This window comes from Jilunia laotingensis (assembly GCF_014385165.1).
In the GTDB taxonomy this organism is placed as follows: Bacteria; Bacteroidota; Bacteroidia; order Bacteroidales; family Bacteroidaceae; genus Bacteroides; species Bacteroides laotingensis.
The window spans coordinates 634386-1095758 of record NZ_JACRTF010000001.1 but is presented as its reverse complement, the minus strand read 5'-3'; the positions used below and the strand labels follow the sequence as shown (position 1 = coordinate 1095758).

349 protein-coding genes, 7 tRNA genes and 10 pseudogenes (2 of these 366 running past the window's edge) are annotated in these 461373 nt (G+C 41.5%); 186 read left to right on the top strand and 180 right to left on the bottom strand.

Annotated features, from left to right (window positions below):
* Positions 1 to 1283 carry the 5' portion of a deoxyguanosinetriphosphate triphosphohydrolase gene (locus H8744_RS04350; RefSeq protein WP_305067338.1) on the bottom strand. The gene continues 43 nt to the left of window position 1, outside the view, so the window shows 1283 of its 1326 coding nt (coding positions 1-1283); it begins with the start codon at positions 1281 to 1283; the stop codon falls past the left edge of the window.
* Between the two features lie 140 nt (positions 1284 to 1423).
* On the opposite strand from H8744_RS04350, the gene dut reads away from it, so the two are divergent.
* The 9 genes from dut (at position 1424) to H8744_RS04305 (ending at position 17863) form a co-directional block, all read left to right on the top strand.
* The gene (dut, locus tag H8744_RS04345; protein WP_262433653.1) at positions 1424 to 1855 is read left to right on the top strand and encodes a dUTP diphosphatase; all 432 of its coding nucleotides are present in this window, start codon (positions 1424 to 1426) and stop codon (positions 1853 to 1855) included.
* A 36-nt stretch (positions 1856 to 1891) separates the two neighbouring features.
* Complete coding sequence (locus H8744_RS04340; protein ID WP_262433652.1) at positions 1892 to 3643, top strand: tetratricopeptide repeat protein; 1752 nt, start codon at positions 1892 to 1894, stop codon at positions 3641 to 3643.
* Complete coding sequence (lolB1, locus tag H8744_RS04335) at positions 3640 to 4200, top strand: lipoprotein insertase outer membrane protein LolB1 (RefSeq protein ID WP_262433651.1); 561 nt, start codon at positions 3640 to 3642, stop codon at positions 4198 to 4200. The genes H8744_RS04340 and lolB1 overlap by 4 nt, the downstream gene beginning before the upstream one ends.
* A complete protein-coding gene (locus tag H8744_RS04330) occupies positions 4197 to 5504 on the top strand; it encodes a murein hydrolase activator EnvC family protein (protein WP_262433650.1) in 1308 nt (435 codons plus the stop codon). Before lolB1 ends, H8744_RS04330 begins: the two co-directional genes overlap by 4 nt.
* Positions 5505 to 5563: 59 nt before the next feature.
* The gene (locus H8744_RS04325; protein WP_262433649.1) at positions 5564 to 9562 is read left to right on the top strand and encodes a hybrid sensor histidine kinase/response regulator transcription factor; all 3999 of its coding nucleotides are present in this window, start codon (positions 5564 to 5566) and stop codon (positions 9560 to 9562) included.
* Positions 9563 to 10475: 913 nt separating this feature from the next.
* The gene (locus H8744_RS04320) at positions 10476 to 12986 is read left to right on the top strand and encodes a glutaminase domain-containing protein (RefSeq protein WP_262433648.1); all 2511 of its coding nucleotides are present in this window, start codon (positions 10476 to 10478) and stop codon (positions 12984 to 12986) included.
* 20 nt (positions 12987 to 13006) lie between these two features.
* Positions 13007 to 14581: an arylsulfatase gene (locus H8744_RS04315; RefSeq protein WP_262433647.1), complete on the top strand. Its 1575-nt coding sequence runs from the start codon at positions 13007 to 13009 to the stop codon at positions 14579 to 14581.
* A 24-nt stretch (positions 14582 to 14605) separates the two neighbouring features.
* Positions 14606 to 16297 (top strand): arylsulfatase, encoded by a 1692-nt coding sequence (locus H8744_RS04310; protein ID WP_262433646.1) that lies wholly within the window; start codon positions 14606 to 14608, stop codon positions 16295 to 16297.
* 471 nt (positions 16298 to 16768) lie between these two features.
* Complete coding sequence (locus H8744_RS04305; RefSeq protein WP_262433645.1) at positions 16769 to 17863, top strand: tetratricopeptide repeat protein; 1095 nt, start codon at positions 16769 to 16771, stop codon at positions 17861 to 17863.
* 342 nt (positions 17864 to 18205) lie between these two features.
* Here the strand turns inward: H8744_RS04305 and H8744_RS04300 are convergent, their stop codons facing one another.
* Entirely contained in the window at positions 18206 to 18628 is a 423-nt protein-coding gene (locus tag H8744_RS04300) for an arsenate reductase ArsC (RefSeq protein ID WP_011967356.1), read from the bottom strand.
* A gap of 5 nt (positions 18629 to 18633) precedes the next feature.
* Entirely contained in the window at positions 18634 to 19374 is a 741-nt protein-coding gene (locus H8744_RS04295) for a permease (RefSeq protein WP_233513298.1), read from the bottom strand.
* Between H8744_RS04295 and H8744_RS04290 the strand changes: the two genes are divergently transcribed.
* Entirely contained in the window at positions 19369 to 20346 is a 978-nt protein-coding gene (locus H8744_RS04290) for a site-specific integrase (RefSeq protein ID WP_117463640.1), read from the top strand. The two genes, H8744_RS04295 and H8744_RS04290, sit on opposite strands and share 6 nt — an antisense overlap.
* Positions 20347 to 20395: 49 nt before the next feature.
* Here the strand turns inward: H8744_RS04290 and H8744_RS04285 are convergent, their stop codons facing one another.
* The 12 genes from H8744_RS04285 to H8744_RS04230 all read right to left on the bottom strand — a co-directional run bounded on the left by H8744_RS04285 (position 20396) and on the right by H8744_RS04230 (position 29963).
* Entirely contained in the window at positions 20396 to 21364 is a 969-nt protein-coding gene (locus H8744_RS04285; protein WP_117463638.1) for a hypothetical protein, read from the bottom strand.
* A gap of 106 nt (positions 21365 to 21470) precedes the next feature.
* Positions 21471 to 21761 carry a helix-turn-helix domain-containing protein gene (locus H8744_RS04280; protein ID WP_032845615.1) on the bottom strand — a complete coding sequence of 97 codons (291 nt, stop codon included), beginning with the start codon at positions 21759 to 21761 and terminating at the stop codon, positions 21471 to 21473.
* 13 nt (positions 21762 to 21774) lie between these two features.
* Entirely contained in the window at positions 21775 to 22053 is a 279-nt protein-coding gene (locus H8744_RS04275) for a DUF3876 domain-containing protein (RefSeq protein WP_032845617.1), read from the bottom strand.
* The gene (locus H8744_RS04270; RefSeq protein ID WP_032845619.1) at positions 22050 to 22334 is read right to left on the bottom strand and encodes a helix-turn-helix domain-containing protein; all 285 of its coding nucleotides are present in this window, start codon (positions 22332 to 22334) and stop codon (positions 22050 to 22052) included. The genes H8744_RS04275 and H8744_RS04270 overlap by 4 nt, the downstream gene beginning before the upstream one ends.
* A gap of 648 nt (positions 22335 to 22982) precedes the next feature.
* The gene (locus H8744_RS04265) at positions 22983 to 24062 is read right to left on the bottom strand and encodes an IS110 family RNA-guided transposase (protein ID WP_117463636.1); all 1080 of its coding nucleotides are present in this window, start codon (positions 24060 to 24062) and stop codon (positions 22983 to 22985) included.
* A gap of 153 nt (positions 24063 to 24215) precedes the next feature.
* Positions 24216 to 24623 (bottom strand): hypothetical protein, encoded by a 408-nt coding sequence (locus H8744_RS04260; RefSeq protein WP_032845621.1) that lies wholly within the window; start codon positions 24621 to 24623, stop codon positions 24216 to 24218.
* A gap of 11 nt (positions 24624 to 24634) precedes the next feature.
* Positions 24635 to 25579 (bottom strand): DUF5712 family protein, encoded by a 945-nt coding sequence (locus H8744_RS04255; protein ID WP_032845623.1) that lies wholly within the window; start codon positions 25577 to 25579, stop codon positions 24635 to 24637.
* Positions 25580 to 25582: 3 nt separating this feature from the next.
* Positions 25583 to 26188 (bottom strand): BfmA/BtgA family mobilization protein, encoded by a 606-nt coding sequence (locus tag H8744_RS04250; protein ID WP_032845625.1) that lies wholly within the window; start codon positions 26186 to 26188, stop codon positions 25583 to 25585.
* A gap of 302 nt (positions 26189 to 26490) precedes the next feature.
* On the bottom strand, positions 26491 to 26847 hold the full coding sequence (locus H8744_RS04245; protein WP_032845627.1) for a helix-turn-helix domain-containing protein: 357 nt from the start codon (positions 26845 to 26847) through the stop codon (positions 26491 to 26493).
* Positions 26848 to 26996: 149 nt separating this feature from the next.
* On the bottom strand, positions 26997 to 27386 hold the full coding sequence (locus tag H8744_RS04240) for a hypothetical protein (protein WP_050486453.1): 390 nt from the start codon (positions 27384 to 27386) through the stop codon (positions 26997 to 26999).
* Between the two features lie 28 nt (positions 27387 to 27414).
* Positions 27415 to 27633: a hypothetical protein gene (locus H8744_RS04235; protein WP_032845630.1), complete on the bottom strand. Its 219-nt coding sequence runs from the start codon at positions 27631 to 27633 to the stop codon at positions 27415 to 27417.
* An 11-nt stretch (positions 27634 to 27644) separates the two neighbouring features.
* The gene (locus tag H8744_RS04230) at positions 27645 to 29963 is read right to left on the bottom strand and encodes a TonB-dependent receptor (protein WP_050486452.1); all 2319 of its coding nucleotides are present in this window, start codon (positions 29961 to 29963) and stop codon (positions 27645 to 27647) included.
* A 329-nt stretch (positions 29964 to 30292) separates the two neighbouring features.
* On the opposite strand from H8744_RS04230, the gene H8744_RS04225 reads away from it, so the two are divergent.
* Positions 30293 to 30724: an ISAon1 family transposase N-terminal region protein gene (locus H8744_RS04225; protein ID WP_233513297.1), complete on the top strand. Its 432-nt coding sequence runs from the start codon at positions 30293 to 30295 to the stop codon at positions 30722 to 30724.
* Positions 30678 to 31754, top strand: a complete 1077-nt coding sequence (locus tag H8744_RS04220; RefSeq protein WP_233513296.1) for a transposase — start codon at positions 30678 to 30680, stop codon at positions 31752 to 31754. The genes H8744_RS04225 and H8744_RS04220 overlap by 47 nt, the downstream gene beginning before the upstream one ends.
* A 21-nt stretch (positions 31755 to 31775) precedes the next feature.
* Here H8744_RS04220 and H8744_RS04215 read toward each other — a convergent pair whose 3' ends face one another.
* From H8744_RS04215 to H8744_RS04185, 7 genes are all read right to left on the bottom strand, one after another.
* Positions 31776 to 32054: an ArsR/SmtB family transcription factor gene (locus tag H8744_RS04215; protein WP_117463630.1), complete on the bottom strand. Its 279-nt coding sequence runs from the start codon at positions 32052 to 32054 to the stop codon at positions 31776 to 31778.
* A gap of 267 nt (positions 32055 to 32321) precedes the next feature.
* Entirely contained in the window at positions 32322 to 33263 is a 942-nt protein-coding gene (locus tag H8744_RS04210) for a relaxase/mobilization nuclease domain-containing protein (protein ID WP_011967349.1), read from the bottom strand.
* Positions 33260 to 33616 carry a MobC family plasmid mobilization relaxosome protein gene (locus tag H8744_RS04205; protein WP_011967348.1) on the bottom strand — a complete coding sequence of 119 codons (357 nt, stop codon included), beginning with the start codon at positions 33614 to 33616 and terminating at the stop codon, positions 33260 to 33262. Before H8744_RS04205 ends, H8744_RS04210 begins: the two co-directional genes overlap by 4 nt.
* 176 nt (positions 33617 to 33792) lie before the next feature.
* Positions 33793 to 34731 (bottom strand): toprim domain-containing protein, encoded by a 939-nt coding sequence (locus H8744_RS04200; protein ID WP_011967347.1) that lies wholly within the window; start codon positions 34729 to 34731, stop codon positions 33793 to 33795.
* Positions 34732 to 34989: 258 nt separating this feature from the next.
* Positions 34990 to 36195 (bottom strand): primase-helicase family protein, encoded by a 1206-nt coding sequence (locus H8744_RS04195; protein WP_122379752.1) that lies wholly within the window; start codon positions 36193 to 36195, stop codon positions 34990 to 34992.
* Between the two features lie 351 nt (positions 36196 to 36546).
* The gene (locus H8744_RS04190; protein ID WP_011967345.1) at positions 36547 to 36930 is read right to left on the bottom strand and encodes a virulence RhuM family protein; all 384 of its coding nucleotides are present in this window, start codon (positions 36928 to 36930) and stop codon (positions 36547 to 36549) included.
* Between the two features lie 10 nt (positions 36931 to 36940).
* Complete coding sequence (locus H8744_RS04185; protein WP_041525618.1) at positions 36941 to 38152, bottom strand: site-specific integrase; 1212 nt, start codon at positions 38150 to 38152, stop codon at positions 36941 to 36943.
* 287 nt (positions 38153 to 38439) lie between these two features.
* Between H8744_RS04185 and H8744_RS04180 the strand changes: the two genes are divergently transcribed.
* The 20 genes from H8744_RS04180 (at position 38440) to H8744_RS04085 (ending at position 60361) form a co-directional block, all read left to right on the top strand.
* Positions 38440 to 39225 carry a coiled-coil domain-containing protein gene (locus H8744_RS04180; RefSeq protein ID WP_262433644.1) on the top strand — a complete coding sequence of 262 codons (786 nt, stop codon included), beginning with the start codon at positions 38440 to 38442 and terminating at the stop codon, positions 39223 to 39225.
* Between the two features lie 140 nt (positions 39226 to 39365).
* On the top strand, positions 39366 to 39773 hold the full coding sequence (locus H8744_RS04175; RefSeq protein WP_262433643.1) for a DUF3244 domain-containing protein: 408 nt from the start codon (positions 39366 to 39368) through the stop codon (positions 39771 to 39773).
* A 487-nt stretch (positions 39774 to 40260) separates the two neighbouring features.
* The gene (locus tag H8744_RS04170; RefSeq protein WP_262433642.1) at positions 40261 to 41754 is read left to right on the top strand and encodes a phage tail sheath family protein; all 1494 of its coding nucleotides are present in this window, start codon (positions 40261 to 40263) and stop codon (positions 41752 to 41754) included.
* Positions 41755 to 41790: 36 nt separating this feature from the next.
* Positions 41791 to 42246 carry a phage tail protein gene (locus tag H8744_RS04165; RefSeq protein WP_262433641.1) on the top strand — a complete coding sequence of 152 codons (456 nt, stop codon included), beginning with the start codon at positions 41791 to 41793 and terminating at the stop codon, positions 42244 to 42246.
* A gap of 775 nt (positions 42247 to 43021) precedes the next feature.
* Positions 43022 to 43339: a TIGR04149 family rSAM-modified RiPP gene (locus H8744_RS04160; protein ID WP_262433640.1), complete on the top strand. Its 318-nt coding sequence runs from the start codon at positions 43022 to 43024 to the stop codon at positions 43337 to 43339.
* Between the two features lie 101 nt (positions 43340 to 43440).
* Entirely contained in the window at positions 43441 to 44658 is a 1218-nt protein-coding gene (locus H8744_RS04155; protein WP_262433639.1) for a PDZ domain-containing protein, read from the top strand.
* Between the two features lie 26 nt (positions 44659 to 44684).
* Positions 44685 to 44957 (top strand): hypothetical protein, encoded by a 273-nt coding sequence (locus H8744_RS04150; RefSeq protein ID WP_262433638.1) that lies wholly within the window; start codon positions 44685 to 44687, stop codon positions 44955 to 44957.
* A gap of 103 nt (positions 44958 to 45060) precedes the next feature.
* Positions 45061 to 45375 carry a TIGR04149 family rSAM-modified RiPP gene (locus H8744_RS04145; RefSeq protein ID WP_262433637.1) on the top strand — a complete coding sequence of 105 codons (315 nt, stop codon included), beginning with the start codon at positions 45061 to 45063 and terminating at the stop codon, positions 45373 to 45375.
* A gap of 178 nt (positions 45376 to 45553) precedes the next feature.
* A complete protein-coding gene (locus H8744_RS04140) occupies positions 45554 to 46705 on the top strand; it encodes a hypothetical protein (protein ID WP_262433636.1) in 1152 nt (383 codons plus the stop codon).
* Between the two features lie 382 nt (positions 46706 to 47087).
* Positions 47088 to 47333 carry a hypothetical protein gene (locus tag H8744_RS04135; RefSeq protein WP_262433635.1) on the top strand — a complete coding sequence of 82 codons (246 nt, stop codon included), beginning with the start codon at positions 47088 to 47090 and terminating at the stop codon, positions 47331 to 47333.
* 664 nt (positions 47334 to 47997) lie between these two features.
* Positions 47998 to 49215: an erythromycin esterase family protein gene (locus tag H8744_RS04130; RefSeq protein ID WP_262433634.1), complete on the top strand. Its 1218-nt coding sequence runs from the start codon at positions 47998 to 48000 to the stop codon at positions 49213 to 49215.
* A 1-nt stretch (position 49216) separates the two neighbouring features.
* Positions 49217 to 50113: an ATP-binding cassette domain-containing protein gene (locus H8744_RS04125; protein ID WP_262433633.1), complete on the top strand. Its 897-nt coding sequence runs from the start codon at positions 49217 to 49219 to the stop codon at positions 50111 to 50113.
* The gene (locus H8744_RS04120) at positions 50110 to 50862 is read left to right on the top strand and encodes an ABC transporter permease (RefSeq protein ID WP_262433632.1); all 753 of its coding nucleotides are present in this window, start codon (positions 50110 to 50112) and stop codon (positions 50860 to 50862) included. The genes H8744_RS04125 and H8744_RS04120 overlap by 4 nt, the downstream gene beginning before the upstream one ends.
* Before the next feature lie 18 nt (positions 50863 to 50880).
* Positions 50881 to 52056: a lanthionine synthetase C family protein gene (locus H8744_RS04115; protein ID WP_262433631.1), complete on the top strand. Its 1176-nt coding sequence runs from the start codon at positions 50881 to 50883 to the stop codon at positions 52054 to 52056.
* A 29-nt stretch (positions 52057 to 52085) separates the two neighbouring features.
* Positions 52086 to 54206 (top strand): lantibiotic dehydratase family protein, encoded by a 2121-nt coding sequence (locus H8744_RS04110; protein WP_262433630.1) that lies wholly within the window; start codon positions 52086 to 52088, stop codon positions 54204 to 54206.
* 11 nt (positions 54207 to 54217) lie between these two features.
* Positions 54218 to 55078: a thiopeptide-type bacteriocin biosynthesis protein gene (locus H8744_RS04105; RefSeq protein ID WP_262433629.1), complete on the top strand. Its 861-nt coding sequence runs from the start codon at positions 54218 to 54220 to the stop codon at positions 55076 to 55078.
* Positions 55079 to 55111: 33 nt separating this feature from the next.
* Positions 55112 to 57316, top strand: a complete 2205-nt coding sequence (locus H8744_RS04100) for a peptidase domain-containing ABC transporter (protein WP_305067438.1) — start codon at positions 55112 to 55114, stop codon at positions 57314 to 57316.
* A gap of 16 nt (positions 57317 to 57332) precedes the next feature.
* Complete coding sequence (locus H8744_RS04095) at positions 57333 to 58655, top strand: HlyD family secretion protein (protein WP_369411052.1); 1323 nt, start codon at positions 57333 to 57335, stop codon at positions 58653 to 58655.
* Between the two features lie 20 nt (positions 58656 to 58675).
* Positions 58676 to 58873: a hypothetical protein gene (locus tag H8744_RS04090; protein ID WP_262433626.1), complete on the top strand. Its 198-nt coding sequence runs from the start codon at positions 58676 to 58678 to the stop codon at positions 58871 to 58873.
* Positions 58874 to 59320: 447 nt separating this feature from the next.
* Positions 59321 to 60361 carry a DUF4934 domain-containing protein gene (locus tag H8744_RS04085; RefSeq protein WP_262433625.1) on the top strand — a complete coding sequence of 347 codons (1041 nt, stop codon included), beginning with the start codon at positions 59321 to 59323 and terminating at the stop codon, positions 60359 to 60361.
* Positions 60362 to 60777: 416 nt separating this feature from the next.
* On the opposite strand, the gene H8744_RS04080 is transcribed toward H8744_RS04085, so the two are convergent.
* From H8744_RS04080 to H8744_RS04020, 13 genes are all read right to left on the bottom strand, one after another.
* Positions 60778 to 62910 (bottom strand): glycoside hydrolase family 31 protein, encoded by a 2133-nt coding sequence (locus H8744_RS04080; RefSeq protein ID WP_262433624.1) that lies wholly within the window; start codon positions 62908 to 62910, stop codon positions 60778 to 60780.
* A gap of 141 nt (positions 62911 to 63051) precedes the next feature.
* Positions 63052 to 64719 (bottom strand): arylsulfatase, encoded by a 1668-nt coding sequence (locus H8744_RS04075; RefSeq protein ID WP_369411051.1) that lies wholly within the window; start codon positions 64717 to 64719, stop codon positions 63052 to 63054.
* Positions 64720 to 64737: 18 nt separating this feature from the next.
* The gene (locus tag H8744_RS04070) at positions 64738 to 66147 is read right to left on the bottom strand and encodes a sulfatase family protein (protein WP_262433622.1); all 1410 of its coding nucleotides are present in this window, start codon (positions 66145 to 66147) and stop codon (positions 64738 to 64740) included.
* Positions 66148 to 66174: 27 nt separating this feature from the next.
* On the bottom strand, positions 66175 to 67785 hold the full coding sequence (locus H8744_RS04065) for an arylsulfatase (protein ID WP_262433621.1): 1611 nt from the start codon (positions 67783 to 67785) through the stop codon (positions 66175 to 66177).
* 15 nt (positions 67786 to 67800) lie between these two features.
* Positions 67801 to 69354, bottom strand: coding sequence for a sulfatase family protein (locus H8744_RS04060; RefSeq protein WP_262433620.1), 1554 nt, complete (start codon positions 69352 to 69354; stop codon positions 67801 to 67803).
* A 16-nt stretch (positions 69355 to 69370) separates the two neighbouring features.
* Positions 69371 to 70498: a family 43 glycosylhydrolase gene (locus H8744_RS04055; RefSeq protein ID WP_262433619.1), complete on the bottom strand. Its 1128-nt coding sequence runs from the start codon at positions 70496 to 70498 to the stop codon at positions 69371 to 69373.
* Between the two features lie 23 nt (positions 70499 to 70521).
* Positions 70522 to 72015, bottom strand: coding sequence for a sulfatase family protein (locus tag H8744_RS04050; RefSeq protein WP_262433618.1), 1494 nt, complete (start codon positions 72013 to 72015; stop codon positions 70522 to 70524).
* 26 nt (positions 72016 to 72041) lie between these two features.
* Entirely contained in the window at positions 72042 to 74240 is a 2199-nt protein-coding gene (locus H8744_RS04045; RefSeq protein ID WP_262433617.1) for a glycoside hydrolase family 2 protein, read from the bottom strand.
* A gap of 192 nt (positions 74241 to 74432) precedes the next feature.
* A complete protein-coding gene (locus H8744_RS04040) occupies positions 74433 to 75962 on the bottom strand; it encodes a sulfatase family protein (protein ID WP_262433616.1) in 1530 nt (509 codons plus the stop codon).
* A 164-nt stretch (positions 75963 to 76126) separates the two neighbouring features.
* Positions 76127 to 79750, bottom strand: coding sequence for a beta-sandwich domain-containing protein (locus H8744_RS04035; protein ID WP_262433615.1), 3624 nt, complete (start codon positions 79748 to 79750; stop codon positions 76127 to 76129).
* A gap of 17 nt (positions 79751 to 79767) precedes the next feature.
* Entirely contained in the window at positions 79768 to 81564 is a 1797-nt protein-coding gene (locus H8744_RS04030; protein WP_262433614.1) for a glycoside hydrolase family 2 protein, read from the bottom strand.
* 44 nt (positions 81565 to 81608) lie between these two features.
* Positions 81609 to 83642 (bottom strand): beta-L-arabinofuranosidase domain-containing protein, encoded by a 2034-nt coding sequence (locus tag H8744_RS04025; RefSeq protein ID WP_262433613.1) that lies wholly within the window; start codon positions 83640 to 83642, stop codon positions 81609 to 81611.
* 14 nt (positions 83643 to 83656) lie between these two features.
* A complete protein-coding gene (locus tag H8744_RS04020) occupies positions 83657 to 85720 on the bottom strand; it encodes a beta-L-arabinofuranosidase domain-containing protein (protein ID WP_262433612.1) in 2064 nt (687 codons plus the stop codon).
* 212 nt (positions 85721 to 85932) lie between these two features.
* On the opposite strand from H8744_RS04020, the gene H8744_RS04015 reads away from it, so the two are divergent.
* Together H8744_RS04015 and H8744_RS04010 are read left to right on the top strand one after the other, a co-directional pair.
* Entirely contained in the window at positions 85933 to 87012 is a 1080-nt protein-coding gene (locus H8744_RS04015) for a glycoside hydrolase family 43 protein (protein ID WP_262433611.1), read from the top strand.
* Positions 87013 to 87044: 32 nt separating this feature from the next.
* Complete coding sequence (locus tag H8744_RS04010; RefSeq protein WP_262433610.1) at positions 87045 to 88139, top strand: glycoside hydrolase family 43 protein; 1095 nt, start codon at positions 87045 to 87047, stop codon at positions 88137 to 88139.
* A gap of 79 nt (positions 88140 to 88218) precedes the next feature.
* On the opposite strand, the gene H8744_RS04005 is transcribed toward H8744_RS04010, so the two are convergent.
* From H8744_RS04005 to H8744_RS03990, 4 genes are read right to left on the bottom strand one after another with little or no spacing between them, the layout of a single operon-like run.
* Entirely contained in the window at positions 88219 to 88923 is a 705-nt protein-coding gene (locus H8744_RS04005; RefSeq protein WP_262433609.1) for a DUF3823 domain-containing protein, read from the bottom strand.
* A gap of 19 nt (positions 88924 to 88942) precedes the next feature.
* The gene (locus H8744_RS04000; protein ID WP_262433608.1) at positions 88943 to 90820 is read right to left on the bottom strand and encodes a RagB/SusD family nutrient uptake outer membrane protein; all 1878 of its coding nucleotides are present in this window, start codon (positions 90818 to 90820) and stop codon (positions 88943 to 88945) included.
* A gap of 7 nt (positions 90821 to 90827) precedes the next feature.
* Complete coding sequence (locus H8744_RS03995) at positions 90828 to 94058, bottom strand: SusC/RagA family TonB-linked outer membrane protein (RefSeq protein ID WP_262433607.1); 3231 nt, start codon at positions 94056 to 94058, stop codon at positions 90828 to 90830.
* Positions 94059 to 94092: 34 nt separating this feature from the next.
* Positions 94093 to 96615: a glutaminase family protein gene (locus tag H8744_RS03990; RefSeq protein WP_262433606.1), complete on the bottom strand. Its 2523-nt coding sequence runs from the start codon at positions 96613 to 96615 to the stop codon at positions 94093 to 94095.
* A 270-nt stretch (positions 96616 to 96885) separates the two neighbouring features.
* Here H8744_RS03990 and H8744_RS03985 point away from each other — a divergent pair, with 270 nt between their 5' ends.
* The 4 genes from H8744_RS03985 (at position 96886) to mobV (ending at position 100489) form a co-directional block, all read left to right on the top strand.
* Complete coding sequence (locus tag H8744_RS03985; RefSeq protein ID WP_004293706.1) at positions 96886 to 98118, top strand: site-specific integrase; 1233 nt, start codon at positions 96886 to 96888, stop codon at positions 98116 to 98118.
* Between the two features lie 17 nt (positions 98119 to 98135).
* Positions 98136 to 98528, top strand: a complete 393-nt coding sequence (locus tag H8744_RS03980; RefSeq protein WP_004293707.1) for a hypothetical protein — start codon at positions 98136 to 98138, stop codon at positions 98526 to 98528.
* Positions 98525 to 98968, top strand: coding sequence for a hypothetical protein (locus tag H8744_RS03975; RefSeq protein ID WP_262433605.1), 444 nt, complete (start codon positions 98525 to 98527; stop codon positions 98966 to 98968). Before H8744_RS03980 ends, H8744_RS03975 begins: the two co-directional genes overlap by 4 nt.
* Before the next feature lie 153 nt (positions 98969 to 99121).
* Complete coding sequence (mobV, locus tag H8744_RS03970; protein ID WP_008999098.1) at positions 99122 to 100489, top strand: MobV family relaxase; 1368 nt, start codon at positions 99122 to 99124, stop codon at positions 100487 to 100489.
* A gap of 197 nt (positions 100490 to 100686) precedes the next feature.
* On the opposite strand, the gene erm(F) is transcribed toward mobV, so the two are convergent.
* Complete coding sequence (gene erm(F), locus H8744_RS03965; RefSeq protein ID WP_004295323.1) at positions 100687 to 101487, bottom strand: 23S rRNA (adenine(2058)-N(6))-methyltransferase Erm(F); 801 nt, start codon at positions 101485 to 101487, stop codon at positions 100687 to 100689.
* Between the two features lie 245 nt (positions 101488 to 101732).
* Here erm(F) and H8744_RS03960 point away from each other — a divergent pair, with 245 nt between their 5' ends.
* The 6 genes and pseudogenes from H8744_RS03960 (at position 101733) to H8744_RS03940 (ending at position 110635) form a co-directional block, all read left to right on the top strand.
* The gene (locus H8744_RS03960; protein WP_004293712.1) at positions 101733 to 102458 is read left to right on the top strand and encodes a toxin-antitoxin system YwqK family antitoxin; all 726 of its coding nucleotides are present in this window, start codon (positions 101733 to 101735) and stop codon (positions 102456 to 102458) included.
* Between the two features lie 1285 nt (positions 102459 to 103743).
* A pseudogene (locus tag H8744_RS18825) lies at positions 103744 to 104724 on the top strand (glycoside hydrolase family 43 protein); the annotation flags it as partial.
* 39 nt (positions 104725 to 104763) lie between these two features.
* Positions 104764 to 105762 (top strand): annotated as a pseudogene (locus tag H8744_RS18820) (glycoside hydrolase family 76 protein); the annotation flags it as partial.
* Between the two features lie 50 nt (positions 105763 to 105812).
* On the top strand, positions 105813 to 108293 hold the full coding sequence (locus tag H8744_RS03950; RefSeq protein WP_262433603.1) for a glutaminase domain-containing protein: 2481 nt from the start codon (positions 105813 to 105815) through the stop codon (positions 108291 to 108293).
* A 23-nt stretch (positions 108294 to 108316) separates the two neighbouring features.
* Positions 108317 to 109447 (top strand): aldose epimerase family protein, encoded by a 1131-nt coding sequence (locus H8744_RS03945; RefSeq protein ID WP_262433602.1) that lies wholly within the window; start codon positions 108317 to 108319, stop codon positions 109445 to 109447.
* Positions 109448 to 110635: a DUF418 domain-containing protein gene (locus H8744_RS03940; RefSeq protein WP_262433601.1), complete on the top strand. Its 1188-nt coding sequence runs from the start codon at positions 109448 to 109450 to the stop codon at positions 110633 to 110635.
* 188 nt (positions 110636 to 110823) lie between these two features.
* Here the strand turns inward: H8744_RS03940 and H8744_RS03935 are convergent, their stop codons facing one another.
* Positions 110824 to 111891, bottom strand: coding sequence for a M20 family metallo-hydrolase (locus H8744_RS03935; protein ID WP_262433600.1), 1068 nt, complete (start codon positions 111889 to 111891; stop codon positions 110824 to 110826).
* Between the two features lie 89 nt (positions 111892 to 111980).
* Between H8744_RS03935 and H8744_RS03930 the strand changes: the two genes are divergently transcribed.
* Entirely contained in the window at positions 111981 to 113789 is a 1809-nt protein-coding gene (locus tag H8744_RS03930; protein ID WP_262433599.1) for an AMP-dependent synthetase/ligase, read from the top strand.
* A gap of 89 nt (positions 113790 to 113878) precedes the next feature.
* Here the strand turns inward: H8744_RS03930 and H8744_RS03925 are convergent, their stop codons facing one another.
* Positions 113879 to 116797 (bottom strand): M16 family metallopeptidase, encoded by a 2919-nt coding sequence (locus H8744_RS03925; RefSeq protein WP_262433598.1) that lies wholly within the window; start codon positions 116795 to 116797, stop codon positions 113879 to 113881.
* A gap of 133 nt (positions 116798 to 116930) precedes the next feature.
* On the opposite strand from H8744_RS03925, the gene prfB reads away from it, so the two are divergent.
* From prfB to H8744_RS03900, 5 genes are all read left to right on the top strand, one after another.
* Positions 116931 to 118044 (top strand): peptide chain release factor 2 gene (gene prfB / locus H8744_RS03920; protein ID WP_305067337.1). Its coding sequence is split into 2 segments (ribosomal slippage): positions 116931 to 116993 and positions 116995 to 118044, totalling 1113 coding nucleotides; the frame shifts between segments, so codons are not numbered across the junction.
* A 79-nt stretch (positions 118045 to 118123) separates the two neighbouring features.
* Positions 118124 to 118258: a hypothetical protein gene (locus tag H8744_RS03915; RefSeq protein WP_262433597.1), complete on the top strand. Its 135-nt coding sequence runs from the start codon at positions 118124 to 118126 to the stop codon at positions 118256 to 118258.
* Positions 118259 to 118424: 166 nt separating this feature from the next.
* Positions 118425 to 119486: a porin gene (locus tag H8744_RS03910; protein ID WP_262433596.1), complete on the top strand. Its 1062-nt coding sequence runs from the start codon at positions 118425 to 118427 to the stop codon at positions 119484 to 119486.
* A 25-nt stretch (positions 119487 to 119511) separates the two neighbouring features.
* A complete protein-coding gene (locus tag H8744_RS03905; RefSeq protein ID WP_262433595.1) occupies positions 119512 to 119985 on the top strand; it encodes a CYTH domain-containing protein in 474 nt (157 codons plus the stop codon).
* A 46-nt stretch (positions 119986 to 120031) separates the two neighbouring features.
* Positions 120032 to 121324: an MgtC/SapB family protein gene (locus H8744_RS03900; RefSeq protein ID WP_262433594.1), complete on the top strand. Its 1293-nt coding sequence runs from the start codon at positions 120032 to 120034 to the stop codon at positions 121322 to 121324.
* Between the two features lie 17 nt (positions 121325 to 121341).
* On the opposite strand, the gene H8744_RS03895 is transcribed toward H8744_RS03900, so the two are convergent.
* The 10 genes from H8744_RS03895 to H8744_RS03850 all read right to left on the bottom strand — a co-directional run bounded on the left by H8744_RS03895 (position 121342) and on the right by H8744_RS03850 (position 141895).
* Positions 121342 to 121686, bottom strand: coding sequence for a DUF3795 domain-containing protein (locus tag H8744_RS03895; protein ID WP_305067437.1), 345 nt, complete (start codon positions 121684 to 121686; stop codon positions 121342 to 121344).
* 430 nt (positions 121687 to 122116) lie between these two features.
* Positions 122117 to 124594: a M6 family metalloprotease domain-containing protein gene (locus H8744_RS03890; protein ID WP_262433592.1), complete on the bottom strand. Its 2478-nt coding sequence runs from the start codon at positions 124592 to 124594 to the stop codon at positions 122117 to 122119.
* A gap of 2 nt (positions 124595 to 124596) precedes the next feature.
* Positions 124597 to 126432 carry a hypothetical protein gene (locus tag H8744_RS03885; protein WP_262433591.1) on the bottom strand — a complete coding sequence of 612 codons (1836 nt, stop codon included), beginning with the start codon at positions 126430 to 126432 and terminating at the stop codon, positions 124597 to 124599.
* An 87-nt stretch (positions 126433 to 126519) separates the two neighbouring features.
* Positions 126520 to 131115 carry a DUF6383 domain-containing protein gene (locus tag H8744_RS03880; protein ID WP_262433590.1) on the bottom strand — a complete coding sequence of 1532 codons (4596 nt, stop codon included), beginning with the start codon at positions 131113 to 131115 and terminating at the stop codon, positions 126520 to 126522.
* 261 nt (positions 131116 to 131376) lie between these two features.
* Positions 131377 to 133032: a helix-turn-helix transcriptional regulator gene (locus H8744_RS03875; RefSeq protein ID WP_262433589.1), complete on the bottom strand. Its 1656-nt coding sequence runs from the start codon at positions 133030 to 133032 to the stop codon at positions 131377 to 131379.
* 466 nt (positions 133033 to 133498) lie between these two features.
* Complete coding sequence (locus H8744_RS03870) at positions 133499 to 134506, bottom strand: DUF5689 domain-containing protein (RefSeq protein ID WP_262433588.1); 1008 nt, start codon at positions 134504 to 134506, stop codon at positions 133499 to 133501.
* Between the two features lie 30 nt (positions 134507 to 134536).
* A complete protein-coding gene (locus H8744_RS03865) occupies positions 134537 to 137281 on the bottom strand; it encodes a carboxypeptidase-like regulatory domain-containing protein (RefSeq protein ID WP_262433587.1) in 2745 nt (914 codons plus the stop codon).
* 15 nt (positions 137282 to 137296) lie between these two features.
* On the bottom strand, positions 137297 to 138331 hold the full coding sequence (locus H8744_RS03860) for an endonuclease/exonuclease/phosphatase family protein (RefSeq protein ID WP_262433586.1): 1035 nt from the start codon (positions 138329 to 138331) through the stop codon (positions 137297 to 137299).
* An 11-nt stretch (positions 138332 to 138342) separates the two neighbouring features.
* Complete coding sequence (locus tag H8744_RS03855) at positions 138343 to 139545, bottom strand: DNA/RNA non-specific endonuclease (protein WP_262433585.1); 1203 nt, start codon at positions 139543 to 139545, stop codon at positions 138343 to 138345.
* Between the two features lie 22 nt (positions 139546 to 139567).
* Positions 139568 to 141895 (bottom strand): hypothetical protein, encoded by a 2328-nt coding sequence (locus H8744_RS03850; protein WP_262433584.1) that lies wholly within the window; start codon positions 141893 to 141895, stop codon positions 139568 to 139570.
* Positions 141896 to 142249: 354 nt separating this feature from the next.
* Between H8744_RS03850 and H8744_RS03845 the strand changes: the two genes are divergently transcribed.
* Complete coding sequence (locus tag H8744_RS03845) at positions 142250 to 144778, top strand: outer membrane beta-barrel family protein (protein ID WP_262433583.1); 2529 nt, start codon at positions 142250 to 142252, stop codon at positions 144776 to 144778.
* Positions 144779 to 144912: 134 nt separating this feature from the next.
* Here the strand turns inward: H8744_RS03845 and H8744_RS03840 are convergent, their stop codons facing one another.
* Complete coding sequence (locus H8744_RS03840) at positions 144913 to 145362, bottom strand: helix-turn-helix domain-containing protein (RefSeq protein ID WP_262433582.1); 450 nt, start codon at positions 145360 to 145362, stop codon at positions 144913 to 144915.
* Between the two features lie 200 nt (positions 145363 to 145562).
* Between H8744_RS03840 and H8744_RS03835 the strand changes: the two genes are divergently transcribed.
* Positions 145563 to 145880, top strand: a complete 318-nt coding sequence (locus H8744_RS03835) for a hypothetical protein (protein WP_262433581.1) — start codon at positions 145563 to 145565, stop codon at positions 145878 to 145880.
* A 94-nt stretch (positions 145881 to 145974) separates the two neighbouring features.
* On the opposite strand, the gene H8744_RS03830 is transcribed toward H8744_RS03835, so the two are convergent.
* The 5 genes from H8744_RS03830 to pnp form a co-directional block, all read right to left on the bottom strand.
* The gene (locus tag H8744_RS03830; RefSeq protein WP_262433580.1) at positions 145975 to 147582 is read right to left on the bottom strand and encodes a SusD/RagB family nutrient-binding outer membrane lipoprotein; all 1608 of its coding nucleotides are present in this window, start codon (positions 147580 to 147582) and stop codon (positions 145975 to 145977) included.
* A gap of 20 nt (positions 147583 to 147602) precedes the next feature.
* Complete coding sequence (locus H8744_RS03825; protein WP_305067336.1) at positions 147603 to 151007, bottom strand: TonB-dependent receptor; 3405 nt, start codon at positions 151005 to 151007, stop codon at positions 147603 to 147605.
* 167 nt (positions 151008 to 151174) lie between these two features.
* Positions 151175 to 152125, bottom strand: coding sequence for a FecR family protein (locus H8744_RS03820; RefSeq protein WP_262433578.1), 951 nt, complete (start codon positions 152123 to 152125; stop codon positions 151175 to 151177).
* A 106-nt stretch (positions 152126 to 152231) separates the two neighbouring features.
* Complete coding sequence (locus H8744_RS03815) at positions 152232 to 152765, bottom strand: RNA polymerase sigma-70 factor (protein WP_439649370.1); 534 nt, start codon at positions 152763 to 152765, stop codon at positions 152232 to 152234.
* Positions 152766 to 152927: 162 nt separating this feature from the next.
* Positions 152928 to 155054, bottom strand: a complete 2127-nt coding sequence (gene pnp / locus H8744_RS03810; protein ID WP_262433576.1) for a polyribonucleotide nucleotidyltransferase — start codon at positions 155052 to 155054, stop codon at positions 152928 to 152930.
* A gap of 196 nt (positions 155055 to 155250) precedes the next feature.
* On the opposite strand from pnp, the gene H8744_RS03805 reads away from it, so the two are divergent.
* From H8744_RS03805 to H8744_RS03770, 8 genes are all read left to right on the top strand, one after another.
* Positions 155251 to 156402 (top strand): thioredoxin-like domain-containing protein, encoded by a 1152-nt coding sequence (locus tag H8744_RS03805; protein WP_262433575.1) that lies wholly within the window; start codon positions 155251 to 155253, stop codon positions 156400 to 156402.
* A gap of 178 nt (positions 156403 to 156580) precedes the next feature.
* On the top strand, positions 156581 to 157045 hold the full coding sequence (gene greA / locus H8744_RS03800) for a transcription elongation factor GreA (RefSeq protein ID WP_305067436.1): 465 nt from the start codon (positions 156581 to 156583) through the stop codon (positions 157043 to 157045).
* Positions 157046 to 157097: 52 nt separating this feature from the next.
* Complete coding sequence (locus tag H8744_RS03795; protein ID WP_262433573.1) at positions 157098 to 157499, top strand: HIT family protein; 402 nt, start codon at positions 157098 to 157100, stop codon at positions 157497 to 157499.
* 139 nt (positions 157500 to 157638) lie between these two features.
* Entirely contained in the window at positions 157639 to 158706 is a 1068-nt protein-coding gene (locus H8744_RS03790) for a DUF1573 domain-containing protein (RefSeq protein WP_262433572.1), read from the top strand.
* A gap of 17 nt (positions 158707 to 158723) precedes the next feature.
* Entirely contained in the window at positions 158724 to 159818 is a 1095-nt protein-coding gene (meaB, locus tag H8744_RS03785) for a methylmalonyl Co-A mutase-associated GTPase MeaB (protein WP_262433571.1), read from the top strand.
* Positions 159819 to 159823: 5 nt separating this feature from the next.
* Positions 159824 to 162040 carry a S8 family peptidase gene (locus H8744_RS03780; RefSeq protein ID WP_262433570.1) on the top strand — a complete coding sequence of 739 codons (2217 nt, stop codon included), beginning with the start codon at positions 159824 to 159826 and terminating at the stop codon, positions 162038 to 162040.
* A 676-nt stretch (positions 162041 to 162716) separates the two neighbouring features.
* The gene (locus tag H8744_RS03775) at positions 162717 to 164060 is read left to right on the top strand and encodes a threonine/serine exporter family protein (RefSeq protein ID WP_305067435.1); all 1344 of its coding nucleotides are present in this window, start codon (positions 162717 to 162719) and stop codon (positions 164058 to 164060) included.
* A 220-nt stretch (positions 164061 to 164280) separates the two neighbouring features.
* The gene (locus tag H8744_RS03770) at positions 164281 to 165303 is read left to right on the top strand and encodes an alpha/beta hydrolase (RefSeq protein ID WP_439649369.1); all 1023 of its coding nucleotides are present in this window, start codon (positions 164281 to 164283) and stop codon (positions 165301 to 165303) included.
* A gap of 102 nt (positions 165304 to 165405) precedes the next feature.
* Here the strand turns inward: H8744_RS03770 and H8744_RS03765 are convergent, their stop codons facing one another.
* Entirely contained in the window at positions 165406 to 166311 is a 906-nt protein-coding gene (locus H8744_RS03765; protein ID WP_262433568.1) for a DMT family transporter, read from the bottom strand.
* Between the two features lie 92 nt (positions 166312 to 166403).
* On the opposite strand from H8744_RS03765, the gene H8744_RS03760 reads away from it, so the two are divergent.
* The 3 genes from H8744_RS03760 to H8744_RS03750 all read left to right on the top strand — a co-directional run bounded on the left by H8744_RS03760 (position 166404) and on the right by H8744_RS03750 (position 169549).
* Positions 166404 to 167234: an AAA family ATPase gene (locus tag H8744_RS03760; RefSeq protein ID WP_262433567.1), complete on the top strand. Its 831-nt coding sequence runs from the start codon at positions 166404 to 166406 to the stop codon at positions 167232 to 167234.
* A 5-nt stretch (positions 167235 to 167239) separates the two neighbouring features.
* The gene (locus tag H8744_RS03755; RefSeq protein WP_262433566.1) at positions 167240 to 168238 is read left to right on the top strand and encodes a DUF4435 domain-containing protein; all 999 of its coding nucleotides are present in this window, start codon (positions 167240 to 167242) and stop codon (positions 168236 to 168238) included.
* Positions 168239 to 168301: 63 nt separating this feature from the next.
* A complete protein-coding gene (locus H8744_RS03750) occupies positions 168302 to 169549 on the top strand; it encodes a mechanosensitive ion channel family protein (protein ID WP_262433565.1) in 1248 nt (415 codons plus the stop codon).
* A gap of 91 nt (positions 169550 to 169640) precedes the next feature.
* Here the strand turns inward: H8744_RS03750 and H8744_RS03745 are convergent, their stop codons facing one another.
* Positions 169641 to 169820, bottom strand: a complete 180-nt coding sequence (locus tag H8744_RS03745; RefSeq protein ID WP_262433564.1) for a hypothetical protein — start codon at positions 169818 to 169820, stop codon at positions 169641 to 169643.
* A gap of 505 nt (positions 169821 to 170325) precedes the next feature.
* On the opposite strand from H8744_RS03745, the gene H8744_RS03740 reads away from it, so the two are divergent.
* From H8744_RS03740 to H8744_RS03725, 4 genes are all read left to right on the top strand, one after another.
* The gene (locus H8744_RS03740; protein WP_262433563.1) at positions 170326 to 170748 is read left to right on the top strand and encodes a T9SS type A sorting domain-containing protein; all 423 of its coding nucleotides are present in this window, start codon (positions 170326 to 170328) and stop codon (positions 170746 to 170748) included.
* A 29-nt stretch (positions 170749 to 170777) separates the two neighbouring features.
* Positions 170778 to 176843 carry an FG-GAP-like repeat-containing protein gene (locus H8744_RS03735; protein ID WP_262433562.1) on the top strand — a complete coding sequence of 2022 codons (6066 nt, stop codon included), beginning with the start codon at positions 170778 to 170780 and terminating at the stop codon, positions 176841 to 176843.
* The gene (locus H8744_RS03730; protein WP_262433561.1) at positions 176843 to 177529 is read left to right on the top strand and encodes a hypothetical protein; all 687 of its coding nucleotides are present in this window, start codon (positions 176843 to 176845) and stop codon (positions 177527 to 177529) included. The genes H8744_RS03735 and H8744_RS03730 overlap by 1 nt, the downstream gene beginning before the upstream one ends.
* Before the next feature lie 329 nt (positions 177530 to 177858).
* Positions 177859 to 178089, top strand: coding sequence for a hypothetical protein (locus H8744_RS03725; protein ID WP_262433560.1), 231 nt, complete (start codon positions 177859 to 177861; stop codon positions 178087 to 178089).
* 61 nt (positions 178090 to 178150) lie between these two features.
* On the opposite strand, the gene H8744_RS03720 is transcribed toward H8744_RS03725, so the two are convergent.
* Positions 178151 to 178279 carry a hypothetical protein gene (locus H8744_RS03720; protein WP_262433559.1) on the bottom strand — a complete coding sequence of 43 codons (129 nt, stop codon included), beginning with the start codon at positions 178277 to 178279 and terminating at the stop codon, positions 178151 to 178153.
* A gap of 103 nt (positions 178280 to 178382) precedes the next feature.
* Between H8744_RS03720 and H8744_RS03715 the strand changes: the two genes are divergently transcribed.
* The 3 genes from H8744_RS03715 (at position 178383) to H8744_RS03705 (ending at position 180719) form a co-directional block, all read left to right on the top strand.
* Complete coding sequence (locus tag H8744_RS03715; protein ID WP_262433558.1) at positions 178383 to 178691, top strand: hypothetical protein; 309 nt, start codon at positions 178383 to 178385, stop codon at positions 178689 to 178691.
* A 153-nt stretch (positions 178692 to 178844) separates the two neighbouring features.
* Positions 178845 to 179099, top strand: a complete 255-nt coding sequence (locus tag H8744_RS03710) for a hypothetical protein (protein WP_262433557.1) — start codon at positions 178845 to 178847, stop codon at positions 179097 to 179099.
* A 315-nt stretch (positions 179100 to 179414) separates the two neighbouring features.
* Positions 179415 to 180719: a glycoside hydrolase 5 family protein gene (locus H8744_RS03705; RefSeq protein ID WP_262433556.1), complete on the top strand. Its 1305-nt coding sequence runs from the start codon at positions 179415 to 179417 to the stop codon at positions 180717 to 180719.
* 65 nt (positions 180720 to 180784) lie between these two features.
* On the opposite strand, the gene H8744_RS03700 is transcribed toward H8744_RS03705, so the two are convergent.
* Together H8744_RS03700 and H8744_RS03695 are read right to left on the bottom strand one after the other, a co-directional pair.
* A complete protein-coding gene (locus H8744_RS03700; RefSeq protein ID WP_262433555.1) occupies positions 180785 to 182365 on the bottom strand; it encodes a beta-helix domain-containing protein in 1581 nt (526 codons plus the stop codon).
* A gap of 110 nt (positions 182366 to 182475) precedes the next feature.
* Positions 182476 to 185280: a TonB-dependent receptor gene (locus H8744_RS03695; protein WP_305067333.1), complete on the bottom strand. Its 2805-nt coding sequence runs from the start codon at positions 185278 to 185280 to the stop codon at positions 182476 to 182478.
* Between the two features lie 219 nt (positions 185281 to 185499).
* Here H8744_RS03695 and H8744_RS03690 point away from each other — a divergent pair, with 219 nt between their 5' ends.
* The 5 genes from H8744_RS03690 to tatC all read left to right on the top strand — a co-directional run bounded on the left by H8744_RS03690 (position 185500) and on the right by tatC (position 192963).
* Positions 185500 to 188292 carry a sensor histidine kinase gene (locus H8744_RS03690; RefSeq protein ID WP_262433553.1) on the top strand — a complete coding sequence of 931 codons (2793 nt, stop codon included), beginning with the start codon at positions 185500 to 185502 and terminating at the stop codon, positions 188290 to 188292.
* A gap of 105 nt (positions 188293 to 188397) precedes the next feature.
* Positions 188398 to 189387, top strand: a complete 990-nt coding sequence (locus H8744_RS03685) for a GSCFA domain-containing protein (RefSeq protein ID WP_369411049.1) — start codon at positions 188398 to 188400, stop codon at positions 189385 to 189387.
* A complete protein-coding gene (locus H8744_RS03680) occupies positions 189363 to 191843 on the top strand; it encodes a bifunctional UDP-N-acetylmuramoyl-tripeptide:D-alanyl-D-alanine ligase/alanine racemase (RefSeq protein ID WP_262433551.1) in 2481 nt (826 codons plus the stop codon). Before H8744_RS03685 ends, H8744_RS03680 begins: the two co-directional genes overlap by 25 nt.
* Before the next feature lie 83 nt (positions 191844 to 191926).
* Entirely contained in the window at positions 191927 to 192151 is a 225-nt protein-coding gene (locus H8744_RS03675) for a Sec-independent protein translocase subunit TatA/TatB (RefSeq protein ID WP_262433550.1), read from the top strand.
* A 2-nt stretch (positions 192152 to 192153) separates the two neighbouring features.
* The gene (gene tatC, locus H8744_RS03670; RefSeq protein ID WP_262433549.1) at positions 192154 to 192963 is read left to right on the top strand and encodes a twin-arginine translocase subunit TatC; all 810 of its coding nucleotides are present in this window, start codon (positions 192154 to 192156) and stop codon (positions 192961 to 192963) included.
* A 293-nt stretch (positions 192964 to 193256) separates the two neighbouring features.
* On the opposite strand, the gene H8744_RS03665 is transcribed toward tatC, so the two are convergent.
* The 3 genes from H8744_RS03665 to H8744_RS03655 form a co-directional block, all read right to left on the bottom strand.
* The gene (locus tag H8744_RS03665) at positions 193257 to 196625 is read right to left on the bottom strand and encodes an AAA domain-containing protein (RefSeq protein WP_262433548.1); all 3369 of its coding nucleotides are present in this window, start codon (positions 196623 to 196625) and stop codon (positions 193257 to 193259) included.
* Between the two features lie 137 nt (positions 196626 to 196762).
* A complete protein-coding gene (locus H8744_RS03660; protein ID WP_262433547.1) occupies positions 196763 to 197938 on the bottom strand; it encodes a DUF418 domain-containing protein in 1176 nt (391 codons plus the stop codon).
* A 151-nt stretch (positions 197939 to 198089) separates the two neighbouring features.
* Positions 198090 to 199175, bottom strand: coding sequence for a mannose-1-phosphate guanylyltransferase (locus tag H8744_RS03655; RefSeq protein ID WP_262433546.1), 1086 nt, complete (start codon positions 199173 to 199175; stop codon positions 198090 to 198092).
* Between the two features lie 157 nt (positions 199176 to 199332).
* Here H8744_RS03655 and H8744_RS03650 point away from each other — a divergent pair.
* The 8 genes from H8744_RS03650 (at position 199333) to H8744_RS03615 (ending at position 205322) form a co-directional block, all read left to right on the top strand.
* A tRNA-Leu gene (locus H8744_RS03650) sits at positions 199333 to 199416 on the top strand.
* Between the two features lie 236 nt (positions 199417 to 199652).
* On the top strand, positions 199653 to 200561 hold the full coding sequence (locus tag H8744_RS03645) for a hypothetical protein (protein ID WP_007479974.1): 909 nt from the start codon (positions 199653 to 199655) through the stop codon (positions 200559 to 200561).
* Between the two features lie 124 nt (positions 200562 to 200685).
* On the top strand, positions 200686 to 200973 hold the full coding sequence (locus tag H8744_RS03640; protein ID WP_005944327.1) for a helix-turn-helix domain-containing protein: 288 nt from the start codon (positions 200686 to 200688) through the stop codon (positions 200971 to 200973).
* A 5-nt stretch (positions 200974 to 200978) separates the two neighbouring features.
* On the top strand, positions 200979 to 202052 hold the full coding sequence (locus tag H8744_RS03635) for an AAA family ATPase (RefSeq protein WP_004323659.1): 1074 nt from the start codon (positions 200979 to 200981) through the stop codon (positions 202050 to 202052).
* 163 nt (positions 202053 to 202215) lie between these two features.
* Complete coding sequence (locus H8744_RS03630; RefSeq protein WP_005944329.1) at positions 202216 to 203181, top strand: DUF8464 domain-containing protein; 966 nt, start codon at positions 202216 to 202218, stop codon at positions 203179 to 203181.
* 147 nt (positions 203182 to 203328) lie between these two features.
* On the top strand, positions 203329 to 203712 hold the full coding sequence (locus H8744_RS03625; RefSeq protein ID WP_004310825.1) for a MobC family plasmid mobilization relaxosome protein: 384 nt from the start codon (positions 203329 to 203331) through the stop codon (positions 203710 to 203712).
* Positions 203678 to 204598 (top strand): relaxase/mobilization nuclease domain-containing protein, encoded by a 921-nt coding sequence (locus H8744_RS03620; protein ID WP_008642636.1) that lies wholly within the window; start codon positions 203678 to 203680, stop codon positions 204596 to 204598. Before H8744_RS03625 ends, H8744_RS03620 begins: the two co-directional genes overlap by 35 nt.
* A 4-nt stretch (positions 204599 to 204602) precedes the next feature.
* Positions 204603 to 205322 (top strand): hypothetical protein, encoded by a 720-nt coding sequence (locus H8744_RS03615; protein ID WP_262433545.1) that lies wholly within the window; start codon positions 204603 to 204605, stop codon positions 205320 to 205322.
* 52 nt (positions 205323 to 205374) lie between these two features.
* On the opposite strand, the gene H8744_RS03610 is transcribed toward H8744_RS03615, so the two are convergent.
* The 11 genes from H8744_RS03610 to H8744_RS03565 all read right to left on the bottom strand — a co-directional run bounded on the left by H8744_RS03610 (position 205375) and on the right by H8744_RS03565 (position 212050).
* Positions 205375 to 205707: a helix-turn-helix domain-containing protein gene (locus tag H8744_RS03610; RefSeq protein ID WP_004323655.1), complete on the bottom strand. Its 333-nt coding sequence runs from the start codon at positions 205705 to 205707 to the stop codon at positions 205375 to 205377.
* 129 nt (positions 205708 to 205836) lie between these two features.
* A complete protein-coding gene (locus H8744_RS03605; protein ID WP_004323654.1) occupies positions 205837 to 206256 on the bottom strand; it encodes a hypothetical protein in 420 nt (139 codons plus the stop codon).
* On the bottom strand, positions 206210 to 206449 hold the full coding sequence (locus H8744_RS03600) for a hypothetical protein (protein WP_080720260.1): 240 nt from the start codon (positions 206447 to 206449) through the stop codon (positions 206210 to 206212). Before H8744_RS03600 ends, H8744_RS03605 begins: the two co-directional genes overlap by 47 nt.
* Before the next feature lie 98 nt (positions 206450 to 206547).
* Positions 206548 to 206838 (bottom strand): hypothetical protein, encoded by a 291-nt coding sequence (locus H8744_RS18815; protein ID WP_004323652.1) that lies wholly within the window; start codon positions 206836 to 206838, stop codon positions 206548 to 206550.
* 14 nt (positions 206839 to 206852) lie between these two features.
* The gene (locus tag H8744_RS03595) at positions 206853 to 207275 is read right to left on the bottom strand and encodes a SecDF P1 head subdomain-containing protein (protein ID WP_005944333.1); all 423 of its coding nucleotides are present in this window, start codon (positions 207273 to 207275) and stop codon (positions 206853 to 206855) included.
* Between the two features lie 16 nt (positions 207276 to 207291).
* Positions 207292 to 207705 (bottom strand): hypothetical protein, encoded by a 414-nt coding sequence (locus H8744_RS03590; RefSeq protein ID WP_005944336.1) that lies wholly within the window; start codon positions 207703 to 207705, stop codon positions 207292 to 207294.
* A gap of 30 nt (positions 207706 to 207735) precedes the next feature.
* On the bottom strand, positions 207736 to 208167 hold the full coding sequence (locus H8744_RS03585) for a GNAT family N-acetyltransferase (RefSeq protein ID WP_005944338.1): 432 nt from the start codon (positions 208165 to 208167) through the stop codon (positions 207736 to 207738).
* 100 nt (positions 208168 to 208267) lie between these two features.
* Complete coding sequence (locus H8744_RS03580) at positions 208268 to 208831, bottom strand: Crp/Fnr family transcriptional regulator (protein WP_005944341.1); 564 nt, start codon at positions 208829 to 208831, stop codon at positions 208268 to 208270.
* A 9-nt stretch (positions 208832 to 208840) separates the two neighbouring features.
* The gene (locus tag H8744_RS03575; RefSeq protein WP_005944344.1) at positions 208841 to 209413 is read right to left on the bottom strand and encodes a Crp/Fnr family transcriptional regulator; all 573 of its coding nucleotides are present in this window, start codon (positions 209411 to 209413) and stop codon (positions 208841 to 208843) included.
* Between the two features lie 233 nt (positions 209414 to 209646).
* A complete protein-coding gene (locus H8744_RS03570) occupies positions 209647 to 210801 on the bottom strand; it encodes a PDDEXK nuclease domain-containing protein (RefSeq protein ID WP_005944347.1) in 1155 nt (384 codons plus the stop codon).
* A gap of 25 nt (positions 210802 to 210826) precedes the next feature.
* A complete protein-coding gene (locus tag H8744_RS03565) occupies positions 210827 to 212050 on the bottom strand; it encodes a site-specific integrase (RefSeq protein ID WP_005944350.1) in 1224 nt (407 codons plus the stop codon).
* 154 nt (positions 212051 to 212204) lie between these two features.
* Between H8744_RS03565 and H8744_RS03560 the strand changes: the two genes are divergently transcribed.
* Positions 212205 to 212333 carry a hypothetical protein gene (locus H8744_RS03560; RefSeq protein ID WP_262433543.1) on the top strand — a complete coding sequence of 43 codons (129 nt, stop codon included), beginning with the start codon at positions 212205 to 212207 and terminating at the stop codon, positions 212331 to 212333.
* 187 nt (positions 212334 to 212520) lie between these two features.
* On the opposite strand, the gene H8744_RS03555 is transcribed toward H8744_RS03560, so the two are convergent.
* The 7 genes from H8744_RS03555 to H8744_RS03525 form a co-directional block, all read right to left on the bottom strand.
* Positions 212521 to 212979, bottom strand: coding sequence for a GNAT family N-acetyltransferase (locus H8744_RS03555; protein ID WP_262433542.1), 459 nt, complete (start codon positions 212977 to 212979; stop codon positions 212521 to 212523).
* A 39-nt stretch (positions 212980 to 213018) separates the two neighbouring features.
* Positions 213019 to 213450: a GNAT family N-acetyltransferase gene (locus H8744_RS03550; protein WP_262433541.1), complete on the bottom strand. Its 432-nt coding sequence runs from the start codon at positions 213448 to 213450 to the stop codon at positions 213019 to 213021.
* Positions 213451 to 213480: 30 nt separating this feature from the next.
* Positions 213481 to 214053 (bottom strand): Crp/Fnr family transcriptional regulator, encoded by a 573-nt coding sequence (locus H8744_RS03545; RefSeq protein WP_262433540.1) that lies wholly within the window; start codon positions 214051 to 214053, stop codon positions 213481 to 213483.
* Positions 214054 to 214201: 148 nt separating this feature from the next.
* A complete protein-coding gene (locus H8744_RS03540; protein WP_262433539.1) occupies positions 214202 to 214861 on the bottom strand; it encodes a hypothetical protein in 660 nt (219 codons plus the stop codon).
* A gap of 344 nt (positions 214862 to 215205) precedes the next feature.
* A complete protein-coding gene (locus tag H8744_RS03535; RefSeq protein ID WP_262433538.1) occupies positions 215206 to 217152 on the bottom strand; it encodes an Omp28-related outer membrane protein in 1947 nt (648 codons plus the stop codon).
* A 96-nt stretch (positions 217153 to 217248) separates the two neighbouring features.
* On the bottom strand, positions 217249 to 219630 hold the full coding sequence (locus tag H8744_RS03530; RefSeq protein ID WP_262433537.1) for a hypothetical protein: 2382 nt from the start codon (positions 219628 to 219630) through the stop codon (positions 217249 to 217251).
* A 20-nt stretch (positions 219631 to 219650) separates the two neighbouring features.
* A complete protein-coding gene (locus tag H8744_RS03525) occupies positions 219651 to 221855 on the bottom strand; it encodes a T9SS-dependent choice-of-anchor J family protein (protein ID WP_262433536.1) in 2205 nt (734 codons plus the stop codon).
* Between the two features lie 1231 nt (positions 221856 to 223086).
* Between H8744_RS03525 and nrfH the strand changes: the two genes are divergently transcribed.
* From nrfH to H8744_RS03495, 6 genes are read left to right on the top strand one after another with little or no spacing between them, the layout of a single operon-like run.
* Positions 223087 to 223674, top strand: coding sequence for a cytochrome c nitrite reductase small subunit (gene nrfH, locus H8744_RS03520; RefSeq protein WP_262433535.1), 588 nt, complete (start codon positions 223087 to 223089; stop codon positions 223672 to 223674).
* 53 nt (positions 223675 to 223727) lie between these two features.
* Positions 223728 to 225209: an ammonia-forming cytochrome c nitrite reductase gene (gene nrfA, locus H8744_RS03515; protein WP_262433534.1), complete on the top strand. Its 1482-nt coding sequence runs from the start codon at positions 223728 to 223730 to the stop codon at positions 225207 to 225209.
* A gap of 3 nt (positions 225210 to 225212) precedes the next feature.
* Positions 225213 to 226457, top strand: a complete 1245-nt coding sequence (locus tag H8744_RS03510; RefSeq protein ID WP_262433533.1) for a cytochrome c biogenesis ResB family protein — start codon at positions 225213 to 225215, stop codon at positions 226455 to 226457.
* Positions 226454 to 227245 (top strand): cytochrome c biogenesis protein, encoded by a 792-nt coding sequence (locus H8744_RS03505; protein ID WP_262433532.1) that lies wholly within the window; start codon positions 226454 to 226456, stop codon positions 227243 to 227245. Before H8744_RS03510 ends, H8744_RS03505 begins: the two co-directional genes overlap by 4 nt.
* 6 nt (positions 227246 to 227251) lie before the next feature.
* Positions 227252 to 228523: an alginate export family protein gene (locus H8744_RS03500; RefSeq protein WP_262433531.1), complete on the top strand. Its 1272-nt coding sequence runs from the start codon at positions 227252 to 227254 to the stop codon at positions 228521 to 228523.
* Positions 228524 to 228576: 53 nt separating this feature from the next.
* Positions 228577 to 229263, top strand: coding sequence for a Crp/Fnr family transcriptional regulator (locus tag H8744_RS03495; protein ID WP_262433530.1), 687 nt, complete (start codon positions 228577 to 228579; stop codon positions 229261 to 229263).
* A 267-nt stretch (positions 229264 to 229530) separates the two neighbouring features.
* On the opposite strand, the gene H8744_RS03490 is transcribed toward H8744_RS03495, so the two are convergent.
* The 8 genes from H8744_RS03490 to H8744_RS03455 form a co-directional block, all read right to left on the bottom strand.
* Positions 229531 to 231795 carry a GH92 family glycosyl hydrolase gene (locus H8744_RS03490; protein ID WP_305067433.1) on the bottom strand — a complete coding sequence of 755 codons (2265 nt, stop codon included), beginning with the start codon at positions 231793 to 231795 and terminating at the stop codon, positions 229531 to 229533.
* Positions 231796 to 231864: 69 nt separating this feature from the next.
* The gene (locus H8744_RS03485; protein ID WP_262433528.1) at positions 231865 to 234045 is read right to left on the bottom strand and encodes a hypothetical protein; all 2181 of its coding nucleotides are present in this window, start codon (positions 234043 to 234045) and stop codon (positions 231865 to 231867) included.
* A 149-nt stretch (positions 234046 to 234194) separates the two neighbouring features.
* Complete coding sequence (locus H8744_RS03480) at positions 234195 to 235010, bottom strand: DUF3823 domain-containing protein (protein ID WP_262433527.1); 816 nt, start codon at positions 235008 to 235010, stop codon at positions 234195 to 234197.
* 33 nt (positions 235011 to 235043) lie between these two features.
* Positions 235044 to 237101 (bottom strand): RagB/SusD family nutrient uptake outer membrane protein, encoded by a 2058-nt coding sequence (locus H8744_RS03475; protein WP_262433526.1) that lies wholly within the window; start codon positions 237099 to 237101, stop codon positions 235044 to 235046.
* 34 nt (positions 237102 to 237135) lie between these two features.
* Complete coding sequence (locus tag H8744_RS03470; protein ID WP_262433525.1) at positions 237136 to 240306, bottom strand: SusC/RagA family TonB-linked outer membrane protein; 3171 nt, start codon at positions 240304 to 240306, stop codon at positions 237136 to 237138.
* A gap of 17 nt (positions 240307 to 240323) precedes the next feature.
* On the bottom strand, positions 240324 to 241772 hold the full coding sequence (locus H8744_RS03465; protein ID WP_262433524.1) for a glycoside hydrolase family 76 protein: 1449 nt from the start codon (positions 241770 to 241772) through the stop codon (positions 240324 to 240326).
* A gap of 88 nt (positions 241773 to 241860) precedes the next feature.
* On the bottom strand, positions 241861 to 243681 hold the full coding sequence (locus H8744_RS03460; RefSeq protein WP_262433523.1) for a carboxypeptidase-like regulatory domain-containing protein: 1821 nt from the start codon (positions 243679 to 243681) through the stop codon (positions 241861 to 241863).
* Positions 243682 to 244226: 545 nt separating this feature from the next.
* Positions 244227 to 246560: a Kelch repeat-containing protein gene (locus tag H8744_RS03455; protein WP_262433522.1), complete on the bottom strand. Its 2334-nt coding sequence runs from the start codon at positions 246558 to 246560 to the stop codon at positions 244227 to 244229.
* Between the two features lie 1292 nt (positions 246561 to 247852).
* Here H8744_RS03455 and H8744_RS03450 point away from each other — a divergent pair.
* A complete protein-coding gene (locus tag H8744_RS03450; RefSeq protein ID WP_262433521.1) occupies positions 247853 to 248677 on the top strand; it encodes a discoidin domain-containing protein in 825 nt (274 codons plus the stop codon).
* Between the two features lie 11 nt (positions 248678 to 248688).
* Positions 248689 to 249741 carry a hypothetical protein gene (locus tag H8744_RS03445; RefSeq protein WP_262433520.1) on the top strand — a complete coding sequence of 351 codons (1053 nt, stop codon included), beginning with the start codon at positions 248689 to 248691 and terminating at the stop codon, positions 249739 to 249741.
* Positions 249742 to 250024: 283 nt separating this feature from the next.
* Here H8744_RS03445 and H8744_RS03440 read toward each other — a convergent pair whose 3' ends face one another.
* Positions 250025 to 251032 carry an aspartate-semialdehyde dehydrogenase gene (locus H8744_RS03440; RefSeq protein ID WP_262433519.1) on the bottom strand — a complete coding sequence of 336 codons (1008 nt, stop codon included), beginning with the start codon at positions 251030 to 251032 and terminating at the stop codon, positions 250025 to 250027.
* Between the two features lie 143 nt (positions 251033 to 251175).
* On the opposite strand from H8744_RS03440, the gene H8744_RS03435 reads away from it, so the two are divergent.
* The 3 genes from H8744_RS03435 to H8744_RS03425 all read left to right on the top strand — a co-directional run bounded on the left by H8744_RS03435 (position 251176) and on the right by H8744_RS03425 (position 254769).
* Positions 251176 to 253311, top strand: coding sequence for a cation:proton antiporter (locus H8744_RS03435; protein WP_262433518.1), 2136 nt, complete (start codon positions 251176 to 251178; stop codon positions 253309 to 253311).
* On the top strand, positions 253293 to 254021 hold the full coding sequence (locus H8744_RS03430) for a tRNA threonylcarbamoyladenosine dehydratase (protein ID WP_305067332.1): 729 nt from the start codon (positions 253293 to 253295) through the stop codon (positions 254019 to 254021). The genes H8744_RS03435 and H8744_RS03430 overlap by 19 nt, the downstream gene beginning before the upstream one ends.
* A 91-nt stretch (positions 254022 to 254112) precedes the next feature.
* Positions 254113 to 254769, top strand: a complete 657-nt coding sequence (locus tag H8744_RS03425) for an ABC transporter ATP-binding protein (RefSeq protein ID WP_262433516.1) — start codon at positions 254113 to 254115, stop codon at positions 254767 to 254769.
* A 179-nt stretch (positions 254770 to 254948) separates the two neighbouring features.
* On the opposite strand, the gene H8744_RS03420 is transcribed toward H8744_RS03425, so the two are convergent.
* Both H8744_RS03420 and H8744_RS03415 read right to left on the bottom strand, forming a co-directional pair.
* Positions 254949 to 255854: a ComEA family DNA-binding protein gene (locus H8744_RS03420; RefSeq protein WP_305067432.1), complete on the bottom strand. Its 906-nt coding sequence runs from the start codon at positions 255852 to 255854 to the stop codon at positions 254949 to 254951.
* Positions 255854 to 257224: a sodium-dependent transporter gene (locus H8744_RS03415; RefSeq protein ID WP_262433514.1), complete on the bottom strand. Its 1371-nt coding sequence runs from the start codon at positions 257222 to 257224 to the stop codon at positions 255854 to 255856. Before H8744_RS03415 ends, H8744_RS03420 begins: the two co-directional genes overlap by 1 nt.
* 102 nt (positions 257225 to 257326) lie before the next feature.
* Between H8744_RS03415 and H8744_RS03410 the strand changes: the two genes are divergently transcribed.
* Positions 257327 to 257716, top strand: coding sequence for a VanZ family protein (locus H8744_RS03410; RefSeq protein WP_262433513.1), 390 nt, complete (start codon positions 257327 to 257329; stop codon positions 257714 to 257716).
* 70 nt (positions 257717 to 257786) lie between these two features.
* Here H8744_RS03410 and H8744_RS03405 read toward each other — a convergent pair whose 3' ends face one another.
* The 3 genes from H8744_RS03405 to H8744_RS03395 all read right to left on the bottom strand — a co-directional run bounded on the left by H8744_RS03405 (position 257787) and on the right by H8744_RS03395 (position 263141).
* Complete coding sequence (locus tag H8744_RS03405) at positions 257787 to 259085, bottom strand: UDP-N-acetylmuramoyl-tripeptide--D-alanyl-D-alanine ligase (RefSeq protein ID WP_262433512.1); 1299 nt, start codon at positions 259083 to 259085, stop codon at positions 257787 to 257789.
* Positions 259086 to 259190: 105 nt separating this feature from the next.
* Positions 259191 to 261203: an ATP-binding protein gene (locus tag H8744_RS03400; RefSeq protein ID WP_262433511.1), complete on the bottom strand. Its 2013-nt coding sequence runs from the start codon at positions 261201 to 261203 to the stop codon at positions 259191 to 259193.
* Between the two features lie 12 nt (positions 261204 to 261215).
* The gene (locus tag H8744_RS03395) at positions 261216 to 263141 is read right to left on the bottom strand and encodes a tetratricopeptide repeat-containing sensor histidine kinase (RefSeq protein ID WP_262433510.1); all 1926 of its coding nucleotides are present in this window, start codon (positions 263139 to 263141) and stop codon (positions 261216 to 261218) included.
* 212 nt (positions 263142 to 263353) lie between these two features.
* Here H8744_RS03395 and folP point away from each other — a divergent pair, with 212 nt between their 5' ends.
* The 9 genes from folP to H8744_RS03350 all read left to right on the top strand — a co-directional run bounded on the left by folP (position 263354) and on the right by H8744_RS03350 (position 276372).
* Entirely contained in the window at positions 263354 to 264208 is an 855-nt protein-coding gene (gene folP, locus H8744_RS03390; RefSeq protein WP_262433509.1) for a dihydropteroate synthase, read from the top strand.
* A gap of 19 nt (positions 264209 to 264227) precedes the next feature.
* Positions 264228 to 264992 carry a diadenylate cyclase CdaA gene (gene cdaA / locus H8744_RS03385; protein ID WP_262433508.1) on the top strand — a complete coding sequence of 255 codons (765 nt, stop codon included), beginning with the start codon at positions 264228 to 264230 and terminating at the stop codon, positions 264990 to 264992.
* Between the two features lie 35 nt (positions 264993 to 265027).
* Complete coding sequence (locus H8744_RS03380) at positions 265028 to 265615, top strand: RNA polymerase sigma factor (protein WP_262433507.1); 588 nt, start codon at positions 265028 to 265030, stop codon at positions 265613 to 265615.
* Between the two features lie 429 nt (positions 265616 to 266044).
* A complete protein-coding gene (locus H8744_RS03375) occupies positions 266045 to 267040 on the top strand; it encodes a FecR family protein (RefSeq protein WP_262433506.1) in 996 nt (331 codons plus the stop codon).
* Positions 267041 to 267300: 260 nt separating this feature from the next.
* Positions 267301 to 270678, top strand: a complete 3378-nt coding sequence (locus tag H8744_RS03370) for a TonB-dependent receptor (protein ID WP_262433505.1) — start codon at positions 267301 to 267303, stop codon at positions 270676 to 270678.
* A 9-nt stretch (positions 270679 to 270687) separates the two neighbouring features.
* Positions 270688 to 272523 (top strand): RagB/SusD family nutrient uptake outer membrane protein, encoded by a 1836-nt coding sequence (locus tag H8744_RS03365; RefSeq protein ID WP_262433504.1) that lies wholly within the window; start codon positions 270688 to 270690, stop codon positions 272521 to 272523.
* A gap of 15 nt (positions 272524 to 272538) precedes the next feature.
* Positions 272539 to 273216 carry a DUF3823 domain-containing protein gene (locus H8744_RS03360; protein WP_262433503.1) on the top strand — a complete coding sequence of 226 codons (678 nt, stop codon included), beginning with the start codon at positions 272539 to 272541 and terminating at the stop codon, positions 273214 to 273216.
* A gap of 11 nt (positions 273217 to 273227) precedes the next feature.
* Complete coding sequence (locus H8744_RS03355; protein WP_262433502.1) at positions 273228 to 274802, top strand: arylsulfatase; 1575 nt, start codon at positions 273228 to 273230, stop codon at positions 274800 to 274802.
* 4 nt (positions 274803 to 274806) lie between these two features.
* Positions 274807 to 276372, top strand: a complete 1566-nt coding sequence (locus H8744_RS03350; RefSeq protein WP_262433501.1) for a sulfatase family protein — start codon at positions 274807 to 274809, stop codon at positions 276370 to 276372.
* A 680-nt stretch (positions 276373 to 277052) separates the two neighbouring features.
* Here H8744_RS03350 and H8744_RS03345 read toward each other — a convergent pair.
* Genes H8744_RS03345 through H8744_RS03330 form a run of 4 tightly spaced genes read right to left on the bottom strand, consistent with a single transcriptional unit; the run spans position 277053 to position 280110 of the window.
* On the bottom strand, positions 277053 to 278066 hold the full coding sequence (locus H8744_RS03345; RefSeq protein ID WP_262433500.1) for a GNAT family N-acetyltransferase: 1014 nt from the start codon (positions 278064 to 278066) through the stop codon (positions 277053 to 277055).
* Between the two features lie 38 nt (positions 278067 to 278104).
* Positions 278105 to 279022 (bottom strand): DUF2156 domain-containing protein, encoded by a 918-nt coding sequence (locus H8744_RS03340; protein ID WP_262433499.1) that lies wholly within the window; start codon positions 279020 to 279022, stop codon positions 278105 to 278107.
* Between the two features lie 57 nt (positions 279023 to 279079).
* On the bottom strand, positions 279080 to 279775 hold the full coding sequence (locus tag H8744_RS03335) for an LrgB family protein (protein ID WP_262433498.1): 696 nt from the start codon (positions 279773 to 279775) through the stop codon (positions 279080 to 279082).
* Entirely contained in the window at positions 279772 to 280110 is a 339-nt protein-coding gene (locus H8744_RS03330) for a CidA/LrgA family protein (RefSeq protein WP_262433497.1), read from the bottom strand. The genes H8744_RS03335 and H8744_RS03330 overlap by 4 nt, the downstream gene beginning before the upstream one ends.
* 207 nt (positions 280111 to 280317) lie before the next feature.
* Between H8744_RS03330 and H8744_RS03325 the strand changes: the two genes are divergently transcribed.
* The 9 genes from H8744_RS03325 to H8744_RS03285 all read left to right on the top strand — a co-directional run bounded on the left by H8744_RS03325 (position 280318) and on the right by H8744_RS03285 (position 288831).
* On the top strand, positions 280318 to 281001 hold the full coding sequence (locus tag H8744_RS03325; protein ID WP_262433496.1) for a hypothetical protein: 684 nt from the start codon (positions 280318 to 280320) through the stop codon (positions 280999 to 281001).
* Positions 281002 to 281032: 31 nt separating this feature from the next.
* A complete protein-coding gene (locus H8744_RS03320) occupies positions 281033 to 281830 on the top strand; it encodes a DUF4384 domain-containing protein (RefSeq protein WP_262433495.1) in 798 nt (265 codons plus the stop codon).
* Between the two features lie 19 nt (positions 281831 to 281849).
* Complete coding sequence (locus H8744_RS03315) at positions 281850 to 283406, top strand: hypothetical protein (protein WP_262433494.1); 1557 nt, start codon at positions 281850 to 281852, stop codon at positions 283404 to 283406.
* Between the two features lie 135 nt (positions 283407 to 283541).
* Positions 283542 to 284561 carry a phosphate acetyltransferase gene (gene pta, locus H8744_RS03310; RefSeq protein WP_262433493.1) on the top strand — a complete coding sequence of 340 codons (1020 nt, stop codon included), beginning with the start codon at positions 283542 to 283544 and terminating at the stop codon, positions 284559 to 284561.
* Between the two features lie 19 nt (positions 284562 to 284580).
* Entirely contained in the window at positions 284581 to 285777 is a 1197-nt protein-coding gene (locus H8744_RS03305) for an acetate kinase (protein WP_262433492.1), read from the top strand.
* A gap of 109 nt (positions 285778 to 285886) precedes the next feature.
* The gene (locus H8744_RS03300) at positions 285887 to 286876 is read left to right on the top strand and encodes a glycosyltransferase family 2 protein (RefSeq protein ID WP_262433491.1); all 990 of its coding nucleotides are present in this window, start codon (positions 285887 to 285889) and stop codon (positions 286874 to 286876) included.
* A 90-nt stretch (positions 286877 to 286966) separates the two neighbouring features.
* Positions 286967 to 287662: a RadC family protein gene (gene radC / locus H8744_RS03295; protein ID WP_262433490.1), complete on the top strand. Its 696-nt coding sequence runs from the start codon at positions 286967 to 286969 to the stop codon at positions 287660 to 287662.
* Positions 287663 to 287704: 42 nt separating this feature from the next.
* A complete protein-coding gene (locus H8744_RS03290; protein WP_262433489.1) occupies positions 287705 to 288016 on the top strand; it encodes an iron-sulfur cluster assembly protein in 312 nt (103 codons plus the stop codon).
* Positions 288017 to 288066: 50 nt separating this feature from the next.
* Positions 288067 to 288831, top strand: coding sequence for a UDP-2,3-diacylglucosamine diphosphatase (locus H8744_RS03285; protein WP_262433488.1), 765 nt, complete (start codon positions 288067 to 288069; stop codon positions 288829 to 288831).
* A gap of 306 nt (positions 288832 to 289137) precedes the next feature.
* Here the strand turns inward: H8744_RS03285 and H8744_RS03280 are convergent, their stop codons facing one another.
* Positions 289138 to 290535, bottom strand: coding sequence for an alkaline phosphatase (locus H8744_RS03280; RefSeq protein ID WP_262433487.1), 1398 nt, complete (start codon positions 290533 to 290535; stop codon positions 289138 to 289140).
* Positions 290536 to 290726: 191 nt separating this feature from the next.
* On the bottom strand, positions 290727 to 291293 hold the full coding sequence (efp, locus tag H8744_RS03275; protein WP_262433486.1) for an elongation factor P: 567 nt from the start codon (positions 291291 to 291293) through the stop codon (positions 290727 to 290729).
* A gap of 191 nt (positions 291294 to 291484) precedes the next feature.
* Here efp and rpmH point away from each other — a divergent pair, with 191 nt between their 5' ends.
* From rpmH to H8744_RS03245, 6 genes are all read left to right on the top strand, one after another.
* Positions 291485 to 291646, top strand: coding sequence for a 50S ribosomal protein L34 (gene rpmH, locus H8744_RS03270; RefSeq protein ID WP_146266617.1), 162 nt, complete (start codon positions 291485 to 291487; stop codon positions 291644 to 291646).
* Between the two features lie 115 nt (positions 291647 to 291761).
* Positions 291762 to 292406, top strand: a complete 645-nt coding sequence (locus tag H8744_RS03265; RefSeq protein WP_262433485.1) for a PASTA domain-containing protein — start codon at positions 291762 to 291764, stop codon at positions 292404 to 292406.
* Positions 292407 to 292443: 37 nt separating this feature from the next.
* On the top strand, positions 292444 to 293523 hold the full coding sequence (locus H8744_RS03260) for an RluA family pseudouridine synthase (protein WP_262433484.1): 1080 nt from the start codon (positions 292444 to 292446) through the stop codon (positions 293521 to 293523).
* On the top strand, positions 293520 to 294497 hold the full coding sequence (locus H8744_RS03255; protein WP_262433483.1) for a D-alanine--D-alanine ligase: 978 nt from the start codon (positions 293520 to 293522) through the stop codon (positions 294495 to 294497). The genes H8744_RS03260 and H8744_RS03255 overlap by 4 nt, the downstream gene beginning before the upstream one ends.
* A gap of 54 nt (positions 294498 to 294551) precedes the next feature.
* Positions 294552 to 295697 (top strand): 1-acyl-sn-glycerol-3-phosphate acyltransferase, encoded by a 1146-nt coding sequence (locus H8744_RS03250; protein WP_262433482.1) that lies wholly within the window; start codon positions 294552 to 294554, stop codon positions 295695 to 295697.
* Positions 295698 to 295723: 26 nt separating this feature from the next.
* Positions 295724 to 296119, top strand: coding sequence for a rhodanese-like domain-containing protein (locus H8744_RS03245; protein WP_305067429.1), 396 nt, complete (start codon positions 295724 to 295726; stop codon positions 296117 to 296119).
* A 448-nt stretch (positions 296120 to 296567) separates the two neighbouring features.
* Here the strand turns inward: H8744_RS03245 and H8744_RS03240 are convergent, their stop codons facing one another.
* From H8744_RS03240 to H8744_RS03215, 6 genes are all read right to left on the bottom strand, one after another.
* Positions 296568 to 296690 (bottom strand): hypothetical protein, encoded by a 123-nt coding sequence (locus H8744_RS03240; protein WP_262433480.1) that lies wholly within the window; start codon positions 296688 to 296690, stop codon positions 296568 to 296570.
* A 116-nt stretch (positions 296691 to 296806) separates the two neighbouring features.
* Positions 296807 to 297763: a Rossmann-fold NAD(P)-binding domain-containing protein gene (locus tag H8744_RS03235; protein WP_262433479.1), complete on the bottom strand. Its 957-nt coding sequence runs from the start codon at positions 297761 to 297763 to the stop codon at positions 296807 to 296809.
* Between the two features lie 48 nt (positions 297764 to 297811).
* The gene (locus H8744_RS03230; protein ID WP_262433478.1) at positions 297812 to 298849 is read right to left on the bottom strand and encodes a L,D-transpeptidase; all 1038 of its coding nucleotides are present in this window, start codon (positions 298847 to 298849) and stop codon (positions 297812 to 297814) included.
* Positions 298850 to 300100, bottom strand: coding sequence for a glutamate-5-semialdehyde dehydrogenase (locus tag H8744_RS03225; protein ID WP_262433477.1), 1251 nt, complete (start codon positions 300098 to 300100; stop codon positions 298850 to 298852).
* 78 nt (positions 300101 to 300178) lie between these two features.
* Positions 300179 to 301261 (bottom strand): glutamate 5-kinase, encoded by a 1083-nt coding sequence (gene proB / locus H8744_RS03220; protein ID WP_262433476.1) that lies wholly within the window; start codon positions 301259 to 301261, stop codon positions 300179 to 300181.
* Positions 301262 to 301684: 423 nt separating this feature from the next.
* Entirely contained in the window at positions 301685 to 301918 is a 234-nt protein-coding gene (locus tag H8744_RS03215; protein WP_262433475.1) for a DUF2007-related protein, read from the bottom strand.
* A gap of 324 nt (positions 301919 to 302242) precedes the next feature.
* Between H8744_RS03215 and H8744_RS03210 the strand changes: the two genes are divergently transcribed.
* Together H8744_RS03210 and H8744_RS03205 are read left to right on the top strand one after the other, a co-directional pair.
* The gene (locus H8744_RS03210) at positions 302243 to 304216 is read left to right on the top strand and encodes a tetratricopeptide repeat-containing sensor histidine kinase (RefSeq protein WP_262433474.1); all 1974 of its coding nucleotides are present in this window, start codon (positions 302243 to 302245) and stop codon (positions 304214 to 304216) included.
* 20 nt (positions 304217 to 304236) lie between these two features.
* Positions 304237 to 304992 carry a fimbrillin family protein gene (locus H8744_RS03205; RefSeq protein WP_262433473.1) on the top strand — a complete coding sequence of 252 codons (756 nt, stop codon included), beginning with the start codon at positions 304237 to 304239 and terminating at the stop codon, positions 304990 to 304992.
* A gap of 91 nt (positions 304993 to 305083) precedes the next feature.
* Here H8744_RS03205 and murI read toward each other — a convergent pair whose 3' ends face one another.
* From murI to ribD, 8 genes are all read right to left on the bottom strand, one after another.
* Positions 305084 to 305926 (bottom strand): glutamate racemase, encoded by an 843-nt coding sequence (gene murI, locus H8744_RS03200; RefSeq protein ID WP_262433472.1) that lies wholly within the window; start codon positions 305924 to 305926, stop codon positions 305084 to 305086.
* A 165-nt stretch (positions 305927 to 306091) separates the two neighbouring features.
* Positions 306092 to 306604, bottom strand: a complete 513-nt coding sequence (locus tag H8744_RS03195) for an OmpH family outer membrane protein (RefSeq protein ID WP_262433471.1) — start codon at positions 306602 to 306604, stop codon at positions 306092 to 306094.
* Positions 306605 to 306661: 57 nt separating this feature from the next.
* Complete coding sequence (locus H8744_RS03190; protein ID WP_262433470.1) at positions 306662 to 307177, bottom strand: OmpH/Skp family outer membrane protein; 516 nt, start codon at positions 307175 to 307177, stop codon at positions 306662 to 306664.
* Between the two features lie 25 nt (positions 307178 to 307202).
* Positions 307203 to 309854 (bottom strand): BamA/OMP85 family outer membrane protein, encoded by a 2652-nt coding sequence (locus H8744_RS03185; protein ID WP_262433469.1) that lies wholly within the window; start codon positions 309852 to 309854, stop codon positions 307203 to 307205.
* 25 nt (positions 309855 to 309879) lie between these two features.
* A complete protein-coding gene (locus H8744_RS03180) occupies positions 309880 to 310614 on the bottom strand; it encodes an isoprenyl transferase (RefSeq protein WP_262433468.1) in 735 nt (244 codons plus the stop codon).
* 4 nt (positions 310615 to 310618) lie between these two features.
* A complete protein-coding gene (gene porG / locus H8744_RS03175) occupies positions 310619 to 311323 on the bottom strand; it encodes a type IX secretion system protein PorG (RefSeq protein ID WP_262433467.1) in 705 nt (234 codons plus the stop codon).
* Between the two features lie 67 nt (positions 311324 to 311390).
* A complete protein-coding gene (bamI, locus tag H8744_RS03170; protein ID WP_262433466.1) occupies positions 311391 to 312773 on the bottom strand; it encodes a BamI family beta-barrel-assembly machinery protein in 1383 nt (460 codons plus the stop codon).
* A gap of 138 nt (positions 312774 to 312911) precedes the next feature.
* Positions 312912 to 313952, bottom strand: coding sequence for a bifunctional diaminohydroxyphosphoribosylaminopyrimidine deaminase/5-amino-6-(5-phosphoribosylamino)uracil reductase RibD (gene ribD / locus H8744_RS03165; protein WP_262433465.1), 1041 nt, complete (start codon positions 313950 to 313952; stop codon positions 312912 to 312914).
* 54 nt (positions 313953 to 314006) lie between these two features.
* On the opposite strand from ribD, the gene prmC reads away from it, so the two are divergent.
* From prmC to H8744_RS03125, 8 genes are all read left to right on the top strand, one after another.
* The gene (prmC, locus tag H8744_RS03160; RefSeq protein ID WP_262433464.1) at positions 314007 to 314843 is read left to right on the top strand and encodes a peptide chain release factor N(5)-glutamine methyltransferase; all 837 of its coding nucleotides are present in this window, start codon (positions 314007 to 314009) and stop codon (positions 314841 to 314843) included.
* Positions 314840 to 315319: a regulatory protein RecX gene (locus H8744_RS03155; RefSeq protein WP_262433463.1), complete on the top strand. Its 480-nt coding sequence runs from the start codon at positions 314840 to 314842 to the stop codon at positions 315317 to 315319. The genes prmC and H8744_RS03155 overlap by 4 nt, the downstream gene beginning before the upstream one ends.
* A 79-nt stretch (positions 315320 to 315398) precedes the next feature.
* Positions 315399 to 316037, top strand: a complete 639-nt coding sequence (gene pyrE, locus H8744_RS03150) for an orotate phosphoribosyltransferase (protein WP_262433462.1) — start codon at positions 315399 to 315401, stop codon at positions 316035 to 316037.
* A gap of 103 nt (positions 316038 to 316140) precedes the next feature.
* On the top strand, positions 316141 to 316551 hold the full coding sequence (locus tag H8744_RS03145; RefSeq protein ID WP_262433461.1) for an SRPBCC family protein: 411 nt from the start codon (positions 316141 to 316143) through the stop codon (positions 316549 to 316551).
* Positions 316552 to 316606: 55 nt separating this feature from the next.
* On the top strand, positions 316607 to 317947 hold the full coding sequence (gene argH / locus H8744_RS03140) for an argininosuccinate lyase (RefSeq protein ID WP_262433460.1): 1341 nt from the start codon (positions 316607 to 316609) through the stop codon (positions 317945 to 317947).
* A 15-nt stretch (positions 317948 to 317962) separates the two neighbouring features.
* A complete protein-coding gene (locus tag H8744_RS03135; protein ID WP_262433459.1) occupies positions 317963 to 318409 on the top strand; it encodes a hypothetical protein in 447 nt (148 codons plus the stop codon).
* A gap of 171 nt (positions 318410 to 318580) precedes the next feature.
* Positions 318581 to 318653 (top strand) — tRNA-Gly (locus H8744_RS03130).
* Between the two features lie 16 nt (positions 318654 to 318669).
* Positions 318670 to 318754: transfer RNA gene (locus H8744_RS03125), tRNA-Leu, on the top strand.
* A gap of 297 nt (positions 318755 to 319051) precedes the next feature.
* Here H8744_RS03125 and H8744_RS03120 read toward each other — a convergent pair.
* The 12 genes from H8744_RS03120 to H8744_RS03065 form a co-directional block, all read right to left on the bottom strand.
* Complete coding sequence (locus H8744_RS03120) at positions 319052 to 322372, bottom strand: MBG domain-containing protein (RefSeq protein WP_262433458.1); 3321 nt, start codon at positions 322370 to 322372, stop codon at positions 319052 to 319054.
* Positions 322373 to 322923: 551 nt separating this feature from the next.
* Complete coding sequence (locus H8744_RS03115) at positions 322924 to 323124, bottom strand: DUF2007-related protein (RefSeq protein ID WP_262433457.1); 201 nt, start codon at positions 323122 to 323124, stop codon at positions 322924 to 322926.
* A 142-nt stretch (positions 323125 to 323266) separates the two neighbouring features.
* Complete coding sequence (locus tag H8744_RS03110; RefSeq protein WP_262433456.1) at positions 323267 to 324928, bottom strand: AMP-binding protein; 1662 nt, start codon at positions 324926 to 324928, stop codon at positions 323267 to 323269.
* A gap of 9 nt (positions 324929 to 324937) precedes the next feature.
* Entirely contained in the window at positions 324938 to 325486 is a 549-nt protein-coding gene (locus H8744_RS03105) for a helix-turn-helix domain-containing protein (RefSeq protein WP_262433455.1), read from the bottom strand.
* A 56-nt stretch (positions 325487 to 325542) separates the two neighbouring features.
* A complete protein-coding gene (proC, locus tag H8744_RS03100) occupies positions 325543 to 326316 on the bottom strand; it encodes a pyrroline-5-carboxylate reductase (protein WP_262433454.1) in 774 nt (257 codons plus the stop codon).
* 434 nt (positions 326317 to 326750) lie between these two features.
* On the bottom strand, positions 326751 to 327875 hold the full coding sequence (locus H8744_RS03095) for an aspartate aminotransferase family protein (protein ID WP_262433453.1): 1125 nt from the start codon (positions 327873 to 327875) through the stop codon (positions 326751 to 326753).
* A 6-nt stretch (positions 327876 to 327881) separates the two neighbouring features.
* Positions 327882 to 328850, bottom strand: coding sequence for an N-acetyl-gamma-glutamyl-phosphate reductase (gene argC, locus H8744_RS03090; RefSeq protein WP_262433452.1), 969 nt, complete (start codon positions 328848 to 328850; stop codon positions 327882 to 327884).
* Between the two features lie 18 nt (positions 328851 to 328868).
* Positions 328869 to 330074, bottom strand: coding sequence for an argininosuccinate synthase (locus H8744_RS03085; protein ID WP_262433451.1), 1206 nt, complete (start codon positions 330072 to 330074; stop codon positions 328869 to 328871).
* 15 nt (positions 330075 to 330089) lie between these two features.
* Positions 330090 to 330668 (bottom strand): GNAT family N-acetyltransferase, encoded by a 579-nt coding sequence (locus H8744_RS03080; protein ID WP_262433450.1) that lies wholly within the window; start codon positions 330666 to 330668, stop codon positions 330090 to 330092.
* A 130-nt stretch (positions 330669 to 330798) separates the two neighbouring features.
* The gene (argR, locus tag H8744_RS03075; protein WP_305067428.1) at positions 330799 to 331272 is read right to left on the bottom strand and encodes an arginine repressor; all 474 of its coding nucleotides are present in this window, start codon (positions 331270 to 331272) and stop codon (positions 330799 to 330801) included.
* Between the two features lie 271 nt (positions 331273 to 331543).
* Positions 331544 to 331616: transfer RNA gene (locus H8744_RS03070), tRNA-Pro, on the bottom strand.
* Between the two features lie 14 nt (positions 331617 to 331630).
* Positions 331631 to 331703 (bottom strand) — tRNA-Phe (locus H8744_RS03065).
* Positions 331704 to 331915: 212 nt separating this feature from the next.
* Between H8744_RS03065 and H8744_RS03060 the strand changes: the two genes are divergently transcribed.
* A complete protein-coding gene (locus H8744_RS03060) occupies positions 331916 to 333154 on the top strand; it encodes a sensor histidine kinase (RefSeq protein ID WP_262433448.1) in 1239 nt (412 codons plus the stop codon).
* Positions 333155 to 333312: 158 nt separating this feature from the next.
* Here H8744_RS03060 and gadC read toward each other — a convergent pair whose 3' ends face one another.
* Positions 333313 to 334926 (bottom strand): glutamine/gamma-aminobutyrate antiporter GadC, encoded by a 1614-nt coding sequence (gadC, locus tag H8744_RS03055; protein WP_262433447.1) that lies wholly within the window; start codon positions 334924 to 334926, stop codon positions 333313 to 333315.
* A 190-nt stretch (positions 334927 to 335116) separates the two neighbouring features.
* On the opposite strand from gadC, the gene H8744_RS03050 reads away from it, so the two are divergent.
* Positions 335117 to 335872, top strand: a complete 756-nt coding sequence (locus tag H8744_RS03050) for a potassium channel family protein (RefSeq protein WP_305067331.1) — start codon at positions 335117 to 335119, stop codon at positions 335870 to 335872.
* A 366-nt stretch (positions 335873 to 336238) separates the two neighbouring features.
* Here the strand turns inward: H8744_RS03050 and glsA are convergent, their stop codons facing one another.
* A complete protein-coding gene (glsA, locus tag H8744_RS03045) occupies positions 336239 to 337204 on the bottom strand; it encodes a glutaminase A (protein ID WP_262433445.1) in 966 nt (321 codons plus the stop codon).
* Positions 337205 to 337340: 136 nt separating this feature from the next.
* Positions 337341 to 338783, bottom strand: coding sequence for a glutamate decarboxylase (gene gad / locus H8744_RS03040; protein ID WP_262433444.1), 1443 nt, complete (start codon positions 338781 to 338783; stop codon positions 337341 to 337343).
* A gap of 215 nt (positions 338784 to 338998) precedes the next feature.
* Between gad and H8744_RS03035 the strand changes: the two genes are divergently transcribed.
* Both H8744_RS03035 and H8744_RS03030 read left to right on the top strand, forming a co-directional pair.
* Positions 338999 to 340240: an MFS transporter gene (locus tag H8744_RS03035; protein ID WP_262433443.1), complete on the top strand. Its 1242-nt coding sequence runs from the start codon at positions 338999 to 339001 to the stop codon at positions 340238 to 340240.
* 72 nt (positions 340241 to 340312) lie between these two features.
* The gene (locus tag H8744_RS03030; RefSeq protein WP_262433442.1) at positions 340313 to 341233 is read left to right on the top strand and encodes a DMT family transporter; all 921 of its coding nucleotides are present in this window, start codon (positions 340313 to 340315) and stop codon (positions 341231 to 341233) included.
* A 102-nt stretch (positions 341234 to 341335) separates the two neighbouring features.
* Here the strand turns inward: H8744_RS03030 and H8744_RS03025 are convergent, their stop codons facing one another.
* Entirely contained in the window at positions 341336 to 342337 is a 1002-nt protein-coding gene (locus H8744_RS03025; protein ID WP_262433441.1) for a malate dehydrogenase, read from the bottom strand.
* Between the two features lie 198 nt (positions 342338 to 342535).
* Here H8744_RS03025 and H8744_RS03020 point away from each other — a divergent pair, with 198 nt between their 5' ends.
* The 7 genes from H8744_RS03020 (at position 342536) to H8744_RS02990 (ending at position 348473) form a co-directional block, all read left to right on the top strand.
* Positions 342536 to 343375 (top strand): CvfB family protein, encoded by an 840-nt coding sequence (locus H8744_RS03020; RefSeq protein WP_262433440.1) that lies wholly within the window; start codon positions 342536 to 342538, stop codon positions 343373 to 343375.
* Between the two features lie 119 nt (positions 343376 to 343494).
* A complete protein-coding gene (bamE, locus tag H8744_RS03015) occupies positions 343495 to 343803 on the top strand; it encodes an outer membrane protein assembly factor BamE domain-containing protein (RefSeq protein WP_262433439.1) in 309 nt (102 codons plus the stop codon).
* Positions 343804 to 343839: 36 nt separating this feature from the next.
* On the top strand, positions 343840 to 344508 hold the full coding sequence (locus H8744_RS03010; protein WP_262433438.1) for a proline and serine-rich protein 1 family protein: 669 nt from the start codon (positions 343840 to 343842) through the stop codon (positions 344506 to 344508).
* A gap of 20 nt (positions 344509 to 344528) precedes the next feature.
* On the top strand, positions 344529 to 345653 hold the full coding sequence (locus H8744_RS03005; RefSeq protein ID WP_262433437.1) for a dermokine domain-containing protein: 1125 nt from the start codon (positions 344529 to 344531) through the stop codon (positions 345651 to 345653).
* A 360-nt stretch (positions 345654 to 346013) separates the two neighbouring features.
* The gene (locus H8744_RS03000; protein ID WP_262433436.1) at positions 346014 to 346400 is read left to right on the top strand and encodes a sugar 3,4-ketoisomerase; all 387 of its coding nucleotides are present in this window, start codon (positions 346014 to 346016) and stop codon (positions 346398 to 346400) included.
* Positions 346397 to 347389 (top strand): GNAT family N-acetyltransferase, encoded by a 993-nt coding sequence (locus tag H8744_RS02995; RefSeq protein WP_262433435.1) that lies wholly within the window; start codon positions 346397 to 346399, stop codon positions 347387 to 347389. Before H8744_RS03000 ends, H8744_RS02995 begins: the two co-directional genes overlap by 4 nt.
* Positions 347373 to 348473, top strand: a complete 1101-nt coding sequence (locus H8744_RS02990; RefSeq protein ID WP_262433434.1) for a DegT/DnrJ/EryC1/StrS family aminotransferase — start codon at positions 347373 to 347375, stop codon at positions 348471 to 348473. Before H8744_RS02995 ends, H8744_RS02990 begins: the two co-directional genes overlap by 17 nt.
* 71 nt (positions 348474 to 348544) lie before the next feature.
* Here the strand turns inward: H8744_RS02990 and H8744_RS02985 are convergent, their stop codons facing one another.
* Positions 348545 to 349642 (bottom strand): hypothetical protein, encoded by a 1098-nt coding sequence (locus H8744_RS02985; protein ID WP_262433433.1) that lies wholly within the window; start codon positions 349640 to 349642, stop codon positions 348545 to 348547.
* Entirely contained in the window at positions 349639 to 350517 is an 879-nt protein-coding gene (locus H8744_RS02980) for a glycosyltransferase family 2 protein (protein WP_262433432.1), read from the bottom strand. The genes H8744_RS02985 and H8744_RS02980 overlap by 4 nt, the downstream gene beginning before the upstream one ends.
* A gap of 79 nt (positions 350518 to 350596) precedes the next feature.
* On the opposite strand from H8744_RS02980, the gene H8744_RS02975 reads away from it, so the two are divergent.
* Positions 350597 to 352090, top strand: coding sequence for an O-antigen translocase (locus H8744_RS02975; protein ID WP_262433431.1), 1494 nt, complete (start codon positions 350597 to 350599; stop codon positions 352088 to 352090).
* Positions 352074 to 352841, top strand: a complete 768-nt coding sequence (locus H8744_RS02970; RefSeq protein ID WP_262433430.1) for an LbetaH domain-containing protein — start codon at positions 352074 to 352076, stop codon at positions 352839 to 352841. Before H8744_RS02975 ends, H8744_RS02970 begins: the two co-directional genes overlap by 17 nt.
* A gap of 180 nt (positions 352842 to 353021) precedes the next feature.
* Here the strand turns inward: H8744_RS02970 and H8744_RS02965 are convergent, their stop codons facing one another.
* The 5 genes from H8744_RS02965 to H8744_RS02945 all read right to left on the bottom strand — a co-directional run bounded on the left by H8744_RS02965 (position 353022) and on the right by H8744_RS02945 (position 358816).
* Positions 353022 to 354335: a TolC family protein gene (locus H8744_RS02965; RefSeq protein WP_262433429.1), complete on the bottom strand. Its 1314-nt coding sequence runs from the start codon at positions 354333 to 354335 to the stop codon at positions 353022 to 353024.
* A gap of 26 nt (positions 354336 to 354361) precedes the next feature.
* The gene (locus H8744_RS02960) at positions 354362 to 355459 is read right to left on the bottom strand and encodes an efflux RND transporter periplasmic adaptor subunit (RefSeq protein WP_262433428.1); all 1098 of its coding nucleotides are present in this window, start codon (positions 355457 to 355459) and stop codon (positions 354362 to 354364) included.
* Between the two features lie 92 nt (positions 355460 to 355551).
* A complete protein-coding gene (locus H8744_RS02955; protein WP_262433427.1) occupies positions 355552 to 356796 on the bottom strand; it encodes an ABC transporter permease in 1245 nt (414 codons plus the stop codon).
* A gap of 4 nt (positions 356797 to 356800) precedes the next feature.
* A complete protein-coding gene (locus H8744_RS02950; RefSeq protein WP_262433426.1) occupies positions 356801 to 358060 on the bottom strand; it encodes an ABC transporter permease in 1260 nt (419 codons plus the stop codon).
* 39 nt (positions 358061 to 358099) lie between these two features.
* Positions 358100 to 358816 (bottom strand): ABC transporter ATP-binding protein, encoded by a 717-nt coding sequence (locus H8744_RS02945; protein ID WP_262433425.1) that lies wholly within the window; start codon positions 358814 to 358816, stop codon positions 358100 to 358102.
* 175 nt (positions 358817 to 358991) lie between these two features.
* Between H8744_RS02945 and H8744_RS02940 the strand changes: the two genes are divergently transcribed.
* Both H8744_RS02940 and H8744_RS02935 read left to right on the top strand, forming a co-directional pair.
* Positions 358992 to 359969, top strand: a complete 978-nt coding sequence (locus H8744_RS02940; RefSeq protein ID WP_262433424.1) for an ROK family protein — start codon at positions 358992 to 358994, stop codon at positions 359967 to 359969.
* A gap of 349 nt (positions 359970 to 360318) precedes the next feature.
* Positions 360319 to 363384, top strand: a complete 3066-nt coding sequence (locus tag H8744_RS02935; RefSeq protein ID WP_262433423.1) for a T9SS type A sorting domain-containing protein — start codon at positions 360319 to 360321, stop codon at positions 363382 to 363384.
* A gap of 295 nt (positions 363385 to 363679) precedes the next feature.
* Here the strand turns inward: H8744_RS02935 and rplS are convergent, their stop codons facing one another.
* Positions 363680 to 364033, bottom strand: coding sequence for a 50S ribosomal protein L19 (gene rplS / locus H8744_RS02930; RefSeq protein ID WP_262433422.1), 354 nt, complete (start codon positions 364031 to 364033; stop codon positions 363680 to 363682).
* Between the two features lie 154 nt (positions 364034 to 364187).
* Between rplS and H8744_RS02925 the strand changes: the two genes are divergently transcribed.
* The 4 genes from H8744_RS02925 to H8744_RS02910 are packed head-to-tail and all read left to right on the top strand — an operon-like array spanning position 364188 to position 370768.
* Entirely contained in the window at positions 364188 to 364955 is a 768-nt protein-coding gene (locus tag H8744_RS02925; RefSeq protein WP_262433421.1) for a 5'-nucleotidase C-terminal domain-containing protein, read from the top strand.
* 18 nt (positions 364956 to 364973) lie between these two features.
* On the top strand, positions 364974 to 365807 hold the full coding sequence (locus H8744_RS02920; RefSeq protein WP_262433420.1) for a bifunctional metallophosphatase/5'-nucleotidase: 834 nt from the start codon (positions 364974 to 364976) through the stop codon (positions 365805 to 365807).
* 18 nt (positions 365808 to 365825) lie between these two features.
* Positions 365826 to 367715 (top strand): serine hydrolase domain-containing protein, encoded by a 1890-nt coding sequence (locus H8744_RS02915; RefSeq protein ID WP_262433419.1) that lies wholly within the window; start codon positions 365826 to 365828, stop codon positions 367713 to 367715.
* A gap of 8 nt (positions 367716 to 367723) precedes the next feature.
* Positions 367724 to 370768, top strand: coding sequence for a serine hydrolase domain-containing protein (locus H8744_RS02910; RefSeq protein ID WP_439649367.1), 3045 nt, complete (start codon positions 367724 to 367726; stop codon positions 370766 to 370768).
* A gap of 132 nt (positions 370769 to 370900) precedes the next feature.
* On the opposite strand, the gene H8744_RS02905 is transcribed toward H8744_RS02910, so the two are convergent.
* The 5 genes and pseudogenes from H8744_RS02905 to H8744_RS19110 form a co-directional block, all read right to left on the bottom strand.
* Positions 370901 to 371527: a porin family protein gene (locus H8744_RS02905; RefSeq protein WP_262433417.1), complete on the bottom strand. Its 627-nt coding sequence runs from the start codon at positions 371525 to 371527 to the stop codon at positions 370901 to 370903.
* A 15-nt stretch (positions 371528 to 371542) separates the two neighbouring features.
* Positions 371543 to 372175, bottom strand: a complete 633-nt coding sequence (locus tag H8744_RS02900) for a DUF4136 domain-containing protein (RefSeq protein ID WP_262433416.1) — start codon at positions 372173 to 372175, stop codon at positions 371543 to 371545.
* 118 nt (positions 372176 to 372293) lie between these two features.
* Complete coding sequence (locus H8744_RS02895; protein ID WP_262433415.1) at positions 372294 to 372644, bottom strand: MarR family winged helix-turn-helix transcriptional regulator; 351 nt, start codon at positions 372642 to 372644, stop codon at positions 372294 to 372296.
* Positions 372645 to 372653: 9 nt separating this feature from the next.
* Positions 372654 to 373376: pseudogene (locus H8744_RS19115) on the bottom strand (DsrE/DsrF/DrsH-like family protein); the annotation flags it as partial.
* A gap of 191 nt (positions 373377 to 373567) precedes the next feature.
* A pseudogene (locus H8744_RS19110) lies at positions 373568 to 375230 on the bottom strand (FAD-dependent oxidoreductase); the annotation flags it as partial.
* A gap of 217 nt (positions 375231 to 375447) precedes the next feature.
* Here H8744_RS19110 and H8744_RS02885 point away from each other — a divergent pair.
* Complete coding sequence (locus tag H8744_RS02885; protein WP_262433413.1) at positions 375448 to 381648, top strand: hypothetical protein; 6201 nt, start codon at positions 375448 to 375450, stop codon at positions 381646 to 381648.
* Positions 381649 to 381826: 178 nt separating this feature from the next.
* Here the strand turns inward: H8744_RS02885 and H8744_RS02880 are convergent, their stop codons facing one another.
* Positions 381827 to 382837, bottom strand: coding sequence for a YitT family protein (locus H8744_RS02880; RefSeq protein WP_262433412.1), 1011 nt, complete (start codon positions 382835 to 382837; stop codon positions 381827 to 381829).
* Positions 382838 to 383022: 185 nt separating this feature from the next.
* Between H8744_RS02880 and H8744_RS02875 the strand changes: the two genes are divergently transcribed.
* The 8 genes from H8744_RS02875 to H8744_RS02845 all read left to right on the top strand — a co-directional run bounded on the left by H8744_RS02875 (position 383023) and on the right by H8744_RS02845 (position 392948).
* Positions 383023 to 384369, top strand: a complete 1347-nt coding sequence (locus H8744_RS02875) for a sigma-54-dependent transcriptional regulator (RefSeq protein ID WP_262433411.1) — start codon at positions 383023 to 383025, stop codon at positions 384367 to 384369.
* Positions 384370 to 385085: 716 nt separating this feature from the next.
* Positions 385086 to 385166, top strand: coding sequence for a potassium-transporting ATPase subunit F (locus H8744_RS18995; RefSeq protein WP_369411047.1), 81 nt, complete (start codon positions 385086 to 385088; stop codon positions 385164 to 385166).
* Between the two features lie 54 nt (positions 385167 to 385220).
* Positions 385221 to 386927 (top strand): potassium-transporting ATPase subunit KdpA, encoded by a 1707-nt coding sequence (kdpA, locus tag H8744_RS02870; protein ID WP_262433410.1) that lies wholly within the window; start codon positions 385221 to 385223, stop codon positions 386925 to 386927.
* A gap of 25 nt (positions 386928 to 386952) precedes the next feature.
* On the top strand, positions 386953 to 389001 hold the full coding sequence (kdpB, locus tag H8744_RS02865) for a potassium-transporting ATPase subunit KdpB (protein WP_262433409.1): 2049 nt from the start codon (positions 386953 to 386955) through the stop codon (positions 388999 to 389001).
* 12 nt (positions 389002 to 389013) lie between these two features.
* Positions 389014 to 389595: a K(+)-transporting ATPase subunit C gene (locus tag H8744_RS02860; RefSeq protein ID WP_262433408.1), complete on the top strand. Its 582-nt coding sequence runs from the start codon at positions 389014 to 389016 to the stop codon at positions 389593 to 389595.
* Positions 389596 to 389600: 5 nt separating this feature from the next.
* The gene (locus tag H8744_RS02855) at positions 389601 to 390368 is read left to right on the top strand and encodes a TorF family putative porin (protein WP_262433407.1); all 768 of its coding nucleotides are present in this window, start codon (positions 389601 to 389603) and stop codon (positions 390366 to 390368) included.
* A complete protein-coding gene (locus H8744_RS02850; protein ID WP_262433406.1) occupies positions 390368 to 391489 on the top strand; it encodes a sensor protein KdpD in 1122 nt (373 codons plus the stop codon). Before H8744_RS02855 ends, H8744_RS02850 begins: the two co-directional genes overlap by 1 nt.
* Before the next feature lie 19 nt (positions 391490 to 391508).
* Positions 391509 to 392948, top strand: coding sequence for a sensor histidine kinase (locus H8744_RS02845; protein WP_262433405.1), 1440 nt, complete (start codon positions 391509 to 391511; stop codon positions 392946 to 392948).
* A 376-nt stretch (positions 392949 to 393324) separates the two neighbouring features.
* Here H8744_RS02845 and H8744_RS02840 read toward each other — a convergent pair.
* Positions 393325 to 393398: transfer RNA gene (locus tag H8744_RS02840), tRNA-Met, on the bottom strand.
* Positions 393399 to 393618: 220 nt separating this feature from the next.
* Between H8744_RS02840 and H8744_RS02835 the strand changes: the two genes are divergently transcribed.
* From H8744_RS02835 to H8744_RS02820, 4 genes are all read left to right on the top strand, one after another.
* The gene (locus H8744_RS02835; protein ID WP_262433404.1) at positions 393619 to 394005 is read left to right on the top strand and encodes an START-like domain-containing protein; all 387 of its coding nucleotides are present in this window, start codon (positions 393619 to 393621) and stop codon (positions 394003 to 394005) included.
* A gap of 79 nt (positions 394006 to 394084) precedes the next feature.
* A complete protein-coding gene (locus H8744_RS02830) occupies positions 394085 to 395986 on the top strand; it encodes an LptF/LptG family permease (protein WP_262433403.1) in 1902 nt (633 codons plus the stop codon).
* Between the two features lie 12 nt (positions 395987 to 395998).
* Positions 395999 to 397213 carry a bifunctional 3,4-dihydroxy-2-butanone-4-phosphate synthase/GTP cyclohydrolase II gene (locus H8744_RS02825; RefSeq protein ID WP_262433402.1) on the top strand — a complete coding sequence of 405 codons (1215 nt, stop codon included), beginning with the start codon at positions 395999 to 396001 and terminating at the stop codon, positions 397211 to 397213.
* 82 nt (positions 397214 to 397295) lie between these two features.
* The gene (locus tag H8744_RS02820) at positions 397296 to 398489 is read left to right on the top strand and encodes a pyridoxal phosphate-dependent aminotransferase (RefSeq protein WP_262433401.1); all 1194 of its coding nucleotides are present in this window, start codon (positions 397296 to 397298) and stop codon (positions 398487 to 398489) included.
* A 44-nt stretch (positions 398490 to 398533) separates the two neighbouring features.
* On the opposite strand, the pseudogene H8744_RS19105 reads toward H8744_RS02820, so the two are convergent.
* Together H8744_RS19105 and H8744_RS19100 are read right to left on the bottom strand one after the other, a co-directional pair.
* A pseudogene (locus tag H8744_RS19105) lies at positions 398534 to 400006 on the bottom strand (helix-turn-helix domain-containing protein); the annotation flags it as partial.
* Positions 400007 to 401299: 1293 nt separating this feature from the next.
* A pseudogene (locus H8744_RS19100) lies at positions 401300 to 401371 on the bottom strand (two-component regulator propeller domain-containing protein); the annotation flags it as partial.
* A 347-nt stretch (positions 401372 to 401718) separates the two neighbouring features.
* Here H8744_RS19100 and H8744_RS02810 point away from each other — a divergent pair.
* Both H8744_RS02810 and H8744_RS02805 read left to right on the top strand, forming a co-directional pair.
* Entirely contained in the window at positions 401719 to 403101 is a 1383-nt protein-coding gene (locus H8744_RS02810) for an alpha-L-fucosidase (RefSeq protein ID WP_262433399.1), read from the top strand.
* A gap of 39 nt (positions 403102 to 403140) precedes the next feature.
* Positions 403141 to 404694, top strand: coding sequence for a sulfatase (locus tag H8744_RS02805; RefSeq protein WP_262433398.1), 1554 nt, complete (start codon positions 403141 to 403143; stop codon positions 404692 to 404694).
* Between the two features lie 76 nt (positions 404695 to 404770).
* Here the strand turns inward: H8744_RS02805 and fdxA are convergent, their stop codons facing one another.
* The gene (fdxA, locus tag H8744_RS02800) at positions 404771 to 404941 is read right to left on the bottom strand and encodes a 4Fe-4S ferredoxin (protein WP_262433397.1); all 171 of its coding nucleotides are present in this window, start codon (positions 404939 to 404941) and stop codon (positions 404771 to 404773) included.
* A gap of 153 nt (positions 404942 to 405094) precedes the next feature.
* Between fdxA and porT the strand changes: the two genes are divergently transcribed.
* From porT to H8744_RS02780, 4 genes are all read left to right on the top strand, one after another.
* On the top strand, positions 405095 to 405796 hold the full coding sequence (gene porT, locus H8744_RS02795) for a type IX secretion/gliding motility protein PorT/SprT (RefSeq protein ID WP_262433396.1): 702 nt from the start codon (positions 405095 to 405097) through the stop codon (positions 405794 to 405796).
* Positions 405797 to 405903: 107 nt separating this feature from the next.
* Positions 405904 to 406821: a homoserine O-acetyltransferase MetA gene (gene metA, locus H8744_RS02790; RefSeq protein WP_262433395.1), complete on the top strand. Its 918-nt coding sequence runs from the start codon at positions 405904 to 405906 to the stop codon at positions 406819 to 406821.
* Complete coding sequence (locus H8744_RS02785) at positions 406818 to 408659, top strand: peptidase U32 family protein (protein ID WP_262433394.1); 1842 nt, start codon at positions 406818 to 406820, stop codon at positions 408657 to 408659. The genes metA and H8744_RS02785 overlap by 4 nt, the downstream gene beginning before the upstream one ends.
* A gap of 45 nt (positions 408660 to 408704) precedes the next feature.
* Positions 408705 to 409754, top strand: coding sequence for a hypothetical protein (locus H8744_RS02780; RefSeq protein ID WP_439649366.1), 1050 nt, complete (start codon positions 408705 to 408707; stop codon positions 409752 to 409754).
* Between the two features lie 315 nt (positions 409755 to 410069).
* On the opposite strand, the gene H8744_RS02775 is transcribed toward H8744_RS02780, so the two are convergent.
* The 5 genes from H8744_RS02775 to H8744_RS02755 all read right to left on the bottom strand — a co-directional run bounded on the left by H8744_RS02775 (position 410070) and on the right by H8744_RS02755 (position 417309).
* Positions 410070 to 412475, bottom strand: coding sequence for a TonB-dependent receptor (locus tag H8744_RS02775; RefSeq protein WP_262433392.1), 2406 nt, complete (start codon positions 412473 to 412475; stop codon positions 410070 to 410072).
* Positions 412476 to 412541: 66 nt separating this feature from the next.
* Positions 412542 to 413135: a response regulator transcription factor gene (locus H8744_RS02770; RefSeq protein WP_262433391.1), complete on the bottom strand. Its 594-nt coding sequence runs from the start codon at positions 413133 to 413135 to the stop codon at positions 412542 to 412544.
* Positions 413135 to 414745, bottom strand: a complete 1611-nt coding sequence (locus tag H8744_RS02765; RefSeq protein WP_262433390.1) for an NAD(P)/FAD-dependent oxidoreductase — start codon at positions 414743 to 414745, stop codon at positions 413135 to 413137. Before H8744_RS02765 ends, H8744_RS02770 begins: the two co-directional genes overlap by 1 nt.
* A 34-nt stretch (positions 414746 to 414779) precedes the next feature.
* Positions 414780 to 416147, bottom strand: coding sequence for a DNA repair protein RadA (radA, locus tag H8744_RS02760; RefSeq protein ID WP_262433389.1), 1368 nt, complete (start codon positions 416145 to 416147; stop codon positions 414780 to 414782).
* Between the two features lie 124 nt (positions 416148 to 416271).
* Positions 416272 to 417309: an asparaginase gene (locus H8744_RS02755; RefSeq protein ID WP_262433388.1), complete on the bottom strand. Its 1038-nt coding sequence runs from the start codon at positions 417307 to 417309 to the stop codon at positions 416272 to 416274.
* A gap of 389 nt (positions 417310 to 417698) precedes the next feature.
* On the opposite strand from H8744_RS02755, the gene thrA reads away from it, so the two are divergent.
* The 3 genes from thrA to thrC are packed head-to-tail and all read left to right on the top strand — an operon-like array spanning position 417699 to position 422705.
* Positions 417699 to 420134 (top strand): bifunctional aspartate kinase/homoserine dehydrogenase I, encoded by a 2436-nt coding sequence (gene thrA, locus H8744_RS02750; RefSeq protein WP_262433387.1) that lies wholly within the window; start codon positions 417699 to 417701, stop codon positions 420132 to 420134.
* Between the two features lie 15 nt (positions 420135 to 420149).
* Complete coding sequence (locus H8744_RS02745; protein WP_262433386.1) at positions 420150 to 421391, top strand: cofactor-independent phosphoglycerate mutase; 1242 nt, start codon at positions 420150 to 420152, stop codon at positions 421389 to 421391.
* Between the two features lie 12 nt (positions 421392 to 421403).
* Complete coding sequence (gene thrC / locus H8744_RS02740; protein WP_262433385.1) at positions 421404 to 422705, top strand: threonine synthase; 1302 nt, start codon at positions 421404 to 421406, stop codon at positions 422703 to 422705.
* Positions 422706 to 423072: 367 nt separating this feature from the next.
* Here thrC and H8744_RS02735 read toward each other — a convergent pair whose 3' ends face one another.
* Genes H8744_RS02735 through H8744_RS02725 form a run of 3 tightly spaced genes read right to left on the bottom strand, consistent with a single transcriptional unit; the run spans position 423073 to position 426538 of the window.
* Positions 423073 to 423684: a thiamine diphosphokinase gene (locus H8744_RS02735; RefSeq protein ID WP_305067426.1), complete on the bottom strand. Its 612-nt coding sequence runs from the start codon at positions 423682 to 423684 to the stop codon at positions 423073 to 423075.
* A 36-nt stretch (positions 423685 to 423720) separates the two neighbouring features.
* Complete coding sequence (gene pnuC, locus H8744_RS02730; RefSeq protein WP_262433383.1) at positions 423721 to 424290, bottom strand: nicotinamide riboside transporter PnuC; 570 nt, start codon at positions 424288 to 424290, stop codon at positions 423721 to 423723.
* 1 nt (position 424291) lies between these two features.
* On the bottom strand, positions 424292 to 426538 hold the full coding sequence (locus H8744_RS02725) for a TonB-dependent receptor (protein WP_262433382.1): 2247 nt from the start codon (positions 426536 to 426538) through the stop codon (positions 424292 to 424294).
* Between the two features lie 312 nt (positions 426539 to 426850).
* On the opposite strand from H8744_RS02725, the gene H8744_RS02720 reads away from it, so the two are divergent.
* Entirely contained in the window at positions 426851 to 427750 is a 900-nt protein-coding gene (locus tag H8744_RS02720; RefSeq protein WP_262433381.1) for a mechanosensitive ion channel family protein, read from the top strand.
* 73 nt (positions 427751 to 427823) lie between these two features.
* Here the strand turns inward: H8744_RS02720 and H8744_RS02715 are convergent, their stop codons facing one another.
* The gene (locus tag H8744_RS02715) at positions 427824 to 428063 is read right to left on the bottom strand and encodes a hypothetical protein (protein ID WP_262433380.1); all 240 of its coding nucleotides are present in this window, start codon (positions 428061 to 428063) and stop codon (positions 427824 to 427826) included.
* Positions 428064 to 428410: 347 nt separating this feature from the next.
* Between H8744_RS02715 and H8744_RS02710 the strand changes: the two genes are divergently transcribed.
* A complete protein-coding gene (locus tag H8744_RS02710) occupies positions 428411 to 429118 on the top strand; it encodes a TIGR02757 family protein (protein ID WP_305067425.1) in 708 nt (235 codons plus the stop codon).
* A 15-nt stretch (positions 429119 to 429133) separates the two neighbouring features.
* Here the strand turns inward: H8744_RS02710 and ung are convergent, their stop codons facing one another.
* The 3 genes from ung to H8744_RS02695 form a co-directional block, all read right to left on the bottom strand.
* A complete protein-coding gene (gene ung, locus H8744_RS02705; protein ID WP_262433378.1) occupies positions 429134 to 429796 on the bottom strand; it encodes a uracil-DNA glycosylase in 663 nt (220 codons plus the stop codon).
* A gap of 190 nt (positions 429797 to 429986) precedes the next feature.
* Positions 429987 to 431618, bottom strand: coding sequence for an ATP-dependent nuclease (locus tag H8744_RS02700; RefSeq protein ID WP_262433377.1), 1632 nt, complete (start codon positions 431616 to 431618; stop codon positions 429987 to 429989).
* Between the two features lie 7 nt (positions 431619 to 431625).
* Positions 431626 to 432714 carry a PDDEXK nuclease domain-containing protein gene (locus tag H8744_RS02695; protein ID WP_262433376.1) on the bottom strand — a complete coding sequence of 363 codons (1089 nt, stop codon included), beginning with the start codon at positions 432712 to 432714 and terminating at the stop codon, positions 431626 to 431628.
* A 251-nt stretch (positions 432715 to 432965) separates the two neighbouring features.
* Here H8744_RS02695 and H8744_RS02690 point away from each other — a divergent pair, with 251 nt between their 5' ends.
* Complete coding sequence (locus H8744_RS02690) at positions 432966 to 434162, top strand: aminotransferase-like domain-containing protein (protein WP_262433375.1); 1197 nt, start codon at positions 432966 to 432968, stop codon at positions 434160 to 434162.
* Here the strand turns inward: H8744_RS02690 and H8744_RS02685 are convergent.
* Positions 434154 to 435515 (bottom strand): annotated as a pseudogene (locus H8744_RS02685) (aminotransferase-like domain-containing protein). The gene H8744_RS02690 and the pseudogene H8744_RS02685 sit on opposite strands and share 9 nt — an antisense overlap.
* A gap of 206 nt (positions 435516 to 435721) precedes the next feature.
* Here H8744_RS02685 and H8744_RS02680 point away from each other — a divergent pair.
* Both H8744_RS02680 and H8744_RS02675 read left to right on the top strand, forming a co-directional pair.
* Positions 435722 to 436571: pseudogene (locus H8744_RS02680) on the top strand (RteC domain-containing protein).
* 496 nt (positions 436572 to 437067) lie between these two features.
* On the top strand, positions 437068 to 438495 hold the full coding sequence (locus tag H8744_RS02675; protein WP_262433373.1) for a DUF8370 family protein: 1428 nt from the start codon (positions 437068 to 437070) through the stop codon (positions 438493 to 438495).
* A 51-nt stretch (positions 438496 to 438546) separates the two neighbouring features.
* Here H8744_RS02675 and H8744_RS02670 read toward each other — a convergent pair whose 3' ends face one another.
* Entirely contained in the window at positions 438547 to 439755 is a 1209-nt protein-coding gene (locus H8744_RS02670) for a site-specific integrase (RefSeq protein ID WP_262433372.1), read from the bottom strand.
* 429 nt (positions 439756 to 440184) lie between these two features.
* On the opposite strand from H8744_RS02670, the gene H8744_RS02665 reads away from it, so the two are divergent.
* Complete coding sequence (locus H8744_RS02665) at positions 440185 to 440370, top strand: hypothetical protein (protein ID WP_262433371.1); 186 nt, start codon at positions 440185 to 440187, stop codon at positions 440368 to 440370.
* 104 nt (positions 440371 to 440474) lie between these two features.
* Here H8744_RS02665 and H8744_RS02660 read toward each other — a convergent pair whose 3' ends face one another.
* The 4 genes and pseudogenes from H8744_RS02660 to H8744_RS18810 form a co-directional block, all read right to left on the bottom strand.
* Positions 440475 to 443846, bottom strand: coding sequence for a sacsin N-terminal ATP-binding-like domain-containing protein (locus tag H8744_RS02660; RefSeq protein ID WP_262433370.1), 3372 nt, complete (start codon positions 443844 to 443846; stop codon positions 440475 to 440477).
* A gap of 91 nt (positions 443847 to 443937) precedes the next feature.
* Positions 443938 to 444645: a hypothetical protein gene (locus tag H8744_RS02655; RefSeq protein ID WP_262433369.1), complete on the bottom strand. Its 708-nt coding sequence runs from the start codon at positions 444643 to 444645 to the stop codon at positions 443938 to 443940.
* A gap of 388 nt (positions 444646 to 445033) precedes the next feature.
* Positions 445034 to 446242: a site-specific integrase gene (locus tag H8744_RS02650; RefSeq protein WP_262433368.1), complete on the bottom strand. Its 1209-nt coding sequence runs from the start codon at positions 446240 to 446242 to the stop codon at positions 445034 to 445036.
* A 1-nt stretch (position 446243) separates the two neighbouring features.
* Positions 446244 to 446450 (bottom strand): annotated as a pseudogene (locus H8744_RS18810) (plasmid mobilization protein); the annotation flags it as partial.
* On the opposite strand from H8744_RS18810, the pseudogene H8744_RS18990 reads away from it, so the two are divergent.
* Positions 446447 to 446602 (top strand): annotated as a pseudogene (locus H8744_RS18990) (plasmid mobilization protein); the annotation flags it as partial. The pseudogenes H8744_RS18810 and H8744_RS18990 overlap by 4 nt on opposite strands.
* Before the next feature lie 66 nt (positions 446603 to 446668).
* Here the strand turns inward: H8744_RS18990 and H8744_RS02640 are convergent.
* The 5 genes from H8744_RS02640 to H8744_RS02620 form a co-directional block, all read right to left on the bottom strand.
* Positions 446669 to 446992, bottom strand: coding sequence for a helix-turn-helix domain-containing protein (locus H8744_RS02640; protein ID WP_044301358.1), 324 nt, complete (start codon positions 446990 to 446992; stop codon positions 446669 to 446671).
* Positions 446993 to 447120: 128 nt separating this feature from the next.
* Positions 447121 to 447540: an RteC domain-containing protein gene (locus H8744_RS02635; RefSeq protein ID WP_369410990.1), complete on the bottom strand. Its 420-nt coding sequence runs from the start codon at positions 447538 to 447540 to the stop codon at positions 447121 to 447123.
* Positions 447494 to 447733: a hypothetical protein gene (locus H8744_RS02630; protein WP_262433366.1), complete on the bottom strand. Its 240-nt coding sequence runs from the start codon at positions 447731 to 447733 to the stop codon at positions 447494 to 447496. Before H8744_RS02630 ends, H8744_RS02635 begins: the two co-directional genes overlap by 47 nt.
* A 241-nt stretch (positions 447734 to 447974) precedes the next feature.
* Positions 447975 to 448496: a CPBP family intramembrane glutamic endopeptidase gene (locus H8744_RS02625; protein ID WP_262433365.1), complete on the bottom strand. Its 522-nt coding sequence runs from the start codon at positions 448494 to 448496 to the stop codon at positions 447975 to 447977.
* A 27-nt stretch (positions 448497 to 448523) separates the two neighbouring features.
* Positions 448524 to 449336, bottom strand: coding sequence for a DUF6268 family outer membrane beta-barrel protein (locus H8744_RS02620; protein WP_262433364.1), 813 nt, complete (start codon positions 449334 to 449336; stop codon positions 448524 to 448526).
* Between the two features lie 244 nt (positions 449337 to 449580).
* Here H8744_RS02620 and H8744_RS02615 point away from each other — a divergent pair, with 244 nt between their 5' ends.
* Both H8744_RS02615 and H8744_RS02610 read left to right on the top strand, forming a co-directional pair.
* Entirely contained in the window at positions 449581 to 450603 is a 1023-nt protein-coding gene (locus tag H8744_RS02615) for a sensor histidine kinase (RefSeq protein WP_262433363.1), read from the top strand.
* A gap of 2 nt (positions 450604 to 450605) precedes the next feature.
* Positions 450606 to 451358 (top strand): LytR/AlgR family response regulator transcription factor, encoded by a 753-nt coding sequence (locus H8744_RS02610; RefSeq protein ID WP_262433362.1) that lies wholly within the window; start codon positions 450606 to 450608, stop codon positions 451356 to 451358.
* A 16-nt stretch (positions 451359 to 451374) separates the two neighbouring features.
* Here H8744_RS02610 and H8744_RS02605 read toward each other — a convergent pair whose 3' ends face one another.
* From H8744_RS02605 to H8744_RS02590, 4 genes are all read right to left on the bottom strand, one after another.
* Entirely contained in the window at positions 451375 to 452619 is a 1245-nt protein-coding gene (locus H8744_RS02605) for a site-specific integrase (RefSeq protein ID WP_262433361.1), read from the bottom strand.
* A 238-nt stretch (positions 452620 to 452857) separates the two neighbouring features.
* Positions 452858 to 452933: transfer RNA gene (locus tag H8744_RS02600), tRNA-Lys, on the bottom strand.
* A 105-nt stretch (positions 452934 to 453038) separates the two neighbouring features.
* Complete coding sequence (locus H8744_RS02595) at positions 453039 to 454166, bottom strand: AI-2E family transporter (protein ID WP_262433360.1); 1128 nt, start codon at positions 454164 to 454166, stop codon at positions 453039 to 453041.
* A 21-nt stretch (positions 454167 to 454187) separates the two neighbouring features.
* Positions 454188 to 454787, bottom strand: coding sequence for a thymidine kinase (locus tag H8744_RS02590; RefSeq protein WP_262433359.1), 600 nt, complete (start codon positions 454785 to 454787; stop codon positions 454188 to 454190).
* A 115-nt stretch (positions 454788 to 454902) separates the two neighbouring features.
* Here H8744_RS02590 and H8744_RS02585 point away from each other — a divergent pair, with 115 nt between their 5' ends.
* From H8744_RS02585 to H8744_RS02565, 5 genes are read left to right on the top strand one after another with little or no spacing between them, the layout of a single operon-like run.
* Positions 454903 to 455475 carry a DUF8457 domain-containing protein gene (locus H8744_RS02585; RefSeq protein WP_262433358.1) on the top strand — a complete coding sequence of 191 codons (573 nt, stop codon included), beginning with the start codon at positions 454903 to 454905 and terminating at the stop codon, positions 455473 to 455475.
* A 13-nt stretch (positions 455476 to 455488) separates the two neighbouring features.
* On the top strand, positions 455489 to 456163 hold the full coding sequence (gene rsmI / locus H8744_RS02580) for a 16S rRNA (cytidine(1402)-2'-O)-methyltransferase (protein WP_262433357.1): 675 nt from the start codon (positions 455489 to 455491) through the stop codon (positions 456161 to 456163).
* A 26-nt stretch (positions 456164 to 456189) separates the two neighbouring features.
* Positions 456190 to 457047 (top strand): Cbp1 family collagen-binding glycoprotein adhesin, encoded by an 858-nt coding sequence (locus H8744_RS02575; protein ID WP_262433356.1) that lies wholly within the window; start codon positions 456190 to 456192, stop codon positions 457045 to 457047.
* Positions 457047 to 457739: a YjjG family noncanonical pyrimidine nucleotidase gene (locus H8744_RS02570; RefSeq protein ID WP_262433355.1), complete on the top strand. Its 693-nt coding sequence runs from the start codon at positions 457047 to 457049 to the stop codon at positions 457737 to 457739. Before H8744_RS02575 ends, H8744_RS02570 begins: the two co-directional genes overlap by 1 nt.
* 60 nt (positions 457740 to 457799) lie before the next feature.
* Positions 457800 to 458450 carry a MarC family protein gene (locus tag H8744_RS02565; protein WP_262433354.1) on the top strand — a complete coding sequence of 217 codons (651 nt, stop codon included), beginning with the start codon at positions 457800 to 457802 and terminating at the stop codon, positions 458448 to 458450.
* 593 nt (positions 458451 to 459043) lie between these two features.
* Here H8744_RS02565 and H8744_RS02560 read toward each other — a convergent pair.
* Positions 459044 to 460225, bottom strand: coding sequence for a site-specific integrase (locus tag H8744_RS02560; protein WP_262433353.1), 1182 nt, complete (start codon positions 460223 to 460225; stop codon positions 459044 to 459046).
* Between the two features lie 452 nt (positions 460226 to 460677).
* Here H8744_RS02560 and H8744_RS02555 point away from each other — a divergent pair, with 452 nt between their 5' ends.
* A protein-coding gene (locus tag H8744_RS02555; RefSeq protein WP_262433352.1) for a SusC/RagA family TonB-linked outer membrane protein crosses the window boundary here: on the top strand, positions 460678 to 461373 show its beginning. It continues 2505 nt past the right edge of the window; only the first 696 of its 3201 coding nucleotides appear in the window; its start codon is at positions 460678 to 460680; its stop codon lies beyond the right edge, outside the window.

The following is a 461373-nucleotide window of genomic DNA, read 5'->3' as shown; positions in this document are numbered from 1 at the left end:
TCGAGAGCAAAGACATCGGTCATTCCCGATATATAATCCAAAACCGCCTGTATCCTTTCATAGAGTGCAGGCGCTTTTATATTATATTGGCCGGATACTCTGTTGATGAGAAGTTGCGAATAAGCTTTGTCTGGTGAGGTGACAGCGTTGATCATTAGCTCGAGCAGCGTACTGATTACTTGGAAACCTGCCAGTTCGATGTCGAGTACATCCTTTGAACGATATATTTTAGTGAAGGAGACTTCGGAACAATGCTTGTAGGCTTGCGCAGGACGTTCGGATATCTTTTTAATAAGGGGGCTATCGAATTGCCCGGCCAGAATATTCGTTTCATTATCCAGAAACACTTGGATGCATTCTCTTATCAACAGCCCGATAACGGAAGAACGCAAATAAGCAATCTGCTCATTGATGTCACTGACGATATTGAAGGTCTTACGAATATGATCTTTTCGCTCGTCACTGAAGTACGATAATAATAGTTCTTTAGTCTCTTCCGTAGTCAGTATTTTCAATTTATGGGCATCTTCAATGTCCATCATCTGATAACAGATATCATCGGCAGCTTCTACCAGGTAAACCAGCGGGTGGCGGGAATACTTCAACGGTTGTTCATTGAGTTTGATGAGTCCTAATTCATCAGCGATACGCCTGAATCCATCTTCCTCGGTGGTGAAGAAGCCGAATTTGGACTTCTTGCCTGCAAGGCTTGACGAATAAGGGTATTTCACAATAGAAGCCAAGGTGGAGTAAGTCATGGCGAAGCCTCCTTTTCTTCTACCTTCGAATTGGTGAGTAAGTAGGCGGAAAGCATTGGCATTCCCTTCGAAATGTGTCAAATCGTCCCATTCCATCGGTGTCAGTTGCTCTTTGAGAAACTGTCCTTTGCCTTCCGAAAAAAAAGTGGAGATGGCTCTTTCTCCCGAATGACCGAACGGAGGATTACCTAAATCGTGTGCCAGGCAAGCAGCGGAAACAATCGAACCTATCTCCGGCAGGAATGAATCTTGCAATTCCGGTTGTCTGCGTAGAATAGCCTTGGAAACATCATTCCCCAAAGAACGACCTACACAAGATACTTCCAGACTGTGGGTAAGACGATTGTGAACGAAAATGCTCCCCGGCAACGGGAACACTTGTGTTTTGTTTTGCAAACGGCGGAACGGGGCTGAAAAGACAAGCCGGTCGTAATCTCTTTGAAATTCAGAACGGTTCTCTTGTCTTTCTTCGTGAAATTCTTCCATACCGAATCTTTTAGCTGAAATTAAGTTTCTCCAATCCATCGTTTTATTTGCAGTTTAATGGTTTACAATTTACATTCTGGGCTCCACAATGTAGTATTCGTACATTATTTAACTGCAAATGTACGGAAATTCGATACAAATTGTGTATTTTCGCCCTTTAAATAGTAAATGTGCTGAATATGAACGTAAAAGTTATCAATAAATCGAAGCATCCGCTTCCGGCTTATGCCACTGAACACTCCGCTGGAATGGACATCCGCGCTAATTTATCCGAACCTATGACATTGGCTCCCATGCAACGTTGCCTTGTGCCGACAGGGTTGTACATTGCACTTCCCAAAGGTTTTGAAGCGCAGATACGCCCGCGTAGCGGGTTGGCTTTGAAGAAGGGAATTACCGTTTTGAATTCTCCGGGGACGATTGATGCGGATTACCGTGGTGAAGTTTGCATTATTCTGATCAATCTTTCGACCGAACCTTTTGTCATTGAGGATGGAGAGCGTATAGCCCAAATGGTCATTGCCCGTCATGAACAAGCCGAATGGCAGGAAGTCGATGCGTTGGACGCAACCGAACGTGGTGCAGGAGGCTTTGGACATACCGGAGTATAAATTTACGATTAATAAACTACAAATTACAAGGAACGGATGAAGATAAAAATAGGACTTCTTTTGATAGGAGTGCTGGTACTGAACTCTTGTGGTACGTTACGGCAGGAGAAAAAACAAGGCACTGTCGGGGTGCAAAGAGAAGCAAGGCTCTCTCCCGAACAGCAGCGAAAGTATGATTATTTCTTTCTTGAAGCTACCAAATTGAAAGCTAAAAAAGAATATGACGCTGCTTTTGACCTGTTACAGCATTGTCTGGCGATAGATCCTTCGGCACCTTCGGCCCTTTATGAAATATCACAGTATTATTTGTTTCTCAAGCAGATTCCCCAAGGACAGGCTGCTTTGGAAGCTGCTGTAGAAAATGAGCCGGATAATTATTGGTATAATCAGGCGTTGGTAGGGCTTTATCAGCAACAAAAGCAGAAAGATAAGGCTATTGGGCTTTTGGAGGCCATGTCCGTTCGCTTTCCTGAAAAGACTGAATCGCTGTTCTCTTTACTCGACCTTTACAACCAGGCAGAGGATTACGACAAGGTGATAACGACATTAAACCGGTTGGAAGATAAAATAGGCAAAAGCGAACAGCTTACCATGGAAAAGTTCCGTATTTATCTTCAAAAGAAAGATAATAAGAGCGCATTCCAAGAAATTGAAAGCTTGGTGAATGAGTATCCGCTGGATATGCGTTATCAAGTGGTTTTGGGAGATGTCTATATGCAGAACGGTAAGAAGCAGGAAGCTTTTGATACATACCAAAAGGTTTTGTCTACCGATCCGGACAATGTAATGGCGCGTCTCTCTCTTGCTTCTTATTATGATGAAATAGGCGAAAAGGAATTGTATAAGCTACAACTTGATTCACTTTTGCTGAATAAGAAAATACCGTCCGAAGCAAAACTTAATGTGATGCGCCAGGTCATAGCACAGAACGAACAGGCAGGAGCAGACAGCACACAAGTCATTACGATTTTTGACCGTATCCTGCAACAAGATCCGGATGATGATCAGATTCCGATGTTGTATTCACAGTATTTGTGGGCAAAGAATATGAAAGAATCTTCCGTTCCTGTTCTTGAAAGAGTGTTGCAAATCGATCCTACCAACAAAGCTGCACGTATGATGCTTCTTGAGATAGCGGTTCAAAAAGAGGACTTCGAGCAGGTCATCAAAATATGCGAACCCGGCGTGGAAGCTACACCTGATGCGTTGGAATTTTATTTCTATCTGGCCATAGCCTATAATCAGGCGGAGCGTGGAGATGACGTGCTTGCCCTCTCCAAAAAGGCGTTGGAACATGTTACTGCTGATACTAAGAAGGAAATAGTTGCTGATTTCTACACCATTATGGGCGATGCTTATCATACCAAGGGGATGATGGATGAAGCGTACAATGCATATGATTCGGCTTTGGTTTATAATCCGGTGAATATCGGTGCGCTGAACAACTACGCATATTATCTTTCCGTAGAAAAGCGAGACTTGGATAAGGCTGAGGAGATGAGCTATAAGACAGTGAAAGCCGAACCGAATAATGCTACTTATTTGGATACTTATGCATGGATTCTCTTTGTAAAAGGAAACTATGCAGAAGCCCGTATCTATATTGACAATGCGATGAAAGCAGATGGTGATAAGAGTGATGTCGTGGTGGAACATTGTGGAGACATTTACTACATGACGGGAGACGTGGACGGAGCTTTGAAATACTGGCAACAATCTTTGGATATGGGCAATCAGTCGAAAACACTAAAAGAAAAAATCAGGAAGAAGAAATATATTGCAGAATGAGAAAAGTTTTTTATTTGCTGATGGTACTGATGATGGCTTTAGCCGGGTGTAAGAGTTCGAAGACGGCTGTGTCGAATATCACTCCGGAAGCTCCGCGCTACTTGTCATCGAAGTTGCAACTCACCATTCCTTCAGGGGCAGGTAGCGTAACTGTCGGAGGTACGATGAAGCTGAAAGGTGGAGAACGTGTACAGCTTTCCATTTTAATGCCGCTTTTCCGAACTGAGATTGCCCGTTTGGAGGTGACTCCTGATGAAGTATTACTGATCGACCGGATGAGCAAACGGTATGTAAGGGCTTCTCGAAAAGAACTAAAAGATATGTTACCCGAAGAAGCTGAGTTCTCTAAGCTTGAAAAGTTGCTTACGGATGCTTCGAAGCCCGGAGGGAGATCGGAAGTAAGCGGGAAGGAATTGGGAATTCCATCTTTGGAAAAGGCTAAAATACGTCTGTATGATTTTTCTTCCGGGGAGTTTAACATGACTCCTACAGAAGTATCTTCCCGGTACACGCAAGTACCTCTTGAAGAATTATTAAATATGCTGACTAAGTTATGATGAGACGATTCTTTGTGTTTTGGGCATTTTTTCTTGTATTGGCTATTCCGGCTTCTGCACAAAGCAGTAAGTTGATTAAAGAACTGGAAAGCAAGCGCGGTGAGTTGCAGAAGCAGATTGCCGATACGGAGTCATTACTTAAAAATACAAAGAAAGATGTAGGCAGTCAATTGAACAGCCTGGCTTCCCTTACCGGACAGATAGAAGAGAGAAAACGCTATATATTGGCTATCAATAATGACGTGGATGCTCTCGAACGTGAGTTGGGAAAGCTTGAAAGGCAATTGCGAAGCTTGCAACGTGATTTGCTTGATAAAAAGAAGAAATATGAATCATCTGTCCAATACCTTTATCAGAACAAGTCGATAGAGGAGAAATTGATGTTTATCTTTTCGGCAAAAAATCTCGGTCAGACTTACCGCCGTATGCGTTATGTGCGTGAGTATGCCACCTATCAACGGCTTCAAGGGGAAGAGATCCTGAAGAAGCAAGAACAGGTTAAGAAAAAGAGGACAGAACTCCGACAGGTAAAAGCTGCTAAAGAAACTCTGTTGAAAGAACGGGAAGGTGAGAAGGCAAAGCTTGAAAGCCAGGAGAAGGTAAAACGGGAGATGGTAGCTTCTTTGCAGAAGAAGCAAAAAGGTTTGCAAAGTGAGATTAATAAGAAAAAGCGTGAAGCCAACCAACTCAATGCCCGTATCGATAAATTAATAGCCGAAGAGATAGAGAAAGCTCGTCGGCAGGCCGAGGAAGAAGCACGACGTGAAGCGGCAGCTCGTAAAAAGGCGGCTAAGGGAGAAAAATCAGAAGCTTCATCTGATAAAACAAAGAAAGAGAAAGCAGAACCATTGGAAGCCTATAGTATGAGCAAGGCAGACCGTGAATTGTCCGGCAACTTTGCCGGTAATCGTGGAAAGCTGCCAATGCCTATTTCCGGCCCTTATATTATAACAAGCCATTATGGACAATATGCCGTAGAAGGGTTGAGAAATGTGAAACTGGACAATAAGGGCATCGATATTCAAGGAAAGCCCGGAGCGCAGGCACGTGCGATCTTTGATGGTAAAGTGGCAGCAGTGTTTAAGCTGAACGGGCTGTTTAATATACTGGTTCGTCATGGTAATTATATATCAGTATATTGTAATCTGTCTTCCGCATCGGTAAAATCGGGAGATGTAGTCAAAACAAAGCAGCCCATGGGTGAAGTGTTCTCAGATGGAGCGGATAACGGGCGTACCGTACTCCACTTCCAATTGAGGAAAGAGAAAGAGAAGTTAAATCCGGAACCTTGGCTGAATAGATGATTTGTAAAGGAAGGCTTATTGCAGTCCTTATTATTACGTAAAACTGACAAACTGAATACATGAAACTAATCGCATTATTGACATTATTGATTATTGGCTTTTGGGAGCCTTTATCTGCATCTTCCAGTCTGTCTTTTAAAAGATATCAGGTGGAGGACGGACTATCACATAATACGGTATGGTGTGCCATGCAGGATAGTTACGGATTTATTTGGTTCGGTACGAGTGATGGGCTGAATTGTTATAACGGTCGTACCAATAAGGTTTACAGGAATGTCCTGAATGATAAGTATTCTCTTGAAAATAACTTTGTGCAAGCCTTGTTTGAAGAGGAGAATCGGAATATTTGGGTGGGTACCAACTGGGGACTTTATATTTATGATCGCAATCAAGATCGTTTCACCTATTTCAACAAGAAAACTAGTTATGGCGTTCTGATCAGTAGCGAGGTAAAGAAGATAATTAAAACCCAGAATGGATTGATCTGGATTGCTACGTTGGGGCAAGGATTGTTTATTTACGATCCCAAGACGGATGTGTTGACCCAAAACAGTCTTTATACTTCTTTTGTATGGGACATTTGCGAGACTGATTTACACCATGTATACGCTTCTTCCTTGCAGGACGGCCTCTTTTGTTTCGATGGAAACGGTCATTTTATGCAATCTCCTCCCGAATTGTCCGTCTTGAACAGTAGTCCGGGGAAAAATAAAATAAACTGTATTCAAAACGTGGGAGGTGTCGTCTGGATGGGGGCGGATAGTAATATTCTTTACAAATGGGATGAAGCAAGGGGACGATTAGAGAGTTTTACTGCCACTCCTTTAAGCTTAGGAGCATTACGTTGTATCGTGGATTATTCCGAGAACGAGTTGCTGATAGGAACCGATAATGGTTTGTATTTTTTCGATTGCGAGACATCCGTTTTCACTCGTGCTGATAACCCGAGTGATGGCGATTCATTGAGTGACCAGTTTGTGAACTCTATGTTGAAAGATGCCGAAGGTGGTCTTTGGGTAATGACCAATTTGGGTGGTATTAATTATGCCAGTAAACAAACCAAGTATTTTGAAGCATACCATTCTGTAAATCCCAATGATAAGGAAGATGCAGGGATTGTAGTGGGACCTTTTTGTGAAGATGTCTCCGGGAATATATGGATCGGAGCCAGAGACGGCTTGTACTTCTTCAACACCCACACACATCAACTGACGAAACATTCCTTGGGCAAATTGGGGAATAAGAAGTATGATATAAGAGCGTTGTTTTTGGATGGGAATAACTTGTGGATAGGTACTAATGGTGATGGATTGAAGATATATGATGTCAAGACCGGTGTGGTGAAAGAATATTATCATTCCCGTGATGTACTGAATACGATTTGTAGTAATGATGTACTCAGTATATACAAAGCGCATAACGGCATCATCTACGTCGGCACAAGTTGGGGGCTTTGCTGCTATGACCCGCAAGAGGATAACTTTTATGTGGTCAATGCCATAGGTACCATGATCTCTATTGTCGATATCGTGGAGGATATGTATGGCAATCTCTGGGTTGCCACATCGAATAGCGGTGTGTTCCGTTGCCAATTAAAGAATGGAGCTTGGAGTCATTTTGAACACAGGCGGGAAGATACTACGACCATCACGAATAATTATGTGATCACCCTGTTTGAAGACATGAAAGGGACTATGTGGTTTGGTACGAATGGCGGAGGACTTTGTTCTTTTGATTCGGAGAAGGGGATTTTTATTGATTTCGATCCGCATAATGTTTTGCTTCCCAGTAAAGTAATATATTCTATCGAACAGGATGAAGTCGGTGATTTCTGGTTATCCAGTAATGCCGGGCTGATAAAGATCAATCCGCTTTCGAAAGAACACTTCCGGCGGTTTACCGTCACGGACGGTCTTCAAGGGAATCAGTTTAATGCCCATTCTTCGTTAAAAGCCTCTGATGGCAAACTTTATTTTGGTGGCATCAATGGGTTCAATGCCTTTACACCGGAGCAGTTTACGGATAATCAATACATACCGCCGGTTTATATTACGGACATTCAACTGCCCTATACGACCGATGAAAATCTTGTGCATGACATTCTCCGTTTGGAGAAGCCGCTCTATGTTACTCCGGAGATAACTTTGCCCTACGAGTACAATAGTTTTGCGATTAGTTTTGCGGCATTAAGTTACGAAGATCCCGACAAGAACCGGTATTCTTATATGATGAGGGGTGTTGATAAAGAGTGGGTTGTGAATGCAAGGTCGACTACCGCTTCTTATACCAATCTACCTCCGGGACAATATGAGTTTGTGGTTCGTGGTTCGAACAATGACAGTAAATGGAATATGGAGGGAGCCACGATTCTGATTGTGATCACTCCTCCGTGGTGGCGCACACCTTGGGCTTATTTGGTTTATATTTTGCTTCTTCTCGGAGCTACTTATTATATTGCTTTCCGTTGGGATCGCTATGTCAAGTTGAGGTACAAACAGCGGATGGATGAATTCCGTGTTTCCAAAGAAAAAGAAATTTATGAGTCTAAGATCAGCTTCTTTATCAATCTGGTACATGAAATACGTACTCCGTTGAGCTTGATTCGCTTGCCGTTGGAGAAATTGATGGAAAGCTCTAAAGAAGTGGGGGAGAAGAAGTATCTGTCTGTCATCGATAAAAATGTAAACTATCTCTTGGGGATCACGACCCAGTTGCTCGATTTCCAGAAAATGGAAAGCGGGAGTTTACAGATCAGCAAGGCATCTTCGAATGTCAACCAATTGCTGGAAGAGGTTTACGAGCAGTTTACAGGAGCAGCGGAGATAAAGAACATATCTTTGGCCTTGAATATGCCTGAAGAGACCGTTTTCGCTTCGATCGACAGAGATAAGGTTCGTAAGATATTGGTTAACCTTGTAGGGAACGCCATTAAATTTGCAAAGGGACACATTGAACTGAAACTTTTATTAAATAATGACCGGTTTGAGATCAGGGTCAATGACGATGGCATGGGTGTGCCCGATTCGGAAAAACAAAGAATATTCGAAGCCTTTTATCAGGTGCAAGGAAAAAAGGAGTCTGCTACTGGAACAGGCATTGGACTGGCCTTTTCAAAATCGTTAGCGGAGGCTCACCAAGGTGAACTTCGCTTGGAAGATAGTGAGCAGGGCGGTTCTTCCTTTATATTGGTTCTTCCCGTAGGAGAAGTGACATCTGTAGAGAAAGATAGTAAGGTTCAGGAAGAAATATCGGATATTATTGTCGAAGAACCTGATGCTGCAACGGTTCATGCAACGGGTAAATTCACCATTTTGCTGGTAGAAGACAACATCGAACTGCTGAATATGACCAAAGATGCACTGAGTTCCAATTTCCATGTGTTGAAAGCCGAAAACGGACGGAAGGCCCTTGAGGTGCTTTCACATGAGAGCGTAGATGTGATCGTCAGTGATATAATGATGCCTGAAATGAACGGCCTCGAATTGACTAAAGAGGTGAAATCGAATATTGATTATTCCCATATTCCTGTCATATTGCTGACAGCCAAGACTACACTCGAGTCAAAGATCGAGGGATTCGAATGTGGTGCGGATGCCTATGTTGAGAAACCATTCTCTTCCAAGCAACTTCGGATGCAGATTGAAAACCTGTTAAAGCTACGACAGGCTTTCCATAAGTTGATGGCGGGGCTTTCGGGCACTACTCAGATCACTAACCCAACTTCCGAATTTACCCTTTCGCAGAAAGACTGTGAGTTCATTGCCCGTATACAGGAAGTCATCAATGAACAATTGTCTGATGAAGACTTCTCTATCGACAGTTTGGCTGAGACGGTGCATATGAGCCGGTCTAATTTCTATAGGAAGATAAAGGCCCTTTCCGGAATGGCTCCGAATGATTATTTGAAAACGATCCGGTTGAACCATGCTGCAGAACTGATTAAAGCGGGTGAGCGGATCTCGGAAGTATGTGAGCGGGTTGGCTTTACCTCTTCCTCTTATTTTGCTAAATGTTTTAAAGCTCAATTCGGAGTGCTTCCCAGAGAGTACAAAGGTTGATATGTCTTCATCGGGGATGCACCTTTGTCGGTAGAGGTCGAATCATTTGTTTGGTTGGAGGATAATCTAACCAATGGATTGCATGTTGATTTTTCTGCTTAAGGTGTAGCTTGCCGGATAATTGTTCCTAATAGGCTGATGTCGCAAAAAACAAAATTCTAAACTATTGATAACCAGTTTCTAATGATGTGGGTTTTACCTCGGTGATCAAGGACCTCCTCATCGGTGAGGAACCCCTCCTTCATCGGTGAGCAAGACCCTCTTCATCGGTGATCTCCAAGGTGTTCCCCGGTGTGGGAAAATATCTGTGTCTCTTGGAAGTACTTTGTGTAAAATATTATCTTATAATACTGTTGCAAAAGGCAGGTCAGTGTGTCTTCTTTCAGTGAATTCGCAGAGAGAGTTATGGGCATTCGCCAAATGAATGTTAGAGATAGGGCAGGATGGTGTCTTTTAATTTGAGATATGCAAAATATCACCGTAAGGAGGATGAAAGAAGAATTGGCCAGCCTTTAAAAAAATCTATTCATAAAATAGAAAAAACAGATCAATATCGTGTTTTAGCCATTTTGATAAGATTAAAGAGTAGTATTTGTTATTTATTGAACATCTTTTTTTGTGAAAGCTCGAAAGATACGGCTTAATTTGCCTTTGTCTTAAAAATACATGCTATGGGAAATATCTCATTTTATATAAATATAAATGTTCTTTCCATTTGAAAGATGCCTTTCATTTCCCGGGGCATGTCAGTTTTATGATTAGACAAGTGAATTGATTATTGGTTAGGTAAAAGGATTGTCACCGCAGTGGGTGACGGTATTGGTTTTTTGTTTTAAGGTAAAATCAAGATTGTTTGCAGGATTATTAAAAACACTGATGAGCAGTATTATATCGAATATTAACTTTTAAAATCATGAAGAAACTACTTACAATGGCTTTGTCGGTGAGTTTACTGTGCAATGCGCAGGCTTCCGATTTGTTTAAACCGGTAAAAGAGGTTGCTTTAAGAGCCCCATCCGTACCTTTGGTGATGGCAGACCCTTATTTGTCAATTTGGTCACCTTATGACAAGCTTACTGAAGGCAGTACGAAACACTGGACGAATGCGAGTAAACCTTTGGTTGGCGCCTTGCGCGTCGATGGCAAAGTATATCGCTTTATGGGAAAAGACAAGCAAAACCTCCAACCTATTGCTCCCATGACGGATGTAGAAGTATGGGAAGGAGCATTTACCCGGCAGACGCCTTCACAGGGATGGACGGAAATGGAATTTGACGATAGCAGCTGGAAACGTGGAAAAGCCGCATTCGGTACGCGCGATATGCCACGTATCCACACAGAGTGGAGAGATGACGATATTTGGGTACGGCGTGCCTTTAATATGGACAACCTTGATGCAGACGATAATATATATTTGATTTATTCACACGACGACGTATTTGAACTTTATTTAAATGGTGAAAAACTGGTAGGCACAGATTATAGCTGGAATAATGATGTACAACTGCAACTTACGGAAACAGCTAAAAAGAAACTACGTAATGGAAAAAATGTAATTGCCGCACACTGTCACAACACAACCGGAGGCGCATATCTTGATTTTGGTATTTACCGTGAAAAGAAACAAACAGCCAGTTTTACAACTGAGGCTATTCAGAAAAACGTAAGCGTACTCCCGACACAAACTTATTATACATTCTCATGTGGCCCGGTGGAACTGGATGTCGTGTTCACCGCACCGCAACTAATGGACGATCTCGATTTGATGTCCACTCCGATCAACTACATCTCTTATCAGGTACGTCCGATGGATAAGAAACAGCATGATGTGCAGTTCTATCTGGAAGCTACCCCCGAACTTGCCCTGAATGAACAGACACAACCTACCATTGCCCGTTCATTTACTCGCAACGGCTTAAGTTATGTGGAAGCAGGAACTATCGATCAGCCCATTTGCGATCGCAAAGGCGATGGTATCTGTATAGACTGGGGGTATGCGTATCTGGCTAGCGGAAATTCTACCGACCGTTCTCTCAGCTTAGGCGATTATTATGGGATGAAGGAGTCGTTTATTAATGAGGGCGATCTGTTGACCCCGCAAACCAAATGGATTACCCGTCAGGTTACCGATATGCCTGCTATGGCATATGCCCATGATTTGGGAGCCGTTTCCAAGGAAGGCAAAAGCGGATATGTAATGATCGGTTATGACGACATCTATTCTATTGAGTACATGTACGAAAAGCGGATGGCATATTGGAAACATGACGGTAAAGTGACCATTTTCGATGCTTTCGAAAAGGCAAAGGAGAACTACAATGCCGTTATGGAACGTTGCCGTGATTATGACGAGATGCTGATGAACGATGCCGAAAAAGCCGGAGGCAAGGAATATGCCGAACTTTGTGCATTGGCTTATCGCCAGGTCATCTCAGCTCACAAGCTATTTACGGATAAAGAAGGTAACCTGCTGTTCTTCTCCAAAGAAAATAATAGTAACGGTTGCATCAATACCGTCGACCTGACTTATCCTTCTGCTCCTCTGTTCTTGGTTTACAACCCCGATTTGCAGAAGGCGATGATGACCAGTATCTTCGAATACAGTGCAAGCGGACGTTGGAACAAACCTTTTGCCGCACACGACTTGGGTACCTATCCCATCGCTAACGGGCAGGTATACGGAGGCGACATGCCGATAGAAGAGAGTGGTAACATGGTAGTTCTTGCCGCTGCTATTTCAAAGATTGAAGGCAATGCCGATTATGCCAAGAAGTACTGGGATATCTTGACCATCTGGACAGACTATCTCGCAGAATACGGGCAAGATCCCGAAAACCAACTTTGTACCGATGATTTTGCCGGACATTGGGCGCACAATGCCAACTTGTCCATCAAAGCCATCATGGGTGTAGCCGGTTATAGCGAGATGGCTCGTATGCTGGGACTCGATGAAGTGGCCGACAAGTACGGGGCCATCGCTAAAAAGATGGCAGTCAAATGGGAGCAGATGGCGAATGAAGGTGATCACTATCGTCTCGCATTCGACCGCAAAGATACCTGGAGCCAGAAGTACAATATCATTTGGGATAAGATGTGGAATCTGAATCTCTTCCCTAATGACGTTATTTCTAAAGAAGTAGCTTATTATCTTACGAAACAGAATCCTTACGGTTTGCCTTTGGATTCGCGTAAAGAGTACACTAAGTCCGACTGGATCATGTGGTCGGCAGCACTTTCGCCCGATAAAGCTACGTTTGGGAAGTTTATCTCTCCTATCTATAAATACGCCAATGAAACGGTAACTCGTGTACCACTCAGTGACTGGCATCATACCGATAGCGGTAAGTTCGTAGGCTTCAAAGCCCGTTCTGTCGTTGGAGGATACTGGATGCAAGTGTTGATGAATAAGATGCATAAGAAATAAGATACTTTTTTTTAATGCTTATGGATGCAAATAAATGGTTAGTAAGCGCGGCATTGCCCCTGATTTCTCTGAACTGTATCGCTCAGCAAACGAAACAGCCCAATATCATCTTGATTGTTGCTGATGACTTGGGATATTCGGATTTGGGTTGTTACGGTGGAGAAATCCCGACCCCCCATCTGGATGAGTTAGCCAAACAAGGACTGCGTTATACGCAATTTTATAATGCCGGTCGTTCTTGCCCCTCGCGGGCAAGTATGATCACCGGCTTATATCCTCATCAAACAGGGATCGGAGCAATGACCGAAACACCGTGGGGACCCGATGACTGGGGTACGCCCGGCTATAAAGGCTATCTTAACCATAATTGTGTCACAATGGGCGAGGTTCTCAGGGAGGCGGGCTATCATACCTACCTGTCTGGTAAATGGCACCTCGGCATGCATGGACAAGAGAAATGGCCGTTGCAACGTGGCTTCGATCATTTCTACGGCATCTTGGCAGGTGCCTGTAGCTATCTGCGTCCCGAAGGCGGACGCGGACTGACAGAAGATAACACCCGCCTTCCGGCTCCTGAACAACCGTATTACAGTACGGACGCATTCACCGACCGTGCTATTGGATTCATAGATGATCGTCCGGCAGACGGTGCCCCGTATTTCCTCTTTTTGTCTTACAATGCTCCCCACTGGCCCTTGCAGGCAAAGCAGGAAGATATCGATAAATTTCTGGGGAAATATAAGAAAGGGTGGCGTGCTGTTCGCGAAGCTCGTTTGAAGCGAATGGTCAAGATGGGACTGGTCGACCCGAAATGGCGGCTTGCACAATGGGAAGCCAGAACTTGGGACGAACTGACTGAACAGGAGAAGAATGATATGGACATGAAAATGGCGGTTTATGCCGCACAGGTGCATTGCATGGACTATAATATCGGTCGTTTGATGAAACATCTGGAAGAGAAAGGCGAGATGGACAACACGATCATAGTCTTCCTTTCAGACAATGGAGCCTGTGCCGAACCCCATGTCGAAAAAGGTTCCGGAGGGGTAGACATGATCAATGATCCCTCTTCATCGGATAAACCCTCTTACGGGCTTCCTTGGGCACAAGTAAGCAATACGCCCTACCGCAAATACAAAGTGAGAGCCTATGAGGGTGGAACAGCGGCCCCGTTCATCGTTTCCTGGCCTGCCAGATATGCGCAGTATGGTGGAGAAATCCGCCATAACCGCATCTTCCTACCCGACCTTATGGCAACGTTTATCGATGCGGCTCATGCCACTTATCCCGAGACGTATCAAGGGAATACCATTTTTCCGCTTGAAGGAAAGACGCTCCTTCCTACCATCGAACAGCCCGATGCCGTGATCCATGATTATATATTCAGCGAGCATTTCGACAACTGTGCCGTGTGGTGGGAGAACTGGAAAGCGGTGAAAGACCAGGATTCAAACAAATGGGAACTCTACGACTTGACAGCCGACCGTACGGAACACGTAAACATGGCTCTCGAACGTCCGAAGATACTCAAGCAACTGGTTGCCGAATGGAACAAGTGGGCCGATTCGCATCAAGTATATCCGAAACACAAATAAATTATTCATTAATACCTAATGTCTATGAATTCTAAATTAATCCTTTTACCGGCAGTGCTGATGGCAGCCGGTACGACTGGTGTAAAAGCCAAAGGTAAGAAGACCGACAAGCGGCCTAATATCTTAGTAATTCTTGCAGATGACCTCGGTTATTCTGACCTCGGCTGTTATGGAGGTGAAATCCATACACCCAATCTGGACAGGCTTGCCCAGGAAGGCGTACGTTTCAATCATTTCTACAATACAAGCCGTAGTTGCCCTACGCGCGCTTCTTTGCTGACCGGATTGTATCAGCATCAGGCAGGTATCGGGCGTATGACGTTTGACGATCATCTGCCGGGGTACCGCGGTACGCTTTCACGCGATGCCGTTACCATTGCAGAAGTTCTCAAGGAATCAGGCTATACGACGAGCATGGTCGGTAAATGGCACATTGCCGAAACTCCCTTGCGCGACGACCAACGCGAATGGCTGGCTCATCATGTGTATCATGAAAAGTTCTCCGATCTCTGCAACTATCCTGTTAATCGGGGATTCGACACCCACTACGGAACCATCTACGGTGTAGTCGATTATTTCGACCCGTTCAGTCTGGTGGAAGGTGAAGTGCCTATCAAGGAAGTACCCGAAGGCTATTACATTACTCAGGCTCTTTCCGACCGTGCTGCCGCAGAAATTACCCAGTATGCTGAAGATGATAAACCTTTCTTCATGTATCTGGCCTATACCTCTCCTCACTGGCCGCTCCATGCACTGCCCGAAGATATCGAGAAATACAAAGATACTTATAAAGTAGGTTGGGAACCCATCCGCGATGCACGTTACAAACGCCAACAGGAGATGGGCCTGTTCGGTGATCAGAAAGACTTCCTGTCCGACCGTCAGTTCCATGACAAATGGGAAGATAATAAAGATGCCGAATGGGATGCACGCGCCATGGCTGTTCATGCTGCCATGATCGACCGCATGGATCAAGGTATCGGTCAGGTCATCGATGCTTTGGAGAAGACCGGACAGCTTGACAATACTTTTATCATCTTCATGTCCGACAATGGTTGCAGCAATGAAGAATGTCAGAATTATTCACCGGGAGAGAACGACCGTCCCGACTTGACACGCAAGGGTGAAGTAATGGTTTATCCGAAGAACAAGGAAGTGATGCCTGGTCCGGAAACCACCTATGCTTCTTTGGGCGCACGTTGGGCCAATGTTGCCAACACTCCGTTCCGTTACTGGAAAGCCAAATCATATGAAGGCGGTATCTGTACCCCGATGATTGCCCATTGGCCATCCGGAATTAAAAAGAATGTAGGTGGCTTCACGCACGAGATCGGTCACGTCATGGACATCATGGCAACTTGTCTTGACTTGGCGGATGCTGAATATCCTACTAAATATCGCGGTCATGACATCATTCCGATGGAAGGCAAGAGCTTGATTCCTATCTTCACGACCGGACATCGTGAAGGACACGAATATATCGGCTTCGAACACTTCAATGAACGTGCTTTCCTGTCCAATGACGGTTGGAAGCTGGTTCGTCCGGGCGAAAAAGCTGCTTGGGAACTTTATAATCTGAACGAAGACCGTAGCGAACGCCATAACTTGGCTGCCAAATACCCCGAGAAAGTAGCCGAAATGGTGAAAGGATATGAAGCATGGGCAAAACGTTGTATGGTTGAGCCTTATCCCGGACAGAATAAAGCCAAAAAGTAGTCTTTAGGGAATACATAAGTTTAAAAATCAGCAAAGAAAGCTCCTTTTCAGAATCTCTGAAAGGGGGCTTCTTTTATTTTAATAAAACAACAAATAGCTATGGCTTTTCAGAATGCAAGGAATGCCCTTCTAACCGATTGTTTTTCGGTACTTTACCTCCGCTTTCTCCTAGTTTAATAGTAATAACACCCGGATGTTTTACTTAATAACATCCGGATGTTGTAGCATAAAACATCCGGGTGTTCTTCTCAAATACATGGGGATGTTTGTTGTCTTTATCCTTTGATTTAATTTGTCAACTAAGGTTGATTTTTCGGACAGCCATTGATATTTATTCTCTTTCTTCCTTTTCTCTGTCTTTCGTTTACTAATAAAGTCTTTTTGTCGGTATCTACATAAAAAGTAGTTGTTGATTGGAAACTAATTGTATTTATTGGTATTTTTACAGCGTCATTAACCGGCTATTGTCATATGAAGCACTTGAATCTTACTATACAGTCACTTCTATTTACTATCCTCTTATCAGGTGTGGTGACTTCTTGTCAATTCACTCCCAAGTCAATGGATTCTCTTCTCGACCGTGTGGAAGGATGTATGGAGGCACATCCCGATAGTGCATTGCAGCTTCTTGAGTCAGTGACCGAGCCGGAAAAAATGTCCGAGGAATCTCTTGCCCGTTATTATTTGTTACTGACTCAAGCCCGTGACAAAAATTATCAAGACTTGTCATCCGATTCTTCGATCATATATTCTGTGAATTATTTTAAGGATTATGACGATCCTTCGCGTTATGGGAAATCCATGTATTATTATGGACGTGTCATGCAAATGTGTGATGAAGATATACGTGCTATGAAAATCTATCTGGAAGCCCAAAATGCACTGAAAGAAGCTGGAGAATATAAAATGTTGGGATTGTTACATGGAAATATAGCTATATTGAACCAAAATCAATCACTCTATACTGAGGCAATTCATTGTTCACAGGAAGCTATCCGATATTATTATGAAGCAAAAGATACTCTGAATGTAGCGTATGCTTACCAAACAATGGGTAATACCTTCTTTCTGATGCAACAGATGGATAGTGTCAAAAAATGTGTGGATCGTAGTCTTTCTTTTTTTGATACGAATCCGGTTAGATTAACCGTTTCAGCCGATAAACTGCTCGGGCTCGTATATAGTTATCAAAAACAATATGAGGAAGCGGAGCGGTTGTTCCTGAAAGTTTTGGCAAAGGAACCTAATGATTCAAAGAAAATACGTCATTATTTGTCTTTGGGGCACTTGTACCAAATGATGGGACGGAAACAAGAAGCGGAAAAGTATTTGGATGTTTGTTTGAAGGATGATGATTTGTTGGTTCGTTCGGAAGCATATTCTTGTTTGTCCGACATGGCTGTTTCTGATTCCGACATCAAACAGGCATTCTATTTTAAACAAATGGCTGATTCTCTATTTTATATTGTAGAGAATGATAGAAAAAGAGATGCCATTGCTCACTTGCAGACAGAAAATGTGAAAGAGAGATTTTTTAGAAAAATCCTATTCAAGAATAGTATTTAATTAAGAATAATCCACTTATGATATGTTTTACAAATATGAGGTAATGACTTGGCAATGGTCATAACTTCTGCGATATGCAGTGCTTTTCTGTCAAATAACTCTGTATGTGTGCAAAGATACTATTTTCTGTTGAACATATGGTCTGTTATCAAGTAAAATTTGGAGGTTTTGCACTCGTTAAGTGATGTGCGTGATTCTGATGAAAGAAAAACAGAATGTCCGAGTAATAAAAACATCGGCAGACCTACAAAGAGGTTGCCGATGTTGCTAATGGAGCGTGTGATTGGTAGATTGAGTAGAACAAGAAAATGTATGCTGAGGTAACTTCTTCTTTATTGGTCATCAGCAATGACCCTTAATGTGAAGATAAAAATCATAGAATTTCATCTTGATATTATCTCGTACTCTACGGAACTCGTTTTTAATAAAATCGGGTGTTCCTGTTACATCGGAAGGGTCGTCAAAGCCGATGTGCAAGCGATGTTTGACATGTCCTGCAAATACCGGGCAGGTTTCATTGGCATTTCCGCATACCGTTATTACATAATCCCATTCTTGGGTAAGGTATTGCCTTACATCTGTGGGAGTATGTTCGGATATGTCTATGCCTATTTCACGCATTACCGCTATGGCATTAGGGTTTACTTGTTCAACAGGATGTGTGCCTGCCGAACAGACCTCAATCGTATCATCCAATGATTGCAAAATGCCATGAGCCATCTGACTGCGGCAACTATTTCCTGTACAAAGTATCAATACTCTCATAATTTCTAAAATAGATTTCCATATATAAAGCCTGAAACCGTTGCCATTACGATTACAAGAGTAACATATACAATGGTCTTCTTTGTACCCATTACACCACGGATGACCAACATATTCGGAAGAGACAATGACGGACCAGCCAACAGCAATGCCAGTGCCGGACCTTTACCCATGCCGGAAGCTAACAGACCTTGAATGATTGGAACTTCGGTCAATGTGGCGAAATACATAAATGCACCTGTAAACGATGCAAAGAAGTTAGACAAAAGCGAATTACCCCCGACTGCCCATTCTATCCAACTGTTCGGAATGACACCTGCAATGGCTGTATTGTCGTGCGTTGAGCCAAGCAGGAAACCTGCTGTCACTACACCTATAGCCAGCAACGGCAATATCTGTTTGGCGAAGCCCCACGAGGATATTGCCCATTCCCTGTTTTCTTCATCCTGTTTGTCAAAGAGCAGGATGACGGCGAGAGCGGTAATCGCAACAATCATCGGCACAAGTGGAATCAGTTTTGTATCATCAATAAACAGATTGGCAAGGATGACGGAAACGGCAGTAGCCATCGCGCCAAGTACCACCCCAAGCACTCGCAGTTTCAGTATTCGGACAAGCGACCAGCAAAGCAACAGCGACAATGCACCGACAATATACCACTTGTAAGTGAATATATAATACCAGAGTCCAGTATCTGACGAAGCAGGTGCGCCCCAGTTTGCAAATACAAAAATACACTCATGCAAGAGTTCGCCGAGCTTATTGAAGAAAAACGGCAGGCTGTCGGTATTCTGATAACATCTTCTACCTATCAGAAATACGGACAGGTTTACAGGCTATTAAAGAAATTCCTGTCCGAAAAATACGAGCTGTCGGATATTCCGTTTGAACAGGTTGATTACTCCTTTATCGAAGCATACGACTACTATATGAAAGTCAACCTGCAATATGTTCCGAAAACTGTAATGTTTTTTATGAAACCAATGCGGACGATTGTAAAACGGGCTTTAAATAAAGGTCTATTGCTTCAAAACCCGTTTTTCAATTACCGACCGGAGCGACCGATTAGTAAACGGCGGTGGCTCTCTATGGATGAAATAGAAAAACTGCTTCAGGTACGGATGAAGAAGGATTCGGCTAACTTCGTGCGGGATATGTTTTTGTTTTCAACTTTTACCGGAATTGCCCATGCAGATATGGTAAACCTCCGGCATGATAATATCCACCGTCAGGAAGACGGCAGTTTGTGGATTACCCTGAACCGTCAAAAGACCGGAAGCGTTTCGCATATACCTATGTTGGATATACCTCTGCGAATCATGGAGAAATACCGGAATACAGACTTTGCAGGTCGGGACGGGAAAGTATTCAAAATGACGACAGTAGAAAACATGGATGTGCAACTAAAGAAGATTGCCAAAGCTGCCGGAATTACCCAAAGGCTTTGCTACCATATGAGCCGGCACTCGTTTGCTACGTCAGTCTGCCTGTCGCAAGGCGTTCCTATTGAAACCCTTAGCCAGATGATGGGGCATCAGGATATTGCCACTACCCAAATCTATGCGGAAATAACCCGTACAAAAATCAATGAAGATATGAGCAAATTGGCGGAAACCATTCAGGGAAAATATGAACTGCCCGAAAATGACTGCAAAATTCATAAAATAAGAAGAAACAGACGGTTTCCTGAAAGGGAAAATAACGAGGATAATATCTAAAAAACAGAAAGCGGATCGGATGTGATTCGCTTTCTGTTTTTACAGTAAACTAACCATTTTGATATATTTTTTGATTCTTATTTAACACAGCCTCAAATTGGGCAGGAGTTCTTTTAAAGTCAAATTTTAATTTTTCTGAAGCGTGGCGACCTGCACTCTGTATCATACTTCCATATTCTTTTTTCATATCAAAACACTTGAAATAGTCTCTATTTTCTATAAAAGAAGCAAACTCTTTCTCTTTTATCTTTCCATCTTCAATTAGATTTTCATTTATGTATTGATTTACTTTTGGGTGACTAAAAATTATTTCATTTAACTTTCGCCCCTGTTCACTAGCCCATTCCGTAAATTTATTTTTGTAGTCATTTGCCCATTTTATTAAATAAACACATTCTTCAAAATCTGGTTTTTTCACATAAGAATCAGCTCCAGTAGAATCTCCCGCCCAAGTATGAACTTTAACATCGAATATTTCAGAAAATTTCTCCGTGAAAGTATTTGTATTATTACTTGAAAGTTCGAACACATCATCTCTATAATACAGGTTTAAAAGAAATAGAGCAGCAGAGGCTCGAAGTAAATGTTTGATATTTCCTTTGCTTAGATTTAGGGAACGATTATGTTTTACTGCTTGATAAGCTTTCGCCCAATCAGCCCCGCTAGTACTTCTTTTGTTTGCCTTTCTTAAAGGGTACAATATCTTATTATTATTATCCTGAAAGTAAAAATTTGCAGATGATACAATAACTTGCTTTTTACTAAGTTCCCAGATACCTTCTAACAAATTCAAGCAATCTGTATCATAATATAGAACTCTACCAGCAGGTATCGCTCCTCCATTTTTTAAATATAAATCCTTTGATATAGCTTCAATTTCAACGACGCATCTAATCAATAATTCTACTATTTTCACTGAATAAACAGATAATTGATTATCGTCAAAATGAATGTGATTTGACAGTTCTACAATCTCCTTTTCTATCTTCTTATATATAGGCCAATAAAGATTTGTCATATAGTTCGAATTAATGTATTCAACATTTGCAAAAATACTCATAAAAAAAGACTTAGAGGTCATTTTCTAAGTCTTTCTTAAAATATTCATTTAAACCAGCTTACTATCAAAGGTTCTGTTTCGCAAGCATCTGTTCCAACCACTTCAAAACCTCCGATTCCTTATACAAAATCTTCCCCTTAATCTGAATGAATGGGATTTTACCCGTATCCCGCCAATCCTGCAAGGTTCGGGATGAGATATGAAGCATCCGGCAAACATCACGGTTTGACAGAAACTTTTCACCATTCAGGTGTGGAGTCCGATTTTTAAGAGCTTGCTGTATGGTATCCAGTAGCTCATCCAATCCCGTGAAGAAAGAATTTATTTCCGTTGATTTCTTATCCAGTATTTCCACTATTGTATCCTTTTTAGTTCCGTATATAGTCACCCAATGCGGAGATAGTTAATATATCCAGTTTGGTATCATGGCTAATAGCCGTCCGTTTCAGATTGTAGTTGATAAAGAAGCCGTCTTCATCTTCCTGAATCTCGTAAGTAGCAGGGCTTGCCTGTTTGCTTGTTTCGTTCATGTGGATAACACTAAGTAAATAGCTTTCTCCGCTTCGATATATGATAACTGTCGGATTCAGGTTTATGCTCTCCCAATTACCGACCAACCTATCTAAGTTGATATTTTCTGTTTTCATTTTTGCTCTTTGCTTCTTTGTGACTGACTGATTAAATCCTCAATATCCGATACCTTGTAATAACATTTACGCCCAATCTGCGAATAAGGCAGGGTGCCGTTATCCCTGTATGATTGTAATGTTCTCGGCGATATTTGCAGAAGACTACAAACATCATCGTTGCCTAACCATTTTTCTTTGTCCTGATTCTCCCCGCATAGATTCTTTATCTGTCGGGTAAAATCTTCAAAACGCCCTTTCATCTGTTCGAACGTTTTGCTTTCGATTGCTACTATATCCATATTAAAATCTGTTTTTACTGATTACTGAAATTATTCTCATTGCAATGATTTTCAGGCAAAGGAAAACAGATTTCAGGCAGGTTTTAAGAAATGGGGTGCAATGGCTGAAAGTGGCTGTATCTGGCGCAAATACTCAATCCCTAACAATATTTTTTTCTTTTTTTTAATTGATATACATCCCATTCATGCAGGGAATAGATAAGACAACACTTTTTAGAAATTTACTCTTTTCAGCATGAAAAGGAAGAAATTTCTAAAAACCGCTTGCGGCTTGGTGTTCTATGTTGTAATCCAAATAAATTAAGCTAAAAAAACACGACTGCCCTAAATATTTTTTCTTTTCAAATCCCCTCCCCAAAACCCTCGAGGGCGTTTGAAAAGAAAAAATATGTTCCAACGCACTAACTCTTTCTACAATAAACATATATACTATCAATTATTTATGATAGCATTTTAGTAGAAAACAACTTGAGTTTTCTATATTTATTTCCGGTAAATATCCTATAAAGACATACTTCTATCAGTAGACTTGCGCTACATTTTCCAGTTCAGTTTTAATAGGTGAAAAGCCGCATTCTTGACGGAGTAGACATCTTAGCTACACACCAAGCCAAGCGGTCATTTATTTATTGTATGTCTGTATAGGAATCAATTAACAACACCGCATACATATTCCCTTTGATTTTTTAGTACATAATAAATCCTGTTCAATAATTTTCTTGCAATGCGGATAATTGCTTTATTCGGCTGCATCCTGTGTATATAGGTATTATAACTTAAAGATAAAGCCGGATCTACCCTGACTGCAACCCACGAGGATTCCACCAAAATAGCTTTCAAGTGGTTTTGCCCTCTAAAAGTCATTTCTCCTTTATTCTCACTTTCACCACTGGAATGGCTATTGGGAATCAATCCTACATAAGAGGCCAAGTAGTCTGTATTTTTAAAACGATCGATAGTTTCTATATGTGTCATCAGAACAATGGCACTGGTAATTCCAATACCCGGGATACTTTGCAGTAAATCAATATTATTTTTATATGTTTTAGTTTTACATAAATGACGTATCTTCTTGTTCACTTCCAGTAAAAGTATGCGCTGGTTTTCAACTTCTTTTATAAACAGGTCTAAAGCTTGGCGAGCAGAAGTATCCAGGACAATATCTTCCCGAAGCCATTTAATAAAGCGCTTTGACCAATGAGTATTGCTATTTTCAAATTCTTTGGGAAACCTTATCCCATAAAAATACAAGAGAGATTTCAAGCGCAACTTAAATCTTGTCATGTCTTTTACCAGACTACTTCTCATGCGGATTAACGAACGGTCTGATAAAGATTTCTTATCCGGAACATGAATAGCTATCAGTTCCTTTGAGCGTAATGCGCGAGCAATCTTCCGGCTATCAACCGGATCATTTTTTTGCCATTTCTCTTTTTGAGAGGTCGGTACATCAGATGGATTGATAACAATATTATTTATTCCACACTCCTGTAAGTGATAGTGTGCAGAAAAACCACAGAAGCCAGCTTCATAAGCAGAATAATAATCAGCATTTGGAAAATGTTCATTCAGGTAAGCTGACAAAATTTGAGCTTGCGGTGGTTGGGTAAAAGTTTTATGAGGCATTGTTTCTGTTAATATTGTAACAGTCCAACTCTTTAGATGGACATCAATACCTATATAGATATTTTGTCCTTCAAAATTTAATTCTTTTCTTTGATTAAGCATAAGTCCCTGATTTTTATGTTTGTAATATTTGCACGTTAAATATAAGAATCTTGTGATTTATGCTTAGCTTTTTGCTAAACAATTACAAACATAGGAACTTGGCGTTCTATTCCCGGAATGTACTTTTGTAAATCAAATAAATAAAGAATTATACTATCTCCTATCTTGAAAATATGATAGGAGATTCTTCACTGATATTGCATAGTTAAAGCCGTCTATTGAGTAGAAACCCAACTTCTTGGCAAATGAACTACTTTTCTTATTGGTTGATTCAATTCCGACATACCTAAAACCGTATTTCAAGGCTATTTCTGAAAGAAAACGAACGAAATGTGTTCCATTCCCTATACGTTCTTTTCGGAAGCTGATTTGGGCTAAAATAAGGCAATCGGGTGGAAATATACTTTCTACTCTGCGGATACGCAAATACAGGTCTAACCGGCTGTTTCTTCGGGTGATTAGGATATTATCAGGCGTAAGTCTGACAAGGGATAGACGATATTTAAACCGTTTCATCAGGTATATATCTATTTCTTTTCGCATTTCTTCGTACTCGTTCATATATCTGTGATTTATGATTGCCTGAATCCTCGCTTCGGCTTCTTCTTTATTCTCTTTTTCACGGGAATTTGCTCCTCCTCTTTATTGGCATCAGGAGTAAGCAAACCCAATGCAGATGATAAACCCAAATCAGGGAGATTGAAACTTTGCTTATTTTCAATATCGTTTGAAAGGTTGTCGTCTTGTTTATATGCAACCTTGTTTTCATTCGGTTCGCCTTGCTTATCTGCATACAAGCCAGTCTGCATATCTGTATTTTTTCTTTCATTGGAAATCTGGCGTTCCTGCATATTAAGTTGTTCGGAGATACTGCCGTTCTTCATGGTGTTGTAATACTCAAAAGATTCGATTAGTTCCCGTTTGTAGCCGAATAGCTTGTCAAATCCCTGCTCTGCTTGTTGGAATAGGTTCTTTCTGTCAAAACCACCCTTAACCGTTCCTTTCTTGGTGTTTTTGTGGTTAGTTAATGGAGATAGCTTTTTCTTATTGGACTGGTCTTTCCGGCTAACAATCAAATGGCAGTGCATATTCAGCTCATTGTTTGACCTGTCCCGGCTGAAATGTATTTTACCATAGAACTTTATGTCTTCTGCTGATAGTCCTTTATTGAAGTTCCTGGCATATTCGGGAATAACCACTTCACGGATATACCGTTTCATGGCTTCGGCTTGTTCCTGTTCGGTATTGCCCATTGCCCGAAGTTCTTTTTCCGATGGGCTTACATGGATAGCGTAAAACTTGGCATCCGTCTTTAATAACTGACCGATATTACTATCTATATCTTTTACAACCTGTGATTTGTAGATATTATCGTCTGTCAGATTGAAAAAGCCCTCTGTATAGATTCCTTGCTCCATGCGTTCCATGTCCTCATGTTCACAATAGTTGCATAGCTTTCGGCTACTGCCTGCATTGTTATATGTGCCTTTGGACGGTGGCGGGAAATCTATATTCATGGGTTATTCGTTTATCAGGTCGTTTATTTCTGCTCTTAGGTTCTCTTTCCGCTTACCGTCCATTACTCCGCATGTTGCCAGTTCCGAATACAGGGAAATCAATTTCAGGAGTTTATTATTATTCCGCTCCTGCTTTTTTGATGATGCGTTTATGGATTGGGCAAGCTCGTTTATCTGTTTAGCTTGGTTGTTAATCACTCCGGCATGTTGGTTGAAAGTTTCGCTTATCTTTTTCAGAACATTATCCTGTAATTCCCGGCTTTGCTCTATTTCAGAAGTTATTAATCCTTTCTGTTCTTTCAAGGCAGTATCAAAGCGGGTAGCGATTGAATGGCTTGTTCTTATCATCGGGTTTAGCTTATCTTCCTCATAGCTGCGAATGAAACGGATAATATCATCCTGCCGTTTGTTGATTTTGGCAAGTTCCGTCTTTACCGATTCAGGCGCATCCGCAGGGTTGATATGGGCTTTATCCAGATATAGGAAAGCCAGTTTTGTAATTTCTCCTTTTTTCAGCGAATAGCGTTTACAAAGTTTTTCTATCAACTTGTCCGTTTCCGCTTCTATCGCTATTGTCGTAAATATGATATTTCTATTCTGTTTAGCCATAGTTATAACTATTTTATAGCTATTCATATATATAACTTGCTGAAATAGAATTGTATATCAATTCGAGTTATAGCAAGTGTTATAACTGTGCTTTATCCTAAAGCACTAAAGCCGAAGGCTTTGCCCCGCAGGGCAAGAGGAAGAACAGGACGAAGTCCAGTTCCCTCTTGCTCAATTTAGCGAAACGAACAGAGCCGGGAGGCGAGGTTGTTTCGGCTAAATGCGGAGCTACTTTGAAGGCGTAAACTTAAAACAAGCCTTCATCCGCTTGCGCTATTCTGCTAAGAACATAAAAAGCAGAATCATTCATCATTTTCGTCTTTCTTGTCCTCGTCTTCGGGCTTCGGATGCTTTTTCTCAAAGTCCTGATAGGTTTGAAAATCCATATGGGAACGGACAAACTCCCGGACATCAGAAGTGCGGTAATAGGTCTTATGAGCTACCATAAAGAAGGGTAGTTTTTTACTGCTTCTGTATCGTTGAAGAGTTCTATAACTCACTTTGAGAAGAAAAGCCAAATCTTGGTTATCGAGTAGTTTCTCATCAGGGTCAAATACTTCTTTGGTGTTGATGAGTGATTTCAAGTCTTGACCGATCTCACTCAATTTTTTGGATAACTTCTGCATCCATATTTCAAAATCTTCGTTATTGATATACATGATTTACTTCGTTTTACTGATTAATACTACTTGTGTCCAATGCATTGACGAAGCAAAGGACGGAAGAACGAAGCAAATAAAATAGGGGAATCCCTATGGACTCCCCTAAAGCCGTTTTGCAAACATCTATAAATTAGTGAATTATAAAATCATCTTTTTTCATCTTTGTTTGCAACCCTGTTTCGATTTTCCCGGATGACGAGATTTTTCAGGTAATCCAACGCTTTGGTAAGATTGAAAGGTTTGCGCTTGAATACTCTACCCTTAGATTTATGAACGTTCCCAAACGTGAAATTGAAGGCTTGTTCCAGAGCATGGGCAATATGGATATATGGAACGGAGATTCCTGCTTCATTAACAAATTGCCCGGAGAGTTCAAACGATACGGCTAATTCTCCCATACTGTCAATTCCCAATCCTTTTCGAGAATTGGGGATAAAATAGACTTTGGGGATATTTGATTGGTTGTTGTTGGAGAAGTGATTTGTTCGCAAGAAAGTAAATTTCAGCAAATCAATTTCAGATTCAAGCAACATCATCACTTTCCGTTGATATACTTTTTTGAGCTCATTTTTTTTTCAACTCATAAAAAGATGATGATTTCAAAGAATCAAACTCGATACGGGTAATATTCAGTTTCCGAAATATTTCATGATAGCTTTGTTCGGATTGACTGATCGCTATTATCTGTTCCGTAAAATGTTTATAGGCATTTTGCATTTCTTCTTTTGAAACTTGTGGAGTGTCAGATAATAGACTGAATAACTCCAAGCTATTTTCATTCATAACAAACTCCTTTATTTGTAACTGCTTTTTATACCATAATCAGTATCCTTATTTTCAATAGACTTACTACTTGAATTGTGAGTTTTTCCAAAACTAAAGTTCCACGTAAGAGTAGCAACAATGGTTTGGGAGGCACTACTGAAGCTTTCCCGCCTGAAAGGTGACTGATTATTTTTATTCTCTATAATAGTACGTGAAACATTCCGGAATGGATTGAACGCTCCTATGCCAAAAGAGAAATTATCGGTGTTATATTGAATGGCTAAATAGTGATAGTTACCGCTTTTAGTAAGGGTTTCACCATACAGCTTTTCGTCAAATGGTTGTATCTGACCGATAAACATCCATTTCTTATACATTGCCAAAACATTCGCACTATAATAGAAATTAGAATGTGTGTGAGAATAATTCTTCCCTTGACTGTTGAAATGACTGTACCCACCTGTAAAAGAAAATTGCAGTATGTTTTTTATCATTCCCACCTTTAGGGTCATTTCAGCATTATATTTGTTCCAGCTCTTCATATTTTCAGACATTATCAAGAATACATCGCCTTGCTCTTTAAGTGATTCCATGATGGGATTATGCTTGTGATGATGTCTCAGGTTAGCATTGAATGTAAATAATCCTTTCTTGTTTTCGTAAAAAAGATTGTTATTCAGATTATTATAGGGCTTTAATGATAAGTTGCCTTTTTCGGCAAGATAAGGGTCGATCCTAATTTCCGTGTTGGTCAATTCAGCTAAAGTCGGATTGGTCTGAGTCATCTCCACATCGTAACGGATAAAAGAATTTTCATTCAACCTATACCCCAACATGACTTTGGGCAAAAGGTTATAATAACTCTTATTGGTCGAAGTGTTAGAAAAATGCACTCGATTAATCCGCAACCCAAAAGAATAGCTGAAATTATTTTTACTATGGAGCCACTCTGAGAAAATAGAAGATTCTGATTGTTTCAAATCTGACTGAAATACTCCATTTTGCTGAATTTCCTGCTTCGTAAATGATTGTACGTGCTTTACCCCAAATTTCAAACTTCCATAAGTAAAACTCTTCTCATAAATTCCTTCTGCTATCAATGAATATTTATCGGAAGTCAAACCAAACTGCTCTCTAAAAATAGTATCAATATCATTGTATTCGATATAGTTGCGATCTGTTTCTGCTTTGATATAACTTCCGACAATGTTGACGTAAATTTTTTGCTGGTTTTTCAAACCATGCTCATAGTATAAGTCCATTGTTGGAGTATTTATTTTCTGACTGACACCATCCAATATCTGTCCTATCTCTATGCTATTTTCTTTCAGATTACTTTTGAAATCGTTATGCGGATGATCCGTCAAGGCATACTTCAACTTGGCATTAAAGAATGTCGAATCATTTTTTTGATAGTTATAACCGAAAGTAACATCGTGCATCTGATATGAGTAATCTCCGCCATCTCCGATTTCATCTCTCTGTAATGGGATAGAATTTCTGAACCGATAACTTCCTGTACGTGTCCGGTTGTTGCTGTTGATTTTTTGAAAAGCAGTTGTGTAATTCAATGCATATTCCGACTTCCCTTTATTAAACTTAGCGAAAAATACATCTCCACCCGCAAGAATATTCAGGGAGTTCATCAAGTCCATACCAATAATACCACCCTTATCATCTCTTGTAACAATATAATTAACAATTTTAGATGCTTCTCCATATCTTATTCCTGCATAATCCGAATATTCAATCCGTCTGATTTGGCGTGGCTGCAAGGTTAGAATCTCTTCTGATGTCGTATTCACTCCATTGATTTGCAACACAACTTTCCCTCCATCGGAGGATGAAATTGTATTCGTCATCGGATTAATGTTCAGTCCCGAAAGCATCATAGTATTCAATAGTTGCATTCCGTTTGCCGAGTGGTCAAGTTGCAGCTTTGTTGGAAAAACAATCCGTTGATTTATTTTACTGATTGTAGATGAAGCTGAAATGACAATTTCATCAAGCGATAACATCCGTTCACTCAAGAATACATCTATCTCAACTGATTCTAAAAAGTTTTGCAATAAGATTTTTTTAGTTTCAAAGCCCATGTAGGATATTAATAACACATAATCATCGGAAATGAGGTTTGTAAATCCAAACCTTCCAATTGTATCACTCACCGTTCCTTCTATAAATACCGAATCCTGCCTGAACAGAGTAACATTGGCGTATTCAACAGGTTCTTTTGTGCTTTGGTCAAGTATTCTTCCTGTGATATTATTTGATTGCCCAAAGGCATTTAAACTTAGAAACAAGAAGAATACAATGAGATATAATAAATGTTTTTTATTTAAGTCCATACTTGTTTTCTTATAAATGAGATATAGACACAGAATGCCATCTGTGCCATAATCTTGATTAATAAATGATAATAAAAAATCTGCCCTCAGAAGATTCGAAGGCTATAAGAAAACTGAGAAAGGCGTTCTCAGTATAGACTATGCGCGAATTCTAAATGTACGTGCTAATGCACAGCGTATACTTGACATGATTTGTTTATTCTAAATTCGTTGCAAAGATAAGCTTTTATTGGCACAGTTGCAAATATCCGTGGCTTATTTTTGTAGTATAGGTCTATATTTTCTTGTTTAATGCTTAAATGTTTATAAGAAGCATTACCTTTGCACTCATGAGTAAGCGATCAGCATTTGACTATAAGATTCTGGCAAGTTACCTTCTTCCCAAAGGCATACTTGAGTTCTTCGACGTTACAGCCGTTAATGAAGACCACACTGGCATTATTGAAGAGACTGGTAATGAGCGCGTCCTTCTTCACATCTATCTTGACGAAAAAGATGCACGGGAAGAAGAGTGGCACGACCTTAAGCCCAATGGTTTCACGGAAAGCCGTCAGGTTAACGACTTTCCTATCCGTGATCACAAGGTCGTTCTTCATGTCAGACGTCGCAGATGGTTAACGGCAGAAGGCAGAAACATAATCCTTGACAGGTACTCGTTGCTTGCTGATAACACCAGCTACTCTAAGGAGTTTGCTGATGTCTTAAAAAAAATATTTGGATACCTACCCGATAACGGCCCGCTCGCTGGGGCTATACTTTAAGGTAGATGGCAATAACCTGGAGCGTGCTTACAAGGATCATCTGAGCGGTTTCCGTAATTGGGAACAAGCCAGTCATGCAGAGGACTGGGTGCTGCATCCTAAGAACATAGGCAAACGACTGGGCATTGACGAGACCATGCTTCACAAGGATCTGATGACATTCTTGACCAACAAAGAAGGGCATGGAAAACGTCACACCTTAATAGCAGCTGTAAAAGGCACTAAGGCCTCAGACATTATCAATGTTCTTATGCAGATACCGCAGGAACAGCGAGAGCAGGTCGAGGAAGTTACCATGGACTTCTCTGACAGCATGTTTGCTGTCGTCACAGAAGCCTTTCCTAATGCAGCCATAGTCATTGACTGCTTCCATATCGTCAAGCGTTGTATCGAAGCAGTGGAGGAACTCCGCCTCAAAGCTAAACGAGAAGCACAGAAAGCACAAAACAAGGAGAAGGCCATGTTCAAAAAGAAACTTGAACAGCTGATAAAGAGCCGTAAATACTACCGCAAGAAACATCCAAAGAAATACAAAGGCAAGAAGCGGGGACGCAAGCCACAGAGGTTGAACAAACGCTTCAGGCCAACCATGCTTGCCAATGGCGAGACTGTCATAGAACTGCTGACAAGAAGCAAGTATCTGCTGAGTGTGAGTGGTGAGAAATGGACAGACAGGCAGAAAACACGTGCAAAGATACTTTTCAGGATGTTCCCAAAGATAAAGGAAGCATATACTTTGATTTGTAGCCTAAGAAGCGTGTTTAGCAACAAGTCTATCGACCGGGGTACTGCTAAGGTTAAACTGCATGAGTGGTATCAGAAGGTATTAGCTTGTACGTTGCGTGAAGTAAAGGCTGCAAGGGATGCCATCAAGTATAAGGAAGAAGAAGTACTAAATTACTTCATAAACAGATCAACCAATGCTCATGCTGAATCTCTTAACTCTAAGTTGAAAGGCTTTAGAGCACAACTACGCGGTGTGCAGGATTTACCTTTCTTTATGTTCAGAGCGTCTATGATCTTTGGATAACATGATTATATTGCCACGGACTTATGCAACTGTGCCGGCAATCTTCCAATTTTCACGGTTGATGCAGTATTTTACTTTGGGAGTTTCTATTTCTCCCTGTATCAATCCTGCATCTTTCAGCTCTTTCAGATGCTGAGAAACAGTTGCTTTAGAAATCGGCAGTACCTCATGTATATCTCCGAAAAAACACGTATTTTGCTTTATCAGAAATTCAAGAATTGCCATTCTCGCTGGATGTCCCATTGCTTTGGCGAACCGGGCAAGTTGCTCTTGAGTTGTAGTATATTCTTTATTATCCATTTTCACGGTGTTGTTTGTTGTTCGCAAAATTACGAGCATATTTCGGAATGCGCAAGTGTTTCCGATTATTTTTATTTGTGCAGTATCATTTTAACTTATCTTTAGTCGAAAAGAGATAAGAGCGAATACAATCCAATAATTCACCCTTATCTCTTTGTTTTGTTTTTATCCCGTTCGGATGGATTTCATCTTTCGCACATAATCCCGAACGTCCGATTATAATATAGTCGCCGATGAAATTTTCCACCGGACTATGTTCTATGGTTGTTACAATCTCATTCCTCGTTTGCGTTTCTTCTTTCTACGAAGTATCTCTGCCATTTCCTGATTGGCTTCTACATCAGCAGCGTTGCAAGAAGAATCACTACCGTTCAGCAATCCCAATGAACCGTTGAAGAACTCACTTTGTGCTATGCTGGATGGTGTACTTGGTGTAGCAACTTCATATTCGTTGGTCATCATTCCTTTCCGTTCCCTGCATCTGTTACTCTGCAAAGCTGCGTCAATCTTGGAATAGCTGAAACGCCTATCCACCTTGGACCCGTTGAAGTGGTAGCCGTTCTTGGTGAACACTACGCCTTGTATCTCGTCCGTCTGTCCTCTGTGGCTGAAATGCACTTCCACTCCTTGCCGTTTTAGATTTGCGACAAGCACGCCCCAGTTTCCACATATGCCGACTTCCGTTTTAAGGATGTCGTAAAGCTCGTACTTTGTCTTATCCGGCTCTTTCAATCGGTTGCGTTTGACATTCTCCTTCCCGTTTGCCATGTGCAAGCCATATATCAAGGTTAGTTCCTTGCAGATACGGGTACTGCGCAGACGCTCGTGCCTGTCGGATATGGTATTGCCGTTGTTGTCTATGCGGTTGAAGGCGATATGCACGTGCGGATGCTCCTTGTCGAAATGACGGGCGATGAAGAACTGCGTGTCCTTGATTCCCATCCGTTCCATATATTCAAGTGCGATACCTCCCATGACACAGTTCGTCAGACGTGGCTCATCCTCTTTGGAAAAACTCAATGCGATATGCCCGACAGGTTTCGCCACATTGCCGTTCATCAGCGACTGGGCATTGAAACTCATGGCAATGGTTTCCTTGTTCTCCATAAACAAGCCATCATATGCGACAACTTGGGCATTCTTTCCTTTATCAAGGATATAATCCACCACACCCTTGAAGTCGCTTCCCTTTACGATTTTCGCCATCATATCCCTATCTTGGTTAAGAGTTCGTGAATCCTTGCCACTGCCACCTTGCAGTCCCACCGTTCATCGTGGAAGCCTCCGGCGTTAGCCTTGTGCGCAAGCTGGTTGAGATTGTTCGCCATGCCACAGAGTTGGCGGATGTATCCGGCGTGTTCCTCAGACAGTCGTTCTTTCACATGACCGTTCCGGAAACACCCCCTCATATATTCACTCGGTGATACACCAGCCTCATGCGCCCGTGTCAGCAGACGGTAGTAGTCGGCTGTCGCCATCTTCACCGCGACACGGTATTTCAGTTTCTCGGTCGCTTCCTTCTTGGGGCGACCACCCTTGTTACGTTCCTTGTTCTGTTCCATATTTCGTTTCTTCTAATTCTGTTACTGATTATACTGTATAGACCAACGGGATGCCATCTTCCGAAACTTGGGAAGTGGGTAGCAAGCGGTTTCGGTACGCCCGAAACACAAACTTGCTACCTCCCAATCCTTATGGAATGAGTTTTGAGCATCTCACGTTTTTCTTGTTCAAGGTGCTATAATCCAAGTCCTTTCTTTTTGGGTTTTACGATGGTTCGTGGAGGTGGATTAACGGTTACATTCTGCCACTTACCGCATAGGTAATCGTTCAGGTCTTTATGTCCGTTGTAGTTGTCGGAGAAGTCCCTGATACGACCGCTGAACTCTCTTGCCAATTCCAAGTAGGCATTTCTTCCAGCCTCGTCATTGTCAAGCAGGCAGTGGATGCGCTCGTACCCATGCAGCACATCCATTGCTTTGGAAACATTGGCAACCGAATTGAGAACGACATAATCCTGCCCATCAAGATTGGGCATGGTCGGGCAGTTCTTCATCCGCAACGTGAGGAAGGACAGATAGTCCATCATACCCTCGAACACGAGACACTTCTCTTGCTGTTCTCCTTGCTGGCGTATATAACTGATGTCTTTGGGTGCGATGCAACCCTTGAAAAAACGGTTACGCACTTCATATCCTCCGGCAACATTGGGAAAGCCGATGGCGAAATAGGGCTTGCCGTTATGGATGAAGTGCAGCTCCTTACATTCCAGCCTTGCCAAGTTGATGTTTATTCCCCTTTCCTGCAAATAACGGAGCAATGCAGGATGGGTAAGTTCTCCCACCTCCAAATGCTGGAAACTCGGTTCGGATGCTTGCTGGCGAAAAGAGAAAGATACGGAACGGATGTGCGGTACTCGCTCCGCTATCTTGTTGAGCAAGTAGGGCACATAGTCGGATGCGTATAGTTCCTCTGCCAAAGCGATGATGTTACCGCCTTTGCCAAGCCCGTAATCGAACCACAGGTTACGGTCGGTGTTCACTTTGAACGAGGCTTCCGTTTCCTCCCGGAATGGTGATTTGTACCAAAGGCTGTTGCCTTGCTGTTTGACGGGCGTGTAGCCCAAACTTTGCAGATAGTCTGCAATTCTGATTTGTTTTGCTTCTTGGATGTTCATGGTTTATTCTTTCTACGGATTTGATGATGAGTGTAATAATGTTGATTTGATGAATGACACATATATTATGCTGTATGTTAAGGCTTTATTTCCTCAACATCTTCTCAACAAACCACTCACAAAAAGAGAATCCAACAAAGGATGCTGTTGTTTTCTCAACATTTCTTTTCGATTGTTGAGCATTTGTTGAGAGTGTATGTTGTTTGTTTTCAGCATGGTTATATACTTATTCAACAATTCAACAAAAAAAGAATGATGTTACAGGGAGTCAAGTTGCTTCCTTGTGACTGTATAGAACCGTCCAACTCTCTTAATCGGCTCATAACGGCACTCCCGATTGTAATTAAATTGGTAGGTCGTATAGGTAAGTCCGTTGGATGCCGGAGTAAGTTTCCAACACTCTTGCAGCACTTTCCGTACTTGGTACTTCTCCACCTTTACCTGTGAGTGTACCAGCAAAAGAAGAAGGTCGTTGTAACAGAACGAGAATGTGTCCGTACCGACACTGTCCATGATGTCAAGGATAAGTTCGTGTATCTCTATCTCCAATCGGTTGCGGTTGCTGCGGATAATCTTCCGCAAGGCTTCGGTATGCAACAACGAGGGTGCAAACCACATACGGCTTTCTTTTTCGGTGGATAGCTGTCTGTGTTGCAGGAAATGGAGAAAGGCAGGTATCTCCGCTTTCAGCTTTTGCAGGAAGTCGGTATCATCGGACTGCAAGCGGTCTATCTTGCGTACCCAATAGCGTGTTTCTCCTGCATCTATGATTACGGGCAGATACTCGTTGTTGGAGCACAGCACAAACTTGGCAAAGAACGCTATCTCGTCACGGTCTTTGCCTTTGGCTTCCACTTTATAGGATAGAGTTGTACTGAGGTTCTTCAACCGCTCGCTGTCCTCCCTGCGGTTGAGCAGCACTTCATCCACCACGATAAGGAGTTTTCCTGCCCAATCGGAATTGAACTGGCTGCGGAAGTCCTCGTTGGTGTTGAACGTGACATTGTTCTGAAAGAGGGCTTTCAGAAAGTTCAGGAACGTGCTCTTGCCCGTATTGCGTTCTTCCGATATCAACAGCAGGATGGGCAGTTTTTGTACGGGTTGCAGGTAGAGCAGTTGCAGATAGTCCATTCCTAACTCGTATTGCTCCCCGAAAATGTGGCGAACCAATGATTGGATGCAGGGAAACTCGCCTTGCTGTGGACAATGCTCTATCGGCTCATAGAGGTTGAGAAACTTGTCCACCACGGGACGATAATCCACATGGTTTGGGACTGTACAGAAACCGTCATACTTCGGCACGGTGGCGAGATAGTCCTTGCCATAGTCCTGCCGTAGTGTCTCGTTGTTCCACACAATGCGTTTCCTCACATAGCCACCGTTCAGACGGGGCTGGTTCACTAACTTGTAGAGGGTTGTACCCACTCGGATAAACTCCTCCTTTTCGTTCTTTGTTTTTGTCATTTACATTTCGCTTAAATCGTTAATAGTTAATCAAGTGCAAAGCTACGGCAAGTCACGCGAAAGCCTGATAAGCAAATCACAGCAGAACGGCGCAAAATTTACACGGAATGAAAAACTTGCTGCGAATTGCACAGGAAGCAGGTAAAGAGCATATAAAGCAAACCCGAAAAAGCATCCGTTACAGGTCTGCTTCTTCGGGCTTTTGTTGGTAATACGTATTATTGGTAAAACAGCAATACGTTAGTTCAACTGAATACTAATACGTTTTACCAACTGAGTGTTTTATCAGCAATCAATTGACAGATAAAGATTTGTCGGTTTCATGATTTCATGTCGTCACATTATTGGATTTTATGCCTGATAATTAGAAGCCTTTGTCCCGTTACTGCCCAGCGAAAAGAAGAAGGTTGTTTTCTCTTTTCGCAAGTACATCCTTTTAAGAATGGCATTGCGCATTTGTTCCGCACCGAAACTATTGATACGGAAAGCAAGCGCAACTATCATCGTGAGACTGAATACATTTGCATGATAGCCGTTTTCCAATCTGATATACTTCTGAACCTCGTATTCTTTCAATGCTCCACTTTTATATATGGCTCTGATGGAAGCTCGGAATGTGGGGGCAATTACTCCGAATAAATCGCCAAGTTCCTGTTCGCTCATCCAAATGTCTGTGACATTGTCCGGCATTATGATATTGCCGGATTCACTCATTGTTATAATACTTCTTTTCATAAGCCATTCTTTATATGGTGAAATGTCCGCTAACCTTATCTTCAAAAGCAGAAATGTCGTTTTCAAGTTTCGTGTTGGTCACTTTTGCATAAATCTGCGTAGTAGTGATATTTGTATGTCCGAGTATTTTGCTGACACTTTCTATTGGCATACCATAATTAAGGGCTAAAACAGCGAAGGAATGCCGGCTCAGGTGAAATGAAATGTTCTTTTCTATTCCACACATTTTTGCCACAGTCTTGATGCGCCTATTTACCATGTCGTAAGAATTTATGTTGAACAAATTCTTACCATTTCTGAATGGCTTATTTCGCTCAATTATTTGAGCGGGAATGTCCATCAGCTTGATTTGAAACGGCACACCTGTTTTCTGCCTTTTGGATACAATCCAACGTGAGCCATTCAGTTCCACGATATTGTCTGTGGTGAGATTTTTGATGTCCACGAATGATATACCCGTCCAGCATCCGAAAATAAAAATGTCCCTTGCAATAGCGAAATTGGCATTTTCCAATTCGATTGTACTCATGGCTTTGATTTCGTTCTCTGTCAAGAAGCCACGTTCCTTATGGTCAGGATTCACATGATATTGTGCAAATGGATTTCTCGGTATCTTCCCGTGGTAATGAGCGGAAGTTACGATATGCTTCAATGGTATGGAATATATCCATACGGAAGATTGGGCAAGTCCGACCTCGTTACGTAGATACAGACAATAATCATGGATAAACTCTTCCGTCAGTTCATTCATCCCCATATCCGAACGCTTATAATGGTTTTTCATAAATTCGGCGACATATTTCCTTACGGTAAGATATTTACGGTATGTACGCTCCGAACGGTCTTTCCCAACACGTTTGGCAAAATCCGCATTCATCTTATCAAAGGCACGTAACACCGTTTCATACTCTGTGCCGATACCTTGATAGGCATTGCGTACCATTTCGGCAGTTACAAATGCCTCCCGGTCAGAAAGCCGCTGGTAATGCTTTGCTATCTGCGCCTTGATATTATCAAGCGCATGATTAACATCCATAGACTTACGGCTCTTACCTTTAGCCCGATTAGCTTTGGCATCCCATAACTCCTTGGATATACTCTGTTTACAACTGAACTGAGCAATCGTCCCATTGATGGTAACCCGTCCCATGATAGGGACAATTCCACTCTTCTCTTTGCTTCCATTTACATAGAAGACAGTCTTAAATGTACTTCTCATAATCCTTGCTTTTTGTTTGGTGCAAAATTAAATCATGAGAGTCATAAGGGCAGAACGCAAACCTACGCAGAACGCAGAAAAATAGGAAGTTAGTGTTAAAAGTGCATTTGATACGAGGTAATGGTTTGGAAGCATAACAACTTCTATATTCTGCTCAGACCATGTCTTCACTACTTATGCCACTTGAAGCCACTTTATGCCAAACACCATTGATGGTCAGTACATTCTCTATGTTTTGCTCATATTTTCATTTTTAAGTGACATTTTTAAGGAAAAGTTTGCAAATTGAGATGGACAAGCGAAAAATGCATTCTTTTGTCTTTGTAGTATCAGTCCTTTTTGTGGCCGGTTTATATCTTTTATACAACAAATACGCTTCTACCAAATTGCAAGTAAATAAATTGTATAGACGATTGGAGGAGAATATGAACCGGAATTCCATTTACCGGGATCAAGTGGAAGCGTATAGTCGTTTGCTTTCTGAGCATACCCAGCAGACTGAGTTGAGAATAAAAGAGTTGAAAGATAAAATTTCAGTTCTTACAGAAGGTAAGGAAAATACTCGTCAAATGCAAGAGAAAGATAAGAGCAAGCTTATCCAATATCAAAAAGAAATCGAATTGTTAAAGCAACAACAGTTGGTGGAAAAGACAAGGATGGAGGCTGAAATTGGTACTTTGACACAGAAGATTACCGAGTTAGAAAATACAAGCCACGAACTTATCGATCTGATGGATGTGGAAAAACTGATAACAATGCTAAAAGAAGGTAAGATTATCGCTGAAAATATGATCCCTGAAGAGTGGGACAGAATCTATAATCTTGTAAACTGTCTTTATGATAATGTGCTGTCCAAATTGAAGAATAAATATCCTCATTTGACAAGTCATGACATAAACCTCCTGAGTTTTTTATTATTAGATTTCTCCAACAAAGAATTAATTATTATTTTTGATAGCATAGGCAGTAATACTTTATCTCACGCCAAATTGCGTCTAAAAGAGCGTTTAGAGTTAGAGAAAGATGTAAAATTGGACGATTTTCTGCGTAAAATCAAAAAGAATAAATCCGTTTAATCCACATTTTTATGAATGTGAGAATATTAATGCTCTGATATATAATTGTTTGATGTGTTTTTCTTAGTACATCCTTCTTTTTTTGAAATGTAAAGAAAATGCGGCATCTTTGGGGTATTAAACCATTAAACAGATTTGCCATGAAAACACAATTTCTATTTTTGACATTAGTTATTTTCAGTTGTATAGTAAAAGCACAGGATGTAAGTGTGAGCGATAAGTTTGTTGTTTTTCAGGGGCACGTTTTTCTATCGGGGGGATGGAGAGGTGAAACTGAAGAAGATTCAAATCAACGCTCCGCATCCTTTGTGCCTATTGATGCTGTTATTGATAATGGAGTTCTTTCAATTGACTTTTGGGATATTGTGGACAATGTTACGATAACCATTTCCCGCGAAGATAGTCCGGAAGTTTATTCTAAATCTCTTTTTGTAAATGAAACGGCTCAACTTACCTTTTCCATCAATACTTATACACCGGGCATTTATTTACTTGAATTCTCCAATCCGGACGGAGGATACGTTTCGGGATGGTTTGAGGTGAAGTAGCAATACTTAATTGGTTATTATGAAAAAAGCTTAACCTGATCTCCTTGTCACCAAGCAAGGTAATCTTTGTCTCTCACTTCCAATAATTCCGTAATAACTTAGTAAGGCATGTCAGAAGTCATTTTTTTATATTTAGGAAAGCATAAAATAACTAGACTTACTTCGACTTTTGGCATGCCTCTTTTATAATGTATTATATGGTAATTTTCTCGGAAAAAACAGGATATGCATGTGGCTGATAGAAGTCTATGAAATAAATTTTCTTTTTATATTGAATAAACTGTCACTTTTAGTAATTTTGTACAATAAGAGGGGGAGTTTTTAGATTGAATGCTTATGAAATAAGTGTTTCGGAAAAGAAACGGTACTCACCGGCAAATTGAAGTTAGTATTGATTCAGATACTTGTATTGATATACAATCAGAGCGCGGGAAAAGAGTAAACTCTCGACAAAATGTATATTTTAATAATTAAATCAGATTAGCTTATGGGATCAATTAAAACACCTGGCGTCTACATTACAGAGAAAAGGGCATTCGCTGATTCTGTAGTAGAAGTTGCTACCGCAGTACCTGCCTTTATCGGTTATACCGAGATGGCCGTCAATGGCAATGCCTCTTTGCTTAACAAGCCGTTTCGCATCACATCAATGGCAGAATATCATACTTATTTTGGAGGTGCCCCGACTCCTTTGTTTTCTTTGCCGGATGCTGCAGAAGGAGAGACACCTACTCTGGTGTGCGGTGAAAAGAAAGTAATGGTGAAACAAATTAGCTTACCATTCACACTTTATTATCAGATGTTGATGTTTTTTGGTAATGGTGGTGGACCCTGTTACATTGTTTCCGTAGGTGATTATAAAGCCGAGGAGCTGAGTGCGGATGCTCTTAAAGCAGGTATAGAGATTCTACTGAAAGAACAGGAACCAACAATGGTGCTTTGCCCTGAAGCGGTAGGTTTAAAGGATAAGGAATTGTGCTATAGTGTTCAGACTGCAATGTTGAGGCATTGTGGCTATGATATGCGCAATCGTATGGCTATTCTTGATGTATATGATGGCTATAAAGACAGACGCGACCCGGCTGGTGACGTAATTAATGATTTCCGTGAGGGAATAGGTAGCTCATTTCTTGACTTTGGCGCAGTTTATTATCCATGGGTTAATACATCCATTATGCAAGACCGTGATTTATCGTTCTTGAATTTTGATTCAGATTCACTAAAGGCATTGATGGGCGAAGAGCTGAAGGAATATCCTGAAGAAAAACAGTCGCTTATTAAGGAACAAATTGATAAGATTGGAACAGAGTTAGATTTAATAGCTCAAGATGCGTTGAACAAGACATTGCAACAGATTTCTTCGATTTACAGATCAACCTTAAATGAAGCTAAACGCATACAGAATCTTTTGTCGCCTTCGGCAGCTATGGCGGGTATCTATACGATGGTGGATAATACCCGTGGAGTATGGAAAGCCCCTGCCAATGTTTCTGTTAACTTGGTCAGATGTCCGGCTGTGCTTATTACTCATGAAGAGTATGACGACTTGAATGTTCCTTTAAGTGGAAAATCTGTCAATGTAATACGCATGCTTGTTGGCGAAGGTATCAAAGTATGGGGTGCCCGTACGTTGGAGGGAAATTCACTTGACTGGCGTTACATCAATGTACGCCGTACAATGATTATGCTGGAAGAATCTCTAAAGAATGCAGTACGTGCTTATGTATTCCATCCGAATTCAGCACATACCTGGATTGACATAAAGAGTATGATTGAGAGTTTTCTACGTAGTATTTGGAAACGTGGTGGACTTGCCGGTGCTACTCCTGAAGATGCATTCAGTGTGCATGTGGGGCTGGGTGATACAATGACTCCCGAAGATATTTTGGAAGGAGTGTTACGTGTCACGGTCTTAGTTGCTATTGTGCGTCCGGCTGAATTTATTGAAATCACCTTCCAACAACAAATGCAGGAAAGCTGATAAACTTAAAAATAAATGTACCAAAAATTTAAAATTATGGCAGAGGAAAAACAACATAACATATGCCAGCCAACGGCTTTTTATTTCAACTTACAAACCGTGGGATCCTCCACAAGAAGAGATATAGATTTTCTGGAAGTATTTGGATTTTCAGCGGAAATGGAATCTCAAGAAATAGATGGACATCAGAGATATGTTCCCGGGTCGATGAGACATGGAAATATTATTTGTAAACGCCCGATTAGGCCTTTGCGGAAGAGTGAACTGTCTTTGTGGACTTCTCAAATGATGCCAGAAGGGGCTAATAAAGATTTGACAACATGTGATCTATTGATTACTTTGTTATCTCCGACAGGAACACGTGAAGCTGCCTGGTTAATAACTAAAGTTTATCTTGTGAAATGGGATGTGGCCGGATTTGATTTAGAGAATAACGATGTTGCACTCGAAACGATTGAATTTGCATATGATACGATACAGCGAATACAGTAAGGCGTATGGCAATCTCAGTTATGTATCGTTGAAAACAGTGTTAAATCTTAATTGGCAATAATAAAGATAATGCCTTTATTTTTATTAATGGGATTCATGCGGGACACGCTAGGCAGCGTCCCGCATGAATCCCATTAATTATTATTTCTGGCAGCAATGCATCATCTCATACTTAATAACACATAAAGGAGCATTTATTGTTAGAGACAGGTGTGAAATTGGAAGATTCCCTGTGTAAAATCAAAAGAAATGAATTTATTTGATACATAATTTTATGTATGTTTAAGTAGCAAGATGTTGATATATAATTGTTTAATATCTATTCTTTAGTACATTGTCTTTTTTTTGAAATGTGAAGAAAATGCGGCATCTTTGTAGTGTTAAACCATTAAACAGACCTGCCATGAAAACACAAATTCCATTTCTGACATTAATTATTTTTAGTTGTATAGTAGAAGTGCAGGGCATAAGTGTGAGCGATAAGCTTGTGTTTCTTAGGGATAAGTTTTCTTTCGGGGGGATGAAGGCTAAGTCTGATAAGATAAAGGTTATCGCTCCGCGTTCTCTGTAGTCATGAATGTTGTTATCGGTGATGAAATTCTTTCAATTTTTATGAATGAAACAGATCTAAACCTTTTAAAATGGCCATTCCTTTTTAATAAATATAAGTAATGATGACCATCATGTGCTTATCAGAGAAAATGTTTCTTACATAATTACTTGTTGCTTTATATGTTTATATAAAGTTCATTATTAACTAAAATTTCAAACAATCATGAAAACTGACAAGTTGAAATTACATGAAATTTCGGGTTCTGAGTTGAATGAGCTTGAGATGTGTCGCGTTTTAGGCGGTGGTGAAGTTGGTTGTTGCCAATGTGGGTGCAAATATGCTAACAATGGCGGTTCTTCCACAAGTGCAAATAACAGTGCTAATAATGCTGGTGGGCTTACTTCGGACGGTAGTCAGCAATGCTGCAAGTATGAAGGAGGGACTATTGAAGGAGGGGATCTTTGGGGTGGGAAAATAGAAATTGATCCCTATATAGCTGAGCAAGATAATCTTTGTCCTCCACGTCCAGTAATTCCGTAATAAATCAATATGGCATGTCAGAAGTCATTTCTTATTTTAGAAAAGTATAAAATAGATAGACTTACATCGGCTTCTGATATGCCTTTTAAATAATGTATTATATGACAAAATATATTTATTATATTTGTGTGGTAGTTCTACTGTTTATTAGTTGTAGTATTCAACCGAATAGAACCTATTTTACAATTAATCCGGAAGATCGGAAAATTGTACTTCCCGTGCAGATAAATGATAGTTTAGCTGTTCGTCTAGCTTTTGACTCAGGTGCCAAAATGGGAGCTTTAGTGCTGGATTCTGCTTTTTGCGCGAATTATCCAGCCATTTTAAACAAAGATTCTTTAAATAAATTAACTTATAGCGGGTCAGCGTGGGCTGAATTTCTTGTTTTAGCTTCACACTATAAGATAAATACGGATATTAAAATATCCGGTCGATATATTTTATATGATAAATTTAGGGTATTCGATTGGAAGGGGCATTTTTTAACATCTGATTCAGAAGGTTTGTTTAATATTCCCCAAAATGATACAATACATGTCTGGGAGTTGAATTTTGAGAATAATTATATGAAAATCCATTTGGGCAAGAATTTTAGATTACCGGATGATTGCTTTGTGACTCCTATGGTAAAAGAAAAAAAACATTCTTGTCCTTTCAACATAAAGCTTCCAATCAAAGTAAGATGTAATAATGGAGATACAATAACTCTTGAACATACATATACAGTGGATACCGGCATGGCACATGACATAGTTCTGACACATAAGGATGATGAATATGATTTCTTTAATAATCGCAAAGATGCGGTTTGGACGAGTGACTTAAGTCATTACCATCGTTATTGTATGGTAAATGCTACTTTGTTTGATAAAATGGATATGGATTCTTTACGAATATATACTTTTGACTACCCCAACAACGTGCAATGTGACTATTTAGTTGGTTTGAATTTTCTAAAACGCTTCAATGTCTTTTTTGATATGAAAAGGAAGGTCATCGGTTTACAACCGATAAAAAATTTTAAACGTATAGTCAATCCTATCCATCAACGTTTTCATTTTTCTTATGGCTTCACTCGTCAGGGTAAAATGATGGTAACAGGTGTTGGCGATTATGAAAGTAATCGTTTCAAGATTGCCGGTTTGAAAGAAGGTGATGAAATTGTGAATATCAATGGTCGTCCTTGCAAAGATTTTACTTGGCTGGAACATCGTGCCTTGGAAGTGGAAGCAGACACTATCGTGTACGATGTTCTTCGCGATGGCGATCCTTTGAAGATCGTTGTAGTTATTGATAAGAATGAGATACAAGGTGATTGAAGTATTTTATATTAAAGAAATTTGCTATGGAAGCACGAATCTTATTTCTGATATTAATTATTTTTAGTTGCATAGTTGAAGCGCAAGCTGTAAGTGTGAGCGATAAGCTTATTGTTTTTCAGGGACATGTTTTTCTTTCGGGGGGATGTAAAGTTAAATCTGATGAAGATAAGGATTATCGCTCAGTATCTTCCGTATCCATTGATGCCGTTATCAATGGTGGACTCCTTTCAAATTTTGTGAATGAAACAGATCTAAGCCTTTTAAAATGGCCATTTCTCTTTAATAAACATAAGTAATGATGACCATCATGTGCTTATCAGAGAAAATGTTTCTTACATAATTACTTGTTGCTCTATATGTTTATATAAAGTTTATTATTAACTAAAATTTTAAACAATCATGAAAACTGACAAGTTGAAATTACATGAAATTTCGGGTTCTGAGTTGAATGAGCTTGAGATGTGCCGCGTTTTAGGCGGTGGTGAAGTTGGTTGTTGCCAATGTGGGTGCAAATATGCTAACAGCGGTGGCTCTTCCACAAGTGCAAATAACAGTGCTAATAATGCTGGTGGGCTTACTTCGGATGGTAGTCAGCAATGCTGTAAATATGAAGGAGGGACTATTGAAAGTGGAGATTTTGATCTATATGCAATAAAGGATCCTTGTACCACGCGACAAGATAATCTTTGTATTCCACCTCCTATGATTCCTTAATAAAACTATACTAAGTTGTGTCAAAAGCCGATCTCTTCATGTTTTGTGAGAATATGGAGAAAGATTTTTATTAGTTTTTGACATAACTTATTAAATGATTAATTCTATGATAAGACTTATATACTTAGCATACATGGTATGCCTGTTATTATGCAGTTGTAATACACATTCGAATAGGGTGTATTTTACAATTGATCCGGAAGATCGGAAAATAGTACTTCCTGTTCAGATAGATGATAGTATAACTGCTCGTTTAGCTTTTGATTCAGGTGCGACGATAGGAGCTTTAGTGTTGGATTCTACTTTTTTGCTCAAAAATCCTATGCTTTTTGATGTTGATTCTTTGGTTAAATCAGGGTTTAGTGGTTCGGCGTGGGGTGAATATTATGTTCCAAGTTCTTGTTATAAAGCTACACCCGATGTGAAAGTAGGGAATAAGAATTTAGTATATTCAAGAGCAATTGTATTTGATTGGAAAAAGTATTTTTCCACATCTGATTCGGAAGGAATGTTTAATATTCCTGAAAATGATACTATACATGTCTGGGAATTGAATTTTGAGGATAATTATATGGAAATCCATTCAGCCCAAAATTTTAGATTACCAGATGATTGTTTTGAGATTCCTATGGTAAACGTTAAAAAATACCCTAATCCTTTCATTATAAAGTTCCCGATAAAAGTAAAATGTAATAATGGAGATACTTTGACTCTTGATCATGCTTTCTTAATTGATACCGGTATGCCATCGGATATTGCTTTAATTCGTAGAGATGGGGATGAAGAATATAACTTTTTTAATGACCGTAAGGAAGCAGTTTGGACTAGTGATTTAAGTCATTATCATCGCTATTGTACGGTAGATGCCACGTTGTTTGATAAGATGAATATAGATTCTTTACGAATATATACTTTTGACTACCCCAATAATGTGATTTATGATTATTTGATCGGGTTGAATTTCCTAAAACGTTTCAATGTCTTTTTTGATATGAAGAGGAAGGTCGTTGGTTTTCAGCCAATAAGGAATTTTAAGCGTATAGTCAATCCTATCCATCAACGTTTTCATTTTTCTTATGGCTTCACCCGTCAGGGCAAAATGGTGGTAACAGGTGTTGGCGATTATGAAAGTAATCGTTTCAAGATTGCCGGTTTGAAAGAAGGTGATGAAATTGTGAATATAAATGGTCGTCCTTGCAAAGATTTTACTTGGCTGGAACACCGTGCCTTGGAAGTGGAAGCAGACACTATCGTATATGATATTCTTCGCGATGGCAATCCTTTGAAGATCGTTGTAGCTATTGATAAGAGTGAGATACAAGGCGATTGAAGTATTTTATATTAACTAGTTGCCCAAATTGAAGGATAAATATCCTCATTTGGCAAGTCAAGGCATTAAGCTCTTGTTTATTATTGGATTTCTCTCTTTAGAAAATTGACCGTTATTTCTGATGGCGCAGGAGAAATACTTTATCTCTTGTTCAATTGTATTTAAAAGGGCTTTTATGACCATAAAAAGATGTGAGTCATGTAGATTTTCTGCATAAAGTCAGAAAAAATAAATTCGTTTAATACATGATATTATGCGTGTTTGATTGGTAATATATTGATATATAATTGGTTGTCGTGCATTTTTTAGTACACCCTCCTTTTTTTGAAATGTCATGAAAATGCGTCATTTTTGTGGTGTTAAACTATTAAACAGATTTGCTATGAATACACAAATTCTATCTCTGACATTAATTATTCTTACTTGTATAGTAGAATCACAGGATGTAAGCGTTAGTGATAAGCTTATTGTATTTCAAGGATATGTTGTTCTTTCGGGGGGAGTGAAAGTTACATCTGACAAAGATAGGGATTATCGCTCTACATCCTTTGTACCCATTGATGTTATTATTGATAATGGAGTTCTTCCGATTGATATTTTGGATATTATGAACTCATATAAGGATTGACATCATTTTTTAGGATTATTAATTTGAATTTAATATGCATGTTATCATTTTCGAGGATTATTTTTTATTCGATATTAGATTTGATGATATATTATTTGTATAACTATACATTGCGCGTAATAAACATATAGTAACAGTCGTGTCCACTGTTTATTTTGGATACAACAAAAAAAAATAATATGGGTAAATTGTCATTAAACAAGCAAAGGTTGGCAAGTTTAGATCATAATCTTGATTTGCTAGATAGGAGTGATATGAATTCGCTTCAAGGAGGTATTAATAAAGGAGGTCTATATTTAAGAACAGATACTTGTACTGATGGATATACATCTGGCTGTTCTGATGGTTGTGGAATCTTTGGAACGATATATAATTGTACTAATTCTTATTGTACGGATGATTGCCCCGGTGGGATTCCAAGTACTACTACTGATATAGCGTGTAATATGTATTATGGGCATATGGAATAGTTCATTCTAAGGTGAATATTCTAATTTAAAGCAGATAATGAAAATAGCTTATTTTGTTATTAAGTGAAATATAGCGGTACAGTGTATATTCATTTATGCTGATAAATATGCAAACTACACGGATGAAAATAGTCTAATTTATATGATTTGTGTAGTTTGCATATGTATTTATTTTTTATATTATAATTTTGAGTATGCATTATGCGCGTGTTTATATTCTATTGTTCTTTTATATCTGCATTATTATCGTAGGTATATGGTCGTTTTCTCCTGTTAATCAGGATGTTGATAAACTTGAGATAGAAAGATATGTACATGACTTATCATCTGATACGGCAGAATATTCGCGACTTTTACTTCGGCTTTCCGACCATCGAGTTGTTTTACTTGGCGAACAAACTCATTCTGACGGGAAAACAATATCTTACAAGGAACGGTTGATAAGAACTCTTCATGAGCGTTTCGGATATAATGTTGTGTTGTATGAAGCCGGTATGTATGACATGTGGCTCATGAATCAGGAAGAATCTTTGGAACCTTTGCATGGATTATACTATTTTTGGTGCAGTAATCATGAAAGCAACTCTCTATGGGAATTCTACAAAAAATCCCGAAAGTCAGACAACCCTATTGAACTTGGAGGGTTTGATGTGCAATATACCGGGGATATTTCTGATTCATTACGGTTAAAAAGAGTGAAGGAATATCTGCATACCAAAGATGTTGATATTCAAAAGTATCCGGATTTTGTTCAGTCTCAATCGCATATTAAATATTTGTTTATAAATCCGAATATATTGGATACGTTGCAATTTACCCGTTTACTTTCCGACATTGGGCAGATGGCTTTAGTTGTGAAAGAGAGAATGGTACCAGATAATCGAACAGATGAACTTTATTATAGATATTTGCAAGGATTGAAAAGTTATCTTGAAGCATGTAGGCAATATGAGCCGGGAGAAGCTTATAGGATGCAGTTGCGGGATTCGCTTATGGCTGATAATTTTAACTGGCTGGCTAATACTGTATATAAAGATAGAAAGATAATCGTTTGGTGTTCAAATCTTCATGCATTGTATGAAGATGGTAAACTTGTGGAATTCAAGCCTTTCGGGAACTATCTAAAAGACTATTTGGGAGATGAAGTTATTTCTGTCGTTTTTTCCTCTTACGGAAGGATAGACCCAGATGGAAGAACATTCAGAACTTTAAGCCGTAAATCGTTGGAATATCAGATTCATTCTTGTGGTATTTCCGAAGGTTATCTTGATTTTTCAGAATTGGACACCGCTTCATGGTTGAACCGTCGGTTTGTTTCAGGGATCAATCAAGGACTCAGTGTCGGGAATGATTGGAGCGAGATGACGGACATTTTGATTTATATTGATAAAATGACAAAACCTACCTATTGACATGACAATCATTGAAACTCAAAATCTTAGATTTTGCTTTAAGAAGCAGGAAATATTGAAGGATATCTGTTTGTCTGTTCCTGAAGGTGCCATATACGGTTATCTCGGACAGAATGGTGCAGGTAAAACTACCACGATACGTATTCTTCTTGGGTTACTTCCTTTTTTACAGGGAAAGGTGTTTTTCCATGGAAAAGAGTTTCAGCCCCACCGGTTATCAATATTGACTAAAGTGGGTGCTTTAGTTGGCGGTCCGTCCTATTATCCGGATTTAACTGCTTTGGAGAATCTTCAATGTCTGGACTGTTTATATCAGATTGGAAAAAATCGTATGAATGAAGTTTTGCGATGGGTAGGGCTTGAAGTTGCAGCGAATAAAAAGGTAGGCAAGTTTTCTACCGGTATGAAACAGCGTTTGGGTATAGCAATGGCTATTTATCATGATCCGGATATTTTGTTTCTGGATGAACCGATGAATGGTTTAGATCCTGAAGGAGTGCATGATATCCGTCACTTGATGCTTCGCTTACATCAAGAAGGGAAAACTATTTTCTGTTCTAGTCATATATTGAGTGAAATGGATAAAATATGTACTCACATTGGTATTTTGAAAGAAGGAAGTTTGCTATATGATGGTACACTTGTCGATCTGGTTAAAAAAGTGAATAGGCACATACATGTGAAATGTGCGGATGCAGAAGCACTTGCTACTTTTCTAGAAACACATGGTGTAGCATCTGATCTTTATATATCGGGAGTTTTATCGGTGATTACAGACGACACTCTAACGTTTCAAAAATTGTTGGAACTGTTAATTGGTTCAGGGATTACCATTGATGCGGTAGAAAGCGATGCATCGTCATTAGAATCTGTCTTTTTAAAAATGATGTCGGTATGAACGGATTTTTTTCATTATTGAGGTTTGAGCATCTAAAGGCCAAACGTAATTTCAGTGTCTGGTTGATACTGTTGCTACCATGGGTGTTAAGCTTGTTGAATATGGTATATATACTATATGATGCACGTGGGCATGACGGGTTGTACTTGAATCCGTGGCTGTATACGGTTCGCTATCTTTTCCAATTATATGTTTTTTTATATCCGTTATTGATGGGTATTACGTCTTATTCGTTGTTTGAATTAGAATATCGCCATTCAAACTTTCAACGGTTGTTTATATTGCCAGTTAGTAGGAATTGCGTATTAGGGGCGAGATTAGTGTTTATTTGGGAAGTAGTAACTTTGTCTGTATTGGGAGCGTATGCAGCGTTTTGGACTTTCTCTTTTCCTTTGTCTCATTTTTTGCCTCAATACGGCTTTGGCGAGTATGATGCAAGAGGCATAATGGCAGTATTTTTTGTGAAACTTTATCAAGGCAGTTTGGTGCTTGTCTATCTTCATTACTTGTTTAGCTGTTTGTTTAAACGTTTCTCTGTAGTGTTAGGTATTACTTGTTTGGGGGTGATGTTTTCTATAGTAGCCGCAAATTGGGAGTATGTGGTGTATTCTCCTTATTATTATCCTTATCGGGCATATATGAGTTTGATGAAGGAGAGCATTTCATTTATAAATGTAGGAGGGATTGCAGGGATATTATATTTTTTGTTTACCCTTCCTGTTATGACTTTTGTTTACAAAAAAATGTAATGACGAAAAATCTTGGAAATGATAAAGTGTATTTTGGAGCGTCTTGAAGAAATTTTGCATTCTATAGAATCTTTTATAGATGAAGGGAATCATGGAATAGGGCTGTTAAGTGGAAATGCAGGTATTGCTATATTTCTTTTTTATTATGCGGATATTTTTAATGATAAAATAATATTCGATAAAGGAGTAAAGGTGGTGGAGGGTATTTTGGATGAAATTAAACACGATCAGTATGTTACCTTTTCAGCAGGAATACCAGGGGTTGCTTATATGCTTAATCTATTGAAAAGAACTGGTATTATACACACTGAGATAGACCAGGATGCTAATGAATATATTGCTACTGTTTTAAAAAATAAAATGAAGGTTAGCAAAGTATATGATTATTTACATGGGATTTTAGGTATTTCTTTATATTTCATAGAAAAAGAGGAGTTTACATCAAGGGATGCAGAGATTATATGTGATGTCATTGATTTTATAGATCAGGTTTCTATTATTGATGAACGAAGTGGAGGGATAAAATGGCAGTGTATGTTCAATTTATATGATGGAGTTGAAAATTATGACCTATCACTGGCACATGGAAGTGCTGGAATTATTCTGATATTGTGTAAAATATACAAATTAAATGTCGAGAGGAGGAGAGTTGAACTTTTAATAGTAAAAAATATAAATTATATATTATCTAATGAATTACAGGATAGAAATTGTCATAGTTATTTTCCTAGCGGGATAAAAAAAGGTATAGTTCAAAATAGTCGTTTGGCATGGTGTTATGGTGATTTAGGTATTGCATGGGCTCTGTGGAAGGCTGGTAATGTTTTAAATAATAATAATTGGATAACTAAAGCTTTTCAAGTTTTTGAATATTCAACCAAGAGGAGATTATTAGCAGAAACTTCTATTATAGATGCGGGGTTCTGCCATGGTATATCGGGTGTGAGTTATTTCTTTTCAAGGATATATGAAGAGACGGGAGAGCAGATGTTTAAAGATGCATCTAACTATTGGCTTCACAGATTATTAGACTTTAATATTCCAGGTGGAAAGGCTGCAGGATATAAGTCGTTTTATTTGGGTAAATGGTATGATAATTTTTCTCTTTTGGAAGGAATTTCAGGGATTGGACTTGTCTTATTGTCTACTCTAGAGAAGCAACAATTTTGGAATAAATTATTTTTATTAGATTGATTATGTATAAGGCATTTGACTCTTTTATTATGAGAATACCATTGTATTCTTTATCATGGCTATTGGATATGATGAAAAAATCCGATATTGATAGTCTTTTAGCGGACAAAAGAATATTAGAAGCTCTTTACCTTGCGTCCCCTAGTTTGTATTCTGAGATTAGTAAATTTCGTCAAGGATTTCTTAATAACAAGGATCAAATTCGTTTTAAACAATCTATTTGGAAATATGTGAAGCGTATGAGTACAAGGTGTACGCCATTTGGCTTGTTTTCTTCATTTTCTATAGGAAATGTAGGTGCTAGTACCCAGATAAAAATGGATTCTTTTAAAAGAAAAACGCGTTTGGATATGACTTGTACATATGTTATATCACAAATTCTGGAACGGAATAATTGTTTGAAAGAATCTCTATTATATTATCCTAATTCAACAATATTTGAGCTTATAGGAGATAATATTCTATTATACACTGAAGAAATTTTTTTAGGTGCTGTCAAATCTCATATAAAATCATCTGTCGATAGATCAGATGCTTTAATGATGATTCTTAATAAAGCTATGCATGGTCAGAGACGTATGGATTTAGCACTATCTATAGTGAATGATGATATTAATTTGGAAGAAGCCTTGAATTTTATCGATGAATTAATTGATAATCAGTTGTTAATTAGTGAATTATATCCGTTTGTGACTGGTGGGGATTTATTGGACTATATTATTGCAAAACTAAAATCTTATCAGGTAAAAATAGCAGAATTAGATATTTTAAGTCGAATAAAAGAAAAGTTAAATAATATAGATAAGACGAAACTTGGTGAAACTCTCAATATTTATTCTGAACTAGAAGGATTAATAAAAGAATTAGGAATAAAGATCGATAGAAAGTACTTGTTTCAATGTGATTTGGAACGATGTTATAGTAAACTATCTATTGATTTTAAAATTGTTAATCAGCTATATGAGGCGTTGAGGTTTGTTAATAGAATTTCATTTTATAATCCTAATGTAGAAATAGAAGATTTTGTCCGAAGATTTAAAGAGAGATACGATACTGCAGAAATACCACTTTTGGAAGCGTTAGATGATAGAATAGGTATAGGTTATAGGAGTATTCCTTATTTGGATTCACTTATAAAGCAAATGCCAATCAATAACAAACATCCATTAAAGGGTATGCATTGGGACAAATATGAACAAATATTGAACAGAAAATATTTAGAAGCTTTAAAAAAAGGAGAAAATATTATTTTAGATGAGTTTGCTTTTTCTGAATTTGAAGAGAAGTGGGATGATATTCCAGCTACAATCTCTGTGTTTTGTGAACTATATCAAAATGGAGAAATATTTTTTAATTCTGCAGGAAATTCAAGTGCTTGTAATTTAATTAGCCGTTTTGGACATAGTAGTAATGTTGAAAAATATTTGGTAGAAATTACCCAAAAAGAGAATCTGTTATCTTGTAATGATATTTTAGCGGAAGTAGTTCATATACCATTTTCTAGGACTGGAAATGTGTTACAGAGACCGAAACTGCGGGAATATGAAATACCTTATTTTTGCAATTCTTTTGCTAAAAAAATAATTTTATCTGATTTGATGGTTAGCATTAAGGGAGGAAAGGTCATATTGCGGTCTAAGAAGTTAAATAGAACGGTCGTGCCAATGTTGTCCACTGCCCATAATTATAATAGCAAAGATGCATTACCTATTTATAATTTTTTAGGATCTATTGGTTTATATGGAAAAAGAGGTGCGCTTATCTTCTCTTGGAGAGGTTTATATGATATTTATAATTATTTCCCACGAGTTCAATATAAAAATGTGATATTATCTTTAGCAGAATGGCGTATCAATGTCAATGAAATGTTGTCGTACATTCAGAAAGGAACAGAATTATATACACGTTTTAACGAATGGATAGATATGAATAAAATTCCCCAGTATGTAGAATTATGTGAAGGAGACAATCATCTACTATTAGATTTGCATTCAGAATTAAGCATAGGAATCTTTCTATCCGAAGTAAAAAAAAGAGATGTTGTTGTTTTGCGTGAAAGTTTGCGTTTCCAAAAGCAATCAATTGTGATACAAGATAATGAAGTATATAGTAATCAATTTATTTTTGGTTTTTATAGAGGTAATTATTAAATATAAAATATATGCAAAGAATTTTTATACTTGGTGATGAATGGGTGTACTTGAAAATATATGTAAATCCAGCAGAATCAGATAGGATACTGTTAGATTCTATTTGTTCTTTAAAAGATAAATTATTGAATGATGGTATAATTGATAAATGGTTTTATTTGAGATATGGTGATCCTGAATACCATTTGAGAATAAGGTTCCATTTGGTTAGAACAGGCCACTTAGGTTTACTTATTGGCTTGTTTAATGATGCTATAAAGCAAGATATCGTTAAGAAATATATTTGGAAAATTCAGGCCGATACTTATAATCGAGAAATGGAACGTTATGGTGGAGAACTTACTATCGAATTTTCTGAAAGCCTTTTTTTCCATCAAAGTGAAATGGTTTTGCATCAATTAAATGAACTGCGTTCTAATAGAGTTGAAGAAAAAAGAATGTGGATTCCAGTTATTATGATGATTGATGAACTCTTAAATATTTTTGAATTTTCTGTTTTTGATAAATGTAATCAGTTTAAAAAGTTGACATCTCAATTTTTGGATGAATTCAATTACAATACAAAAGATAAAAAATATTTATCAAATAAGTATAGGGAAGTAAAAGGGGATGTTTATAATATTATGAATGGAAATTTATTTATTAAAGATTGTTTGTATATTAAAAAAACAAGCACAACTATTCAAAAATTATTCACTAAATATGCTTTGCAGAAAAGCAATATTAAACATTATAATATAGTTAGTTATATACACATGTTAATTAATCGTTATTTTGATAATTGTCCTAGAGCGCATGAATTAGTTATATATTATATATTATGGACATACTATAAATCTATCATTGCTCAAAATGCTAAAGCAATGAGTTGAATTGATTTTTGTGTGACGATATTTAAAAGAAAAATGAGATCGTTTCCTTTCTATACCCAATATGATACAATGGATTGCGGACCAACGTGTTTACGTATGATTGCGAAATATTATGGCAAACACTATTCATTGCAAACTCTTCGTGAACGTTCTTTTATAGCACGTGAAGGAGTTTCGATGTTAGGGATAAGTGATGCTGCTGAGTCAATCGGTTTTCGGACTTCGGGAGTTCGGATCTCTTTACAGCAACTGACAAGGGATGTTTCTTTGCCTTGTATTTTACATTGGAATCAACGGCATTTTGTGGTGTGCTATGATATTCGTAAAAAACATTCGGGTTTTCGATATTATATTGCAGACCCTGCCTCTCAATTGGTTTCTTATGATGAAGCAGAATTAAAGAAATGTTGGATTGCAACTCAAAAAAATGGGGAAGAAAAAGGTATGGCGTTGCTTATGGAACCGGGACCTGATTTTTTTGAGAATGAAGATGAAAAAATGAGTGGGAAACGGAATCTCGTCTTTTTTGTTAAATATCTCACTCCTTACAAAAAACAGTTGATACAACTTGTTTTGGGCATGTTGACAGCTAGTCTATTACAGCTTATTTTCCCTTTTCTGACCCAATCACTGGTTGATGTGGGGATTCAAAATGGAAACATAAATTTTATTACTTTGGTGTTGATAGCGCAAATTATAATTTCGATATCTCAACTTTCTGTCAGTTTCATCCAAAGTTGGATTTTGCTACATATGAATACCCGTATCAATATTTCTTTGATTTCTGACTTCCTGACGAAATTAATGAAGCTTCCCATTCGCTTCTTTGACACTAAAATGGTAGGGGATACTATGCAACGTATCGGTGATCACAATCGTATTGAAAACTTTTTGACAGGATCGTCCATAAATACTCTCTTTTCATTTGTAAATTTCTTCATTTTCGCTTTTGTATTAGCTTATTATGACTTGATTATTTTAGGAATCTTTTTATTCGGTAATGCTTTGTATATAGGTTGGATATTTTTGTTTATGAAATATAGGCGTGAGTTGGATGTCAGACGTTTTACACAAGCTGCCGGAGAGCAAAGTAGTTTGATTCAATTGATAACGGCTATGCAGGAAATTAAACTGAATAATTGTGAAAAACAAAAACGTTGGCAATGGGAACGAATTCAGGTAAAGTTGTATAAAATTAGGGTAAAGGGGTTGACTTTAGGTCAAATTCAACAGGTTGGTTCTATCTTCTTTTATCAAACGACCAATGTATTCATTACTTTTATAGCAGCCAAGGCTGTAGTTGAAGGACAAATGACATTGGGAATGATGATGTCTCTGACCTATATTATCGGTCAATTATCTGGGCCTATCGGGGCTTTTATTGGTTTTGCCCAGGAATTTCAGGATGCAAAGATTAGTCTGGAACGACTGAACGATATACATGGGCAGCAAGATGAGGAGATAGGAATTTCTTCGAAGGTATCGGTTTTAGAAGGAAGGCGAGAAATACGGATTGAAGATCTTTCATTCAGCTATGATGGATCGAATAGAAATTATGTATTGAGAAATTTGAACCTGGTGATTCCGGAACATCGTGTTACAGCTATAGTGGGGGCAAGTGGTAGTGGAAAAACAACATTGATAAAATTGATGTTGGGAATATATTTGCCCAATAAAGGGGAAATTAAAGTTGGTGATACACCTTTACAAATGATTAATCCACATTTATGGAGAGCAAAAACCGGCTCGGTGATGCAGGATGGCTTTATTTTTTCAGAAACGATAGCGCAGAATATTGCTGTAGGTGAAGAGATAATAGACAGAGTACGGTTGAGGCATGCTGTTACAGTAGCCAATATTAGAAATTTTATTGAATCGCTCCCTTTGGGGTATGATACTAAAATCGGGATGGAAGGAAATGGAATAAGTCAGGGGCAAAGACAGAGAATTCTTATAGCCCGCGCTGTTTATAAAAATCCGGAGTTCCTTTTTTTTGATGAAGCCACTAATGCATTGGATGCTAATAATGAAATGGAAATAATGAAAAACCTAGATGAATTTTATAAGGGAAAAACTGTAGTAGTGGTGGCTCATCGTCTAAGTACTGTTAAAAACGCGGATAACATAATTGTACTTGACGGGGGAATTATTGCTGAGGAAGGGACCCATGCGGAACTTGTAGGGATGCAAGGACTTTATTTTCAATTGGTGAAAAACCAATTAGAGTTGAGCGATTAGACATTATGGGGATATGATAAAAGAAGAAAAGAACAACAATGAAATAGAACTTCGTAGTGATGAAGTACAAGAGGTGATGAATAAGATCTCCCCCTGGATTATACGTTCTGGCATTACAGCACTTTTTTTTATAGTAATTATATTGTTTATCGGTTGTTATCTTTTTAAATATCCGGATGTATTACAAGCTGACATAACAGTGACAACGGAAAATCCGCCAACTTATGTATTGGCACGGGTTTCCGGGAGATTGGATACACTCTATGTAGGCAATCACCAAAAAGTGTCAAAAGGAACTTTTTTAGGCTGTATTATAAATCCGGCTGTCACGAATGATGTACTTTGGTTAATGCAAAATTTGCAGGATTGGCAACGGAGGGGATACTCATTGAACGAGGGCAAAATAATATTTGAAACGGCTACCTTGCAGTTAGGAGATATACAAGCAATATATTCGTCTTTTGTATCGGTTCTTCTTAAGTACACTCATTTTAAAGAGCTAAACTATTATGATAAAAAGATATGTACGGAAAAAGAACGGTTGGCGGATCAAAAAAAGTATTATGGTTTGATAAGACGTCAACACAATTTGGCTGAAAAGGAAATGAAAGTGGCTAACAGGATATATACTCGTGACTCGATATTGTATGTGGATAATGTTCTGATTCCTGCGGAGTTTGATGTCTCAAAAAGTCAATATTTACAACAGTTGCGGGCTATTGAGACTTCTCGTATCAATTTATTGCAGGCAGAAATGCAAGTAAGGCAAAGTGAAGAGAATGTATTGGATGTAATGAAGCAATGGATAGATGAAGAACAACAGTATCAGACAGAACTGAAAAATACATTAGAACAATTACTGGCTAAATTGCAAGCGTGGAAGCAAGATTATTTACTTGAGAGTCCAATAGATGGGATAATAACTTTTATTACCGTTTGGACTCAGAAACAGAATGTACAATCCGGAGAATCATTGTTTGTGATTGTGCCCACAGATATGTCTGCTCCTAAAGGAAAGGCGTTTTTACCAATTCAAAGTTCCGGAAAAGTGAAAATTGGACAGAAGGCTCATATCCGTTTATCTAACTACCCGGAAAAAGAGTTTGGCTATGTACAAGGAGAAATATTTGCTGTTTCTCCCGTACCTACTGCTGAAGGGAATTTTATAGTCGAAGTGTCGCTTCCTAATGGATTGGAAACGAACTATGGAAAAGAATTACCTCCGGATCAGGAACTAAAAGGGATGGCAGATATCATATTAGAAGATTTGAGTGTATTAGAAAGGTTATTGGCTCCTATAAGGCAAATATGGATGCATAACATCAAAGGAGATAAATAATGAGTTAGAATAATATAATTATGAAGTATCTTTTTCCATTTATTATTACTTCTGTAGCTATGGTGGCAAACGGGGCATTTCAACGAAATGATTCGATAATCAGTAGTGACTCTATTAAGTATGTGCTGAATGATACAGTGATAACTTTGGATGAAGTTGTCATAAAAGAGCAGAAAAGGATATTTAAGTGGGATGGAAAATACCATTCCCTGAAATGATAATCTTATCATCGGCAGAGGAAAATGATTTGACGGTTCTTAAAAGAGAGGTGGCTGATGGACTGAACCACAGGAATATCTTTGCAGATAAGATATACCCTGATTTCTCTTTCTAGGGAAATAAGCAGCAGGAACAGGAAATTACTATGCTCAGGCCTGTAAAAGTAATAAAGGGAGAAGCCGCTATTATTACTCAAAGGGAGAAAGCAGGCAGAGACCTATTCTCGACAGCTGTTTCAAAGGTCGGACAACCCATAGAATCGTTTTTCAACTGGCTGAATGAGAAAACAAATATTCAAAGAGTGATGAAGGGCAGATCTAAGTATGGGCTTCTAGTGCATACGATGGGAAAAAGTGCCATCGCATTCATTTATTTAATTTTCTAAAACAATGAATCAGAGTTCAACTACTGATTCGCATTAATTATTAATTTAAAATTTTATCATTATGGAAAAGAAATTTATGCTAACAAAATATTTTTCAATCTTGTTATTGATAATAGCCTTACCGTTAAGTGCTCAGATAAATATCGATACTGATCAGGCCATTCATGTGAAAAGCTTCGCAAAAAGCGATATTTTTGCAGATGTGTATAGTATCAATATTGGTCAGGGTGCAGATAAGCCATTTAGTCTTATAAAGCCTTACACTACTAGAGACAACAAACTGTTGCTTTCCTGTTGGCCATCCGAATTATATCTTTATGATTTGGAAGGTAAATTTTTAAAAAGGATTCATTCAGGAGATCAGCTTCCGGTCAATACGTATGATCGTAATAAGAACTATTTTTACTTGGAAGTTCTTGATGGTGGAGTGCCCACATGGTATGGTATAGATCTGAAAATAGGTGAGGTCGTTACTCGACTTCCAAAACCCTCTATATATGAAAAACAGATCGTGAACTTTAAAAGAACCGGGGCTGATGAATATGTTTGTTTTGTAAATAATCAGTCGGGAAATGACAGTGTATTCGTTGTTTTCTTTGACGGGAAAGGTAAGGTGAAATGTACAATCCCTGAAGAAAGGACTTACAAAAAAAACGGAGAAGACAACCCTTATTTTCAGGGTCAGTTTTATGATTACGATGGCAAACATTATTTTAAGGAGCTTCTTTGGGGAACGACTGTTTACGAAATAGGTGATTGCAAGCTTATTCCGCATATCCAGTTTGATTTGGGTAGTAAAACACCCAACTATGCTTATCGTGATATGCCCGAAAAGAACAAGGGTACTTATCAGCTAGGTACGGTAATGGAAACGGATACCCGTATTTACTTCAGTTACAATGTTAATAAAGAGACCTTTTGGGGATATTACAGTAAGGCTGATGGCAAAACCTATGTTACTAAATTGCCCTCTAAAGATAAAATTACAGATAAAGGTGAAAGTTGTAATTTCTTGCCTGCTTGGGATTCTGGCTTTGAAACAGTCACTGCCATACAATCAAAGGATAAAGAACCGGTTATTGTGGTGGGAGATCTGAAATAACTAGTCTGATTAGCTTTAAACTTAGCAGTGCCGATAGAATAAAGAGTTGCTAGATTTATTCTATCGGCATAATATAGGTTTATTTAGTTGTGCCTTAAAAGTTTATTTTAGCGAAATATCGCTGCCTGACAATCTTTTGCTAATTTTTCTATAAAGTATAAAAGTATTCTCATGGCTCTTTTGAAGTTATAAGCAGCCATTAATAGTACAATTTGGAGAGTCATTGTTTGTGATTGTGGCCACAGATATGTCTGCTCCTTAAGGAAAGACATTTAATTGTGTGTCGTTTTGTGTAGCTATGAAACCAACCCATGCTGTGGGGCAGGTTGGTTTCATTCTATCAAATTCCATCAATTGACTTTTATCATTTTATATGAGATAATGCAGCAACAGGGAATATCTAAAATGTGCCTATTTTATGGAATAAACTCATAGCTCTTCAATATGAACCGTTTTCCTTTATATGAACCTTTACGTTGTAGTTTGACTTTCTTCTTGTCAACTTGTAAAGTGATGGTGTTATAGGCTCCGGATTGATAATCATAACTCTCTCCATCGTCTTCCAGAAGAACTACGGGAGAGACAGGACTTCCATATACTTTGCAGGTAAGTTGGAAGCTGCTAGTTGGGGATACAAATTGAACCGGCTCTGCCAACGGTAGAAGAGTACCGGACTTGACATATAACGGAAGTTGATTGAAAGCTGTTTCTATCAGGTAGCTTTTTCCCCCTTCATAGGTTTCGTTTGTATTGAAGTTATACCAGGTTCCTTCCGGGAAGTAGACGGTTCGTCGGTTAGTGTCTTTATATAAGGGGGCAGCCATCAAGCCGTCCCCAATCATATATTGGTCATACAGCTTGCTTGCCTGCGGGTCGCCCGGATAATCCATCAATAACGGACGGAAAGGAGGGATGCCTTGTTGATGATAGGCAAAAAAGGCTGTGTATAGATAAGGTATCAATTGCATACGAAGGTTTATCAGTTCGCGGCTATACTGTTCAAACTGTTGGGCTTCGGGCAGAAATTCCGCCCGGTTGTTCTTGTCTCTGTCAAATTGAAGCCACGGTGCGTATTGCAGATACCAGGCATTTACCATGGCTTGCGGAGATAAAATAACTGTTTGCAAGCGGTGGAAGAACTCTTCGGGAGAATGGGATTCTCTGACTTCCGGACACCAGAGTAAACCACCGAAGGCTGCATTACACATCATGCGTATATAATCTTCATGCCCATAGATGTCACTATAAATGACTGCCGGAACGGAGGACATAAACAACCCGGAAGCTCGATAATCCTGAAAAGCACGGTGATTGGCTTTCCGGTACATGCTATCCAATGTGGTGACGTAAAGCGAACCGAATAACTGATGCATCTGTTCACCGTCCAATCCCGAAGGGAAACGTGACATATCGGGAAATCCCCATGTTGCATCAGCTTTTGTGATATTCGAATTATCACATTCGTCCATCTTAAAGCCGCTGATTCCTTCTTCCATCAATGTCTTATGATGGTCGGTGAATAATGTACGAGCTTCCGGAAGCGTGAAATCCGGAACCAGCCCGTTCCATACCAGATAATCACCGGCATAGGGTTTCATCTTCTCATAAAAAGGTGCTGCCGGATTGACATAAGCATGTTCCCATAGATTGACTTTGAAGCCTTGCTGCTTCAAGTCTTGAATCATTTGCCGGTGATGGGGAAAGTGGTCGCTCCAAACATATGAACAGGAATAGGCTGCCGTATGCCATCCCGGTTCCAAACCGATCACATCGCATGGAATCTTGTTTTCACGGAAATAATTGGCAAAACGCATGACTGAATCCTGCACGGCATCTCCCTTGACACGGTATTTGAAGCCTAATCCCCACAACGGAGGCAAGCAGCCTCCACCGGAGAGTAAATTATAACGTTGTACCACTCTTTTTACGTCTGGACCGGAGATTACCAATACTTCTATGCCTTTGGCTCCGGGAATATCGATATGTACTCCATTACCATTCCCCCTGTTTTTATAAAGTTCTTCCGTGGTCAAAGCGACTTCCCCTTTTTGTCTCCCGGAAACGGAAGGTTGATACTTTTGTCTTTGATTGGAACCGCAAAGAAAGGTGGTGTATCGGGCCGTATTCACCAGAATGCCGTATCCTTTGCTGGATATGTAAAAAGGTTGCGGGGCATGGGACAATCCCAGTCCTCCGTAAGGGTTGTCGTTCACTATGGGGCGTTTGCGAAGCCCTCTTTGCTCGAACGTTTCTATCTGCAATCCGAATCCGTATATTTGTTCGTCGTCTGCCAAGGGTACTTCGATCTGGCAACCTCTGTCTGTTGTGACTATCCGGATATCATATAAATCAAAAGGTAAGTCGGAGACCGGAAGTTGTTTCATGCTTTCTAGCTTTATTTCCGGTTTAAATACCCGGAGTGGGGTTAAAGAATCTGCTGTCCCGGCTTTAAGCATAAAAACGCCCGGAGCAATTTCCGTTGACGGGGACTGTGCATGTACGAATAAGTTTGTAATTAAGAACATTAATAGCAGCCATCTACTTTTCATAAGTTTTATCGTTTTAAAAGGGTTGTATTCGACTGCAAAGAAAGTATATTCTTTTGTAAATACGTCCTACTGAAGAGATAAAAAATACCCTCTGTCCGGGTATGAACCGAACAGAGGGTAATCTAGTCCATTGATATTCGTTTATCTTGTTTTGTATTCTTTGAATTTCAATTTGCTTTGCTTGTTGCTTTCGTTCCAAAATTTGGGGAAGTAAAGAACGTCGCTGCGGTCTGCCCATTCGAAGTAGGCTTCTTCCAGCTCTTTTACTTTTTCCGGATATTTGGCGGACAAGTCGTTTTGTTCCGTTCGGTCTTCACGGATGTTATACAGTTCCCAATTATCTTGTTTGCAATAGGCGGATACCAGTTTCCAGTCACCTTTGCGAACCATTCTGTTACCTTCGTGTTCGGCATAAATGTAACGTTCAGGAAGTTGCTTGCCTTCTACGATTGGTAAAAGTGAAGTTCCCACAGCCGGAGCAATGGTACGTCCTTGATAGGTCTTGGGATATTCTGCCTTTGCCAGATCGAGGCAAGTGGACATGATATCGACAAACTGTGCCGGTTGATGGTCGATGCCTCCTTTGTTCTTCACGTTCTTGCCCCAGTTGATGATGCAGGGAGTGGAGATGCCGCCTTCATGAGCAAAATGCTTGTAAAGGGTGAACGGAGTACAGCATACATTTGCCCATCCGGTTCCGTAATGGTGGTAAGTACCCGGCAAACCCATCTGGTCGAGTTCTTCGCCTACGTGCGTGTGGTGGTTCAGGCCGCTGTGTTTGTCGAAACCGAATTCAGTCCATTCGGCACAGGCTCCGTTGTCGGACATAAAGATGATAAATGTATTATCAAGTTCCCCGTTCTTTTTCAGGGTGTTCATGACACGGCCGATGTTTTGGTCCATGATATCTACCATGGCTGCAAAGATAGACATGCGGCGTGCAAGGTCTGTCTGCTGATCTTTAGTCAGTGAATCCCATGCCGGAAGCTCGTAGTTCGGTCCTTTGAACATGAAGCTTTCCGGAACGATGCCGCGGGGGCTCAATTGGGGATTTCCCTGCATGAGTCCTAGCTTTACGATTCTTTTCCAACGTGCATCACGTATTTTGTCCCAGCCTTGCATATAGGTTTTCATGTATTTGTCCGTCATTTCTTTCGGAGCATGAAGAGGAAAATGAGGGGCGTTGTAAGCCAGATACAGGAACAAGGGTTGTTTTTCGTCATTTGCCTGATTGATGAAATCTATGGCATAATCCGTGATTACATTGGTGGCATAAAACTCTCCTTCGGCATACTGACGTGGGGTACGGTCTTCGGGTAGACGTGAATAAACTTTGGGATTCCAAAATGAGTCGAAACCTCCCAAAAGTCCGAAATACTCTTGGAAACCGCGCTGTATAGGGTTTACTTTACCCAAGTGCCATTTTCCAGCCATCGCTGTGAAATAGCCGTTGTCCTTCAGAACTTCAGCGATGGTTACGTTGTCCGATTCGGAACGGAAACCGGAATAACCACGAGGCCAGTTGGGATGATTGCCTGTCATGTGCCCCAACCCCGTCTGATGAGGATAGAGTCCGGTCAAAAGATTGGCACGGGAAGGACAACTGCGGGCACTGTTGTATAATTGTGTCATGCGTACTCCTTTTTTTGCCATGCCATCCAGTACGGGAGTATGTATTTCTCCTCCGAAACAGCCCAAATCGGAAAATCCCAGGTCATCTGCAAGGATGATAATTATATTCGGTTTTTCCTGTGCGGATATACTTGCACCAAGTGCCAGTGTACCAGCGAGTAATAAATGCTTTTTCATCATGTATTTGTTTGAGTATTATTTTTTATTCTTTTTCTTGTTTACTTCCCGGGCTTGGTGAACCTGATGCGGGGTCGGTCCGTTCAGGGGATAAGGTGCATAATCGAGTGACTCATCATCCCCCTCTTCTTCCAGCCATTTGTCCAGCAAATCGGACATTTTCTTCAGTTCCTTTTTATATTTCGGATCATCTGCCAGATTGTGCCGTTCTCCCGGGTCTTTTTTCAGATCGTACAATTCGATTGCCGGTCTGCGGTAATAACGGTCGATGATGGCGGCTGCCTGTTTGTCGTTCCGTGCCACTTCATCCCAGGAATCCCAATAGGCTCCTGCACCGTCTTTGCGCAGAATATCGGAGTGATTGGAATGGTAGCAATCGGGAAGTAAGTTGCGAATATACTTAAAACGTTCGTTACGCACGGCACGAATGGGATAAAGATTAAAGTCGCCATCGCTATTGTGCGTAGTGAAGATTAAATCCCGGTGCTTTTTTGTATTGCCCAGTAAGACCGGAGCAAAAGAGCGGCCATCCACATCGTCGGATACTTTGCCCCCTGCAAGGTCTATCAGAGTGGGCATGAAGTCTATCCAACTAATCATAGCATTACTGCGCACGCCTGCTTCGATTTGTCCCGGCCATCTGACAATGAACGGTACTCTGACACCCAGTTCATACAGGTTCCATTTGCCGAATGGCCATTGACATCCGTGGTCGGCACTGTAAATGAAGACGAAATTATTGTTACCGAAATAATCGGTAGCCATCTGGTCGATTTCCGTCATCGTTTTATCCATCCGGGTGATGTCCGACAGATAACGTGCCCAATGTTCACGTGTTTCCTTGGTATCGATCAAGTAATCGGGCAGATTAACTTCGGCCGGATTGTAAATGCTCTCTTTCCCCCAAGGTACATGTGGCCTGTGATCGCCTACCATCAGGCAAAGCGGCTTTTTGGAAGTTCTTTTTTTCAGGTATGCCGATACGGATTCGGACAGTTTTGTATCACTGTTCCAATTGTACCATTCAAGCTCATCAAAACCGCATAGTTCCGCGTGTTTCTTACCGTGGGCTATTTTACCGAAGGCAACCACTTCGTATCCTTGTTCTTGCAATTGCTTGACCATCTTCTGACTTTCGGGGCGCGGAAGCCGATGATTGCCTACTGCTCCGTTGTGTACGGGAATCATTCCACTCAAAAGAGCAGCTCGGCTGGGACCGGATGCGGGAGAAGCGATGTATGCATTCTCGAACAACATGCCTTGGTCAGCAAGTTCCTGCATCTTGGGTGTCTTGATGAAGGTATCTCCGTAAGGTTCACTTTGTGCGCAACCATGGTCATCTGCCAAGTAGACAACAATATTCGGCTTTTCTTGTGCATAAAGTGAAGAAGCCAGCAGCAGACCTGCTGTAATAGGAATTGCTTTCATATGCTTTTTTGTTTTATTCGGAATTAGTTAATTCGTTTGTTCTTTGTCACCTGCATGTTTGGGAAGTACGAAATGACGGGCGGCCCATTGATCCCATTCCTTGATCAGTTTATGAAGTAACTCAGGATTTTGTGCCGCCAAGTTATGTTTCTCTGTGCGATCTTTTTCGATATTGAAAAGTTCCCATACCGTGCCGGTCTGGTCGCGAACTGCTTTCCATTCGCCATAGCGGATGGCACGGTTACCCTGATGTTCCCAATACATGTATTCGTGTAATGAATCGGTTTTCTTCTCAATGGCGGGGAACAAGCTTGTGCCTGCCAGCGGATAGATCGGGTTGCCTCCGTGATAGGTCTGGGGATAGCTGGCTCCGGTGGCTTCCAATACAGTCGGCATGATATCGGGCAGATATCCGGGGACACGGCATAGCTCTCCTTTTCCGTTTCCTAATCCTTTTTGCCATGAAACGATGAGTGGAGTGGAAATACCTCCTTCGTAGGAACGGCATTTATATTTCCGGAACGGAGTGTTGGAGGTTTGTGCCCAGGCTCTTCCGTACGATGGCATTCCGCTGTGTGAGGGGTTGTTGATATCTTCCTGCTTGCCGCCTCCCAGCTCTTCATAGGGTTCGGCACAAGCTCCGTTGTCCGAGAGGAAAAAAATCAGGGTGTTATCGAGTTTATTGTTCTTCTTCAAACATTCGATCACTTTTCCTACATTGTAGTCGACGCAGTGTACTTGTGCTGCATAGACAGCCATGCGATAGGCTGATTCGTCCTTTTCTTTTTCCGTCAGTTCATCCCAGGAACGGTTTTCCCATTCAGCGAAACCTACGTTTTTGTCTATGATTCCCATCTTAGCCATGCGTTTGTAGCGTGCTTGGCGGATTTTATCCCAGCCTTTGGAACGGTATAGCTTTGTGAACTTCTGGATGTCCGCTTCTTTTGCCTGTAATGGCCAGTGGGGAGCATTGAATGCCAAATAGAGGAAGAAAGGATTATCATCTTTCTGCTCATTGACGAATTGAACAGCATGGTCGGCAAAAGCATCCGTGGTATAATAGGGAGCCTCCGGTGCCGGCAGTTTGGTGTTGTCCATGGTCAATCCGCGGCCACCGTCCGGTCTCAGGTAACTACATGCACCTGCCAATATACCGTAGAAGCGTTCGAAACCTCTTTGCAACGGCCATTTCTCTTGTCCGTGCATCCCCAGATGCCATTTACCTGCCATATAGGTATGATAACCGCTTTCTTTCAGTACTTCCGCGATGGTAACACATCTCCGGTTGAGGAAACCTTTGTAGCCGTCCGTGCCCCAATCGTTTTTGTCTTTATCACCATTCTTTTTTTGGGAACCGGGATCTTCGGACATTTGTCCGATGCCTGCCTGATGTTGAAATAGTCCTGTCATCAGGCTGGCTCTTGCCGGGCAAGAACGGGAAGTGTTGTAGAATTGGGTGAAACGGGTTCCGGTAGACGCCAGCTTATCAATATTTGGAGTCAGAACCTCTCCTCCATAACAGCCGATATCGGAATATCCCATGTCATCGACAAGGATAATTACTACATTGGGCTTTTCCTGTGCCCAAACGAAAGGCGTCAAAAGCAGTGGCGCTGCTGCAAATATTCTTTTGTTCATGATACGTTTCCTTTATTAGTCGGTGAAATGATAATTGTATGGATTCTGCTTGAAGTGATATCTGTTTCTTGGGATTGGTAGTGGGTCTTGCAACCTCAGATTCCAAGTTATCAGGGCTTCTATCAGTTCCATTTGCTTATCGGCATATTTCTTATTTCCGAAAAGATTGTTGATTTCGGACGGATCGTTCTTGAGGTTGTATAGTTCACCTCTGCCGTAATTATCCATGATTAGCTTCCAGTCGTCTTTACGGATCATGCGTTGAGTGCCGCTTTGTGTCCATGTATTCAGTTCGTCGCAGTAAGCGATTTTACCGGGAGTCAATGCTCCTTCTTCTGCAAAGGTCAACGGCTCATTAAGTGTGAAGTCTTCTCCTCCGAATCCCTGTTCGACGATGATGCTGGCAAATTCTTTCTTTGGGTATTCTTGTCCTGTAAGCATAGGCCACAAGCTTCTGCCTTGTACTCCAACGGGTATATCGGTGCCGATAGCGGTACATAAAGTGGGGAATATATCTGCCAGGGAAACATGGGCGTCCATCGGTTGTTTTTGTTGTTTGATGCCATAACCTGCCCATACCATCGGGATACGGGTGAGGCATTCGGGTGTCCCGGCACCTTTGCGAATCAATCCGTATTCACCGCAGTAATCACCGTGGTCGGCAAGGATGATAAAGATGGTGTTCTCGTATTTTCCTTCTGCTTTCAGTGTTTCTATCATACGCTTCACCTGGTCGTCTATGAGGCGGATCATACCCATATAATTGCCTCTCAAGCGGGGGAGATCTCTTTGCAGATCGGGGCAGGAGGCGTCTTCCAGTTGAGATAGGATCTGATATTTGTCACTCTTTTTAGGGAGGTCTTTACGGGTAGTGCGAGGTTGTGGAATTTTATCGGGAGCAAACATTGAATAATAAGGTTCGCATACCTGATAAGGGTTATGAGGTTCAGCGAATGAAACCCATAAGAAGAACGGTTCATCTGCTTTTTGTTGGCCGATCCAGTCCAAAGCTTCGTTGACGATGGTGGTAGGCTGTTGCTGTTCCAACGGGATAGGGGAAGGTTCCAACCATTGTCCGCGGGCTTGTTGATTGAGAAAACGGGCAAGTTCTTTTTCTTCAGGCGTATTCTTTTTGCCTTTACCCCAATGCCCGTAGTCTATCCAGTAGTCCATATCACTAGCTTTCAGGTAGGAATGGTTCTTGCCCACCAGGGCTGTTTTGTATCCGTTTTCTTTCAAGACGGTCACCATATCCTTGTTGTAATATACATCGGGTACATTATGGTTGGTGCGTACATGGGTTGCCGAAGGAAAACGCCCGGTAAACATCGAACAGCGTGCCGGGGCACTTGCCGGGGCTACGGTGTAAGCCTTGTCGAACCAGACGTTCTGATGAGCTAATGAGTCAGCGAATGGAGTGATAGCCATCGGAAAGCCTTCTCTGCCGCAAAGGTCGGCACGTTGCTGGTCGGTCATGATCAGCACGATATTGGGCTTCGTAGTCTGTGCAAATGTTGAAGCACCAACAGCGGCAAGAGCCGCTGTAAGAGGTAAATATAGGTTTTTCATATAAATAGTCTTTCTATTAAAATTTCTGTACTTCGTCTGGTCCGGGAGTCGCGTAGTCCGGATCGATGGCGCGAATGTAGACATCACCGTCTTTCTGTATCTTTACTTCCAAAGGAACGATGGTGGTACCTTGTTCGTTGATGGTCTGGGCTGTTTCGCTCAGGTCTTTTGTCTGGATACCATTTTTGGGCAGAGGCGGTACATTACCGTTGAAGAAGGCGGTACACCACCATTTGCCGTCTTTATCCATAAAGGGTGTTCCATGTCCGAGGAATCGTCCTACGAAACGGCGTTCGCTGTACGGTCCGGTTATGTTATCGGAGGTGCAATAGTATAAGTTGTAGGAACCTTTTCGTCCCTGATCGGTAGACCATGCTGTTCCGAAGTGTACATACTTCTTTCCGATTTTTTTCAATGTGGCACCTTCGTGGCCGATGACGCGGTTGGAAGGATCGATGCGGACAGGATCGGCTGCCAATCCGGTAAATCCGGGCTTTAACGGAGCGATCAACGTATTGCTCCAAGTCATATACCAAGTGCCGTCATCATCGCGGAACAAGGAAGGGTCGTGTTTGTCTCTGACATCTTTTCCCATCGGGAATTCAAGCTTGTTGCTCTTTCCGAGATTGTCCATGATAATGAGGTTGGCGCCATTTTTAACCGGACTGGGTGAAGTATGGACAGCTACCCATTTGCCATCTGCGTAATACATTTCGGGTGCCCAAAGGAACCACTCTTCTTTGGGAGTGTTTTTGAAGGCTTCCGGCTGTTGCTGTGCCCAGAACCCCCTGTCAAGGGAGAACGGTTCGCCTACGTATTCCCAATTGGCAAGGTCTTTACTCTTCCATACACGAACTTGGTAACCTACGAGGCTGGGCTTTAATCCCAGTTTCTTGGCTTGTGGTGATAGTCCGAGATTGTATTTATCCTCTATCTCCCGTTTGTCTCCATTCGTGGGAGTGGTTCCGGTCAAGTAATAAAATCCGTCCGGTGCCAGATAAATGTATGGGTCGCGTATCCAGCCCGGTTTCAAATACACGGCTTTATCGTGTTTCTTCACGGCTTTCAGAATCTCTTTTGGGTTTTGGGCTGTTGCTGCTAGTGAAAAGACAAGCAATGCCATTAGTAAAAATTTCTTTTTCATGGTAGTATTATTTATGAATTTTATTATTGTTGTTTAAAAGGACCTTTGGCAGCAGCCTGTATGCATCTCTCTTCATCCACCCATTTTCCGCGGTACCAACTACAGGGCTTGAATTCATCTTTGAGTTCATGCATTTTTGTTTGCATCTGCTTTCTCATCCTTTTCAATATTTTATCATATTCCCTGTGGTTGACCAGGTTTTGGGTCTGTCTCGGATCAGCTATATTGTCGAATAAAAGTTCGGAACCGTCAATCAAATACCGTGCATAAGTATATTGTTTGTCGCGAACTGCTCTCCACTCATGTCCGTCTTTCCATTGATAGGTATGTCCCATGCCTTGCATGAAAGCAAACTCAGGTTCTCTGCATTTCTTGCCAAGGGCAAGAGGAGAGAGGTCGGTTCCTTCTACTGATTCCGGTATGGGGAGATCCATCAGGCTAAGAAGTGACGGCATGATGTCGGGGGTATTCAGGCAGGCATCGATTTCTTGTCCTGCTTTGATCTTTCCTTTCCAGCGTACCATGAACGGGACTCGGGCTGCGCTGTCATAGAATATCATCTTATAGACACGGCCGTTTTCTCCGAACATTTCTCCATGATCCGAGAAAAAGACAATGATCGTATTCTCATCTAGATTTAGCTCCGATACTTTAGCCATCAGGTCGCCTAGGTAATCGTCAATGCTGGATACCATCGAATAGTACACCCGTTTCATTTCGGGAATGTTCTTCTTCCAGTAATCGATCCAGCGTTTCGGATCGGTATTGCGGTCCATATATTTATCCGGTGTGTCGCTCCAGTTGGAAGGGAGGGCAAAAGGTACATTGGCATAACGTTGATAATATTTTGCCGGAACATTGTCTTTTGTCCATGGATCATGCGGAACTCCTACCGAGAGGAATAAGGCAAAAGGTTTCTTTTCCCCACTCAACCGATCTAACGAGCGGATAGCCATCTTAAATTGTTCTTCTGGTTCGTAGGTTCCTTGCCCGTAATAGATTTTCTCCTTCTTGTCTTCATAGTAATAGGAGTTCATGTTCTCATGATGGAAATTGTATGCTTTCCATTCTCCGTTGAATCCCAGGCGGTCGGGACCTTTCGGAATGAAAGCGCATTCGTCCGAAGAATGATCGGAGCAATTGCCATACATGTGCCATTTGCCGATATAGGCTGTGTTGTATCCATTTTCTGTCAGTACGTGTCCGATGGCTCGCTGATTGGGGTTCAGACGAAGCTCATTGATCACCATGCCTGTGCTGGATGAATATTTTCCGGTAAACAGGGAAGCCCTTGCTGCAGCGGATACCGGGGTAACGGCTACTGCATTGGTGAAATCCGCACTTTCGGATTTGAACCGGTCAATGTTCGGAGTACGGGCAATCTCGTCTCCCCGGCAACTGAATACGTCATTGCGTAATTGATCGGTGATGACAAATATCAAATTAGGGTGTTCCTGCTGTGCGGCAGCAGGAACACCGGCTAATAGGGAAAGAGTCACAAACCAACTTCGTTTCATATTATAGACGTAATATAAACAAGTTCTTAATCAATAGCTTGCAATCCGTAATCAAACAGTTTGTCGTTTTGGGCATCACATTCCACTTTCAATGTGTTTTTTCCTACCTTCAGGTATGGGATGTAATCGCTCAGATTGAACTGGTTGTACTGACGAGTCTGTCTTACATTCTGATCCAATACGCGATGACCGTTAAGCCATACAGTAGTATTACCGCTCATGTTCAACCAGATCATCAGATTGGAAGGTATCTTATTCAATGTAAATTCTTCAGTTGAAGTCACATTTGTTTTCTGTTTTATATTAACCGGGAAGCTAACTTTCTGAGCTGGTGCTGAGCCATATTGGAACAGATGTGTCGTCTTGCCGTAGCGTGCATCTGCTATCAGATTGTTTACTGCCGATGTTTTAGCATTGTACAATTCGGAATGAATGGCATGTAACATAGGTGCCGGAATCTTTATAACTTCGCGGTCGTAAGTGATCAAACCGTTTACTTCACCTTCCACATCGGTTGTCTGTGTATAAATAGCAGCACTCAGTCCTGTAGCTGCCAAGGTACGTAGGTCGTACATCAGGCGTGTATAGTCGTTGATCAGTGTATTGGATTCGTTAATGGTCTTATAACCCCAGTTGCGCATACTTGCATTCCAGAGATGTTCTTTCAAAGGAAGTCCCAATCCACCGAATTCGCCCAGTACGGATACTCTCTCGCCACAATCTTTGGGCAATGGCATGGATGCTGCCGGATAGTTATGATAATCGTAGAAATGTCCTACGCCACGGTCTGCCCAACCGCTGACTCCGTTGATCAGACGGGTTTTGTCGTAATCCATCACCCAATTAACGATACGCGGAGTATCATATTGTCCCCAGCCTTCATTAAATACTACCCAGGTGGTGATACAGGGGAAGAATCCCAGTTGATCGATCATCCTTTTCAACTCACTTTCCCATTCCTGTGCGCTTTCGGCAGGCCGGCTTTCCCAGTCTTTGGCTGCACCCGGTTTCACATGTTCCTGTGCTTTATTCTGGCTGCTCATGCCCGATGACATATCTTGCCAGATCATGATGCCCAGTGAGTCAGCGTAATAGTAATACAGTGCTGGTTCCATTTTGATATGTTTGCGCAGTGAATTGAATCCCATCTCTTTCAAGGTTTCCATATCCCAACGCATGGCTTCTGCCGTAGGAGGTGTATGGAGTCCGTCAGGCCACCAGCCTTGATCCAATGTTCCATACTGGAAAATCGGTTCGTTGTTGAGGCAGATACGCATGTATCCTTTTTCATCTCTTGCTTTGGATACTTTACGCATGGCAAAGTAGCTGTCCACTTTGTCCAGGGTCTTATTGCCGCGTTTCAAGGTCATTTCCAGTTGATAGAGATGAGGGGTGGCCGGAGTCCAGAGTTTCGGTTCGGGAATGTTCAAAGTAAGTTCCGGTTGGTAAGCCATCTCTTTGGTAAGGATGGTTTTGCCTCCGTCTTTTACGCTAATCTGCAACTTATCGCTTTTTGAAGTATTGCTGACCGCTGTCTTTAACGTTACTGAACGGTGATCGATATCTGCTACCGGAGTAACGGAAGCAATGTGGCTTTTATTCACCGGTTCCAACCATACGGTCTGCCAGATACCTGATACGGGAGTGTACCAGATGCCTTGTTGATTCAGTTGTTGTTTTCCTCTTGCCTGTGAGCCGAAGTCCGTGGGGTCCCATACGGAAACAACCAGTTCCTGTTTCCCTGAACCTTTCAGGCATTTTGTGATGTCGAAGGAGAAGGCATCGAAACCACCTTTGTGTGTTCCGGCCTGTTTGCCGTTTACCCATACGGTCGTTTCCCAGTCTACTGCACCGAAATGTAACAGGATGTTTTCGCCCTTCCAATCGGTAGGGATTTCAAATGTTGTTTTATACCAGATTTTGTCCTCGGGACGAACTGTTTTACCTACTCCCGAGAGGGATGATTCGACACAGAAAGGAACCAATATTTCTCCGCTATATGTTTTGGGAGCTTTTTCATTTTTACCTATTATGGTGTATTGCCACAGTCCGTTCAGGTTTTGCCAATCTGCTCTGCGGAGCTGAGGACGGGGATATTCTTTCCAGACGTTATCCGGGGTTACCTCTTTCGCCCAACGGGTTTTGATTTTGTCACCCACCGGCTCCCAAGCCAAGCAGGGAATTACGTAAAGCAGCATTGCTATTAAAATCCAATTTTGTTTCATGGTTAATAATTTATGGTTTATAATTAGTTTGTATATTCTTTTTGTTATTGTCAGATATCCTTTTTGCCCTTGTTTTCTTCCTCACCGATGAACGACCTCTTCATCGGTGAGGAAGGGGGTGTTGGTCGGTGAGGAACGATGCCTTCATCGGTGATCTCCGACCTCCTCCTCGGTGGCCTTAATTCCTTCCTTTCATTTTTCCATTAACAGCTTGATCTGAGGCCAATTATCCATACTGTCGTTTGACTGCTTAGCTCCTTTGGTAGAGCGTCCGTTCACGATATATCTTTTCATCTCATCCGTAAGTTTTTTTACTATGTCCGGGTGTTGCTCCACTACATTTTGTGTTTCGGACGGATCGTTTTTCATATCATATAATTGCATGGCAGGCAGGGTGGCTATATACTCTGCATCTTTAGGAAGTGAAGGGAAACACCAACCACCGGAACCTCCCCAGAAAATTAGTTTCCAACGGTCGTTCCTGATAGAGAAAAAGCCTTCTCCCGAATGATGTACGATGTAATCTCTCTTCGAGTGCCCGTTACCTTTGAGAATCGGCCATATTGAGTAACTGTCTTCCGCCACGTTGTTCGCTATCTTGGTATGACACATCTGTGCAAAAGTAGCATAGAAATCTGCCAGACAAACCAACTCGTTGTTGATCACACCTTGGTGGCGTTTGCCCCAAGAGATAATTAACGGAAGGCGGTGACCACCGTCGTAGATATCGGATTTGGCTCCTCTATATATATAGCTGGGATAATGTCCTTTTTTCTCCATGCCTTTCATGTCTGCATAGGGGGCGCACCCATTGTCTGTAGTAAATATGACAATCGTGTTTTCGTCCAGTCCTTTTTCTTTTAAGGTGGTCCGGATACGGCCTACTATGTCATCTACCATCAGCACGAAATCTCCATAAGGTGATAAACCTGATTTCCCTTGGAACTCCGCTGAAGGGAGGATAGGGGTATGAGGAGCTGTGAGGGGAAGATATAGAAAAAAGGGCTGTTGTTTCCGTTGCGGATCATTCAAAAAATCGATTGCATGTTCTCTTAGGTTGACCAGGCAGGTCTCCGGTTCAAAATCTGCACCTAGAGGTCCTTCCCTGAATAGTTCAATACCTTTACGCTCTTTAGCTGTGCGGTTTGGAGCAGCAGTAATTGTGTTGTTTTCTACATATACATAAGGTGGCATATCCAATGATGCCGATATGCCGAAGAAATAATCAAAACCTCTTTCGGTCGGACCTTCTGTAATGGGGCGGTTGAAATCGACTTTATCATTTTCATCTTTGCTCCAATTCCATCCCAGATGCCATTTACCTATACAGGCAGTACTGTATCCGTTGTTCCTGAAAAGAGTACCCAGCGTGGGACGGTCAGCTGCTATAATAGGTTTGCCGTATCCTCCGATTACTCCTTTCTTTAAAGTGGTACGGAAGGCATAACGACCTGTCAGTAGGGCATACCGTGACGGTGTGCTTAAAGAAGATGAGGAGTGTGCATCGGTGAAGGTGATCCCTTGCTGCGCCATTGCATCGATGTTGGGAGTATGAATCTTTGAATTCTCATTCAGTACGGAGACATCTCCATATCCCATGTCATCTGCCAGGATAAGTATGACGTTCGGTTGAGATGTTTTATCTGTGATGCTGTCAGCGGCTTTAATTCCGGTACCTGTGAGTAGGATGGAAGCTGATACGATAATGTGTCTTTTGTTCATAAGTGCAGGGTATTAGTTTTCTGATTGCAAAGTTTGCGAAAATAGAGGGGAAGAGGAAAAACAAACCACTCAATTAATAGAAGAAACCGACCATTAGCCCTTTCGGATAGGGTAAATGGTCGGTTTCTTCATTTTTGAGTAGTTATTTTTACCTCAAAGTTCTGTTAGTCCTGATACACTTCAAATTCATAGATTCGTGTGTCTTTTCCGCCTGTGCTTTGTGTCGGGCGGGTTATCAATAAACGGATATAGCGTATTTTGGGAGTTTCACCGATTTCACGTGACACTACATTGCGAGTATTGCCATCGATGCTATCCAGCGTTTTCCATTCTTCGTTCAGACTGTTCTTTCCTTGTAGGAAACAGCCGTTTGTGATGTAAGCATGGCTTTCTTGACCAGCGTTGACTAATTTCCAGCCGCTGATATTTTTTGCTTCACCAAGGTCGAAATCTACATAATTCGGTGTGCTGCTAACATCACACCATTTGGTTTCCATGTTTCCATCCAGCATGAATTCGGGCTTTTCACGATCATTGGTATATCCCGAATAAGCGATCACTTTGGCATCTTTCAATAGGTTCTCTTTAGCACCGATAGTTTGCATGGATTGAGCAGAAGCAGCGTTCCCTTTAATGGCTGTACGGAATAGTTCGCAAGCAGCGGTTGCCGGGCGGTTGCCTTCCTGGACAAGTGTGGCAGCGAAAAGCACTATCTTGTCGTTGTCCGGCAGGATGAGGCTGGTTGCTCCTTCGGGAACATCGATACCAAACTTGAACATATAAGTAAATTCGTACACCTGGTCACCATCGGGAGCATGGCGGTGAGTACCTACATGAGCGATTTCAGCATCTTTCAAGTAACCTTTTGTGTGACCGGTATGTCCCCATTGTCCGATGAAGCCTGTATATGAAGGTACGACTAAATCAGTCTTATTACGTCCGCAACGGAAGGTACCCACGTAGTCCCCATCGGTGGAAGCTGCCAGCAAATAGAGGCGGTTGTACTTATGTCCGGCAGGCAACAGGATCGTATCCCCCTTACAGGTCATACCGTTTGCAATTTCTTTTTCCCCGAGTTGGAACGGGATATTGCTTACAGTCATAGTCTCCGGTAGCAATTCGGCCGCATAGGAGTAGCCCGACTCGAAATCAGCTTCACCGCGGAATTCATTGAATGATGAACATTTGCGATTGAATTTCAATGGGAGGTTGGCATACTGTAATGAGCTTGCAGGCTGGGCAGATGCTTTCAAACGTACTTTATAAGTTTTTACTGAGTACGGTTTGATATTGACTTCCAACTTATTGCCGTTGAAGGCTGCCTTTCCGATTGTCTTTTCTGTTCCATCGGCTTCACTGGCACTCAGGATTTCGCCAACGAATGCAAGAGAAGCCGTTTGAGCTTTTTTTCCTCCGGTTTCATAGACGCGAACTACATATTCATTGGAATCTTCCGCTTTTTTCAACGCTTTGATAATTACGTTACGGTTGTCGGAATGAACGAATGAGAATTCTTTGCCTAAGCTGCCTTTGTGCTTGTCCGTATGGAATGCTTTGAGGCGTTGGTTCAGGATTTCTGCTTTTTCTACCGTAGCCGGTTTGTCGAGTTCGCCTTTATGACCGACAAGGCTGTATGTAAAGCAATGGTGTCCGTAATCCTGTCTGTTTTGGTAAGCATACCCATTTGCCGTTTCCGGAGTGTGAAGGAGTGTCAGGCGCAAGGTGTGGTCGTTTGGCTTATCCCAACCATACTTGCTGTCATTCATGACAGATACACCGTAACTGTTGCTGCTGTCCGTCAGGTCAGCCCAATATTGTGCATAAACTTCATAAGCGATGTCTGTATTGTTACCGCGTTTTACACTTCCGATTCCCAGATCGTAGGTGGCTTCCGGATTCTCGATGTTCAGAGGGAACTCTGCTTTTAAGAGAGCGTTGGTTGATTGCCAGTCTATTTCATTAAAGAAATCTATGCGGTCGGCACGGCTTCCTTCATAGAGACGGATATATTGCTTGAATGCCGACTCTCCATGACGTTTCTCGATGCAGAGTGCTTTACGCAATTCGCCATTTTCAACCAGCGTGACTTTAACATTGTCCGTGATAGAAATCGGTTCACGGTCTGTTGTCTCTTTCAGTACTTCCCAAGCCGGCCATGCATGTGACTGATTCTTGGTGAAGAGTGCCAGACGGATCGTTTTGCCCGGTTTTACCAGTTCTTTATTATTCTTCTTATCTAAAAGAGAAGTGATATCACCGTTCTTGTCCAACGTAATCTTGTATACAGAGTTTTCAATGGTATGGGCAACAGTGGCTGCAACCGTATTGTTTGCACTGGAGGTACGAACATCGTACACGGCATAACCGGTAGCAGGAACAGTAGCTTCTATTAACAGATGTGCTTTTCCGTCTGTATAACCTGTCAATTGCGCAGCGACCTTTTTGCCATTGGCATCATATACCGTAACCCCTTTAGGTGCGGTGGGCAGGTCGATAGCTATTTCGGCTATATCAGTAACAGGAAATCCTAAAGCATTGTAAAGAACGACCGGTGTGCCTTTTACTCTTGTGTCCATTTGGCTGGCAATTGCGCCTATGGATGAAGTCAGTACGCTTGAGAATTGTTTCAAGGAAATCAATTCGTCATTCCATGAGAATTCATACGCACGTGGTATACTCGTTCCCGTCAGGTCGTCATGGAACTGATGAAAGATGAAACGTCTCCAGGAATCGGTCAATGTACTACCCGGATAAGTTGCCTGATTAAGCCATTCGGCAGCTACGGCAGCTCTTTCGGCAGCATCTCCTAATAACTCGTTCTGGCGATTATAAAGTTTCATAGCTGCTTGAGAGGTATAACATCCGGTTCCATGTACATCCATCAACAGTTCACCGTTGAATCTGGGAAGTTCCGGATGGCTCTCATAGGGCTGGAAGTCCTTGTACAACTGGTCGCTGGTAGCACTTATGATTTTCAACGGCCCCTTACCTTCCAGTCCTTTCTCTACTGAACGTACCGATTCCAGTGTGGGCGAACCGCCTATGTCTCCCGTTCCGTAATAACGGTATACCATATTGAGCGGAGTACGCTTAGTCAGGTCAAGGAGTTGCTTGTTCTCTGATAAATCCTCGTCTTTCCACCGTTTGCCGTAATCATATCCATGAGCAAGCATGATGGATGAACCGTCGATGCCTTGCCATAATCCGATGGTAAACGGATGTTTACTGTCGCCATAGAAAGCTTTATGACGCCAATCCAACTTTTGTGAAGAGAAACCGATCAGACCGCAATGCGAAGCAATGGTCGGCAATGTCCAGCCAAAGCCGAAGCAGTCGGGAAGGAAAATGTCGGTACTTTCAACTCCGAATTCTTTCCGGTAGTAATCTTGTCCGAGCATGATGTTACGGATGGCTGATTCCGTAGAAGGAACCAAAGCGTCCGTGGCATCCCAACTGGCTCCGCTGATATGCCAGCGTCCTTCTTTAATGTATTTCTTCATTTCTTCATATTGAGCAGGATAATACTCTTTCATCCATGCGTATTTCACTCCTCCTTCGAAATTGAAGATATAGTCGGGATACTGTTTTAACAGGAACAGGTTTTGATTAATGGTGTTCCAAACGTAATGCTTGATGGTTGTTTGGATATCCCAGTTCCATTGTGTGTCCAAGTGTGCATCGGCAACCATGTATGCTTTGGGTTGCGTTGACTGTGGTGCAGGACTTTGGGCAGAAGCCCCGCTGCATAGGATTACGGCGGAGGCGATTGCTGCAATTTGTTTTTTCATCTCTTTTTATATTCGTTTTAATGTTTACGGCTCGGTATTTTCTCGAAAATGGCTTTGATGCGTTTCATATCCAGTTTCGGTTGACGGTTGTAATAATACACACCGTTCTTTTCCTGTTCTACGTCAGTAAGCTGTGTATAGCAGAATCCACATACGTTTTCAGAAGCTGCCAATGCGTCGATTTGTCCTTCCAGACGTGCATAGAAAGCTTCGGCATCCGCAGGCATACCGCCATAACCCCAAGAGTTTTTGCGGTTTTTTTCGTCCATCCAAGGAATACCACCGAATTCATCGACCATATACGGCTGTCCTTCGTAAACAGCGAGGTAATCTTTGTCGCGTGCGTTGCGGTAGGGCTCTTTACCCTCGGTGAAGGTCAACTGTTCCATCAGTTTGTCTTTTTCTTGCGTATAGTTGTGTACGCTCCAGATATCAGTCAATACATGGTTGTCACCGCTGGCATCGTTTATAGGACGGGTAGGGTCCATTGCTTTTGTCAGGTGATAGATGTTTGTGATGAGACGAACGTATGCATCCGGGCCGCCTCCCCATGTTTCGTTGAAAGGGGTCCAGGTTACTAATGACGGGTGATTGCGGTCGCGAACTACTACTTCGCTCCATTCGCTGATAAAGTTGCGGGCAGCCAGATCATTGTTTACGTCCACTCCCCAACTGGCAGCTTCTCCCCAAGTGATATATCCCAGTTTGTCTGCCCAGTAATAATATCTCTCTTCAAATACTTTCTGGTGCAGACGCGCTCCGTTGAAGCCGGCAGCTTTGCCCAGTGCGATATCCTGTTTCAATGCTTCGTCCGTAGGGGCTGTCCAGATGCCATCGGGATAATAACCTTGGTCGAGAACCAGACGTTGGAAGTATGGTTCGTTGTTCAGATAGAACAGTCCGTTTGCTGTATGTACCTTGCGCATACCTGCATATGATTTTACTTCGTCTATCACATTGCCCTTGGCATCTTTTACCCGGTAGATGATGTCATACAAATTAGGAGTTTCCGGAGTCCATAACTTAACGTTTTTGATCGGTAATACGATGGTAGAACCGTTGCCGCATTTTACCGTTTTGTTTGCAACGACCTTCTGTCCATCCATCAGGGATACTTCCAGTGTTCCGTTTGATTCATTATAGAATTCCGGCAGGATGACCAGTTGCTTCTGATCGATGTCCGGGCGTGCGATGACGGCTTTCAGACCGGCTGGAGCTACCGCTTCCATCCATACGGTTTGCCAGATTCCCGTGACACGGGTATAGGAACATCCACCGGAGAAGAAGTTGTTGCATTGCTTTCCGATGGTTTGCATACCGGAACGCTGGTCGTCTTTGACAAATACCACTAGGTTGTGGTTTTGTCCCGGTTTCACGTAACGTGTCAGGTCGACCGTATACGAAGAACTTCCTCCGAAATGACGGTTGATGAATTTGCCATCGATGAATATCTCGGAAAGATAATCCACTGCTCCGAAGTGCAGGAGGATCTTTTTACCTTCCCAACCCGCAGGGATGGAAAGGTTGCGCTGATACCACATCTGATTGATGAAGTCGGTATGTCCTACACCGGACAATTTACTTTCCGGGCAAAAGGGAACGGTAATATTCTGGTCGAACTTTTCGGCACTCTGGAGTCGGCGGTCTTTGCCTGAATTGCCGAAATCGAACTGATATGTCCATGTGCCATTGAGGTTGATCCAATCGGTACGCTCGAATTGGGGACGTGGATATTCCGGTCGCGGCAAGTTTTCGCTGAATCCGCTCCATACATTCAATAAAAGCAGCAGTGCTGCCGTGAGTAGTTTGTTCATGGTGTTGTTTCTATTAATAATAATTGATTCTATGTGTATCGTTGTTATTGTCCTACCATCGGGAATTCGGAAATACGGAGAGTGGTGCATCCGTAAGGGATCAGTGTAATCTCTTCCACCGGCCCTTCGCCACCGCTACAGAAAGAATAAGGTTGCGGGCCCGCCATCTCATTGTAGATTCCCCAGCTGGGAATGCGCCGGGCTTTCATCTTGATTTCTACTGGAGCATTTTCAAGGTTCCACGGATAAATTGCTTTCTGTTTTTCGGAATCAATCTTGACGGTAGCATGTTCCGCTGCTTTGTTCCGGTCGAAATTAACCAGACCGTAATTCCAAGGAGTATCTGAGGTCACATTATAATAATGTGAACCGAATCGGGATTCGTCTACCTCTGTCTTTTTCCAGTTCTCATTCATTTTCAAGGCATAAACCAAAGGGCCTCTTTCGATGGCAACCGAGTTCTCATACCAGGTACTTGCACTCACTTCCATGGGAAAGTGTATCTCTATCCGGTCTCCTTTTTTCCATTCACGGTCGATCACTGCCATTCTTTTCCCTGCTTCTACTTGTACGGGAGTTCCATTCACAGCGATTACTGCGCTTTTGCACCATCCGGGAATACGGAATTGCAGGGGGAAGGTAGCTCCACTCTCTTTCTTCTTAGCATTACGGAGATCACGGATCGTGAAGTGGATGCGGTCGTCCATCGGATAAAGAGTCTCTTCGCTAATCGTGGCAGTGAAGGAATCGCCTACCTTTGCTGTGACTTCCGAAGGTGAATACGCCATGACTGCAAGGCCGTTGGCAGGAGTGGCATACCATAAACTCTGGGTAAATTTAGGCCATCCTTGGTGCATGTTCGAGAAGCAACAAGGGTAGCCGGACAATGTACCGTAGACGTTATCCGTACCGGCATGGTCTTGGTCGAAGTTTCTGCGATGGCGGGTCACCATCACCTGATTCGGTTGCTGGAAATATTGCTTGGTCATGAAATCATCGGAGGCCTGTGTGGGCAACGCATTGAAAGCTACCCGTTCCAGATGGTCGGCAAAATCCATATCACCGGTAATTTCCATCATCTTTTCCAGTGAATACATTAATTCTACTGCCGAACAGAGTTCGGAACCCTGCGTAGGATTATTGCCATGCAATGCTTCATCCCCTCCGTACATGCCTTGAGGCTGTCCATGAAATTGACGGATGTCCCGGAAGGCTTCTTTGACGGAACGAAGGTATTGCTTGTCTCCATTCTTCTGATAGTAGATGACAGGCTCTTTGATGCCTTGTGCAAGATTCACACAATGGATCGTGTTGATTTTACGTAAATCGCCTCTTTCTACCATATTCGTGAAACTGAAGCTCTGTTTATGGAGTAAATCTCCCAAATCGAGCAGAAAGGCATCTCCGGTGATATTGTACAACCAATATACCGCTTGCAGGTTGTCACATGCGCGATATTCCGCCCAGAAACTATAGTATCCCAAAGGTTTTTCCGGGAGTGTCTTAAGTTGGTAGCGGAAATAATTGGTCATTAAGGCGATCACTCTTTCGTCTTGTGTAGCCGAATAGTATTGCTGGAGAATTTTCAGCATTACCATGCGTGGCCACCAATCGTGGGAGTTATTGCGTTGCAGCCCTGGTTCACTCGGATAGTCCTGAGCGGGTCCGAAGAATCCGTCTTCTCGTTGGCTTTGCAGTGCCCATTCTATCCAAGGCTGGGCTTTTGATTTCAACTCCCTATCGTCCAGAATGTATGCCAAGGGAAGTAAACCGTCAATCCAGTACGGCCCTCTTTCCCATTGGTCACCGTCACCGCCCAACCAGCCATTGCGCGTTCCCATTACTTGAGGATACAATTGATCCATTTGTCCGGTAGCTCCGTTTTTCTGACGTATCAGCATTTCCTGCAACCAGCCTTTGGGTTTGATACTGCCTAACGGTAATTCAATGAATGGCTTTTGTATCAGAGGAAAACGGTTGTTGCTATAATTAGTAGTTTGCGGTTTTACCGGATTGCTGCCCGAAACAGTCAGGCAGAATCCGGTTGCTATGATTAAGCTTAATAGTTTGTGTCTCATAACTATCTTCGGTTTTATTCGTGGGTGTTAGGGAAAGCGGAGATTCTTAACCGGGCTGCACCCATAGGAATCAGTGTGATTTCCTCTTTGTCCCCTTTGGCTGCATCCATTTCCGGTACTTCACTGCAAAGACCATATTGATCGATTGTCCATGACGGAACCTGTCTACCGGTAGCTTTGATTTCCAAAGGTACGTTGGCGGTAGTGAAAGGATAGTTATCTGCCGGCCATTCTTTACGGACAACTTTGAAATTCTTCAATGGTTCGTTCTTATCCAGTACCAAAGCATAATTCCAAGGTGATTTCGGATAAATTTCATAGGAAGGCCATTTTTCCGAATCGGCCCCTTCTTGCCAACGTGAATCACCGATGGCGGTGGCACGACTGTCTTTCTTAATATAGTCTTCATCAATTTTTAAGGAGAAGGTGAGTGGACCATAATCAATACTTACGCTGTTTTTATTAACCTGCCAAGTACGCATTCCGAGTTCCATCGGTAATTGGAGGCTCACTTGGTCCCCTTCATTCCAAGTGCGGTTGATACAAACATATTTGCCTGGTTCTGCCTTTACGTTCACTCTCTTTCCGTTGATAGAAACGGTAGCTTGGCGGCTCCAGGAAGGAATGCGCAGATAGAATGGGAATTTAGTAGGTCGTTTTGTCTGTATATTGAAACTTACAAACTCCTCAAACGGATAGTTAGTCTGTTCATGAATCGTTATTTCCTGTCCATCGGCTACTTTGAGCGTGGCTTTGCAAGCGGCATACAAGGCAATGGCAGCTCCGTTATCCGGTGTGGCCAATACCAGATGTTCACTGTAGTACGGCCATCCCTGAGCATGGTTGTGCTGGCAGCAACGGCTGCTGAACGGATTCATGGCAAGGAATGGGCCACGGTTGTCGATCCCCGGATGATGGTTTTTGGAATCGCTTACTGCATGGTTCGGACTGGTGATGTAGCGCAATGATTTGAAATCGGGCATTACCGCTGCCGGATAGCTGTTGAAGGCGACTTCTTCACAATGTTCTGCCCAGAAAGGATCACCGGTCATACAGAGCATGATCTCGTCCGAAGCCATCTGTTCTACCAATCCGCAGGTTTCTACGCCCTGCCGCGGGTCGATGAATCCCATGCGTGCATTCTCGTCGGCACCGAACATACCTCCCGGAACCTGACCGAAAGTGCGGCGAATAAGATCGTGTACATTATACGAGGCTTTCAACATGGCAGAATCACCGCTGAGCATATAATAACTGGCAGGCTCGCGGTAACACTGTGCAATGTTTACGTTATGCCAGTTCGGAAGACTGGACGGACGTGTCCAATCCGCGGTGTTGCGGTGTATCTTTTCTGCCAGATCGAGCAGGAATTTATCTCCTGTGCGGTTATAAAGCCAATAGATGCTCAGAAGATTGTCTCCGCCACGGCTGTTTTCCCAATAGTCTTCCAAGAGTTCTTCATCAGGCACAGTCATTTGCCATTTGAAGTAATTGGTCATGAGTGTAAGCACTCTTTCGTCTTGTGACTGTTCATAATAGGATTGCAGGCACCATAACATGATCATTTGTGCCCAGATTTCCCGTTTCCCGTTCCGCATGTTAATCGGGCCGAAATAGCCGTCCGGTTGTTGGCTTGCGAAAGCACCCTCAATCCATATCTTAGCTTCATCTATCATTTTGGGGTCTTTCAGGATGTATGCCAAGTTACCATAACCCTTCAGCCAATAGGGCACTTCTTCCCAACCGTGATCGCCTCCATTGGTGAGCCATGCATTATTATCTTTTGCCAACCATGCACTGATTTCTCCTAAATGGCCGGTTAGTCCGTCTTTTTGTAATTCGAGGTATTTCTTCACCCATCCTTCCGGCTGTATGCTTCCTATGGGAAGTTTGATAAAATTAAGTGGTTTTAGCGGTGGGCGATTCCCGGTGTAGTTGACATTAGTCTGGTTGCAATCGGGACGGTCTGTAATTGTAATTTGTTCGTCGACTGTTTTTCCGGACGAACAGGAAGTAACTAACACTCCTGCTAAAAGTAGTCCGGTTAAATTTTGTGTAATTCTCCTAATGGTATTCATGTTTTTCCTTTTTATCGGTTTCAATCGCAAAGGTCGCTTTATTAAGAAAAAAGATAGGATATTAACTAATCATTAAATAGAAGAAACTGACCACAGTCTCATTTTAAAGCGCTTTTGGCACCGAAAAATACTTTTTTGAGGGATACTTCCGCGCAAATGCTTTTTTATTTGAATGAAAAGTTTTTTCTTTGCAGAGACTAATGAACGTTACTATGAAATCGGGAATCATACTTTTTCTATTCTTGCTTTTATCTGTTTCTTGTAGTAACCCGAAGAACCGACAGAAAGTCGAAGCTACGGATGCTACATACACTAATCCGCTTTGGAACGAAGCTGCGGATTTCAGCGCTACCTATTATGATGGTAAGTATTATTTCCTGCAGAGCCGTAATAATAAAATTATTTTAAGGAAAACCGATGATATGACCGATTTAAAAAATGCGGTGGAAAAGGAAGTCTGGGTACCTACGGATAAATCAAATTCGTTCAATCTTTGGCGTCCGGAGCTTCATCGGGTGAATGGTAAATGGTACATCTATTATGCAGCGGATGACGGTAATACAGATGACCATCAACTCTATGTAATCGAGAATGAATCGTCAAATCCTATGCGAGGAGATTTTGTAATGAAAGGTCCCATTATGACTAATCCCGAATGGAACTGGGGCATTCATGTGACAACTTTTATGCACAAGGGAGAACAGTATCTGCTTTGGTCGGGGTGGCCCCGACGAAGGATCAATATAGAGACACAATGCATTTATATTGCTAAAATGAAGAATCCCTGGACATTGGAATCTCCTCGTATCTTGATTTCCAGGCCTCAGTACGAATGGGAACGTCAGTGGGTGAATCCAGATGGATCGCGTACGGCTTATCCGATCCATGTGAATGAATCTCCGCAAGCGTTCTGCTCTAAAGATTCAACGAAAGTCTTTGTGTTTTATTCTGCCAGTGGATGTTGGACTCCTTATTATTCTCTTGGATTGCTGGTGGCTGATGCCGACAGTGATCTGTTAAATCCTTCCTCGTGGACAAAAAGCCCGGAACCTGTATTTTCTTCATCATCAGAGAATAAGGTCTATGGCCCTGGAAGTGTTTCTTTTCTTCCTTCACCCGATCAACAGGAAATTTATATGCTCTATCATGCTCGCAATGACCAGAACGGTAGCTCTTTCCGTACCATTCGGTTGCAGAAGATTCAATGGGGAACGGATGGTATGCCTCTATTTGGTGCCCCTGTGCCAGTAGGCGTTTCACTTCCTAAACCATCCGGTACGCTGGAAAACTAAAATGTTTGTAAACCTTTAAAATGTGGTGCCTAATGAAAAATTGGTTCTGTCTGTTGGCTGTTTTACTCTGTCTTTCCTGTTCGAATAAGCCCTCCGGTAAGAAGGATGCGGCAGGTGCCACTACCTACACAAATCCTCTGCTTCCCACAGGGATCGATCCCAGTGCAACATTTCATAATGGGAAATATTATTATATGCAATGTCTTCCCGATCAGTCGAAGATTGTTATATGGGAAACCGTGGATATAACCGATTTGGAACATGCGGTGACGAAAGATGTGTGGATTCCTGATTCTTCTTCATATTCATCGCATATATGGGGACCGGAATTGCATTTTATCAATGATAAATGGTATCTGTATTTTGCTGCGGATGATGGCAACATGGATAATCATGAGATTTATGTGCTGGAAAATTCCTCAGCGGATCCGATGACAGGAACATTTGTTATGAAAGGAGCTATCAAGACAAATGATGAGTGGAATTGGGGAATCCATGCTACCACTTTTCTGCATAGGGGAGTGCAATATTTGCTTTGGTCTGGTTGGCCAAAGCGGAGGATCAATGCTGAAACCCAGTGTATTTATATTGCTAGTATGGCAAATCCATGGACGCTTCAATCTTCGCGTATACTGATTTCGAAACCTGAATATGAATGGGAACGGCAATGGATAAATCCCGACGGAACTCGTACGGCTTATCCGATTTATGTAAATGAAGCTCCACAATATTTCCATTCGAAAGATTATGGGAAGGTGTTGGTCTACTACTCTGCCAGTGGTTGTTGGACGCCTTATAATAGTATGGGGATGTTGGTTGCCGATGCGGACAGTGACTTGTTGAATCCGGCTTCTTGGATTAAAAGTCAGACACCCGTATTTAGCCAATCACCGGAGAATGGAGTTTATGGTCCCGGAGGTTCCAGTTTTGTCCCCTCACCGGATGGCACTGAATTCTACATAATTTATCATGCTCGGAATATACCTAATAGCGATGGAGGTCCCGAAATCCGTAGTCCTCGTATGCAGAAGATAGAGTGGGACAGTGCCGGTTTGCCTGTTTTAGGAACTCCAGTTCGTGAAGGTGTGCCTCTTCCAAAACCTTCCGGTACCCCTGTAAAAGAATGATAAATGAAAACAAAAGGAGGAGCGTCAACAATTTTGACGCTCCTCTTGGCTATTGCAATCAGTTATTTATACTGATTGTCTATTTCAAGCGGAATACTTCAGAGTAGATTCCCTGATCGGAACCTTTCGGCCAGATACAAATACGTCCGAAAAGGGTTCCACGATTCATTGCTCTTTGGAACATGTCATGATCGGTATAATCTTTAGTGGCAAAAGTATAGACTTTGCCTGTCTCGTCATAAGCGCTCACTTTGTCATCATCATAGCGGTCAACGTTGTGTTCGGAATCATTTAAGTATTGAGTAGTACTCAGTACGACGAATACCCGATCGATTCCTGTTCCTGCTATTTTCTCTACCTTAAAAGAGGCATCTATTTTATTATCTTTCAAGGTCATTTTGGCATCTCTCACCATGTAGTAAGGGGTTACTTCTACATCCTGTACGGTGTTTCCGGCAACTCTTACTTCGATAGTGTCACGTCCTTCGGCAGACCAAGGACCGTTACCATGTTTTGTGATCAATTGGTACTGTCCATCGAATAAACAAGCCGAATATGAACCGTCTTGATTGACAAACAATTCGATCGGGTCGTGCTTGGCATATCCACGTTGATATAACTGTAAGCGAACAGCTTCATTACCGCGCAATTGCAATGCTTCCCCTTTGTAGGTGACGCGCCCTTTCAAGAAAGATTCAGGAGCATCATAATTGTCTTTCGTGCAGCTGGAAAACAGCATAACTCCCAGCAACATAACAGATAAAATTTTTGCTATTGTTTTCATTGTTACTTCTTGTTTTAGATTATTGATACGGGTTCTTGACCAATTTAGGGTTCTTATTGAACCAATCGTTATCGATCTCTGAATAATACTGTGTGTCTGTACACTTCAATGGGCGACGCCACAAATTGAGTTTCTGCATGTCTTTCTCCATAAACATCCATTTGCCATCGTTTGCATCGCCTTCGGCAACTACTTTATATGGCCACAAACCTAAACGGCAAGCAGAACGGTCGTTCGCATTTCCAGTCCAAAGTTTGTGAGCCTCCATCCAACGTTTCAAATCCCACCAACGGTGTCCTTCGAAAGCAAATTCAACTTGATATTCATGCATAATTTTCTGATGGTCGATAGTAGTAAGAGGTTTTATACCTGCACGGTCACGCACGGCATTGATATATTTTAAGGCTTCAACATCGCTGTTATTGCGACTTATTTCCCAAGCTGCTTCTGCTGCAATCAGGTAAGCTTCTGAAATACGGAAATAAACATTCCACATTTCAGAACCGCGTCCGATAGTTCCGGCTGCGGGAGTCTTATCCAGGTACTTGCGAATATAGAAACCGGTACGGTTAATTTCACGATCGTCACCACCGAACGGACCATTGTTTGCTGTAATCAAGATTGGTTTTCCGTTGATAGTGTCAGTTTCATTACGCCTAGCTGTCTTTTCTATCCAATTTCCATTTTCCTTAAGCAATACTCCGGCTTGCAACAATATCTGTTTCCCATCAAATTCACCATTCGGTAAAATGATGGTTGCAGATAAACGCGGGTCGCGATCGGCAAACAAATCGAGTGGAGAGTCAAAGAACTTAGGACTTTCTAATGTACCCACTTCATATTGGCAAGCTTTACCCCGTTCGTCTTCTGCAGCGTTTACCTTTTCAAATGCTTCAACGATGTTCAGAAGTGCCGACAATCGATCGCTACCTGTATCTTGTCCGATACTTGCAGGTAGACAGTCTTTGGTAAAACCGTGAGTCTGTCCCGGAGAAATGTAGTCACGACACCAGATAACTTCTGTATTGCCATTCTTGTCACATACTGCTTTGAAGAAATTATCCGCTTTGGCTGACAAATCAGTGTCTGAAGTAATCTTCAAACTATAAGGAGAATCGTTTATAACTTCTTTTGCTGCTTTTAGTGCAGTTTTGAAATAATCCTTTGCTCTGTCTGCCGGGATTCCTACTTCTTGTCCGGAAGTTCTTAACAGCGGATGTTCGGCTGGTGTATTGTATGTGGCCAATGAACCAGCTGTAATGGCAGCACGGGCTTCCAGCATTTTGGCTACCCAATAATTGGCTCTTCCCGAATTTTTATTAGTTTCCTTTGACATAAGGGAGGATACTTCTTGACACTCTTTGATGATATAATCATAAGTAGCGGCTTCGCTCGAACGTGGTACTTGAATGGTAGTGATATCCATTCCACTGGTATAATCGAACACGTTATCGCCAACGATAGGCATTCCACCTAACGTACGAGCCATGCAGAAGTAGACCCATGCGCGGATGTAGCGAGCTTCACCTTCGTATTGTTTTCTATCTACGTCTTCAACTCCGCTTGCAGTCTTCAGACCATCCAAGAACTGGTTGATATTACGAATCAGTTCATATTCATAAGGACGCCATTTGTTACGGTCGATGGTCTCGGCATCGTTTCCATCGTAATGGATGGCTTCGTCCAGCATTGTAAAGTCGTCTACGGCATCAATGCGTTGACCGTAGGTTACACGACCATAAAAGTTAGCAAGTACCGATTTTACCAATCCAGGGTCGCTGTAAACTATTTCTTGTGTTAGAATACTATCCGGATCTCTGTCCAGAAAGTCGCCACAACTATTTAATGACAACATACCCGCAGCAGCGATGGCAATCAGAAAATATTTATTTTTCATTGTTTACTTAAAATTTGAGGTTAATACCTAAGTTAATTACACGCATGGGTGGATAGTCCAGTCCGTTGTCGCTGGCACATTCCGGATCCATGATAGAAAGGTTGCTGATAGTGAGTAGATTGGTTCCCGATACATATACACGTACCTTGCTGATTCCCACTTTACTTAGGAGTTGTTTCGGTAGGGTATATCCCACTTCCAGATTACGCAGTTTGATGTAGTTTACATTGTGTAACCAGAAAGTACTTTTTTCGTATGCAGCATCTCTTTCATCGCTTGGGAGGCGCAAAAGCGGGTATTTGCCGGGAATCAGTTCACTATCCGGATTCCACATGTCGGCCAAGTGCCAGCAATCGGTTAACACTTCTGTCGGACTGTTACCATCGTTCTGGAAAGGACGAGCTGTTTCCCAACATTGTCTCCAAGTAGTCATGCCTGAACCTGTCCAGTCCATAGCAAGATCGAAACCTTTCCAGCTTGCTGAGAGGTTGATGCCGAAGTTTATGGTTGGCGTGCTGTCTTCGCGATAACCGATAGGGCGTTCGTCCATGCCATTGATTACACCGTCACCATTGACATCTTCATAGATGATGTCACCCGGTACGATGGTTCTGTTACCTTTTCGGTCAATGTCCACAGGATAATTGGCTATTTGTTCCCAGTTCTCGAAACGTCCTATGGCTTGATAACCCCAGTTTACATATCCTACACGATGCCAGATACTATTGCGGTATTCATCCCATGAGTTACTACGGCGTGTGTCGTACTGCTCCCAATCCCAGAAACGGGAATAAGTAAAGTTTGCACCGATACTATAATTGAAGTCACGAATATTATCACTCCAGCGAGCCATTGCATCGAAGCCTTGATGCTTGTCTGATTTCAGGTTTTCTTTTGGCAAATCATAACCTGCTTCTTTTGGTATTAATACATCATAACGTGATTCCGGTAGTCCGTCACGAATACGTTGGAAGTAGTCAACCTGAATGTTCAGGCGGTTGTTGAAGAATCCCATATCTACACCGACGTCAAGTGTCTTCGCTTTTATCCATGACAGAACCTTGTTAGGAAGTCCGCGTGGCTTGGTTCCGACTACCCAGTTTCCATCGATTACAGCACCTCCGTCGCCATAAGTATAGCCCGGCAGATAACCAAATGCACTATAAATGGGAGTTCCATCACTGTTTTTGCCCATATCATCATCCCCTACTACACCGTAAGATCCACGAAGCTTTAAATCACTGAATACAGAAGAAAATTTAGCTTCTTTCCAGAAGTTTTCCTCTGAGATTCTCCATCCTATAGAAGCAGAAGGAAAGAACCCCCAACGATGTCCTGGCTTGAATTTCCATGAGCCGTCCCAACGTCCGATAAAATCGAGCAGATACTTGTCGGCATAGCTATAGTTGAGTCGTGCCAACCATCCTAGACGGGCTTCTTCACGATCACCTTCGTCAGTGAATTCTACTATTTCTTTGATACGGATCAAATCCATGCTGTTGGATACCGGGGTAGAGTGAATCCACATTCTTGGTTGTTTGCGTTGGTTAGCTTCAAAAGAACCAATGGCAGTGACAGAATGCTTGCCGAATTTACGGTCAAAGTTCAGTTGGAAGTTAGCGAATTTGTCTTCTTTCTTTTCACGATTCCGTTCACGGTAAGGGTTGGTCATGGCGAAGTCTACATCATACTCGTTGGTCGCTTCGTTATATTTATACAAATTGAACGTGTATTCCTGGTTGTCCAATTCATTGTAGGCAAAGTAATAACCTAACATCGCTTTGGCTTTCAAACCTTTCAGAATCTCGTATTCACCGGTTGCCTGCAACTGGATGACGCGCCATATATCAGATACTTCACCACCCATGTCGTAGTTCAGAAGTCCGAAGTTTGTTTCCGGTTGGTCGGAGACACGTTGTGGGTAGAGTGGATTGTCATTGGCAAACGGACGTTTAGTCGGTTGGTTCTTCATGGTTGCAAAACGAGGTAACCAAGTGTCGTCTCCTCCCGGAACACCCGGATGATGGCGTTCTTCGATACGACCGTTCATGGTAGCTCCGATTTTAAACTTTTCGGTAACATTCATGTCGATATTCATTTGGGCATTCGTACGTTGGAATCCTCCATAACCGCGTACGGTAGCCTGTTGGTCTATATGGGAGACATTGACATAATAATTGGCTTTGTCGGAACCTCCCGAAAAGTTTCCGCTGACATAAGACTGTGGTGCAGTGACCCAGATGTAGTCACTCCAGTCAAATCCTTGGTAGCCTTTTTCCGTCCCTGTCATCCATTTGTCGTATTCTTCTTTGTTATACCTGCGTTCACCTGTCGGCATACGTTTCCATGTTTCTGCAGCCGCATAAGCTTGTACGTATGTTTTGGTGTCGGCAGGGTTAATAAAACGGGAATTGTGCTGCCAACCGTAATAGGCATTGACAGAAACTGTGTTCTTGCTATTGCGTTGTCCTTTTTTTGTCGTTACCACTACTACGCCGTTTGCTGCACGCATACCATAAATGGCTGCAGATGCATCTTTCAGGATAGAAATATTGTCGATGTCGTTGAAGTCCATGTTGTTGAACTGTCCTTCATCGGAAACAACACCATCGATAACGAACAGCGGTGTACCCATGTTACGAATCTGTAAAGCAGTCCCAGCTCCAGGACGGCCATCTTGCTGGCGGGTATTCAAACCGGCAATCTTACCAACCAAAGAACCTGACGCCGTAGTTGCACTTGAACGTTCGATATCTGTCGATTTAATTGCAGAGATGGCACCTGTCAATGTTGCTTTTTTCTGGGACATACCATAACCTGTAACAATTACTTCATCCAATGTTGTCATATCCTCTTTCAATGTGACCTTGACAGAGTTGGAATCTCCTACTGTTACTTTCTGAGTGATATATCCGATAAAAGAAATCTCCAAAGTCGCTTTAGGACCGACATTGAGAGTGAACTCTCCGTTGATGTCGGTGATAGTACCGTTGGTACTTCCCGCTTCTTTTACATTGGCTCCGATCACCGGCTCGCCGGTAGCATCGATAACCGTTCCTTTAACAGTGCGTTGCTGCTGGACGGCATCAACGCTTAATGTGGTTTCAGTTTCTGAAACCGAACTTGCATCTGCATAGCAGTATGCCCCCGGAAGTAGTGAGAAGGCAGCCATACACAGCGGTATGCGCCACATCTTACTACGACTTGACAAACAAAAAACTTGTTCTTTTTTACGCATAGTAAATAAATTTAAATAGGTTTCTAAATATTGATTAACGGTTCTCATAGGTCTTGTCCATCAATACCGGCATCCAATAGCCTCCGATGACCGATCGTGCTTTGAAGCCTACCATTTTGCCGGAATCGGTGTAATGCCAGTCGCTAATAGGAACACGGGATACGGTTTCGTTGACATATTTGTAAAGTGGATCTATGAATTTGCCAAAGGTTGCCTTGTCAGGAGACATAGAGGCACTCCATATGATCCAGTCGGATTTGGTGTATTCCTTACGTGAATCCAGCGGAAGCCCGTAAAGGTTCTGTTTAGTCAGGTAGTAGTTGACTTCCTTTTCGATCACATTGTTTGGGAAAAGATCCAGTCCCCACATTTTGTCCCAGATCATATTATATTTCTGGCTCCAAGTGTTTTTCCGGTCGAATGCCAGCCGGTAGTGATCGCCTTCGTTTGCCATTTGCTCCCATTTCACAGCCATTTCTTTTGCTTTTGCTGCATATTTGTCGGCTACATCTTCGTAGCCGAGCATGCGAGCCATTTCGCTATATCCTGCAATGCCCATAATGGCTTTGATGGATAGATTGGCATTGTGTGCCCAGTGTCCAGCAAAGTCATCGGTACAAAGTTGGTTTTCGGGGTCTTGACCGTTTTCTGCGAGATAGTTAGTCCAAGTGGTCAATAGATCCCAATACTTCTTTGCATAGTCTGCATTCCCTTCAATTTTGGCAATGGCAGCAGTTAGGATTACCATGTTTCCACCTTCCTCAATCGGCATGTCGCCACCGTAAAGCTGTCCGTTGGCTATCGGATAGGTTCCCAGGTCGTGTGCCGGGAAAGGTTTATTCCAACGACCGCTTGCGCTGTATTCGAAGATGCTGGTCATCATCGCTTTCGCCAAGTCCGGATTGTAAGTGAGAAAGAGAGGAGCGGACGGGTAGGTGAGGTCTACCGTGTTGACGCAGCCGTTGCTATTGTTCTCTTTAGAGAAAAACAGCAGGTTGCCCTGTTTGTCGGTGAACAACTTGTGGGCAGAAATGACCTGTCGGTAAGCTGCGGAGCATATTTCTGCGTATTTCTTGCCTCCGGCTTGTTCTGCATCATCATAAATCATTTCATCAAAGGCACGGCAACGGTTCATGATCGGGAGGTAATTGTCTCTCAACTTCTCGAAAGCATCGAAGATCGTTACTTGCCCGTCATGTTTCCAATAACCCATACGCTTCTCGTACATGTATTCCAAAGAATAGATGTCATCATATCCCAGCATAAGGAAATCGGATTTGCCATTGGATGAAACCTTGCCTAAATTGTGGACATAGGCCATGGCAGGGGTATTCTCTGGCTGGCGTGTGATCCATTTTGTTTTGGGATGGAGCAAACGTCCGTCCTTGATAAAGGCTCGCTTCATTTCGCTGTAATCACCCAGGCTTGTCGACTTGCCAGCTCCGTTTACACCGGCTAGATAGGCATACCCCCAATCTGCACAGATGCCATCTCCTTTACGATCGCAGATAGGCTGGTCGATAGAACCGGCTTCTACGTAAGTGATTCCGTTTTTTGAGAAGGTGCAAGCAGTTGTAGGTTGAGTAGATTCATTAATGGTAAGTTCAGGTGTAGTTTCAAAATACAGTTGTACGTCGTGTTCTTTTTTGTCCGTAGAACGTACACGATAAGAAATGTAGTTTACGGGAGTAGATAATAAATCGAGATCATCGATTAGTTGAGGTGCTGTGAAGACTAAATCCAGTTCGACAGGACCGCAAGTGAAAGTGTAATAGCTTGAAGTTGCCAATACATCGGCTGCTTTCTGAACAGCTTCGGTAGAGAACTTCACAGCATCTTTCTTTTCGCGGTATAAACCGAAGTCCACATAAGCTCCTCCTGTTGTGTTGTGACAGTGTGCGGCGATTGTGTTCTTTCCTTTGCGGAGCATTTTTTTAGCCGCATCGGATAGTTTCAGATGTACGTTGTCTTTCCATGTTTCACCTGTAGAAACAAGTTTTTCACCATTCAGGTAAAGTTCGAAAACGTCATCATGGGAGTAAATTAGATAAAAGTCATCAGTGATATCCAAATTGGAAATGTCGAAAGATCGACGGACGTAGATGTCGGTATTTTCGTCCTTCCATTTCGTGCTGATGCGTGGCATGTCCGGGGAACCGAAGGCAGCTTTTCCTCGTTCCCAACCGGACTCGTTAAAATTGATATTCGTCCAGTCTCCTGAAGGATGTTTCAGGGTGTAAGCCCCTTCCCAGATTTCCACATCCGTCATCGGTACAATCGCATGTAGATCCAACTTGTTCTGACCGAGGAAACGATAGCATTTCCCATCTACACGCAAAGCCCCCAATAAGGGTTTCGGGGCACCGGTCCAATGTTCAGTGGTACCGTCCGTTAATTTGTCATAAGGTGACCAGATGGACAAATATGGGTCCGATACTATCAGAGGTGTTGAAGGTACGCGGAGATCGACACTCTTGCCAGGCTTGAATATATCAGAAGGCTGTGCATTACACAGTAGACTGACAGATAAAGCCATTGTAGTTAGCAGATTTTTCATAAAATAAACACATAGCGAAAAAGTAAATTTGGGTAAAACGTAGCGAATTAGCTGATACAGCGTTCGTTACGCTTTGTTTTTCTATGGGACAGAGCCAACGAAATACCACCTCGAAGCCAAACAGCGCAGAAGTTCAGTTACCACCTCATTACCCCCGTAACGGGTGTGAATTTCTTGCTAAATGGTTCTGTTTCTGCGATTTGCGTAATTTTGCATAGCAGTCGGTAACTCACTAATAACTAATTTTGTAACCAAAAAAAGGAGTGAGTTATGCGTAGTACATTCAAGGTATTATTTTACGTGAAGAAAGGCAGCGAGAAGCCGAACGGCAACCTGCCTTTAATGTGCCGTATCACGGTGGACGGCGAGATTAAACAGTTCAGTTGCAAGATGGACGTTCCCCCACGGCTGTGGGACGTGAAGAACAACCGTGCTTCGGGCAAGAGCGTCGAAGCGCAGAGAATCAACCTTGCGGTAGATAAAATCCGTGTGGAAGTAAACCGCCGCTATCAAGAGTTAATGCAGACGGACGGTTATGTTACCGCCGCCAAACTCAAAGACGCCTATCTCGGTATCGGCGTCAAGCAGGAAACTTTGCTGAAGCTGTTCGAGCAGCACAACGCCGAGTTCGAGAAGAAAGTCGGGCACAGCAGGGCGCAGGGTACATTTACCCGTTATCGGACGGTCTGCAACCATATTCGGGAGTTCCTGCCCCATACCTACAAGCGTGAGGATATTCCATTAAAGGAACTCAACCTCACGTTCATCAACGACTTCGAGTATTTTCTGCGCACGGAGAAGAAATGCCGCACCAATACCGTGTGGGGCTACATGATTGTGTTGAAACACATCGTTTCCATAGCGAGGAACGACGGGCGTTTGCCCTTTAATCCCTTTGCGGGATATATCAACTCTCCCGAAAGCGTGGACAGGGGCTACCTCACCCAAACGGAGATACAGACGCTCATGAACGCACCGATGAAGAACGCCACCCACGAGCTTGTACGGGACTTGTTCGTCTTTTCTGTTTTCACGGGTTTGGCGTATTCGGACGTGAAGAACCTCACCGCCGACCGCCTGCAAACATTCTTCGACGGCAACCTGTGGATAATCACCCGAAGAAAGAAGACCAACACCGAATCGAACATCCGCCTTTTGGACGTTCCCAAGCGTATCATCGAGAAGTACAAGGGGCTGGCAAGGGACGGTCATGTTTTCCCCGTTCCGAACAACGGCAGTTGTAACAAGATACTCAAAGATATAGGCAGACAATGCGGCTTCAAGGTACGCTTGACCTACCATGTCGCACGCCACACGAACGCCACGACCGTACTTCTGTCGCACGGCGTACCCATCGAAACGGTGAGCCGCCTTTTGGGGCACACGAACATAAAGACCACCCAAATTTACGCCAAAATCACCGCCCAGAAGATAAGCCAAGACATGGAAACCTTGTCGCACAAGTTGGAAGATATGGAGAAGAATATCTGCCGAGCCATCTAATTAAGAACAGAATACCGATGAAAGAAGAAAGGAACATTATCACGATGGACGGGCAGGGCAATATCTCCCTGCCGAGCGATATAGGCGCAACCGCCATGACCGAGCGGGAAATCTGCGAACTGTTCGGGGTTATCGCCCCGACGGTTAGGGCAGGGATAAAGGCACTCTGCAAAAGCGGAGTTTTATCTATATATGACATAAAGCACATTATCCGCCTATCGGACAAATACAGCGCGGAGGTTTACAACCTCGAAACGATAGCCGCCCTCGCTTTCCGTGTCGAATCGTTCGGGGCGGCGAAAGTCCGCAGGGCATTATTAGAGAGGATTATACACGGGCGAAAAGAGAAAACGACGGTATTCGTGTCGGTTGTTTCGGACGGCAAGCCCAACAGCCGTTGGAAAGCATGATGATATACCAACATACCAACATGCAAACGTACCAGCATACCAGCATGCAAACATGCAAACCTATCACTATGGTGATATATATTGCAGGGTCTATTTCTCTTTTCAGAGGAAAGCGGAGCAATCGTTTTCGTTTACAAAGGCAAAGCAAGCACGGGGCTTTACGTCGGCTAAAAGGTCAGGCGGCTGCGCCGTTTCCCAATAAATCTTCCTCTCGCTTCGCTGCGAGCGTATTTATCGGGAAAACCTTGTATCCGACCGCCCCGTGCAAAAGAGCCTTTGAAAACGGAAACGACCGCCCCGCCACCCACCCGACCGAAAGGAAAAAAATAAGGTGGGGTTACGGGCAAGCAGGCGGCAGGGACAGCCATAGCCGAAAGGCAGACGGGCAGGCAGACGGCACGCCGCAGGGTATTTACGGAGAAAATACCGTAGCTTATTAGGGAATTTTCCGAGCCGCAATACTACGTATCGCTGAAAATTCCCCAATAAGGCAAGGGGTAAGCCCCTCTGCACACCCCATCGGGGACGGCATTTGCCGCCCCGAAGATACGAAAAATCATTGTTTCACAAGTCAAGGAAGAAAGGAAAAATATATGGGTTTCGTAGTTTTACACATGGAAAAGGCGCACGGCAGCGACAGCGGAACGACCGCACATATCGAGCGTTTCATCATACCGAAGAACGCCGACCCCACACGCACGCACCTAAACCGCAGGCTTATCGAATACCCCGACGGGATAAAAGACCGTTCGGCGGCTATACAGCAGAGATTAGAAGAAGCGGGGCTGACACGCAAAATCGGAAGCAACCAAGTACGGGCAATCCGCATCAACGTATCGGGAACGCACGAGGACATGAAGCGGATAGAGGAAGAGGGGCGTTTGGACGAGTGGTGCGCCGACAATCTGAAATACTTCGCCGACACGTTCGGAAAGGAGAACATCGTGGCGGCTCACCTGCACAGGGACGAGGAAACGCCGCACATACACGTTACACTCGTCCCCATCGTCAAGGGAGAGCGCAAGCGCAGGAAAAGGGAGGAACAGACGAAGAAGCGATACCGCAAGAAGCCGACCGACACCGTGAGGCTGTGCGCAGACGATATTATGACACGGCTGAAATTGAAGTCCTACCAAGATACCTATGCCGTGGCGATGGCGAAATACGGGCTGCAAAGGGGCATAGACGGCTCGAAAGCTCGCCACAAGTCCACGCAGCAGTATTATCGGGATATACAGAAACTCTCCGACGACCTCAAAGCGGAAGTGGTGGATTTGCAGCAGCAGAAAGAAACGGCACAGGAGGAACTAAGACGGGCGAAAAAAGAAATACAGACCGAGAAGCTGAAAGGGGCGGCAACCACCGCAGCCGCCAACATCGCCGAGAGCGTCGGTTCTCTTTTCGGCAGTAACAAGGTCAAGACGCTGGAAAGGGAGAACACCGCCCTGCATAAGGAGGTAGCCGACCACGAGGAAACCATCGAAGCCCTGCAAGATAGGATACAGACCATGCAGGCAGACCACAGCAGGGAGATACGGGAAATGCAGCAAAAGCACGGCAGGGAGATAGCCGACAAGGACACAAGGCACAAGCAGGAAATATCGTTTCTGAAAACGGTAATCGCAAGGGCGGCAGCATGGTTTCCCTATTTCCGTGAAATGCTCCGTATCGAAAACCTCTGCCGCCTTGTCGGGTTCGATGAAAGGCAGACCGCAACGCTCGTCAAGGGAAAGCCGTTGGAGTATGCAGGGGAACTCTACTCGGAGGAACACGGACGGAAATTCACGACCGAAAGGGCAGGTTTCCAAGTGCTGAAAGACCCCACGGACGGGACTAAATTGGTTCTTGCCATCGACCGAAAGCCCATTGCCGAGTGGTTCAAGGAACAGTTCGAGAAGTTAAGGCAGAACATACGCCGACCTATACAACCGCAAAGGAAAGGCAAGGGATTCAAGCTATAAATGTTAAATCCTGCCCGATTTGCCGAAAAAAGTGCGGTACGCTGTTCGTGGTGTACTGCACTTTTTTTATATTTGTTCGCAAGGTGATATACTTGAAGAAAATAACAGCCGATTTCGCTGTTAGCACAATGTTATGCGGCAGCTTAAAAGACGACACCAAACCAGAAAAATCATCTTGACAACCACCCGACTTTGAACTACGAAGGATGAAATTTTTCAGGGACAACTTCCAGCATTTCCAAAAAACAGTTTACCCATTGACTTGGAGACAAACAAACAATTTGAGCATTAAGGTTTAAACCGAATTTTTCCGAAATTGACCTGACCTGACTTTTCCTGAAAATCGACTTTAAAGCTGTTTTTACAGATAAATCAGGTTTCTCTAACAGACAGGAAATAAATGCTAAGTATTTGGCTTTAAACTTAAAATCAAAAAATAACTGTTTTCTTTTAATGTTTAACAGGGCTGATTTGACAGTTGGCGGTGGAAAGAAACTTTCAGGACCTACCTCATAGACAAGTTTCAAATCAAAAAAAGTATGATAGAAAACGGTATATGGATTGTAAAGCTTCCTCGAAAATAACTTTTGTGTAGGTTCTAACTGAAGGACAATGGAACCTCCCAGAAAATTTCCAAGACTCTCAAACATCAGGATTTTGAAAATATCGGAAGTAATGCCATAAGGAATATTTGACACCACTTTGAAAGGAAATTTCGGAACTGCAAAATTCCTAAAATCACAACCGACAACTTGAACATTTCGGGCATCAGAAAATAATTTTCGTAAATGTTCAACCAAAGCTGTGTCGTTTTCAATAGCAACAACATTGTTGGCGATTTTTAATAAATGAACAGTAAGAAACCCCTTGCCTGCCCCAATATCTAAAACCGTATCCTGATTACTTATATTTGCTTGTCTTATTGCATCTTTTATTAGCACTTTATCAATAGTAAAGTGCTGACCCGTAAAACGAACGGGCAATTTCTTTTTTGTCATTAGTAACTTCTTACAGGTGAATACTTGACTGCAAATTTAGTAACTTTGCAGCAGAAATTAACGAGAAAGAAGAGAAAATGAAAACCGACCGCATAACATCACCTATACGCAAGCAGGGGTTTCGTGCTTCGTAGGACAGTTAAGTGGTAAATTTAAAGTTCAGTTCTTCGTAGGAAGTTCAGTGGTTAAAATCCCTGCCTGCGTATAGCTGAGAACCGTTATCAACCTCGAAAAGCAAAAATACAATGAATAGAATATTAACACTATACCTCTTTTTGCTATTGTGTGGCACGGCTTCCGCACAACAAATAGTAAAATGGGACGATTTACAGACTATAACGGATAACGCACGGCGCACGGTCTATTATGAAAAAGGCAGTAAACAGCCGTTGCAGGGAGAATATCGCATTATACGAGGGCTTGACGAGGAGCGTGTTAAACTTTCCGACGGCATAATAAACGGTGATTATCTCCGCTATCGTGATGGGGTACTGCGTGAATCGGGCATATATGCCAAAGGAAAGCGCAACGGCATATTCACGGAGTATTACCAAGATGGCGTTACTCCCCGAAAAGAAACACCCATGCAGCAAGGCAAGATAGACGGAACTGTAAAGACCTATTTTCGTAACGGCAAAATAGAAATCGAAAAGGAGTATAGGCAGAGTGTGGAGAGCGGACGGGAACGCCGCTTTGACAGCAAGACGGGTGAGCAGATTTTTGAATCTCATTATATAGACGGCAAAAAAGAGGGTGAGGAATGGGAAATATTCGAGGATGGGCGCACGCTTCGCAGCAGGACTACACGACACTACCGTAACGGAAAACTTGACGGCTTTTATCGTGTGGAATCGACACGGGACGGAAAACCCTATATAACCATCGAGGGGCAATACACCGACGGCGAGAAATCGGGACGTTGGAAACAGTACAACGCCACCGATGACACAACCCATGAATGGGATGAATGATTTTCTTTTTTCGCAAGTTGATTTTATAAAATTGCCACCGAAAGTTCGTACTTTCGGAAAAAGATGTTATATTTGCAAATGAAAGAGTTATTTGACAGCATAGCAACGCAAAACGCTGAAATTCGCACAGTTGCTAAATCGTTACTTCTATTTCTCAAATAATTCGCTAAAAGTTTATTTCTCAATCGGTTAAGTCAAACCGAGAAAAATCTAAAATAAATGTTTTCTTCTGTTTTAGTTGAATAAAATGTTATCCTTCACCCAATCTTTTGTACGCTAATAAACCTAACCCTAACCAGTTTTTGATTTATCCAATCTTATACCTTAATTTTAATCCCATTGACTTCTTGCTTTTTCTGAATTTCAATCTTTTTACGTTACCTTTATGTGTAGATTAGTAATGTCGTTTGTGTGTCAAACTTCTATAGTACTATATTCCTTTAAACTATTCCTCTGAGGATTTATTAATTAAAAAACTGTTTGTGTATAATTTTAAAATGCCACAAAATAACGGTTAATATTATAAAACTAAAAACAAAGAGTGTTGAAAAAAGAGCAAATTTTGATCTTTTATGCATTTGAACAATCTGTGTATGTTCAAATACCGGTTTCTTTTGTTATCTGAATAGATTTTGTCCTTTAGCTATTAAAAGTTGCATCTTTTGATTCGATTGTTAAATCTACAAGCGTTGATCGGGTACAAGGTGGCTTAGTAAATGTTGAAGATAATATTTTACAATATCTTCTCCCGTAAATGGGGGGATTTTTGGTCACCGATGAAGAACCCGTTGCTCACCGATGAAGGGGGTGTTGCTCACCGATGAACGAGGTGTTGCTCACCGATGAGGAAGTGCTTCATCACCGATGAGAAAATCCTTCTTTAAATATGTTGATAATCAGTCGACTACCTTCCTTTCTTTTTGCTTTTACTGCATGATTTCAGAGATAACAGCCAGTTAAGCCCTCTTTTGCGATAGTCGGAATCTTTAACATTTAGTATAGTGGCATGCAACTTTTTGCATTGTTGCACTTTCAACCACTTCTTATTAAAGATCGTTATATTTTCGACTGCTGATTAACATGTATGAGTAGACAGCCATTTCGCTATAAGAAAGACAGTGATTTTTCTTATTAAATGGCCGATGCATAGGCTCAAAAGGTTAATACTAATTCGATTGGCTCGTAATTATTATTTTCTGGGCAGGAATTTGCCTGCTTTTAGGCAAATTCCTGCTTCCTTTGCATCATTCAAAAAAATATTGCAAACACTAATGTTATCTGAATCATGAAATTTAAGCACATTTTTCTTTTAAGTCTGGTATTATCCTTTTCGATATCGGTTTTCTCACAAACATCATCCGAAATAAAACAGATGAGCGGTAATCCGGTTTTTCCCGGTTGGTATGCCGATCCGGAAGGAGCGGTTTTTGGTAATGAATATTGGATCTACCCCACTTATTCCGCACCCTATGAAGAACAGATTTTCATGGATGCTTTTTCTTCCCCTGACTTGGTGAATTGGAAAAAGCATTCTCGTGTACTTTCGATAGAAAATATCAGTTGGTTGAAGCGTGCTTTATGGGCACCTTCCGTAGTTGCTGCAAATAATAAATATTATTTCTTCTTTGGCGGTAACGATATACATAATAATGAACTGGGGGGCATTGGTGTCGCTGTTGCCGATAATCCTGCCGGTCCTTTTAAGGATGCTATAGGCAAACCGCTTATCGGGGAAATTGTAAATGGCGCTCAACCCATCGACCAGTTTGTATTCAAAGATGACGATGGAAAATACTATATGTATTATGGTGGATGGGGACATTGTAACATAGTGAAATTGTCTGATGATCTTTTAAGTATCGTGCCTTTTGAAGATGGTACTCTTTATAAAGAAGTAACACCGGAAAATTATACGGAAGGCCCCTTTATGTTGAAGAGAAATGGAAAGTATTATTTCATGTGGTCTGAAGGAGGTTGGGGAGGTCCTGATTATTGCGTTGCTTACGCTATTTCCGATTCACCTTTCGGCCCGTTTAAGCGCATCGGGAAAATACTTCAGCAAGATCCCGCTGTTGCAACCGGTGCAGGACATCACTCTTTGCTGAAAGGTCCCGGAAAGGATGAGTGGTACATCGTTTACCATCGTCGTCCGCTGGGTGAAACGGATATAAATAGCCGGGTGACCTGCATTGACCGGATGTATTTTGATAAAGACGGTTATATCCAACCGGTGAAGATCACTTTTGAAGGTGTAAAGCCCAGCCCGTTTGCAAAACCTCGTCCTGCAACTAAAAAGGATGCTACTACTGCCATCGATGCATTTCATTCTACATTTTACAATCCCGACATGAAACTGTATGCCATCTCTTCCGATGGCAAAGGTCGTGCGGCTATTTGGGTGCAGGCTATTTATTGGGATATGATAATGAATGCATATAAGCGTACGAAAGACCCCAAGTACCGTCAATTGATAGAAGATATTTATCAAGGTGGCTATGAGCAGTATGATAAATACAACTGGGACAATAAAATCGAATGGTTTATCTACGATGACATGATGTGGTGGATTGTTTCACTGGCACGTGCTTATGAAATAACGAACGATCCTAAATACCTGGCTCATGCTTCATCCGGTTTCTACCATGTATGGAAGGAATCTTATGATCCAGAACGGGGAGGACTTTGGTGGAACTTTAAGCATGATGCGAAAATGTCTTGCATCAATTATCCTACCATTATCGGAGCGATGACTCTTTATAATATTACAAAAGATCCGGATTATCTGGAGAAGGCAAAGAAGGTCTATGATTGGTCACGGAATGTCTTCTTTGATGCTGAGAAAGGATGCATCGCCGACAATATGCATTATCATTTCCAAAGACAGAACGGCATGGACATCGATTGGAAGACCCAGCTTTACAATCAGGCTACTTTTATCGGTTCGGCAGTCATGCTCTATAAAGAAACAAAAGAGAAGAGATATCTGGACGATGCTATCCTCGGAGCAGACTATGTCCGTAATGTCATGTGTAGCTCGAGCGGCTTGCTGCCATTCAAGAACGGGGTGGAACAAGGTATTTATGCTGCGATTTTCGCCCAATACATCATTCGTCTGATCGAAGACGGCAATCAGCCGCAGTATCTCGACTGGTTGCGTTTCAACATCGATGCAGCATGGAATTACCGTGATCAGAAAAGAAATATAACATTTAAGAATGCCTCTATGCCTTGTCCCGAAGGTGTGATGGAGAGCTATGATGCCAGCGGTTGCCCGGCTTTGATGCAGGTCGTTCCTCTCCGCTAACGAATATTGAATTTAATTAATTAAGTTATCATATAATAAGTTTTAGAATTATGAGAAAACAGCTAACGACACTGTTCTTTGGCGCGACAGCGGTATTGCTTTCAAGTTGCGGTGGTGCCAAAGTTCAACACGACAGTAAAAACGAGTTAAGAGCCTCGGCTTATCCGTTGGTGACCATCGACCCGTATACGAGCGGATGGTCATTTACAGATCATCTTTATGATGCCTCTACAAAACATTGGACAGGAAAAGATCTTCCATTGATAGGCGTTGCGAAAGTGGACGGACAGTCCTACCGTTTTATGGGTGATGAGGATGTGGAGTTGATTACCTTGGTAGAAACTTCCGAACAAGCTCCGTGGACAGGTAAATACACCACTCAAAAACCAGCTGAGGGATGGCAGAATCTTGACTTTAACGATGCTGCATGGAAAGAAGGCGAAGGTGCTTTCGGTACCGACAATGAACCTACAGCCAAAACTGAATGGACAACAGATTATATCTGGGTTCGCCGGATTGTTGATTTGCCTGAGGATGCCACTCAAAGGAAGTTGTATCTGAATTACTCGCACGATGATGACGTGATTGTCTATGTGAACGGTGTCAAAGTGGTCGATACCGGTAATGCATGTAAGAAGCATGTATCAGCCAAACTTCCTGCAGAGGCATTGGCTGCATTGAAACCGGGTAAGAACCTGATCGCTGCTTACTGTTACAATCGTGTTGGTGGTGCGTTGCTTGATTTCGGACTCTCTTACGAAGAAGAAGGACAACGTAGTTTCGAGCAGACTGCCCAGCAAATATCTGCCGATGTGCAACCGATGCAGACTCTTTATAAGTTTGCTTGCGGACCGGTGAACCTCGATCTGACTTTCACTGCTCCTCTTTTCATGGATAACCTGGATCTGTTGAGTCGTCCGGTAAACTATATCTCTTATGAAGTGACTTCCAATGACGGACAGTCGCATGATGTGGAACTGTATTTCGAAGCCGGTCCTCAGTGGGCGGTAGATATGCCTGTACAGCCTTCGATTGCTGAAAGCTTTACAGACGATAACCTCGTATTCCTGAAAACCGGAAGCCGTGACCAGAAAGTACTGGCTAAGAAAGGCGATGATGTTCGTATAGATTGGGGTTATTTCTATCTGGCTGCCGACAGGGAAGATTCGCAATGCGCTATCGGTAACGGACAAGAACTGCGCAAGAATTTCTGTGCAAATAAGTTGGACGCCTCCAAGGCAGAAGGTCGCGACCGTCTTGCACTGGTACGCAACTTGGGAAATACCAAAGAAGCTGCCGGTCATTTGTTGATCGGTTATGACGATATCTATTCTATTCAGTATTTCGGTGATAATCTTCGTCCTTACTGGAATCGTAATGGAAATGAATCAATCGTTTCCCAGTTCCATAAAGCCGAGCAGGAATACGACATCTTGATGGACAAATGTACAGCTTTCGATAATCAGTTGATGAGAGAGGCAACCGAGGCCGGTGGCCGTAAATATGCCGAACTCTGTGCTTTGGCTTATCGCCAGGCTATCAGCGCCCACAAGTTAGTGGAAGCTCCGAATAAAGACCTGCTCTTCTTGTCGAAAGAGAATTTCAGTAACGGCTCCATCGGTACGGTCGATATCACTTATCCTTCATCCCCTCTCTTCCTGATCTATAATCCGGAACTGGCCAAGGCTCTGATGAACCACATCTTCTATTATAGTGAAAGCGGAAAATGGAACAAACCGTTTGCTGCCCACGATGTTGGTACTTATCCATTGGCCAACGGACAAACTTATGGAGGCGACATGCCGGTTGAAGAGAGTGGTAACATGCTGATATTGGCTGCTGCAATTGCCGCAGTGGAAGGCAATGCCGACTATGCACAGAAACATTGGGATGTACTTACTACCTGGACTGATTATCTGGTAGAAAACGGACTTGACCCGGAGAACCAGCTCTGTACGGACGACTTCGCAGGACACTTTGCGCATAATGCCAACCTTTCTATCAAAGCCATTTTGGCTATTGCTTCTTATGGTTATCTGGCAGATATGCAGGGTAAGAAGGATGTTGCTGAGAAATATACTCAGAAAGCAAAAGAGATGGCAGTAGAATGGGAAAAGATGGCTAATGACGGTGATCATTACCGCTTGACTTTCGACCAGCCGGGTACATGGAGCCAGAAATACAATCTGGTATGGGATAAACTGCTGAATTTGCAGATATTCCCTGAAACCATTGCACAGGTGGAGATTCCTTACTATCTTACGAAACAAAATAAGTATGGTTTGCCCCTTGACAATCGCGAAAACTATACCAAGACTGACTGGATCATGTGGACAGCTACTCTGGCACCCGATAAAGCTACTTTTGAGCAGTTCATCGCACCGGTACACCTGTATGTCAACGAGACTACAAGCCGCGTGCCGATGTCCGACTGGGTATTTACGGATACGCCCGAGCAGAGAGGATTCCAAGCTCGTTCCGTAGTTGGTGGTTATTTCATTAAGATGCTTGAAGGTAAACTAAATAAGTAACTATTTTAAATGTACCTATTATCATGAAGAAAATTTCAGTATGGGCGCTCGGTGCCCTGTTGCTGGCGAGCTGTGCTGCTCCCGGTGAGAAACCGACCGAATCCGGTTTGTTGCAAAGCAACTTCCAGAAAGAAGTAGATGGCAAGAAGACCGATCTGTATGTGCTTCGCAATGCGAATAACATGGAGGTTTGTGTGACGAACTTCGGTGGGCGTATCGTATCTGTGATGGTGCCCGATAGAGATGGAGTGATGCGTGATGTAGTGCTGGGCTTCGATTCGATCCAGGATTATCTGACGATTCCTTCTGACTTCGGAGCTTCTATAGGACGTTATGCCAACCGTATCAATCAGGGACGTTTCACGCTGGACGGTGTGGAGTATCAGTTGCCTCGTAATAATTACGGTCATTGTCTGCACGGTGGTCCGAAAGGCTTCCAGTATCAGATTTTTGATGCCAAACAGGTTAGTCCCCAGGAAGTGGAACTCACTTATCTGGCCAAGGATGGTGAAGAAGGCTTCCCCGGCAATCTGAACTGCAAGGTGGTGATGACGTTGACCGATGATAATGCCATCGACATTAAGTACGAGGCAGAGACAGATAAGCCGACAATCGTCAATATGACCAACCATTCATATTTCAATCTGGATGGCGATGCCGGAAGCAATGCCGATCATTTGCTGATGATCGATGCCGATTACTTTACCCCGGTAGACAGCACCTTCATGACTTCAGGCGAATTTGCAGCGGTAGAAGGTACTCCGATGGATTTCCGTACACCGACTCCGATCGGCACCCGTATCAACAACTATGATTTCGAACAACTCAAGAACGGAAATGGTTACGACCATAACTGGGTGTTGAACACCAAAGGTGATATCACTCGCAAGTGTGCCACACTTTCCTCTCCGAAAACAGGTATCGTGATGGATGTGTATACCGATGAACCGGGTGTGCAGTTCTATGCCGGAAACTTCCTGAACGGAACCGTGAAGGGTAAAAAAGGAATTGTTTACAATCAGCGTGCTTCTGTTTGTCTGGAGACTGACAAATATCCTGACACTCCGAACAAACCCGAATGGCCATCAGCCGTATTGCGTCCGGGAGAGAAGTACAATACCCGTTGTATCTTCAAATTCTCTGTAGACAAATAAATGGAACATCAGACATTAATCCCCAAGAAGCGCATCGACTCGATTGATGCGCTCAGGGGATTTGCCATTATCGGCATTGTGCTATGGCACTGCATGGAGCATTTCGACTTATCTTATCCTTTAGTCAGCCCCCCGCCAGTGTCCACAGACACGACCGTTTTTACTACCATTCAATTTCTTTTTGCCGGAAAGGCGTATGCCATCTTCTCTTTGTTGTTCGGTCTGAGTTTCTTTATGCAGATGGACAGCCAAGCATCCAAAGGAGTCGATTTTCGGGTACGTTTCGTCTGGCGGCTTTTCCTGCTGTTTGTTTTAGGCTACATCAACGGATGCTTTTACATGGGAGAATTCTTTATAGTATATGCCGTTCTCGGTGTGTTGCTTGTGCTTTTCTATAATGTCCCTTCCCGTTGGCTGCTTATATTGGCTATCATTCTCTTTTTGCAGATACCGGGTTTTGTTATCTTCTTTTCTCAATTGAGAGATAATGTGCCTGTTTCATCCGAAGCATACATGGATGCTTTGTATCATGAAAGTAGTATTGTGTTTACGGAAGGCTCCTTTTGGGATGTCATCCGTTACAATATGGTGAAAGGACAGATGACCAAATGTCTTTGGGTGATCAACAACTATCGCTATATGCAATTGATCGGCTTGTTTATCATCGGTTTGTTGATCGGACGTGCCGGGATACACAAGGACGAGGCAAAGATGGTGAAATACAGTAAGCGTTTACTACCTTACAGTGTGGCGGTTATGGCTATCTTCTATCCAATTGCATGGTGGATCATTCCTGCTACCGGACTGGACGGAGCTGCTCTTGACACAGGCGTAACCCTGTTCCGGAACTTTGCTGCCTTAGGGCATATGATGTTATACATTTGCCTGTTTATGCTTGCCTATTACCAATGGAACGCAAAGAAAGTTCTCGACCGTCTTTCGCCCGTTGGAAAAATGAGTGTCACGAATTACATGGCACAATCTTGGTTAGGTGTTTTTCTTTTCTACGGTTTCGGTTTGTACCTGACACCTTATTGTGGCCCTACATGGAGTGCATGTGTCGGTCTGTGTATCGCCCTGCTCCAGATATTGTATAGCAATTGGTGGATAAAGAGATTTTATTATGGACCGGTAGAATGGCTGTGGCGCGTGTGTACGTGGATGCGTCCGGTGAAGTTCCGGAGATAGAATAGTTATACGGTTTGTGTATGTTTGCAATGAACAAAGAGATCTCTAGATGGCTATATAATGGCTGTTGAATAGTGTGGACAACCGTTATAATCGCATAAGAAATTATTTATTGGAAAAATGCGAGACTCTAAAAAGCCTCGCATTTTTTATGTTTCTAAATTCTTTAATTATCATTTAAGTGAATTTTATATCTTCAATCCGTCCAATAAATCAAAATACAATTTAATCGCTTCTTCCATCTCTTTCAATAAAATGTATTCTTCTGCTGTATGCGAACGGGAAGAACGTCCCGGTCCTATTTTTACAGATGGGAAAGGCATCAGTGCCTGATCGGACAGGGTAGGAGAACCGAAAGGTACACGGCCTAACTGGATGGCTTTTTGGACAAACGGATGCTTCTCCTCTATGTGTGATGAGTTGAGGCGGAACGAACGGGCTTGGGCTTTACAGGAAATATGTTTTTGTATTTCTGCAAATAATTCCTCGTTGGAATAGAGTTCGTTACTTCGCACATCTACGACAAAGGTGCAACGATCCGGTATTACATTATGTTGTGTACCGGCATTGATTACCGTTACGCTCATTTTGACGGAACCGAGTAGGGGAGATTCTTTTTTGAAATGATAATCGCGAAACCACGCGATGTCATCCAGTACTTTATAGATAGCATTGTCTCCCTCGTCGCGGGCAGCATGGCCGGCTTTTCCGGTTGCTGTGACATCCAGAACCATCAATCCTTTTTCTGCAATGGCAGGTTGCATTTCAGTCGGTTCGCCTACAATAGCAAATGAAATAGGGGGCAGTCCTTTCAATACACTTTCAATGCCGTCCTTACCGGAAATCTCCTCTTCACAGGAAGCAAGATAAATGAGATTGTACGCCTGCTGCGTGCGGCATAGTTGCAGGAACACCTGTAAAAGTGTAACTACGCTGGCTCCTGCATCATTGCTGCCCAGACCGTAAAGTTTCCCGTTCTCTTCGCGAGGTGTGAACGGATCTTTCCGCCAACCGTTGACAGGTTTTACGGTATCGATGTGGGAGTTGAGCAAAATGACCGGCTTTTTAAGGTCGAACATCGGGCTGAGACACCAGACATTGTTTCCTTTACGTCCGGTGGTCATACCTTCGGCTTCTATGTAGTTTTGCAGAAAGTCGGCTGCCGCTGCCTCTTCCCGGCTGACAGAAGGAATGGCTATAAGCGACTTAAGCAGGCTTACGGCCTCGGTTGTTAAGTAAGTTACATCATATTTCATGTTGCAAACTTACTGATAATTATTTGAAAAAGACGATAGTTTCAAATGAAACTGCTACCTTTGCATGGTATTTACTAACAAAGAAGGATATGATTTATCATCATTTAGCTGTCTTGGTTCATCGCCAGGCCGAAAAGTATGGCGACAAGGTGGCACTTAAGTATCGGGATTATCAGACTGCCCAATGGATTCCCGTCTCTTGGAAACAGTTCTCGGATATAGTGAGAGTAGCAGCCAATGCGATGGTTGCATTGGGAGTAAAAGAAGGGGAGAACATCGGCATTTTTTCCCAAAACAAGCCGGAGTGTCTTTATACGGATTTTGCAGCTTTTGCCAATCGTGCGGTGACTATACCACTGTATGCCACCAGTTCTCCGGCGCAGGCTCAATACATTATCAATGATGCGCAGATACGCTTCCTGTTTGTAGGCGAGCAGTACCAGTATAATGCAGCTTTCAGTATATTCGGCTTTTGCCAGTCTTTGCAGCAGATCATAATTTTTGACCGTGCCGTAGTGAAAGATCCGCGTGATGTTTCCTCTATCTACTACGATGAATTTTTGGCTATGGGCGAAGGACTTCCTCATAATGAAGAGGTAGAGGAACGTACTTCCCGTGCTTCAGCGGATGATTTGGCAAATATTCTTTATACTTCCGGTACTACGGGTGAACCGAAAGGTGTCATGTTACATCACTCCTGCTATTTGGAGGCATTGCGTATCCACGATATCCGTCTGGTAGATATGACGGATGAAGACGTTTCGATGAATTTCTTGCCGTTGACTCATGTGTTTGAAAAGGCGTGGTGCTACCTTTGTGTACATAAAGGTGTGCAGATTTGCATTAATCTCCGTCCGGCAGATATACAGACTACCATAAAAGAAGTTCGTCCGACGTTGATGTGCAGTGTTCCTCGTTTTTGGGAGAAGGTGTATGATGGTGTGCAGGAGAAGATTGCCGAAACCACCGGGATAAAGAAAACATTGATGCTGGACGCTATCCGTGTCGGTAAGATTCATAATATAGATTATCTCCGTAAAGGGAAGACTCCTCCATTGATGCTCCGTTTGAAATATAAATTTTATGAGAAGACCATCTATTCGTTATTGAAGAAAACAATTGGTATCGAGAACGGTAATTTCTTCCCGACGGCCGGTGCGGCTGTATCCGATGAAATATGTGAGTTCGTACATTCAGTTGGCATCAATATGTTGGTTGGTTATGGGTTGACTGAGTCAACGGCAACCGTTTCCTGTTTTGAAAATGAAGGATACGAGATCGGTTCCGTGGGAACCGTAATGCCTGATTTAGAGGTCAAGATAGGCGAAAACAATGAAATCTTGTTACGTGGCAAAACCATTACAAAAGGCTATTACCGAAAACCTGAAGCTACGGCTGCCGCCATCGATAAAGACGGTTGGTTCCATACCGGTGATGCCGGTTATCTGAAAGGAAACCAACTTTATTTGACCGAACGTATCAAGGACTTGTTCAAGACATCCAATGGCAAATATATTTCTCCGCAAGCTTTGGAGACAAAGTTGGCCATTGATCGTTATATAGACCAGATCGCTGTGATTGCCGACCAGCGTAAGTTTGTTTCCGCACTGATTGTCCCTGTATATGGTTATGTAAAAGAGTACGCCAAAGAAAAAGGCATCGAATACAATACTATGGAAGAGTTGTTGCAACATCCGAAGATCGTAGCCTTGTTCCGTGCTCGTATCGATACCTTACAACAACAGTTTGCCCATTATGAGCAGGTTAAGCGGTTCACCCTTTTGCCCGAACCGTTTAGTATGGAGAAAGGAGAACTTACCAATACATTGAAACTTAGACGTCCCGTAGTATCTCAAAACTATAAGGAGGCGATTGATAAGATGTATGAAGATAATTAAAAATGAATAATTAATAATGAAAAACGGGCTGCGCAATGGATATTATAGCGCAGCCCGTTTTTCATTATTAATTATTCATTTTTAATTCTTTAGTATCCGAAGATTTCTTCTTGTGTCAGTTCTTGGATCGGACCTACTTCTTTCAATTTCTCCATGTCTAGTTCTTTTTTGTCACCGAGGATGCAGTAAGTATAAGTGCGGTCTTTTATCCATTTCTTCTGGAAGTCGATGACATCTTTTAGAGTCATGTTCTGTGCGTCATTGTAGAGTTTAATGCGGCTGTCCACATTTTGTCCGAGATCTTGTGCATTGATATATGCCCAGATAACGTTGCTCTTGATGATACGATCGGTACGCAGACGAGCGATTATTGCTTCTTTTGCCAGTTTGAATGCAGCTTCCGATTCAGGCATGTTGTTGATGATATCGTTAAATGTTTTGATCGCATCGTTCATCTTGTCATTTTGCGTAGCGATCTGAGTTTGGAACATATAAGGATATTTCTTGTAAGCAGGCTCGTTGAACCCTGCCCAAGCTGAATAAGCCAAACCACGGCTTTCGCGCATTTCTTGGAAGACAATGGAGTTCATACCACCTCCGAAATACTCGTTGTACATTTGACGGGAAGGTTCGATAGCCGGATCGAATTTCTCACCACGATTGGACAATTGGGTCATGTAGATTTGTTTGGCTTCATAGGGAGCGAATAAAATACGTGTAGTAGGAGTTTCCAAACGTGGGAATTCTTCTCCTGCCGGAATATCTTTCAGTTCTTTCGGTGCTTGATGGTTCTTGTTGATAATCGCCAACAGGTCTTTGGAACTGGTAGGGCCATAATACAGGATACGGTGTTTGTAACTGTTCTGATTGTGAATGCGGTCTATCAGTTCCTGAGGATTCATATTTTGCAATTCTGCTTCCGTTAAGATGTTGGTAGCCGGAGATTTCGGACCGTACATGCCATAATTCATTAAACGACGGAAATTCTGCATCTGATTTAGTTTGGCATCTTTACGGGATTTGAGTATATCATCTACCAGATTAGCATACGCCTCTTTATTAACCTGTGCATCTGCCATCAGCTTTTCGAAAAGTTTCATGGCTTCAGGCATGTTCTCATTCAGGCCGGAAAGCACTACAAACGTGCGTTCATTACTCGGTGATACAAAGAAAGTGCAAGCCAGACGGTAGAATTCACTTTTTAATTGCTCGGGAGTCATATCCGAAGTACCCAGATATTCGATGTAGTTGAAAGCTGTTCCTAATGCTTTGTCATTGTTGTTACCCATGTCGAAAACATAGATAAGCTGGAAGAGATCATTGTTTGTATTCTGTTTGTACAGTACCGGTATGTCTGATTTTGCTTTCAATTGAGTCAAGTCTTTGCTGAAATCAAGGAATACTGGTTCGATGGGCTGTACGTTGCTGTTTTGGATTTCTTTAAGGAAGTCGCTGGCAACATCACGGTTCATGACAATCGGAGTAATTTCCGGTTTGGCTATTTTCTTTTCGTTCGGGTCTTGGCCTTGTTTCTTGTAGATGGCGGCATAATTCTGGTCTGTCAGATATTTGTTGGCGAAAGCTACGATATCGTCTTTGGTCAGTTTGCTCATACGGTCAATATCGTTTACTTCATCTGCCCAATCACTCTCATAAACAAACGAATCGACAAATGCGCCGGCACGGCCTTCGTTGGTGTCCAGTAGTTCGAGTTCGTTAAGTTTGAAATTATTGACAATGGCCTGCAACATCTTATCATCGAATTCACCGGATCGGAGTTTTTGGATTTCTACCAAAAGGAGATTTTTTATATCATCCAATGTCTGTCCCTGTTTGGGTTGAGCTTGTAACATCAATGCAGAATAATCTGCCATGCCTAGCGGAAAACCATAAGCTTGAAGGACTTTTTGTTGTTGGTTGAGGTCAAGGTCGATAAGTCCCGATTTTCCATTATAAAGAATTTGCGAAATAACTTGTAAAACTTCGAATTTATTATTTGCCCCAGGGAACCTCCATGCAAGTGTCAGACTTTCAGCATCCGGTCCAAATATCTCACGCACGATAGGAGTAGTGATAGGTGTTTCCTTTGGTAAATTCAGTTTGGGGAGGTTAGTATTAGGTTTCATATTTCCGAAGTATTTATCGATGGTAGCAATGGTCTGATCCGGATCTAAGTCACCCGAAAGACAGATGGCCATATTGTTAGGTACATACCATGTGGAATGATAATTCTTGATGTTGGTGATGGATGGGTTTTTCAAGTTCTCCTGCGTACCCAGCACGGTTTGGGTTCCATAAGGGTGGTGCGGGAAAAGTGAGGAAAGCACGGCTTCGTATACTTTGCGCGGATCTTTGGTCAATGACATATTCTTTTCTTCGTATACTGTTTCCAGTTCGGTGTGGAAACCACGGATCACACAGTTCTCAAAACGGTCGGCTTGGATTTTTGCCCAGTTCTCTATTTGGTTTGATGGTATATTGTCTTCGTACACCGTTTGGTCGAAAGAAGTATAAGCATTGGTACCATCAGCCCCGATAGCTGCCATCAGTTTATCGTATTCATTCGGTATTGCCAGTTTGGAAGCCTCATAAGACAAACTGTCTATTCTATGGTAGATCGCTTTACGTTCGCCTTCATCGGTTGTTTTGCGATAAATTTCGAATTGTTGTTCAATCTGGTCGAGTAACGGTTTCTCCGCTTCATAGTTCTGAGTGCCAAATTGTTTAGTACCTTTGAACATAAGGTGTTCAAAGTAGTGTGCAAGACCGGTTGTTTCCGCCGGATCGTTTTTCCCTCCTACACGTACAGCAATGTAAGTTTGGATGCGCGGGGCCTCTTTGTTGACGGTTAAGTAAACTTTCAGACCGTTGTCCAATGTGTAAATACGTGCTTTGAACGGATCGTTCGGCACTGTTTCGTAGCGATAATTCTTCGAGATAGCGCCACTTGCACTTGCTGCCACCATAGAGAATAGCAACAGGTACGATAATTTTAGTAGTTTATTCATAATAATGATAACAATTTAGTTACAGAAACAAAGGTAGCAGATTTTTCCTTATCTTTGCACCTTGAGACTAATTAAATGATTGGGTAGGATAACTTCAATCAAAAAAACGTAAATCATAAATTATAAATAGGAAATGATTACTATTGAACAACTTAAAGACGTGAAAGAGCGCACAGATGCGCTGAGGAGGTATCTTTGACATCGACGGGAAGAAAATTCAAGTCGAAGAAGAGCAATTAAGAACGCAAGCTCCGGGTTTCTGGGATGACCAGAAAAGTGCCGAAGCACAAATGAAGAAGGTGAAAGACCTGCAAAAGTGGATCGATGGTTTTAACCATGTCAATACACTGGCGGAAGAACTTTCACTGGCTTTCGATTTTTATAAGGATGAATTGGTCACCGAACAGGAGATTGACGAAGGATATGCCAAAGCTTTAGAAGCGGTGGAAAACCTGGAGTTGAAGAACATGCTTCGCGGAGAGGCGGATCAGATGAGTTGCGTATTAAAAATAAACTCCGGAGCCGGTGGTACGGAGAGTCAAGACTGGGCCTCCATGTTGATGCGTATGTATTTGCGCTATGCCGAAACGAATGGGTATAAGGCTACGATTTCCACTCTTCAGGAAGGTGATGAGGCCGGTATCAAGACATGTACCATTCAGATAGAAGGTGATTATGCATATGGGTACTTGAAAGGTGAAAACGGAGTACACCGTTTGGTGCGTGTTTCTCCCTATAATGCGCAGGGCAAGCGAATGACTTCCTTTGCATCGGTGTTTGTCACTCCGTTGGTAGACGATAGTATTGAAGTGAACATCGAACAAGCCCGGATTTCCTGGGATACCTTCCGTTCGGGAGGAGCCGGTGGGCAGAATGTAAATAAGGTGGAGTCCGGTGTTCGTCTGCGTTACCAGTTTAAAGATCCCTATACAGGCGAGGAAGAAGAGATACTGATCGAAAATACTGAAACCCGGGACCAGCCTAAGAATAAGGAAAATGCAATGCGTCAATTGCGTTCCATTCTTTATGATAAAGAGTTGCAACATCGTATGTCCGAACAGGCAAAGGTGGAAGCAGGAAAGAAAAAGATCGAATGGGGATCGCAAATACGAAGTTATGTGTTTGACGACCGCCGGGTGAAGGATCATCGTACCAACTATCAGACATCGGATGTCAACGGTGTGATGGATGGTAAGATAGAGGACTTTATCAAGGCCTATCTGATGGAGTTTTCATCGGAAGAATAAAAAAACTTCCCGTTCTCTTTGGCTGGTTAAAATATTTATTCTTACTTTGTTAGCGTTGAACTTTAAAGCTAAAACAGATATGGGTAAGAATAAGAAGAAAGTAAGTCATTCGAAGAAGGAAGAGGAACAAGCAAAAAAAGTACTGAAAATTGTTTCGATAGCATTAGTCGTTTTAGCACTGGCATTGCTGGTCGGTTTCTCATTCTTAGGGTAAAGAAAGAATTTATGGGCTGTACGGAGAAAAACGTGCAGCCCTTTTTGTATCCACAACATGGATGATGAGATTTTCTAAGCGTAATAGTTTTGTCATCTATTTGTCATCAACCTGTAGGTTGCCGTGACTACTTTTGCGGCCGAAAAAGAAGAAACCTATCAGAACAATGTGGAAATTAACTACTATTTTAGCAGGGTTGTTATTATCTGTATCTACCTTTGCTCAAGTGAATGATGAAGTGGTAGACGGCAAAAAACTGAATAAGACCAAGATGGAAGCGCATGATTACCTGCCTGCCATTCATGGTACCATCCGTGCAAAGTATGAATACCAGACGGCTACCGATGAAAGCCGTTTCCAGGTGAGAAATGCCCGTTTTAGTTTGACGGGGAATGTACTTCCGATTGTTGCCTATAAAGCGGAGATCGATCTTTCCGATCAGGGAAAGATACGTATGTTGGATGCTTATACCCGTATTTTTCCGATAAAACATGTGAACTTTACGATTGGTCAGATGCGTGTGCCTTTTACAATCGATGCACATCGTTCACCACACGTACGTTATTTTGCCAACCGTTCGTTTATCGGCAAACAGGTAGGTGATGTCCGGGATGTCGGTGCCACAGTGGCGTATACTCGTAAGGATGCCGTCTTGCCTTTCATTCTGGAGGGAGGGTTGTTCAATGGCTCGGGACTGACAGAACAAAAGGAGTGGCAAAAAACGCTGAATTATTCATTGAAAGGACAATTCTGGTTTGCAAAAGGCTGGAATCTTACTCTTAGTACACAGATGATGAAACCTGCTGAGGTGCGTGTCAATATGTATGATGCCGGAATTTATTATGAAACGGATAGGTTTCACATCGAAGCCGAATATTTATATAAGACCTATGGGCACGATTCTTTCAAGAACATGCATTCCATAAATAGTTTTGCCGTGTATGATATCCCGTTACCTAAGTTTTTTCATAAAATGTCTTTTTTGGCACGTTATGATATGATGACCGATCATAGTGACGGTATCGTGATGTCAGAAACAGAATCCGGCAAATTGGCTATCACTGATTATGCCCGTCATCGGTTAACGGGAGGATTGACTTTTAGTTTTTCTAAATCGTTCGTTGCAGACATACGTTTGAACTATGAGAAATACTTCTATAAAAAGAGTGCTTTGCCCGATCCTTCTGAACAAGATAAGTTAGTTATCGAATTTATGACACGGTTTTGATTGCTATTTTTCCTATCTTTGCCGCATGTCACAAGAAATTGAACGCAAATTCCTCGTAGTAGGAGAATATAAAACGCAGGCTTTTGCACAAAGTCGCATAATCCAGGGATATATTAGTAGTGCCCGGGGGCGTACCGTGCGCGTGCGCATTCGTGATGGCAAAGGCTATCTGACTATAAAAGGTGCTTCCAATGCTTCCGGTACCAGCCGTTATGAATGGGAAAAAGAGATTCCTCTGGAGGAAGCGGAAGAACTGATGAAATTATGTGAGCCAGGCATTATTGATAAGACTCGCTACCTGGTTCGAAGCGGTGCGCACGTCTTCGAGGTGGATGAATTTTATGGTGAGAATGAAGGGCTGACCGTAGCCGAGGTAGAACTTGGTTCGGAGGAAGAAGCATTCGTAAAGCCGGATTTCATAGGCGTGGAAGTGACGGGAGATATACGTTATTACAATTCTCAGTTGATGAAAAATCCATATACTACATGGTTGCGTTAACAAAATAATCTGTATATTTGTTCTTAATCTAAAAACGGACGAATGTATGGAACAACTCTATAATTACCTCCCGCGCGAACTGGTTACTTTCATTCTGGTCACTTTATTTTCATTGTTGATCGGCTTGTCGCAACGTCGGATCAGCCTGAAGCGTGAAGGGGAAACAACACTTTTCGGAACAGACCGTACCTTTACTTTTATAGGCATATTGGGCTATCTGCTTTATATTCTCGATAAAACGGATATGCGATTGTTCATGGGGGGAGGTGCTGTATTGGGAATGCTGTTGGGGTTGAATTACTATGTCAAGCAATCGCAATTTCATGTATTCGGGGTGACTACTATCATCATAGCACTCATTACCTACTGCATTGCACCGATTGTTGACACGCAACCTTCTTGGTTCTATGTCATGGTGATAGTTACCGTGTTGTTGCTAACTGAACTGAAGCATACTTTCACGGAATTTGCACAACGTATGAAGAACGATGAGATGATCACTCTCGCCAAGTTCTTGGCGATAAGTGGAATTATCCTTCCGATGCTTCCCGACAAGAATTTGATTCCTGGCATCAATCTGACACCTTATTCCATTTGGTTGGCCACGGTCGTGGTTTCGGGTATCTCTTATCTGTCTTATTTACTGAAACGATATGTGTTCCGTGAGTCGGGTGTATTGGTTTCCGGCATTATCGGTGGATTATATAGCAGCACTGCAACCATTTCCGTGTTGGCACGCAAGAGCCGTGATAATCATTCCGGGCAAGCTACCGAATATGTGGCTGCCATGTTGCTGGCTGTCAGCATGATGTTCTTTCGATTTTTGATCCTTATATCCATATTCAGCAAGGAAATCTTTACGGATATATATCCTTACCTGCTTATCATGGCATTCGTTGCTGCCGGTGTGGGTTGGTTTGTCCATTCCCGTCACAAACGTAACGGTGATATTGCGTCTGTGGAAGAAGAAGACAGCAGTAATCCCTTGGAGTTTAAAGTTGCCTTGATTTTTGCTGTCTTATTCGTTGTCTTCACCATATTGACGCATTATACTTTAATCTATGCAGGAACAAGCGGCTTGAATCTACTTTCCTTTGTTTCCGGATTGAGTGATATTACTCCGTTCATCCTGAATCTTTTGCAGAGTACGGGTGGAGTAGCAGCTTCTGTGATTACAGCATGTTGTATGCAGGCAATTGTGAGCAATATTCTGGTGAACATGTGTTATGCTCTGTTCTTTGCCGGTCAGGGGAGCAAGTTGCGAAAATGGATTTTTGGGGGATTCGGATGTGTAGTGGCTATCAATGCGGTGATATTGGTTGTGTTTTATATTTTGTAATTTTCCATCTGGCTGAGTTATATATCGAGAGATACAAGATTCTCTTTTGCACTGGGATTGTGTTTGAAAATAGAACCGACTATCTGGCAATTATCTAACTCTTTACAGTCACCGCAGGTATCAAATCCTTTTTCCTTTACGCATTTGCGTATTTCGCAATAGTCGCTGCAGTATGCAAATTTAATCCCATTTGAACGACAACCCATGCAATTTATAGTTGCCGCTGTGATCTCGGATGTATTATTCATTACGCTCCACTTTTGAGCGGTTTTTTCCCTTAACTCATTGTCATTTGCAATAGTAGCCATACGGGCATCGCAATTTTCGCAATCTATTCCGCAACACGCAATTAATTGTTTCATCATTCTTTGGTTATCAGTTTGTTTGGACAGTGATAGTATCGCAAAGATAAGTATTTGTTTGGCATATTAATTCAATATTACAATAAAAGTAGGGAAGTATTCCACGGATGAGGGGATAAATGATGGTATTCACTCAAAGGAATGTGCTTTGTCAGGGAATTAAATTCAAAGATAATCATTCAAAACACCCCCATGTTTTATGAAATAACACCCGGATGTTATATATCAAAACATCCGGATGTTTTATGCTATTACATCCGGATGTTTTTAATGTTAAAGTCGGAGGATATATGTGCAAGCTCCTCGATGATAGTCCTTTAAGTAAGCGTTTTTATTGCTTTGGAAAAGGAAGACGTTACTGCTTGAGTGCATTACTCTACATTTCCCGTTTGGCAAGTGCTGCTTTATTCTATTCTATATAGGATTTTATCTATGGAATAAATATTTTTGAAATGCGTATCATACCGTTTTCATGAGTATCTCTGCGAATATACATTCCGTTTCGGGGCTGTGTCACTTTACATCCGGTGATATCGTAATAAATGGTCGCGATTACAGGATTATCGGCATCGTTTTCCATATGCTCTATGCCGGTACTTATTTGGGTCGTCACACTGATATTATTGGATGGTAATGAACTTCTTTGTTCTTCGGCCGAGAGTGCTTGTACATTGTATAGATAAGTACGGTTGCTGGTCAGGCCGTCCACCTTGTAACTTGTATCTGGGATGTTGTCAATCTTCCATTCTTTGGGGCCGACCGTCCATACCGCATCATCGGCTACAGAGCCTTTCAGTATGCGTAGATTATTGAAGTAGATTCGCTCTTTATTGGTATCTATGGAGAGACGTGTCCGACGTGTTCCTTGATGGAAGCGCAGAATTACTTCAGTTTCCGTCTTATTGGCTTTCAGGTTATATTCTTCGACTGTTGTATTTGTATCTATATCAATCATGCTGACCGTATAGCTGACTGTTTTCCCTGGATAAGAGGCAACATGGAATGCGACAGTGCATTCTCGGTTATTGCCGGACAGGTCGAATAGGGGAGATCTGAGTGAGCCTGATTGTCCGTAGTATCCTACAAGCATATAGCCGCCCGCCTGATATATTTTTGAGCCATACCATCCCGGTTGTGACAAGTAACTGTCCAGTGCTTCTCCTATGTCGTTGATATCGGCTTTGGGGTAGTTCCCTTCCGTCATCAGTGAAAATTCTTCTTCGGTTATGATCGGATTGATGGAGTCGGGGAGGATTTCGGAAACGTTAAGGCGATAGCTCTCGGCTCCGTCAACGGGTTGCCATTGTGCGATGAACGATTCTGCCGTTATGTTTGTCGCCTCTTCGGCTACAGGGCGATGCAAACGATCTTTCATGAATCGGAATGATATCACTCCGTTATTGTCACGTATGTTTGTCACCCCCTTGTCTGTAGGCGTTCCGTTCCAAGCCAGTGAGTTGGGTACGGAATAATCTGTAAACAAATTGTTAGTGGCTGTGGGATAAAGGTCCGTTTCCTGTTCGGTACCTTGGGTTCCATCGGCTTCCACCAAATCATAACGTTGTATGTTACCCGCATTGACAAAGTTGCCATCCCAAGCGGAGGATTCGTAAGCGATATGTATTATCATTAGTCCCCGTCCGGGTTGATATGCATCCCAGCCTCGTTGTTGGCGATTTTCCAAAGTGAAAAATTCATTCTCGTCAGCTGTACTTATGCGATAGGCCACATTATTCTCGGTCAGCTCGGCCAGTGTCATGGAGTCGGCCGGTGTGTCTATTTCGGTCAATTCCATCCAGCCGAGGCTGTAACGTTCGAAAGCCGAATATGCCGGTGGTGTGTGCGATTCATTGTTATAACTGCCCGTGTCCATGATATCCCATGCTCCGAGTTGTACACGCTGTTGATTGTAGGTATTATACATATCGGGAAGTCCGAGTACGTGTCCGAACTCATGGCAGAATGTGCCTATACCTTCAAGTTGCGTTCCCGATACATACTTCAGTTCACTCGAACAGGCGTAGCGTTGCACCTGTTTACCGTTCACGTTGCAATCTATCCCTAAAGAGGTCAGGTTGGAGGCATGTGGCCAGATTGTATTGCTTGACGCACCGTAGCTTTCTGCATAACCGGCATAGATGATGTATACAAAATCCACCACATTGTCATTATTATAGTCATACTTGCTGAAATCTACCCCGAGTTGCTCGCTGGCGTATTCACAGGCTTCTTTCACCATTTGACCGGGGTTGGAATCATTGCCGAAACGGTCGTTTTGTCCGTAGTGCATCATACTTTTTTTAAGCTTGATAGGGCCGAATACATCAAAATCGGGTGTAAATTTTCCCATGGACTGCGCCACGAAATAATCGCGTGTACTGCCTGTAGCACCGTTGAGGGTGTAATTCTCATCGTTCATCACTGAATGAAACAGCTTGCTGTCATGTCCTTCCTGCATGGCATTGTCTGCAAACTCAACGAGCAGGACGATTCCCTTCAGATTCCCGGTGGTAGGGAAACTCGGACCCGGTAGTTGCTTGACAGGAGATTTCCTGCGAAGTGCTTCTTGGTATATAGTATTGAAATCCGTCATACCTTTCATCTGTAACCAAGCCTTTTCTGTGGCAGGACGTGTTTCTGTGTTATGTGCTATCATGCCCATGACCGTATTCCCATCCTGCATGATTGATTCTATATATCGCATTCCGCCTGCGTTGTCGGGCTTGATCAAATAACCGTCAGTCGTGACAAATCCGTGATAATGTTCGTCTCCCACGATGTGGTAGGATAGGGTAGTGCCGTCTGGTTGGGTCATTGTCAATACTCCCGGATAGGATGGGATGGCACGAGCTATGGTGCCTGCTAACAAGCATAAGGCAGTGACTATTACTATCTTTAATGTTTTCATAATTAATACATTATTTTTTGTATGTGTATGGGGCGTTGCCCGTCATATACTCTGACCACATAGAGTCCTTTCGCTGGTAGGGTGATGTAGGCCGATCCCGATGAAAACGATGTAGCCCCGACTTCTATACCTGATGCGCTGAATACGGATACCCGAAGTCCATCGGTATCTTCTCTACCTGTGGGAACAAGTTTTATGATATTATCGGTACGTGAGATCTTTATGGAGGCAATATCGGCCTCGTTCTTTCCTATGTCACTCGTTCCAACTCCCTTTGGAGTAGTAATCATGGCATTGACGATATAGCCGGTTTTACTGTCTATAATCTGTCCGACAACATGTATGTTTTTCTTCTTCAGGACAGTAGCAGGAATAGGTATTGAACCGGTTTCTACATATTCAGTACCAGCGGTCATCGTCTCTGCTCCACAGGGATCACCGGCATAATTGCTGAATATGGCACGGGCCAAGTCATTGTAACATACGTCGTCAGTATGCTCGTCCTTGTTCTCCCAACCGTACATATAGCCGTTTTTCCCTCCTGCATAATAGTTGGTCTGAACATAACCAGTCACAGAGTCTTCCGTTATGGTGTATGCGATGCGGTATTGGGGATCGACTATGTCAATGTCGGAATAATAGACAGACGTCAGATTGATAGCCGTGCTGTCGGCATTCCATTCCGCTTCTGCACGATAGGCTATATGGTTTTCCGAGGAGGTTTCCATCTTGAAAAGATTCTGAATGTCAGCATATGGATCACCGGTTAGCTTACGGTTGATGTTGCACATTGGGGCACCGCTACATGATTGTATAAATGGTTTGTAACTGTAATCCAGATCGGCATCTATTTCCAACACGTCACCACCGTGGACGCTTATTGCAATGAACTGGTCAGGGTATTTTTCTTTCATAAGTTCCAGTCCGACCAGTCCGCGCGGACACCATCCACACCACATCCCGGTATATTCTTCGCAAACCACACGACGCATGAAGGCTTTATCTCGTACGGTAAGTTTCGCTGTAGCCGTGTTGTTGTTAACGTAGGCATCCGGTTCACCATTCACTTTGTCGATACTTATGGTAAGGTTGTGAATGCCCGGAACTGTAGATGGAATGTCGATGGAGAAAGTGTCACTGGCATTTACGGCAACGGGGGTATCTATGTCGATTACGGCCTCTTGATCATCGACGATATACTTTATGGTATATTCGTTTACCGTGTTGGCACCTACATTGCGTACCACACCGGTGAATGTGACCATAGAAGATTCGTAGGGCGCGATCTGATCACTTATTTTGTTGATGAGCATTTCATTTTGAGGCATTTCATCGCCTTCGACAATGGCTTGAATGCATACCGAACCTCCTGTGGATGTCCACTTATTCTTGCTATTATAATAGATCACATCACCGTCTGAGAATTTTTCCAGACTGTAGCCTACTCCTCCGGCAGCGGCAAAGGATGCTTTATAACCTATGGTAATGTTGTCGGTACCGGTTATGTTGAAAGGAGTGTCGAGGGTGATTTCGTTCCACCCGGTATGTAGGTTTTCTATTTTTTGCCGATAGATACTCTGTGTGTCTTCCGGTTTTTGTTTGATGTACAGATATACGTTTGTTCCCTCAGAACATACCCCTATGCGTATTTTTGTAATTTTATTACCAGAGTAAGGAGTGACAAAATCGGTACCGAACGACACATACGGTGTAATTACGGACGATGCGTCTCCCCATCCTTTGTCTATATCTGGGCCATAACGCAATATTACTTGCGCATGGATGCTGCAGAAAGTTGCCAAGGCCAATACGATCAGTAGAGTAAATTTTCTTATCATAGACTTATCCTTTTGATGTTATTATAAACAAAAAACGTAAGGACAACCACCGTTTGGGCGAGGGTTGTCCTTATGTTGATCGGTTGGTTATTTAACGATAACCTTATGTGTAGTATTTGCTACATGTACAAGATATACTCCCGGTACGACATTGATTGTGGTGTTGGTTGCCGCGTTTTTGCTAAAGAGTTTTTGTCCTGTATAAGCATAGATATTGATTGGTTTTCCTTCAGCACCTGTGATGATGATGGCGTTTTTCGATGAATATACCTTTATATCCGGCTCTGTAGCAACCTTGTCAATATCGGTGTTGTCACTTGAAACATACTTGTTGGAGTAGTTGGATTCACCCTCTTTCCAGACTGCCGTTACGTTGTAGACGTGTTTTTCGGTTCCGGCCGTGTTGTCTGTATAACTCTGCTCTGTCACGTTGGCAGCGATAAGTTGGTTGTCGCGATATACATTATAGCCTGTCAGTGTGACTGTTGTGGTAGAACCATAAAGAGGCGTATAAGTGATATCATCCAGTAGCGCTACCGTATAGGATCCTTTGCTGCAACTCCGAATGGCGAAATATTTCGCATCAGTGGGCAACGTATAGTCGAATTGTACCCAGTCGGTACCGGTCATAATCGAGTCACGGTCGAAGGCGGTGAAATTCTCCGGTTCTTGATCGGTAGAGGAATACATCATTTCAAAAACCTGTGGATCCGAACCCTCGTTGGGCATACGGTAGTAGAAGGATACATCGGTTCCACCCATCACATCGGAGGAGATCAGCCAGTCGTCATTAGGCAGTGTTTGAGTTACACCGTCTGATGCAGCCCAGCATGTCAGATACTTGTCACCCGAATGAGGTGTAAGCACGTCGAACTTGTCAAGACTGAAACCGGCCTCTTCCGGTGCCCATACTTGCCATGCTTTTGCTTCGTAAGCGTGGGCTATTTGCGGACCACCGAAATATACGGTAGGTGTACCGTCACCGTCATAGGTCTTCCAATCGCCTATATTATCAATGATGAATGATTCGTAGGAATCGAAATCGTCAGTTACTTGATCGGCAATTTCTGATTTTGCCGGTTTATCCCATTGTAACGTCACGACACCTTCGGTAATGGTTCCGGAGAGATTTTCTGCTACTGGCAGATTAGAGCCGTGTACGTAGAGGCGTACTGTATTACTCAAGTCGTTATCTTTGTTTGCGTCCAGCTCATATTCTATGGCAGCCTGATAAGAATAGTTTGCGGATGCATCGGCTTTAGTGGTAGTAATCTCAAATGTTACCTGTCCTACGCTGTTTTGTGCCAGTGTTTCTCCTTGTTTGGAGTCTACAGCTTGCCCATCACGCAATAAGATTACTTTATAGTCCTGAGCGGCATTTACCCCATAATTGGCTATTCCTACGTTCAATTGTGTATTTTCACCTGCTTCGATTCGCTTGGAAGTGATAGCCACAGACTCTACGGCTATATCGTGTGCCACACTTTCATCAATGCGGATGGCATCCACATAAATGGAGGCACTGGCATCAGCAGCATGTGCCCCGAAAGCAATTTGTACATTGTCTGCATCTGTCCGGAGCGGGAGGGAGAAACGAGACCATCTGTGAGAACCGTTGTTGTAATCTATATCGGCAATGTTTTCCCATTCCTCATCGTCATAGTTAACATACAATTTGAGTGTAAGATCTCCTTCTTCAGCTTCAAAGCCGTGATACATGTAGAATGTAAGCTCTGGAGAGGTTGAGTTGCTCAGCGAGATGCGTGGACCCATCATCACCTGGGTATTGGATTCGTCCATGATATAGGAGAATTGGAGCATACCTTCGTCATTGTCGTAAGGTTTGACAGCTATGCCAGATCCAGTCACCATGTTCCATGCGTAGTAGTAAGAACTTGCTGAAAGAGTCCATGGAGCGTTTGTCACCAATGCCCCGGCAAACGATTCTTTGTAAGGACGCTCGTATGGCTCACCAAGCACGATGCCTGTTCCTGCACCATCGGAACTTCCAGCGCTATTAGTGGCAACAAGCAGATAATCGACATATTGTTGACGGGCACCATACATTGGTGAGAACGTTTCATCGGTCAATGTAAGTTCTTGCGTATATTCTGTGACTTCTTCCCAATGATTTTCGAAGTTGTATTCATTGTATCTGCATAGTACATATTTCACCTCCTCTGGATTTACATATCCACCGTGTTTGCCGATGCTGCTCACCTTGTCATACGTTACCACGGCCTTGTTGTCGGCATTCATTTTAACTTTCAAATTACTAACGTCTGCCGGCATGTCGAGTCCTACCCAGTTGGTGATGAGATACTCCTTGCCCTGTCCTTGATCATTAAACGCTACGATACGGTAAGTCACATTGCCCTGTTCGACATCGGTGTCCGTCCAAGTGAGAGTTTCGTTCACTTTGGGAGCATTGAATACTTGTGCGGCTTTGGCACTGCCATTCCTGTACACTTTGACATAAGAAATGGAACTGAGCGTACCTCCTTTGTATGTCTTTGAAGGAGTTGTGAATGTCAGTGTATTGTTGAGAACTCCTTTTTCGCCAGCTTTCACTTGGACATCTGTTACGCAGTCGGGGCCGTTAAAAAATGAGTATACATCAAGCGATAGGTTGTCTATGGATACGTTTACGCTTTCTGCGGGCGAATCCCCATGGAACAATAGTGTATAAAGTCCGTCCTCAGGTACATTGAATATGATCGTATACGATTGATTCGAATGCATGTCGAGCGATGCTATTTGTGTTTCATCACCTGTGACATCTTGCTTTTTACCAAGTAATATGGTCATATGCTCCGTGGTAAGGAATTGGTCATAAGTATCTAATGACAGGCGATAGTCAACGTCCTTTTTGAGGTTTATCAATGGTGATATGAAATAGTCATCGTTACCGTTTCCGTCATAGATGCCGGTGTCGACATTGCGAGTACCATTTCCCTGAAGGTAAGCTTGCCCGTTTTGTCCGGGGTTCATGAAAGACCATGTCTTACCGTCTTTGTTAGCGTCGATGATTTTGAACGAATCGAAGTCGGCTTGGGTTTCGAATGTCTCTAGATACGGTGGGAACCATATTGCACCGGCCGTTACGATGTTGGAGGTAACAGTTGCTCCTGCGTTATCATCTGAATATACTGTGACTGTGTAATAGTAACGGGCATGTACTTCTGGGATGGTTTCGGTGTATGAAGTTTCTTTTAGTCCGGTGGCTACGATTACTTCATCCGGATAACGGGTAATCAAATAGTTGAGGGAGGCATCATCTACCGGACCACCGTGTTGGGATGTTGTCGGAGCTTTCCAGGTAAGTACGGCATTTTTGCCGTCATCAATGGATAGGTTGAGGTCTGTCACGGCAGTCGGAAGATCCTGACCGACAAATGTGTTCAGACGTCGTGCCGGAGATTTTCCAACCGTATTTCCCATTTCAATCTCTATAGAGTGCTTGCCTTCGGCAAGTGTATACTCTAAGGAGACTTTTTGGCCTGGTTCAACATTTAACTCAGTGGTATTACCGGCTGTTGTGATATAGGCTGTAAGATTTCCCGATAGTTGTTTGCCCGAACTGTATGTGTTGACAGGTGCTGTGAAGTTTAACTTGCCTTCTGTATAGCTTATTTGGCTGGCAAATCCTGGAGTATCAGCATCGGAATATGGAATAAATAAACCTACGATGCGTTCTTTACCCGGGAAATCGGCAATGTTCACAGCATTACCTGTAGCAGGATCTATCTTGGTGAGATGTGTATTCCAGTCTGTTGTGAGGTTAGCGAGATACATCATGCCGGTAGACCAGTCGAATACTGCGGTCTGACTCGCTGTTCCATTCTGATAGTTCTTGTCGGGCTTAGCAGCGTTGTTGATCAGTTTGTATTCTCCTGTCGCTTTGTCAAGGGAGTACAAGCTTGTCGGATAACTCATGAAATAGAGTTTTCCATCGGGAGCAGCAGCTATAGAGAGAGGATATCCCGGCATGGCTCCGATCGCTTTCGTCTCGAATGTGTGCGGGTCTACGGAGAGAATGGCTTTGGAGTAATCTTCTGCCCAATAAACAAGGAATATTTTATCACTTAACGGGTCATAAGTAGCCGCCTGCATGGGAGATACGGCTGATCCGTTTAAGCTCAATTCTATGTCGTTTTTCACAACCTCTCCTGTGGAGGCGTTGACGATTGTGATATTCCCATTGTTAAAGAGATAATATTGTCCTTTCACGTAGACGAAAACTACAGCGTCGGGAATGGTTTGTCCTCCGGCCTCTTCACTAAAGTTTATGGTAGGGGCTGCGTGGAATGAGTATATACCCAATCCTTTTAATTCGCTAGGTGGGGTATCTGCTGTATTCTTGAATATTCCGTAAACTAAAACACTGTCTGCTACATTAACGGCTGGTGGTATATGGCTTGTCTTTTTCCGTATGTGGGTAATGGAGTTGGCAGGTTCCTTGGGTTTGGTGGTACTGAGCCATGAGTAAACATCTGTCGGTGCTACATTGTACTTGTTTGAAGGGGAGAGTTTGAACGTGTTGCCCTTAGAGGCCTGTTCTGTGGTTGTCACGTTTTTAGGAATTGTCAACGGATTTTGTGTTGTCCGTTCGAGTGTCTGAGCTGTAGCGGGTTTTGCGCACAGCGCACAAAGCAACAATAGAAATGTAAGTTTTCTTTTCATAAGTAATAAGTTTTATTGATTACTGATGTTCTAATAGTGTTACATTGCAAAAGTACGAATGTACAGTATATAGCCATAAATTAGAGGGATGACAAAAGGGTGACAAATGTGTTAAATGCCTATATTTTGTGACTGAAATTGGCGGTTTTCTTATATTTTCTTTTAAAATGATGATAAAAATAATACATTGTTAGCACTGCTAAGCAGGAAGAGTATTCCAAGGTTTTCACGGATATATTGCGGTTCCGATGGATTCCCAAATTACATTTTTAGAATGTAATCGTAAAGGTCGGCCGAACTTTCTATTCCTAGTTTTTTACTGATTCTTATTTTACGTCGTTTGCATGACTCCGGATTGGTGTTGGTTAGAGATGCAATATCTTTCATGGACAAGTTCATACGTATATAGGCAAGAAAACGTATGTCCGATGACGACAGATTAGGATGTTGGTTTTTTAATGTTTTGATAAAGTCGGAGTTGGCCGATTCAAAATTAATAAGAAAGTTGTCACGTTCATTACTTGTTTTTAGTAATTGTTTGAGATGTTGCACCAGATTATTAAGCGCAGGGATCCCTTGTGTCTCCTTTATGTCTGATAGATATTTCAGCAAGTCTTCTATCAGTTTGTTGCGTGACGATATGAACATGGTTGTTACTGAGAGTTCCGTTTGTTTCTGTTCAAGTGAACGTTTCATGATTTCCTGTCGGTAATGTGCCTCCATTTCTATAGCTTTGGCTTGCTCTTCGGCAAGTTGCTTTTCGTGCTGTTTTTTTTCTATTTCCAGCCTCATAACTTTACGTTCGTTATGATTTTTGATACGTTGATTACGAATGATGATAATAGCTATGGTCACAAGTAGCGCGAGGATGCAAAGTAGCAAAAGTGTTACGTAGTGTCGTTGGCGCATCTTGGTCAGTTGTTTGTCCATTTCAGCTGTGAGTTTCATCACTTCCATTTTTATTCGGCTATTTTCCGCTAACTGCCGGTTGTGAGTCGTGGTTAATGAGTCATTGTATATGATTACGGAGTCTTTGAAATTCAATGCACGTTTATAGTTGCCGGCACTTTCGTAGAGTTGGGCTATGGATTCGAACAAGTAGGGTTTGTTTTTCATCGTTACGGTTTTCTCCGCTTCACTGATACACTGAAAAGCCATTTCCAAACTATTGCGTTCCCTGTATATGTTAATCAAATATATCAGAATTATGCCTTTGTCGGCTTTTTCTGCTGTGGGAGATGAAAGTAATTCATTTGAGATTGCTATTACCTGATCATATTTTTTTTGCATAAACATAGCTTCTGCTTCCACAGCCAGTATGCGTGATTGGCTTTTGTTGTTGTCGTACTCACGAGCTAATTTTAGAAATTCGGCCGATTCGGTGAATTTTTTTTCCTTATTGGCGATCAAAGCAAGGTCAAGAGCATAAGCGCATACAAAATTAGAATCTTTTTTATTAATAGCTTCCTTATAACATTGGATGATTATTTCTCGTGATTTAATGTAGTTTTCTTCTTCGAAATAGACTCCGGCTATTCCGTTCATAATCATTGATTCGGTTTCCCATCCAAGCTCATTGTTTTGGCAAATAGTGTATGCATCGTAATAGTTTTTTAGTGCTTCTCCATTTTCGGATATGAAAAAATAGCATACCCCAATGTTATATGTGGCAAGACAGCTATATTCTGGAAGATTTGCTGCATCCGCTTTCTCTTTTGATTCGAGAAAAAGTTTTATGGCATCTATATAGTTACTTGAGTGATAAGCCTCTTCTCCAGCAGAGATCATGTTGCCTATTATTTCTTTGTTTTTATTATCCGCATAAATGGGTACGGCAGGCAATATCATGCAAGTTGTCAATATCGCCAAAACCAGTATGCGGCAAAAAGCCTTAGTAATGTATGTTATCATCCGCATAACTCTGGTGTTAATTAACGTTATTCCGATATGGGCAAAATTATATTTATTTGATAATAAGAAATATAGTGGTGAAAACATTAGATCTATAGTGTCGAATTATAAGATTTAAACGATTACCACTTTGTTCATGAAGTCTAAAGTTACGAAGATTTATTGTATAGTCGATGATTTTTTACAAAGAATTTGCGTGCTATTAGGAAAAATATGTGATTCAGGATAAGGAGAGTTGATATTCCAATAAGCTGATTCATGCTAAAATAAAGGGCTGTGAGAAAATTAAAGTTGTAATGAAGTGGAACGATAATGGATAAAAATAGCGTTAGGTAACATTCATTATTATGTACCTAACGCTATTTCTATAACTATCTCACAATGTATTAACACTAACACCCAAAAGGTGTTTAGTGACTGCTACTGAAAAATCAATTCTAAAGAAAGACTATTTCTTAACGACGGTCAAAAATCATTTTTCTTCAGAGAATTGGATATCACTGAAACTGTTAACCAATAATTGGTATTTGATGAAACCTCCCGATTTCGAAGAGTATTTCGTGTAAATAGCAGTGATATCACCTTTCGCATCATTCTTCGGAAGTGGCTGTAGAGCGAAGTTGGCATAACCACTGACACGGAGGATATAGTTACCGATGGCATTCTCGGAAGTGTTACCGTAGGTAAACCAGGATGAACCGTAATAGCGGTTGCCATTATAACTATAAGCATATGTCGGAGTCAGTCCTTCATCAGAATAATATTTATTTTCATACACAGCTGTGGTTTGTCCTCCCGGGTAAGTGGTCTCCAAATATTGCGGATATTTGTCACTACCCCACGTACCTTCTTTATAGGTCAATCCTTCGAAACGTACCAAACGTCCTAGATCATCGTCATTTAATTCAGTATAATTGTCCTTATTGATCACAAGCGTGTCGGCTGCTGTCAGTTGTCCTAATTCTCCGGTGAAGATATGGGAATCGACCAATATACGGGTTTCCAGATTCCGGTTGGCATATCCTTTGGCGATATCAGCCGGAGTAGGCATGCCCCCTACACTTAACATATACCGGTAGCTTCCGATAGCCAAACCTTTGGTACGTACAAATATGGTTTGTCCCGGATGGTAGAACACATAATTACTGACCATCAGTTTCAGCTCAATGGCAGATTTGCATGTCTCGTCATAGATATATACCGACTTGTATACATTTCCTGCCTGATCACTCGAAATGACTTTACCACTGATCACATAATCGTCTGTGATTTCCAACGTTTTGCCCAAACTGGATGAGGAACTGCCATACTTATCATAGAACAGTTGTTTGAAATCCTTTATGGAGATCAGCTTCTCATTTGCGAAGTCTTCTTTTGTCCATACTTTGGCAGGTGCGGGATCATCGAAATCGTTGTAGCAGCCTGCGAGACTTAAAAGAACCGTGGCTACCATGCATAGTTTTATTATTTTATTCATCATACTTATCTCTTTATAGCTGTATAACATTTTTTAGAAGCGGAAATATACGTTCAGATAATAGGTCGTACCGAACATATAGAAATACTTCGCGTCAAATGGCTGATAGGTCTGGTAGCTCTCATCCTTGTTCTTGAGTAGACGTACCTGTTCGTAACCACCTGTTTTGATACCTTGGTTGTTGAGCAGGTTCTTCACTTCCAGACTGAAACCAAGTGTGTAGGCACGGTTGATATACCAGTTTTTACCGATGCTTGCATTCAATACATAGGCAGGATCGAACTCTTCCTGATGGCGTAGCTCACGAATGTCTTCTTCGGACATGTTCCGTGACAATACGGCATCGGTGCGGTAGAGTGGACTCATGGACAGGTACATGTTGTTGTAATAGTTCATGTCGACAGAAGCGTAGATATTGTTACGGCTGCGATACGAAAGACCTACATTGATGGCTGTCTGCGGAGTACTTTCCACGCGGAAGTTCTTCCAGTATACTTTACCTTCGTTTTTGATCTCTCCGCTGTTGTCCTGTATCTGTACGAAGTCAGGGTTCGAGTCATAAGTGAATTGTCCCCAGCTTACGGCACCGTTCAATGATAAACCTTCATACAATGGGATGGAAGCTGCTACTTCCAGACCGAAGTGGCGTTTGTCGATTCCGCTCATGGCGAAATTGGAGAAGGTTGCTTCTACATCATCATAGTAAGATAATACGCGGGTCTGGTCGGTAAATTTGGTATAATAACCCGATACACGTGCTTTGATATCGCCTAGGCGGAGGTTGTAAGAAGCGTCTACGCCAAATACTTTCTCGGTAGAAACACCTGGTGTGGCGGAGTTACGTGTACGGGGTGATACGAAGGAAGCTTGGAAAGAAGGAGCGTCCTGCATGTAAATAATGCTTGCATCGATAGAGTGTGCAGCAGAGAATTTATAGCTGAAGTTTGCTTTTGCTTTGTACGTCAGGTAATTCTGCTTCTTCGAATCTCCTTGTGAGTTATCGGGGAACAAGCCTTTCTTCCACAGACCGTGACGCCATTGGGTGCTATGGCCAAGTTCTCCACCCAGATTGACTGCCAATTGTCCGAAGTTGATGCTGTATTGTGCCCATGCCCGTGCGGAAATCACATTTCCATAATAATCGTAGCTATACTTGTCGCCCTTTTTGGCAGCACGTGCGTGACCGTACTTTTCGTAATAGTCCATATCATTCTGATAGGGAATCGGACTTAAACCACCCATGTCGCGTTCGGCAAATTTATCGATGTCAATCCAGTAATCGCCTCCCAGAAGGTCTTTTACCTCGCTGTAGTATTCCGTACGGTTACGACGTAGATTCACTCCACCGTTGATTTTCGAATTATTACGGAATAGATGTGAGAATTGGGTATAGAAATTCCAGTCCAATTGGTCGGTATGACGTTCTTCTATCATGTTGATGGCACGATGTCCGGAACCATAAGTGGGGTTTTCAGGTTGTTCCCGGTTGATGTTGTACAACTGATCCCAGTCGATGTGACGTATGTTGTCCGTATTGGTACGCCAAGCTTCATCCAGCCATGCGCCTACTTCCGTGCCTTGGTAGAAGCTCGGCAGATAACGGTAATAATCCGGGCGCGGATCCGGGCCTCCATACCATGTCAATGCCGAATAACCATTTTTCCCAAAGCGTAGTGAACTGGCTACGTTCAATTGTGAACGGTCGTCGATATCGAATGTGTAATTAAGCATAGCGATCGGTTCATGATAATCGCGTACACGAGCATTACGGCGTTTACCATCTTGCCATCCCCAGTTGGGGTTGTAATAATTGTTGCCCACTAAATCGTATGCTTCCTGTGTGGACGCCTGCTGTGCGCCACGTTCCGTGGGCGCTCCGAGGATGGTCAAGCCGAGGCGATGTTGCAGATTGAATTGTTTCTCTACGGATGCGAAGTAACCGAAAGCATTGTAATACACACCATGTACATAAGAGTTACCTCCTTGACGGGTAGATACGGAGAGTGCATACGACCAACCGTTGTCTTGCTGCCCGGAAGCATAGGTAAACATGCCACGGAAGCGGTACATGGCGTTACCATTGACCAAGCTCGCGCGGAAACCTTTACGCATTTGTGAAGGGCGTGTGTTGATATTGGTTGTTCCGGCAATACCACCGATACCCATTTCGCCCATATTTAATCCGGAAGTAATTTCCTGATTACGGGTTGCATCGTTCAAGCCGCTCCACAGTGACCAGGGAGTATATCCGGTCATTGCGTCATTCAGTTGGATACCGTTCATGTAAACATCGGAATATTGTGAATCGTAACCGCGTACATTGAAACGCATTTCACTGAATTTATAGGAAGCGATGTTATTGAATACATCCTTTGATGCCGAAAGCGAGGTTGGCAATGACTGTGCATCTTCCAATGTCTCTGTGTCAAACTCTGTAAAGATGGCATCATCCATCATCGGAGTTGTGTTTTCGGGTACCATGATCACATTATTAATATCTCTCATCATCATGTCCACGCGGACTGCGATGGTCAACGGCTCATACTCTACTGCTTCGAAAGTTAGCGAATACTCACCTTTTGCCAGATTATTAATTTCGAATTTACCTGCATTGTCAGTTTGAGTCGTAATGTCGCCCGGAGTCAAGGTGATCTTGACATCGGATATGGCAGCCCGTGTCATGCGGGAAACTACCTTACCTTTGATACCACCGCTTTGTGCAAAAACTGCCAGCGACATCAAAGACAACACCATAATAAGGAATGCTTTTATTTTCATAAATATTGAAGATTATTATTTACCTATATAGATATATACCGGGAAGTGGTCACTGTAGCCTCCCTGGAAATTATTGCCTACGTAAGTGCGTAGCGGATACCCTTTGTATTGCCCCTCTTTTTGCACCATATAGTGCTGTTTGAAGATATTGCCGTAGAATTTGGATCCGGGTGCTTTCTGCAGTTTGAGTGAGCCTGTAGAACCTTTTGCCAAATTTTCCGTCACCACAATATTGTCGAAGATATTCCATGCGTCTCCGTAAGCTAATGAACCGTATCCTGCTTTCAGCATGTCAGCGTAAGGATTGTAGAGGTCGCCAGCTTCAAGATCTTTCATCTTGAATTTCGCTCCTAATCCCTGCGCGATACTTTTATCAGTCGGGTCATCATTGAAGTCTCCCATCATTACGATTTTCGTAGCAGGGTTGGCCTTTAATACGGAATCTGCAATGCTTCGCATCTGCTCGCCTACGGCAATACGTTTGAATTCCGATGCTTCCTTGCCACCTAACCGTGAAGGCCAGTGAGCTACCATGAAAAAGAAAGGTTCTTCTTCAATGGTTCCCCACATGGTAAGGATGTCACGAGTCTTGAAATCAGGAAGAGAAGGAATGACGGTTTTCACGGGAAACTGCCCTTCTATCTTGAAAACATCGGGACGGTAAATGAAAGCTACATCCACACCGCGTGCTTCCGGTGAATCGAAATGCACGATTCGGTAATTGGCAGGAGCCAGTTTACGAGTGGCAACGATATCCTCCAATACACCGCGGGTCTCCACTTCGGAAAAACCTATTACAACAGGGTAATCCTTGTCTATGGCTGCGATATCGAATAATACTCGTTCAGTATTACTGAGCTTTTTATTATATTTCGCACTGTTCCATTTTTTAGGCCCTTCCGGAGTGAATTCATCATCATGCACTTCTGGGTCGTTGATAGTATCGAAAAAGTTCTCGACATTGTAGAAAACTACTTTATAAGGCTTTTGTGCGAAACTGAATGAAAACAGCAGCAACAAAAATACAGCCGGAAAAAATACTCTTTTCATAAGCCGAAATGTTAGTTAATACCCCATTGAGTAGGGTTGTTTTGTTTTTTCACAGTTGCAGATACTTTGGGGAAGAAGGTGAAACCTGTCTTCTGTTCGATATCGGCTACTGTAGTACAAATTGAACGCGGTGGTTCAATATTACCGTAAGATTTCTGTTCTACCCAAAATCCGATAGATATCAATTCATCATCTGTGCAGTCTTGAATTGCCTTACCCGTTGAACCCGTTTTGGTGCGTAAAAGCACTTTGTAATAGTTGGTGGGTACAGCCACCGTATTACCGGCGCCATCGAAAGTGGTCGTTGCATTACTGCCAAAGTATGCTCCCGTAACCACATACAGTGTATCTGAGCATTTGTTGACACGCACCTTTGCTTCCAGTTTCGCCCACATATCTTGATTCAGGCGGTTCAATTGCGGAGTCATATTCGACATGTAGAACGTTTGTGCATTCAAGTCGTTGGTTGCTAAACGGTCGGCTGAAGGCAACTGATGCCCCCGGTCATAACTGCCTTTGTAGGATCTGTCCACACAATTGGCTTGAAATTTTTCCGGAATAAATGGGTCGAAAGCCCATGCATCGGTACGACTTCCCGAACCGGTAAGGTATGCATTATGTATCGGATAAGCCACCCACAAAGCCGCTTGTTTGGTCTTGTCAAAACAGAGCGAATAATTGCGCACAGGCTTATTATTCAACTTTGCATAATGGGCAACATACTGGTAGTTGGCATTTTCCTTTTCAGCCGGCAACTCAATCCAAGTATTGAATGATGGTAAGTTCTGCTGGCCGGATGAAAGTTGTGAAAGGTCGAGCGTTAGTTCTGCTTCATCAGCAAACCGGAGTGATATTTTTGCCTGGCGTTGTGTGCTTCCTGTATTGTTTTGATAATAAACGTACAATACATTCAGGCCTTCCTTTATTTCTCCGCTTTTTTGTGATGAATTCGTGAAATCCTTGTTGCTGAATGAACACCAGGTATTTCCTTCTGTCACTTCAGCATTCCACACTGTGCCGGTAGTTCCCGTGATGATGATGGCTGAAGAGCCGCTGGCAGCGCTCACGGTGGATGATGTTTTCCAATATGCCTCGTTCGGTACTTTGACAATATCGGGATCGTCATTGCTACTACAGGCTCCTACCCACAGTGTCAATACTGTGAGCAGGAGGATATTTACAGTTGTGGTATAATATCTATGAATTGATGTCATTAGAATCTGTTAAGTCTTTGATTTATTCGTAGCTTAGTTCCCATTTGGTGAACTGGGCATTATACTTATTCGCAATGAAAATCCTATATTTCGTATTTACGGATGTTCCACTCAGGTTATAGGTGTATTCCAATACTCCTCCGTCTTGTGCCCATTTTACAGCTTCTCCACCGGCTACTTCAGTAAATTCATTGTCTACAATGGCTACATCTACATTCTTAGATGCACCTTCGCGGGTGGATGCAACTACTTTTGTCAGTTTCTTCCCGGCAATGGCTGGAAGTTCGATATAGGCTCCGAACTTACCGATCAGTGTATAGACGCTTCCACTACTTTCTGCTTGATAGTATCCTGTCCCGGCATCTTCGCCTCCAGCGAAAGTATATTCATATCCACCAAATGTGAAGGTGATGGGGTCTGATTTCATTTGAGCTTTAGCAATCGGGAAATCCTGCGGATAGTTGGCTGTATTGCTTAAATCCAATGAAATGACTGTCTCATTACCGCTTCCTTGTGCTGCAACGCTCACCGGCACAGTTTTGCTGTTGCCGTTTGTCAGGGAAATGGTCAAGGTTTGTTTGATAGCTGATGTGCCTGTGTTAGGCTGAGCTGTAACCGTTATCTTATTTCCTTCAACAGTAGCTGAAAGAGGTGCGCTCAGACCATCTACTGAAAGTGTATTGTCGCCTTGATTGGCAACTTCCACATTTAAGACCTCTGTACCTCCCGTTGCTGGTAAGTTCACGGAAGAAGGAGTAACAGACAGGATTGTCGGAGTCGTGCCTATACTGCTATCCAGGTCAATAATATTACCACCTTCGCCTGCTGCTAAAGTAATATCGTCTAAACGGAAAGCAGAGGCAGCAAGTGCCGTAAACTTAATGTACAGTTCAGGGGATGCTTGCTTCAACGTAAAGTTGGCAGTTGCAAAAACCCAATAAGGATTTGTTTGGTCGCCATTGTTATTGGTATATTCAACCGGCACCCAATTCGTACCGTTTGCACTCAGCGATACGATAAATTTGCTTGCATCGAAAGTATTGTCATAACTTCCACCCTCCGGTTTGTATGAGTAACTTGCACCGAAGGTCAGCTTGAGGTTGGTTTGTCCGGTAGGTAAGGTGATTTTATTGATTACAAAGTCAGCGGGCAGTGTTCCGAAGAAAACAACGTTCGGACCGGAAGCACCTTCATAAGCACCGGTATTTGCCAGGCCACTTGAACGAACCGTTGCCTTTTCTCCGCTATAGGTCACGCTACTTGCACCGGAACCTGTCGTACTCCAACCTGTGTAAGCGTCGACATACGGGTAGGGGCTGGAAACAGAAGCATTTCCTACGGTTTCATGATAGATTGCTGTTGTCGGTGGTACAACACTTCCGCCTTCGAGATCAATCTCTTGTCCGCCATTACCTGTAGCCAATGTGATATCGTCTAAGCGAATAGCTGACGGTGCCAATGCTGTGAACTTAATATAAAGTTCGGATACTGCTTTCTTCAGTGTAAAGTCTGATGTTGCGAATACCCAGTACGGAGTGGTTTCATCGCCTTTGTTCTTGGAGTAAGTGACCGGTGTCCAAGTCGAGCCGTCTGCGCTTAAGGATACTGTAAATTTATTTGTGTCGAAGGTATTATCATAATCGCTTGAACCTTCTGCCTTGTATGAATAACTTGCACCGAAAGTCAGTTTCAGGTTTGTTTGGTTAGGCTCCAAAGTAATCTTATTGATTACAAAGTCGGAAGGTAATGCTCCGAAGAAAATTACGTTCGGGCCGGATGCATCTGGATAAGCATCTGTATTTGCCAAACCGCTGGAACGTACGGATGCTTTCTGGCCGGAATAAGTAACACTGGCAGCTCCGGTACCTGATTTGTCCCATCCAGTGTAGGCATCGACATAAGGATAAGGGCTTGTAACGGCAGTAGAACCTACGCTTTCATGATAGATCACTACTTTCGGCTGAATGTTTCCACTCTTAATAGTGACAGTTTTCGACATCAATGGACCTACTTTATTCGAGATTTGTATATCGATATTTGCTTCGTCATTAATTCCTTCGGGAATGCTCACTTGTATGGTAGCCGAACCGTCACCTTCCGTTGCAGAGAGGGTAACCCAAGATTTGTCATCTTGTACGGTAGCTGTCCAATGACGATTGGTCGAAATTTCAAAAGAGGATTGACTACCTTCGGCAGGAACACCATCTGTAGTAAAGGTCAGGTTTGTTGGAGAAACCTCTAGGAAAGGAGCTTCTGTGTCGTCATTATCATCCACACAACTCACAAAGGCCATTAAGACCGTTAGAAGCATTGTACCAAAAAACAACTTCGGAAAATAAAGATTCTTCATTGATGTTTAAATAATAAAAGTTAATACTTATGCTATCCCAAGAAATATTTGCTCTAATATTTGAAAGGGGGGAACAAAGATATAATCTTGAGTTGAATTAACAAAACATGTCGAACTTATTTAATGTAACATAAACGTTAAAAGAATGTTTCAAAAATGTTACTGTAATCAGATTATCCTACAATCGGATGGCTCTGACTGTCATCCGTTTGTCAGGCAAGTTTCGTGCTTCTTTTTGTTTTCTTAACTCCGAATATTTCGTATGCGTGAATAAACCATCTACTTTTGCCGGAACCTTGTAACAAATCTTAGGATTAAACGTCTATTAGACTATAAACTAAAACCAAATAAAACATGAAAGGCAAACTACTGTTGTTATTGATGCTTGTTATAGCATCTGGTACGCTTTGTTCACAAAACACGACAAGTCCTTCTTATACAGTGAAGGGTGTACTTCTTGACTCTATAACCCATGAAGGAGAGCCATATGCGACGATTCGTATAGCGAAAAAGAAAACTCCTGAAAAAGCTGTCAAAATGGCTGTAACGGATATGGGTGGTAAATTTCAGGAGAAGGTCAATGCTGATCCCGGTACGTATCAGATTACTATAACTTCCATAGGGAAGAGTACGGTGGTCAAAGATTTTGAAGTGACACCCAATGAAAAGACGATCAACTTGGGGACTCTTTATAATTCAGAAGCAACCAACGAGTTGGGAGGGGTGGAAATCGTAGCACAGAAACCGTTGGTGAAGGCGGATATTGACAAAATAGAATACAATGTGCAGGATGATCCCGATTCGAAAACGAATACGGTACTTGAGATGCTTCGCAAAGTGCCGTTAGTGACAGTAGACGGAGAAGATAATATTAAAGTCAACGGCAGTAGCAGTTTCAAAATTCACATCAATGGCAAACCCGATAATATGATTAGTGATAATCCGGTGGATGTGTTGAAAAGTATGCCTGCCAATACAATCAAACATATAGAAGTGATTACCAATCCCGGTGCCAAGTATGATGCCGAGGGTGTGGGAGGTATTTTGAATATTGTTACCATAGGAGGTGCGGGCTTCAAGGGGTATACCGCCACTTTCAGTGGAAACGGCAGCAATACCGGAGGTGGCGGTGGAGTGTATGCCACCATCAAAAAAGAGAAGCTTACGCTGTCTGCACGGTATAACATGAACCGCAACAACCAGCCTCGTAGCTATTCTTATAGCGAGCAGAGGCAGGACAATCCGGAAGACAAATCGGAGGGAGCCCAGAGAGTCGTTAGGAACGATGGATGGAATGACAGTAAATATGGCTTCCAAAGTGGTAATCTGGAAGCTAGCTATGAAATGGATACATTACGCCTTATTACTATGGGCTTTGGTATGTATGGTGGTAATAATGAAGGGGACGGGAGTGGTTACACCTATATGCAACCGTTTAATGCTCAGGATGGAACCAATCCCTTTTATTCATATAATAATATAAACGAAAGCGATGGGTCTTGGTATTCGATTCGGGGTAATGTGGATTACCAGCGAACCTCGCGAAAGAATAAGGAGAGAATGCTTACCCTTTCTTATAAAGTTAGTACCCGTCCCAGCACTTCCAATTCGCTCTACGGATATACGGATATTCATGCACAGGATGATTGGAAGGAATATGTAGACAAAATGCTTACCGGCCAGCGTTCGGATGGAAAACAGAACAGTTCCGAACATACCTTCCAAGCTGATTATACGACTCCTATAGCGAAGATACACACACTGGAAGTAGGTGGAAAGTATATCATTCGGAACAATCACAGTGACAATAACCGTTATGATAAGGATGGTAATTACGATATGGAACGTAGTAGCCATTACAAGCACATCAATGATATTTTAGCCGCTTATTTGGGGTATGCCATCAAAGTGAAGAGCATTTCCGGTCGTGCCGGACTGCGCTTTGAACGTACCATGCAGGATGTGAAATATACCGAGAGACCGGAAGAGAACTTTGATGTGAATTATAATGACTTGGTGCCTTCGGCAAGTATCGGCTACAAAATAACTGATATGTCCAATATACGCTTTGGTTATAATATGCGTATCTGGCGTCCGAGCATCTGGTTTTTAAATCCATATCTGAACGATGCTAATCCGAGCAATATACGCCAGGGTAATCCCGGACTGGATAGTGAGAAGAGCCATTCGCTCAATTTGAGTTATAGCAATTTCTCACAGAAATTTAATATCAACGTATCAGTGAATTACACATTCAATAATAGTGGTATTGAGGAGGTGACACGTCTCATTAACGATTCGGAGATTGAAGATTTGAAGGATAAGACGGGCAAGGAAGTACTTTATACTACTTACGAAAATATTGGTAAAAGCAAGAGTCTTGGTTTTAGTGGATATGTCAGATGGAGTATCACACCGAAGACCACTGCTTCTATGAACTTTTGGGGAAGTTATTCCAAATTTAAAGATCCGGTGCAAAAACTGGAGAATAGTGGCTGGAGTGTTTTTGCATATGGTGGATTGGAGCAGACGTTACCGTTGGATATCCGTTTGAGTTTGAATCTGATGGGCAGTACGCCATGGGTTTCACTGCAAGGAAAAGGTAGCAGTTACTATGATTACAGTATTGGCCTGAACCGTTCTTTCTTGAAAGAGAAACGATTAACATTAAGTGCCTTTGCCAGCAATTTCCTTAAAAAGTACATGGATAGCAAGAATTCTGTAGAAGGTGCCGGCTTCTATCAGGAAAGTAATTACCGCTACTCACGTATGCGTTATGGAATCAGTGTGAGCTATCGCATCGGAGAGTTGAAAGCCAGTGTAAAGAAAGCTGCACGTAGTATCGAGAATGACGACGTGAAAGGTGGAGGAGGAGAGAATTAAGAAGAGAGAATAAATAAAGGCTGCGCTATATATGTCTCGGGCTTTTTAGGAATAAATAGCAAACTACGCGAAATATTCTTGTAGTTTGCTATTTATACATATTTGAGATAATCGAATTAACTTTGGCAGATTATTTATTGCTTGTTATTTTTACCTTCTAAAAAATCAATATGTTGCTGAAGTTCTGCAATCATATCATCTTTATCTTTAAGAAGGCGTTCGTATAGTTCGGTGATTTTGTCAATGGGGTTATTAGTAATTCTGTTGTCATTAGAAATTTCGTCATTAAGCCCTGCTTGAGTATTATTACCTCCATTATTAGTAATACTGTTATTTTCAAACACTATGCTTGGAGCATCTTCTTCCAATGTTTTCAGATAATCTTTCGGCACATTCAGTGCTTTGGCAAATCTTTCAAGTATATCATCTTCGATAATTCTCATACTTTCATATCTTGAGACTGTCGGTTGAGACATACTTACTTTTTCGGAAAGGATATCTTGGTTCATGTTTTTCTCAATTCGTGTACGTCTGATGTTATGTCCATGATGTACGTTACTGTTGATTTTCTCTTCTGTTTCCATATCTCTTTAGTTTTATTTTCAAACAATTTGGAGGATGATTAGTTTCCTTCGTAGCAAATATACGTAAAAAATGGATAAATAGGATAGAACATGACGAATGAATATTCAACAGGTTGAGTTTTGAATAAATGAATAACATTTTTCTGCCTTTATATCATCCAATATCATTTTCTTTGTACTTAAATCAATACCTAATCACTATGTTTAAAATACTGACAAAGAAAGAAACCAATTTCTTGATAGAGTTGGCGGTTATATTAAAAAGATACGATGTGATGATTGCTGCAAAAGACAAAACTGTTGAAATTTCTATATTCGATGGTGATGATGTTGAAAATGGAGAAGTGAAAAATCCTATAAAATTCTATTCTGAGTTTGATGAGAGTGATATCTATGAATTGATGGTTGATACGAAGGAAATAATAGATAATGTTTCGGAAATAAAGGAGCTTATTAATAATATCTCTGGAATAAAGGGATATTTCAAGATTAAACGCTCTTTAGAAGAAGAGGAGTAAAGCCCCCCGACTTTACTCCTCCCAATCTTTCCTCCTTTAAATAAACTAATACGGAGAAAACACCATTCATTTAATCATTAATACCTTTGAAATTTTAGAAATTGTTTTTACCGGTATCCCACCATAAACGGGTACCACCATTGTCGGCACCTCCAAGTGCTTGCAACAAGAATTTATATTGTATAGGATCTTTATCTGCATCGTCTGTAGAGAATGGAAGGCGGCGGATCATAGCATCTGTATCGATTTTACCGGCACTGTTATTCGTTTGTACTTTAAACAATTTCGGATAACCTGTGCGACGTTGTTCACTCCATGCTTCATAACTCTCAGGCCAACATGCCAGCCATTTCTGAGTAATAATTTGTTCGAGCTTGCCTTCATTGTCCGCTGAAGCATTCCATTTAGGAGAAATGCTGATTAATGTTTTCATGTCCTTTCCACCGCTGGCAGGAACCATCTCTTTATAATCCAACGGTTTTTTGTTGCTGGCAAGATAATCGGTTGCATCTCCGGCTCCCCATTGTGCGAATGAAGTTCTAACACCGGTTTCGTAACACTCTTTAGGGTCTTCGTTGGTAAAGTGGCGTAAAGCAGCTTCAGCACGGAGAAACCAAGTTTCGGCAGCGGTCATCAGAATGGCTGGAGTGGATTCGCCCCCGGTAGCTTTCATCGCTGAATATGATTCATAGTAGTTAGGATCGCCATCCTGCATGTATACTCCTTGAGGAATGCCTAACCATTCGTCTTCATGTCCTTTTAGTGTGGCTTTGTTATACCATTTTTCACGGCGCGGATCTTCGTATCCATTCAATACGGAAGCCATTGAAGCTCCCATGTAGACTTCACCCCATCCGGCAACGCTGATCAACGGATTGGTGTAACCATGACCGGAAACCTGGATTACTTCTTTTGCTGCTTCGAGTACACCATAAGGGTTTTCCAACGCTTTTTTTGCTTGAATTTCGGCATTTTTCTTGTCTACATTCGAAATGCGCATGGCAAGACGGAGCCGCAAGGAGTTTGCAAACTTGATCCAGCCTTTGATTCCTCCCGCATTCATCATATCGGTTGAATTAAATGCATCGTCTTTTCCTCCGTTTTTTAAGTACGTGTCCAATGCGTCTATACCTTTATCAAGGTCATCGAAAAAGTGAGTATAAGCTTCTTGTTGCGTGTCAACGGAATTGTCGTCACTGCTACCGAATTTGCTATATACGATAGGTCCGTAGGTGTCGGATATACGGTGCATCAATTCTACCTTCAATATTTTTGTAAGACCATAGTAATGAATGGTTTTATCGGAACCGATGCTGTTAATTTCTGATTTGTATGCTGTAGGGAAAATATATTTATATGTATAGTTCCAAGCTGCATTCGACCATCCTGTATTGATATTGTAGACAGAGTTTTTGCTATTGAATGAAGACAATTTATCATGGAAATACCCTGAGAACATATCATGCTGGAGAGCCTGTGTCAGTTGCCAAGGCCAGTTTAGCCCGTCTCCCCAGTTATACTGGAAGTAAATGCCCGATTGAATGATTTCAAAAGGCATTGTATACTTCTGATAGTCAAATTCCTTGACTTCATCATTGAAGGCACCTTTGGTCTCATTGTCCGATTCGAAATTATCGGTACATCCGGTGAAACTTATCAAGCTTCCTAAAAACAGCGTTGCTATATATTTATATCTTTTCATGATAATCTGTGAATAAATGGTTAGAATGTGAATTTAACGTTGAAACCTAGGTTGCGGGTGGTTGGCATGCCAAACACATCCACTCCTTGGTTGTTGTTGCCTACCGACATGGTTGCATCTGGATCGAACGGAGCATCTTTGTAAAAGAAAAACAGGTTGCGGGCTACAAATGAAAGGTCGATTCCTTTGAATACCTTGGTTTTTTCCAAAAGTGATTGTGGAAATGAATATCCGAGCGATAATTCGCGCAAACGGATATTGGTGCCATCGTACATGTAATACTCGGAGATACCGTTTCGTCCGCCTACTGCACCATAGAAGCCTTTAACGTTGTCGAATCTCTGGCCTTGATATTCTGCGTATTTACGGTCGCGTGCTTCGGCTGTTTCTTTGGTCACACCTTTTGAATCGAGATCGGCTTGTGTGAGAGACATTACATCACCACCGATGCGAGCATCTATTAAGAAATAGAGCGTAAACCCTTTGTATGTGATGGTGTTGCTCCAACCCAACATATAATCCGGATTGGTATTTCCCAAAAGATCATTGTTTCCGGTCGTTTGTACCGGGGCACCATTTTCATTGACCTGAATAGAACCATCCTCATTACGGGCAAAAGCGTTACCATAAATATCACCTAATTTTCCACCTTCTTTGATACGCATTTGGTAAGCCATTGAGAAACCTTCTTGTCCATAACTGAACTGTGTGTAATCCGGATGAAGTGAAATTATCTTATTTCGGTTGAGAGATAAGTTTACTGAAGTTTTCCAACGGAAATTATCATTCATCAGTGGGGTAGCATCGATAGTCAGTTCTATACCTTTGTTACGGATTTTACCGGCATTGACATAACGGTAGGCATAGATGGAGCCTGCTGGATTAGGCATTCTTAGCAATTGGTTTTTAGTATCCGTTTGGTACCATGTAAAATCGATACCCAAGCGACTGTTGAAGAATCTCCATTCCGTTCCGAATTCGGTTGAGTTACTGATTTCCGGTTTTAAGTCTCCACGTTGTTCTGTGTCGTTTACTTGTATTACACCGCCTGCCTGTATAATGTCTACAGGATTTGTAATACCTATCGGAAGGTCATTACCTACTTGTGCCCATGAACCACGTATCTTGCTGAAAGATATCCAGTCCGGCATGCGTAAACTTTTAGATAGAATCCAGGTTAGACCTACCGAGGGATAGAAGAATCCTGAGTTTTTGCTTTTGGTATATGCCAGAGTCGATGACCAGTCGTTACGTGCGGTGATATCTACGTATATTGCGTCATCCCAGCCTAACTGAGCGGTTGCAAATATGGATTGAATAGTTCTTTTTTTGTTGATATCTTGATTTATGGAGGCTTTTGAAGTGGTAACTATGTTGGAGACCGTAAACACATTCGGATGATATAAAGACGCAGTTTTTGAATCTATCATTAATTTATTGACAGTATTGACATTGATGCTGGTACCGACAGCACCGTTGACTGAAAATTTATTGAATGTTTTGTTGAACATAGCCATTATGTCTCCATAAAGTAATAATTGTTGGTCGTTTGCCCATATATACCGACCGTTCATTTTGCCTTCGTAAGTTCCTGCGATATTAGGAGAGGTGGAAGCATACATCTTATTTTCAAATTTGTCATTCACATAGTCGACATTGCCACGTGCCTGCAAGGTAAACCATTTGGTAACTTCTAAATTAGCAGATAAAGAAGCCAAAGCGCGATAGCGTTTATTGTTGTTAGTCACGCGATTCTTTAACCAATAAGGATTCTGATCCCATTCGCTGATGTCGCCATTCTCATTTGCTATATACCAGTTTTGCAGATTCATGTTACGGTCAAGATTATATGTCTCGAACTGGTCTCTGTATGGAGCCATGTCCATACCGCGCGGAAAACCATAGATGTTTACTAAAGGATTCAAATAGTAACCTCCGGTGGCCGGACTGTTTTTGATTGTCTGCATCATGAGGTTTGCATTTCCGTCCAGTTTTAACCGGTTATTGAAGAATGCAGCTGTCTCACGGAGAGTGAGATTATGTTTTTGTAGTTTATTTGAGTCGATAATGCCTTTGGCTGTGGTGTTAGCATAAGAAAAATAAGTCTGCATCTTATCATTGCCACTCATGATTGATACCGAGTTGATTGCTGTAACACCGTTTCCAAAGAAGTTTCCTGTGTTATCGTAATCTGTCAGATTTGCTTTCTCGCCCCAACTGCTCGTACCGTTTTCCAATCGACCGTATGAATTTTGGAACTCAGGAAGGCTGATGGCTTGATCAATAGTGAGATTGGAGGAATAAGTTACTCTTTGCATACCGGCTTTACCTTTTTTGGTAGTAATAAGGATGACGCCATTGGCTGCTTGTGTACCGTAGAGAGCAGCGGCAGATGCGCCTTTCAGAATACTCATGCTTTCGATATCTTCGGGGTTAAGGTTGGAGATACCGTCACCGGCATCACGGTTTACTCCATTATTTTCTCCTCCCATTACGGTGGCGGTGGACTCTGTACTGTTATTTAGCATTGGTACACCATCAATGACATACAAAGGTTGATTGTTTCCGGTAGCGAAGGCCGAACGGGCACCGCGAATGGCTACTTTGGCAGAACCACCTAAACCTGCGGAACTTTTAGTGATTTGTACACCCGCTGTCTTACCTGCCAGAGCATTGATCATGTTCGGATCTTTAGCTCTTGTCAATTCATCTCCTCCTACTTGCTGGGTAGAATAAGTCAGGGACGCTTCTTTCTTCTTGATACCCATTGCAGTTACGACTACCGTTTCCAATGCCAACGACTCTTCTTCAAGTTTTATTGTGAAATTCTTTAGTCCGTTTACCGGAATATTCTGTGGTTGATATCCTACATAGGTAATTGCCAACACGGCATCTGCAGGAACAGACAAGGTAAAGTTACCGTCTAAATCGGTGATTGTACCGTTCGTTGTTCCTTTTTCCAGAATGTTCGCTCCAATGATCGGTTCACCGTTCATGTCGGTGACGATACCCTTAATGGATATGCTGTTTTGTTGCACGGATGCAATATCCTCGGTATTTTTGGTAAGCACGATATTGTGTCCTTCCATCACATATTTGATTCCTGTACCTTTGAATACTTCATCCAAAACTTCTGATACAGGTTTGTTGCCGACGTTAACTGCCACTATGCGTCCGGTATCTACGCTTTTCTTATTATAAACGAACAGATAATCGGTTTGTGATTCTATTTGGGAAAGTAATTCGCTTACTTTCAGGTTAGAATGTACGATATTAATTTTTGCACTTTGCGAGTAGCTGTTTCCACAATAAACTTGGAAAGTTACAAACAAAAGAAGGAAAACGGTAATCTTCATAGTAAGTAATATTTGCTTGAATGCTAAACTTTTTGGGCATAAATGCCCTTTCAAAGAAATTTTTCTCATATCTTTGTAATGTGTTAAGTTAATAAATTGATTAAGGTCGATTTTTGACTGTTTCGAATCGGAAAGTATGGGGGTACTTTCCGATTCTTTTTTAGGGAGTAATGTTTTCTTATTCTTTATTTCATGTGCTATCTGGGTTTTAAAAGGTTCGTACTAAATTAAAGGTTTTATTGAGCTCTTTTTCCTGTTCTAATAGTAATGCTGTCTTTGTCACTATTGATGGAATAAGTGAATCTAAGATCTTTCTGAATGACACGTAAAATGTGTTCAATGCCATCCTGTTCTTTAAACTTTCCGGTACAACGGTAGTTCAGTATATCAGGATCATTAACAGCAATTTTCACATTGTAATATTTTTCAAGTTTGGAAAGGATTATGCTGAAAGGAGCGTCATCGAAGCAGTACAATCCTTCGGTCCATCGTAGATAGTCTAATGATGTGAGCGTGCTTTTTTGATATTTTCCATTGTGTGAGGCAAAGAATTCATTTTTAGTCAAGCGGGTGAGCGGCTTTTTATTTCCTTTGGCATAAATATCAACAATACCCTCTACGAGAGTCGTTTCAAATTCATTACTTCCATCGTATGCACACACATTGAAATGAGTGCCGACTACTCGAACTTGGTTTGTTTCTGTATTTACCAAAAACGGTATGTCTTTGTTTTTAGCCACTTCAAAATAAGCTTCCCCATTCAATTTCACATTTCTTTCTTTTCGGCCGAAATTACTTGTATAAATCAATGTTGATTGTGAGTTCAGCCAGACTTTTGTTCCATCTGCTAAGGTGATTTGGGCACGTTGTCCGGCTGGTACTGCGATGGTTTGTAATTGAGCCGTTTTATTATATTGGTAATCTTTGAAGAGAATCCCAATGCTAAACACAATTATAATAATAGCAGCTATTTGAGTACTCCACCTTAATACGGATATGATTTTTGCTTTTTTATTTTTAGGAGCAGTTTGTTTCTCATCAGAGAAGAGAGTGATATCATAAAGCATACGTTCTTTCCTGAAGGTTTCTTTGTTTTCTTTGTCGGCATCTATCCAGTCAAGAATCTGTTTCTCCTCTTCGGTTGTGGTATTTCCTTTAAAATATTTATATAATAGATCCTGGTTCATAGGTTTTATTTTATCTGTTATCGTTCTTTAGCAAGAATTCTTTTGAACCCTTTCTATATATATAACAGGATACCTTAGAACATCCCTAACGAAAAATGAAACTTTTTCAGAGGAAAAGTGAAATTAGATAATCTTTTAGTTCAAGACGCAGTATCTTCAGTGCTTTTGTGATATGAAATTCTACGCTTTTTATAGAGACTCCCAATTGTTCGGCTATCATTTTGTTGGGGGCATTCTGATAGCGGCTAAGTATAAATATGTGTCTGCTTTGTTCCGGCATTTTCCCAAGTGCTTTGCGGACAATATGCTGAATCTCTGTGTTAAAAATCGAATCCGGTTCACAAGCCTCCAAAGTAGATATACGAAGATCAAGTTCTCGCTGTTTATGTGTATTGATTTCATCTTCAGCACGCAAACGTACCTGTTCATGTGCGAGATGATTGAGCGCTCTGTTTTTTATAATGGTAAGCAGTAATGCATGCATGTTGGAATTTTCTTCCCATTTTTCTCGATTCTCCCATAGAGTGATCATGGATTCCATCAATATGTCTTCAGCCTCAGCTTTGTTTCGAACATATGAGTTGGTAAATGACAGAAATTTATCCCGATTTTCTTGAAAGAACCGGGTGAAAGTGTCCATAGTATTGAGTTTGTCCGTTTGAATCATTATCGATTTTAAAGGTCTTTTTCTTTTCTTTGAACAAAGCAACGCATTCTTTTTCAAATAAACAAGTTTATTGCAAAAAAACAGCCGGATCACATGAAATGATCCGGCTGTTTTTATGAATAATATGGTAGTTTCTTATTTCTTTTCCGGTTTGGGTAATAAAACTTTTCTTGAAAGTTTGAATTTACCTGTCTTCGGATCGATATCCAACAGTTTTACCTCAATTTCGTCTCCCTCTTTGATACCGGCCTCTTCAACTGTTTCCAATCGTTTCCAGTCAATTTCAGAGATGTGAAGTAATCCGTCCTTACCTGGCAGGAATTCAACAAATGCCCCATAAGGCATAATAGAGCGTACTTTGCCTTTATATACTTCGCCAATTTCCGGGACAGCAACGATTCCTTTAATTAAGCGCATGGCATCTTCGATACTCTTTTTATTGGTACCGGATATTTCGATACGGCCAATATTGTCAATTTCTTCGATGGTAATGGTGGCGCCTGTTTCTTCCTGCATTCCTTGAATGATTTTTCCACCCGGGCCAATCACTGCTCCGATAAATTCTTTCGGTATAGCCATTGTCTCAATGCGCGGAGCGTGGTCTTTCAAGTCGGCACGTGGTTCCTGAATGGTTTCAGTTATCTTACCAAGAATGTGCATACGACCTTCTTTCGCTTGGTTCAATGCACGTTCCAGAATTTCGTATGACAGACCGTCTACCTTGATGTCCATCTGTGTGGCGGTTATTCCGTCTTTGGTTCCTGTTACCTTAAAGTCCATATCTCCCAAATGGTCTTCATCGCCAAGAATATCAGAAAGCACGGCATATTTTTCTTCACCTGCATTTTTGATTAACCCCATGGCGATACCTGATACCGGTTTCTTAATTTTAACTCCGGCATCCATCAGTGCCAGTGTACCAGCGCATACAGTAGCCATGGAAGACGAGCCGTTTGACTCCAGGATATCTGATACAACGCGTACTACGTACGGATAATCAGCAGGTATCATTCCTTTCAAAGCACGCCATGCCAAGTGGCCGTGACCTACCTCGCGACGGCCAACACCACGTTGTGCTTTAGCTTCACCTGTAGAGAAAGGAGGGAAGTTATAGTGCAATAAGAAGCGTTCTTTTCCATGAGTCAGAACGTCATCGATAATTTTTTCATCCAGTTTGGTTCCCAGCGTAACAGAACTCAATGACTGAGTTTCACCACGTGTGAAGATAGCTGAACCGTGAGGTCCTGGCAGATAACCGACTTCACTCCAGATCGGACGAATTTCATTGGTCTTGCGTCCGTCGAGACGTTTACCTTCATCAAGGATGCAACGGCGCATTGCTTCTTTTTCCACATCATGGTAATAACGATCGATCAATGAAGCCTTTTCTTCCAATTCTTCTTCGCTGAATTGAGCTTTGAATTCTTCGCGTATGGCATCAAAAGCATCCTGACGTTCGTGTTTGTTTTTGTTTCCAGATTGAGCTACAGCATATGCTTTATCATAGCAAGCTTCACGAACAGCTTTGCGTAACTCTTCGTCATTTACTTCATGACAGTATTCACGTTTTATGGTTTTGCCGACTTCTTCTGTCAGCTCCATCTGTGCCTTGCAATGAACTTTGATGGCTTCGTGGGCGACTTTCATTGCTTCCAACAACTCGGCTTCGGATACTTCGTGCATTTCGCCCTCTACCATCATGATGTTTTCATAAGTAGCGGCTACCATGAGATCCATATCCGCCTTCTCAAGCTGATCGAAAGTCGGGTTGATGACGAACTGGCCATCAATACGTGCTACACGCACTTCAGAGATCGGTCCGTTGAAAGGGATATCTGAAACGGCAAGTGCTGCTGAAGCGGCAAGTCCTGCCAAAGCATCAGGCATATCAACGCCATCGGCTGAAAACAGGATGATGTTTACATATACTTCTGCGTGGTAATTATCGGGGAATAAAGGGCGGAGCGCGCGGTCGACTAAACGGCAAGTAAGAATTTCATAGTCAGAAGCTCTGCCTTCTCTTTTGGTGAAACCTCCGGGAAAACGGCCGAATGCTGAAAATTTCTCTTTGTACTCTACCTGAAGTGGCATAAAATCTGTTCCGGGAACTGCATCTTTAGCGGCACAAACAGTAGCAAGTAACATGGTGTTTCCCATGCGAAGCATTACAGAACCGTCTGCCTGTTTTGCCAACTTTCCCGTTTCGAGCGTGATGGTTCTGCCATCTCCCAGCTCGATCGTCTTAACAATTGGGTTGATCATAAAAATTGTTTTATCTATATTTTCTTTCAAAATTCCCGCAAAGATACACATTTATCCTTCTAATATCGTGAAAATGAGATAAAAAGTTACTGCTTATTTGGTTTTTTTTCATAAAAGGGGTGAAGAACAGGGCAAAATGCTTTGACTAATCTTGAAAAGAAGTATATTTGCAGTTTGAAAATAACACGCACAGTTTATGAAAAAGATAACTTTAGTGGCACTTGCTGCTTTGGCTTTGGGTTCTTGTAATAATGGTCCTCAGTTTAATGTAAATGGAGAAGTGGCCGATGCTGATGGAAAAATGCTTTATTTGGAGGCTTCAGGATTGGAAGGGATTATCCCTTTGGATTCGGTGAAGTTAAGTGGTAAAGGCTCTTTCGGCTTTAAACAAGCCCGTCCTGAATCACCTGAATTTTATCGTTTACGTATAGAAGACAAAGTCATCAATTTTTCAGTGGATTCTACTGAGACAATTGCTATTAATGCGCCATATACGGAATTTGCCACGGCTTATATAGTGGAAGGGTCCGAGAATAGTCGGAAAATAAAAGAATTAAGCTTGAAGCAGGCGAGATTGCAGCAAGATGTCAATGAGTTGTTGAATGCGGCTCGGGCCAATAAAATAAGGAATGATGTTTTTGAGGATAGCTTGTCTGCATTGGTCAACGATTATAAGAATGACGTAAAGATCAATTATATTTTTGCCGAACCCAATACGGCTGCTGCGTATTTTGCTCTGTTCCAGAAATTGAATGATTATTTGATTTTTGATCCGTTAAACAATAAAGATGATATCAAATGTTTTGCAGCGGTGGCTACGAGCCTTAATAATACGTATCCTCATGCGGTTCGTTCCAAAAACTTATATAATATTGTGATAAAAGGAATGAAGAATACCCGTACTCCGGTAAAAAAGACCATTGAAATACCTAAGGAAAAAATAGTAGAGACCGGGCTTATTGATATCAGTTTGCGCGATTTGAAAGGCAATATCCGTAAATTGACCGACCTGAAAGGTAAAGTCGTATTGCTGGATTTTTCGGTTTATCAGACCCAGACCGGTGCGCCTCATAATCTGATGTTGCGTGACCTTTACAATAAATATGCAAGTCAGGGATTTGAAATTTATCAGGTATCTTTGGATGCGGATGAGCATTTTTGGAAAACATCAGCAGATAACCTGCCTTGGATATGCGTGCGTGACGGTAATGGAGTATATTCAACAAATGCGGCCGTGTATAATGTTCGCCAGTTGCCGGCTTATTTCCTGATCAATCGGAAGAATGAGTTAAGCGGTCGTGGAGAAGACATAAAAGATCTGGATAGTGCGATCAAGGAATTGCTCTAGGGTGTTATTATATAGAAGTTTTCGTTTAAATATGTTACATAGCATTGGTTTTTACTTGACACGTATCGTTTAAAAGCCTATCTTTGCAGAAATAATTATAGGAAGAGGGTTCCAACATGGCTCATGTTGGAATTCTTTTTTGTTTTATATGACCGAAAATAAAAAAGGAGGAAAAATCATGGCTTATATGTCAGAAGAAGGTTACAAGAAATTAATGGCAGAACTGAAAGAATTGGAAACAGTGGAGCGCCCCAAGATTTCTGCCGCAATAGCTGAAGCGCGCGATAAAGGAGATTTATCGGAAAATGCAGAATATGATGCTGCCAAAGAAGCTCAGGGGATGCTTGAAATGAGAATCAATAAGTTGAAAGCAGTGATTGCTGATGCTAAAATCATCGATGAATCCAAACTCAAAACTGATTCTGTGCAGATTTTATGTAAAGTGGAACTGAAGAATATGAAGAACGGCATGAAGATGGTTTACACGATCGTTTCTGAAAGCGAAGCAAATCTGAAAGAGGGGAAGATATCCGTAAATACCCCTATAGCACAAGGCTTGCTAGGAAAGAAAGTGGGTGATATCGCTGAAATTCAGGTTCCGCAGGGTAAAATCAATCTTGAAGTAGTGAACATTTCGATTTAACACAAAGGCAGGTCTCCTTAAAGGAGCTTGCCTTATTTTATATAGTAAGGTTATGGCAACAATATTCAGTAGAATTATCGCAGGTGAAATACCCTGCTATAAGGTGGCGGAAGACGATCGTTTCTTTGCTTTCCTTGATATTAATCCGTTAGTACAGGGACATACCTTGGTTGTTCCTAAACAGGAGATTGATTATATTTTTGATTTAAACGACGATGACTTGGCAGCTATGCACGTTTTTGCAAAGTCGGTAGCCCGTGCCATTGAAAAAGCTGTTCCTTGTAAACGTGTAGGTGTGGCTGTTATGGGGCTGGAGGTTCCTCATGCTCATATCCATCTGATTCCTATTAATAAAGAGTCGGATATGATTATTTCCAACCCGAAACAGAAATTATCCGATGAAGAGTTCAAGGCAATTGCCACTGATATCCAGCAAGCATGGATGAATAAATGATTTTTCTTCCCTTTTAGAATGATATGATAAGCAGAGGCGTATTGTCCGATAGAAGGATAGTACGTCTCTTTTTCTTTCAATCCGTTTTGTTTCTCATTTAAAACTCCTACATTTGTGCTATAATATAATAATGTAAAGCATGAAACGTAGTTTATTCTCAATAATTACTCTCTTTTTCATCACTTTGTTTGTTGCTGCCCAACCACGAATCTCGTCTAATAAAGAGACGCATAACTTCGGGCAGATAGAGTGGAAGCATCCTGTGAGTGTGGAATATATCATCACCAATACAGGCGATAAACCCTTAGTCTTGACCAATGTCACCACATCCTGTGCCTGTTCGGTTGCGGATTGGACTAAAACACCTATTGCTCCTGGTGATAAAGGATTTGTCACCGCTACTTTCGATGCCGAAGCTTTGGGACATTTTGAAAAGACGGTCGGTATCTACAGCAACGCTCAGCCCAGTCTGGTTTATCTCAAATTTACAGGTGAGGTGGTTCGTGAAGTGACCGATTACACAAAGACGCACCCTTATACGATTGGTTCAATTCGTTTGGATCGTAACGAATTCGATTTTCCTGATGCACATCGTGGGGAGAAGCCGACAATAACTTTTAGTGTTGTTAATCTTTCAGGGAGTCCCTATGAACCTGTACTGATGCACCTTCCCCCTTATTTGAAGATGGAGAAGAGCCCTGAAGTACTTCTTAAAGGCAAGAAAGGTACAATCAAATTAACGCTCGATACGGAACAACTTACCGATTTGGGACTCACCCAAACATCTGTCTACCTGGCCCGTTTCTCAGGCGATAAAGTTGGTGAGGAAAATGAGATTCCCGTATCGGCTATTCTTCTTCCCGATTTTACCGGTATGTCCGAGCAAGACCGCCTGAATGCTCCATCTATTAGCCTGTCTGAAACCAATATCGATCTTAGTGCCCGTCTGGCAAAGAAAAACAAAGCTTCGCACGATATTGTTATAACCAACACGGGGAAATCGCCTTTGCAGATTAATAAATTGCAAGTATTCAATTCTTCTGTTGGCGTAAGTTTGAAGAAAGCACTTCTGCAACCGGGTGAAAGTACGAAACTGCGTGTGACTATCCATCGGAAAAACGTTGGTAAGAAGAAACATCACCTGCGTATTCTGATGATCACGAACGATCCCGTTCAACCGAAAGTCGAAATTAATGTAAAACGATAAATCTAAATACCATTACCATGGAACATCCTGAAAACAGTGAAGAATATAAAGGGCTGGTTGTTAACAAAGGTATCGAACAGCCCGCATCAGTGAATCCTTATCTGAAACGTAAACCTCGGAAACGTGAGCTTTCCGTAGCTGAATTTGTGGAAGGGATCGTAAAGGGCAATATAACGATTCTTAGCCGTGCCGTGACACTTGTGGAAAGTGTAAGACCTGAACATCAGGCTATTGCTCAGGAAGTAATAGAGAAGTGTTTGCCGTATTCAGGCAATTCGATTCGCATCGGAATCAGCGGTGTTCCCGGTGCCGGTAAAAGTACTTCGATCGATGTTTTCGGATTGCATGTGCTTGAAAAAGGAGGGAAGTTGGCAGTCCTTGCCATCGATCCGAGCAGTGAGCGTAGTAAAGGCAGTATCTTAGGGGATAAAACCCGTATGGAGCAGCTTTCCGTTCATCCCGATTCATTCATTCGTCCCAGTCCATCGGCCGGTTCATTGGGAGGCGTTGCGCGCAAGACCCGTGAAACGATTATTCTTTGTGAGGCAGCAGGATTTGATAAGATTTTTGTTGAAACTGTTGGAGTGGGGCAGAGCGAGACTGCCGTACATTCAATGGTGGATTTTTTCCTGTTGATTCAGCTTGCAGGTACGGGAGACGAGCTTCAAGGCATAAAGCGAGGAATCATGGAGATGGCTGACGGTATTGTCATTAATAAAGCCGATGGAAATAATATTGATAAAGCTAAACTTGCCGCATCCCAGTTCCGCAATGCATTGCATCTTTTCCCTGCTCCTGATTCGGGATGGACTCCGCAAGTATTGACTTACTCCGGTTTCTATAATATCGGAGTGAAAGAAATCTGGGACATGGTGTATGAATATATCGACTTTGTGAAGGGAAATGGCTATTTCGAATTTCGCCGTAATGAGCAAAGCAAATATTGGATGTATGAGAGCATCAACGAACAGTTGCGTGATAGTTTTTATCATAATGCAAAGATTGAATCGATGCTGGCGGAGAAAGAACGCCAAGTGTTGAGTGGCAATCTAACCTCATTTATTGCTGCAAAAGCATTGCTGGATACTTATTTTGAGGATTTACGAAAATAGTAAATATGAAGACGAAGAAAGTCTTTCTTTTCTTGGTTTGTGCATGTATCGCTCTTTTGGTAGATGCACAAACCAAAATTACTCCCTATACCCGCTTATTTCTGAAAAAATATTCCCAAACAACGGATACTGTTTATCATAGCCATTCGTCATTCCCCAAGCCGTCTCTGCGAAATGGCATACCGACCATAGGCGCTTTTATTGAATTGAAAGAGGGTGCGAATGTTGAAGAAGCAATCAGCTTAGGTGCTAAAGTGTGTTGCAGAGTTGGAAACGTATTGACTGTAGAGATTCCGGTGGATAAGATTACGGCACTTGCCGAATCGGACGCTATCAAGCAGCTTGATGTGGAGAAGCCTGTAAAACCGCATAATGATGCAAGCCGGCATTTAACAAAGGGGGAGTTCGTGCAGGATGCCACCGGCTTGAAACAACCCTATACCGGATCGGGAGTGATCGTCGGTATTTGTGATACGGGCTTCGATTTCAATCATATTTCATTTATGGATACTGACGGGCGGTTACGCATAAAACAGGTTTATATGCCTGAAGATAACACAGGTACTTCTCCTTCTTTTGAATTGGAGGGTGAGACGTTCATTTTGCCCGGTTCGGAGTACACTGCCCCGGAGGAGATAAGCCAGCTTACTACTGATAATCCTAACCAGTCCCACGGTAGCCATACCTTAGGTACGGCAGCAGGGGCTTACTTGGGAAACAATTTTTATGGTTATGCAACCGAAGCCGATATTGTATGTTGCGGTATGCCGGAAGAGGCATTGACGGATGTAAATATTGCTAATTCCATAGCATATATATTCAGATATGCCGAAAGTGTCGGCAAGCCGGCCGTCATAAATGTCAGCCTTGGCGGGCATGAAGGGGCGCATGACGGTACGTCTTTTTTGCCTCGGATGTTTGATGGTATATGCGGGAAGGGCAAGCTTATTTCTGTTTCGGCAGGTAATAATGGGGGTACTCGGGTACATTTAACCGGGCAATTCACCGAAAAGGATAATGAATTGAAGACATGTGTATGCCCAGGCGATTTCAATGGATACGTAGATGCTTGGAGTAAAACGAGTAGCCCTATAGGAGTGAAAATGTTTGCGTATAGATCGTATTACCCGGAAAAAATCGTCTATGAGACTCCACTATTCTTTCCTGGAGGAGAAGGAGAAGTCGTTTATGATTCTTCTAAGATGCCGGAATTGGCTCGATACTATCAAGGAACGATTGCGTTTGCTTCGGAGATCAATCCGTATAATGGTAAATTCCACGTCCTGATTGAATCAGAACTGTCTAAAGTGGAATCTTCCGAAGCGGCTTATAATGTGTTGGGTTTCGCGTTCGTCGGTGATGCCGGTGAGCAGGTGGATGCCTGGGTGGGCGATCGTTATGAGTTTTTCAGCCAAGGCTTTGGCCTTGGAGGAGACTATGATTACTCTATCAGCGACTTGGCGACAGGGGATAGTACCATAACGGTAGGTGCGTATAACTCTAAGAATTTTTATAAATCGATTGGTGGGCAAGAGATTAATTACGGTGAATCCATGCCATTGGGCGAAATATCCTATTATTCGAGCTATGGTCCTGATATGCGAGGCGTTCGCAGACCGGATGTGATTGCTCCGGGAACTTTTGTAACTTCAGCGGTCAACGGATATGACAAGAACAATGTGGAACTGAATCACGGAATGTTAGCGGCAGAAACAGAAGCTAACGGCAGAAAGTACCACTGGGGAAATATGTGGGGCACGTCTATGGCGGCACCTGCCGTTACCGGCATCATTGCGCAATGGCTCGAGGCTGACCCGAATCTGACACCGGCACGTGTCAAAGATGTCCTGAAGAAGACTGCTATCAGAGATGAATATACCACTTTCGAAAATGCGGAACTTTGGGGATTCGGCAAGATTGATGCCTATGCCGGACTGCTCGAGATACTGAAAGGCATTACCGGGCTGGAAGCGGAAAGGAACATTAATAAAGTGCTTGTTTCGAATCCTGTAGACGGCAGTTTTCAAGTTTTTGCACCCGGTGAAACCGGCAAGGTGTCTGTGAATCTGTACAGTCCGGGCGGTGTATTGTTATATACCACCACCCAGTCTGACGGAGGAACTGTACAAGTCGATGCCGGAAAACTCCGGGGAACAGGAATAAACATTCTGCAAGTAACCGGGGAGAAAACGAACTACCGGACTAAAATATATTTGGAATAAGATGCAGCTGTCACTAATAGGTTGAAATCTTGTCTATCCGTCTTTTCTGTCTTTTTCTCTCCCGCATTCGCCTTTTCTGCCTTTTTTTATTGGATAGGCACCAGAGGCGGGTGGGTGAAAGCACCAAATGCTTGGCATATCGTCTACTGAATCCTTAAAAGGGGAATGTCAATAAATTTCAGCTTTTGATACTTGTGCTTTAAGATCAAACTTACAAACTTATGTGGCTGATAGTCAATGCTGATTGATGACCGTTTTTTCCTCACCGATGAACGACCTCTTCCTCGGTGATGAAGACCTTCTTCCTCGGTGAGGAAGAGGCTCCTCATCACCGAGCAACGATGCCCTCAGTTGGGGGCTTTGCTTATGTAATAAGATTTCACTCGCTTCCATGATTAAAAGATGACTGTGACAAGCTGTTTTCCCCATTCCACTGGAAGAAGTATTGCCGTATTTTGTCTTTTCGTGCTATCTTTCATGGCTATAGTAGATAGTGCTTTATACTCAAACGGAATTGGTTCGCGGAAATTGAGGCTTCCAATGGTAGTAAATCAATGCAGGTGTGAGTTTGCTTTTTTGCAAACCAATTCTGATTTACTATAAAAAGAAAGTTGTAACTTTGCACCCCCAAAAGCAAAACAGGAAAATAAATATTATAGAGATGACTACAAATAAGATGATGACTGAGCAAGAAGAACAACTTTTGCTTCTACGCCGTAAACTAGACTTATTGCTTCGTACCGGTAAATTGCTAATGGAAAGCGCGGCAGACACCAATCGAATTGTGCGGAATATGAACCGTGTTGCAGCTTACCTCGGTCTGCCGGAAGATAAATTGCATATCGATGTAAGGTATACGATGTTGATTGTTAACCTGAGTGATGAGGCGCATTCTTTTTCCAAGTTCCAGAAATGCGAATCACATGGCATTAATATGACGGCCATTTCCGCTATCAGCAAACTTTCCTGGCGTGCCATAGAGAAGGATTATTCTCTCGACCAGTATGAAGAAGAGTTGGAAAAAATCCGTAAGCAACCACGCAATTATACTCCTTACGTAGTTGCTATTGGGGCTGGTTTCGCCTGTGGTGGATTTTGCAAATTGTTCGGTAGCGACTGGATGGCCTTTTTATTAGCTTCCATTTGCGCTTTCGCTGGTTTCCGTGTACGTGCGCGTCTTCTTGAGGCGGGGCTTAATGTATATATGAGTATCGGTGTGGCAGCTTTTGTCTCTACTTGTCTGGCTTATCTTTCATCATTTACAGGTTGGTCGTCCACTCCTTATCTTCCTTTGCTGGCATGTGCCCTGTTTATTGTCCCCGGAGTTCCTTTGATTAATTTTGTGGATGATATGATTGATAACTACTTGTTGGTCGGTATCACCCGTGCCGCCAATACGGTGATGATGGTTGGAGCGATGGCTTTCGGTATTGTGTTGGCTATTCGCCTGTGTGTGATGGAGGATGTCAGTATCGATAAGAAGTTCAGCGAGCTAAGTATGATCCCGCACGATCCTTATTATGTCTATGCCATTGCCGCTGCCATTTCTGCGATGGGTTTCTCGATGATATTTAATATCCAGCGTCGTTTGCTTTGGGTTGTTGCCTTAGGAGGTATTATAGCGGTATGTACCCGTAATTTTGTTAATTTCGAGTTGGGGTTTGGTCCCGTCATCGGCTCGTTCATGGGAAGTTTTGTTGTTAGTCTGATTGGTGTCAAAGCCGTTCATTGGTTTCATGTCCCCAACCATGTATTGTCCATTCCTTCGGTTATACCGATGATTCCCGGTGTACTGATGTTCCGTTCGCTGCTCGGTTTTATCGGCATGCATGGTGTAGTGGGGGAAGTGACCTTTGCTTTCTTCAATGGCATCAATTCAGCCTTGATCATTCTTTGCATTGCACTGGGCGTAGCCGTTCCGAATATCTTTGCCCGTCGGTATATCGCTAAAGACCGTCAGAAATTTCTTCAAGAAGAACTGCAAAAGCGTAAAGCACGTGGCAAATTCCTGGAATGGTAGGAATAAGGAAAGAAATCCGTAAATCAGGTAGTTATATCCGTAATTGGGGTAGGTGGCCACTTGTTGCAATCCTTTAACTTTGCAAAGTGAAATCAATAAAATTACAGGTGGCATGAAAGATATCAATTTGACAAAACGAAAGCTGTGTGTCGTAATGTTAGCATGCTTTTGCATCATGGGAAACTTGTCTGCTGCAAACTCTACCGGAGAGATTGTTGCAATGAAGAATCCCGCCCAAATGGCAGATGATAAATTTAATACTGATATAACGATGAACGGAAATCTGAATTTAGTGGAGGAGTGGGATAAGGTGTTCCCACAAAGCAATAAAGTGAATCACAGCAAAGTGACTTTCCGTAACCGCTACGGGATCACACTCGCTGCCGATATGTACATACCGAAAAATGCGACAGGCAAACTACCCGCCATTGCCGTTTCAGGTCCATTTGGAGCCGTAAAGGAACAGTCGTCGGGACTTTACGCCCAGACGCTTGCCGAGCGTGGGTTTCTGACTATTGCTTTCGATCCATCGTACACAGGCGAAAGTGGTGGCGAGCCCCGTTATGTGGCTTCTCCCGACATCAATACGGAGGATTTCAGTGCTGCGGTCGATTACCTTTCAACGCGCAATGATGTCGATCCCGAACGAATCGGTATCCTCGGCATTTGCGGCTGGGGTGGCTTGGCTCTCAATGCAGCGGCTATCGACACCCGCATTAAGGCAACCGTAACTTCGACCATGTACGACATGAGTCGCGTCAATGCCAACGGCTATTTCGACTCGATGGATGCCGATGCCCGTTACGAGCTTCGTAGGCAGCTTAACACCCAGCGGACTGAGGATGCGAAAAAAGGTACGTATGCTCTTGCCGGAGGTGTGGTCGATCCTCTTCCTGCAGATGCTCCGCAGTTCGTAAAAGATTACTACGATTACTATAAGACCGGACGCGGCTACCACTCCCGTTCGCTAAATTCGAACAATGGCTGGAACAAGACTTCGGCTTTGTCATTCATCAATATGCCTTTACTCACATATAGTGATGAAATCCGTAGTGCTGTACTTATGATTCATGGTGAAAAAGCTCACTCTCGTTATTTCAGCGAGGATGCTTTCAAGAAGTTGCAAGGCAACAACAAGGAATTGGTGATTATTCCCGGAGCAAACCATGTGGATTTATACGATCGGATGGATGTAATACCTTTCGACAAGTTGGAAAGATTCTTCAACAATTATCTGAAGTGATTATACAAAAGCAAAAGACATCGCAATCGACGGATTTTTGGAATAGGTCAAGACGTGTGAATCGTTCCTTCCGATATCCGTCGTTTTTATAGGCGAGTTGGATCAACGGCTGATAAGATCCGCTCTCGATTTGCTTTGTGTCACGATGTAGACCCCTAGGAATACAAGTCCGATGGCTAAGCCTTTTGCCCATCCGAAAGTGCCTACTCCCATGATGACCGCTGCGATGGAAGCTACAATCGGTTGGACGTAATTATACATGCTCACTACGGTTGGGCGTAATAGTTTCTGTGCCGTCATCACGCAGATATAGGCGATGAAGCTTCCCCCTAACACTACATACGACACTTGGAAGATAGCCGTGGCAGATATGGTTTCCCATTGGATGATTGCTATGTCATTATAGGAAAATGGAATATAACACATCGAGGCGTATATGAACATCCATTTGTTGATTGTCACGGCAGAATATTGTTGTGTCAATCCCTTGAATACGGTCAGATAGATGGAGAAACTGAGCTGTGCCAGCAAGCATAGCAGATCTCCCCAAATACTGCTCCCCCCATTTGCAGAAGTCTGACTGCTCAGTATTAATATCAATGCCCCCATTGCCCCGACAAAGATACCCAGTACTTTCTTGTTTGTTATAGGCTCTTTCAGGTAGATGGCAGCCACAATCATAGTGATAATCGGCAAAGTGGTAGTCACGATGGACGCATCGATAGGCGATGTGAGTGACAATCCGAAAATGAACACGCCCTGATTGAATACTAATGCGAATAGTGAAGCGAAGAAGATCTTCAACATGTCTTTAGGGGGTACGTGTTCTTGTCGGCAAAACACGGAAAGAATCCAGAACGCTGCCGCTGCCCCTACCATACGGAATGTCGTGACCGAAAGTGCGGAAAATTCCTGCAATGCGGATTTGCCGATCGGGGACATCAATCCCCACATGATGTTGGCAGTCAGGGCAAACAGATGCCCTTGCGTATTCTTGCTGATATTCATCTTTTTTGTTACCTTTATCGAAAACTCCGGCAAAGGTAACTATTTTATCATTTGATTTCTCTATATTTGCCTTGATATAAAGCAAGAACAGTATGGAAAAACAGGCCAATTATATCAGGCGCATTGAAATAACCGGGTTATGGGGGCGATACGACATCGCCTGGGATCTGAATCCGGAGGTAAATATTCTTTCGGGCATCAATGGGGTAGGGAAGACAACCATCCTCAACCGTTCCGTGGGTTATCTGGAAGAACTTACGGGAGAAGTGAAAAACGGAGTGAAAGACGGAGTGTCGATTTATTTCGATGATCCCGAAGCGACTTTTATCCCTTATGACGTGATCCGCAGTTACGACCGTCCCCTCATCATGGGCGATTTTACCGCCCGGATGGCCGACAAAAATGTAAAGTCGGAACTGGACTGGCAACTCTATCTTTTACAGCGCCGCTATCTGGATTATCAGGTGAATATCGGCAATAAGATGATCGATCTCCTTTCCGGTAATGATGATGAACAGCGAAAGAAAGCTGCCGGGCTGTCCCAAGCCAAAAAGCGCTTTCAAGACTTGATAGACGAGCTGTTCAGTTATACCCGGAAAAAGATTGACCGGAAACGGAATGATATCGCTTTCCATCAGGACGGTGAACTTTTGTTGCCTTATAAACTCTCTTCCGGAGAGAAACAAATGCTTATTATCTTGCTGACCGTATTGGTTCAGAACAACGAACATTGTGTCCTTTTTATGGATGAACCGGAAGCATCGCTCCACATCGAATGGCAGCAGAAACTCATCGCCATGATCAGGGAGCTGAACCCGAATGTGCAAATCATACTGACAACCCATTCACCTGCCGTCATCATGGAGGGATGGCTTGATGCCGTAACGGAGGTAAGCGATATATCTACTAACATTAATCATTGAATCCCGTGGCACGAAATTTACGCGACAATCTGACTTCTGCTTATTTTGATGCGGCTCACAAGCTTTACCCTAAAAAGTCGCGCCGTAGGATTGTGGCTTATGTGGAAAGTTACGATGATGTGCCCTTTTGGCGTACTTTGCTGGAAGAGTTTGAGAATGATGAATGCTATTTTCAGGTAATGCTTCCTTCCGCCACTTCGTTGGCAAAAGGGAAGAAGATGGTGCTGATGAACACTTTGAATACGGATGAGTTGGGCAAAAGCCTTATTGCCTGTGTCGATAGCGATTATGATTTCCTGTTGCAGGGAGCTACGTCCACTTCCCGTAAAATAAACCGGAACCGTTATATCTTCCAGACGTATACTTATGCCATCGAGAATCATCATTGCTTTGCGGAAAGTCTTCATGAAGTATGCGTGCAAGCTACTTTGAACGATCATTCATTGATCGATTTCCCGGCATTCATGAAACGTTATTCGCAGATCGCCTATCCTCTGTTTCTGTGGAACATCTGGTTTTACCACCGTCATGATACCCATACGTTCACAATGAGCGATTTCAATTCTTACGTCCGGTTGCAGGATGTAAGTCTCCGCCATCCCGAACGCGCGTTGGATGCCATGCAAAGGGTGGTTACGGCTAAACTGTCCGAGCTTCGGAAACGCTTTCCGCATTTCATCGGGGAGGTGGATGCTTTAGGTGTCCGGTTGCGTAAGTTAGGCTTAGTGCCGGAAACCACTTACTTATATATACAGGGACATCACATCATGGATAATGTGGTGATGAAGCTTCTGATCCCTGTATGCACGGCATTGCGCAGAGAAAGGGAACTGGAGATTAAAAAACTGGCAGAGCATAATTTGCAGTTCCGCAATGAACTGACGTGCTATCAGAACAGCCAGATCAGCGTGGAGGTGATGCTGCGGAAGAACAGTGCTTATAAATCCCTATATTTGCATCAGTGGCTACGCGAGGATGTGAGGGATTTTCTTGAAAAGGGATAATGAAGTTAAACAAACGGGTAATTCAGCTGTTACCCGGTTATGATAGCAACTCAAACGATACAAATGGAAGAGATTACAACTTTTATAAAAGACGAACTCCTCTCATGGGGGCTGAGTCAGTCATGGGCTGACAGTTTTACGAAAGCTATTATTCTGGTTTTTATTCTGGCTATTGCATTCCTATGCGATGCCGTTTGCCGTCATGTGATCCTGAAAGTGGTGGCGAAGCTGGTCAAACAGACTAAAGCGACTTGGGACGATATCGTTTTCGACCGTAAAGTGATGATTTACGTCAGCCACATGGTAGCTCCTGTCGTTTTGTATCTGCTTTTGCCGCTTGCCATATCCAATGGCGCTACACTGAGCTTCATACAGCGCATGTGCTTGATTTACATCATTGCCGTATTTCTTAAGTTCATCAGTGTGTTCCTTTCTGCCGTTTACCATGTGTACAGCCAGCGCGAGCAGTTTCGTGACCGTCCGCTGAAAGGCTTGTTGCAAACGGCTCAAGTCACTCTGTTTTTTATCGGAGGCATCGTAATCATCAGTATTCTGATAAATAAGTCCCCGATGTTCCTGCTGACCGGTTTGGGAGCTTCGGCCGCCATACTGATGCTGGTGTTTAAGGACAGCATTATGGGGTTCGTGTCCGGCATCCAGCTTTCCGCCAATAACATGTTGAAGGTGGGCGACTGGATTTCGATGCCTAAGTACGGTGCGGACGGGACGGTTATCGAGGTCACTCTCAATACGGTTAAAGTGCGCAACTGGGACAATACGATCATCACCATCCCGCCCTACGCTTTGGTGAGTGATTCTTTCCAGAACTGGCAAGGCATGCGCGATTCCGGTGGTAGGCGTGTGAAGCGTTCGATCAATATCGACATGCGTACCGTCCGGTTTTGCACTCCGGAGATGCTGGCTAAATACAGGAAGATACGCCTGTTGAAAGAGTATATTGATAAGACCGAAAAGGTAGTCGAACATTATAATAAGGAGCATGACATCGACAACTCCATATTGGTGAACGGTCGCCGCCAGACCAATCTGGGCGTGTTCCGCGCTTATCTGACGAACTATCTGAAAAGTCTGCCCGATGTGAATAAAGAACTGACCTGTATGGTTCGTCAGTTGCAGCCTACCGAACAGGGTATTCCTCTTGAACTCTATTTTTTCTCTTCTGTCAAGGATTGGGTGCCTTATGAAGGTATACAGGCGGATGTGTTCGATCATGTTTTGGCCATCATTCCAGAGTTTGGCCTGTCCGTATTCCAAAATCCTACCGGGGAAGACTTCCGGGCATTACGATAGACAAATTGACATTCTGTCTTTCAAGTGCGTCTCTGAAGGCTGTATTCCGGTCAATGGTACGCTCCGCTCATAAAAAACGATTGTAGTGCAATCAGGATTTTCCGTCTTTCCATCCAAACGGAACGAATATTGGTATGAGGCTTCTCCTTTCTTGTATTTTATGTCCGTAATGATCGATTTTGATGCGATTTAACTTTAATTTGTCAGACCGGGAAGCATCATCGGAAAGTTCGAAATAGCGAAAGAAAAGACGAAGAAATGCATTTTTCATGGAAATGAACCCCCTTTTTATAGATAAAGGATACTTCATTTGATGGAAATTAATACTTTATCTGCTGGATATGGTTATTTTATCTGTTGGAAATTAGTATTTCATCTGATGATGATGCTAGTTTTGTCCGTCAAAATGCCCATTTTTCTGGTTTCTGACCCCTGAACTCATGCTTTGAAAGTCTGTTTCACTCTTTTAGAAAGAGAGGCTGGTTATTGAAAAGAAAAGAATGGAAGCAAAGTGATGAGAAACCGACTGTTTTTCCTGTTAATATGATATTTGTCCGGTATACCTTTGGGAATGTAACATATTTTTCTTTGATTTTGTCTTCAAATAAATGACTAAAAACAGTAAATAGCTATTACATGTATTTTTCGGACTCAATTGCTTGGACATCTCAAGTAAACTCTCTACTTTTGTTTTTGTAATGCACGAACAGTTATTGATGACACATTGCTTTACATGTGTTTATGGCAAGTAGAACACATTAATAAAATAAGAAACTATGAGAAAGTTTGTATTATTATGTATTTCCCTTTGCTACCTTTGGGCTGCTTATGGACAGGATGTGATCCGGTATAGTTATGATAATGCCGGTAATAGAATTAAAAGGGAAATAGCCTTGTCTAGGGCAAGTGAAGCGAAGGACGATAAAAATCCTGAATCATATTCGGATAGAATTGAAGAGCATGAGATCAGAATTTACCCAAACCCTACTAAAGGTGATCTTGTAATTAATATATCTAATATTGATACTGAAAATCAGGTTACTGTTATATTGTATAACATTGAAGGTAAATTGATGAGGAGAGCAGAAGTGAATGCAGGACAGGCATTTATGGATATCAGAGATGAACAAAACGGCATTTATTTGATGCAAATAAACATTGATGAGAATAGCACGATTTGGAAAATCTTTAAGGAATAATTGATACTTGATCTATATACTTTACAAATATGAAAAAACATACTTTGGTAATTATGTCACTGATCCTATTTTTGCTTTTAGGAATCAGCACTTTGGTTCGTGCCGATGGACTGCCGACCTTTGACTGGAATAAAATGAGTTCACCATCCGTAGTAAGTGGAATAAGTGCTTTGCCTGTGGTATACCAGGAAATACCAGATCCGAGCCGTACTTTGGACACTTCTATGAAGGTAGGCAGGATAGAAGGGACGGTTGATGTGTCGTCCACGGGTGCAGCTACCTATCAAATCCCTATCAAAGTCTTGGATGGAACCAATAAGATGCAACCCCAGATAACAGTCGGTTATAATAGCCAATCAGGTAATGGTATCATGGGGTATGGCTGGAATGTATCTGCCATTTCTTTTATAACCCGAACCGGGAAAAATTTCTATTTTGACGGCACTTCAGAAGCTGTCCAGTTGGGGCTGTCCGATAACCTGCTGCTAGACGGAAAAAGACTGATACGTATCATTGGTTCTTATCTTTCCATTGGTTCCGTCTATGCCCCCGAAGTTGAAGATTATAGTTTGGTCGATTATGTAACTATCAACGGAAGGGATGCGTTTAGGGTGAGAACCAAGGACGGAATGGTATATGAGTATGGCACAAACAGCGATTCTTATATTAAAGCTCAAAACAGTAATTATGCCCTATATTGGTTGCTTTCCAAAGTGTCCGATCGGCATGGAAATTATATGCTATATCATTATGATACGAACCTTTCCTCTGGTGAATTTCGCATTTCTAGCATAGAATATACCGGCAATACAAATGTTGCTCCTTATAATCGTGTGGATTTTGTTTATAATACACGTGATGATGCCATTGAATCTTATGTGGCGGGCAATATGGTTTCTCAAAGAGTGTTGCTGACTGGTATCAAAAGTAGTTCTCACGGAAAAGTACTAAAAGAATATAAGTTTAAGTATATCTATGATCATTATTATTCAAAATTGAGTGAAATAGAAGAATATGGATTGAATGGATCTAGGTATAATTCTACAATCATCAATTGGGGCGATATCGATGGCGAATATTCAAGGTATGCAAATGAATATTTGGCCACGTTGAGTTCGACCTATCACGGTGCTTATCCTGATTTCCTTGACTTTAACGGTGATGGGATGACCGATATGATGGTTTATCCTAATAAAAAGCCAGGTGAATATAACTCATCGGATGAGGCCGTCCTATATCTGGCTTATTCTTCCTATGGAAATACAGCTTTCGCTAAGAAATTCATATTCACGCTAAATGAAAATTTTGTCAGATTCGCTTATGCCGATTTAAATGGTGACGGCAAACTCGACTTGATCTACATAAACAAGTTGGACAGGTTTGATTATGACTTCCATTACCTGTTGTCCGACGGAGAAGGGTATTCTACAGGACTGAGTGCTTCCTTTAGCAATGAAGATCCAAGGATATTGGTCGGTGACTTCAATGGCGATGGGAAAATGGAAGTACTGACTAGGGATGGAAAATTGTACAATGAGGAAAGAACGGTTATAGCTAGCGGAGGTATTGATGATTGGGGGGATGATTATGTTTATTGTTATCCCAATAGTACTTATATCGTTGATTTTGATGGAGATGGAAAATCGGATATACTTGCAATGAATGGTAATTCCTCATGGGTATATACGTTGAGAGGTAATACCTTTGTCAAACTTCCAACTTTTACCGGATCAACCCTTAAGAATTGGGCTTTCAACTATTTTGGAGATTTTAATGGTGACGGTAAGACGGATGTGTTATGCAAAGAAGCTTACAACCCTGCTAATGTTGCTCTATATTTATCAACAGGTACTTCTTTTGTGAAAAAACAAATTACCGGACATGATATAAGTTCGAAAGTCTATGTGGGGGATTGTAATAAGGATGGGAAAAGTGAAATTGTTCATTGCGGAATTACGACAGATGGTAAACTTAGAATTAAAGTAGGCACTTTTAACGGGACTAACTTTGATACGGAATACTATACATCCCGATATATGGATCCTGCTGTTATAAAAGATAATCCTGAAAATATAGCTCAATCAAACATTGCTGTTGGTGACTTTGATGGCGATGGTCGTGCGGAACTTATATTAGGAGGGTATACCGATACAAATGTCATTTTTGAATTCAATGATAAGATGAATCTGTTAGTGAAGGAAATTATAGACGGATATAACAAACGTGTACAATTTCAATATGCGCCACTTACCCAATCGGGAATTTATACCGACACTGGAGGTACCGAGGAGTTTTCTGTAATGAATCCGAAATTTCCTCTATATGTGGTGAGCTATAAGCGTATCAATGCCGGATCTTCTTATCAGGCTTCTTCCTATTATTATGAGAATGTGTGCGTGCATTGCCAAGGGAAGGGATTGCTCTGTTTTAAGAATATAGAAGAAATAGACAGGCAGAAACAGACAAAGATAATATATTCATATTCCTATAATACTGATGCATATTTACCTCTTTTATGGAAAAAAGAGGTAAAGACGACTGACGGCTCTTTATTATATGAGCAGGCGAGCTATTTTAGTATATTGTCCAAAGGAAGTAAGAGGTATGAGTCTTTATTAATGAAAAGGACTGAGACGGATAAATTAAAAGGAACAACCATTTCAGAACGTTTTGAAGGTTATTATGTGGGAATCCCACGTGGGGTAACCACTACTACTAATAATTATTCCGAAAAAAGAAAAACAACAGTTTTTAATGTGGAAACGGCTACCCAAAGGTTACTGGGTTTACCTTTAGAAGTAACAATACTAAAAAGAAAAGTGGGCAAAGAGCCTTGGCCTGAGTTGACGTTATACAATTATGATGCTTTATATAATTTGCAAAGTAAAGAGACCTGCATAAGTAGTCGTGACAACAGAATTTCTCAGGACTCATATACATATGACTCATTTGGCAATATCCTGACTGCATCTGTTCGTCCATATGGTTCAGATAATCAATTGAAGACAAGTTATAAATATTCGGCCAATGGGTTGAATCTGATAGAGAAAACTGATCCCATGGGTTTTAAAACCAGTTATTTTTATGACGAGCGTGGATTATTGACTCAGAGGAAGGACTTTAGAGGCAATGCCACGACTTTCAGTTACGATGATATGGGAGAACTGGTTCAAACTAGCTATCCGGAGGGGGTAATTGAAAAGAGAAATGTATCATGGGAAACGTCCGTGCCGGAAGCTTTATACTCCGTGAGGATCAATTCTTCCAAAGAGCCAGAATCGGTTGCCTATTATAACCTTATGGGGCAAGAAGTCAAAACAGGAATAAGACAGTATAATGGGAGAATGCTTTATGTAGACAATACTTATGATACGAATTGTTTGTTACAAAAGAAATCCCTCCCTTATACGGGTAGCTCCGCCTCCTTGTGGGATACATATACTTATGACCAATTCGACCGTCTTACAAAAATAAAATATGCTTCGGGCAGGGAGGACACCTATAGCTATTCCGGCACTTCGATTACGGAAAATAAAAATGGTATACAAACAGTACGTACCACAGATTCTCGGGGAAAACTGATAAAGGTCACAGATGCATCAGGTACAGTTTGTTATAGTTATTTGTCTAATGGATCACCTGATTCAATCTCTGTCAATGACGCGATATATACAACTTTTGATTATGATGAATATGGACGACAAATTAAATTGATTGATCCCAATACAGGAACTAAAACAATGACATATGACCATTGCGGTAATGTTGCTTCTGAGACAAATGGCAATGGAAATGTCGTGGAATATAGGTATGATAATTATAATCGGAAGATAAAGCAGGAGTATGTAGGAGAATTAACCACTGATTATAGTTATAATGAGGATGATGGTTTACTAGCTAGCGAAATAAGTAGTAATGGGACATCTAAGACTTACACTTATGATGAATATGGGAATTTATTATCCGAATATGAAAGGTCTGGGGTCAACGGTTTCAATTTAGGCAAAAATTATGTTTATGATAAAGGCCTAGTATCTAGGATTTATTACACTTATGAACCACAGCCTTTTGCAACTATGGCCATAGGTAATGAGAAATATGAATATTTGAATGGGCATTTGGTAAAGATATATTGGAATGATAAAGAAGTATGGGAGATATCGGGAATAAATGATCAAGGGCTAATAACTGACTGTACAACCGGTGCTTTGAGCCGAACCTATGCGTATGATTCCTATGGCTCTTTATTACGAAGAACGGTAAAGAATTTAAATACTGGTGTAATGATGCAGGCGTTTGGTTATCATTTTTCTCCCACGAGTGGTAATTTGATGTGGAGAAAAGATGAGAAACGTAACCTTCAAGAGAACTTTGAATATGATATGCTTAACCGTTTGACATCTTTTGGAGGGGCGACTGCGAAATATAGTATGGAGGGAAATATTGAATATCTGAGTACGGTAGGTTCTATGAAGTATGATAGAGAAAAACCATATGCTATAGAATCATTAACGCTCTCCCCTAGTAGCCTTCAAAATACAGATAAACAAGAGGTTATATATAATAAAATGAATCTTCCTAGTAAGATTTCCCAAGGTGGTAACAATGCAACTTTTACTTATTATGGCAATGGGGAAAGGGCTAAAATGAGAATTACCCGACCGGATCCGTGGACTAAAATTGTGGGAGGCTTATATTATGATCATTATTATTTTGGAAATAAGTGTGAAGTAATTTATGATGAATATACACAAAGTTGTAAACGTATTTTATATGTTGGAGGGGATGCTTATAATGCTTCTGCAGTTTATGTTCAAAATGGTGCATCCGAATGGAAACTTTATTATATTTGTAGAGATTATTTAGGAAGCATTACGCTCGTAACAGATGCTTCGGGAAACAGTATCCAGGAGTTGAGTTATGATGCATGGGGAAATCTTCGAAGTCCGGTTAATCATATAGTGTATGCATCTGGAAAAGCTCCAGAACTATTTTTAGGACGTGGTTATACAGGCCACGAACATTTACCGCTCTTTGGCTTGATTAATATGAACGCCCGGTTATACGATCCGCTTATAGGACGTTTTCTATCTCCGGATCCTTACGTGCAATTGCCAGACAACCTTCAAAGCTTTAACCGCTATACATATGGGATGAACAATCCTTTGTGTTATGTGGATCAGAACGGTGAATTTTGGTGGTTTGTAGCAGCAGCTGCTATTGGAGGTTTTGCTAATCTTGTATGTAATTGGGATAATATAGATAATTTAGGGCAAGGTCTGGCGTATTTTGGAGTTGGTGCTTTCGCAGGGGTTGCTGGTCTTGCTGCCGGGGGAGCAGCCGCTGCCGCTTTAGGACCAATAGCGGGTTTTGCCGGTGGTTCGGTAGTGGGAATGGCCTCCGGTGCCGTTTCGGGATTCGTACTAGGGGGTGGTAATGCCCTTGTGGGTGGTGCGAGTTTTGGTGAAGCTTTCGAGAAGGGGATGGTCGGCTTTTTTTCAGGCGGACTGACCGGTGGTATAACTGGTGGCTTGACAAGCGGCTTCACATCCTATATGCAAGGTAAGAATTTCTGGAACGGTGATAATATAGCCTTGGGACGCAATGCATTTTCGCTGAAGAATACACCGCTTGAGGAGCTGGAGCGGCATAATCCAAATGCTTTTTTACCTGATGAAATTCCGGATATTGCTGCTTTAGACTCGCCAATGTCTTCTACTGAATCACTAATTAATCAAAGAATGACACCCTATCAAAAGGGAGAGTTAGGAGTACAAGCAGCTATAGAAGATTTTAAGTCTGAAGGTGGGATAATTTATTCGAAGGAAGTTTCAGTTGAATTAAATGGAGTGCGTAATCGATTTGATTTTGTTGGTGAAAAAAATAATATGTTATATTTATACGAAATAAAGAATGGAGCAGCTGCTGGTTTTACTAAAAATCAAAAAATAAATCTGCCTCAGTTCTTAATGAATAAACCTACATTTATCCCTGTAGGGGGAAATGCTATGCAAGTTCCTAATTTTCAAAATATAGTACCATTAAGACAGCCTTACACAGGTAATTATATAGTTGTTATTAAACATGTTTTTTGATGATGGATTTAGAAAAGAAAATTAAATGTTTTTTGAAGGAAAGTTTATTTCATCACGGATTCAAGAAAAAATATAAAACTTGCTTCCAGCGTTCCTTTGTTGATGCAATTCAAATGCTAACATTTGGGCATTCAACTCATAATGAAGTAAGCGTCCGTTATTTAACATATACAGTTAGTTTAACATATCCCACAATAGATAAGATTGCTACACAGTTGCATGAAATCATGGGTAATATTGGAGTAAATGTAGGCTATTTAATGCCTGAAAAGAGTTTTAAAGAATGGCGTCTTGTCCTTGACTGTCCTGATGAATGTCTTCACCAAATTTTAAATAATATTATGTTTACAGTAGAACAGTATGCTATACCTTTTTTAGATAAATATTCTAACATAGAAGAGTTGATTGTTGGACTAGAAAATGGAGAACTTCGTTGTACTGACGATATTAAGGACAGGTATTTACCTATTTTGTATTATTTGTTAGGTAATAATCATAATGCTCTGTTGCTTGTCGATGAAGCTATTAAAAGACGCTCAGCTGAATTCTTAATAGATGAATATAAAATAATACAAGAAATTCATAATGCAAATAAAATGCAAATACCTCAAAATAAAGCCTTAGATTCATATATTCCATTTGCTGAAGAATTTAAGTGTATGTTAAAGAGTGAGAATGTTTATTAGGCATATGGTTATACAGTATTAAATATTTAATGTTAAGATCTTTGTATGTTTAAATGTACATCATTAATGTTCTTGTTAATGTTAGTTATTGAAGGAATTAAATTAAGTAGACTCGTATTCATTTCGAGAGTTTTTAATCCCCCTTTTATTTCTAATTTTATTGTAGGAAAGTAATTTGTAGGAAATTTTATAATTTTTTATATGAATCCACTTTAAAAAGTTTTTCTTTAATTGGTTAATAGTAATTTAAATTCTCATAATCGCTCTTTGACATTATGTAATTTGAAGTATAATTTGTGTCTTTCAGATACTAAAACAAGATAAAATGAATGTGCAAGAAAAGTCCAAATACCAAGCAATACGATCTTTTTAACTCTCTTTCGAATATGATGTGTGATCGTGAAAGCCTTTTGTACGATGATGACAACACATGGCACAGCAAATTTTGCATGGAAGCGGCTTTCTGTGTCGATGAAGAGATTTTCAAAGTTCTCTTTACAGAAGGTCGAGAAGACAAGAAAGATGGTTGTCCCAATGTGGCACTTCGCATATTTTTTTAATTGTAAAGAGTATGAGAGAATTAAAAAACGAATTAGAGAACTTTTGTATCAGAAATTGTCTTCATACGGATTGAAGAAGAAACAGTAGCGACTTCTTATCTACATAGCAGCCGATGGTAATGTCACTCAAACGATGGCGTTGACCTTTTCTTAATAGAGAGAAACAAGTACTGTATGTTAGTATTTTCATTGATGTCATTTATAAGAATATAAATGACATCACTATAAAATTGGGGGAGCCTGATCGTACTAAATATTACTTCTCGACAACGAATAATCATACCGGTGAGCTTATGCCTGAAAAAAGTTATCATGAATGGTGTTTCTCACAGGAAGATGATGATTTGTTGAACGCACTCCATCATGACTTTAATGATGGACGAACCATTCCGATCATATATTATTTGCGAAATGATAAAAAACGTGCATTAGAACATATTGAAAAACGTATAAAAAGACTCTCCCGAGAGTTTGAAGAAGATTATGAGACTTCTCCTAAAATGGGAGGCGGAGATAGGACTTTTGTAGTTGAGGATAAGGCTTTGAAGTATTATATGGAATTTGTGGAGAAGTTCAAAACTTTACTAAATGATAAGGGATAGAGTAATTGTTTGGTTTTATCTGCTGTTTATGAAACATGTTTGAGTGATTTGATAGCTCTAAAAAATCAGATATATCAGTGTATGTCTACAACAAATCCATAATGTAAAGTATGTCGTTCCGAAAATGCAGAATCCTCATGTTTTATAAAATTTATGGATTTCAAAAGTAGTGTAAGTTCAGGCTGTCTCCAATTCAAGTTGCAAATATCCGGCTTTATCTTTAAGATCTTGTTCGAAAGCTATGTTGGTCGAGAAGAATTAATTCGGTTTGGGAAAGATTTAGAACAAATGATACGGGGAAAATTGAAAAAGTATGTTATCGCCCTATTAGGAGAATTTTGGTTCATTGAATTTTTAGTACAAGAAGGGGAGCTGGTTGAATTAAGGGAAAGAGTAAGTGATGTGTAATTTTCTCAAAATAGTTTGGATTTTTATAATGTTATAACTGCTGATGACTTGAAAATAATAAGAAATTAGATTGATGGTGCTTCTTTAGGATTGTTGATACTTTAAATTTTCGGAAACTATACGAGTCTGTCTACTGTTTAGGTTGGTTTATAATAGGTTATTGTCTCATTTGGTAGAAGCAATTAATATTTAACAGATACAAAATATCTACATTGGAAATGATATGTTGGAATATATACTTTAAATAATTAAAGTATATTAGGTACTTTATCTTATTTGTGCTAATTTTGTACAATTCCAATAAATCTGATAAGTATGCTAAAACAAATTCTATCTATGTTTCTTATGGCGGCCCTTGTCGGGGCTTGTACTCCGAAACGTCCTGTGGCTTCCTCTCCATTCATACGGGTGGAAAACGGACAGTTCTTGCGTGGTGATACACCTTATTATTATATAGGTGCTAATTTTTGGTATGGTTCCGTTCTGGCTTCTGAAGGCGAAGGGGGCGACCGGGATCGGTTGCACCGTGAATTGGATTATCTCAAAAGTATAGGTGTGGACAATCTTCGAATATTGGTCGGAGCGGATGGTGGGTGTGGAGTGAAATGCAAAGTGGAACCTACCCTGCAAATAGCTCCGGGAGTATATAATGACACTATTTTGGCAGGTTTGGATTATCTGCTGGCAGAGATGGGCAAGCGGCAGATGGTAGCCGTCCTCTACCTTAACAACTCCTGGGAATGGAGTGGCGGATACGGACAGTATCTCGAATGGACAGGTCATGGCAAGGCTGCCATACCGGCAGTGGACGGATATCAGGCTTATGTGGAATATGTGAGACAATTTCAACAATCGGATAGCGCGAGGACGTTGTTTGCAAATTATGTAAATGATATGATAACTCGTGTCAATAGGTATACTAATATAAAGTATGTAGATGACCCGGCGATAATGTCGTGGCAGATATGCAATGAGCCTCGCGCTTTTTCCGATGAAAATAAGGCCGCATTTGCAACATGGATTGCGCAAGTCGCAGCTCAAATCAAATCACTGGACAAGAATCATCTGGTGTCCACCGGTAGTGAGGGAAAGTGGGGATGTGAAGGCGATCTCTCCTTGTTTGAACAGATACATGCCGATCCGAATATAGACTATATAAACATTCATATATGGCCTTACAACTGGGGATGGGTATCAAAGGACAGTTTGCAGGAGAAGATGGGAAATGCCAAGGAAGAGACAAAGGCTTATCTGGAAGAACATCTGCCTGTGGCGCGTAAGTACAAGAAGCCGATAGTAATAGAGGAATTCGGCTATCCGCGTGATGAATTCCGGTTCACTAAAGAGAGTAGTACGGATGCACGGGATGCATATTATTCTTATGTGTTTGATCTTGTTTCTGATAAAGTTGCTTCCGATGGTCTTATCGGTGGGTGTAACTTTTGGGCATGGGGAGGTTATGCAATTCCTTCTTCAGAGCATGAATATTGGCAAAGGGGGGATGATTATACCGGTGATCCGGCTCAGGAACCGCAGGGATTATATTCTGTATTTGTAACGGACAATACGGTAGATATCATAAAATCGGCCTGCAAATGTTTGAAACAGAATGGTCTGTAACCTGATAAAGAGAGGAAAGTACCGATGGCACTTTCCTCTCTTCTTTTTTAACTTTTAAGTTGAAATTAATAAACTGTATTCTGAGGATCGAAATTTGTCCATCCATCCATCCAATTGTCGGTTTCACCACTGAAAGCACCTACATAAGTCACTTTGTCTATATATGAACTGTTCAGCCCGGAGAAGTCTGCCGCATTCAATAAAGGACTGTCCATTGCAGGGCAATATCCCTGTCCGGCATTCTTTGGATCGGTTAACTTCAAATCATCTTCTGTAAGATTCCATTTGCAACCACTACACATTGTTTTGAAAAAAGTTGTAGAGAATGACGGCTTGGACGGATCATAAGTAATGGTATTCTTACCGTCTGCTATACTCCATGTGCCGAGTTCGTCCTCATATTTCTTGTTGAAATCGGTTCCTGTGACGCCCATTCCGGCAAAGAATACATTTTGCAACTTGATATTTCCGCTCTTGGCAGACTCTATTGAATTACCTTTTTCACCATCGATGATGAGTCCCACAGGCCATCCTAATGCAATGGAATTATAACAGTTCAACTGGCTGCTGCGGCGTATATGCATGGCGGCCTGGAATTTGCCGAGAGCCGCTTTGTTATTGGGTTTCATGTCACCGGCAGTGATGTATTCTGTTGTATTTTGGAATCCGGCTGCCAGATTCTTTTTTGTCATCGGGCCAATGAAGGTGACGTTGCTGAATTTGCAGGTGGTATAGGGTTCGATGATGCTGCCGTCAGCATTATTGTCCGATTCGAATCCGTTTGACTGTGAAGTATCAGCGATACGCGGATCGCGGATAGAAAGGCAATACTGTACATGTCCGCTGAATCCGTTGTCTGTGTCGAATTCATCGTCCCAGCCTTTGTAGGCAACCAGATATTTGCAATTTACCGAACCTCCGAACCACTCGTAAGAATCGTCGTTGGAGTAGGATACTTGTAAGTGGTCTACGGTCGTGCCGCTACCTACAGAACCGAATGTGATACCGTTGATTTCCTTGTCTGTTTGGAAAGGGTATCCGGCAAATTCGACACGGATATAACGGAGTACACCGGAGTTGTCGTTCTCGACATTACCACCGTGTTTTGTTTTCGGACCTCCTTCGATTTGTTGGCCTCCGGCAATATTATTTAATCCTTTTCCGCAAACGATCAGACCTCCCCAGTCACCCGGACGGCGGTTCCCTACAGGCTGGGCGGAAGTGAATACGATAGGTTCGCTGGCAGTGCCTTCGGCATAAATCTTAGCCCCCGGTTCTATAATTAAAGATCCCATGGTTGCTTTGTCACCCTTGATGACCGTCCCCGGTTCAATGGTCAGTTCGGCACCCGGACGTACGTATACCCAACCTCTTAGCAAATAAGTTCCTTTTTTAAGAGTTTGTTTGCCGGTAAAGCAGAAATGCTGGTCTCCGTTACCTAGCGCTGTACCGTCATTGAACAAAATACCTTCGCTGGTGGCAAGACCTTGATAGTCTGCATCACCGCCTGTTGGATAGGTCACTTCAGGATCATTGCCGTTGCTGCCTTTGTTGTCATCATCGTTACAGGCAGTCATTGCAGTCATTGCCGCAGCCATCAGGAACAGGCTGCTCCATTTCATTGCTTTCGTTTTCAATTGTTTCATAATCATTTTTGTTTTTAATAGAGTGGCGAAACCTCTCTGTTTAACTATTTTAGTTTGATGTCTTAAGTTTTTAATGGCACATGTTTTAAAGGATTGACCGAAGTAAGTGATCAGAATGAGTAGGCTACTGTCAGGTTAAAATTGCGTCCGGGCTTATAGCTTCGTGTCAATTCCTCATACTCTATCTTTTCACCTGCTTTCAGTATGCTTCCGAATTGTTTGAACTCAACCCGTTGCGCCAACAGGTCACGCACGCCTGCTTTGATTTCCAATGCTCCGAATCTTTTGCTGATGGACAAATCGATGGCATCCCGTGGCATTTCGTAGGAATTGGGAATATTGGTCGTTTGTTCGCCACTTGTTCCCACTGTGCGTCCGACTCCGATGATACGCTTTCCGATCCGGTTGTATAAGACTGCTATATTCATGTTCCAGTTCGGATGCTGATAAAAGAGACCGGTATTAATTAGGTATGGAGATTGGCCTTGCATGGCGCGGTCTTCTTCTTTGCTCCCTTTTTCAAATTTGACTTTGCTCTTGATGAAGGCACCGTTGAACGACCAACTCAGGTTGGGTAGTCCGATAAATCCTAAATCTTTGCGGAAGTCGAGTTCGATGCCGTAGTTGTTGGCTGCTTTAGCATTTTTGTTGGAGTAAGTCAAATCAGTCCCTCCGTTCACAGTGTACGTCCATTCGATGGGAGAATCGAAATTTTTATAAAACAGAGCTATTGAGAACATTTCTCCGCTTGTAGGATACCATTCGTAGCGAAGGTCGATGTTGTGGATATAGGCTGGTTTTAGTGCCGGATTACCTTCCACATTGGAAGCCAAGTCGAAATCGTAATATACGGCTGTGGAGAGTTCACGGAATTCAGGCCGGTTTACTGACTTGCCGTACGAAAAGCGAAGTTGTTGCTTTTCTGTCAGTTTGAAAAGGACGTTGGCGGATGGAAACAATTTATTATAGGTATAGAACATACTGCGTGGGCTTTCCACGTCGTTGCGGGTATTGCCTATTAGTTCCATTCTGGTGTATTCATAACGTACTCCGGCGTATATGTTTAAACGTTCGCCAAGGGGAAGGTTAGCGCCTACATATCCGGCTGCCATCCAGTTATGACCTTTATAGTCGTTTGTCTTGCGTACATCTTCATAAAGGAAGAGCTTTTCCAATCCGTAATTGTTATCTTTCAGCAGTTCGTTAGCAATATCGAAATGTTTGAATCCTTCAGGCATCTCTTTCCCCCAACCGTAACCAAATTGGCGGGTGTTGTACGAACGTGTACGATATTCTCCGTATGCTCCGGTTTTCAAGGTAGGCGTGAAATTGCCGAATTGAAAATCGTGTTGGTAATTGAGGTTGATTGAACCGATATGTTCATCAAGACGAGTGAATTCGCGACTGATGTCATTTCCTGTTGCCAAAGCGATGACATTGCTTTCTTCAACATCGCTCAAGAGGATACGCCGACGGTCGGGCAGGTTGCGGTTAGCATAGGAATAACCTGCACTCCAGTCCAACTTACCGGTGTCGAAACTGTATTTGCCGGTGAACTGCCCGTTGTAGGTGCTTCTGCTTGAATAGTAGTATTCCATACTCTTCTCATTGTTACTCTGAGCATCGAAACCATAACGGCTGGTATAACGGTTCTTGCCAATCTGATTGAAGACGTTTTTGAATTCATAATGATGTCGGCTGTTACGTGGTTGGAACATTAGGTTGAGCAATGCGCCCAGGCGTACATCGTTATTGTACTGGTTGTCTGTGCTTTTACGCAGATATACTGAGTGGTCATGTACGGTGTCATATGATCCGAACAATGAATTCTCCATGTTAAGATAACTTTTATAGGTGTTGCTATAGTTGGCGGATGCCAGTACACCGAACTGCCTTCCGCTTTCCGATTCCCAACGGTGGGCATAATTGAGGTTAAGCTTCAGGTCGCCTATAGGCTTTCTGGTATGGATAGTCCAATCATTGTTAAGCCCGTTGCTTAACAAATCGACCCGTTCGGGGTCAGCGGTGAAAGTATTGACTTTACCCGTCATACCTGCATTGAGTGAGCGCAGTCCGTTGTCGAAACCTAGAAAATCGGTAGCACTACCTTTGTTATAGAGAAAATCTTTAAAATGGGTCTGGTCATTGAAGCTGGTTCCTACCGAAATATTAAAAGAATTCTCGTTTGGCATATCTTTCGTGTTGATCAGGATGAATCCTCCTGTGAAATCTGCTGGGTATTCCGGTGCCGGGCTTTTGACGATTATCATATTATCCAGTTGTGAGCTGGGCAGGATGTCAAATGAGAAAGCACGTGCGTCAGCCTCCGAGCTGGGAACGGCACTCCCGTTAATCCATACATTATTATATCTTTGCGATAATCCGCGTACCATCACGAATTTCTCGTCTATGATGCTTACTCCGGGTATACGTTTGATGACTTCCGAAGCGTCTTTATCCTGAGTCTTGCTGATTTGTTGGGCGGAAACTCCACTTTGTACCACAAGACTGCGCCGTTGGTCGGTCATCATGGCTATGTCCGTGTTCTTTTTCAACCGAGCTACTACTGTGACATCGCTTAAAACTTGCGTGTCGGCATCCATTTCGAAATTGAATGTCAGGGTTTCGTTACCGACCTTTACATTTTCCAGTACAATCTCTTTATATCCTATGAATTTGACTTCAAGTGTGTAAGTACCGCTTTTTATATTCTCCAGTCGATAATTGCCGTCCATATCGGCTACCACTCCTATTGTGGTTCCGACTATTTGTACGGTAGCTCCGGTAAGTGGCTCATGAGTTGTGCGATCGGTAATTGTTCCGTGGATGTTAGCTGCCTTTGCAAAGAAAGGTGTTAAGACGAATAGTAGAAATAAAAGGAGAATTTTATCTCCGTGTAGTTGTTTCATAATCATTCTTACATATGTTCTTTTTGACGTTGCAAAATTGGCGTAATCAGATTACGTAGGCGATACAAGCCGGATACGTTTCTTTTTCGCTTTGATTACGTTTTGATGACTTTTTTTATATTGATTGTTTAAAAGTCAAACCCTGTAAAATAAATATTTCAAATGGCATAAACTCTCCGTTTTTATTCCTACATTTGCAACTACACATATAAACAGCATAACAATATGACCATTTCAGATATTCATAGTGATTATGAACGTCTATGCAAATTATCTTCCGTAGCGCAAATAGGTTGGTGGGAGGCTAATTTTAAAACGAACCAGTATTTATGTTCGGAGTTTCTCCGTAATTTGCTCGGATTAGATAAGAATGAAGTCGCTTTTGAGGAGGTTCATTCTCTTATTCGGGAAGATTACCGACATCGACTTATCCGTGAGTTTTTCTCTATTGTCCGTCTGAATAGATATGACCAAACCTTTCCGGTGGTTGTTAACAACAAGGAAATCTGGGTACATTCCCGGTTGGGATTTGTAGAGGACGGTCCGGATGCCGAAACTACAGCCTTCGGATATGTTCAGTGTGTAGCCGATCCTACGTTAAATCTAACTTCAGAGACACTGAACCGTATCAATGAACAGCTATCACGTCAAAATTCTATATCCCATTCATTGTCTCATTTTGTTCAGGATGCCAATCCATCTCCCGGTATAAATAATATTCTGAAAGATATTCTCCAGTTTTTTAAAGGTGGACGTGTCTATATTTTTGAGTATGATGAAGATCGTCACTACCAAAGTTGTACATTTGAAGTCGTGGCAAAAGGTGTAAGACCGGAGATCGATTCATTGCAGGATATTCCTGCTGCTACACTTCCTTGGTGGACTTCCCGGGTGTTAAGCGGACGTTCTGTCATACTCAGTTCTCTTGAAGAACTTCAGGGAAAAGCGACAGAAGCAGAATATGAAATACTTGGCAGGCAAGATATAAAGTCTTTGATGGTGATTCCCTTGATGACTGGTGATAAAGTATGGGGCTATATGGGGGTAGATCTGGTCGACAGATATTACCAATGGAATCATGAGGATTATCAATGGTTTGCTTCCTTGGCGAATATTGTGAGCATCTGTATGGAACTGCGGCGTGCAAAAGATGAGGCGGAACGTGAACGTACGTTTTTATCCAATCTTTTCCGTTATATGCCATTAGGATACATTCGTATGACAATTATTTGTGATAAGGCCGGCATTCCGGTTGATTATCTGATTGCTGATGCCAATAGCATAAGTAGTGAAATAATTGGAAAATCGCGTGAGGAGTATGTCGGAAAATTAGCAAGTCAACTCAATTTTGATTATAAAGAAAAGTTGGAGTATATACTTGATATGACAGATGATAATTGTCACAAAGAACTTGATGAGTATTTCCCAAAAACAGGAAAATCTTGTCGTTGTATAGTATATTCTCCTGAAAAGAATGAAGTGGTAGCTTTGTTTATGGATGCCACGGATACTATTCAGGCACATAAAGCATTGGATAGAAGCGAAAAGCTGTTCCGTAATATTTTTGCAAATATTCCAGTAGGAGTAGAGATCTACGACAAAGACGGATTCTTGATTGATATCAATAATAAAGATATGGAGATTTTTGGTGTCCGTACCAAAGAGGATGTCATTGGAGTAAATTTATTCTATAATCCGAATATTACTGATGATCTTAAAGTTCGGATTAAAGAAGAGGAGGAAGTTGATTTTCGTATGAATTATAAATTTCGGGCAACCGAAGGTTATTATGAGACGGGAAAAAGAGGATATATAGCTCTTTATACTAAAGTCAGCCAACTGTTTGATGGAGAGGGAATTTTCATGGGGTATCTTTTCCTTAACATCGATAACACCGAACGTATCGATGCTATCCAACGTATTCAGGATTTTGAGAACTTCTTTTTATTGATCTCTGATTATGCCAAGGTGGGATATGCTAAACTGAATCTTTTGGATAGGCAAGGTTATGCCATAAAGCAATGGTTCAAAAATATGGGGGAAAATGAAGATACTCCATTGGGCGAAATAGTAGGTGTATATAGAAAGTTGCATCCAGATGACCGGCAGTTGGTACTGGACTTTTATCGGAAAGTCATTGCCGGGGAACGTAAGCATTTCCGTGGAGAAGTGCGAGTCAGGAATGCATCAGGTGGGCAAGGAGAAGAATGGAACTGGATAAGAATGAATATTATGGTGTCCCATCATGATCCGGAGAATGCTGTAATTGAGCTGATAGGTATTAACTACGATATCACCGAACTGAAAGAGATCGAAGAAAAGTTGATAGAAGCCAAAGAGAAAGCTGAAGAGGCCGACAGATTGAAGAGTGCGTTTCTTGCTAATATGAGCCATGAGATACGTACTCCCTTGAATGCAATTGTCGGATTTTCCGGATTGCTTATGGAAACGGAAGATTTGGAAGAAAGGCAACAATATATGGATATTGTAGAGGAGAATAATGATCTGTTGCTGCAATTGATTTCAGACATTCTTGATTTGTCCAAGATAGAAGCAGGTACGTTCGAATTCACGCGGAGCGAAGTCAATGTGAATTTGCTGTGTGAGGATATTGTACGATCCATGCAGATGAAAGTATCTGAGAACGTGGAACTGGTGTTTGATCCGCATCCGGCCGAATGTTACATTGTAAGCGATCGCAATCGGCTGCATCAATTGATCTCCAACTTCGTTAACAATGCAACTAAATTTACTTCGGAAGGATATATCCGCGTTGGGTATAATTATGCGGATGAAAATCATTTGCGCTTTTATGTTTCTGATACCGGAATAGGAATCGAAGAAGAACATCGGGTACAGATATTCGATCGTTTTGTCAAACTGAATAGTTTTGTTCATGGAACAGGATTAGGTTTGTCAATTTGTCGAAGTATCATAGAACAACTGGGAGGAGAAATCGGTGTGGAGTCGGAAGTAGGTAAGGGATCTTGTTTTTGGTTCGTATTGCCAATCACATAGTTATTTTTATGTTTGGAATTTTTTCTATATCTTCGTTAACGATATCTGATTTGTGGTATCTTTGAATTGTGTAGGAATAATTGTAAGATATAGATTAGGATGAAGATAAATTTAGCTACTCCCGTTGAATTGCCGGAAAAGGTACCTTCTGTGAAGCATAACCAGCATTTGTTGTTAATGGGATCTTGTTTTGCTGAAAACATAGGCAATCTACTGATTGATCATTTTTTTCATTGTGATATTAATCCATTTGGAATACTCTATAATCCGTTATCGGTTTCGGAAGCATTGCATGAAATCTTGATTGGGAAAGTATATAGCCGGGAGGATCTGTTTTATTATGGTGGTTACTGGCATAGCCCGATGCATCACGGTGTGTTTTCTTCGGTTTCCTGTGAGAACACGTTGCGAATGGTTAATGAACGATTGGAGCAGGCGCATAGCCGGTTAGGGGAAAATGATTGGCTGCTGTTGACTTGGGGTACGGCTTTTGTCTATGAAAATAAGGAGACGGGAAAGGTGGTTTCTAATTGTCATAAACAACCGGAAAAAGTATTTATCCGTAGAAGGTTGGAAGTGGAGGAGGTCGTTGATAAATATATGGTATTGTTTACAGCATTACTCCGGCAGAATCCAAGTTTGAAAGTCCTTTTTACACTCAGTCCTATCCGCCATGTGCGTGACGGTATGCACGAAAATCAGCTTAGTAAAGCCATATTACTATTGGCAATCGACCGGTTGCAAGCTATTTATCCGAATACAGTTTATTACTTTCCTTCTTATGAGATCATGTTGGATGAATTACGGGATTACCGTTTTTACGCAGATGATATGTTGCATCCGTCACCTTTGGCGGTAAAATATATTTGGGAACGGTTCTCTGAAACATTCTTTCTACCTGAAACTAAAAAGATTATGGAAGAATGTGAAAGTATCCGCAAGGCTTTGAAACATCGTCCCTTTCATCCGGGTTCAGAAGAGCATAAAAGATTTTTAGGACAAATTGTGTTAAAAATAGAACGACTTAACGGAAAATACCCGTACTTAGACTTTGAAAAAGAAACAGAACTATGCCGTACACTATTGAATCAATAGCTCAGATAATAAATGCCCGCAGGGTAGGTACACTTGAAACAAACGTCGATTGGTTGCTAACAGATAGCCGTTCTCTCAGCTTTCCTGAAGAGACGCTCTTCTTTGCGCTGACTACGAAAAGGAACAGGGGCGCACGTTATATTCCCGATCTTTACGAACGTGGAGTGCGGAACTTTGTTCTGACCCAGGAAGACTTTAATGAATTGGAAAAAACTAATTGCCAATTTGTTGCTTCCAACTTTTTAATCGTGGCGAATCCTCTGAAAGCTATACAGAAGCTAGCCGAACAACACCGTGAAAAATTTCAGATACCGGTAATAGGCATTACGGGAAGTAACGGTAAAACGATCGTAAAGGAATGGTTACATAAATTGCTGAGTCCGGATCGGATTGTTGTCCGCTCGCCACGTAGTTATAATTCTCAGATAGGGGTTCCTCTTTCTGTTTGGCAAATGAACAAGGAGGCCGAACTGGCTATTTTTGAAGCAGGTATTTCTGAAATGGGAGAAATGCGTGCGCTTCAGAATATGATTAAGCCTACCATTGGTATATTGACCAATATCGGAGGGGCGCATCAGGAGAACTTTTTCTCTTTGCAGGAAAAATGTATGGAGAAGCTGAGCTTGTTCAAAGATTGCGATGTCGTAATCTACAATGCTGATAATGAGCTGATCAGTATGTGTGTTGCCAAGTCGATGCTGACTGCTCGTGAGATAGCATGGAGTTGTAAGGATGCTGAACGTCCTTTATATATAAGTAAGATTCAGAAAAAAGAAGACCATACTGTTATCTCCTATCGTTATCTGGAGATGGATAATACATTCTGTATACCTTTTATAGATGATGCTTCCATAGAAAATTCACTGAATTGTCTGGCAGCTTGCCTTTACCTGATGATGCCGGCTGATCAGATAACTGAACGGATGGTTCGTCTTGAACCGGTTGCGATGAGACTTGAGGTTAAAGAAGGCAAACGTAATTGTGTGCTGATCAACGATAGTTATAATTCTGATTTGGCATCATTGGATATTGCACTTGATTTTCTGGTACGTCGTTCGGAAACAAAAGGTTTGCAGCGCACACTTATTCTGTCCGACATTTTGGAAACCGGACAAAGTACTACGACGCTTTATCGCAAAGTAGCGCAATTGGTTGAAAGCCGGGGTATCAACAAGATCATAGGCGTGGGACCGGAGATATCTTCCTGTGCGGCTCGTTTTGATATGGAGAAATATTTCTTTCATACTACGGAAGAACTTATGGCATCCCAAGTCCTTAAGAGTCTGCGTGATGAAGTGATACTAATCAAAGGGGCTCGTTCTTTTAAATTCGATCTTGTTTCTGATGAACTCGAATTGAAAGTTCATGAAACCATATTGGAAGTTAATCTAGGTGCTATGGTTGCCAACCTGAATCATTATCGTTCTATGCTGCATCCGGAAACGAAGATGGTTTGCATGGTGAAAGCTTCAGCGTATGGTGCAGGCTCTTACGAGATTGCAAAGACTTTGCAGGAACATCGTGTCGATTATCTCGCGGTAGCTGTTGCAGATGAAGGTGTTGAGCTGCGTAAAGCCGGTATTACAGCTTCTATTATTATTATGGATCCGGAACTTACGGCATTTAAAACGATGTTCGATTATAAACTGGAACCTGAAGTGTATAACTTTCATTTGTTGGATGCACTGGTTAAAGCTGCCGAAAAAGAAGGTATGACGAATTTCCCGGTACACATTAAGCTGGATACGGGAATGCATCGTCTCGGTTTCTCTGAAAAAGAGATTCCATTGCTGATACGACGCTTAAAGAATCAGAATGCAATCATTCCACGTTCCGTATTCTCTCATTTTGTTGGAAGTGATTCTCCGCAGTTTGATACTTTTACACGTGGACAAATAGAAATTTTTGAGAGGGCTTCTAAAATACTTCAGGAAGCTTTTTCGCATAAAATACTTCGGCATATTTGTAACACGGCTGGTATAGAACGTTTCCCGGAGGCTCAGTTTGATATGGTGCGTTTAGGGATCGGTCTTTACGGAATTAGTCCGATTGATAATGCGATTATTAATAATGTCAGTACGCTTAAAACTACTATCTTGCAAATAAGGGATGTTCCAGAAGAAGATACTGTCGGTTACAGCCGGAAAGGCCGTTTGAGTCGTCCTTCTCGCATTGCAGCTATTCCGATCGGATATGCTGACGGGTTGAACCGTCATTTGGGATGTGGGAATGCTTACTGCCTTGTTAATGGAGAAAAAGCTCCTTATGTTGGTAATATTTGCATGGATGTCTGTATGATAGATGTGACCAACATTGATTGTCAGGAAGGTGATTCTGTTATCATTTTTGGTGATAAGTTGCCGATAACCGTGCTTTCGGATGTTCTCGAAACAATTCCGTATGAGGTATTAACCGGGATCTCTACACGAGTGAAAAGAGTTTATTATCAGGATTGATGGTTTATTTCTGCCCCGGGTTGTAAATTCCTAATTTCAAAATTCTTATATTTGCACGCGAACTTATATACTTATACGAAATTATGACAAACTTACTATTAGGCTTTTTGCCCAGTGGATCTGAATGGATCATTATTGCACTTGTGATTCTGTTGCTCTTCGGAGGAAAGAAAATTCCCGAACTTATGCGTGGATTGGGTAAGGGGGTTAAAAGCTTCAAAGATGGTGTAAACGAGGCTAAGGAAGAAATAAATAAGGCAAAAGACGAGCTTGACGAACCTTCTACAACAGATAAGGAAAAGAAATAATCATGGCTGAAATGACTTTTTGGGACCACTTGGAGGAATTGCGCCGGGTGTTGTTTCGTGTCATTGGGGTCTGGTTTGTATTGGCGGTGGGATACTTCATCGCCATGCCCTTTTTGTTCGACAACGTAGTGCTGGCTCCCTGTAATAATGATTTTGTGTTTTACGATTTGCTGAGATACATCGGTGAGAAATTCGATCTGACAGATGATTTCTTTACGCAGGAATTTCATGTAAAACTGATAAATATTAATCTGGCGGCTCCGTTTTTTATACATATGTCTACTGCTTTTTGGATGTCGGTAGTGACTGCTATGCCCTATATTTTTTTCGAAATCTGGCATTTTATCAATCCGGCTCTGTATCCTAACGAACGGCGAGGGGTAGCAAAAGCATTGACTGTGGGTACGGTTATGTTTTTTGCAGGAGTTTTGCTGGGCTATTTTATGGTGTATCCGTTGACTCTCCGTTTCTTATCTACTTATGTTTTGAGTACTGAGATTGAAAATGTAATTTCACTCAATTCATATATTGATAATTTTATGATGTTGGTGCTTTGTATGGGATTAGCTTTCGAATTACCTTTGGTAACTTGGCTATTGTCGTTGTTGGGACTCGTGAATAAGTCGTTTCTTCGGAAATATCGTCGTCATGCAATTGTGGTGATAGTTATTGCAGCTGCTATTATTACTCCTACCGGTGATCCCTTTACATTGAGCGTGGTGGCTATTCCACTTTATTTACTTTATGAAATGAGCATTTTAATGATAAAGGATAAAAAGGAGGAAACGGAAAAACAGGAAGAAACGGTATAGAATGACCCAAAATTGTATTTATATGATCAGGAAAATCTAGGCTTCAACCTCGCAAAATAAAAAAGCCTCTTCTCTCGAAGGGGCTTTTTGAGTTTACTTGCCTCAACAAAAGAAAAATTGGCAGTAAACGTTAAGGCGAAAAAAAGGGAAGTCTCACGACTTCCACATTTTTTCTAACCTTAAATCTAAATCTCTATGAAAAAAACGTAGTGCAAATATAGCGAATTGTTCAATATAGAGGTGTTAATAAACCGCATAAAGAGGGAATAAAAATTAATAGATGTAAATATAGATCAAATATGACCGTTTCCCTCTATTAATTTTATCAAACTTACGTAGATCGGATTCAATCTCAGCAGTTTGGGAACCCCGGTAATGAACATTTGCTTTCGGGCACGTGTCATGGCAACATTCAGTTTGCGGTCTATCAATACTCCGTCTTCTACTGTCAGATTAGATAAAAATTTAAGCTGATAAGGGTAGTTCACACAGAATGAATAAATGATAATATCCCTTTCACTGCCTTGGAAACGTTCGACAGTATCAACCATGATGTCATTGAGAGTTGGAATGCCGATTTGCGAAATTTCTTGCTTGATTAAAGCAATCTGGCTGCGATAGGGTGTAATGATTCCCAACGTCTGTGAAGTGTTAAACTTGTCAGCACCGATTCTCTGATAGGTCTCCAATGTGAGACGGGCAACAATTCTAGCTTCGGATAGATTTGTTTTGGCAGATGAAACGCTAGGTTCTGGTTCGGATGGATAAAAAGCTAACCGGGTGATTGTGTCGGAACGCTCTTGCTGGTGAGGAAGACCTACTGGGAGCAAGCGACCTTCATAAAAGGCTCGGTTGGCAAAGGATGCTACGTCAGGGTGCATACGACCTTGCCGGCATAGCATGTCAAAAGGAATTATTTGATTTTCATCAATTGATCGGATTTTCTTTTTGGCATTACGATACAGGCGTTCAAAAAGAGAATCTTTTAAATTTAATAGTCCTATTTCACGTAGTTTTTCATCGTGTACCTCCGATTGTTCTTCGCGTTGAAGTACCACGGCAGGAAGCTGTTTATGATCACCAATAAGAATAAATTTTCCGATAGCATTCTCTCCGTTTTTGCTACATGCGCATAGGATACCGAGCAACTGAGGTTCAAGAATTTGAGTCGCTTCATCGATGATAGCCACTTCAAATCGTTTTAGTCGGAAAAGCTCGGGCTTACCTGCAAGGGAGGCTACGGTTCCTATGAAAATCCGGCAACGATCGATGCGTTCGGATACTTCCGAACGGTGGTTGCAGAGAGAAAGTTCATTTTCTATCAAATGCTTCCGGTAAGCTTCGTCACAAGCAAGTTCGCTTCCTAAACGAATAAAATCGACTTCGGGGTGTATGGAAGATACGGATTTGCATATCTCATCTACCGCCCTGTTGGTGTATGAGAGCAGTAGAATATTTGACTTTTCGTCATGATAGAAGGTTTCTACCATTTTTTTGAGGGCACAAGACGTTTTACCGGTTCCTGGAGGACCTATCAAGAGGAAATAATCTTTTGCTGCTTGTGCTTTCAACGTTACTCGTTGAAAGTCATTTGTTTCAGCTGCAATTTTTGAATGAAATGATTCATCGAATTCAGGAGGGCGTTGTGACAGTAATAAGTCTCTCCGATCTTTTGTGGCAGAAGCAAAAGTATAAAGCCCTTGATACATGTTTCGGAAGGTCGTATCCATTGTGTCATGCTCGATGGCATAAAGACTGTCGGGTGGGAGTACAGAGGTGTTTTGTTGGGTGGCACGCAAACGGATACATATTTCTTTTCTGGTGGTGGCTTCTATATTGCCTTTGAATACCATCCTATTGGTGACATTGTCTTTATCGGTATTGCGTTCGTACAGAACGATAGCATCTCCTTGGCGAAAGTTTGGGAGAATCTCATCTTGTCTTTCTTTCCTTGAAAATGTTAAACTCGCTTTGTGTGCATCGGCAGCATGATTTTCTTTAAGTTGCAGATCGAACATGATTTCTCCGGCTTCACATTTTTCTGCTAAGGTGGATAGCCATAGAGCAGATGCTCCTGTGCGTCCTTCATAATCTATATCACCGGACTTGGATGTATACAGTTCTTTTGTGATGAAATTGTATAACGAATAAAAATAGGCTCGTTCCAATGGCGAAAGTTTTGTTAGAGATTCGGTGAAACGGTCGATGGAGGGACGTAGGTATTGTTCCCAAAATCTGCCTTGCAATCCTCGCTCATTCAGAATTTCCGAATGGATCATCTGAAGTCTGGAAGCTGTATATTCTATGTTATTGTTTAGTTGAATGCCATATTCTTCGGCAACTATCCGGTTCCTTAAGTTGATAGTGCGGCGTACCATCGCCCAAGATGGACGTGCAGGATAGAGTAAAGGATAACGTGTATAAAGTAAGTATGCTTTTACGTGATGATGATCCATCTTCATGGAATATTGAAGGACGGCTTGGTAAAGGAGCATTTGCACTTTGTTATTTTCCTTTGGTTCTATTTTTCCCCGAATGGAATATTCATCCGCTTTCCCTGATTTCATTTCAATGAACGAGGTCATGTCACGTTGCATATAGTCCAGTCTTCCTTGTAGCCCTAACGGTTCACAGATATAAGAAGGTTCAAGTACGGCATCTGTTTTATCCAATTCATAACCGGGTGCATGAAAGGTATCGGTTATTATTTCACGGATATGTTCGAAATGGGTTTTACAATCTTTGAAGAATTGGCGTTCTTTCTCTGGTTCCTGTAATTCTGTGCAAGCTGCCAGTTCTATAGGGTAGCGCTTGAAGGCTTTTTGCATGCAAGAAAGATAATTTGCTTCTCCATCAGCATAAATCCATTCGTCAAGAAAAAGATTGGCGATGTTTCCGAGTAGCAGCGGGCGTGCATTCTCTATGGGTTGCAAACGAGATAGTAAATAATTTCCGGGATGGTGTCCGAAATCACGGAAACATTCAGCAAGAGAACTGATATCTATTAAATAATCCGGTTCGAGAACTATAAATGAGGGAGTAAGTATTCCCTGCTCGTCAACAGCAATATCCAGCAAATTGATCTGTGCATGTTTCCAAAGTAATTTACAAGTTTCTGTAAATTCTTCATTGATTTGTGGAATATTATAGCGTACTTGCAAGGGCTTGTCAACGATCCGGTCGGTTGGCTGTACGTATAAAAACTCTTCATCAGAGTATTCAAAGCAAGCACGTATTCGTTCAATATGTTCCCGTGCTGGTGGTGATACGACATAGGTGGCATCAGCTACCGGGAGTTGCTGGTATAATTTTGGGGGAATATCTGTGTTAGTAATTTTCTTTATGAAGAAAGCCAGTGTTTTGACATCGCGTAATAACTTTTCGCGAGAAGCTTTTGTCTCTCGATTTAAGATGCTGTTTGAAGTGAGTCGGAATGTATGCAAGCGGTTCTGTTCGGCAACGGATAAACCGATTTTGGCTGCAACGAAACTGATTCGCGCAGAAAGGTCAGTCATTTGAAGACTGTCATTCTGCATTTGACTCCTGCATAGACGTTCCAGTAAATCACGCATTTGTTTATAGGCGATGCCAAGTTTTGTATCGTCTGTATTGCAAACTGCCAGAAGAATTTCGAAAGCTTCTTTTATCTCCTCTTTTTCCATGTTGCAAAGATAGTGAAAAGGAGAATAATGAATATCCATATAACAAAAACAGGCATAAAAAATAGCAATCGGCACGCAACCGATTCTATTTTATAAAGTAGATGCCCCGATTGTTTACAGAGTAATAAGTTTATTTGTTATAATTTGATCCATGTTCCTTGTCTCCATAGATATTCCAAAGGGCCTTGTTTGTGTTTGGATAACCAGTAACGACTGAAAGTTAATTGTATCATGAAAATAGCTAAACCGATTAAAATTGTTGCTGTTGCGCCTGTGGAATTATAAAGTCCCAACCCGAAACCATAATAGATGCATACTCCCATGATTGATTGTGAAATATAATTAGTTAAACTCATGCGACCGTAAGGAATAATCGTTCTTTGCCATTTATATCCTTCTCCTCTATTAAACCATAACAATGTAAATGCAGATACCAATATGGCCATAAAAGTAAAGTTTGCCAATGAAGGGATAGCAACGTTGTAGGAGATTAGTATCGAAGGGTTACTGATATATACAGGGACATAGAATCGAAGCATGTTTAGTGGTATGAAGGCTAGAATTGCCATTTTAAGAATACGTTTCCATGCTCTTGTAGATCTGTTACTCTTTATGAAATACTTTCTTCGTCCCAATAACATACCGAACATGAATAAAGCAGCTGTTTGGAATAAGCGTCCGTTTTCTACTTGCCAGAAGTTACTATATAATTGTCCGTTCCATATATTATTACGAAGAACTTCAAGGAAAGTTCCGTGGGTTGTTGCTTCAATGGCCGATTCTGCATAAGTTATAAAGTGGGTACCGTTTATTACATAGTTTGAATCGAATAATGCGTATAGCATTCGTCCCCATTCAAAAGGTTGTAAAAGTAAGATGAGAGCTATCCAAAAAACAGTTTTGTCATTTAGTCGGCAAACAGGTATTAAAACGAATCCTACAACAGAATAGAGGAGCAAAATATCACCATTGTAGAATAAGGCATGAAGTTGTGCAAATAAGAAAAGTAAAACCATTCTCCAGGCAAAGCGACCTCTGAAGTCTATTCCACGTTTTTCGGCATTATGGTATTGTATATAAAAGCTGAATCCGAACAAGAGTGAAAAGGTGGCATAAGCCTTCCCTGCAAGTAGAAAAAACATAGCGTCCCATACATATTGGTCAATGGTTTGTAACCATGATGGAAGAGACTCTGGGATGAAATAAATGTTGTAGTGTTCTAAGTTGTGCAATAAGACTATAGCCAGTAAAGCAAAACCACGGAGTGCGTCTACTACTCCTAATCGATGGGGTGTTTGAAGTGTTTTATCCATTTTTTGCAGTTTGTTTCTATTAGATTGCCCAAGATGACAATTAATTGTTGCAAATATATGAAAATAGTTTCAGTGTTTTGACTTTGGCGATGGCGGAATAAAAATATAGGGGCATTTTTGCCCCTATACTATGTAAAATTAAATCTTTGTATTAAATGAAATCGTCTCCAAGCTTCATTTGTGAGTCATTGACATATTTTCGGATAGCATGTTCTTCATCTTTCTTGCAGATAAGCAAGACATTGTTTGATTCTGCAACCAAAAACCCCTCTAAGCCTTCGATTACTGCCAGTTTACCTTTAGGTAGGACGATGATATTATTATTGCTGTTATAAATAAGCGATTCACATTTCAGCGTTACATTTTGGCTCTCGTCCTTGGGTGAAAGGTCATATAGTGATCCCCATGTACCCAAGTCAGACCAACCGAAGTCGCCAAGTGAAACATAAACATTGTCTGCTTTTTCCATCACTCCGAAATCAATAGATACATTAGGGCAAGCGGGGAAATTCTCTTCAATAAAAGCTTTTTCTCCTGGGGTTCCATAAAGATCTTTTCCGGCAGCAAGCTTTGAAGCCAATTCGGGTAATAGAATCTCGTTGGCTTTGATAATTGAATTTACATTCCACATAAAGAGACCTGAATTCCAGTAGAATTCACCACTTTCGACAAAGACTTTTGCTAATTCCAATTCCGGTTTTTCTGTAAAAGTTTTGACTTTATAAAAGTTTTTATCCTCTTCCTGTTCTGCAATCTGAATATAACCATATCCTGTTTCTGGTCGGTTAGGTTTTATTCCCAATGTTAATAATTTATCTGAATGAGATACGAATTCAAGCCCTTTTGCAATGGCTTCAAGAAATTCATTTTCTTTCAATATCAGGTGATCTGAAGGAGCTACGACAATGTTAGCATTCGGATTTAAAGCCCGGATGTGGTAGGAAGCCCATGCTATGCACGGAGCAGTATTTCTTCGTGCTGGTTCGAGCAATATCTGCTTCGCGTCTAATTCAGGGAGTTGTTCTTTAACAAGGTCAGTATACATCGCATTTGTGACGATGAAAATGTTTTCAGTCGGGATGACTTTGTTAAATCGGTCGAAGGTTTGTTGTAAGAGTGAACGTCCTGTTCCAAAGAAATCAAGAAATTGTTTTGGAAGTGTTTTGCGACTAAAGGGCCAGAAGCGGCTGCCAATACCGCCTCCCATAATTACACAATAATTATCTTTATTTGTCATGATATTGACTGTTTTAAAAGTTTGTGCTAATGTACGGTTTATTCTTTGAACAGAGAAAGGTTTCTACAATGTTTTATCTTTTTTTTCTCCTTTTTCTTACTAAATATTTGCAGGTTTAGAAAAAAGCTGTATCTTTGCACCGCATTTGAAAATAAATGCCCAGATGGCGGAATCGGTAGACGCGCTGGTCTCAAACACCAGTGGATTCACTTCCATCCCGGTTCGACCCCGGGTCTGGGTACGAATAAACCCTGATAATCACCTGATTATCAGGGTTTTCTGCTTTTATAGGGCGTACTAAATGTGTACTGAATGACGAATACAAAGAAAAGGTGTACTTTAATAGTTTTCTTCCCCATATCTTTATAATTTCTTAACGCTTATCCTATCTTTTCTTCCTTATTATTGCCGATGTTTTCGGGAAAAGTGAGATTCTTACCTTATATTTGTAGTAAGAACGTTTAAAGGCACACGATTATGGAAAATCATATAGAAACCAATTTCAGAGAAATACAGAAGATATTAGATAGTTGTATAGCTCATGACTATAAAACTAAAGTAGATGCACTATTTTTAAAACGTGAATATTTGACGCAAGCCCAGCTAAAGGATTATTTGCGACAAGAAATTTTCCGTGTGACTGAAAATATTGTAGCCATCCAACAAAAATACCGTGTCGTGCGTAACATTGTATTGGACATGGATATTCCCGATTTTTTGTGGGAAAGTGGTTATTTTGAGGACTTGAATTCTGATGAAAGAAAAAAGTATATCGGTTTCCGCTGCTCTGATTTTGATATGGATGCATATTTGCATGAACCGTCCTGTTATGATGGGCGGCTTCCTTATTTGTCCATTATCGTTAATCTTGTCGTGCTTTCCAAATATTTGCGCTATCTGCAAGAACAGGAAAGCAATTACCATACAGATGCGGTTGCCATCCAAGAGCAAGCCTTGCCAAAAGAGAAAGAGGAAAGTGCAGATACTAATCCAACCAAGATTGTGGGCAAAAGCAATCCTTTCAAGTCCACGTTGAAAGCTAATGAAATCAAACTTCTGACCGACTGTGTGAATGAAGCGAATATGTTTACTACTACCGTCAGTGCCAAAATACTTACCGATTTTTTCAACTGCAAACTGAATGGGGTATTGAAAGTTAATAATACCCGTCTGTTAGCCTATCTTATGATGCAACTTAGCTGTTATAATTACATCGTTTATGAATGGCAGTCTGTCATAGCAAACAATAAACTGATATTGAAGAAGATAAAAGGTGAACCGCTTACACGTACTGACCTGTCGAGTGCGACAGACCAAGCGAAAAACATCTATCCGAAAGGATATGAAATCATAGACAAATACATCAAACAACTGCAAAAAGGTTGAGCATAGATTGAACGCTCAAACAAAGGTCAATTAGACTTCATTTTCAAGCTCTTAACTTTGCCCCCGTTAACAAAAAAACGAGGGTGCGCACCTTCATATTGTTTCACCTAAATTCCTAAACAATATGGAAAAAAATTTAGAGTTAAGAGTTTCCGAACTCGAAAAGATGTTGTTCCTTTCAAAGAACGTGCTTAGCTTCGATGAAGCGAGCAAGTTCTTGAACCTTTCTAAAAGTTACCTGTACAAGCTGACTTCGGGTAACTTGATACCCCATTACAAGCCGCAGGGCAAAATGCTTTATTTTGAGAAAGCGGAGTTGGAAGCATGGTTGCGTCAGAACCCGGTCAAGACGCAGGCGCAGATAGAGCAGGAAGCGCAGAAGTATATCCTTAACCGTCCTCTAAAGAAATAACGGCTATGGAAAATAGAAAAGCGACAGAAGCCGGGCAGGACATCACCATGCAGAAAGAGGATTTCGCAGCCCTTTGGAAAACCATTCATCTAAAGGTGACGGACACTTACGAAGTGCCGCCCGAAATACTCTGGGTGAACGGCTCTACCATTGGCACGTTGGGTAATTTCAGTGCATCCACGGGTAAAGCCAAGAGCAAAAAGACATTCAACATTTCCGCTATCGTTGCGGCAGCGTTGAAGAATGACGAGGTATTGAAGTATTCGGCATACCTGCCACCGAACAAACGGAAAATCCTCTATGTAGATACCGAGCAGAGCAAATACCATTGCCACAAGGTCATGGAGCGTATTTTGCGGCTTGCCGGACTGCCTACCGACAAGGACAGGGACGATTTTGTTTTCATCGTGCTAAGGGAGCAGACACCCGATAAGCGGAAACAGATTATCGGTTATATGCTTGAAAATATGCCCGATGTGGGGTTGCTCATCATTGACGGAATCCGTGACTTGATGTATGACATCAACAGCCCCAGCGAATCGACTGACCTAATCAACCTCTTGATGCGCTGGTCAAGCGGATATAACCTGCATATCCATACCGTACTGCATTTGAACAAGGGGGATGACAACACAAGGGGGCATATCGGTACGGAACTGAACAATAAGGCTGAAACCGTCCTGCAAATTACCAAAAGTACGCAGGACGGCAACATAAGCGAGGTAAAGGCGATGCACATACGTGACCGGGAGTTTGACCCGTTCGCATTCCGTATCAACGACAGCGCATTGCCCGAAGCCGTGGACGGTTATGTATTCAAGCAACCCAGCCAAGACAGGGGCTTTCCACTGGCAGAACTGACGGAGCAACAGCACAGGACAGCTTTGGAAAACGGTTTTGGCAAACAGGTCATATATGGTTACGAGAATGTCCTAAAGACCTTGAAACAGGGTTATGCAAGTATCGGCTACAAGCGTGGACGCAATATCCATGTGGATTTGAACAAGTTCCTTGTGAACAAGCGCATGATTGTGAAAGAGGGCAAGGGCTACCGCTATAATCCCGATTTCCATTATTAAAAGTCAGTTTGGTTTAGTCCGGGTGTATATATAAGAGGAACGGACTTACTATTTCCCTGTATCGGAACAGGCAGGTTTAGTATGGTACGGGTATATATATAACGGACTAAACAGGACTGGCGCACTTTTCAACTATTTTTTAATCCCCAAAAAAGAAAATGTTATGAACATCGAAGATGTGAAACAAATACCCATCGCAGACTATCTGCATAGTTTAGGTTACTCTCCTGTCAAGCAGCAGGGTAACGGCTTATGGTACAAATCACCGTTAAGGGAGGAACACGAACCGTCTTTCAAGGTGAACACTGACCGCAACCTTTGGTATGACTTTGGCGCAGGCAAGGGCGGCAACATCATCGCACTGGCAAAGGAACTCTATTGCTCCGACAGCCTGCCATACCTGTTAAACCGGATAGCGGAACAGACACCGCACGTCCGCCCGGTCAGTTTTTCTTTTCCCCAGCGTAGGACAGAACCGAGTTTCCAACATTTGGAAGTCCGTGACTTGACCCATCCGGCATTGCTCCGTTACTTGGAGGGACGGGGTATCAATATCGAACTGGCAAAAAGAGAATGTAAGGAACTCCATTTTACCAATAACGGCAGACCGTTCTTTGCTATCGGTTTCCCGAACATAGCAGGAGGTTACGAGGTTCGCAATTCCTTTTTCAAAGGCTGCATCGCCCCGAAAGACATCACCCATATACGGCAGCAGGGAGAGCCGAGAGAGAAGTGTTTGGTATTCGAGGGTTTTATGGACTATCTTTCTTTCCTCACGCTCCGGATGAAGAACTGCCCGACCATGCCCGACCTTGACAGGCAGGATTATGTCATACTCAACTCTACTGTCAATGTGCCGAAAGCTATTGACGTGCTGTACCCGTATGAACGCATCCACTGTATGCTTGACAATGACAAGGCAGGATATGAAGCGACACGGGCTATCGAATTGGAATACTCCTACCGTGTGCGTGACTTCTCGGGCAATTACAGGGGGTATTCGGACTTGAACGATTACCTGTGCGGCAGGAAGCAGGAACAGAAGAACAGCACCAGCCAAGCGCAGGAGATAAAGCAGGAAACCGGACAACGTGCCGCCCCAAGACAGAAAAGGGGCAGGGGCATTTAGTCCGGCAGGATTACCAGCGACAGGCGGTTTAATTTGGAGAGCAAGGTTATGTTTCGGTAAACCGAAACTACCTTGCTTTGCTTGACAGCAAAGAAAATTTCTCCCGTTGGTCGCAATTTTTAAGATACCATTTAAATGTAAAAACCTATGACGAATATAAAGGATAAGCCGGGGGGACGTCCGGCAAAGAAACGGATAGAGAAGCAGCAACGGGTAGTCAGCACGAAGCTGACCGAGTTGCAGTATTATGCCATCAGGAAGCGAGCCGGGGAAGCCGGGTTGCGTGTCAGTGAGTATGTCCGGCAGGCGGTTGTTTCGGCAGAGGTCATACCCCGGCTGAATAGGCAGGATGCGGACACCATCCGCAAGCTGGCAGGGGAAGCCAACAACATCAACCAACTGGCGCACCGAGCGAATGCCGGAGGTTTCGCACTGGTGGCGGTGGAACTGGTGAAACTCAAAAACAGGATTGTCGAAATTATAAATCAGTTGTCGGATGATTGGAAAAATAAAAAAGGGAAGCGGGTTTAAGGGCTGTGTGAACTATGTGCTTGGTAAGGAGCAGGCGGTTTTGCTTCATGCGGACGGGGTTCTGACTGAAAGCCGGGGCGATATAATCCGCAGCTTCTGTATGCAGACCGGGATGAATCCCGATTTGAAGAAGCCTGTCGGACATATTGCGTTAAGTTATTCGGCAGTGGATGCACCCAAATTGACAGACGAGAAGATGGTACAGCTTGCGCAGGAGTATATGCGTGAAATGAAAATCACCGATACGCAGTATATCATCGTGCGCCATCAAGACCGGGAACACCCACATGTGCATATCGTGTTCAACCGCATAGACAACAACGGCAAGACCATTTCGGACAGGAACGATATGTACCGTAACGAGCAGGTATGCAAGAAGCTGAAAACCAAACACGGGCTTTATTTTGCTGGTGGAAAAGAACAGGTAAAGCAGCACCGCTTGAAAGAGCCGGACAAGTCGAAATACGAGATTTACACGGCTGTAAAGAACGAAATCGGGAAGTTCAAGAACTGGCGGCAGTTACAGGAGCGGTTAGCGGAAAAGGGTATTACTGTCCGGTTCAAGTACAAGGGGCAGACGGGCGAGATACAGGGCGTTTCCTTTTCCAAAGGCGAATACACGTTCAAGGGTTCGGAGATAGACCGCAATTTTAGTTTCTCCAAACTGGATAAATGTTTCGGGGATGCAGGACTGAATACGGTCGGAAATCAACGGCAGACAGCTTTTACACCCGTTCGGGAGCCATTGCCGACACAGGGAAAGACTGACAGTCCGTTGATAACTGGCTCACTCGGTCTGTTCACCGCTTCATCACCCCCTGCGGATGAAGAACCAAACTTGAATTTAAGAAAGAAGAAGAAAAAGAAAAAACAACTTAATTTGTAAACACATGGAGAAAAATTTGATTTTAGAGGGGCTTCTCTCAATGGTTACTGAATTGAAAGAGAAGCAGGAAGCACAGGTAACGCCAGCCAGTCGGGAGGAAACTCTTGAAAGACTGAACGCAATCGAACAGGCATTGTCGGAATTGCACAGTAACCCGGCTGTTCCCGAAAAGGATTTGCAGGCTATCCGAAGCCAGCTTGACGAGATAAGGAATAGGATGCAAGGTCAGCAGAAACATATCGAGGACACCAAGAAAATAGTATTGGAAACCTACCGTTGTTTCAAGGTAATGCTTGATGCTTTGGGCTCTTGCAAGACGGATAAAGAGGAAGCTATACCCTTACCGCTCTATCAACGGATTTGCAGCAAGGTCGCTTCTTGGATTCGTCCGGGATTGTTCCTTTTTTCGGCAGTGCTGGTTATCTGTTCCGTTTCCATATTCTTGAATATCCGTTTGGCTGAACGTATGCAGCAGTTACAGGACAACGATATGAAATACCGCTATTTGCTGATGCAAGGACAGGCAGACGGGGAAACTTTTGATATACTGGAAAACAAGTTCAAATGGCAACGGGATAACGGCTTTATCCGAAGTCTGACCGATTCAGTGATGGATTTTGAATACCGCATCCAAAAGCAGGCGGAAGCACTGGAACGTGCAAGGCTGTTGAACGAGCAAGCCGAACAGCTAAAGAAAGAAGCTGATAAGCTGGGTAAGCCATAAACGGGGAAAGCCGGGATGGATGAAGCACATTCACCGTTCCGGCTTTTCAGATTCACTTCTTTTTCTTCGTACAGTGTTCTTTCTCGAACTGGCGTAGCGTGGTGACGCTGAACCTTTCCTTGATGAACTCCCGGACATCGGAAGCCTTGTAATACACTTTTCCGCTGATAGTGAAGTATGGCAACGCACCGATAGCCCGGTAGCGTTGCAGGGTTTTGATGCTTACTTTGAACAGCAGGCACAAGTCTTGATTATCCAATAGGTTATCATCTTCGGGCAGTACCCTGTCTGCATTGCGTAGTACCCGTACATCTTTGCAGAGTTCTTCCAGTTTGGCATACAGCTTCTGCATCCATCCACCAAATTCGTCATTGTCTATATACATAATTGCTTCATTTTTCAGATTATACATTTTGTTTGTCAATCGATTGATGAAGCAAAGTTCTAAAAACGGATACAAAGAAATTACAGGAGAACTAATGGAGTCCCCTATAAATAAATCATAAGTTGCTGATTATCTATATCCTTTCTTATCATGTTCATTTTTGATTAGGTTTGCCAGTCCATTAAGAAATTCGGTGAGTTTGCCCGGCTTCCGTTTTATCACGTCCTCATGTTTTTGGTGGCAGTCGCTTATCTTAATGTTAAACAACCATTCAAAACCTTTGGATAAGTCCACTAAATAGGCAGGTTTACCGTTCTGATAAACGATGTCTTTGGAGAGGAATAAGCCGCTTACCACTTCCATGATATTGATAAGGGTTGTTTTGTCGGCGAGGTAGAGAGGGGAAAGGGGCTGTTTATTGATGCGTTGCTGTAGTTGTTCCGGGTATTTGATGCGCCATTCAATAAGGCGTATTTCAGTGTTCAAAAGTCCTATCGCTTCATCAATTAAATGCAAATAGGGCATTTTTTTCTTGCTCAAACCGTACACGATACGATTTAAGACGGTGTAAACCAAAGGAAAAATAGCGAAGTAAAATACTGTAATCCTGTTCGTTGATACCAAAATCGGCTACATGCGTAGCCAATTCCTCAATAGCTTCTGTAAACTCCGATGCAGAAACTTTACGTTGTGAATATTCCGACAATAAGCGGAAAAATCGCTGTTCTAAAATTAGATTCATGTATGTATTCATATAAAAAATAAGCCTTAGCGAGACTTAGGAAAAGGCTTATTTCAATTCATAATATTGTAATCCGCAAGTTGTTGTTTTGGGGGAATTTAGAAAAATAGTTTATAGCAAAGTAATCCCAATAAAAATAGCACTAAAAGGCATATTGTAAGAAATATATATATCCTAAACATATATATTTGGTCTGATTGCTCCTTTTCTATGGTTTTTTTACGGATTTCTTCTATCTTTTCAATGGAAACATTGGATAAATCAGCATTTTTACCTTTGCCTACAAGATATTTGTGATGTTCTTTCATCCTGTCTCTATTCAACTTGCGAAGCTCACGGTTCTCTTTGTCCCGTTGTAGCATATCATTTATGCAACCTAATGTTCCCATTTTCCAGTTAACATTTAATTTCCAAACCTTGATATATCAATTTCTTTTTGTAGTTCCCTAAAGATACGTTCCAAATCATATCCATGCGGATTGGAAATTTGGAAACATCCGCTTTCTATGGGGCTATTAACCTGAGGAGCAGTTATCACCGTGTCATTGAAAACGAAAGCGATGTACTTTCCTACACTCTTTGTTGTGGCTTCTCTCCATATAGGCAATTTATCTTGGAGGAAGACACCGGTAATGACCGAGTGTCCAAAAGCATCAGTTTCCAAACGTAAAGAATCGAAATCCATAACAGTAAGGAAAGGTGTTTGTGAAAGGCTGTCTGTAGTCTGTGATGTTACGTAGTACCAGCCGTTTGTCCGGTGAAAGGATTTTGTCTGCATACAAGCTGTCATTAGTAGGCAGAAAAAGAGAATTGTTGAAATCTTCATATCCGCTATTTTTAGGTTAATACATCTTCTCCAACGTCCACACCATCTTATTGGGATTATAGGCTTCCATTACGAGATGTGTTCCTGTGTATTCCATCACTGTCCACGGACCTGCTATGTTGTCGAACGTGATGATTTTTCCATTTACTTGATAAGTAAAATCTGTGTTCCACATATATCCGTCTTCTTCGTTCGTCCTTGTATAAATGCCTTCTGATTCGTTAGTAAACTGAAGAATGGATTGTTTTGTGTAGTCTATCTCATCTTCGATATTGTACACGGTCATTTGCGCTTGCCAAGTAGTTTGCTTCAGGGCTTCGGGGGTGAAGACAGAAGTAGGGGCATCATCGTTACTACAATTTGTCAGACATAACATGGCGCAAATAATGAATGTGGAAAGCACCATACATAAAGTAATTTTCTTTTTCATCTTATCTCTATTTTAAGTGATTGACAATAATTATATATTTCTCTTCATAGGGATACTAACAATACCTTTATTAATCTCTTTTTTACCCACTTTTTTGAAGCCTAAAGATGTATAAAAAGTTTCTGCATAGGTTGAAGAATTAACTGTTATATAAGTAAAATTACAATTGCTCATCATATAGTCAAATAACGATTTTCCTATTCCTTGCCGATGATAGTGTGGCAAGACAAAGAAGAGGGATATATGTTGCCTTTCCCGATGTACACCGATTATTCCTATCAATAAATGATTGTCAAAAGCCCCATATATGTCAAGCGTATTCATCAACGATGTGTCATACACGAAACTTTTAAAGGTTTCAATCCCTTCTTCCGTAAAATCGTTAATGCCACACTCTATACATACTTGATAGGATAAGTTTATAGCATTTTTATATTCTTCTTTCATTAATTTCCGTATCATACTAATAGTTTTTAATCAATGTGTGCAAAGTAATGAAAGGTGGAGGAAAAAGGTCTTGACAATTATCAAGACCCCAATATAACAATTGTTAAAAGGTGAGTTATATCTCTAACTTGCGGCGTATGCGGCTAATGGTTTCCGGTGTAACCCCTAAGAATGAAGCGATGCTTTTCAAAGGAACTACTTCTTTCAAGTTAGGACAACGTTCCATCAAGTTCCTGTATCGTATTTCAGGCGTACAATATGAATCAAGTAATCGTTCATATACCATTTCAAATAGACTCTCTGCCACATGCCTTCCGAATCGTTGAGTTTTCATATCCGTTTCCCAATATTCAATAATGTCATGACGGGATATTTCATATACAGAACACTCTGTTATGGCTTGAATATTTACTAACGATAAGCCACTTCTCATTAAAGAAGAATAGTCACATACAAACTCGTTGGTGAAAGCGTATCCAACAATGTGTTCTTCACCCTCTCCATCAATATATGTATATTGGAATGTACCGTTTTCTACCCATTCGGCAAAACGTGATATTTCATTCTGACGAATAAAGAAATCTTTTTTGTGGTATATACGTTGCTTCCCTTTTTCATGAAATAAATCTTTTACGAGGGAATAGTCTAAATTGTCGAGGTATGAATTAAAATCTTTCATTGTCGTAAGCTATTTATTCAGTCCACGGCGTATGCGACTGATTGTTTCCGGTGTGACTTGCAAGAAAGAGGCAATCTCCTTTAACGTAATGTACTCTTGAATATCGGGGCATCTATTCAATAAGTCAAGATACAGTTCTGCCGTAGTCTTGCAGTACATATCTATTAATCTATGATACATTAATAAGTATGATTGTTCAATAAGAGTACATTTTACTTGCATGGTTTCTACATTTGTGGCAAAGAATTCCTCTACTTTTAAATAGGGTATATAACAAATCTTTGTATCGCAAACGGCTTCAATTGTTACTAATGACGGTTGATTAGGCTCTATAAGTGTGCATAAACTTCCTGTAAACTCTCCGGAGAAAGTATATCCTACTATATGTATATTCCCTTTTTCATCCACACGAGTATATCTCAATAAGCCGTGTTCGATATAAGCTCCCCGATGATTCACTTTGCCTTGAATAGTGAATTGTTCACCCTTTTTGAGTTCGATATAAGTACCATGTTCCAAAATGAACTGCTTTAGCTGTTCTAATTTCGAATGGTTGGCATATTGTGAGTTAAAATCTTCCATACTATAAACTAATTGCAATTAAAATATAGAATAACCTCGTGAGTTGTTCTCTTAAAAAGGGAAAATAGATTCCTGACTTTATCAAAACATCTTCTCTTTTTTTTAATCTACTTTATTGTGAGTTTAGTTTGTGCTTTTGTATATATATCCAAAACGTACCAAACTAACTTTTGTAGCCTGCAAAATATATGTGCTGGCGAAAGAAGAAACAATCTTTTTTCTTTTCGCCAATTTTAAAGTTTGTAACTCTCATAGTTTGAGGAAGAAATGAATACTTTTATTTCTTCTTCTGTTGGAAGTTCTATCCTATACTTTTGCACAAAAATATTTGGGTCTAACCCGGCAGTGGCATACTTAACCAAGGTATCTCCCTTTTCGGTGCAGAGCAAAATGCCGATAGGTGGGTTATCATCCGGCTGCATCACTTCCGCTTTAAAATAGTTCAGATACATATTTAGTTGCGAAGCGTACTCATGGCGGAACTTATCTATCTTCAATTCTACAATAACATGGCATTTCAAAATGCGGTGATAGAACACAAGGTCGGCAAAGAAATAATCCTCGTCTATCAAGATACGTTTTTGCCGGGCTTCAAAACAGAAGCCATGTCCCATTTCTAACAGGAAGTGTTGCAGGTTGTCAAGAATGGCTTGTTCCAAATCAGTTTCTGTCACCAATGCACGTTCATTCAACTCTAAGAACTCCAAAGTAACAGGGGTGTTGATAACATCTTTAGGTTGTAATAAGGTTGCTTGTTGCTGGACTAAAGCGGAGAGGGCTTCTTTGTTTTTGGATAGTCCGCTACGTTCGTAATATAAAGATGCGATTTGTCGCTCCAACTCCTTTACAGACCAGCAGCCACGAATGGTTTCCATTTCATAGAAAGCACGTTTTACCGGGTTCTCAATTCCCGATATAGTGTTTAAATGGGTGGAAGATAATCTATTGAATAATCTATCAGCCGGAATCATCCATGTTTCGGTTTGTGGGTATTCTGTTGATAGTTTCCAAACTCCATTTTCAGATTCGGCGGTCACCAACCGCCGAATTGGTTCAGTGAATTCGGCGGTCAATGACTGCCGAATTTGAATTTGTGATGCAATGTATTGTGTAACAGGTTCTTTTAGTTGTGGATAAACAAGGTACAACCGTCTAAATTCCCTGAATCTACGTTCATTCAGACCTTTTGTTTTCAGTCGTTGTTCCAGCTTCTTCAACAGTTGTTCACCGTAGGCGGCACGGTCTTCTCCGTTCTGCTCAAATTCTACAATATAGCAACCCATAAGCCAGTTACGGGAAGTAAGGGCAAGGTTTACAGCATGTGCGGCTTGTGCCTGCAACGTGTTCTGTATCGTGCTGATATGTTTTACTAATGCTTCAAAGTTCATAGTTACAAAGATAAGTCTTTTATGGTTAAAACTTTAGTTCGGGCAAGCTGTTTATTGCTTCCTCTTTCAATTTATCCACCGCACGGGTGTACTTCTCCGTATGCTTCAATCCGCTATGCCCTAAAAGGCTGGCTACGGTTTTGATATTTGCCCCATTGTTCAGAATGTTCACGGCAAACGAATGCCGGGCACAATGCCAGCTTATATGTTTGTCTATCCCGGCTCTCTTTACCCAACGCTTTACTGATTTACAGCAACTTTCGTAAGTAGGTAAATCGAATATCAAACAGTTTTTATCTGCCGGGGCTTCACCAATGATAGACAATAGACCATCATTCAGGGGAATAACCACACCACTACTGGCAGAATGTCCCTTTGTCTTGCTTTGTTCAAATTTCAATAACCGATTAGCGTAATCCACATTCTTATAGGTAAGGTCTTTTACATCACAGAAACGCAAACCACTGTATAAACAGAAGATAAAAGCCCGTCTGACATTCGGGTTCTCGTTGTCATAATGGCAAGCCGCCAACTTTTGTATTTCTTCGGGAGAAAGAACATCTTTTCGAAGCATTTGGCTATCCACTTTACAGGTAACACTTTTACATGGGTCTTTCAACATTACATCGTGGTCAATCGCATATCGAATAACTTTCTTGAAACGCTGGTAAATGCTTTTAGCACCTTCACCCACACTTCGGGATTGCAAATAGGCTACAAACTGCTCCATCATTTCTTTGGTGATAAGTTCCGGTTTGATACTAAACTCATTCATGGGGTATTGCTCTTTTAAGAAGTCCTTAAAACGGCTAAGCGCAATTTGTACCATGCGAATATCTTTCTTGGTATAACTGTTGATATAGGCTTGGAAATAGTCTAAGAAATTGACCGTTCTATCTTTTTTCAACCGATAGCCCAACATACTTTCTTTAAATTCCTGCTCACGCTCCGCACGTATCTTTGTGGCAAGCTCCAATGTTTCTTTGTTCTGCTGGCGTTCCGCAGGGGTACGGGGCTTATCTATCAGATACAGACTAAGGTTTTCTTTTCGCCTGTTATGCTTTACTGCAAACTTGGGCTTACCTTGCATCTTTCCACTATCATAGTACACTTGATTGCCGTTTTCATCTAATACGGGCTTTTCCTCTCTACCTAAATAATACTCTAAGTAAAGGCTGATTCTACCATCCGAGAGCTTATTTTGCTCTAACTTGGGGTTTTCTTTCGTTTTATTTTCTAACTTTGCCATTGTTTAGAGGTTTTATCCCGATTTAGGTACCATAACCGGGTGATTACGCTAAATAGTTGATTTTCTTTTGTTTTCCAATATTGCAAAGGTACAAAAGAAAATGATATTTCAAAGTGTACTAAAAGTGTACTGAATAACGGAAAATGGGCAAAATATGGCAAAAATAGAGAAAATAGGAAATATTCAAATAGTTGATAATAAGGAAGATAAATTCTTTTATTTTCCTATGATTTCTATGGCTTGTACCGGCTCTGGGTACGAAGAAACCCTGATAGTTATTTAATTATCAGGGTTTTTATTTTTATAAAGTGTACTGAATGCCAAACTTTGTGCCGATACACCTTTAGAAAATAGCTATATAACTAATAGTGTATAACCGATTTTATATAAATTGTATTCCACTTCTTAAAATGTTATATCTTGATTTTTATATCTTACTTTTAGCTTCAATTCTCTAGTCTTTTCGCCATCTAAAAATTAGTGAGGGAAAGCAGATTTGCTTTGCGTTTCTGTTCTTCCTCCACTATATAACCTCTTTTTTCAAAGAAAGGAAGGGCCGTTAAGCTTACTTCTGATGTAATCCTTGTAATTCCTGTTGTGATTGCATACCGTTCTATTTCATTAAGAAGTATCGTAGCAACACCGTTACCTTGAAAATTTTTATGCACAAACATAGAATGTAAATATCCTTGTTTGGTGATGGATGAAAAGCCAATAATCTGAGACTGTCGATTAGTTGCTACGATAAAATAATGTGTCCTAATCATTTCTTTTATGTGGGAGAGGTCGTTTCCACACGATGCCCAATCTTCTACTTCCGCTTTTGAATAATCACGCTTGTTTATATTAAGGACTGTATCTTGAAATAGCTCTTTGACCTCAGAGGCATCCGACGGTTTGGCTGTTCTTATTATAAAATCTTTATCCATATTTTATGAAATACTTTATCTATAATTGGGATCAAATATTTATATATTTTTTATCATTGGAATACTTGTTATTCCTTTGTTAAGCTCTTTCTCGCTTACTTTTTTAAAGCCTAACGACTTATAGAATAACTCTCCATAGGTTGAAGAATTAACACTTATCTTGGTAAAGTTACAATCATTCATCATATAGTAGAAAAGAGATTTTCCTATTCCTTGCCGATGATATTCCTGTTGGATAAAAAAGAGTGATATATGTTGTCTTTTTCTATTAATACCGACAACTCCTATCAATAGATTATTATCAAAAGCCCCATATAAATCAAGTTCATTCATTAATGATATATTATATATAAAACTTTTAAAGGTTTCAATACCCTCTTGGGTAAAATCGTTGATACCACTCTCCATACATACTTGATAAGATAAATCAGCGGCATTGCGATATTCGTCTTTTGTTAATTTGCGGATCATATTATGTTTTTATTATATGGAATTGGACATTTATTTCTTCAGTTTACGCCTTATGTGGCTGATTGTTTCGGGAGTGACTTGTAAGAACGAAGCTATCTCTTTCAAAGTGATATGTTCTTGAATATCGGGGCATCTGTTTAGCAAGTCAAGATATAGTTCTTCTGCATTCTTGCAATATGAGTCTAATAAACGGTGATAAATAACAGAATAAGACCGTTCGGCAAGAATACAGCGGATGTATAACGTTTCCATATTTGTGTTGAAAAACTGTTTTACAGCAGGATAAGTAATATCGTAAATCTCCGAATCACAGATGGCTTCTATCGTTACGGGAGATGGCTGGTCGGGATTTATCCATGTATCCAAGCTCCCGAGAAATTCATGAGGAAAGGCATATCCAATTATATGCTCATTGCCTTTGTCATCACTACGGGTATATCGGAACGCACCGCTTTTAATGTATGCGCCTTTGAGGTTTTTCTTTCCTTGTATGGAGAATATCTCTTTCTTTTTTATGATTTTAAATGCTCCATGTTTTAAAAGAAAATTTTTCAGTAAGTCCAATGAAGGATGTTGAGCATATTTTAAATTAAAATCTTCCATGTGCCTTAAGAATATATGTAGTGCATTTGCAAAAATAACTTTTTCATTTTATAACCGGTTGATTACACTAAATGATGGATTACCTTTTGTTCATCCATTTAAGAAAACCTCTTTTCTACTTTTCCATTGCGGCATAGCTGAAACATTTTTATATCTTCCATTCGTCCTGCTGAACTTTATCGTTATGAAAGATTTTCACTTTAGTTCCATTCCGCCAATCATAAACATCTAATAATAGAGATGATTTATTGTCTTTTGATACTGAATATGTTCTAACATAGAAAACAGATTTTTCATTGAGTAGATCATAAACGCACGTTTGTTTGATTATTGAGTCATTGTAAAGAATTCTCCGTAAACTCAAGTTGGATGTGTTTTTTGAAATATCTGTTAATCTGATTGCGTTTAATTTATCGCCTTGTTCTTGTATTACAAAATAGAAAAACTTACTTTTATCTTTTCTATCTTTGTAGATTATCGTGTCTTTAGAATAATAATATGTACCGGAACTCCATATGACAGGAGGAGCCTCTTCATTGGTCAGAGGAAGGTCGTCTGGCCGATTTAACCATTCAGGCTTGGTTGATGAAAGGCTGTAGCACCGATTAGAATCTAAATTCAAAGCAATAGTGCCGTTTCCATAATTATAAGAATAATTATATCGTCTTTGTCCTTTGAGAGGCATCGCAGGTAATATGATTAGTGCAGTTAATAAGAATATAATTCTTGTTGTTGCACTATTGTGGAAACTCAAAGCTAATGACTTTATAGCAGAGTAGATAAACGATAAATTCGAATTATTTTTCAATGTAATAATATTTGTATGTATATCTTTACTATGTGATACAAATATATAATTTTTCTATTAAATACTTCGTTATAGCGTAGCTTTTATTTTTATTGAAATCTAATCTATTGTTTTCTCAAAGGTGGTGTTAATCCGACCTTTTTTATCCATACTAAGTAGATAATATAAGAGAAACTCATCGTTAAACTAAGTTTTATCAATGGCGGGTAACTTATAATGATTTGATCTATGTTGAATTTAAATAACTACCTACTATTCTTCACGAACGGTAGGTAGCAGTTTCACTAATAAATGTGTGTTTCCCATATTATTAGATTTGTTCTTCTATCTCAAAATGCCGTAACTCAGTTACGGACTAGTACCTTCCTTACATGTTCCTTCCTGTCCTGTCCTGTTATTCTCACGATATAGACTCCCGGTTCCAGGTTCTCGTTCGGCACTGGCATCCCTTGCAGGTTGTACACCTTCAGATCGCTGTATTCTCCGTAGGCATGGACCGTCCCGTCCTTAGCGAATACCGGGAGGGCCTTCTCCAACACGTTTTCAGCTTTTAATCCGGTATCCCCGACATTCAGTGAGGCCGTTTTGTTCGCGTTCAACACGCAACAGTTGTCCGGGTATACCGTATCGAAATTGGACACAAATGCCACAATGTTCATGTTTTCCGGAAATGCCTTCGTCCTTGCTCCCGTGGTCGAGACATAGGATGCCGGGACGGTATAGTCGTACCTCCTGCTGTAAGTGCCGTCCGCGTTAAAGGTTATGACGTCTCCCATCGGGTCGGACAGCACGGCCCGGAGGATGTTGTTGTGTTCAAAGTTGTCCGGATCACCGACGCCGAGTTGGCGGGCAATGTACTTGTTTTCAAGGAGGAATACGGTCAGTCCCACATGCTCGCCTATCAAGTCGGTTATTTTGTTCCCCGAGACGATGACAACCAGTTTTCTGTCGGCCTTGTCATACGAGCAGTCTATGCCTACCGAGACCATCGAGGGCAATGCGAGTTCTTTGGTCAGCGTGGATTTCGACAGCAGCTTGGGATTGAATACCATTGATCCTGTCCCTTGTGTGTCGTAGTCGGGTAGGTATGTCCTGTCCATCGTCATTCCCGGGGCGAAAGTGCCTGCCGGTTTATAAAAGTAGCAATAGCCGTCACTCTCCGGTATCGAAAAGTCGTCGGGTTTAAATCCTGAGTGATGAAGTACCAATGCAACCCGGTCTTCCTTGTCGGCTATGGTTCTATGCAGGTTCGCCTGTGCGGCCGGGCAGTTGCCGCACGACTGCGAGGTGAACTCTTCAATCAGGGCAACCCGTTCGATGACATCCTCGGCTTTATAGGTGGATACGCTTGCCGTTACGGGGGATACGGATACGGGGTTTCCCTCTATTTCTTTTAGTGTGTATGTGTATTTTCCACTCATGGAAGACGTGACCGGCAATTCCAATTCCCCGGTGGAGTTTCCCCTCACCGTCCTTTTGAAGTAGCAGATGGTGTCGCCCAATTCCGTCCCGTTAAACTTTCTCCCCAGCTTTATCTTGGAGACATTGTCCTCTCCTTCGTTCGCATAAATAATGTTCATTTCCGTGGACTTGTTTGCCCCCTCTTGCAGGTAAGGCTTGGACGAATATGCTTTCACCATGCTACCGAGACACCCGAATTCACTCTCCGTACCGTCCACTTCCACCGACAGGCAGAGGTTTCCCAAGTCCGCTGATCCTGAAAAATCCTCCAGATAAGGATAGTATTCCGATGCCATGAATAAACCGTTCAATTTGGTGGTGTTCCCTAATTCGGTCGCAATTACAAATACACCGTTGCGCTGTGTACAGGTATACCCGATATAAAGTTCCTGCTCTTCCGGTACAACCAAAGGTGTTTCAAGTGTGATGTCGTTCCAGCCCAGTTCCAGTGCTTTGTTAATTTGCCAAATTGCCGTCCCGTCCGTTTTCCTGATAAAAACGGTCGCGTCCTCCGCGTCGGTCGCCACGCCCACTCTGAGCCGATGGATATTCCTGCCTTTCAGCAGTGTCATGAGACCTTCGGACATACGGATGGCAGCGGTTACTTTGACGTCGTCATCCGTTTGAATTCCAAGCCCGCTTTTTGCCGTGACCGCAGCGATGGAAGAGCAATAGCTGTAAAGTACTTTCCCGTCACCCTGATTCTTAACGGTCTTGGATATTTCTGGTTGTTGCCGCACCGGAGCTTCGGAAGCGGAACGCCACTGGGCGTTTACCGTTGAAGTGCCCCATAGCAATCCCGTTGCTAACAAGAGATATTTATATTTCATTGTGTATAGAATTTATTATTGAATATTGAAGGACGGTAAGACTATATCGGCTTTATGGGAAAGAGCCGATACAGTCTTACATTTGATAATGTTACATTATTTTTTTACCAATTTGAAAACACCTTCCCGGGTCTTGACGACGTATATTCCACTTTCCAAAGTTGAGACGCTGATGCTCGTTTCATCCGATTCAAGCACCTTCTTGCCGGAAACCGCGTATACTTTCGTGTTTCCTCCTGTGGTTATGATCTGCATGGATTGCGCATCATAATGGCTTTGCATGGAACTTATGGATTCAATTCCATCGGGTATTTTCTTGAAGGCGCCCTTGATGATAATAATATCTTTATCCGTATTCTCAACCGTATAAGTGGTTCCGTCAAGCTTATTAGCTTCATCATAACTAAGATAACAGAAATCCAACATGTATCCTGTTACCGGTTCTACAATTACTTCTACTGTAGTCCCTACCGGAATATAGACATCATCATAAATCTTACCTTCATGACGAAGCCTTATTCTTCCAATCGGATTATAATCTTCACCGTACGTAATATCACCGCCTACTTGTACTAATTTGGATGTTCTGACTGCAATTACGGCATCATCCTCTACTGTCATCGTATAACTTCTGGCATCTATTCCTTCATCTCCATCTGGAGTTCTTTCTACACCATTCATCGTACAAGATGTAATTTTAGTATTTTGTGTAATCATAAAAACTTGGATTTGGCTTTCTTTTTTTATTTCACATGGTTTCGATGGATCGAGTCTGGTCTTTTCAGAGCCATCTATATTAACAATAGTAAGTAGACTTCTTGCACCTTCATCCAAATCAAAAGTGACTTCTACATAGCCTTCTCTGATAGTTCTAAATATGGCTCCCACATTTATGTCGTCAGATCCTGAAACAACATATGTATCAGAGCATACTTTGTTATTGACAAGATAGTATTCAAAGAAATAGCTGGCTTCGGGTTCATTCTTGAATGATAATTTCTCATTGGTTATGATTTTGTCACCTTCTTGCAGTTCTTTTCCATCACGGAAAACAGAAATAGTACCGCCTTCGTCCGGCTGAATGATGTGCAGCGTTAAAGACGCAGCGGTCTTGATATCAAATTGCATGTCTCCGGTTATGGTAACAAGATACTTGTTATCAGAAGCGGTAAGAGTCTTGCCATCGGCCATTGCCGATTTTATGATGAAGTTCCCAGCTGAGGGTTCAATGGTTATTTCCGTGCCGATAGGAAGTTCCACGGCTTCACTGATATCCAATATATCGGTTCCTGACAATACTTTAATGCGTTCCGAGGCGTCTACCTTAAATGTCAAAACCGGAAGGACCTCTTTGGTTTTCACTTCAATGGTTAGGTTTGTGGTGACAGCCGTCATGTAGTTGCCGTTTCCTAACGGAGTCAATGTAACTCCATTTACTGTTACGGATGCGATGCGAACCTCATCGTTTGCCGGTTCAATAACAAGTTGCGTGTTCTTTTCCATTTCATAGGCCTTCATCACGTCCAGCATCTCCTCACTGTCCATTTTGTGTACTTTTACATTTTCCGGGTTATCCACAATGAACTTGACGGACGGAGTCGTTGACGAGGTTTCAATCGTTACTATTGTGTTGGCTTCTACGCCTACGTAATATGTTTTGCTTCCGATGGCGGGTGCTTTGTCTGTCCCATCAACCTTGAAGGATGTAATTGAATAGTTTTCGTTGGAAGCTTGAAATTCTAAGACTGTTCCTTTGGGCATGGACAGTTTTAAGGAAGAAATATCAATGGCTTTGTGAGTACTCTGATTTACTACGCTAATTCTTTCCGGAAAGTCAATTTCAAATGTGACAACTGGTTTTGCAGGTTCGGTGGTGACATAGATTGTCATCTCTTGATCAACGCGGATGGTATATACTCCATTTACGGATGGAAGTTCCGGCCGTTGGGTTGTAGCTACATTCTTAATTTCAAAACCTGTCGTTGGGGCAATGGTCAATTCCGTCCCTTTTGCAAATTCCTTGGGTGAGCTTATGTCCTCAATGACCATATCATCCGCTTTTACAATAATTTGGCTGGGATCGGTTACTGAAAATGTCACCATTGGATTGGCTGCATGTGTTTTTGTGGTAAGTACAATATTCAAACCTTCAGTTATTGCAACCCGGATTGAGCCATCCCCACCAGGAGTTACTTTATCACCATTTATAAAACACGATACAATTTCTGCATTTTCCGCTGCCTTTATTTGCAAGGGGTTCTCGCTGCTGTTGTTTAACTCTAAGTTATTTACACCATTCGTTAAGGTTATTTGCGTTCCACGTCCGGCTCTTGTTGCAGCACTCACATTGCTGGCATTATCCACTTCAATCGTTACATTGCAGAGAGCCTCTGTGGAAAATATCTTTTCAATTTTTGCTGAAGCCGAAAATATATTGGCGACCAGCAAAAGAACTATAAGGAAATAATTCTTTTTCATAATGATTCTAATTTTGATGATTATCTAATAGTGATTTTCTGGGTATATACAGAATCGGTATTGGCTATTTTGACAATATAAATGCCCGGATGCCAGCCTGTCGTAGTCGTTTCAGCATTGGCTTTATTCAATGTGGCGACACATATACCTGTTGTATCATAAACATAGGCGGTATTGAAGTCTCCTTCAATGGCAAGACGGTCACCATCCAGACTGACTTTAGTATTTCCTCCGGCATTCACGGTTTCGATTCCGTCTGGTATGCCTTCTGCAATCATGACATTATTGATTTGGAACAGTTGGCTTGTATTATCTCCATACATGGTCACCAAATTAATCCCGACACAATGGATGCCTTCGGTTCTAGGTAACTGGAATTGATAGGTATAAAACGCCCCTTCAGCTTCTTCCGTGAACAAGCCGGATACTATCCTCTGATTTTGAGCTTCAACAGTGTTCAAGTCTCCAAAAGTAATGTTCAACTCATCCACCCCTGCAGAACGTACATCAAAACTTAGATAGTAATCTTTATTTGCTTCAAAATTAATAGGAGGACTAATCAACCATTCATCGGCATCCAGTTGACTGTCTAACGGGTTTAATACATATTCGGCTGCAATGACATAATCATTAAATAAGATCGTGCCTAAACCTGAATTTACACGCCAACTATTTCCATCATGATTACCATTTACAAAAGTCCATTGATTTCTAGCAATCGTTTCATCGTTAAAACTACAATCATAAGGAACTTCTACCGCTTTACCGGCAATAATAATCTCATTTCTTTTATATTCGTTATTAGAACCTGCTTTATTGAAGCCGGTGATACCGTAATAATAAGCTCCCAAACGTTTAATAGTATTATCTTCATAAGAAGTTCCCCCATATTCCTCTTCCAAAACCGTATTATCCGGATAGCGTACAATTCTGTATCTGACATTCGATTTGTCATAATATCCCCCATGAGCGCCTTTGTCCGGAATATTCCATGTCAGTTTAATATTCTTACATTCATTTCCCACGCTTGCCATCAAGTCTGTTATAGTGGCCGGGACATCATCTCCTACGTATACAAATACTTCAGCAAGAGCGCCTTCCCCTTTTTCATTGATTGCTTTTACCGTATAGGTATGTTCTCCCAGTTTTACCGATTTGTCAGTCCATGACATCTCCGCCCCGGCTTCACTCATGGAACTGCTTATAACTTCTCCATCCCTTTCTAATATAACATTCATATTTCCGGATAAATCGTCTCCGCCATGTGTTTTGACGGGGTTTTTCCATGTAATCGTTGCTTCAAGGGCACCTTTTTCTGCCGGAACTGCCTTCAATTCGGTTGCCTGTCCCGGTGCATCAAATCCCGCTAATACAAAAGGAATATACAGCCCCTGTGCTTGTGTGCCTGCTCCACCATCACCTAAGTGTCCGAGAGATTTAATCGTTTTTTTATTAACATCGATTTTATACAACTCGTTAGAAACACCAGCTCGACCAATCATTGTAGCCCAATAAAGACAATCATCAGTATGGTCGAATTCCATGGATTGCATATAGCCCAAATGAACTTTTGTATCCATGACGCGTGTCAGATTGCCTGTTTCTTTGTTGATTTTAAAAAGTATACCTTTCATGTTAAGTCCATATAAGCGACCATCATAAGTAGCAGCTAGTGTAGCTATAGTTTGTTTTTCCGCATTTGTTTGGAGAAGAGGACCTTTAGTTAGGGTTCCTGTTTGTAAATCGATGGAGTAAAGAAATGTATCTCCCAGCTCAAAACCTACCGCATACATTGTATTTGTCGAATAATCAAAAGTCATGTCAGAAAGCTTCACAGCATTATCTTCCATAACTTTTATTTCTTTTGAATTGTCTGAAACAAGGCTTACTTTAGCAAATGAAATATTTTCTACTTTACCTACACCATCAGAATTATAATGATACATTTGGACATAATATTCTCCATAGGCTGCCGCTCCGGAGAATATAGCATATCCATTTTTCCATTGAGAGAGTAATTCCAAATTTTGTGGAGTATCGGTCTTAAATTTTGTTATTCCGCACCCTCCAAGAGTTAAGTCTCCAACAAAACCATAAACTGTTCGATTTTCTACATCACTTACAGTTTTTTCCTCCGATACAGAATTAGGAGACTGAGCATTAACACTAGTTGCATAGGCAAACCAGCAAAATAGCATAAAAGCTAATTGGTAATACTTTTTCATAACATCAGTTTTTAATAATAAAAAATGTTTATAATAACGATATGATATTTTAATTTAATATTACATTTATAACTTTATCAGCTATTTGTGTATTTGCAAACATTGAAACAAAGGTTTATCTTTTTATTCTAGATTTCATTTTGGTTGAAAATATGCTCAGCAATAAATTATATTAAAGAATTTGCAGATATAAATTTATTTCGAGGCAAAAATATTAATTTGATTTTTGATTTTACTGAATATATATTAAGAAATCAAAATATAATAAATTTAAAGTGTAAGTGTCTACATTATTTATAAATATCTATATTATGTATAAGTCGCAATTAATAATTTTTTTTTCTATCATTTTATATTTATGTAAACCGTTTGGGTTGTGCTTTCGTGGACTATTGTAAAGTGCCGTTTTTCAAGAAAGAAATGAAGTGTGAGTGGACACTCGGATATGTTCGACCTTGTTTGTAGACTTTTTAAAAGACGTGTACAAAACTATGTCTTTTATTTATAAGTGCGGTGGTTTGGTAGACATAAAACAAATATAGTATGGATGATAAATTGTGGTATCTGATAGAATAGGGGGAAGATAAATAAGTCTCAAATAAATTATTTCCAACTGCAGTTTGTGTTACCAGTTGTTGGAATCGGTAAGAAACGGTGAGAATATTCGTCTAAAGTTAAAGTTAGGTGTGTATTGTATATAAGGGTGTAGTATATGGAAAAAATCAGTTTGTGATCCTTTTCTCTTCATTATATCCTATTTTTAATTGTTGTTGATAATGTAAACCTATATTAGGATATGACAATCTTTAAAAAGGCTATTCCATATTTTGATTTATTAGGTATTGCTATTCAAAATGACAGTCTATAGGATGTAGTTGATAAAATCCCTATTACCTATATATCAGGAATTAAAGTTGAATAACTAAAACATCCCTATGTTCTATACAAAAACATCCGGGTGTTCTATATTAAAACATCCCCATGTTTTATATAATAACATCCGGATGTTTTTCTTTTATAAAAGGTATATTTAATTTATAAAGTGTGCTTGTTCAATCCCTTTATGTACCCTTTTGGGGTTGTTGAACTACTGCTTTTCAATGCAATGTTCTTTATTGATACATTATAACTTTACCTTCGATTACATTTTTTTGCAAAGTGTAATGTAGATTACATCCTGATTCCTTTTTTTTCCTCAACTTTGCTCCCGTAATACATTTATCTGTGTCTTATGAAAGTAAAAGAGATTATCAATAGGTGGCTTCCTTCCAGACGATGGAAGAGGATTGCCATTACTTTGTCAGGGCTGATTGTGGGCGGAGGGCTGTTCTTCTTGTATATGCTCCGGGCACATACTTATCTGGGCGACGATCCGGCTGCCTGTGTCAACTGTCATATTATGGGACCTTACTACGCCACATGGATGCACAGCTCCCACGGACGGGATGCCACTTGCAACGATTGTCATGTACCCCACGAAAATGCGGTGAAGAAATGGGTGTTCAAAGGGATGGACGGTATGCGGCATGTAGCGGTATTCCTCACCAAAGGCGAACATCAGGTGATACAGGCAAACGATGAAAGTGCGGAAGTGATTATGAACAACTGCATCCGTTGCCATACGCAGCTTAACACGGAATTTGTCTCTACCGGGCGTATCGATTACATGAGGGCTCAGGTGGGCGAAGGCAAAGCTTGTTGGGATTGTCACCGCGAGGTAGCTCATGGGCAGAACAGTCTCTCCACCACTCCCGATGCATTAGTCCCTTATCCGGAGTCACCGACCCCGGAATGGCTTCGTAAAATGATTAATAAATAAATTCATAAAATAGCTGTCAATCATTAGGTTGGCACATTAGCACATTATCGATTATGGAAAAGAAAATAAAGTCGTGGCAAGGATGGCTGTTGTTCGGTGTGACAATGGTGGTCGTATTTGTTTTAGGACTGGTGGTTTCTTCATTGATGGAACGCCGGGCGGAGGTAGTCAGCGTTTTCAACAATAAACGGGTAGACATCAAAGGCATCGAAGCACACAATGAAGTGTTCGGCGAAAACTATCCCCGTCAGTATGACACGTGGAAGCAGACTGCACAAACTGATTTTGAAAGTGAGTTTAACGGCAGCGAAGCGGTGGATGTATTGGAGAAACGTCCCGAAATGGTGGTTCTCTGGGCAGGATATGCTTTCTCGAAAGATTATACTACCCCGCGCGGGCATATGCACGCCATAGAGGATATCACGCGCAGTTTGCGCACCGGGGCTCCGATGGATGCGCACAGCGGGCCGCAACCTTCCACTTGCTGGACTTGTAAGAGTCCCGATGTACCTCGCATGATGCAGGCTGTCGGTGTCGATTCTTTTTATAATAATAAATGGGGAGCTATCGGTGATCAAATCGTGAACCCGATCGGCTGTGCCGATTGCCATGAACCGGAGAACATGAAACTGCAAATCAGTCGCCCGGCATTGCGTGAAGCATTTGCCCGTCAGGGAAAGGACATCGACAAGGCTACTCCGCAGGAGATGCGTTCGTTGGTTTGTGCCCAATGCCACGTGGAATATTATTTCAAGGGAGATGGCAAGTATCTGACCTTCCCGTGGGACAAAGGTTTCACGGTGGAAGACATGGAGGCTTATTATGACGAAGCGGATTTTGCCGACTATACACATGCGTTGAGCAAGGCTCGCATCCTGAAAGCACAGCATCCTGATTATGAGATTTCACAAATGGGTATACACGCCCAGCGGGGTGTGTCCTGTGCCGATTGCCACATGCCGTATAAGAGCGAAGGAGGAATGAAGTTCAGCGACCACCACATTCAAAGCCCGTTGGCTATGATCGACCGCACTTGCCAGACTTGCCATCGCGAGAGCGAAGAGACACTTCGTAACAACGTCTACGACCGTCAGCGCAAAGCGAATGAAATCCGTAACCGTCTGGAACAGGAATTGGCGAAGGCGCATATCGAAGCTAAATATGCATGGGAGCAGGGAGCTACGGAAGCTCAGATGCAGGAAGCGTTGAAGCTGATCCGTCAGGCGCAATGGAGATGGGACTTCGGTGTGGCTTCACACGGTGGTGCTTTCCATGCTCCGCAGGAGATACAGCGCATTCTGGGACACGGGCTTGATAAAGCTTTGCAAGCTCGCTTGTCGATATCTAAAGTATTGGCAAATAACGGATTTACAGGTGAAGTGCCGATGCCGGACATCTCGACCAAGGCGAAAGCACAGGAATACATCGGTCTGGATATGCAGAAAGAGCATGAGAACAAGGACAAGTTCCTGAAAGAGAGAGTGCCGCAATGGCTGGAGACTGCGAAGGCCAACGGACGTTTAGCGAATTTATAATTTATGTGGCAAAAACCATGGGGATATAAGGAGGGGTTCGTCCTGTGTGGCGGACTCTTTCTGATTGGTATACTCTGGCAGATAACTTTGGGAAAGTGTACGCTTTCCTTCCTTGTCTGGCCGGTGAATGTCTGGGTGGGAACAGCCTATGTGCTTCTGCTGCTGTCACTTTATGTTTTCTTCCGGAAGTACTATCTGATACGTTGGATGAGTAGCTATCAGGCTGCCATCCCGGCAATGATTTCGTTGGTAATGATGACGGTGGTGATGGGGCTTATCCGGCAGATACGTCCGGAAGCCTCCGTTACCGGAGTCGAAAGCTGGCTGGGATTTTCACAAATGCTTTCTGCCTGTTCATTCGTGTTGCTCTTTTTATGGTTTATCACTTTGCTTGGGATGGTCATCCTGAGACGTATGCATCACTTTGCTTGGAAACGTGATATTCCTTTCCTGCTCAATCATCTGGGACTATTCCTTGCATTGGCAGGGGCGGTATTGGGAAGTGCCGATATGCAAAGGCTTGAAATGACGGCACAGACCGGTAAAGCGGAATGGCGGGCTTTCAACCGGCAAAAAGAGATGCAGGAGCTTCCGCTGGCGGTGGAACTACACGATTTCAGCATCGACGAGTATCCGCCTAAACTGATGCTGATTGACAATGAATCGGGGAAAGCACTTCCGGCAGGTCAACCGGCAAACCTGTTGGTTGAAGAGGACTTCCGGCAAGGAAGCCTGGTGGATTGGGAGATCGAAGTGACGGAAAAATTACCGATGGCTGCCAGCGTGGCAACGGAGGATACGCTGAAATTTGTGGATTTTCATTCCATAGGTGCGGCTTATGCCGTTTATGTGAAAGCTAAAAACACGGAGAGTGGCGAGCAACGCGAGGGGTGGGTGAGCTGCGGGAGTTTCATGTTTCCTTATAAAGCACTCCGGCTCAATCAGAAGATGAGCCTGATCATGCCCGAACGAGAGCCAAGACGTTTTGCTTCCGATGTGACCGTTTATACTCAGTCGGGCGCTCTGGAAAAAGCAACGATTGAAGTGAATCGTCCGTTTGAGATAGACGGATGGAAAATTTACCAGTTGAGTTATGACGAGTCCAAAGGGCGGTGGAGTGATATCAGCGTGTTTGAACTGGTGCGTGATCCGTGGTTGCCTGTGGTGTATGCAGGCATCTGGATGATGATAGTAGGTGCTGTCTGCATGTTTGCACTGTCTCATACAAGAAAGGAGGAAAAGGCATGAGTTGGGATTATTTCTGGATTTTTGCTGCCGTATCCCTTTGTTTGTGGGGAATCGGAGCCGTTGCCGCATGGAAAGGTAGTAACCGGGGCTGGGTGCTGGGAGCTACGTTGGCGGGACTGCTGGTCTTTTTTGCCTTTATTCTGGGAATGTGGATTTCGTTGGAGCGTCCACCGATGCGTACGATGGGAGAGACCCGTTTGTGGTACTCCTTCTTCCTGCCGTTAGCGGGTATTATCACGTATGTCCGTTGGCAATACAAATGGATACTTAGCTTTAGCTTCCTATTGTCACTGGTATTTATCTGCATCAATCTGTTTAAACCTGAAATTCATAACAAGACATTGATGCCCGCTTTGCAAAGCCCGTGGTTTGCACCGCACGTCATTGTGTACATGTTTGCTTACGCTATGCTGGGAGCTGCAGCGGTAATGGCCGTTTATCTGCTTTGGATCAAGAAGAAGCCTGCTGCTGAACGGGAAATGGAGCTTTGTGATAATCTGGTATATGTAGGACTTTCTTTTATGACCTTGGGAATGCTTTTCGGTGCATTATGGGCAAAGGAAGCGTGGGGGCATTATTGGAGTTGGGACCCTAAAGAAACTTGGGCAGCGGCTACGTGGATCGGATATCTCTGTTATATACATTTCAGGCTCCATCAGCCCAGAAGTCACCGGAAAGCACTGGCGGGGTTGCTGATTTGTTTTCTTCTACTCCAGATGTGCTGGTATGGCATCAACTATCTGCCTTCGGCACAAGGAACAAGTGTTCATACTTACAATTTAAACTGATACTTTATGAAACTTACAACAGTTATTTTAACAGGATTAGTATTCTGCTCGGCTGCCACTCTTAGTGCGCAGGAGAAAAAGAATGAGTTTGCCATCGATGCACAGTTGAGGACTCGTGCCGAGTATCGCAACGGTGCGCTTCTGCCCCGGTTGGAAGGGGAGTTGCCCGCTTTCTTTATAAACAACCGTGCGCGTTTTGCACTGGGGTATAAGCGGGAGCGTTTACAGATGAAGCTGGCTGCACAGCATGTCGGTGTGTGGGGACAAGACCCGCAGATCGATAAAAACGGTCGCTTTATTCTCCATGAGGCTTGGGCAAGGCTGGACTTGGGGAAGGGAACGTTTGCCCAGTTGGGTCGCCAGCCGTTGGTCTATGATGACGAACGCCTGTTGGGTAGCCTTGACTGGAACGTTGCAGGACGTTTTCACGATGCTTTGAAACTGGGATATGAGAATAAGCTGCACCGGGTACATCTCGTTTTGGCTTTTAACCAGAACAATGAAGGTACGAAGGGTACTTTCTACGACATAATGAACGCACAGCCTTATAAAGCAATGCAAACGGCTTGGTACAACGGGAAATGGGCAAGTAACTTCGATGCTTCCCTGCTCTTTATGAATGTAGGTTATGAGACGGGAACCAAAGATAAAGGGGAAACGAAGTATATGCAGACTGCGGGTACGTACCTGACTTATACGCCCGGACGTTGGACTTTGAACGGAAGTGCGTACTATCAGTTCGGTAAACGGAAAGTGGATAAAGAGGTGAAGAAAGTTTCCGCTTATATGTTCGGTGTGAAAGCCGCTTATAAAATCAATGACCAATGGGCGGTGAGCGTGCTGACTGACTATCTGAGCGGTGATCCGACCAGCGACAAGGTTACGACTTTCGATCCGCTTTATGGTACTCATCATAAGTTTTATGGCGGCATGGATTACTTCTACGCATCGGCATATAACAAAGGATTGTGGGACAAGCAACTGAGCGTTGATTTTAAACCGGATTCCCGTTGGGCACTTTCGTTGAATTATCATCATTTCTCGACTACTTATGATGTAGAAGCTTCTTTTGGTGACGAAGGTCGTAGCCTCGGTTCGGAAATTGATTTTCAGGTGGATTATGTCGTAATGAAGGATGTGAAGCTGACATTGGGTTACTCCACTATGCTTGGAACAAAGTACATGGATGTAGTGAAGGGAGGTGATCATAGTTCCTGGCAGGACTGGGGATGGATCTCATTGAATATCAATCCACGTATTTTATTTACCAAATGGTAGTACATACCGGAAAAAATTAGTTATTTTTGCCACAGAACTAAAGGAAAAACACTGTGGTACAGATTGACTTTTCGGATGATTATAAACATATTTTGTTGCAGATACCTCTTTTTCGGGATCTGGATGCAAATGTAAAGAAACGTCTTCTGGACGAATTGCAGATTACATTGTATGAAGTGCCCCGCAAAGAGGTGGTGCTGCAACAGGATACACGTTGTAATCATTTATATATTCTTCTGAAAGGAGAACTGGAAGTTGACATCATCGACGTAGCCGGCAATCTGGTCAAGGTGGAAGAGATTCTTGCACCGCGTGCTTTTGCCACTCCCCATCTTTTTGGTGAGAACAATACGCTTCCCGCTACTTTTACCACCAGCAAAGATTCTGTTCTGCTGATGGCTACCCGCAATTCTGTTTTTAGCCTGATCAGTTCCGTACCGGAATTGCTTCATCGCTTTTTGTGTGTCACCGGGAATTGCAATAAATGTACCGTCACCCGTTTGCGTATCCTCTCCTACAAGAATCTTCGTAGCCGGTTTGTGTACTATCTGATGGAGCATAGGACTTCTCCCAATGTGGTAATACTGGAACACAATCAGGTTCAGTTGGCTGAATATCTTGGAGTGACTAGACCAGCTTTGTCGAAAGAGATTAATAAAATGATCAAGGAAGGACTTATCACAATTGATAAACGGGAAGCGAAACTACTGGATACGAAGGCATTGAAGGAGTATGTTTAGTTTTTTGTGGATGGAAGCGACTCAAATAAAAATCCATTAAGATTAAAGGCTGGCAGTTGAGAAACTGTTTTGATTTTTATCTGAAAAGGAATATCCCTAAATAAGCATCGAATAAAAATCAAAACAGTATCTGAATGGAACATTTCAGAGATAACAGTATATAAATGACGCGGACTAATGCGGTGCTTGATTTACAACCGTATTAGTCCGCGTTTTTTCGCGTAATCCGTATCTGAAAGAAAGGATCAGACAGTCATCAGGTAACTGTTATTTCTTTTTCTTTTTAAGATCGTTCGAGAACGAATACGGATAATCTGTCTCCTCCGTACTACGGTTCTTATTGGGCTGATTGCTCAGATTGAATCTGATAGAAGCACCCTTCACTAAATCATCGTGTGTCAGATACCGTTTGGTGTAATCTTTTCCATTCACCGTCATATCTGAGATGTAGCGATTCTCCTTGCTGTTTGCAGGTGCTTCAATGGTAATCGTATTCCCATTTGACAAGTTTACTTTCACCTTTTTGAAGTAAGGCGTACCCAAAATGTACTGATCCGTACCGGGACAAACCGGATAGAATCCTAAAGCGGAAAATACATACCATGCCGAAGTCTGACCGTTGTCTTCGTCACCGCAATATCCATCGGGAGCTGCGTTATAGAGCTTGTTCATCACTTCGCGAATCCAGTATTGCGACTTCCACGGTTCATTGCTCCAGTTGTACATGTAGATCATGTGTTGTATAGGCTGGTTTCCATGAGCGTAGTTACCCATATTCATGATCTGCATTTCACGGATTTCATGGATAGGGAATCCATAGTAGCTGTCATCGAAGTGGGGAGGAATATTAAAGATGGTATCCAGTTTTGCAGTGAACTCATTGCGTCCGTTCATCAGTTCGACAAGTCCCGCAGGATCGTGGAATACCGACCAAGAATAATGCAGACTGTTGCCTTCTGTGAATGCATCGCCCCATTTCAGCGGATTGAAGGGAGACTGGAAAGTACCGTCTTCATTCTTTCCTCTCATCCATCCTACTTCTTTATCGTACAGGTTCTTGTAGTTCATCGCTCTTTTCTTGTAGATGGCAATCTGCTTTTCGGGCTTTCCCAGTGCTTTGCCTAAGGTGTAAATACACCAGTCGTTGTAGGCATATTCCAGTGTTCTGGCTGCATTTTCTTTGATGTCGACATTGTAAGGAACATAGCCCAGTTTGTTGTAATATTCCCATCCCCAACGTCCGGTTGACCTTACTTCCGGATGACGGGCACTGGTTCCGTGGACGACTGCTTCCCAGAGCTTTTCAATATCGTGGTTGCGCACACCTTTGATCCATGCATCGGCAACAACAGAAGCAGAGTTGTTTCCAACCATGCAGTCCCGATGTCCCGGGCTTGCCCATTCCGGCAAAAAGCCACTTTCCAGATAAGTATTGACCAGACCTTCCTGCATCTTTTGGTTCATTTCCGGATACATCAGGTTCAACAATGGGAACAAGGAACGGAAAGTATCCCAAAATCCGGTATCGGTAAACAGATAGCCATCACAAACCTTTCCGTTGAACGGGCTGTAATGTACTCTTTTACCATCGGCTGTGATTTCTGAAAGATCGCGTGGGAACAATACTGACCGGTACAAGCATGAGTAGAAAGTACGTAGATGATCCGTGTTATTGTCCTCTATTTCTATCCGTCCCAGAACTTCATTCCAACGATTTTTCCCCTCTTGTTTGATTTGTTCAAAAGAACGGTTGGCTACTTCTTTCAAATTCACTTCCGCCTGCTCCAAAGAGATGAATGAAGACGCAACTTTGAGTTGGACTTGCTGTCCTCTGGATGTCTTGAATCCGACAAGCGCACCGGCATGGTTGGTTTTTGATTCCAAACGGCCTTCTTTTTGTTCATTGTCCGCTACGGTTGCAACATATTCAAATGGGGTGTCTGATTCGATTACAAACCAGTTTTTGAAATTGTCAGGCACACCCCCGTTATTCTTGGTGGTATATCCTACAATCCGGTTTTTCTCTGGTTCAATCTTCACGTATGAACCGTTGTCGAAAGCATCGACCACAAAGTAGGCTCTATCCATTTCGGGATAGGTGAGACGAAGGATTGCCGCACGTTCGGTGGGCGTGACTTCGGCCGTCACATCATGATCTGCCAGATAAACGCTGTAATAATAGGGGGTGGCAACTTCCGCTTTATGGGAAAACCAACTGGCACGTTTCTCTTCATCGAACACGGCACCTGTGGTAACGGGCATGATGGCAAACTGTCCGTAATCATTGATCCACGGACTGGGCTGATGGGTTTGTTTCAGTCCTCTTATCTTGTCTGCATCATATGTATATGCCCATCCGTTGCCCATCTTTCCTGTTTGTGGCGTCCAAAAGTTCATTCCCCATGGACGGGCGATGGCGGGGTAGGTGTTTCCGGTAGAAAGTTCGTGTTTCGACTGTGAGCCGACTAAGGTACTTACATAGTCGACCGGTGTTGTTGCTTCATACGCCCAAGCAGATAGAGCAAACAACATTCCTATTGCAGTTCCAAAAAAATGTTTCATATCGATTTTTCTATTGTTTTATTACTATAACTCTTACTTTTACCAGTTAAATTGAACGGATACTCCTTCCGGACTGTTTTCGAATTCAACAAGGTAAGTTTTACTTGCGGCATCCCAATCAGAGGCATTGAATGTCTCGTTTCCGTTGATTTTTACGCTTTTCGGGCATTTGGGAAGAAGCACTCTCGATACATTAGTCGTTTCTGCCGGACTTTTTGCTATGTATGAATAAGAATTTTTCTCTCTCTTCTCATCGTAGGCTCTACTTGCCGATGCCAATATTTGCGCTTTTTTCTTGTCTTTTACACGGTCGACATTCAGCATCAATGCTTGTTCTCCCGGATTAACCTGCTTCGATGTATATACCGGCAGTTTCGAATCGAACAGGTCGATGAGGCATCCTTTCAAAGTATAGGGTTCATTGCTTACGCTCTCTTCAAGAACGGCTGCCAAATCGTACACGCCTCTTTGGAGATAGAAATGGTTCTTGAATGCCAGTTTTCCGGCTTTTGCTTTTTGCTCATACATGCGGCTCACGGTATTGAGAAACTCTTTATCGCCTCCGGCATTTAAAATATATTCTTTCGGATCTGTACGGGCGATATAAACAGTACCTTTACCGTATGTATATTCTCCTTCTTCCGGTGAACTTGAAAGCCCCATTAATTCGAATAAGTGAGCCGAGGGTGTTGCATAATTATTACCATTGGTGTTCCACCACTCTCTGACAGTCTGGAAAGGATCTTTGTCGCTTCCACTAAAGATCAGTACACCTCCTTTTTTAACCCAGTCGGCAATGTGTGTATGGGCTTCCGGGTCCAAAGGTTTCATGTTGGCATAGGACATAAGCAGTACTTTCGTATCTGCCAATGCTTCTTTGTACCCAAGGTTTTCGATGTGAGCAGTCTTTACGGGTACGCCTCTCTTCAAGAGCGGTAATGCCTGTCCGTAGAAGTTGGCAAGTTGCGGATCTTCGTATCCTTTGTGTGTCGGGAATCTCTGGAACATCAATGAGTTGGACATCAATACGCTGATACCTGTATTTCCTGATACTTTGGTGTCCGAAAGCGGCATAGAATTCAGCGAATTAATCATCACTTGCATTTGTGTGGAATAAAAACGCGGTATCCGCGCCTTTGTTTCGCTGTTGGCACTTGTACGGTAGAGTCCTTCGTAGATTCTTTCCGGCCAAGGCATCACTTCATAGTTGGCAATGTTAGGATACAGCAATTGTGCGGTGAATGTAGCTTGGTAGTTTTTCTTATAATCGACCCAGTCTCTTGGCCAGTCCTCGATAGGGTCAGTCAGGAAGAACATTTTGCGACCTGTCGGGGCAGTCATTGATTCCATGGAGCCATATTCAAGGTAAGCTGTTTCGAAAACTCTCTCTTTGGCTTTTCCGTCGAAGTAGTTCGGTTCGCGGGAAGTTCCCGTCCAAACCTGTGCGATGTAACCGTCAATGCAAGGAAGTGAAGCAAGGCTTGCTTCGGGGCTGACGATGTTCCATTGCGAATAGTTTACCAGCGAGTGGGTGGGGACATAACATTTTACGTCCATTCCTTTGCTCTTACCATACTCTTTTGCATAGGTGAAAACCTCGTTCAGTGCATTATAGTACAGATGGTATTTGAGTTTGCTTGATAAGTAAGTGTTTTCAGGCGATTCATGTTGGGGACGCCAATCGAAGCCGTAGTATTTCTTCCATTCTTTCTTGAAAGATTCGCTATATCCTGCTCTTGCCCAAAACTCGGGCTCTTCCATGAAGATGGCATCGATTCCTGCATCGATCACCCTTTTTATATGTCTTTCTTTCATGTATTTCAGGAAATTCTCAGACGGTACGATGTAAGGAACCATATGGCCGTGCCATATGGTATCTCCTTTTTGTGTTACCTGTCCTTCATCGAGATGCCATTTCCCATCCCACTGTCCTGTGAAATAGTCCTGATATTCGCCCCATGCCATACCGGTCATAAAATGAATAGTATAACCTCTGTCTTTCCAGGATTTTACCCGGTCTTCGAACGACATTTTTTTAGATCTATCCGATGGATTGCCACCGACTCCATATACCATTACGGCATCTGCCCGGTTATCGATAGTCGGTCTCCATTCGCGTGAAGTCTGAAAGGTCGTTTTAACATTATCCGTTTTCTGGGCGATCGATGGGACACTTATTCCAAGTGCCAAAAGCCCTATAATAAGGTGTTTGCGTTTCATATCAATTAATGTTTTTACAATGTTACTAATTCTTTAAGAGGTACATGCCGGTAAGGCGAATAAAAAATCCGGGAGGGTGCAAGGCAAAAGTCTTTGTACACTAAAATCTATACACCCTCCCGGAAAAGAACGAAAATAAAAAGTTATTATTATGGAATCATTACTTCCATCGGTTCACTATAGTTCCATCTTCTGGTTCCTGTGGCTTCAGGAGTACCATAGTTGATACGTGCGGCTGCGCGTACAAATACTTTACGTCCCGAAGGAATGGTTCCGTTCGATTTGATGGTGACAGGTTCGCCCAGCAATGCATTGAAAGAATTTCCAGAGTATTCGATGCTGCTTGACCAGCGTTCGTCACGTGCCCTGTAACCTACGGTAGAAGAGTAGCTTACGAACAGCTGAATGTCTGTAATATTCTTATATTCGTCTTTGTAGTTACCCATCGGTTCGATCTTTTCACGGAATTCTTCTTCCGAAACTCCGCGTACGACACGTACTTTCGCTTTAATAACACCGTTGCTTACCATCGGGTCGCCTACGATTTCCACTTTGAGGAAAGGCTGAACTTCAAATTTTACTTTAGTGACCCCTTCGATGTTGACTGTCTGTGATTTATCTTCGAGAGGCACTCCTTCGCTGTTTTCTCTTACCAGTGGGATGAACGGGCCATCAACGCGTACATTATATTCACCTTTGAAGATTTTTGTATTCTGGAAAGTACCGTCTGGCATACAATAGAAGTCAGGATTATGAGTCACATTATCCCCCCAACTGAGTTCTGTCAGACGGACACGGATACCTTCACTTCCCTGATCGGTCAAGATCGGTTCACCGGTAGCTGCATCTACAACTTCGCCTTGCAATGTCTCACTGGGCTCCTCGTAGTTGTCTATTTTGAATATCTCACACGATGTTAATAACAGCAGTGTGCATAATAAGCTATACAATCTTATATTTTTCATATCTGTATATTCTTAATTTTAAATATAAATCTATTATCTGTTAGGCTGCTGATCGATCACCGAACTCTTTGAAACTTCTCCGGTAGGTATCTCGAAATAGTAGTCAATAATCGAGTAACTGAATGTTTTCAGACTGATCCATTGATAATGTACATCAAAGAAATACTTCTTTGCCTCTGTTGAGTAGAAAGGATAGATTCCACGGAAACGATAACGTTCATTGTTGCTATAAGCAGTCTTATCGCGGTTTTCACCCCAGAATCCGTCACGTCCTTCGTAGTGGTTTACTCTCCAACGACGTAAGTCCCATTTGGATTTATGCTCGAAGGCTAACTCTTTACGACGCTCTTTACGAACGATGTTTCTGCTGTCTATCGTACCTGTCAGCTTACCGGTAAGAAGCTCGGCACCGGCTCTTTCACGAACATCGTTTACAGCATTTGTTGCTACTTCAAGCATATCTGTTCCGTCAGGTGATGGTACGCCTGCCAATGAAAGTTCAACGGCAGCTTCGGCAGCTGAAAGTAATACTTCTGCATAGCGCATCAGGATGAAAGGCTGTGCCGAGTTACCTTCTTTTGCTGTAAACGAAGGATCGGAATTTAACCATTTACGTCCATAAAGACCTGTCAGACATCCTTCACCGTTGTCATAGAACGGACCGTTAGCACCGGCAGCAGTCATTTCACCTCCATCTACGGGAACCATTTCCTGATTGGAGCCTTCTCTCGGACTTAAATAAAGAGTTTTAGGCTTTCCTTTGTAAGCGTCCAAGTTCTGGTAACGGGTTTCCGCTGTGTTGTAAGAGTAATCATCGAAAAGTGGTCGGATAGGGGTAGAACCGGTATACACACCACCGCGGATTTCAATCTCTTTACCTTTGAATACATCTCCAGGGAATATTACGTAAGCTCTCAAGCGAGGTTCTGCATTCTTATAGTAATCGAGTGGAGAATCGTATAGCAGATAATCGCCTTCTGTGTTGGAGTTACCTGTAGTGACTTTCAAAGTACCGTCAGGATAATGTTCGAATCCATCGAAGAGTTCTACGAAGTCGGCCGTAGGACAAACTCCTGATGCGAGTGGCGATCTGAAAATGAACGGAGCGTTGTAAGCATCATAGGCGTGAGTACTGGTAGGATAAACATATTCTTTGACATAGATGTTCTCCGGACTGGTCAAGTCGGTGAACATATCCACCATGTTCTGGTATTGAGCATCTTTATCATTGGCAGCCCATTTCTTTTTGTACAATGAATAACCACCGTCTTTGATTACTTCCGAAGCAGCTTTATAGGCTTCTGTGAAATACTTCTTGGAAGCAGCTTCCCATCTGTCTTCGGCAAATCCCATGACGCGAACGCCTGTCTTCTTTCCTAAACCGGTCAAACGTCCTGTAACTGTTTCATTGTATTTTGCAACGCATCCAGCGTATAACATGGCTTGTGATTTGAAAGCCAATGCTACGTATTTATTAGAGTAACCGCTTTTAGGACTTTTAGGTTGCATCAGGGATGCAGCTTTGTCGTAGTCGGCAAGAATCTGATCCCATGTTTCCTCTTCACTGGAACGTGGAACCTCCAGCTTGTCTGATGAAGCGGGATATTCAATGACGCGTGTTACCAATGGAATACCACCGAAACGACGAGCCATAGCATAGAATACGGTAGCACGTACATAATAAGCTTCTCCCAAATAATGATTATAAGTAATCTCCGGGAATGAAGTGCCATACACAGGTAGGTTTTCAATCAGGTAGTTTGCATCACGAAGCAAAGTGAATGCTTTTCCCCAATATGGTTCATCTTCTCCTGTAAACGATTTGCATATACCGTCACGATTCAGCGCTTCACCGGAACCATCGATACCTGTTGCGGACAACCAACCGTCAAATTTGATACCCCATTGGCTTTGGTATTTGAAATCTTCAAAAGGCATATTACTATACATTCTCGCCATGTATATGTCCATACCCGATTCACTCGTAAGAAGGTTCTCGGATGTAACGATATTCTTTGGGGCAATATCCAAATCAACACATGAAGTGGCGAGGGTCATGCATAGTATAGCGGATATTATTTTATTTTTCATATTCGATAATTTTATGTTGATAATCATAAATTGTTTAGAAAGACAGGGATAATCCCAATGTATAGGTCTTGTTCAAAGGATACATACGTCCTAAATCATCATCAGGATGTTCCGGGTCTACAAACTTCACACCGGTAAAGGTTAACAGGTTATAAGCATTGGCATATACGCGCAGGCTAACGTTGGGCATTCTGCTGATACGTGGCAATGTATAACCGACTTCTATGCTCTTAAGACGCAGATAAGCGGTGCTTACGCGGTTAAATTCGGAGTTGCTTTTCGGATAACGTCCTGTGTATCCGTAATGACCCGATGTCCATGTGGTAGCAGGATCATAAGGATCTGCTGTCGGATCGTTCGGATGCCAGCGGTCGAGATATTGTTCAAGCGTACCTCCACCATTAGTACCCCAAATTGAGTACAAAGGTTCTTTATATTCCATAGAACCTAATGCCGAACCTTGGAGAAGCATATTGAAATCGAAGTTTTTGTATTCCAGCCCGATATTCAAACTATAGTTTAACCACGGAGTCTGGTCGAATGCAAACGGATGTTCATCTTGTCCGTTGATCTCACCGTCACCATTCCAGTCTTCATATTTATAATCGCCCGGGAGGATGTCTCTGTCTTTGTAGATGTTATATGACCAAATGTCTTCCCAACTGGTATAGCGTCCTGCCGATGTATAACCGAACTGAACTCCCTGATAACGATGTGTCAGGTTGTCATTGCGCCATCTGTCGTATGAGTTTGCCCAAGGACCTTTTTCCGAAGCGGTAAGGTATTTCTGACGGGTAACTGTAGCGATACCTTTCAAGCTGTAAGTAACGTCACCGATTCTGTTTCTGTGAGATAACTCAAGTTCAAGACCTATCTGACGGTCGCTATCCAAATTCTCACGGGGAGCAGTTGCACCTACTACTGTAGGAAGATCTCCTGTGCGGCGTGCAAAACGTCCGGTACGGTAGCGGTTGAAGTAGTCGAATGAAATGCCTAACATTCCGTCCCATGCCTCAAAGTCAACACCGACATCGAATGTTTTGGATTTGAACCAAGTAATGTTCTCATTGGGCAATGCCAGCGGAGTTGCACCATATATATACTCACTGCCAAAAATGTAGCCGGGAGAATATTGGTTATAATAACCGTTTTCTGCATTACCACTTGTAGAAGGATAAGTATATCCCATAGCCCAGTCATACTCCAAGCTGCCGTCATCACCCAAAACACCGTAACTTGCACGAAGTTTGAACTGATTGATGAAGCTCAATGCCTGGCATTCTTTGAAGAAGGATTCTTCTGAGATTCTCCAACCTGCTGATACGGAAGGGAAGAAGCCCCATCTGTGTCCTTTGGCAAACTTGGAAGATCCGTCATATCTGAACTGTGCTTCCAACAGGTAACGATCGTTATAGGCATAGTTGATACGTCCGATCAATGCTTCGTTGGCATGTTCGTAAAGGTCATTGTTGCCACTGTTCATACCGCCCACTTGGCCTTCATCCACACCGGCCAGCAGATAAGGCATAGAGAATGCCAGGTCGCGAGTAGCATAGAAGTTGTCACCTTGGCGTTTCTGGACTTCCCAACCGATCACGGCACCTACGTTGTGCGCACTGTTGAATGTACGGTTGTAGTTCAATGTGAATTGTCCCAATACCTGCGATTTATCGTAGAATTCACGGTGAAGGCGGCTAGGTGAGCTACTGTTGAACAGTTTTTGGTTGTAGGTCTGAGTATTTTCATCATAAGCATACTGATAATACTCTTTCCGGTAGCTTTCGTTGTTATCCATACGGTAGTCATAACTTACCATTGCTTTTGCAGTCAGACCTTTTAATACAGGTGTGTACTCACCGAAGTCTACCGAGATGGCTCCCGACGATTGGAAATATTTCTGGCGATACTTTTTGTAACCAGAGATATCAGAAGTCATCATGGCAATTGTATTCTGCTCCAGGTCAAGACCATCATAATTCAGCATGGTGTTTTCAGGATCGGCATAAGCCGGGAAAAGCACTCCTTGTTTCCAGTAGTTACGGATAATATCGACTGAACTTGAGTACGGAGTATTGCGTTCGTCTGAGATACCGTTGATATTAAGATCGAACTTAATACCTTTGGCAATGTTGGTGCTGATGTTCGACCGAAGGTTGAACTTGTCATAATTAAGGTCGCCAGAACGGAAGATACCTTCTTGATAGAAGTAGCCCATACTAATATAGTAGGTTGTTCTTTCGTTACCACCGGAGATACTGATGTCATGTTGTGTCTGGGGTGCATAATTGGAGAAAACCAAATCGTTCCAGTCGGTTGTACGACGGGTACCGTTGCGGAAAGCTTCAAAATCTGATTCTTTATAAATGATAGAACCTCCATTGATGTTGTTCATTGACTTCTCATTGTAGATAGTCATGGTCTGGTAAGGATCGGCCAAAGTAGGCATGTCCGACGGCTTTTGGAAGGTGTAAGAACCGTTGTAAGTGAATTTAGTCTTTCCAGCGCTACCTTTTTTGGTGGTTACCAATACAACACCGTTAGCGGCACGTACACCATAGATGGCTGCCGAAGCGTCTTTCAATACAGAAATGTCATCGATATCTGCAGCGTTCAAGCGTTGAAACTCTTCCACGCTACGAGGAATTCCGTCGATTACTACGAGCGGGCTACCCATACCACGAATATCGAAAGTGTTGTTGAAAGTACCCGGTTCCGAGCTTTTTTGCCATACGCGAAGACCGGCAATACGTCCTGTTAGCATGTTCTGCGGGTTCTCATTCTTGGTCTTAATCATATCCTGGCCTTTTACACCGGCTACGGCACCGGTGATTGAACCACGGCGTTGCGTTCCGTATCCTACGACTACTACCTCATCCAATGCTGTTGCGTCGGTCTGCATAGTCACATTGATAGTAGTGCGGCCATTGACTTTCTCTTCTACGGTTTTATATCCTATATAAGAGAAAACGATAACACTGTTATCCGGTGCGTTAATCGAATAATGACCCTCTAAGTCGGTAGTGGTTCCGATCGTTGTGTTTTTGACCATAACCGTACCTCCAATGACAGGCTCATTGTTTTCGTCCATTACTATTCCCGATACGAGAATAGATCTCTGTGCAAAGATCTCAGTAGGAATCAGCGCCAGAAGCAGTGCCATAATCATACATGAGAATCCATGTTGAAGCTTGCTAAAATTCTTCATAGTTCATTGTATTAAAATTAATTTTTCTTTAATTCATACCCTGCCAAGACAGCATACTCGGCGGCAAAAGCAAAGGTAAACATTCCTTCTACCTTATTATTGCTGTTCTCGCGACTCCAACCCACCAAGAGGTTAGTAGGGAGCATGTGTTTGTAAAGGTAGTTGCTGTAAGCATAGTCCAGATTTTTCTGGAAAGCATCGATGTAAGTGGCCGCTGTGGGATAGAACGGATGTACATCGACATAGCCACGCATCATTACACCGTTGAACCAGTTGTTGAAACCGCTTATGTCGAAGGTGTAATAGCCGGGTTTGGACGAACCGTATTTTGCAAAATATGCGAAACTCTTATCCGACAAAGTGCTTAAGTCGGTCAGATATGTCTTGTCATTGGTGACACGATACAAGTCGGCTGCTCCCGACAGCATGGTTCCGCTGTTATATGAAATGGGGGGACCGACACGGTCTCTGAGTTGGGTATTCTTGCGATACTTAACACCGTTCACTGTTTCATAGGCTACGTCGCAATTCGGAACACATCCACCCATCATATCATCGTAAACTCCTTCTGCGGTTAGCAGATGTTGCTTTTGATAATCATATACGGCCTTGGCCATATTCAGATAATAGTCACTCTTCTTTTCCGTTTTCTTTTGACGGCTGTTGTCGGTAGCAACATATCCGTAAGTGATCTCGTCGTTCTTACCTTTATACAATTCATGTAACCATACTAACGGGCTGATAAGCGGACCGTTGCTACATGAGTGCTTAGTGGTATAGCCGGGCCCCCAAGGGATTCCACCGTTTTGGTTGCCATTGGCATCGAGTGTGCAGTCCCATCCGTCAAGAACATATTCTGTCAGGTATTCGGCTTTGGTCAGGTATTTTGTATCACCGGTGAACTTGTAGGCTTCAAGGTATTCCCGGATCAGCCACATTTGATCATCGTATACATTCATGATGCCTTCAACCTCCGCAATACCTTTGTCGCGGCCTCTGTTGACACCATATACGGTCCATTCCTTTGTTTGAGTGAAAGATACGAGTGTGTAGGTCCCGGCATAGTAGTCGGTATTACTGTATAGTTTGGACAGTAACTCTTTGTAGCGTTCGAAGTGGGCATCGTATAATTCGTTGATGCCTTGCTCCTTTTGAACCTTGAGGGCATGAAGCACTGCATTGACTGCCTCGATCGAACTTGTGTACATCCATACGCTTCCTAACTCTTCGGAGCGGCTTCCTGTATAAGGATTGTAGTATCTCGACATGGCCATGCCTGCACCAGTAAAATAGCACTCTACGGCATTGTCTATGATTTCGATAGCGCGCTCGACATTCTGCTTGGATTGTTCTGCCGGAGTCGTAGGGGGATTGGTGTTTCCTTTATTGCCTTCTTCTTCGGAAGAGTTGCTGCACGAAATGAATAATAAGAGTGTACACGCTAATAGTGTTAATAACTTTTTCATCGTTTGATTTCTTTTTTTGTTTATCGGTCGCTTACTGTACTTCTGTTATTGGTGTACAGTAAGCGACTTCCGATATCGGGAATCTATTTTAGTTTATGCTGATCGTATGGATGACTAATTTATTCTCGTTGCCGTTGGCTTCTCCCTTGAATACACCGAGAGTCAACATGACATCTTCACCATTAAATTGAGACAAGTCGTATACGAATTTTGCATAGTCGTCCGGACTGCCTGCTCCACCTGATTCGTGGATAAACTTCCAGCAACCATCGGCAGCGGCTTCTGCGAAGTTGGCTTCATATGATTCAGGGCTGAGGTGAGTAACCGTACCGTTATCCTGAATAGCAGTCAACTTGAAGAAGGTTGCATTGGTTCCATCGAAGTTACGGGTGCGTAAAGTAAGCTTGTTATTACCTGCTGCAATCGAGAACTTAGCGTAGAAATAAGACTCAGGCTCAGTGGTGCTGACATTATCACCTCCGCGAGTTTTGATCAAATAACCTTCGGACGGGGTTATTTCAGGATCTTTGTTCACAGGCATGAACGACCATTCAGCTCCGATATGAGCTACATCGCGCCAAGCTCTGTAGATTTCCGAACGATTGTCCTTTCCTCCGCCAATCGGACTGATACCAGTAAAGGTCTTCTTGGTATGCGGCATGGTCGAACGAACCATTTCCTGCGTAAGTTTCCAGCCTTCAAGACCTGTTACTTCCGTGCCAGGGAGCCATCCCCAACCGGTGACTTCCTCTTTTGCGAATGCAATGCGGCGGAGTACTAACTGTTTCCAATAGTCACCAGTCTGCTGGCGGAAAGTACCGATGGCAATGATCACTTCTTTGCCGATGTAAGGGCTGAGGTCGACCGGAACGGATACATAATCTTCCGAATTGAGTGTGCGGACACCACCTATCAGCACTGCTTCCGGGTCTGTTTCGGAAAGATCGACTACCTGAACTCCGTAATAAGTAGGAGCATCGTCGGTCGCGTTGTGCGTACGGATTTGGAGAGTCATGATGTTGTTGTCGGCTGTGATTTCTTTGCTTCCGAAAACAAAAGAGTCGAACATTTCCATGTCGGCAGGATTGGATTTTTGTTCGTCATTGTTACGAATTTGAAGAGTAGTACCTTCGTTCTGCTCTTCCCAAGCTCCTCTGAAGTCGAGTGTACACATGTAGTCGCAAGACCAATCCCAGTGCGGGTAGCTTTCGGCATTACCACCACCACGGTATTCATTATAATACCATTTCTCGGCTGCTCTCAAGTCGTCGATCGTGAGGTCTCTCAAAATATCACGACCACCCATGCGAAGATCGATAGTAGCTATACCATCCACGAAACTGTCGATTGTAAGTTTCTTGGTGATCGTTGCGTATCCCTCTTTTTCGAAAGTGACGGTATAATCTGCCAAAGGAAGATTACCGATTTCGAACGTACCGTCCGCACCGGTCGTTGTCTTGACTGACGAACTGATGCTGACCGTTGCGCCTTCCAATGGTGCGCCACCAGCTTTGGCATCTGTGACCGTACCCCTGATCTTGGCTGCTGCGTATTCCATATCGGCATTGACCGTAGCTACCAGTTCGCTGTTGAACTTCCCGGCTACGATAGTCACGCTCACCGTTTGATAGTCTGCCTTGGCAAATGTAATGATATGAGTACTTACTGGGACATTTTCGAGTGTGTAGACACCTTGGGAATTGGTGGTAGCTGTTATCTCGGAATCTTTGACCGAAACGGTAACACCCTCGATGGGGGAAGATTGATCGTCTGTGACAACTCCTGTCACTTTTCCTCTTAATGCTGTTCCGTCGTCTTGATCATCATCCGAACAGGAACCAGCCATGAATGCCATACCGCTTAGTATGGCTGTAAGTCCGAAGACTTTCAACATTTTTTTTAGCTTCATGTTTTTAAATAGTGATTAAAATGGTTAATAAAATGTGAATTGTACGCTTTGTGTACTGAAATGATTGCTACACCATACTCGCAAACATTTTTTGCAAAAGTGGGGTAAGAGAGATTAATTAATAGGTTAATTTAGGGTTAATATCGAAAAAAAAGCATTAATCTGATAGAAATTAACCCGTTTAGAGGCGGGTTAAAAGTTACATTAATTAACATGCAGGGAGGCTTGTAGATTATTTATCGGTTTGGTGACTACGGTTCGGTTTAAAGCAACAGTGACTTGCTTCTAACCATGACGTTGCAAAGTTTAAATGGAAGCCTGTCAGACATCCCCATGTTTAACAGTGAAACACCCCCATGTCTGACAGTGAAACATGGGGGTGTCTAACTGCGAGACATGGGGGTGTCTGACATTAAAGAGTCAAGGGTAAGGCAATGGATGTCTACGGGAAAAGTAACGTTCCATTGCAAGGTAAGTTGTCGACCGCTAAAGGGAGCTGTTTTCAAGTTCGGATACTCCCCGGTTGCCAACGTTGAGGCGGAAGCTTATCGCCAATAGTTTCTGAAAGGGTGGGGATAATTTTCCCCGGTGGTCTTTTTGTATTCTGTGATGAACTTCTGATAGGTGGTGATGGCCTCATTCTCTCGTTTGAGTATGAATTGCGATTTGAGATTGTACGACAATGCCATCTCGTTCAGAGGGTCGATGTTGAACGCGGCCTCCGTGAGACTGACGGTTGTCTGATAGTTCCGGGCACTAAACGTTTCTTCGATTTGATGCTGGATCACGTTCTCGAGTTTATATTCCACATCTTGTTTGAAATAGTCGAATACCGGGTCGTCAAAGAATTGTATGAATTTTCCCCTGTGGATTATGTTCAGAAATTGCTGCCGGTATTTGTTGACCGTATTTGTAGAGATAATCTCCATGCATTTTAAATAATCGCAGTACATTTCACTGTTCGTCACGATTTTAAAGCATCCTTTTTCATACACTAACTCGATGCCGTCGAGTTCGTTCAGAATCTTCCGCAGATGGTTGATGGCTACTCCACGTGAGTTTTTCACTTTATCTTTCGACTTATCCGGCCATATCAGATCGCTCAACCGCTTGGATGATATACCCTCCGCGTCACTGTATTGCAGGATCAGACAGAACATTTGCTTGAGGCGTGCTGTAAACATATAAGTGATGTCTCGCTTATTCTTGCTGAAAACGGCAAAGTCACCGAATAAAAAGATGGAGTTAGGCTGAGCCGTTTCGCTTATCATTTCCGTTTTTGTTGTCGGCAAAATGGTTTGTGGTACACTCTCCTTATTTTCAGGCTTATGCTTGATTTTTACGATCACAGCCACGATGGTGGTAGCGACTGCCAAAGTAATGATCACAAGAATCCACATAGTAGGAATCCGAGACGAACCGGTGGGAATGCCGGCATATTCTTCAAGCGTTACCGGTGGAAAAGACAATGAATAAACCGTCAGGGACGATGATACGTCGTCCTTTGATTCCTGGACAGTAACGTAGAGCCTGCTCTGATGCTCGTTGTAATAGAGATGGGCGTTCGTGGTGATTTTATCGGACAGGATGGGAATGGAATCGCCAAGAATCTGGTAGCTGCCATCTTTTACTGAAAAACGGTATAATTTTAGAAAGGAGTTTGAAACGCTTTCCGGATAACGTAGAGTATAGAAACAGGAATCATTTAAAATCACCATTCCTCGGGCAGGCGCTGTATTTATCTCGTCATCGGAAATCTCCCAAAGCTTTTGGACCTGTTTATTTTCAATGTCCACTTTGTAGAAATCATAGAAATAACGTCGTCCAACGATCTGCTCACCCGATTCGTTTCCCATGCCTCCAAATACATAAATGCAATGGTTGTTTTTCAAATAGCCGATTGTAGAGAAATAGCGCGGGTAAATGACGTCGCCTGAAAGGGAGTCGAGTACTTCCCAACGCTTGTCCGTTGTATTGAGCGTGTAGAACTTGTTGCTGTAATACATGTTTCCGAATCCACCGAATATAGTATAAAGGTTCTGCTCCGGATCGTAATAAGAATCATGGTGATGCAATTGCATGCTAAGTTGTTGATAACTTTCTACATTCCAGGTTAAAGTGGTGAGGTCGAGACTCGCGATAGTAGGCCCGTCATCAGGGGGGTCATGATACACTTCATAGGCATATAGTTTGTCATGGGCATCATCAATAAAGCTGCGTGCTAGAGATAGTTTTACGGGGCATCTTTCGGCAAAAGCTCTGGCGGTGATCTCTTTGGATTTTGTGTTGTAGGTGAATATCGAATCCCGATTGAAATAATATATTTCATTATTGTTGATGTTATAATTGGCTCCCGCTTCTGTATTTGATGAAAAACATGCTTCTTTATGCCAATGGTACGCTTCGTTAATAAGCCATATCGGATTATCCACCTTTCCGCACAAACGTCCTTCTTGGTCATACACAAACTCACCTTTGGTTTCATTCAGTGCAAATACATAAGATTTGGTATTGCCGACTTTTAATTGATTGATGGCAATCGACGGAACATCGATGATATGGTCGCTTTTTCCAAAAACTATTTCCGGGCGGAACTCATCGGGAAGAGATACGCCTTCGCATGTCATTTTCTTATTATGTATTTCCAGAATGATTTCATCATTCTTTAAGTCGAAAGCGATTTTTACTTTGAACCAGTGGTCTTTTGTCATCTCATCCCGATTGACAGGCATGGATATTAAGACACTTTTCCCTTCTTGGTTCAAGCGGAAAAGAATATCATCACCACGCACATCGAAGAATAGATTGAATATTTTTGTGGGATCACCACTTTTGATACGAGTGATATAGCCAATTTCCACTGTGGGATATAAAGCCATATTGAATTCTATATCAAAGTAATCTTTGAAAACGGGTCGTTCGTGGACAAATACACTATATGAGGTTCTCTGAGCAATAGGATGGTCAGTGCTGTAAAACTTTAGTCCGTGCGCGGATATTTCCAAACTAATACAGAGACTTATTATAAAAATAATATATTTATAGAGATGCATAGCGACCTTTCACTTATGGATACTTTAATTTAAATACTGTGCTTTAAAAAATAATAAACACATTACTAAGTGTTATACTCGGACAAAACGTCTCAATATGCAGGCATCTTTCGTTTTTCTCTATGGAATGCCCATGAAAGCAAAAAAATAAAACTGTCTAATATCTTCATAATATCTTTATTTAATATAAGGTTTGTCTATCTTTACTGCCTCTGCTTCTCATTACAAGTTCCTATTAACAAAGCTATTCGAATCTAATGGGTTGAAACTGTCTATAACAGCAACTTTACATATCGTTATACTTTGTTATATTCTTATTAAATTAATGATTATGGCGTAATCATCACAAACTGATCCCTTCGATAGTATGCTGTTAATACCTTGAAGATAAGCAGTGTATCACCCATATGCCATTGCTGATTCTGAACTTAACAAATTAATACATTGCAAAAGTATATATTATTTTTCACTAAACAACGGTTTATGTCTATATTCTATGTAACAAAACCTTATTTTTGTTTATATGATACGTTTGGTAAAGACAAAGTTTTGGTCTGAAGGAATGATATTTGACCATTTGCTCTTTACGATAAAAAAGTTTACTGATTCCCAACATTGGTTTATTGAATATTCGCAGTTCCATTCTTTGTATTACTATATGTTGGCTTCTTTAAACAGTAGATTTTATTTAGCTATCAAATAATTAAGTACTGACAAGAACATTTGAATCAATAAGCATTAGTGTCACTAAAACAAAAAACGCATGTTTTCTTTATAAGCAGTCAAAATACTAATAAATATTATTTGTCTGATGAGATATTATTGTAACTTTGCTATCAGTGATTATTGCGATAGTAACAGATTGGCTTGTAAATAGATATCGGAAGTAGCGTTTGAATATTAATAGTCAGTTAATCAATAGAGTATGAATTTATATATTATTGTTTGTTTTCAACCATCTCAATATGGAGAATAATAATCATTCAAAACATATAATAGCATATGTGCTTGTATCTTTTACTTTGTTCTTACGAGTCAAAAGTATTGCTAGAATAGTCTAATAGAGCATATAATCCTAATTGATAACGTATTTTTGATAAAGATAATAATATAAATAGATGGGAAATTATAATGATTTGGCTTTGCATAAAAAAGTGCTTGAATATTGTAATCATTATCACTATTTAACCAGTGGGAAAGAAATTGAATATGATAATAAAAGTGGATATTGTGCAACGCATTGGCCTGCTTATTTGACTGTTGATTTGGAACGAGAGTATGATCTAAGACAAATCTCTTTTCAATTATGGGATTATGAGGATCCAAACAATAAATTGGCCGATAAAGCTAAATATGTTGATCAGATTTATGCTTATAGGTTGCTTCTTTCAAGTGATAAACGTAGCTGGCAAGTTATACATGATACTGCTGGGACATCTTCTAAATACCGAAAAGGCTGGCAAACATTTCTTTTTGACAATGCAATCAGGGTTCGTTATATTCGTGTACATGCTATACACAATATGAAGAATTCGGGATTTCATATTGTGAGATTACATGCTTTTGAAGAGATTAATCCCTTTTTTGATAAAGGGAATGTATTTATTTGTTTCGATCCATACGAGTTGGAATTGGGGGATGCATATCCTCTGTCAAACCAATTGCTGGATCTTTCAGGACGAATTCAAAATGCTATGCCTCGAACGGTAAGTACGATGCTAAAACAAAGATATACTCAGATTATTGATTATTTATTTGAGAAATCGAAAGAGTTAGATGCGGTTGATGGAAAGGTTGACGAGGTTAGAAAATTAATAGCTGAACCAATAAGTGAAAAATTTGAAGAAGAATTTAAGAAGAACAATCGTAGTGAAGTAGTTGGTTTAGTGATTTCGGTTGTTTCCCTTGTAATTTGGATTGTGATTATGATATTTAAATTATAGGAATGAGGCATATGAATAATGAGAATTATTTAGAAAATGAGAATGTGTTTTCTTTTGACTCAGATGGCAATAATTCAATGAATTCAAAAACGATTTGTGATTTAGTATCTTTAGAGTTAAAGGAAGGTGAGAAGGTTATACGTTATTACGATGCGAACACAGGTTTTCATACGATAAAAAATCCCGGTTGGATTATTTTTGATTTACGGGAGAGAAAAAGAATTTCTTATATTCGTTTTTTATTATGGGATAATTGTGGGTCTGAGAAAAAACAGCCTAGTCGTAGAAAGTACCTTTATAGGTTGTTAGTTGCTGATGAAATGTCTAAGGAGGGTATGGGGGCAAGTGTTTTAAGATGGGAGGTAGTATATGATACCATGTTTAATGGTAGTAATGGCTGGCAAGAGTTTTATTTTGAATCAACATGTAAGTATATACGTTATATCAAAATATATTTTATGAATAATTCTCGTGATCAATATACCCATCTTGTAAACATTCAGGCTTATGAATATCCTACGCAAGTTCTTTATAATTGCTCGCAAGGATTCGGTCAAACTTCTCAAAAAAAGCAAGGAGTTTATAAATGGTTTAATCATTTACGTGGTGATTCGGGGAAAGTAGAAGATCAAGAGATGGCTCCCCCTATTCATGGTTTGATAAACAACCGTGTAATTATTGGAAAACAGAGTGATGAAACAGTATGCAGTATCTCATTAAGAGTATATGAACGTGTGGTTCGTATGCTCGTTGATTTGAATGATAATATTTTCAATACCGAATTGGAAAATATTAAAAGCGAAATAACCGAACGTTTAAAAGAACTACATACAATAGATAAAGAATTGCAGTATTTTCAAAATTCAATTTATAATCCGGTGATTCGTAGATTCTCTCATCAACAATGTTGGAGTAAATGGCTAGCTAGATTTACTACCGGGGCTCTGATTATAACTATTATACAATGGATTGTTGATACATGTTCTGCTTTTGCTTGGCATGAAAAATTTATTTTGTTTATAAGGAAATTGATTGCATTTATATATCCTTACTTATTTGTATAGTTAAAGGATTGGGGCTTGATGTTACAATGAATATAGAAAGCCAAATTTTTTGTAATCAATGGAAACGTTTATTATGGGTCAGCTCTCTTATTCTACTTTTTATGAGGGAAAATTATTCCTGAGAATTAGATGGATAATAATTCTTTTGTTAATCGGCTAGTTATGTTTTTGATATAAGGAATATAATGAAAAAATGTGGGCAATTTAAAAATCAAGTTCTTGCTATTTCATACTAATAATAGACATGAAATAGCAAGAACTTGATTGTTAGTAGTGTTTATTGTCAGATATTTTTTTCCTTAATCAGATATTCTGCAATTTGTACGGCATTTAGTGCTGCGCCTTTTTTGATTTGGTCGCCTACAATCCAGAAAGTCAAACCACATTCGTTGGTAAGATCCTTGCGGATGCGTCCTACGTAAACTGGATCTTTTCCTGCAAGGAACAAAGGCATTGGATACTCTTTCTCTTCCGGATTGTCTTGTAATACAAGTCCTTCGCCTTTCGCAAAAGCTTCGCGGGCTTCTTCGACGGAGATAGGACGTTCTGTTTCTATCCAAATACTTTCAGAATGAGCCCTCAAAGCAGGGACACGTACACAGGTTGCACTGACTTTTATATCCGAATGCATGATTTTTCGTGTCTCATTGAACATCTTCATCTCTTCTTTCGTATAACCGTTTTCTGTGAAAACGTCGACTTGTGGAATCAGATTGAAAGCAAGTTGATAAGCAAATTTTTCTACAGTAACGGGCTCATTGGCCAATACCTGACGATATTGTTCGTAAAGTTCATCCATAGCTGCTGCCCCAGCACCACTAGCTGCTTGATAAGTAGAGACATGGACGGTTTTTATGTGTGAAAGCTGCTCAATGGCTTTCAGTGCAACTACCATCTGGATCGTCGTACAGTTAGGGTTGGCAATTACACCACGTGGACGATCTTTTGCATCGGCTGCATTAACTTCCGGAACCACCAAAGGTACATCGTTGTCCATACGGAAAGCACTTGAATTGTCGATCATTACGGCACCGAATTTGGTAATCGTCTTTTCGAATTCTTTAGAAGTTCCTCCACCTGCTGATGTAAAAGCGATATCCACTCCTTTAAAGTCATCGTTGTGTTGCAAGAGTTTTACCTCGATCTGTTTACCGCGGAAAGTATATTTGCTTCCGGCACTACGTTTAGAACCGAACAAAACCAACTCGTCCAACGGGAAATTTCTCTCATCGAGCACGCGCAGGAATTCTTGTCCTACGGCTCCGCTTACGCCAACAATAGCTACTTTCATCTTTTTCTCTTGTTTAAATTGAATATTGTATTTAATATACTATTCTTCCGAATAGCAAATAATTGGTTGCAAAATTATAACAATTTGCCATATAATTGATAAGTTTTTTGTTATTTTGCAGAGAAAACGTAAAACTTAGATATATGCAATGGTTTGATATCAGCTTACAACTACCTATAACCGATCCTACATGGATATTTCTCCTTGTACTTCTCATTATATTATTTGCTCCCTTAGTATTAGGAAGACTTCGCATACCGCATATTATCGGAATGATACTTGCCGGTGTAGTAATTGGAGAGCATGGCTTTAATATTCTGACAAGGGATAGTAGTTTTGAACTGTTCGGTAAGGTGGGGTTATATTATATTATGTTTCTTGCCGGGTTGGAAATGAACATGGGAGATTTTAAACAAAATAGAGGAAAAGCTGTCGTACTTGGGCTGCTTGCGTTCATAATACCTATGGCAATTGGCTTTGTCACTAATATGACGTTACTGAAATATGGGTTGGTGACATCGATATTGCTTGCCAGTATGTATGCTTCACATACATTGGTTGCATATCCTATTGTGATCCGGTATGGCGTATCCCGGCATCGTAGCGTGAGTATTGCAGTCGGTGGTACCGCTGTAACCGATACTCTGACCTTGTTGGTGTTAGCGGTGATTGGAGGACTTTTCAAAGGAGAATCTTCCGGGTTGTTCTGGATATGGCTGGTTGTAAAAGTTATATTTCTTGGTTTCCTTATTATTTTCTTCTTCCCGCGTATCGGGCGTTGGTTTTTTCGGCGGTATGACGATAATGTGATGCAATTTATCTTTGTACTTGCTATGGTGTTCTTGGGAGCCGGTCTAATGGAATTTGTTGGTATGGAGGGAATATTGGGAGCATTTCTTGCGGGTTTGGTGTTGAATCGGCTTATTCCACATGTCTCTCCATTGATGAATCATCTTGAATTTGTTGGTAATGCGTTGTTTATACCCTATTTCCTTATAGGGGTGGGTATGCTTATCGATGTCAAAATTCTTTTTGGACATGGTGATGCATTGAAAGTGGCATTAGTGATGACGACTGTTGCTTTAGTTAGTAAATGGATAGCCTCGTGGCTGACTCAAAAAATTTACCGGATGAAATCACTCGAGCGTGAACTTATGTTCGGTTTGAGTAATGCACAGGCGGCTGCTACGTTGGCGGCAGTGTTGGTGGGATATAATATAATTTTGCCTGATGGTGGCCGATTGTTGAACGAGGATGTATTGAACGGCACCATCGTGCTGATCCTATTTACCTGTATAATCAGTTCTTTCACTACAGAACGGGCTGCCCGGAAACTGGCAATGAATGAGACTTTGTTGCTGGAGGCAGAAAATAAGAAAGAGACGCATGAAAAGATCATGATTCCGGTTGCCAACCCTGAGACGATTGAGGAACTTATGAATTTGTCTTTGGTCATTCGTGATCCTAAACAAAAGGACAATTTGGTAGCTCTGAATGTCATTAATGACAATAGTAGTTCGGAGCGATTGGAATTAGCAGGTAAACGTAATCTTGAGCGCGCTGCTAAAATAGCAGCATCTGTAGATGTCCCTTTGGTTCAAGTCAGTCGCTATGACTTGAATATTGCTTCAGGCATTATACATACGGCTAAAGAGTATGAAGTAACGGATCTGATAATTGGGTTACACCGTAAGGTGAACATTGTTGACTCTTTTTTTGGTAATTTGGCTGATAGTTTGCTTAAAGGTCTACACAGGGAAGTGATGATTGCTAAATTCCTCATGCCTGTTAATACTTTGCGTCGTATAATTATTGCTGTTCCGCCAAAGGCAGAGTACGAGGCCGGATTTAAAAAATGGGTGGAGCATTTTTGCCGCATGTCGAATATTTTAGGATGCAGGGCACACTTCTTTTGCAATGAACAGACAGAGGGCTATATACATCAACTCGTTAAGAAAAAACATGGAGAAACAATGACTGATTTTTCACGGTTAGACAATTGGGGAGACCTTTTATTATTGACTGGACAAGTAAATTATGATCATTTGTTGGTTATAATCAGTGCGCGGCGGGGCTCTATCTCTTATGATCCGTCTTTTGAGAAATTGCCGACACAACTTGGAAAATATTTTTCTAACAATAGTTTTATTGTTTTGTATCCCGATCAACTGGGAGAACCGCAGGAGGCTATTTCATTCTCTAATCCACGTGGTAATAACGAATCACAACATTATGAGAAAGTGGGTAAATGGTTCTATAAATGGTTAAAGAAGAGCTAATGGAAAATTGGAAACAGAGGACAGAACTTCTTTTGGGAGAAGAAAAAATGGAACACCTACGCAATGCTCATGTTTTGGTGGTCGGCTTGGGTGGAGTAGGGGCTTATGCTGCAGAAATGATTTGCCGTGCCGGAGTTGGTAAAATGACGATTGTAGATGCTGATACGGTTCAACCTACAAATTTGAACCGTCAGTTGCCGGCATTGACCTCTACGTTGGGGATGTCCAAAGCACAGATTCTTGAAGCGCGATTCAAGGATATCAACCCTCAAATAGAACTGACAGTACTTCCGGTTTTCTTGAAAGATGATAATATACCAGAACTGCTTGACAATACTAAATATGATTTTATAGTGGATGCTATCGATACGCTAAGTCCGAAATGTTACCTGATTTATCATGCTTTACAACGACGTATTAAGATCGTATCGAGCATGGGTGCAGGAGCAAAAAGCGATATTACTCAAGTCCGTTTTGCTGATCTTTGGGATACATATCATTGTGGCTTGAGCAAGGCAGTACGCAAGCGTTTACAAAAGATGGGGATAAAACGAAAGGTACCGGTCGTTTTCAGCACAGAACAGGCTGATCCAAAAGCCGTTTTACTGACGGATGATGAGAAGAATAAAAAGTCCACTTGCGGTACGGTAAGTTATATGCCAGCGGTATTTGGATGTTATCTGGCGGAATATGTTATAAAACGATTGTAAGAGTTAACTTATAGATTATCAAATAATGATGTAGCTGTTGATGATACAGAAGGAGAAATCGTGATCAAAAGGAATTAATTATAATATGCAGATGATAAAACTGGAAGGGATTACAAAAAGTTTCGGTGCTTTACAGGTATTGAAGGGGATTGATCTTGAAATAAATAAAGGAGAGGTTGTTAGTATTGTAGGTCCGAGCGGAGCTGGAAAAACAACTTTATTGCAGATTATGGGTACGCTTGATGAACCAGATGCAGGAACTGTTTATATAAACGAAGCCAATGTCAGTAAAATGAAAGAGAAAGGACTTTCTGCTTTTAGGAACAGGCATATTGGCTTTGTATTTCAGTTTCATCAATTGCTTCCGGAATTTACCGCATTGGAAAATATTATGATACCTGCATTGATTGCCGGTGTTTCTTCCAAAGAGGCAAATACTCGTGCTATGGAGATACTCAATTTTATGGGACTTGCCGAACGCGCCTCTCATAAACCTAATGAATTGTCTGGTGGGGAGAAACAGCGTGTGGCTGTAGCTCGCGCTTTAATCAATAATCCGTCAGTGATTTTAGCAGATGAACCATCAGGCAGTTTGGACACTCATAATAAGGAGGAATTGCATCAATTATTCTTTGATCTTCGTGACCGTTTGGGACAGACTTTTGTTATAGTAACTCATGATGAAGAGTTGGCTAAAATTACTGACAGAACCGTTCATATGATCGATGGAATGGTTAATAGGTCTTAATAGGGTAGCGTAAATTCTAAAAAAAAGATACCATATAGCTTATAGATTATTGTCAATGATCAATTAACATTATCTTTGAAAACGCTTCTCTATGTAAGGTCTGTGAAGATATGAATTAGAGTGTTTGTTTTGTTTGTGTGTGATGCATTCTTATCAGGTGTGATAAGAATGCATCTTTTTTATTCGAAACAGATGTAATGAGTTAATTTCTCGAAATCTTCCTCTGAGAATTCTTCGTAAAGTTTGAAGGGTTGTAAGTCTTTAAGAATTCCTCTTTTTCTTCGGTATTCAATGATGGCTTTTGCCTGATAGAAGTTGATATAGGGATGTGCTTTTAATCGCTCTATACTCGCTTTATTAAGATTGATTCGTTGTATTTGGCTAACGTCAACAAGGAACCATGAACGTAGTTTGTCAACGGATAAGTTGATATCCTCTAATTGCTCCACAGAGTAGTAGCCACCTAATTTCTTCCGGTATCCAATTATCATACGGGCGATTGCACTGCCTATTCCCGGAATTTTCTTTAATTCCGTTGTATCGGCTTGATTTAGGTTGACAACTGTTCCAATAGGGTATTTATAAATTTGTAGGGTGTCTTGTACTTCTTTGCGGGTAAAAAGATGGATCGTATCTTGTTTAGTGGTTGTAGCTGGCAACGTTATGTAAGGTTGAAGTGTGGTGTATTGCTCTTCTGTTAGTCCGTATATTTTGCGAAAGTCTTCCGGTTTTTTGAACATTCCCCCTTTAGCACGGTAGCGAAGAATATTCCGTGCCATCCAGGGAGGTAGTCCTAAAGAAATAAATGTGGCGGAATCTGCTGTGTTAGGATTGAATGCTGCTAAAGTTATCGAATGTTCTCGGATGTTATATGATTGATGCTTAGAGAGGGATGATTGCTTTTGTTCTTTGATGGAGGCCATAAATTCAGCATACTCCTTTTCAAATTGTTCATTGTCACCAATCGGAGGCATTTCTCTTTCCGGGATGAACCATGAGGCAATATAAACCAAAACAATGAGAACAGCAAGGATAACGATTCCTTGCCGTTCCGTACGTGAGAAGTAAAAGAAATCTTTCCACATCATAACTTTATTACTCCCAATTCATTGATAAAAATGCAAGAAATTGCTATAGGAGCTATGTATTTTAAGATGAAAATAATCAGTTTGTATACAGGAACTCTTAAAGTGCCGTCGTTCGTAATCTCACTCCATACGATTTTCTTATTCATGTACCATCCTGTAAAAATGGAGATAAATAATCCGCCTAACGGTAACATGATTTTTGCCGTTACAAAGTCGAGCAAGTTAAACATGCCTAAACCGAAAACAGTGACATTTTTCATCACACCCAGTGATAGGGAACAAAAGATACCGAGAACGATGCATCCACCAGTTACAATTTGTGCGGCCCTCTTCCGGGTAAATTTAAACTCTTCGTGTAGATAAGCTGTTACGACTTCATGCATGGAAATTGTAGAAGTCAACGCTGCTACGGCCAACAAGACGTAAAACATTACGGAAAAGAGATAAGCCAATACAGGGACTCCGCTAAATGCTTGTTGGAATACATTAGGCAGTGTGATGAAGATGAGGCTCGGGCCTGCATCCGGTTGGATACCTACTGAAAAGGCTGCAGGAAATATGATGAAACCTGCCAGTATGGCTACCAGTGTATCGATTATTCCTACACTAAAGGCTGTTTTGGTCAGATTGGTATCTTTGCTGAAGTAGGATGCGTAAGTGCATAAGCAACCCATTCCCAAGCTAAGAGAGAAGAAAGCTTGCCCCATTGCACTTAGAAATACATTCCCGTCCACTTTGCTAAAGTCCGGTTTTAATAGAAATTCTATGCCTTGTTCTGCTCCCGGCAAAGTTACGGAACATACTACTAATATTAATATAATTATGAAAAGTACCGGCATCATGATTTTTGAATATTTCTCTATTCCCTTTTCTACTCCTTTCACGATGATAAAATGAGTACCCAATAAAAATAAGGTAAGCCACAATATCGGTCGCCAGGGATTACTTGAGAAAGCCTGAAAGGATGAAATGAATTCATCGGGCGTTTTGCCTGAGAAACTATTGGTTGCCGCTTCAATAATATATTCCAGTGTCCATCCTGCTACAACGGAGTAATAACTGAGAATAAGAAAACCGGCCAGTACACCCATACGTCCTACCCAACGCCATTGAGTTCCTGGTGCTAACTTTTCAAAAGCTCCGGCTGTATTTGCACGTGAACGGCGTCCGATTAAGAACTCTGCTACCATAATCGGAAGTCCCAATAAAAGTACGCATCCCAAGTATATGAAAATAAAGGCAGCACCACCGTGATTGCCGGTTTCGTATGGAAACCTCCAAATGTTGCCCAGTCCTACGGCCGAACCTGCAGAGGCAAGTATCACACCCAATTTGCTACCAAAATTTGCTCTGTCATTTTTAGTCATAGAAGCTTTATTTATCTTACAATTCGATCTCTTTTTTTGGTTAAATATGCAAATATAGAAAATGTTCTGTATATTTGCCACTCACCTGTAATTTATTTAGATATGCTTTATTATATTAAGAAATATCCTTTGTCGTTGGTAATCATTCTGGCGGTTATCTATTTATCATTCTTTAAGCCGCCTTCAACTGAACTTAACAAAATACCTAATATAGATAAAGTTGTACACATGTGTATGTATTTCGGAATGTCAGGTATGTTATGGTTGGAGTTCCTAAGGGCTCATCGAGACGGCTCTTCTCCTATATGGCATGCATGGGTGGGAGCTTTTCTTTGTCCTGTACTGTTTAGTGGATGTGTGGAACTCTTACAGGAGTATTGCACATCGTATCGTGGAGGAGATTGGTGGGATTTTGTGGCTAATACGACAGGCGCTGTTCTAGCAAGCCTTATCGGTTATTTTATCGTTAGGCCAAAGATGTTGACAAAGTAATACTTTGGCAACTGTGGCTTTACGACTATTCGTGGCTATGTACAACCACGAATAGTTATATGAAAAGCTGTTATAGGTAATCTATGATAGAGCTTAATTTTATCCCGTTGGAACCTTTTATAAGTATGGTGTAATTTTGTGGCTTTTGCGTTTGTAAAGCTTGGATCAATGCTTGGGCATTCGGATAAGTCGTAAAGGAGTGTTGTGCGGCAGCAAATTGAGCGCCCACTACTATAACTTTCTCAAAGTTGCTTTCTTTAATAAAATCGACTATCCTTTGGTGTTCCATTAAGCTGTCGGCCCCCAACTCACGCATATCTCCCAGTATAAGCATTTTATGTGGCACCTGCATGTTTCTGAAGTTTTCCAGAGCTGCCATCATACTGGTGGGATTGGCATTGTAGGCATCAATTATTAAAGTATTGTCAATTGTCTTTTTAAGTTGTGATCTGTTATTCTGTGGAACATATCCTGCAAGTGCTTTGTCTATACCGTTAGGTTCTACTCCAAAGTAATGACCAATAGTGACTGCCGCTAATGCATTGGGGAAGTTATATTCTCCGATGAGCTGTGTAGCAACATCGTGAAATTCACCGTCTTTTCCTGCTTTCCATTCAAAAGTAAGATAGGGTGAATTACCGGTTACTTTCCCATTTATATAAAGTTCATTGTCATTACCGTATCGGATCAGATTAAGCCCCGAAGCAATGTTCATGAGATAGGAATTGTCGTTGTGAATGAACACTGTTGAGTTTTCTTTCTTACGAAGGAAATCGTATAACTCTCCTTTCGTTTTTATTACTCCTTCGAAGGAACCAAAACCTTCCAAGTGTGCTTTACCTACATTAGTGATGATACCATAATCGGGCTCGGCAATATTACAAAGGAATCTGATTTCTCCTTGATGATTTGCTCCCATTTCGATGACAGCCAGATCATGTTCTGCTTTTAAACGGAGCAAAGTGGTTGGTACACCGATATGGTTGTTAAGGTTCCCTTGCGTGTAAAGCACATTGTAGGATTGTGACAATACAGTGGAAATTAGTTCTTTCGTTGTGGTTTTTCCGTTGGTTCCAGTAATTCCGATGATACGTGTGCCTAATTGGCGACGATGATAATTAGCCAATTGTTGCAGTGTTTCCAAACAGTTGTCGACAAGTATATAACGTTTGTCTCCTTCCACTGCATAAGTGGATTCATCTATCACTGCGAAAGCGCAGCCATCGTTCAGTGCTTGTCGGGCAAATGCGTTTCCATTGAAAGATTCCCCTTTGAGGGCGATAAACAAGGAACCGTCAGGACAGTTGCGACTGTCAGTGGTCACTTCATTACAGTCCAGAAATATCTGGTAGAGAGCAGAAAGTTTCATATTCTTCTTCTATAAATTAAGATGGCAACAAAGATAAAGTTTAATACTGAATCCTGTATGAAATCTACTTCTCTTTTTCTTTCCCTGCTTTTCTATAAAGTGTTTTTATTCCGCAAGTATAAGCGGTAATGTAAATATGAACCGGCATCCTTGGATGTACTCTTTATCGATGGTGAGATTGCCTCCCATTTTTTCCGCAATTATCCGACAGATGGAAAGCCCTAATCCTGTGCCTTGGGAAAAGTTATCGAGCTTTGCAAATCTTTGGAATACGAATTCTTGTTTTTCTACTGGGATTCCTTTGCCTGTATCTTCAACCGTATATTTTATGTACTTATTATCTTGTGTTAAGGAGTAAGTAAGGCTTATACTTCCTTCAGTTGTAAATTTTGCTGCATTGAGTAATAGGTGAGTCAATACTTGTGAAACTCGATCGGGATTGGTTTTGATCATTAATGAATCGCGTTCGGGGTGAAATATAAGGTTTATTCCCGGTTTTACCGATGACTGTGCCTGTTCGATACTTATCAGGCAGCTATCGTTAATGTCTGAAGTTGTGCTATATTCTAATTTTTCTGACTCGTCGAGGTAGGAAATGTCGAGTACGTCATTTATTAATCGCAGCAAGTTTACACTGCTTGTCTCAATGATAGAAGCAAATTCTTTGGTTTCATTATCTTCTTTAAAATAACTGGTCAGAACTTGCGAAAAACCTACGATAGAGTTTAGTGGTGTACGTATTTCATGCGACATGTTTTGTATGAATGTTGTTTTCATCATACTGGCGTTTTCTGCTCTTTCCTTGGCTATACACAGTTCTTTTTCCTTCTCTTTCAGTTTATGGTATTGCCGGGTTACTGTATTCTCTGAGTTTCTTAACTTCTTATTCAATTTGTAAGTACGCATGAAAAAGACTCCTCCTGTTATCAGAAGAATGCTCAGTGAGAGAACAGCTATGCGATTGACTAATAGTTCTTCTTTCTGAATATGTAAAAGTAACTGGTTCTTTTCATTTTCCAGCCTTTCTATTCCTAATAGAGATGCAATCTCATTGGCTGAATTTTGTATGGTTATATTTCTTATTGAATCGGTCGATTGGATGTAATCGCGGTAGAACCGTGCGGACTGTGGCATGTTATTCATTTCCCAATAAATATCTCCCTGTCGTTTGGTAAGAATGTAATTCAATCCTTCAGAAGCATTGCCGAGAGAATCCTGTGCAATTTGATGTATGGTTTCTAAAGCTGCCTGATATTGTTTGGTGGCACAGTAGTATTGCGTCAGGACATTGCGGTATGCGTTATTGTTGATCGATCGGTCTTTTTGCTGATCTGCCAGTTTTTCCATTTGTTGGATCGCCTTTTGCGCTTTGTCTAATTCTTTGGTTTTGATATGTAACAAAGCGTATGCTTTTTGTACATTAAATTTCTGATATATGCTTTTGGCTAATGGTAGTGCCTTGTTTAAGGCTTCTTTTGCCTCATCGATGCGACCAATTTGGATGGCGCATTGCGATAATGCTGCATATTCTGTTGGAAGATTTAAGTCATCCATATGATTTTTCTCTAGGATGTCTATTTCTCTCCGGAAATTTTCATAAGCAAGTGCATTGTTTTCTTGAGTGATGTATATGTTTGCCAATGAGTGGTAACAAGTCGCAAGTCCTTTTGGGTAATTGTCGTTTTGTACAGCTTTTAGCATTTTCTCTGTTTCATACATTGCTGTATTTATCTGGTTTTGTTTGAGATAATAAGTAATGAGTCTGTCTCCCCATGCAAAGTAGTAGTATTTCAGTTCGTTGTACTCACGGCTTTTCTGCTTGACCTTTTTGACATATTTCAGAATGTTTGCTTTATCATTCTGATAGTAAAAATAATCGAGTTTGGCGCAGAGTGCAATGATTTTCATATGCTTATTGTTGGATTGTTTAGCCAATAGGCAAAGTGTGTCGCATATTTCTAATGCAACCGGATGCTTGATGTTTGATTTGCATCTTTTGTAAAGAGCAATCATGATACTGTCAGGCTCTGTAGAATGTTCAGCATGAATAGATTGTGAAAGGCATATCACCGTTAATATGAAAATACATATTGCTTTATTGAAAATATATTGTAACATTTGTTTGCCCATTTATGTGTTTATAGGGAGTGTCAGTACAAATCTGCATCCCGATAGGTAATTCTTGTCGATTCTAAGATCGCCACCTAACTTCTGTGCCAACAGTTTGCTGAGGGGTAATCCTAAACCACATCCTTGTGAAAAACTACTTATTTTTGTAAACCGTTCGAAGACCTCTTCTTGTTTGTCGGCAGGTATGCCTATGCCGGTATCCGTTACTGTTATAACAAGTTTTTCTTTGCTTTCCGATAAGGTATAAGCTAAAATAATCTGTCCTTTTTCAGTGAATTTAGCAGCATTATGGAGCAGATTAAAAAGAATTTTGGAGATGCATTCTTCATCAGTCTGTATTGTCAGGTCATCATATGCCGGGTGGAATTCAAGAGTCACACTTTTAGGGATGTATGGACGAACTCTTTCCAGACTGTTCTGGCAGCAACTATTGATTCGGGTAGATGTTAAGACTAGCTCTTCACTCGATTCAAGATCGGAAATATTCAAAACATCATCAATCAATTTCAGTAATTTATCGCTGTTCTCACCAATGATATTGGCAAATTCATACGTATCTTCGTCTTTCTTGAACTGGCTGGCGATAATTTGTGAAAATCCTACGATGGAATTAAGCGGTGTTCGTATTTCATGTGTCATATTTCTTATGAAAGACGTTTTCATTTCACTGGCTTTTTCAGCTTTATCCCTTGCTTTTCGAAGGTTTTCCTCCGATTCCGTCAACTTTTTATTTTTCAAAACTAACTGTCTTTCGGATATTTTTAACCGTTTGTTCAAGTGATATTCCCTATAAAAGAGAACGACCACGATAAAAAGAATAATTGCTAAAAGAATAATGAAGTTCCGGTTATACTTAAGTTGCTCTTCTTTAGATTTAAGTTCAAGTTCCTTTTTTTCGGTTTTTAATTTTTCGAGGTTTAAAATGGTTGAAAACTCGGTGACGGCCGATTGTTCGTTCACGTTATTGGCAGAGTCTGATAATGTAATGTAATTATATAAATAATCGGCAGCAATGGCTTTTTGTCCCATTTGGTAGTATAAGTCTCCTCTTTTTAACATAACATCCAATTCAGTCTGGTCTTCTCCCATTGATTGTACTATTTTCTCTTGATATTCTAATATCTTTAGTGCTTTTTGAAATTGTCCGGTGTGTCTGTAGTAGGACTCTTCTGCATCCAACAAGTTTTTTCTTTGATGCTTTAACCTTTTATCTTTAGCGTGAATATCTTCTGCTTCTTTCAGGTATTTCTGTGCCTTATCATATTGTTTCAGTACTAAATAGTAATAAACATAACTTAGTTTCTGATCTGCTTTATGGAGGCTTGTATAAATATACTTTTCTCCTTTCTCTATTGTTTCAATTGCTTTTTGAGGTTGTGACAGTTCTGAATAAAGCTTTGCGATTGTTGCAAGTTTGCTGAACAAATTATATGAATTCAGATTGTATGTTTCAATTATTTCAACTGCTTTTAATTTGGCATTGATTGCTTGCTCATTCAGTTTCTTGATTATATAGATATCACCGATGCAATCGTAACAATATGCCATACCTTCTTTATCGTCTCTTTTTATGGCATCTTTCAGCATAAGTTGCGACTGATAAAGGGCTGTATTGATTTTCCCACTTTTAATATAGTACAAGATCAATCGTTTTCCCCATGCAAAATAATAATATTTGGATTGATTAGTAGTTAATGCGAACTCTTTGATTCGTTCCACCCATGACACTATACTGTCTTCTTGAGCGTGGAAATAATAAAAGTCGAGTTTGGTGCAGAGGGCTACAGCTTGCATTCTTTGATCATTTTGGCTTTTTGCCATTTGGAAAAGCGTATCGGACATGGTCAAAACGATTGGCGATTGAATATAGCCTTTGCATTGCTGATAGTAGACGTAAAGAGTACTGTCAACATTAAAGTCTTTCATTTCGTTATTTTGAGCTATTGTTGTAATACTTAACAATAACATATAGAGCAATAAAGATACCCTGATTATTATAGTATGTTGAAAGTGCTTCATCACAGTCGGCCTATTATTATAAGGAGTGAGTGCAAATATACGTTTATTTCTAACAATTTTACGTGGTTGCTCGCTTTTTTTCTCTACATTTGCAACAATCTAAACGATAAAAGATACAAATGATCGCATCAAAGCATAAATATTTAAATGTTAATGGGCATTTGCTTGATCTTTCTGTTCCTCAGGTTATGGGAATTCTGAATGTTACTCCTGATTCATTTTATGCCGGAAGCCGGATGCAGACAGAAGAGGATATTGCTAACCGTGCCGCACAAATCCTTGAAGAAGGAGCTTCAATTATAGACATTGGTGCTTATTCTTCTCGTCCTGATGCCGAGAATATCTCTCCGAAGGAGGAAATTCGCCGTTTGAAAACTGGATTGGATATTCTGAACCGTGACTATCCGGACGCAGTTATTTCTGTCGATACGTTCCGGGCTGAAGTAGCGGAATGGTGTGTGAAGGAGCATGGAGTTGCCATTATCAATGACATTGCAGCAGGGGAAATGGATCCGGGAATGTTCGAGACTGTAGCGCGTTTAGGTGTTCCATATATCATGATGCATATGCAAGGAACTCCTCAGACGATGCATAAGAATCCGCACTATGATAATTTACTTAAGGAGATTTTCATATATTTTGCAAGAAAAATCCAACAACTACGGGATTTAGGTGTTAAAGATATAATTATCGATCCGGGATTTGGCTTTGGAAAAACTTTGGGACATAATTATGAATTGATGGCTCATTTAGAGGAGTTCTCTGTCTTTGGACTGCCATTGTTGGTAGGAGTCTCGAGGAAGTCGATGATATATCGGCTTTTGGGAGGCACTCCAGTGGAATCGTTGAACGGAACAGCGGTGCTTGACACCATCGCTTTGATGAAGGGGGCGGATATTCTTCGTGTACACGACGTTCGCGAGGCAGTAGAGGCTGTGAAGATTGTGAAGAGAGTTACAGATTGTAATTTATAAAATAGTAAATAGCTATATTGTGTTTTTTGAATTTGGCATAAAAGATTTTATAGACATTCTTCTGGTTGCTTTCCTACTATACTATGTCTACAAGCTGATGAAAGCATCCGGTTCTATCAAAGTATTTACCGGAATTTTGGTATTTATCTTGATTTGGTTAGTAGTGACGCAGGTACTTGAGATGAAACTGTTGGGCTCTATTTTCAATACTTTGATGAATGTAGGAGTCTTGGCGCTTATTGTACTTTTTCAGGATGAGATCCGCCGTTTTTTATTGACGCTTGGATCGCACCGGCATGTCAGTGCTTTAGCACGTTTTTTTACGGGTACACGGAAAGAGAAATTGGAACATGATGATATAATGCCCGTTGTCATGGCGTGCATCAGCATGGGTAAACAGAAAGTCGGTGCCTTGATCGTGATAGAACATAATGTTCCTCTTGATGAAGTAGTCCGTACGGGAGAAATTATCAATGCAGATGTCAATCAGCGTTTGATAGAAAATATATTTTTTAAAAACAGCCCATTGCACGATGGCGCAATGGTGATCAGCAAGAAACGGATAAAAGCAGCAGGATGCATCTTGCCCGTCTCGCACAATCTGGATATACCGAAAGAACTCGGGCTTCGTCATAGGGCTGCAATGGGAATATCACAGGAGTCTGATGCTCATGCCATTATTGTTTCAGAAGAAACTGGAGCGATCTCTGTGGCTTATCGGGGGCAATTCTATCTTCGTCTCAATGCAGAAGAACTGGAGAGGTTGCTGACAAAAGAAAATTGATTTTGTCGATTAGCTGAGTAATAATTTATGAATACATGAAATCTTCTTCGGATAAAATAGGCAAACAGGTTCTTCAGCGTTTAAAAAACGGTGATGAAGGGGCTTTTGACACTGTTTTCTGGAGTTATAATTCACATGTGTTTCATTTCATTGATTCTCTTCTTTATGATAAAACGCTTGCTGAGGATTTTACCCAGAATGTTTTTCTAAAAATCTGGGAACGTCGTGAGAGTATTAATCCTGAGGATAGCTTTGAATCGTATCTTTTTACAATAGCCCGTAATATGGTATATAAAGAGAGTGAAAAGCGTTTACTCTCGGAAAGATTCCTTGAATATATAGGTAATCAGCAAGACTTTGACGGGCAATTGGAAGCAAAAATAGATGCCGAATCCCTAAGGGAGTATGTGGATGAACTGGTAGAACAAATGCCGCCTTCCAGAAGGAATATTTATTACCTGAGCCGCAAACAGCATCTCACTAACAAGGAAATTGCCAAGCAACTGTCGATTTCTGAAAAAACGGTAGAAACGCAACTTTACCGTGCCCTTCAATACCTGCGAGTGAAGCTGGCTGATGAAATCACAGTCCTAGCTCTCCTTTTTATTTCTTCCGAAATGTAAGGGTATGTTTTAAGCTTTTCATATATATTAAAAGTCATATCGAGTACATCATCCTGTTGGGGAAATTGTGTGAAATTAGGGCGAATAGTGTATAATCGAAACGATACTTTAGTTCTTTTTTTATTACATGCTTTTAGCCCCCGACTGAAGGCATCCGACCTCACCGATGAACACCCTCTTGGTCACCGATGAAGGGAACGTTGGTCACCGATGAAGAGGCCGTTGGTCACCGATGTCCAAATTTCTTTCTTTATTAGTTGATTATCAATTATATACTTCTTTGGCTTGCTCACGGGATAAGGATGCCGTGAATGGAAAATTGTTGACATGGTTCAATTGAAGGACTATTAAATGTTGTTAAATATGTGCGTCTTTTCTATCCCCATGTAAGGGAATAGGGTTCTCCATGGATATACATTTTAAAAGCACGTGGAAAAAGACAGCAACATAGTATTATTCGGGCGGTTTATGCGGGGTGAAACTTCCGTGGATGAAGAACGGCAACTGATGGAGTGGTTATACAGTTCTGTCGGTCGTAAGCAACTGATGGATTACTATCATAGCCTATGGTTGAGGTCTGATAAGGAACTATCGACTGACGTTCAGCAACGTATGTTTGCCCAAATTAAAAGCCGCATACATGTTGCTCCTAAGGAGAACAAAAGACAAGGTCTTTCATTTTTCAGACGCTTCTTACGATATGCGGCAATTGTTATTTTGATATTAGGCGGAGCTTTGGGAGGTGGAGTATATACTTCATATTTCGGAAAGTCCAAAATAGCCAAGGAATATCTGGTAAACACGGATAAAGGGCAACGGGCTAATGTAACCTTACCCGATGGGACAAAAGTTTGGCTGAATTCTTATACAAAGTTAAGTTATGATGCTGATTACGGAGAGGGTAAACGGGTGGTTTCATTAGTAGGAGAAGCATTTTTTGAGGTAGCGAAAGATAAGGAGCATCCTTTCATTGTGAAGACCGATGATATGGAGGTGGAAGCTTTAGGTACCACATTCAATGTCAAAGCCTATGAGGATGATGCCCGAATTATAGCGACCTTATTTTCAGGTTCTGTTCGCGTATCCGCAGGCAGATACAATGTTATCCTTTCTCCGAACGAGGGGGCAATTTGGAGACGCAAATCAGGAAAACTAGCAGTGCGCAAATTGGATAACTCGAATTATGCGAAGATGTGGCGGGATAATGAACTGGTATTCAGTGGAGAAACGCTCGAGGAAATAGCAGTTATACTAAACAGAATGTATAATGTCCAGATCGTATTCAAATCTGACGAGATCAAGAAATTTCGTTTTACCGGAGTGATTTGTAATAATAGTTTGGACAATATTATTGAATTGATAAGTCTTACTTCGCCCATCACATACAAAACGATGGGAGATACGATTGAACTGAACAATAGGTAACTAAATATATAGAATTAACCAGGGTAGTAATTTTTTAAACAGGAGGTACATATGGTATAAAACACGGAAGAAGATGCAAACACATTAAAAAAGGATAGCCTGACAGGTCAGGACTACCCCAAGTTAAGCTTAAATCGAAACATGAATATTCACTCTTATTCTGACGACTGGCGGAAGGCAGTTTACGAGAATATCTATGTCCGGTTTTCAGCTTGTAAAGTTACAATTTTTTTATCGTATAATGAATAAAATCTTATAAAATGAGTAACATCAAGCATTTATTATTTACTCTTATATTTTTATCCGGTAGTTTGGGCATTTCGGCACAGATTACACTTTCCATGAAAGACAAACCTCTGAAAGAGGTTATACGGCAAATAGAGAAAGTGAGCGATTATCGCTTTTTCTATAACAATGATTTGGCGGGGCTTAAAAAGTCCGTGTCTCTTGACGCACAGAATAGTAGCATTGACAAGGTTTTGAAAGATCTTGCAGCGCAAGCTTCATTTAGCTATTTAGTGAAACCCAATAACCAAGTGGTGCTATCTGATGTTTTACCTGCCCAGCCTGTTAAACTTCAGGATATTACGGGGCATGTTGTTGATGATAATGGAGAACCCGTTATCGGAGCCAATGTGATCGTGAAAGGAACTTCAAACGGTGTGATAACTGATATAGATGGGAATTTTACACTGAAAAATGTTCCGCTAAAGTCTCAGTTGCAAATTTCCTATATCGGTTTTGAAACGAAGGAAGTGCTAGTCTCTTCGGGGAGAACAGACTTTAAAGTGGTGTTGTCCGAAGATTCCAAATTATTGAACGAAGTGGTTGTGACGGGTTTCGGTTTGGCACAGAAGAAAGCTACACTGACAGGTGCTATTGCGTCCGTAGGTGCCGATGAACTTAGCCGTTCTTCTTCTGTAAACACTTCCGGTGCATTGGTCAGCAAGGTGGCAGGTATTAATTACAGGCACACGGATGGCCGACCGGGCTCTACCACTACTTTACAGATACGTAACATGGGGGCTCCCCTTTACGTGATCGATGGTGTGCAGACAGACGAGGGGCAGTTCAATAATATAGATTTTAATGATATCGAATCTATTTCTGTATTGAAGGATGCTTCTGCTTCTATTTATGGGGTGCGTGCAGCTAATGGGGTGATTGTGGTAACGACCAAAAAGGGTACGAAGAATTCCAGAAATACGGTAACGCTCAATACTTATTACGGTTGGCAACATGTCTCCCGTATGGCGAAGCCAGCCGATGCTGTTACCTATGTGGAAAATTACATTCAGTCGGAAACGATTCAAAATAAAGCTTCCCGCACTTACTCCCCGGAGGACTTGGCTAAATGGAGGCAAGGTACGGAGAAGAATTACAGACCTTTCGACTGGTACGATTATATATGGGTGACCGCCCCGCAATACTATGTAAATGCGAATGTTTCCGGTGGCTCAGAGAAGATCAATTATTATTTTAGTGTGGGACATACTAACCAGGAATCAGCCATACGGAACTTTGGCGGAATGAAGCGCTATAATGTCCAAATGAATGTGGAGTCGCAGATTACCGATCGGTTCAAGATAGGTATGACAATGAATGGGCGTATTAAGCAATTGGTGAATCCGGGAGTGCCGGGAGTGGATGATTATGAGAAACCGCGTACGGCTACCTACCGTAATCTGCCTACACGTCGCCCTTTTGCAAATGACAATCCTAAGTATCCTACTATGACCGGAACCGACTATACTTTAAACTTCGGTCTGTTGAACTTCGAAAACTGTGGTAAGTATGAGGATACCTGGCGGATGGCTCAGTTGAACCTGAATCTTGAATATGAAATCATGAAAGGATTTACTATTAAGGGGCTTTTTGGCTATTACTTTGCCAATGAGTTACTGAATAATAAAGAACGTACTTTCCATGTATACGGTTATGACGAAGAAACCGATACCTATCCCATCGTGGCCGAACGAACCAGTGCATGGCAGGAACGCACCAATGCCCATGTGGAAGAGCTTACATCCAATATTCAAGCCGCTTATAAGAAAAAGTTCGATGCACACTCCCTTAATGCGATCATCGGTTTTGAAGCCATTAAGAGAGATACTCCGAAATCTTGGTTGCATTCAGTGCCGGCTTCGAATGCCTTGAAGTTGGTCTATTTTGATACGATGGATAAATATGATGATACGGGAAACAATACGGAAGCCCGTTTGGGATGGATGGGGCGTATCAATTACGATTATGCCAATAAGTACCTGATCGAATTGTCTGCTCGCTATGACGGTTCTTGGAAATTCCCGCCTCATCACCGTTGGGGATTCTTTCCTTCCTTCTCTGCCGGATGGAGAATCTCCGAAGAGAAATTTTGGAAAGAAGCCCGGTTTGCTTCTGTTTTCAATGATTTGAAAGTACGTGGTTCTTATGGTTTGGTGGGTGATGATAATTTAGGGAAAGATGCAGACGGTAATCCGCTGTACAGTCCTTTCGATTACATGTCCGGATATAATTACAACAGTGGCGGTGGGGTAATCGATGGAAGTTACATGGTGGGGACTTCTCCGCGGAATTTGCCGGTAACTACGTTGTCGTGGATTAAAGCAAAAATCCTGGACGTCGGTTTCGATGCGGCCTTCTTTAATAATCGTTTATCCGGTTCGTTCGACTTTTTCCGCCGGATCCGTTCCGGAATTCCGGCTACACGCGATGATTCTTTGCTGCCACAAGAAGTCGGTTTTGAAAGACCAAGAGAGAATCTGGGCTCTAATGTCCACATGGGATACGACTTCTTGATCCGATGGTCTGACAAAGTACGTGATTTTACTTATTCGGTTGCCGGTAATATGACCTATTCGCGTTTCTATAATTGGGAACAATATAAACCGAAATATAGTAATTCCTGGGATGAATACCGTAATTCGAAATGGCATCGTTTCGGAGACATCAACTGGGCTTATGAAGCAGACGGACAATTCCAGAGTTGGGAAGAAATAGTGAACTGGCCGATCGATAATGACCAAAAAGGTAACACTACTTTGCGTCCCGGTGATATCAAGTATGTAGACCAGAATGGTGACGGTGTGATCAATGCGATGGATCAACGGCCTATCGGGTACAAAGAAGGTTCGACACCGGTTCTTAACTTTGGCTTGAATGTTTCATGTGCATGGAAAGGTTTCGATTTGGGACTGGATTTTTCCGGTGCAGCTATGAATACATGGAATCAGACACTTATCCAAAGAATACCATTCAATAATGGTGGTAATAATCCACAATACTATATGGGCGACACTTGGCGGCTCTCGGATATATTTGATGCGGACAGTGAGCTGATCCCCGGTAAGTATCCGACTTTGCTGGTCGGGAATAACGGCCACAGTAATTACTGGCAAAGCGCTTTCTGGAAACATAATGTCCGTTACCTTAAACTGAGAAACCTGGAAATAGGATATTCATTGCCGAAGAACATGTTGAAAAGGGTATCCATCCAAAGCTTGAGATTCTATGTGGCAGGACAGAATTTGTTTACCATTACCAATGTACCGGGTATCGATCCGGAAATAACTTCCGGAAATGGGGCTGATTACCCGACTATGAGAGTGATAAATGTTGGTTTAACGCTTAAATTATAATAGAAGAATATGAATAAATATTGGATAATTTCTATCTTATTTGTCTGGTCTCTGTTCGGGTCGTCCTGTGACGATTTTCTTGAACGTAATCCCGACCAGATATTGACCGACGATCAGGTATTTAGTGATGCCAAAATGGTAAAGTCTATTCTGGCAAACTTTTATGGCGGAATGGATGGTTGGGGACAGGACTTCTCGGATCTCAATACTTTTACTAAAGTAGACGATGCTTGTCTGACATCCGGTGCCCCCGACAATATGCAATCGTACGGGAATGACCAGTGGAGGGTTTACAATTATAAATTGATTCGTAGTATTAACCAGTTTTTGGAAGGACTGCGTGCATCCAGTGCTTTGTCGGAAACGGAAAGAAATGAGTTTGAGGGCGAAGCCCGTTTTATCAGAGCATGGGTCTATTTCAATATGTGCCGCGGACTGGGGGGAGTGCCAATCGTTTATGATCAGGTTTTTGAATATAGCGGTAGCACAGATGTCCTAACTCTTCAGGTGCCTCGTTCCAAAGAATACGAAGTGTATGATTACATTATCAGCGAATGTTCGGATGTTGCAGGCTATTTGCCGGAGACCCCCTCTATAAATGCTGCTCGTGCCACCAAGTGGGCTGCTTTGATGTTGAAGGCCCGGGCTGCAATCTATGCCGGATCGTTGGCGAATTACAATAATAAGATGGCTGCCCCTATTGTGACTACCGGAGGGGAAGTAGGAATTCCTGCGGAAAAGGCTGCCGGATATTATGAAACGGCGTTCGCGGCTGCGAAGGAAGTGATTGCCTCCAAAAAGTATGACATCACGCCTTCTGATCCGAAAGATCTCGGGCGAAACTTTTATGAAGCCGTCTGCATTAAAGATAATAACAAGGAAGTGATTTGGGCGAGAGACTATGCCTATCCCGGGTCTACCCATCTCTTTACATTCAGGAACATCCCGGCATCCCATGCGGTGGACCCGGAACGTTGCTTTGCCGGGCCCGTGTTGAATCTGGTAGAAGAATTTGAATATAAGGACGATCGTGATGGGAAGATCAGAATCAAGGATGAGGCGGGTAATTTCATTATGTATGACAACCCGGAAGATGCTTTTGCTAATAAGGATGCACGTTTGTGGGGCACGGTCATTTATCCGGGGGCGGAGTTCCGCGGAAGCGAAGTGACTCTGCAGGCTGGTCAGAAAGTATGGGAGAACAATAAATGGGTAACTAAGACCGGTAAGGTGGGATCAGTGGATAGCGATAACCGCATACTTACCTCTATTAACGGTCCTGTAGCCAACAATGAAAATCTGGTGAATAAATCCGGTTTCTTCTTTCGTAAATTCTTGGATGAAGACCTTGCTGCCGCTACTAATGCTCGGAAAAGTGCTATCTGGTTTCCTCGTTTCCGCATCTCCGAGGCTTATATGATTGCTTGTGAGGCTGCTTTTGAACTTGGAAAGACGGGTGAAGACAGTCCGTTGGTATATATTAATAAGGTACGCGAGCGTGCCGGTATCAGCCAGTTGACGGAAATGACTTTTGATGATATCGTTCGCGAGTGCCGGGTAGAGTTTGCTATGGAAGACCATCGTTACTGGGATTTGAAACGTTGGCGCTTGGCAGACAAAATATGGAACGGAGTGAATGACGATCCCAATGCGCAACTTTATGCATTATTTCCTTATCAGATCAACAATCCGGGGGCGGATAATGACCAGAAATGGGTGTTCGAAAAGATAAAGGCGAATATGGCACCCTATCCCAGACATTTTGAGTTGAGAAACTATTATAATTTCTTCGATAATTCATGGCTTAATAAGAATCAGCTTTTGGTAAAGAACCCATATCAATAATTTAATGACTATAGAATGATGAGAAAGATATTTTTTTATTTAATTTTGTCGGTGTTCGTATGCTTTATGACAAGTTGCGGCTTTGATAACTATGATGAACCAAAGTCTGTATTGAAGGGGGCGATCACTTATGAAGGGCAGACAGTCCGGTTGAAAGGTACAAATGGAGGTATCCAGTTACAGCTCTATCAAGACGGATACGACAAACACGATCCTATTACGGTTTATGCCGGTCAAGATGGAGAATTTCAAGCTGTTTTGTTCGATGGTGAATATAAACTGGTCACAAAAGATAAAAACGGTCCTTGGGTGAATAACCGCGATACGATCTATGTAACTGTCAAGGGCACTACTGATTGTGAAGTGAAAGTTACTCCTTACTTTATGATTACGGAGGAGGATATAACAATGACTGACAATATCGTTGCTGCCACCTGCAATGTCAATCAGATAGTGGACGGAGCCAAAATCGGTCAGGCTATGCTTCTGGTTAGTAAAACTTCATTTGTGGATGAAGCTACGAATATAGCGCGACAAAATAAGGCGAATGTGACTGCCGGTAAAGTCGACTTCTCGTTGGACGTATCTTCCAATGCAAATGTGAAGGCTGCCAAAGCTTTGTATGGGCGGATTGGAGTGAAGCCACAGGGCGCTGACCAGGCGATCTATTCCCAGGTATTCAGACTTAAATGAAATAAAAGACGATGAAAAGAAGATCATTATTGTTGGGAACTGCCACATTGCTGTCGATGACAGCAATGGCACAACAAGGCAAACAACCCAATATCGTGTTGATTATGGTGGACGATATGGGCTATTCCGATTTGGGGTGTTACGGAGGGGAAATTCCCACTCCGAACCTCGATAATCTAGCAAAGCAGGGAGTACGTTTTACGCATTTCTGCAATACGGGACGTTCCTGTCCGTCACGTGCCAGTCTGCTAACCGGATTATACCCGCAGCAGGCGGGTATCGGAATGATGTCCGAAGACCCTCATTCTGCTGAAGATCACGGTGTGCATGGATATATGGGGTTCCTGAACCGTAATTGCGTAACAATGGCGGAGGTACTGAAAGAGGCGGGATACCATACTTACATGGCCGGTAAATGGCATGTTGGTATGCATGGTCAGGAGAAATGGCCATTGCAGCGTGGGTTCGACCATTTCTATGGGATACTGTCGGGGGCATCCAGCTACCTGCGTCCTCATGGCGACCGTAATCTTACTTTGGATAACCAGCAATTACCACCGCCTGACCAGCCGTATTATACCACGGATGCATTTACGGATTATGCTTTGAAGTTTGTTGACGAACGGCCGAAGGATGGAAAACCGTATTTCCTTTATTTGGCTTATAATGCTCCTCACTGGCCGTTGCATGCGAAACAGGCAGACATTGATAAGTTTGTAGGCAAGTACCGGAAGGGGTGGCAAAAAATCCGGGAAGCCCGTATGAAACGGATGATTAAGATGGGGCTTATCGATAAGAGTTGGGGGCTTGCCCAGTGGGAAGGCCGTCAGTGGGACGAGTTGACTGAAGAAGAGCAGATAGAACTGGACAGACGAATGGCTGTTTATGCTGCTCAGGTACATTGTATGGATTATAATGTAGGCCGGCTTTTGAATTATCTGAAAGAAAAAGGGGAAGCGGAGAACACATTGGTTATCTTCCTGTCGGATAATGGAGCCTGTGCCGAACCCCACCGGGAGAAAGGTTTCGGAACGGTCGACATGATAAATGATCCCGATGAATGGGTCAAGCCTTCCTATGGTTTACCGTGGGCACAAGTAAGTAATACTCCTTATCGTAAATATAAAGTAAGGGCCTATGAAGGCGGCACTTCTACTCCGTTGATTATTTCCTGGCCGGAAAAGTATGCTGAATATGACGGAGAGCTAAGACATACTAGGGCTTTTCTACCCGATATTATGGCAACCTTCATCGATGCTTCCGGAGCCACTTATCCCAAGACTTATCACGGTGGAAATGAAATCATCCCGTTGGTAGGCACAAGCATGTTTCCCATTCTGACCAATCCGGATGTGGAACTGCACGAATACATATTTGGCGAACACTTTGACAATTGTGTCGTGTGGTGGAAAAATTGGAAAGCGGTAAAGGATCAAGCTTCTAAGAATTGGGAACTTTTCAATCTCGATAAAGACCGTACCGAACGGGTTGATCTATCAAGGGAAGAGCCGAAGATACTGAAGCAGATGACCGATAAATGGAAGGAATGGGCCGATACTCATTATGTTTATCCCAAAAGCAAATAATCTGATGAATAATAAGTTAATTTCAGCATTACCGGCACTTGCAGGGGCACTGACAGTGGTCCCTGCTATGGCTCAAACATCGAAGCCTAACATTGTGATCATTATGACCGATCAGCAGCGTGCCGACCTGTGTGGTAGGGAGGGCTTTCCGATGGCTGTGACTCCTTTTGCCGATTCATTGGCTCACCGGAACGTGTGGTTTGACAAGGCTTATACGGTAGCACCGGCGAGTATACCTGCTCGTTGTTCCATGTTTACGGGACGCTATCCGACAGCTACCCATGTACGTACCAACCACAATTTGGGAGACACCTATTATACAAAGGACATGCTGGAGGTATTTAAAGAAAATGGCTATAAGACGGCTTTGGTCGGTAAAAACCATGCCCATGTCAAAGACACTGATTTTGACTATTGCGACGGCTATTTTCATTGGGGGAAGAATCGGAAAGATACCCAACAGGATAAGGACTTTGCCCGGTTCCTGAACGAAGATGCAAGAGGGCAGTACCTGGAAGCTACTCCTTTCCCCGTGGAAGCCCAGAACCCGGTAAAGATCGTAACGAAAGCGCTGGCTTGGGTCGAACAGCAGAAGGATGCTCCCTTCTTTATGTGGGTATCTATGCCCGAACCGCATAATCCTTACCAGATTTCCGAACCATATTTTTCCATGTTTTCGCCCGATAAGCTTCCTCCGACATTGACCAGCCGCAAGGACTTGTCTAAAAAAGGAGAGAAGTATGAAATCCTTGCCGAATTGGAAGACGCGTCTTGTCCGAACCTGCAACAGGATCTTCCCCGCTTGCGTGGTAATTATCTGGGGATGCTCCGCTTGATCGATGATCAGGTGAAACGTCTAATTGAGGGCTTTGTCGCTACGGGGCTATATGACAATACGATCTTTGTTATCTTGTCCGATCACGGAGACTATTGCGGTGAATATGGACTGATTCGCAAGGGTGCGGGTGTACCCGAGTGCCTGACTCGTATTCCGATGGTTTGGGCGGGACAGGGCATTAAGCCTCAGTCTAAACCGATGGACGCACATGTTTCTTTGGCAGATGTATTTCCAACGATATGCTCTGCCATCGGAGCAGAAATACCTTTGGGCGTGCAAGGCAGAAGTCTTTGGCCGATGCTTAACGGAGAGTCTTATCCGAAGAAGGAATTTGCCAGTGTGATGGTTCAACAGGGATTCGGAGGTGAGGATTTTACCCGTAAAGAACCGCTGACCTTTCAGGAAGAAGGGGCTTTGCAACCTAAAAAGATTGCCTTTTTCGACGAATTGAACACTTGGACGCAGAGTGGCACGGAAAGAATGGTTCGCAAAGACGATTGGAAGTTAGTGTTGGATAATTACGGACGAGGTGAATTGTATAATTTGAAACAAGACCCATCCGAAATCAACAACCTTTATAATAACAAGAAATTTGCGGCTAAGCAAATGGAAATGTTGGAGGAACTGATGACTTGGGAATTGCGTTTGCAAGATCCGCTTCCCGTTCCAAGGAACCGGTATCATTTCAAACGTAATCCTTATAATTATCATTTTATGCAGGAGAATAAGTAGATAATTCATAATTGATTTAATTGAACGGAAGCGGAACTCTGCATGTATGTGCGTGCAGATTCCGCTTCTTTTTGTCAGGTTGAATTCAATGACTATTCATTTTGACAAAACGTTTTTCTTATCCTTCAGGGATGCGATATTTCGGGGCAATGGGAAGCATGATTGAGAAGAACGGAATCTAAGACGATTAGCACTTTTCACTTTTTTACTTAAAGGATGGAAGGGGTTGCATAATGCTTGCTATCTTTTATTATTCTTTCTTTGTGATCTACTTTAGCTTGTTATCGCTTTATTCTGTCACTTGTGGAAGTTTCACCGGATATGACGAGATAGAGAAAAAAGAAGGATAAAAAGGCATCTTTTCCGTCCAATTATACTCCTATTTGCTAGTTATTGCTATTCAATCTACAGGATATGGTTACTTTATCTGCTGGTTATTATTGTTTCATCCGTTGGAAATGGTTATTCCATTTGCCGAATATGGTTATTTCATTTGCTAAATGAGGTTGTTTAACCTGTGTTTTGTTGTGTTTTGACTCATAAAACGGGCTTCCACCGTGCTATTTCCATGATTATGAAAAAAAGTTGGTTAGCCATAGAAGTAAAATGCTATCCCATTGCTTGGTATTCTCGAACTTCACTTTCAAAAAGAAAGTAGGCTCTTGCCTATGTTAGAAATGCTAATTTAACATCAAACTCATATAGGGCTGCATCGGTGCCAGTAATAATTCCCCTAATTCGCTTATGGTTAATTTGAGCGGGGAATCTGAAAGCCGTTGTTTGCTATGTGTACATTTTCCTTTATTGAGATAATAATAACCGTTGTTTACAGAAAGGTATTTGTCCGTTAATTCAATGCTCATCTCTTTTTCAGGATAGTACGCTGCATAAAGTTGTAGGAAACCAAGCGCATCGATAATACGAGCCATTCCCAGCACGGATTGTTCTGCGCCCAAGGCAGGAGGAGTGATGAAAAACATACCCTTTTGAGTGGTGTTCTCGAATGCGATATGATGAAGTAGTCCGGCTTTTACCTTCGGGCTATCGGAGAAAAGTTCATTGATATACAAGCCGCTTTCTCTCAGATAAGTGACGGCTAAGCCGACAATACTGTTCCCGACGGACGCTATGTACACTGATCCGCCACTGACAGCAGCATCGGCAAGTATCACTTTGAAATCATCGGAAGTATGCTGTATGCAGCAGGGACGCTCATGCATTTTATGATTTAAATATCGGTAGGCTTCCGGATCGTAATCGCTTACTTTCCGGATCACGACTTCTTCGTCTGTAGTTCCGGCATCAGACACTTGTTGTAAAGAATGACGGAAGACTGGAACGTATCCCAAACGCGCATAATAATCGAATAACCAAGGCTCTGCCGGTATCAATGTGCTAAGCATGACTCCTTCATTTGTCATCCGTTCAAAAGCCTGTGAAAGTAATTCGCGCATCGCTCCGTTGCCGCGATGGTCGGGATGGGTGCATGCACCCGATATGTAAGATGTCCGAATCTCTTTATCGCAAAAGGTCATGGGATAAGGAATCATCTGAAGTGCTGAAACAACTTCTTCGCCATCCTGGATGGTCATAGTTATTTCATCTTTATAACGCAGACGAAAATACAGGTCGATGAACGCCTGGCTGTCGTCAAAACAAAGCTCCCATAGTGTTTTTACCTTATCCTTGATCATTGTATATCCAATCCTTTTAATGCGGTAATTCTATCTGTTTACCATTTTATCATATCCAACGGCTCATTTTTGAGGCAAGCCATATATTTTTCCAGAATAATCGTCGGCTGATAGGACAGTTTTGCTTTTCGCAAGCCTTCGATTCCTAAATCTTCTTCCCGGTTGATGTAAGTGTACTGTTCAGGGATGTGATTGGCAAACTCATAATTAATCATGGCATAAGCTCCGTCAATATTGGTATCCGCCTTTTCGACATGTACCCCGAATGTATCCTTGTTGATAGGCATACCGAACGTAAATGCAACGATCTTACCATTGGCATGCAATATGCCACCGGTCAGTCCCAATTCTTCAAAGTGATGCAGGGCATAAACCAATGCCCGGCGTTCATTCCCCGTGCCTTCTTGTTTATCGCAGTTGTTTGCTTTACACCATTCAGCTTCCAGCTCGAGGCATTCCGATATGCGGTCGGGAGTGATGGGTGCATATTCATAATTACCATAGGTGTTGCGGAATTTGTTAATGTGATTCCGTTTCGCTTGAAATTTCTTACCTTTCAATGTGGCAAGGTCACTCCGTAGATAAATGTAGTCGGCATAATCCCTGTCGGCTGTAAAAATGAATTGTCCCGGAAAGATGCTCTCCAGCTCTTCACGCATGCATGAACATACTCCCAGCATGCAGAATGGCTGATTCTCTTGGGATGCGTCTTCGATAAGTGCTTTCAGGACTGGTTTTACATTTCCTTCACCTACGGGCATCATATAAGCCAGTTCGTCTCCCGCCCAGAATTTAAAAGCAAGAAAGTTATCGATAATGGCATATTTGGTATGGTATAAAAATCTCCAGCTACAGAGATTAGAGAAAGATAAATCACAATTCCTGCGATTACTGTTCATCGTGTAGGCGGTAATGATATCTTTATCTTTGATAGTGATATCTTTAAATTCTATCATAAAGTATACTTTTCTTTTAGTGGTCTTTTTATATATAACAATTAACTGCCTTTTTTGTTAGAAGAAGCCTAATAAACGAAGGATAGTAGGAGTCAATAAAGCTGTGAATATGCCGTTTAGCGTTAATCCCAGGCTGGCATAGGCTCCGTATTTACTGCTGATGTCCATCGCTGTCGAGGTGCCTACCGCATGAGCTGCGGTTCCCATGGAGAGCCCTTGTGCAATGGGGCTGCCGACATGCATCAGTTTCATTGTCTTGAAACCGAGTATGGCCCCCAATAGCCCTACGCAGACCACCACTGCTGCAGTCAAGGAAGGGATGCCTCCCAATGTTTTCGTTACTTCCATGGCAATGGGAGTTGTGACGGACTTGGGAGCTAGCGAGAGAATCACCTCTTTGGAAGCCCCCATGAGTTTGGCTATCAACACCACGGAGACGACTCCGACGATACATCCCGCCAGTTGAGAAAGCAGAATGGGAAGCAATTGCTTTTTGATCGTTTCCAGTTGCAGATAAAGCGGTACGCCCAATGCAACCACGGCAGGCTTGAGCCAGAATTCTATCAGATGACCGCCTTTATTATAAGTCTCATAACTGATATGAGTTACCTTCAGGAAAATAATAAGAATGGCAATCGTCAATAATATAGGATTCAACAACAGTAATCCCGTCTTCTTCTGAAGCAACTTTGCAAAGAAAAAAATCCCGAAGGTAATAGCCAACAGGAAAAATTCATTTTCTAAATAACTCATTTGATTTTACGTGCTAATTGATGAACCCATCCGGTGACAACGAGAACCAAGACGGTGCTGACAAGGGTGGCAATAACAATTGGCCAAAACTGTGCCGCAATGATGTCGAAATAGAGCATTAAGGCAACTCCGGGGGGAATAAAGAAGAATCCTAGGTTAGCAACCAGGAAATCGGACATGCCCTGCACCCATTGCAGTTTGATCCAACCTAATTTAAGAAAGAGGGTGAGCAATAGCATCCCTATGATGCTGGAAGGAAGTTTGATCCCTGTGAGAAAAACAATCAATTCACCCAAAGCCAAACAGCCAAATAAAATGGCGCACTGACGTATCATACTTTTATACCTATTGAATTTGAAAACGGTGCAAAGTTATTAAATAACTTATAGAGTTGTAACGGATTACCGTGAAGAATTTATTTTAATCCTCTATTTTCTAAAAAAAAACAATTAAAAAAGAGATAGGAATAAAAATATATATATTTTTGCAAAAGACAACGAATTAACCAAAGTATGAACATTAACCGTTAAAACAAAACGAATATGAAGAAAGGTTTATTAATCAGCGCTTTTACAGCGTTAGCTATGATGATTTCTGTAAGTTCATTTGCTCAGGAGAAAGCAACCAAAGATGACTACAAAAAGTTAGCAAAACAAGAAAAAATTCTAAACAAAGATCTCCAAAAGAAAGCGATTAAAGATGCGCGTAAAGAAGCAAAAAAACTGACTAAAGAGGGATTTAAGACGCCTGTCGGGAAATTGCCTTTAGACAAACAGCTTGAAAATGCATGGCAGAAACAAGCCGAAATGACTCCGGACGGAACACCGTTCTGGTATATAGCCTCTTCTAGAGCTGTGGGCGGTAATCAGTCTTCAGCTGCATTGCAGGCAACAAACGCTGCTAAAATAGACCTTGCCGGGCAGATTCAGACGAAAGTATCACAACTCATTGAAGCAAAAGTGGCAAATGACGATATGGGACAGGAAGAAGCTGCCAGCCTTTCGAGCGTGGTAGGTGCCAGTAAAAGCGTTATTTCTGCAACTTTAGGACGCGTGATTCCATTGGTTGAAGTGTATCGCACTTTGCCAAACAAAAACGTGGAAGTAATGGTTACTTTAGGCTATAGCATGGAAGCTGCCAATAAAGCTGCTATCAATGCCTTACGTTCCGAGTTGGCAAAGAAATCGGAAGATTTGGCCAAAGAATTGGATAAACTCGGCTATTAATCAGGATATAATATAGAATAAAACAAACTGAATGAAAATAAAAGGGATATCTGGCGCCATCGTCATTTTATTACTGATGGCTGCCAATACTCTTTGTGCGCAGGATATCGTGAAAGTAAAAGGCGTGCAAGGGCGTTGGCAGGTCAGTGAGGAGATCACTTTGAAGCAAGCCGAGGAACGCGCATTCATGGAAGCGAAGAAAGCCGCCTTGCAGAAAGCAGGCGTGATGGAGAATGTCTGGTCTGTATTCGGGCAAATAACTCAGGAAGACGGACAGGAATTTCATGAAGCCTATTCGCAAATGAGTGTGTTGGCAATTGGCGGAATGGTGAATGTCACTAATAAAAAGGTGGAGGAGGTATGGGACGTGAATTCCCGCAGCCTTTACAAAGTAGTGACAATAGATGCTACCGTGCGGAAGAACGATAAACCGGATAACTCGTATGTACTTGAAGTGAAAGGTGTGGAAACTCTTTATAAAGAAGGAGACGTGTTTACTTGCAGTCTGAAGGTACACGGTGCGGACTCTTATCTGAAGTTTTTTTGGTTTGACAGCACAGGTGGATCTTTGCTCTATCCTAATGCCTATGAAGCTGACAGGTTGCTGACAGCAGGGCATGAGTATAATATACCTTTCAGTAATTCTGTGGATTATCTGATGGAGAAGCAGCCGGGAAAGGAGAATGAAAAAATAAACATGATGATGGTAGCTACCAAGGAAAATATCCCGTTTACGGATACAGTTACCTATCAGAATGTGTTGAAATGGGTTTATTCGATCCCTGCCAACCAACGGTGTGCTTTCTATGAGATGGTACTGATTAAATAAGTGACTAAAAAATGTACAGATGAATAACAAGGTGAAGTATATTATTCTTTTTATAGCTGGGATGTTTGTATCTCTGCCGGCAGCTATGGGACAGGAGGTGGATTATGAGAAAGATTTCGATGCCTTCCAGAAAGCTCAGCAAGAAGAATTTAATGAATTCAAGAATAAGGCAGATGCAGAGTTCGAAACTTTCCTGAGAGAATCCTGGGCGAAGTTTGAGGCGTTTGATCCGTTGGAACCTCCGGTTAGGCCGGAACCTGTGAAACAACCGGTGTTTGATGGAAAGAAACCTCAGGCTCCGGTGGCTATTAAGCCCGCCTCACCTAAAATTCCGGACATGGAAAAACCTACCATTGCGGGCCGTCCTGTAGACGTGAAGAAGCCGGAACTGCCCGTAATGACAGATAAACCTGCTCCGGGGGTATATGTTCCCGGACATCCCTATCTTCCCGTAAAAATAGACATGCCGAAAGTGCCTGTTACTGAAAGACCGGTTCAACGGAGTTCTGTGAATTTTTATGGTACACCGATGAAGGTCGCTACCGATGCAATAGAAAATTTGGCACTTGCAGGCAACCGCGAAGGAGACGTGGCGGATGCATGGAGTAAGTTGTGCAAGGCGGATCATGAGCAACTGATCAAGGATTGCATGACCTTGCGTGAAGAAAAGAATATGAGCGACTGGGAGTATTTGTTGTTTACCCAAAAGATCGGAGAACAGCTTTACGGTGAGCAACAGAAAGATGACATTGCTTTTCTGCAAATGTTTATTTTGAATAAGTCGGGTTACAAAGTACGTCTTTCTAAAATCAATGGGAAGCTAAAACTGATGGTGGCTCCTGCTGGTGCATTGTACGGCATACCTTATATAATGTTGGAAGGAACGAAGTATTATGTTTTTAATGCTGAAAAGCAGAATGGGGGGATGGGAGTATATACTTATAAACAAGATTTCGCCAATGCTAAAAACTACATCTCGTTAGCTATTAATGCGGCTCCTAAATTTGATATGGCGGAATATCAAGAAACTGTTTCTCCTACCTCCGGGTCTGTAAAAGTAGAGACGGTGGTCAATCGAAATCTGATGGAGTTTTATAAAAACTATCCCCAATGTGATGTTTCAGTGTACTATCATACGCCAATGAGTGAGGAGCTGAAAGCAACCTTGTACCCTCCTTTGAAAGAGGCAATCAAAGGAAAGTCGCAACGTGAAGCGGCTAATCTCTTGATCGAATTTGTTCAGACGGGTTTTGAGTACCAAACGGATGGTGATCAGTTTGGTTACGAGAAGCCATTCTTTCTGGATGAGAACTTCTTTTATCCCGCTTGCGATTGCGAAGACCGGGCTATTCTGTATGCTACTTTAGTAAAGGATTTGTTAGGATTGGATGCCATTTTGCTGGATTATCCGAACCATATTGCTTCAGCGGTTCGCTTTACTGAAGAGATTCCAGGTGACTATATCATATTGGATGACGGGACGAAGTATCTTATTTGCGACCCTACCTATATCGGTGCCACCATCGGAATGTGTATGGAGCAATTTAAGGATGTGGCTCCACAGGTAATCTATTAGTGTTAAATATTATAATAATTGTATATTCGGGGCATATTTATGCCCCGTTTTGCAATGTAGATGTTACAATATTGTGTACTTTTGCAACGTGAATGACACGTTACTACCAGACTATACATATATTTTAAAATATTTATGCTCAATTTAATTAACTCTATCGTTGCGCGTGCGAAAGCGGATCGCCAACGCATTGTTCTGCCCGAAGGAACGGAAGAACGTACCCTGAAAGCTGCCAATCAGATATTGACAGATGAAGTTGCAGACCTTATTCTTATAGGAAATCCGAAGGAAATTGAAGAAGCTGCCGCCAAATGGGGATTGGGAAATATCAGTAAAGCTACCATCATCGATCCGGAAAACCATCCGAAGATGGAAGAATATGCACAGCTTTTATGTGAGTTGCGTAAGAAGAAGGGTATGACTATCGAAGAGGCTCGTAAATTGGTGCGTAATCCTTTGTATTTGGGGTGCCTTATCATTAAGAACAATGATGCTGACGGGCAGTTGGCGGGTGCGCGTAATACTACAGGAGATGTGTTGCGTCCTGCACTCCAAATCATTAAAACGACTCCGGGCATTACTACAGTTTCCGGTGCGATGCTATTGCTGACGCATGCTCCCGAATACGGAAAGAATGGCATTCTCGTTATGGGGGATGTTGCCGTAACTCCTGTGCCTGATGCTGAACAATTGGCTCAGATAGCCGTGTGTACGGCTCGTACGGCTCAGGCTGTTGCAGGAATAGAAGAACCGAAGGTTGCTTTATTAAGCTTCTCAACCAAAGGTTCGGCTAAGCACGAAGTTGTGGATAAAGTGGTTGAAGCATTGAAGATTGCCAAGGAGTTGGATCCTACACTGGCTATCGATGGCGAGTTGCAGGCTGATGCAGCATTGGTTCCTGAAGTCGGTGCGAGCAAAGCTCCGGGGTCTCCCATCGCAGGTCAGGCGAATGTGTTGATTGTTCCGAGTTTGGAAGTCGGTAATATTTCTTATAAACTGGTTCAGCGTTTGGGACATGCCGATGCTGTTGGACCGATTCTACAAGGCATAGCCCGTCCGGTAAACGATCTTTCACGCGGTTGTTCCATTGAAGATGTTTACAGAATGATTGCTATTACTGCCAATCAAGCTATTGCGGCTAAAAAGTTGAAATAACCTATAATTCGATATAGAAATGAAGATATTAGTATTGAACTGTGGAAGTTCGTCAATCAAATACAAACTGTTCGATATGGACAGTAAAGAGGTAATTGCACAAGGTGGTATCGAAAAAATCGGCCTGAAAGGTTCCTTTTTGAAGCTGACTCTACCGAACGGTGAAAAGAAGATCATTGAAAAGGACATTCCCGAGCATACCGCAGGCGTGGAACTCATCCTTAAGACATTGGTAGACCCGCAATACGGTGCCATCAAATCATTGAACGAGATAAATGCCGTCGGACACCGTATGGTACATGGCGGTGAACGTTTCAGCAAATCTGTATTACTGAATAAGGAAGTGCTTGAAGCTTTTGCTGCTTGTAACGATCTGGCTCCGCTTCACAATCCTGCAAACCTGAAAGGTGTAAATGCTATTTCGGCTATTCTGCCGGATATCCCGCAGGTAGGTGTGTTTGATACGGCTTTCCATCAGACAATGCCGGATTATGCATACCTTTATGCCGTTCCTTACGACCTGTATGAAAAATACGGTGTGCGTCGTTATGGCTTCCACGGAACTTCCCACCGTTACGTCTCACAGCGTGTATGTGAATTTCTGGGCATCAAACCGGAAGGGCTGAAGTTGATCACTTGCCATATTGGTAATGGTGGCTCTATCACTGCCATAAAAGATGGTAAGAGCATCGACACGACCATGGGCTTGACACCGTTGGAAGGTTTGATGATGGGTACTCGTAGCGGTGACATCGATCCGGGTGCCGTTACTTTCATCATGGATAAGGAAGGCTTGAATACCACTGGGGTGTCCAACTTGCTAAATAAGAAGAGTGGAGTATTAGGCGTTTCGGGTGTGTCCAGCGATATGCGCGAATTGGAAGCAGCTGTTGCCGCTGGTAATCCCAAAGCTATTCTCGCAGAGAAAATGTATTTCTATCGCATTAAGAAATACATTGGTGCATACGCTGCTGCATTAGGAGGAGTTGATGTGATTCTCTTTACCGGTGGCGTAGGTGAGAACCAAGCATCTTGTCGTGCGGGGGTATGCGAAGGCCTTGAATTCATGGGAATAAAGATTGATCCGGAAAGAAATAAAGTTCGTGGAGAAGAAGCCATTATCTCAACGGATGATTCCAAGGTGAAGGTAGTTGTTATCCCTACAGATGAAGAGTTGCTGATTGCATCCGATACAATGGATATTGTAAGTAAATAGTCGTAAACAAGAAATATTTTATAGGACGGGACATCCTTTGCGGGGGTGTCCCGTCCTGTTATTAAAATAATCACTTATCTTTGCCTGTAGAATAGAAAAATAGAAAAATATGAGATATTCCGTCATAATTCCTGTCTATAATCGTCCGGATGAAGTGGATGAACTGTTGCAAAGCCTTATGTCTCAGCATTTCAAAGACTTTGAGGTGATCGTCGTGGAAGATGGTTCTTCGGTTCCTTGCCGAGAGGTGGTTGATAAATACAAGAATTGTCTGGATATAAAATACTTTCAGAAGCCTAATTCCGGTCCGGGACAAACGAGGAATTATGGTGCGGAGAGAAGTCAGGGAGAGTATCTCATTATTTTGGATTCGGATTGTATTTTGCCGGAAGGATATCTGGACTCGGTTGAAAATGAATTAAAAGATTCCTCAGCCGATGCGTTCGGGGGGCCTGACAGGGCGCATGATTCTTTTACCGATATCCAGAAGGCTATCAATTATTCTATGACTTCTTTTTTTACTACCGGTGGCATCCGGGGTGGAAAAAAGAAGATGGATAAGTTTTATCCCCGCAGCTTTAATATGGGCGTAGAGCGCGAAGTGTATCACGTTTTAGGGGGATTCTCTAAAATGCGTTTCGGAGAGGATATCGATTTCAGTATCCGTATTTTCAAAGGGGGCTATCGTTGCCGTCTATTTCCCGGAGCGTGGGTTTATCACAAACGGCGTACGGATCTTAAGAAATTCTTTAAACAAGTACATAATTCGGGGATAGCCCGTATTAATCTGTATAAGAAATATCCGGAATCATTAAAAATAGTACATCTGCTTCCAGCCATCTTCACATTAGGAGTTGTCCTGCTTTTAATCGGGAGCTTTTTCTGCCTGTATAGTCTGATTCCGATCGTTCTGTATGCTCTGTTGGTCTGTATTGATTCTACATGTAGGAATCATAGTCTGCGGATCGGCATCTATTCTGTCGCTGCTTCATTTATACAACTTATCGGTTATGGAACGGGCTTCTGGAGAGCTTGGTGGGAACGTTGTATCTTGAAACGCGGTGAGTTTGGAGCTTTCCAAAGGACTTTTTATAAATAACAGATTTTTATCAATAGTAGAAACCTCTTATTCAGGAGGAGGCAATCGGTTCTTATGGTCGGTGCAACTATACCTTATAATATAATAAACATGGAAGACAGGCAGAAACTTAATATTAACCAATGGGCGGAGGAAGACAGACCACGTGAGAAAATGATGAGTAAAGGAGCGGATGCTTTAAGTGATGCGGAGTTACTGGCTATATTGATTGGATCGGGAAATACGGAAGAAACAGCCGTGGAGCTAATGCGCCGAATGCTTAAAGACTGCCATAACGACCTTAACGAACTGGCTCGATGGGAACTTCCTGATTATGCTCGTTTTAAGGGATTGGGTCCAGCTAAAAGCGTCACTATTATGGCTGCTTTGGAATTGGGAAAGCGTCGTAAGCTCCAGCAAGCAATGGAACGGTCTGCCGTCACTTGTTCCAAGGATATTTATGAATTGTTCCATCCTTTGATGTGCGATCTTCCTTTGGAAGAATTTTGGGTGTTATTGCTCAATCAGGCAAATAAGGTGATTGATAAAGTGTGTGTCAGCACAGGCGGGATTGCCGGGACATTTGTGGATGTACGTACCCTTCTTAGGGAAGCCATATTGAAACGTGCGACTCGAATGGCTGTCGTTCATAATCATCCATCGGGCAGTAATCGCCCCAGCCAGGAAGATAAGGCGCTGACCAAACAGATTCAGGATGCAGCTCATACGATGAACATTCATTTGATCGATCATGTTATAATCTGTGATGGTAAGTTCTACAGTTTTGCTGACGAAGGACTTGTCTGAATGATTTTATTCTTATATTTGCAAAAATAAATACTCACTTTTATGACTAAGTTTGAAATAGAAGAGAAAATAGTAGATATGCTCAAGACTGTGTACGATCCGGAGATACCGGTGAACATATACGATCTGGGACTTATCTATAAGATTGATGTTTCCGATACTTTTGAAGTATCCATAGATATGACGTTGACGGCTCCTAACTGTCCAGCGGCCGATTTTATCATGGAAGATGTCCGGCAAAGGGTAGAGTCGGTAGAAGGAGTCACTTCTTCCACTATCAATCTGGTCTTTGAGCCGGAATGGGACAAAGACATGATGAGCGAGGAAGCTAAATTGGAACTGGGATTCCTGTGAGAAAAGAAACATTCCGTTTGATATTTTGTAATTACTAATTCATAATTGAAATGAAAAACATCTATTTCCTTTCCGATGCCCATCTAGGCTCACGTGCTATTGAACATGGGCGTACTCAGGAACGAAGACTGGTGAATTTTCTCGATAGTATTAAGCACAAAGCTGCCGCTGTCTATTTGTTGGGCGATATGTTTGATTTTTGGTATGAATTTAAGTTGGTAGTTCCCAAGGGCTTTACCCGCTTCCTTGGAAAGCTTTCGGAATTGACAGATATGGGAGTGGAGGTGCATTTCTTTACCGGGAACCATGATATATGGTGTGGCGATTACTTAACAAAGGAATGTGGGGTTATCATTCACCGTAAGCCATTGACTACCGAAATATACGGGAAAGAGTTCTATCTGGCACATGGTGATGGATTGGGAGACCCCGATAAGAAGTTCAAGTTTTTGCGTGGCATGTTTCACAGTAAGACTTTGCAGACGCTTTTCTCTAATCTTCATCCCCGGTGGAGTGTTGATCTTGGTTTGACATGGGCAAAGCACAGCCGTATGAAACGTGCCGATGGTAAAGAACCGGATTACATGGGTGAAAATAAGGAATATCTTGTTCTCTATACAAAAGAGTATCTGAAGAATCACCCGAACATCAATTTCTTTATTTATGGGCACCGTCATATTGAACTTGACCTAATGTTAAGTGCGACGGCCCGTGTCTTGATTCTCGGAGATTGGATTAACTTCTTCTCTTATGCCGTTTTCGATGGCGAAAACCTGTTTCTTGAGGAATATGTGGAAGGGGAAACGAAATTGTGACCGGATTGCGAAAGAAGAAATATAGAAGAGATAGGTGATATTAATATATGTAATGCCCCGTAAGAATATATCTTACGGGGCATTACATATATTGGCATATTTTTTACAAATAAGCCCGACTGGAGAAAACTAATAATGAAGGTCACCATATATGAAAACAGGATTCAGGTATAAAATCTGAATCCTGAAGTTTTCCATTTACAATAAAATAAGGAACAGTGCCATGCAAAAGGTGGACAATGCCAACTCGTGGGCAGTACTGAGGAAAATAGCTTCTTCCCCCTTGATTCTTAATTCTTCCTTCTTTTAGTATTTTCCCGCTTTTGCAATTCGTTTCGGGATTTCGATATTGTCTATTTTCTCTCCGAACAAATGAGCGCCGGCTCCGATGGCAAATACCGGAACATATCCTGCCGAATGGCTACCGCTTGCCCAGCTGATCATGGCGATCTCGTCCATTACCTCTTTAGCGCGTGCTGCCATTGGTTCGCTTTTGGAGTATAAACTTTCTTCAAACACCACTTTGTTATGAACAAAAGATTTTTCGAACTCGTCGCGAAGCTTCTTTTCCTGTTCCCAAGAGATGGGTACTTCTCTCCAGAATCCCATCTTGTCAGCTAACAGAGCTTTCATTTCTTCCCAAGTGACCTTGTTGTTTTTGGCTTTTCTCAATTGGCTGATCTGTGTTGAAAGTTCATCGGCTGATTGTTTTTGGTATTGGAGTGCTTTCAGGTTTAAAGCATATTCTCCTGTACCCAGCGCGATGCCACCGGTTTCATGATCGGCTGTTACTACGATCAGAGTTTCTTTCGGGTGCTTCTTATAGAACTCATAAGCGACTTTAATGGCTGCGTCCATATCCATCACTTCATTGAACACTGTAGCCGCATCATTTGCATGGCATGCCCAATCTATTTTACCTCCTTCTACCATTAGGAAGAAACCCTTGTTTTTCTCTTTCATCAGGAAGTCGATGGCACTTTCTGTGATTTGGGCTAAAGTCAGGTCATTTTCCTGACGGTCGATTGCATACGGCAGTGACCCTGTGTTTGCACCTTCTTCCTGAATCAGAATCATTTTCTTCGCGTTCGGAGCTTTGGCTTTATAGTCATTGTATCCACGTGCCAATGTGTATCCTGCTTCTTCGAACATGGGGAAAATGCTGGGGGCTTCTTTCTTGTCGGCTGTTGTAGTCGGTTTTAGGAATCCGGACCCTGCATAGAAGTCAAAACCGGCTTTGGGTAAGTCGGTAGCAATCTCATAATACATGCTTCGATTGGGCTGATGAGCATAGAAGGCGGCAGGTGTGGCGTGGTCTACACTTACGCTAGTAGCGATGCCCACTCTTTTTCCGGCCTTTTTCGCTTTCTCTGCTACGGTTTCGATAGGTTCTTTCTGATCATTCATACCTATGGCACCATTGTATGTTTTAATACCTGTCGATAAGGCGGTACCTGCAGCCGATGAGTCAGTAACCGAATTAGTGGCAGAGAAGGTGCTTGCCATAGTGCCTACCGGAAACTGTGTAAACAGGAGTGGTTCCACTCCGATCCGTCCGTTTTGCAATTCTGCACGGAACATTTCCGTACCGTTCACCTGGTTTACCCCCATACCGTCTCCGATAAAATAGAAAACATACTTTGCTTGCCCATGTGCTACGATGGAAATCAAGACAAAGCATAATACATACATTAATCTTTTCATGCGAATATTACTTATATAATTGAAACTTTAAATATATCGATGGAGCAAATGTACATAAAAAAGATAGGAGAAGAAAGAATTTGTGATTTTAATCGGTCTTGCATTTCTGTTTCCGGCATAGGGATATAAAAGAAAAAGGCCGATATCTACGGATAGATACCAGCCTTTTGAGACTTATAATAATCGAGATGTTATGCTTTTACACGTCCTACGTAAGAACCGTCGCGTGTGTCGATTTCAATGGTTTCACCTTCATTGATAAACAAAGGAACACGTACCGTAGCACCCGATTCCACTGTTGCAGGTTTCAATGTATTGGTTGCCGTATCGCCTTTCATGCCCGGTTCGGTATAAGTAACTTTCATTTGTACTTTTACAGGCATATCGGCATAAAGTACAGTTTCGGTAGAAGCATCGGATACTACTTCAAGAACAGCACCTTCGAGCAAGAAGTCAACGCCATTGATAAGGTCGTGTGCTATCGGATGCTGGTCGAAAGTTTCTTGATTCATGAAGATGTAGTCTTCTCCTTCTTTATACAGAAATTGGTAAGGACGACGTTCTACACGCACATCTTCCAGTTTTTCACCGATGTTGAAACGGCGTTCGAGGACATAGCCACTTACTACATCTTTAAGTTTTGTACGCATGAAAGTGTTACCTTTTCCTGGTTTTACATGAAGAAATTCGACACAGAAATACAGTTTTCCGTCCATACGGATGCAGGTTCCGTTCTTGATGTCTTGAGCGTTAATCATAACTTGATATACTTTATTATTTTAATGTTATTGAGTAAATTCTGAGATTTCCGGCTGCAAAAGTAATCTAAATCAGCAAAAAACACAAAATCTTTTGACTAAAAATGAGTTATCTCTTGGTTTATTTAAAAAAAGTATCTATTTTTGCAGCCCGATTACGTGGAATAATAACAATAAAACAAGATACAATAATGAAGAGAACATTTCAACCCTCTAACAGAAAGAGAAAAAACAAACACGGTTTCCGTGAGAGAATGGCATCAGCTAATGGTCGCAGAGTATTGGCTTCTCGCCGTGCCAAGGGACGTAAGAAATTAACCGTTTCTGACGAATACAACGGAGTAAAGGCATAAGTCTACTATCGTGATTAAAGAAATGAGAAAAGCAAAGGTGATCCCTTTGCTTTTTTTTGTTACTCTGTACTTAATATTGTATCTTTGACCCCGGATTAACAGCTAACTAAGGTTTATGACGTTAAAGGATTTTTTTTCATTCAAAGCCAGTAGATATTTTTGGCTGAACATGATCGGTATGGTGATAGTGGTCATTGTGTTGCTGTTTGGCGTTTTGAAATGGCTGGATGTCTACACGCGCCATGGCGAAGCGGTCGTTGTCCCCGATGTGAAAGGCATGACGGTAGGGGAGGCTGAGATGATGTTTCGTAATCATGGCTTGGTATGTGTGGTATCAGATTCTAATTACGTAAAAAATAAGCCGGCGGGAAGTGTTTTGGAACTAAGTCCTGCTGCCGGTCAGAAAGTAAAAGAGGGGAGAACTGTCTACCTCACGATAAATACCATAAATGTACCTTTGCGTCCTGTTCCGGATGTTGCCGATAACAGTTCCGCGCGTCAAGCGGAAGCGAAGATATTGGCTGCCGGCTTTAAGCTGACCGAGAATGAAGTGATTGCCGGAGAGAAGGACTGGGTGTATGGCGTGAAATATAACAACCGTCATTTGCTTGCAGGAGATAAAGCCCCGGTTGGAGCAACATTGACGTTGGTGATTGGCAACGGTGAACGTGAAGCGGAGCTGGATGGTGATTCTATTGACGTTGTTGAAGGGGCTGCCGAAACCGGGACGGAATCATCGGCCGATGATTCTTGGTTTTAAATAATTAGTCTGTTTAATAAAGAAGGGAAGATACTATATGATTGAGGAATTGCCCGACGACATTGGGAATGATGATATAGATGATATAGAACCTGTCGGTGAGGAGGCGGAGGCTCAATTGTACGAGCATTTTCGCGTGGTAGTTGATAAAGGCCAGGCGATGGTGAGGGTGGACAAATATCTGTTCGAACGTATTGTGAATGCATCGCGTAACCGCATTCAGAAAGCAGCGGAAGGTGGTTTTGTCATGGCCAACGGTAAGCCGGTGAAGAGCAGCTACAAAGTGAAACCGCTCGATGTTATCACGGTGATGATGGATCGTCCGCGCTATGAAAATGAAGTTATTCCCGAAGATATTCCTCTTGATATTGTCTATGAAGACAAGTTTCTGATGGTAGTGAATAAACCACCCGGACTCGTTGTACATCCCGGACATGGAAACTACCATGGTACGCTTGTCAATGCCATAGCCTGGCACATGAAAGATAATCCCGATTACGATGCTAATGACCCGCATGTCGGTTTGGTACACCGAATCGATAAAGATACTTCCGGCCTTTTGGTGATAGCTAAGACGCCCGATGCGAAGACTAATCTCGGAATGCAGTTCTTTAATAAAACGACCAAACGCAGATATCGTGCGTTGGTATGGGGGATTGTGGAACAGGATGAAGGAACGATTGTCGGTAGCATAGCCCGTAACCCGAAAGACAGGATGCAGATGGCTGTGATGTCCGATCCGACGATGGGCAAACATGCTGTCACCCATTACCGGGTACTCGAACGTCTGGGGTATGTCACTCTCGTGGAATGCATTCTTGAAACCGGGCGTACGCACCAGATACGTGTACACATGAAGCATATCGGTCATGTTCTGTTTAATGACGAACGTTATGGTGGACACGAAATCCTGAAAGGAACTCATTTTAGTAAATACAAACAATTTGTAAATAACTGCTTTGCCACTTGTCCGCGGCAGGCTTTACACGCCATGACGCTGGGGTTTGTACATCCTGTTACGGGAGAAGAAATGTATTTTACCTCGGAAATGCCCGATGACATGACTCAGCTTATCGAGAAGTGGAGAGGCTATATCAGTAATAGAGAAATAGAATGAAACGCACAATTGCGATCGTAGCGGGAGGCGATACCTCCGAATTTTATGTATCTCTGCGTAGCGCGCAGGGAGTGTATTCCTTTATAGATAAGGAAAAGTATGACTTGTATATAGTCGAAATGGAAGGACTTCGATGGGAGGTCCAATTGCCGGACGGGTTGAAAACACCGGTTGACCGTAATGACTTTAGTTTCATGAATGGCACGGAGAAGGTTAAGTTTGACTTTGTTTATATTACGATTCATGGCACTCCGGGCGAAGATGGTCGTCTTCAAGGCTATCTCGATATGTTGCGCATTCCTTATTCTTGTTGCGGAGTGCTGGCGGCTGCCATGACTTATGATAAGTTTACCTGCAATCAGTACCTCAAGGCGTTTGGTGTACGCATTGCCGAGTCTTTGTTGCTTCGGCAGGGACAGTCCGTTTCCGATGAAGATGTTTTAGATAAGATCGGTTTGCCGTGTTTTATCAAGCCGAGCTTGGGCGGATCGAGTTTCGGGGTGACAAAGGTGAAGGCCCGCGAACAGATTCAGCCTGCCATCACGAAGGCTTTTAGTGAAGCACAGGAAGTGCTTGTGGAGGCTTTTATGGAAGGTACGGAAATTACTTGCGGATGCTACAAAACAAAAGAGAAATCGGTAGTGTTCCCTATCACCGAAGTGGTTACGGATAATGAGTTTTTTGATTATGATGCAAAATATAACGGTCAGGTGGACGAGATAACTCCTGCCCGCATTTCCGAAGACCTGACTCGCCGTGTGCAGACATTGACTTCTGCTATTTATGACATTTTGGGCTGCTCGGGCATCATTCGTGTGGACTATATTATCACTTCCGGTGATAAGATCAATCTGCTGGAAGTCAATACTACTCCGGGTATGACCTCTACCAGCTTCATCCCTCAGCAAGTGCGCGCTGCGGGATTGGATATCAAGGATGTGATGACAGATATAATAGAGAATAAATTTACTTAGAGAAGTGGTAAGCGCTTTTCGTTATATACTATTTTACTCTTAACTTTAATGATTATGGATACAACAGAATTCGATGAAATCCGCCCTTATAATGATGAGGAGCTACCTCAGGTTTATGAGGAATTGATTGCCGATCCGGCATTTCAGGAGGCTGCGCATATTGCAATGCCGGATGTTCCCTTCGAGTTATTGGCACAAACGATGCGTGCCTCTAAGACAAAACTGGAGTTTCAGAAGGCATTATGTTATGGGGCTTTATGGAAACTGGCTGGAAAATGTACGGATGGCCTGACTTTGGATCATACGGCACTCCCGGACAAGGAAAAAGCTTATACATACATCTCCAATCACCGGGATATAATCCTGGATTCGGGCTTTCTTTCTATTCTGCTTGTCGATCAAGGAATGGATACGGTAGAAATTGCTATCGGTGATAATCTCCTTATTTATCCGTGGATAAAGAAATTTGTCCGCGTCAATAAGTCCTTTATCGTGCAACGTGCGCTTTCCATGCGTCAGAAACTGGAATCATCGGCTCGTATGTCCCGCTATATGCATTATACGATAAAGGATAAGAACCAGTCCATATGGATTGCACAGCGGGAGGGGCGCGCCAAGGACTCGAATGACCGCACGCAGGATAGTGTACTTAAGATGCTGGCTATGGGAGGGGAAGGTACTCCGTTGGATAGCTTGACGGAAATGAACATTGCTCCGTTGGCCATTTCGTATGAATACGACCCTTGCGATTACCTCAAAGCGCAGGAGTTCCAACTGAAAAGAGACATCGAGGATTATAAGAAAACGACTGCCGACGATCTGAAAAATATGCAGATCGGGCTATTCGGCTATAAAGGGAGAGTTCATTTTCAGGTTGCTCCATGCATTAACGAAGCTCTTGGAACAATGGATCGTTCTGTGTCCCGGCAAGAATTATTTGCCTCTATATCTACACTGATCGATAAGTCCATACATAGTAATTACCGCATGTATCCGGGTAATTATGTGGCACATGATTTGCTGACGTGTACAAGGGAGTTTGGCAGCCATTACACGATGGAAGAGAAAGAGCATTTCGAGGCATATATTGATAGGCAGTTGTCCAAGATAGACATCCCCAATAAAGACGTGCCTTTTTTGCGGGAAAAGATGTTACTGATGTATGCTAACCCGTTGACAAATTATTTGGCTGCCCGCTAAAAAGTATAATAATGAAAAAGAATAATATGATGAAGATCGGTTCTCTTTTTGCAGGTTTTTTCCTATTTCTTTCCACACTTTTCTCTTGTCAACAGCAGAAAGGTGATTTCAAAACATTGCCGGTAGACGACTTTGAATCTCTTATTAAAGATTCCGAGGTGCAACGGGTCGATGTTCGTACGCTGGCTGAATATTCCGAAGGACATATTCCCGGTACGGTGAATATCAATGTACTGGATGATTCATTTGCTGCCGTGGCCGATTCTACTTTGCAGAAAGACAAACCGGTTGCTGTTTATTGTCGTACAGGAAAACGGAGTAAGAAAGCTGCTGAGATTCTGACTCGACGGGGGTATAAAGTTTACAATCTTGACAAAGGCATTACAGCTTGGCAAGAAGCCGGTAAAGAGGTAGAACGGTGAAACGATGAGATGGGCAAGGTAACGGTTAGAGGTTAAGTTCGGCACATTTGAAGAAGTGGATGCATTCATCCGCGATCAATCCGCATTTATTTTGTTGCTATCGTGCAACTGCCAAAGAAATGATAAGAACGCGAATTACATAAAACTCAAGAATAAGGGGAATAGGAGTTTTATGTAATTCGCGTTTTTTATTTATGCTTCCCCGTTTCTTTCCTGTTAATATTTAGTACCGATAAAGCATGGCCTGATTGTTGGGTGACATGCTAAAGAGTCGGCTAAAGTTGCCGATCTCTAATTTGCTTTTCGGGGATATCCTAATAGTCATACAGAAAAACGGTAAGGCTAATCGCTTGATATTCATAGCTGTTTTTACCCCTGTTCTTCCTCGGTGATCAAGGCCCCGTTCATCGGTGACTAACGGGCTCTTCCTCGGTGATCAAAGACTCCTTCATCGGTGACCAAGAATTGCTTCATCGGTGATCAGCAAAGTGTCTTTTGAAAGTGTGATATATTCACAATTCCGGGTGATCGGTGCATATGGATGATTGTCCATTAATTTCTTTCTTTTCATCAACTTCTGACATACCAAATATCGCATATGGAGAAATGTCTTCAATCTAGAATACACCAGAAATGACCGCAAGAGATATCATGGCTTTTTTGCTGTTTTCGTTAGCTGCTATTATGCTATTTCAACCCCTCCAGCAGTCTTTTTAATACCACTGTAGCTGAAATTTCACGATTGGCAGCTTCCGGGATAACAATTGATTGGGAACTCTCGATTACTTCATCCGTAACAATCATATTTCTACGTACCGGCAGACAGTGCATGAAGTATGCATTATTGGTTACCGCCATTTGACGGTCGCTTACCGTCCATGCCCGGTCGGTGCTTAATATCTTTCCGTAGTTATCCCCTGTGTAGGCAGCCCAGTTCTTTGCATATATGAAGTCAGCGTCTTCGAATGCCTTCATTTGGTCATACTCCACTTGGGCATGCCCTACAAACATCGGGTCAAGTTCGTAGCCTTCGGGGTGCGTGATGACGAAGTCATAATCGGTGGCATTCATCCATTCGGCAAAGGAATTGGGGACAGCCTGAGGCAATGCGCGAGGATGGGGTGCCCAAGTCATAACGACTTTCGGACGATCTGTTTTCTTAAATTCTTCAATGGTAATCAGGTCGGCAAAGCTTTGTAGAGGATGCCGTGTGGCTGCTTCCATTGAAAATACCGGACGGCCGGAATGTTGAATGAACTGATTGATAATTACTTCCTTATAATCATAGTCGCGATCTTCAAAACGGGCGAAAGAACGTACACCGATAATGTCACAGTAACAACCCATTACCGGGATTGCTTCCAACAGGTGTTCCGGTTTATCGCCATCCATGATGACGCCACGTTCTGTTTCCAGTTTCCATGCTCCTTGATTTATATCGAGAACCATTACGTTCATACCCAAGTTAAGGGCTGCTTTCTGGGTACTCAGGCGTGTCCGCAGGCTGGAATTGAAGAAAATCATCATTAAAGTTTTGTTCTTTCCCAGTTCGACATGTTTAAACCGGTCTTTTTTAATCTCGAATGCTTCTGAAAGGGCTGGTTTTAAATCGCCCAAGTCTTGTACGCAAGTAAAATTCTTCATATTTGTGGCTTTTAAGTCATTATAATAATATCAAAGATAGGTATTTTATTATTCCAAAACAAAAACAATGGTTCCGTTTACAGGTGCCCAGTCGTAGATGAACTTGGCGTGAGAGGTCGCATTCCGTACGCACATGTGCGAGCGTGGCGTGGTTCCTAGTGACGGACTGTATTCTATCAGTGACTTTTGCGGAACGTTGGTCGGTACTCCGTGAATATATCCTCCATCGGAAAAACGGCTAGCGTAAGGTGCGAATCCCCCCGTCTCCTGTGAACCGTCTTTTAGGAAAATCATTTTGCTCTTCTTTTCCTGCAGGACAAAAATACCGAGGGGAGTCTCTTGGGCATAGGGCGGCAGGTGGCGTCCGGTGGTAGCCGGATTCATGCTTCGTACCGTCCATTGACCGTGCCCGGCCTGTTCCAGAGTTGTAATATTCTGATTTTTCCGATCCACCATGATAGCTTTGTCAAATACGACCGTGTCGGGAATCAGCTTGATATATTTCCGGGGAACGTACCACTCGTCTCCCGTAAAGATGGGGATAACTTTCATGAATCTTTCTCCATCGTCTAAAATCCGAGCCAGTTCGCCATCCTGCCCGTAACGTTCGGGAACAAGTGTATCGTTGAGCATATAAAGCGGAATGGACTGATAGCGTTCCACGCCCAACGTATCGGCTATTCGACGATAAGCATCGCGTTTATACTTCTTCACCAGCGGTGCTTCACCGTTGCGGTTTTTGTAATTCTGCAGGATGCCCCATTGGAGGGGAGATTCTTGTTGGATGTTCTCAAGCAATGCCAGCCTCTCTTTGATTTTGTCCCATTGAAAGTTACGGGTGGTGTCTTTATAAGGATAAATATCTTCTAATGTATATTTATCGTATTTCAGCTCTTTTATAATCGAAATATCCTCCGGTTCCAGTTTCTTGGGAGTCTCTTTTTCAGGTTGAGGAAGTTCCTGTTCCAGTGAGTCAATCACCGGGACTGCGAATTCTTCCGTCTGCGATGTCTTTTCGTTAAGTTGACATGACAGGCAGGAAAGAACAAGGAAAATTATAAAAAGGTATGTAATGTATCTGTTCATTTATACTCTGATTTGACCGTTTCCTTCGATAATCCATTTATACGAAGTGATTTCCTCCAATGCCATCGGGCCGCGTGCGTGCAGCTTTTGGGTGCTGATACCTATTTCTGCTCCCAAACCGAATTGGGCACCATCGGTGAAGGCGGTAGATACATTGCTGTATACACAGGCTGCATCTACCAGTTTACAGAACAACTCCGACCGGTCTTTGTTCTCCGTGATGATGCTTTCACTGTGTTTGGAGCTATATTCCTGTATATGGCCTATGGCATCCTCAAAGCTGCTTACGGTTTTTATGGCCATTTTGTAATCCAGAAACTCCGTACCGAAACTTTCCGGAGTGGCAGGCTTCAGAAGCTCCGGAGGATAACATCCCTTCAAGGCTTGAAATGCTTGAGCATCGGCAAATATGATGACTTTACTTTCCGAAAGTTTCCGGCAAAGCAAAGGCAATTCATTTAATCGTTTTTCATGGATAATGACGCAATCCAGTGCATTGCATACGCTCACCCGGCGAGTTTTGGCATTGTTGATGATTGCCGCACCTTTTTCCGTATCACCAAACTCATCGAAATAAGTATGGCAAATGCCTGCTCCGGTTTCTATTACAGGTATGGTCGCATTTTCACGGACAAAATTTATCAACCGGCTACTGCCTCGCGGAATAATAAGGTCTACAAATCCATTAGCATGGAGCAGGGCGGTGGTTGCTTCCCGGGTTGCAGGAAGCAGTTCTGCTACATGGGTGTTTATATCGAAACGCTTTAATACCTGATGTATGACATTTACAATGGCTCGATTGGAGTAATCGGCGTCGCTTCCGCCTTTTAAAATGCAAGCGCTGCCACTCTTTAAGCAAAGTGAGAACACATCGAAACTTACATTCGGGCGTGCCTCATAGATAATTCCGATCACACCGAATGGCACACTGATCTTGGTCAACTTCATTCCGTTGGGACGTGTTGACTCTTTGAGAACTTTTCCAAGTGGTGATGGTAATGTGGCTACATTGCGTGTATCAGCGGCAATATTCCTCAAACGGTCTTCCGTTAACTTCAGCCGATCGTACTTCGGATTGTCCGGGGACATTCTTGCCAGGTCTTTCTTGTTCTCGGATAATATATATGCTGCTTCGGCAATCGCTGCATCGGCTACTGCATTCAGTATTTCATTTATGCGTTCATCGCTGATTATGGCTAATTCTCTTCCGGCCGATTGGACGGCGGTGAAAGTTTCATTCAGATGTATCATTTTCCTGTTTGTCCTTTAGATTGATAACGATTATTGAACACCTTTTATATAGATGTGATATGGATGGAAAGAGTTCCGCTATTCTATGTACAGATAGTCATAGTGTACAATTTCTTTTTTCCCATGTTTTCCCATCACTTCACGAGCCTGTAACGAATTGCAATTTGCCTTTCCTACCCCTATGGCGTTTCCTTTGTAATCGATGATTCTTACAATATCATCTTTTTCAAATTCTCCTTCTATGCCTACTATACCGACGGGAAGGATGCTGACTGCATGGTCTGAAGTCAGGATTTCCGTGGCTTGTTCATTGATATGCAATTCTCCTTTGGCAAAGCCTTCACTGTGGGCAATCCATTTTTTCACACTTGACACGGGGGCCTTAGTGGGGACGAAATGGGTGCATACGGTTTCTTCAGGCTGTTTCAAAAGGTCGCCTAATATATTATCCCGTTTCCCGTTGGCAATTATGACGCTTATTCCTTCGTCTGCCACCTTACGGGCAATATTGGTCTTTGTCAGCATTCCTCCTCTTCCAAAACAGGATTTCCCGGCTTGAATGTAATTCGACAGATCTTCTCCATGTCCTATTTCGCGGATTACGGAGGAAGAAGGATCGCTGGGGGAACCGTTGTATATTCCGTCGATGTTGCTTAATATGATAAGAGCCTGTGCGTCCATCATTGAAGCAATCAGTCCGGACAATTCATCGTTGTCTGTAAACATCAGTTCGGTGACGGATATGGTATCATTTTCGTTGACAATGGGCAGTACACCGTTTTCCAGCATCACTGTCATGCAGTTTTTCTGGTTTAGGTAGTGGCGGCGGGTTCCGAAACTTTCCTTAGTGGTCAGCACCTGGCCGACAGGAATGTTGTGATCGCGGAAGAGTTCATAATAACGATTGATTAGCTTGGCCTGTCCCACGGCTGAAAAGAGTTGTCGTTGGTCTACGCTATCCAACTTTTTGGTCGTGCGTATCTCGCTTTTGCCGGAGGCTACGGCACCGGAGGAGATCAGGATTACTTCCACACCGTCTTTATGCAATTCTGCGATCTGGTCAACGAGGGCAGACATGCGCGTTACATCTAATGTACCGTCTTGGCGTGTAAGTACATTACTTCCTACTTTTACAGCTACTCTTGTAAACTCTTGTTTCATTTTTGCTTTCGATTTGGAAGCACAAATATAGAACTTTTTATCGAAATGAAAGTTATCGGCCTTTCTTTATTTTCAGATACTCATAGGCCGTATTCATGCGTATTCATCCTTGTTTTTAGAGGTATTGATACCCTTCACAATGGGTATTAATATTCATCGTATTGGGTATTAATACTTATCGCGTTGGATATTAATGCCTATCGCCTTGGGTATTAACATACATCGCGCTGAGTAGCCATTGCTGTTGTGGCAGATGTCATCTACTTGGAAGTACGAATTTAATAGGCTCTTCTTAAGTTATTTAATCATACACATTAACTTCATACCGGGGATTAATCCGGTATGAACAGAGAAAGTAACAGCGTACTTATTCATTGTACGCATTACCTCATTGAAGAATCTTCATTATGAAATCTGCTCTATTCAGTCGTTGTCAGCCTTGCTCCGGCTTCTGATAACTTCCATTGCAGATTCATAGTCTTCCTCTTTTACCATAACGGAAACTGTCGGACTGATATAAGGCGCGATTGCTGTCATAAGTCCATCCTTCAGAAGGGCTTCTATGTCATTACTTTCAAGCAATCCTTTGATCAGTTCAGCTTCCCATCTTGATCCGTTGAATACTTCAACTAAACGGCTATTATCTTCTTCTTTCATAATTTCACGGTATAAAAAGGTTCATACTTTCACAAATGTACAAGTTTTTTCTTAATAAACATATTACGGAAGGAAAAAGTAGGGATCGTATTAGTGAATTAATGTTTCTTTTCAGTGACAACCTGGTAAAGAGCTTGGTAAATCCAAATGGTTTTATGGGACTCCCGTTTGTTGTCATATGCATAAGAAACTATATTTAACGTTATGTGAGCAAAATGGATAAATAGTGTAACTGATTGAATAATATAATCAATTATATATTTAAAAAATGAAAAATAAACGTATATTTGCATAGCATAATCCTACTGTTAATCAATACAAAAGATGTATTTAACAATTCTACGACGAATATTATTGACTTATTCTTTTCTTCTTTCCTGCTTTATGATTGTAGCTCAAGAGGAAAAAGAATACAATGTGGATAGTACGCTTTATTCATATTTTCAGCATTGCCAGGAAAATATAGGTAATGAAAGTGTGCTTAGGATGGCCGATTCGCTATATGAAATGTCTGGGGATAAAAAAGATCTCCGGATGCAAGCAGTAGCTTTGACAGTCAAGCTGGACCATTATTATTTCAATGGGGAGAATGAAGACAGCATAATCCATTATACAAATATAGTAAAAGACTTTGCGGCTAAAACGAACCAGTTGAAGTATTATTATTTTGTATGGAACAATCGGTTGATTCTCCATTATCTAAAGACCGGTAAAGCTAATCTTGCTCTTTATGAGGCTGAAGAAATGTTGAAGGATGCACGGAAAAAAGATAGTAAGATGGGATTGCTCTATTGCTATAATAGTTTGTATCAAATATATGAGATGAAAGACTTGAAGGATTTGGCCATTGAGTACTATCAGAAGAGCATTGAACTGACGGAAACTTACCATGTCGATTTTTATAACATCTCGTTAACCTACGCTGAAGTAGCCAAATACTACATTGATCATGAAGAATTGACCAAAGCTCAAGAAATGTTGAAGAAAGCGGAATTGACCGCTAAGGCCAGTATGCACAATTTCTATACAAAGTTGGTCTATGTGCGTTATTATTTGGCAACTAATAAGGTGAATGATGCGTGGAAGACTTTGCAAGAGTGCAAACAGATGCTCAACAATGACAGGAAACTGGAAACTTACCAGAAATTGTATTATGAGAATGAGTACTTTTATTACAAAGAGAACCGGCAATACCTGAAAGCATTGGAAGCTGCTGATAAGCAGATTGCAGCGGAATTAAAACTCAATGAACATGCCTTGCGAAGTAACCATTTACGAATGAAAGCGGAAGTATATCAGGCTATGGGGAGGAATGACCTGGCTGCCACATTCTTTGGTCGTTATATCCAGATGGTGGATTCTATCCGACAAGCGGATGAAGAAAAGTCAATCAGTGGATTTGCCACTTTGGTCAATGTCGAGAGACTGAGATCGGAGAAAAATGAGCTGATGCTTCAGGCGCAAAGAAAGGAATTGCACAACAAACAGATTTTAATTGTTTCTTTGGCTATCCTGCTCATTATCGTTTTTATTTTCCTCTATCGGGAAAACCGAATGAACAAACGTTTGCTCCATTCCGAAGAGGAATTGCGCAAGGCCAAGAATTCGGCCGAAGCCGCCAGCCAGATGAAAACAATGTTCATACAAAGCATGTCGCATGAGATACGTACACCACTGAATTCGATTGTAGGCTTTTCACAGATTTTAGGCGACCAGTATCAGAATGATCCGGAGGCGAAAGTATATGCAACTATTATTAAAGAGAACAGCAATAATTTGCTGCGGTTGATAACCGATGTACTCGAACTATCCGACCTTGACAAGGGCAGTTGCATTGCATCGGATATATCGACGGATATTCATGATTGTTGTATGATAAGTATGGAACGTATTCGCAAAGATATCCGGGAAGGAGTGGATTTACGTTTCCAGTCTCCGTGCCGGAAACTTACTGTTTTAAGCAATCCCGATCGTATTGTTCAGGTGTTGGTCAATCTATTGCACAATGCTGCTAAGTTTACGCAAGAAGGTAGCATAACATTGGCTTACGAAATATTGGAGAAGGAACGGATCATATGCTTCACTGTTACAGACACCGGTATCGGTATCCCTGTGGAAAAACAAGAAGAGGTCTTTGACCGTTTTGTCAAGCTGAACGGTTATTCGCAGGGTACAGGCTTGGGGCTTGCCATTTGCCGGGGAGTGGCTCAGAAGCTAAACGGTAGTTTGGTTATCGATGGCAAATATACCGGTGGTTGCCGATTTATATTCACAGTACCATATTCACAGATTTATTAACATTTTAATTACCCCAACAAATGAAAACAAAAGTATTTCTTATGACACTGGCATTAAGTTGCCTATGGAGTTGCCAACAAGAAGAAGAGACAAAGCAGCCGAATGAACCGCGCATGTCTTTCACCGGTGTAGTGATTGGCGAAGGAAACCTGACCCGTGGTCTTGGTTCGGACATCGATATTATTTCGATGAGTACGAATCTGGAAGAGACATTCACCGTATTGAATATTAAAGAGGATACACGTTCGTGGAGTGAGTATGGTGATGTGAATGATGTTGTCTTTTATGCCCATTATCCGCGTTTGTCAGGTGAGGATGAGTTTGATGAGGAAACCCGTGAATTGACAGGAGGGATGGATTATCTTTTTGGGGTAGCTACTGCAAAAAACGGACAACAACAAGTTTGCCTGGAGTTCAAGCATGTTACTTCTCCTTTGCAGGTTGAAATTCTCAATGAAGACGGCAGTATTTATCAAGGCAAAGTCAAAGTAATCGCTCCTGTAAAAAACAAAGGTAAGCAAGATCTGCGAACGGGTGTTATCACTCCTGTGAATGAATTGAACCGGGTTACGTTGGTCGATGGGAATAGTCGTACTGTAAATCTTTTACCGCAAGCTATTACGAAAGGAACTGAATTTAAAGTCGAATTGGAGGATGGTCGCACGTTTACAGCAAAAACAACTGAAACTCAAACATTAAAGCCTGGATATAGTTATACGGTTGTCATCAACTCGAACGGTACATCTTATATCGTGGATGGTGCTATTCCACTTTAGCAATATGGGTCTTTAAGAGTAGATCGAACCTTCTTCGCCTCGCTTATGAACAGGACGGGGAAGGTGTTTTTTTATGTCCGATTGGAAAATATTACTCCAGTGAGATGTGCTGTACGCTGATCGTCTCTTCTAAAAAGGCAGATGCTGATTCTGTGAACTTTTCTTCTGCTTCGGTTGTGTAAAAATGGCACTTCCCTTTCTTTGTACATCTGCTATCCATCTCGGGATGACGATATAAATAATCTTTCAGACTATTTGCTACATATTCTCCTTGAGAGACTATGTTTATTCCATCAGGCATGAATTGTTTTATTTTTGGAAGCAATAGCGGATAGTGGGTACACCCCAGTACTATGGTATCTATTTTCGGGTCTTTGCATAGCAATGCATTGATATGTTTCTGTATAAAATAGTCGGCTCCCCGGCTATCTGCCTCATTGTATTCCACCAAAGGCACCCACATCGGACAAGCTTCTCCACTAACGGTTATATCCGGAAAAAGTTTGTGTATTTCCAGAGGATAAGATTCGGACTTGATGGTACCGGCCGTAGCAAGTACACCGACATGGCGGCTACCAGTCAAATTGCCGATGCATTCTACCGTGGGTCGAATCACTCCTAATACACGTCGTTGTGGATCGAGGTGGGGGAGGTCGTTTATCTGAATGGTACGGAGTGCTTTGGCAGAAGCCGTGTTACATGCTAATATCACCAAGTGGCATCCCATTTCAAACAATTTATTGACGGCCTGCAAGGTGAACTCATAGACTATTTCGAAAGATCGCGTCCCATACGGATTCCGCGCATTGTCACCTAAGTATATATAGTCGTATTGAGGGAGGACTTCTCTGATCTTGCTGAGAATGGTCAGTCCTCCGTAACCCGAATCGAATACCCCGATTGGTCCGGGGAGTAGTGGAAGATTCTGTTTCATAGCTGGCGTTCTGATATGTTTTTTAGTTCGATGGGGTAAGCTGGCTCACCCGACCGATGTCTTGTTTTCGAGTGGCAAAGATAGAAAAAGAAAAAAGTGAAAGGGGAAAAGAAGCTTTAAAACTTCATTTCCCCTTTCACTTTTTATGATTTGTTTATCGATCTCTTATTTGATTCCTAGTTGAGCTTTCACTTTTGCAGTCAAGTCAATGCTTTGGGCACCAATATATGGAATCGGAGTACGTGCAACGTCGAAGATATAAATTACACCTTCAGCAGCACCTACGGCTTGAATGGCCTCGTCCAATTTCTTGTAGATCGGAGTCATAGCCTCTTGATTTGCTTGTTGCAAACCTTGCTCTGCTTCCTGTTGGAATTGTTCTTGTCTCTGGGCCATGTCAGCTAATTCTTTTTGTCTTCTTTCCGCAATGTTTTGTGGCAGTGAATCCTTAGCCATTGCTTGTTGAAATTCCTGATATTTCTTGTTGAATTCTTCCTGAGTCCTTTGGAATTCGTCGGTATACTTTTTCTGCAAAGCCTGCATGTCAGCTTGGGCTTTTGTAAATTCCGGCATGGCCATAACTACCTCTTGGCCGTTCATATGACCGAACTTAAGAGTTTGCGCAAATACCCCCATTGGAAGTATCAACAAAATTAAAAGTGCAATTTTCTTTAGCATAGTTTTATTATTTATTTTAATGATTACTTTTTAGTTATCGTCTGCAAATGTATGAAATTAATTTGAATATCCCAGCTTTGCGAGTACTTCATTGCTTATATCGATGCGCGGAGAAGCAAAAATGATACTTGTTGCCGATGCTCTGTCAACGATAACCGAGTAGCTTTTTTGTTCAGCCAACTCTTTCACTGCATTGTAGATTTCGTCTTGTATCGGTTTCATCAGACTCTCTCTCTTTTTGAAAAGTTCACCTTCCGGACCGAAATATTTGCGTTTCAGTTCGGCTGCTTCTTTTTCTTTTGCTACTATCTCTTCTTCCTTTTTAGTCTTTTGCTCTTCGGAGAGAAAAACCGTTTCTGACTGATAGTTTTTATACATAGTCTGAGCTTCCTTGGCAAGTGTTTCTACTTCACTTTGCCATTTTTTGGAAGTTTGATTTAACTGTTCGGTTGCACGCTCGTAAGCAGGAATGTTCTTCAGGATATACTCCATATCAATCAGAGCAAACTTTTGCGCACTGGCTGTCATGCTTATTGCAAACAGCATCATGATAAATAGAACAGACTTTTTCATAACGTTTAGTCTTTAAATTAAACAATTAAAATTCTTGGCCCAATACGAAGTGGAAGTGACTGCCACCATATTGTTTGCTATTGAATACTTTGTCGAATCCGTATGCCCAGTCAATACCCATCATACCGATCATAGGCAAGAAGATGCGGACACCTACACCTGCTGAGCGTTTGAGGTCGAATGGATTGACGTCTTTAATATTGTTCCAGGCATTACCAGCTTCTAAGAATCCTAACACATAAATGTTAGTACTTGTTTCGAGCATAAGCGGATATCTCAATTCAATTCCTAAACGTGTGTAAGCATATCCCTCTTGCCTATAAGGTGTTAATGAACTATTCTCATATCCACGTAAAGCTATACTTTCGGTTGCATAGCTTGAATAGCCGGTCATTCCGTCACCACCAACATCGAATGTTTCAAACGGAGACTTTTTATACTTATTATAATGACCCAATATACCAAATTCAACACGGCTCATAAGAACCAAAGCTTTGGGATTTTTTGTATAGTCCATCAACGCGGTATATGTTTTGGCTTTGAATTTCCATTTATGATACTCAACCCAGTTGTATAGTTTGTTCTTATTTTCCTGAGTTATTCCATTACTGTTATCAGGATTATAATAATAACTCTTATAATCTTTTCCATCAAACAATGAATACGGTGGCGTAATCTGTGCTGACAGAGAGAATTCTGATCCTTGACGAGGATATAGAGGGTTGTCTATTGAGCTTCGAGCCAAAGTCAAGTTCAAGCTGATATTGTTGCATTTACCATTGGTAACAGGGAAATATTGCCAGTCTTTCAAAATGTAACGTTGGAAAGACAACTCTGCGGAAAGTGTGAAATAGTCATCAGGCCATTTCAGACGTTTACCCCAACCAACAGAAAGTCCCCACATCTGGATAGACTTATCAGGGTCGTAGTAATTTTCATAACTATTGGTATTACCGTAGTTATAAGCACCATAGCCGCCATAGTACATACTGTTATAGTAATTATTCATGTAGGCACTGTTATAATAACGGTCACTAATATCCGTTTGCCTTGAATAGAATGCGGATACCGAGAATGAATTCGGCCGTTTTCCACCAAACCAGGGATCGAAGAATGACACACTATATGACTGGTAGTAACGTGCATTGGTCTGACCACTGATTGTCAATGTCTGACCGTCACCTTGAGGCAGAATTCCGCGATAATTATCCCCCGGATGCAATAAGTTTGCTAGAGAGAAGTTTGTAAATTTCAGACTCAGTTTTCCGATTACACCTGTCTGTCCCCAACCGGCAGAGAATTCGACCTGGTCGTTGGCTTTAGATACAAGGTCGTATGCGATATCCACAGTTCCGTTCATCGGGTCGGGTTGAATGTTCGGTGTAATGTTTTCCGGGTCGAAATGCCCCATCTGCTGAATCTCACGCATGGAACGCATCAAATCTTCGCGACTGAATAATTGTCCGGGACGAGTACGAAGTTCACGGCGGACTACATTCTCATACAGACGGTCGTTACCGTTGATCTTGATTTTATTGATAGTAGCCTGGCGACCTTCATAGATACGCATTTCCAGATCGATAGAATCACCGTCAATGTTGATTTCAACCGGATCGAGGTTATAGAACAGGTATCCGTTGTTATAATAAAGATTTCCGATGGCGTCTTCATCCGATGACAGACGTTCGTTCAACAATTTTTGGTTGTATACATCTCCCTTTTTCATCCGGAGCAAGTAGTTCAACTGTTCCGATGGATAGAGCGTGTTACCTACCCAGGTGACATTGCGCAGGTAGTATTTATCACCTTCATCTATCTCGATGTAAACGTTTACTGTTTTGTCATCAAATGGGGAAACACTGTCTTTGACGATCACTGCGTCACGGTATCCCAATTCGTTATACTTGTCGATGATAAGTTGTTTGTCTTCTTCATATTTTTCGTTGATGAACTTCTTGGTTCGGAACAGGTTTTTCAACTTACCTTTTTCGTTGGTCTTCTTCATCACACGTTTCAGTTTAGAAGTCTTGATGGCTTTGTTTCCAACGATGGTAATCTCGTGTACTTTAACTTTTTCCTTCTTGTCGATATTTACATCAACAATCACCTGGTTATCGTTTGCTACATCGTCTTTCTGCGAAATGATGATTTCTGCATTCTTAAAACCTTTATCATCGAAGTAACGTTTAATCAAAGTTTTGGCACGATCCACGAGGTTCGGGGTGATCTGGCTGCCTTTGACAAGGCCGAGTCTTGCTTCAAGGTCTTGTCGTTCCGACTTTTTCACACCGTTATAACGAATCTCAGAGATACGTGGCCGTTGCGTAAGATTGATTTTCAACCATACTTTATTGCCTTCTATTTTCTCGGCCGTAATCTTCACGTTTGAAAACAACCCGTGACGCCAGTAGCGTTTGATGGCTGATGTAATTTCATCTCCCGGGACGGAGATGGTTTGTCCTACCGATAATCCGGAGAGGCCGATAAGTACATAGTCCTCGTAATTCTTAACACCTTCGACTTGGATGTCGGCTATCTCATATTTTTTCGGTGTCCCTGAATATAGAATAACAGGTTTTGAAGATTCGTCTGTGTCAGTATCTTGTGCGCTGCTCGTCAATACAAACCCGAACAGGCAGATAAACGTTACGAATATGAAGGAAATACGATAATGCATTTATGTTATAATTATAAGTTTTAAGTTAACAGATTTGTTCACTGGTTTTGCCGAAGCGACGTTCCCGTTTTTGGTAGTCGCAGATGGCTTTTCTCAACTCTTCTTCCCTGAAGTCAGGCCAAAATGTGTCGCAGAAATAAAGTTCGGAATAGGCACACTGCCAAAGCAAGTAATTACTCAACCGGAGTTCCCCTCCTGTACGGATCAGTAAGTCCGGGTCGGGCATAAAATTGGTGGTCAGATATGTCTCTATATTTTTACTGGTAATTTCTTCCGGAGTAATTTCTCCTTTTTGTACCGATTCTGCAATTTGGCGTGTGGCTTCCGTCAGTTCCCAACGGGATGAATAACTAAGAGCCAGTACCAGACTCATTCCGGTGTTGTGTGAGGTATGTTCTACGCAAGCGTTCAATCTCTCTTGTACATTTTCCGGCAATTTATTTATGTCGCCTATGATGCGGAAGCTGATATTGTTCTTCATGAACGTCTCTTCTTCGATAGAATCGAACAAAAGACTCATCAAGGCTGCAACCTCGTCCGACGGACGGTTCCAGTTTTCGGTAGAGAAGGTATACAATGTAAGATACTTAATCCCCAATCTAGCAGCTTCTTCGGCAATAACATGAACAGTTTCGGCACCGGCTTGATGTCCGAAACTGCGCTCATGTCCGCGCTGTTTGGCCCATCTTCCGTTTCCATCCATGATAATTGCCACATGTTGAGGTATCCGGCTAAAATCTATTTGCTCTATATAGGACATTATTTTAGTTGTTACATTCTTTACATTTGGAGAAAAGGTCATAAGTAATAAAAAAGACGGTATATGAGTAACTGTCTTTGTTCTTCAAACCATTTCCTTTTATCCTGTATGGATCATTCAGTTGCAATCCTTCTTTGTTGGTGACATCCAATTTGTCACTCATGCTGAAGCGCATTGTAAACTCACATCCGATATTAATTCGACGGGCTAATTTATATTTTACTCCGACTCCGATAGGGAAATTTACTGTGAAAATCCCTTCGGCTGGTGCCGGTGCAAAGGTAAATCCCATTCCTCCTAATATATAAGGAGTCAACCGATGTTCGCCTCTGAATCCATATCCTGTTCCATATCCCAGGAAATTATATTCAAATTGTGCCCCTAAATCGAAGATCGTGCGTTTGAAACTTGCCTCTCCGTTTTCCGGGTACTTGTTTTTGAAATTCTTCGTATCGCCGGATATCCTTCCGACTGTGAAATTGCCTTTTATTGCCATTCGGGGATTCATGATATATCTTGCCACAATCCCTCCGGCAAATCCTAAATCCTTGAACGGTGTGGTATAATTGGCATCGCCCATGTAAAAGCTTCCACCTAATGCACCACCCAGTTCCATTTTGTACTCATCTTCATCTTGAGCCGAAAGGTACAAGCAAGGTAGAGTCAGTAACAGTAAACATATAATCAGCGCTCTTTTAATCAATCCCATATTACTTGTTTTTATAACGTGGATGTTTATTAATAAAACGGCTGATTAATTTGAAAATTGTATATTACTATTGCACTTTAAAACCTAGACGGTTCAAACGTCCCCGCCAGACTTCATTAGGAGTGCTACGCATAATCCAAATAAAGTGATCCTTGTCCACTACCATTGAGTAATCTGATTCTTTTCCTCTGAAACCTCTGGTGGCTTCTGAGTTTTCTGAAGAAGGAGTAGCAACAGGGAACATGAATTTGCTTTTTACTTCGTTCCAAACAAGACCTGCTTCCGATTTATAGAAAGTTTTGAAATCTTTGCCGAAAACATAGAAAGCACCACCGTAATACATTACCGAAGGATCTTTCAGTAATGGGCAGGAGTATTTGGATTCGGTATTCAAGGCTACCCATTCTTGTCCTTCCATATAAGCCCATACGACAGTAGCCGTATCCACTTTTTCTACAGGATCAATTACGTTGCCTACCACTGCTACATTCTCGACTCCAACTATGTTATTGTAAGTTGTTACGGAAATGTTGTTACGTGGGAAACTATGTGGAGCAATCTCTCCGGGTGTCCAATCACTTCCATCTTCAGTCGTACAGAATCTCTCAACGTTTTCCGGAATAAATGTTTTAATACCGGTTAATATCTCTCCCGATAAACCTTTATTCATCGGAGAAATTAATCTGATTACTTCACCGAATGAAGGAACTTCATTCCACGTCCGTCCGTCCTCCGAACTGTATACTTTACCACTGCCTTCTACTGTAGCATATAACAGACCTCTAAAAGTGACAATGGAAGTAAGGTCAGTGGAAGGTAATCCGCTGGCAGCCCCTGATGTCCAGTTCCTGCCATCAGACAAGTTGGTCGAATAAACGGGTGAATTGGCAGCGTAAGTAAATATTTGTTCTTTATAAATAATGGATTTTTGTTTCCCTGTAATTGTGGGAGCAAAATCAACTTTCATGGCGTCTTTCCCCCATTGTAGAGAATCGGGCACTTGCTGATGGACACGTACATAAAGAGAATAATCTTTTGAATATTTCATATCCATAGTCCATACTTTGAATTTGAAAGGTTTTCCGGGTTTGCCGTCAGGTAGAATTTCCATTGTTCCCACCAGATTGACTGAATCTTCCATATTGAAGACTGAATCTCCTGTGTTGGCATGATTTCTGATTGTAACGAAGCCGGAAACACTGAGTTTGGTAATTCGGATTTTATCGATAATAGTATCCGAACCGACGGGTAATGAATCTACATTGTAAATTTTACCGGTAAGTTGATCTATTGTGAATTTGTAATTAACTCCATGCACAGTATCAAGTTCAAATGCCATTAACATTGAATTCGGACTGTATTCGACCGGATCATCATCACCAAGGCAAGAACTCATGGCAAATGACACGAGTAGGAAACTTACAATGACTGATAAAAACTTTATTCTCATTTGAAAGATTGTGTTTATTTACAAGTTGCAAAAATAGGAACATTTTTCCCGATAGAGAAGATTGTGAGGAAGTTTTATATAAAATTATAGATAATAATCCCCGTTTTATCGACAGAAAACCCTCTGAACAGGGCTGTTTTAGACTTCAAGGTTTGAGTAATGTTTAATTTCTACTCCGAAACATTTTTCTGTGGAATAACTAATTTTATTCCTTATTTCAGGTGCTTTAACACCGGAATGTAACTCTTTTGAGGCTTGCTCTACGAAAGCTTCATCCCAACATCCTGCATCTATAAATGATTGTAGTAAAATAGAACCACCTTCAACCAAAAGCGATTGTATTCCTCTTTTATAAAGCTCTTCCATTATTTGGGGCAGAATATCTTTTTGATAATTGAGGACAATGTATTCCGGGTTGGAAAGCGGAGAATGTTGATTCTCCGTGAATATCAATGTAGGTACACTGCCGTCGAAGAGGTGGAGGCTGGTCGGGAGAGACAAATCTTTATCCAGTACGATTCGAATGGGATTTTTACCATACCAATTGCGTACAGTCAGCGAAGGGTTGTCAAGTAGTGCTGTCCGAGTTCCCACCATGATTGCATCTGATTCGCTCCTTTTTTTATGTACAATCATTGATGTCAACGGAGTAGATAGTTTTACCGGGTTGCCGGCAGTCCGGTTGAGGTCAATAAATCCGTCTTGAGATTCTGCCCATTTCAGAGTGATATAGGGGCGATGGAAAGTATGAAAAGTAATGAATTTGCATATCAGTTGACGACATTCGGCTTCGAGTACTCCTACTATAACTTCTCTGCCGGCATCACGCAACTTTTGAATACCGCGGCCTGCCACTTTTGAAAAAGGATCTTGGCAGCCTATTACAATTCTGGGAATCTTTTTTTCAATAATCAGGTCCGCACAGGGGGGAGTTTTACCGTAATGTGAACATGGCTCGAGACTGACATAAATTGTAGAGCGTTCTAATAAGGATTCGTCCTTAACAGATCGGATAGCATTGACTTCTGCATGTGCCTCTCCGCAACGTATATGATAACCCTCTCCAATGATTTTCCCATCGCACACGATGACTGCTCCTACCATCGGGTTGGGTGACACGTTGCATAAACCGTTTCCTGCCAGTTCAATGCAGCGTTGCATATATTTTTCTTCTTTCATTTTCTACCTTTTGCTATAATATTTTGTACTTTTGCACTCCAAAAACAATAATTTATGAATCGAGTTTCTGCTTATATCCGTCAGTCGTTGCAAGATTTATATCCTCCTCAGGAATTAAAAAGCCTGGTGATGATGATTTGCTGTGACATGCTGGGTATGGATGCGCTCGATATTTACTTGGGCAAAGATATCAATTTATCGGAAAGCAAACAGCATGAACTGGAAAACATATTACTGCGTTTAAGGAAAAATGAGCCTATACAATATATACGAGGTGTTGCGTCTTTTCTCGGTAGGCCTTTTCAGGTAGCACCGGGAGTCTTGATTCCTCGTCCTGAAACCGCTGAATTGGTTGAGCTTATTATCAGTGAAAACAAGAACCGGTTCATTCGGATACTGGATGTTGGAACCGGAAGCGGATGCATTGCTGTTTCCCTTTCATTGGAGGGATATAAAGATGTTGTTGCGTGGGATATCTCGGACGATGCTCTTGCTATAGCTCGTACTAACAATGAAGTATTAGGGGCAAACGTTCTTTTTGAAAAGAAGGATGTGTTTGCGGATCAATCTATAGGCTCTGCAAAATTTGATATTATTGTCAGTAACCCTCCTTACGTAACAGAGGCTGAGCGAGAAGAGATGGAGTTGAACGTACTTGACTGGGAACCCGAATTGGCTTTGTTTGTTTCTGATAATGATCCGCTTTGTTTTTACCGGTGCATTGCAATTTTGGGGAGAGAATTATTAACGGGCGAAGGACAACTATATTTTGAAATAAATCGTGCTTACGGTGTTGAAACTGTGAGTATGCTTACTGACTTGGGATATCGCAATCCTCGAATTATTAAAGATATTTCAGGTAATGATAGAATAGTAACTGCATATAAATGAATACGATGACTGAAGAAGAGGCATTAACTCGTGTGTCTGCCTATTGTGCCACTGCGGAACACTGCAGGGCCGAAGTTAGTGAAAAATTACAAAAGTGGGGGATAGCATATGAAGCTATCGAGCGCATTGTAAAACGGCTTGAAGCCGAGAAATACATTGATGATGAACGCTTCTGCCGTGCTTTTGTAAATGATAAGTTTCGTTTTGCCAAATGGGGAAAGATGAAAATAGGACAGGGGCTATATATGAAAAAGATCCCTGCCGACCTTTCTTGGCGTTGTCTGAATGGAATTGATCAGGACGAATATCTGGCGGTTTTGCGTGATTTGATTGCTTCCAAAAGAAAAAGTGTACGTGGAAAAGATGAATATGAACAGAATGGAAAATTGATTCGTTTTGCTTTGAGCCGTGGCTTTGAAATGAAAGATATCAAATGCTGCATTGAAGTTTCAGACGAAGAAGCATACACCGATTGAAAAAAATAACAGGAATCTTCTTTCTTGTTTCGTTCTATTTCCGTATTTTTGCAACCATAATTATCAAGTTAGTTTAGTTATGAAAAACTTAGAGAGATTATTTGCCGAGAAGTTACTGAAGATCAAAGCGATTAAGCTACAACCAGCTAATCCTTTTACTTGGGCTTCCGGATGGAAGTCACCGTTCTACTGCGATAACCGCAAAACTCTTTCCTATCCGTCTCTTCGGAATTTTGTGAAAATTGAAATTACACGTTTGATATTGGAACGTTTCGGACAGGTTGATGCCATTGCCGGTGTTGCTACCGGTGCTATTCCTCAGGGGGCATTGGTTGCTGATGCGTTAAATCTTCCTTTCGTGTATGTTCGTTCTACTCCGAAAGATCATGGATTGGAGAATCTCATTGAAGGAGAACTTCGTCCCGGGATGAAAGTTGTGGTGGTTGAAGATTTGATCTCTACTGGTGGAAGTAGTTTGAAAGCTGTTGATGCCATTCGCCGCGATGGTTGTGAGGTGATCGGCATGGTGGCTGCTTATACTTATGGATTCCCTATCGCTGAGCAGGCTTTCAAAGATGCCAAAGTTCCTTTAGTGACTTTGACTAACTATGAAGCTGTACTTGATGTGGCACTTCGTACCGGATACATTGAAGAATCGGATATCGAGACATTGAATAAATGGCGTAAAGATCCTGCACATTGGGAAGCTGGAAAGTAAGCAATTATTTTAGATTAATATTAAATAGAAATAGAATATAGGAAGAGCTATTCGGACATGTTTTGCCCGGGTTGTTCTTCTTTGTCTTTATAAAGAGAATAAAATGACTAAATTTGAAAGTAGTGTTAAGGTAATACCTTATGGTCAGGAGCGTGTATATAATAAGTTGGCTGATCTCAGTAATCTGGAAGCTATCAAAGATCGTTTACCGGAGGATAAGGTGAAAGATATAAGCTTCGATACCGATACATTGAGCTTTAGCGTGGCTCCTGTCGGTCAGTTGACTTTGAAAATAATTGACCGTGAGCCGGATAAGTGTATTAAATTTGAGACTGTTAATTCTCCCCTTCCATTTAATATGTGGATTCAAATAGCACCTGTTGCTGTGGAAGAATGTAAGTTGAAAATCACTATTGGAATGGAATTGAACCCATTTATGAAAACAATGGTGCAGAAACCTCTTCAAGAGGGGTTGGAAAAAATGGCAGACATGCTTTCTATGATTAATTATTAACTGAGAGTGGTGTGCGATTGTTTCTTGCTTCGTGCATTGCTAATTACTGACTATTATGGCACAGAAACTTTGGGAGAAATCCGTTCAGGTAAATAAAGATATAGAACGTTTTACGGTTGGACATGACCGTGAAATGGATCTTTATTTGGCAAAACATGATATTATGGGTTCTATGGCGCATATCACAATGCTTGAAAGCATTGGTTTGTTGACAAAAGAAGAACTATCTCGACTCTTGGCTGAGTTGAAGAATATCTATGCCGAGGCTGAACGGGGGAAGTTTGTTATTGAAGACGGTGTGGAAGATGTTCATTCACAGGTCGAATTGATGTTGACCCGTCGTTTGGGGGATGTCGGTAAAAAAATACATAGCGGGCGATCCCGTAATGATCAGGTATTGCTTGATCTAAAACTCTTTACCCGCACCCAATTGAAAGAGATAGCAGAGGCTGTGGAGCAACTTTTTCATGTGCTTATTTTGCAAAGTGAGCGTTATAAGAATGTATTAATGCCCGGATATACTCATCTACAGATAGCTATGCCTTCCTCGTTTGGCTTATGGTTTGGAGCTTATGCCGAGAGTCTGGTAGATGATATGCTTTTTCTGCAAGCAGCTTTCAAAATGTGTAACCGTAATCCTTTGGGATCTGCAGCAGGATATGGTTCTTCTTTCCCATTGAATCGTACAATGACTACCCGTTTGCTTGGTTTCGATTCATTGAACTATAATGTAGTTTATGCCCAGATGGGCCGTGGGAAAATGGAACGAAATGTAGCCTTTGCTTTGGCGACTATTGCAGGTACTATTTCTAAGTTGGCATTCGATGCTTGTATGTTTAATAGCCAGAACTTTGGATTTGTTAAGTTACCGGATGATTGTACTACCGGTTCAAGTATCATGCCGCATAAAAAGAACCCTGATGTTTTTGAATTGACACGCGCCAAATGCAATAAACTGCAATCGCTTCCACAACAGATCATGATGATTGCTAATAATCTTCCTTCTGGATATTTTCGTGATTTGCAAATCATTAAAGAAGTCTTTCTTCCCGCTTTCCAAGAATTGAAAGATTGTTTGCAAATGACTACTTATATTATGAATGAAATAAGGGTAAATGAACACATTCTTGATGATGACAAGTATTTGTTTATTTTTAGTGTTGAGGAAGTAAATCGATTAGTTCGTGAAGGGATGCCTTTCCGCGATGCTTATAAAAAAATAGGACTTGACATTGAAGCAGGTCGTTTCTCACATGACAAACAAGTACATCATACGCATGAAGGAAGTATCGGCAACCTTTGTAATGATGAAATTTCTGTTTTGATGCAGAATGTGATAGATGGTTTTAATTTCCATTCTATGGAAGAGGCAGAAAAAGCATTATTAGGACGCTAATTTTACGATATGATTATGAGAAGGTTGATATTTATATTTTTGATGACGGTGATTGCGGTTTCGTGTGGTGATGATTATAAATCAAGTATTCCGGATGTCCGGTTTGATTTTTCTTGTAGTCTTGTGCAGGCTGAATATTCTAAATTGACCACACCTGGGCAATTTATCAAAAAGACAAAGAATGTTCATGGTATTCCTGTTGGTTATGCTGGGATTATTATTGGTCAATCTGTCTATTCTGATGGTTACACTTATCTTGCTTTTGAGGCTGCTTGTCCGGTAGAAGCCAGTCGTACTGTTTCTATTAATGTGCAGAATGATGGATTAGGAAAGGCAATTTGCCCTTCTTGTGGAACTACCTATGATCTCAATAATGGTGGGGCTCCTACTGGTGCAGGTAAGGAGTATCTTAAACGTTATACCGCAGTCGTTTCTGGAACGACATTGCAAGTACGTAATTAGTTTGTGGGTGTTAGAATAAATTGTTTCTGAACTAAAACGGCTTTTATGATTTAATTCTAACTTCGTCGAATATTCTGAAATCTAGTTTAGAATTATATCTTCTGTAACTTTTCTCCGAAAAAGTTTGGCAGGAATAAGTAAACTTCTTATCTTTGCACCCGTTGAAAAAATGCGGAAATAGCTCAGTTGGTAGAGCATAACCTTGCCAAGGTTAGGGTCGCGAGTTCGAGTCTCGTTTTCCGCTCATTCTTTGAAAGGATGCTCGAATGGTGGAATCGGTAGACACGAGGGACTTAAAATCCCTTGGCCATTGCGGCTGTGCGGGTTCAAGTCCCGCTTCGAGTACTCTAAGGGACGAATCGTGTTTTCCACGGTTCGTCTCTTTCTTTTTATCTCCGTTACCTTTTGGATATGAATACTTTAGGAGAAAGAATTGGTTCACTCTTTTAGGTTCAATATGCTCGTTATCTTTAAGGAAAGATTTTATCATAAAAGTGCAAACACAAAACATGGCAAAGATATTCAAAGTGGTCAGATCGTAAAAGAATCGATATGGTTCGGAAAATTCTTGAAACAAAAAAAAGAGTGTCTGTCAAAAGCACGACTTTTGACAGACACTCTTGCTATTACATAGATTGAAAACTAATCGATAACGATCTTACTTGCGTAATTACCTATTCTGACAATGTAGATGCCATGACCCGAAAGGGCTACGGGGATAATAGCGTCCCTACCGTCAAAGTTGGCAACCAACACTCCCTGAAGGTTATAAATAGCAATGGGCAAAGCATCCTCGTTTCCTTGTATGACGAGATTGCCTTTCGTAAAGAGTACTCTGATCTTTCCGTCTGCGGTATTATTGGTAATACCCTGTTCACCGTTGATCATAAACTTCCCTTCACGGTAGACGAAATCATAATGATCGTCTTCTGCACCGGTTGCGAAAATCGTAAAGACTTCACCTTCTTTTGCTGTCTCTGTTACTTGGCAGATTCCAATAGGAAGGACATCTAGTGAGCTTGCATTATCTTCATTTACGAAACCTTCGTATTTAAACTCGTATGTTTCTGGAATCACCACACTTCCCTCTTTGCAGATAATATCCTCCGGAGTAACGATCAAAGTCGCTTTGTTTACAGTCAGTATCCGTACACAGGTTTCTTCGATTGTCTGCTCTGTGGCAGGGATGGTAAACGTAATCGTGTCTGTTCCTACGCTCAGGACTTTATATTCTCCGACTGCATCGGTTTCCTGAATAAAATTCTTGGTAATCGTATATTCAGTGACGGGAGATCCGTTTGCTTCAATTTCTATCTTGAACGGTTCCTTGCGTCCGTAAACCAAATTATCGATACCTTTTATTTCAACCGTTGACTTGCCCGGTACCAACATTACTCCTTTGACCGTATTGTCATAGTTGTAGGCATATTGTGTGGATTCGCCTCCTTCCAGAGTGAATGAATATTTTCCGGTAGGCAATTGGTGAAGTTTCTCTACCGCTTCTTCTTTGAAACTGTTTTTATAGTCACTTTCGGGATCTACTTCCAGTTTCAGAATGCCATCGGGTGTTTCAATATTCAATGTCGGACAAGTAACAAATGCTCCTAACATACCGAAAGCATCCAAGTCTTTTTCCAGAATTTCTTCACTTTGGATATAAATAGGAAATGCATCACCCATGTTTCCTATAAAATCACCGGCAGACAGAGCAAAATCCTTAGGACGGATATTCGCTTCTTTTTTCAAGATGAGCGTATGACCTACAACTTCTGTTACAGGCAGTGTTGTTTCTGTCTCTTTTACCGTAACTTTTATTTCTACATCACCAGTGGCTCCATTTACACTTCCCCACAAACGGTAGTCCCCGTTCTTTTCAATGCCGAATGCACTGTTTGAGTTCGTGCTGAAAGTTAACAGGTCGGGATCCATCAGGTTTCCTTCCTTGTCATAGACAAGAATTCTTCCTAAAATATCGGTATAACCGGCATATACGTATTCTTTTTCAGGCAACCCTTCTACTTTGCTTACCAGATCCTCGAATGCAGGCTGAGTCTTGATAGCTTTAATAGTCAACACCCCTTTCTCGGCATAAGAAATGCTTTCATAATTCTTTTTAGCTGCTTCTGTCAATGTGCCTTCTGCATCGAAGAGGATATCGTATGTACCCGCTGGAGAGCCTTTCACTGCTGAAGTTTTGAGGGTAGGCTCCGCTGAGAATACCAGAGAGTGGTCTAATTTGTCTTCACCGATCAACTTACTGTAATCCACCGTCAGAACCGGAAGGTCGCTGCCCTCATCCACGCTGGCAGCCTTGATTCCGATCACTATAGGAGCGGCCGGGGTCACGGTCAATGTACCGGTTGTATAGGTCGGTTCGTAGTTTGCTGCAGTAGCACCGGAAACTGTCAATACATATTCTCCTACATAAACTCCTTTCGTCGTTTTCAATATCTTACCGTTCGGTAGTGTCTGTTCAGGAATAGATACTACGGGTTTGACGGTGAATACCCGGTCGATATGTTCGGCATCGTCGTTTTTCAGTCCTTCGTATACGAACTCGAATTTATCGTCCGAGTAATTATATTTACGTTCGATATCCTTTACACCGATCACCAACGGAGCTTTCCGGACATTCAGTACCAGAGGCTCGGACACTGATGGTGAATATTCTCCACCTGCGGCTTGTCTGGCTGTAATTTTTATTTCACCTACTCCTTTGAAATGCAACTGATTTCCATCCACAATCTCAGCCAGATCGGTATTGCTGATTTCATAACTGAATAATCCCTCCGTATTGGCTGAAACCGGCTTAATGTCGATCGTATTTCCATATACGCAATCTTCCGCGCTGACCTGTTTCCATGATAGTTCGGCAGGTGCGCCCTTATATATTAAGGTGTAGACATGCTTCTTCACTCCGGCAGCTGTTAGGTCTTCAACTGTGATGGTTCTTTGCGAGTCTTTCAGTTCACCGATCGTCACGTTTGCATTCTTGCCGAAAGCTTTGGCTGCAACGGTTTTAGACGCATCGGCTTGTGGCAATACATAAGTCAACGTATCTTCATCGAAGCCATCCAGTGCTTTACCGTCGATAGTGATTGATTTCAATTTTGAATTGTAGATGAAACGGACATTATCTGCCCATAACTGATTTTCGGTTCCGATATTGGAACGGTTGAAATAATCGGCTGAGGAGATGATCACATTTAGCTTCATCGGATTCTCTTCACGCTGGTATTCGATCGGAACGGAAATACGTGTCCAATCGGGCAAGTTTCCCTCGATCGAGTACATTTGTTTACCGATCAGCGTTATACCGTTTGCCGGTTTGCCGTCATTTTGGATTCCTAATATATCTATGTCCCGGTCTACGAGTGCCTCTTTCGGAAGATTCTCCGTGAGATCCATGCCGTCGCCAACAGGTGAATAGGACTTGGATGTGCCGATCCAGGAATAAACGATGATTTGGGCAATCTCGTCCGGATTCTGAGTACCGTGTGACCTCTTGAAATAACCGGAGATTGAATCGGGACGGAAGTTGAAATCAATTCCACCCAATGAGCCACCGTTGCTATCGTCCGGATCGCTCTTGTCTCCCAATTGGGACATGACGCCCAGAATATCGGCATATACCCAGGTAGTACCCAGTGTAATGTAGCTTGGAGAATTGGCTCCGATTCCAAAAGCTCCCAATTTGCGATTCATCATTTTGACACTTTTTCCGTTCCCTTCCATTCCGGCATCCCCGAAAACTAATGGGAAATTGAGCCCCATCTGAGTCACATTCAAAGCTGACCACCCATCGGGAGTAATACCCATATCGGTGAAAGAGGGGTCGGGTCCCGAAAATGATGTTTGTACACCCCAGTCCGTTTGTTTATCAAAGTCACCTTTGATTTGCTGGGCATGGACAGTGGTTCCCAGTAGCAAAGCACCTGTAATAGCAAAAATAAATTTCCTCATAAATTATTTGATTAATGCTGTAAATATATAAATCATTTTCTCTTTCATGTGAGTGTAAGTTTTGACACTGCAAAGTAACAGCAGACTTCTTTCAACTGCAAGGTCTATTTTTATTAATATTTGTTCGATTACTAAAATTAAATTTCTGCCGGATTTTAATTTTACTATAAATTAGGAAGATAATTGAGATGATTCGGTTAAAGTAGGTATTCTTTTTATTAAAATATTACTTCTCTTTATTTAAATAGGTAGGTGCTAATATCCATTCAAGAGGGTCTGTTTGCTTGATTTAAGGTGGTTGGCAAGAGAGTAATACAATATTATTATGTAAAAATAAAGGATGGTGATAACTGTAAGCCAATAACTCTTGGCTACATAAATGTATACTTTATCTTTATCGGATCGGCTTTTATAGGATGAAAAGAAGGTAATCTCCGGCTCTGAAAGAACAACGGTTTGTTTCGGGCAAAATAATAGGATATGCCAAAAGTCTGACATATCCTATTATTACAAATTCAAAGCTTGTCGTACAGCTTCGATTCTCTTTAAACCTACGAAACTCTTCGGTTGCTTATTACCCGCATGGCAGCGGTGTAATACTCGCAAGGTACGGATAATAATATTCCGTCTGTTCCTTTGTCTTTTGTCGATACTTCAATGTAAGCTGCAATTAGCAGGTTCTTTATGCTCGCTACCTCCCAAGGGCTCCCCGCGAAAACATCTACCTGTGAAATCTTTCTACTCGTGATCATTTTTACCTTTAGTTTTTGTTGTATTATGAACACAAATGTAGAGGATGTTTTTGGTTCTGCCGATGAAAAATAGTTCAATATATACTACTTTTGATGCAAACGTTAGCGTTTATCCTTTCAGATAAGCCCGTTTGCAACATGATTATCCTTCTTTTGCATCATTTTTGCGAATCTCCACCCGACGGATTTTTCCACTGATTGTTTTGGGCAATTCGTCTACAAACTCTATGACACGGGGATATTTGTAGGGGGCAGTCACTCTCTTTACATGGTTCTGCAATTCCTTGACCAGTTCGTCACCCGCGCGGTCCTTGTAGTCTTTCGACAAGACGATGGTAGCCTTTACCACTTGACCGCGAATTTCGTCCGGAACACCGGTGATGGCGCATTCCACGACAGCCGGATGTGTCATCAAGGCACTTTCCACTTCAAACGGGCCGATACGGTAGCCGGAGCTTTTTATAACGTCGTCTGCCCGGCCTACGAACCAGAGATAACCGTCTTCATCTTTCCAGGCTACATCACCGGTATAATAAATGCCGTCATGCCATGCTTCGTGGGTACGTTCGGCATCGCGGTAGTATTCCTTGAACAATCCCAGCGGCTTGCCTTTACTGGTGCGGATCACGATTTGCCCCTGTTCACCGGCTTCCACTGAACGACCTTCATGGTCGATGAGATCGACATCGTATTGCGGATTGGGCAAACCCATGCTTCCGGGTTTGGGTTCCATCCAAGGCATGGTGGCTACGGTCAGCGTTGTTTCGGTTTGACCGAAACCTTCCATCAGCTTGATACCAGTCAGTTTCTTGAATGTGTCGAAAACTGCGGGGTTCAATGCTTCGCCAGCGATGGTGCAGTATTGCAGTGAAGATAGGTCGTATTTGCTCAGGTCTTCGTGAATCAGGAAACGGAAGATGGTGGGCGGTGCGCACAAGGAGGTGACGTGGTAATCCTGTATCTTTTCAAGGATGTCTCCCGGTGTGAATTTCTCGTGGTCGTAAACGAAGATGTTGGCTCCTGCGATCCATTGTCCGTACAGTTTTCCCCATACGGCTTTTCCCCAGCCAGTATCGGCAATGGTCAGATGGAGGCTGTCCTCTGTCAGGTTGTGCCAGAAACTGCCCGTGACGATATGTCCCAATGGGTAAGTAAAGTCGTGTGCCACCATTTTAGGTTCACCGGTCGTCCCCGAAGTGAAGTACATCAATGAAATATCATCATTGGTATTGCTGTGTTCGGGCTTGACGAAGGGAGGGGCCGATTCTATGCCTTTGTGGAAATCCTCGAATCCTTCGGGTATTACCGGACCAACGCTCACGAGCCTTTTTACGGTCGGACAATCCGGCAAAGCCTCTTTGATGTGCTTGGTGATCACCTCTTCACCGGCACAGACGATCATCTTTATATCTGCGGCATTGCAACGGTATACGATGTCTTTCTTTGTCAGCAGATGGGTGGCGGGGATCACTGTGGCTCCCAGCTTGTGAAGGGCGATGATGCTGAACCAGAATTCATACCGTCGTTTCAGTATCAGCATCACCATGTCGCCACGGCCGATGCCCAGCGATTGGAAATAAGATGCGGTCATGTCCGAGTAGCGTTTCATATCGCTGAAAGAAAACTGGATATGTTCGCCTTTGTCGTTCGTCCACAATAAAGCGGGCTTGTCGGATTGTTCGGTTGCCCAGGCATCTACTATGTCGTAACCGAAATTAAAGTTCTCAGGTACATTTATTTTCAGGTTCCTGATGAAGTCTTCTTGTGAAGTGAATGTTGTCTGAGATAAAAATCTTTCTACCATTAGTTGTATTTACATTATTACGGAGAGGAAACGCACGGTCTTGCCATCGAGCGCTTTCATGCCGTGTGGAAGTTTTGAGTTGAAATAGAGGCTGTCGCCTTGGTTGAGTACCAGTTCTTTTCCGTCTATGCTGATCATCATCCGCCCTTCGAGTACCAAGGTGAATTCCTGACCGCTGTGGCTGTTGTAGTGTATGGGGTTGTCGTTCGGTTCTACTGTCACGATGAACGGGTCGGCATTGCGGTTCATGAATCCCGCGGCGAGCGACTGGTATTTATAGGCTTTGGTGCGTTCGATGCTGGTTCCTTTCCCTGCGCGGGTGAGGAAGTACGTACTCATCTTGGGCTCTTCACCGAACATGAGTGCATCGAGCGCGATGCCGTAGTTGCGCGCGATCTTTTGCAGCATACTCACGGAGATATCATAGTCTCCAGTTTCTGCCAAAAGGTATTCGTCAGCGGTGATATCACAGTCGCGGGCAATATCATCCGCTGTGAGTTCCAATACATCGCGCAGTCCGCGCAAGCGTTCAGCTATTTGTCTGATTTGGTCGTTCATGTCGTAGCAATATAAGTTATTGTGGTTAATGATGATTTGTAAAAGGCGGCAACCTGTCAGGATTTGCTCGCTTTCATGGCTCTGATCACTGCCGAGGTGAATCCGGCATGTTCCAGTTCGTTGATACCTTTGATCGTGATTCCTCCGGGAGTAGTGACTTTGTCTATTTCGACGCTTGGATGGGTGTCGTTGTTCAACAATATTTCCGCAGCTCCTTCAAGGGACTGGGCGATCATGGTCATGGCATCCTTGGGAGAGATGCCCATTTCAATGCCTGCCTGCATGGCGGCCTGTACATACTTCAATACGTAGGCTATGCCACAGGAAGTCAGGGAGGTGGCGGCAGCCAGCTTGGATTCTTGTATCATCATTGCCAAGCCCATTTCGTTGAACATGTCCATCAGAAGCTGTTTCTGCTTATCGGATGCGTTGCGTGCGGAGATGAGCGTCATGCTGGCACGTTCGGCAATGGCCGTATTGGGCACGACACGGAAGATAGCCATCTCAGGTTCTCCGCAGAAGTGTGCCAGGTCGTCGAAACAGATGCCGGCTGCCAATGAGACGAGTATCTGTGAACGTTTCAGGCGGAGCGGGGAGAGTACCTTTTCCATCAACCAAGGTTTAACGGCAACAATAATGACATCGGCATTGTTGGCCGCTTCCGCATTGTCGTTGGTCGTTTGGATGACGGGGAAGTCTGCTTTCAGCTTCTCCAACTTGCCGTTACTAGGATTTGAAACGATGATTTCACGTTCTGTTCCTGACTGCCGGGCTAAACCGCGTGCTATGGCGGAACCCATATTTCCTGCACCAATGATAGCTACTTTCATAATTTGATGTTATTTAGTCTACTGGAGACAAAGTTATAAGGAAAAAACGAGAAAGCGAATAAAAGAGTTTATATTTTATTGATTTTATAGGCTAATATTGTGCTTTTGTATCAATTCAACAGTACGATGGCCATCCCTTGGGAATAATAAGGATATTCTTAGGAAATGCGATTATGAGCCTTTAAGGAGAAGAAAGGCTTTGAAGTTAATTGTAAGAACATGGGGGTGTTGTGGTATAAAACATCCCCATGTTCTATATCAAAACATCCGGGTGTTATTGTATAAAACATCCGGATGTTCTTTATATTGAGTCAAGAGGAAAACTCTGTAAGATGTTGCTTTTTAATTCGTTACATCCTTGTTTTTCTGTCGCTGGAAATAGGATATAAAAGAGACTGAATTCCCTTTTGATTTTCTCCCTTTTTTATCGGCTATTAATCAAGTATGCTTTTGAACCGCGAGAGGAATTCCCCGGCTTCTGCTTTGCTGAGGCAGAGGGGAGGCAACAGACGGATGACATTTGTCCCGCTGGCACCGGTAAATACTTTTTGTTCGTGGATGAGGCGGTTGCGGATCTCTTTCACGGGTTGGTCGAATTCCATGCCGATCATCAATCCTTGTCCGCGTACTTCCTTGATCTGAGGGAATTTTTTCAGTTCTTCCAACAGATACCCCCCCACGGTTGCTGCGTTTTCTACCAAATGCTCCTGCTCTATTACGTCCATCACAGCCAATGCTGCCGAACAGGCAAGGTGATTGCCACCGAAAGTCGTTCCCAACATGCCGTAAACTGGTTTGAACATCGGGCTAATCAATACCCCTGCCATCGGGAAGCCGTTTCCGATTCCTTTGGCTACGGTGATGATATCCGGCCGGATGCCTGCGTACTGATGGGCGAAGAATTTCCCGCTGCGGCCGTATCCGCTTTGTATTTCATCCAGGATGAGGACAGTGCCGTTCTCCGTACAGGCTTTCCGGAGTTCCCGGAAGAATTCCCTGGTCGGTATTTGTATGCCGCCTACTCCCTGAATGCCTTCTATGATGACAGCACACGTATCTCCCTTTGACAGTTCGGCTTTCAGGGCATCCGTATCGTTCAGGGGAAGATAAGTCATATGCCCGTTGGCATTGATAGGAGCGATGATTTTAGGATTATCCGTAGCTTCGACCGCCAAAGAGGTGCGCCCATGGAAAGCTTTGCTGAAAGAGATCACCTTGGTTCTGCCGGTATGGAAAGAGGCGAGCTTCAAAGCGTTTTCGTTCGCTTCCGCACCGCTGTTAATAAGGAAGAGTGAATAATCGTCATAGCCTGAAATTTTTCCCAGACGGGCAGCCACTTCCTGTTGCAGTTTGTTGATGACGGAATTGGAATAGAAACCAAGCGTAGCTACTTGGTTACTGATCATTTCTACATAGTGAGGATGGGCATGTCCGATGGAGATTACGGCATGACCTCCGTAGAGGTCGAGGTATTCCGTGCCGTTTTCATCCCATACATGGCAACCTTTGCCTTTCACTATGTTTATATCGAAAAGGGGATATACGTCGAATAAGTTCATCTTTATTTAGAAAGCGGAAGGTTTCAGTTTTAATCCTACTGTCTCTTCCAGGTTAAACATCAGGTTCATGTTGTGAACGGCTTGTCCGCTGGCACCTTTCAGCAGGTTGTCGATGCAGGAGATGATGAGCAGCTTGTCACCGTGTTTCTCCAGATGCAACAGGCATTTGTTGGTATTGACTACCTGTTTGAGGTCGATGTTCTTGTCCACGATGTGTACGAAAGAGTCTTTTGCATAGTACTCCTCGTACATGCGGACAATCTCGTCCAAGGCAACTTTCGTTTTAACAACGATGGTGGCGAAGATGCCGCGCGGAAAATCTCCCCGGTACGGGATGAAGTCGATCTCGGAATCAAAGCTGTTTTGCAGTTGCTTCAGCGACTGCTTGATTTCGGGCACATGCTGGTGGTCGAAAGCTTTGTAGACGCTCATGTTGTTGTTGCGCCAGCTGAAATGGCTGGTTGCCCCCGGCTTGACACCTGCTCCCGTGCTTCCGGTGATGGCGTTTACCATTACGTCCTCATTCAGCATCAGGTGCTTGGCCAACGGGAGGAGCCCCAACTGGATGCAGGTGGCAAAACAGCCGGGATTGGCTACATGTTTGGCTTTGCACGTAGCCCGGCGGTTCAGTTCGGGCAAACCGTAGATGAAGTCATGTTCCGGCGAAGCGATACGGTAATCCATGGAAAGGTCGATGATCCTTAAATCTTCGGGTATGTTGTGGCTTTCCATGAATTTCTTAGTGTCGCCATGTGCGGTACAGAAGAACAGTACATCGATGTCTTCCAGCGGAAGCTCATCGGTGAAGGTCAGGTCGCATTCTCCGTATAAGCCCTCGTGTACATCGGTAATCTTGTTGCCGGCATTACTGCTGCTGTTTATAAATACTATTTCTGTTTCGGGATGGTGAATGAGTAAACGGATCAATTCGCCTGCCGTATATCCTGCACCACCGATAATTCCTGCTTTAATCATAACTTAGTTCTTAAAAACTTAAATAATTTCGTCTTTGTGGTTCGCATAATATGCACGTAGCGGGGTGGAAGTCACCTTGATAAATCCTTTGGCATCTTCGGCAGTCCAGCCTTTTTGCATCTCTCCGTATTCACCGAATTTGTTCTTCACCAGATCATCTTTGGAGTCTACTCCGATGGTAGAGAAGCAAAGTGGATGCAGTTCGAGGATGACCGTACCGTTAACGTTCCGTTGTGACTCTTGAAGCATGGCTTCGATGTCGCGCATCACCGGTTCGAGGTATTGGCTTTCGTGAAGGAACATGCCATACCAGTTGGCTACCTGGTCTTTCCAGTACTGCTGCCATTTGCTCAGCGTGTATTTTTCAAGGAAACGGTGGGCACCGATAATCAGCATCGGAGCGGCAGCCTCGAACCCTACACGTCCTTTGATACCGATAATCGTATCGCCTACGTGCATGTCGCGCCCGATTCCGTAAGGGGCACCGATCTCTTCTACTTTCTGGATGGCTTTGATTTTGTCATCGAACACTTCACCGTTGACGGCACAGAGTTCTCCATTCTTGAATTCAAGGCGTAGTTGTTCGCTTCCCTCCTTGGTCACTTGCTTCAGGTAAGCTGTTTCAGGCAGCCCCTGCGTAGAGTCGAGAATCTCTCCGCCACAGATCGATGTGCCCCAAAGCCCTACATTATAAGAGTATTTCAATTTCGTGAAGTCGGCGCTGAACCCGTTCTTGTTCAGGTAGTCGATCTCTTCCTGACGGCTCAATGCCATGTCGCGGGTCAGGGTAATGATTTCTACCCCCGGGGCAAGTACCAGGAACGTCATATCGAAACGAATCTGATCGTTACCGGCTCCCGTAGAGCCGTGTGCGATAGCGTCCGCACCGATCTCGTTTGCATAACGGGCGATTGCCAGTGCCTGGAAGATACGTTCGGAACTGACGGAGATAGGATAAGTGCCATTACGGAGAACATTGCCGAATATCATATATTTCAGGCTCTTTTCGTAATACTCCTGCGTGACGTCGAGCGTTACGTATTTGACGGCACCCAGTTTATAAGCATTTTCTTCGTTCTGTTTCAGTTGTTCCGGACTGAAACCACCGGTATTGGCACAAGCGGCATACACTTCATACCCTTTTTCCTTAGCCAGATACATCACAGTAAACGAGGTGTCGAGACCTCCACTGAATGCTACTACTACTTTCTTCTTCTTCTCCATAGTGTGTATCTTTATTTAAATATTATTTCTTTCTTGTTCTTTTTTCATATTCTTGGGGTCTTCCGGATCGTAAAGCATTGCGGTGCAGATGCAGAACTTGCGGTTCTTTGATACGAGGATGTCATGATTGGTGCATCCTTCGCATCCTTTCCAGAAAGCGTCATCATCCGTCAGTTCATTGAAAGTGACGGGCACGTAACCCAGTTCCGTATTCATCTTCATCACCGCTGCACCGCTGGTGAGGCTGAATATCTTTGCCTTGGGCCATCGTAGGCGAGCTAACAGGAAGGAGGCTTGTTTGATACGTTTCGCTAGGCCCAGCCCGCGATAGTCGGGATGTACGATCAATCCGGAAGTAGCCACATATTGCTTGTTCCCCCATGATTCAATGTAAGTGAAACCAGCGAATTTCTCTCCTTCAAGGGCAATGATTGCTTTTCCTTCCTTCATCTTGGTGGCAACATATTCGTGTGTACGCTCTGCAATACCTGTCCCGCGAACTTTAGCTGCATTTCTGATTGTCTCCAAAATAGTGTCAACGTATACCTCGTGTGAGGCGTCGGCTACCATAACATCTATTTGTTGAGTATCCATTTCTTTATTTAGTGTATAGATATATAGTTATATAGTTATATAGATTATGTATGTCAGATATTATATGAAATAAGAGAAACCGGATTCTGAAAACCAGATATCCCGTTTCTTATTTCCATATAAACTCCGGTTATTGAATATTCGGGATAATGATGGATAGATAGCTGCGTACGGATCGTTGGTCTGCCCCTTCGCGTAACACGAGCAAGATGGTATCGTCACCGGCAATCGTACCGATAATGTCACTGAATTCACGGTTGTCAATGTCATATGCCATGCTGCTTGCGTATCCGGGTCGGGTTTTAATGACAGCCAGGTTGCCGGAGAATTGCATGGAGATGAAACCGTTGTTCATAAGCATTTCCGTTGCACTTTGATCGCCCGAACGTTTGTACATAATGTCGTTCGGCAGTACATATACGTATTTACCCTGCATAGTAGCGGCTTTGGCTACTTTCAGTTGCTTCAGATCGCGTGAAAGAGTGGCTTGTGTCAACTCGAAACCTTCCGCTGCAAGTGCTTGCAGCAACTCTTCCTGAGAACCTATCTCTTTGCTTGAGATAATCATTTTAATGGCATCTAAACGGTTGGCTTTCTTCTTCATCATCTTGTATAATTATTCTGTGAACGGTGCAAAAATATGCATTAAATTGGATATTAGTGCATAAATACTATCTTTTTTATACTTTTTATACATAGATGGTGTATAAATATAGTCGATGCTGTATATTTCTTGGCATTTTATTGTGGATAGCGTTGGTGGAATAAGCGAGGGAGAGAATGATCTCGAAATTGTAGCTTTGTTATGTAGCTTCATTATTATGTATTAACAAAGAAAAAGTCACTGATTACTCAGTGACTTCTCTAACTTTTTGTCGGAATGAGGCGACTCGAACGCCCGACCCCTACGTCCCGAACGTAGTGCGCTACCAACTGCGCTACATTCCGCTGCTTTTTAGAGGTGGTGCCACCAGGAATCGAACCGGGGACACAAGGATTTTCAGTCCTTTGCTCTACCAACTGAGCTATGGCACCTTTCTTGTTTGCGGGTGCAAAGATAGGTATATTTTTTAATACTGCAACAACTTCTTGGAAAAAAAGCAATGTTTTTTATCTGGTCAATTTTTTGTGTAATGCCAATCTGAAATTAAATAGACGGAATAGATGAAGGGGATGGGATATTTTTATATTTTTACGCTCTGAAATCGATGATCGGAGTGGAAATCGAAAAACAACATTAACAAACAATGATATTATCTTACGTTGCTACGGGTATTCTGTTTGCTTTCGGCATTCTTATGAGCGTAAAGTACAGACAGTTGCAGGAAAGAACTTCTCGTGAAAAAGAGAGTGTGTCACAAAAGTTGCATGATTCAGATGAAATATTGCAGAAGTTGGGTACTTGCTTTTTCTTAATCGATAAGAATTTCGTCGTACAAAAAACAAATTACTATACACTCAACCGTCTGCCTGAGGATAAGAGTATAAAGCGGGTCGGGGATTTGTTGCACTGTAAGAATGCAGTGGAGGCAGGAGGATGTGGAATGCATGAACACTGTAAGTTGTGTGGCATACGTGCTAAAATTAGCTGTACCTTTGAGGATGGTAAAGACTTTAGCAGGTTCGAAGCTTCGATGAAGTTACTTAGTGCGGACAGACAACAGATACTCCCGTGTGATGTATATGTGTCAGGCACTTGTCTGAATATTGACGGTGGATTCAGAGTATTACTGACTATAAATGATATTAGCGAACTTAAAAATGTAGAACGCCTTCTTTTATTGGAAAAAGAGAACGTGCTTTCATGTGATAAGCTTAAAGCTTCGTTTATTGAGAATATGAGCCATGAAGTACGGACGCCTCTCAATGCAATTGTCGGCTTTTCAAGTTTATTGGCTACGGCTTCTGATAAAGAAGAAAAGGATATGTATATCGACATTATTAATCAGAATAATGACCGATTGCTGAAATTAATAAATGATATTCTTGATTTGTCGCAGATAGACTCCGGTACTTTGAATTTTCAATATTCCGACTTTGATGTGAATGACCTTTTACGAGAGTTATACGAATTGTTTAAGTTCAGGCTAAAAGAGAAACCGGATATTACGCTGCTTTGCGACGCTGGGCTTGATCCTATTATGATTCGGACAGAACGGCAACGTGTGATGCAAGTTCTTATCAACCTGTTAACAAACGCAATGAAGTTTACTCAGCAAGGAGAGATTCGTTTTGGCTGTCAGTTAAAGGAGGATAATGAAATATACTTTTTTGTAACAGATACAGGTAGTGGCATTCCGGAAGACGAACGGGATAAAATATTCAATCGTTTCATAAAATTAGACCGGGAAATACCTGGGACTGGGCTGGGATTGACACTTTCGCAAACCATTGTTGAGAAGTTAGGCGGACGAATAGGTGTAGAGTCACAGCAAGGGATCGGGTCTACGTTCTGGTTTGCAGTGCCTCTTGGAGCATACGATTAACACGTGTGAAGGGGAGGAGGATGTCTTGATAATATCAATAAAAGAATTTTCGAGAATGTTTAAAATAGAAGTTCACCCTCATTACATGGTAGTGAGGGTGAATTTACTATTTCAGGACTTTTGTGGTAGTTCCTACACCTTATTTATATATGTATGCTCTATCCTTTGGGAGGATTGTCGTTATTGCTTTCTGTATCGGAGGCTTTCTTCGAAGCAGAAGAGGTTGAAGAACCGGTATTATTTGCGGAGGTACTGCTTGCCGGAGCTGCTTTTGCGGTAGTTGTTGCACTACTTGTTGTTGTAGCTACTTGTGGCTTAGCCTGTTCTTCCCAGTGGAACGGTTCGAAACTTGTGTTCGGATCAACCCAAGACGGTTTCTTAGAAGCATAAATGATGAACGGAGCGATGATAACAATCAATGCACCGATGATAAGAACGGAGAACCATACTGTATTGCTGCCTGTAGAAATCTGGCTAGGCGGGATAAAGCTAAGGATGAAAGCTAATAATGAACCACAGAAGCCGAGTCCGCCTATGAGCCACATCAAACCATTACCTTTTTTACCGATACGGAACGGGCGGTTGGCTTTCTTCATATTGTAACGCAGATAGATTGCACCGGAGAACATGAGCAGGTACATCACCAGATAAAGTATTACTGTCAACTGAGAAAGAATCTGATAGAAGCTCTGTACGGATGGCATGACAACGAACAAAAGACTTAATACGGTTACAGCCCCACCTTGTACGTAAAGGATATTCTTTTGTACACCTAATTTGTTGGTTTTCTGGAAGAAAGGAGGCATATAACCAGCTTTTCCTACGGCAAATATACCTTTTGACGGACCTGCGACCCATGTCAATACACCTGCCAATACACCGAATGCAAGGGCGATAGCAATGATTGGTGACAACCAGGAAGCATGGATATACTTAAAGTAATTGTCGAATCCGACAAGTAAGCTCTGTGTCAGGTTTATGTCCTTAGCCGGAATGATGATACCCAATGCGAATGTGCCGAGTACGAAGATGACAACGGTAATAAACGCACCGATAAATACAGCCTTCGGATAGTTCTTGGACGGATTGACCATGTCTTTTACATGGATACCGCCCATTTCCATACCGGCATAAAAGAGGAAGATACTTGCTGCCAGTACAACGTTGTCGAAGTTGGTGAAATCGGGGAAGAAACTGCTGTGGAAGTCCAGGTTGGAAACTCCACCCGATGCCAGAAAGACAATTCCTAAAATGATCAGTAGGGCTGCCGGGATAATGGTACCTACAAGACCACCGACTTTGGCCACTTTACCAACCCATCCCATACCTTTCAGAGAGATGAAGGTAGCTAACCAATAAATGATAAGCACCACGACCAGTGTATAAACTTTGTTGCTTGCCAGCGACATGTCGTGAGCATCGTTAGTACCTATGAAAGCGATAGATACAGCACCGAATGTAAGCACTGTAGGATACCATATCGTACTTTCGATCCATTGTAGCCAGATAGCAAGGAAGCCTAGTTTCTTTCCATAGGCTTCGCCTACCCAACGGAACACACCACCTTGTTTGTCTTGAAACATGGCAGCCAATTCCGCTGCAACGAGTGATGTCGGAATTAAAAAGACAATGGCTGCAAATAGATAATAGAAGGCCGAACTCATTCCATAAACGGCCTCGGCAGGAAGTCCACGCAGGGATACAACTGCCGTAACATTCATGATTGCCAGGGTGAAAACTCCTAGCTTCACTGCTTGTTTAATATTTGCCATAAGTTAAGGTTTTAAGTGAAAAATATTTTTAAGTCTGATTTATAACAACATTTAAGTAAAGATGTTTTCGGGGGTGACAGTCAAACTTGGTTAATTAACATTCGTAGTCAGGTAAACAAAGGCTATACCGAGGTTGTTTTTACTTCATCTCTTTGGGAAGTCAGATGTATAACTTAATATAAAAAATCTTATGAATATGGCTCTATCGGATTTTGCTTTACGTAAAAGGGGTATTTACGGTGTATTGCATGTTATTATCCTTTTGCTTTCGCTGTTCCTTGTGATTAGTATTTCTGTGGATACTTTCAAAGGCATTCCATTTTATACTCAGTCCTTGTATATGAAAGTACAATTATGGATTTGTATCCTGTTTCTATTCGATTTCCTGCTTGAACTTTTTCTTTCGAAAGACAAATTGAGGTATTTCAGTACACATTTCATCTTCTTATTAGTTGCCATTCCTTATCAAAATATAATTGCTTATTTCGGTTGGACGTTTTCACCAGAGATTACTTATATGTTGCGTTTCGTACCTTTGGTACGGGGAGGCTATGCGATGGCAATCGTAGTAGGTTGGCTGACATATAATAGGGCATCCAGTCTTTTTGTCTCCTACCTGACGATGCTACTGGCAACAGTTTATTTTGCAAGTCTGGCTTTCTTTGTGTTAGAGCATAAAGTGAATCCGTTGGTTGTAGGATATGGAGATGCACTGTGGTGGGCTTTTATGGATGTGACTACTGTGGGATCGAATATAATAGCGGTGACGGTGACGGGACGTGTCCTGTCTGTTTTGTTGGCGGCATTGGGCATGATGATGTTCCCCATCTTTACGGTTTACATGACGAGCCTTATCCAGAAAAAGAATAAAGAAAGAGAAGCATATTATCAACAGATGGAAGCTGAATCGGAAAAAACAGCTAAACAGCAACAGCCTGCGAACTAGGCTGCTGGTCAGCGCGGATCATAGTAAATCATTCTCCTGTGATGCTCGCGCATAGCTTGTGCTATTACTTTATCACCGATAAAGCGTTGCTTTAATGCCGATAAAGCAGTGCTTTAATCCTGATAAAGCGATACTTTAACCCGGATAAAGTGGTGCTTTAATGCGTTTACAGTGATGTAATAGTTATTGCATCTAATTCACACGTAGGCAGTAGGTCGTCAGAATCGACTGCAATAAAAAACACAGTTATACAATTAGCAGATATGCTCTTTGCATAAAGGCAATAGTCATACGATTCCCGTATAAAAAAGAGAGGTCACTACCCTTTGACCGGTAATAACCTCTCTACGAAAAAGGACAGAATTTTTATTCAACTACACTAATTTGCTCGCCGTTGAATACATTCAACCCCAGCTTATTCATTATAAATTTGATGGCCAATTGTGCCTTCACTGAATTGCCTGCATTATCCAAAGGAGGAGCAAATGCGGAGATGCCCAATACTCCGGGGAAGACTCCCATCACGCCACCGCCTACACCTGTCTTAGCAGGTATTCCGGAAGTATACATCCAGTCGCCCGTATGCTGATAGAAACCTACAGAAGCAATCATGGAGGTGATTTTCGGTGCTAATTCGGCAGCAAATACCTGTTTCTTTGAAACGGGATTTGTACCACTGTTAGCTATTGTAGCAGCAGCTACGGATAACATTTCGGATGTAACACCCAGTGAGCATTGACGCGTGTAAAGGTCAAGCGACATATCGGGATCATCATAAATACGGTTATAGTTCTTCAATAACCAAGCAATACTGCGGTTGTTGAAGTTCGTTGCCGATTCGGATTTGTATAATTCATCAATCAGTTGCGGAGCATCGTTGCAAAGATCGGTGATGTTTTCTACAATCGCATTCCATTTTTTAGTAGAATCGCCTATCGGCTGTACCATGGAACAGGCAGAGATGGCTCCTGCATTTACCAATGGAGTAGAAGGATGGTCATTTTCCAGAAGGATGGCCATGATAGAGTTGAAAGGCAACCCGGTAGCATCGGCACCAATCATATCCAATACCTTTTTAGCACCGTATTGACGTAGGATTAAAATGGCTGTGGGTACTTTTGAAACGGATTCGATGCCGAAACGATAATTATAATCGCCAACATTGAATTTTTCACCGTTCAACAGACAAACACTTATACCGAATAGATTCTTGTCAATATTGGCCAAGTAGGGGATATAGTTGGCATTATTGCCACCGGTATCGCCTTTAACCTGTTCGTAAGCTTGTTGAACGGCTTCTTTGATTTGCGAAACAGAGATTTTATTATTCATATAGATTCTTTTTAGATTTAGGATCAGACACTTTACAATTTACGATTGAAATATTTTCGATTAACTTTAAGAGAGTAACTAAAAACTAAAGAATACATCCAATCGTAAACCGTAAATTGTCTAATGGCAAATAAATTTATTTTTTAGCAGCCTGTGGCTTACCCGTGTGGTTGAATACTTTCGTAGCTACCGGCAGGTTCTTGTCTTGGGCAATACGGGTAGTGGTCGGGTATTCCAGCTTTTCAAATTCGGCAATTGCGTTCTTGATGTCGCCCAGCAACATGTCTGCCATGTCGCGGCTGAATCCTTGGCGAACTACAATACGCATTACTACGTAATTTTCCAGGTTGTTCGGCAATGTATATGCAGGAACCATCCATCCACTCTGAGCCAGCTTGTCTTGCAGGTCATATAAAGTCCATTTCGCATTTTTAGCATATTCCGGTTTCATGTACCATATAAATAATGGATTCACGACATCTTTAGCATAGTTAACGAACGGAGCCATTTTGGCTATTTCATCATGGAGATATTGGGCAATAGTCAATGAATTGTATTGTACTTCCTTGTATCCCTGGAATCCTAAACGAATGAACTGGTAATATTGTCCCAAAATCTGAGCAGCCGGACGTGAGAAGTTTAGTCCTACCTGAGTAATATCTGCACCCAGATAGTTTACGCTGAATGACATTACCTCGGGGAGATATTTCTTGTCTTTCCAAACAACCCAACCAAGTCCCGGATAAACAAGGCCGAATTTATGACCGGATGTGCTGATAGAAAGTACCCATTTCAAACGGAAATCCCATTTTACTTCCGGGTTGAGGAATGGAAGAATGAAACCACCGGTAGCGGCATCCACGTGGATACAAACTTCATATCCTGTCTTGGCGTTGTAAGCATCGACCGCTTTGTCGAGAGCTTCGACGTCGTCGTTCAATCCTGTCCATGTAACTCCCTGGATAGGTACGATACAGATTGTATTCTCATCACACATTTTCAAAGCTTCTTCAGGATCGAGAGTGGTCTTATCGAGAGTCAAAGGCACCTGACGCATTTCAATCTGCCATAGTTGGGCAAACTTTTCCCATACAACCTGGAAACCGCTTGAGATAACGAAATTAGGTTTATCAAATGGTTTGCCTTGTGCTTGGCGTCTTTTACGCCAACGCAGCCATGCTGCCACGCCCCCTAGCATACAAGCTTCGGAAGAACCGATTGCCAATGCACCCGTTTTCCAGTCTGCTTTTTCAGGAGAATTCCACAGATTGGCCATGATATTGATACATTTACCATTCATGACGGCAATACGGGGATATTCCGTTTCGTCAATATAGTTGATATTGATAGCTTCATTCATTAACTTCGTAGCATAATCATCCATATAAGTGGTGACGAAAGTAGCCAGGTTGAGACGGGGCTGTGTTTGAGCAAAAGTTTCATCTTTTACCATCTGATAGGCGATTTCCGGAGTTGTAGGCCCATCAGGGATTTTATCTACCGGTGCGGGCTGTAACATTCTGTTTGAACCGAATACTTCTGTTTTGGCATCACCTTTTCTGAAATTTAAATCTTCCATAATTACTATAGTTTTAATTAGGTTTAGGATGGCAGGGAGTTTCCCCGTCGGATTTCCCACAAAAACAGTAAGCGGTAATGAAAGTTTGCCCGTTTTACATTATTTGGCGTTTATTAAGGAGGAATTTTTGTGAACTTTCCAAAACGCTTGTTGTTCATAACGAAAACTTAAATTCAGCCGTCAGAGGTCTAACTTAAAAAATAATAGAATTGATTATGAGAATACAAACCGGTCGTGGGACAATTCCCCTTATTACACTCATCGGTATATGGTCTATTTCTGCACTAAATGCACTGCCAGGACTTGCCGTATCTCCTATTTTGGGAAAGCTTTCCGTTATTTTCCCGCATTCTACGGAATTGGATGTGCAGATGCTTTCATCATTGCCATCTTTGTTGATAATTCCTTTTATACTTTTAGCTGGTAAGCTGACGGAACGTGTGAATATCATCCGGTTATTACAGGTGGGGTTGGGGATTTTTGCTCTTAGTGGCATACTTTATCTCTTTTCTAATAAAATGTGGCAATTGATTGCCATCAGTGCCATGTTAGGAGTGGGTTCGGGGATGATCGTTCCTTTGAGTACAGGCTTGATTTCGAAATATTTTGTAGGAACATATCGGGTAAAACAGTTTGGCCTTAGCTCCGCCATAACAAATATAACACTTGTGATAGCTACCGTCGTAACCGGTTATCTGGCTGAAGTAAACTGGCATCTTCCGTTTGTGGTTTATCTGCTGCCACTGGTTTCACTGGTCCTTTCGGTTTATTTGCAAAGGAGTATGATTAGTGAAGGTGGTTCGGTGTCGATGACGAATAAAGAGGATGCTGAAAAGCAGGATACGGAGATAAACGCTGAAATTGGTAATAATAAGAATGGCATAAACATCAAACATCTTGTAGGTGTGATGCTGTTTTATGGACTTGCCACTTATCTTGCCTTGATTATTACTTTCAATCTTCCTTTCCTGATGAAAGAATACCACTTTACCAGTGGGAATTCAGGTGTGATGATCTCCCTTTTCTTTCTGGCTATCATGGCTCCCGGCTTTTTTCTGAATCAAATAGTGAAGCTTTGTGGTAACAAAACTAAATTTTACAGCTTATTGAGCATAGCTTGCGGTTTGTTCTTGATCTGGATTTCTTCCAAGGAATGGATGATAGCTCCGGGATGTATTTTGGTGGGTTTGGGGTATGGAGTTATTCAACCTATTATTTATGATAAGACTACCCATACGGCTATTCCGAAAAAAGTCACATTGGCTCTTGCTTTTGTTATGATGATGAATTACTTGGCCATTTTGCTCTGTCCGTTTATTATGGATTTCTTTCAATCTACGGTATTTCATATCAAGTCGCAACAGTTTGCATTTGTTTTCAATCTATGCATTACTTTGGTTGCACTGGTGTGGGCGTATACCAAAAGGAATACATTCCTATTTGATGATAAGGCATAAGTAGTCGTTCGCATCGTGGAAAAGGGGCATCTTAGATGGCATGTTAAATAGATATAAAGTAAAACTTACATTATGGAGAATAAAAAACTGGAAGCCAATCTGAGTATGGCGGTATCGAAAGTGTTTAGCGGATTGAATATGAATGCCCTTAAATTCTTGCTCCCTTTGTGGTTGAGTCCGTTAACAGGGGCAACGCTTCGCTGTACGTTTGCTGCGGTGGCGTTCTGGGTGATAGATTGGTTTTTGCCATCGGAAGAAAAAACAAGTAAGAAAGACAAATGGTTGCTGTTTCTGTTAGGTGCGGCAGGATTGTATGGTTTCATGTTTCTTTATTTGATCGGATTAAGTAAGACGACTCCTATATCCAGTTCTATTTTTACGAGTTTGCAACCTGTTTGGGTTTTCATCATTATGGTATCTTTCTTTCATGAGCGGGCAACCGGTTTCAAGATTTTGGGCATATCGATAGCACTTGTAGGGGCATTGGTCTGCATCTTGACGCAGAAAAGCGATGATTTGGCCTCGGATGCTTTTGTCGGTAATATGCTTTGTTTGCTTAGTTCAGTAGTTTATGCCATATATTTGGTAGCAAGTAAGAAAATCCTTACAGCAGTGGGAGCCATGACTATGTTGAAATATACTTTTTCCGGTGCGGCTTTTTCTGGGATTATCGTATCGGCTATTACCGGATTTGATGCTCCCGTATTTTCATTGCCTTTACATTGGTTGCCTTTTACCGTGCTGATGTTTGTGCTTATTTTCCCGACAGTGCTAAGCTACATGTTGTTGCCTATCGGTTTAAAATATCTTAAGGCGACGGTTGTTGCCATTTATGGCTATTTGATTCTCATCGTTGCAACGATAGCTTCTTTGATTTTAGGGCAGGATCGTTTTAGTTGGACACAATTGTTTGCCATACTCTTCATATGCGTCGGAGTCTATTTGGTAGAGGTTGCTGAAATAAAGGATAAAACTGTCCTGATAAAGAAATAAAAGTTATTCATCTTCAATAAAAGAACACCGGTTGCATTTCCTGATGGTTTGCAACCGGTGTTCCTTTAGAGTGATCATCCTACTTATTATTCGATATGGAGTCTATTTTATATTCGGATTCAGCATATGCCAATCTTTGATAGGTGGAATGATTCCCATGCCTATTACTTCATCACGAAGCTTGCAAAGATGCTTGTAGCTATCTTCCAGTTCCTGTTGTTCTGCTGGACTACCTGTTACTTCTTTATAACTGATGCCGTCTTTTGTGATAGAAGTTTCCATTGCCATCATTATATGGTCGAATTTTCCATTAGATACGTATGTACCTGCAGGCCAGCGGAAAGGTTCGCCTCCCATTGCTGCAGCAATCATCTCAATGGAAAGGTAGGCAGGACTTTGGAAAGAAGACCTTCCACGCAAATCGATAATGTGTTTACCTCCTTGGATGACGCGCTGTTTGATCGCATCCCATTCTGTTTGCGGTAAACGAGTGGTACCAATCCAATTGGTCAAAGTATCACCATCTACCGTGGTAGTAGAAGCAAATACAGCCATTTGTTCCCCGTGGCCTCCGTAAGTACGGCAGTTCTGTATCTTGGAAGCGGGGATCTTAAAGTATTTCACCAGTTCGTTTTGCAGGCGAGTACTGTCCAATGCTGCCAGTGTAGATACTTGTGAAGGTTTCAGCCCTGAATAAAGTAAAGTAATCAGTCCCGTTATGTCTGCCGGGTTGAATATAACTACCACATGTTTCACTTCCGGACAATATTGGCGGATATCTTTGCCGAATTGAGCGGCAATTTCAGCATTCCCTTTCAAAAGGTCTTCACGAGTCATACCAGCCTTACGTGCAGCGCCACCGGATGATACAATGTAGGATGCTCCCGTCAAAGCTTCTTTGATATCTGAAGTAAATGTCAGGTTGACATCAGCAAATCCGCAATGAAGCAACTCTTCTGCCACACCTTCCAGTGCCGGTGCATATGGATCGTATAAGCAGATGTTGGGAGTCAGTTTCATCATCATAGCCGTCTGAGCCATATTGGAACCGATCATTCCTGCAGCTCCTACAATCGTAAGTTTTTCGTTGGTTAAGAAATTCATAATCATATCTATTTTATAGTTGAACAATCTTAATTTGTTTGTCGTTACAAAGATAACGACATAATGGGTAGAATGTTTATTGAAAAAGGTTCTGGCTGATAATGAAAAGTTATATCAGAGATGCAGATGTAAGGTAAATAGATTATCTTTGTCGGGAATTAACTTATTATTAAGTTCTGATTACTAACCGCTAAATATATGAGTATAAAATTAGGAAAGTTCAACCAGCTGGAGGTTGTGAAGGAAGTAGACTTCGGAATGTATCTGGATGGAGGTGAGGAAGGTGAAATTCTTTTGCCCTCGCGGTATGTGCCTGAAGATTGTAAGGTGGGAGACATGCTGAATGTGTTTCTCTACTTGGATATTGACGAGAGATTGGTAGCTACCACATTGACTCCTTTGGTACAGGTAGGAGAGTTCGCCTGCCTAGAAGTAGCCTGGGTGAATGAATATGGTGCCTTTCTTAAGTGGGGATTGATGAAAGATCTTTTCGTTCCCTTCGGCGAACAAAAGATGAAAATGCAGGTAGGCAATAAATACATCATTCATGCACATATTGATGAAGAGAGCTATCGGATTGTAGCTTCGGCAAAAGTAGACCGTTACCTTTCGAAAGAAACACCGGAATATCAACCGGGCGATGAGGTGGATGTCTTGATCTGGCAAAAGACCGATTTAGGATTTAAAGCCATCATTGACAATAAGTTCGGTGGACTGCTATATGACAGTGAGATATTCCAACCTTTGCATACAGGGATGGAACTAAAAGCTTTTGTGAAGCAAGTGCGCGAAGATGGTAAAATCGATCTTATATTACAAAAACCTGGTTTTGAAAAGGTTGGTGATTTTTCCAAAGACCTGTTGCAATATATCAAAGACCATGAAGGGCATATTGCTTTGACTGATAAAAGCCCGGCAGAAGATATTTATGCGATCTTCGGTGTGAGTAAGAAAACATTCAAGAAGGCTGTCGGTGATTTATACAAAAAGCGTGTGGTTGCTTTGGAAGAAAAGGGTATCCGATTGGTGCGACCCTAATTGCAATAGGGAAAACCCTACTTACGAATAGAGAGAATCATTAGGGTGGGGAGTTTTCTCACCCTATTTTTGTGATATAAAGAAAATATCCAAGTTGATTCACTAAAAATAGGTAGGTTATGAAAAGATTAAGATTGCTTTTATTGTTATTTCCTCTGTTGTTTGCCAGTTGCGGGATACTAACAAATAATATCATGAAGGTACAGGAAGGAATGAGTAGGCAAGAAGTTTCAAAGCTTTTCGGAACACCTGATTTCCGCCGTTTTGACAGGGAAATTGAAGAATGGGAATACCGGGAAGCCTCTGGTGTGCCGGGTGAGTGGAAGGTGGTTGTGATAACGTTTGATGGTGACAAGGTGATTAGCATGAATACATTTACACTTCCCCAAGGGCATGAGCATCATCACCCGCAACCAATCGGGTGTTAGTGAAGTTCAGATATTTTAAAACTTAAAATGATAGATATGATACGTAAATTGATATTCGGTTTCTTCTTTCTTTTGGCAGCAGTTTCGCTAAAAGCTTTTTCATTGGATGGCATCCGGATTGAAAGTCCGGGTGAAAGAATTGTGGTCTTTGTAGACGGACAACGGATTTGTGAGCCGACAAACAGTTGTTTTGTAGCCAATTTGAGAGGGAACTGCCGGGTGGAAGTTTATGCCGCACACCGGAGCGATGATTACAGAAGGGAAGATGCACTTTTTGATGAACGTGTCTATTGCTCAGTAGGAAAAATAAAAGAGATTATTATCCGCGATTCGCACAGGCCGGGACATGGAAATGGCAACCGACCGGATAGACCCGGGCATAACTCCCATGATGCGTATGGTGACCCACCGATGAGCAACAGTTCTTTTGAGCAATTCATCCACTTGATGGATAAGCAAAATTTCACTTCAGATCGTGAAGAGCTACTTAACAATGCATTGATAAGTTCTTATTTTACTACTGACCAATGTATCCGGTTGCTCAAATTCTATACTTTTGATAGCGAGAAGAAAGCGTTCTTAAAAAAGATATACCCTCGCATTGCGGATAAACCGAACTTTTTTCGGGCGATCGATCAACTGACTTTCAGTATGGATAAGAATGAAATAAATGAATTTATAAAGAAGTATCACGAAAATAGATAACCCTATAAAAACGATTGATCATGAAACGAATCATATTAATACTTTTTGCCATCGGGATGACTGCCATGAGCAGTACATGTATGGCCGCCATGAGCAATAGCCGCATTCGCAAGGAGACCCGTTTCCTGACGGATAAGATGGCTTATGAACTGAATTTGAATACACCGCAATATAATGATGTGTATGAGATAAACTTCGACTTCATTTACTCGATCCGTTATCTGATGGATGATGTGATCCGTGGGTACGAATGGGCTTTGAATGATTATTACGAAGCTTTGGATATACGCAATGAGGATTTGCGGTGGGTGTTGTCTGATTCACAATATCGTCGTTTCCTTCGGACAGATTACTTTTACCGTCCGATTTATGCAAGTGGGGGTGGATGGAATTTCCGCGTCTACATCACGTATGTAAACCATAATCATTTTTATTTCCCTAAACCTCACCACTATCGCAGTTATAATGGTGCGCATTACCGGAACCATTATCATGATGGTTACTATCGTGGACGTTACAATCATCCTCATTATTCCGGTGATTTCAGTGTTAGAAATGATAGGGTCTATCGTTCCAATCGCCGTTCTGATTTCGGTTCGGTAACGATCCGTCCGAATACGAATACAAGACCGGGCAACGTTACAAGACCCGGAACTTCCACTCGACCTGGAAGTAGTACTCGACCCGGAACGACGACTCGCCCAAGTACATCAGCCCGTCCTGGTAGCTCAACCAGTACGGATACTCCCACACGCCCAAGTACGTCACGTCCAAGTACTTCGACTTCTCGTCCTAGCACTTCCACCTCCCGTCCGGGTGCTTCTTCGTCTACCAAACAGGAAAGTACATCTGGAAGTAACAGTTCTAACAGAGGGTCCTCTTCCAGTCGTCGAAGCAATTCTACCGGAAGCAATTCAGGAAGGAATTCTTCCTCCGGTTCCTCTACAAGTGGGCGGACGAATAATACGGAAAGCGGAAGAAATACATCCACCAGTCGGGGTAATAGTTCCCGATCAAGTTCTGTTTCAAGCAGTCCGAGCCGTAGCTCTTCCTCTTCAAATTCCTCTTCAGGCAGCAGCAGTCGTAGAAGTAGCACGTCAAGTTCTGCCGGTTCTTCAGAACGGGGAAACAGTTCAAGAAGATAATACACCATTTGAATTTACTAACTATTCGTTCTCAGTGTTTTATAACTTGTTTGATGAGTAACCTTTTCCATCACGTTGGGTATTAATACCCAGCGTGATGGATATTAATATTCAGTGTGATAGGTATTAATGTCCAGCGCGATGAGTGTTAATATCTCAAACGCTGGTTAGCCATATCTGTCTATTTTCTTGTTTAATAGAGCCTGTATTCTCATACTTTTTACTCACTCATAAGATTTAATGTATGTATCTATTGTCAATTGTCATTCGATATAGCATATCCGTTAATTTCCGGTTGTAAAGTTAACATAAAGCCTCAGTCATATAATAATATCCGGTAAATATCGTTTCTTATAAAGTATGGATTATTTAAAGACATTTACAGATAAACGAGGTAGCTTGACACTTCTTGAATTTGAAAAACAGGTACCTTTTACAGTGACACGTGTCTATTGGATATATGATGTGCCACAGGGAGAAGAGCGTGGAAAACATGCAAACAGGCTGTCTTATCAATATTTGATAGCTATCCACGGCAGTGTAGATGTTTGTTTGGAAGATGTGAATGGGAGAAGGACGTATCATCTGACATCAAAATCGGAAGGATTATTGGTTCCTCCCGCTACTTGGAATGAACTGAGCAATTTCTCTTCGGATGCCGTTTTATTAGTTTTCGCTTCTCATGTATATTGTCCTGAAACTTATATAAATTCTTACGAGGAATTTTTGGATTTCATAAAACGATGAATGAGCATATTGCAGAATCGCGGTTAAACGTAACCCGTTATACTCAAGATCTGAAACACATTTGGGATCAATTCGTTCCGGAGACTAAGAATGGGACTTTCTTATTGCAACGTGATTATATGGACTATCACTCCGATCGGTTCGATGATCATTCGTTGATGTTCTACAAAGGGGAACAACTGATCGCATTATTGCCGGCTCATCTTTCCGGAAATGCTTTTTGCACTCATAATGGATTGACATACGGTGGATTGCTCCTTTCTTATCAGGCAACAATAGATTTGGTACTGGAAATATTCCGTTTGCTTTTTCAATATCTGAAGGAAATACCGGAAGTGGAGAGAATCATATACCGTCCGGTTCCACATATATATCATGCTTATCCTTCGGAGGAAGATCTTTATGTTCTTTTCCGTACAAATGCACATGTGATTGAACGCAAGATTTCTTCGGTAGTCTTACTAGACAAACCTCTCCCTTTCCGTACCTTGCACCGCCGGAAATTGAAAAAAGCCCAACATACAGGTTTGAACATTTGTACGGACAACGCCTTTGAACTCTTTTGGCCGATATTAGAAGCCAATCTGGAGAAACGTTATGACGCACAGCCTGTACATTCTTTGAAAGAGATGATGCTGCTTCATTGTTATTTTCCTGCAGAGATAGAACTCCACCGCGTTGTAAATGTGGAGGGTGAAACCATAGGGGGATGTGTGGTGTATGTTACTCGGCAAGTTGCCCATGTTCAATACATCGGTTCAACCGAATATGGGAGAAGTGTAGGCGCACTTGATTATTTGTTCGATTATTTGCTTTATGACCGGTACGCAAACAAGAAGTATTTCGATTTTGGAACTTCGGTTGAAGAGGGGGGGCGGTATCTGAATGCAGGATTGATTTTTCAGAAAGAAGGATTCGGAGGTCGTGCTGTCGTATATGATGCTTATGAATTAAATTTAAAATTCCTGTCAAATGATAAAGTATTTTGAATTACAGCGTGTCAGTGACTCGTTCGAGCCTGAACTGTCGGAGGCAATAAATAGAGTGATTAAATCCGGATGGTATATTCAGGGAAATGAAAATGCAAAATTCGAGTCTCGATTTGCGGAATATTGCGGAGCGAAATATTGCGTAGGTACGGGAAATGGTATGGATGCACTGACACTTATTTTTATGGCTTACCAGCAGTTGGGCATTATGCAACCCGGAGATGAAGTGATTGTACCTGCCAATACTTGTATAGCTACTATCATCGGTGTACTTCGTGCCGGACTGAAACCGATACTCTGTGAACCTTGTTGGGATACCTGCAATATAAATCCTGAAAAAATAGAAGAATGCATAACCTCCCGTACCCGTGCCATACTCCCGGTACACCTTTATGGGCGTTGTGCGGATATGGATCCGATCCTTGCCATTGCCCATCGTTATCATTTGAAAGTAGTAGAGGATGTAGCACAAGCGCACGGTGCGGTATATAAAGGAAAACATGCCGGACATCTGGGAGATGCAGCCGCGTTTAGCTTTTATCCTTCTAAAAATCTTGGAGCTTTGGGCGATGGTGGAGCTGTTGTTACTGATGATGAAGAAGTAGCTTCTTTAGCGCGTTCATTGGGTAACTACGGATCTTCTGCAAAATATATACATCCTTACCAGGGCATTAACAGCAGACTTGACGAATTACAGGCTGCCGTACTTTCAGTCAAACTTTCGCGATTGGATGCCAACAATGAACGTCGCCGGACGATTGCGCGCCTTTATATAGATGGTATACATAATTCTTTGTTGACTTTGCCTCAGGTCGATGAATGGGAACAGCATGTATTTCATATTTTTCCTATCTTTTCACCTGTTCGTGACCGTTTGCAAGCTTATCTTACAGAAATGGGAATACAGACATTGATCCATTATCCTATTCCACCACATAAACAAGGGGCTTTGAGTGAATATAGCTCTCTCGATCTACCTGTTACCGAACGAATTCATCGCGAGGTACTGAGTCTTCCGCTTTCTCCGCAAATGTCGGACGAGGAAGTGGGACAGGTGATTGCTGCACTAAATAGGTTTGAATAGATCCGGATTGCATATAATGTCTTGTACCCGGATCTTTCTTCTTGCATAGTAACTTGTCAAAGAATGGAAAATTAATGTGTTGTCCAGAAATCAACATATTCTTGGGCTACTTTTATATAGTCATGGTGCTTTTGGACATATTCTATACTCTGTGCCGAAAGCTCAGGTATTCTTTCTTTATGCAATACAATATCTTCTAACTTTTGAAAAATGTCTTCTTCCGAAGGATAAACGTTTATAATAGGACGTAATTGCTTTTCGTTTAATATATCATAATTTTCTTCTTCTCCACCTCCTACTACTACAATTCCTTTGGCCATTGCCAAAAGTGAATTCATTGATGGGGTGTAAGAATATAACTGATCTAATTGGACATCTGCTCCATCCAGTAGTTTTTGGTATTGAATATAAGGAATATTCTTGGCTTCAGTGATATGGCATAAATCAGGATATTTCTGTTGTACTTTTTTTAGTACCGGATACATGATATCTGTTCCTTTGACATCACTGCGTTCAGATTGGATACCTATGAAGAAATTTAATTTATCGGGTATATTATGCACTCGACTTGTTATTTCGTTGCAATTAATAGGTAAGGGTATAAAGGTGACTTTATCTTCGAAATATGGTGCATAGGATACATAGTATTCCCAAAGGCATGCTATAATCCCATTACATGTTTTTGCTATTTCTTGGTTGGCACGGGCTGTTCCACCTGTTAGACATTCTTGTAATTCTATTCGATTAGTTGGAGTGTCTTTAAAAGTATTACCGATTTTGAAATCGGAATAGCGAAACGTATTAGTTTCCATACATGCTTTTGCATAATAATAATCAGTTCCGAATGCTCCGAGGAAAATCTTCTTGTTGTATTTTTTAAGGTAACGATAAAAAGGCAAGGCTTTTTCAGAACGTATACGTAAAAAATAGGGATGATTGATCTGAACGATATCATAATTTCTGAATTTGGGGAAATGATATAATATTCGTCCTAAACAAAGTAAGCCGTCTTTGAAACTGCTTGTTTGACGATTTAATGAAATGTCAAATTTATATTGTCTCCACCCATTATGGCTTGCTGCAACATGTACTTCATGGCCCAAAATACGTAAACCTTGAGCAAGTGTCCAGTGTAAATTGCTACATTCTCCGATTAGTAATATTTTCATAAATAAATTAATGTATTTATAATTTTACATGTTATAGAATATTTCCAAGAATAACTTTTATCCGGTAAGGGTAATAGTCCGTCGTTGACTAATTCTTTTATTTTGGTTCGAATTTCCATTATGCTGAGTTTATTCCTTCTTAATTGTCGTATGTAATCTATAGTAAGGAAATTTAATCTACGAGTTAACGCGTTTTGAGAAATCTGAGAGATCAACTCTTCTGTTTTTAATAAATGATCAATTCGCATCAACATGGCATGAAAGTCGTTTATCCGTTTTGTTTGCGTTTCCTTTGTTTGTGTACTTGTAATAGATTGTTGCTGGCAACAATAAGCGTAAACCGGATAATCCGTGATAATTGTTTTTTGTGCAAAGCAATATGCTTTTGCGACAAAGTCTTCATCTTCATGGTATCGGTTTTCTGCAAATCTAAAAGAAGATATAAATTCTTTACGAAATATATGCCGGCATGCACTTCCTGTAAAATTGTGGGAACTCATATATTCAGCACCTGAAAGATATGTTGAATATGAAAATCTCTTTTCAAGAGTTAATTTGCTTTGGTTGATAATGACCTTTCTGAGACCGAAGGAGAGGATGTCTGGCTCATGGATTTCTATAAGTGCTAAGCATTTAAGCAGACTGTCTTGGAAAATGTAATCATCTGCATCTATAAAAATAATGTATTTGCCTATTGCTTGGCTCAGGCCAATATTGCGTGCTCCACCTAAACCTCTTCCGTTATCATTTGCAATGATAATTTCATAATCACTGTCTTTTATTCCTTGATTTTTAATGGATTTAATACAGCGATTTAATAGTTCCTTGTTTGCATTACCATAAAACGGTATAATGAAGCTTAATTTTACATTCATGGGAACAAAGATAATAATTTGCTTTGTTATTTAACTTATACGTCATATTTTTGTGGAGGTAAATGAACTTTTTAATTAGATGACAAATCAACAGTCAACCTATCGCCAAATATTCAAAGCAACCAGTATATTTGGAGGCGTGCAGATCTTTAATATATTGATAAATATCATTAAATCCAAAATTCTTGCTGTACTGCTAGGTCCTACGGGGATCGGATTATTTGGAATGTTGAATTCTACTTTAGATGTTTTAAAAACGATTACAGGCTTGGGGATAAACTCCAGTGCGGTAAAGGAAATTTCAGAGGCTGCAGGGAGTGGTGATATTGTAAAAGTCTCTCGTATATTGAAAACTTTGCAACGTTGGTTGCTTCTAACAGGGCTTTTGGGATTTATAGTCACATTACTACTAGCTTCTCATCTAAGCCAATGGACTTTTGGTAATAAAGAATATACATGGTCTTTTATATGGTTATCTGTGGTTCTGTTTTTTGCAGCCTTAAGTTCAGGACAATTAGCTGCTTTGCAAGGAATGCGGAAAATTGGTTATATGGCTAAATCGGGAATGATTGGTTCATTTGTCGGTTTACTATTGTCGATCCCCCTTTTCTATTTATTTTCTTATAATGGCATTGTGCCGTCTATTATTATTTCGGCAGTTTGTACACTCATATTTTCTTCGGTTTATGCCAAGAAGATAAAAACGGTAAAAGTGAATGAACCCTTTTTGAAATCTTTGGGGCACGGTTTGGGACTGATTAAGTTAGGTATAGCTATGATGTTTAGCGGATCATTGGCTATTATTGCTGGGTACATCTTAAAAGCTTATATAACACAAAAAGGAGGGATTATAGATGCAGGAATTTTTCAAGCTGGTTTTTCAATTTCTGAGGGCTATTTTGGATTGATATTCACTGCTATGGCGACTGATTATTATCCACGTTTGGCTGCAGTAAACAAAGATAATTTAAGAATTAAAGATGAAGTAAACAAACAAGCCGAAATAGGTATATTGATAGCTTCACCAATTATAATTATAGCATTATTTTTAATGCCAGTTGCGATTAGAATACTTTATTCAAAAAGTTTTCTCAATGCTGTTACTTATGTGAATTGGGCTATGTTGGGGAATATCTTTAAAATTGCATCTTGGGCTATGGGATATGTTTTACTGGCTAAAGGGAAAAGCCAAATATTTATTTGTACGGCAATATTTTTTAATTCAACTTATTTGGTTTTAAATATTACTGGGTATAATTGGTTGGGAATTGAAGGCCTTGGTGTTGCCTTTTTTATTTATTATATAATTCATTTTATTGGAATATATATCATATGTAGTCTGTTTTTTAACTTTGGATTTCAAAAAAGTTTCAAGAAATTATTTTTGAGTATATTAGCATTGTCTATTGTGGCGTTTTATATACAATCTGTGGAAAATATATGGATAAAATATATATTTGCAGCCTTTGTATTTATGGTGAGCTTGTATTTGTCTTATTATCATTTAAATAAGAAGATTGGAATAAAGCAGATAATAATAAAGAAAATAAATAAAAATGGGAAACGTTTTTGATAAAACCTATGGTTTTATATCTGATGTGATACATGTCAATTGGCTTAAAACTCTATATATTAATTTTCGTATGTTACCATTTATTGATGCAATAAGGCTACCGATTATCATATGGGGTAGATGTCAACTTGCATTAAAAGGTGGTAAGATCGTATTTGCGGTACCGGTTAAGAGAGGGTTATTAAAAATTGGATACCACTATGAAATATTTAGCTTTAAGGAGCCTTCCCAAATTAAAGTTCATGGTACGTTTACCATTAAGGGAGAAGTATGGTTGGGATCTTCTATTAAGATATTTATTGAGCCAAATGCTAATTTATGTATGGGGGAATTATCGAGTCTGGGTTCTTGTAGCTCTTTAGTATGTTCTAAAAGTGTTGTTTTTTCCGATTATGCTCGTGTCGGGAGTTTTTCTGATATTTCAGATAGTAACTATCATTATATGAAAAATCTTATAGATAATTCGATTTTTCCTTATAGTAAACCAATTCTGATAGGAACGCGGAATTACATAGGGTCCAGAGTTGCACTTCTTCCGGGTACGATGACTCCTGATAATATTACAATTGGATTTGGTTCCGTTTGTAATAAAGATTATAGGGGAATAATACCAGAGAATTCAATAATGGCAGGTGTCCCTGCTAAATTAGTGAAGAAAGATATAGTTAGGATATTTGATTTTAAAAAGGAATCAGTGATAAGAGACTTCTTCTTGCAGTCGGGTGAGGACGTTTACTATGATAATATATAACCATTTTCATAATCAAATTTCATTGTCTTACTTATATTTTCGGCTTTTAATAAATTTTGCAGATGTTCCAATCATAGCATAAAACAGGAAACTCTTTGATTTAGATTTAACTTAAATCAAGGAGTTTCCTGTTTTATGCTATGAGGCATATTACCATAATATGAGTTCTCAAATAGTTTTTTATTCTATCATTTTACCTCTATAGAAATCGAGTATCTTAGTACGGAAAATATAATCGTATTTAGCTTGTATTTTGTCAGATTGAGCCTTCATCAGATTTTGTTTTGCTTCGTTATATTCAATGAAAGTTGCTTTCCCATTATCAAATTTCTCATTAATTAATCTGAATGATTCATTATTGGCAGTAACAGCCGCAGTACTGCTGTTGAATTTACTTTCGGCAGCGACGGCATTATACCAAGCTTGTTGGATCTCTTTATAGAGCGTCTTCTTGGTATTATCAAGTTGTAGAGCAAGATTTGTTTGTTGCAATTTGGCTTTTCGTACGCGGTTACGGGTAGAAAAACGATTAAATAATGGAATATTCAGATTAAAACTGACATTTTTATTGAAATTGTTTTTTAGCTGTCTGCCGAAACCATCATTTGATGCTCCGTTTATGGTATAATAGTTTGTCCCTAATCCTGCACCGAATGATAATTGAGGGTAATAATCGCTTTGGGCGATGCGTATACTTTTTTGGCTTCCTTCTAAACGGAATTGTGCTGCACGGATACCCGGCTTGTTTACCAAAGCCTCCGTATAAATTTCATCCGGTGGAGTCAATGGGATGAACGCTGTTAGTGTGTCGGGTTCTACAAGTGAAAAGCCTTCGGGTGTTGGTAATTCTAATAGTTGACTTAAGTCTAGAAGAGCAAGTTTATAATTATTATTGGCCTGTACCAGATTCATTTCATCTTGTGCAACGCGAGCTTGGGCTTCAGCAACTTCAGCAGCAGCGGCTTTACCTACTTCTGCAAGACGGGTTATTCGTGAGCTTTGCTCTTTACTGAGTTGCACTTGGCTAGCCGCTACTTTACTGAGTTCCATATTGAATAAAACCTGTAGAAAAGCGGAAGTGACATTTATTGCCACATCTTCTTTGGCTTTATTCAAGTCTTCTATGGCTGCTTTAAAATTGAGTTTAGACAGTGCATATTGATTGGGTAATTCCAATCCTGTAAAGATTGGAATGTTACTGTTGAGCCCAAATTGAGTACTTCCACTATTGATGTCACTGTATGTGTTGTCAACCGGTGAAGGAGAACGTCCCCACGACCAAGCTTGTCCCGCTGAACCGTTCAGATTCGGAAGTCTTGCCCATTTGGCAGAATTCACATCCACTGCACTTTGATCCGCAGCATTGGCTGTCTGGAGTACATTGATATTATGCTCTATGGCGTAATCGATACATTGGCGTAGTGTCCAACTTTCTTGCGCCTGAGTAGTAACACATACTGTTATGAGTGAGAATATGATAACTTCTTTTTTCATAATTGTTCTACATATTGGTTCATTCTTTATTTTTTCTTCTCTGCTCCTCGTAGCTTATCCTTTGTTGTCACTCCGTTCTTAATTTCAATCTTGATGCCGTTGCTCATTCCTGCGATAACTTGTTTGCGTTGAAATTTCTGTTCCGGTACGGAATCGGTCAAGATATATACAAAGGTGGAATCACCATTGAATTCAATTACACTTTCGGGAACTGCAAGAGCTTTCTGCGCCCGCTCAAGAACAATTTCTGCATTCGCTGAATAGCCGGAGCGTATTTGTACGCTGTCCGGAACGATGACTGCCGCCTTGATTTCGAATTGGTTCGCCCCATTTTCTTCCACACCTTTCGGAGAAATGTATTCTAGATGGGCTTCGAATGTCAAGTTCTGTAAAGCACCGATGGTCAGTTTGACGGGCATCCCTTCGTGAATACGTCCTACTTCTGTTTCATCTATCTTCCCACGGAAAATCAGGTCGTTCATATTGGCTACTGTGGCTATGGTAGTACCATCATTAAATGTATTACTCATGATAACAGAGTTACCTGCTTTCACCGGTACGTCAAGAATCAGCCCGTCAATCGTTGAACGAATCAAAGTACTTGATAGGGATGCACTGTTTTTTGTGATACCTTCTTTTATGATCTCGAGAGCATCTTTTGCTGTCTGTACTTCCTCTCGAGCTTGTTTCAGGGATACTTCACTTTTCTCAAAATCTTCCCGACTAATAAGCTTATCTTTAAACAGTTTGTCTATGCGGTCGAAATCTGTTTGTGCTTGATTCTCATTAATTTGTGCTATTCGTACGCGGCTTTCGGCAGAGTTTACTTGGCCCAATTCTGGGATTACCTTCACTTTGGCAATAACTTCCCCTTTTCGTATGGTTTGTCCGGCTTCTTTATAGACTTCATCGATAATGCCGGAAATTTGAGGTTTAATAAGAATCTCATCGCGTGGTTCTACTTTGCCGGTGGCTACAGTTGTCTTTTGAAGATCTGTAACTTCTGCTGTTACAGTGTCATATACGGTAACTTTAGGTCTTGATTTCATCCACAGGAATACAAAAGTACCTATGATACCGGCAGCCAGAAGTACCAGTAGTGTGATTTTCAGAATCTTTTTCATCTTAATCTTATTTTTGATTATTATATTATTCGCTTATTTGAATCGTATATCATAATTGCCTTCATCTTTTTCTGTAAAGAGGGAGGAGTGGCTTACTCATCCCTGATAGCTTCAATCGGTTTTATAGCCATAGCGCGATAAGCCGGAGCTAATCCTGCCAAGATACCCAAAGTAATGAGTAAAGCACATGTTCCGACTGCCAGTCCAAATGTAACCTGATAACCGTAAGTTTCCCCATTGTCCCTGATTGTCGCCATATCCAATATCTGCAATACAAGCACGGCAAATGAAATGCCGATCATTCCCGCTACTGTGGTTAATACTATACTTTCTGACAGGATTTGTTGGAGAATATCTTTTGGACGGGCACCAATGGCGCGGCGGATTCCTATTTCCGTAGTACGTTCACGAACGGTTACCATCATAATATTCGATACTCCGATAGCACCTGCCAACAAAGTGCCGAGTCCTACCATCCAGATAAGGATTTTTATGCCAATAAACAAGTTGTCCATCATTGAAAACATCGCTTCGGTGTTCAGTAACATGATTGCTTGCTTGTCATCCGGGGCAATGAAATGAGCTTCTTTAATGATACGTTCTACCTCTGGTTGTACATCTGTTACTTTTAGTCCCGGTCTTACTGTAAAGCAAGCCAGTTCTATATTACGTCCAAGATTGTATGCCTGTTGCATGGTTGTGAAAGGTAGTATGACGGATTCTGATGATTGTCCTTGGATGTTGATGTCTCCTTCTGTTATTGATAATCCGATGATGCGGTAATAGATACCATCGACACGGATGTATTTCCCGATAGGATCGGAACCGGGAGCAAATAAACTTTCATAAACTCGTTTTCCGATTACGCATACCTTACGTGCTTCACGGATGTCAACATCATTGATAAAACGGCCTTTATTTATTTTTTGTGCTTCGATATGCTCGTATTCAGGATGTAATCCTTTTACAATGCAATTGAACTTTTTATCTTCATATACAGATTTTGAACCCCAACGAGCTATCGAAGGTGTGATTAACTCAATACCTTCAACATTCTTACGTATGCGTTCGATATCATCAATATTCATGCTCCACCAGCGGCCTTTGCGAAAGCCTTTGTATGCCTCACCGGTTTGTTGTGGCCATGCAAAACCCGAATTGGTGGCAAATCCTTCAAATTGTACGCGCATTGCATTTTGCATACCCCGACCGCCTCCGATAAGTGCTACGAGCATAAATATGCCCCAGAATACCCCGAATGCCGTAAGTAGGCTCCGGGTTTTGTTTCTTGTTATTGTGAGAAGTATTTCCTCACATGTATCCATATCTATTCTCATAATCTTAATCTGCTCTAAGTGCTTCAATCGGTCGGATACTTACTGCCTTGCGTGCCGGGAAGAATCCTGCCAGTGTCCCGGCTAGTATTAAAGTAAGTGTGGCTTGTATGGCGATGCTGATATCTACTGTCGGATTAGAGAATACTGTCTGTGACCATATGCCATTGTCCATTTGTTGGTGTCCAAAGGTGGAATTCATCCATTCGGTAGCGGCAATACCTGCTACCATTCCTATATAACCGAAGAATGTAGTAATAGTGACGCTCTCTACTATAATGAGCCATAGAATCGATCTGGGTTTAGCTCCCAATGCTTTCCGGATTCCAAATTCACGGGTACGTTCTTTTACCGTGATTAGCATGATGTTAGATACACCGACAATTCCACTCAACAAAGTAAAAATACCTATAACCCATATGGCTGTACGTAGCATCGTTGCTGCTCCTAGACTTTGCAGATAGTTAGTGAACCGGTTCCATATCCAGATAGCGCTGTCGTCTGTTGGATCAAAACGATGTTGGGCTCCCAATACTTTGCGGTATTGAGCTTCGAATGCTTCATTGTCTTCCAGTGAATTAAGATTTTTGGTCGTAAATATTAAATTGTTCAGCTTATCTCCTTTATTATAAATGGTTTGTAGTGTAGAGAAAGGAATATAGGCATCACTTGAACTATTGTCTCCTTGGTCTTTGTAAAGACCTACGACCTGATAAATTATATCTCCGGCTTTTACGCTTTGTCCAATGGGTTCGGTACGAGATTTTCCGAAAAGTATTTCTGCTGTTTTTACATTAAGTATGGCTACTTTTCTCCGTTGTTGTATGTCTATGTCGTTGATGAATCGACCTTGAGCAAGTTTTACAGTTTCCACTTCTGTGAAGTTCGGGAATACACCAGTAAGGTTTAGGTTGACATATTCTTTACCGAAGCTCATGTTGACGCTTCCTTGGTATACAGTTGCCCCAGCACTGATTACATGGTCTTTAAAATATTTTTCAGTCGCATTCAAGTCCTTGTTGTCCAGTCGGATGTTTCGCCCTTCTTTCAGACCTTCGTACGATTTTGTAGTCCATCCGGGAAATATTTTGATAGAATTCAATGCACGTTCCGAAGAAGACTCCTCAAAGGCGTGTATCAGTCCATTGCCTGCCCCCAGTAAAACGATAAGCATAAAAATGCCCCATGCTACGGCAAAACCTGTGAGAAATGTACGAAGTTTGTTTCGTTTGATCGTACTGTATATTTCTTGCCAAATATCTATCATGTTCGAAAGTGGATTTTAGTTGTTAATAGCTTGGAAGAATTATTTCATGAAACCGTTCTGTCCGAAAGGAGAAGCATCATGATTCCGATTTTCCTCGATACGTTCAATGATTCCGTCTTTGATATGGATGATTTTATCCGTTTGGTTGGCAACTCCACTTTCATGGGTAACAACGACGATAGTCATTCCGGATTTATGCAGGTCTTTCAGAATCTGCATTACTTCAACCGAAGTTTTACTGTCTAATGCACCGGTAGGTTCATCCGCCAGTATAATCTGAGGCTGTGTGATCAATGCGCGGGCAATTGCTACGCGCTGTTTTTGTCCACCGCTCATTTCATTAGGCATATGGTGCGCCCACTCCTTTAATCCCAGTTTTTCAAGATATTCCAATGCCATGGCATTGCGCTTCTTTCGGCTTACCCCTTGATAGAACAAAGGTAAAGCAACATTCTCCACTGCATTTTTGAATGAAATAAGATTGAATGACTGAAAGATAAATCCGATCATTCGATTACGGTACTCGGCGGCTTTTGTTTCACTGAGGTTTTTTATAAGTACATTGTTCAGATAATATTCTCCGGTATCATAATTATCCAATATACCTAATATGTTGAGTAATGTAGATTTTCCCGACCCGGAGGCCCCCATGATAGAAACGAACTCACCTCGTTTGATTTCGAGATTTATACCTTTGAGTACATGAAGAGGTGCCCCGTTATAGTAAGTCTTGTTAATGTCTTTAAGGTGTATCACAATTCCTTTTATTTAGTTCTTTTTTTCTTATGATTTCTTTTATTAGACGCGAAGGAGATACGAAAAGTTGCAAATGAGTTGAACTTTTTTAAAAAAAGATTTTGTAGACTCAAACTTCTTTACGTAATTTGTGAGCAATAAACATTAATAAGCTAACCCTTTTAAACAAAGTATCATGAATTCAAACATGGAGAAGCCCTATGTAGTGGGTATTGATATAGGCGGAACAAACACCGTCTTTGGTATTGTGGATGCACGCGGAACTATTATAGCAAGCGGTTCTGTAAAGACTCAGGCTTATACCGCAGTTGAAGAATATGTGGATGAAGTTTGTAAAAATCTCCTTCCATTGGTTATAGCCCAAGGTGGTGTTGAAAAGATAAAAGGTATCGGTATCGGTGCTCCCAACGGGAACTTCTATAGTGGTACGATTGAATTTGCACCAAATCTTCCTTGGAGAGGAATCATTCCTTTGGCAGCTATGTTTGAGGAAAGACTGGGTATTCCGACAGCACTTACCAATGATGCTAATGCTGCTGCTGTGGGTGAAATGACCTATGGTGCTGCCCGTGGTATGAAAGATTTCATAATGATTACTCTTGGTACAGGCGTAGGTAGCGGAATCGTAATCAATGGACAGATGGTTTACGGTCATGATGGTTTTGCTGGTGAATTGGGACATGTGATTGTTCGTCGCGGTACAGGTCGTATGTGTGGTTGCGGACGTAAAGGCTGTCTTGAAACTTATTGCTCGGCAACGGGTGTAGCGCGTACTGCACGTGAATTACTTGCTGCTCGCACTGACGAAAGTCTTCTTCGCAATGTTCCGGCTGAGAACATAACATCTAAAGATGTATATGACGCAGCTGTTCAGGGTGATAAATTGGCTCAGGAGATTTTTGATTTCACAGGAACTTTGCTTGGTGAAGCTTTGGCAGATTTTATTGCTTTCTCAAGCCCGGAAGCTATTGTCTTGTTTGGCGGTTTGGCTAAATCTGGAGATTATATTATGAAACCTATTCAGAAAGCTATCGAAGAGAATGTACTTAATATCTATAAAGGCAAAACTAAACTTTTAGTTTCAGAACTGAAAGATTCTGATGCTGCTGTTTTGGGTGCCAGTGCATTGGCTTGGGAACTGAAAGATTTATAAATAATAAGTCCACACATTTTATATAGAGGTAGAAAAGTCTCGGAGAAACGATTGTTTCTTCGGGACTTTTTGATTCACTAGGCTGTTGCTATTTATATACTGAGATTTATTTTGATATCTAATTCTAGAATTAAATAGTTGGTTGTATATCTAATTTTCTGTTTTATAGCGTGATAGGTTGAAGGTCTTTGTCTGAAATGCTACATTACCTTCTTATGAGTGTAGATCGTTATAATCGTCTCTAATTCGCGAATCAGCGATTATTCAATTTGTATTTTTACAATCCATCCTCTATTTTTGCCCTCGTGCTAATGATCATTGGATAAGTTACCATTAAAAAATTAATAGTATGAGAAGAAGTTTACTTTTAGTATTGTGTACTCTTTTAGGAGTGTTCGGTTTACAGGCTGAAAAGAAATTTACTGTAATTAATGATTATGCTTTAGGGAAAAGTATATCGCCCGATGGGCGTTATATAGTAGGTGTAGACCCGACACAAAAAGACTTTGGGGTGAATGGAATGACTGGTTTTAGAAGTTTCTTATGGGATGTTCAGGAGAGTTCCATATCATGGTTGACTGAGGGAGACAGTGAGGACTTTTCTAAAACGGGATCATTCACCGATGTAACAGATGACCGGGTGATTTCTGGTTTTTTTAAAGATGAGGACTATAAAATTACTGTAGTGGAATGGGAAGGATCTTATACGCTGCCAATAAATGTCGCTGCTATCTGGAAAGATGGAAAAGTTACCAGTTTAGGTATAGGTGATTATAAACTGTCTCAATTTACTAACTTTGAAGACGGTAGCTTTGCAATGGCTCTTTCCAATGATGCGAAAACGGTAGTTGGATACATTGCTTTGGAAAATTTTGCTTTTTCTTTTCCTTGTCAGTGGAGGTATGATGAGAATACAGAAAAGTGGGAGTTTGCACATCTCAGTTTGCCGGATGAAGCAAAGGGAGGACAGGCAGTTGCCGTATCGGATGATGGAAAAGTTGTAGTGGGTACTGTTTGGTTTAAAAATAAAGAAGTAGCCGCTGTGTGGAAAAATGGCGAATGTATTTTAATCGAAGGACGTAATGAAGGAGGTTCGGATGATACAATTTATAATATGGATAACAATCGGGGAGGTGCTTATGGCGTGAGTTCGAATGGTGAATACGTAGCTTTCCGGTTCACTGAAGCTGTTCCGGGTATTTATATGGTAAAGGAAGATAAATATATCAAATTGCCTGAGTATGCAGATGTGACAGGACTTGAATTTTCGGCAGTTGCAGATAATGGAGATATGTTCGGGGCCTATAAATATGGAAGCTTTTGGAGTCAGCGTTATACACGAACGGTATTTCGATCACACCAATCTTCCCAAATGGTTGATTTTGAATATTTCCTAAATCTATGTGCTTCTGGGATAGATATTCCTTTGTCTTTTAATTTTGAACAAAAAGTGAATGCAACTCCGATAGCTGTATCATCAGACGGAAAGACCTTGTTAGGTAATAATGAATATAAAGTTTGGGTACTCCAAACGGATAACAATCAGATCGTGGTTCCTGAGGAGGTTGATAATATCCATGTGAAGATAGCTGATTTGAAAAAAGTAACGGTGGCTTGGAATAAAAAGAATGCAACATCAGATTTTACTCCTCAATCTTATAATATTTATTGTGATGGAGAAAAAATTGCAAACGTACCGGCTGATCAGACTGAAATGACTTATCTACATGATGGAGTAAAGTCTGGAATACGTTTATATAGCGTGTCTTGCATTTATCTTAATAATATTTCGGGTGCGGAAGTCGAGTCTCCGCGAGCTGATCCGGTAAGTATATGTATGCCTTCTACTTTCGAAATCCCTATGTTCGATAATTTTGATAGTCAGTCTATTCTTGCTAATTATTGGACTGTTACCGCACAGCGAAACAACCCGTGGAAGGTTAACTTTGGTGCGCCTATGTTCCAGGGTATAGGTTGGACACCGGGATTGACAACAAGTGTTGATTTTGACCATATTCCTTATTCTGCTGCTATAGAATCTCGCCTTTTGGATGCTAGAGAACAAGATAAAGTATATGTATCTTTCCTAAAACGTTTCTTGTTCTTGAATGGAAGGGGGTTGGAACTGAATAGTGATACTTTAAGTGTTGAGGTGGCAAAGTATGGAGGAGAATGGACTTCTGTGAAAGATTATTTGCTAAAGAAAAATGAAGAAAGTTACTGGATTTATGAATATCTGGATATTAGTAAGCAAGTGGCAGGTTCTCTGTTCCAACTCAGATTCAGGGTTCATGGACAGGGGTTGGCAATGTATTCTTATTATTTTGATCTGTTTAAAGTAGGGAATGAACTTGAATGTGAAGCTCCTGTCGGTTTGATTGGTGAGAAGAAAGACGGTAAACTGAATTTGGCTTGGAAAAATGATAACAATGTTTATGAGATAGGCTATTCGGTTAGCAATTATGAAGTGGATGTCGTTAGACAGGCTTTGGGGGATGAAGGAAAGATATTTATTGCTGCCAATTCATTCGAACCGGGAGACCTGAGTTTATATAAAGATAAGTATTTGACCTCAGTTACTACTTTTATCAATCACGATCCGAATATTGAAGAATCGAAAGATACTCATGCTGCCATTGTAGTTTTTGAAAACGGGAAATTGATCAGAGAGCAAAATATAGATGATATAGAAATCAATGCATTCAACACTGTCATTTTGAATGAACCGGTGAAAATAGATGACAGCAAAGACTTGAAGATTGGGCTGAAAATATACGATTATGATGAACGGCAAATCCCAATTAGCTATCAGATAAGTGATTTGTTTAAAGCCGGTAAGAGCGACCTGTACTCACAGGATGGTGGTGTAACGTGGAAAAAACTTTCTGATTATTATGCTACCATGGAAGGAAAAGAACGGGAGGGACATTGCTGTTGGGAAATCATTGGAAATGTCACCAATGAGTCCACTGTTGAAGCCGATGAAATGGGCGATGAGCAACCTATTGCATATACGCTCTATCGTAATGGGGAAAGGGTAAACTACTTGTCATTGTACTTACCTGCAAGATATACTATAGATGATCCGATGCAAGATAATGATTATTATGAAGTCAGGGCTTATTACGAGGATGGCCGTACATCGGAACTTTCCGAGAAATACTCTCCCTCTTTAACATCTTTAGATGCTGTAGACAAAGAAAGTGGTATTTCCATATATATGGACCCGGTTTCTGATCGTATTTATTTGAATGGTGAGTTCGTTAAAGCTACCTTGTATGGGATTGATGGACAAATCCTAATTGCTACTACTGAGAAGAATATTAATGTAGCTCATCTATCGGGAGGTATCTATGTTTTGAAAATCGAAAATGGTGGTTCTGTTGAGAATCATAAAATATTGATTAGAAGATAATTTCTGCAATAACTTTTCGCTGATTAGTTAGCGACATCATTTCGTAATCTTAAAGTTCTCTTTAATGGGATGCTCCGTTCTATTAAAGAGAACTTTTATACCTACTATCTTTGTTTTCAACGCTTTTCTGTAGTGAAGAGGAAGGTCGTTAATCTTGATTCAAATTTTATTAATTAATTGGCAACGAATAACAACGGATATGGAGATGATATATTGAGGCAGTTGAAAGGGATAAAAAAAGAGAAAACCTAATGGAGTTTTCTCTTTTTTTATTTCGAATAGGAGATTGCAGTTGTTAGCTGTTAACTCTTTTTTCTTTGATTCTGGCTTTCTTACCGGTAAGTTTACGCAAGTAGTACAATTTAGCGCGACGAACTTTACCTACCTTGTTCACTTCGATGCTGTCGATAGCTGGTGATTCGATTGGGAAGATTCTTTCTACACCTATTGTTCCTGACATTTTACGTACAGTGAAACGTTTCTTTTCGCCATGACCGGCAATTTTGATAACTACACCACGGTACAACTGTACACGTTCTTTGTTACCCTCGACGATACGATATGCCACGGTTACTGTGTCACCTGCTTTGAAGCTTGGGTGCTGTTTTCCGGTAGCAAATGCTTCTTCTGCAATTTTAATTAAATCCATTGTTGTTATTATTAAATTGTTTTATCGTTACAACGCAACATACCAGACAACCCTCTTCTGACAGCGATTGCGCGAAAGCGGTGCAAAGTAACGACTTTTTTGGCACACTACCAACTATTTTATTTATATTTGTGGCACAATAAAAAAACAATATATGAAACAAACTTATGCAAAACTCTTTTCAGGAGTAACTTTGGCGGTGCTTCTGACACTTTCTTCTTGTCAATCGCCTTACAAACTGACGAAAATTGAGGGAAGTATGATTATTATTGATTCTGTATGGGATGCACAACCGGATGCAGATGCTTTAGCATTGCTGGCTCCTTATAAAGCAGCGGTGGACAGTATGATGTACCGCGTGGTGGGAGTGAGCGAAATGACGATGAAAGTCGGTGCGCCCGAGAGTTTATTGTCCAATTTGGTGGCGGATGTCCTGCGGGGAGCTGCTGCACAAACCCTTGGCAAGCCAGCCGATATGGGATTGGTAAATATGGGAGGGCTACGAAACATACTCTCCGAAGGTGAAATTACTTGTGGCAACATCTATGAAATATTGCCTTTTGAAAACTCGCTTTGTGTACTCACCGTCAAAGGGAGTATACTAAAAGAACTTTTTGCAGCCATTGCTGCCCGTAAGGGAGAAGGTGTGAGTGGAGTTTACTTGGAGATTACAAGTGATGGCAAACTGTTGAATGGCACCGTAGGTGGGAAAGAAATAAAAGATGAGGACCTCTATACGGTGGCTACCATTGATTATCTTGCTGACGGAAATGACGGCATGAAGCCTTTGGTACAGGCAGAAAAACGGATATGTCCTGAGGAGGCTACTTTGCGTGGCCTGTTCATGGACTATGTGGAACAGCAGACAAAGGCCGGCAAAAAGATTACTTCAAGTATGGAAGGCAGAATAACCATTAAATGACTGTAGGAGAAAAGGAATATGAAAAAAAATAAGATATCAGTAATCATGTTGTTTCTGCTCTGCATCTCCTTTTGTGGGTATGCTCAGCAAACCAAAAAGTTAACATTGCTGCAAACCAGCGATACACATAGCCGTATCGAACCGATTGATAAACATGCCGCTGATAAATATGCCGGTATGGGTGGGTTTGTACGTCGCGCTACTCTGCTCGATCAGTTCAGGAAAGAAACTCCAGATGCATTAGTTTTCGATTGCGGGGACTTCTCACAGGGAACACCTTATTATAATCTTTTTAAAGGTGAAGTTGAGATGGAAATGCTGAACTTGATGAAGTATGATGCGGCTACTATTGGAAACCACGAGTTTGATTTCGGTCTGGAGAATATGGCCAGGTTATTCAAAAAGGCTGATTTCCCGATTGTTTGTGCCAATTATGATGTGAAAGGTACGGTGCTTGAAGGATTGGTGAAACCATACATTACCATTGAACGTGATGGATTGAAGATCGGTGTTTTCGGATTGGGAGCGCAATTGGAAGGTTTGGTTCAGGCTGATAAGTGCGAAGGAGTTACTTATCTTGATCCTGTAACGGTAGCCAACGAGGTGGCTGCTAAGCTGAAAGATGAGGAAGGTTGCGATGTGGTAATTTGCCTCTCTCATTTAGGTATTACAGAAGATGAGATTTTAGTGCGTGGCACCTGTAATGTCGATGTCGTTTTAGGGGGGCATTCACATACGTTTATGAAAGAGCCTGTCGTCTTTCTGAATAGGAACGGAGAGAGCGTGCCTGTTTCTCATACCGGAAAGAACGGTATTTTTGTCGGAAAGCTAGACTTGACATTTGAACAGTAAAACAGAGAAATAATAAGAATGAAAAAAGGGATATTTTTGCTTGTTGTGCTATTGGGAACATTGGAAGTACTGGTGGCGCAACAAGTTCCTTATTTGCTTTCTTCGCAAGAAGGCGATGTAGTTGTGTTACGTAATGGTTGCCGGACATTGCCTTTGCCGGAAGATCAGTCGATGGCTATTCTCAGTGTGGGAAGTGAGGGATCGGATCAATCGTTTATTGCTCGTTTCAGCCAGTACCCAAAGCCTGTTGCCTGTTTTCGGTTGACAGAGAAAACATCGGAAACAGAGTGGGAACAGATCGTTGGCGGTCTGCAAAATTATAGTAGGGTAGTAGTCAGTGTGACTGTTGACGGATATGGGATGTGGAAAGTGTCTACTTTTCTCAACGATTTGAAACTTAAAGTGCCTATCGTTTATGTTTTCTTTACTCCTTATGATAAATTACGCTTATTGAAGGGGGCGTTGAATCGTGCCGCAACCGTTGTACTGGCAAATACTGCCCGAGAGGAAGTACAGCGTCAAGTGGCGGATGTCTGTTTTGCCAAAGCGGGTACGCAAGGAAGACTTCCGGTTGCAGTTCATGGTTTGTATCACGCGGGTGATGGTACCGATATAGTTCCGGGCATGCAACCTATTCCCCAACCCGAAGAACATGGTATGGATGGCTACGTTCTTCAACGCATTGATTCTGTAGTGAATGAAGGGATTGTTGCCGAAGCTTACCCTGGATGCCAGTTGTTAGTGCTGAAAGACGGTATTCCCGTTTACAATCGTTGTTATGGTACACATTCGTACGAAGATCGCACGGTGGTACGTTCTACGGACTTGTTCGATTTGGGCTCAGTCACCAAAACAACGGCTACCTTGCTTGCTGTAATGAAACTATATGATCAGGGAAAGTTGAAACTAACGGACAAGGTATCGACATTTTTACCTTGGTTGCGTGCGTCCGATAAAAAAGAAATCACTATCCGTGAATTACTATTGCATGAGTCCGGCCTTCTGCCTTACATTCGATTTTATAGGGAAGCGATTGATGATAACACGGTGACGGGACCTTTCACACAAGGTTTTGTGGATGAATGGCATCATACCCGTATCGGTGAATATACGTATGCCTGTTCGGATTTCAAGTTTAAGAAAGGATTGGTTTCACCCGAACAGACAGCTGTTTATACCTTACATATGGCAGAAGATATGTGGTTGAATGAAAGTTTTAAAAATACCATCCGGCAAAAGATTGTCCGGTCAGAGATGGGGCAAAAGCGATATGTATACAGTGAGATCGGTTTTGTAATTCTACAGCAAGTGGTTGAAGCCATTACCGGACAGCCGATGGATGAATTTCTTGAGAAAGAGTTTTATACACCCATGGGTTTGAAGCGTACACTATTTCTGCCATTGAATAGGTATCCCAAATCAGAAGTAATGCCAACGGTGGCAAATGATTATCTTCGTCGTCAGGACATATGTGGTTACGTTCATGATGAAACAGCCGCCTGTATGGGGGGAATTTCAGGGAATGCCGGCTTGTTCTCCACCGCCAGTGAAGTGGCCGCTGTTTATCAAATGTGGTTAAATGGCGGTGAATGGAACGGTCAACGTTATCTGAATGAAGATACGGTCAGGTTGTTCACAACTGAAACATCTGCTGTCAGCCATCGTGGGTTAGGTTTTGACAAACCAGATTTGATAGATGCGAAGGCCAATAATTGCGCACCAGATGTTCCTGTACGGGTATTTGGGCACACGGGAAGGACGGGAACTTGTGTCTGGGCTGATCCCGGAGAAAAGTTGGTTTATGTCTTTCTCAGTAACCGCCTTTGTCCCGATGTATGGAATAGTAAATTGAATGCCATGAAAATCTGTCCGGTTATACAAAACATAATATATAGTTCAATAAAATAAGCATGAGAATACGTATTCTAACTCTACTTTTAGTTATCCTTTTATCCGGAATATTCCCTTCTGTTTGTGAGGCGGTGAACACTCCTTCGGATGTGACTCCTCTTTTACTTTATAAAGCCGAACGGGATACCTGTTGCCAACAATGGGTGGACTCTGTGATGAACCGCCTTAGCTTGAAGGAAAAAGTAGGTCAACTTTTCGTCTACACGATTGCACCGATAGAAACGAAGCGCAATCTTGCCCTGTTGCGGGAAGCGGTAGACACCTATAAAGTCGGTGCCCTTCTTTTTTCAGGGGGTAAAATGCAGACACAAGCTACATTAACGAACCAGGCACAGCGTATGGCACGGCTGCCATTGATGATAACGTTTGACGGTGAATGGGGGTTGGCTATGCGTTTGAAGGGAACACCTGTTTTTCCACGGAATATGGTGTTGGGATGTATTCAAGACAACCGCCTGATATATGAGTATGGACGTGAGATGGCGCGTCAATGCCGTGAATTGGGCGTGCAGGTCAATTTCGCCCCTGTTGCCGATGTTAACATCAATCCTAAGAATCCTGTTATCAATACCCGGTCTTTTGGTGAAGATCCTGTGCGTGTAGCTGATAAAGTGATTGCCTATGCCACCGGATTGGAAGGGGGACATGTGCTGTCTGTCTGCAAGCATTTTCCCGGTCATGGTGATACGGATGTAGATTCCCATAAAGCATTACCTTTGTTGCCCTTTAGCCGGGAACGATTGGACAGTGTGGAGCTATATCCTTTCAAAGAGGCGGTTCGTGCCGGTCTGGGCGGAATGATGGTGGGGCATCTGCAGGTTCCCGTCATTGAACCGATAGGAGGGTTGCCCTCCTCTCTTTCGCGCAATGTCGTATATAAATTATTGACGGAAGAGTTTGCTTTTAAAGGGTTGATCTTTACCGATGCCCTTGCCATGAAAGGTGTTTCGGGTAATAAGAGTGTTTGTTTGCAAGCTCTGAAAGCTGGCAATGATATGGTGCTGAGCCCTCACAATTTAAAGACGGAAATTACCGCAGTTATCGAAGCCATAGAAAAGGGAGATTTGTCACGGGAAGAAATCGACCGTAAGTGCCGGAAAGTACTGACTTATAAATATATCCTCGGCTTGAAGCGGAAACCGGTGATTCAGGTTTCCGGATTAGGAACCCGGATCAATACTCCGCAGACACGTGATCTTATCCGACGTTTGAACCTTGCGGCAATTACTGTTTTGAACAATAAGGACCAGGTGCTGCCTCTTTACCCTAGCAAACGAGATGGAAAAACGATTCCCAATGCCTCTTCTATGGCTCTTTTGGAAGTAGGCGATCCGGGAGAAACGGATGCATTGGCTACTCAATTGGAGAAATATACGCCTTTGGTACGTTTTCGTGTTCGTAAAGAGATGACAGCAGCACAAGAAAAGGCTTTAAGAGATTCTTTAGCGGGTTATCCCCGTGTGATAGTGGCTGTCTCCGAACAGCGGCTTGCTCCTTATCAAAGTTTCTTTGCCGATCTGGCAGCGGATAAGAAAATGCCTCCGGCCGTCTATCTTATTTTTACTCCCGGCAAAATGATGCTGCAGATTCAGCGTGCCGTAGCAGCTGCCCGGTCGGTGATATTGGCACATTCTGCAGGTCAGGAAGTTCAACGTCAGGTGGCGGACATTCTTTTTGCCCGTGCTACGGCCGATGGAAGGCTTTCTGCTAGTCTGGGAGGCTTATTCCCTACGGGTGCTGGTGTGACTATTTCTCCGCAGACACCCTTGTATTTTCGTCCCGAAGAGTATGGTATGTCCTCTACGATATTAGCGCGCATTGATTCTGTGGCAAAAGCGGGAATCAAAGAAGGGGCTTATCCGGGCTGTCAGGTAGTGGTCTTGAAAGAGGGTAAAACCATGTTCGACCGTTCTTATGGAACCCATTCCGGTAAAGGTTCTGCTCCTGTGCGGCCAACCGATCTTTATGATCTTGCTTCTCTTTCTAAAACAACCGGTACGTTGCTTGCCTTGATGAAGCTATATGACCGCGGACGTTTCAACCTGACGGATAAGCTATCCGACTACCTGCCTTGGTTACGAAATACGAATAAAAAAGATGTTACGATCCGTGAAGTACTCTTTCATCAAGCCGGTTTGCCTGCCGGTATCGTGTTTTATCGCGAAGCCATTGATTCCGACAGTTATAAAGGACGTTTGTTCACAACTCGGCGTGATGCAGTGCATTCATTGCGTTTGGGTATGAATACGTGGGCGAATCCGAATTTCCGTTTTCTGAAAGGGCTGACTTCTAAAGTACGTACGGCTGATTGTACGTTGCAGGTATGTGATAGTCTCTGGCTCAACCGGAGCTTCCGTAGAGTCGTTGAAGAACAGATCGTGAAGGCTCCGATGAATACAAAGCAATATCGTTATAGTGATGTCGGTTTTATTTTGCTTCGTTTCCTTGTCGAACAGTTGGCGGGTGTGCCGATGGATGAGTATCTGGCACGGGAATTTTATGAACCGATGGGGTTAGAGCGTACGCTTTATCTTCCCTTGCAACGTATTTCCAAAAATGAGATCGTTCCATCTGCCAAAGATCCTTTTCTCCGGAAATGTACTCTTCAAGGATATGTGCATGATGAATCTGCTGCTTTTCAAGGCGGTGTCTCGGGGAATGCCGGATTATTTTCTACGGCACGGGAAGTGGCGCAAATCTATCAGATGTTGTTGAACGGTGGTGAATTGAATGGACACAGGTATCTGGGCAGGGAAACGTGTGAACTGTTTACAAAAGAAGTTTCTAAGATCAGTCATCGTGGACTTGGCTTTGACCATGCCGATGCCAAATCACCGGATAAAAGTCCATGCGCTCCTTCTGCCCCGGCATCTGTTTACGGTCATACCGGTTTTACAGGTACTTGTGCATGGGTAGATCCCGATAACGGATTGGTATATGTTTTCCTTAGTAACCGGACGTATCCCGATGCCACTAATCGCAAATTGATGCAGATGGATATCAGGGGACAAATTCAGGAAATAATGTATAAAGCGTTGAAAAAGGAATAATAATCTCTCTTTTTCCAACTCTGAATTTGTTTAGGGCTTTACAAACAAATCGCCCTTCCACCAGCCAATGGCGAAAGGGCGATACCTAAAATGATTATTTACTTACTATACGTTGTTATCTGTATTCAAATTTTAGAAGGATACACCGACGCGGAAACCGAAGTTATTCAGTTTGTCAACACTGTAGGTCAATACATCAGCTTTGTTAGTTCCGTAGCTGTAGTATACTGCAAGGTGCAGCCCCGGTCCGTAAGCCCATGGATAAACGTTTAAACCAACTTCAGGAGAAACGTAGAAGCCCCAAGAGTCATCGCTGGATTGGAATATATTGTAATTGGAACGTGCTTTGGCATATTCGGTACCTAATTTTACGCCAAAGTAAGGTTGCCATGCTCCACCGCGGTTAAACTGATAGCGTGCTGCCATACCAAAAGGTAACTGGAAGATAGTATGTTGTTGGTCGGTAGTAATGTGACCACCGTTTACCGAAAGAGTTTCGCGTCCAATATATTCATGATTACTGTGATAATTCAGGAACAGTCCCAAACCGATGTTCGGAGTTACAAAATAACCACCTTCGAAGTTCATACCCCAGCCGCTAGCTTTATCTGCAAAATTATTGCTTAATGGCGCATTGAACTGCCAGTCGATATTAGCGTATCCGTTGTCTGATAATTGTGCCTTTGCCGGCATGGCAAAGACGAGTGCAAGAGCCACTATGGCCATCACTCTGAAAGAAACATATTTTATTGTCTTCATAATGGTTGTACTTTATTATTTGTTAGTAAGATAAGGTGACTGGGCAAATGCCTGGTTGACTGCTCTTACAGCTAAAGTCTTATTGATAGAGCTGGAATAAGCGAGTCCGCTCATGTAGCTTGTCCACAGTACGGGAAGCTTTTCTTTAGCTCCTTCGGGTGCTTCCAGGTTTACTATTTCAGTAATAAATGAGTTGGTGCTATAGCTATAGTTTACAGCGTACGGATAGTACCATCCGCCACCCCAGTTGCCCCAATAACCTGAGCCCCAATATCCGGGATAACCCCACCACCATTGTGGATATCCGTAATCGGTGAAATAATAGGTACTCTTAATATAACTTACTTGCACGCCAAGATCGGCTTCTTCTTTAGTTGCAGCCATTGTATAGCCTCTTGCGTCCATATTACTCTTATACGCAGCTAGAATTTCCTGTGCGCCTTCGCCTTCCAGATATTCCGGTTCGGTTTTATCATTGATCACGAGAATCTTATCAGGCAGATAGTAGGTGTGAAACTCTTTGAAATTTGCCTTCTTGTCGTAATTGGTGTAAACTAAATAGTCATTGTCCAATTTGTCCATGTCAGGGTCTTTCTCGCATGATGCGAGTGCAAAGACCGCCAATAAAATAGGAATTAATTTCTTCATATCTTTTATAATGTTTAGGTTAAATAAAAAATCCTGCCCTGGTACCTTAGGCTTTTGTATAGAAACAACAAGTTTTGTTACAAAAGGTTCGGAATAGCGGATGTTAAAATGTTAAAGTTTATAATAGAGGTTTCAACATCTCCGGCACTTCTACCTTTTCAAGGTTAACTTCTTCTAGCTTTTTTCTCCCATCGGGAGTCAGTTTGAAATACATTAGACGCTTATCGGTTTTGCCTAACGACCGTTCCAATAATCCTTTTTCTTCCACAGCCCGGATCACTTTGGAAGTATGTGAAGGTGCCATTCCCGTTCGGGAGGAGAGAGCGGTGGAAGTCATCTCTTCCCTTGCTTCCTGCAAAGCGCACAATATCATTGCTTCGTTCAGTGTCAGTCCATATATCTCTTCAAATTGCGCTTCAAAGCCCGACAGGGCTTTGAATATATCGCGCATCAGGCATATTGTTTTCATCTTTATTCGTTAAATAAACAGATTGACATTTGCATTATCGGCACGTTCCATATAAGTTGCTACACCGCCTACAGTAACTTCATCCAATAATTCTTCTCGTTTTACGCCCATCACGTCCATCGACATCTGGCAGGCTATGAATTCTACACCATTCTCCAATGCCTGTTGCCGAAGCGATTCCAACGATTCGATTCCTTTCTTGCCCATGATGTGGCGCATCATTTTTCCTCCTATACCGCCCATGCTCATTTTCGATAGTTTAAGCTTCTGTGAACTGGAAGGAAGCATCATGCCAAACATTTTGCCATAAATGTCTTTCTCCGTTTTCGTTTTGCTGAGGCGTTTAATGACGTTCAGTCCCCAGAAAGTGAAGAAGATGGTTACTTTTTGTCCGGTAGCTGCTGCGCCATTGGCTAAGACAAATGTAGCGAGAGCTTTATCGAGGTCATCGCTGAACATGATGAATGTTTTTCCTTTGCCTTCGCAGCTGGTCACTACGCTACAGGCTTTGGGCTCTTCCTTTTCGATGACAATCACTGATTTTCCCGCTGTGGATTCTTTGGAAATGAGTTTGTTACCTGTTGAATTGCACCAGGCGGCTGCATCCCGGGCAAATCCTGGATCGGTGGAAGTGACTTCAACCCGTTCTCCGGGGGCTAGTGTATCCATTGTTTTCTTCATTTTCAGGATCGGACCGGGACATTGCATCCCGCAGGCATCTACACGAATGGTTCTCTGTGGCTTTTTATCGTCCTCTCCGGTTGTTTCGGTTTCAATGGTTGACATAGGTCCAATCACAAGGGTTTCTGTAGAAGATGTCGCTGTTGCAGCTTTCCGATCAACCGCAACAGTTGTTTTCTGTTCTTTTTCTGTTATCGTCCGCTTTTCTTTTTTCGCGACAGGCTCCTCTTCCCGTTCACAGTCCTCTTCATTCAGTATGATAGGGGCAGTTGCTGCTTTGTAAATCTTTAAACCACCAGACAAGTTGCGAACATTATCGTATCCACGTTGCGACAGAATCCGATAAGCGAGGTAACCGCGCAGTCCGACTGCACAGAATGCATATACCGGTATATCTTTCGGTATTTCAGTTATGCGGTCGCGTATTTCATCCAGCGGAATGTTAACAGCACCGGGCAACGAACCGAGCGAGAACTCATCGGGTGTACGTACATCCAGTAGGAATACATTTTCTAACTCGATATCCCGTAAGTCACGCCAATAAACCATTTTCTCATTACCGGAAATAATATCCTGTGCTACGTATCCCGCAATGGCTACAGGGTCTTTCGCTGATGAATAGGGAGGAGCATAAGCTTGTTCGAGTTCCATCAAGTCGTAGATGGTCCCTTGGTGTTTGATGACCTGGGCAAACTCGTCAATGCGTTTATCCACCCCATCATATCCCACGATTTGTGCGCCGAACAATTTGCCCGTTATCGGTTCAAACGTGATCTTTATGCTCATCTGGGTAGCACCCGGATAATATCCTGCATGCGATAATGAGTGTGTGGTGGACGATATGTACTTAATGCCAGCTTGTCTCAGCCTCTTTCCCGGAAGTCCGGTAGCGGCTACCGTCTGGTCGAAAACTTTAGCGATAGAAGTGCCGATGGCTCCTTCGTAACTGAGTTTCGCTCCTAAGATATTGTCGGCAACGATACGTCCCTGCCGGTTTGCCGGACCAGCCAGATAGTTCAACCAAGGTTTCCCTGTAAGTGGATGGGGATATTCGATCGCATCTCCGATAGCGTAGATGGATTCATCCGATGTTTGCAGATGATCGTTTACCGCAATGCCTCCTGCTTCTCCGATGGTAAGTCCCGCTGCACGTGCCAAGGTTGTTTCCGGTCGTACACCGATAGAAAGAATGACTATGTCTGCCGGTATGGACTGTCCATCTTTAAAGATCACTTTTATCTCTTTTCCCGTTTTTTCAAAAGAAGCCACTGCTTGTTCCAGATAGAGGTTTACCCCCTTTTCCATAAGATGCTGGTGAACCAGTGAAGCCATAGAATAATCAATGGGAGTCATCACTTGGTTTGCCATCTCTACGATGGATACTTTTGCACCGAGGTCATGTAGATTCTCCGCCATTTCCAGTCCGATGAAGCCTGCACCTACCACTACAGCCCTTCGTATGGGATGTTGATTCGTATATTCTTTGATGCGATCTGTATCTCTGATATTACGTAATGTGAAAATACCTTCCGAATCGATACCGGGCAAAGGCGGTTTTACTGGAACTGCTCCGGTAGAAATCAGTAGCTTATCGTAGCTCTCTACGTAAGTATCTTCGCTTTTCATGCGTACGGTAACGGTTTTTTTCTTCCGGTCTATAAAAATAACTTCATTCTCGGTACGGACATCTACCCGAAAACGTATTGAAAATGATTCGGGTGTTTGTACAAATAATTTTTCCCGATCGGTAATTACGTCTCCTATATAATAAGGTAAACCACAGTTGGCATAAGAGATATACTTTCCCTTTTCAATAAGAATAATTTCTGCTGTTTCGTCCATTCTCCTGATACGTGCGGCAGTGGTTGCCCCACCTGCTACGCCTCCGATGATGATAATCTTCATATTTGTTGTTTTAGTAAATAGTTTCCTTTGGAAATAATAACGCAGATGAAGATAAAAAAGTTCATGGTCAGTTATAAGAAATTTGCATGCCTATCCCTTATTTTTGCATTGTTTATATATTAGCACTTTTCTTGATAAACAGTCATTTGAAGTTGGAAATAATAAAAAAATGTATAACTTTGTGGATTGTTCTATGTTATAAATCAATAGTTTACTTATGAAAAAGATTACTTCTTTTTTGGGGATGCTGCTTGCATGCTTGTGGCTCCCATTAAGTATTCTTGCAATGGACTATTCTACGCAAAGTGTTGCCACTGTCCCGAAGTCCGCAAAACTTTCGCCTAAAACACTGCAAGAACAGCCGATTCTCAGGTTGAGTAAAAATGGTAAGTTTATCAAGGAGGAAACTTCTACTACTGTTAAAAAGCTCCCTTTAAAAGCTGCTTTGGTAAGCTCCGTGAATGAAATTACAGGAGATTACGTACAAACCTACAAAACTCTTTTAAACCCGGGTGCCGATGGGGGTAGAAGTGTTACGATTGAGGCTGTCGATGGAAATCCTAATAACATCGAGTTCATCAACTTCTACGATACAGGTGTAAATGTGATGGCAACAGTAGATTTCACTACAAAGACTATTACAATTCCAAACCAACAAATTATTGAAACCCCGGCTCTTGGTAAATTGGATATCGCCTTTGTCGAAGTTGGTGACGATGGATTACCGAAACCGAACCGCACGAAGGATATCGAAGGGGTTATTAACGATGATGGTTCAATTTCCATCACTTCATGGTGGGGCATTTTTCAAATATCTACTAACTCGTACGTAGGATGTTTCTACCAAACTGAATTTCAAAGGGCCAATGCCACAATGTCACAGACAAGACTCGTGACCACGAATTCACCCTTTACAGAAGAAGAACTTACTTATAGCGTAATAGCGGAGCAAACCTCACCTAATATTCTGACAGTCGTAAATTTCGGAAATTATGGAATGACGGTGGAATTGGAATTGAAACGCGACCAAAAGGCCGTAATTGGTCGACAATTAGTTCGTAACGCCAACAATGGCGATAATTATTACACCAATGCTATTACTTATGATCCTTCGACAGGACGAATTACCGGTTATGCTGATGCAATCGCTACCGAAAAGGCAACAGATAACCGAAGTATGGCTTGGAAAAATTGGACCATGACAAACTCGTCTAGTTATCTCGCAATCATAACCGAAGGTAAGTTGACTGTTCCCTTCGACATAAGTTATCCTACGATTTCCGTAAGTGACTTTGAAGGCGAAGGAACAGAAAAGAGTCCATATCTGATTAAGTCAATCGATCAGTTGGTCTTACTTGGCGACAAAGTCAATGACGTTAAGCAATCCGACTATAATTCAACTGATGCAGACGGAAAGAAATACAATCGTGCCTTTACCGGCAAATATTTCCGTTTGGAAAACGACATTGACATGGCAGGATACCGCTTTACCCCTATAGGACAAGACTGGTTCCATCATTTTGACGGAATATTCGACGGTAATAACCATACAATTAAAAACATCAATGTATCGACGGGAGGTGCCGGATATGCGGCTCTGTTCGGTCGTGCCGGTGAGTCAAGTGTAATCAAGAATCTCAATGCGGAAGATCCCGTAATTAGAGCTTCCAACTATTATGCGGCAGCCATTGCCGGTTGGTCTGACGGTATCATCGACAATTGTCACGTTTTAAATGCCGACGTACAAAATTCAGAAAGAGCCACAGCCGGATTGGCAGGCGTGGTGAAAACCATAACAAACAGTTCTGTAACAAACAGCAGTATTATTGGCTTGGTAGGAAATGTTGCCGGACTCGCAAGTGAAGTCGATGAATTGATACAAAACTGTAGTGCGACTGAAACAAACGTAATAGCTTACTCTTCAGGCGCGCTCAATTCTCCTGCCGGAGGCTTAACGGCTCTATTATATTATGCAAAAGCCGAGAATTGCTTCTTCTCCGGAACAGTCGATTGCCAGTCTCTGAATGCAAAAGCTTTGTGCGTAGGTGGTATCACGGGAAATTGCTACCAAGGCATTATCACGAAATGTTTCAGTGTCGGAACAATACTAGGATGCAACGACACTAATACAGCTGTCGGAGGTATCGCTGGCTCTCTCACAGGAGAATTGAACGATAGCTATAGCATCGGTTCCGTACAGGCCAAGGCTTCGAAAAGAGTCGGTGGTCTGACTGGATTTGTGAGTAGTTATACGGATGCAGAAAAAGTGCAGAAGCAATCTGTAGTGACTGGTTGCTACACTTCCACACAAATATTTGCCGATACATATCAGTACAATCTTGAAACGGAGGCACGCGAAACACTCGGTATGATACAGGATGGTTCTACTCCGATTATCGACAATATCTATTTTGACAAACAGATGTCAAACTTCGGCTCCAAATACACAAAAATATCAGGTATAGAAACAGCCGACCTAACCAAAGTGTCCGGAATTGCCGGATTGAATGCTTCTGTATGGTCATTCACCGAAGGGCAATATCCCCGTCTTAAAGGATTGGATGACAATGAAGCGGCTAAAATGGGAGCTTCGGTTATAGGTTTGGCAAGCGGAAACTCGTTGGGAAAGATATCGAAAGATGCTATTCTCAAACCGCTTGGTAATACGCAATATTCTCTTTATAAGGACAAGAAATACGGAACTGAGGGTTATTCCAGTTCTATTGATGATGGTAAAATCAAGATAAAGGACAGTTTCGGGACCGATACTCTTGTCGTAAAAAACGGAAACGTAAGCTTTGCTTATTTCATCAAAATAGTACCTGTCTCATTTGAAGGAGATGGTACGGAGCTGAATCCGTTCCTACTAAAAAACAAAGATGATTTGATAGAATTGGGAAACATGACCAATATTAAAATGCAGCCGTTCACCGATACTTATTTTAAATTGGCTAATGACATTGATATGGAATATACTACGGAATTTGACGGTATATCATCTGTTTACAATAACAACGATTGTCAGTTCTCAGGAAATATCGATGGTGATGGTCATACCATAAGCCGGATGTTGATTGACAGGGTACTTTGGAAAATTCGTCCGGAAGATACGGAAGATGGATTAGGTACGCCCGATAATATGAATAGCCGCAGTAACGGTGGCTTCATCGGCAGATTAGCAGCCGGTGGCGTTATTAAGAACATTACATTTGCCGCTGATTGTAAATTTGAATTTTGGGCTACAGCCGGAACTTTCGCTGGGGAGAACTATGGGTTGGTTGACAACTGTAAGAATTATGCTGATGTAAGAGGCTATAGCAATAACATAGGAGGTATCGTCGGATATGTTCGTAAGGACGGAAAGGTCACCAATTGTTATAATGCCGGAAACATATATTGCGGATACAATACGGTAGGTGGTATCACGGGCATTAACTATGGATTCGTAGAAAGTTGTGCCAACGCTGGAAATGTAGAGGTAAAGCAGATCTCTATGTTCCAAAAAATGCAAAGAATGATCAAGACCGCTGGAGGTATCACAGGTTCATCGACAGGCGGTGTGATCCGTAATTGTGTGAATGCAGGTACGATATACTCTTGGGGTGAAAGAGCCGGAGGTATTGCCGGTATTTACTCGAAGGTGATTATGGCTGATGTTTCAGGACATAACGACATGTATAACGCTGTCAACTTCGGTTCAGTATCGGCTGATGGTGAAGATAAGAATACCATCAGTGCAATTGCCGGTGAGGGAGGTACACAAGGTATCATTCAAAACAACTATTGGGACGCACAGATTTCTATGTTGAACGCAATAAGCAATGTCGACATGGAAGGTATGAACGGTGTTGAAACGTCAGTTCTTGTTTCCGGCACTGCTTTGGAAGGATTCGATGTTTCTATTTGGGATTTCACCAAAGGTCAATATCCGGTATTGAAACAGTTTGCCAATGAAGACAAAATGACCAAAGCCCGCAAAGTAGTAGTCACCATGAAGCCGGGTGTAACAGCTAAGGATATGAACCAGAACGCTAAGCTTACATTAGTCGATGGCCTTACCTGGTCGTTGGAAGAAAATAAAGAGTTTGCTATCGGAGGTAGTACGCTCTACTCTCCTGAGGAGGTGGAAGAACTTACCATAGATAACTTAATCGCAGATTTCGGTGACTATGTGAAAAAGATCGAGATAAAAAGAGTACCGGATGTACCGTTGGCAGGTTCAGGAACGGAAGAAGACCCGTATCTGATTTCTTCCCCTACCGATTGGAATAACCTTTCTGACTATATCGACATAATTGCAGAATCGTTCGAAGGGAAATTCTTTCAATTAACAGCAGATATTGATTTTGCCGATACCGAATTTAAGATGCTTGCAGCTGAAGGGGTAACGCCATTGCAGGCTTCGCTCGATGGCAACAATAAGAAAATCAGTAACATAAAATTGACTACTACGAATGCCGGACAAGCGGCAATACGTATCTTAGGCGAATCAGGTTCTATCTCTAACCTTACGATGGCAGGGGAGGTAACTTCCAGCTATGCTTCCACAGGTGGTTTCACGGCTGCCGTATATGGAAAGCTCGTCAACTGTGTAAGTGAAATCAACGTTACCTCTTCCAAAGATAAAGGTACTTCGGGATTCGGACAATTGTATGCTACCGCCAGATTGACCGATGTTATTAATAAAGGAACGATTTCGGGTACCGGCAATGATATTGCCGGCATAGCAGCTAAGGCTGCCGAAGGTGTGGAATTGATACGTTGCGGAAACGAGGGAAAGATCATCTGCAATGCAAATCAAATATCTTATGTGGCAGGTCTGATAGCGGAATCCGAACCGATAATGATGGAAGAATGCTACAATAAGGGCAATGTAGAAACCATCGACATTGACAAGACCAAATATGTAGCCGGTCTTATAGCATACGCAAATGCTTCCAATTCAAGGAAACATACCATGACTTTGACAAGATGCTACAATGAAGGCAATATTGTAGGTTCGGCTGCTGTGGCCGGTCTGATTGCGAATGCAAATGCCAGTGGAACTACAATCACCAATCCGTTGATTTTCGAAGGTTGCTATAATACGGGTGACATCACGGCAAGACCCACTACAACGCAAGCGAGTTCAGGCGCTCCTACTGCAGGGTTAGTTGCTTTTTACACAGCTGGCTCTAAATTCACAAATTGCTGGAACTCCGGAACTATCAGTACGACCAACATCAATACCGGAGGTATCGTAGCTTACTATAAGAATGCACCGAATGAAGACAGCCCTGTTGTCATTAGCAATTGCTACAATACCGGGAAAATAGAATCCGATGGTAATCATATAGGAGGTATAATAGGTTATAGTACTGATTACACGATTACCGAAAACTGTTATAATACAGCGGAACTCAAAGGCTCTTTCGGTATTGGAGGTATTTGCGGATACTTAAATGGAGTGACAAGCACTCTAAAGAGCTGCTGGAATTCAGGACAAGTCGCTACATCGACCAACCGTGGCGGAGGACTTGTTGGTCTTGGTAATAAGGGAGTCGTTGAATCGAGCTTCAATGTAGGCGATATAACTTCCCTAAGTACTGAAATAGGGACAGATAAGACTTCAGGTTACGGAATTGGTGGTCTTGCAGGAGAGGGCACTGCTGTATTTACAGACTGTTACAACATGGGTCTCGTGACTGGAGCAAATCAAGTAGGTGGTCTTGTCGGAGTGTCGAGAAGTGGACATACACAGATCTTTTGTTGTTACAATGCCGGTAAGATAGTTGCCCTGTCCGATGAGTGCGGAGCCCTTATCGGAGTAGACCTAAGCGATGGCGCATACTGGAATGATGAAAATAAAGTGGAAAATTCATATTTCGTTACCGATTACGGCACTTATCACAATAACACAGTAGGAACGGCCACTACTATTGCCGAACTTGCAAAGATCGACATAGGTAATGGATGGACATCGGGTGATGACTATACATTACCGATTCCGAAAACACAAATATCCGAACCGTATGCTTTGATTAATGCTGTCACGATTGCGTTTGCCGAAGGTGATTCCGAAAATTCGGTTACGAAAGATTTCTTTGTAGGCACACCCGAAGGAGTCGTTTGGACATCTTCCGTTGCTAATATTTCATTCTCCGGTTTCAACGCTATGTTCGATGACAAAGAATGTGTTGATAAAGCAACATTGACTGCAACGGCAGGTGAACTGGCACGAATGTTCGAAATCAATTGTAATAAGCTATCCGGTATCGGTGATGTCATTGACGGCAAGATTGTAGTGAAAGAGGTTTATTATAATACTTACGGCATTGAAGTTCCGAAGCCGGCATCCTACGATGGTGTTCTTTATATGGTTGTCCGTACTTATAATGACGGGACAACAAATACTTCGAAGTTTTTCAATGTGAAGTAAGATTATCAACGTACTCTCATAATACAAAGAGGATATATTCGGGTAGGGATATATCCTCTTTGTACAATAAGATTCAATTCTTTAAAGAGCATTTTTGAGTTGTCTTCGAGATACGAATTTCAAAAGATAAGGTTTTCAGAAGGTACAATATCCGGTGATAAGTTCCGTATGTTTCCAATTATTCGGGCTGCAACTCACTGGCAGAAGGAAGTACTCTCCACCTTTCGCCGAAGGTAGCGTATGCGTCGATGACTACGACAAAAGCACGCGGATCGACTTCTTTGATTTTCTGCTTTACACCGGCCACCTCTTTGCGGCTGACAACAAGGAAAAGCATTTCTTTATCGGCACCCGTATATAGCCCGCTGCTTTTGATGCAAGTAGCGGTACGATCCAGATCTTTGAGAATATAATGGTGAAGCTCCTCCATCTTATTCTCACTAATGACAAAGAATAATTTATCATCTTTTGCCCCGTTTATTACGTAAGCGATAACCCGTGAGATAACGAAAATGGCAATAAGCGAATAGAATGACAGATACCATGTGGGTTGGCTGATATCATCCGCACTTCCCACACCGAATCCGATCACTACCAGTCCGAAGCTGACTACGGTGGCATCTACCAGTAAGATAGCGTTCGAAAAACGAATATGGAAATACTTCTGCAAGATCATACCGATAATATCGCTTCCTCCCGTAGTTGCCTGATTGCGTACAACGATACCGCTGCCGAGGCCGATCAGCGTGGCTCCGATAATACAAGTCAGCATCAGATGGTCGGTCATATTCATGCTGCCTCCCAATAGTTGTGCCGGGTCGAGTTGTTCGAGTGCTTCCTGTGAAGGGTAGACCCACTTGGACAGGGCATTCATGATGAGTGGAGTGATTAATGCCGCCACAATGGTACGTGAGCCAAGTTTGGCTCCGAGTAATACTACGGAAAGAATCAGCAACGGTACATCGAACATATAGCCGAACGTTCCCACCTGAATGGAAGGAAAAAGGTTGTGAAGCACGATACTTGCACCGTATACTCCTCCCGGTACTATATTATAAGGATTGATAAAGAAAACAAAACCGGCAGCAAGAATTGTACTGCCTAAAAGTATTCCTCCCCATGAGGCCCACCAGTCTAACCGGGTGGCAGGTTTGCAAAACTGCCTTAATGTGTGTAGTGCTTTTCCCATATATTTGTTATAGGTTTGATATTTATGCAGCAAATATACAAATTATAGCATTCTATCCTCACTAATTCTCTACTTTTTTCAAGTAAATTGCTGTTAGGCGATTCTACTACCTTGCCAAAGGTTTTGGCAGTCCCGTGAAAAGCACTATATTTGCGCACCCTGTTTTTTACCGTTCTTATTGAATCATGAGTAAGATTCTTATTATCGATGACGAAGTCCAGATTCGTAAGCTTCTGGCACGGATGATGGAACTGGAAGGTTACGAAGTATGCCAGGCCGGTGATTGTAAATCGGCCATGAAGCAACTTGAACTTCAAGCTCCTGATGTAGTGCTGTGTGATGTTTTTCTTCCTGATGGAAATGGTGTCGATCTTGTGCTTTCGTTGAAGAAAGCATCTCCTCATGCGGAAGTCATTCTGTTGACTGCGCACGGCAATATTCCCGATGGGGTGCAAGCCATTAAGAACGGGGCGTTCGATTACATAACCAAAGGAGATGATAATAACAAGATCATCCCGCTTATCAGCCGTGCCGTGGAGAAGGCGCGGATGAATGTACGTCTGGAGAAACTGGAAAAGAAGGTGGGGCAGATGTATTCTTTCGATTCTATACTGGGCGAATCGAAAGCATTGCAGGAGGCTGTCCTGTTGGCTAAGAAAGTCTCTGTAACCGATGTACCGGTTTTGCTGACGGGAGAAACGGGAACCGGGAAGGAAGTCTTTGCTCAAGCCATACACTACAATAGCAAGCGGAGCAAACAGAGTTTTGTGGCGGTGAACTGCTCTTCATTCAGCAAAGAGTTGCTGGAAAGCGAGATGTTCGGTCATAAAGCCGGATCGTTTACAGGTGCTTTGAAGGATAAGAAAGGACTTTTCGAGGAAGCGGACAACGGTACCATATTCTTGGACGAGATCGGAGAGATGGCTTTTGAACTGCAAGCCAAGCTGCTTCGTATACTTGAAACGGGAGAATACATAAAGATTGGAGATACGAAACCCACGAGGGTGAATGTACGTGTCATTGCCGCTACCAACAGAAATCTGCCGGAGGAGATTGCTGCCGGACGTTTCCGGGAAGATTTATTCTACAGACTTTCCGTCTTTCAGGTGCTGTTGCCCCCTCTTCGTGAACGTACGGGAGATATTAAAATACTTGCAGAAGCATTTGTGCGCAGTTTCTCCGAAAAGCTTTCCCGTCCGCAACGAGAAATGTCTGCAGGATTTCTTGCCGCACTTAATCAACAAGTCTGGAAGGGGAATATCCGTGAACTGCGTAATGTGATCGAACGTAGCCTGATCGTTTGTGACGGAGAATGCCTCGATGTATCCGATCTGCCGTTGGAGATACAAAACTCCCATTACGAACATTCCGATGAGGCGGCTCCCGGAAGTTTTGAACTTTCCACAATGGAGCGTAGGCACATTGTCCGGGTATTGGAATTCACTAAAGGCAACAAGACGGAAGCAGCGCGATTGCTGAAAATCGGGTTGACCACATTGTATCGTAAAATAGAGGAGTATAAATTATCATAGAAAGAAAAGACCATAATACATTATCTCTTTCCAAACAGCGTGTCTCCAATGGTGTGCAATTGATTGGGGCTGGAGTAGATACTATGACCTTTCTTATCATTCAGCCGGACTCTGTGTATCGCTCACTATAACCTTGCGCATCGTTGGGTCGTACCCTTTCATGTCAAACATGGGGGTGTTTGACTGCGAGACATGTACATGTTTCACTGTTAGACATGCCCATGTTTAACAGTGAAACATGGGCATGTCTAACAAGCTATGTTCCGGACAAACTTAAGCTGCCCCACCGGGAAAGGATTACTTGCTCTACGGGAGACTGTCTTCTCATGCAGTACCTTCTTATGTTCCATCATGGTTCTATAATTATCTCAGTCCGACGTTCCTGCAACTTTGTTTTGTTCAAATTTCCCCGGTATCCTTTTCAAAATAGTATGTACCCTACCAAAATGAAAGGATACGGCATGTGTCTTTTTTCCCTTCCTTCTTTTTAATCTTTTGAATAATAATAGATTAACCCTTTCCTTCTTCTTTTGGCATATATTTGGCACAAAGAGATTCAGGTAAAAACAATTAGTAACATTTTAAAACAAGGTAAAAACATGGGAATTACAGTATCATTTATTGTCTGCCTTTTAAGCGGCTTCGCCTGCTTCTGGCTATTTTGGAAATGTGTAGATTGGTTTGAGAAGATTTAGAAAGGAAAGGAGATTTGAATTATGTACACTGTACTATTTACAACAGGGATTGTGATCTTCGGCTATTTGATGTATGTACTCGTCAAACCCGAAAAGTTTTAATTCAACAGATAATGGTTTTAGGACGGTTATCTGTCGGCTAATAAATAAAAGCAGATGAATACGGAAATTTTAGGTGTGGTTTTGCAGATTCTCCTGATGGTGGTGCTTGCCTTTCCATTGGGAAAATACATAGCCAAAGTTTATAAAGGAGAGAAGACGTGGTCGGACTTCATGGCCCCCGTAGAGAGAGTGATTTTTAAAGTGAGCGGTATCCGGCCGAAGGAAGAGATGAACTGGAAACAGTTCTTGAAAGCATTGCTGATTTTAAATGCTTTCTGGTTTTTCTGGGGAATGGTATTATTGGTCAGTCAGGGGTGGTTGCCGTTGAATCCGGATGGGAATGGAGCGCAGACACCCGATCAGGCTTTTAATACCTGTATTAGTTTCATGGTAAACTGTAACTTGCAGCATTACAGCGGGGAAAGCGGGTTGACTTATTTCACCCAGTTATTTGTCATCATGCTTTTCCAGTTTATTACCGCTGCCACGGGAATGGCTGCAATGGCAGGTATGATGAAGGCAATGGCAGCCAAGACGACAAGGACGATTGGTAACTTCTGGAACTTCCTGGTACTGAGTTGTACTCGTATCCTGTTGCCTCTCTCTCTGATTGTCGGTTTTATTCTTATTTTGCAGGGCACTCCGATGGGATTTGATGGTAAAATGAAACTGACCACTCTTGAAGGTCAGGAACAGTTGGTATCGCAAGGTCCTACGGCAGCCATCGTACCTATCAAGCAGTTGGGTACGAATGGTGGCGGTTACTTTGGTGTCAACTCCGCGCATCCCTTGGAAAACCCGACCTTTCTGACAAATATGGTGGAATGTTGGTCTATCCTGATCATTCCGATGGCAATGGTACTGGCATTCGGTTTTTATATCAAGCGGAAAAAGCTGGCTTATAGTATTTTCGGAGTCATGCTGGCTGCCTATTTGGTTGGGGTAGTAATCAATGTCAGTCAGGAAATGGGAGGTAATCCCCGCATTGACGAAATGGGAATAAACCAAAGCGGTGGAGCGATGGAGGGTAAGGAGGTACGTATCGGTGCAGGCTCATCAGCACTCTGGAGCATTACGACCACGGTTACATCCAACGGGTCGGTAAATAGTATGCACGATTCTACCATGCCGCTTAGTGGTATGATGGAGATGCTGAACATGCAGATCAATACCTGGTTCGGTGGTGTCGGTGTGGGATGGATGAACTACTATACATTTATTATTATAGCCGTGTTCATCAGCGGGCTGATGGTAGGACGTACACCTGAGTTCCTGGGTAAAAAAGTGGAAGCCCGGGAAATGAAGATCGCCACGATTGTGGCACTGCTCCATCCTTTTGTCATTCTGGTCGGTACGGCACTCTCGAGTTATCTGTATGCCCATCATCCGGAATTCGTTGCAAGTGAAGGTGGGTGGTTGAACAACCCCGGTTTCCATGGATTGAGCGAACAGCTTTATGAATTCACTTCTTCGGCGGCCAACAACGGTTCCGGTTTTGAAGGGCTGGGCGATAATACGTATTTCTGGAATTACTCCTGCGGCATTGTCTTGATCCTGAGCCGCTTCATCCCGATTATCGGTCAGGTGGCGATAGCTGGGTTGTTGGCTCAGAAGAAATATGTCCCCGAAAGTGCCGGGACGTTGAAAACCGATACAGCTACATTCGGAGCTATGACATTTGCGGTGATCTTTATCGTAGCTGCCTTGTCATTTTTCCCCGTACATGCATTGAGTACGATTGCTGAACATTTTAGTCTATAAGTAGTATCAGGATAGGAGAAAGAGTATGAAAAATAATAAATCAGCTTCTTTGTTTCAAAAGGAGCAAATAATGGAAAGCATGAAACAGTCGTTCGTAAAGTTAAATCCGCGGACGATGGTGATGAATCCGATTATGTTTACCGTAGAGATCGTAACCCTCATTATGCTGGTGGTCACCCTCCTTTCAATAGGGACGGAGCAATACGGTTCGTTTGGGTATAACCTGTTGGTGTTTGTGATTTTATTCCTCACGTTGCTTTTTGCCAATTTTGCAGAAGCGATAGCCGAGGCACGGGGGAAAGCACAGGCGGACAGTCTGCGTAGGACACGTGAAGAGACTCCTGCGAAGTTGGTGGCAGGTGCAGAACTCCAAACGGTAAGCAGTTCAAAGCTGAAAAAAGGAGATGTCTTTGTTTGTGAGGCTGGCGATACGATCCCGGCAGATGGAGAAATAATAGAGGGACTGGCTTCTATTGATGAAAGTGCCATCACGGGGGAGTCCGCACCCGTCATTCGTGAAGCAGGAGGTGACAAAAGCTCTGTGACGGGCGGTACGAAAGTGCTTTCGGACACTATCAAGGTATTGGTCACCCAACAGCCGGGAGAGAGTTTTCTGGATAAGATGATCGCCCTTGTGGAAGGGGCGAGCCGCAAGAAAACCCCGAATGAGATTGCATTGACCATTTTGCTGGCAGGATTTACTTTGGTGTTTGTCATTGTTTGTATCACGTTGATTCCGTTTGCCGACTATACGAACATCGATCATCCGGGAACTGCAATTCCGATTGCAGCTATCATTTCACTTTTCGTCTGTCTCATTCCGACAACGATAGGTGGTTTGCTCTCCGCCATCGGTATAGCCGGTATGGATCGTGCCTTGCGGGCTAATGTGATTACCAAATCAGGGAAAGCTGTCGAGACGGCCGGGGATATCGACACGCTGTTGTTGGATAAAACCGGCACCATTACGATAGGCAATCGTAAAGCTACCAAGTTTCATGTAGCTCCGGGGATGGACGAGCGCAAGTTTGTGGAAACTTGTCTGATGGCATCTTTATCGGATGAAACACCGGAAGGCAAATCGATAGTCGAACTGGGGCGTGACTCCGGATTTCGTATGAGAAACCTCAATACCACCGGGGCAAAGATGATTAAGTTTACCGCTGAAACGAAGTGTTCCGGTGTCGATCTTGCCGATGGCACACAAATCCGCAAAGGTGCTTTTGATGCCATTCGACAGATGACAGAAAAGGCTGGAAATGTATTTCCCCGTGAAGTGGAACAGGTGATTGAAGCGATTTCGGGCAACGGTGGTACACCGTTGGTAGTCTGTGTAGACCGGAAGGTGATGGGGGTTATCGAATTGCAGGATATCATCAAACCGGGTATTCAGGAACGTTTTGAACGACTTCGTAAGATGGGGGTAAAGACAGTAATGGTGACTGGTGACAATCCTTTGACTGCAAGATACATTGCCGGGAAAGCCGGAGTGGATGATTATATCGCTGAGGCAAAGCCCGAAGATAAGATGGAATACATAAAAAAGGAACAGGAAGCCGGGAAGTTAGTAGCCATGATGGGTGATGGCACGAATGACGCTCCTGCTCTGGCTCAGGCCAATGTAGGTGTGGCAATGAATAGCGGTACACAAGCTGCCAAGGAAGCCGGCAATATGGTAGACCTTGACAATGACCCGACAAAACTGATCGAGATCGTGGAGATCGGCAAGCAGTTGCTTATGACACGCGGCACGTTGACTACCTTTTCTATTGCCAATGACGTAGCCAAGTATTTTGCCATCGTGCCGGCACTTTTCATGGTAGCTATTCCCGAGTTGGCAGCCCTGAACATCATGAAGCTGCATAGTCCGGAAAGTGCTATCCTCTCAGCGATCATTTTCAATGCTGTCATTATCCCTGTTCTGATCCCGTTGGCATTGCGGGGGGTACAATATAAACCCATAGGTGCCAGTGCTTTGTTACGCCGCAATCTGCTGATATACGGCTTGGGTGGCGTGATCGTTCCTTTTGTAGGAATTAAGTTGATAGATATGATAGTAAGTTTATTCTTTTAAAACAGATTAGTAATGAAGACTTTATTGAAATCGATTAAAATAACGCTTGTTTTTTGCGTATTCTTTTCACTGTTTTATGTCCTTGTCCTTTGGCTGTTTGCGCAGGTAGCCGGACCTAACAGGGGCAATGCCGAAGTGGTTCTGTTGGATGGGCAAGTGGTAGGAGCCGCCAATGTAGGGCAAAGATTTACGAAAGATATTTATTTCTGGGGACGACCTTCCTGTGCCGGTGACGGTTACGATGCTACCGGCTCTTCCGGAAGTAATAAAGGAGTTACAAATCCTGAGTATCTGGCCGAAGTAGAAGCACGTATCGACACTTTCCTAGTGCATCATCCCTACCTGAACCGTAAAGATGTGCCCGCAGAAATGGTGACTGCCAGTGCTTCGGGCTTAGACCCGGATATCACACCTGCCTCTGCCTATGTACAGGTGAAACGGGTGGCACAAGCGCGCGGTATGCGGGAGGAAGTGGTGAAAGAGATTGTTGATAAATCCGTAGAGAAACCCTTGTTGGGACTGTTTGGAACTGAGAAGGTGAATGTATTGGAGTTGAATATCGCTTTGGAAGAAGCAGGGAAATACAATAAATGATGAAAATGACTGATAGAAAAACGATTTTACGTTCTTTGGCTGCCGCTGCTTTATGTTTTATAGGGGTAGCCGGCACAAATGCACAGGAATTTGCGATACAGGGAGATATAGTCAGTTCTTATATCTGGCGGGGGATGTATCAGACCGGGGTGAGTATTCAGCCGACATTAGGTTTCAGCATCAAAGGTTTTTCGCTTACGGCTTGGGGATCGACCGACTTTGACGGTTGCCGGTCATCCGAAGGAATGGCAAGCAAAGAGATCGACTTGACTGCGGCATATACATTCGGTGACTCCGGACTTACTCTTTCCGTTGCCGATCTTTGGTGGGCGGGACAAGGAGCAGGTAAGTATTTCAACTTCAAGAGTCATGCGACTGCCCATCATTTTGAAGCCGGGCTGGCATATACGTTACCTGTTGAAAAGTTTCCACTTTCGGTTGCCTGGTACACGATGTTTGCCGGTCAGGACAAGACAGTCAATGATCGGGGAGAAGAAAAACAGAACTACTCCTCTTATGTGGAATTTAATTATCCGTTCAATGTAAGATCGGTGGCTTTGAATCTTACCTGTGGCGTGGTTCCCTATAAAGCTCCTCAATATTATTGCAAGGGTTTCGCTGTCACCAATGTTGCCTTAAAGGGAACAGCGGAGTTACGATTAAGCGACAGGTTTGCCCTCCCTGTTTTTGCACAGGCCGTCTGGAATCCGCGTCTGGAAGATGCGCATTTAGTATTTGGAATTACTTTGAAACCATCATTTATATTCGACTGATGAACAGAGAGGAGAGCGTGCAGCATTTTCTGGATTTGATTAAGAAGTCGCGTCGGGGAAAGTTTAAGGTCTACATCGGTATGATTGCCGGTGTCGGAAAGACCTATCGTATGCTTCAGGAGGCACACGACCTGCTTGATAATGGAGTAGGGGTGCAAATCGGCTATGTGGAGACACATGGCCGTGCCGGTACGGAAGCATTGTTGGACGGGCTGCCTGTGATTCCCCGGTGCAAGGTTTTCTATAAAGGAAAGGAACTGGAAGAGATGGATCTCGAGGCAATTATCCGCATTCGTCCTGAAATAGTGATTGTGGATGAACTGGCACACACCAATGTGGAGGGGAGTTTGAACGAGAAGCGTTGGCAGGATGTGATGACTCTGCTTGAGGAGGGAATTAATGTAATCTCAGCCATCAATATACAGCATATCGAAAGTGTGAATGAGGAAGTGCAGGACATATGCGGCATCGAAGTGAAGGAACGGGTTCCCGACAGTGTACTTCAGGAGGCTGACGAAGTGGTGAATATCGATTTGACTGCCGAAGAACTGATTACTCGGTTGAAAGCAGGGAAGATTTATCGTCAGGAAAAGATAGCGGTGGCACTCAATAATTTCTTTAAGACCGAGAATATTCTCCAGTTGCGTGAACTGGCTCTGAAAGAAGTGGCTTTGCGTGTCGAGAAAAAGGTGGAAAATGAGGTGGTGACAGGTGTAGGCATCCGTCATGAGAAGTTCATGGCTTGCATTAGCAGTCATGAAAAGACACCTCGGCGCATTATTCGGAAAGCTGCCCGTCTTGCCACACGATACAACACGACCTTTATCGCCCTGTATGTGCAGACTCCCCGGGAAAGTATGGATCGCATTGACCTTGCCAGCCAACGGCATCTGCTGAATCATTTCAAGCTTGTGGCCGAACTGGGAGGCGAGGTATTACAAATACAATCCCGGGATGTCTTTGGCAGCATTGTGTGTGCTTGCCGGGAAAGGCAGATTACTACCGTTTGTATGGGGAGCCCGTGCTTACGTTTGCCACAGGCTCTTTTTACCGTCATGCATTATAAAAAGTTTTTAGAGAATCTGGCACAAGCGAACGTAGATTTGATTATACTTGCATAATATTTAAGATTAGAGCTTTATGAATATAAAAACTAAATTGCTTCTTGGCATCGGGATGTTAGCCGGAATGATTATTCTATTGGTTACACTTTCGGTCGTTAATCTCCAGATTCTTACAGCTACCGAACCGGATAGTCCGGCTGCTATGCCCGGCTTGGAACGCGCACTTTTATGGATTTCCATTACGGGTGGGATTTGTGTCCTTACGGGTCTGGTATTACTTTTCTGGTTGCCCCGCTCCATCAGTCGCCCCATTAAGGAATTGAAAGAAGGTATCCTCGAGATAGCTGGTCATAATTATGAGAAGCGGCTGGATATGAAGAACAGTCAGGAGTTCCGTGAGGTGGCAGATAGTTTCAACCGCATGGCGGAACGCCTGACGGAATATCGTGCCAGCACGTTGGCGGATATCCTGGCGGCAAAGAAATTTCTTGAAGCGATCGTCAACAGCATCAATGAGCCGATCATCGGACTTAATATGGAACGAGAGATACTTTTTATCAATAAAGAAGCACTCAATGTCCTTAATTTGAAACGGGAAAACGTCATTCGGAAATCCGCTGAAGAGCTTTCGTTGAAGAATGATTTATTGCGACGTCTGATCCGTGAATTGGTCACTCCCGGAGATAAAAAAGAACCCTTGAAGATATACGCTGATAATAAAGAGAGTTATTTTAAAGCATCGTACATTCCTATTACGAATGCAGAGGCAACCGGAGATGAACCACGGAAACTGGGAGACGTAATCTTGTTGAAAAATATAACAGAATTCAAAGAACTCGATTCGGCCAAGACGACCTTTATATCCACGATCTCCCACGAACTGAAAACCCCTATTTCGGCAATAATGATGAGTCTTCAGCTTCTTGAAGACAAACGGGTAGGCGATTTGAATGAAGAGCAGGAACAGCTCTCCAAAAGTATTCGGGAGAGTAGTCAGCGATTGTTGGAGATTACTGGCGAGTTGTTGGATATGACTCAGGTAGAAGCAGGCAAATTGCAGATGATCCCGAAGATAACGAAACCAGTCGAATTGATTGAATATGCCATTAAAGCTAATCAGGTGCAAGCTGATAAATTTAATATTCAGATTGAAGTGGAATATCCGGAAGAAAAAGTGAGTAAACTATTCGTTGACAGTGAGAAAATAGCTTGGGTATTGACCAATCTTTTGAGCAATGCCATACGTTATTCCAAAGAAAATGGTCGTGTTATCATTGGTGCTTCCCAGGAAGGTGAATATATTGAACTTTATGTACAGGATTTCGGTAAAGGAATAGATCCTCGGTATCATCAAAGTATCTTTGACCGCTATTTCCGTGTGCCGGGAACCAAGGTTCAGGGTAGTGGTTTGGGACTTTCCATTTCGAAGGATTTTGTTGAGGCACATGGCGGCACTCTGACTGTGCAGAGTGAATTGGGCAAAGGAAGTCGGTTCATTATAAAATTGAAAGCATAGGAATTTTCCAACATTTCATTTTATAAAAGTACGTATTTAAGCCATTGTTAAGATGTATATTAACAGTGTATAAAGTATGTATACCTATACTGTGAAAGTACGTATTTTTACAACCAGTAAAGTGAATCAACTGAAAGTATATATGTACATACTATTATGAGATTATGAGAAATTTTGTTAGAAAAGGATTGTTGATAACTGTGTAGTACTTTAATTTGTTTAGTAGAAAAAATACTTATATATCATGATGACAGTAAATTAACCTGTTAATAACTTTGTTAACAACCTTGTTAGTAAATGGAAGAGTAAAGGAGGTTAGCAAAAGAAAAAGGCACCCAAGAGTGGAAGCCTCCCAAATGCCTTATTCTTTATCAAGTAGCGCGACCCAGGATTGAACTGGGGACCTCATGATTATGAATCATGCGCTCTAACCAGCTGAGCTATCGCGCCATCATTTCTCGATTGCGGGTGCAAAGATAGATACTTTTTTTAAAACTCCAAAACAATTGAAGAAAAAAACTGTTTTTCTTTTATTCTTTCGGGATGAAATGAGGGAAACTCCCCCTCTCAGAACCGCAAGAAGGAAGAGAAATGAAAGAAAGTACTTAATTTATGCCATGTAATTAGAAAAAAGTACCTATCTTGGCACACACAAAAAGTTAATTGAATCATGAAAAGAGAGAAAATTCGTTTAGAATATCTATTGAATGCGACCTCAAAAAATATACTTTGGTCCGCTATAAGCACCCCGACCGGTCTGGAGGACTGGTTCGCTGATAGAGTGGTGTCGAATGATAAGATCGTTGAATTCCATTGGGGAAAAACAGAACGCAGGGATGCCGAGATAATAGCCATTCGTGCTTATTCTTTTATCCGGTTCCGTTGGTTGGACGATGAAAACGAACGGGATTATTTTGAAATTAAAATGAATTTCAATGAACTGACAAATGTCTTTGTATTGGAAATAACGGATTTTGCCGAACCGGACGAGGTGGAGGATATGAAGGAATTATGGGAATCTCAAGTTGTTAAGTTAAGAAGAACTTGTGGTTTTTAGTTAACTTTCATAAGAAAACTTTCCTCACTTCTTTTTTTGTGCTAATTTTGCATCTTAATCGCATGAAACGGATTATAAGATGCTTCGCATAAAAAGATTAGATATATTTATAGTAAAGAGTTTTTTGTTGCTCTTTATTGGAACATTCTTCATTTGTCTCTTCATCTTTATGATGCAGTTTCTGTGGAGATATGTGGACGAATTGGTAGGAAAGGGGTTGGAAATGAGTGTGATGGCTCAGTTCTTCTTTTATTCCGCTTTGACTTTGGTACCGGTCTCTTTGCCGTTGGCTGTATTACTGGCATCATTAATTACTTTTGGTAATTTCGGAGAACGATATGAATTGCTCGCCATGAAAGCGGCGGGCATTTCTTTATTAAAGATCATGCGTCCTCTCATTATACTCGTCTGTTTCATTTGTGTTGTTTCGTTTTATTTTCAGAATGTAATCGGTCCGATTGCTCAAGGTAAGTTGGGTACTCTGCTAATCTCCATGAAACAGAAATCACCAGAACTCGATATTCCGGAGGGAGTTTTTTATTCTGAAATCCCCGACTATAATCTTAAAGTAGGAAAGAAAGACCGTAAGACCGGCATGTTATATGATGTGCTGATTTATAATTTCAAGGATGGGGCGGAAAATGCACACATTATTTATGCCGATTCCGGTAAAATGGAAATGACCGCCGACAAGCAGCATTTGTACCTTCATTTATATAGTGGGGAGTTGTTTGAGAATTTGAAAAGTCAGAATGTAAAATCCCAAAACGTACCCTACCGGCGAGAATCTTTTCGTGAGAAACATACCATTATAGAGTTTGACTCTGATTTTAATATGGCGGATGCGAGTATCATGAGCAATCAGGCAACGACCAAAAGTATGGGAACTCTTAAAGCATCGATCGATTCCATGACACATTATGGTGACAGTATCGGCAGGCAATATTTTAAAGAGGCCATGGGGGGGGCTTACAGCCAACCTTCAGGTCTGTCGAAGAATGATACCCTTCGGATTGCGGAGGCAAATATAGCATCTTATAATGTAGACAGTCTTTTTGAAGCGGCTACTTTGATGCAAAAACAGAAAATAATATCTTCAGCCGTAAGTCGTACGGGGAGTTTGCAAGGTGATTATAGTTTCAAAACTTATACGCTTGAAACCAACGATTATCAGATACGCAGACATCGTATCGAATGGCATAAGAAGATTACGATATCACTTTCATGTTTGCTTTTCTTCTTTATTGGTGCGCCTTTAGGGGGGATTATCCGTAAAGGAGGTCTGGGAATGCCGGTAATCGTGTCCGTACTGGTGTTTATCATTTATTACGTCATTGACAATAGTGGTTACAAGATGGCTCGCGATGGGAAGTGGATTATTTGGATGGGGGTATGGTTAAGTTCGTCCATTTTGGCTCCTTTAGGCTTTTTTCTGACGTATAAGTCCAATAATGATTCTGTCGTACTGAATGCCGATGCATATATTTCATGGTTTAAACGGATTGTCGGAATCCGCAGTGTACGCCATTTGGCGAGAAAAGAGGTTATTATTCATGATCCCGATTACTCACGGATCTCGGATGAACTGAATGCATTGACCGCACGGTGCCGGGCCTATGTGAATACCCACCCGTTACGAAAGATCCCCAATTATTTTAAACTCTGGATGAGTGTTGGCGAGGACAATGAGATGAAAGCTATTAATGAACAACTTGAAAGCTTGGTAGAAGAAATGTCTAATTCTAAATCAGTCACCATGCTGACTGCTTTAAATAATTATCCCATCATAGCAGTAACGGCTCATGTACGACCGTTCCATATATATTGGCTCAATTTGTTGGCGGGAGTGATTGTTCCAGTGGGATTGTTCTTTTATTTTCGTATTTGGGCTTTCCGGATTCGACTGAGCAAAGACATGGAACGGATCATTAAGAACAACGCGGAAATACAGGACATTATTAAAACAAATAATAATTTATAAATAGATAAAGATATGGAAAGAATCAGATTGGATCGAATCGAAGATGCGATTGCCGATTTTAAAGAAGGTAAGTTTGTTATTGTAGTAGATGATGAAGACCGTGAAAATGAAGGGGATCTGATTATTGCTGCTGAAAAGATAACTCCCGAGAAAGTTAATTTCATGTTGAAACATGCACGTGGTGTATTATGTGCGCCGGTCACAGTTTCACGTTGTAAAGAACTGGACTTGCCTCATCAGGTGAGTGACAATACATCGGTATTGGGCACACCGTTCACCGTGACAATCGATAAGCTGGAAGGTTGTACTACCGGTGTTTCCGCTTCCGACCGCGCTGCGACTATTCTTGCATTGGCCGATCCTGCTTCTACGCCTGCTACTTTTGGTCGCCCGGGACATATCAATCCTCTCTATGCACAGGAAAAAGGAGTACTTCGCCGTGCCGGGCATACGGAAGCCACCATTGATATGGCACGTCTTGCCGGACTTTATCCTGCGGGAGCATTAATGGAAATTATGAGTGAAGACGGCACGATGGCTCGTTTGCCCGAACTTCGTAAAATGGCAGATGAACACAATCTGAAACTAATTTCCATCAATGACCTGATTGCCTATAGACTAAAGCAAGAGTCAATTGTAGAAAAGGGAGTGGAAGTAAATATGCCTACTGTGTGCGGTGATTTCCGTCTGATTCCTTTCCGCCAGAAATCGAACGGCCTGGAACATATGGCTCTATTCAAAGGTACTTGGGATGAGAATGAACCGGTACTGGTTCGTGTACATTCTTCTTGTGCAACAGGAGATATTTTGGGATCTAAGCGTTGTGATTGCGGTGAACAACTTCGCAAATCGATGGAGATGATCGAAAAAGAGGGAAAAGGAGTGATTGTTTATCTTAACCAGGAGGGACGAGGTATCGGCTTGATGGAAAAGATGAAGGCTTATAAATTGCAGGAAGATGGCATGGATACTGTAGATGCTAACATATGTCTGGGACATTTGGCTGACGAACGGGATTATGGTGTAGGTGCGCAAATCTTGCGTGAATTGGGCATACATAAAATGCGTTTGATGACTAATAACCCTGTTAAACGTGTCGGTCTGGAAGCTTATGGGTTAGAAATTGTAGAAAATGTCGGCATTGAAACAGTGCCTAATCCTTACAACGAACGCTATCTGAAAACCAAGAAGGAACGAATGGGGCATACGCTGCATTTTAACAAGTAAAAAGCCGATTTGCTTTCATATGTCGGATTTTATAGCTTATTTTGCAGCGAATTTCATTCAACAACCATAAAATAGATACAAAATGAATCAGTTATCAGACCGTTTGAACAGCTTGTCGCCTTCGGCAACGTTAGCCATGTCGCAGAAAAGTAACGAACTTAAAGCGCAAGGCGTCGATGTAATTAATTTAAGTGTCGGAGAACCCGACTTTAATACACCCGATCACATCAAAGAAGCTGCGAAGAAGGCAATAGACGACAACTTCTCACGTTACTCACCGGTTCCGGGCTATCCAGCGTTGCGCAATGCGATCGTAGAGAAACTGAAGAAAGAGAATGGTCTGGAATATACAGCCGCTCAGATTTCGTGTGCCAACGGTGCCAAACAGTCGGTTTGTAATGCGGTACTTGTCTTGGTTAATCCAGGAGATGAAGTGATCGTACCTGCTCCTTATTGGGTAAGTTACCCGGAAATGGTAAAGCTGGCTGAGGGGACTCCGGTAATTATTCCTGCCGGTATCGAACAGGATTTTAAAATTACTCCTGCACAGTTGGAAGCTGCTATTACACCGAAAACGAAAGCACTGATTCTCTGTTCACCCTCTAATCCTACCGGTTCGGTTTATACTCATGAAGAACTTGCCGGACTTGTAGCCGTATTGGCTAAACATCCGCAGGTAGTTGTGATTGCTGATGAGATTTACGAGCATATCAATTATATTGGTAAGCATCAGAGCATAGCGCAGTTCCCCGAGATGAAAGAACGCACGGTTATTGTAAACGGGGTTTCAAAAGCTTATGCAATGACAGGCTGGAGAATCGGCTTTATTGCCGGACCGGAATGGCTTGTAAAAGCTTGTAATAAACTTCAGGGACAGTACACTTCCGGACCTTGTTCGGTATCTCAGAAAGCTGCCGAAGCTGCCTATACGGGTTCACAAGCACCGGTTGAAGAGATGCGCAAGGCTTTCGAGCGTCGTCGTGATCTGATTGTGAAATTGGCGAAAGAAGTACCGGGCTTTGAAGTAAATGTGCCTCAGGGTGCTTTCTATCTGTTCCCGAAATGTGATTCTTTCTTCGGTAAATCGGATGGTGAACGTAGAATTACTAATTCGGATGATTTGGCTATGTATCTGTTGGAAGTAGCCCACGTAGCTTGTGTCGGTGGTACTTCTTTCGGTGCTCCTGAATGCATCCGCATGAGTTATGCAACCAGTGATGAAAATATTGTTGAGGCTATTCACCGTATCAAGGAGGCATTGGCGAAGCTAAAATAAGGAATAATATTTTCCCAAAAAGATAACGGACTATCTCTATGTATTTAAAGAAGGTAGTCCGTTTTTGCATTCTGTTTCTTTTCAGCATATTTGGAAGGGGGAATCCCGAACTGCTCTGTAAAGTGTTTTCTGAGGGTACGTGCATCGCTATAACCCACCATTGCGGAAATCTCTTGGATAGAATACCGGTTTTCCATAAGTAGGGCAGCTGCTTTATTGATGCGTACACTTTGGATAAGGTCGATCACCGTTAGTTCACCACATTGTTTCATGCGTCTGTATAAGGTAGGCTGACTCATGTTCAACTCTTTTGCCAGTGCTTTTACATTGAAGTTCTCATCTGGAATATTCGTTTCGATTACATGAATGACTTGTTGCATGAACGGATTGTTTTTTTCTTCATCCGCGGTTTCTTCTTTAGTCATCAATGTGGCGTTATAGATATGTTTCAGCCGTTCGTGTTGTTCGTTAACAGTGAGCAGTTCCTGTTTTATCCGCATTTCCTCTTCTTTACGCTTTTTGCGTTTTAGAAGCAATCGAAATCCGTATGCCGATAATCCTATTAGGCCTAATAAAAAGGATAGTCGAAAAAGAGGTGTATGACTCCAATGTGGGAGTATTTTTATTTTCAGTGAAGTCGCCTTGCCGCTATGTCCGTCGGGGAATATACTTTTCACTTCAAATAGATAGTCTCCTTCGGGCAGATTGCTATAAGTTGCTTTGGCATCTTCCTCTGCAACCAGCCACTCTTCTTGAACAGGCAGGAGGTGGTACGTGTATTTTTGTAGTTCCGGGATGTATGATAAATTATTGAAAGTGAGAGTAAATTCCCTGTTAGTATAGTTTAGTACCAGTGAATCGGTATAGGTAATGCTCCTTTTCAGGATGATTTGTCCGTGAATCTGTTTGTTTATAGGAACTGTTCTATTTTCGACTTCCATTCCGGTAATTAGCACCTGTTCATTTGTAGTCGATCGACTAAGGTTGTCAGGCTCAAAATAAGTCAGGCTTCGGTTATTCCCCCACAACAAAAGGTTTTTGTATGATAGGACGGAACGGTTACTTCCGGTAAAATAATAATTGTAGAACAGGTGCTGATTACGGTTATAAAGAGAAATCCCTGAGTTACTTCCGAGCCATATCCTGCCTTTTTCATCTTCGGTGATCGCACCTATATAATTATTGGGCAGACCGTTGTATGTTGTATAAAAGTTTGAAATCCGGTCGGAGTCAGGAGTTAAAACTGCAAAGCCGTCCATATATCCTATATAAAGATTGCCATCGGACGATGCTGCCAAAGAACGTACGGATTGAGGGGCGATTTTTGCATCCGCTTCATAACCGTTGCGGACAGAAGATATATTTCCATCAGGAGAGAGTATTACCCGGCAAATCCCCGCATTGCTGGTTCCCAACCAGATATCTCCGTTAGCCATACCGGTAATAGCTCGTATTAGCAGCCCTTTTGTTATTTCGTTCTTCAAAGACTCTTCTATATGCAAACGCCTGAATTTACCTGTTTGGAGCGTATAGAGAAACAGGCCTTTTTCTGTTCCTACCCACATTCGCTGCATAGAATCAATGAATAAAGTCCAAACAGGAGAATTCAGGTTGTTTTCTCCGTCTTCGATCGTATGAATTTGGAATTTCCGGGTGTCAGGATGATAAGAGGTTATGGTTCCGTCATGATTACCGAACCATAGCGTTCCGTTGGTTTCTTTGACCGTACAAAGCACCGTTTTCTTTGAACGTACATCATCCGGACCTGTCGGATGGAAATCCGGTACAGAGTAATCATTGAAAGGTGTTATACTTTTCATGATGCCTTGATGGTAGGTTGCCAACCAAATGTATTGTTCGTTATCGATTGTGATACCACAGATTTCATTATGTCTTTTCTGATAGAATTGTCGATACGGTTGTGTTTGCAAATCCATATGTATCACACCTCCTCCGTTAGTACCTAACCAAAGTTGATGGTGCCGATCGTAATAAGCCGATAACATCCGGGTCTCTATGTTTCGGTAGGTGTGAGAAAGAGTTTTATATATATTGGTTTTGCATATCCTGTGGGTGTCTTTATCACAAGTCAGTAGGGTATATCCACTCCAAGTTGCAGCTATATATTGTGTTTCATTGATAGGGGTTATTTGATATACATCGGTATGTGACAATTGTTGTTTTTCCGGATTGTCTTGGTAGGTGATGTGTTCAATTTCCCGGTTTGGAAAATGAATGCGGTATATGCCTTTGGCGATTGTTGTGACCCATAAGGAATATTTGTCCGTATATACGGAAGTAATCTCTAAAAAAGAAAGATCATCTGTCAGATTGATAATTTCATCCGTTTCAAGAGAGTGGAGGGGAATCAGAATCAAGCGTCCACGGTTCGTTATCAGTCCTGCTTTTTTCAGACTGCCGATGTAACAGAAGTCAGCCAATGCTTCTTGATCATTATTTAGGAAGAATTCTTTTTGTCTGAGGACACTTAATTGGATTTCTGTTACTTCATTTTCCCGATTTTTTATTTCCTGATATTGGTATAAGATCATTCTTTTGCCCGTTATCCCCCATATTTGGGAAGAAGAGTCCGTTAATAGATGAGAAATTTGTACGGCAGAGTGGTCAGATGTATGGCTTATGGGTATAAAACATTCCCTTTTACGGTCGAAACATTGAAGTTTTCCATCTGATAGGATTGCCAGATAAGAATCTGAGATTTCTTTAATCTCCGAGATTCGCATATGGGAAGAACTATTACTAAAGTTTCTGATTGTCTTTCCATCGTATCGGTTCAACCCGTTGTCGGTACCGAACCACATGAAATTATCAGCATCTTTATATATGCAAGTTACTGTGTTGTCCGATAATCCATTTTGCATAGTCAATAGTGTCATGTCATAATCAGGAAAAGCATAACTATTGATCAATGGTAACAGTATGGTCCAAAAGAATAGTCGGATTCGGTTCATCACAGTATTGTTTTGAATACAAATAAACGAAATAAATAAGTAAAAGGCAAGTATAACTCTAAAATAACGGGTTTTGAATTAAATATGTATATCGATTGAGAGGAATATGTATGTTGTAAAAGCATCTAATTCTCTACTTTTGTCCCAGTTTCAAAAGAATAAGAAAGAAATCCTAATCGTTTAAACTAGTGAAGATTGATGATCCGTTTACCTATTGTTTTTGATAGCATATAAACCTGATAAATTAATTATAAAACATGAAAAAGTACTTTTCTGCGCTTGTGTTACTGAATCTCGTCATAGTATTTCTTCAGGCACAAGAAATTACTATTCCGAAGCCTCATCAACTGAAATGGCATGAAGCTGAGATGGGTGCTGTGTTCCATTATGATTTACATGTGTTCGACGGCATACGGTATGGGCAAGGCAACAACAGGATTAATCCTATGGAAGATTATAATATCTTTAATCCCACAGAGCTGAATACCGATCAATGGGTACTGGCGGCTAAGGCTGCCGGATGCAGGTTTGCCATACTTACTGCTACTCATGAGACCGGATTTGGCTTGTGGCAGAGCGATGTCAATCCGTATTGCCTGAAAGCTGTAAAATGGCGTGATGGAAAAGGGGATATAGTACGTGACTTTGTGAACTCTTGCAGGAAATATGGCATCCAACCAGGAATTTATATAGGTATTCGTTGGAATTCTCTATTAGGTATTCATAATTTTAAAGCAGAAGGTGAAGGCGATTTTGCACAAAACAGACAAGCTTGGTACAAGAGACTTTGTGAGAAGATGGTGACAGAATTGTGTACCCGTTATGGTGATTTATTTATGATCTGGTTTGACGGTGGTGCCGATGATCCGCGTGGGGAAGGACCTGACGTAGAGCCTATCGTGAACCGTTATCAACCAAATTGTTTGTTTTATCATAATGTGGACCGTGCCGATATTCGTTGGGGAGGTTCAGAAACGGGAACGGTAGAATACCCGTGTTGGTCTACCTTTCCTACACTCTCTTCGCATAATAAAAGCCTAGAATCCAGTGAGAAACAACTGTTTTTGTTAAAGCATGGTGATAAGGATGGAAAATACTGGGTTCCCGCTATGGCGGATACTCCTCTTCGCGGAGCGAACGGCAGACATGAATGGTTTTGGGAACCGGATGACGAAAACAATGTCTATCCTTTGGATGAATTGATGGATAAATATGAGAAATCGGTTGGGCGAAACGCGACTCTTGTATTAGGACTAACTCCTGACACGACAGGATTGATTCCTACAGGTGACGTTCAGAGATTAAAGGAGATGGGAGATGAAATTAATCACCGTTTTTCCACTCCCATTGCAACTGTCAACGGAAATAAAAAGGTTCTCAATCTCCGTTTAGGGAAAAGACAGCCGGTAAACTATTGTATTATTCAAGAAAACATCTGTTATGGAGAGCGCATCCGTAAATATAAAATAGAAGCAAAGGTCGATGGAAAGTGGCGGCAAGTGTGCAGCGGTGAATCGGTCGGGCACAAGCGAATCGCTAAGTTTGCACCAGTGCAGGCTACCGAACTGCGGCTAACTTTGACAGAAGTAGCTGCAACACCGGATATCATAATCTTCAGCGCATATTTTGTTTCACAATAAACAGCAATTGAAATAATTCTTTTTACACTATAATATACCATGAATAAGCAAATCCTTTTTAGTGTTACTTTGGCATCACTAACCATCGCAAATGGCAATGCGCAAAAGCAGAATTCTTTAGAACGGGTAAGCAGGCAGCCTAATATTATCCTTTTTCTTGTGGACGATATGGGATGGCAAGATACTTCCTTACCTTTTTGGACGCAGGAAACTCATTATAATGAGGTTTATGAAACTCCCAATATGGAGCGTTTGGCAAAGAAAGGAATGATGTTTACGCAAGCATATGCCTGTAACATCAGCTCCGCTACCCGATGCAGTCTGATTACAGGTGCCAATGCTTGCCGCCATCGGGTGACCAATTGGACATTGGAAAGAGATAAGGCTACGGATCGTAGCAGTGAGACCATACAAGTACCTGACTGGAATTATAATGGTGTGAGCCAAGTACCGGGTACTCCTAATACATTTGTCGGCACTTCTTTTGTCGAACTATTGAAACAGAACGGATACCACACCATTCACTGCGGCAAAGCTCATTTCGGATCTATAGATACTCCCGGTGAGAATCCTACTCATTGGGGTTTTGAAGTCAATATAGCCGGACACGCAGCCGGAGGGTTGGCGACTTATCTCAGTGAAAAGAACTATGGGCATTCAAGAGATGGCAAACCTTATTCATTAATGGCTATTCCCGGTTTGGAGAATTATTGGGGAACCGGTGTGTTTGCTACGGAAGCTTTGACGCAGGAAGCCATCAAAGCATTGGATAGGGCAAAGAAATACAACCAACCCTTCTATTTATATATGGCGCATTATGCCATCCATGTACCGGTTGATAAAGACATGCGCTTTTATCCAAAATATGTCAGAAAGGGATTGAGTGACAAAGAAGCAGCTTATGCTTCCTTGATCGAAGGCATGGACAAGAGTTTGGGCGACTTGATGGACTGGGTGGAGAAGAATGGTGAAGCCGATAATACAGTCATTCTTTTTATGAGTGATAATGGGGGATTGGCAGCAGAACCTGCATGGCGTGATGGCACGCCACATACGCAAAACTATCCTTTGAACAGTGGAAAGGGCTCTTTGTATGAAGGCGGAATTCGTGAACCGATGATTGTCAGTTGGCCCGGTGTCGTTGCCGCTGATACCCGTTGTGATAAATATCTCATGATTGAGGATTTTTATCCTACCATACTCGAGATAGCCGGAATCAAAAACTATAAAACGGTGAGTCCGGTAGATGGGATAAGTTTTATGCCGTTACTGAAAGGTATGGGAGATCCATCCAAAGGCCGTACTTTGGTCTGGAACTTTCCTAATATCTGGGGAAATGACGGACCTGGTATAAATTTGGATTGTGCGATCCGTCAAGACGATTGGAAACTGGTTTACTATTATGAAACGGGAAAGAAAGAGCTGTTTAATATCCCTGATGATATCGGTGAGAAAAATAACGTTGCTGACCAGAATCCGGAGATTGTAACACACCTTTCAAAACAATTAGGCAATTATTTGCGTGCAACAGGCGCACAGCGTCCGAGTTTCAAATTGACTAATAAACCCTGTCCGTGGCCGGATGAAATATAAGGTTCGGAACAATCCATAATAAAAAAGGCTGCCTTCTGAAAAGAAAAGCAGCCTTTGTTGTCTCTTGTCGATCGTATTATTCTGCCGGGTGAATTGCTTCAGAAGGGCAAACATCTGCACAAGTACCACAATCTGTACACATGTCAGGGTTGATTGAATAGATATCGCCTTCAGAAATTGCTCCTACCGGACACTCGTCGATACAAGTTCCGCAAGCAATACAATCGTCACTAATTACGTAAGCCATTTTCTTTAATATTTTAATTATTAGTACTAATTTGTTGGGCAAAAATACATGTTTTATTCATTAGTTGCTCTCATTCTTGATTAAAATCCTTTAATTTGTACCGCTTCTAAATAAGCGAGGCAATAATTTAACAATAAAATCGTTTTTAAGGATGTGAAACGAATCGTACTACTCCTCATTGTTTCGCTCCTGACTGCTGGCGTTTTTGCTCAGAAGCGTAAGGTACAGAACCGCCCCTATATTGACCAGCGGGTCTGGCATTACGGATTTTTAGCCGGTATCCACATGCAGGATCTTAAATTTGTGAACAATGGTTTTGTGACAGAAGACGGGCAAGTATGGTTTGCCGATATTCCCGAATATTCACCGGGATTCTCTGTAGGGGTTTTGGGGGAGTTATACCTTAATCAATATATGTCCCTGCGTCTGATCCCTACGTTGCATTTTGGAGATAAAAAGGTTATTTTCAGAGAACAGACAAGTGGCGACCAAGAGTCACAGAATGTGAAATCGGCTTATTTATCTCTTCCCATCAATGTGAAATTCAGTGCGGAACGATTTAATAATTACCGTCCTTATGCAGTACTCGGTTTAAGTCCTACATATGATTTGAGCGTGAAAAAATCTCGTCCCTTACTAGTGAAACCTTTTGATTGTTACATTGAAGTGGGGCTTGGATGCGACCTTTACCTTCCCTTTTTTAAATTAATACCGGAACTTAAGTTCTGCTTCGGATTGTCCAATATTTTGGAAAAGAATCGTACGGATCTTACCGATAAATCATTGATGAAGTTTACCGAATCTATCGGTAAGGTGAAGTCGCGTATGATCGTATTGACTTTCTACTTCGAATAAATCTACAAGAAAAGTTCAGTGCCTTTGCGTACTCTGTGACGAAATCGTTATTTTTGCACCGCATTCTGAACAATAAATAGTTAATTAGTAAAATAGTAGATACTTCTATGCCATTAAATTTACCCGATAAGTTACCTGCAATAGAATTACTGAAAGAAGAAAATATCTTTGTGATAGATAATTCGCGTGCTACGCAACAAGATATCCGTCCCTTGCGGATTATTATTCTCAACCTGATGCCGTTGAAAATCACTACTGAAACGGATCTGGTACGTTTATTGTCGAATACGCCCCTACAGGTAGAAATATCGTTTATGAAGATAAAGAGTCATACTTCTAAAAATACGCCGGTCGAACATATGAAAGCGTTCTATACCGATTTTGACGCAATGCGTGATGAGAAGTATGACGGTATGATTATCACCGGTGCCCCAGTGGAACAAATGGATTTTGAGGAGGTCAACTATTGGGACGAGATTACCGGTATATTCGACTGGGCGCGTACCCATGTCACGTCTACGCTTTACATTTGTTGGGCTGCCCAAGCCGGGTTGTATCATCACTATGGCATTCCTAAATACTCTTTAAATCAGAAGATGTTCGGGGTTTTTAAGCATCGGACGCTCGATCCGTTGCATCCTATTTTCCGTGGATTCGATGATGAATTCTATGTGCCTCACAGCCGTCATACAGAAGTGCGGAAAGAGGACATCCTCAAAGTTCCGGAACTGACTTTACTTTCCGAATCGGATGAATCGGGCGTATACATGGTAATGGCTCGTGGAGGGCGTGAGTTTTTCGTAACTGGTCATTCGGAATATTCTCCGTTGACACTCGATACGGAATATCGTCGCGATCTTGAAAAGGGGCTTCCCATAGAAATGCCGCGTAATTATTATATAAACGATGATCCCGACCGTGGGCCTGTGGTTCGTTGGCGGGGGCATGCCAATCTTTTATTCTCCAACTGGCTGAACTATTTCGTATACCAGGAAACACCTTATAATATTAATGACATCGAATGATAAAACAGCGTAAGATAGAACTTTTGGCTCCTGCCAAGAATCTGGAATGTGGCATAGAGGCCATCAATCATGGTGCGGATGCCGTTTATATCGGAGCGCCGAAGTTCGGGGCACGTGCCGCTGCGGTTAATTCACTCGAGGACATTGCCGCTTTGGTGGAGTATGCGCATTTATATAATGTACGTATCTACGTTACCGTCAACACGATTCTCAAAGAGGAGGAACTTAAGGAGACGGAAGCGATGATAAAGGAGCTTTACCGGGTAGGGGTGGATGCTTTGATTGTTCAGGATATGGCTATCACGCAACTTGATTTGCCTCCTATTCCACTTCATGCCAGTACGCAAATGGATAACCGCACGGTAGAAAAAGTGAAATTTCTCGCCGAAGCCGGATTCCGTCAGGTGGTGCTTGCCCGTGAACTCACTTTGGGAGAGATCGGCAAGATTCATGAGGCTTGTCCCGATACGCCTCTTGAGGTCTTTGTACACGGTGCTTTATGTGTCAGCTACAGCGGTCAGTGTTATGTCAGTCAAGCCTGCTTCGGCAGAAGTGCTAACCGGGGTGAATGTGCGCAGTTTTGTCGTTTGCCTTTCAGTATGGTGGATGCGGATGGCAAAGTGATTGTGAAAAACAAACATCTTCTTTCATTGAAGGATCTCAATCAAAGTGACGAACTGGAGGCTTTGCTCGATGCCGGTGCATCTTCTTTGAAAATAGAGGGACGGCTGAAAGATGTTTCTTATGTGAAGAATGTGACGGCAGCTTACCGTCAAAAGCTGGATGCCATTTTTGTACGTCGGAAAGAGTATGCCCGCGCTTCTTCCGGTGTGTGCCATCTGGATTTTCGTCCTCAGCTAGATAAGAGTTTCAGCCGTGGCTTTACAAACTATTTCTTGCATGGACGGGATAAAAGTATATCCTCTTTCGATACTCCGAAGTCGCTTGGTGAGGAGATGGGAACGATGAAAGAGGCACGTGGAAATTACCTTACTGTGGCTGGGATCAAATCGTTCAATAACGGTGACGGTGTATGTTATATTGATGAGCAAGGTCGGTTGCAGGGGTTTCGTATCAATCGTGTGGAAGGCAACAAGCTCTATCCACAGGAGATGCCTCGCATCAAACCTCGTACGGTGCTTTATCGTAACTTCGACCAGGAATTTGAACGGGTGCTATCTCGTAAATCGTCTGAAAGGAAGATAGCAGTGGTCATCCTGCTTTCGGAAAATAACTTCGGCTTTTCCCTGTCACTGACGGATGAGGATGATAACAGCATAACTCTGACGTTGCCTCGTGATAAAGAACTAGCCCGCACGCCACAGGAGGAAAACCTCAGGAACCAACTTTCCAAATTGGGTAATACTCCCTTTGAAGCGACACGGATCGATGTGGATTTTAAAGAGAACTGGTTTATTCCTGCTTCTGTGCTTACAGATTTACGTCGCCAAGCGGTGGATAAGCTAATAACTGCCCGAAGGATGACTTATCAACGGGAAATAGCAGTTTTTAAACCTACTACTCATGCTTATCCCCAACAGACACTTACATATCTTGGGAATGTCATGAATGCCCGTGCCGCTTCCTTTTATAAAGATCATGGTGTGCAGGCAATTGCCCCGGCATATGAAAAACAGCCTGTAGAAGAAGCTATCCTAATGTTTTGTAAGCATTGTTTGCGCTATAGTATGGGATGGTGTCCCATTCATCATCGTGAGCGTTCTCCCTACCGGGAACCCTATTATCTAATAGGAACCGATGGTAAGCAGTTCCGGTTGTCATTCGATTGCAAAAACTGCCAAATGACAATTGGAAAAGAAGAGAGAGGGGAGAGTTAAGAAGGAAGAAGGGAGAATTAAGAATTGGATATGGGGAAAAAGAAGATGGGGAACAGAGTTCAGAAATTTATGGAGCATATAATACGTAGCAATCGGTCACGGCATAGACTATTTTCTGTGCTGCCTTGTCTACGTCATTTGTTATCTTTCCTCTTCCTCTTTAATTCGTCCTTTTTCCTTCTCTCTTGCCATTATCCTCAGCCTGATCTTTCTTCTGAGGAGATGAAAGAGAGTACAAAAGATTCTATAAGTTATTTTTATGAACATCATTATACATATAATACCAATCTTGAAGTACAAGCTGATTCTGTGACTTTAGAGTGCCTGCCGGTAAAGAACTCCTTTGTGAACCTTTATAAAGGTGACAGGGTGGTAGTAGCCGAATTAGCGGTTCATCCGGCAGACAGTATAGACAGTGTTTGGGTTAAACTGGCTCATTCACAGGAGGTACAGGGATGGGTTAGAGAACGAGACCTTCGGAAATCGTTTGTGCCTACCGACAGTATATCACAGTTCATTCACCTTTTCAGTAATACGCATGCATCCTATTTTGTAGTGGTTTTTGCCCTGTTTGTGGGGGCTTATTTATTCCGTGCTTTCCGCCGCAAGCAGTTACAGATGGTTTATTTTAATGATATAGACAGCATCTACCCGCTTTTCCTCTGTCTGTTGATGGCATTCAGTGCCACTGTTTATGAATCCATACAGGTTTTTGCGCCTGATACTTGGCAGCACTTTTATTATAATCCTACACTTTCTCCTTTTAAAGTACCATTTATATTGTCTGTCTTTTTATTGAGCATTTGGATCTTTCTGATTGTCTTTTTGGCTGTACTCGATGATTTGTTTCGCCAACTTACACCCACGGCTGCGCTTTTTTATTTGCTTGGTTTGACGTCCAGTTGCATTTTTTGCTATTTCTTCTTCATATTGACTACGCACATTTATGTAGGATATCTTTTCTTGATGTGCTTCATGGCTTTATTTGTGAAGAAAGTCCGTAAAAATAGTGGCTATAAATATCGCTGTGGGCATTGTGGGGCTAAGCTCTATGAGAAAGGAATATGCCCGCATTGTGGAGCAATCAATGAGTAGATCGATCGTTGCCGGATAATCTCCTTTTTTTAAATTTGTAATATAAAATAACTGTGGATATGTACGCCTGTTAGGGTGAAATGTGTTTTGTAAAAGATTGATATCCAATGCCTAATAGGTGCGATTTTTACCTCGGTGATGAACGCCCCCTTGGTCGGTGATGAAGGCCATGTTCCTCGGTGATGAACACCCCTTTCATCGGTGAGGTCGAATGCCTTCCTCGGTGTGTGGAATTCTTGTAAAGAATAGTTGTTGTAGAGCCGGTTTAAATTCAGGAAGAAAATCTAAGCCGGCTCTAAACTTATCTCTTTCTTTTTAAAATCGGCAACGTACTTCTATACCCAATTGCATTGGGCGTCCTTTTTGCATAAATCCGTTTCCCATACTTTCGAAATAGAAAGCTTCATACTTCTTATCCAATGCGTTGCGAATCCAAAAAGCGATGGCACCGTTTCCTTTCTCAAGGCTTACTCGGCCGTTCAGTGTCCCGTAGAACGATTGGCTGGCATTGTTGGCCTCTGTCCAATAGATGCGTCCGGCTGCATTGTAGTTGGCGTTTAGTTGTACCCGATCCAACCAATGGCGGGGAGCGATTCGGAAGATATATTGAGCGCCTGCATTGAGAGTATGCTTAGGCACAAAAGGTACATAGTTGCCTTTATAATTGGTATTCTTGTCTACTGCATACTCCCTGAACGTAGCATAGGTATAACCATAATTGGCATTCAGGCTGAAAGCATCTGTAATAGCGGCACGTAAGGCAATCTCTGCGCCATAACTGCGACTCTTTCCGGCATTTACGGTGACACGTCCTAAACCGCTTTCTGCAAATTTGGCCACTTGTTGGTTGCGCGTATCCATATAGAAAGCTGCCATGTCCGCAAACAGCCGATTATCGAATAGTGTTAAATGTGCCCCTACCTCATAATTCCATGTATATTCCGGTTTAAAAGTAGTTGCTGCTGCCACATCCGGTTCGGGACCGGCACCGGGAATGTTAGCTAGAATTTTGTCTATTACGCTGGGCGGCATTCCCTGCATGTGACTGAAAATCTCGGTCAGTGATTCTTTGATCTGACCTTGCATGCCGTTTCTCATACTACTTTTAATCAGGTCGGAAAACATCTGGACATTGTATCCTCCGGAACGATACCCGCGCGAGACTGTGCCATAAACGCTATTTCCCTTTTTCCATTCATACTGTAAGGCAAATTTGGGAAGTAATTGCAAATAATCATTATCCAATTTGCCATTGAAGGCAGGAGCCAGAGAGAGTGCCTGGCTAATCGGATCTTTGATCATGACACTGTTCATGTTAAAGTTATAATTGATGTCGCTTCGTGACGAATATGTCATGGAATTCTTTTCATAATCCAGTCGTAACCCGATTGTGAGAGAAAGTCCTTTCACCAATAAATCGTGGAAAGTGGATTGATGAAAAAGGGCACCATTAACTATCGGGGTGTCGAAGCTTCCACTTACCCAGAGTGGGGAAGTGGTGATATCCACGCTCATCTGCCCCATTTTGCCCATATCCGGAATATGGTTGTTTATCTCATCCTCCAGCATGCTTTGTATACCTCTTTCTTTAAACATTACCGGACCGCTTGTATGCAGCCATTGGTAGAAGCCGAAAGCTCCGGTAGCCCATTCCCATCTTCTGCCCGGTTTTGACTTGAGGACGATTTCTTCAGAGATCGTGTTCAGCTTCTGTTTCTGTTCCAAATTGAAGATGTCTTCTTCTGTAAAATCCTGATCAAGAAACATGCGGTCTTTCAGGTGTTGGTATCCGGTCACTGCACTCAGTGTGAAATTAGTAGCCTGATATTCGATGTTGACGCTTGCATTCAGCAAATTACGGTAATAGCTGCTTTCATCGTTGTATGAGATCAGGCCTATTTTGTCTTTACGTTCATCTTTTTCCCTGTCAGCTTCGTCAACTTTACCGGTATAGAAGTACGGATATCCTCCCTGGTCGCTATATTCATAGTTTACGTTAAAATCCAGTTTCAGGTTTTCAGAAGGCAAGTAGATGCTGCGGAGTCGGCCGCCACCGGCATTGATGCGGTCTATCTTTTTATTGTTCAACCATGAATTCTTAAAGAAACCGTCTGCATGTTCATAGAATCCTCCGGCAGAGAAGGCTAATTGATCCGAAAGACGGTGGTAGTGGGTTAGTGATGCATTGTAATTACCATAAGTGGCAGCCCCTAAACGGATGTCCGTTCCTTGATAGCTGAAAGGGGATTTTGTATGTACCCGGATAAGCCCGCCCATCGTGTTACGGCCGTAAAGTGTTCCTTGCGGACCGCGGAGTACGTCGATACGTTCTATGTCCGAATAGTTGAAATCAAAAGCGGATTGGTTGATATAAGGGATGTTGTCTACATACAATCCTACAGAAGGCGTATTGATGCGTGATCCGATGCCGCGGATATAAATGGCGGAAGTCAGTTTGGAGCCATAATCGGGAATAAAGATATTAGGCACAACGGCAGACAGTCCTTTCAGATTGGTGACTTGGTTTGCCTGCATGTCTTTTTGTGAAAGAAGTGTGCTGGCGGTAGGCAGTTCGCGTAACTTGCGGTTTTCCTTCGGGGAAGCAATGACTATTACCTCCTCCACATCTATTACTTTGATTGTGTCTTTCCGGACATCTTCAGCTTGTGTGCTGCCTATCGACATGAGAGCCAAGGCAATGAGAATGCTCTTTCTTTTCATTGTGTACTTTATTTGTCTGCAAAGAAAAGGCAAATCTCATAATTGTGCAATCCTCATTTATTAGGATTATATACGGTCGGCTTCGACATACCCGTTCATTACTGCATAAATGGTCAGGCCTGAGACAGATTTGATGCCTAGTTTTTCGGTGATATTCTTCCGGTGGGTGATGACGGTTGTCAGGCTAATATTAAGCTTGTCGGCAATTTCTTTATTGATAAGTCCTTTGGTTATCAATACCAATACTTCTATTTCGCGGGCGGATAACTCATGTTCTACGATTGTCCGTGGAGGGATCGCTTCCGATGGATGACCACTGTGATGGGCGTGCTGGTGAAGCTTCAGGATATCTTTGACCAGTTGTTCTTCCGTTTGGTAAATGTTCAATATGGGAACACCCGATAGTTGGAGAGATTGGCTCTCTCCCGCCAGTACGATCGTCTGCTTTTTCCGTGGTAGAAAAAAAGTATTGTGTTCGACGTAGATCTGTGCTGAGATAAAGTAATGGGCATACATATCGGGAGTATCATCTATCAGTTCACCGAAATTACGGAAAGTGCGGATCACTGCCATCGGGATGATCTCTTCCAGTATGTTTTTCAGACCAAGGGCGGTAAGCGTGTTTGGTTCGATGATGGCAATTTCCGGTTTATGATTCATTATTTCTTATTATTTAGGTAATTTACTGCTGCTTCCGCACATCTCTCTCCGTCTATTCCTGCCGAAACGATGCCTCCCGCATATCCGGCACCTTCCCCGCAGGGAAACAGCCCCTTGACCGTTACATGTTGCAATGTATCTTTATCTCTGACAATCCGTACAGGGGAGGAAGTACGGGTTTCCACTCCAATCATCACTGCTTCGTTTGTCAGGAACCCGTGGCTCATTCTACCAAATTGTTGAAAACCAGCCGCAAGTCGTTTAGTAATAAAGTCCGGCATCCAAAAATGTAAAGGAGACGAGACAAGTCCGGGACTATAGGATGACTCGGGAAGGTCATAACTCAGTTTTTTCTTTGTAAAATCCAGCATACGTTGTGCCGGTGCCGTCTGTCGGCAGCCTCCTTGCAACCAGCACTGACGTTCCAGCTCTTCCTGAAAATAAAGCATGTCCAATGCCCCATTCCCTTGCTGATCCCTCGCGTCCATAACTTCTCCAATCGCTCGTCCTCCATCTTCCTTCTCCAAGTCCTCCGGCCGTATCTCCACCACCATTCCCGAATTACTCCATTTTGAACCGCGATTGGAAGGAGACATTCCATTTACTACCACTTGTTCCGGACTACTGGCGGCTGGAACTATAAAACCACCGGGACACATGCAAAAACTATATACCCCTCTGCCTTCAACCTGCGTGACGAAACTATATTCTGCTGCCGGAAGATATTTTCCTCTTCCGTTTTTATTATGATATTGTATTTGGTCTATCAGTGTGGCAGGATGTTCCAAGCGGACACCTACAGCGATTCCTTTTGCTTCGAGGGTTACCTTGTTTGTCGCCAACCAGCGATATACATCCCGTGCCGAATGACCGGTAGCCAATATTACAGGGCCGAGAAACGTTTTTCCGGTATTGGTTTCAATGCCTTTCACTTCTCCCTTTTCTATGATGAGAGCATCCATTCGAGTCTCGAAATGTACTTCCCCACCGCAGTTAATGATCGTAGTTCGCATATTCTCGATAACGCGTGGCAGTTTATCCGTTCCGATATGAGGATGAGCATCCGCCAAGATAGCAGTAGAGGCTCCGTGCTGACAAAACACATGGAGTATTTTATCCACATTTCCCCTTTTTTTGCTTCTGGTGTATAATTTCCCATCAGAATAGGCTCCTGCCCCCCCTTCTCCGAAGCTATAGTTCGATTCGGGATTGACTGTATGCTCCCTACTGATCAGAGCTAAATCTTTCTTCCGGTCGCGTACGTTTTTCCCCCGTTCCACAACGATAGGCCGATAACCCGCTTCGATGAGTCGCAAGGCTGCAAACAATCCTCCGGGACCGGCACCTACGATAACAACTTGTGGTTTGTCTTCCACCTTATTATATATAGTACGTTCGAACTCATCATCGGCAGGCATCTCGTTGACGTATGCCCTCACTTTCAGATTGACAAAGATGGTTCGTTGACGGGCATCGATGCTCCGTTTCAGAATGCGGGTGGCGGTGATGTCACACAGGCGTAACCCTTTTTCTTCCGCTAAATATTCTTTCAAACGCTGTTCGTTAGCAGCTATTTCGGGCAATATACGTAGTTGATATTCCTGTATCATTGGTTGGTAGTCTATTAAGTTGTAATGGCTTTTATTATCCGAACAATGCCCGGAAAGCTTCTTCCACTTTCCGAACCGGAACCAATTCTATTTTTAATTTCCGGGTGTCAATCCCTTGCAGATTGTATTTGGGCAGTAAGAAACGTTTGAAGCCTAATTTCTCGGCCTCTCCGATACGTTGCTCGATACGATTTACCGGTCGTATTTCACCGGACAAACCTATTTCACCTGCCATGCATACTTCCGGTTCGACGGATGCATCCATGTTCGAGGATAGAATTGCACTGATCACGGCCAAGTCGATCGCTGGATCATTTACTTTCAATCCTCCAGCGATATTCAGGAATACATCTTTCTGTGCCAGTTTGAATCCGACCCGTTTCTCTAGGACGGCCAAAAGCATGTTCATCCGGCGGATGTCGAATCCGGTAGCCGAGCGTTGAGGAGTACCGTAAACAGCCGAACTTACCAAAGCTTGCGTTTCAATCAGGAAAGGACGTATGCCTTCAATGGCAGAAGCAATGGCGACACCACTCATCCCTTCATGATCTTGATTTAGCAAAAGTTCGGATGGGTTACTTACTTGTCGCAACCCGTCCTGCCGCATCTCATAAATGCCTAGCTCGGCAGTGCTTCCGAAACGGTTCTTGATGCTTCGCAAGATGCGGTACATGTAGTGCTGGTCTCCTTCGAATTGCAGTACGGCATCGACAATATGCTCCAGTACTTTCGGGCCTGCAATGCTTCCTTCTTTATTAATATGACCGATGAGGAGTACCGGTGTGTGCGTCTCTTTGGCGAAGCGAAGGATGGAGGCTGAACATTCGCGGACCTGTGATATACTTCCGGGAGAGGACTCGATGCTTTCTGTGGAAATTGTCTGAATGGAGTCGATGATGACCAAATCGGGATTCGTGTTTTTGATGTGAACAAAGATCTGTTCCAGGGAAGTTTCACACACGATGAGGCAATCGCTGGAAATATTGCTCAACCGGTCGGCACGAAGTTTCAGTTGGCGTGCGCTCTCTTCACCGGATATGTAAAGGATGCGCTTTTCGGGCATGTGCAGAACTGTTTGCAAGACAAGTGTCGATTTGCCTATTCCCGGTTCTCCACCGATCAACACCAATGAGCCGGGGACGAGTCCACCGCCCAACACACGGTTCAACTCTTCATCGTGCATATCGATACGTGGTTCGTCATCTGCTTCTATCTCCTTTAAAGTGATCGGTTTAGCCTTGGCTGTTTCTATTCCGGAAACAGGTCGGCGGTTGGAAGGTTCTTTGCGAACAATCTCTTCTACATACGTGTTCCATTCTCCACAGGAAGGGCATTTCCCCACCCATTTAGGCGATTCTTGTCCGCAATTGCTGCATACATATACGGTTTTTTCTTTAGCCATTCTTTTATCCTTCTTTATTGACAGGACAAAAGTAGGGATATTACCTTATAGATTATGCAGATTGACACAGATTATTTTCTTAATAAGGAATAATCTGTGCCGATCTATATAACGAGGTTTAGGATTATATGGTGATTTCGCCTGCTATGGGAAGCGACATTCGTTCGCGGATCTCTTCGGGGCTGTATCCGTGTCCAAGCAGGAACATAAGTTTAGTAATTGCCGACTCTGTCGTGCTGTCGTATCCACAAGTGATACCTGCCTCTAACAGGTGGTAACCGGTTTCGTAACGTTGCATCTCTACGGTTCCAGCGTTGCACTGGGTGACATTAACAATCACGATGCCTTTTTCGTTGGCTTCACGCAGCAGGCGAAGGAACCATTGGCGGCGTGGCGCATTTCCTGAGCCATACGTTTCGAGAACGACGGCTCTTAACCCATCGATGGCAAGCGTTGCCGCCACTACATTTTCATGTATGCCGGGAAACAGTTTTAATACTGCAATATTGGTATCTAACAGATAATGGGGTTTTAGCTCCTCCCTCTCCGTGATCTGGTGAATGACGGAGTGATTATATTTGATATGTATGCCTGCTTCTGCCAATAAAGGATAATTGAATGAACGGAATGCATTGAAGTTCTCCGCATTCATTTTGGTAGTACGATTGCCACGCATCAGATGGTTCTCGAAAAAGATGCATACTTCAGGCACGAGCGGACGACCGTTTTTGTCCAAAGCGGAAGCTATTTCGATACTTGTCATTAGGTTTTCCTTACCATCTGTACGGAGTACACCGATGGGTAGTTGCGATCCGGTAAGTATGACGGGCTTATCCAGCCCTTCCAGCATAAAACTTAGTGCCGATGCCGTGTATGCCATGGTATCCGTACCATGCAGAATAACGAATCCTGTATATTTATCGTAATTGTCACTGATGATCTTTACCAGTTTGCGCCAGATTTCAGGTTCCATATCCGATGAGTCCATCGGAGGGTCGAATTGATAGGAATGTATGGTACAGTCAGACTTCTTTAGCTCAGGGACATGTTTCTGCAACTGCTCGAAGTTGAAGTTTTCAAGTGCTCCGGTATTGGCATTTTCTATCATTCCAATTGTGCCACCAGTATATATTAACAATACGGAAGTATTTGAGGGATTCATACACGCTAATTCTACGATTAATTACTGCAAAGATAGTGATATATCTTGTATATTCTAACAAAATGTCATAAAAGTGCAACCGCATTATTGATCGCTTGAGGGAACGAAGAATCTTTTTAATAGAAAAATATCATAAAAAGTGATAGATTGAACGTTTTTATTGTTACTTTTGCGACATCTTATCAAACAGTAACGAGAAACAATAACTATGATGAAGTACTATCCACATACAGTCACATCGATGTGTACCATGACCCTTAGGGGTTAAGGGATAGTATTTGTGTTTCTACGTGAACCACGCTTACAGAAAGTAAGCAAATTCAATTTAAAGTTTAGTTGTCAATTTACCTTGCCTCGCAAACGGGGCAAGAATCAATAAAAGTATCTGCATGAAAGTAATGAAATTCGGCGGGACGTCCGTAGGTTCCGTGAACAGCATTTTAAGCGTAAAGAGAATAGTAGAGTCGGCTGGTGAACCGGTCATAGTGGTAGTTTCCGCTTTAGGCGGTATTACCGATAAACTGATTAATACCTCTAAAATGGCGGCTGCCGGTAATTCGGCTTATGAAGGGGAGTTTCGCGAGATAGTATACCGTCACGTGGAAATGGTCAAGGAAATCTTTCCGGCAGGAGAGGAACAGACCGCTTTACAACGCCAGGTAGGGGAACTGCTCAATGAACTGAAAGATATTTTTCAGGGAATATATCTGATTAAAGATCTTTCTCCCAAAACATCCGATACCATTGTAAGTTATGGAGAACGTCTTTCTTCTATCATCGTTGCCCAGTTGATAAAAGATGCCTGCTGGTTTGACTCACGTACTTTTATTAAAACAGAGAAGAAACATTCCAAACATACTTTGGACACGGAATTGACGCATCGGTTGGTGAAAGAAACTTTCCGGTCGCTTCCGAAGGTTTCGTTGGTTCCGGGATTTATCTCTTCGGACAAAGTGACGGGGGATGTAACAAATCTCAGCAGAGGTGGTTCGGATTACACCGCCGCAGTTATCGCTGCCGCCCTTAATGCCGACAGCTTGGAGATATGGACGGATGTGGATGGCTTTATGACAGCCGATCCCCGTGTCATTTCCACAGCGTATACAATCAACGAACTGAGTTATGTGGAGGCAACAGAGCTTTGTAACTTTGGAGCAAAAGTGGTATACCCGCCTACTATCTATCCGGTATGCCATAAAAACATACCTATTATAATAAAGAATACATTCAATCCCGAAGGAGCCGGAACTGTGATCAGGCAGGAGGTGTCCGATCCGCAAACGAAAGCGATCAAAGGTATTTCTTCTATTAACGACACCAGTTTGATAACGGTACAAGGTCTTGGTATGGTGGGCGTTATCGGTGTGAACTACCGTATCTTTAAAGCTTTGGCAAAGAATGGAATCAGCGTGTTCCTGGTGTCTCAGGCATCTTCCGAGAACAGTACTTCTATCGGTGTGCGTAACGCGGATGCCGATCTCGCATGCGGAGTATTGAACGAGGAGTTCATGAAAGAGATCGAGATGGGTGAGATATCACCGATACAGGCGGAAAAGAACCTTGCTACAGTGGCTATTGTGGGCGAAAATATGAAGCATACACCGGGCATTGCCGGAAAATTGTTCGGTACATTGGGGCGCAATGGTATCAATGTGATTGCTTGCGCTCAGGGAGCTTCGGAAACAAATATCTCGTTTGTAGTCGATTGTAATTCTTTGCGTAAATCTTTGAATGTGATCCATGACTCTTTCTTCTTATCGGAATATCAGGTATTGAATCTTTTTATTTGCGGTATAGGTACGGTAGGAGGAAGTCTGATAGAGCAGATACGTTGCCAGCAGGAGAAGTTGAAGTTAGAGAACGGATTGAAATTGAATGTTGTAGGGATTGCCGATGCTTCGAAAGCTTTGTTCTGTCGTGAAGGAATCAATCTCACCGATTACAGGCAGGAGCTTTCAGAGAAGGGAATCGAGTCTACACTCGAATCGTTGCGGGATGAAATTATCGGCATGAATATTTTCAATTCCGTCTTTGTCGATTGTACGGCAAGTCCGGGAGTGGCTTCGCTCTACAAAGACTTGTTGCAACACAATGTTTCCGTAGTTGCCGCCAATAAGATAGCTGCATCGTCCGAATACGAAAACTATCGTGAACTGAAACAGATTGCCCGTCAGCGTGGTGTGAAGTATCTGTTCGAAACGAATGTGGGAGCCGGGCTTCCGATTATCAACACCATCAATGACTTGATTCATAGTGGTGACAAGATTTTGAAAATAGAAGCGGTGCTGAGTGGTACACTGAACTATATATTCAATAAAATCAGTGCGGACATTCCCTTTAGCCGGACGATAAAGATGGCACAGGAAGAACGCTATTCCGAACCTGATCCGCGCATCGACTTGAGCGGTAAGGATGTGATCCGTAAACTGGTCATTCTGGCTCGTGAAGCAGGATATAGACTGGAACAGGAAGACGTGGAGAAGAATCTTTTTGTACCGGATGATTTCTTCAAGGGTTCATTGGAAGAATTCTGGAAACGTGTGCCGGGTCTTGATGCCGACTTTGAAGCACGCCGTCGGATATTGGAGAAAGAGAACAAGCATTGGCGTTTCGTTGCTAAACTGGAAAATGGTAAGGCTTCCGTAGGTTTGCAGGAAGTAGGGGCCAATCATCCTTTCTACGGTTTGGAAGGAAGTAATAACATCATTTTGTTGACTACCGAACGTTACCGGGAGTATCCGATGATGATACAAGGTTACGGTGCCGGTGCCGGAGTGACGGCTGCCGGAGTATTTGCGGATATCATGAGCATAGCGAATGTTTAATCAATATGAGTGAAAATGAAACATATCATCATATTAGGTGACGGTATGGCCGACTGGCCTGTAAAGTCACTGGGAGGTAAGACGCTCCTGCAATATGCAAAAACGCCTTATATGGATAAGCTTGCTCGAATGGGACGTAACGGAAGGCTGCTGACGGTTGCTGATGGTTTTCATCCGGGTAGCGAAGTGGCTAACATGTCGGTATTGGGTTATAATCTGCCGAAAGTATATGAAGGCCGTGGGCCGCTTGAGGCAGCCAGTATCGGAGTGGACTTGCAACCGGGGGAGATGGCGATGCGCTGCAATCTCATCTGTTTGGATGGGGAGAATATCAAAAATCATTCTGCCGGTCACATTACCACCGAAGAAGCGGATGTATTGGTGAAGTACTTACAGGAAAACCTGGGTAGCGACAGGGTGCGTTTTCATACAGGTGTGCAATATCGCCATTTATTGGTTATCAAAGGAGGAAATAAGCAAATCGATTGCACACCTCCTCATGACGTCCCTTTGAAGCCGTTCCGACCTTTGATGGTGAGGCCGCAAGTTCCGGAAGCAGAAGAGACAGCGGAATTAATTAACGAGCTGATCTTGAAATCTCAGGAACTCTTGCGAGATCATCCGTTGAATTTAAAGCGTATCGCCGAAGGTAAAGATCCTGCCAATAGTATTTGGCCGTGGAGTCCCGGTTACCGACCCAAGATGGAGACTCTTTCGGAAACTTTCCCGCAAGTGAGAAAAGGAGCGGTCATTTCAGCGGTCGATTTGATAAATGGAATCGGTGTCTATGCTGGTCTGCGGTGTATTGCCGTAGAAGGGGCTACCGGGCTTTATGATACGAATTATGAGAATAAAGTGGCTGCCGCTTTGGAAGCTTTGCAAACCGATGATTTTGTTTATCTGCATATCGAAGCCAGTGACGAGGCAGGCCACGAAGGAGACATCGATCTTAAATTGCTCACGATAGAGAACTTGGATAACCGTGCAGTCAGACCCATCTATGAAGCCGTGAAGGATTGGGAGGAGTCTGTAGCGATTGCCGTTCTGCCCGATCATCCTACACCTTGCGAACTCAGGACTCACACCAATGAACCTGTTCCTTTTCTGATCTGGTATCCCGGCATTGAACCCGATGAGGTGCAGACCTATGATGAAGTCGCTGCTTGCCGTGGAGCATATGGTTTGATGAAAGAAGATGAATTTATCCGGGAGTTTATGACCGTTTCCGGAACGGAAAATATCCATACCAATAAGTAAAAACAATAGATTATGAAATATTATAGTACGAACCGTCAAGCACCTGTCGCTACTCTTGAGGAAGCTGTAGTGAAAGGGCTTGCTGCCGATAAGGGACTTTTCATGCCCGAAGCAATCAAATCTTTGCCGCAGGAGTTTTATGGTAGCATCGAACAATTATCTTTTCAGGAAATTGCCTATCACGTGGCAGATGCTTTCTTCGGAGAGGATGTTCCTGCAGAAACATTGAAACAGATTGTATATGATACATTAAGTTTCGACGTTCCGTTGGTACGTGTTAAGGATGCTATTTATTCGTTGGAACTGTTTCATGGTCCTACGCTTGCTTTCAAAGATGTTGGTGGTCGTTTTATGGCACGTTTGCTTGGACATTTCATCCGTAAAGAAGGTAAAAAACAGGTAAATGTGCTTGTTGCCACTTCTGGCGATACCGGAAGTGCCGTGGCCAATGGTTTTCTTGGTGTAGAAGGTATTCATGTATACGTACTCTACCCTAAAGGCAAGGTGAGTGAGATTCAGGAAAAACAATTCACCACTTTAGGCAGGAATATTACAGCTTTGGAAGTAGACGGAACATTTGACGATTGCCAAGCACTTGTCAAATCGGCATTTATGGACAAGGAACTTAATGAACATCTGCAACTCACCAGTGCCAATTCCATTAATGTAGCCCGTTTTTTGCCACAAGCTTTCTATTATTTCTATGCTTATGCGCAGTTGAAGAAGATAGGTAAGGCTGAAAACGCTGTTTTTTGTGTACCTAGCGGAAACTTTGGTAATATTACGGCAGGATTGTTTGGTAAAAAGATGGGGCTGCCGGTTAAACGCTTCATTGCTGCTAATAATAAAAACGATATCTTCTATCAGTATCTTCTGACCGGACTGTATAATCCTCGTCCTTCGGTAGCTACTATTGCCAATGCTATGGACGTGGGAGATCCGAGTAATTTTGCCCGTGTACTTGATTTGTACGATGCATCTCATGCCGCTATCTCTTCCGATATTAGTGGAACCACCTATACCGATGAGCAGATTCGCGAAACAGTGAAGAAAACCTATCAGGAAACCCGTTATTTGCTCGATCCTCACGGTGCTTGTGGGTATCGTGCCCTTGAAGAAAACTTACAACCGGGAGAAATCGGGGTCTTTCTTGAAACAGCGCATCCAGCTAAGTTTCTGGATACAGTAGAAAGTATTATCGGTGAGGAAGTTGAAATACCTGTTAAGTTACAGGCATTTATGAAAGGAGAAAAGAAGAGTCTTCCTATGACAAAAGAATTTGCTGATTTCAAGCAATATCTGCTTTCGCTATAATTTCTCTATAAAGAGTTTACTAAACAGTTCGATTCTTTTCACTTATGGCTTGGAGATCGATCGGCTGTTGCCTAGTGGTGTGCAATAAAAAGAGATAACAATTGATAACCAGAATCTCTTATTATTGTACACCTTTTTTTACTTGTCAATCAAAGGCTTATATATCTTCATGAACAATCAAAATATTACTCGTAATAGGTGTTAAAGATCATCGTGACAGGTATTAATGATCATCGCGATAGTGGTTAAAGGTTATCGCGGTGATCATTAATAGTCATTGTGACAAACATAAAGACTCATCAAATGAGATATGAATGCCTATCTCGATAGATATCTTTACCCTATAATATAAAATTTCAATCATTCATTATCGGAAGTTCTGAAATACCAAATAGTTTCCTGATGCCTTAATATGGAATTCTGTTCCTGTAGCTTCATTCAATGTGCCTTGCCACCAATTGCTGAAATCGCTTAGGGGATACACAAGGCCATCTGCTTGCAAGCCTTTCGCGCCAAAATTGAAAATAGATATCTGTTGACCGGGATAAGATGTGAATGTTTGAGAATTGTGAGTAGGAATGAATACACCATAATCTGTGATCATCCTTACTTCTAATTCTTCTTGCAGATAATCTATTAATAAACTGATATTTCCAAGTGTGTGGTCTTCCCGCTTTCCGGTTCCTCCGACGATAGCAATTCGGTGTTTTCCTTGTGCTTGTAAAAAGCGGATCGCTTTGGTCTGGTCGTTCGATTCCTGATCTTTGATAGGGTGGAAGATATCTGCGAATTTCTTTTTGTTTTCTGCAGAAAGCGAATCTCCGTCACCTATTATGGCATCGGGAGTATGTCCACGATGAATGTATTCATTGGCTGCCCCGTCACAACAGACTACATAAGGAGCTTGTTGCAATAGGTCTAAGGGGTAGGGATGTGAAGGATAATCTCCATTGCCCAGAATAACAGCTTCTATCTCCATCTCTATCATATATCTTACTACTTTATATTTGACGATTTATTTTCCCTGTTCCATCATTCGTTTCCACTTCAGGTAGCCAAAGATAGCAATTATAGAGTAAAGTCCGTAAAGTCCCGAAGTAAAATATAATTCTTTGTAAATATAAAGACCGCAGCAAACAACATCCACAAGTATCCATGCCCACCATTGCTCTACATATTTGCGAGCGAGCATCCACATGCCGACAATGCTCAAAGCTGTGGTGAATGAATCGAGCCAGGGTACGTTGCTATCTGTAAATTCAATTAATATCCAGGCAATACCCAACAGTGTGACGAGAAATACGACTGACAATGAAAACAGGTATTTTAATGGAAGGTGTGTGATGGGAAGTCCGGCTGCATACTGCTTTTTATGCCCCGATTTCCATACAATCCATCCGTAGACGGCTGCAACAAGATAGTAAATATTAATACCAAAATCGGCATATAGCCCTGCTTTGTAATATACAAAAATGTAGATGGCAGGCATTATGATTCCTGCTATCCAGAGGTATATGCTTGCCTTGTATTCAAGCCATAAATAAATCAGGCCAATGAATGTACCGAGGATTTCGAGATAGTTCATGTCAGAAGCGAATGGTTATATGGGCTAATACATTGGTCCCCGCCATCGGATAAAATCGGGGATCGAACACAAGCACAGGTTTTTGTGTCTTATCGTTTCCTTCGTAAGTGGCAATGGTTTGCGAGTATCCGTTTGTTTCGTATTTTGTATTGAAGAGATTATAAACGGTGGCTCCAAGGGTGATTTGCTTGATTGAAGGCAATTTGAAACTATATGCCATGCTGAGATGATTGACAAAATAAGAATCCAGTGAATTTTCCTTTATTCCGAAATTGTCAAGGTACTGGCTACTGACATATTGTGACTGGAACGATGCTTCGAAACCTTTATAATTGAATCCGATAATGCTATTTCCCATGAATGACGGTGAGAAGGAAATAGGTGTGTCACCTGCTTCTATCTTGATCTGTCCTTCGTAATCATAATCGCTGACATAACCTACGTAGTTTTTGATCCGGTTTTTGCTCCATGTGCCATTGATGTCCCAGCGTAGCCAGTCGGTGATGCGTGCGCTGATGGAGATCTCTGCTCCCATACGATAGCTATCCTTTACATTTTCAGCCATCGCTTCACCGATGTCGTTGACTTTACCGTTTAATATCAATTGGTCGGTGTAATCCATATAGTAAAGATTGATTCCGGCTGTGAACCAGTTGTTACGGAAGGTATATCCCAGTTCATAGTCCAGCATCTTTTCAGGCCGTGGAACCTCATTGAAAAGTCCGTCCGTATAATTGTTGCGTGTCGGCTCTTTTTGGGCCACGGCAAAAGATGCATACGCGCTATGGTTCGTATTGATTTGCCAGAATAGACCTGCCTTGGGATTGAAAAAACTGAAATTTTCATTTACTTTCAATTTTTGCAGATGTCCCGGATCAGCTGTCCAATCCCATTTGTCATTGTCTCCATTGATCTTATATTTAATGTAACGATATTGCAGGTCTGCGTATGCATGGAGACCTCCGGTAATCTGGTAATTGGCTTTTGCATAGATGTTTCCATCTGTTTTTTCGGCTTTATTGCGGTAATACTCATGGTCGGGATTCAGATCGGAAGTGTAGTTCTTCACCCAGATTACTTTTCCATAATGATCATTGCCGTATTGGTTGATACCACCCCCTAAAGAGGCATTTAGCCATTCGCTTTTATAATTTACGGAGAATATGCCTCCGCCAAAACCGCTATCCACTAATTTTTGGCGTACTAAATCAGTTTTCTTCTGAGGTTCCGTTTCTCCGGGAAGATAAAAGGGTTGCAGGCCATATTCTTTCAGCGTCCGCATATTTTTATATTCCTGGTAATATCCGAAACCATCTGTATAATGCAATGCTACATTCATATCCCATGTGGTAGAAAAGATATGATTGAATATCAGTTGGTAGTGTGTCTGGCGGTAGTTATCCGTTTGGTCGTCATAGAATCCCGTAATGGTATTTCCATGTTTGATCGCTCCGTTCGGATTGAAAGTCCGGTCTGTTTTTAGTTGCTCGCGGCTGATACCGTCCCAGGCATGATAGGTCTTTTCTTTTCCACCGAAAGTTATGAATTTCACTGTGGTAGATTCACCATAATAGCCTCCTTGGACGAAATATGATTTTAAATCCGAAGTAGCCCGGTCACGATAACCGTCACTTTGTATGTTTGAGAGTCGCGCATCAAAAGCCCAATGATTGCCTAATAGTCCCGAACCGGCACGTACAGTCTCTTTATGGGTGTTGAAAGAACCATAGGAACCCGATACTTCAGCGTAAGGTTTTGACGGGATGCCGGCCGTGCGTAAATTAATGCTGCCACCGAAAGCACCGGCTCCGTTGGTTGATGTGCCGGCTCCGCGCTGTATCTGCATATCTTCCAATGAAGAAGCGAGGTCCGGGGTATTCACCCAAAAAATCGAATGACTTTCGGCATCGTTCATCGGTATCCCGTTGGCGGTAATGTTAATGCGGGTTGCGTCCGTTCCACGCACGCGGATACTTGTGTAACCCACACCTGCTCCGGCATCAGAAGTGGTAAGAACGGATGGGGTAGAAGTCAGCAGAAAAGGAAGGTCAAGACCGAAGTTTTGTTTTTTGATCTCTTCTTTGGAAATGTTACTGTAAGCTACCGGGGTTTTGGAGGAGGCACGGGTAGATACTACCTCCACTTCTTGTAAGTTGACAATTCTCAAACTATCTCTGGCATCGTTTTGTCCAAAGACGGATACGCTCGCTATCGTTGTCAGGATAGCTGCTAAAACATTTCTTTTCATTTTGCTACTATATTCATTCTCTACGCCGGCATTACCCGGTTCAGGTTCAATGGGTATGTTCTCAGCCCGTCATGTTAAGGCACCCCTTTCTTGTGAAATCGCCCGCAAAAATAGTTGTTTTGGATGAAGAAAGCAAAGAACCGGATAACTATCTATGACTTTACCGGTGGAAGGAGTATTATATGCCTTGCTTAAGATAGGGGGGGCTTTTTATTTGTCGTGAAAACCTTTTATTATAACTTGAAACGCAGTATCTTTGTCACTTGATCTTACAAACCATAAAATTTATATTCATATTCAAATTACATTGTTATGATATTATTACAAGTTACACAGGCGGTTGCTGATTCTTTACAAGTAGCTGCCGACAATCTTGATCAAGCTATTGCTAATGCAGACGGCCTTGATAAATTAGCTCTTATAACTCAACAACTGATTGATGCCGGTGTCCGTGCCGGAGGAAGTATTTTAAAAGCGTTACTTGTCTTTATCGTAGGACGTTTTTTAGTCTCGATGCTTAATAAATTGGCAGCCAAGATGATGGATAAACGTCATTTGGATGTGAGTATCAAAACTTTTGTTAAGAGTCTCGTAAATATTCTTTTGACCATTCTTTTGATCATTTCTGTGGTAGGTGCTTTGGGGGTTGAAACGACTTCTTTTGCTGCTTTGTTGGCTTCTGCCGGTGTGGCAATAGGTATGGCACTCTCCGGGAATCTTCAAAACTTTGCAGGTGGGTTAGTAATTCTCTTGTTTAAACCTTATAAAGTAGGTGATTGGATTGAATGTCAGAACTTTTCCGGTACTGTAAGGGAAATTCAGATATTTCATACCATTCTGACAACTGCTGATAACAAGCTGGTATATGTACCGAATGGTTCGTTGAGTAGTGGGGTCGTTACAAATTACAATACACAGGAAACGCGTCGCGTTGAGTGGGTAATTGGTGTGGATTATGGTGAAAATTATGATAAGGTTGAGAAGGTTATAAGGGAAGTCGTTGCAGCTGATGGAAGAATTCTGAATTCTCCGGAACCTTTTATAGCTTTAAGTGCATTGGATGCCAGTAGTGTAAATATTGTCATACGTGTATGGGTGAAAACCAGTGATTATTGGGGTGTTTACTTTGATATGAATAAAACGATTTATGCTACCTTCAATGAGAAGGGAATTGGTTTCCCGTTCCCGCAACTTACTGTTCATCAAGCATAATTCTCAATATGAAAATGCCCGTAACTCAAAGTGTAGGTTACGGGCATGTTTATACTATCATTCCTGTTTTAATTTAGCAAACTCCAAACTCTTCTTCTATTTCTTCGGCATTATCAGTTATATTTAATAAGTGATTAATCTTCTTTCGCTTTTCCAAGTCTGTAAAATAACTCTCTACCACCTTATATAAATCAAAACAAGATGTTGACCCTGCTGCCATGTCGAGTGACTCTACCATTTTTTCTACAGCCTGATGTATTTTAGCCTTATCAATCAGGTGTAATTCATTACTATGAATTAGATATTTTTCCATAACCGCAATGTTTTAATGTTATATAGATATAACATATAGAGGTAGATAAAGTTCAGCTTGCCTATAGTATATGTTCTCTGATAAAAAATGTATTTTATATCACGTAAAAGTACGTATTCTCAGGTTATAAAAGAACGTATTTAATGCGTTGTTAAAATACTCTTTTTACAAAGGGCGAAAAGTTGTAGCCATAATAATAAGATATCGTGTATAATGGATTGCTGTTTAATGTTTATACTTGATACCATCGGATATTCTAAAAATAAGGAGAAAAGGAATAGGAACTGATCCGGTGTTTCTATTAATTCGGTATCTTTGCATTTAAAATGAAAGACGAATTTTCACAAATGACCGAAGAAGCTAAATTGCAACTCTTGGAATGGGCAAGAGAGTATCATTGTGCAGACTTCATACAGGGTGATCCGGTTCAGTTTCCACATCGATATACACAGAAGCAAGATATTGAGATTAGTGGGCTGCTTACTGCTATTATGAGTTTTGGAAACCGCAAGCAGATTTTGAAAAAGGCCGATGAGCTGCATTGTTTAATGGGAAATTCACCTCATCAATATGTATTGTCCCGTCAATGGATGGAGGAGTTTCAGCCAACGGACAGAAGTAGCTTTTACCGTATGCTTTCTCATGCAGACTTTTATGCTTATTTTGCTCGGTTGCATGCTGCCTATGTTCAGTATGATAGTTTGGAAGACGCTTTGTTAGTCTACCTCGGTACTCCTATGGAGAGGTTGTGTGCATTTCTGGAAGTTTCAGCTAAAAGTCCGCAAAAGAAGTTGAATATGTTTCTGCGTTGGATGGTACGGAGAGAGTCGGAAGTGGATTTCGGTATTTGGAAGAATTTCGACTGTCGTGATTTGGTCATTCCTTTGGATACCCATGTTTGTCGGGTAGCCTATTTGTTAGGACTTACAGATATGGAAACATTCTCTTTGAAGAATGCACGAAAAATAACGTCCGCTTTGGCGGAAATATTTCCGGACGACCCTTGTCTGGGAGATTTTGCATTGTTCGGTAGTGGGGTAAACGGAGTGTTGTAGGATCTTTGTCATTATTTACCAGTCGATTTCCTCGATACCTTTACTCCGCAAATAATCGTTGGCTTTGCTGAAATGTTTGCATCCGAAGAAACCGTGTTCTGCGGAACGGGGTGAAGGATGAACGGTTGTCAATATAAGGTGTTTACTACTGTCAATCAAAGTGACCTTTTCTTTGGCATAAGCTCCCCAAAGCATGAATACCAGATTTTCTCGTTCATCGCTCAATTTCTTGATGACTGCATCTGTAAAAGTTTCCCACCCCATATTTCGATGCGAGCCGGTTTCGTGGGCACGTACCGTGAGAACAGAGTTCATGGAGAATACTCCTTGAGCTACCCATCGGTCTAAATTACCGGAAGTAGGGATCGGTTTACCCAAATCCTGATTTATTTCTCTGAATATATTGGCCAATGAACCAGGTATGGCTATCCCATCCGGTACGGAAAAACATATGCCGTAATATTGTCCGGGATTGGGGTAAGGGTCTTGTCCTATGATAACAACTTTTACTTTTTCAAAAGGGCATGAATTGAAAACATGGAAGATAAGGTGCCCAGGCGGCAGTACATTGGCGTGTCCGTATTCACTTTTCACAAATGATACTAACTTCTCAAAGTAAGGTTTATCGAATTCTTCTTGCAGACGTTGTCGCCAACTCTCTTCTATCTTGACATTCATAAGGTATTGATATTACATCTAAGTACGGTGCCACAAAAGTACAAATAATTTTGTTGAATGCATATGTGTTTTGTGGCTAAAAATATGTTGTAAAAAAGAAGGGGTTGTATCAAAATTTGAAGTGAACCCTAAAAGTTGGACAAAAAACTTTTAGGGTTCACTTCAAATTTTGACACAACCTCCTGAAAAACTATACCTTATCCTCAATAAATTGCGGATCGTGAATAATGCCATTTTTATAAATAATATCCTTTAACCATTCTAAACAAGGAACTTTCGTATTTACATCTTTGATCGTTTGAGCAAAATTATAAGCGGTTAATGGTTTGCCATCATCTGATTTTACCGTTATTCCGTGTGCGTCTTCAAAATTATGAATATGTACATACCGTTTCGATAAATTATTGCTTGCTTGTACATTTTCCCATATCTTGGTATTAATTGTCCACGCAGCTTTTTTTTCTTTATCATCAGAATCGTGTATAATATAATGTTCTATATGAAAAGCTGTGAGAATTTCCTGAAAAAAAGGTATGTTCATTTTTGAACCAGTATTAAGAACGAATATTTCCTCGTCAGGAAAAAAACGAGTCAATAGATCTCGGTATACTATCGTTTCAGTATCTCCTTCAACTAATAAAACTTTGTCTGCATAAAATGCTTCGCAGATATGAGGATTAAATCTGTTTACCATTTGCACCCATTTCTTTGCTTCTTCATCTCTTCCAAATAGTGTTTCCCCAACTTGATATGTTTGTGTTTCTTCATCTGTATTTTTGATCACCCTAATAAGCGACGAATGTGGTTGTGAAATGTCTATCATCAGTGGAGAATGAGTAGCACAAAGAATTTGATATGGGCTATTTTTTGATAACTCATATAGACTTTGTCGTAATTTAAATGCAATTTTAGGGTGTAAAAAAAGTTCTGGTTCTTCAAATAAGATAATGTATTGTTTCTTATTTCCTTCGTTTTCTCTTTTTAAAAATGTGAGAAAATTGAATAGAGCTTGCCGTATGACCCCATGTCCATTTTGAAGAAAAGTTTCTTTTCTTTCTGTTCCAGCTCTTTCTACTGAAATAGAATGGTTTTTCTTGAACGCATCTTCGAGTTTTATATTTTCTTCTTTTGAAGGTTGAATTTTTAGAGTAAGTTCCGCAAAAACTTCTTGAAAATGTTTATTGAGTTCTAAATTCAATTTTTCGACTGCTTCAGAACCAGTAATACGCTCCTGCAATTTTCTTACTCCATCTATTAAATTTTTAAACTCTTCTGGATATTCTGACCTTACTTTTTTGATAAAATCATCTTGAATGAGTTTATTAACTTTTTCTTCCAACGATGCTTGATCTTCCATTGCGTTGATAGCAATTGGAGTTGGGGTATATTTAGTCAATTTTGTGTGTAATCCACCAAATCCATTTTCAATCCAACTTGCATCATGTGGAGAATATGTTTCTTTTGCAAATGTACTATTAGGTTTACTCCATGTTTTTCTAACCTTTACAAAACCATTTTCATCAACCCATTTCTCAATCCAATTAGGTTCTTTCTTCTCTTTGAGGTCAGGATCATCAGAATCTTCTTCATCCAATTCAAATATACCTTCAATAACTATTGGGGTTGAATAATCATAGTTATTAAAATCATCAGTCTTTGCTATTTGTTTCGGGTCAATAAAGAACTCATATGCTCTTAGAAAAGATGATTTTCCAATATTGTTTTGTCCAATTAAGAATATGATATTAGAATTCGTGAAGTCTATAACATTACTTCCTTTCAAACCTCTAAAGTTTGATATGATTAGTTTTATAAGTTTCATGTTTTATTTATATAATTTTGTTAAGTTCTTCTTCAACTTCCTCAATTGTTGGTAATTTGCTTTTCAGATTATCAGGAAGTAGCTCCTTTACATTAAACTCGCTAACTCCAATTGGTGACGAAATATTCTGCAATGCATATTCAACTTCAATCCTATCCTTATCTCGGCAGAGTAACATTCCTATGGTTGGATTATCATATTCTCCTCTTAGGGTGTTGTTGATAAGGTTTTGATAGAAGTTTAGCTGTCCCAAGTGTTCAGGTTTAAAGTTTCCATTTTTAAGCTCTATAACTACGTAAGCTCTCAAAGGTATATGATAGAACAAGAGGTCGCAGAAATACTCCTTGTTGTTCAAGTTCAAACAATATTGCTCCCCTACAAATGCAAACCCTTTGCCTAATTCAAGAAGAAATTGAGTAATGTGAGTTACAAGTTGTTTTTCTATATCTCGTTCTCGTGCTTTTTGAGATACAGACACAAAATTAAACCAATACGGGTCTTTTACTACTTCCTGTGCCATATCCGCTGTTAGGGCTGGTAAGGTCTGCGAGAAGTTTGTTTGTCCTTGTCCGTAATGTTCGTAGAATTGTTGCTTGAACTGATTTTCTAAAATGCTTCTGCTCCAACTGTTAGATAGAGTTTGATGTGCATAGAATAATGCTTCTTCTATATTTTGCGCTTTGCTGATTATCACCTTTTGATGTCCCCAAGGAATATCAAAGATAATCTTATAATTATCAGCTAGTTGTAATTGTCCCTCAACTTGGGGGACAATTGAATTATTGGGTGAAATATGCATTTGCCCTGCATAAAACTCATAGAAATTCTTACTGTAGTATAGGTTCTGACGGGAAAAGCCCTGCATATCAGGAAACTCATTGCGCAAGTCTACTGAAAGCTTGTTTATTACCTTATCACCCCAATTTTGCTCTTTCAGTTTTAGAGAGAGCATTTGTCCTAACCGCCAATAAAAGTGTATCAACTCTGTATTAGCTGTTTTTATCATTCGTATTTTAGTAGAACGAATTTGCTGTTTGATGGCTTTCAGCCACTCTATATATTCACTATCTATTGTACTAATAGGATTATCTTTCATGTACCTTTGTTTTTTGCAAAGGTAAACAATTAAATATAATGATAGTATGTTTTTGAAATACATTCTTTTAGCTTAGTAGTGGTGAAAGTTCATAGAACACTCCTAAAGTATTCCTTTGAATTGAATAGTGTTATGCTAATACTTGGTTCCGAAAATCTGTACCTACTAATATTATGCAATTTGTATCTGTTTCCATTTGCCTTTTATGCTTTACTTTGCAATATTTTAGTTCTCAAATACATTTAATGATTATGAAGTTGAAATTTGCAAATAGAATGTCTTATATAAAGGCTTCGGAAATACGAGAAATACTCAAAGTAACAGAGCAAGAAGATGTTATTTCATTTGCTGGTGGACTACCTGCCCCTGAATTATTTCCAATAGATGAAATTAATCAAATGACCCAAATAATATTGAAGGAAGCAGGAACAAAAGCTCTTCAATATACTACTACTGAGGGGTACTCACCTTTACGTGACTGGATTGCCAAACGAATGAATGAACGTTTAGGAACATCGTTTGATAAAGATAATATTCTTATCACACATGGATCACAGCAAGGATTGGATTTGTCAGGTAAAGTTTTCTTGGATGATGGTGACATCGTATTATGTGAAAGTCCTACTTATTTAGCTGCAATTAGCGCATTTAAGTCATACGGATGTAACTTTTTGGAGATACCTACGGATGAAAAGGGCATGAATATGACTGTATTGGAAGATGTACTGAGTAATACCCCAAAAGTGAAATTAATATATGTAATACCCACTTTCCAGAACCCCACCGGAAAAACATGGAGTTTGGAAAGACGCAAAAAACTTGCGGAACTATCTGCCCGATATGATATTCCTGTTATTGAAGATAACCCCTACGGAGAATTAAGGTTTGAGGGAGAATCTTTGCCCTCTATAAAATCATTTGATAAGGTTGGTAATATCTTGTGTGCTGGTAGTTTTTCTAAGATATTCTGCCCCGGTTTCCGGATTGGTTGGATTGCTGGCGATAAAAATATTATCCGCAAGTATGTTCTAGTTAAACAGGGTACAGATTTACAGTGTAACACGATAGCTCAAATGACTATTGCCGAGTATCTGAAACGATATGATATTGATAAACATATTGGTAAAATCGTAGAAGTTTACAAAAAACGTAGAGATATAGCTATGGAGTGTATAGAACGCTATTTTCCTGACAACATCAGATATACCTATCCACAAGGCGGATTATTTACTTGGATTGAATTACCCGAAGAAATTTCAGCACGTGAGATTCTGAAAAAGTGTATAGAACGAAAAATAGCTTTTGTTCCTGGTGGCTCATTCTACCCTGTCGAACACAAAGAAAATACACTTAGACTGAATTACTCCAATATGCCAGAAGAACGAATAATAAAGGGGCTTCAAATCATAGGAGAAGTTCTACAGGCACGCATCAGCCCATCAGAGTGATTCTTTGATTATATCTCCTAATCGTTTTAAACGTTCTTCAAGGAGTGGAGTCCATCGTTGCCCATAACTTAAGCGCATACAGTTCGTGTATTGTTCTTGTAAGGTAAACATACGTCCGGGGGCTATGCTTATTTTCCGCTGCATAGCCCTGTAATAAAGCTCTGTTGTATCAATTCGCTTGTCTAACTCCACCCAAAGCATAAATCCCCCCTGTGGAGTTACAATTTTTGTGTTTTCTGGGAAATGATCCATAATTGAATGAGCAAAATGAATACTATTTGCACAAAGCTCTCGACGAAGCTTACGCAAATGATTTTCGTATCTGTCATTCTCCATAAAGTTAGCGACGACTTCCTGATTAAGAGTAGGTGTAGAGATTAGATGTATATTTTCCGACGAATAATAGCCTCTTTAAATCTTCCGGGAGCAATCCAACCTACTCGATACCCCGGTGCTAACGTTTTAGATACAGCCCCACACCACAATTCCTTCTTTATCAAATGCTTTACAAGGTTTAGGTCTTGAATTTCCAAAGAATATGTCGCCATACAAATCATCTTCTATTAATGGTATATTATGTTCAGCCAACATATTGACAACCTCTTTTTTGTGTTCATCAGGCATACAACTTCCTAATGGATTATTGAAATTACTTATAAGTAGGCAAGCATTAATTTGTGGCAAAACTCTTTTTAGAGCATCGGGATCAATGCCTGTTTCGGGATTTGTTGGTAGTTCTAAAACACGTAATCCCAAACTATTGGCAAGCTGTAACATTCCAAAATAAACTGGACTTTCGACAGCAATCGTATCTCCTGTCTTGGCAATCACAGATAAAGCTAAAGCAACAGCATTAGTGACTCCTGCTGTAGTTACTATATCTTCTTCTGCCAAATTTCCATTCCAGCTATAAGTGAAGCGAGCTACAGCCTTACGCAAGTGGATGTTTCCCTGTGTTTCATCATACCGAGTACTATTACCCGGAAGTGTTTGTATTGCTCTTATTAGTTCCTTATTGAGTTTTGCTATTGGTAATAAAACATCTTCAGGCATCCCTAAAGAAAACCGGGTAATAGACTTATCTCCAATTTCTAATGAACGATATACTTCAGCAATTAATTCCACGACCTCTTTACTTTCATTTTTCACAGATGGTTGTGTGGTGGCTGGAGCAGATAAGCGTATTGGCTTATAATTGACAATATATCCCGATTTAGGGCGTGATATTATGTAGCCGTCCTTTTCCAATTCATAGTATGCTTGAATTGCCGTATTTAAACTTACCCCATTTTCATTACTTATAGTGCGTAAAGAGGGCAGCTTTTCACCAACTTTCCATACACCCTTTTTTATCTGCCAAGCAATATTTCTTGCTATTTCTTGATATTAAGACTTCCTTTTTCATAACTCACCTAATCTGTACCCTGCAAATATACAAAAACTATATCTGTATCTGCTTTTGATTTAGAGTTACTTTTGCAAACTGATTTTAATACTCTTCTTTGTATTCTAAATAAAAGGAAATAAGCTGTATAATATAAACCTATATAATAGATAAAATGACAGCAAAACAGGTTTCCAATGAACTGATATTGAAAATCAATGCAGAGATAGAAACATCTTGTATAGATAGTGATATATCTTCAAGTAAGGCTCTGTATATGATTGATTTCATCAGACCATTGTTTGAAGAACTAAGAGAGTATATACACAAATATAACTTTCGGGATAACGAGGAAGAGATAGACTTCTTTAAAAATAGCAAACCGTTAATTCTAAGCAAACTAATATACTACAATGATATTTATACGCTTGAATTAAGAAAGCCAAATGGCAATAAAGAGGTAGTTAAGGAGCATTACAAGAAAAAGCAATCCGCAATCGTAGACTTCTGTAATAATAATCTTGACTTCTATCAATATTATCGTTCCAAAGCAATACATTTGGATAAATATTACTTTCTCAGAGGGCATGAGAACTACAAGTTATGCCATAATTGTGGCTTATTGGATAGAGATCCTTTGTTCTCGACCTGTTGTGATCATAGGGTAGCCAAGATGTTGGCTTATGATATGTTGGAAATCTATTTGCATCAGAGATTACAAGATGTAGAGAGAACAGAAGTGATAGAAACCAGCCGAGCTTCTTTGCCTGATAATCCATTTCGATGGACAGGAGCTAAAGTTGCTGCTATTGAATTGGGATATGCTATATATGCTGCCGGAGTTCTAAACAATGGAAATGCTGATATAAAGGAAATAATGACCTATATAGAGGCATCATTCAAAGTAGACTTAGGTGATTTATCGTACTTATCTTACAATCAGGGAGCGTAAAAGAGATAGGACAGCCTTTCTTAATAGTCTCATCGAAAAGCTCCTTCGGAAAATGGACGAAAACGACAATTAACTTGCTTATAAGGTTTTACTAAATTATTTTCTCTTTTCGCAAGTCCCTCATAAACTATATGGACTTTTGAAAAGAGAAAGTTTTTTTATCTGTATGCGAAAGATATAATGCAGTCTGCCAATCCAGCTATTTTGCAATAGTGCTTTCATGGTATCTTGTAATCTTGCCATCTTGAAATCAAGAAAACAAGTTGTCAAGAGATCAAGCCATCAATATTTCAAGAAAGCAATATTGCAATACTTCACTCAAAACTCATCGGTCGGGGAACGCCCAGCGGCAAGGGGCGGGACCACCCGTCCCGACGAGCGAAAAAGATGTTTATTTTAATTTTTCTTTCATTGGAAACACGACTTCGGAGTGCTTTTCTAAAAAGGTTCAGAGCTGCTGGGATAAATCTCAGCAGCTCTGAACACACCTTGCTGTAAATAGCCATGCGATTTTTTGGAAGATATATCTATTATGCATATATTTGAAAATTAACTTTTTAATCTGTTTTATGAGGATAAGTCAAATTTACAATCTTGAGAAGTCACAAGCCGAATTGGATTTTGTGGATATTGATCCAGAGATGGATTTACCGTTATTTCTTGACCCTTTTTTTCTTGGAAAAAAGCAGGATCATTGGTCTATCGAAGCGACTGCAACACTGAGGGATTTTTTTCAATGTTTAATATCTCTTATTCGAGATGGTAGGATTGATGAAGCAAAAGATTTATTTGATTACTTACATGAACCTAATACAACGTGCTTAGGTATGTCTACTGGAAATCCACAAGGACGTGGAGTTGGACATGAAGATACAGATAAGATATTTAGCAACTTGCTGCAAAGTCGAGCAATTCAAACAGGATTAATACAAGACATTGAGGATAATGTACTGTTTGTAGATAATTTCGGAAAAGACAAACTGTCTGATATGACAACTAATATTATAACTTCACATTTAGTAGAATACACTATAAATCAATGTACATTGCATAACATACCTTTAGTTTCTAATATATCTTCGGGATTTTTTTGGGATAGACGCAATAATGAATGGGATGAAGTTCATACAGATGCTTTATTAATAAATGGGAAACGAATTTTATTGGTTCCTAAAGGGGTTGTCTCATTTTGCAAAGCGTATACACCGAATAGATATTATAATCATTTTGTGTTGAATTATTTGCAAAATGAGCATATAAGATTAAGATCTGCGCTAGTCCAAAGAAGACAGAATGGAACTCCATATGTTACCAAAAAGAGTATTAAAGAGAGGAATCCACTATCTAAAGACTTCTTGAGAAGATTTACACATGAACACCCGGAACTGTTAGATAGATTTAAAGAAAATACTAAAATAGAATCATTGTCTAATTGGGAGATAACAGAAATAGATATACGTGGAGTCTCTCAAGCTATAATTCAAAGGTTGCGTCAAATACCTTTTGGTCAGGCAAATGCTTCTGCTTTTCATAATTTAATTATTGGTGCTTTGGAAATGATTTTCTATCCTTATTTAATAAATCCAGTGAAAGAAAGAGAAATCCATGAAGGAAGAAAACGGATTGATATCACTTTTGATAACGCTGCTGATGGTGGAATATTTTATAGATTATCAGAAATTTTTCACCTTCCTTGTCCATATGTTTTTATTGAATGTAAGAATTATACAGGTGATGTAGCGAATCCTGAATTAGATCAACTTGCAGGTCGTTTTTCTTTTAATAGAGGTCGAGTTGGCTTTTTGGTATGTCGGAATATTGAATCTTATGCCCTCTTTGTAAATAGATGTAAGGATACTTATAGAGATGATAGAGGATTGATAGTACCTTTAACAGATGATGATATAATATGTATGTTAGAAAACCTGAATGAGTATAATACAAATTTCATAGATGATTTTTTATCCAATAAAGTAAGAGATATAGTAGTCGGATGAAATTATAGGGGAATGTAGAGTAGGTATATTCAGTCATTCCCCTATATAACTTTAATTGGAATTAAGCTTCTGCGCTAATAGTTCCATATCATTGCTAACCTTTACATCGGTGATCCTCGCATATATTTGAGTGGTTCTGATATTGGTATGACCTAAGATTTTGGAAACAGTTTCGATAGGTACACCATTGCTTATCAGCACCGAAGTCGCACAAGAATGACGTGCGACATGAAAGGTCAGGTTCTTATTTATACCGCAAATGGAAGCAATTTCTTTCAAATAATCGTTTACTTTTTGATTGCTTATAATCGGTAAAATCATCCCGTTTGGCAACTTGTCTTTGTACTTTTCAAGGATAGCTTTCGGAATTTCGAGTAACCGGACATTGGAAGTTACATTCGTTTTGTGTCGTTTGGTCATTATCCACAAATTGCCATCGAATAAGATACGAATATTATCTTTGGTAAGCTCACATACATCAATGTACGAAAGTGCCGTGTAGCAACTGAAAATGAATAAATCCCGTACCTGTTCCAGTCTTTTAGATGCAAATTTCTTATTATAGATGGTGGTTATCTCTTCCATTGTAAGATAATCCCTGTCCGTCTGCTCAAACCTTACCTTATAATTCCCGAAAGGATCAGCAGTAACCAACCCTGTATTCTTGGCAAAGTTCACAACGGTTCTAAAGCGTTGTACAAACTTCATCGCTGTGTTGTGGGTACATTCGTGATGGTTCTTAATATACAGCAGGAAGTTATCAATGAACACCACGTTTATTTCTTTGATAAGCATATCCGAAACTGAATACTTGAACTTCATAAACTCGATAAGACGTTTCTTTGTCAGTTCGTAACGGGAATAAGTTTTATCTGCTGTATTCATCTTTACCTTCTGCAAGTATTGTTCATTGTGCATTTCAAAGAACTCTATTAAGGTTTTACCCCGTTCAATCTTACCTAAAAAGGCGTTTTTTACCCGTTCAGAGGTCACATAACCGTCTTGTTCCAACAAAGCATGATAATGTTGATATACGGTGCTGCGGATGCTATCTAACATGGTGTTGATACTTATTGCTTCGGCGCTTCTCCCTGCTGCCTTTCCTGCGCTGACGCTCCAATTAGCGGGATTTATCTCCATTTGGGTGTTGAACTGCGACACAATTTGATCAATGGTGATACGTGCGATGATTGGTGCATTGCCGTTCTTCTTTGCTGCGTTTCGTTTTACGAAAAATAATAGTTTGAAAGTTGTTCTCATAATCTCATTTTTTAAATTGCAAAATTACTTTGATCGATTGAAAATGAGATATTTGCAGCCCAGACAAATGTGGACAGAGGTTAGTCAATTTTGGACATTCCGTGACCTGTTTTTCAGAAATTTGGATTGGTCACGAATTGGTCATAGAAGTGTGTCTTTTCGTGACCTTTTCGTGTCTTTGGTCACAGACATTATACAAAGAAAAAACTCCTACAATACCTTGATATTGTAGGAGTTGTCTTCTTTAAGTCTTGTTTTGACTTGTCTTTCAGTGATCCGCCTGGGGCTCACCTATATCTTATAAATACCTGATATTCAGTCGTGATTTTCAATTATTCAAATAATCTCCACCGATTTCGCAGTGTGATACTTTCCGCGTTTTGCTCGCCACTCTTTGGCTTTTGGTTGATGCAAAGGTAGTATTATTTTTTGAATAACACGTTGCTGCTACTCGAAAAATATGTGTATAGCATCAGTCTTTTCGATTACGAAAACATTATCCGCTATGAACGTGCCTACTATAGTAATAACCCAGAGGTCATGATGGAACTCAATGACATCGACATCATGTTTTCCGATGTGGAGGTCAGACTGATGCCTGTCACCAAGAAGTAGCTTGATGATAGAAACCAAAAGCAAAAACAGACTGAGTTCCGACAAATGCTTGCACCCAGTCTGTTCATTTGGAATAAAGAATTCAATGATCGATAAAAGTTACTCTACTCAGTTCCCATACTTATCAAACTATGATTATCCTTTCCCAATTCAGCTTTAACAATTTTCTTCAAGGCAGATATAAACTCTGTAAAGGTCTTGCCGTTTGCTCTAATCACGTCTTGCGAAATAAGTACTTGATAGCCACCTGCCACATGAACCTGATTGTCCATATCAAGAGTAGCATCCTTCAGTCGTTCATTCAGAACACCAATATTATCAACAAAGGTCAGATGGTTCTTGATTTCCTCAAACGATGGGTATTCGTGCTTTTTCGCGTTTTCGGTAAACATAGTCATTTCTGCTACACAAAGAGCGTAATGGTTTTGCTGTTCGTAGGAAGTACGATGTTGAAGGGTACTCATCAATACGGATCGTTCGGTTGACCATCGCGACTTGACCTCTATATAATAAAGGGTATTACCATTCAGTTGCACCTTCAGATCCTGTCCTCCCTGTTCGTTACTCACAGGTTCCGATATCTTCAATTCTACATCTCCAAGAATATCATTGAGTTCATTCTGAAGCACATCCTCTACAAAGTTTCCAAGTTCCTTCTTGAACTGAAAGTCGTTCAACTCACGTTCCTCTCGCTCAATGGCTTCACGTCCTAGTTTTAAGATCCTATCAAAGTCCGGATCCTTTGCTAATTCGGCTATCTGTTGAAGCTTCTTCTCATCTTCCACCTGAATGATGGAGAAGATGCTATCCTTCTTAGCTTGACTGGTAATGACAGAGAATGTCAACTGTCCCTTATGCGCGTCAATATCTTTGAACAATGTACTCCACTTCGGAGTATCTTCGTCGTTAGTTGTGAGATGTTTTATGATTTCAATCACCAACTGACGATGGGTATAATTTGTGATATTATAACCCTTTTTTTCCAACTCGTCCTCTATCTTGTTACAATAGGTTATCGCCTCTAGCACGCTAGTACCAACAAAGTAATCTTGGTAATCTTTGGCAACTAATTCCGACTTGACGCTTACGTTAGGATCAATGATGGTATCGTAAATCTCCAAGGCACGATCAGGAACATCGATAGGCTTTTTCTTCAACCAACTGGCATATTTATAAACGCCCATCTGGTCAGGATAGACCTGATAGTTGTCGAGGTACGACCGCTGATCTTGATATTTGTATAGGATCTCAACCATAGTCTTCACCCATGTGGCATGTGATGCCTTACTCTCGCCAACGGTAAATCGAAACAGAGAGTCGTATATGAGAGCTGTAAATAACTGCCGGACATCAAAATCGTATAGGTTGTTATCTATTGACGCAATATCCTCATTCTGATTGATACTATAGTATTCCAAGAAGAGTGGATAAAGTTGATTTTCAATGCCTACGGCATCATCTTTGAGTAAAGCTTTGTACAGACCGAGGATTCGCTTTACCACATTATCAGTATATTGCTTGTCTGAATATGGTTTGCTATCGAACTTTTTTGTTGTTATCAACATATCCTGATACTTTTGATTCTTGATAGCCGAGCGCTGTCCGTTCTGATTACTATTGTGTTCGGTAATGTATGTTGAGATTGCGCTTTTCACCTTATCATACCCGAAGGTTGTAAAGGTGCATACATCCGCAAACGAAGGATGAACGAATGTCTCCACAGTCTCAGGTACCATCACGTCGAGCAAATCGCGAACAACCTTGTCTATCTGAATCGGTTTTACCAAAGGAGTCTTTTTCTGGAGTTTGAAATTATCGTTTGGTATCAACGTATAGGTATCGAGCAGATCATCACGCTTGATGTTGACTATGTATTTACATAATCGCAACAGCCAGCTAACATCATCGATAGTAATTTCAAGAGCAGGTATGGCAGCAACCAGATTGTCAATCGTGAGTGCATATGTATTCGTATCATCACGATACCAGCGATTGATGGTATTGCTCCAATAGAGCATATCTTCCTTTCGGGAAACCGTCCAGCCTTTGGACTTATTAATCAGACCATAGACCGCATCAAGTAGGGAGGCATCTTCCTCACAGGCTCTAGACAAAGTTTCGTCAAGCACTTTTATGGCAGAAACTTTATTCTTACCTGATGGATTGCCATCTACTATGCAGAGTGTTTCAAACTTCTTTCGCCAAGCCTTCTGAAGTTCGATATAATACTTGGCTAACTCTTCGTCACTCTGATGGGTGTGGAAGGAATCGCGCAAAAGGTATTTTGCATCAGCAAGTGTAGAGTGTTTTGCGATAATATATTGCCAAATCAGTTTGTTGGCAAGCTCTATAATTTGTCGGTTGCTTTCTGCTTGATCATCGTTGTTCTGACCATTACCCACCAATCGGAGGCTATCGCGACTGTCTTTGTCACAAGTAAAGAGAGACGAATGTAGGATGAAATTGAAGCCCCAATCCTCTGTACCCAACAAAGGCAGATAGATGAATATCTGTGGTACATCCTTATCAAAGCGGATAACACGCCTGCTACCGTCTGCATCTTCGGTGATTGGGAGTATTACCGAAACTTTTTCACGTTTAGGTTCATCTCCAGTCTGCTCATTGCTGGCTATCCAATAAATGAAAAAGGTCTTGTCGCTCGACTCGTTTGTCGCCTGATTTGTTATGGTGCGTACAACCTTATTCTTGTAAATCTTTCCGTCTGTCAGACTTTCTACATACTCAGCCTCTTTGACTGCCATCATGAACTTCACCGATTCTTGCTTTATCTCATCTACCAGTTCAATGCTCTCCACATTATTGTTGAGCATCAACACATATGGAGCCATTGCAGGAGCCTTGGCAAAGGCTGCTGCAGTATTCAGTCGGGCGCGATCGCCCTCATGCTGATAACGGAATTCGGTAAAAGGATATGGTTCGTCTGTAGTTTCTGCATACACTTTTCCCCAATCCTGCGTCTTGTTCCATTGCTTTTTGAGTTTATCCTTCATCACATCCTTGTCGGTTGCTGAACGATCAATCTCGAAATTTTCTATCTTATAGTACCTTTTGAACTCATCGGAAGTAAGCAGAGGTGCTGTCAGATTGAATTTTAGCCCGAACAAATGGGTGGTCAGAAACCCTGTGCCGTACTGCCCCACCTGCACATTATTACTACTCACCTTTGAACTAGTCTGCAGAATCAATGCCTCGATGGTTTTGTGGGTGAACGGTATTCCATCATGCCGAAACACCAGTTCGTTCTCCCTGCGTGTAAACACAATCTTGGCTCTTCTGCCATTAGACGTTACATCGCGTGCATTTTGCACCAATTCCCAAATGGCACGTACTGGATCTACTCCATTATTGTTTCCAATACCTGTTACAATGTCTCGCGCGGGTTTTCCCCACATCGTTTCCTCATGTGCCTCATTCTTTGACCTCTGAACGGATTCTAGATACTCTACTTCTGTCATAAAAATAAATTGATATTGGTATTATTCTTGTTTTTCTTCTGATTCTACCACTTAACGGTTTTCTTAATGTTTTATTACTCACCGTTATTGTCTATATATTTAATATCTTCATATTGAACCTGTAAGAAAGAGGAAGATCCTCCCACATATCCACATCGAAGAGAATAATCCAAATTATCCATGGGCAATGCTTCTTAGTGTGATTCTTTATCAAATGGTTAAGTAACTCTGATACATCTGCTTGAGAGGGCTGTGAAGTGAACTGCATCTTTTTACGTAATAAAGAGGCTGATATAGAAAATTCTACTCGTGGCTGCTCTTCCTCGCTTGATGTAGTGAAACGCACCTGATTATCATAAAAATCGATATCATTATAATTATAATACACGTCAATCATGTAATAATCGGTTTCAGCAGTGGCGTCTATCGAAAAATTAGAAGTTGACAGGTAAGACGAAAGATTCAAAAGATTATTGAATAAGACGCATTCAACTCCGGTTTCAATTTTCAGATATAGAATGTCCTGTAGTGTTTGATACAAGGTATAGTAATCTCTCTGTCCTGCGTACCCCCAACTATTTAGAATTTTACAAACAAAATCCCTTTTAACATTACATGACAAGTTCTTTAGTGTTCGTACATATTCAGTGTAACTTATTTCAAGAGATGTGTTCAATTCGTAATCTTCGAATACAGATAACAATTGGCTTTTGTCCCACTTCATCATCCCCATTGGTGAAGTGATATGGTTAAGAAAATCTCTAATTGCAGCTTTCTGTTGAAATGATAAATTGATCATACTAATAGAATGAAGTTGTTTAAACTAATTTACATTCGTTAAATTCAGTGTCTTCTCAACATATTGATTATATTATTGTCGCCAAACTTTAATATAGTTTCATTGGAGCATACCTATGAGCACTTGACTGGTTCGATGGATGCTCTCGGAATCTTCAACAACAAAGTCGCCCTCTAAGTATTCTACTTGGTGTACTAATTTTGTCCACCCACGTAAATTGGAATAACCAACCCCAAAGTCCATATGTCTAACGCCGACATTGCTGATTATATCATTGAGACCATCTTCAAATTTTATTTCAATATTATCATATATACGAGCCATTGTTTCCAATCAAGATTTTCATCTCTTGCCAAGCGTTGGACTGATTCGCAAAACATTTACGGCTTCATAGCAAATCCAATATCTTCTTATTAGCTCTGTCCACCACAGAAGTATCCAGCGAAGCAAGGTAAATCTGCGTGGTATTCTCAGAATCATGTCCCATGCCCTCGCTGATGACGGAGATAGGCACGTTGTGACTTTTGGCGACACTTGCCCAAGAGTGCCGTCCGACATACATCGTCAAGGGTATCGGCAAGTCCAACTGTTTCCCGATTTTCTTCAGCAGATGGTTCACCCGATGAAGTTCGTTGGTGTATTGCTTCCGATAATCCTCGCCCCTTTTTGTGATGATAGGTAAAAGGTATTCTGTTTCGTTTACCGGGTATTTGTCAAAAATCTCTTGCATACACTTTTCCCATTTGATGAACAACTGCTGCCCCGTCTTTCGTCTACGGTAGGAAAGGATACCGTTCTGCAAGTCCTTCTTTCTCAGATAAGCCATGTCTATGAACGACATTCCCCTTGTGTAAAAACAGAATAGGAACATATCACGGGCGTAGTCAAGATAGGGTTTTAATGACAAGTCAAGCCCTTTGATACGTCTGATGTCATTGAGCGACAAGGCTCGCTTTAGGGTTTTCTCCACTCCCGTATAGACAGACTTGAACGGATGCCGTTGCCCGGTCATTCCGTATTCCACCGCACGGTTATAGACCGCTTTCAGGATGCGCATATAGAACGATATGGTATTAGGCGAGTTACCTCTGACTTTCAGATAAGCCTCGTATTCCGCTATCAGGTCAGCGTTAATCTGGTCAAACAAGACCTCCTTGTCATTCATAAAGCCGCTAAAACTTCGGAGTGCCGCCGTATAGGTTTCCGATGTGCGTATCTTACCCAAGCGTTTCAGTCTTGCTATCTGCTGACGGAGATAGTCGTTAAACGATTGCTCCTGTTTGTTATCCTGAAAACGCGCGACTATATCATCCGTCACGAATGTGCCGGATTGGGATAATGTGTGTATAATCTTGTTCACCCTGTCTTTGTCCGACCTAATGCGTGAGCTTATCGAAAGCAGATAGTTGTTCCGCTCTTGTTCATTCGGGACACGATGCAGGACAATCGCTTCGGAACGGCAGTCCCATTCTGAAGCGAAAAGTTTATAGTCGGTATATATCTGTCTGACCACACGGTTGTGAATTACCTGATAATAGAGTGTGCCCTCCTTGCCGTCTAAGGTGGATGGGCGAAACTTGACCTTGACCGATGCCATGTCAGTCCGATTTGGATTGGTAACACTTTTCCATCTCCCTTGAAAGCTCCACAATCTCCCAGCTCAGTTTCACGAGGTCGATGGTGCACTTCTCCAACTTGTAGAGCAACGCCATCGCCTTCTTCTCCGAGAAGTGGATGCGCAGCTCCTTGACCACCTGATTGTAGTTCGTGCCTATGCCACGAAACTGGGCGTGGAAGTCCGAATTCCAATTTTTCAGAGAAGAAAGCACTTGCTTTACTTTACAGGCTGGAACAATGTACTTTGGAATTGATAAAGACTAATGAAATGATAGTACTTTTAAGCAGACGGTTTGAACAGTCCTACCAAAGAGAGGGGACAATATCGGCAGAGGAATAAAAACGGCTTGCCAAAAAAGAAAAATCCCGGAGTTGCCACGTGTACAACTCTGGGATAGTTTCTTTCTTATTTATCCGTTCCGTGTTCTTTTTCAAACTTTCGGAGCGTACCCACATCAAACCTTTCCTTTATGAACTCTCGCACATCAGAAGCCCGATAATAGGCTTTTCCGCTAATCATCATAAAGGATAGCATCTTTTTGCTTCGCAATCTCTGTAATGTTCGGGTACTTACTTTGAACAACAGACATAAGTCCTGATTATCCAAAAGTTTATCGCCCGGCATTACTTCGGGATTAGTTTGCAAACTCTTCACGTCTTTACCTACTTCTTCCAGTTTATCAAGTAGCTTTTGCATCCAGTCTTTGAACTCGTAACTATCTACATACATATTGCTTCATTTTTCAGGTTATACATAAATGATTACCAATCGATTGATGAAGCAAAGTTCAGAAAATGGAAGCAAAGAAATTACGGGGTAACAAGGCTACCCCGTATAAATTGATACTAAGTCATTGATTATCTATACCCTTTATTTTCGTGTTCCTTGCGGATAAGGGTTATTAGTCCATTAAGAAATTCCGTTAATTTAGTAGATTTCCGTTTTGTAACATCTTCATGCTTTTGGTGATAATCACCCAATTTTATATTAAAAAGCCATTCAAAACCTTTGCCTAAGTCCGTCAGGTGAACGGGTTTGCCATTCTGATATATGATGTTTTTGGAAAGAAATAAGCCGCTTACTATTTCCATGATATTAACAAGGCTTGTCTTATCAGTTAAATGGAGAGGGGAAAGAAATAGTTTGTTTGCGTGCTGTGTGAATTGTTCAGGATATTTAATGCGCCATTTTACAATGCGCATTTCAGTGTTCAACAGTCCTATTGCTTCATCAATCAAATGCAAATAGGGCATTTTTTTCTTGCTCAAACCGCACACGATACGATTTAAGCCGATGTAATCCGAAAGAAAAATAGCGTAGTAAAACGCTATAATCCTGCTCATTAATACTAAAATCAGCCAAATGTATAGCCAATTCTTCGATAGCTTCCGCAAATTCAGATGCAGAAACTTTACGCTGCGAGTATTCCGACAATAATTGGAAAAAACTCATGTTTGTTAAATTGTTCATTTTTTTATTTTTTGAGTAATAAACATATTCCAAATTGAGAATATACATAATGGAATAAAACTTATAGCAATTATTCCATATAACAATAGCATTGATTGGCTATTCATATTTTCGTTTACAACAATCCTTTCGAAGAAAACTATTGAACATACATTAATTGAAGTATGTAGTATTATTGTAGTCAGCAAATTTCTTTTTGTTTTAATGTATAGCCATGATGAAACAAAAGAGAATTCAATAACTAAAATAAGATATATAAAAAAACAGGTACTCCCAATAAAATATTCAAATGCCATATTCCCCAAAATATTCCAATTAAAAGGCTACTTGTAAATAGAGAGTGTTTTTTTAGAAGTTGTGGAAGCATAAAGCCTCTCCATCCTAATTCTTCACCGCAACTTCCTAATATTATAAGAAAGACTAATGTGCCATAATCACTTAACGAATGACTAAGTTTCAAATTAACTATCTCTTTGTATTCAACCATGGAAATCCCTATATAAGAGAAATAACATAATAAGATAGGAAATATTAATGCCAGTAAATACCATTTTAAATTTATAAACTTGAAAGACATACTTTTGATTAGTTCATAAACTCCTGATTTACCTTTTAGAAATAAGATAATTAGAATTGCAAATGCTCCCGGAGCCCATTGTGGTATGTAATCAAAAGAAAAAGTAACAACAATCAAAATGACTGTAAGGAAATTTGCAATACAAAATATTCTTATAGGATGTCTGAATAATAAATCTGTTTTCATTTGATATTCTTTAATTATCTTCATTTTTTAAAAACCAATTTTTATTCCCGCAGAAACATAAGGTGATGCTTGAAAATAATAGTCGTCATTACTAAACATACCTTTTAGTGTTCTCTCACTATAAAAGCCTGAACGAATTAAATGCATACCTGCTGTTATTGGTATAGACACTTTATTGCCGAGTTTTATTTCTGGACGAACCCCTGCAATAAAATATTGGTGGGAAAATGTTACATCTTCTCCGTCTTTCTCCGTAAAAGCTGATTGTCCACTCATTTCTACAACTAAGGATAAATCCAAGAATTTATTTATATCATATCCTGCTGCTAAATTCAATCCATCTACAACCGAAATTTTAAAATTGAATTTACCATCACTATTCCAATTGAAATATAATGCAGGAAATACCATTGGATAACCAAAGGTGCTATTTATTGCAATACCGCCCCCGACTTCCATATTGGATTTTAGATGTCTGATAAATAGAACGGCAACATTCCCTAATAAATGCTTGTACCTGATTTTTGATAGATTGGTAGATGGAGCATAGATACCTGCTCCTAAACTTGTTATCAAACTCCACTTTTCGCTTAAAGGACGCATATAGGACAATCCTAATGCGATATTCATCATTTCATTAATAACCATTCCGTCATAGTCACCAGTAAAATTCTTGTTGTTAAGTGATGCATATGCTCCATTAATACCAACACTCCATATAGTTGGACGGTCATATTTTGTGTTTTTTACCAATAAAGGAATATTAATACTACCTTGATAAACAACAGCACTCCCTTTGCAATTTCCTATTTTTTTCTCGTGAGTCTTCTCCTGTTTCATGCCAATAGCTTGATGTTCCAAAGTATTCTGCCTTAAAAGAAACTTGTGCATCTATATTCTTACTGGCAAGTAAGAATAATACTGTCCAAAATAATGTTGATTTCATATTTTCTTTGTTTTTAAGTAAATGTTCGTCTGCAAATATCAGTATATTACGATGTAGTGAATAATTTTTTTGATAACTGGGCTTTAGCTTATGATGACTGGACAAGTGCTTATTGAGTAATTATCATATCTTTGTCACATGAAAAATGACTATTCAAAGAGATACGACCGTTTTGTTCTTCTTTTATGGGTCGTGATTGCTTTTTTTGTGTGGATGAAGCTTTTGAATAAAGCGCCATTCTTAGAAGTATTATCTATAACGGTGTGTTATATTACCCCCATGCTGATTATAAATATCTTATTGAGTGTGTATTTATTGCCAAGAGCAATGAAAAGAAAGAGAATGGATTGTTTTGCATTACAGTTCATCTTTCTGTCTTTCATTTCGGCATCTATATTAACTTCTGTTTTTTGGATATTTAGATACTTTGAACAAACAGGTGTGTTTTTGCCATCTAATTTAATCTCTACGGATGATACATTGCTATCTGATTTTGTAGACCAATTACTAACTGCATTTGTCGTAAATATAGCTTTTTGCGGCATGCGTTTTTACTATGAACATAACAAATTGGAAAAGATACATTTAGAGTCACAATTACACACACTCCAAGCACAGATAAATCCCCACTTTATGTTTAATGTACTCAATCATATTTATTATTACATTGAGAAAAAGGACGATTTAGCAACTACTCTATTATTAAAATATACAGATATACTTCGTTACCAATTATATAGTGGCAAAAAGGAGAGTGTCTGTATAGAAGAAGAAATAGGCTTTTTGAAAAATTTTATAGATATTGAAAAGATAAGGTGGGAAGATAAGTTAAATGTAAATTGTTCATGGGAAATACAGAATAAGCAAACTAAATTTCCCCCTTTATTACTAATCCCATTGATAGAAAATGCTTTTAAGCATGTTTCTCGAAGTTCTAACGTCAAAGGTTATATTAGTATAGTCTTTGAAGAGAAAGCGGAAATGATTTCCCTTGAAGTAGAAAATTCAAAATCAGCAATACCTATTGAAAAGGGGAAGAACTCAGGCTTAGGATTAGAAAACTTAAAAAATCGGTTAGATATATTGTATGGTGAAAAATATAATCTATCAATACAAAATTCAGAATATATATATAATTCTAAACTCACAATTTTGAAATGATTATGGCAAACTCAAATTCCTTGAAATCAGGTAATAATCCTTTAAAATGCTTGATTATTGATGATGAATTAGTTGCTATTAAGATTATAGCAACTAATATAGAAAAATTAGATTTTCTTATCGTTGAAGATACTTGTTCTTCGGCAATTGAAGCAGCAGATATTCTTAAAAGAAAAGAGATTGATTTAATGTTTCTTGATATTAATATGCCCTACCTTTCAGGACTTGACTTTTTAGAGTCTTTGAATAAAGCACCACTAACCATTATAACAACTGCATATTCTGAATATGCTTTAGATGGTTTTCGGTTACATGTAGTAGATTATCTACTTAAACCTTTTGCTTTTCAACGTTTCTTTCAAGCTGTACAAATAGCATTAGATTTATTTAATTCCCGTGTATCATTGCAAAATAATACAGATGATAAATCCGATGTTATGTACATTAGGCAAGGAGATACATTTCAAAGAATAAATTGGGAAGATATACTGTTTGTAGAAACGATGCAGAATTATTTGAAATTGCATTTTAAAGAAAAGACATTCATCATTCATCAGACAATGGCATCTTTGGAAGATATGCTACCTAAAGATACTTTCTTTAGAATACACAAGTCTTATCTTGTTAATACCTCTCGCATAGAAACTGTTGCGGGTGGACGACTTTTCATTGAGGGAAAAGAGATACCAATATCAAAGCATAAGAAAGAAGATTTCTTAAATACTGTAATATATAAGAAACTGGCGAGCAAATAATAATAGGAATATAGAATTAAAGGTCTGTTATTTTGTTGTATGGAATATTTGTTCTACTTTTATATCGGTTATTTGAAATGATGTAGAATTGAGAAAATAAAGGTAGATAGCACGTTGCTAAGTCATTACCCTTTTTAAAAATACTTATCATAACGGGCTGTATTACAATAGGATAAATCACAATGTAATAGTAGTGGCAAAAGGTGTGCCGAGCTATATGCGTGCTTAACGCTTTCTTGATGCCGCACACGTCCGCTATCTCTTTGAGGTAACTGTTCATTCGCTGATTGGACGGAACAGGCAATACTACTCCCTTTTTGATGCACTCGGGATGGTTCTTGTATTTCTCTGCAATCATCCGTGGAATGTCCAGCAAGGGAATGTTGCACATATTGTTTGTCTTTTCACGCGGCTTTCTAATCCAATAGTCCCCGTTGCTGTCTTGTGTGATATGCTCCGGTGTCAGATGCTGTGCGTCTGTGAACGCCAAACCACTCAGCGCACAAAAGACAAAAATATCACGGACGGTTTCAAGGCGTGGTATATCAACCTTTTTATTGATGATGGCATTGAGTTCCTCTTCCGTCAAGAAATCACGGTTGCTCTGTGTCTGGTGAAAACGGATTTCAGTGAACGGGTCATCGGCAATCCATTTGTTGACCAACGCAAGGCGTGTAATTTTCTTTAAATTCTTCAGATACTTGACAGCCGCATTTTGGGCGCAGCTCTTCTGCACCTTTACAAAGTGTTCAAAGTTCAGTACGAACTCATGGTTTAACTCTTTCAACGGAATGTCTTTCAGGTTGTATTGGCTTTGAAGCATTTCCTCCAGATAGCGGACAGTTCTTTCGTATCTCAAAACCGTGCCTTTCACATAATCACGGTCAATCAGTTCCCTGTACTTCTTGTTATGTTCACGGAATACCTCCAAGAGCATCTTGGGAGCTTCGCCCTCACCATTGAACTTCTGTATCATGGTGAAAGCCGTGATAGGCTTGCCGTCTTGCAGCAGTTCGCGATGTATCTGATAAATCTTCGTCCTGACAGATTCCAGATACTGATTCAGTTCCAACGCTTTGCGGTCTTTTCCTGTCACACATCCCTTGGATGCGTTCCAACGCTCTTCGGCAACACTGCGCTTGATTTGCATTTCGGCACGTTGTCCGTTTACGGTGATTCGCAGCCCGATGGGTGCTTCGCCGTTTTTCAACAGTCTTGTTCTTCTGATAAAGAAGAGAATCGAGAAATAGTTTCTTTGCATGGCTTGATACTTTTTTTGTTTGCAAAATTAAGTTCCAAAGCCGGAAGTGTAACTACGCAAAATAGTGTGTATCAACGCAAAGCAACCTAATTCGGTGGACTTTTTCGGATGGAATCTTACTCCACCGAATTGGCCTGTGAAAGTTGCCGCATTTTGCATAAAAGGGGAGATGGGCAGAAACTAAAAATCCCCGATAACTGTTGATTATCAGGGATTTTCTTCGATTTTCATCTTTGTTTGGTGATCCGCCTGGGGCTCGAACCCAGGACCCCAACATTAAAAGTGTTGTGCTCTACCTGCTGAGCTAGCGAATCAATCCTTTGAGCTAATCAGTTATTTCCTGATTGCGGGTGCAAAGGTAGTTACTTTTTTTATATTTGCAAGTAAAATGGATAAAAAAGTTGTTGTGAATTTTATTGTTATTTGTTATTTTGCTGATTGTCATATGGTTCTGAAATAGGAGAACTTATTTTTTCTTGATTGATTATGAAACGCTGGTAATAGGAAAGCATTAGTGTGGTTAAGGGAAGTGCTATAATCATGCCTAATATGCCCATTAATGAGCCCCATATTGAAAGAGATAATAAAATGATGGCAGGATTGAGGCCGGTTATTTTTCCCATGATTTTTGGGACGATAAATGCATCTTGTATGATTTGGACGACAATAAAAACTGCAGTGGCGGAGGCGATGATGATCCAGAAATTGTCTCCAGTATCGGCTGCTTTTAAAATAGCTAATAAGATAGTCGGTACGAAACCTATAATTTGAAGATAAGGTACCATGTTTAATGCACCGATAAAAAGTCCCAAACCGATAGCTAGTGGAAAGTCTATGATCAGAAAACCTATGCTGAACAGAATTCCTACACACAGAGCGACCAATGCTTGTCCACGAAAATATGTATTCATGCCGTTTTGGACATCCTTAATCAGATTGGTGGTGAAGGTACGGTATTTGCCCGGGAGAAGATGAAGCCATCCTTCTGCAATTGATTCATAATCAAGTAAAATAAATACGACATATAATAGAATGATGAATGAGGCAAAGATACTGAATAAGAAACTGATGGATTCTGATAGTAATGCCCATAGTTTAGGTACAGTACTTTTTATAGCGTTTAATATATTCTCTTCGTTGAGAATATTATTGACGGCATTCATGTCTATGTTTTCTTGAATGAATTCGGATAAGCTTTTAGGAACGTTGCTATTACTACCCATTCCAGTTGTGAAATAGGTGAGCAAAAGGTCTTTTACTTTCCAAAATTCTTCTAATACAGGTGGTACGAGAAAGTAAAATGCAGCTAATCCTATTATTGTGAGCGTCAGTAAAGCACCAAAAATAGCAAGAACCCGGTTTTTAAAATGCAATTTGTATTGGAAAAATTTGACTAACGGGTAAATCATATAGGCAATAAGCCATGCAAGGAAAAAAGGTAATAGGACACCGCTTAATCTTTCAATTAACATTAAAAGACCGATAATTAACACACAACAGATTGTGCCTCGTATAAAACTGTCAAATGTGATTTTTTTCCTTTCCATAACAATGCTAAATGATTTAAATTAACTTTTTCCTTTATCATTTTCCAAAGCTCGCAAATAACATTCACGACACAATGGCTCATATTCTGATGTTTCTCCTAAGAGAACCTGCTTGTCATTCTTTACTGTGCGGTGTGAGAAAGAGGCTAATTGACCACACTTTACACAAATGGCATGTACTTTAGACACTTCATCAGCTATAGCGCATAACCCCGGCATCGGGCCAAAAGGATTTCCTTTGAAATCCATATCCAATCCTGCAATGATAACGCGAATGCCATTATTTGCAAGTTGATTGCACACGTCGATGAGGCCATTGTCGAAAAATTGTGCTTCATCAATCCCTACTACATCTATTTCGGATGTAAATAGAAGTATGCTCGCAGATGAATCAATTGGGGTAGAAGCTATTGAATGACTGTCATGAGATACTACATCTGCTTCCGAATATCGGGTGTCGATAGCTGGTTTGAAAATCTCCACACGTTGACGTGCAAATTCTGCACGTCTTAGACGGCGTATCAATTCTTCGGTTTTTCCCGAAAACATTGAGCCGCAAATGACTTCGATTCTTCCTCTTCTACCTGTCTCTTGTATATGATCTTCTGAAAATAGTACCATAATTTAGTGTGTTATATTGTGTGCAAAAATAATACTTTTGTTTGCTTCCTCATGTTTTTTCATTATTTATTTCTACATTTGCCGAATCTTCATGAATAAGCTAAATGAGAATAATATGCGAGTACTCTTGAATGATATAGAACTGGATATCCAGGAAATAAAGTTACTGGTAGACGTTCTTTCGCGTGAACCAAATGCAATGTTGCGTGAAGTCTTGAAGAGAAATATTCTACAGGCACGTGATCGACTGGACAGGATGTTGCAGGAGTTAAATGCTGTGCAGGATATTCCTAAAGATCAAATTCGATCGTCGCAAACAATAGAAGATGTATCTGAAAATAGCGAGGAGAAAAATGGTATGGAAAATTTGCAGGTAGCAACTTCTTCCTGTCATGATATGGTGGATACTGAGCCTGCGCGTGATTCTGTTGTTATTACTCCTATATTAGGTGAGCGCATTCGTCCAGTGAATGATTTGCGTTGTTCAATCAGTCTGAATGATTCTTTTCGTTTTTCCCGTGAGCTTTTCGGAGGAGATAATGAATTGATGAATAGAGTGATAAGCCAAATTTCGGAGATGAGTTCTTTGGACGCTGCTATTGCGTTTCTACTTTCAAAAGTGAATGTCGGTGAAGAGAATGAGGCTTTACTTGATTTTCAGGAACTTCTCAAAAAATATTTTATTTAATTTATCGCAGAATATGGGAAAATTATACGTCGTACCTACACCTGTTGGAAATCTCGAAGATATGACTTTCCGGGCTATTCGGATTTTGAAGGAGGTTGATTTGATTTTGGCTGAGGATACACGTACTTCCGGAATACTACTGAAGCATTTTGAGATAAAGAACTCGATGCAATCACATCATAAGTTTAATGAACATAAAACGGTAGAGAGCGTTGTTAATAGAATTAAGGCTGGTGAAACAGTGGCTTTGATTTCTGATGCCGGAACTCCTGGTATTTCTGATCCAGGATTTTTAGTAGTGCGCGAATGTGTACGCAATGGTATCGAAGTGCAATGTTTACCTGGTGCTACAGCTTTTGTTCCAGCATTAGTAGCTTCGGGATTACCTAATGAAAAATTCGTATTTGAAGGTTTTCTTCCCCAGAAAAAAGGTCGTATGACTAAACTCAAATCTTTGGTGGAGGAACGACGGACGATGGTGTTTTATGAATCCCCTCACCGTTTGTTGAAAACGCTGATACAGTTTGCTGAATATTTCGGTACGGAACGTCAGGTTAGTGTGTCCAGGGAGATTTCAAAAGTACATGAAGAGACCGTTAGAGGTAGCCTTACAGAATTGATTGAACACTTTACCGTAACGGAACCCCGTGGCGAGATTGTGATTATAGTTGCAGGAATAGACGATTAAATAACTTCATTTAAAAACGTAAATGTATGAAAAAGTTAGCAGTTTTGATTGTATGCGCAGCCGTATTGGCTTCGTGTGATGGCTTGAAGGGCGGTAGCAAAGACCTAAAAGCTGAAAATGACTCTCTTTTGATGGAGCTGACTCAGCGTAATGCCGAGTTGGATGAAATGATGGGCACATTCAATGAAATTCAGGAAGGTTTCCGTCAGATCAATGATGCAGAGAACCGTGTGGATCTGCAACGGGGAACGATTACTGAGAATTCAACAAATGCTAAACAGCAGATAGCTTCTGATATTGAGTTTATCACTAAACAAATGGAAGAAAACAAGGCTCAGATTGCTAAATTGCAGGCTATGTTGAAGAGTAGCAAGAATAATTCGGCTCAGATGAAAAAAGCAGTTGAATCTCTTACACAGGAATTGGTTGCTAAACAGCAGCGTATTGAAGAGTTACAGGCAGAATTGGCATCAAAGAATATTCGTATTCAGGAATTAGATGCTGCCGTTAGTGGATTGGCTGCTGATAAGGAAACTCTTGCTGCAGAAAATGAAGCGAAAGCCAAGACGGTGGCCGAACAAGACAAAGCCATTAATGCTGCATGGTTTGTATTCGGTACAAAGTCTGAATTGAAGTCACAAAAGATTCTTCAGAGTGGTGATGTGTTGAAGAACGCTGATTTTAATAAGGATTATTTCACTCAGATTGATATCCGTACGACGAAAGATATCAAATTGTACTCTAAACGTGCTGAATTATTGACTACTCATCCTGCCGGTTCATATGAGCTTGTTAAAGATGACAAAGGACAGCTTACTTTGAAGATTACAAATCCGAAAGAATTCTGGAGTGTGTCTAAGTATTTGGTGATCCAGGTGAAATAATGAAATATAAGAATCTCTTTTTTGATTTAGACGATACTATATGGGCATTTTCGGACAATGCGTGTGATACATTTGAAGAAATGTATTACAAATATGGTTTGGATGCTTTCTTTAATTCCTTTGAACATTTCTATTCGCTTTACCAAAAGCGTAATACTGAGCTTTGGATAGAATATGGTAATGGATTGATCAAAAAAGAGGAGCTTAATCGTCAACGCTTTCTGTATCCGCTCCGGGCAGTAGGCGTTGACGATTCTGCTTTAGCAAACGCCTATTCAGAGGATTTTTTTGCTGTCATTCCTACAAAAACTCGTTTGATGCCTCATGCCAGAGAAGTTCTTGATTATTTGGTTTCCAACTACAATCTTTATATACTTTCCAATGGATTTCGTGAACTTCAATATAGGAAAATGTGTTCGAGTGGAATAGATGGTTATTTCAAAAAGATTATTCTTTCCGAAGATATCGGACTTCATAAACCGGCACCTCAATTATTTCATTTCGCATTGTCTGCTACTCAATCAGAACTCAGCGAATCATTAATGATTGGCGATAGTTGGGAGGCGGATATTGTCGGGGCAAAAGGAGTAGGGATGCATCAGGCTTTTTATAATTTATCCGGTCGTGATGAGTTTTCTTTTACACCTACCTATCATTTGAAAGATTTGAAAGAGTTGATGGAAATATTGTAGTTTTTATATATTAGTCGTACTTTTGCGCTCGAAATATGAACGTATAATGCTACAACTGTTATGGAAACTTTATTGCCCTTCGCTCTGCTTTGTTTTACTTCCTTTTTTACATTGACGAATCCATTAGGCACCATGCCTGTTTTCCTTACAATGACTCATGGTATGACTGATAAAGAGCGTCAGGCTATTGTGCGTCGTGCAACGTTTGTGTCTTTCATTACATTAATGGTTTTTGTCTTCGCTGGTCAATTCTTATTTATGTTTTTTGGTATATCGACCAATGGCTTTCGTATTGCCGGTGGAGTGATTATTTTTAAAATAGGTTTTGATATGCTTCAGGCGCGTTATACAAATGTAAAACTGAAAGATGAGGAGATAAAAACTTATGCTGATGATATTTCAATTACACCTTTAGCTATTCCTATGCTATGTGGCCCTGGGGCAATTGCTAATGCTATTGTGTTGATGCAAGACGCTCATAACATTGAGATGAAAGGTGTACTGATTGGCATGATTGCTCTGATCTATTTTATAACGTTTCTTATTCTGCGTGCTTCTACCAAATTGGTTAAAATCTTAGGAGAGACAGGGAACAATGTAATGATGCGTTTGATGGGGCTTATCTTAATGGTAATAGCCGTAGAGTGTTTTGTCAGCGGATTGAAGCCCATATTGGTGGGCATACTAAAAGAAGGACTCTCTGCTTTGTAGCTATTCTTTGTGGATTTTTTACTTATGATATCCTGTGGTATGGGCTGTTTATCGCTATGGAATTTCTAAAGAAATCGTCCAATGATATTTTGTAGATAAAGATTGAGATCTTCTAATTGAGTGTTCAAGTTCTTAAAGGTAGCTACCTCCTCTGTCTGCATACCAATGCATGAAATCCGCAAAGTCTTTGCGGAACTAATATATTTCTAATGTATTGTATATTAGATAAATAAATTAATGTCACTCTTATGCTAAAGAGAATTTTGTATTCTGGTTATCAACGTGTTATAAATTTGGGCTGAAGTGTTAGATTACTATTTTGATATCTTTTTTGTTCATAAAAGGCATTGATTATTAATTTATTAAATGGATATTAATAATGACGAGATATCCTAGATAAGTTTTTAATATGTTACTCCACTCATGGAAAAATAATTAATCATTAACGTTGTATGCGCTGATTGTGAATCTATGATTATCTTTCATCTAATATTTATAACATGAAAATTACTAATGTTATGTATATTCTCTACGAGAAATATACTGGATTATGAGATTTCATTTTTTCTCGTAGAGTATATTCATGACTGATCTTACATTGATGAATGAATGGTAATGCCATGCTCTTCAAGGTCACGTACGATGGTAATGTCCATGATGTTTGCGTAAACCTGAGTGGTTTTCACACTTGTATGTCCTAATAATTTCTGTACAGTGGTAATATTTACCCCATTATATATTAATAACGTAGCATTAGTATGTCTTGCCGTATGAAATGAAATCCGCTTACTTATTCCTGCTAATTTTGAAATGATAAGTAATTCTTTGTTTACATTAGAGTTGTCTCGTAAGCTGAAAAAACAATGATAATCTTTTTGGTATTTATGTAAAATATAGATTCCTTTTCCTTCAAATAATAAATAGAGAGGTAAGCGAACTTCGGTATTTGTTTTTACTGTTCTGTATATCAACCAAGTTTCATTGTGTATTTCCACAATGTTCTCAGATGTCAGATTAACAAAGTCTGAATAACGCAGACCAGCATAACAACAAAATAAAAAAGCATCTTTTGTTTTTTCAAGCTGTTTGTGTTTTTTTCCCAACTTCAGGTTTTCTATATTGATAAGTTCTTCTGGGGATAGATATGTATGTCTATTTTCTATATTTTTTATTTTGTATTTTCTAAATGCATATTTTTGAATTTCCATATATTCTTTATTGATTGCTACATTTATATGACGTTTTAAATGTTTCATATGTTTTGCTATAGTGTTTATATGGTATCCTTTATTATGAAGATATTGGTCAAATGAAGAAATAAATTCAAAAGTCAATTCTGTGAATAAAATCTCTTTTTTATATTTTCTAAGTAATTCTAAGGTAGAAAGATGATTTCTTTTTGTACTCTCTTTTAATGTGGAATTCATAATTTCCTTATGGAAAAACGCTAAAAAGGATTTTTCATCTTCCTGTGTAGGCTCTAAAGATTGCTTTAGGGCTTCCAACGAAATTGTTTTTCCTTGTTGCCACATACGTAGCTCTCTTTTTTCTATTTCTGACATGAATTCATAGAGCATATGGTTGAGAGCTTCAGCGTTAGGGTGTTTTTTAACTTTTCTTTTTCTGTTATCCCATTGTTCCGGCCTCAAATAAATATTGGTGGTGAAATACTTTTTCTTTTTATTCAGATAGGCTTCTACTTGTACTAATGCCATTCCCTTTTTATTCAGACTTTTTTTTCTGTTAAATACTAAGTTGTAGCTAATTTTCTCCATGATTTTATTTTTTTAACACTATAATACTAAGAGGTATATTGATACCTTAATTAAAACAGGATTAGCTTAAAAATCTGCTAATAAAAGCTCAAACTAAATAGTAAAAAGAGGTGTTTTCTATTTAATAATAATATTGATATTTTATTTATAAATCTTTCTTTTCAATCAAAAAGAATATATATTAATGGTTTATGAGTTCTATTTGATGTATATACATTGTAAAATATAACTTTTTGTCTATACATAATACTTTAATCGGTTTTTGTATTTAAAACTTTTTAGTTGCAAAATATATGTTATTAAGCATAATAATATGTCGTATTATAACAAATTGTTATACAGAAGAGGTTTTTTGAAAGAATTTCTTGCGTATTTTATATTTATTAATATATTTGCATTTTGTTAGAGTAAAAAATAGCTAATGTGAAGTTAAACTTTAAGAGAGAGAATTTATGAAAAAGAAATTAATGCTGTTATTGACCTACCTTTTTCTAGGGATAGGTCTTGTAACTGCCCAAACACAGAGTATTACAGGTGTTGTAATTTCTGAAGAAGATGGGCAGCCAGTTGTAGGAGCTTCTGTATTGGTGATAGGAACCAATTTTGGTACTACTACTGATGTAGACGGTAAATTTACATTGACCAATGTACCAAGTTCCGCAAAGACTTTGCGGATTTCATACATTGGTATGCAGGCAGAGGAGGTAGCTATTAAACCTAAGTTGGCTGTAACGTTGAAATCTGATGCTCAATTGATCGATGAGGTAATGGTGGTTGCTTATGGTACAGCTAAGAAGTCTGCTTTTACAGGGTCTGCCAGCGTTGTTTCGGCTGATGAAATCGGAAAGATTCAAACTTCAAATGCGACTGATGCTTTGAAAGGTAAGGTTTCAGGGGTACAACTGTCGACTACTTCCGGACAACCCGGTGCTTCCAACCCTACCATTCGCGTTCGTGGTATCAGCTCTATTAATGCCGGTAAAGACCCTCTTATTATTTTGGACGGAGTGCCGTATGATGGCGATATGAACAACATTAGTTCACAAGATATTGAATCGATGACGGTGTTGAAAGATGCCGCTTCTAATGCACTATATGGTGCCCGTGGGGCGAATGGTGTGATTATGATTACCACCAAAAAAGGAAAT

Coding starts and splice junctions, on each gene's coding strand:
- H8744_RS03740 (WP_262433563.1), top strand. CDS start 170,326: ATGAGAAAGTTTGTATTATTATGTATTTCCCTTTGCTACCTTTGGGCT.
- H8744_RS03330 (WP_262433497.1), bottom strand. CDS start 280,110: ATGATACGTCAGTGCGCCATTTTATTTGGCTGTTTGGCTTTGGGTGAA.
- H8744_RS03485 (WP_262433528.1), bottom strand. CDS start 234,045: ATGAAACGCAAACACCTTATTATAGGGCTTTTGGCACTTGGAATAAGT.
- H8744_RS03850 (WP_262433584.1), bottom strand. CDS start 141,895: ATGAAGAATCTTTATTTTCCGAAGTTGTTTTTTGGTACAATGCTTCTA.
- gad (WP_262433444.1), bottom strand. CDS start 338,783: ATGGAAGATTTAAATTTCAGAAAAGGTGATGCCAAAACAGAAGTATTC.
- rpmH (WP_146266617.1), top strand. CDS start 291,485: ATGAAGAGAACATTTCAACCCTCTAACAGAAAGAGAAAAAACAAACAC.
- H8744_RS02575 (WP_262433356.1), top strand. CDS start 456,190: ATGAAAAAGTTAGCAGTTTTGATTGTATGCGCAGCCGTATTGGCTTCG.
- H8744_RS03590 (WP_005944336.1), bottom strand. CDS start 207,705: ATGAAAAAGAAAATTACTTTATGTATGGTGCTTTCCACATTCATTATT.
- H8744_RS02965 (WP_262433429.1), bottom strand. CDS start 354,335: ATGAAAAAAGAAGTTATCATATTCTCACTCATAACAGTATGTGTTACT.
- H8744_RS04320 (WP_262433648.1), top strand. CDS start 10,476: ATGAAGAAACTACTTACAATGGCTTTGTCGGTGAGTTTACTGTGCAAT.
- H8744_RS03805 (WP_262433575.1), top strand. CDS start 155,251: ATGAAAAAGATAACTTTAGTGGCACTTGCTGCTTTGGCTTTGGGTTCT.
- H8744_RS03210 (WP_262433474.1), top strand. CDS start 302,243: ATGTATTTAACAATTCTACGACGAATATTATTGACTTATTCTTTTCTT.
- H8744_RS03690 (WP_262433553.1), top strand. CDS start 185,500: ATGACCATTTCAGATATTCATAGTGATTATGAACGTCTATGCAAATTA.
- H8744_RS03855 (WP_262433585.1), bottom strand. CDS start 139,545: ATGACATCAATTCATAGATATTATACCACAACTGTAAATATCCTCCTG.
- H8744_RS02805 (WP_262433398.1), top strand. CDS start 403,141: ATGAATAAGCAAATCCTTTTTAGTGTTACTTTGGCATCACTAACCATC.
- H8744_RS03610 (WP_004323655.1), bottom strand. CDS start 205,707: ATGTATATAGACAATGACGAATTTGGTGGATGGATGCAGAAGCTGTAT.
- H8744_RS02785 (WP_262433394.1), top strand. CDS start 406,818: ATGATAAAACAGCGTAAGATAGAACTTTTGGCTCCTGCCAAGAATCTG.
- kdpA (WP_262433410.1), top strand. CDS start 385,221: ATGAATACGGAAATTTTAGGTGTGGTTTTGCAGATTCTCCTGATGGTG.
- H8744_RS04135 (WP_262433635.1), top strand. CDS start 47,088: ATGAATACACAAATTCTATCTCTGACATTAATTATTCTTACTTGTATA.
- H8744_RS03350 (WP_262433501.1), top strand. CDS start 274,807: ATGAATAATAAGTTAATTTCAGCATTACCGGCACTTGCAGGGGCACTG.
- H8744_RS03265 (WP_262433485.1), top strand. CDS start 291,762: ATGACGTTAAAGGATTTTTTTTCATTCAAAGCCAGTAGATATTTTTGG.
- H8744_RS03355 (WP_262433502.1), top strand. CDS start 273,228: ATGAAAAGAAGATCATTATTGTTGGGAACTGCCACATTGCTGTCGATG.
- H8744_RS03560 (WP_262433543.1), top strand. CDS start 212,205: ATGGCAAAAATAGAGAAAATAGGAAATATTCAAATAGTTGATAATAAG.
- H8744_RS04240 (WP_050486453.1), bottom strand. CDS start 27,386: ATGATGTTGCTTGAATCTGAAATTGATTTGCTGAAATTTACTTTCTTG.
- H8744_RS03415 (WP_262433514.1), bottom strand. CDS start 257,224: ATGACTAAAAATGACAGAGCAAATTTTGGTAGCAAATTGGGTGTGATA.
- H8744_RS02615 (WP_262433363.1), top strand. CDS start 449,581: ATGAAAAATGACTATTCAAAGAGATACGACCGTTTTGTTCTTCTTTTA.
- greA (WP_305067436.1), top strand. CDS start 156,581: ATGGCTTATATGTCAGAAGAAGGTTACAAGAAATTAATGGCAGAACTG.
- H8744_RS03035 (WP_262433443.1), top strand. CDS start 338,999: ATGAGAATACAAACCGGTCGTGGGACAATTCCCCTTATTACACTCATC.
- H8744_RS03745 (WP_262433564.1), bottom strand. CDS start 169,820: ATGAAAAATGCATTTCTTCGTCTTTTCTTTCGCTATTTCGAACTTTCC.
- H8744_RS02770 (WP_262433391.1), bottom strand. CDS start 413,135: ATGAATCATAAACCGGAAATTGCCATCATCGAACCAAACACGCTTACC.
- H8744_RS04005 (WP_262433609.1), bottom strand. CDS start 88,923: ATGAAAACAATAGCAAAAATTTTATCTGTTATGTTGCTGGGAGTTATG.
- H8744_RS04165 (WP_262433641.1), top strand. CDS start 41,791: ATGGCAGAGGAAAAACAACATAACATATGCCAGCCAACGGCTTTTTAT.
- H8744_RS03325 (WP_262433496.1), top strand. CDS start 280,318: ATGAAGAAAGGTTTATTAATCAGCGCTTTTACAGCGTTAGCTATGATG.
- H8744_RS03820 (WP_262433578.1), bottom strand. CDS start 152,125: ATGAACCAGGATCTATTATATAAATATTTTAAAGGAAATACCACAACC.
- H8744_RS04290 (WP_117463640.1), top strand. CDS start 19,369: ATGCAAGAGTTCGCCGAGCTTATTGAAGAAAAACGGCAGGCTGTCGGT.
- murI (WP_262433472.1), bottom strand. CDS start 305,926: ATGAAACAGAATCTTCCACTACTCCCCGGACCAATCGGGGTATTCGAT.
- H8744_RS02735 (WP_305067426.1), bottom strand. CDS start 423,684: ATGGAGATAGAAGCTGTTATTCTGGGCAATGGAGATTATCCTTCACAT.
- H8744_RS03225 (WP_262433477.1), bottom strand. CDS start 300,100: ATGATACATCTGAATGAAACTTTCACCGCCGTCCAATCGGCCGGAAGA.
- H8744_RS04170 (WP_262433642.1), top strand. CDS start 40,261: ATGGGATCAATTAAAACACCTGGCGTCTACATTACAGAGAAAAGGGCA.
- H8744_RS03640 (WP_005944327.1), top strand. CDS start 200,686: ATGGAAAAAAATTTAGAGTTAAGAGTTTCCGAACTCGAAAAGATGTTG.
- H8744_RS03215 (WP_262433475.1), bottom strand. CDS start 301,918: ATGAAAGAAGAAGATAATAGCCGTTTAGTTGAAGTATTCAACGGATCA.
- H8744_RS04195 (WP_122379752.1), bottom strand. CDS start 36,195: ATGACAAAAACAAAGAACGAAAAGGAGGAGTTTATCCGAGTGGGTACA.
- pyrE (WP_262433462.1), top strand. CDS start 315,399: ATGAAAAACTTAGAGAGATTATTTGCCGAGAAGTTACTGAAGATCAAA.
- H8744_RS03360 (WP_262433503.1), top strand. CDS start 272,539: ATGATGAGAAAGATATTTTTTTATTTAATTTTGTCGGTGTTCGTATGC.
- H8744_RS03285 (WP_262433488.1), top strand. CDS start 288,067: ATGAAAAACATCTATTTCCTTTCCGATGCCCATCTAGGCTCACGTGCT.
- H8744_RS02745 (WP_262433386.1), top strand. CDS start 420,150: ATGAAACATATCATCATATTAGGTGACGGTATGGCCGACTGGCCTGTA.
- H8744_RS02775 (WP_262433392.1), bottom strand. CDS start 412,475: ATGAAAAGAAAGAGCATTCTCATTGCCTTGGCTCTCATGTCGATAGGC.
- H8744_RS03525 (WP_262433536.1), bottom strand. CDS start 221,855: ATGAAAAAGTATTACCAATTAGCTTTTATGCTATTTTGCTGGTTTGCC.
- H8744_RS04120 (WP_262433632.1), top strand. CDS start 50,110: ATGAACGGATTTTTTTCATTATTGAGGTTTGAGCATCTAAAGGCCAAA.
- H8744_RS03245 (WP_305067429.1), top strand. CDS start 295,724: ATGATGAAGATCGGTTCTCTTTTTGCAGGTTTTTTCCTATTTCTTTCC.
- proB (WP_262433476.1), bottom strand. CDS start 301,261: ATGAAACAAGAGTTTACAAGAGTAGCTGTAAAAGTAGGAAGTAATGTA.
- H8744_RS03945 (WP_262433602.1), top strand. CDS start 108,317: ATGAAGAAAATTTCAGTATGGGCGCTCGGTGCCCTGTTGCTGGCGAGC.
- proC (WP_262433454.1), bottom strand. CDS start 326,316: ATGAAAGTAGCTATCATTGGTGCAGGAAATATGGGTTCCGCCATAGCA.
- H8744_RS03205 (WP_262433473.1), top strand. CDS start 304,237: ATGAAAACAAAAGTATTTCTTATGACACTGGCATTAAGTTGCCTATGG.
- mobV (WP_008999098.1), top strand. CDS start 99,122: ATGGGTTTCGTAGTTTTACACATGGAAAAGGCGCACGGCAGCGACAGC.
- H8744_RS04300 (WP_011967356.1), bottom strand. CDS start 18,628: ATGAGAGTATTGATACTTTGTACAGGAAATAGTTGCCGCAGTCAGATG.
- H8744_RS02905 (WP_262433417.1), bottom strand. CDS start 371,527: ATGAAGACAATAAAATATGTTTCTTTCAGAGTGATGGCCATAGTGGCT.
- H8744_RS03660 (WP_262433547.1), bottom strand. CDS start 197,938: ATGGATAAAACACTTCAAACACCCCATCGATTAGGAGTAGTAGACGCA.
- H8744_RS03300 (WP_262433491.1), top strand. CDS start 285,887: ATGAGATATTCCGTCATAATTCCTGTCTATAATCGTCCGGATGAAGTG.
- H8744_RS03305 (WP_262433492.1), top strand. CDS start 284,581: ATGAAGATATTAGTATTGAACTGTGGAAGTTCGTCAATCAAATACAAA.
- thrA (WP_262433387.1), top strand. CDS start 417,699: ATGAAAGTAATGAAATTCGGCGGGACGTCCGTAGGTTCCGTGAACAGC.
- H8744_RS03190 (WP_262433470.1), bottom strand. CDS start 307,177: ATGAAAAAGTCTGTTCTATTTATCATGATGCTGTTTGCAATAAGCATG.
- H8744_RS03995 (WP_262433607.1), bottom strand. CDS start 94,058: ATGCGTAAAAAAGAACAAGTTTTTTGTTTGTCAAGTCGTAGTAAGATG.
- efp (WP_262433486.1), bottom strand. CDS start 291,293: ATGATTAACGCTCAAGACATCAAGAACGGAACCTGCATCCGTATGGAC.
- H8744_RS03135 (WP_262433459.1), top strand. CDS start 317,963: ATGAGAAGGTTGATATTTATATTTTTGATGACGGTGATTGCGGTTTCG.
- folP (WP_262433509.1), top strand. CDS start 263,354: ATGATCGCATCAAAGCATAAATATTTAAATGTTAATGGGCATTTGCTT.
- dut (WP_262433653.1), top strand. CDS start 1,424: ATGAACGTAAAAGTTATCAATAAATCGAAGCATCCGCTTCCGGCTTAT.
- H8744_RS04155 (WP_262433639.1), top strand. CDS start 43,441: ATGACAAAATATATTTATTATATTTGTGTGGTAGTTCTACTGTTTATT.
- H8744_RS02640 (WP_044301358.1), bottom strand. CDS start 446,992: ATGTATGTAGATAGTTACGAGTTCAAAGACTGGATGCAAAAGCTACTT.
- H8744_RS04105 (WP_262433629.1), top strand. CDS start 54,218: ATGCAAAGAATTTTTATACTTGGTGATGAATGGGTGTACTTGAAAATA.
- H8744_RS02715 (WP_262433380.1), bottom strand. CDS start 428,063: ATGGAAAAATATCTAATTCATAGTAATGAATTACACCTGATTGATAAG.
- ribD (WP_262433465.1), bottom strand. CDS start 313,952: ATGAAAGAAGAAAAATATATGCAACGCTGCATTGAACTGGCAGGAAAC.
- H8744_RS03080 (WP_262433450.1), bottom strand. CDS start 330,668: ATGGATACTCAACAAATAGATGTTATGGTAGCCGACGCCTCACACGAG.
- H8744_RS03095 (WP_262433453.1), bottom strand. CDS start 327,875: ATGAACTTATTCGACGTATATCCCCTTTTCGATATAAACATAGTGAAA.
- radA (WP_262433389.1), bottom strand. CDS start 416,147: ATGGCTAAAGAAAAAACCGTATATGTATGCAGCAATTGCGGACAAGAA.
- H8744_RS02995 (WP_262433435.1), top strand. CDS start 346,397: ATGAATGAGCATATTGCAGAATCGCGGTTAAACGTAACCCGTTATACT.
- H8744_RS02925 (WP_262433421.1), top strand. CDS start 364,188: ATGAAACAAACTTATGCAAAACTCTTTTCAGGAGTAACTTTGGCGGTG.
- H8744_RS04070 (WP_262433622.1), bottom strand. CDS start 66,147: ATGAAAGCAATTCCTATTACAGCAGGTCTGCTGCTGGCTTCTTCACTT.
- H8744_RS03510 (WP_262433533.1), top strand. CDS start 225,213: ATGTGGCAAAAACCATGGGGATATAAGGAGGGGTTCGTCCTGTGTGGC.
- H8744_RS04055 (WP_262433619.1), bottom strand. CDS start 70,498: ATGAAAAAGAAATTTTTACTAATGGCATTGCTTGTCTTTTCACTAGCA.
- H8744_RS04125 (WP_262433633.1), top strand. CDS start 49,217: ATGACAATCATTGAAACTCAAAATCTTAGATTTTGCTTTAAGAAGCAG.
- ung (WP_262433378.1), bottom strand. CDS start 429,796: ATGAATGTCAAGATAGAAGAGAGTTGGCGACAACGTCTGCAAGAAGAA.
- argC (WP_262433452.1), bottom strand. CDS start 328,850: ATGATTAAAGCAGGAATTATCGGTGGTGCAGGATATACGGCAGGCGAA.
- H8744_RS02695 (WP_262433376.1), bottom strand. CDS start 432,714: ATGAAAGATAATCCTATTAGTACAATAGATAGTGAATATATAGAGTGG.
- H8744_RS02880 (WP_262433412.1), bottom strand. CDS start 382,837: ATGGGAAAAGCACTACACACATTAAGGCAGTTTTGCAAACCTGCCACC.
- H8744_RS04245 (WP_032845627.1), bottom strand. CDS start 26,847: ATGTATATCAATAACGAAGATTTTGAAATATGGATGCAGAAGTTATCC.
- H8744_RS18815 (WP_004323652.1), bottom strand. CDS start 206,838: ATGGGAACATTAGGTTGCATAAATGATATGCTACAACGGGACAAAGAG.
- H8744_RS03235 (WP_262433479.1), bottom strand. CDS start 297,763: ATGAAGAATTTTACTTGCGTACAAGACTTGGGCGATTTAAAACCAGCC.
- H8744_RS02970 (WP_262433430.1), top strand. CDS start 352,074: ATGGGAAACGTTTTTGATAAAACCTATGGTTTTATATCTGATGTGATA.
- H8744_RS03260 (WP_262433484.1), top strand. CDS start 292,444: ATGATTGAGGAATTGCCCGACGACATTGGGAATGATGATATAGATGAT.
- H8744_RS04110 (WP_262433630.1), top strand. CDS start 52,086: ATGAGAATACCATTGTATTCTTTATCATGGCTATTGGATATGATGAAA.
- H8744_RS02700 (WP_262433377.1), bottom strand. CDS start 431,618: ATGAAACTTATAAAACTAATCATATCAAACTTTAGAGGTTTGAAAGGA.
- H8744_RS03060 (WP_262433448.1), top strand. CDS start 331,916: ATGATATTATCTTACGTTGCTACGGGTATTCTGTTTGCTTTCGGCATT.
- H8744_RS03975 (WP_262433605.1), top strand. CDS start 98,525: ATGATGATATACCAACATACCAACATGCAAACGTACCAGCATACCAGC.
- H8744_RS03440 (WP_262433519.1), bottom strand. CDS start 251,032: ATGAAAGTAGCTATTGTTGGCGTAAGCGGAGCCGTAGGACAAGAATTC.
- H8744_RS03185 (WP_262433469.1), bottom strand. CDS start 309,854: ATGCATTATCGTATTTCCTTCATATTCGTAACGTTTATCTGCCTGTTC.
- H8744_RS03940 (WP_262433601.1), top strand. CDS start 109,448: ATGGAACATCAGACATTAATCCCCAAGAAGCGCATCGACTCGATTGAT.
- H8744_RS04100 (WP_305067438.1), top strand. CDS start 55,112: ATGAGATCGTTTCCTTTCTATACCCAATATGATACAATGGATTGCGGA.
- H8744_RS03230 (WP_262433478.1), bottom strand. CDS start 298,849: ATGAACAGATACATTACATACCTTTTTATAATTTTCCTTGTTCTTTCC.
- H8744_RS03680 (WP_262433551.1), top strand. CDS start 189,363: ATGCCGTACACTATTGAATCAATAGCTCAGATAATAAATGCCCGCAGG.
- H8744_RS03410 (WP_262433513.1), top strand. CDS start 257,327: ATGCTTTATTATATTAAGAAATATCCTTTGTCGTTGGTAATCATTCTG.
- H8744_RS03010 (WP_262433438.1), top strand. CDS start 343,840: ATGATACGTAAATTGATATTCGGTTTCTTCTTTCTTTTGGCAGCAGTT.
- H8744_RS03835 (WP_262433581.1), top strand. CDS start 145,563: ATGTTTAAAATACTGACAAAGAAAGAAACCAATTTCTTGATAGAGTTG.
- H8744_RS03775 (WP_305067435.1), top strand. CDS start 162,717: ATGATGACTGAGCAAGAAGAACAACTTTTGCTTCTACGCCGTAAACTA.
- argH (WP_262433460.1), top strand. CDS start 316,607: ATGGCACAGAAACTTTGGGAGAAATCCGTTCAGGTAAATAAAGATATA.
- H8744_RS02940 (WP_262433424.1), top strand. CDS start 358,992: ATGAATTCAAACATGGAGAAGCCCTATGTAGTGGGTATTGATATAGGC.
- H8744_RS02605 (WP_262433361.1), bottom strand. CDS start 452,619: ATGCAAAGAAACTATTTCTCGATTCTCTTCTTTATCAGAAGAACAAGA.
- H8744_RS02630 (WP_262433366.1), bottom strand. CDS start 447,733: ATGAACAATTTAACAAACATGAGTTTTTTCCAATTATTGTCGGAATAC.
- H8744_RS03695 (WP_305067333.1), bottom strand. CDS start 185,280: ATGATTATGAAACAACTACACGGAGATAAAATTCTCCTTTTATTTCTA.
- H8744_RS03565 (WP_005944350.1), bottom strand. CDS start 212,050: ATGGCAAAGTTAGAAAATAAAACGAAAGAAAACCCCAAGTTAGAGCAA.
- H8744_RS02675 (WP_262433373.1), top strand. CDS start 437,068: ATGAGGATAAGTCAAATTTACAATCTTGAGAAGTCACAAGCCGAATTG.
- H8744_RS03985 (WP_004293706.1), top strand. CDS start 96,886: ATGCGTAGTACATTCAAGGTATTATTTTACGTGAAGAAAGGCAGCGAG.
- H8744_RS03085 (WP_262433451.1), bottom strand. CDS start 330,074: ATGGAGAAGAAGAAGAAAGTAGTAGTAGCATTCAGTGGAGGTCTCGAC.
- H8744_RS03870 (WP_262433588.1), bottom strand. CDS start 134,506: ATGATGAATAAAATAATAAAACTATGCATGGTAGCCACGGTTCTTTTA.
- rplS (WP_262433422.1), bottom strand. CDS start 364,033: ATGGATTTAATTAAAATTGCAGAAGAAGCATTTGCTACCGGAAAACAG.
- H8744_RS04025 (WP_262433613.1), bottom strand. CDS start 83,642: ATGAGACACAAACTATTAAGCTTAATCATAGCAACCGGATTCTGCCTG.
- H8744_RS02860 (WP_262433408.1), top strand. CDS start 389,014: ATGAAGACTTTATTGAAATCGATTAAAATAACGCTTGTTTTTTGCGTA.
- H8744_RS03490 (WP_305067433.1), bottom strand. CDS start 231,795: ATGTTGTTTGCTCTATCTGCTTGGGCGTATGAAGCAACAACACCGGTC.
- H8744_RS03910 (WP_262433596.1), top strand. CDS start 118,425: ATGTGGAAATTAACTACTATTTTAGCAGGGTTGTTATTATCTGTATCT.
- H8744_RS03470 (WP_262433525.1), bottom strand. CDS start 240,306: ATGAAGAATTTTAGCAAGCTTCAACATGGATTCTCATGTATGATTATG.
- pta (WP_262433493.1), top strand. CDS start 283,542: ATGCTCAATTTAATTAACTCTATCGTTGCGCGTGCGAAAGCGGATCGC.
- H8744_RS04065 (WP_262433621.1), bottom strand. CDS start 67,785: ATGAACAAAAGAATATTTGCAGCAGCGCCACTGCTTTTGACGCCTTTC.
- H8744_RS03635 (WP_004323659.1), top strand. CDS start 200,979: ATGGAAAATAGAAAAGCGACAGAAGCCGGGCAGGACATCACCATGCAG.
- H8744_RS04050 (WP_262433618.1), bottom strand. CDS start 72,015: ATGAAACGAAGTTGGTTTGTGACTCTTTCCCTATTAGCCGGTGTTCCT.
- H8744_RS03500 (WP_262433531.1), top strand. CDS start 227,252: ATGAAACTTACAACAGTTATTTTAACAGGATTAGTATTCTGCTCGGCT.
- H8744_RS03105 (WP_262433455.1), bottom strand. CDS start 325,486: ATGAACGACCAAATCAGACAAATAGCTGAACGCTTGCGCGGACTGCGC.
- rsmI (WP_262433357.1), top strand. CDS start 455,489: ATGGGAAAATTATACGTCGTACCTACACCTGTTGGAAATCTCGAAGAT.
- H8744_RS03195 (WP_262433471.1), bottom strand. CDS start 306,604: ATGCTAAAGAAAATTGCACTTTTAATTTTGTTGATACTTCCAATGGGG.
- H8744_RS03550 (WP_262433541.1), bottom strand. CDS start 213,450: ATGATCCGCAAATTAACAAAAGACGAATATCGCAATGCCGCTGATTTA.
- radC (WP_262433490.1), top strand. CDS start 286,967: ATGGAAGACAGGCAGAAACTTAATATTAACCAATGGGCGGAGGAAGAC.
- H8744_RS04235 (WP_032845630.1), bottom strand. CDS start 27,633: ATGAATGAAAATAGCTTGGAGTTATTCAGTCTATTATCTGACACTCCA.
- H8744_RS02920 (WP_262433420.1), top strand. CDS start 364,974: ATGAAAAAAAATAAGATATCAGTAATCATGTTGTTTCTGCTCTGCATC.
- H8744_RS03900 (WP_262433594.1), top strand. CDS start 120,032: ATGGAACAACTCTATAATTACCTCCCGCGCGAACTGGTTACTTTCATT.
- H8744_RS03315 (WP_262433494.1), top strand. CDS start 281,850: ATGAATAACAAGGTGAAGTATATTATTCTTTTTATAGCTGGGATGTTT.
- H8744_RS04145 (WP_262433637.1), top strand. CDS start 45,061: ATGAAAACTGACAAGTTGAAATTACATGAAATTTCGGGTTCTGAGTTG.
- H8744_RS03865 (WP_262433587.1), bottom strand. CDS start 137,281: ATGAAAATAAAAGCATTCCTTATTATGGTGTTGTCTTTGATGTCGCTG.
- H8744_RS04175 (WP_262433643.1), top strand. CDS start 39,366: ATGAAAACACAATTTCTATTTTTGACATTAGTTATTTTCAGTTGTATA.
- H8744_RS03445 (WP_262433520.1), top strand. CDS start 248,689: ATGAATAATGAGAATTATTTAGAAAATGAGAATGTGTTTTCTTTTGAC.
- glsA (WP_262433445.1), bottom strand. CDS start 337,204: ATGAATAATAAAATCTCTGTTTCGCAAATCAAAGAAGCCGTTCAACAA.
- H8744_RS02570 (WP_262433355.1), top strand. CDS start 457,047: ATGAAATATAAGAATCTCTTTTTTGATTTAGACGATACTATATGGGCA.
- H8744_RS02765 (WP_262433390.1), bottom strand. CDS start 414,745: ATGATACAGGAATATCAACTACGTATATTGCCCGAAATAGCTGCTAAC.
- H8744_RS02855 (WP_262433407.1), top strand. CDS start 389,601: ATGACTGATAGAAAAACGATTTTACGTTCTTTGGCTGCCGCTGCTTTA.
- fdxA (WP_262433397.1), bottom strand. CDS start 404,941: ATGGCTTACGTAATTAGTGACGATTGTATTGCTTGCGGAACTTGTATC.
- H8744_RS03120 (WP_262433458.1), bottom strand. CDS start 322,372: ATGAGGAAATTTATTTTTGCTATTACAGGTGCTTTGCTACTGGGAACC.
- H8744_RS02825 (WP_262433402.1), top strand. CDS start 395,999: ATGGAAAGAATCAGATTGGATCGAATCGAAGATGCGATTGCCGATTTT.
- H8744_RS03760 (WP_262433567.1), top strand. CDS start 166,404: ATGGAAAAACAGGCCAATTATATCAGGCGCATTGAAATAACCGGGTTA.
- H8744_RS03575 (WP_005944344.1), bottom strand. CDS start 209,413: ATGGAAGATTTTAACTCACAATATGCCAACCATTCGAAATTAGAACAG.
- H8744_RS04265 (WP_117463636.1), bottom strand. CDS start 24,062: ATGCTTAATCAAAGAAAAGAATTAAATTTTGAAGGACAAAATATCTAT.
- H8744_RS02960 (WP_262433428.1), bottom strand. CDS start 355,459: ATGAAAAAGATTCTGAAAATCACACTACTGGTACTTCTGGCTGCCGGT.
- H8744_RS04040 (WP_262433616.1), bottom strand. CDS start 75,962: ATGAACAAAAGACACATTATCGTATCAGCTTCCATCCTACTCACAGGT.
- H8744_RS03720 (WP_262433559.1), bottom strand. CDS start 178,279: ATGAAAATACTAACATACAGTACTTGTTTCTCTCTATTAAGAAAAGGT.
- H8744_RS03700 (WP_262433555.1), bottom strand. CDS start 182,365: ATGAAACAATTGAAAACGAAAGCAATGAAATGGAGCAGCCTGTTCCTG.
- H8744_RS03770 (WP_439649369.1), top strand. CDS start 164,281: ATGAAGAATCCCGCCCAAATGGCAGATGATAAATTTAATACTGATATA.
- H8744_RS03730 (WP_262433561.1), top strand. CDS start 176,843: ATGATGGATTTAGAAAAGAAAATTAAATGTTTTTTGAAGGAAAGTTTA.
- H8744_RS02895 (WP_262433415.1), bottom strand. CDS start 372,644: ATGAAAACAATATGCCTGATGCGCGATATATTCAAAGCCCTGTCGGGC.
- H8744_RS03320 (WP_262433495.1), top strand. CDS start 281,033: ATGAAAATAAAAGGGATATCTGGCGCCATCGTCATTTTATTACTGATG.
- kdpB (WP_262433409.1), top strand. CDS start 386,953: ATGAAAAATAATAAATCAGCTTCTTTGTTTCAAAAGGAGCAAATAATG.
- H8744_RS02935 (WP_262433423.1), top strand. CDS start 360,319: ATGAGAAGAAGTTTACTTTTAGTATTGTGTACTCTTTTAGGAGTGTTC.
- H8744_RS04225 (WP_233513297.1), top strand. CDS start 30,293: ATGAGTAAGCGATCAGCATTTGACTATAAGATTCTGGCAAGTTACCTT.
- H8744_RS03860 (WP_262433586.1), bottom strand. CDS start 138,331: ATGAAAAGAGTATTTTTTCCGGCTGTATTTTTGTTGCTGCTGTTTTCA.
- H8744_RS03710 (WP_262433557.1), top strand. CDS start 178,845: ATGGATTTCAAAAGTAGTGTAAGTTCAGGCTGTCTCCAATTCAAGTTG.
- H8744_RS03380 (WP_262433507.1), top strand. CDS start 265,028: ATGAAATCTTCTTCGGATAAAATAGGCAAACAGGTTCTTCAGCGTTTA.
- H8744_RS03530 (WP_262433537.1), bottom strand. CDS start 219,630: ATGAAAAAGAATTATTTCCTTATAGTTCTTTTGCTGGTCGCCAATATA.
- H8744_RS03645 (WP_007479974.1), top strand. CDS start 199,653: ATGGAAAATCATATAGAAACCAATTTCAGAGAAATACAGAAGATATTA.
- H8744_RS03340 (WP_262433499.1), bottom strand. CDS start 279,022: ATGATAGAATTTAAAGATATCACTATCAAAGATAAAGATATCATTACC.
- H8744_RS03930 (WP_262433599.1), top strand. CDS start 111,981: ATGATTTATCATCATTTAGCTGTCTTGGTTCATCGCCAGGCCGAAAAG.
- H8744_RS03400 (WP_262433511.1), bottom strand. CDS start 261,203: ATGTTACAATATATTTTCAATAAAGCAATATGTATTTTCATATTAACG.
- H8744_RS03000 (WP_262433436.1), top strand. CDS start 346,014: ATGGATTATTTAAAGACATTTACAGATAAACGAGGTAGCTTGACACTT.
- H8744_RS04180 (WP_262433644.1), top strand. CDS start 38,440: ATGGACAAGCGAAAAATGCATTCTTTTGTCTTTGTAGTATCAGTCCTT.
- thrC (WP_262433385.1), top strand. CDS start 421,404: ATGAAATATTATAGTACGAACCGTCAAGCACCTGTCGCTACTCTTGAG.
- H8744_RS03255 (WP_262433483.1), top strand. CDS start 293,520: ATGAAACGCACAATTGCGATCGTAGCGGGAGGCGATACCTCCGAATTT.
- H8744_RS02990 (WP_262433434.1), top strand. CDS start 347,373: ATGATAAAGTATTTTGAATTACAGCGTGTCAGTGACTCGTTCGAGCCT.
- H8744_RS02690 (WP_262433375.1), top strand. CDS start 432,966: ATGAAGTTGAAATTTGCAAATAGAATGTCTTATATAAAGGCTTCGGAA.
- H8744_RS02585 (WP_262433358.1), top strand. CDS start 454,903: ATGCGAGTACTCTTGAATGATATAGAACTGGATATCCAGGAAATAAAG.
- H8744_RS02590 (WP_262433359.1), bottom strand. CDS start 454,787: ATGGTACTATTTTCAGAAGATCATATACAAGAGACAGGTAGAAGAGGA.
- H8744_RS03630 (WP_005944329.1), top strand. CDS start 202,216: ATGAACATCGAAGATGTGAAACAAATACCCATCGCAGACTATCTGCAT.
- pnp (WP_262433576.1), bottom strand. CDS start 155,054: ATGATCAACCCAATTGTTAAGACGATCGAGCTGGGAGATGGCAGAACC.
- H8744_RS03625 (WP_004310825.1), top strand. CDS start 203,329: ATGACGAATATAAAGGATAAGCCGGGGGGACGTCCGGCAAAGAAACGG.
- H8744_RS03825 (WP_305067336.1), bottom strand. CDS start 151,007: ATGAGAAAAATTTCTTTGAAAGGGCATTTATGCCCAAAAAGTTTAGCA.
- H8744_RS04035 (WP_262433615.1), bottom strand. CDS start 79,750: ATGAAAAAACAAATTGCAGCAATCGCCTCCGCCGTAATCCTATGCAGC.
- H8744_RS03620 (WP_008642636.1), top strand. CDS start 203,678: ATGATTGGAAAAATAAAAAAGGGAAGCGGGTTTAAGGGCTGTGTGAAC.
- H8744_RS03425 (WP_262433516.1), top strand. CDS start 254,113: ATGATAAAACTGGAAGGGATTACAAAAAGTTTCGGTGCTTTACAGGTA.
- H8744_RS02915 (WP_262433419.1), top strand. CDS start 365,826: ATGAAAAAAGGGATATTTTTGCTTGTTGTGCTATTGGGAACATTGGAA.
- H8744_RS03535 (WP_262433538.1), bottom strand. CDS start 217,152: ATGAAATATAAATATCTCTTGTTAGCAACGGGATTGCTATGGGGCACT.
- H8744_RS04310 (WP_262433646.1), top strand. CDS start 14,606: ATGAATTCTAAATTAATCCTTTTACCGGCAGTGCTGATGGCAGCCGGT.
- H8744_RS18995 (WP_369411047.1), top strand. CDS start 385,086: ATGTACACTGTACTATTTACAACAGGGATTGTGATCTTCGGCTATTTG.
- H8744_RS03950 (WP_262433603.1), top strand. CDS start 105,813: ATGAGAAAACAGCTAACGACACTGTTCTTTGGCGCGACAGCGGTATTG.
- H8744_RS03790 (WP_262433572.1), top strand. CDS start 157,639: ATGAAACGTAGTTTATTCTCAATAATTACTCTCTTTTTCATCACTTTG.
- H8744_RS04270 (WP_032845619.1), bottom strand. CDS start 22,334: ATGGATATAGTAGCAATCGAAAGCAAAACGTTCGAACAGATGAAAGGG.
- H8744_RS03890 (WP_262433592.1), bottom strand. CDS start 124,594: ATGAAAACATTAAAGATAGTAATAGTCACTGCCTTATGCTTGTTAGCA.
- H8744_RS03555 (WP_262433542.1), bottom strand. CDS start 212,979: ATGGATAAAGATTTTATAATAAGAACAGCCAAACCGTCGGATGCCTCT.
- H8744_RS03155 (WP_262433463.1), top strand. CDS start 314,840: ATGAATACGATGACTGAAGAAGAGGCATTAACTCGTGTGTCTGCCTAT.
- H8744_RS03505 (WP_262433532.1), top strand. CDS start 226,454: ATGAGTTGGGATTATTTCTGGATTTTTGCTGCCGTATCCCTTTGTTTG.
- H8744_RS03145 (WP_262433461.1), top strand. CDS start 316,141: ATGACTAAATTTGAAAGTAGTGTTAAGGTAATACCTTATGGTCAGGAG.
- H8744_RS04210 (WP_011967349.1), bottom strand. CDS start 33,263: ATGATGGCGAAAATCGTAAAGGGAAGCGACTTCAAGGGTGTGGTGGAT.
- H8744_RS04150 (WP_262433638.1), top strand. CDS start 44,685: ATGGAAGCACGAATCTTATTTCTGATATTAATTATTTTTAGTTGCATA.
- H8744_RS03435 (WP_262433518.1), top strand. CDS start 251,176: ATGCAATGGTTTGATATCAGCTTACAACTACCTATAACCGATCCTACA.
- H8744_RS03460 (WP_262433523.1), bottom strand. CDS start 243,681: ATGAAGCTAAAAAAAATGTTGAAAGTCTTCGGACTTACAGCCATACTA.
- H8744_RS03420 (WP_305067432.1), bottom strand. CDS start 255,854: ATGTGGAAAGATTTCTTTTACTTCTCACGTACGGAACGGCAAGGAATC.
- H8744_RS03615 (WP_262433545.1), top strand. CDS start 204,603: ATGGAGAAAAATTTGATTTTAGAGGGGCTTCTCTCAATGGTTACTGAA.
- H8744_RS04255 (WP_032845623.1), bottom strand. CDS start 25,579: ATGAATATAGATTTCCCGCCACCGTCCAAAGGCACATATAACAATGCA.
- H8744_RS03465 (WP_262433524.1), bottom strand. CDS start 241,772: ATGAAAAAGTTATTAACACTATTAGCGTGTACACTCTTATTATTCATT.
- H8744_RS03240 (WP_262433480.1), bottom strand. CDS start 296,690: ATGAAAAGAAAGAAATTAATGGACAATCATCCATATGCACCGATCACC.
- H8744_RS02610 (WP_262433362.1), top strand. CDS start 450,606: ATGGCAAACTCAAATTCCTTGAAATCAGGTAATAATCCTTTAAAATGC.
- H8744_RS03370 (WP_262433505.1), top strand. CDS start 267,301: ATGAGTAACATCAAGCATTTATTATTTACTCTTATATTTTTATCCGGT.
- argR (WP_305067428.1), bottom strand. CDS start 331,272: ATGAAGAAGAAAGCCAACCGTTTAGATGCCATTAAAATGATTATCTCA.
- H8744_RS03405 (WP_262433512.1), bottom strand. CDS start 259,085: ATGAAACTTTCTGCTCTCTACCAGATATTTCTGGACTGTAATGAAGTG.
- H8744_RS03050 (WP_305067331.1), top strand. CDS start 335,117: ATGAATATGGCTCTATCGGATTTTGCTTTACGTAAAAGGGGTATTTAC.
- H8744_RS04315 (WP_262433647.1), top strand. CDS start 13,007: ATGGATGCAAATAAATGGTTAGTAAGCGCGGCATTGCCCCTGATTTCT.
- H8744_RS03475 (WP_262433526.1), bottom strand. CDS start 237,101: ATGAAAAATAAAATAATATCCGCTATACTATGCATGACCCTCGCCACT.
- H8744_RS03365 (WP_262433504.1), top strand. CDS start 270,688: ATGAATAAATATTGGATAATTTCTATCTTATTTGTCTGGTCTCTGTTC.
- H8744_RS03005 (WP_262433437.1), top strand. CDS start 344,529: ATGAAACGAATCATATTAATACTTTTTGCCATCGGGATGACTGCCATG.
- H8744_RS02810 (WP_262433399.1), top strand. CDS start 401,719: ATGAAAAAGTACTTTTCTGCGCTTGTGTTACTGAATCTCGTCATAGTA.
- H8744_RS03925 (WP_262433598.1), bottom strand. CDS start 116,797: ATGAATAAACTACTAAAATTATCGTACCTGTTGCTATTCTCTATGGTG.
- H8744_RS02660 (WP_262433370.1), bottom strand. CDS start 443,846: ATGACAGAAGTAGAGTATCTAGAATCCGTTCAGAGGTCAAAGAATGAG.
- pnuC (WP_262433383.1), bottom strand. CDS start 424,290: ATGAACTATCTCGAAATCCTCGGTACATTCATTGGCCTGATTTATTTA.
- H8744_RS02900 (WP_262433416.1), bottom strand. CDS start 372,175: ATGAAGAAATTAATTCCTATTTTATTGGCGGTCTTTGCACTCGCATCA.
- H8744_RS02780 (WP_439649366.1), top strand. CDS start 408,705: ATGGGGAACAGAGTTCAGAAATTTATGGAGCATATAATACGTAGCAAT.
- H8744_RS04010 (WP_262433610.1), top strand. CDS start 87,045: ATGAAAAATTGGTTCTGTCTGTTGGCTGTTTTACTCTGTCTTTCCTGT.
- H8744_RS04160 (WP_262433640.1), top strand. CDS start 43,022: ATGAAAACTGACAAGTTGAAATTACATGAAATTTCGGGTTCTGAGTTG.
- H8744_RS02625 (WP_262433365.1), bottom strand. CDS start 448,496: ATGAAAACAGATTTATTATTCAGACATCCTATAAGAATATTTTGTATT.
- H8744_RS03250 (WP_262433482.1), top strand. CDS start 294,552: ATGGATACAACAGAATTCGATGAAATCCGCCCTTATAATGATGAGGAG.
- H8744_RS03115 (WP_262433457.1), bottom strand. CDS start 323,124: ATGATCACGAGTAGAAAGATTTCACAGGTAGATGTTTTCGCGGGGAGC.
- H8744_RS04030 (WP_262433614.1), bottom strand. CDS start 81,564: ATGAACAAACTACTCACGGCAGCACTGCTGCTTTTATTGAATGTATGG.
- H8744_RS03545 (WP_262433540.1), bottom strand. CDS start 214,053: ATGGAAGATTTTAATTTAAAATATGCTCAACATCCTTCATTGGACTTA.
- H8744_RS04200 (WP_011967347.1), bottom strand. CDS start 34,731: ATGAACATCCAAGAAGCAAAACAAATCAGAATTGCAGACTATCTGCAA.
- H8744_RS03570 (WP_005944347.1), bottom strand. CDS start 210,801: ATGAACTTTGAAGCATTAGTAAAACATATCAGCACGATACAGAACACG.
- H8744_RS02670 (WP_262433372.1), bottom strand. CDS start 439,755: ATGAGAACAACTTTCAAACTATTATTTTTCGTAAAACGAAACGCAGCA.
- H8744_RS02820 (WP_262433401.1), top strand. CDS start 397,296: ATGAATCAGTTATCAGACCGTTTGAACAGCTTGTCGCCTTCGGCAACG.
- H8744_RS03020 (WP_262433440.1), top strand. CDS start 342,536: ATGAGTATAAAATTAGGAAAGTTCAACCAGCTGGAGGTTGTGAAGGAA.
- H8744_RS03585 (WP_005944338.1), bottom strand. CDS start 208,167: ATGATACGGAAATTAATGAAAGAAGAATATAAAAATGCTATAAACTTA.
- H8744_RS02650 (WP_262433368.1), bottom strand. CDS start 446,242: ATGGCATCGGTCAAGGTCAAGTTTCGCCCATCCACCTTAGACGGCAAG.
- H8744_RS03765 (WP_262433568.1), bottom strand. CDS start 166,311: ATGAATATCAGCAAGAATACGCAAGGGCATCTGTTTGCCCTGACTGCC.
- H8744_RS03830 (WP_262433580.1), bottom strand. CDS start 147,582: ATGAAAAGATATAAATATATAGCAACGCTGTTTTTAGGAAGCTTGATA.
- H8744_RS03935 (WP_262433600.1), bottom strand. CDS start 111,891: ATGAAATATGATGTAACTTACTTAACAACCGAGGCCGTAAGCCTGCTT.
- H8744_RS02725 (WP_262433382.1), bottom strand. CDS start 426,538: ATGAAAAGAAATGTTTTAGCAGCTATCCTGACAACGATAGCGAGCGTA.
- H8744_RS03840 (WP_262433582.1), bottom strand. CDS start 145,362: ATGGAAACAGAAGAGAAAATCAACAGTAACGTACATCATGGACATAAC.
- H8744_RS03665 (WP_262433548.1), bottom strand. CDS start 196,625: ATGGAAAAAGAGGAGATAAAAGAAGCTTTCGAAATTCTTCTGGCAGTT.
- H8744_RS04085 (WP_262433625.1), top strand. CDS start 59,321: ATGGAAAAGAAATTTATGCTAACAAAATATTTTTCAATCTTGTTATTG.
- H8744_RS04015 (WP_262433611.1), top strand. CDS start 85,933: ATGAAATCGGGAATCATACTTTTTCTATTCTTGCTTTTATCTGTTTCT.
- H8744_RS03280 (WP_262433487.1), bottom strand. CDS start 290,535: ATGAAAAGATTAATGTATGTATTATGCTTTGTCTTGATTTCCATCGTA.
- H8744_RS03705 (WP_262433556.1), top strand. CDS start 179,415: ATGCTAAAACAAATTCTATCTATGTTTCTTATGGCGGCCCTTGTCGGG.
- H8744_RS03455 (WP_262433522.1), bottom strand. CDS start 246,560: ATGGCTTTATATCCCACAGTGGAAATTGGCTATATCACTCGTATCAAA.
- H8744_RS03480 (WP_262433527.1), bottom strand. CDS start 235,010: ATGAAAAATATAAGATTGTATAGCTTATTATGCACACTGCTGTTATTA.
- H8744_RS02835 (WP_262433404.1), top strand. CDS start 393,619: ATGAAAAGAGAGAAAATTCGTTTAGAATATCTATTGAATGCGACCTCA.
- H8744_RS04230 (WP_050486452.1), bottom strand. CDS start 29,963: ATGGACTTAAATAAAAAACATTTATTATATCTCATTGTATTCTTCTTG.
- H8744_RS02560 (WP_262433353.1), bottom strand. CDS start 460,225: ATGGAGAAAATTAGCTACAACTTAGTATTTAACAGAAAAAAAAGTCTG.
- H8744_RS03675 (WP_262433550.1), top strand. CDS start 191,927: ATGACAAACTTACTATTAGGCTTTTTGCCCAGTGGATCTGAATGGATC.
- H8744_RS04020 (WP_262433612.1), bottom strand. CDS start 85,720: ATGAATACCATTAGGAGAATTACACAAAATTTAACCGGACTACTTTTA.
- H8744_RS03595 (WP_005944333.1), bottom strand. CDS start 207,275: ATGAAGATTTCAACAATTCTCTTTTTCTGCCTACTAATGACAGCTTGT.
- H8744_RS03345 (WP_262433500.1), bottom strand. CDS start 278,066: ATGATCAAGGATAAGGTAAAAACACTATGGGAGCTTTGTTTTGACGAC.
- H8744_RS03960 (WP_004293712.1), top strand. CDS start 101,733: ATGAATAGAATATTAACACTATACCTCTTTTTGCTATTGTGTGGCACG.
- H8744_RS03655 (WP_262433546.1), bottom strand. CDS start 199,175: ATGACAAATAAAGATAATTATTGTGTAATTATGGGAGGCGGTATTGGC.
- gadC (WP_262433447.1), bottom strand. CDS start 334,926: ATGGCAAATATTAAACAAGCAGTGAAGCTAGGAGTTTTCACCCTGGCA.
- H8744_RS03915 (WP_262433597.1), top strand. CDS start 118,124: ATGGGTAAGAATAAGAAGAAAGTAAGTCATTCGAAGAAGGAAGAGGAA.
- H8744_RS03795 (WP_262433573.1), top strand. CDS start 157,098: ATGGCAACAATATTCAGTAGAATTATCGCAGGTGAAATACCCTGCTAT.
- H8744_RS04000 (WP_262433608.1), bottom strand. CDS start 90,820: ATGAAAAATAAATATTTTCTGATTGCCATCGCTGCTGCGGGTATGTTG.
- H8744_RS03110 (WP_262433456.1), bottom strand. CDS start 324,928: ATGGTAGAAAGATTTTTATCTCAGACAACATTCACTTCACAAGAAGAC.
- H8744_RS02565 (WP_262433354.1), top strand. CDS start 457,800: ATGGAAACTTTATTGCCCTTCGCTCTGCTTTGTTTTACTTCCTTTTTT.
- H8744_RS04330 (WP_262433650.1), top strand. CDS start 4,197: ATGATGAGACGATTCTTTGTGTTTTGGGCATTTTTTCTTGTATTGGCT.
- H8744_RS03430 (WP_305067332.1), top strand. CDS start 253,293: ATGGTTAAAGAAGAGCTAATGGAAAATTGGAAACAGAGGACAGAACTT.
- nrfA (WP_262433534.1), top strand. CDS start 223,728: ATGGAAAAGAAAATAAAGTCGTGGCAAGGATGGCTGTTGTTCGGTGTG.
- H8744_RS02875 (WP_262433411.1), top strand. CDS start 383,023: ATGAGTAAGATTCTTATTATCGATGACGAAGTCCAGATTCGTAAGCTT.
- H8744_RS03990 (WP_262433606.1), bottom strand. CDS start 96,615: ATGAAAAATCTGCTAACTACAATGGCTTTATCTGTCAGTCTACTGTGT.
- H8744_RS02845 (WP_262433405.1), top strand. CDS start 391,509: ATGAATATAAAAACTAAATTGCTTCTTGGCATCGGGATGTTAGCCGGA.
- H8744_RS03875 (WP_262433589.1), bottom strand. CDS start 133,032: ATGCGGATGATAACATACATTACTAAGGCTTTTTGCCGCATACTGGTT.
- prmC (WP_262433464.1), top strand. CDS start 314,007: ATGAATCGAGTTTCTGCTTATATCCGTCAGTCGTTGCAAGATTTATAT.
- H8744_RS04305 (WP_262433645.1), top strand. CDS start 16,769: ATGAAGCACTTGAATCTTACTATACAGTCACTTCTATTTACTATCCTC.
- H8744_RS03815 (WP_439649370.1), bottom strand. CDS start 152,765: ATGGACACTTTCACCCGGTTCTTTCAAGAAAATCGGGATAAATTTCTG.
- H8744_RS04060 (WP_262433620.1), bottom strand. CDS start 69,354: ATGAAAAACCTATATTTACCTCTTACAGCGGCTCTTGCCGCTGTTGGT.
- H8744_RS03450 (WP_262433521.1), top strand. CDS start 247,853: ATGGGAAATTATAATGATTTGGCTTTGCATAAAAAAGTGCTTGAATAT.
- metA (WP_262433395.1), top strand. CDS start 405,904: ATGCCATTAAATTTACCCGATAAGTTACCTGCAATAGAATTACTGAAA.
- H8744_RS02850 (WP_262433406.1), top strand. CDS start 390,368: ATGAACAGAGAGGAGAGCGTGCAGCATTTTCTGGATTTGATTAAGAAG.
- H8744_RS03725 (WP_262433560.1), top strand. CDS start 177,859: ATGTGCAAGAAAAGTCCAAATACCAAGCAATACGATCTTTTTAACTCT.
- H8744_RS04080 (WP_262433624.1), bottom strand. CDS start 62,910: ATGAAAAGTAGATGGCTGCTATTAATGTTCTTAATTACAAACTTATTC.
- H8744_RS03735 (WP_262433562.1), top strand. CDS start 170,778: ATGAAAAAACATACTTTGGTAATTATGTCACTGATCCTATTTTTGCTT.
- meaB (WP_262433571.1), top strand. CDS start 158,724: ATGGAACATCCTGAAAACAGTGAAGAATATAAAGGGCTGGTTGTTAAC.
- H8744_RS03180 (WP_262433468.1), bottom strand. CDS start 310,614: ATGTCCTATATAGAGCAAATAGATTTTAGCCGGATACCTCAACATGTG.
- H8744_RS04130 (WP_262433634.1), top strand. CDS start 47,998: ATGCATTATGCGCGTGTTTATATTCTATTGTTCTTTTATATCTGCATT.
- H8744_RS03780 (WP_262433570.1), top strand. CDS start 159,824: ATGAAGACGAAGAAAGTCTTTCTTTTCTTGGTTTGTGCATGTATCGCT.
- tatC (WP_262433549.1), top strand. CDS start 192,154: ATGGCTGAAATGACTTTTTGGGACCACTTGGAGGAATTGCGCCGGGTG.
- H8744_RS03335 (WP_262433498.1), bottom strand. CDS start 279,775: ATGAGTTATTTAGAAAATGAATTTTTCCTGTTGGCTATTACCTTCGGG.
- H8744_RS04260 (WP_032845621.1), bottom strand. CDS start 24,623: ATGAACGAGTACGAAGAAATGCGAAAAGAAATAGATATATACCTGATG.
- H8744_RS03715 (WP_262433558.1), top strand. CDS start 178,383: ATGCCTGAAAAAAGTTATCATGAATGGTGTTTCTCACAGGAAGATGAT.
- H8744_RS03580 (WP_005944341.1), bottom strand. CDS start 208,831: ATGAAAGATTTTAATTCATACCTCGACAATTTAGACTATTCCCTCGTA.
- H8744_RS04215 (WP_117463630.1), bottom strand. CDS start 32,054: ATGGATAATAAAGAATATACTACAACTCAAGAGCAACTTGCCCGGTTC.
- H8744_RS03030 (WP_262433442.1), top strand. CDS start 340,313: ATGGAGAATAAAAAACTGGAAGCCAATCTGAGTATGGCGGTATCGAAA.
- H8744_RS02655 (WP_262433369.1), bottom strand. CDS start 444,645: ATGATCAATTTATCATTTCAACAGAAAGCTGCAATTAGAGATTTTCTT.
- H8744_RS02950 (WP_262433426.1), bottom strand. CDS start 358,060: ATGATAGATATTTGGCAAGAAATATACAGTACGATCAAACGAAACAAA.
- nrfH (WP_262433535.1), top strand. CDS start 223,087: ATGAAAGTAAAAGAGATTATCAATAGGTGGCTTCCTTCCAGACGATGG.
- H8744_RS04285 (WP_117463638.1), bottom strand. CDS start 21,364: ATGACAAATCTTTATTGGCCTATATATAAGAAGATAGAAAAGGAGATT.
- H8744_RS04075 (WP_369411051.1), bottom strand. CDS start 64,719: ATGAAAAAGCATTTATTACTCGCTGGTACACTGGCACTTGGTGCAAGT.
- lolB1 (WP_262433651.1), top strand. CDS start 3,640: ATGAGAAAAGTTTTTTATTTGCTGATGGTACTGATGATGGCTTTAGCC.
- H8744_RS02885 (WP_262433413.1), top strand. CDS start 375,448: ATGAAAAAGATTACTTCTTTTTTGGGGATGCTGCTTGCATGCTTGTGG.
- H8744_RS02755 (WP_262433388.1), bottom strand. CDS start 417,309: ATGAATCCCTCAAATACTTCCGTATTGTTAATATATACTGGTGGCACA.
- H8744_RS04250 (WP_032845625.1), bottom strand. CDS start 26,188: ATGGCTAAACAGAATAGAAATATCATATTTACGACAATAGCGATAGAA.
- H8744_RS03600 (WP_080720260.1), bottom strand. CDS start 206,449: ATGAATCTAATTTTAGAACAGCGATTTTTCCGCTTATTGTCGGAATAT.
- H8744_RS04340 (WP_262433652.1), top strand. CDS start 1,892: ATGAAGATAAAAATAGGACTTCTTTTGATAGGAGTGCTGGTACTGAAC.
- H8744_RS02975 (WP_262433431.1), top strand. CDS start 350,597: ATGACAAATCAACAGTCAACCTATCGCCAAATATTCAAAGCAACCAGT.
- H8744_RS02955 (WP_262433427.1), bottom strand. CDS start 356,796: ATGAGAATAGATATGGATACATGTGAGGAAATACTTCTCACAATAACA.
- H8744_RS02710 (WP_305067425.1), top strand. CDS start 428,411: ATGACCGAAGAAGCTAAATTGCAACTCTTGGAATGGGCAAGAGAGTAT.
- H8744_RS03980 (WP_004293707.1), top strand. CDS start 98,136: ATGAAAGAAGAAAGGAACATTATCACGATGGACGGGCAGGGCAATATC.
- H8744_RS03845 (WP_262433583.1), top strand. CDS start 142,250: ATGAAAGGCAAACTACTGTTGTTATTGATGCTTGTTATAGCATCTGGT.
- H8744_RS04090 (WP_262433626.1), top strand. CDS start 58,676: ATGAAGTATCTTTTTCCATTTATTATTACTTCTGTAGCTATGGTGGCA.
- H8744_RS04115 (WP_262433631.1), top strand. CDS start 50,881: ATGATAAAGTGTATTTTGGAGCGTCTTGAAGAAATTTTGCATTCTATA.
- H8744_RS04275 (WP_032845617.1), bottom strand. CDS start 22,053: ATGAAAACAGAAAATATCAACTTAGATAGGTTGGTCGGTAATTGGGAG.
- H8744_RS03290 (WP_262433489.1), top strand. CDS start 287,705: ATGACTAAGTTTGAAATAGAAGAGAAAATAGTAGATATGCTCAAGACT.
- H8744_RS04190 (WP_011967345.1), bottom strand. CDS start 36,930: ATGAAAAGAAGTATTATAACAATGAGTGAATCCGGCAATATCATAATG.
- bamI (WP_262433466.1), bottom strand. CDS start 312,773: ATGAGAATAAAGTTTTTATCAGTCATTGTAAGTTTCCTACTCGTGTCA.
- H8744_RS04045 (WP_262433617.1), bottom strand. CDS start 74,240: ATGAAACAAAATTGGATTTTAATAGCAATGCTGCTTTACGTAATTCCC.
- H8744_RS03395 (WP_262433510.1), bottom strand. CDS start 263,141: ATGAAAGACTTTAATGTTGACAGTACTCTTTACGTCTACTATCAGCAA.
- H8744_RS02620 (WP_262433364.1), bottom strand. CDS start 449,336: ATGAAACAGGAGAAGACTCACGAGAAAAAAATAGGAAATTGCAAAGGG.
- H8744_RS02830 (WP_262433403.1), top strand. CDS start 394,085: ATGCTTCGCATAAAAAGATTAGATATATTTATAGTAAAGAGTTTTTTG.
- H8744_RS03025 (WP_262433441.1), bottom strand. CDS start 342,337: ATGAATTTCTTAACCAACGAAAAACTTACGATTGTAGGAGCTGCAGGA.
- porG (WP_262433467.1), bottom strand. CDS start 311,323: ATGGGATTGATTAAAAGAGCGCTGATTATATGTTTACTGTTACTGACT.
- H8744_RS02985 (WP_262433433.1), bottom strand. CDS start 349,642: ATGAAAATATTACTAATCGGAGAATGTAGCAATTTACACTGGACACTT.
- H8744_RS03885 (WP_262433591.1), bottom strand. CDS start 126,432: ATGATAAGAAAATTTACTCTACTGATCGTATTGGCCTTGGCAACTTTC.
- H8744_RS04325 (WP_262433649.1), top strand. CDS start 5,564: ATGAAACTAATCGCATTATTGACATTATTGATTATTGGCTTTTGGGAG.
- bamE (WP_262433439.1), top strand. CDS start 343,495: ATGAAAAGATTAAGATTGCTTTTATTGTTATTTCCTCTGTTGTTTGCC.
- H8744_RS02595 (WP_262433360.1), bottom strand. CDS start 454,166: ATGGAAAGGAAAAAAATCACATTTGACAGTTTTATACGAGGCACAATC.
- H8744_RS03880 (WP_262433590.1), bottom strand. CDS start 131,115: ATGAAAAGAAAACTTACATTTCTATTGTTGCTTTGTGCGCTGTGCGCA.
- H8744_RS03905 (WP_262433595.1), top strand. CDS start 119,512: ATGTCACAAGAAATTGAACGCAAATTCCTCGTAGTAGGAGAATATAAA.
- H8744_RS04205 (WP_011967348.1), bottom strand. CDS start 33,616: ATGGAACAGAACAAGGAACGTAACAAGGGTGGTCGCCCCAAGAAGGAA.
- H8744_RS02980 (WP_262433432.1), bottom strand. CDS start 350,517: ATGAATGTAAAATTAAGCTTCATTATACCGTTTTATGGTAATGCAAAC.
- H8744_RS02720 (WP_262433381.1), top strand. CDS start 426,851: ATGATATTATTACAAGTTACACAGGCGGTTGCTGATTCTTTACAAGTA.
- H8744_RS03750 (WP_262433565.1), top strand. CDS start 168,302: ATGGAAGAGATTACAACTTTTATAAAAGACGAACTCCTCTCATGGGGG.
- H8744_RS03895 (WP_305067437.1), bottom strand. CDS start 121,686: ATGAAACAATTAATTGCGTGTTGCGGAATAGATTGCGAAAATTGCGAT.